The organism is Massilia endophytica, assembly GCF_021165955.1.
GTDB lineage: Bacteria > Pseudomonadota > Gammaproteobacteria > Burkholderiales > Burkholderiaceae_D > Rugamonas > Rugamonas endophytica.
Genome location: NZ_CP088952.1, coordinates 2,033,831 through 2,492,889 on the forward strand (window position 1 = coordinate 2,033,831; position 459,059 = coordinate 2,492,889).

Annotated in this window: 393 protein-coding genes, 1 tRNA gene, 2 pseudogenes, 2 riboswitches and 1 other annotated feature (2 of these 399 running past the window's edge); of the genes and pseudogenes, 167 read left to right on the top strand and 229 right to left on the bottom strand. The window is 64.9% G+C overall.

The window, feature by feature from the left end; all coding sequences use genetic code 11:
* From LSQ66_RS09175 to mltG, 8 genes are all read right to left on the bottom strand, one after another.
* Window positions 1-395, bottom strand: partial view of an ankyrin repeat domain-containing protein gene (locus LSQ66_RS09175; protein WP_231769472.1) — the 5' portion only. It extends 280 nt beyond the left edge of the window; only the first 395 of its 675 coding nucleotides appear in the window; it begins with the start codon at window positions 393-395; its stop codon lies off the left edge, out of view.
* The gene (locus LSQ66_RS09180; protein ID WP_231769473.1) at window positions 392-814 is read right to left on the bottom strand and encodes a nuclear transport factor 2 family protein; all 423 of its coding nucleotides are present in this window, start codon (window positions 812-814) and stop codon (window positions 392-394) included. The genes LSQ66_RS09175 and LSQ66_RS09180 overlap by 4 nt, the downstream gene beginning before the upstream one ends.
* A gap of 30 nt (window positions 815-844) precedes the next feature.
* Window positions 845-1,624 (bottom strand): TatD family hydrolase, encoded by a 780-nt coding sequence (locus LSQ66_RS09185; RefSeq protein WP_231769474.1) that lies wholly within the window; start codon window positions 1,622-1,624, stop codon window positions 845-847.
* Between the two features lie 84 nt (window positions 1,625-1,708).
* Complete coding sequence (locus tag LSQ66_RS09190; RefSeq protein ID WP_231769475.1) at window positions 1,709-2,227, bottom strand: GNAT family N-acetyltransferase; 519 nt, start codon at window positions 2,225-2,227, stop codon at window positions 1,709-1,711.
* A 7-nt stretch (window positions 2,228-2,234) separates the two neighbouring features.
* Window positions 2,235-2,615: a PilZ domain-containing protein gene (locus tag LSQ66_RS09195; RefSeq protein WP_231769476.1), complete on the bottom strand. Its 381-nt coding sequence runs from the start codon at window positions 2,613-2,615 to the stop codon at window positions 2,235-2,237.
* 10 nt (window positions 2,616-2,625) lie between these two features.
* Window positions 2,626-3,648 carry a DNA polymerase III subunit delta' gene (locus LSQ66_RS09200; protein WP_231769477.1) on the bottom strand — a complete coding sequence of 341 codons (1,023 nt, stop codon included), beginning with the start codon at window positions 3,646-3,648 and terminating at the stop codon, window positions 2,626-2,628.
* Window positions 3,645-4,259 carry a dTMP kinase gene (gene tmk / locus LSQ66_RS09205; protein ID WP_231769478.1) on the bottom strand — a complete coding sequence of 205 codons (615 nt, stop codon included), beginning with the start codon at window positions 4,257-4,259 and terminating at the stop codon, window positions 3,645-3,647. The genes LSQ66_RS09200 and tmk overlap by 4 nt, the downstream gene beginning before the upstream one ends.
* Entirely contained in the window at window positions 4,256-5,245 is a 990-nt protein-coding gene (gene mltG, locus LSQ66_RS09210) for an endolytic transglycosylase MltG (protein WP_231769479.1), read from the bottom strand. The genes tmk and mltG overlap by 4 nt, the downstream gene beginning before the upstream one ends.
* A gap of 126 nt (window positions 5,246-5,371) precedes the next feature.
* On the opposite strand from mltG, the gene ygfZ reads away from it, so the two are divergent.
* From ygfZ to LSQ66_RS09225, 3 genes are read left to right on the top strand one after another with little or no spacing between them, the layout of a single operon-like run.
* A complete protein-coding gene (gene ygfZ / locus LSQ66_RS09215; protein WP_231769480.1) occupies window positions 5,372-6,376 on the top strand; it encodes a CAF17-like 4Fe-4S cluster assembly/insertion protein YgfZ in 1,005 nt (334 codons plus the stop codon).
* Window position 6,377: 1 nt separating this feature from the next.
* Window positions 6,378-6,668, top strand: coding sequence for a DUF4936 family protein (locus LSQ66_RS09220; RefSeq protein WP_231769481.1), 291 nt, complete (start codon window positions 6,378-6,380; stop codon window positions 6,666-6,668).
* Window positions 6,659-7,483: an NRDE family protein gene (locus tag LSQ66_RS09225; RefSeq protein ID WP_231769482.1), complete on the top strand. Its 825-nt coding sequence runs from the start codon at window positions 6,659-6,661 to the stop codon at window positions 7,481-7,483. The genes LSQ66_RS09220 and LSQ66_RS09225 overlap by 10 nt, the downstream gene beginning before the upstream one ends.
* Here LSQ66_RS09225 and LSQ66_RS09230 read toward each other — a convergent pair.
* On the bottom strand, window positions 7,480-7,644 hold the full coding sequence (locus tag LSQ66_RS09230) for a hypothetical protein (protein WP_231769483.1): 165 nt from the start codon (window positions 7,642-7,644) through the stop codon (window positions 7,480-7,482). The genes LSQ66_RS09225 and LSQ66_RS09230 overlap by 4 nt on opposite strands.
* Before the next feature lie 112 nt (window positions 7,645-7,756).
* Between LSQ66_RS09230 and LSQ66_RS09235 the strand changes: the two genes are divergently transcribed.
* A complete protein-coding gene (locus LSQ66_RS09235) occupies window positions 7,757-8,170 on the top strand; it encodes a hypothetical protein (protein WP_231769484.1) in 414 nt (137 codons plus the stop codon).
* On the opposite strand, the gene LSQ66_RS09240 is transcribed toward LSQ66_RS09235, so the two are convergent.
* Genes LSQ66_RS09240 through LSQ66_RS09255 form a run of 4 tightly spaced genes read right to left on the bottom strand, consistent with a single transcriptional unit; the run spans window position 8,167 to window position 11,107 of the window.
* Window positions 8,167-8,589: a GNAT family N-acetyltransferase gene (locus LSQ66_RS09240; RefSeq protein ID WP_231769485.1), complete on the bottom strand. Its 423-nt coding sequence runs from the start codon at window positions 8,587-8,589 to the stop codon at window positions 8,167-8,169. The two genes, LSQ66_RS09235 and LSQ66_RS09240, sit on opposite strands and share 4 nt — an antisense overlap.
* A 45-nt stretch (window positions 8,590-8,634) precedes the next feature.
* Window positions 8,635-9,630, bottom strand: coding sequence for an NADP-dependent oxidoreductase (locus LSQ66_RS09245; RefSeq protein WP_231769486.1), 996 nt, complete (start codon window positions 9,628-9,630; stop codon window positions 8,635-8,637).
* Window positions 9,627-9,929: a Dabb family protein gene (locus tag LSQ66_RS09250; RefSeq protein WP_231769487.1), complete on the bottom strand. Its 303-nt coding sequence runs from the start codon at window positions 9,927-9,929 to the stop codon at window positions 9,627-9,629. The genes LSQ66_RS09245 and LSQ66_RS09250 overlap by 4 nt, the downstream gene beginning before the upstream one ends.
* Window positions 9,929-11,107, bottom strand: coding sequence for an acetyl-CoA C-acyltransferase (locus LSQ66_RS09255; protein WP_231769488.1), 1,179 nt, complete (start codon window positions 11,105-11,107; stop codon window positions 9,929-9,931). The genes LSQ66_RS09250 and LSQ66_RS09255 overlap by 1 nt, the downstream gene beginning before the upstream one ends.
* A 168-nt stretch (window positions 11,108-11,275) precedes the next feature.
* Here LSQ66_RS09255 and LSQ66_RS09260 point away from each other — a divergent pair, with 168 nt between their 5' ends.
* From LSQ66_RS09260 to LSQ66_RS09270, 3 genes are all read left to right on the top strand, one after another.
* Window positions 11,276-12,979 carry an MFS transporter gene (locus LSQ66_RS09260; protein ID WP_231769489.1) on the top strand — a complete coding sequence of 568 codons (1,704 nt, stop codon included), beginning with the start codon at window positions 11,276-11,278 and terminating at the stop codon, window positions 12,977-12,979.
* Between the two features lie 180 nt (window positions 12,980-13,159).
* A complete protein-coding gene (locus tag LSQ66_RS09265; protein ID WP_231769490.1) occupies window positions 13,160-15,379 on the top strand; it encodes a hypothetical protein in 2,220 nt (739 codons plus the stop codon).
* Window positions 15,380-15,422: 43 nt separating this feature from the next.
* Window positions 15,423-16,112 carry a 4'-phosphopantetheinyl transferase family protein gene (locus LSQ66_RS09270; protein ID WP_231769491.1) on the top strand — a complete coding sequence of 230 codons (690 nt, stop codon included), beginning with the start codon at window positions 15,423-15,425 and terminating at the stop codon, window positions 16,110-16,112.
* A gap of 3 nt (window positions 16,113-16,115) precedes the next feature.
* Here the strand turns inward: LSQ66_RS09270 and nadC are convergent, their stop codons facing one another.
* The 7 genes from nadC to queE all read right to left on the bottom strand — a co-directional run bounded on the left by nadC (window position 16,116) and on the right by queE (window position 22,483).
* Window positions 16,116-16,988 carry a carboxylating nicotinate-nucleotide diphosphorylase gene (nadC, locus tag LSQ66_RS09275; RefSeq protein ID WP_231769492.1) on the bottom strand — a complete coding sequence of 291 codons (873 nt, stop codon included), beginning with the start codon at window positions 16,986-16,988 and terminating at the stop codon, window positions 16,116-16,118.
* A complete protein-coding gene (gene nadA, locus LSQ66_RS09280; RefSeq protein WP_231769493.1) occupies window positions 16,985-18,139 on the bottom strand; it encodes a quinolinate synthase NadA in 1,155 nt (384 codons plus the stop codon). Before nadA ends, nadC begins: the two co-directional genes overlap by 4 nt.
* Window positions 18,139-19,737 (bottom strand): ABC-F family ATPase, encoded by a 1,599-nt coding sequence (locus tag LSQ66_RS09285; protein ID WP_231769494.1) that lies wholly within the window; start codon window positions 19,735-19,737, stop codon window positions 18,139-18,141. Before LSQ66_RS09285 ends, nadA begins: the two co-directional genes overlap by 1 nt.
* Window positions 19,738-19,995: 258 nt before the next feature.
* Window positions 19,996-20,901 (bottom strand): muramoyltetrapeptide carboxypeptidase, encoded by a 906-nt coding sequence (gene ldcA / locus LSQ66_RS09290; RefSeq protein WP_231769495.1) that lies wholly within the window; start codon window positions 20,899-20,901, stop codon window positions 19,996-19,998.
* Window positions 20,898-21,407 carry a tRNA adenosine(34) deaminase TadA gene (tadA, locus tag LSQ66_RS09295; protein WP_231769496.1) on the bottom strand — a complete coding sequence of 170 codons (510 nt, stop codon included), beginning with the start codon at window positions 21,405-21,407 and terminating at the stop codon, window positions 20,898-20,900. The genes ldcA and tadA overlap by 4 nt, the downstream gene beginning before the upstream one ends.
* A complete protein-coding gene (gene queD / locus LSQ66_RS09300) occupies window positions 21,400-21,846 on the bottom strand; it encodes a 6-carboxytetrahydropterin synthase QueD (protein WP_231769497.1) in 447 nt (148 codons plus the stop codon). Before queD ends, tadA begins: the two co-directional genes overlap by 8 nt.
* 1 nt (window position 21,847) lies before the next feature.
* Window positions 21,848-22,483 (bottom strand): 7-carboxy-7-deazaguanine synthase, encoded by a 636-nt coding sequence (gene queE, locus LSQ66_RS09305; protein ID WP_231769498.1) that lies wholly within the window; start codon window positions 22,481-22,483, stop codon window positions 21,848-21,850.
* 153 nt (window positions 22,484-22,636) lie between these two features.
* On the opposite strand from queE, the gene LSQ66_RS09310 reads away from it, so the two are divergent.
* Window positions 22,637-23,635, top strand: coding sequence for a sensor domain-containing diguanylate cyclase (locus LSQ66_RS09310; protein WP_231769499.1), 999 nt, complete (start codon window positions 22,637-22,639; stop codon window positions 23,633-23,635).
* Here LSQ66_RS09310 and LSQ66_RS09315 read toward each other — a convergent pair.
* Window positions 23,626-25,326 carry a DUF4214 domain-containing protein gene (locus LSQ66_RS09315; protein WP_231769500.1) on the bottom strand — a complete coding sequence of 567 codons (1,701 nt, stop codon included), beginning with the start codon at window positions 25,324-25,326 and terminating at the stop codon, window positions 23,626-23,628. The two genes, LSQ66_RS09310 and LSQ66_RS09315, sit on opposite strands and share 10 nt — an antisense overlap.
* Window positions 25,327-25,452: 126 nt before the next feature.
* Here LSQ66_RS09315 and LSQ66_RS09320 point away from each other — a divergent pair, with 126 nt between their 5' ends.
* Window positions 25,453-28,272 (top strand): M16 family metallopeptidase, encoded by a 2,820-nt coding sequence (locus tag LSQ66_RS09320; protein WP_231769501.1) that lies wholly within the window; start codon window positions 25,453-25,455, stop codon window positions 28,270-28,272.
* Here LSQ66_RS09320 and LSQ66_RS09325 read toward each other — a convergent pair whose 3' ends face one another.
* From LSQ66_RS09325 to LSQ66_RS09340, 4 genes are read right to left on the bottom strand one after another with little or no spacing between them, the layout of a single operon-like run.
* Complete coding sequence (locus LSQ66_RS09325) at window positions 28,273-28,749, bottom strand: Lrp/AsnC family transcriptional regulator (RefSeq protein WP_231769502.1); 477 nt, start codon at window positions 28,747-28,749, stop codon at window positions 28,273-28,275.
* Window positions 28,750-28,764: 15 nt separating this feature from the next.
* Window positions 28,765-29,019, bottom strand: a complete 255-nt coding sequence (locus LSQ66_RS09330) for a hypothetical protein (RefSeq protein ID WP_231769503.1) — start codon at window positions 29,017-29,019, stop codon at window positions 28,765-28,767.
* A gap of 1 nt (window position 29,020) precedes the next feature.
* On the bottom strand, window positions 29,021-29,782 hold the full coding sequence (locus LSQ66_RS09335) for a DNA/RNA non-specific endonuclease (RefSeq protein WP_231769504.1): 762 nt from the start codon (window positions 29,780-29,782) through the stop codon (window positions 29,021-29,023).
* Between the two features lie 33 nt (window positions 29,783-29,815).
* Window positions 29,816-30,772, bottom strand: a complete 957-nt coding sequence (locus LSQ66_RS09340; protein ID WP_231769505.1) for a helix-turn-helix transcriptional regulator — start codon at window positions 30,770-30,772, stop codon at window positions 29,816-29,818.
* Between the two features lie 86 nt (window positions 30,773-30,858).
* Between LSQ66_RS09340 and LSQ66_RS09345 the strand changes: the two genes are divergently transcribed.
* Window positions 30,859-31,488: a LysE family translocator gene (locus LSQ66_RS09345; protein ID WP_231769506.1), complete on the top strand. Its 630-nt coding sequence runs from the start codon at window positions 30,859-30,861 to the stop codon at window positions 31,486-31,488.
* Between the two features lies 1 nt (window position 31,489).
* Here the strand turns inward: LSQ66_RS09345 and LSQ66_RS09350 are convergent, their stop codons facing one another.
* From LSQ66_RS09350 to LSQ66_RS09370, 5 genes are all read right to left on the bottom strand, one after another.
* Window positions 31,490-31,981, bottom strand: a complete 492-nt coding sequence (locus LSQ66_RS09350) for a hypothetical protein (RefSeq protein WP_231769507.1) — start codon at window positions 31,979-31,981, stop codon at window positions 31,490-31,492.
* A 64-nt stretch (window positions 31,982-32,045) separates the two neighbouring features.
* Entirely contained in the window at window positions 32,046-33,029 is a 984-nt protein-coding gene (locus tag LSQ66_RS09355) for a response regulator (protein ID WP_231769508.1), read from the bottom strand.
* Window positions 33,026-34,147 (bottom strand): hybrid sensor histidine kinase/response regulator, encoded by a 1,122-nt coding sequence (locus LSQ66_RS09360; RefSeq protein ID WP_231769509.1) that lies wholly within the window; start codon window positions 34,145-34,147, stop codon window positions 33,026-33,028. The genes LSQ66_RS09355 and LSQ66_RS09360 overlap by 4 nt, the downstream gene beginning before the upstream one ends.
* Complete coding sequence (locus LSQ66_RS09365; protein ID WP_231769510.1) at window positions 34,148-35,491, bottom strand: sensor histidine kinase; 1,344 nt, start codon at window positions 35,489-35,491, stop codon at window positions 34,148-34,150.
* A complete protein-coding gene (locus tag LSQ66_RS09370) occupies window positions 35,460-36,884 on the bottom strand; it encodes a class I SAM-dependent methyltransferase (RefSeq protein ID WP_231769511.1) in 1,425 nt (474 codons plus the stop codon). The genes LSQ66_RS09365 and LSQ66_RS09370 overlap by 32 nt, the downstream gene beginning before the upstream one ends.
* Window positions 36,885-37,125: 241 nt before the next feature.
* Between LSQ66_RS09370 and LSQ66_RS24710 the strand changes: the two genes are divergently transcribed.
* On the top strand, window positions 37,126-38,820 hold the full coding sequence (locus LSQ66_RS24710) for a methyl-accepting chemotaxis protein (protein ID WP_269449164.1): 1,695 nt from the start codon (window positions 37,126-37,128) through the stop codon (window positions 38,818-38,820).
* Window positions 38,780-39,850, top strand: coding sequence for a flavodoxin family protein (locus LSQ66_RS09385; protein ID WP_231769512.1), 1,071 nt, complete (start codon window positions 38,780-38,782; stop codon window positions 39,848-39,850). The genes LSQ66_RS24710 and LSQ66_RS09385 overlap by 41 nt, the downstream gene beginning before the upstream one ends.
* On the opposite strand, the gene LSQ66_RS09390 is transcribed toward LSQ66_RS09385, so the two are convergent.
* Window positions 39,828-41,054 carry a glycosyltransferase gene (locus LSQ66_RS09390; protein ID WP_231769513.1) on the bottom strand — a complete coding sequence of 409 codons (1,227 nt, stop codon included), beginning with the start codon at window positions 41,052-41,054 and terminating at the stop codon, window positions 39,828-39,830. The genes LSQ66_RS09385 and LSQ66_RS09390 overlap by 23 nt on opposite strands.
* A 116-nt stretch (window positions 41,055-41,170) precedes the next feature.
* On the opposite strand from LSQ66_RS09390, the gene LSQ66_RS09395 reads away from it, so the two are divergent.
* The 12 genes from LSQ66_RS09395 to LSQ66_RS09450 all read left to right on the top strand — a co-directional run bounded on the left by LSQ66_RS09395 (window position 41,171) and on the right by LSQ66_RS09450 (window position 60,678).
* Complete coding sequence (locus LSQ66_RS09395) at window positions 41,171-43,558, top strand: diguanylate cyclase domain-containing protein (protein ID WP_231769514.1); 2,388 nt, start codon at window positions 41,171-41,173, stop codon at window positions 43,556-43,558.
* A 114-nt stretch (window positions 43,559-43,672) separates the two neighbouring features.
* Complete coding sequence (locus LSQ66_RS09400; RefSeq protein ID WP_231769515.1) at window positions 43,673-45,115, top strand: iron-containing redox enzyme family protein; 1,443 nt, start codon at window positions 43,673-43,675, stop codon at window positions 45,113-45,115.
* Window positions 45,116-45,130: 15 nt separating this feature from the next.
* The gene (locus LSQ66_RS09405; protein ID WP_231769516.1) at window positions 45,131-46,129 is read left to right on the top strand and encodes a methyltransferase; all 999 of its coding nucleotides are present in this window, start codon (window positions 45,131-45,133) and stop codon (window positions 46,127-46,129) included.
* Between the two features lie 14 nt (window positions 46,130-46,143).
* Entirely contained in the window at window positions 46,144-47,046 is a 903-nt protein-coding gene (locus LSQ66_RS09410; protein WP_231769517.1) for an isoaspartyl peptidase/L-asparaginase, read from the top strand.
* Entirely contained in the window at window positions 47,043-47,948 is a 906-nt protein-coding gene (locus tag LSQ66_RS09415; protein ID WP_231769518.1) for a cyanophycinase, read from the top strand. The genes LSQ66_RS09410 and LSQ66_RS09415 overlap by 4 nt, the downstream gene beginning before the upstream one ends.
* Window positions 47,945-50,647: a cyanophycin synthetase gene (gene cphA, locus LSQ66_RS09420; RefSeq protein ID WP_231769519.1), complete on the top strand. Its 2,703-nt coding sequence runs from the start codon at window positions 47,945-47,947 to the stop codon at window positions 50,645-50,647. The genes LSQ66_RS09415 and cphA overlap by 4 nt, the downstream gene beginning before the upstream one ends.
* A 184-nt stretch (window positions 50,648-50,831) precedes the next feature.
* The gene (locus tag LSQ66_RS09425; RefSeq protein WP_231769520.1) at window positions 50,832-52,457 is read left to right on the top strand and encodes an ABC-F family ATP-binding cassette domain-containing protein; all 1,626 of its coding nucleotides are present in this window, start codon (window positions 50,832-50,834) and stop codon (window positions 52,455-52,457) included.
* A 42-nt stretch (window positions 52,458-52,499) separates the two neighbouring features.
* Window positions 52,500-53,792 carry an NCS2 family permease gene (locus LSQ66_RS09430; RefSeq protein WP_407659634.1) on the top strand — a complete coding sequence of 431 codons (1,293 nt, stop codon included), beginning with the start codon at window positions 52,500-52,502 and terminating at the stop codon, window positions 53,790-53,792.
* A 246-nt stretch (window positions 53,793-54,038) separates the two neighbouring features.
* Window positions 54,039-55,130, top strand: coding sequence for a galactose-1-phosphate uridylyltransferase (galT, locus tag LSQ66_RS09435; RefSeq protein ID WP_231769522.1), 1,092 nt, complete (start codon window positions 54,039-54,041; stop codon window positions 55,128-55,130).
* Entirely contained in the window at window positions 55,127-56,209 is a 1,083-nt protein-coding gene (gene galK / locus LSQ66_RS09440) for a galactokinase (protein ID WP_231769523.1), read from the top strand. Before galT ends, galK begins: the two co-directional genes overlap by 4 nt.
* Before the next feature lie 7 nt (window positions 56,210-56,216).
* Window positions 56,217-58,004 (top strand): glycoside hydrolase family 2 protein, encoded by a 1,788-nt coding sequence (locus LSQ66_RS09445; protein ID WP_231769524.1) that lies wholly within the window; start codon window positions 56,217-56,219, stop codon window positions 58,002-58,004.
* Window positions 58,005-58,074: 70 nt separating this feature from the next.
* Window positions 58,075-60,678 carry an FAD-dependent oxidoreductase gene (locus LSQ66_RS09450; protein WP_231769525.1) on the top strand — a complete coding sequence of 868 codons (2,604 nt, stop codon included), beginning with the start codon at window positions 58,075-58,077 and terminating at the stop codon, window positions 60,676-60,678.
* Here LSQ66_RS09450 and LSQ66_RS09455 read toward each other — a convergent pair.
* The 3 genes from LSQ66_RS09455 to LSQ66_RS09465 form a co-directional block, all read right to left on the bottom strand.
* Window positions 60,653-61,582: an NAD(P)/FAD-dependent oxidoreductase gene (locus LSQ66_RS09455; protein ID WP_231769526.1), complete on the bottom strand. Its 930-nt coding sequence runs from the start codon at window positions 61,580-61,582 to the stop codon at window positions 60,653-60,655. The genes LSQ66_RS09450 and LSQ66_RS09455 overlap by 26 nt on opposite strands.
* Window positions 61,579-61,995 carry a RodZ family helix-turn-helix domain-containing protein gene (locus LSQ66_RS09460; protein ID WP_231769527.1) on the bottom strand — a complete coding sequence of 139 codons (417 nt, stop codon included), beginning with the start codon at window positions 61,993-61,995 and terminating at the stop codon, window positions 61,579-61,581. Before LSQ66_RS09460 ends, LSQ66_RS09455 begins: the two co-directional genes overlap by 4 nt.
* Window positions 61,996-62,073: 78 nt before the next feature.
* Window positions 62,074-62,334, bottom strand: a complete 261-nt coding sequence (locus tag LSQ66_RS09465; protein ID WP_231769528.1) for an ACT domain-containing protein — start codon at window positions 62,332-62,334, stop codon at window positions 62,074-62,076.
* A 96-nt stretch (window positions 62,335-62,430) separates the two neighbouring features.
* Here LSQ66_RS09465 and LSQ66_RS09470 point away from each other — a divergent pair, with 96 nt between their 5' ends.
* Complete coding sequence (locus tag LSQ66_RS09470; protein WP_231769529.1) at window positions 62,431-62,892, top strand: Lrp/AsnC family transcriptional regulator; 462 nt, start codon at window positions 62,431-62,433, stop codon at window positions 62,890-62,892.
* A gap of 9 nt (window positions 62,893-62,901) precedes the next feature.
* Here the strand turns inward: LSQ66_RS09470 and LSQ66_RS09475 are convergent, their stop codons facing one another.
* Complete coding sequence (locus LSQ66_RS09475; RefSeq protein WP_231769530.1) at window positions 62,902-63,963, bottom strand: DNA topoisomerase IB; 1,062 nt, start codon at window positions 63,961-63,963, stop codon at window positions 62,902-62,904.
* 154 nt (window positions 63,964-64,117) lie between these two features.
* On the opposite strand from LSQ66_RS09475, the gene LSQ66_RS09480 reads away from it, so the two are divergent.
* Window positions 64,118-64,855: a DUF481 domain-containing protein gene (locus LSQ66_RS09480; protein ID WP_307730253.1), complete on the top strand. Its 738-nt coding sequence runs from the start codon at window positions 64,118-64,120 to the stop codon at window positions 64,853-64,855.
* On the opposite strand, the gene LSQ66_RS09485 is transcribed toward LSQ66_RS09480, so the two are convergent.
* Genes LSQ66_RS09485 through LSQ66_RS09500 form a run of 4 tightly spaced genes read right to left on the bottom strand, consistent with a single transcriptional unit; the run spans window position 64,852 to window position 69,006 of the window.
* Window positions 64,852-65,169 (bottom strand): hypothetical protein, encoded by a 318-nt coding sequence (locus tag LSQ66_RS09485; protein WP_231769532.1) that lies wholly within the window; start codon window positions 65,167-65,169, stop codon window positions 64,852-64,854. The two genes, LSQ66_RS09480 and LSQ66_RS09485, sit on opposite strands and share 4 nt — an antisense overlap.
* Window positions 65,166-67,688 carry a cytochrome c oxidase subunit I gene (gene ctaD / locus LSQ66_RS09490; RefSeq protein WP_231769533.1) on the bottom strand — a complete coding sequence of 841 codons (2,523 nt, stop codon included), beginning with the start codon at window positions 67,686-67,688 and terminating at the stop codon, window positions 65,166-65,168. Before ctaD ends, LSQ66_RS09485 begins: the two co-directional genes overlap by 4 nt.
* The gene (coxB, locus tag LSQ66_RS09495; protein ID WP_231769534.1) at window positions 67,685-68,614 is read right to left on the bottom strand and encodes a cytochrome c oxidase subunit II; all 930 of its coding nucleotides are present in this window, start codon (window positions 68,612-68,614) and stop codon (window positions 67,685-67,687) included. Before coxB ends, ctaD begins: the two co-directional genes overlap by 4 nt.
* Entirely contained in the window at window positions 68,611-69,006 is a 396-nt protein-coding gene (locus LSQ66_RS09500) for a c-type cytochrome (protein WP_231769535.1), read from the bottom strand. The genes coxB and LSQ66_RS09500 overlap by 4 nt, the downstream gene beginning before the upstream one ends.
* A gap of 88 nt (window positions 69,007-69,094) precedes the next feature.
* Between LSQ66_RS09500 and LSQ66_RS09505 the strand changes: the two genes are divergently transcribed.
* Together LSQ66_RS09505 and LSQ66_RS09510 are read left to right on the top strand one after the other, a co-directional pair.
* Window positions 69,095-69,934 carry a c-type cytochrome gene (locus tag LSQ66_RS09505; RefSeq protein WP_231769536.1) on the top strand — a complete coding sequence of 280 codons (840 nt, stop codon included), beginning with the start codon at window positions 69,095-69,097 and terminating at the stop codon, window positions 69,932-69,934.
* Window positions 69,935-69,978: 44 nt separating this feature from the next.
* On the top strand, window positions 69,979-71,052 hold the full coding sequence (locus LSQ66_RS09510; RefSeq protein WP_231769537.1) for an AI-2E family transporter: 1,074 nt from the start codon (window positions 69,979-69,981) through the stop codon (window positions 71,050-71,052).
* On the opposite strand, the gene msbA is transcribed toward LSQ66_RS09510, so the two are convergent.
* Window positions 71,049-72,869, bottom strand: a complete 1,821-nt coding sequence (gene msbA, locus LSQ66_RS09515) for a lipid A export permease/ATP-binding protein MsbA (RefSeq protein ID WP_231769538.1) — start codon at window positions 72,867-72,869, stop codon at window positions 71,049-71,051. The genes LSQ66_RS09510 and msbA overlap by 4 nt on opposite strands.
* A 407-nt stretch (window positions 72,870-73,276) precedes the next feature.
* On the opposite strand from msbA, the gene LSQ66_RS09520 reads away from it, so the two are divergent.
* Together LSQ66_RS09520 and LSQ66_RS09525 are read left to right on the top strand one after the other, a co-directional pair.
* Window positions 73,277-74,317 (top strand): choice-of-anchor J family PEP-CTERM protein, encoded by a 1,041-nt coding sequence (locus LSQ66_RS09520; protein WP_231769539.1) that lies wholly within the window; start codon window positions 73,277-73,279, stop codon window positions 74,315-74,317.
* Window positions 74,304-75,734, top strand: coding sequence for a PA domain-containing protein (locus LSQ66_RS09525; RefSeq protein ID WP_231769540.1), 1,431 nt, complete (start codon window positions 74,304-74,306; stop codon window positions 75,732-75,734). The genes LSQ66_RS09520 and LSQ66_RS09525 overlap by 14 nt, the downstream gene beginning before the upstream one ends.
* 3 nt (window positions 75,735-75,737) lie before the next feature.
* Here LSQ66_RS09525 and LSQ66_RS09530 read toward each other — a convergent pair whose 3' ends face one another.
* The 4 genes from LSQ66_RS09530 to LSQ66_RS09545 all read right to left on the bottom strand — a co-directional run bounded on the left by LSQ66_RS09530 (window position 75,738) and on the right by LSQ66_RS09545 (window position 78,924).
* A complete protein-coding gene (locus tag LSQ66_RS09530; RefSeq protein ID WP_231769541.1) occupies window positions 75,738-76,139 on the bottom strand; it encodes a hypothetical protein in 402 nt (133 codons plus the stop codon).
* A gap of 1 nt (window position 76,140) precedes the next feature.
* Window positions 76,141-77,382 (bottom strand): MFS transporter, encoded by a 1,242-nt coding sequence (locus tag LSQ66_RS09535; RefSeq protein WP_231769542.1) that lies wholly within the window; start codon window positions 77,380-77,382, stop codon window positions 76,141-76,143.
* A gap of 65 nt (window positions 77,383-77,447) precedes the next feature.
* Entirely contained in the window at window positions 77,448-78,182 is a 735-nt protein-coding gene (locus tag LSQ66_RS09540) for a hypothetical protein (protein ID WP_231769543.1), read from the bottom strand.
* A gap of 85 nt (window positions 78,183-78,267) precedes the next feature.
* Window positions 78,268-78,924 (bottom strand): LamG domain-containing protein, encoded by a 657-nt coding sequence (locus LSQ66_RS09545; protein WP_231769544.1) that lies wholly within the window; start codon window positions 78,922-78,924, stop codon window positions 78,268-78,270.
* Window positions 78,925-79,055: 131 nt separating this feature from the next.
* Between LSQ66_RS09545 and LSQ66_RS09550 the strand changes: the two genes are divergently transcribed.
* The 10 genes from LSQ66_RS09550 (at window position 79,056) to LSQ66_RS09595 (ending at window position 129,054) form a co-directional block, all read left to right on the top strand.
* Window positions 79,056-79,994 (top strand): ABC transporter substrate binding protein, encoded by a 939-nt coding sequence (locus LSQ66_RS09550; protein ID WP_231769545.1) that lies wholly within the window; start codon window positions 79,056-79,058, stop codon window positions 79,992-79,994.
* Window positions 79,995-80,098: 104 nt separating this feature from the next.
* Window positions 80,099-81,211: an ABC transporter substrate binding protein gene (locus tag LSQ66_RS09555; protein WP_231769546.1), complete on the top strand. Its 1,113-nt coding sequence runs from the start codon at window positions 80,099-80,101 to the stop codon at window positions 81,209-81,211.
* 5 nt (window positions 81,212-81,216) lie between these two features.
* On the top strand, window positions 81,217-85,272 hold the full coding sequence (locus tag LSQ66_RS09560; RefSeq protein WP_231769547.1) for an EAL domain-containing protein: 4,056 nt from the start codon (window positions 81,217-81,219) through the stop codon (window positions 85,270-85,272).
* A 213-nt stretch (window positions 85,273-85,485) separates the two neighbouring features.
* A complete protein-coding gene (locus LSQ66_RS09565; RefSeq protein WP_231769548.1) occupies window positions 85,486-87,321 on the top strand; it encodes a thiamine pyrophosphate-binding protein in 1,836 nt (611 codons plus the stop codon).
* 1 nt (window position 87,322) lies between these two features.
* Window positions 87,323-88,126, top strand: a complete 804-nt coding sequence (locus LSQ66_RS09570; RefSeq protein ID WP_231769549.1) for a citrate synthase family protein — start codon at window positions 87,323-87,325, stop codon at window positions 88,124-88,126.
* Window positions 88,123-88,932, top strand: coding sequence for a citrate synthase family protein (locus LSQ66_RS09575; RefSeq protein WP_231769550.1), 810 nt, complete (start codon window positions 88,123-88,125; stop codon window positions 88,930-88,932). Before LSQ66_RS09570 ends, LSQ66_RS09575 begins: the two co-directional genes overlap by 4 nt.
* A 75-nt stretch (window positions 88,933-89,007) precedes the next feature.
* Window positions 89,008-91,113: a TonB-dependent receptor plug domain-containing protein gene (locus LSQ66_RS09580; protein WP_231769551.1), complete on the top strand. Its 2,106-nt coding sequence runs from the start codon at window positions 89,008-89,010 to the stop codon at window positions 91,111-91,113.
* A 589-nt stretch (window positions 91,114-91,702) separates the two neighbouring features.
* On the top strand, window positions 91,703-110,068 hold the full coding sequence (locus LSQ66_RS09585; protein WP_231769552.1) for a non-ribosomal peptide synthetase: 18,366 nt from the start codon (window positions 91,703-91,705) through the stop codon (window positions 110,066-110,068).
* Between the two features lie 15 nt (window positions 110,069-110,083).
* Window positions 110,084-127,720 carry a non-ribosomal peptide synthase/polyketide synthase gene (locus LSQ66_RS09590; RefSeq protein WP_231769553.1) on the top strand — a complete coding sequence of 5,879 codons (17,637 nt, stop codon included), beginning with the start codon at window positions 110,084-110,086 and terminating at the stop codon, window positions 127,718-127,720.
* On the top strand, window positions 127,717-129,054 hold the full coding sequence (locus LSQ66_RS09595; RefSeq protein WP_231769554.1) for an MFS transporter: 1,338 nt from the start codon (window positions 127,717-127,719) through the stop codon (window positions 129,052-129,054). Before LSQ66_RS09590 ends, LSQ66_RS09595 begins: the two co-directional genes overlap by 4 nt.
* Here LSQ66_RS09595 and LSQ66_RS09600 read toward each other — a convergent pair.
* The 10 genes from LSQ66_RS09600 to cyoA all read right to left on the bottom strand — a co-directional run bounded on the left by LSQ66_RS09600 (window position 129,041) and on the right by cyoA (window position 137,447).
* The gene (locus tag LSQ66_RS09600; protein WP_231769555.1) at window positions 129,041-129,457 is read right to left on the bottom strand and encodes a carboxypeptidase regulatory-like domain-containing protein; all 417 of its coding nucleotides are present in this window, start codon (window positions 129,455-129,457) and stop codon (window positions 129,041-129,043) included. The genes LSQ66_RS09595 and LSQ66_RS09600 overlap by 14 nt on opposite strands.
* A 35-nt stretch (window positions 129,458-129,492) precedes the next feature.
* Window positions 129,493-130,260: an AraC family transcriptional regulator gene (locus LSQ66_RS09605; protein WP_231769556.1), complete on the bottom strand. Its 768-nt coding sequence runs from the start codon at window positions 130,258-130,260 to the stop codon at window positions 129,493-129,495.
* Complete coding sequence (locus tag LSQ66_RS09610) at window positions 130,260-130,682, bottom strand: ester cyclase (protein WP_231769557.1); 423 nt, start codon at window positions 130,680-130,682, stop codon at window positions 130,260-130,262. The genes LSQ66_RS09605 and LSQ66_RS09610 overlap by 1 nt, the downstream gene beginning before the upstream one ends.
* A 96-nt stretch (window positions 130,683-130,778) precedes the next feature.
* Entirely contained in the window at window positions 130,779-131,315 is a 537-nt protein-coding gene (locus LSQ66_RS09615; RefSeq protein WP_231769558.1) for a response regulator transcription factor, read from the bottom strand.
* Complete coding sequence (locus tag LSQ66_RS09620; RefSeq protein ID WP_231770084.1) at window positions 131,312-132,610, bottom strand: ATP-binding protein; 1,299 nt, start codon at window positions 132,608-132,610, stop codon at window positions 131,312-131,314. The genes LSQ66_RS09615 and LSQ66_RS09620 overlap by 4 nt, the downstream gene beginning before the upstream one ends.
* A 4-nt stretch (window positions 132,611-132,614) precedes the next feature.
* Window positions 132,615-133,406, bottom strand: coding sequence for an SURF1 family protein (locus LSQ66_RS09625; protein WP_231769559.1), 792 nt, complete (start codon window positions 133,404-133,406; stop codon window positions 132,615-132,617).
* Window positions 133,406-133,789, bottom strand: a complete 384-nt coding sequence (gene cyoD, locus LSQ66_RS09630; RefSeq protein WP_231769560.1) for a cytochrome o ubiquinol oxidase subunit IV — start codon at window positions 133,787-133,789, stop codon at window positions 133,406-133,408. Before cyoD ends, LSQ66_RS09625 begins: the two co-directional genes overlap by 1 nt.
* On the bottom strand, window positions 133,786-134,403 hold the full coding sequence (cyoC, locus tag LSQ66_RS09635; RefSeq protein ID WP_231769561.1) for a cytochrome o ubiquinol oxidase subunit III: 618 nt from the start codon (window positions 134,401-134,403) through the stop codon (window positions 133,786-133,788). The genes cyoD and cyoC overlap by 4 nt, the downstream gene beginning before the upstream one ends.
* Entirely contained in the window at window positions 134,396-136,402 is a 2,007-nt protein-coding gene (gene cyoB / locus LSQ66_RS09640; RefSeq protein ID WP_231769562.1) for a cytochrome o ubiquinol oxidase subunit I, read from the bottom strand. The genes cyoC and cyoB overlap by 8 nt, the downstream gene beginning before the upstream one ends.
* A gap of 1 nt (window position 136,403) precedes the next feature.
* Window positions 136,404-137,447 (bottom strand): ubiquinol oxidase subunit II, encoded by a 1,044-nt coding sequence (gene cyoA / locus LSQ66_RS09645; protein ID WP_231769563.1) that lies wholly within the window; start codon window positions 137,445-137,447, stop codon window positions 136,404-136,406.
* A 125-nt stretch (window positions 137,448-137,572) separates the two neighbouring features.
* On the opposite strand from cyoA, the gene LSQ66_RS09650 reads away from it, so the two are divergent.
* The 3 genes from LSQ66_RS09650 (at window position 137,573) to LSQ66_RS09660 (ending at window position 141,429) form a co-directional block, all read left to right on the top strand.
* Entirely contained in the window at window positions 137,573-138,922 is a 1,350-nt protein-coding gene (locus LSQ66_RS09650; RefSeq protein ID WP_231769564.1) for an MFS transporter, read from the top strand.
* Between the two features lie 97 nt (window positions 138,923-139,019).
* Window positions 139,020-139,610, top strand: a complete 591-nt coding sequence (locus LSQ66_RS09655) for a hemerythrin domain-containing protein (protein WP_231769565.1) — start codon at window positions 139,020-139,022, stop codon at window positions 139,608-139,610.
* A 70-nt stretch (window positions 139,611-139,680) separates the two neighbouring features.
* A complete protein-coding gene (locus tag LSQ66_RS09660; protein WP_231769566.1) occupies window positions 139,681-141,429 on the top strand; it encodes a cation:proton antiporter domain-containing protein in 1,749 nt (582 codons plus the stop codon).
* Here LSQ66_RS09660 and LSQ66_RS09665 read toward each other — a convergent pair.
* Complete coding sequence (locus LSQ66_RS09665) at window positions 141,426-142,124, bottom strand: hypothetical protein (RefSeq protein WP_231769567.1); 699 nt, start codon at window positions 142,122-142,124, stop codon at window positions 141,426-141,428. The genes LSQ66_RS09660 and LSQ66_RS09665 overlap by 4 nt on opposite strands.
* 40 nt (window positions 142,125-142,164) lie before the next feature.
* Window positions 142,165-142,950: a Crp/Fnr family transcriptional regulator gene (locus LSQ66_RS09670; RefSeq protein ID WP_231769568.1), complete on the bottom strand. Its 786-nt coding sequence runs from the start codon at window positions 142,948-142,950 to the stop codon at window positions 142,165-142,167.
* Between the two features lie 220 nt (window positions 142,951-143,170).
* Here LSQ66_RS09670 and LSQ66_RS09675 point away from each other — a divergent pair, with 220 nt between their 5' ends.
* The 9 genes from LSQ66_RS09675 to LSQ66_RS09710 all read left to right on the top strand — a co-directional run bounded on the left by LSQ66_RS09675 (window position 143,171) and on the right by LSQ66_RS09710 (window position 150,214).
* On the top strand, window positions 143,171-143,392 hold the full coding sequence (locus tag LSQ66_RS09675; protein ID WP_231769569.1) for a hypothetical protein: 222 nt from the start codon (window positions 143,171-143,173) through the stop codon (window positions 143,390-143,392).
* Between the two features lie 160 nt (window positions 143,393-143,552).
* Window positions 143,553-144,950 (top strand): amino acid permease, encoded by a 1,398-nt coding sequence (locus LSQ66_RS09680; RefSeq protein ID WP_269449166.1) that lies wholly within the window; start codon window positions 143,553-143,555, stop codon window positions 144,948-144,950.
* A 68-nt stretch (window positions 144,951-145,018) separates the two neighbouring features.
* Window positions 145,019-147,010, top strand: a complete 1,992-nt coding sequence (locus LSQ66_RS09685; RefSeq protein ID WP_231769570.1) for an MHYT domain-containing protein — start codon at window positions 145,019-145,021, stop codon at window positions 147,008-147,010.
* The gene (locus tag LSQ66_RS09690) at window positions 147,011-147,682 is read left to right on the top strand and encodes a YoaK family protein (RefSeq protein WP_231769571.1); all 672 of its coding nucleotides are present in this window, start codon (window positions 147,011-147,013) and stop codon (window positions 147,680-147,682) included.
* 5 nt (window positions 147,683-147,687) lie between these two features.
* Window positions 147,688-148,068 (top strand): DUF7079 family protein, encoded by a 381-nt coding sequence (locus LSQ66_RS09695; protein ID WP_231769572.1) that lies wholly within the window; start codon window positions 147,688-147,690, stop codon window positions 148,066-148,068.
* Between the two features lie 15 nt (window positions 148,069-148,083).
* Window positions 148,084-148,695 (top strand): TMEM175 family protein, encoded by a 612-nt coding sequence (locus LSQ66_RS09700; RefSeq protein ID WP_231769573.1) that lies wholly within the window; start codon window positions 148,084-148,086, stop codon window positions 148,693-148,695.
* A 99-nt stretch (window positions 148,696-148,794) separates the two neighbouring features.
* The gene (locus tag LSQ66_RS09705; protein WP_231769574.1) at window positions 148,795-149,286 is read left to right on the top strand and encodes an Hcp family type VI secretion system effector; all 492 of its coding nucleotides are present in this window, start codon (window positions 148,795-148,797) and stop codon (window positions 149,284-149,286) included.
* A gap of 11 nt (window positions 149,287-149,297) precedes the next feature.
* Window positions 149,298-149,753, top strand: coding sequence for a BPSL0067 family protein (locus LSQ66_RS24800; protein ID WP_407659597.1), 456 nt, complete (start codon window positions 149,298-149,300; stop codon window positions 149,751-149,753).
* Window positions 149,750-150,214: an STY0301 family protein gene (locus LSQ66_RS09710; protein ID WP_231769575.1), complete on the top strand. Its 465-nt coding sequence runs from the start codon at window positions 149,750-149,752 to the stop codon at window positions 150,212-150,214. The genes LSQ66_RS24800 and LSQ66_RS09710 overlap by 4 nt, the downstream gene beginning before the upstream one ends.
* 1 nt (window position 150,215) lies before the next feature.
* On the opposite strand, the gene LSQ66_RS09715 is transcribed toward LSQ66_RS09710, so the two are convergent.
* On the bottom strand, window positions 150,216-151,130 hold the full coding sequence (locus LSQ66_RS09715) for an N-acetylmuramoyl-L-alanine amidase-like domain-containing protein (RefSeq protein ID WP_231769576.1): 915 nt from the start codon (window positions 151,128-151,130) through the stop codon (window positions 150,216-150,218).
* Between the two features lie 212 nt (window positions 151,131-151,342).
* Between LSQ66_RS09715 and LSQ66_RS09720 the strand changes: the two genes are divergently transcribed.
* The gene (locus tag LSQ66_RS09720; RefSeq protein WP_231769577.1) at window positions 151,343-154,321 is read left to right on the top strand and encodes a TonB-dependent receptor; all 2,979 of its coding nucleotides are present in this window, start codon (window positions 151,343-151,345) and stop codon (window positions 154,319-154,321) included.
* An 84-nt stretch (window positions 154,322-154,405) separates the two neighbouring features.
* Here the strand turns inward: LSQ66_RS09720 and LSQ66_RS09725 are convergent, their stop codons facing one another.
* Window positions 154,406-155,302, bottom strand: a complete 897-nt coding sequence (locus LSQ66_RS09725) for an NAD(P)/FAD-dependent oxidoreductase (RefSeq protein ID WP_231769578.1) — start codon at window positions 155,300-155,302, stop codon at window positions 154,406-154,408.
* A gap of 94 nt (window positions 155,303-155,396) precedes the next feature.
* On the opposite strand from LSQ66_RS09725, the gene LSQ66_RS09730 reads away from it, so the two are divergent.
* Window positions 155,397-155,843 (top strand): Rrf2 family transcriptional regulator, encoded by a 447-nt coding sequence (locus tag LSQ66_RS09730; protein ID WP_231769579.1) that lies wholly within the window; start codon window positions 155,397-155,399, stop codon window positions 155,841-155,843.
* Window positions 155,844-155,924: 81 nt separating this feature from the next.
* Entirely contained in the window at window positions 155,925-156,392 is a 468-nt protein-coding gene (locus tag LSQ66_RS09735; RefSeq protein ID WP_231769580.1) for a host attachment protein, read from the top strand.
* Here LSQ66_RS09735 and LSQ66_RS09740 read toward each other — a convergent pair.
* On the bottom strand, window positions 156,389-156,778 hold the full coding sequence (locus tag LSQ66_RS09740; protein ID WP_231769581.1) for a DUF488 domain-containing protein: 390 nt from the start codon (window positions 156,776-156,778) through the stop codon (window positions 156,389-156,391). The two genes, LSQ66_RS09735 and LSQ66_RS09740, sit on opposite strands and share 4 nt — an antisense overlap.
* A gap of 35 nt (window positions 156,779-156,813) precedes the next feature.
* Here LSQ66_RS09740 and LSQ66_RS09745 point away from each other — a divergent pair, with 35 nt between their 5' ends.
* The 4 genes from LSQ66_RS09745 to LSQ66_RS09760 all read left to right on the top strand — a co-directional run bounded on the left by LSQ66_RS09745 (window position 156,814) and on the right by LSQ66_RS09760 (window position 163,217).
* On the top strand, window positions 156,814-159,195 hold the full coding sequence (locus tag LSQ66_RS09745; RefSeq protein ID WP_231769582.1) for a DNA polymerase II: 2,382 nt from the start codon (window positions 156,814-156,816) through the stop codon (window positions 159,193-159,195).
* Window positions 159,196-159,315: 120 nt separating this feature from the next.
* The gene (locus tag LSQ66_RS09750; RefSeq protein ID WP_231769583.1) at window positions 159,316-161,601 is read left to right on the top strand and encodes a TonB-dependent receptor; all 2,286 of its coding nucleotides are present in this window, start codon (window positions 159,316-159,318) and stop codon (window positions 161,599-161,601) included.
* Between the two features lie 180 nt (window positions 161,602-161,781).
* Window positions 161,782-162,330 (top strand): PEP-CTERM sorting domain-containing protein, encoded by a 549-nt coding sequence (locus tag LSQ66_RS09755; protein WP_231769584.1) that lies wholly within the window; start codon window positions 161,782-161,784, stop codon window positions 162,328-162,330.
* Window positions 162,331-162,380: 50 nt separating this feature from the next.
* A complete protein-coding gene (locus LSQ66_RS09760; protein WP_231769585.1) occupies window positions 162,381-163,217 on the top strand; it encodes a CAP domain-containing protein in 837 nt (278 codons plus the stop codon).
* Here LSQ66_RS09760 and LSQ66_RS09765 read toward each other — a convergent pair.
* Window positions 163,214-163,669, bottom strand: a complete 456-nt coding sequence (locus LSQ66_RS09765; protein WP_231769586.1) for a nuclear transport factor 2 family protein — start codon at window positions 163,667-163,669, stop codon at window positions 163,214-163,216. The genes LSQ66_RS09760 and LSQ66_RS09765 overlap by 4 nt on opposite strands.
* Window positions 163,670-163,848: 179 nt before the next feature.
* Here LSQ66_RS09765 and LSQ66_RS09770 point away from each other — a divergent pair, with 179 nt between their 5' ends.
* Window positions 163,849-164,010, top strand: a complete 162-nt coding sequence (locus LSQ66_RS09770) for a hypothetical protein (protein WP_231769587.1) — start codon at window positions 163,849-163,851, stop codon at window positions 164,008-164,010.
* A gap of 9 nt (window positions 164,011-164,019) precedes the next feature.
* On the opposite strand, the gene LSQ66_RS09775 is transcribed toward LSQ66_RS09770, so the two are convergent.
* From LSQ66_RS09775 to LSQ66_RS09790, 4 genes are all read right to left on the bottom strand, one after another.
* A complete protein-coding gene (locus tag LSQ66_RS09775; RefSeq protein ID WP_231769588.1) occupies window positions 164,020-164,808 on the bottom strand; it encodes a ferritin-like domain-containing protein in 789 nt (262 codons plus the stop codon).
* Between the two features lie 61 nt (window positions 164,809-164,869).
* Window positions 164,870-165,100 (bottom strand): hypothetical protein, encoded by a 231-nt coding sequence (locus LSQ66_RS09780; protein ID WP_231769589.1) that lies wholly within the window; start codon window positions 165,098-165,100, stop codon window positions 164,870-164,872.
* Between the two features lie 86 nt (window positions 165,101-165,186).
* Entirely contained in the window at window positions 165,187-165,819 is a 633-nt protein-coding gene (locus LSQ66_RS09785) for a Vgb family protein (protein WP_231769590.1), read from the bottom strand.
* Window positions 165,820-165,829: 10 nt separating this feature from the next.
* Window positions 165,830-167,050: a helix-turn-helix domain-containing protein gene (locus LSQ66_RS09790; RefSeq protein WP_231769591.1), complete on the bottom strand. Its 1,221-nt coding sequence runs from the start codon at window positions 167,048-167,050 to the stop codon at window positions 165,830-165,832.
* Window positions 167,051-167,157: 107 nt separating this feature from the next.
* Between LSQ66_RS09790 and LSQ66_RS09795 the strand changes: the two genes are divergently transcribed.
* Window positions 167,158-167,931, top strand: a complete 774-nt coding sequence (locus LSQ66_RS09795) for a DUF899 domain-containing protein (protein WP_231770086.1) — start codon at window positions 167,158-167,160, stop codon at window positions 167,929-167,931.
* A gap of 6 nt (window positions 167,932-167,937) precedes the next feature.
* On the opposite strand, the gene LSQ66_RS09800 is transcribed toward LSQ66_RS09795, so the two are convergent.
* From LSQ66_RS09800 to LSQ66_RS09815, 4 genes are all read right to left on the bottom strand, one after another.
* Window positions 167,938-168,546, bottom strand: coding sequence for a hypothetical protein (locus LSQ66_RS09800; protein WP_231769592.1), 609 nt, complete (start codon window positions 168,544-168,546; stop codon window positions 167,938-167,940).
* 83 nt (window positions 168,547-168,629) lie between these two features.
* Window positions 168,630-169,115 (bottom strand): hypothetical protein, encoded by a 486-nt coding sequence (locus LSQ66_RS09805; protein ID WP_231769593.1) that lies wholly within the window; start codon window positions 169,113-169,115, stop codon window positions 168,630-168,632.
* 225 nt (window positions 169,116-169,340) lie between these two features.
* Window positions 169,341-169,964, bottom strand: coding sequence for a hypothetical protein (locus LSQ66_RS09810; protein ID WP_231769594.1), 624 nt, complete (start codon window positions 169,962-169,964; stop codon window positions 169,341-169,343).
* A gap of 8 nt (window positions 169,965-169,972) precedes the next feature.
* Window positions 169,973-175,888 (bottom strand): FG-GAP-like repeat-containing protein, encoded by a 5,916-nt coding sequence (locus LSQ66_RS09815; protein WP_231769595.1) that lies wholly within the window; start codon window positions 175,886-175,888, stop codon window positions 169,973-169,975.
* A 97-nt stretch (window positions 175,889-175,985) separates the two neighbouring features.
* On the opposite strand from LSQ66_RS09815, the gene LSQ66_RS09820 reads away from it, so the two are divergent.
* Window positions 175,986-177,136, top strand: a protein-coding gene (locus LSQ66_RS09820; protein WP_231766978.1) for an IS3 family transposase whose coding sequence is annotated in 2 segments (ribosomal slippage) — window positions 175,986-176,226 and window positions 176,226-177,136 — 1,152 coding nt in all. Because the reading frame shifts where the segments join, the coding sequence is not laid out codon by codon here.
* A 48-nt stretch (window positions 177,137-177,184) separates the two neighbouring features.
* Here LSQ66_RS09820 and LSQ66_RS09825 read toward each other — a convergent pair.
* The 20 genes and pseudogenes from LSQ66_RS09825 to LSQ66_RS09915 all read right to left on the bottom strand — a co-directional run bounded on the left by LSQ66_RS09825 (window position 177,185) and on the right by LSQ66_RS09915 (window position 202,913).
* The gene (locus LSQ66_RS09825; RefSeq protein WP_231769596.1) at window positions 177,185-177,604 is read right to left on the bottom strand and encodes a hypothetical protein; all 420 of its coding nucleotides are present in this window, start codon (window positions 177,602-177,604) and stop codon (window positions 177,185-177,187) included.
* Window positions 177,601-179,652 (bottom strand): RHS repeat domain-containing protein, encoded by a 2,052-nt coding sequence (locus LSQ66_RS09830; protein ID WP_231769597.1) that lies wholly within the window; start codon window positions 179,650-179,652, stop codon window positions 177,601-177,603. Before LSQ66_RS09830 ends, LSQ66_RS09825 begins: the two co-directional genes overlap by 4 nt.
* Window positions 179,628-180,846: pseudogene (locus LSQ66_RS09835) on the bottom strand (IS3 family transposase). The gene LSQ66_RS09830 and the pseudogene LSQ66_RS09835 overlap by 25 nt, the downstream one beginning before the upstream one ends.
* Window positions 180,453-180,569: a sequence feature (AL1L pseudoknot), on the bottom strand. (Overlaps the previous pseudogene by 117 nt.)
* Before the next feature lie 168 nt (window positions 180,847-181,014).
* Window positions 181,015-181,284, bottom strand: a complete 270-nt coding sequence (locus LSQ66_RS09840; RefSeq protein WP_231769598.1) for a MafI family immunity protein — start codon at window positions 181,282-181,284, stop codon at window positions 181,015-181,017.
* A gap of 5 nt (window positions 181,285-181,289) precedes the next feature.
* Window positions 181,290-181,715: an EndoU domain-containing protein gene (locus LSQ66_RS24805; RefSeq protein WP_407659598.1), complete on the bottom strand. Its 426-nt coding sequence runs from the start codon at window positions 181,713-181,715 to the stop codon at window positions 181,290-181,292.
* Window positions 181,716-181,938: 223 nt separating this feature from the next.
* Entirely contained in the window at window positions 181,939-182,514 is a 576-nt protein-coding gene (locus LSQ66_RS09845; RefSeq protein WP_231769599.1) for a hypothetical protein, read from the bottom strand.
* Window positions 182,515-182,524: 10 nt separating this feature from the next.
* Window positions 182,525-192,535 carry an NBR1-Ig-like domain-containing protein gene (locus LSQ66_RS09850; RefSeq protein WP_231769600.1) on the bottom strand — a complete coding sequence of 3,337 codons (10,011 nt, stop codon included), beginning with the start codon at window positions 192,533-192,535 and terminating at the stop codon, window positions 182,525-182,527.
* Between the two features lie 324 nt (window positions 192,536-192,859).
* Window positions 192,860-193,372 (bottom strand): hypothetical protein, encoded by a 513-nt coding sequence (locus LSQ66_RS09855; protein ID WP_231769601.1) that lies wholly within the window; start codon window positions 193,370-193,372, stop codon window positions 192,860-192,862.
* On the bottom strand, window positions 193,365-194,114 hold the full coding sequence (locus LSQ66_RS09860; RefSeq protein WP_231769602.1) for a hypothetical protein: 750 nt from the start codon (window positions 194,112-194,114) through the stop codon (window positions 193,365-193,367). The genes LSQ66_RS09855 and LSQ66_RS09860 overlap by 8 nt, the downstream gene beginning before the upstream one ends.
* Window positions 194,095-195,750 (bottom strand): GspE/PulE family protein, encoded by a 1,656-nt coding sequence (locus tag LSQ66_RS09865; RefSeq protein WP_231769603.1) that lies wholly within the window; start codon window positions 195,748-195,750, stop codon window positions 194,095-194,097. The genes LSQ66_RS09860 and LSQ66_RS09865 overlap by 20 nt, the downstream gene beginning before the upstream one ends.
* On the bottom strand, window positions 195,747-196,931 hold the full coding sequence (locus LSQ66_RS09870) for a type II secretion system F family protein (protein ID WP_231769604.1): 1,185 nt from the start codon (window positions 196,929-196,931) through the stop codon (window positions 195,747-195,749). The genes LSQ66_RS09865 and LSQ66_RS09870 overlap by 4 nt, the downstream gene beginning before the upstream one ends.
* A 5-nt stretch (window positions 196,932-196,936) precedes the next feature.
* Window positions 196,937-197,362, bottom strand: coding sequence for a type II secretion system major pseudopilin GspG (gspG, locus tag LSQ66_RS09875; RefSeq protein WP_231769605.1), 426 nt, complete (start codon window positions 197,360-197,362; stop codon window positions 196,937-196,939).
* 10 nt (window positions 197,363-197,372) lie between these two features.
* A complete protein-coding gene (locus tag LSQ66_RS09880; protein ID WP_231769606.1) occupies window positions 197,373-197,831 on the bottom strand; it encodes a type II secretion system protein in 459 nt (152 codons plus the stop codon).
* Window positions 197,832-198,209, bottom strand: a complete 378-nt coding sequence (locus LSQ66_RS09885) for a type II secretion system protein (protein ID WP_231769607.1) — start codon at window positions 198,207-198,209, stop codon at window positions 197,832-197,834. It lies immediately after the preceding gene.
* A complete protein-coding gene (locus LSQ66_RS09890) occupies window positions 198,196-198,678 on the bottom strand; it encodes a type II secretion system protein (RefSeq protein ID WP_231769608.1) in 483 nt (160 codons plus the stop codon). Before LSQ66_RS09890 ends, LSQ66_RS09885 begins: the two co-directional genes overlap by 14 nt.
* A complete protein-coding gene (locus tag LSQ66_RS09895; RefSeq protein WP_231769609.1) occupies window positions 198,675-200,969 on the bottom strand; it encodes a secretin and TonB N-terminal domain-containing protein in 2,295 nt (764 codons plus the stop codon). The genes LSQ66_RS09890 and LSQ66_RS09895 overlap by 4 nt, the downstream gene beginning before the upstream one ends.
* Before the next feature lie 7 nt (window positions 200,970-200,976).
* Window positions 200,977-201,489 carry a hypothetical protein gene (locus LSQ66_RS09900; protein WP_231769610.1) on the bottom strand — a complete coding sequence of 171 codons (513 nt, stop codon included), beginning with the start codon at window positions 201,487-201,489 and terminating at the stop codon, window positions 200,977-200,979.
* Window positions 201,482-201,967: a hypothetical protein gene (locus LSQ66_RS09905; protein WP_231769611.1), complete on the bottom strand. Its 486-nt coding sequence runs from the start codon at window positions 201,965-201,967 to the stop codon at window positions 201,482-201,484. Before LSQ66_RS09905 ends, LSQ66_RS09900 begins: the two co-directional genes overlap by 8 nt.
* A gap of 205 nt (window positions 201,968-202,172) precedes the next feature.
* Complete coding sequence (locus LSQ66_RS09910) at window positions 202,173-202,577, bottom strand: DoxX family protein (RefSeq protein ID WP_231769612.1); 405 nt, start codon at window positions 202,575-202,577, stop codon at window positions 202,173-202,175.
* Window positions 202,578-202,628: 51 nt separating this feature from the next.
* Window positions 202,629-202,913 (bottom strand): hypothetical protein, encoded by a 285-nt coding sequence (locus LSQ66_RS09915; protein WP_231769613.1) that lies wholly within the window; start codon window positions 202,911-202,913, stop codon window positions 202,629-202,631.
* Between the two features lie 218 nt (window positions 202,914-203,131).
* Here LSQ66_RS09915 and LSQ66_RS09920 point away from each other — a divergent pair, with 218 nt between their 5' ends.
* The 5 genes from LSQ66_RS09920 to LSQ66_RS09940 all read left to right on the top strand — a co-directional run bounded on the left by LSQ66_RS09920 (window position 203,132) and on the right by LSQ66_RS09940 (window position 208,310).
* A complete protein-coding gene (locus LSQ66_RS09920; protein WP_231769614.1) occupies window positions 203,132-204,334 on the top strand; it encodes a sialidase family protein in 1,203 nt (400 codons plus the stop codon).
* Window positions 204,331-205,008, top strand: a complete 678-nt coding sequence (locus LSQ66_RS09925) for a hypothetical protein (RefSeq protein WP_231769615.1) — start codon at window positions 204,331-204,333, stop codon at window positions 205,006-205,008. Before LSQ66_RS09920 ends, LSQ66_RS09925 begins: the two co-directional genes overlap by 4 nt.
* Window positions 205,009-205,032: 24 nt before the next feature.
* Window positions 205,033-205,851, top strand: a complete 819-nt coding sequence (locus tag LSQ66_RS09930) for a hypothetical protein (protein WP_231769616.1) — start codon at window positions 205,033-205,035, stop codon at window positions 205,849-205,851.
* 13 nt (window positions 205,852-205,864) lie between these two features.
* Complete coding sequence (locus LSQ66_RS09935; RefSeq protein ID WP_231769617.1) at window positions 205,865-207,829, top strand: LTA synthase family protein; 1,965 nt, start codon at window positions 205,865-205,867, stop codon at window positions 207,827-207,829.
* Between the two features lie 151 nt (window positions 207,830-207,980).
* Window positions 207,981-208,310: a hypothetical protein gene (locus LSQ66_RS09940; RefSeq protein ID WP_231769618.1), complete on the top strand. Its 330-nt coding sequence runs from the start codon at window positions 207,981-207,983 to the stop codon at window positions 208,308-208,310.
* Between the two features lie 3 nt (window positions 208,311-208,313).
* On the opposite strand, the gene LSQ66_RS09945 is transcribed toward LSQ66_RS09940, so the two are convergent.
* The 15 genes from LSQ66_RS09945 to LSQ66_RS24715 form a co-directional block, all read right to left on the bottom strand.
* Window positions 208,314-211,412 carry an EAL domain-containing protein gene (locus tag LSQ66_RS09945; protein WP_231769619.1) on the bottom strand — a complete coding sequence of 1,033 codons (3,099 nt, stop codon included), beginning with the start codon at window positions 211,410-211,412 and terminating at the stop codon, window positions 208,314-208,316.
* Between the two features lie 160 nt (window positions 211,413-211,572).
* Window positions 211,573-217,620, bottom strand: a complete 6,048-nt coding sequence (locus LSQ66_RS09950) for an EAL domain-containing protein (RefSeq protein WP_231769620.1) — start codon at window positions 217,618-217,620, stop codon at window positions 211,573-211,575.
* Window positions 217,621-217,759: 139 nt separating this feature from the next.
* A complete protein-coding gene (locus LSQ66_RS09955; protein ID WP_231769621.1) occupies window positions 217,760-218,263 on the bottom strand; it encodes a thioredoxin fold domain-containing protein in 504 nt (167 codons plus the stop codon).
* Window positions 218,260-219,972 (bottom strand): thiosulfohydrolase SoxB, encoded by a 1,713-nt coding sequence (soxB, locus tag LSQ66_RS09960; RefSeq protein WP_231770087.1) that lies wholly within the window; start codon window positions 219,970-219,972, stop codon window positions 218,260-218,262. The genes LSQ66_RS09955 and soxB overlap by 4 nt, the downstream gene beginning before the upstream one ends.
* Window positions 219,973-219,990: 18 nt before the next feature.
* Complete coding sequence (soxX, locus tag LSQ66_RS09965) at window positions 219,991-220,599, bottom strand: sulfur oxidation c-type cytochrome SoxX (protein ID WP_231769622.1); 609 nt, start codon at window positions 220,597-220,599, stop codon at window positions 219,991-219,993.
* Between the two features lie 13 nt (window positions 220,600-220,612).
* Entirely contained in the window at window positions 220,613-221,416 is an 804-nt protein-coding gene (soxA, locus tag LSQ66_RS09970) for a sulfur oxidation c-type cytochrome SoxA (RefSeq protein WP_231769623.1), read from the bottom strand.
* Between the two features lie 71 nt (window positions 221,417-221,487).
* A complete protein-coding gene (gene soxZ, locus LSQ66_RS09975) occupies window positions 221,488-221,799 on the bottom strand; it encodes a thiosulfate oxidation carrier complex protein SoxZ (protein ID WP_231769624.1) in 312 nt (103 codons plus the stop codon).
* Window positions 221,800-221,845: 46 nt separating this feature from the next.
* Complete coding sequence (soxY, locus tag LSQ66_RS09980; protein WP_231769625.1) at window positions 221,846-222,307, bottom strand: thiosulfate oxidation carrier protein SoxY; 462 nt, start codon at window positions 222,305-222,307, stop codon at window positions 221,846-221,848.
* A gap of 20 nt (window positions 222,308-222,327) precedes the next feature.
* Window positions 222,328-223,398, bottom strand: a complete 1,071-nt coding sequence (locus LSQ66_RS09985) for a c-type cytochrome (RefSeq protein ID WP_231769626.1) — start codon at window positions 223,396-223,398, stop codon at window positions 222,328-222,330.
* Window positions 223,382-224,740 (bottom strand): sulfite dehydrogenase, encoded by a 1,359-nt coding sequence (gene soxC, locus LSQ66_RS09990; protein ID WP_231769627.1) that lies wholly within the window; start codon window positions 224,738-224,740, stop codon window positions 223,382-223,384. The genes LSQ66_RS09985 and soxC overlap by 17 nt, the downstream gene beginning before the upstream one ends.
* 102 nt (window positions 224,741-224,842) lie before the next feature.
* Window positions 224,843-225,184: an ArsR/SmtB family transcription factor gene (locus LSQ66_RS09995; protein WP_231769628.1), complete on the bottom strand. Its 342-nt coding sequence runs from the start codon at window positions 225,182-225,184 to the stop codon at window positions 224,843-224,845.
* A gap of 39 nt (window positions 225,185-225,223) precedes the next feature.
* Window positions 225,224-225,649: a DsrE family protein gene (locus tag LSQ66_RS10000; RefSeq protein ID WP_231769629.1), complete on the bottom strand. Its 426-nt coding sequence runs from the start codon at window positions 225,647-225,649 to the stop codon at window positions 225,224-225,226.
* 18 nt (window positions 225,650-225,667) lie between these two features.
* Window positions 225,668-226,597, bottom strand: a complete 930-nt coding sequence (locus LSQ66_RS10005) for an MBL fold metallo-hydrolase (RefSeq protein WP_231769630.1) — start codon at window positions 226,595-226,597, stop codon at window positions 225,668-225,670.
* A 111-nt stretch (window positions 226,598-226,708) separates the two neighbouring features.
* The gene (locus LSQ66_RS10010) at window positions 226,709-227,281 is read right to left on the bottom strand and encodes a DUF302 domain-containing protein (protein ID WP_231769631.1); all 573 of its coding nucleotides are present in this window, start codon (window positions 227,279-227,281) and stop codon (window positions 226,709-226,711) included.
* A 79-nt stretch (window positions 227,282-227,360) separates the two neighbouring features.
* Window positions 227,361-228,983, bottom strand: coding sequence for a methyl-accepting chemotaxis protein (locus tag LSQ66_RS24715; protein ID WP_269449167.1), 1,623 nt, complete (start codon window positions 228,981-228,983; stop codon window positions 227,361-227,363).
* A gap of 181 nt (window positions 228,984-229,164) precedes the next feature.
* Between LSQ66_RS24715 and LSQ66_RS10020 the strand changes: the two genes are divergently transcribed.
* Genes LSQ66_RS10020 through LSQ66_RS10030 form a run of 3 tightly spaced genes read left to right on the top strand, consistent with a single transcriptional unit; the run spans window position 229,165 to window position 230,323 of the window.
* Window positions 229,165-229,461 (top strand): ArsR/SmtB family transcription factor, encoded by a 297-nt coding sequence (locus LSQ66_RS10020; protein WP_231769632.1) that lies wholly within the window; start codon window positions 229,165-229,167, stop codon window positions 229,459-229,461.
* The gene (locus tag LSQ66_RS10025; protein WP_231769633.1) at window positions 229,458-229,886 is read left to right on the top strand and encodes a YeeE/YedE family protein; all 429 of its coding nucleotides are present in this window, start codon (window positions 229,458-229,460) and stop codon (window positions 229,884-229,886) included. Before LSQ66_RS10020 ends, LSQ66_RS10025 begins: the two co-directional genes overlap by 4 nt.
* Window positions 229,887-229,897: 11 nt before the next feature.
* Window positions 229,898-230,323, top strand: coding sequence for a YeeE/YedE family protein (locus tag LSQ66_RS10030; protein ID WP_231769634.1), 426 nt, complete (start codon window positions 229,898-229,900; stop codon window positions 230,321-230,323).
* Here LSQ66_RS10030 and LSQ66_RS10035 read toward each other — a convergent pair.
* The 5 genes from LSQ66_RS10035 to LSQ66_RS10055 form a co-directional block, all read right to left on the bottom strand.
* Window positions 230,292-230,693 (bottom strand): hemerythrin domain-containing protein, encoded by a 402-nt coding sequence (locus LSQ66_RS10035; RefSeq protein WP_231769635.1) that lies wholly within the window; start codon window positions 230,691-230,693, stop codon window positions 230,292-230,294. The two genes, LSQ66_RS10030 and LSQ66_RS10035, sit on opposite strands and share 32 nt — an antisense overlap.
* 9 nt (window positions 230,694-230,702) lie before the next feature.
* The gene (locus LSQ66_RS10040; RefSeq protein ID WP_231769636.1) at window positions 230,703-231,098 is read right to left on the bottom strand and encodes a putative zinc-binding protein; all 396 of its coding nucleotides are present in this window, start codon (window positions 231,096-231,098) and stop codon (window positions 230,703-230,705) included.
* Between the two features lie 122 nt (window positions 231,099-231,220).
* Complete coding sequence (locus LSQ66_RS10045) at window positions 231,221-231,940, bottom strand: restriction endonuclease (RefSeq protein ID WP_231769637.1); 720 nt, start codon at window positions 231,938-231,940, stop codon at window positions 231,221-231,223.
* Window positions 231,941-232,146: 206 nt separating this feature from the next.
* On the bottom strand, window positions 232,147-232,506 hold the full coding sequence (locus tag LSQ66_RS10050; RefSeq protein ID WP_231769638.1) for a HepT-like ribonuclease domain-containing protein: 360 nt from the start codon (window positions 232,504-232,506) through the stop codon (window positions 232,147-232,149).
* Window positions 232,503-232,793, bottom strand: coding sequence for a nucleotidyltransferase family protein (locus LSQ66_RS10055; protein WP_231769639.1), 291 nt, complete (start codon window positions 232,791-232,793; stop codon window positions 232,503-232,505). Before LSQ66_RS10055 ends, LSQ66_RS10050 begins: the two co-directional genes overlap by 4 nt.
* A gap of 97 nt (window positions 232,794-232,890) precedes the next feature.
* Between LSQ66_RS10055 and LSQ66_RS10060 the strand changes: the two genes are divergently transcribed.
* Entirely contained in the window at window positions 232,891-233,457 is a 567-nt protein-coding gene (locus tag LSQ66_RS10060) for a protein tyrosine phosphatase family protein (protein ID WP_231769640.1), read from the top strand.
* 6 nt (window positions 233,458-233,463) lie between these two features.
* Here the strand turns inward: LSQ66_RS10060 and LSQ66_RS10065 are convergent, their stop codons facing one another.
* Window positions 233,464-234,366 (bottom strand): LysR family transcriptional regulator, encoded by a 903-nt coding sequence (locus LSQ66_RS10065; RefSeq protein ID WP_231769641.1) that lies wholly within the window; start codon window positions 234,364-234,366, stop codon window positions 233,464-233,466.
* Window positions 234,367-234,457: 91 nt separating this feature from the next.
* On the opposite strand from LSQ66_RS10065, the gene LSQ66_RS10070 reads away from it, so the two are divergent.
* The gene (locus LSQ66_RS10070) at window positions 234,458-234,847 is read left to right on the top strand and encodes a carboxymuconolactone decarboxylase family protein (RefSeq protein ID WP_231769642.1); all 390 of its coding nucleotides are present in this window, start codon (window positions 234,458-234,460) and stop codon (window positions 234,845-234,847) included.
* Here LSQ66_RS10070 and LSQ66_RS10075 read toward each other — a convergent pair.
* Window positions 234,844-235,329: a GNAT family N-acetyltransferase gene (locus tag LSQ66_RS10075; protein WP_231769643.1), complete on the bottom strand. Its 486-nt coding sequence runs from the start codon at window positions 235,327-235,329 to the stop codon at window positions 234,844-234,846. The two genes, LSQ66_RS10070 and LSQ66_RS10075, sit on opposite strands and share 4 nt — an antisense overlap.
* 5 nt (window positions 235,330-235,334) lie before the next feature.
* On the bottom strand, window positions 235,335-235,931 hold the full coding sequence (locus LSQ66_RS10080) for a 2'-5' RNA ligase family protein (RefSeq protein WP_231769644.1): 597 nt from the start codon (window positions 235,929-235,931) through the stop codon (window positions 235,335-235,337).
* Window positions 235,932-236,084: 153 nt separating this feature from the next.
* On the opposite strand from LSQ66_RS10080, the gene LSQ66_RS10085 reads away from it, so the two are divergent.
* The 4 genes from LSQ66_RS10085 (at window position 236,085) to LSQ66_RS10100 (ending at window position 238,750) form a co-directional block, all read left to right on the top strand.
* Entirely contained in the window at window positions 236,085-237,164 is a 1,080-nt protein-coding gene (locus LSQ66_RS10085; RefSeq protein ID WP_231769645.1) for a M23 family metallopeptidase, read from the top strand.
* Between the two features lie 65 nt (window positions 237,165-237,229).
* Window positions 237,230-237,817: a TetR/AcrR family transcriptional regulator gene (locus tag LSQ66_RS10090; protein WP_231769646.1), complete on the top strand. Its 588-nt coding sequence runs from the start codon at window positions 237,230-237,232 to the stop codon at window positions 237,815-237,817.
* A gap of 13 nt (window positions 237,818-237,830) precedes the next feature.
* Window positions 237,831-238,133: a YciI family protein gene (locus LSQ66_RS10095; protein ID WP_231769647.1), complete on the top strand. Its 303-nt coding sequence runs from the start codon at window positions 237,831-237,833 to the stop codon at window positions 238,131-238,133.
* The gene (locus LSQ66_RS10100; protein WP_231769648.1) at window positions 238,130-238,750 is read left to right on the top strand and encodes a DNA-3-methyladenine glycosylase I; all 621 of its coding nucleotides are present in this window, start codon (window positions 238,130-238,132) and stop codon (window positions 238,748-238,750) included. Before LSQ66_RS10095 ends, LSQ66_RS10100 begins: the two co-directional genes overlap by 4 nt.
* Window positions 238,751-238,811: 61 nt before the next feature.
* On the opposite strand, the gene LSQ66_RS10105 is transcribed toward LSQ66_RS10100, so the two are convergent.
* Window positions 238,812-241,745, bottom strand: coding sequence for a TIM-barrel domain-containing protein (locus LSQ66_RS10105; RefSeq protein ID WP_231769649.1), 2,934 nt, complete (start codon window positions 241,743-241,745; stop codon window positions 238,812-238,814).
* Window positions 241,746-241,750: 5 nt separating this feature from the next.
* Complete coding sequence (locus tag LSQ66_RS10110; protein ID WP_231769650.1) at window positions 241,751-242,491, bottom strand: polysaccharide deacetylase family protein; 741 nt, start codon at window positions 242,489-242,491, stop codon at window positions 241,751-241,753.
* 180 nt (window positions 242,492-242,671) lie between these two features.
* Between LSQ66_RS10110 and LSQ66_RS10115 the strand changes: the two genes are divergently transcribed.
* The 3 genes from LSQ66_RS10115 (at window position 242,672) to LSQ66_RS10125 (ending at window position 248,104) form a co-directional block, all read left to right on the top strand.
* On the top strand, window positions 242,672-244,207 hold the full coding sequence (locus LSQ66_RS10115; protein ID WP_231769651.1) for an alpha-L-fucosidase: 1,536 nt from the start codon (window positions 242,672-242,674) through the stop codon (window positions 244,205-244,207).
* A 110-nt stretch (window positions 244,208-244,317) separates the two neighbouring features.
* Window positions 244,318-246,936 carry a glycoside hydrolase family 3 C-terminal domain-containing protein gene (locus LSQ66_RS10120; RefSeq protein ID WP_231769652.1) on the top strand — a complete coding sequence of 873 codons (2,619 nt, stop codon included), beginning with the start codon at window positions 244,318-244,320 and terminating at the stop codon, window positions 246,934-246,936.
* 4 nt (window positions 246,937-246,940) lie between these two features.
* A complete protein-coding gene (locus LSQ66_RS10125) occupies window positions 246,941-248,104 on the top strand; it encodes an acyltransferase family protein (RefSeq protein WP_231769653.1) in 1,164 nt (387 codons plus the stop codon).
* On the opposite strand, the gene LSQ66_RS10130 is transcribed toward LSQ66_RS10125, so the two are convergent.
* The 6 genes from LSQ66_RS10130 to LSQ66_RS10155 form a co-directional block, all read right to left on the bottom strand.
* Complete coding sequence (locus tag LSQ66_RS10130; RefSeq protein ID WP_231769654.1) at window positions 248,101-250,479, bottom strand: sialidase family protein; 2,379 nt, start codon at window positions 250,477-250,479, stop codon at window positions 248,101-248,103. The two genes, LSQ66_RS10125 and LSQ66_RS10130, sit on opposite strands and share 4 nt — an antisense overlap.
* Before the next feature lie 170 nt (window positions 250,480-250,649).
* Window positions 250,650-253,268, bottom strand: a complete 2,619-nt coding sequence (locus tag LSQ66_RS10135) for a M1 family metallopeptidase (protein WP_231769655.1) — start codon at window positions 253,266-253,268, stop codon at window positions 250,650-250,652.
* Window positions 253,269-253,305: 37 nt separating this feature from the next.
* Window positions 253,306-254,703 (bottom strand): dihydrolipoyl dehydrogenase, encoded by a 1,398-nt coding sequence (gene lpdA, locus LSQ66_RS10140; protein ID WP_231769656.1) that lies wholly within the window; start codon window positions 254,701-254,703, stop codon window positions 253,306-253,308.
* Between the two features lie 3 nt (window positions 254,704-254,706).
* A complete protein-coding gene (locus LSQ66_RS10145) occupies window positions 254,707-256,008 on the bottom strand; it encodes a dihydrolipoamide acetyltransferase family protein (RefSeq protein ID WP_231769657.1) in 1,302 nt (433 codons plus the stop codon).
* A gap of 1 nt (window position 256,009) precedes the next feature.
* Window positions 256,010-257,014 carry an alpha-ketoacid dehydrogenase subunit beta gene (locus LSQ66_RS10150; RefSeq protein ID WP_231770088.1) on the bottom strand — a complete coding sequence of 335 codons (1,005 nt, stop codon included), beginning with the start codon at window positions 257,012-257,014 and terminating at the stop codon, window positions 256,010-256,012.
* A gap of 28 nt (window positions 257,015-257,042) precedes the next feature.
* Window positions 257,043-258,275 (bottom strand): 3-methyl-2-oxobutanoate dehydrogenase (2-methylpropanoyl-transferring) subunit alpha, encoded by a 1,233-nt coding sequence (locus tag LSQ66_RS10155; protein WP_231769658.1) that lies wholly within the window; start codon window positions 258,273-258,275, stop codon window positions 257,043-257,045.
* Between the two features lie 233 nt (window positions 258,276-258,508).
* Between LSQ66_RS10155 and LSQ66_RS10160 the strand changes: the two genes are divergently transcribed.
* The 3 genes from LSQ66_RS10160 (at window position 258,509) to LSQ66_RS10170 (ending at window position 260,078) form a co-directional block, all read left to right on the top strand.
* A complete protein-coding gene (locus tag LSQ66_RS10160; RefSeq protein WP_231769659.1) occupies window positions 258,509-258,781 on the top strand; it encodes a type II toxin-antitoxin system Phd/YefM family antitoxin in 273 nt (90 codons plus the stop codon).
* A complete protein-coding gene (locus LSQ66_RS10165; RefSeq protein ID WP_231769660.1) occupies window positions 258,782-259,039 on the top strand; it encodes a Txe/YoeB family addiction module toxin in 258 nt (85 codons plus the stop codon).
* A gap of 100 nt (window positions 259,040-259,139) precedes the next feature.
* Complete coding sequence (locus LSQ66_RS10170) at window positions 259,140-260,078, top strand: 4-hydroxyproline epimerase (RefSeq protein WP_269449168.1); 939 nt, start codon at window positions 259,140-259,142, stop codon at window positions 260,076-260,078.
* Here LSQ66_RS10170 and LSQ66_RS10175 read toward each other — a convergent pair.
* Entirely contained in the window at window positions 260,075-261,055 is a 981-nt protein-coding gene (locus tag LSQ66_RS10175; protein WP_231769661.1) for an AraC family transcriptional regulator, read from the bottom strand. The two genes, LSQ66_RS10170 and LSQ66_RS10175, sit on opposite strands and share 4 nt — an antisense overlap.
* Here LSQ66_RS10175 and LSQ66_RS10180 point away from each other — a divergent pair.
* The 4 genes from LSQ66_RS10180 to LSQ66_RS10195 are packed head-to-tail and all read left to right on the top strand — an operon-like array spanning window position 260,993 to window position 264,492.
* A complete protein-coding gene (locus tag LSQ66_RS10180) occupies window positions 260,993-261,889 on the top strand; it encodes a dihydrodipicolinate synthase family protein (protein ID WP_231769662.1) in 897 nt (298 codons plus the stop codon). The two genes, LSQ66_RS10175 and LSQ66_RS10180, sit on opposite strands and share 63 nt — an antisense overlap.
* Window positions 261,890-261,900: 11 nt before the next feature.
* Entirely contained in the window at window positions 261,901-263,004 is a 1,104-nt protein-coding gene (locus LSQ66_RS10185) for an NAD(P)/FAD-dependent oxidoreductase (RefSeq protein WP_231769663.1), read from the top strand.
* On the top strand, window positions 262,991-263,254 hold the full coding sequence (locus LSQ66_RS10190; RefSeq protein ID WP_231769664.1) for a 2Fe-2S iron-sulfur cluster-binding protein: 264 nt from the start codon (window positions 262,991-262,993) through the stop codon (window positions 263,252-263,254). The genes LSQ66_RS10185 and LSQ66_RS10190 overlap by 14 nt, the downstream gene beginning before the upstream one ends.
* Window positions 263,251-264,492 (top strand): NAD(P)/FAD-dependent oxidoreductase, encoded by a 1,242-nt coding sequence (locus tag LSQ66_RS10195; protein WP_231769665.1) that lies wholly within the window; start codon window positions 263,251-263,253, stop codon window positions 264,490-264,492. Before LSQ66_RS10190 ends, LSQ66_RS10195 begins: the two co-directional genes overlap by 4 nt.
* Here LSQ66_RS10195 and LSQ66_RS10200 read toward each other — a convergent pair.
* The 4 genes from LSQ66_RS10200 to LSQ66_RS10215 all read right to left on the bottom strand — a co-directional run bounded on the left by LSQ66_RS10200 (window position 264,478) and on the right by LSQ66_RS10215 (window position 269,145).
* Entirely contained in the window at window positions 264,478-265,689 is a 1,212-nt protein-coding gene (locus LSQ66_RS10200) for a M24 family metallopeptidase (protein WP_231769666.1), read from the bottom strand. The genes LSQ66_RS10195 and LSQ66_RS10200 overlap by 15 nt on opposite strands.
* A 122-nt stretch (window positions 265,690-265,811) precedes the next feature.
* On the bottom strand, window positions 265,812-266,849 hold the full coding sequence (locus LSQ66_RS10205) for an arginine N-succinyltransferase (protein ID WP_231769667.1): 1,038 nt from the start codon (window positions 266,847-266,849) through the stop codon (window positions 265,812-265,814).
* A complete protein-coding gene (locus tag LSQ66_RS10210; RefSeq protein WP_231769668.1) occupies window positions 266,846-267,856 on the bottom strand; it encodes a GlxA family transcriptional regulator in 1,011 nt (336 codons plus the stop codon). Before LSQ66_RS10210 ends, LSQ66_RS10205 begins: the two co-directional genes overlap by 4 nt.
* A 17-nt stretch (window positions 267,857-267,873) precedes the next feature.
* The gene (locus tag LSQ66_RS10215) at window positions 267,874-269,145 is read right to left on the bottom strand and encodes a cyanophycinase (RefSeq protein ID WP_231769669.1); all 1,272 of its coding nucleotides are present in this window, start codon (window positions 269,143-269,145) and stop codon (window positions 267,874-267,876) included.
* 261 nt (window positions 269,146-269,406) lie between these two features.
* Between LSQ66_RS10215 and LSQ66_RS10220 the strand changes: the two genes are divergently transcribed.
* Window positions 269,407-272,160: a TonB-dependent receptor gene (locus LSQ66_RS10220; RefSeq protein WP_231769670.1), complete on the top strand. Its 2,754-nt coding sequence runs from the start codon at window positions 269,407-269,409 to the stop codon at window positions 272,158-272,160.
* A 42-nt stretch (window positions 272,161-272,202) separates the two neighbouring features.
* Here LSQ66_RS10220 and LSQ66_RS10225 read toward each other — a convergent pair whose 3' ends face one another.
* The 6 genes from LSQ66_RS10225 to LSQ66_RS10250 all read right to left on the bottom strand — a co-directional run bounded on the left by LSQ66_RS10225 (window position 272,203) and on the right by LSQ66_RS10250 (window position 278,771).
* Window positions 272,203-273,288, bottom strand: a complete 1,086-nt coding sequence (locus LSQ66_RS10225) for an SGNH/GDSL hydrolase family protein (RefSeq protein WP_231769671.1) — start codon at window positions 273,286-273,288, stop codon at window positions 272,203-272,205.
* Between the two features lie 19 nt (window positions 273,289-273,307).
* Window positions 273,308-273,625, bottom strand: a complete 318-nt coding sequence (locus tag LSQ66_RS10230; protein WP_231769672.1) for a HigA family addiction module antitoxin — start codon at window positions 273,623-273,625, stop codon at window positions 273,308-273,310.
* Between the two features lie 20 nt (window positions 273,626-273,645).
* The gene (locus tag LSQ66_RS10235) at window positions 273,646-273,915 is read right to left on the bottom strand and encodes a type II toxin-antitoxin system RelE/ParE family toxin (RefSeq protein WP_231769673.1); all 270 of its coding nucleotides are present in this window, start codon (window positions 273,913-273,915) and stop codon (window positions 273,646-273,648) included.
* 48 nt (window positions 273,916-273,963) lie between these two features.
* Window positions 273,964-275,229, bottom strand: coding sequence for an alpha/beta fold hydrolase (locus LSQ66_RS10240; RefSeq protein ID WP_231769674.1), 1,266 nt, complete (start codon window positions 275,227-275,229; stop codon window positions 273,964-273,966).
* A gap of 2 nt (window positions 275,230-275,231) precedes the next feature.
* On the bottom strand, window positions 275,232-277,577 hold the full coding sequence (locus tag LSQ66_RS10245) for a TonB-dependent receptor domain-containing protein (protein WP_231769675.1): 2,346 nt from the start codon (window positions 277,575-277,577) through the stop codon (window positions 275,232-275,234).
* A 126-nt stretch (window positions 277,578-277,703) separates the two neighbouring features.
* Window positions 277,704-278,771, bottom strand: a complete 1,068-nt coding sequence (locus LSQ66_RS10250) for a non-reducing end alpha-L-arabinofuranosidase family hydrolase (protein ID WP_231769676.1) — start codon at window positions 278,769-278,771, stop codon at window positions 277,704-277,706.
* A 252-nt stretch (window positions 278,772-279,023) separates the two neighbouring features.
* Between LSQ66_RS10250 and LSQ66_RS10255 the strand changes: the two genes are divergently transcribed.
* Window positions 279,024-280,384, top strand: a protein-coding gene (locus LSQ66_RS10255; protein WP_231765893.1) for an IS3 family transposase whose coding sequence is annotated in 2 segments (ribosomal slippage) — window positions 279,024-279,503 and window positions 279,506-280,384 — 1,359 coding nt in all. Because the reading frame shifts where the segments join, the coding sequence is not laid out codon by codon here.
* A gap of 193 nt (window positions 280,385-280,577) precedes the next feature.
* Here LSQ66_RS10255 and LSQ66_RS10260 read toward each other — a convergent pair.
* Entirely contained in the window at window positions 280,578-281,651 is a 1,074-nt protein-coding gene (locus LSQ66_RS10260) for a GGDEF domain-containing protein (protein ID WP_231769677.1), read from the bottom strand.
* Window positions 281,652-281,856: 205 nt separating this feature from the next.
* Here LSQ66_RS10260 and LSQ66_RS10265 point away from each other — a divergent pair.
* Window positions 281,857-282,666, top strand: a pseudogene (locus LSQ66_RS10265) (integrase core domain-containing protein).
* Window positions 282,667-282,896: 230 nt separating this feature from the next.
* Here the strand turns inward: LSQ66_RS10265 and LSQ66_RS10270 are convergent.
* The 3 genes from LSQ66_RS10270 to LSQ66_RS10280 form a co-directional block, all read right to left on the bottom strand.
* On the bottom strand, window positions 282,897-284,081 hold the full coding sequence (locus LSQ66_RS10270) for a DesA family fatty acid desaturase (RefSeq protein ID WP_231769678.1): 1,185 nt from the start codon (window positions 284,079-284,081) through the stop codon (window positions 282,897-282,899).
* A 25-nt stretch (window positions 284,082-284,106) separates the two neighbouring features.
* Entirely contained in the window at window positions 284,107-284,742 is a 636-nt protein-coding gene (locus LSQ66_RS10275; RefSeq protein WP_231769679.1) for a hypothetical protein, read from the bottom strand.
* A 317-nt stretch (window positions 284,743-285,059) separates the two neighbouring features.
* On the bottom strand, window positions 285,060-285,275 hold the full coding sequence (locus LSQ66_RS10280) for a hypothetical protein (protein WP_231769680.1): 216 nt from the start codon (window positions 285,273-285,275) through the stop codon (window positions 285,060-285,062).
* Window positions 285,276-285,531: 256 nt separating this feature from the next.
* Here LSQ66_RS10280 and LSQ66_RS10285 point away from each other — a divergent pair, with 256 nt between their 5' ends.
* Complete coding sequence (locus LSQ66_RS10285; RefSeq protein ID WP_231769681.1) at window positions 285,532-285,756, top strand: hypothetical protein; 225 nt, start codon at window positions 285,532-285,534, stop codon at window positions 285,754-285,756.
* A gap of 311 nt (window positions 285,757-286,067) precedes the next feature.
* On the opposite strand, the gene LSQ66_RS10290 is transcribed toward LSQ66_RS10285, so the two are convergent.
* Together LSQ66_RS10290 and LSQ66_RS10295 are read right to left on the bottom strand one after the other, a co-directional pair.
* Window positions 286,068-286,217: a hypothetical protein gene (locus tag LSQ66_RS10290; protein WP_231769682.1), complete on the bottom strand. Its 150-nt coding sequence runs from the start codon at window positions 286,215-286,217 to the stop codon at window positions 286,068-286,070.
* Between the two features lie 109 nt (window positions 286,218-286,326).
* Window positions 286,327-287,628, bottom strand: a complete 1,302-nt coding sequence (locus tag LSQ66_RS10295) for a cation:proton antiporter (RefSeq protein WP_231769683.1) — start codon at window positions 287,626-287,628, stop codon at window positions 286,327-286,329.
* Window positions 287,629-287,951: 323 nt separating this feature from the next.
* Here LSQ66_RS10295 and LSQ66_RS10300 point away from each other — a divergent pair, with 323 nt between their 5' ends.
* On the top strand, window positions 287,952-288,260 hold the full coding sequence (locus LSQ66_RS10300; protein ID WP_231769684.1) for a transcriptional regulator: 309 nt from the start codon (window positions 287,952-287,954) through the stop codon (window positions 288,258-288,260).
* Window positions 288,261-288,339: 79 nt separating this feature from the next.
* Here LSQ66_RS10300 and guaA read toward each other — a convergent pair whose 3' ends face one another.
* On the bottom strand, window positions 288,340-289,950 hold the full coding sequence (guaA, locus tag LSQ66_RS10305) for a glutamine-hydrolyzing GMP synthase (protein ID WP_231769685.1): 1,611 nt from the start codon (window positions 289,948-289,950) through the stop codon (window positions 288,340-288,342).
* Window positions 289,951-290,035: 85 nt separating this feature from the next.
* Window positions 290,036-291,496: an IMP dehydrogenase gene (gene guaB / locus LSQ66_RS10310; protein WP_231769686.1), complete on the bottom strand. Its 1,461-nt coding sequence runs from the start codon at window positions 291,494-291,496 to the stop codon at window positions 290,036-290,038.
* A gap of 133 nt (window positions 291,497-291,629) precedes the next feature.
* Between guaB and LSQ66_RS10315 the strand changes: the two genes are divergently transcribed.
* The 5 genes from LSQ66_RS10315 to LSQ66_RS10335 all read left to right on the top strand — a co-directional run bounded on the left by LSQ66_RS10315 (window position 291,630) and on the right by LSQ66_RS10335 (window position 297,465).
* Window positions 291,630-292,133 carry a DUF4124 domain-containing protein gene (locus tag LSQ66_RS10315; RefSeq protein ID WP_231769687.1) on the top strand — a complete coding sequence of 168 codons (504 nt, stop codon included), beginning with the start codon at window positions 291,630-291,632 and terminating at the stop codon, window positions 292,131-292,133.
* A gap of 94 nt (window positions 292,134-292,227) precedes the next feature.
* On the top strand, window positions 292,228-292,641 hold the full coding sequence (locus LSQ66_RS10320) for a GntR family transcriptional regulator (RefSeq protein WP_231769688.1): 414 nt from the start codon (window positions 292,228-292,230) through the stop codon (window positions 292,639-292,641).
* Between the two features lie 2 nt (window positions 292,642-292,643).
* Window positions 292,644-293,558, top strand: coding sequence for an ABC transporter ATP-binding protein (locus tag LSQ66_RS10325; protein ID WP_231769689.1), 915 nt, complete (start codon window positions 292,644-292,646; stop codon window positions 293,556-293,558).
* A gap of 9 nt (window positions 293,559-293,567) precedes the next feature.
* Entirely contained in the window at window positions 293,568-295,409 is a 1,842-nt protein-coding gene (locus LSQ66_RS10330) for a hypothetical protein (protein WP_231769690.1), read from the top strand.
* Between the two features lie 19 nt (window positions 295,410-295,428).
* A complete protein-coding gene (locus tag LSQ66_RS10335) occupies window positions 295,429-297,465 on the top strand; it encodes a S9 family peptidase (RefSeq protein WP_231769691.1) in 2,037 nt (678 codons plus the stop codon).
* On the opposite strand, the gene LSQ66_RS10340 is transcribed toward LSQ66_RS10335, so the two are convergent.
* Together LSQ66_RS10340 and LSQ66_RS10345 are read right to left on the bottom strand one after the other, a co-directional pair.
* Entirely contained in the window at window positions 297,462-297,743 is a 282-nt protein-coding gene (locus LSQ66_RS10340; protein ID WP_231769692.1) for an RnfH family protein, read from the bottom strand. The genes LSQ66_RS10335 and LSQ66_RS10340 overlap by 4 nt on opposite strands.
* Window positions 297,736-298,167: a type II toxin-antitoxin system RatA family toxin gene (locus tag LSQ66_RS10345; protein WP_231769693.1), complete on the bottom strand. Its 432-nt coding sequence runs from the start codon at window positions 298,165-298,167 to the stop codon at window positions 297,736-297,738. Before LSQ66_RS10345 ends, LSQ66_RS10340 begins: the two co-directional genes overlap by 8 nt.
* A 66-nt stretch (window positions 298,168-298,233) precedes the next feature.
* Between LSQ66_RS10345 and smpB the strand changes: the two genes are divergently transcribed.
* The 3 genes from smpB to LSQ66_RS10360 all read left to right on the top strand — a co-directional run bounded on the left by smpB (window position 298,234) and on the right by LSQ66_RS10360 (window position 300,002).
* The gene (gene smpB / locus LSQ66_RS10350; protein ID WP_231769694.1) at window positions 298,234-298,683 is read left to right on the top strand and encodes an SsrA-binding protein SmpB; all 450 of its coding nucleotides are present in this window, start codon (window positions 298,234-298,236) and stop codon (window positions 298,681-298,683) included.
* Window positions 298,684-298,776: 93 nt separating this feature from the next.
* Window positions 298,777-299,463: a hypothetical protein gene (locus LSQ66_RS10355; RefSeq protein WP_231769695.1), complete on the top strand. Its 687-nt coding sequence runs from the start codon at window positions 298,777-298,779 to the stop codon at window positions 299,461-299,463.
* Entirely contained in the window at window positions 299,463-300,002 is a 540-nt protein-coding gene (locus tag LSQ66_RS10360) for a FlgO family outer membrane protein (RefSeq protein ID WP_231769696.1), read from the top strand. The genes LSQ66_RS10355 and LSQ66_RS10360 overlap by 1 nt, the downstream gene beginning before the upstream one ends.
* Here LSQ66_RS10360 and LSQ66_RS10365 read toward each other — a convergent pair.
* Entirely contained in the window at window positions 299,999-301,477 is a 1,479-nt protein-coding gene (locus LSQ66_RS10365) for an alpha/beta hydrolase (protein ID WP_231769697.1), read from the bottom strand. The two genes, LSQ66_RS10360 and LSQ66_RS10365, sit on opposite strands and share 4 nt — an antisense overlap.
* Before the next feature lie 40 nt (window positions 301,478-301,517).
* The gene (locus LSQ66_RS10370; RefSeq protein WP_231769698.1) at window positions 301,518-302,366 is read right to left on the bottom strand and encodes an NAD-dependent protein deacetylase; all 849 of its coding nucleotides are present in this window, start codon (window positions 302,364-302,366) and stop codon (window positions 301,518-301,520) included.
* Between the two features lie 79 nt (window positions 302,367-302,445).
* On the opposite strand from LSQ66_RS10370, the gene LSQ66_RS10375 reads away from it, so the two are divergent.
* A complete protein-coding gene (locus LSQ66_RS10375; protein WP_231769699.1) occupies window positions 302,446-303,132 on the top strand; it encodes a TorF family putative porin in 687 nt (228 codons plus the stop codon).
* A 73-nt stretch (window positions 303,133-303,205) separates the two neighbouring features.
* Window positions 303,206-304,339 (top strand): TIGR03118 family protein, encoded by a 1,134-nt coding sequence (locus LSQ66_RS10380; protein ID WP_231769700.1) that lies wholly within the window; start codon window positions 303,206-303,208, stop codon window positions 304,337-304,339.
* On the opposite strand, the gene LSQ66_RS10385 is transcribed toward LSQ66_RS10380, so the two are convergent.
* From LSQ66_RS10385 to ppsA, 5 genes are all read right to left on the bottom strand, one after another.
* Window positions 304,336-305,463 carry a hypothetical protein gene (locus tag LSQ66_RS10385; protein WP_231769701.1) on the bottom strand — a complete coding sequence of 376 codons (1,128 nt, stop codon included), beginning with the start codon at window positions 305,461-305,463 and terminating at the stop codon, window positions 304,336-304,338. The genes LSQ66_RS10380 and LSQ66_RS10385 overlap by 4 nt on opposite strands.
* 13 nt (window positions 305,464-305,476) lie before the next feature.
* On the bottom strand, window positions 305,477-305,896 hold the full coding sequence (locus LSQ66_RS10390) for a DUF4259 domain-containing protein (protein WP_231769702.1): 420 nt from the start codon (window positions 305,894-305,896) through the stop codon (window positions 305,477-305,479).
* A 3-nt stretch (window positions 305,897-305,899) separates the two neighbouring features.
* Window positions 305,900-306,850, bottom strand: a complete 951-nt coding sequence (locus LSQ66_RS10395) for an SPFH domain-containing protein (protein WP_231769703.1) — start codon at window positions 306,848-306,850, stop codon at window positions 305,900-305,902.
* Window positions 306,851-306,878: 28 nt separating this feature from the next.
* On the bottom strand, window positions 306,879-307,298 hold the full coding sequence (locus LSQ66_RS10400; protein WP_231769704.1) for an NfeD family protein: 420 nt from the start codon (window positions 307,296-307,298) through the stop codon (window positions 306,879-306,881).
* Between the two features lie 100 nt (window positions 307,299-307,398).
* Window positions 307,399-309,837, bottom strand: coding sequence for a phosphoenolpyruvate synthase (ppsA, locus tag LSQ66_RS10405; protein ID WP_231769705.1), 2,439 nt, complete (start codon window positions 309,835-309,837; stop codon window positions 307,399-307,401).
* Window positions 309,838-309,982: 145 nt separating this feature from the next.
* On the opposite strand from ppsA, the gene ppsR reads away from it, so the two are divergent.
* Both ppsR and LSQ66_RS10415 read left to right on the top strand, forming a co-directional pair.
* Window positions 309,983-310,831: a posphoenolpyruvate synthetase regulatory kinase/phosphorylase PpsR gene (gene ppsR / locus LSQ66_RS10410; RefSeq protein ID WP_231769706.1), complete on the top strand. Its 849-nt coding sequence runs from the start codon at window positions 309,983-309,985 to the stop codon at window positions 310,829-310,831.
* Between the two features lie 117 nt (window positions 310,832-310,948).
* Entirely contained in the window at window positions 310,949-311,545 is a 597-nt protein-coding gene (locus LSQ66_RS10415) for a phosphatase PAP2 family protein (protein WP_231769707.1), read from the top strand.
* 7 nt (window positions 311,546-311,552) lie between these two features.
* Here the strand turns inward: LSQ66_RS10415 and LSQ66_RS10420 are convergent, their stop codons facing one another.
* Entirely contained in the window at window positions 311,553-313,418 is a 1,866-nt protein-coding gene (locus tag LSQ66_RS10420) for a patatin-like phospholipase domain-containing protein (protein ID WP_231769708.1), read from the bottom strand.
* Between the two features lie 467 nt (window positions 313,419-313,885).
* On the opposite strand from LSQ66_RS10420, the gene LSQ66_RS10425 reads away from it, so the two are divergent.
* Together LSQ66_RS10425 and LSQ66_RS10430 are read left to right on the top strand one after the other, a co-directional pair.
* Window positions 313,886-314,674, top strand: coding sequence for a hypothetical protein (locus tag LSQ66_RS10425; RefSeq protein ID WP_231769709.1), 789 nt, complete (start codon window positions 313,886-313,888; stop codon window positions 314,672-314,674).
* Between the two features lie 93 nt (window positions 314,675-314,767).
* Window positions 314,768-315,175, top strand: coding sequence for a hypothetical protein (locus LSQ66_RS10430; protein ID WP_231769710.1), 408 nt, complete (start codon window positions 314,768-314,770; stop codon window positions 315,173-315,175).
* Here the strand turns inward: LSQ66_RS10430 and LSQ66_RS10435 are convergent.
* From LSQ66_RS10435 to rpsB, 18 genes are all read right to left on the bottom strand, one after another.
* Window positions 315,145-316,200: a DUF5700 domain-containing putative Zn-dependent protease gene (locus tag LSQ66_RS10435; protein ID WP_231769711.1), complete on the bottom strand. Its 1,056-nt coding sequence runs from the start codon at window positions 316,198-316,200 to the stop codon at window positions 315,145-315,147. The genes LSQ66_RS10430 and LSQ66_RS10435 overlap by 31 nt on opposite strands.
* An 18-nt stretch (window positions 316,201-316,218) precedes the next feature.
* Window positions 316,219-317,415: an EAL domain-containing response regulator gene (locus tag LSQ66_RS10440; protein WP_231769712.1), complete on the bottom strand. Its 1,197-nt coding sequence runs from the start codon at window positions 317,413-317,415 to the stop codon at window positions 316,219-316,221.
* 18 nt (window positions 317,416-317,433) lie between these two features.
* Window positions 317,434-318,219: a TrmH family RNA methyltransferase gene (locus LSQ66_RS10445; protein ID WP_231769713.1), complete on the bottom strand. Its 786-nt coding sequence runs from the start codon at window positions 318,217-318,219 to the stop codon at window positions 317,434-317,436.
* Window positions 318,216-318,836, bottom strand: coding sequence for a ribonuclease HII (gene rnhB, locus LSQ66_RS10450; protein ID WP_231769714.1), 621 nt, complete (start codon window positions 318,834-318,836; stop codon window positions 318,216-318,218). Before rnhB ends, LSQ66_RS10445 begins: the two co-directional genes overlap by 4 nt.
* Window positions 318,833-319,987 carry a lipid-A-disaccharide synthase gene (gene lpxB / locus LSQ66_RS10455; protein WP_231769715.1) on the bottom strand — a complete coding sequence of 385 codons (1,155 nt, stop codon included), beginning with the start codon at window positions 319,985-319,987 and terminating at the stop codon, window positions 318,833-318,835. Before lpxB ends, rnhB begins: the two co-directional genes overlap by 4 nt.
* The gene (lpxA, locus tag LSQ66_RS10460) at window positions 319,971-320,762 is read right to left on the bottom strand and encodes an acyl-ACP--UDP-N-acetylglucosamine O-acyltransferase (RefSeq protein ID WP_231769716.1); all 792 of its coding nucleotides are present in this window, start codon (window positions 320,760-320,762) and stop codon (window positions 319,971-319,973) included. The genes lpxB and lpxA overlap by 17 nt, the downstream gene beginning before the upstream one ends.
* On the bottom strand, window positions 320,762-321,244 hold the full coding sequence (gene fabZ, locus LSQ66_RS10465) for a 3-hydroxyacyl-ACP dehydratase FabZ (RefSeq protein WP_231769717.1): 483 nt from the start codon (window positions 321,242-321,244) through the stop codon (window positions 320,762-320,764). The genes lpxA and fabZ overlap by 1 nt, the downstream gene beginning before the upstream one ends.
* Complete coding sequence (lpxD, locus tag LSQ66_RS10470; RefSeq protein ID WP_231769718.1) at window positions 321,241-322,299, bottom strand: UDP-3-O-(3-hydroxymyristoyl)glucosamine N-acyltransferase; 1,059 nt, start codon at window positions 322,297-322,299, stop codon at window positions 321,241-321,243. Before lpxD ends, fabZ begins: the two co-directional genes overlap by 4 nt.
* 19 nt (window positions 322,300-322,318) lie before the next feature.
* Complete coding sequence (locus LSQ66_RS10475; RefSeq protein WP_231769719.1) at window positions 322,319-322,843, bottom strand: OmpH family outer membrane protein; 525 nt, start codon at window positions 322,841-322,843, stop codon at window positions 322,319-322,321.
* Window positions 322,844-322,872: 29 nt separating this feature from the next.
* A complete protein-coding gene (bamA, locus tag LSQ66_RS10480; RefSeq protein ID WP_231769720.1) occupies window positions 322,873-325,209 on the bottom strand; it encodes an outer membrane protein assembly factor BamA in 2,337 nt (778 codons plus the stop codon).
* A gap of 52 nt (window positions 325,210-325,261) precedes the next feature.
* Complete coding sequence (gene rseP, locus LSQ66_RS10485) at window positions 325,262-326,620, bottom strand: RIP metalloprotease RseP (protein WP_231769721.1); 1,359 nt, start codon at window positions 326,618-326,620, stop codon at window positions 325,262-325,264.
* Window positions 326,621-326,631: 11 nt separating this feature from the next.
* A complete protein-coding gene (ispC, locus tag LSQ66_RS10490) occupies window positions 326,632-327,846 on the bottom strand; it encodes a 1-deoxy-D-xylulose-5-phosphate reductoisomerase (protein WP_231769722.1) in 1,215 nt (404 codons plus the stop codon).
* Between the two features lie 10 nt (window positions 327,847-327,856).
* Window positions 327,857-328,690, bottom strand: coding sequence for a phosphatidate cytidylyltransferase (locus LSQ66_RS10495; protein ID WP_231769723.1), 834 nt, complete (start codon window positions 328,688-328,690; stop codon window positions 327,857-327,859).
* Window positions 328,690-329,445 carry a polyprenyl diphosphate synthase gene (gene uppS / locus LSQ66_RS10500; protein WP_231769724.1) on the bottom strand — a complete coding sequence of 252 codons (756 nt, stop codon included), beginning with the start codon at window positions 329,443-329,445 and terminating at the stop codon, window positions 328,690-328,692. The genes LSQ66_RS10495 and uppS overlap by 1 nt, the downstream gene beginning before the upstream one ends.
* 78 nt (window positions 329,446-329,523) lie before the next feature.
* On the bottom strand, window positions 329,524-330,084 hold the full coding sequence (gene frr, locus LSQ66_RS10505) for a ribosome recycling factor (RefSeq protein WP_231769725.1): 561 nt from the start codon (window positions 330,082-330,084) through the stop codon (window positions 329,524-329,526).
* A gap of 31 nt (window positions 330,085-330,115) precedes the next feature.
* A complete protein-coding gene (gene pyrH, locus LSQ66_RS10510) occupies window positions 330,116-330,832 on the bottom strand; it encodes a UMP kinase (protein ID WP_231769726.1) in 717 nt (238 codons plus the stop codon).
* Window positions 330,833-330,990: 158 nt separating this feature from the next.
* Window positions 330,991-331,905 carry a translation elongation factor Ts gene (tsf, locus tag LSQ66_RS10515; RefSeq protein ID WP_231769727.1) on the bottom strand — a complete coding sequence of 305 codons (915 nt, stop codon included), beginning with the start codon at window positions 331,903-331,905 and terminating at the stop codon, window positions 330,991-330,993.
* A 141-nt stretch (window positions 331,906-332,046) separates the two neighbouring features.
* Window positions 332,047-332,799, bottom strand: coding sequence for a 30S ribosomal protein S2 (gene rpsB / locus LSQ66_RS10520; RefSeq protein ID WP_231769728.1), 753 nt, complete (start codon window positions 332,797-332,799; stop codon window positions 332,047-332,049).
* 281 nt (window positions 332,800-333,080) lie between these two features.
* On the opposite strand from rpsB, the gene LSQ66_RS10525 reads away from it, so the two are divergent.
* Complete coding sequence (locus tag LSQ66_RS10525) at window positions 333,081-333,878, top strand: MHFG family PEP-CTERM protein (protein WP_231769729.1); 798 nt, start codon at window positions 333,081-333,083, stop codon at window positions 333,876-333,878.
* A gap of 9 nt (window positions 333,879-333,887) precedes the next feature.
* Here LSQ66_RS10525 and LSQ66_RS10530 read toward each other — a convergent pair whose 3' ends face one another.
* The 8 genes from LSQ66_RS10530 to LSQ66_RS10565 all read right to left on the bottom strand — a co-directional run bounded on the left by LSQ66_RS10530 (window position 333,888) and on the right by LSQ66_RS10565 (window position 338,967).
* Entirely contained in the window at window positions 333,888-334,214 is a 327-nt protein-coding gene (locus LSQ66_RS10530) for an energy transducer TonB (RefSeq protein WP_231769730.1), read from the bottom strand.
* 181 nt (window positions 334,215-334,395) lie between these two features.
* Complete coding sequence (locus tag LSQ66_RS10535; RefSeq protein ID WP_231769731.1) at window positions 334,396-334,866, bottom strand: RES family NAD+ phosphorylase; 471 nt, start codon at window positions 334,864-334,866, stop codon at window positions 334,396-334,398.
* Window positions 334,866-335,429: an antitoxin Xre-like helix-turn-helix domain-containing protein gene (locus LSQ66_RS10540; RefSeq protein ID WP_231769732.1), complete on the bottom strand. Its 564-nt coding sequence runs from the start codon at window positions 335,427-335,429 to the stop codon at window positions 334,866-334,868. The genes LSQ66_RS10535 and LSQ66_RS10540 overlap by 1 nt, the downstream gene beginning before the upstream one ends.
* Before the next feature lie 127 nt (window positions 335,430-335,556).
* Complete coding sequence (locus LSQ66_RS10545; protein WP_231769733.1) at window positions 335,557-335,937, bottom strand: hypothetical protein; 381 nt, start codon at window positions 335,935-335,937, stop codon at window positions 335,557-335,559.
* A 2-nt stretch (window positions 335,938-335,939) separates the two neighbouring features.
* Window positions 335,940-336,428 (bottom strand): penicillin-insensitive murein endopeptidase, encoded by a 489-nt coding sequence (locus LSQ66_RS10550; RefSeq protein WP_231769734.1) that lies wholly within the window; start codon window positions 336,426-336,428, stop codon window positions 335,940-335,942.
* Between the two features lie 15 nt (window positions 336,429-336,443).
* Window positions 336,444-336,935 carry an Hcp family type VI secretion system effector gene (locus LSQ66_RS10555; RefSeq protein ID WP_231769735.1) on the bottom strand — a complete coding sequence of 164 codons (492 nt, stop codon included), beginning with the start codon at window positions 336,933-336,935 and terminating at the stop codon, window positions 336,444-336,446.
* 124 nt (window positions 336,936-337,059) lie between these two features.
* Window positions 337,060-337,719, bottom strand: a complete 660-nt coding sequence (locus LSQ66_RS10560) for a DUF3226 domain-containing protein (protein WP_231769736.1) — start codon at window positions 337,717-337,719, stop codon at window positions 337,060-337,062.
* Window positions 337,720-337,722: 3 nt separating this feature from the next.
* The gene (locus tag LSQ66_RS10565) at window positions 337,723-338,967 is read right to left on the bottom strand and encodes an AAA family ATPase (RefSeq protein ID WP_231769737.1); all 1,245 of its coding nucleotides are present in this window, start codon (window positions 338,965-338,967) and stop codon (window positions 337,723-337,725) included.
* Window positions 338,968-339,076: 109 nt separating this feature from the next.
* On the opposite strand from LSQ66_RS10565, the gene map reads away from it, so the two are divergent.
* From map to LSQ66_RS10585, 4 genes are all read left to right on the top strand, one after another.
* Window positions 339,077-339,892: a type I methionyl aminopeptidase gene (gene map / locus LSQ66_RS10570; protein ID WP_231770090.1), complete on the top strand. Its 816-nt coding sequence runs from the start codon at window positions 339,077-339,079 to the stop codon at window positions 339,890-339,892.
* Window positions 339,893-339,900: 8 nt separating this feature from the next.
* Window positions 339,901-342,486, top strand: a complete 2,586-nt coding sequence (locus LSQ66_RS10575) for a [protein-PII] uridylyltransferase (protein ID WP_231769738.1) — start codon at window positions 339,901-339,903, stop codon at window positions 342,484-342,486.
* A complete protein-coding gene (locus LSQ66_RS10580) occupies window positions 342,486-343,235 on the top strand; it encodes a pseudouridine synthase (protein WP_231769739.1) in 750 nt (249 codons plus the stop codon). The genes LSQ66_RS10575 and LSQ66_RS10580 overlap by 1 nt, the downstream gene beginning before the upstream one ends.
* A gap of 139 nt (window positions 343,236-343,374) precedes the next feature.
* Entirely contained in the window at window positions 343,375-344,148 is a 774-nt protein-coding gene (locus LSQ66_RS10585; RefSeq protein WP_231769740.1) for a PilZ domain-containing protein, read from the top strand.
* Between the two features lie 16 nt (window positions 344,149-344,164).
* Here LSQ66_RS10585 and LSQ66_RS10590 read toward each other — a convergent pair whose 3' ends face one another.
* The 10 genes from LSQ66_RS10590 to LSQ66_RS10635 form a co-directional block, all read right to left on the bottom strand.
* Complete coding sequence (locus LSQ66_RS10590; RefSeq protein WP_231769741.1) at window positions 344,165-345,787, bottom strand: serine hydrolase domain-containing protein; 1,623 nt, start codon at window positions 345,785-345,787, stop codon at window positions 344,165-344,167.
* A 58-nt stretch (window positions 345,788-345,845) separates the two neighbouring features.
* Window positions 345,846-346,658 carry an aldo/keto reductase gene (locus tag LSQ66_RS10595; RefSeq protein WP_231769742.1) on the bottom strand — a complete coding sequence of 271 codons (813 nt, stop codon included), beginning with the start codon at window positions 346,656-346,658 and terminating at the stop codon, window positions 345,846-345,848.
* Entirely contained in the window at window positions 346,655-347,359 is a 705-nt protein-coding gene (locus LSQ66_RS10600) for a hypothetical protein (RefSeq protein WP_231769743.1), read from the bottom strand. Before LSQ66_RS10600 ends, LSQ66_RS10595 begins: the two co-directional genes overlap by 4 nt.
* A gap of 5 nt (window positions 347,360-347,364) precedes the next feature.
* On the bottom strand, window positions 347,365-349,356 hold the full coding sequence (locus LSQ66_RS10605) for an OPT family oligopeptide transporter (RefSeq protein ID WP_231769744.1): 1,992 nt from the start codon (window positions 349,354-349,356) through the stop codon (window positions 347,365-347,367).
* A gap of 101 nt (window positions 349,357-349,457) precedes the next feature.
* Window positions 349,458-349,994 (bottom strand): peptide deformylase, encoded by a 537-nt coding sequence (gene def / locus LSQ66_RS10610; protein WP_231769745.1) that lies wholly within the window; start codon window positions 349,992-349,994, stop codon window positions 349,458-349,460.
* On the bottom strand, window positions 349,981-350,877 hold the full coding sequence (gene galU, locus LSQ66_RS10615; RefSeq protein WP_231769746.1) for a UTP--glucose-1-phosphate uridylyltransferase GalU: 897 nt from the start codon (window positions 350,875-350,877) through the stop codon (window positions 349,981-349,983). The genes def and galU overlap by 14 nt, the downstream gene beginning before the upstream one ends.
* A 5-nt stretch (window positions 350,878-350,882) precedes the next feature.
* The gene (ligA, locus tag LSQ66_RS10620) at window positions 350,883-353,222 is read right to left on the bottom strand and encodes an NAD-dependent DNA ligase LigA (RefSeq protein WP_231769747.1); all 2,340 of its coding nucleotides are present in this window, start codon (window positions 353,220-353,222) and stop codon (window positions 350,883-350,885) included.
* 10 nt (window positions 353,223-353,232) lie between these two features.
* Window positions 353,233-354,372, bottom strand: coding sequence for a cell division protein ZipA C-terminal FtsZ-binding domain-containing protein (locus LSQ66_RS10625; protein WP_231769748.1), 1,140 nt, complete (start codon window positions 354,370-354,372; stop codon window positions 353,233-353,235).
* Window positions 354,369-357,896, bottom strand: coding sequence for a chromosome segregation protein SMC (smc, locus tag LSQ66_RS10630; RefSeq protein WP_231769749.1), 3,528 nt, complete (start codon window positions 357,894-357,896; stop codon window positions 354,369-354,371). Before smc ends, LSQ66_RS10625 begins: the two co-directional genes overlap by 4 nt.
* 87 nt (window positions 357,897-357,983) lie before the next feature.
* Window positions 357,984-358,607, bottom strand: a complete 624-nt coding sequence (locus LSQ66_RS10635) for a phosphatase PAP2 family protein (RefSeq protein WP_231769750.1) — start codon at window positions 358,605-358,607, stop codon at window positions 357,984-357,986.
* Between the two features lie 102 nt (window positions 358,608-358,709).
* On the opposite strand from LSQ66_RS10635, the gene LSQ66_RS10640 reads away from it, so the two are divergent.
* Complete coding sequence (locus tag LSQ66_RS10640; RefSeq protein ID WP_231769751.1) at window positions 358,710-359,186, top strand: low molecular weight protein-tyrosine-phosphatase; 477 nt, start codon at window positions 358,710-358,712, stop codon at window positions 359,184-359,186.
* On the opposite strand, the gene LSQ66_RS10645 is transcribed toward LSQ66_RS10640, so the two are convergent.
* Window positions 359,132-361,486 (bottom strand): DUF1631 family protein, encoded by a 2,355-nt coding sequence (locus LSQ66_RS10645; protein ID WP_231769752.1) that lies wholly within the window; start codon window positions 361,484-361,486, stop codon window positions 359,132-359,134. The genes LSQ66_RS10640 and LSQ66_RS10645 overlap by 55 nt on opposite strands.
* 332 nt (window positions 361,487-361,818) lie before the next feature.
* On the opposite strand from LSQ66_RS10645, the gene LSQ66_RS10650 reads away from it, so the two are divergent.
* Window positions 361,819-362,007, top strand: coding sequence for a hypothetical protein (locus LSQ66_RS10650; protein ID WP_231769753.1), 189 nt, complete (start codon window positions 361,819-361,821; stop codon window positions 362,005-362,007).
* Window positions 362,008-362,152: 145 nt separating this feature from the next.
* On the opposite strand, the gene LSQ66_RS10655 is transcribed toward LSQ66_RS10650, so the two are convergent.
* Window positions 362,153-362,713 (bottom strand): ATP-dependent Clp protease proteolytic subunit, encoded by a 561-nt coding sequence (locus tag LSQ66_RS10655; RefSeq protein ID WP_231769754.1) that lies wholly within the window; start codon window positions 362,711-362,713, stop codon window positions 362,153-362,155.
* 120 nt (window positions 362,714-362,833) lie between these two features.
* Window positions 362,834-362,920: riboswitch (glycine riboswitch) on the top strand.
* Between the two features lie 18 nt (window positions 362,921-362,938).
* Window positions 362,939-363,034, top strand: a riboswitch (glycine riboswitch).
* Window positions 363,035-363,110: 76 nt separating this feature from the next.
* Between LSQ66_RS10655 and gcvT the strand changes: the two genes are divergently transcribed.
* The 3 genes from gcvT to gcvP all read left to right on the top strand — a co-directional run bounded on the left by gcvT (window position 363,111) and on the right by gcvP (window position 367,598).
* Window positions 363,111-364,220 carry a glycine cleavage system aminomethyltransferase GcvT gene (gcvT, locus tag LSQ66_RS10660; RefSeq protein WP_231769755.1) on the top strand — a complete coding sequence of 370 codons (1,110 nt, stop codon included), beginning with the start codon at window positions 363,111-363,113 and terminating at the stop codon, window positions 364,218-364,220.
* Window positions 364,221-364,256: 36 nt separating this feature from the next.
* The gene (gcvH, locus tag LSQ66_RS10665; RefSeq protein ID WP_231769756.1) at window positions 364,257-364,637 is read left to right on the top strand and encodes a glycine cleavage system protein GcvH; all 381 of its coding nucleotides are present in this window, start codon (window positions 364,257-364,259) and stop codon (window positions 364,635-364,637) included.
* A 66-nt stretch (window positions 364,638-364,703) separates the two neighbouring features.
* The gene (gene gcvP, locus LSQ66_RS10670) at window positions 364,704-367,598 is read left to right on the top strand and encodes an aminomethyl-transferring glycine dehydrogenase (protein WP_231769757.1); all 2,895 of its coding nucleotides are present in this window, start codon (window positions 364,704-364,706) and stop codon (window positions 367,596-367,598) included.
* A gap of 37 nt (window positions 367,599-367,635) precedes the next feature.
* On the opposite strand, the gene LSQ66_RS10675 is transcribed toward gcvP, so the two are convergent.
* Window positions 367,636-368,658 carry a hypothetical protein gene (locus LSQ66_RS10675; protein WP_231769758.1) on the bottom strand — a complete coding sequence of 341 codons (1,023 nt, stop codon included), beginning with the start codon at window positions 368,656-368,658 and terminating at the stop codon, window positions 367,636-367,638.
* Window positions 368,648-369,388: a hypothetical protein gene (locus LSQ66_RS10680; RefSeq protein ID WP_231769759.1), complete on the bottom strand. Its 741-nt coding sequence runs from the start codon at window positions 369,386-369,388 to the stop codon at window positions 368,648-368,650. The genes LSQ66_RS10675 and LSQ66_RS10680 overlap by 11 nt, the downstream gene beginning before the upstream one ends.
* Before the next feature lie 145 nt (window positions 369,389-369,533).
* Between LSQ66_RS10680 and LSQ66_RS10685 the strand changes: the two genes are divergently transcribed.
* Genes LSQ66_RS10685 through LSQ66_RS10700 form a run of 4 tightly spaced genes read left to right on the top strand, consistent with a single transcriptional unit; the run spans window position 369,534 to window position 373,694 of the window.
* Window positions 369,534-372,428: an nSTAND1 domain-containing NTPase gene (locus LSQ66_RS10685; protein WP_231769760.1), complete on the top strand. Its 2,895-nt coding sequence runs from the start codon at window positions 369,534-369,536 to the stop codon at window positions 372,426-372,428.
* A gap of 31 nt (window positions 372,429-372,459) precedes the next feature.
* Window positions 372,460-372,879: a hypothetical protein gene (locus LSQ66_RS10690; protein WP_231769761.1), complete on the top strand. Its 420-nt coding sequence runs from the start codon at window positions 372,460-372,462 to the stop codon at window positions 372,877-372,879.
* Window positions 372,880-372,922: 43 nt separating this feature from the next.
* Entirely contained in the window at window positions 372,923-373,261 is a 339-nt protein-coding gene (locus tag LSQ66_RS10695; RefSeq protein ID WP_231769762.1) for a hypothetical protein, read from the top strand.
* A 43-nt stretch (window positions 373,262-373,304) separates the two neighbouring features.
* Window positions 373,305-373,694, top strand: coding sequence for a cupin domain-containing protein (locus LSQ66_RS10700; protein ID WP_231769763.1), 390 nt, complete (start codon window positions 373,305-373,307; stop codon window positions 373,692-373,694).
* Between the two features lie 4 nt (window positions 373,695-373,698).
* Here the strand turns inward: LSQ66_RS10700 and LSQ66_RS10705 are convergent, their stop codons facing one another.
* The 12 genes from LSQ66_RS10705 to LSQ66_RS10760 all read right to left on the bottom strand — a co-directional run bounded on the left by LSQ66_RS10705 (window position 373,699) and on the right by LSQ66_RS10760 (window position 388,119).
* Window positions 373,699-375,069 carry a hypothetical protein gene (locus LSQ66_RS10705; protein WP_231769764.1) on the bottom strand — a complete coding sequence of 457 codons (1,371 nt, stop codon included), beginning with the start codon at window positions 375,067-375,069 and terminating at the stop codon, window positions 373,699-373,701.
* Complete coding sequence (locus LSQ66_RS10710) at window positions 375,066-375,941, bottom strand: ABC transporter ATP-binding protein (RefSeq protein ID WP_231769765.1); 876 nt, start codon at window positions 375,939-375,941, stop codon at window positions 375,066-375,068. The genes LSQ66_RS10705 and LSQ66_RS10710 overlap by 4 nt, the downstream gene beginning before the upstream one ends.
* On the bottom strand, window positions 375,938-376,330 hold the full coding sequence (locus LSQ66_RS10715) for a GntR family transcriptional regulator (RefSeq protein ID WP_231769766.1): 393 nt from the start codon (window positions 376,328-376,330) through the stop codon (window positions 375,938-375,940). The genes LSQ66_RS10710 and LSQ66_RS10715 overlap by 4 nt, the downstream gene beginning before the upstream one ends.
* A 91-nt stretch (window positions 376,331-376,421) precedes the next feature.
* Complete coding sequence (locus LSQ66_RS10720; RefSeq protein WP_231769767.1) at window positions 376,422-378,068, bottom strand: peptide chain release factor 3; 1,647 nt, start codon at window positions 378,066-378,068, stop codon at window positions 376,422-376,424.
* 71 nt (window positions 378,069-378,139) lie between these two features.
* On the bottom strand, window positions 378,140-382,771 hold the full coding sequence (locus tag LSQ66_RS10725; protein WP_231769768.1) for a pilus assembly protein: 4,632 nt from the start codon (window positions 382,769-382,771) through the stop codon (window positions 378,140-378,142).
* A gap of 19 nt (window positions 382,772-382,790) precedes the next feature.
* Entirely contained in the window at window positions 382,791-383,387 is a 597-nt protein-coding gene (locus LSQ66_RS10730; RefSeq protein WP_231769769.1) for a pilus assembly PilX family protein, read from the bottom strand.
* The gene (locus LSQ66_RS10735) at window positions 383,384-384,550 is read right to left on the bottom strand and encodes a PilW family protein (RefSeq protein ID WP_231769770.1); all 1,167 of its coding nucleotides are present in this window, start codon (window positions 384,548-384,550) and stop codon (window positions 383,384-383,386) included. The genes LSQ66_RS10730 and LSQ66_RS10735 overlap by 4 nt, the downstream gene beginning before the upstream one ends.
* Entirely contained in the window at window positions 384,547-384,972 is a 426-nt protein-coding gene (locus tag LSQ66_RS10740) for a prepilin-type N-terminal cleavage/methylation domain-containing protein (protein WP_231769771.1), read from the bottom strand. The genes LSQ66_RS10735 and LSQ66_RS10740 overlap by 4 nt, the downstream gene beginning before the upstream one ends.
* Window positions 384,969-385,601 carry a pilus assembly FimT family protein gene (locus LSQ66_RS10745; RefSeq protein WP_231769772.1) on the bottom strand — a complete coding sequence of 211 codons (633 nt, stop codon included), beginning with the start codon at window positions 385,599-385,601 and terminating at the stop codon, window positions 384,969-384,971. Before LSQ66_RS10745 ends, LSQ66_RS10740 begins: the two co-directional genes overlap by 4 nt.
* The gene (locus tag LSQ66_RS10750) at window positions 385,589-386,026 is read right to left on the bottom strand and encodes a type IV pilin protein (RefSeq protein WP_231769773.1); all 438 of its coding nucleotides are present in this window, start codon (window positions 386,024-386,026) and stop codon (window positions 385,589-385,591) included. The genes LSQ66_RS10745 and LSQ66_RS10750 overlap by 13 nt, the downstream gene beginning before the upstream one ends.
* Before the next feature lie 94 nt (window positions 386,027-386,120).
* Entirely contained in the window at window positions 386,121-387,455 is a 1,335-nt protein-coding gene (locus LSQ66_RS10755) for a sensor histidine kinase (RefSeq protein WP_231769774.1), read from the bottom strand.
* Window positions 387,448-388,119, bottom strand: a complete 672-nt coding sequence (locus LSQ66_RS10760) for a response regulator transcription factor (RefSeq protein WP_231769775.1) — start codon at window positions 388,117-388,119, stop codon at window positions 387,448-387,450. The genes LSQ66_RS10755 and LSQ66_RS10760 overlap by 8 nt, the downstream gene beginning before the upstream one ends.
* Before the next feature lie 132 nt (window positions 388,120-388,251).
* On the opposite strand from LSQ66_RS10760, the gene LSQ66_RS10765 reads away from it, so the two are divergent.
* Window positions 388,252-390,246 (top strand): methyl-accepting chemotaxis protein, encoded by a 1,995-nt coding sequence (locus LSQ66_RS10765; protein ID WP_231769776.1) that lies wholly within the window; start codon window positions 388,252-388,254, stop codon window positions 390,244-390,246.
* 224 nt (window positions 390,247-390,470) lie between these two features.
* Complete coding sequence (locus LSQ66_RS10770; protein ID WP_231769777.1) at window positions 390,471-391,277, top strand: Crp/Fnr family transcriptional regulator; 807 nt, start codon at window positions 390,471-390,473, stop codon at window positions 391,275-391,277.
* On the opposite strand, the gene LSQ66_RS10775 is transcribed toward LSQ66_RS10770, so the two are convergent.
* The 8 genes from LSQ66_RS10775 to rpmI form a co-directional block, all read right to left on the bottom strand.
* Complete coding sequence (locus LSQ66_RS10775) at window positions 391,174-392,706, bottom strand: CHASE3 domain-containing protein (RefSeq protein WP_231769778.1); 1,533 nt, start codon at window positions 392,704-392,706, stop codon at window positions 391,174-391,176. The two genes, LSQ66_RS10770 and LSQ66_RS10775, sit on opposite strands and share 104 nt — an antisense overlap.
* Before the next feature lie 135 nt (window positions 392,707-392,841).
* Window positions 392,842-393,474, bottom strand: coding sequence for a response regulator (locus tag LSQ66_RS10780; protein WP_231769779.1), 633 nt, complete (start codon window positions 393,472-393,474; stop codon window positions 392,842-392,844).
* A 187-nt stretch (window positions 393,475-393,661) separates the two neighbouring features.
* Window positions 393,662-394,054, bottom strand: a complete 393-nt coding sequence (locus LSQ66_RS10785) for a MerR family transcriptional regulator (RefSeq protein ID WP_231769780.1) — start codon at window positions 394,052-394,054, stop codon at window positions 393,662-393,664.
* Window positions 394,055-394,066: 12 nt separating this feature from the next.
* The gene (locus tag LSQ66_RS10790) at window positions 394,067-394,414 is read right to left on the bottom strand and encodes an integration host factor subunit alpha (protein WP_231770091.1); all 348 of its coding nucleotides are present in this window, start codon (window positions 394,412-394,414) and stop codon (window positions 394,067-394,069) included.
* Window positions 394,415-394,525: 111 nt separating this feature from the next.
* Complete coding sequence (gene pheT / locus LSQ66_RS10795) at window positions 394,526-396,952, bottom strand: phenylalanine--tRNA ligase subunit beta (protein WP_231769781.1); 2,427 nt, start codon at window positions 396,950-396,952, stop codon at window positions 394,526-394,528.
* A 33-nt stretch (window positions 396,953-396,985) separates the two neighbouring features.
* Entirely contained in the window at window positions 396,986-398,002 is a 1,017-nt protein-coding gene (pheS, locus tag LSQ66_RS10800; protein ID WP_231769782.1) for a phenylalanine--tRNA ligase subunit alpha, read from the bottom strand.
* Window positions 398,003-398,110: 108 nt separating this feature from the next.
* The gene (gene rplT, locus LSQ66_RS10805) at window positions 398,111-398,470 is read right to left on the bottom strand and encodes a 50S ribosomal protein L20 (RefSeq protein ID WP_231769783.1); all 360 of its coding nucleotides are present in this window, start codon (window positions 398,468-398,470) and stop codon (window positions 398,111-398,113) included.
* A 24-nt stretch (window positions 398,471-398,494) separates the two neighbouring features.
* Window positions 398,495-398,692: a 50S ribosomal protein L35 gene (rpmI, locus tag LSQ66_RS10810; RefSeq protein ID WP_110849662.1), complete on the bottom strand. Its 198-nt coding sequence runs from the start codon at window positions 398,690-398,692 to the stop codon at window positions 398,495-398,497.
* Window positions 398,693-399,016: 324 nt separating this feature from the next.
* On the opposite strand from rpmI, the gene LSQ66_RS10815 reads away from it, so the two are divergent.
* From LSQ66_RS10815 to LSQ66_RS10825, 3 genes are read left to right on the top strand one after another with little or no spacing between them, the layout of a single operon-like run.
* Complete coding sequence (locus LSQ66_RS10815) at window positions 399,017-399,622, top strand: helix-turn-helix domain-containing protein (protein ID WP_231769784.1); 606 nt, start codon at window positions 399,017-399,019, stop codon at window positions 399,620-399,622.
* Window positions 399,623-399,661: 39 nt separating this feature from the next.
* Window positions 399,662-400,729 carry an extracellular catalytic domain type 2 short-chain-length polyhydroxyalkanoate depolymerase gene (locus tag LSQ66_RS10820; protein ID WP_231769785.1) on the top strand — a complete coding sequence of 356 codons (1,068 nt, stop codon included), beginning with the start codon at window positions 399,662-399,664 and terminating at the stop codon, window positions 400,727-400,729.
* A 26-nt stretch (window positions 400,730-400,755) separates the two neighbouring features.
* Window positions 400,756-401,328 (top strand): hypothetical protein, encoded by a 573-nt coding sequence (locus LSQ66_RS10825; RefSeq protein ID WP_231769786.1) that lies wholly within the window; start codon window positions 400,756-400,758, stop codon window positions 401,326-401,328.
* A 37-nt stretch (window positions 401,329-401,365) separates the two neighbouring features.
* Here LSQ66_RS10825 and LSQ66_RS10830 read toward each other — a convergent pair whose 3' ends face one another.
* Complete coding sequence (locus tag LSQ66_RS10830) at window positions 401,366-402,724, bottom strand: hypothetical protein (RefSeq protein WP_231769787.1); 1,359 nt, start codon at window positions 402,722-402,724, stop codon at window positions 401,366-401,368.
* Between the two features lie 222 nt (window positions 402,725-402,946).
* On the opposite strand from LSQ66_RS10830, the gene LSQ66_RS10835 reads away from it, so the two are divergent.
* From LSQ66_RS10835 to LSQ66_RS10865, 7 genes are all read left to right on the top strand, one after another.
* Window positions 402,947-403,474, top strand: coding sequence for a DUF2589 domain-containing protein (locus LSQ66_RS10835; RefSeq protein ID WP_231769788.1), 528 nt, complete (start codon window positions 402,947-402,949; stop codon window positions 403,472-403,474).
* Window positions 403,475-403,492: 18 nt separating this feature from the next.
* Window positions 403,493-403,768: a hypothetical protein gene (locus LSQ66_RS10840; RefSeq protein ID WP_231769789.1), complete on the top strand. Its 276-nt coding sequence runs from the start codon at window positions 403,493-403,495 to the stop codon at window positions 403,766-403,768.
* Entirely contained in the window at window positions 403,758-404,309 is a 552-nt protein-coding gene (locus tag LSQ66_RS10845; RefSeq protein ID WP_231769790.1) for a hypothetical protein, read from the top strand. Before LSQ66_RS10840 ends, LSQ66_RS10845 begins: the two co-directional genes overlap by 11 nt.
* Window positions 404,310-404,487: 178 nt before the next feature.
* On the top strand, window positions 404,488-405,111 hold the full coding sequence (locus tag LSQ66_RS10850) for a DUF2589 domain-containing protein (RefSeq protein ID WP_231769791.1): 624 nt from the start codon (window positions 404,488-404,490) through the stop codon (window positions 405,109-405,111).
* Between the two features lie 92 nt (window positions 405,112-405,203).
* On the top strand, window positions 405,204-405,860 hold the full coding sequence (locus LSQ66_RS10855; protein ID WP_231769792.1) for a glycoside hydrolase family 19 protein: 657 nt from the start codon (window positions 405,204-405,206) through the stop codon (window positions 405,858-405,860).
* Between the two features lie 21 nt (window positions 405,861-405,881).
* Complete coding sequence (locus LSQ66_RS10860; protein WP_231769793.1) at window positions 405,882-407,051, top strand: hypothetical protein; 1,170 nt, start codon at window positions 405,882-405,884, stop codon at window positions 407,049-407,051.
* 32 nt (window positions 407,052-407,083) lie between these two features.
* Complete coding sequence (locus tag LSQ66_RS10865; RefSeq protein ID WP_231769794.1) at window positions 407,084-408,259, top strand: hypothetical protein; 1,176 nt, start codon at window positions 407,084-407,086, stop codon at window positions 408,257-408,259.
* A gap of 63 nt (window positions 408,260-408,322) precedes the next feature.
* On the opposite strand, the gene infC is transcribed toward LSQ66_RS10865, so the two are convergent.
* From infC to LSQ66_RS10880, 3 genes are all read right to left on the bottom strand, one after another.
* Window positions 408,323-408,844, bottom strand: coding sequence for a translation initiation factor IF-3 (infC, locus tag LSQ66_RS10870; protein ID WP_269449178.1), 522 nt, complete (start codon window positions 408,842-408,844; stop codon window positions 408,323-408,325).
* A gap of 47 nt (window positions 408,845-408,891) precedes the next feature.
* Window positions 408,892-410,799: a threonine--tRNA ligase gene (gene thrS / locus LSQ66_RS10875; RefSeq protein WP_231770092.1), complete on the bottom strand. Its 1,908-nt coding sequence runs from the start codon at window positions 410,797-410,799 to the stop codon at window positions 408,892-408,894.
* Window positions 410,800-410,979: 180 nt separating this feature from the next.
* Window positions 410,980-411,056, bottom strand: a tRNA-Val gene (locus LSQ66_RS10880).
* A gap of 90 nt (window positions 411,057-411,146) precedes the next feature.
* On the opposite strand from LSQ66_RS10880, the gene LSQ66_RS10885 reads away from it, so the two are divergent.
* Window positions 411,147-412,067 (top strand): cation diffusion facilitator family transporter, encoded by a 921-nt coding sequence (locus LSQ66_RS10885; RefSeq protein WP_231769796.1) that lies wholly within the window; start codon window positions 411,147-411,149, stop codon window positions 412,065-412,067.
* Here the strand turns inward: LSQ66_RS10885 and LSQ66_RS10890 are convergent.
* The 3 genes from LSQ66_RS10890 to LSQ66_RS10900 form a co-directional block, all read right to left on the bottom strand.
* Window positions 412,064-414,310 (bottom strand): RelA/SpoT family protein, encoded by a 2,247-nt coding sequence (locus tag LSQ66_RS10890; RefSeq protein WP_231769797.1) that lies wholly within the window; start codon window positions 414,308-414,310, stop codon window positions 412,064-412,066. The genes LSQ66_RS10885 and LSQ66_RS10890 overlap by 4 nt on opposite strands.
* A gap of 87 nt (window positions 414,311-414,397) precedes the next feature.
* The gene (locus LSQ66_RS10895) at window positions 414,398-414,748 is read right to left on the bottom strand and encodes a RidA family protein (RefSeq protein ID WP_231769798.1); all 351 of its coding nucleotides are present in this window, start codon (window positions 414,746-414,748) and stop codon (window positions 414,398-414,400) included.
* Between the two features lie 15 nt (window positions 414,749-414,763).
* A complete protein-coding gene (locus LSQ66_RS10900; protein WP_231769799.1) occupies window positions 414,764-415,642 on the bottom strand; it encodes an alpha/beta fold hydrolase in 879 nt (292 codons plus the stop codon).
* 96 nt (window positions 415,643-415,738) lie between these two features.
* On the opposite strand from LSQ66_RS10900, the gene LSQ66_RS10905 reads away from it, so the two are divergent.
* Both LSQ66_RS10905 and LSQ66_RS10910 read left to right on the top strand, forming a co-directional pair.
* Entirely contained in the window at window positions 415,739-416,533 is a 795-nt protein-coding gene (locus LSQ66_RS10905; RefSeq protein ID WP_231769800.1) for a 3-hydroxybutyrate dehydrogenase, read from the top strand.
* A gap of 124 nt (window positions 416,534-416,657) precedes the next feature.
* Entirely contained in the window at window positions 416,658-417,977 is a 1,320-nt protein-coding gene (locus tag LSQ66_RS10910) for a dicarboxylate/amino acid:cation symporter (protein WP_231769801.1), read from the top strand.
* Window positions 417,978-418,039: 62 nt separating this feature from the next.
* On the opposite strand, the gene LSQ66_RS10915 is transcribed toward LSQ66_RS10910, so the two are convergent.
* The 3 genes from LSQ66_RS10915 to LSQ66_RS10925 all read right to left on the bottom strand — a co-directional run bounded on the left by LSQ66_RS10915 (window position 418,040) and on the right by LSQ66_RS10925 (window position 420,838).
* A protein-coding gene (locus LSQ66_RS10915) for an IS3 family transposase (protein WP_231769394.1) occupies window positions 418,040-419,400 on the bottom strand; the annotation gives its coding sequence in 2 pieces (ribosomal slippage) (window positions 418,040-418,918 and window positions 418,921-419,400; 1,359 coding nt in all).
* A gap of 78 nt (window positions 419,401-419,478) precedes the next feature.
* On the bottom strand, window positions 419,479-420,129 hold the full coding sequence (locus LSQ66_RS10920; protein ID WP_231769802.1) for a 3-oxoacid CoA-transferase subunit B: 651 nt from the start codon (window positions 420,127-420,129) through the stop codon (window positions 419,479-419,481).
* 10 nt (window positions 420,130-420,139) lie between these two features.
* Window positions 420,140-420,838, bottom strand: coding sequence for a CoA transferase subunit A (locus tag LSQ66_RS10925; RefSeq protein ID WP_231769803.1), 699 nt, complete (start codon window positions 420,836-420,838; stop codon window positions 420,140-420,142).
* 118 nt (window positions 420,839-420,956) lie between these two features.
* On the opposite strand from LSQ66_RS10925, the gene LSQ66_RS10930 reads away from it, so the two are divergent.
* Window positions 420,957-421,526 carry a PAS and helix-turn-helix domain-containing protein gene (locus LSQ66_RS10930; RefSeq protein ID WP_231769804.1) on the top strand — a complete coding sequence of 190 codons (570 nt, stop codon included), beginning with the start codon at window positions 420,957-420,959 and terminating at the stop codon, window positions 421,524-421,526.
* A gap of 2 nt (window positions 421,527-421,528) precedes the next feature.
* Here the strand turns inward: LSQ66_RS10930 and LSQ66_RS10935 are convergent, their stop codons facing one another.
* Window positions 421,529-422,305: an SDR family oxidoreductase gene (locus LSQ66_RS10935; RefSeq protein ID WP_231769805.1), complete on the bottom strand. Its 777-nt coding sequence runs from the start codon at window positions 422,303-422,305 to the stop codon at window positions 421,529-421,531.
* Between the two features lie 196 nt (window positions 422,306-422,501).
* Here LSQ66_RS10935 and LSQ66_RS10940 point away from each other — a divergent pair, with 196 nt between their 5' ends.
* The 3 genes from LSQ66_RS10940 to LSQ66_RS10950 all read left to right on the top strand — a co-directional run bounded on the left by LSQ66_RS10940 (window position 422,502) and on the right by LSQ66_RS10950 (window position 426,230).
* Window positions 422,502-424,130, top strand: a complete 1,629-nt coding sequence (locus LSQ66_RS10940; protein WP_407659638.1) for an electron transfer flavoprotein-ubiquinone oxidoreductase — start codon at window positions 422,502-422,504, stop codon at window positions 424,128-424,130.
* A 169-nt stretch (window positions 424,131-424,299) separates the two neighbouring features.
* Window positions 424,300-425,163 (top strand): flagellin N-terminal helical domain-containing protein, encoded by an 864-nt coding sequence (locus LSQ66_RS10945; RefSeq protein ID WP_231769807.1) that lies wholly within the window; start codon window positions 424,300-424,302, stop codon window positions 425,161-425,163.
* A gap of 98 nt (window positions 425,164-425,261) precedes the next feature.
* Window positions 425,262-426,230: a flagellar hook-length control protein FliK gene (locus tag LSQ66_RS10950; protein WP_231769808.1), complete on the top strand. Its 969-nt coding sequence runs from the start codon at window positions 425,262-425,264 to the stop codon at window positions 426,228-426,230.
* Here the strand turns inward: LSQ66_RS10950 and LSQ66_RS10955 are convergent.
* Genes LSQ66_RS10955 through LSQ66_RS10990 form a run of 8 tightly spaced genes read right to left on the bottom strand, consistent with a single transcriptional unit; the run spans window position 426,227 to window position 433,669 of the window.
* Window positions 426,227-427,351 (bottom strand): threonine aldolase family protein, encoded by a 1,125-nt coding sequence (locus tag LSQ66_RS10955; protein ID WP_231769809.1) that lies wholly within the window; start codon window positions 427,349-427,351, stop codon window positions 426,227-426,229. The genes LSQ66_RS10950 and LSQ66_RS10955 overlap by 4 nt on opposite strands.
* A 9-nt stretch (window positions 427,352-427,360) precedes the next feature.
* The gene (locus LSQ66_RS10960; RefSeq protein ID WP_231769810.1) at window positions 427,361-429,451 is read right to left on the bottom strand and encodes a flagellar biosynthesis protein FlhA; all 2,091 of its coding nucleotides are present in this window, start codon (window positions 429,449-429,451) and stop codon (window positions 427,361-427,363) included.
* Window positions 429,448-430,587, bottom strand: coding sequence for an EscU/YscU/HrcU family type III secretion system export apparatus switch protein (locus LSQ66_RS10965; protein ID WP_231769811.1), 1,140 nt, complete (start codon window positions 430,585-430,587; stop codon window positions 429,448-429,450). Before LSQ66_RS10965 ends, LSQ66_RS10960 begins: the two co-directional genes overlap by 4 nt.
* Window positions 430,580-431,365: a flagellar biosynthetic protein FliR gene (locus LSQ66_RS10970; RefSeq protein ID WP_231769812.1), complete on the bottom strand. Its 786-nt coding sequence runs from the start codon at window positions 431,363-431,365 to the stop codon at window positions 430,580-430,582. Before LSQ66_RS10970 ends, LSQ66_RS10965 begins: the two co-directional genes overlap by 8 nt.
* Window positions 431,366-431,374: 9 nt before the next feature.
* A complete protein-coding gene (gene fliQ, locus LSQ66_RS10975; protein ID WP_231769813.1) occupies window positions 431,375-431,647 on the bottom strand; it encodes a flagellar biosynthesis protein FliQ in 273 nt (90 codons plus the stop codon).
* 1 nt (window position 431,648) lies between these two features.
* Window positions 431,649-432,428, bottom strand: coding sequence for a flagellar type III secretion system pore protein FliP (gene fliP / locus LSQ66_RS10980; protein ID WP_407659608.1), 780 nt, complete (start codon window positions 432,426-432,428; stop codon window positions 431,649-431,651).
* The gene (locus LSQ66_RS10985; RefSeq protein ID WP_231769814.1) at window positions 432,425-432,805 is read right to left on the bottom strand and encodes a FliM/FliN family flagellar motor switch protein; all 381 of its coding nucleotides are present in this window, start codon (window positions 432,803-432,805) and stop codon (window positions 432,425-432,427) included. The genes fliP and LSQ66_RS10985 overlap by 4 nt, the downstream gene beginning before the upstream one ends.
* 3 nt (window positions 432,806-432,808) lie before the next feature.
* A complete protein-coding gene (locus LSQ66_RS10990; RefSeq protein ID WP_231769815.1) occupies window positions 432,809-433,669 on the bottom strand; it encodes a FliM/FliN family flagellar motor switch protein in 861 nt (286 codons plus the stop codon).
* 390 nt (window positions 433,670-434,059) lie between these two features.
* Here LSQ66_RS10990 and LSQ66_RS10995 point away from each other — a divergent pair, with 390 nt between their 5' ends.
* From LSQ66_RS10995 to LSQ66_RS11075, 17 genes are all read left to right on the top strand, one after another.
* Complete coding sequence (locus LSQ66_RS10995; protein ID WP_231769816.1) at window positions 434,060-434,410, top strand: flagellar hook-basal body complex protein FliE; 351 nt, start codon at window positions 434,060-434,062, stop codon at window positions 434,408-434,410.
* Window positions 434,411-434,440: 30 nt separating this feature from the next.
* Entirely contained in the window at window positions 434,441-436,234 is a 1,794-nt protein-coding gene (gene fliF, locus LSQ66_RS11000) for a flagellar basal-body MS-ring/collar protein FliF (protein WP_231769817.1), read from the top strand.
* Complete coding sequence (locus LSQ66_RS11005) at window positions 436,221-437,255, top strand: flagellar motor switch protein FliG (protein ID WP_231769818.1); 1,035 nt, start codon at window positions 436,221-436,223, stop codon at window positions 437,253-437,255. The genes fliF and LSQ66_RS11005 overlap by 14 nt, the downstream gene beginning before the upstream one ends.
* The gene (gene fliH / locus LSQ66_RS11010; protein ID WP_231769819.1) at window positions 437,252-437,950 is read left to right on the top strand and encodes a flagellar assembly protein FliH; all 699 of its coding nucleotides are present in this window, start codon (window positions 437,252-437,254) and stop codon (window positions 437,948-437,950) included. The genes LSQ66_RS11005 and fliH overlap by 4 nt, the downstream gene beginning before the upstream one ends.
* The gene (fliI, locus tag LSQ66_RS11015) at window positions 437,947-439,257 is read left to right on the top strand and encodes a flagellar protein export ATPase FliI (RefSeq protein WP_231769820.1); all 1,311 of its coding nucleotides are present in this window, start codon (window positions 437,947-437,949) and stop codon (window positions 439,255-439,257) included. Before fliH ends, fliI begins: the two co-directional genes overlap by 4 nt.
* Window positions 439,254-439,694, top strand: coding sequence for a flagellar FliJ family protein (locus LSQ66_RS11020; RefSeq protein ID WP_231769821.1), 441 nt, complete (start codon window positions 439,254-439,256; stop codon window positions 439,692-439,694). The genes fliI and LSQ66_RS11020 overlap by 4 nt, the downstream gene beginning before the upstream one ends.
* An 82-nt stretch (window positions 439,695-439,776) precedes the next feature.
* The gene (gene fliD, locus LSQ66_RS11025; RefSeq protein WP_231769822.1) at window positions 439,777-441,150 is read left to right on the top strand and encodes a flagellar filament capping protein FliD; all 1,374 of its coding nucleotides are present in this window, start codon (window positions 439,777-439,779) and stop codon (window positions 441,148-441,150) included.
* Window positions 441,151-441,171: 21 nt separating this feature from the next.
* On the top strand, window positions 441,172-441,561 hold the full coding sequence (gene fliS, locus LSQ66_RS11030) for a flagellar export chaperone FliS (RefSeq protein WP_231769823.1): 390 nt from the start codon (window positions 441,172-441,174) through the stop codon (window positions 441,559-441,561).
* A complete protein-coding gene (locus tag LSQ66_RS11035; RefSeq protein ID WP_231769824.1) occupies window positions 441,554-441,865 on the top strand; it encodes a hypothetical protein in 312 nt (103 codons plus the stop codon). The genes fliS and LSQ66_RS11035 overlap by 8 nt, the downstream gene beginning before the upstream one ends.
* Window positions 441,862-443,166: a flagellar hook-length control protein FliK gene (locus tag LSQ66_RS11040; protein WP_231769825.1), complete on the top strand. Its 1,305-nt coding sequence runs from the start codon at window positions 441,862-441,864 to the stop codon at window positions 443,164-443,166. The genes LSQ66_RS11035 and LSQ66_RS11040 overlap by 4 nt, the downstream gene beginning before the upstream one ends.
* 7 nt (window positions 443,167-443,173) lie before the next feature.
* Window positions 443,174-443,626, top strand: coding sequence for a flagellar basal body-associated FliL family protein (locus tag LSQ66_RS11045; protein WP_231769826.1), 453 nt, complete (start codon window positions 443,174-443,176; stop codon window positions 443,624-443,626).
* A gap of 29 nt (window positions 443,627-443,655) precedes the next feature.
* Window positions 443,656-444,387, top strand: coding sequence for a FliA/WhiG family RNA polymerase sigma factor (locus tag LSQ66_RS11050; protein ID WP_231769827.1), 732 nt, complete (start codon window positions 443,656-443,658; stop codon window positions 444,385-444,387).
* A 39-nt stretch (window positions 444,388-444,426) separates the two neighbouring features.
* Window positions 444,427-445,341 (top strand): flagellar motor stator protein MotA, encoded by a 915-nt coding sequence (gene motA / locus LSQ66_RS11055; protein WP_231769828.1) that lies wholly within the window; start codon window positions 444,427-444,429, stop codon window positions 445,339-445,341.
* The gene (locus tag LSQ66_RS11060; RefSeq protein ID WP_231769829.1) at window positions 445,325-446,293 is read left to right on the top strand and encodes a flagellar motor protein MotB; all 969 of its coding nucleotides are present in this window, start codon (window positions 445,325-445,327) and stop codon (window positions 446,291-446,293) included. Before motA ends, LSQ66_RS11060 begins: the two co-directional genes overlap by 17 nt.
* 36 nt (window positions 446,294-446,329) lie before the next feature.
* On the top strand, window positions 446,330-446,602 hold the full coding sequence (flgM, locus tag LSQ66_RS11065; protein ID WP_231769830.1) for a flagellar biosynthesis anti-sigma factor FlgM: 273 nt from the start codon (window positions 446,330-446,332) through the stop codon (window positions 446,600-446,602).
* Window positions 446,599-447,030: a flagellar export chaperone FlgN gene (gene flgN, locus LSQ66_RS11070; protein WP_231769831.1), complete on the top strand. Its 432-nt coding sequence runs from the start codon at window positions 446,599-446,601 to the stop codon at window positions 447,028-447,030. Before flgM ends, flgN begins: the two co-directional genes overlap by 4 nt.
* Window positions 447,017-447,784 (top strand): glycoside hydrolase family 73 protein, encoded by a 768-nt coding sequence (locus LSQ66_RS11075; protein WP_231769832.1) that lies wholly within the window; start codon window positions 447,017-447,019, stop codon window positions 447,782-447,784. Before flgN ends, LSQ66_RS11075 begins: the two co-directional genes overlap by 14 nt.
* On the opposite strand, the gene flgA is transcribed toward LSQ66_RS11075, so the two are convergent.
* A complete protein-coding gene (gene flgA, locus LSQ66_RS11080) occupies window positions 447,781-448,401 on the bottom strand; it encodes a flagellar basal body P-ring formation chaperone FlgA (RefSeq protein WP_231769833.1) in 621 nt (206 codons plus the stop codon). The genes LSQ66_RS11075 and flgA overlap by 4 nt on opposite strands.
* A 218-nt stretch (window positions 448,402-448,619) precedes the next feature.
* Here flgA and flgB point away from each other — a divergent pair, with 218 nt between their 5' ends.
* From flgB to LSQ66_RS11140, 12 genes are all read left to right on the top strand, one after another.
* Window positions 448,620-448,982 carry a flagellar basal body rod protein FlgB gene (flgB, locus tag LSQ66_RS11085; protein WP_231769834.1) on the top strand — a complete coding sequence of 121 codons (363 nt, stop codon included), beginning with the start codon at window positions 448,620-448,622 and terminating at the stop codon, window positions 448,980-448,982.
* A gap of 12 nt (window positions 448,983-448,994) precedes the next feature.
* Complete coding sequence (gene flgC / locus LSQ66_RS11090; protein ID WP_231769835.1) at window positions 448,995-449,411, top strand: flagellar basal body rod protein FlgC; 417 nt, start codon at window positions 448,995-448,997, stop codon at window positions 449,409-449,411.
* A 3-nt stretch (window positions 449,412-449,414) separates the two neighbouring features.
* The gene (locus LSQ66_RS11095) at window positions 449,415-450,113 is read left to right on the top strand and encodes a flagellar hook capping FlgD N-terminal domain-containing protein (RefSeq protein ID WP_231769836.1); all 699 of its coding nucleotides are present in this window, start codon (window positions 449,415-449,417) and stop codon (window positions 450,111-450,113) included.
* 15 nt (window positions 450,114-450,128) lie between these two features.
* Entirely contained in the window at window positions 450,129-451,391 is a 1,263-nt protein-coding gene (locus LSQ66_RS11100) for a flagellar hook protein FlgE (protein WP_231769837.1), read from the top strand.
* Between the two features lie 12 nt (window positions 451,392-451,403).
* A complete protein-coding gene (gene flgF / locus LSQ66_RS11105; protein ID WP_231769838.1) occupies window positions 451,404-452,132 on the top strand; it encodes a flagellar basal-body rod protein FlgF in 729 nt (242 codons plus the stop codon).
* Window positions 452,133-452,158: 26 nt separating this feature from the next.
* Entirely contained in the window at window positions 452,159-452,950 is a 792-nt protein-coding gene (gene flgG, locus LSQ66_RS11110; protein ID WP_231769839.1) for a flagellar basal-body rod protein FlgG, read from the top strand.
* A complete protein-coding gene (gene flgH / locus LSQ66_RS11115; protein ID WP_231769840.1) occupies window positions 452,950-453,609 on the top strand; it encodes a flagellar basal body L-ring protein FlgH in 660 nt (219 codons plus the stop codon). Before flgG ends, flgH begins: the two co-directional genes overlap by 1 nt.
* A gap of 2 nt (window positions 453,610-453,611) precedes the next feature.
* Window positions 453,612-454,721, top strand: a complete 1,110-nt coding sequence (locus LSQ66_RS11120) for a flagellar basal body P-ring protein FlgI (RefSeq protein ID WP_231769841.1) — start codon at window positions 453,612-453,614, stop codon at window positions 454,719-454,721.
* Complete coding sequence (locus tag LSQ66_RS11125) at window positions 454,721-455,119, top strand: rod-binding protein (RefSeq protein ID WP_231769842.1); 399 nt, start codon at window positions 454,721-454,723, stop codon at window positions 455,117-455,119. Before LSQ66_RS11120 ends, LSQ66_RS11125 begins: the two co-directional genes overlap by 1 nt.
* A 78-nt stretch (window positions 455,120-455,197) precedes the next feature.
* On the top strand, window positions 455,198-456,565 hold the full coding sequence (gene flgK, locus LSQ66_RS11130) for a flagellar hook-associated protein FlgK (protein WP_231769843.1): 1,368 nt from the start codon (window positions 455,198-455,200) through the stop codon (window positions 456,563-456,565).
* 9 nt (window positions 456,566-456,574) lie between these two features.
* Window positions 456,575-457,486, top strand: a complete 912-nt coding sequence (gene flgL, locus LSQ66_RS11135) for a flagellar hook-associated protein FlgL (RefSeq protein WP_231769844.1) — start codon at window positions 456,575-456,577, stop codon at window positions 457,484-457,486.
* A gap of 5 nt (window positions 457,487-457,491) precedes the next feature.
* Entirely contained in the window at window positions 457,492-458,535 is a 1,044-nt protein-coding gene (locus LSQ66_RS11140) for a hypothetical protein (protein WP_231769845.1), read from the top strand.
* On the opposite strand, the gene LSQ66_RS11145 is transcribed toward LSQ66_RS11140, so the two are convergent.
* Window positions 458,522-459,059: the final stretch of a putative bifunctional diguanylate cyclase/phosphodiesterase gene (locus tag LSQ66_RS11145; protein ID WP_269449170.1), read on the bottom strand. It continues 1,673 nt past the right edge of the window; the window shows 538 of its 2,211 coding nt (coding positions 1,674-2,211); its start codon lies beyond the right edge, outside the window; its stop codon occupies window positions 458,522-458,524. The two genes, LSQ66_RS11140 and LSQ66_RS11145, sit on opposite strands and share 14 nt — an antisense overlap.

Consider the following 459,059-nt stretch of genomic DNA (forward strand, 5'->3'; position numbering starts at 1 on the left):
TAATGCAGGGCTGTCCAGCCGGGGCGGTTCACGATTGCGCCGCGCTGGATCAGCATCAGGATCGCCTCCTTGTTGGTGCGGAAGGCGGCCATCATCAGGGCCGTATTGCCGTTCGGCGCCGTGGCTTCCAGCTTGATGCCGGGCTGGGCGAGCAGGAGCTTGAACACGTCCATGGCATCGTAGCGCAGGGCCACGATCATGCCGGTTTCGCCCCGTTCGGGCTCGCGGATATTGGGGTCGAGGCCGCGCGCGAGGAGCGGCTTGATGCGCGCGGCGTCGTTCAGCTGGGCCGCGCGGAAAAATGTCACGGCGTCTTCCTCGGGCGTGGGCGTATCGGCCCAGGCCGGGATGGCGGCCACGGCCAGGATAGCGGCCAGAAGCCGGCGGCGCATCATTTCGGAGGCTTCTGTTCCCACAGCACGTTGACGATGACCCAGCGGCCGTCCACCTTCGCCATTTGCATGTAGTCGATCCAGTCCTTCATGGTGGCGCGCACGCTGGCGGCGTTGCCGAACACATCGAGAATGACCACTTCCTTCTGGCGCTGGTCTTCGGGCACGTTCTTGCCGTAGCCCTTGCCGGTCATCTCCACCAGGGCCTGGGCATTGGTTTCCTGCAGATAGCTCTTGCCGTTCTTGTGTACGGCGATGCGCTTGACGAGCTGGGGATGCAGGGCCTTCGCCATGCGGCCGGCATCGCCGTCATACCAGCCCTCGACATAGTTCAGGGCCGTTTCGCGGATGGCCACCGCATCGGCGTCGGACACGGAGGGCTGGGCGGCGCAAAGCTGGGCCGACAGCAGCAGGAGCAACATCGAAGCAATTCTAGAAATCATATGAGCTTTCTATTGCACTACATTGAAAAGATTGAAGAAATTCTTCGTTGTCTGCTCCGCGACCTGCTCCAGCGGCACGCCCTTCAGCTTGGCGATGAATTCCGCCACATGGGCGACATAACCCGGTTCGTTCATCTTGCCGCGATACGGCACCGGCGCCAGGTAGGGCGAATCCGTTTCGATCAGCATGCGTTCAAGCGGCACTTCCAGGGCCACGGCCTGCAGCTCCTTGGCGCTCTTGAAGGTCACGATGCCGGAGAAGGAGATATAGAAACCCAGCTCCATCGAAGCCCGCGCCACTTCCAGCGACTCGGTAAAGCAGTGCATCACGCCCGCCACGCCGCCATCGGCCGTGCCTGCGCCCTCTTCGCGCATGATCCGCAGCGTATCCTCGCTCGCCGATCTTGTGTGAATAATCAAAGGCTTACGCGTGACTCTTGAAGCTTTGATGTGAGTTCTGAAACGTTCGCGCTGCCACTCCAGGTCGCCCGTCAGGCGGTAATAATCCAGGCCGGTTTCGCCGATGGCCACGATCTTCGGGTGCTGCGACAGTTCGACCAGCTGCTCGACGGATGGTTCCGGGGTGTCCTCGTAATCGGGGTGGACGCCGACGGAGGCATAGATGTGGGGATACTGCTCGGCCAGGGCGAGCACGCGCGGAAAGTCAGGCAGGTCCACGGACACGCAGAGAGCGTGGCTGACCTTGTTCTCTTCCATCTTCGCCAGGAGCTCGGGCATGCGCGCGGCGAGCTCGGGGAAGTCGATATGGCAATGTGAATCGATAAACATGGACTGGATTGTACCGTTTCCTAATTGGGGACAGACCCCTTTAAGAAATTTCTTAAAGGGGTCTGTCCCCAATTAGGAAATGTTTCAGGCTACGCGCTTGCCGAGGATGATGAGGTCGCGCTCGATGCCGTCGAGGTTGGCCACGCGGGGGAAGTTGGCCCAGGTTTCGAAGCCGAAGCGCTCGAAGAGTCCCAGGCTTGGCTTGTTGTGGCCGAAGATGAATCCGAGCAGCGTGTGCACCTTGATCTGCGGCGCGAAGGCGATCGCCTCTTCCAGCGCGTAGCGGCCAATGCCCTTGCCGCGCCAGGCTTCGGCGATGTAGATCGAGACTTCCGCCGTGCCGGAGTACGCCGGGCGCCCGTAGAAGTTGGAGTAGCTGATCCAGCCCAGGATCTCGGGCTGCGCCGCGCTGTCGTCCGACTTCTCGATCACCCACAGGGGCCGCCGCGCGGGCTCGTGTTCCTTGAACCACGGGAGGCGCGATTCGACCGAAACCGGCTCTGTGTCGGCCGTCACCTCGCGCGAGGCGATGGTGCTGTTGTAGATTTCGACGATGGCGGGCAGGTCTTGCAGCGTGGCGGTGCGGTGGCGGTAGGACGGCATTCTGGTGTCAAAGTGTGTGGGTGGCGCGCGAGGAGCGCAAGGCGGCGCCGAGGATTTCTTCAATGCGCAGCTTGGTGCGCTGGCCCGATTCGTCGGCCGGGAAATGCAGCCCGACTCCCTGCGCCTTGTTGTTGTGGGCGTTCGGCGGCGTAACCCACACCACCTTGCCCGCGATCGGGTATTTGTTCGGGTCGTCCATCAGTGTCAAAATCAGGTAGATCTCGTCGCCGATCTTGTAGGCCTTCTGGGTCGGCACGAACAGGCCGCCGTTCTTGAGGAAGGGCATGTAGGCCGCGTACAGGGCCGCTTTCTCCTTGATCGCCAGCGACAGCACCGTGGGCCGGTTCAGCGGCACGGTATTGGGCTCGTTCGGCGGAGTTGCGCTCATTCCCTTCCTTTCAGCTACAGCAGGCAGTGTAATCCAGCAGCATGTCTTCGATGAACAGCTTGGGCGACAGCGGGTGGTCGGACGTGGCCCGCCGCTCGTTGGCGCCCTTGATCGCTGCCATCAGGCGGCTGAGATGGATCTTCCCGGCCAGCCCCTTCAACTCGCGCTGGTAACGGGGATAATAACGGATGTTCCCCGTGAGCTTGCAGGAAAAAAGGTCGTAAAGCCAGCGCTGTTGCCACGATACCAAGGACGACAGCGGCACTTTCTGCATCTTGTCCGCCGTCTTCAGCGCCGCTTCCACGCTGGGATTGGCGAGGTATTGCAGCAGCATGTCCAGCTCTTCGCGGCTGCCGGTTTCGGACTGGGCCAGCGCCGCCAGCGGCGCCCCGCCCTGCTCGCGCAGCCAGCTGTCGGCATCCGCCACGCCTTGCGCCTGCAGCCAGGCCAGGGCCTGGGCATGGTCCGGCATGGGCAGGGCGAACTTGCGGCAGCGGGAGAGAATGGTTGGCAGCAGGCGGTCCAGGCTGTTCGAGGACAGCAGGAAGACCGTGCCGGGCGGCGGTTCTTCCAGGGTTTTCAGCAGCGCGTTCGAGGCGGGCATGTTGAGCGCCTCGGCCGGGTACAGCACCACCACGCGCAAACCGGCGCGGTGGGTCGAAATATTCATGAAGTCCGCGAGGCTGCGGATCTGCTCGATCTTGATTTCCTTCGACGGGGCCTTGGACTTGGCAGCCTTCTTGTCCTCGCCCTCTTCCCCTTCGCCCGGCTCGTCTTCCAGCGCTTCGGGGCGGATACGGCGGTAGTCCGGGTGGCTGCCCTGCTCGAACCAGCCGCAGGAGGCGCAGGCGCCGCAGGCATGGCCTTCGGCCTGCACGTTCTCGCACAGGAGCGCCTTGGCAAAGACTTCGATGAAGTCGGCCTTGCCGGTTCCGGCCGCGCCGTGAAAGAGGATGGCGTGCGGCATGCGGGCGCGCAGCTGCTGGAGCTGCTGCCAGGGACCTTCCTGCCAGGGATAGAGATTGCCGCTCATGCCAGTTCGCCGATGATGGCGGCCAGTTCGCGCTGGATGTCGTCGATGCTGCGCGTGGAGTCGATCACGCGGAAGCGGTGGGCGTGCTGCTCGGCGCGCCGCAGGTATTCCTTGCGGGTGGCGAAGAAGAACTCGGCTTTCTCGCGCTCGAAGCGGTCCAGTTCGCGGGTGGCATCCAGGCGGGCGCGCGCCACTTCCAGGGGCACATCGAAGAGGATGGTGAGGTCCGGCTCGAGCTCGGGGTGCACCCAGTAGGCGATGGTTTCCAGCTTGTCCAGGCTCAGGCCGCGGCCGCCGCCCTGGTAGGCGAAGCTGGCGTCCGTGAAGCGGTCGGAGATGACCCAGGCTCCGCGCTCGAGGGCGGGCTGGATGACCTGGGCGATATGCTCGCGCCGGCTGGCGAAGACCAGCAGGGTTTCCGTTTCCACGTGCATGGATTCGTGCAGCCACAGCTCGCGCAGCTTCTCGCCCAGCGGCGTGCCGCCCGGTTCGCGCGAACTCACGAGCTCCACTCCGCGCGCGGCGATCAGCTCGCCGACGTACTGGATGTGGGTGGACTTGCCTGCGCCGTCGATGCCTTCGAAGGTGATGAACTTACCGCGTTGCGTCATTGTTTTTGATACCGGTTGACCGCCTTGTTGTGGTCGGCCAGGTTAGCGGAGAAATGGCTGGTGCCGTTGCCGCGCGATACGAAGTACAGCGCGTCCGACTTGGCCGGGGCCAGGGCCGCGGCCAGCGACTGGCGGCCCGGCAGCGCAATCGGCGTGGGCGGCAGGCCGGCCCGCGTATACGTATTGTACGGGGTGTCGGTCTCCAGGTCTTTCTTGCGGATGTTGCCGTCGAATTTGGGGCCAAGGCCGTAGATAACGGTCGGGTCCGTTTGCAGCATCATGCCCAGCTTCAGGCGGTTGACGAAGACGGAGGCAATCATGGCCCGCTCGGATTTCTGCCCCGTTTCCTTTTCCACGATGGAGGCCATGGTCAGGGCCTGGTAGGGATTCGCGTACGGCAGCTTGGGGTCACGGTTGTCCCACGCTTCCTTCAGGTGCTGCAGCATGGCGGCGTGCGCCTTGCGGTAAATGTCCAGCTCGCTGCTGCCCTTGGCGAAGAGATAGGTATCCGGGAAGAACAGGCCTTCAGGCTCAGTGAAACCGGGCGACACGCGCTCCATCAGCTCCTTGTCGCTGAGCTGGACGGTGTCGTGGCGCAGGCCGGTGTGGGCGGCAATGGCCTGGCGCATCTGGCGGAAGGTCCAGCCTTCGATGATGGTGAGCGACTCCTGGGCGAATTCGCCGCGCACCAGTTGGTCGATCAGGCGCAGCGGCGTGGTGCCCGGTTTCAGCTCATAGGAACCGGCTTTCAGTTTTGCGCTCTTGCCGGTGGCGCGCGCCAGCATGTTGAAGAGCAGCGGCCGGATGGGCACGCCCGCATCGGCGATCTGCTGGCCTGCGGCGTGGGCGCCGCTGCCTTTGTTGATGGTAAACGGTATCGCGGGAGCGTCCAGGGTGATCGGCTTTTGCGACCACCAGTAGAAGTAGGCGGCGGCTGCGGCAGCGAGCAGGACGACGAGGGCAATCGTTTTTCTGAGGAAGGTCATGCTTTCTATATTGAACCAGTTTTATCCCCGTGGACAGCGCTTTTGGCACGACCGGGCGCATTTTTCGCGAGATCTTTATAATGAGCCCGTAATGATAATGCCTCAACCGTGGATTTATAAAATTTTATGACCAGCTGGAATCAAGTTCTTCGCTCCCAGGGACCGCTGACGGCCGCCGCCCTCGCGACCGGCTTCGCCGCTCCCCTGGACAACCTCGGGCTGATCGCCTTCACCGGCGAGGAATCGGCCACCTTCCTGCACTCCCAGCTGACCAACGACGTGGAGCACCTGGGACAGGATGAGGTGCGCCTGGCGGGCTACTGCTCGCCCAAGGGCCGCCTGCTGGCGTCCTTCCTCATGTGGCGGGACGAGGAATCCGTTTTCCTTCAGCTGCCGCGCGAGATCCAGGCGCCCGTGCAGAAGCGGCTGCAGATGTTCGTTTTGCGCGCCAGGACCAAGGCCAGCGACGCCAGCGATGGCGCGGTGCCCCTGGGCTTGGGCGGCGTGGACGCCGAAGCCGTGCTGCGCACCTGGTTCGACGCCATGCCTGAAGCGCCCTACCGCAAGGTGGACCATCCCCTGGGCACCCTGCTGCGCGTGGCCGACGCCTTCGGCTCGCCGCGCTACCTGTGGCTGGCCAAGCCGGAAGCCCTGGACACGGTGGCTGCCGAACTGGCCGAGCGCCTGGAAGTGGGCGGTCCGGAGGCCTGGCAGCTGTCCGAGATCCACGCGGGCGTGCCGCAGATCGTGGCGGGCACGCAGGAACAGTTCGTGCCGCAGATGGTGAACCTGGAGCTGCTGGGCGGCGTCAATTTCAAGAAAGGCTGTTATCCGGGCCAGGAGATTGTCGCCCGCAGCCAGTACCTGGGCAAATTGAAGCGCCGCACGGCGCTGGCCACGATTGCAGATGCCTCGGTCAAGGCCGGCGCCGAGGTGTTCTCGCCCGCCGATCCGGCCCAGCCCTGCGGCATGGTGGTGAACGCCGCGCCGAACGGCGAGGGCGGCGTGGACGCGCTGGTGGAAATGAAGCTGGAGGCGCTGGAACAGGGCGACGTGCGCTTCGGCTCGGCCACCGGCCCTGCCCTGCAGTTCAAGCCCCTGCCTTACGCGCTGGACAAGCTCGACGTCTAGCATGGCCGACCTGTATATCTATTACCGGGTGCGGGAGACCGACACCCAAGCCCTGCTGCCGCGCGTCGCTGCCATGCAGCGGGCGCTGGCCGCCAGCCATGGGCTGGCGCCGCAGCTCAAGCGCCGTCCCGACAGCAAGGACGGCCAGCAGACCTGGATGGAAGTGTATCCCGCCGCGCCGGAAGGCTTCGAAGCCGTTCTCGCGCAGGCCGTGGACGCTGCCGGCATCGCCGCGCTGATCGCCGGTCCGCGCCACACCGAAGTATTTATGGATGTAGAACCATGTGCCTGATCGTTTTCGCTTGGCAGGTAGTGCCCGGAGTTCCCCTCATTGCTGCGGCCAACCGCGACGAGTACTACGACCGCGCCACGGCGCCCGCCGGTCCCTGGGAGGAGAATCCCCAGATCATCGCGGGCCGCGACCTGAAGGCAGGCGGCAGCTGGATGGGTATCACCACGCCCGAAGGGCCGGAAGCGGCAGCCACCGCGAACTTCACGCCGCTCAAGGCACGCTGCTGCGACGGCGCTCCCGCTCCGGCGGCGGACGGCAGCGTGACGCCTTCGCGTTTCGCGGCCATCACGAACATCCGCGCGCCGCTGGATCACAATCCGGCAGCGCCTTCGCGCGGCATGCTGGTATCGAACTTCCTGTCCGCCACCATGAGCGCGCGCGAGTACGTGGAGCAGATCCGCCCCGGCGCGGCGGCCTACAACGGATTCAATCTCGTGCTGTGCGACGGGAAGGAGCTGGTGTGGTTCTCGAACAAGGGCGGTGACGATCCGCGCAACGGCCAGCCCCTGGCCCCCGGCATCTATGGGCTCTCGAATGCGGTGCTGGATTCGCCCTGGCCCAAGGTGCTGAAGACGAAGGCGCAATTCGCCAGCCTGCTTTGCCTGGGCGCGCCGGAAGAGGCCTACTTCGAAATGCTGGCCGACACGGCCTGCGCGCCGGACCAGCGCCTGCCCGAAACGGGCGTGCCGCGCGATGTGGAGCGCATGCTGTCGGCGGTCTGCATCGAGTCGCCCAACTACGGCACGCGCAGCTCCACGGTCGTCAAACTCTACGCCAACGCCGCGGGACAGCTCAACGAGCAGTCCGTCCGCTAGCGCTTCCCTTTCCGCTTGACCGGCACCGATTCCTCCTGCCGCGCCTTCGTGGCGGGAGGCGGCGCAACCGGCATGGGGAAGCCGAGAAATACCATGACGAGGAAGATGGGCAGCAGGGCATAGAACAGCGGCCTTCGCCAGTTCAGTTTCTGTTTTAACATTCCCGGCAGATTGTGCCGCGGCACCGTCTTTCAAGGCCGCAGTCTCAGCCGTGCGACAGGAATATTGCAAAAATGTACACTTGGACAGACTTGCAATTACAAGGAGACTGTCTTGCGCAATCATTTATTGAAGCTGAGCGGCATTGCCGCACTGGTCCTCGCCGCAGGCTGCCAGACCACGGGCACCCAGCCGGGCGCGAACGAACCCGCGCCAGCGGCCAACCCGGCCTATCAAGGAGAAATGGCAAAGTTCAACGCCCAGTTCCCCAATCCGAAAGCGACGAAATACGAGGACGAATCCCTCGCCTTCAACAACGCCAACAAGCTCGATGAGAAAGGCAACTGCCACGACAAGTCCAAGTGGCCGGTCGTGATCATCCTCGTGCTCGATGCCGAGGGCAAGGTGACCAGCTCCACCACCGACGTGGAAGGAGCGAAGGCAGCCTGCTTCCGCAAAGCCTACGAGAACGTGCAGTTCCCCAAGCCCCCCTTCGCGCCCTACCGCAAGCCTATCCGCCTGCGCTAGAAGTAGTAGGTCATTTCGATGTGGGGGATGCCCGCCTCCTGGAACACCTCGCCTTCGGACTTGAAGCCGTGGGCCAGGTAGAACTCGGCGGCGTGCAGCTGGGCGTGCAACACCACTTCGTCGTGGCCGCGCTGCTCGGCCTGGGCCAGCAGGCCTTTCAGGAGTGCGCCGCCGATGCCGGTGCCGCGCGCGCTGCGCAGCACGGCCATGCGGCCGATATGCCCGTTGGGTAGCAGGCGGCCGGTGCCGACGGGCTGGCCTTCGGCGCTGTAGGCCACGGCATGGACGCATTTCGCATCCATGGCGTCCATCTCCAGTTCGGGCGGAACGCCCTGCTCCTGGACGAAGACTTCAAGGCGGATGGGTTTGGCATCGGCAGCCATGGCTTCCCAGCTGCCGTAACGGATTTCAATGCTCATAGTGCTGAAAACGGTTTCGGTAAAACCGAATTGTCGCACACAAAGCTAGGCCAGTTTGACGAGCTGCTTGCCGAAATTGCGTCCCTTGAGCAGGCCGATGAAAGCCTCGGGCGCCGCTGCCAGCCCTTCGGCCACCGATTCGCGGAACTTCAGCTTGCCGCCTGCCAGCAGCTGGCCCAGTTCCGTCAGGCCCTGCGGCCACAGCTCCATATGCTCCGTCACGATGAAGCCTTGCAGGAGAATTCGGTTGGTAAGCAGCGTGCGCACGTTCTTCAGGGCGATATCCTCGCCGTTGTAGCCCGCGATCATGCCGCACAGGGCGATGCGGGCGAAGGCGTTGGTGCGCGCAAGGGCCGCGTCGAACACTTCTCCGCCCACGTTCTCGAAGATGGCGTCGATGCCGTCCGGCGCCGCAGCCTTCAGATCGGCGCGCAGATTGCCCGCCTTGTAGTCCACGCAGGCGTCGAAGCCCAGTTCATCGACCACGTAGGCGCATTTCTCGCTCCCGCCCGCGATGCCGACCACGCGGCAGCCTTTCAGCTTGGCCAGCTGGCCCACGATGCTGCCCACGGCGCCGCTGGCGGCCGAAACGGCCACCGTTTCTCCGGCCTTGGGCTTCATGATGTGATTGAGGCCATACCATGCCGTCATGCCCGGCATGCCCACGGCGCCCAGGTAGGCCGAGGCGGGAATATGCGTGGTATCCACCTTGCGCAGCATGGCGCCGTCGGAAAGGCTCATCTCCGCCCAGCCGCCCATGCCTACCACTGTATCGCCCACGGCAAAGCGGGGATTCTTCGACTCCACCACCTGCCCTACCGTGCCGCCGATCATGGTTTCGTCCAGCGGCTGCGGCGCGGCATAGCTCTTCGCATCGCTCATGCGGCCGCGCATATAGGGATCCAGGGAGAGATACTGGTGGCGCACCAGCACCTGGCCTTCGCCCACAGGGGGCACCGGCACGCTCTCCAGCCGGAAGTGCTCGGGCAGAACCTCGCCTTGCGGGCGGGCTGCCAGTACGATTCGCTGATAGGTGTTCATGCTTCGTAGTCCATGCACTGGCGCGCCTCGCGCACAGCGCCAAAGAAGGGTTTCAGGGCCTGGTGCTGGGGATGGTTCTGGTAGGCGTCCAGCGCCTCGCGGTTCTCGAACTCGGAATACAGCACCACATCGTATGTGGCTTCCAGCCCTGGCTGGGCCACGGCCACCTCCAGCTTCAGGATGCCGGGCACGATGCCCGCGCAGGCTTCCAGCAGCTCCTTCATGCGGTGGGCATTGGCCACGCGATCCGCGCCTTCTGCCTGCTGCTTGAGCTTCCACATCACGATATGCTTGATCATTACAGCACCTCGAACAGGCCTGCCGCGCCCTGGCCGCCGCCGATGCACATGGTGACGACCACGTATTTGACGCCGCGCCGCTTGCCTTCCAGCAGGGCGTGGCCCGTCAGCCGAGCGCCGGAGACACCGTAGGGATGGCCCACGGCGATGGCGCCGCCGTTCACGTTCAGGCGGTCCATGGGAATGCCCAGCTTGTCCGCGCAGTACAGCACCTGCACGGCAAAGGCTTCGTTCAATTCCCACAGGCCGATATCCTCCACCTTCAGGCCCGCCTGCTTCAGCAGCTTGGGCACGGCGAAGACGGGGCCGATGCCCATTTCGTCCGGTTCGCAGCCTGCCACGGCGAAGCCGCGGAACACGCCCAATGGCTTGAGGCCCTTGGCCGCAGCCGTCTTCGCATTCATGACCACGGACATGGACGCGCCGTCCGAGAACTGGCTGGCATTGCCCGCCGTGATCACGCCGCCGGGCAGCGCGCTGCGGATGCCGCGCACGCCTTCAAGGGTAGTATCGGGGCGGACGCCTTCGTCGGCAGCGATGGTCACTTCGCGCGTGCCGATGGTGCCGGTGGCCTTGTCGGCCACGCCCATTACGGTGGTCATCGGCACGATTTCGTCCTTGTACAGGCCCGCTTCCTGGGCCGCTGCCGCGCGCTGCTGGCTGCGCACGCCGTATTCGTCCTGGCGCTCCTTGGAGATGCCGTAGCGCTTCGCCACGTTCTCGGCCGTTTCCAGCATGGGCATATAGATGGCGGGCTTGTTCTGCTGGAGCCAGACTTCTCGGTACATGTGGAGATTCATTTCCTGCGCCACGCAGGAGATGGATTCGACGCCGCCCGCCGCATAGATATCGCCCTCGCCCGCGAGGATGCGCTGGGCGGCAAGTGCGATGGTCTGCAGGCCGGAGGAACAGAAGCGGTTGATGGTCATGCCCGCCGTGGTCACGGGGAAGCCTGCGCGCAGCACGACCTGGCGCGCCATATTGCCGCCGTTGGCGCCCTCTGGGAAGGCGCAGCCTACCAGCACATCCTCCACCTCGGCCGCTTCGATTCCGGCACGGCTGACCGCCGCCTGCAGCACATGGGCGCCCATGGTGGCGCCGTGCGTCATGTTGAACGCCCCTTTCCACGATTTGGCCAGGCCGGTGCGGGCGGTCGATACGATGACGGCGTCAGTCATGAGAGTCTCCTGTAGGGGTCAATGCGGGCGAGCATAGCACAATTAGCACGGTCGTTCGTGTAAGTTCGGCGTAAGTTTGAAGCAAGCATGACGTAAGGTTAAGCGCCCACACTCCGTCATGCCAATAAGGTAACACCGATGGCAATCTACAATATACGGAGACAAAATATGGCAATCACCTCTGGCACCGCGGATAGCCGCAATCTGGGGAAAGGCAAGGCGTCGCCGATGACGGCGGAAGAGAAGAAAGTGATCTTCGCTTCCTCGCTCGGCACGGTTTTCGAGTGGTACGACTTCTACCTGTACGGCGCCCTGGCGTCGATCATCGCCAAGCAGTTCTTCATCGGCGACCCCACCATCACCTTCATTTTCGCACTGCTGGCATTTGCCGCGGGCTTCATCGTGCGCCCCTTCGGCGCGCTGGTGTTCGGCCGCCTGGGCGACATGATCGGCCGTAAGTACACCTTCCTGGTCACGATTCTCATCATGGGCCTGTCGACCTTCATCGTCGGCCTGCTCCCGGGCCATGCCTCCATCGGCATCGCAGCCCCGATCATCCTCATCACTCTGCGCATCCTGCAAGGCCTCGCGCTGGGCGGCGAGTACGGCGGCGCGGCCACCTACGTGGCGGAGCATGCGCCGCACGGCAAGCGCGGCCAGTTCACCTCCTGGATCCAGACCACGGCGACCATGGGCCTGTTCATGTCCCTGCTCGTGATCCTGGCTACCCGCCTGGCAATCGGCGAAGAGGAATTCGCGGCCTGGGGCTGGCGTGTACCCTTCCTGGTGTCGGTTCTGCTGCTGGGTATCTCGGTGTGGATCCGCCTCTCCATGAACGAATCGCCTGCCTTCGCCAAGATGAAGGCCGAGGGCAAGACCTCCAAGGCTCCGCTGTCCGAATCCTTCGGCCAATGGCGCAACCTGAAGATCGTGGTCCTGGCGCTGGTCGGCCTGACCATGGGCCAGGCAGTGGTGTGGTATACCGGCCAGTTCTACGCCCTGTTCTTCATGCAGCAGGTGCTGAAGATCGAGCTGGCAACCGCCAACATCCTGATCGCCATCGCGCTGCTGCTGGCAACGCCGTTCTTCATCTTCTTCGGCGCCCTGTCCGACAAGATCGGCCGCAAGTGGATCATCCTGGGCGGCTGCCTGATCGCCGCGCTGACCTACTTCCCGCTGTTCCAGGGCCTGACCCACTACGGCAACCCTCAGCTGGAAGCAGCACTGAAGAACTCCCCCGTGGTGGTGATCGCCGATCCGGCTTCCTGCCACTTCCAGTTCAACCTGACCGGCCAGAAGAAGTTCCCATCCTCCTGCGACATCGCTACCGCAGCGCTGTCCAGCAGCTCGGTGAACTACACCAAGCAGGATGCGCCAGCGGGCAGCGTTGCCAAGATCAAGGTCGGCGACACGGAAGTGCAGGCATTCAACGCCGTGATGACACCGGATAACCTGAATTTCGACGCGGACTCGAAAGCCAAGGAAGGCGCCTTCAAGAAGGAAGTGGGCGCCGCGATCAAGGCCGCAGGCTACCCTGCCAAGGCCGATCCCGAGCAGATCAACAAGCCGATGATGGTGCTGCTGCTGTTCATCCTGGTGCTGTATGTGACCATGGTGTACGGCCCGATCGCCGCCATGCTGGTGGAGCTGTTCCCGACCCGCATCCGCTACACCTCCATGTCCCTGCCCTACCACATCGGTAACGGCTGGTTCGGCGGCCTGCTGCCGACCACAGTGTTCGCGCTGGTGGCCTTCAAGGGCGACATCTACTACGGCCTGTGGTATCCGATCGTGATTGCGCTGATCACCCTCGTGGTGGGCGGCCTGTTCATCAAGGAGACCAAGGACCGCGACATCTACGCTCAGGACTAAGCGTTTCCTGAGCTGATCCCGCAACGCGGCCTGGATGCGAATCCAGGCCGCGTTTTTTTATTGAGCCAGATCAGACGAAGCGGACTCTGGCATTTTCCCTGCCGCGGCGACACTAGACTCTCATTTCGCCGTGAATTTTTTGCGCCGGCGCCCATCCCTCAACCAGAAACGGAGAAGGTCATGGCAGTGCAAAAGAACAGTGAAAACGTGCAGGACAAGGATCACCACCGCAAGGAACGCGCCCAGTTCAAGACCCTGCTGGCCGGGAATCTCAATTACTTCGGCAATCTTCCGCAGAGCACCGAAACGCCGGTCACGAAGATCGTGTCCAACACGGTGTTCGAGCAGCTGACGTGCGTGGCCTACAACCCGGCCACCAGCTTCCTGGAAGCGACCATCGCCATCAAGCAGGCAAGCGGCTACGGCGGGGACCTGTGCAGCAAGGGCAGCACGGAATTCGTGCGCTTCTTCGTGGATTATGGCAGCGGCTGGGAGGACGCGGGCCTGGCCGCCGTGAACGTGCACGACATCCCCACGAACCGCGACTGCGCGCAGGATCTCGACAAGCCCCTGGTCTACGCGGTGAACCTGCGCCTCGATCCGAAGACGCGCTGCTGCGACAAGCCCGTGCTGCCGAAGGTGCACGCTATCCTGTCCTGGCAGTGGGAACCGCCTGCGGGCGCCGCCAACGTGGGCTGGACGCCGGTGTGGGGCAACACGCTCGACTGCAATATCCAGATCAAGCCGCATCCGTGGAACCTGTTCTGCCTCTTCGAATCGATCAACGAATCCCTGAACCAGAAGATCAAGATTCCGCAGCTGTTCGAGCAAGTGCAGCACCTGCCGATTCCGCAGCCCGACCCGCCTCCATTCAGCATCGGCCAGCTGGCACAGATCTACGGAAAAGGCGCCAAGGGCGCCGCGCCGCAGGCTTCCACCCTGAGCGTTCCGGGACACCGCTTCGGCTTCCAGGCGCTCCAGTCGATTGTGGCGAACGGGATTTTCAGCAGCGATGTGCTGAACGAGGCGAAGACGGAATGGAAGGCGGCAGGGCTGGACCTGAGCGCATCCATCGCCGCGCTGGCTCAGACCAATGCCAACGTGGACTACGAGCAGCTCGAATGCCTCGGCCTGGACGAAGGCATTCCGGAGCGCCTGGTGGCCACCTTCCGCATCAAGCGGCCTTCGGGCTACTCGGGTGACCTGTGCCACCCCGGCAGCCAGGAATACGTGGCCTTCTGGGCTGATTGGGACAATACCTGCCAGTGGACCTATGTGGGCACGGCGCAGGTGAACGTGCACGACATCGCCTCCATTCCGCAGCACGGGCTGTGTTATGCGGCCATCCTGCCGGTGGACATTTCGAAGTTCAAGCGCGGCTGCAAGACACCGCGCGTGGCGCGCCTGCGCGCCGTGCTGTCCTGGAACACGCCGCCTTCGGTCACCGATCCCGATGCGCTGCCCACCTGGGGCAACCGGCTGGACACGCACGTGCAGCTGAACCCCGCAGAACACGGCACCCCGCAGGCGCCGGAGATCCGCAATATCGGCGGCATTCCGGTCGAGATGATCGATACTGCCGGCAGCGGCCTGACCACGTCCACCGCAGTCTTCGCGCACTATCCGGGCAGCGCGGCCGATGCCCTCGGCCGTGCCTGCCCCTTCGGCGGAGCGCTGTACATGGATGCGCAGTTCTACCCCGGCATGTACTACCGGGTCAGTGTGCGCAAGTCGAGCGATCACAGCGTCGTCAATGTGCTGTCGGACAGCTTCCTTGTCGAGCGCTGGGTGCATCCGCCCACCTTCGATACGCAGGTGGCGACGAACGGCTTCTTCGCCTACCTCAATCCGGCGGACTATGTGACGCGCACGGTGGCGATCTGGTCTTCCGCGTCCCTGACGGGAGCGGACAGGGACGCGCTGTGGGAGATGCAGCTGGAGGTCTCCACCACGCAGGACGAAACGGGCATCATCGGCAGCACGCCCTGGTATCGGGTGCAGCTCGATAATACCGGCCCGGCGGAACCGCCCGCCAGCCCGCCCACCATCGACCTGCACATTTCGGCAGGCGGCGACTGCAAGACCTTCCCGCAGAATTCGACCATCACGGGAAACTTCATCGCCGAGGATACCTACTTCGGATCGTGGGGACTATCAACCCTGCCCAATTCGGCGATGACGCCGTCGAACCAGCCGGAGGCTGTGCCCTTCCTGGCGCATACCACCCCCACCGGGCCGGGCGGACATGGCTGGTCGCTGAACACCCTGTCACCGATCGAGATGCACACCTGCGGCTATGTGGTGCGGCTCGTGGTGCATGACCGGTCTATCGTCAACAGCCTGCCGGGCCATCACAACTCGAACCATATCGAAGTTGGGCTGTGCCTCGGTCCGAAGTAGACGGCAAGGGGGGATTCGTCCCCCTTACCGGCTACAATAGGGCATGCTTCGTCCACACTCCTTCATCGGCTGGGACTTCCATACCTTTCCCGGCCGAATCCCCTTCCCCTTCGTGCTGGCGCGCTACGAGCTGGCGCATTTCGAGCCTGGCCTGTTCCGCGAGTTCGGGATCGACGCGCCCGCGACCATTGGCTCCGCTGTTCGCAAGCGGCAGGCCGAATTCCTCGCGGGCCGCATTTGCGCGCGCGAGGCGTTGCGCCTGCACGGCGCGGCGGATGCGCAGGTCGCAGTGGGCAGCCATCGGGCGCCACGCTGGCCTCAGGGTGTCGCCGGGAGCATCACCCACAACGGCAGCTTCGCCGCCGCGGCCGTGTTCGCGCAGGACGCAGCGCAGGGTGTGGGAATCGATATCGAAAGCCGGATCGGCGAGGCGCTGCACGGCGAGATCGCCAGGGAGGTGGCGCACGAGGGCGAGCTGGCGCTGCTGGATGGAGAGGATCTGGCCCTGCTGTTCTCCGCGAAGGAGAGCTTCTTCAAGGCGGCTTTCGGCCAGGTGGGAGAGTTCTTCGGCTTCGAAGCGGTGGAACTTGTGGAGTTCGACGCCGCCAGCGCGCGCCTGCAGTTCCGATGCGTCCAGGCGCTCAGCCCGGCCTTGCAGCCGGGCTTCCGCTTCGATGCCTTCTACCAGCGCCTGGACGAGGCTACCGTGATGACGGCGGTCGTGCTGCCCTGAGTATCAGGCAGCACCGATGACGCGCAGCGAGTAGTCGACGGCGCGGATATCTTTCGTCAGGCTGCCGATGGAGATGCGGTGCACGCCGGTTTCGGCGATGGCGCGCACGGTGTCGAAATTGACGCCGCCAGAGGCTTCCAGTACGGCGCGGCCGCGATTCTGCTCCACAGCAGCGCGCATGGCTGCCAGATCGAAGTTATCCAGCAGGATCGAGGTGGCGCCAGCCGTCAGGGCCTCTTCCAGCTGTTCCAGCGTTTCCACTTCCACCTGGATCGACACGCCGCCGCCGACGCGCTTGGCCGCCACGAGGGCCGCCGTCACACCGCCTGCGGCAGCGATATGGTTCTCCTTGATCAGGATGCCGTCGTAGAGCGCAAGACGCTGGTTCTTGCCGCCGCCCACGCGCACCGCGTACTTCTGCGCCAGGCGCAGGCCGGGCAGCGTCTTGCGGGTGTCGAGGATGGATGCGGTGGTGCCCGCGATGGCGTCCACATAGCGGCGGGTGGCCGTGGCCACGCCGGACAGCAGCTGCAGGAAGTTGAGCGCTGCGCGCTCGCCCGTCAGCAGGGCGCGCGAAGGACCTACGAGGGTGCAGACCGGCGTATCGGCCTTCATCACGTCGCCTTCGGCGTAGTGCCACTCGATGCCGATGGCCTGGTCCACGGCATGCATGATGCCTTCGAACCAGGGAGCGCCGCACAGCACGGCCTCTTCGCGCACGATCACGCGGGCGACGGAGCGCGCGCCGTCCGGCACAAGCTGGCCGGTAAGGTCGCCCGTGCCTACGTCCTCCAGCAAGGCGGAGAGAAGGTTCTGTTCATAGGCGCGCACCAGCGCTTCGTCGAAGGGTGCGAATGGATTAATGAGGGTGCTCATGCGGGGCCGATCCCTTCAAACAGCTTGGCTTCCTTGGCCAGGTCGGCGCCGGGCGCCACCTTGGCCTTTTTGGCGGCGGCGAAATCGAGCATGCGGTTGATCGAGCGCTGGGCCTGGGCGCCAACGGCAGGATCGACATGGATTTCGTTGCTCATGTTTTCCAGCACGTCCGCCAGGTTGCGCAGGCCGTTCATGGCCATCCACGGACAGTGGGCGCAGCTCTTGCAGGTAGCGCTGTTGCCTGCTGTCGGCGCTTCGATGAAGGTCTTGCCCGGTGCGGCCATGCGCATCTTGTGCAGAATGCCGTTGTCGGTCGCCACAATGAATTTGGTGGCAGGCAGGCTCACGGCAGCTGCGATCAACTGGGAGGTGGAACCCACCACGTCGGCCTGGGCCACCACGTTGGCGGGCGACTCTGGGTGCACCAGCACCTTGGCGTCCGGATGCTCGGCCTTCAGCAGGTCCAGCTCAATGCCCTTGAATTCGTCGTGCACCAGGCAGGAGCCTTGCCACAGGAGCATGTCGGCGCCGGTCTGCTTCTGGATGTAGGAGCCGAGGTGCTTGTCCGGCGCCCACAGGATCTTCTTGCCCTGCTCATGCAGGTGCTTGACGATATCCAGGCCGATGGAGGACGTCACCATCCAGTCCGCGCGCGCCTTCACGGCGGCGCTGGTGTTCGCGTACACCACCACGGTGCGGTCCGGATGCTGGTCGCAGAAGGCCGCGAACTCCTCGGGCGGGCAGCCCAGGTCCAGCGAGCAGGTTGCGTCCAGGTCCGGCATGAGGATGGTCTTTTCCGGGCTCAGGATCTTCGCGGTCTCGCCCATAAACTTCACGCCTGCCACAACGAGGGTTTTCGCCGGATGGTCGCGGCCGAAGCGCGCCATCTCCAGCGAGTCGGACACGCAGCCGCCCGTTTCCTCGGCCAGGTCCTGCAGGTCGGCGTCCACATAGTAGTGGGCCACGAGCACGGCCTGGCGCTCGCGCAGCAGCACGCGGATGCGCTCTTTCAGGGCGATTTTCTCGGCGGCGTTGACAGGCGCCGGGGTGCGCGCCCAGGCGTGGGCCACGCAGCTTCCGCCCTGCTCGTTGTGGTCCAGCAGCGGTTTTTCGTATTCGACAGTCTTGATCGGTACAGCGACGGTGTTCATTAATCGATACCCTGGCTCTTCAGATAGTCTTCGTAGTTGCCGCGGAAGTCGACGACTTCGTTCTCCTTGATCTCGATGATGCGGTTGGCCAGCGAGGAAACGAACTCGCGGTCATGCGACACGAAGATCAGGGTGCCGGCATACTTGTCCAGCGCGATGTTGAGCGATTCGATGGACTCCATGTCCATGTGGTTGGTCGGCTCGTCCAGCATCAGGACGTTGTGACGGCCCAGCATCAGCTTCCCGTACATCATACGGCCTTTCTCGCCGCCTGACAGGACACGCACCGATTTCTTCACCTCGTCGCCGCCGAACAGCAGGCGGCCGAGGATGGAGCGCACGGCCTGGTCGTCGTCGCCTTCCTTGGTCCACTGGCCCATCCAGTCCGTGAGCGAGGCGTCGGTGGCGAAGTCCTCGGTCGGATCCTGCGGCATGTAGCCCACGTTCGCGTTCTCGGCCCACTTCACGAAGCCGGTGTCCGGCTGGAGCTTGGCGATATCGCCCGCGATGCAGCGCAGCATGGTGGTCTTGCCCGCGCCGTTGGCGCCGATAATCGCAATGCGTTCGCCCGCTTCCACCATGATGCTGAAGTTCTTGAACAGATTGCGGTCGTAGGTCTTGGAGATGGAATCGACTTCCACGGCCAGGCGGTGCAGCTTTTTCTCGCCTTCGAAACGCACGAAGGGATAGGCGCGCGAGGACGGCTTGATGTCCTCGACCTTGATCTTCTCGATCATCTTGGCGCGGGAAGTGGCCTGGCGGGCCTTGGACTTGTTGGCCGAGAAGCGGCGCACGAAGTCCTGCAGCTCGGCGACCTTCTCTTTCGCCTTGGCGTTGTTGGCCAGCTGCTGGTTGCGGGCCTGGGTGGAGGCCAGCATGTAGTCGTCGTAATTGCCCGGATAGATCTTCAGGGTGCCGTAGTCCATGTCCGCCACGTGGGTGCAGACCTGGTTCAGGAAGTGGCGGTCGTGCGAGATGATGATCATCGTCGAATCGCGCTCGTTCAGCACTTCTTCCAGCCAGCGGATGGTGTTGATGTCCAGGTTATTGGTCGGTTCGTCCAGCAGCAGGATGTCCGGATTCGAGAACAGGGCCTGGGCCAGCAGCACGCGCAGCTTCCAGCCGGGGGCCACGGCGCTCATGGGGCCCTGGTGAAGGTCGATGGCCACGCCAGCGCCCAGCAGCAGTTCGCCCGCGCGGGCTTCGGCGGTGTAGCCGTCATATTCGGCGACCTTGCCTTCCAGTTCGGCGGCCTTCATGTAATCGTCGTCGGTCGCTTCGGGATTGGCGTAGATCGCATCGCGCTCCTGCATGGCGGCCCACATTTCGGTGTGGCCCATCATCACCACGTCCAGCACGCGCATTTCCTCGTACGCGAACTGGTCCTGGCGCAGCTTGCCCAGGCGCTCGTTCACATCCAGCATCACGTTCCCGGAGGACGGCTCCAGGTCGCCGCCGAGGATTTTCATGAAGGTCGACTTGCCGCAGCCGTTGGCCCCGATCAGGCCGTAACGGTTGCCATCGCCAAACTTGACGGAGATGTTTTCGAACAGCGGCTTGGCGCCGAACTGCATGGTGATATTAGCGGTGGATAGCACTGATGAGCCCTTAAAGCAGAAGTTTCGTAACCGGGCATTTTACCATTTTGCCGGGCTTGCCGCCGCCTCCTTCTCCGCCTGGCGCTGGCGGGCGCGGCGAACCGAGGCGGTAAGCCAGTGCCGCTCGCCCGCCATGCAGATCAGGACCTCCTCCCAGGCATTGCGGACGGTCCCGCTGGTTTGTCCGCCACTTTTCAGCAGGTTTCAGAAGTTTTCAGCAAATCTCCCATACGCGCCGGGAAGGAGAACTGGCACTCTCTAAAGCGTGGGATAGCCGCTAAGAGTGAGGTCGAAACCGGCGGGATCGCTGCGCAGATGGGCGGCGGCGCCGAACGGAATGGTGCAGCGTGACTTGATGTGGCCAAATGGAAGGCCGGTCAGCACCGGCATTGGCAGGCGCTCGCGCAGGAAGGCGACCATGGTATCGAAATTGTAGCCGTTGTCGGCAGGCGCCAGCTTGTACCCGGAGAAGTCGCCGAGAACGATGGCCTGCTGGCCCTCGAGCACGCCCGCGTACAGGAGCTGCAGGATCATGCGCTCGACGCGGTAAGGATGCTCGGCAATATCCTCGAGGAAGAGAATGCCCCGTTCCAGCGGCTGCAGATAAGGCGTGCCCGCCACATGCGCCAGCATGGCCAGGTTGCCGCCCCAGATCGGCCCCTCGATATCGACCAGGGGATTGCCCTCCCCCATTCCCCGCACATGATGCACGGGCCCGCGCAGGCAGCTCCAGAACTGGTCCAGCGTGTAATCGACGGGATCATCGCGGATAAAATCGTCGCACATCATGGGCCCGGAGAAGCTGATGCGCCCCGTTTCCCTGTAGAGCGCGGTCTGGAAGGCGGTGAAATCGCTGTAGCCGACGAAGAGCTTCCCGCTGTCGGCCATCTTGCGGTAATCGATGAAAGGCAGGAGGCGGCTCACACCATAGGACCCGCGTAGCGCAATCACCACCTGCACGTCCGGATCGGCGGCGGCCGCGTTCAGCTGGGCGAGGCGGTTGGCGTCCGTACCAGCGAAGCGCTGGTGCTTCTGCGCCGGATCGTAATAGTTATGGACGATGTGGCCCTGCGCTTCGAGCCTGGCCATGCCGCGCTCCAGCGCGTCTTCGTACAGTGCGTAGCCGCCAAGGCCGGCGATGGCGATGCCTACAGGTTTGCTCAAGTTCCGGTCCCGGTGTCGTCGAGCGGCGCGGCGCGCCCGGCACGGGCGGCGGCACGGCGTTCGGTAAAGAAGGATTTCAGGAGATTACCGCATTCTTCGGCCAGCACGCCAGCAACGGTCTCCGTGTGATGGTTCAGGCGCTCCTGTTCGAACAGATTGACGACCGAGCCGCAGGCGCCCGTCTTCGGATCGGCCGCACCGTAGACCACCCGCGCCAGGCGCGCATGCATCATGGCGCCCGAGCACATCACGCAGGGTTCGAGCGTCACATAAAGCTCGCAGCCCGGCAGGCGGTAGTTGCCAAGAACCGCAGCCGCCGCGCGCAGGGCCACGATTTCGGCGTGCGCCGTGGGGTCATGGCCCGCGATGGGCTGGTTGAAGCCGCGCGCGATGATCTCGCCGTCCTTCACCACCACGGCACCCACCGGCACCTCGCCCAGCGCCCAGGCCTTGCGCGCCTCGGCCAGGGCCTCGCGCATGAAGCCTTCTTCCGCGCTGTCAGGCATCGGTGATCTCGGCCCAGCAGTTCGGGGTTTCGTGGAGCACCAGCTTGTGCAGGCGCAGGCCGGTGCCGTAGCGGTCCTTGTAGGCAGCCTTGAGGATGTCGAAAGCCACGGCCGCCAGGTTCTCCACGGTTGGAATGCGGTCGATCACCACCGTCTTGTGGCCAGGCAGGGAGGCCAGGAATTCCTTGACCGCCGCATCCTTCTCGTAGACGAGGAAGGCGTGGTCCCATACGTCCACCAGGTGCTCCTTGGCGAGCGCCTTCACGTCCGAGAAATCCATGATCATGCCGTTGTCCGAATTGCCTTCGGCGGTGATGACCTGGCCCGTGAGCGTAATCTCCAGCGTGTAGCGGTGGCCGTGCAGGTTGCGGCACTGGCTCTTGTGGTCGGGAATCCGGTGGCCGGCATCGAATTCGAGCTTGCGGGTAATGGTCAGCATGTCAGGGGATGTTCAGTAATTTGTGGGTTTGCAGGCTCAGTTTCCATTTCGGATTGCGCTTGCAGGTTTCGATCGCCAGCGTGGTGTTGTAGGCGGCCAGGGGGCCGTCCATCGGCTGCACGAAGAAGTTCTCGAAGTCCAGGCCCTCATAGGCGGCCAGGTCCTGGTCCTTCTGCGGGATGACGACCTTGATCTCGTTGCCCTTCTCCACCACCAGCTTCGAGCCCATTTTCGGGCTGACGCAGATCCAGTCCACGCCCGCGGGCACGGGCAGCGTGCCGTTGGTTTCGATGGCGATGGTGAAGCCGCGCGCGTGCATGGCATCGATCAGCGGGGCATCGAGCTGCAGGAGCGGCTCGCCGCCCGTGAAGACGACGTACTTGCTGGCCGCGTGGGTGGCGGGCCAGAGGCCGTCGATCACCTCGGCCAGGCTGTCCGGCGTGGCAAACTTGCCGCCGCGCTCGCCGTCCGTGCCGACGAAGTCCGTGTCGCAGAACTGGCAGACGGCGCTGGCGCGATCACTCTCGCGCCCCGTCCACAGGTTGCAGCCCGCGAAGCGGCAGAACACGGCCGGACGCCCGGCATGGGCGCCTTCGCCTTGCAATGTATAAAAGATTTCCTTGATGCTGTAAGTCACGATGAATCCCGATATCGGCCCGCCTGGGCCGGGAGGCAACCCTCTATTATAAGCCAAGCGCCTTTGTCATCAAAGATTGCGGATGGTCAACATTTGCCGCCCGCCCCGCCTGCACAATGGCTGGACTTCCACAGCGCCCATTTCCGCCAGCCAATGAACAGCCCCCTTCGCCTGCCCATGCCTCCCGCCATCCCCGAACACCAGCACGGTTTCGCCTTCAAGCTGCTGGAACTGCTCGCCATTCCCACCTTCGTGGTGGATTCGCGCGGCAAGGTGATCCTGTGGAACCGCGCCTGCGAGCGCCTGACGGGCGTGCCGGCCTATGAAGTGCTGGGGACGGCCGAACACTGGCGCTGCTTTTACGAACGGGCCCGTCCCACGGCCGCCGATCTGCTGCTGCAGGGCCGCAGCGCCGAGGCCCCCGGCCTCTACGAGCGCTGGAGCCTGGGCGGCGAGCGGGGCCAGAGCCTGTGCGCCGAGTCCTGGTACCAGCTGCCGCGCACGGGCCACCGGCGCTATCTCGCCATCGACGCCAGCCCCGTGCAGGACAGCGAGGGCCGCCTGATCGCCTGCATCGAAACCGTGAGGGATGTGACCGAAGAAAAGCAGGCCCGCATCGCCCTGGAGCAATTGGCCACCAGGGACGGTCTCACGGGCCTGGCCAACCGCCGCTGCTTCGACCAGACGCTCCAGGGCGAATGGTCGCGCGCCCAGCGCCACCAACAGCCCCTTTCCCTATTGATGGTCGATGTCGACAACTTCAAGCAGTACAACGACGCCTACGGCCACGTCGGCGGGGACACCTGCCTGCAGCGCATCGCGGCCGCTGTCGCCAGCGAAATGCGCACCAACGACCTGGTGGCGCGCTACGGCGGCGAGGAATTCGCCGTCATCCTGCCCAACCAGGCGCTGAAAGGCGCGGCCATTGTGGCCGAGCGCATCCGCTGCCGGGTGGAAGCCCTGCAACTGCCCAACCTGGGCACGGGCCAGCGCGTGGTCACGGTGAGCATCGGCGCCGCCACCGCCCTGCCGGGTGTGGAGAGCCTGCCCGCCCAGCTGGTGGCGACGGCGGACGCCGCCCTCTACCGCGCCAAGCACATGGGCCGCAACCGCATCAGCCTGCCCCTCGCGGACGAAGCGGCTCAGGTGTAATACACGCCCAGCGGCATGTGACTGCCGACCAGGGCCACGTTCTCCGCCGACTCCGAAAAGCCGATCAGCACCTGCTCGCGCGACATGCCCGCCTGCAGGTTCGCCACGTGGAAGTTCAGGCCCGCGGTATCGGGCTCGCGGTGCAGCGCATTGCGGTAGAGCAGCGTGACGAAATCCGCATCGCTCTGGTTGGCGCCGTAGATCGATTTGAATTCCTCGCTGTGGATGAAATCGTAGGTGATCGACTGCAGGCTCACCCCGCGCTCCTGCGCGCGCAGCCAGTGGCCCATCCCTGGCGTGTCAGGCGCACGGACGAAAGCCGTTTCATAGAGGCGATAAATCTGTCCGGCCGCGCCGTCCAGGTCGAGGGCCACGCCACCATCGCTGAACTGAAGCCGTTCCACATTCGTCAGGGCATCGGTCACGCCGCCGCCGGTGATGGTGAAGCCGGTGGCCGTCCTGTGCAGCTCGTAGGCGCTGTGCACGCCGCTGAACACCACCGTATCCAGGCCCGCGCCCGCATCGATATTCTCGGCCGCCGCGCCCGCGCTCAAGGTGTCGTTGCCCATGCTGCCGCCCAGGCGCTGCAGCAGGGGGAAGTCGCTGGCCTGCACCGTGCGGTCGGCAAATTGCAGCACCTCCACGCCCGTCAGCAGGTCGCTGCCGTCGCCGATCACGCTCAGTCCCGATCCCGTATTCTGCACCGCGTATTTCGCGAACGTGCCTCCGAAGACCACGGTGTCGCGGCCGCCTCCGCCTTCGATCCGGTCGCTGCCGCCCCCCTGGTAGATCAGGTCCGCGCCCGCGCCACCCGTGATGCCGTTGCCTGCGCCATTGCCGTAAATGGTGGAGCCGCCATTGCCCGCGACGGCGTTCTGGATCGTCACCCCGTAGGCGATGGACACATTGTTCAAGCCGCGTGCGGTCTCGCTGAAGGCCCCAGCATTCAGGTTGATGATGGTGGCGCCCGTGCAGGCCGAGAAATCGAAGGTGTTCAGGCCGCCCGCGTCCCACACGCAGGAAGAAGCAATGCTGTTGGTGAAGCTGTAGACATCGTTGCCCGTGTGGTAGCTCGTGTTCGCCCCGTACAGGTACTGGATGGCCTGGATATCGTACAGCATGGGCGTGGTGGCGTACTTGCCGTTGATCGCCTGGCTGCTGGGGTCCTCGTAGGACATCTGGGTGTAGTCGCCGTTGTCCGTGGCCGCGGGCAGATAGGGCCCGGGCGTGCCGTTGCCGGTCGAGTTGTAGTTCCCCGGATGCTTGAGGCCCAGCATATGGCCGATCTCGTGAATCATCACGGTCGGACCGTAGCTGCCCGGCGTGAACACCTTGTTGTAGGAAGGGTCCTTGGCCAGGAACATGTACAGGCTGCTGTAGCCCTGCTCGGGCAGGTAGGCGTAGCCGCTGCTCTTCGTCTGGGTATTGGTCCCGAACTGCAGGTTGCCCATGTTCGCCGTGGTTTCCACGAAGGTCAGGTTGGCCACGTTGGCCCACAGCTGCAGGGCGCTGCGCACGGCTGCCTGCTGGGTGGAGCTCATGGGCGTGAAGCCGAGCTTGTCCTCCGCGTCCGCGTTGGCGGGCAGGCGGGTCAGGAAGCTGTAGGTCAGGGTGGCCGGCGTATGGGCAGCAATATTCCAGCTGCTGTACACCAGGGAATCGATGGCATTGATGCCGGTACTCAGACTCATGATGCAAAAGGAGGAAATAGGAGCGTTGTCCCATGGTAGCACGGCATCAGCGCTGGTCTGTCGCACCGCAATGATTTATTCTGGCAAGTGTTGTCGCCTTTACTCTTCACTAAGAAAGGGATCACCTTGCAAAAGCTTAAATATCTGGCAGCATTCCCGGCCGCCGCCATACTGTGCGCCCAGGCGTACGCCGCCGACGTCCTGCCCTTCAAGGCTACCGAGAAGACGCTGCCGAATGGACTGAAAGTCATCGTCGTGCCGACCGGCTTCCCCAACATCGTGTCGCTCCAGATTCCCGTGCAGACGGGGTCGCGCAACGAAGTGGAGCCCGGCAAATCCGGCTTCGCCCACTTCTTCGAACACATGATGTTCCGCGGCACGAAGGACTATCCGCCAGAAAAATATCAGGACATCATCACCCGCGCCGGCGCCCGCCAGAACGCCTACACCAGCGACGACCTGACCAACTATCACACCACCTTCGCGCGCGAGGACCTGGAGACGGTGCTCAAGGTGGAGGCGGACCGCTTCCAGAACCTCTCCTACAGCGAGGACGTGTTCAAGACGGAATCCCGCGCCGTGCTGGGCGAATACAACAAGAACAGCGCCAATCCCGTGCAGAAGCTCTTCGAGGCCATGCGCGACTCGGCCTACAGGGAACACACCTACAAGCACACCACCATGGGCTTCCTCAAGGACATCGAGGACATGCCCAACCAGTACGCCTATTCCAAGGTCTTCTTCGACCGCTGGTACCGCCCCGAACGCACCACCATCATCGTGGCGGGCGACGTGGAACCGGCCAAGGCGGTCGCCCTGGTCGAGAAATACTGGAGCAAGTGGCAGCGCGGCAGCTACAAGGTGAACGTGCCGGCCGAACCGGCGCCGCAAGGCCCCGTCTACCGCCACGTGCCCTGGGCCACGCCCACCCTGCCCTGGGTGGCGGTCGCCTTCCACGCGCCCGCCTTCTCCGACCAGCAGAAGGACCAGGCGGCGCTGAGCGTCCTGCTCTCGCTCTCCTTCGGGCGCACCTCGCCGCTCTACAAGCGCCTGGTGCAGGACGAGCAGAAGGTGGACCAGCTCTTCGACAGCACGCCCAACCGCGTCGACCCGACCCTGGCCATGCTGGGCGCCCGCGTCAAGAAGCCTGAGGACACGCTCTACGTGCGCGACGCCATCCTGCAGACGGTGGCCCGCCTGCGCAGCCAGCCCGTGGGCGCCAAGGAACTGGCGGACGCCAAGTCGGCCCTGAAATATGGCCTGATCCGCTCCCTCGACAATACCGAGCAGATCGCGGGCACCCTCGCCTCCTACGTCCACTTCCAGCGCTCCTACGGCACCCTGAACCGCTATATCGCGCTGATGGACACCCTGACCCCGGCCGACCTGCAGGCCGCCGCCCGCAAGTACCTGACGGACGAGCGCATGGTGGTCACCACCCTGTCGCACGCCGCCCTGCCCGCCGCCATCGGCGAGCTGCCCAAGCTGGCCTCCTTCGAACCCCAGGCAGGCAAGGCGAGCTTCGACATGCTGGTGCAGAAGACGGCCCTGCCGCAGATCCGCTACAAGCTGCTCTTCGCCGCCGGTTCCGCCCACGATCCGCAAGGCAAGGAAGGCCTGGCTGCGCTGACGGCCGCCATGGTCGCTTCCGCCGGCTCCACCGAGCGCAAGATCGACGAAGTGACCAAGGCCCTCTTCCCCATGGCCGGTTCCTTCAGCGAACAGACCGACAAGGAGATGACCACTTTTACCGGCACCATCCACAAGGACAACTGGAACCAGTTCCAGCAGATCGTGATGCCCCTGCTGCTCTCGCCGGGCTTCCGGGAAGAGGACTTCCGCCGCCTGAAGGACGCGCAGAAGAACGCGCTGGAAGTGGACCTGAAGGGCAATAACGAAGAGGAGTTCGGCAAGGAGCGCTTGCAGACCAATGTGTTCGCGGGCAGCGGCTACGCCCATCCCGTGCTGGGCACCGCCAAGGGCATCGACGCCATCACCCTGGACGACGTGAAGGCCTTCTACAAGCAGGCCTACACGCAGGGCGCCCTGCGCGTGGGCATCACGGGCGACGTGTCCGACGCCATGAGCGAATCGCTGAAGGCTTCCCTGGCCGCGCTGCCTGGCGGCCCGGGCCTGGCGGCGACGCCGGTCCCCGCCGCGCGCCAGCCCCAGGGCCTGGAAGTGGAGATCATCGAGAAGAACACGCGCGCCACCGCCATTTCCTTCGGCCTGCCGCTGAGCGTGACCCGCTCGCACCCGGACTTCCCCGCCCTGTGGCTGGTGAAGACCTGGCTCGGCGAGCACCGTTCCTCCAGCGCCGCGCTCTACCAGCGCATCCGCGAAGTGCGGGGCATGAATTACGGCGACTACGCCTATATCGAAGCTTTCCCGCGCGGCATGTTCCAGTTCTTCCCCAGCCCGAACCTGGGCCGCAAGGCGCAGCTCTTCGAAGTCTGGATTCGTCCCGTGGCGCCGGAAAACGCCCACTTCGCCCTGCGCCTGGGCATCGCGGAACTGGACAAGCTGCTGGCGAACGGCCTGACGAAGGAGCAGTTCGAAACGACGCGCGGCTACCTGATGAAGAATGTCTTCGTCATGACGGCGACGCAGGACCAGCAGATCGGCTATGCCCTGGATTCGCAGTGGTACAAAACGCCCGAGTTCACGAAGCTCATGCGCGACGGCCTGTCGAAACTGACGGTGGACGAGGTGAATGCCGCCATGCGCAAGCACCTGTCGGCGCGCAATCTCTCGGTGGTCATGATTGCCAAGGATGCGGCGGGGCTGAAGGAGAAGCTGGTGTCGGACGCCTTCTCGCCCATCAAGTACGACGGCAACAAGCCGCAGTCCGTGCTGGATGAGGACAAGGCCATCGGGGCCATGAAGCTGAACATCCGCCCCGACGCCGTGCGCATCACGCCCGCCGCCGAGGTCTTTACGCAGTAACTACAGCAGGGGCCTTTCCCCTGCCGCGCTGTCCAGCGCCAGTTCCGAGGTTTCCTTGGCGCTGGTCAGCGCGATCAGGGTCTCGGTGCGCAGCACGCCGGGAATGGGCTTCAGGCGCTCCACCATCAGCGCCTGCAGCGCCGCCGTGTCGCGCACCCTCACCTTCACCAGCCAGTTGTGCGGCCCCGTGATATGGTGGGCTTCCTGCACCTCCGGCAGCGCCGTCACCTGGCGCGCGAATTCCGCCTCGTCCGCCCGCGGCTCCAGGTCCACGAAGACGAAGGCGCACAGCCCCAGTCCCACCTTCAGCGGATCGGCCACGGCACGGTTGGCCGCCACCACGCCCGAGGCGTTCATGCGCCGCACGCGGTCGCTCACGGCGGACACGGAAAGGCCGATCTCCTGCCCAATCTCGGCGGCGGAGCGGCGGTTATCGCTTTGCACGATACGCAGAATTTGCAGGTCGATAGCATCCATGCGGGCAGTTTGCCTTTATTCGAAGGGATTTGCCACCTTTTTCACCTTGGGCGCGGGCAGCGCGGCGGGCAGCTCCTCGCCCTCCAGCCGCGCCACCACCTCGCCCAGCAGCTTGTGCAGGGCGCGTGCCTGCTCCAGCCCGGCGCGGTCGCGCGTCAGGTCCACGCCGCCGTGCAGGCTCACGCGGTCCACGCGGTTCTCCACGGCGAGCCCGCCGACATTCAGCACATCGGACTCGTTGGCAAAGGGTTTGAAACCGGTCTTGCTCATGTCAGCCTTTCCGCTTGCCCGCCTTCGGTTTCGGCAGGCGCAGCATGATCTCTTTCCGGGATGGGGTGAGCGAAGGTAGCAGATTGATGCCGATCCTGCTTTCCAGTTGGGCGATGCTCAGGATCTCGGGCCGCGCATCGGCCGCGTTCTCCACGAACCAGGCCCCTCCCGCCCCCTGGCGCGGACTGTACACCACCTTGTACAGGTGGCTGGGCACCAGCACATTGCCCACCTTCTGCAGCTGGCCGCCGAGGAAGGCCGGCCCCGTCAGCACATACAGGTCGCCCTCCTTCTTCGCCATCTTACGCACGGCCTGCTCGATGCCCGACCACACATGGCGGTTGTTCTCCGAATCCTGGGGCACCATATTGGCCAGCGAGAAGCTCTGCTGCTGGCTCTCCCGGTCCGGCATGTCGCCGTTGGGGGCCATGTGGCCGCGGTCGAAACCGCTGCGCGCATAGTCGGCCAGCTCGGCGCGCTGGCCACGCGGCAGGCGCGGCTCGGGATGGAAGGAGTTCTCCCGCGAGAGTTCGGAGGCCGCCGCCACGTTCGGCGCCGTGAGATGCTCGGCCGACCAGAGCGGCGTGCGCGTCAGGCCGGAGTGCATGACGCCGAAGACCTTGTAGCACAGCTCCTGCGTGCCCTTGGCGAGTTTCTCGTTGCGGATTTCGGGCGCGCGGCCCTGCATGTAATGCTGCGGACAGGCCGCAAAGGCCCATCCGCACGCCGCCAGCATGGCGGCGCCAATCAGTTTGCGAAGCATGGTTCCTGCACTGAACAATCGGATGGCGGCATTCTAACCGACGGGCAGCGACTGCAACAGGCTGTGGGCATGCCTGCGCAGCACCGCGTTCAGTTCCGGGGGCGACTGCACCGTGAAGCCGAAAGGCAGGCTGGCCAGCTGGCGCGCGAACCATTCCAGTTCGTCGGACTGGTTATGCAGCAGCACGCCCTGCGGCGTCTGCTCGAACAGGCCCATATAGCCCGGCAGGCGCTCCTGCGCCTCCGCCAGGCTGCAGTGCAGGAGCACCGTAGCCGCGAATTTGCGCGGCAAAGTGGCAATGGCCAGGCGCAGATGGTCCATCGCATCGAAATCCTCTGGCCGCTCGAAGGCCTGGAGCACGGGCTGCACCTCCACGATGCGGTCCAGGCGGAAGGTGCGCATCGCGCCACGCAGGTGGCAGTGCCCCACCGCGTACCAGAAGCCGAGATAGTAGGCCAGGCCGTAAGGGTCGAACAGCCTCTCCGTTTCGCCCTCCGCGCCGGGGCTGCGGTAGCGCAGCCGCACGCGCTGGCGCACCTGGGCCGCCGCGCTCAGCGCCGCCAGTGCGCCATTGTCCGGCGGCGCCGTGCCGCTTGCCAGGTCCAGGCTCACGGTCGCGTCGATGGCGCCCACGCGCCGCTTCAGCCCATCGGGCATGATGCGTTCCAGCTTGGCCTGGGCGCTGGCCACGGCGGGCGCCGCCTCCGCCAGGCCAAGGCTGCGCGCGGCCAGCAGGCCAAGCGAGAGGGCCAGCGCCTCGTCGTCCGTAAACATCATGGGCGGCAGCTTGAAGCCCGGCATAAGGGCATAGCCGCCATAGCGCCCGCGCTCGGCGGTGATGGGAATGCCGATCTCCTCCAGCATCACGATATAGCGGCGCAGCGTGCGCCCGTCCACCTCGATGCGGCGAGACAGCTCGGCGCCGCTCATGCGGCCATGGGTCTGCAGCAGTTCCAGCACGGCCAGAACGCGGGTGGTGGGTCGGTACATGCCTCAACAATATCAGGAAATCAGGGCCATTTCTGCCCTGATTGAACCCTAAGCTCCCATCCAACAACATTCCGAAGGAGCGCAGCATGCACAGCACCGCCAATCTCTGGCTGTATTTCGTGGTCGTATTCGGCATCATCGCCCTGCCTGGGCTGGACATGGCCTTCGTCATGGCCAACTCCCTGCTGGGAGGCAGGCGCGCGGGCCTGGCGGCCGTGGCGGGCATTGTGGCGGGCGGTTTTTGCCACCTGCTGATGGGCGCCCTGGGCGTGGCCCTGGTGATGCAGCTCTGGCCGGCCCTGTTCAAGGTCATGCTGCTGGCGGGCGCCGTCTATATCGCGTGGATGGGCTGGACCTTCCTGCGCAGCAGCGATGTGTTCACGCCCGGCACGGGCAAGGAGGTGCTGGCGCCGCCCGTCATCTTCCGCCGCGCCATGCTGACCAGCCTCCTGAACCCGAAGGCCTATATCTTCATGCTGGCCATCTTCCCCCAGTTCCTGCACGCGGACCAGGGGCCCGTGTGGATGCAGTCGGGCGTGCTGGGGGCCATCACGGCGGGCACGCAGGCGGCGGTCTACGGCGCCCTGGCGCTGGCGGCGGCGCAGGCCACGCAGTGGTTCGCCCGCAATCCCGGCGCCGCCGTGCTGACTTCCCGCGCCATCGGCGTGCTGCTGCTCGGCACCGCCGCGCTCAGCATCGCCCAGGCGCTGCGCTGATTCAGTGCACCCGGTCCAGGGCCTGCAGCACGCCCTTGCGGTTCTTGTGTGTGGTTTCGTACTGGCGCACCTTGCGGCGCTGGGCGGCGGTGAGGTCGGCCAGCGCATTGCGCACCTGGGGCACCGTCATTTTCTGGTAGTTCTTGATTGGCACGCTGCTGTCGGCGCCGGAAGCGGTGCTGGCCTTGCGGCTGGCCGTGGGCTTGGCACGTTTCGCCGGCGCCGCGCGTTTGGCGGCGGGTTTGGCGGACGCGGTCTTGCGGGACGGCGATTTCGCGGCGCGGGAACGGGAGGATGCAGATTTCGACGCGGAGGATTTCTTCGCCGCCGGCTTGGCCTTGGCGTCCTTGGTCTCACCTGCTTCGCGCCGCTGCTTGTTCACGATGCGGGCGGCAACTTCTTCTTCGCGCCCCTTGTAGCGGCCTTCCTTCTCGAACTTCGCTTCGATTTCCTTGTATTCGCGCTCGCGCTTTGGGCTGGCTCCTCGTGGCATGATGGCCTCCTTGGAAAGAAAGCCCCATGCTACTCAATAGGCCGCGCCTGCGGCGCACACGAGGCTAGAACTGCTCCACCCAGCCCGCCAGTTGCGAAGGCGTGAGCGCCGCTTCGGCCTTGGCGAGGCGCGCCAGCACGCCGTTTTCGGCCTTCGCCATCTGCAGCGTCGCTCCCCGTTTGCCCAGCCACAGCAGGGTTGCCAGCCAGGCCGCATGCTGCGGAGAGACCTGGGTTTCGGCCGCCGTTTCAAGGTATTCGGCCAGCGCGGAGCCGGACGCGAACAGCGCGCCATCGCCCGACAGCTGGAGCGTGGGGCCGAAGGATTCGGCGAGCACCGTCAGCGCCTGCTCCGGCGCAGCACCTTCCAGGCGCTGCTCGAGTTCGACCAGCTGCTCGCGCACCTGGCGCCCGAAGGCGGCGCTGCGGAAGGCTTCCGCGCTGATCAGGTCGGCGTGGTCCATCATCAGCCAGTCCGGTTCCGGCGGCGTGAGCCCGGCGCACAGGGCGCCGGAGAGATAGGCTTCCACCGGCACCACCGGCATGTCGCCGCCGATGCTGGCCGACAGCGCATACACCGTGCCGATACGGTGCGCCACCGCCTGTTTCTGGCGCACCAGCAGCTTCTCGCGCAGCAGCTGCGCGTGTTCCTTGCGCAGGCGGGCCAGCTCCAGCGCCTGTTTCATCTCCATGCGCAGGGCCGAAATGTCCCAGGGCTTCTGGATGTAGCGGTGGATCTGGCCCTGGTTGACCGCTTCCACCGTGTGCTCCAGCTCCGAATACGCCGTCGTCAGGATGCGCACGATGTGCGGATACCTGTCCCAGGCATGGAAGAGCAGCTCGTTGCCGTAGGCGCCGGGCATGCGCTGGTCCGACACCAGCACGGCGATGGAATCGTGCTGCTCATCGAGGATGCGCTTGCCCTCCTCGACGGATTCCGCCGTGATCACGGGCGCCATGGAACCGAGGGCGCGCTGGAAGTATTTGAGTGCGGTGGCCTCGTCGTCCACATAGAGGATGGCCGGGACTGGCCTGCTGGCTTCGGTCATGCTGGTTCCTTTTCTGATGCCGGAAAGTTCAAGGTGACGGTGGTCCACTGGCCCTGCTCGGACTGCACGCGCAGGTGGCCGCCGAAGGACTGCATCACGCGGTTGCAGAAGATCAGCCCCCAGCCGCTGCCGCCGCTCCTGCCGTGCATGGTGACGGGATCGATCAGCAGACGGTTCAGGATGGCGGGCGGAATGCCCGGCCCATTATCCTCCAGCGAGATATAGGGCCGCCCCTCGTGCGCCACCACGAAGCGCAGCGAGGGGGCGGGATGGCCTTCCAGCGCGCGCAGGGCATTGCTGAGCACCGAGGATAGCACCAGGGCCACGCAGTTGGGAGAGGCGCGCACCGTGAAGTCCTGCCTCACGTCGACGGCGACGGCCGCGCGCTGGGGCGGCGTCAGGGGGTAGCTGTTCAGGATGGCCGAGATCATCTGCGCCGCGCTGCCTTCGGCCAGGCGGGCCGGCGGCACCACGCAGGCGCGCTTCACGGACTCCACAAAGCTCGACAGCACGGACAGGCAGTAGCGCGCGTTGTCCGTCATATGGGCGGCCGCGTTGCCGATTTCCGCCTTCAGCGGCAGGCCGCGCTCCGGTTCGTCCGAATTCACCCGGCGCTGCAGGGTGCGCGCGAAATTGGCGATGGTGGACAGGGGCGTGTTCAGCTCATGCGCCAGGAAGGCCACGGTCTCCTCGATGGCGAGCATGCTGTGGCGGCGCGCGGCCCGCTCGCGCGCACTGGCGCTGGCCAGGCGCAGGGCCGAGCGCAGCGCGCCCATGTCCAGCGGCTTTTCCAGGATGCGGAAGATGTCGCCCCCGTTCACCGTTTCCAGCAGCACCTCCTTGTCCGCATAGGCGGTGACGAGGATGCGCACCAGGTGGGGATAGTGCTGCTCCACCACGCGCAGCAGTTCCCCGCCCGCCTGGCCCGGCATGCGGTAATCCGTGACCAGCACCTCCACCTTGCAGTCGGGCTGGCGCAGGATGGCCAGGGCCTCGCTGACGCCGGGCGCGGTGAGCACCTTGTAATCGGGCTCGATGGCGCGCGCGAAGTATTTGCAGGCCAGCTCCTCGTCGTCCACATACAGGACGGTCGCAACGTTCGGCGGATTCTCGCTCATTCAACGCTCCCCGCCCGCCGCGCGCGGCAGGTCGAAACTGAACCGTGTGAACACATTGGGCACGCTTTCCACCGACAGCAGGCCGCCGTGGCGCTGCACCACGCTGTAGCAGATGCTCAGGCCCAGGCCGAGGCCCTGCCCCACTTCGCTGGTGGTGAAGAAGGGCTCGAACACGCGGCCGATGTTCTCCGGCGCGATGCCCGGGCCGTTGTCCTCCACCGCCACCCGCAGGCGCTCGCCGTCCGCGGTGGCGCTCACGGTGATGACCGGCTCCGGCGTGCCGCTCCGGCGCAGCGCCAGGGCCGCGTTGCTGAGCAGGTTGATGAGCACCCCGATAATGGCCGCCTCGTCGCCGCGCGCCATGGTGTCGCCGGGCAGGCTGCGGCGCACTTCCACGCCCTTGAGCTCATGGCCCACCAGGCGCACGGCCGCGTCCAGCGCCCGCTCGAAGAGGAACTGCACATTGTCGTAGTCCGCCCCGCTCTTGCGGTAGGCGAAGGTCTTGAGGTCGGACACGATGTACTGCACCCGCTGCATGCCCTGCTTGGCGTCGGCCAGGCATTCGGCCAGGGTGGCGCTGGCCTTCGCGGCCGGGTCCTCGCTGGCCAGCTCGATGGCCATCAGGCAGAAATTGACGGGATTGTTCACCTCGTGCAGCAAGCCGGCGGACAGGGTGCCGAGCGCCGCCATCTTCTCCTGCTGCAGCATCTGGCCCTTGATGTCGGCCAGGCTGCGGTTGGTCTGTTCCAGCTCCCCGTTCTTCTGCGCCAGTTCGTCCTTCAGCGCAAAGAGCTGGCGCCGGTCCCGCTCGTTGAAATAGGTGTAGACCGTGCTGCCCAGCACCGCGAAGAGGATGATGGTGCCGTGGAAGAGGAACTGGCTGTGGTCCACGATGCCCTGCGGCCGCAGCGCGCAGGCCAGGTAGAACATGAGGAGGGTCAGCAGGCCGAAGCCCAGGGTGTACTTGTACCCGACCGGGAACAGGGTGCCCACGGCGAAGATGGTGAGGATGATGCCCGCGTAGAAGAGCGAGCTCTCGCCCTCCGTCACGTGAATCATCCAGGCGATCATCAGCTGCGGGAAGGTGAGCCAGATGAAGGTCACGGCATGCACGTGGCGCTGGCCGTAGCTGGTATACAGGAGGGCCAGGGCCGCCAGCACCGCCAGGCTGGTGCCCGCGCGCACCAGGCCGAAGCGCATCATCTCGTTCGGATAGACGGCATAGTCGAGCACCATGCCGAGCAGGACCAGCACGATCACGGTGACCGCGCAGGCCTTGCTCGCCAGAAGGTGGTAGCCCTTCAGCTCCTGCTCATAGCTGCTGCGCGTCAGGCTGGCTTCCATGCGGATTGACTGTGGTTTCGGCGAAGACGTTCACGCCGGTGGGATCGGTGAAGATGCGCGTGCCGCTGCTGCGCTCTGGCAGGATGGCTGCCATCTTCGCTTCGTCGCGGTAGATGAGATACCACTCGAGTATGTGCTCCATGCTGAAGCGCTCGGGATTGCTGCTGTGGACATTGGTCACCAGCAGGCTGCCGCCCGGACGGCTGCGCGAGGCGAAATAGTTGTTCAGTTTCGAGCACACCTTGTCCGAGAGGTAGTCGAACAGGCCCGCGCAGTAGACGGCGTCGAACTCGCCCTGGCCCGCGCTGCTCGGCTCCACCCGCCGCTTGAGCAGCTGGTGCACGGAATCGTGCGTAAAAGTGATGGCCATGGCGCTGCCCACCGTGCGCTGGATGCCGTCCAGGGTGGCGCGGGTCCAGTCCAGGGTTTCGCTGCTGAAGTCCACCAGTTCGAACTCCAGCATTTCGGGATTCGGATAACGCTGCAGGAAGCGCTGGATCTCCTGGGCCGGGCCGCAGCCCACGTTCAGCACCCGGAAGGGACGGCCCGCCGCGCGCGCCCGGTCCGCCAGGCGGCACAGGTAGTCGACCAGGATGTCGATGCGGTGGCGGTGGGCGGTGGCCACGGCCGTCTGCAGGAAGGCCGTGTTCACGATCTGGAAATAGGTGTTCGGGCCTTCGCGCGGGTCGCCCAGGATCTGGTTCACCATCTGGTAGTCGCCCGCGTAGCCCAGCGGCTTGGTATAGGTGCGGAAGACAAAAGGCGCGCGCAGGATCAGGGGATGCAGGGCCGCCTGGGCGAAGGCGCGGTGCGAAGCGGCCAGGTCGTCGTCCACCAGCGAGGCCTGGCGATTGAGCTCGTCGAAGATATCCTTGGTCTTGCGCATCAGGGGCGCCGCCAGTTCGTGGAAGTAGTCCAGGCGCAGGCGGTTGCCCTCGCGCGGCAGGGACCCGGACAGGTCCACCTGTTCCAGCCAGCGCGAGGCATCGGCCAGGAAGGCGCGCGCCTCGTTCACGACAATCTGGTAATCGCGCCGCAGGCTGAAACGCTCGCTCCAGCCGGTGACGAAGGCGCGCGCCTTGTCGCCGATGGCGCCCGGCGCCAGCACTTCGTCGCTCAGCTCCCGCCATTCGTCCGTGAGGCTGACGGACACGATCGCCGTCAGGCCCGTGTTCACCATATTGATGACCACCGCCTTGCCCACATAGACGCTCTTGGAACCGATGCGCACCGTCAGCTCGTTCAATACCTCGCTGACCTGGACAATCGAATAGGGATTGTAAACTTCCATGACCAGCGATTGCCGCTGGATATTCACAATGGTGCCGCGTACCGCTTCACCTTGCGTATTGACGAAACTGACGACGGGATCGATTTGCGATTGTAATGGCACGTGAATTCGCTTGTTATTAACGGCATTCAGAGCCGCGTCTGGATCACTGCTGCATCGACTTTTTCCGAGTGTACTAGAGAGCGGCAAGGGCTGCAATGAAGCCTCTGGTCATATTCGGGGAGACGACTGTCTGTTCCATGCAATTCGCACAAGAATATTTCTCGATTTGTCATAAAGCCGCTGCTACACTCTTCCCGCCCAGGAGGAGACCCTGGAATTATTAAATAGACAAAACGTTAAAATGAACATTTCCAATATCCGGATCGGCCGGCGCTTGACCATCGCCTTTACCCTGACCACGCTGATGCTGGGGGGCGTCGTCCTGCTCGGCGCCACGGCCCTGCGCGCCGTGCGCCAGGAAATCCAGCTCACGGTGGACGACCGCTACCCGAAAATCGATACCCTGACCCATGTGAAGGACGCCCTGAACCTGCAGGCCCGCTCCCTGCAGGACGCGCTGATGATGCGCGAGGCCGCCGCCGTGCGCAACGACCTGGCCCAGGTCGAGGAAAGCAGCAAGCGCATCGACGCGGGCCTGGCGCAACTGGAAAAGTCCGTCAACGACCCGGCTGCGCGCAAGCTGCTGGACAGCCTGAAGGATGTGCGCCAGCGCTACGCCGCCGCCCGCAACGAACTCGCCGCGCAGCTGAAAGCAAACGATTTCGATGGCGCCACGGCGCAGATGTACACGGAAGTGAATCCGCTGCAGAACGCCTACTTCGAGGCGCTGGAGAAGCTGATTGCCGTGCAGGTCAAGCTCATGGACGAGGCGGGGGATGGCGCCGTATCGATGGCGGACAAGGCCGTGTGGATCATGGCGGCCATGGGCGTGATCGGCGGCCTGCTCAGCCTCGGAACGGCCGTGCTGATCACCCGCAGCATCGTCGGCCCCATCGAACACGCGGTGAAGGTCGCGCGCACGGTGGCGGGCGGCGACCTCGATTCCGAGATCGAGGTGCGCTCCACCGACGAAGTGGGCGAACTCTCGCAGGCCCTGCACGACATGAACGAGAGCCTGCGCAAGATCGTGCGCGATGTGCGCAGCGGCACCGAGAGCATGACGACGGCCTCCAGCGAGATCGCGGCGGGCAACCTGGATCTCTCCTCGCGCACCGAGCAGCAGGCGGGCGCCCTGGAGGAAACCGCCTCCTCCATGGAGGAGCTGACTTCCACCGTGAAGCAGAACGCCGACAACGCGCGCCAGGCCAACCAGCTGGCCACCGCCGCCTCGGACGTGGCGGGCAAGGGCGGCGCCGTTGTGGCCCAAGTGGTGGAGACCATGGCCTCCATCAACGAGTCCTCGCGCAAGATCGTGGACATCATCACCGTCATCGACGGCATCGCCTTCCAGACCAACATCCTGGCCCTGAACGCCGCCGTGGAAGCGGCCCGCGCGGGCGAACAGGGCCGCGGCTTCGCCGTGGTGGCCTCCGAAGTGCGCAACCTGGCGCAGCGCTCGGCCGCCGCCGCCAAGGAGATCAAGACCCTGATCGGCGACTCCGTGGACAAGGTGGGCGCGGGCGCCCGCCTGGTCGACCAGGCCGGAGCCACGATGGAGGAAATCGTGGCCAGCGTGAAGCGCGTGAACGACATCATGGCCGACATCGCGGCCGCCAGCCAGGAACAGCTGAGCGGCATCGAGCAGGTCAACCGGGCCATCGTGGAGATGGACGAGAACACCCAGCAGAACGCCGCCCTGGTGGAGCAGGCCTCGGCCGCAGCAGCCACCATGCAGGACCAGGCGCACCGCCTGCACGAAACGGTGGGCGTGTTTTCGCTGACGGAGCGTGACGCCCCGCAGGCGCCGCCGCCCCGTCCGCGCCGCCGTGGGTTCGCTGCCGTACAGACTACCCAGCCGCCGCATGCCACCCTTGCGCTGGACATGGGAGGCAGCGATGACGCAGGTACGCAAAGGGCAGGCGCCCGCCAGGCTTGAACGGGGAGAGTTCCACCTCAGGTTCCAGCACAACTTCGCGGACCCGCGCTTCGACGCGGTCCGCGATGAACTGGGCAAGGTGGAGGATATCGCCTGGCAGAATTACCAGGACGGCAGGAAGGCCCCCACGACGCGCAAGGCCGGCCCCGGCTTTGCCGATCCCGATTACGAGCTCGCCGCCGAATGGCTGGTCGCCAGCGAGAAGCTGAAGGCGGCGGAGCGGCGCCAGAAGGACCCCGCCTCCCCCTCCCGCGTGCTGATCGTCTGCGGCGCGGCCCGCAACGACGGCACCTGCCCGGGCGAGATGTCCAAGACCTTCCGCATGGCGCAGTGGCTGGAAACGGCCGTGGCGGCGGAAGGCATGCAGGCGGACCTGCTGGACCTGAGCCATATCGTGTCCGGCTACGACCACCATATCCATCCCTGCAAGGGCTGCGTGTCCACCGCCATGCCCCTCTGCCATTGGCCGTGCAGCTGCTACCCGAACCACAGCCTGAACCAGGTGAACGACTGGATGAACGAGATCTACGAGAAATGGGTCTCGGCGCATGCCGTCATCATCGCCACGCCCGTCTACTGGTACCAGGCGCCCTCCCCGCTCAAGCTGATGATCGACCGCCTCGTGTGCGCGGACGGCGGCAATCCCGACCCCACCAGCACCCATGGCAAGCATGCCGACGAGGCCAAGGCGCTGGAAGAAAAAGGCTGGGACTATCCCAAGCACCTCGCCGGGCGCGCCTTCGGCCTGGTGGTGCACGGCGATGTGGCGGGCGCCGAAAGCCTGCGCCGCAACCTCGCGGACTGGCTGACGTGGATGGGCCTTGTCGACGCGGGCGTGCAGTCCGCGCTGGACCGCTACGTGGGCTACTACGAGCCCTACTTCAACAGCCACGAGACCCTGGACCGCGAAACGGCGTTCCAGGAAGAGGTGCGCAACGTGGGGCGGGCCGTGGCCAATGCCGTAAGGGAGCTGCGCGCGGGACGGCTATCGCAGCCGGATGCGAAGCTCAGGAATCCGCGGCCGAAATAGGCGGGCCTTCCTTCAGCAGGCGTTCGAAGCGGTCCACGATGCGCGCGGTCATCTGCTGGTGCGTCTGGCCGCCGTGGCGTCCCGCGAAGGCGCGGGCGCTGTTGCGGTATGCCGGATCGTCCAGCAGGCGCCGCACGATGGCGCGCCAGTTGGGCGCCGCGCCGAAGCGGGCCGCGTTGATGCCGCCGCCGAAGGATTCCACCCGGCGCGAAATGAGGAACTGTTCGAGCTGCATGGGCATGAGCAGCACGGGCACGCCGGCCAGCAGGCCTTGCACCAGGGTTGCCTCGCCGCCGTGGCATACGCAGAGGTCCGCGCCCGCCATGGCCGGCTCCAGCGACACCGGGCGCAGGGAGTAATGGATGTTCGGCGAGACCACGGGCGGCGCCTTGCCGGAAGCGATCTCCGGCTGGTAACAGAGCACGCGGCAGCCTTCGTCCGCCAGGGCCTGCAGCACCGCGGCATGGGCCTCGTGTTCGTGCTTCAGGTAGGCGAAGACCTTGGGGCCGCTGCCCTGCGGCCATTCGGGCGGCGCGCCCGTCGCGGGCAGGAAGTTGGGGCCGAACCACTCGCAGGAGCCTGCGGGCCGGCCGTAGTGGTCCAGCTCGGGCCAGGTGCACAGCAGCGGCAGGTCGCCCAGCAAAATATCGGCCGCCCGCGCGAGCGGCGGCGCCGAGAGCTTGCCCAGCACCGCATTGGCCGTCTTCAGCACATGGGCCTCTGCCGTGGCCAGGCGCTGCGGCGCCACCTGTTCCCAGTCACGCAGGCAGGGCAAAGGCTGTCCGGCGGGCGGACTGTAAAAGCCGATGCCCACGCTGGCGCCGGGCAGTCCCAGGCTGCGCGCGGCCAGCATCGCGGTCGGCGCATAATCTCCCACCACCAGGTCGGCGCGGGTGGCCTTGAGCAGGCCGCGCCAGCCCTGCACCAGTCCCGCCAGGGGCTGGGCTTCCAGGTAGCCGTTGGGTATGAGGATCTCGGCCAGGCTGGCCTGGGTGGGCGGCATGCCGGCCGTGCGGTGCAGCCAGACGGGGGCCTGGAGCTTGGGCACATCCAGGTCGGCCAGCAGGCGATGGGTGTGGGCCAGGTCGCGCAGCCCCATGCTCACTTCGTGGCCGCGCGCCTGCAGGGCCTGGGCCAGGACCTTGAGCCTGCCCGCATGCCCCAGACCACCGCCGAGCTCCCATGCCAGATGAATGTGTGCCATGAGAAACAGTGTATCCTGCCGGGCCAACGAATCCAAGAAATTTACTTGTGGCAGCCGTACGCCCGCCCTGGCCATGCTGTGCAATACTTAAGTAGTTCTTGATGCCAGGGAAGCCAATGTTCTACACCGGAATCCTGCCGCGCAGCCTGAAAGCCCGCATGACCAGCGTCGTCGTCCTGCTGGTGCTGGGGGCAGCCGCCGTCGTGACCACCATTGCGCTGCTGGCGGCCGAACGCCACATGAAGGAAGTCATCGGGCGCCAGCAGTATGCCCTGCTGACGGGGGCGGCGGCGTTCCTGGACGAGCAGCTGCAGGCCAAGTCCACCTTCCTTGCCGCCGTGGCGGAAACCCTGCCGCTGGAAAACCTCACGCCTGCACGGCTGCGCGCGGAACTGGCCCGCCACCCCACGGTGGGCGCGGAATTCTCCAATATCGTGGCCTTCGACGTCAAAGGAGGCCTGGTGGCGAATCTGCGCGACAGTGGCCTGAGCCGCTCCGTCAATGTCTCCTCCCGGCCCTATTTCGAGCAGACCGTGCGCCTGCGGCGGGGCGTGATCTCGCCGCCCTTCCGCAGCGCCCTGTCCGGCCTTCCCGTGGTGCTCCTGACCCAGCCCGTGTTCGGCATGGACGGCGCCATCGCCTATGTCATCGGCGGCAGCATCGACCTGCTCAACTCCGACTTCTTCTCGCGCTTTACCGCCCTCACTCCGAGCCGCAGCGGCTTCGTCTTCGTGATGACCGACGAAGGCATCGTGATCAGCCATCCGGACAAGGGCCAGGTGCTGCGCCATATCACCGAGGGGCCGGGCCGCAATCCGGCCACGGCGAAGGCCCTGGGCGGCTTCGAAGGCTGGACCGAGGCGGCCAACCGGGATGGGGTGCCGGGCATCTATTCCTACCGCCGCCTGGCCAGCACCAACTGGATCGTGGGCGCGCGCTACCCGAACGCGGAAGCGTTCGCGCCCATGGTGGCCACGCGCTGGCAGGCAACCCTGGCCGCAGGACTGTTCGCCCTTCTCGCCGGTACGCTGGGCTGGTTCGCCATCCACCGCATGCTGCGGCCGCTGGAGCGCCTGCGGGGAAGCCTGAATACCATCCGCCGCGGCGGCGGCGGATTTGAACTGCTGCGCGGCGGCAGCGCGGACGAAATCGGGGAGCTGGGCAAGGCGCTCTATGAGCTCACGGCAGAACGCCAGCGGGCGGAAGACCTGAGCCGGGAAAGCGAGCGGCGCGCCCGACTGGTCGCCGATAACCTGCCCCTGATGATCGCCTACCTGGACCGGGGCCTGCACTACCGCTTCTGCAACGAGCATTACCGCACGGTGCTGGGACGCGATCCGCAGGAGATGCTGGGGCGGACCGTGGAGGACCTGCTCGGGCCCGAGGTGGTCGCGCGCTGGCGCCCCGAGATCGACCGCGTACTGGCGGGTGAACGCGTGCACGCCGAGCGCGAAGGCGAGGAACTCGGCCGCCACCTGCACCTGATGGTGGACATGGTGCCCGATATCGCGCCGGATGGCAGCATTCCCGGCTTTTACATCATGTCCATGGATATCACGGAACGCAAGGAGGCCGAGCTGGCGCAGGCCGGAAGCGAGCGCCGCCTGCGCCTGGTGGCCGACCATCTGCCGGTGCTGATCGCCGCCATCGACCGCGAGCACCATTTCCTGTTCGTGAATGCGGCCTTCCAGAGCTGGCTGGGCATCGATCCCCGCACCCTGCCCGGCCGCCCGGTGCGCGAAGGCGTGGGCGAGCGCAGCTACCAGACCCTGAAGCCGTGGCTGGAGCGGGCCCTGAACGGCGAGGTGGTGAGCTACGAGGCGCCGGGCCGCCGCAAGGGCGAGCCGGTCATCTACGAAACCACTTTGGTGCCCGAAGTGGCGGACGATGGCAGCGTGCCCGCCGTCTATGCCCTGAGCAGCGACGTGACGCGCAGCCGCGCCAACGAGCAGGAACTGGCGCGCCAGGCGCAGCGCGACGCCCTTACCGGGATTGCCAACCGCCGCCTGTTCGAAGCCGTGCTGGCCCAGGCCATCGAGCGCGCACGGCGCCAGCGCTGCGGCCTGGCGCTGGCCTACCTCGATATCGACCACTTCAAGGGCATCAACGACAGCCTCGGTCACGGCGCTGGCGATGTGGTGCTCAAGGAGTTCGCGTCCCGCCTGGCAGGCGCCGTGCGCGCATCGGATACGGTGGCGCGGCTGGCGGGAGACGAGTTCGTGATCGTCTTCGAACAGCTGGCGCATGTGGAGGAAGCCCACACGCTGGCGCGCAAAATCCTGGATACGGTGCGCCGTCCCGTAGCCCTGGACCGGGGCCCACTCCCCATCACCACCAGCATCGGCATTGCCATTCACAGCGGGGACTGGGAGACGGCGGACAGCCTCACCGCGCGCGCGGATGCCGCTCTCTACGAAGCCAAGGGGCGCGGCCGGGACGGCTACGTGCTGGACCCGGCCGTCTCCCGTCCCGCCTCCGCACCGCAGCAGGCCGGTTCGGTGTAAGAGAGGGATTACAAGGGGACGAGACCCGGGCCTCTACTCAGCGCGGGGGCGAACTCGCATACTCGTTATACGGATGACAACGCTTTTTGCGTTGGCCAATAACACGAGACCACCATGCAAACTGCCGCCTACGCCAGAATTCCCCAAGCCAGGAACACCATGGAGCACAGCCGCTCCGTCTACCACACCCTGTCCGCCGCCGACGACCGCGAGCTGGCCGCCCGCTTCCTCGACAGCCAGCTGTCCGAAGCCGAAACCCTGCCCTGCGAACTGCCGTCCACGCTGGATGAAATGGCAGGCTGGATCAGCCGCCACACCGATGCCGTTGGACAGGCATACAAAGAGTATCTGGCCGAACGCAAGGCGGGCGCGCCCCGCCGCTACTTCCGCACCAAATCGCAGGCGCTCTATTTCTTGAAGGCCGTGGCGCCCACCAAGCTGGTGGACGGCTCCTGGCTCTACGGTGTGCTGGCGCGCTGGAACGACGCCGATTTCCAGCCCCTGATCCGCATCTACCTCGAAGAGCTGGGCAACGGCGTGCCGGACAAGAACCACGTCCTCATTTACAAGAAGCTGCTGGCAACCCACGGCTGCGAGCACTGGCAGGACCTGGGCGAGCGCCACTTCGTGCAGGGAGCGATCCAGCTGGCCCTGGCGCAGAGCGCCGAGAACTACCTGCCGGAGCTAATCGGCTACAACCTGGGCTACGAGCAGCTGCCCCTGCACCTGCTGATCACCTCCTACGAACTCAATGAACTGGGCATCGATCCGTACTACTTCACCCTGCACGTCACGGTGGACAATGCCGCCACCGGCCATGCCCACACTTCCCTCCAGGGCCTGGAGCGCATCATGCCGCGCGTGGGTGACGAGGCGGCCTTCCTGCGCCGCGTGGCCAATGGCTTCCGCCTCAACGACCTGGGCATGGGCACGGTGGAGGCCATCGGCGGCTTCGACCTGGAACGCGAAACGGTGGCCATGCTGGCCGCGAAAAGCGCCGTGGGCAAGAACATGCATTCGGACTACTGCCGCGTGGCCGGGCGCACCATCAACGACTGGCTGTCCGATCCCGCGCAGATTCCCGATTTCCTGTCCAAGCTGGAACAGCAAGGCTGGATCAAGCGCGGCGAGGCGCCGGAGAACAGCCGCTTCTGGAAGCTGATCCAGGGCGAGCGCGCCGAGATGTTCGGCGTCTTCAGCCCATATGAGCAGCAGCTGCTGGCCGACTGGATCGCCACGCCGCGTGAAGGCCAGGAGATCGCCGCCGGACCGCGCGTACTGCCGCACCGCGCGGTCCAGCGCAGCATCGAGGCGCTGGGGCAGGAGCGCAGCCAGCGCAGCAGCGCACCGCGCGGCCTCATACGCCACCGTTTCCCCGCCGACGAACATGCCTGGGAAACCATCGGCTGCGAACTGCGCCTGCTGGAAGCCCAGCTGGCCGCCTGCGCCAGCAAGGACGAGGCCATGGAGATCCTGCGCGCGCTCATGACGCCAGCGAAGCACCATACGTCCGCGGGCCTCATGGCCACGCGCATCTTCAGCCGCCTGGTCCACTGAGCCCCGGGGCGCGCCATGATCCGTCCTGCCAGCGCGCAGTGGACTGCAAGCGCGAACACCGTTCACAGGTCCGCGCCGCAGGCGGCCCTGCTTGAACTGGGGCGCGACCTGATTGCTGCGGGCTACCGCTTCACCACCGTCACGCCAGCTACCCACGCCCGCATCCAGGCCAGGTGCCGGCGCGCCTGGGCGCGCGACCTGTGCGACATTTTCGGCTGGAGCATGCCTTTCCGCGCCGACGCGCTGCCGCCGCGCATGCTCAAGCTGATGCTGGAGGCAGGCATCGCCTGGCCGCACGGCGAAGGCTGGCGCCCAGCGCTGCGCGCATCGGAACTGGGCGGAAGGCTGTATTTCCACTCCGCCTACCCGACCAGCGAAGCGGACGCCGTCTTCTTCGGTCCCGACACCTACCGCTTCACCCGCGCCCTGCGCGCCGAGCTGGCAGCGATGGCGGCGCGCGGCGTGGCGGTGGAACGGGCGGCCGACATCGGCGCTGGCGCGGGCCCCGGTGCGGCGGAAGCGGCCCTGTGCTGGCCGGACGCCGAAGTGCTGGCCCTGGACATCAACGACCAGGCCCTGAGCCTGTGCGAAGTGAATATGGCCCTCGCCCGCCTGCCGAATGTGGCGGTGCGCCACAGCGACCTGCTGTCCGATGTGGCGGGTGAATTCGACCTGCTGGTATCGAATCCGCCCTACCTGCTGGACGGCGCGGAGCGGCGCTACCGCCACGGCGGCGGAGAACTCGGAACGGGGCTCTCCTGCGCCATCCTGGAACAGGCGCTGAAGCGCCTGGCGCCCGGCGGTTCGCTGCTGCTGTATACGGGAGTGGCGATGGTGCGCGGCGAAGACCCCTTCCTGCGGCGCGCCGCGCCCATGCTGGAGCAGGCGGGCTTTCGCTGGAGCTATGAAGAAATCGATCCGGACGTTTTCGGCGAAGAGCTGGACGAACCGGCCTACCGCGAGGCCGAGCGCATCGCGGCAGTGTGGCTGAAGGCCACGAGACCACAACACTGAAGTACGGGAGAACCATGGATCATCAGGCAGTCAGGCCTGCAATTGTGGTGCACGGAGGCGCTGGCGGCAGCCGGAGCGAGGAGGACGGCTGCGTCAGCGCGGCCCGCCTTGGCATGGACGCCATGCCGCAAGGAGCCCTGGCCGCGGCCACTGCCGCCGTCGCCGCGCTGGAGGACGACGGGCGCTATAACGCGGGCAGCGGCTCGGTGCTGTGCCTGGACGGGCGCACCATCGAAATGGATGCGGCGGTAATGGACTCGAAAGGCATGCTGGGCGCTGTCGCCTGTATCCAGCGCGTGAAGAATCCCGTGCTGGTGGCGCGGGCGGTCGCCGCCACGCCGCACTGGCTGCTGGCGGGAGAAGGCGCCGAGCGCTTCGCGCGGATCGCAGGCTTCGTACCCCACTACCACGCCAGCGAGCGGGCGAAGAAGAAGCACGCGGAGCTGGTCAAGCGCCTGGGCGGCACCAGCCCCGCGACGCCGGGTGTCGCCAACGCGGCCTTCAGCCAGTACTGGAACTACGCGCTGCCGCAGGCCTTTGCGACGGATGATGGCTGCGACACGGTGGGCGCGGTGGCCCGCGATGCCGAGGGAAACTTCGCCGCCGCCTGCTCCACCGGCGGCTCTGCGCCTTCCCTTCTGGGCCGCGTCGGCGACACACCCATCATCGGCAGCGGCTTCTATGCGGGTCCAGAGGGCGCCGTGGCGGTGACCGGAATCGGCGAGCATATCGTTCGGCGGCTGCTGGCCCATACCGTCTACCAGTGGCTGGCATCGGGCATGCCGATGGACGAGGCGCTTGCCCATGGCCTCGCCCTGTTCCCGCAGGAGATCGACATCGGCATCATTGCCGTGAGCCGCAGCGAAAGCGGAGCGCGCAGCAACCGGGACATGCCGCGCGCGGAGGTATCGCCATGAGCGGCGAAACGCTCGACCGCAGCCAGCACGGACATCTCGTCATCATCGGCGGCCATGAGGACAGGGAGAACAGCCGCGAGATCCTGAGCCGCTTCGTCGAGCTGTGCGGAGGGCCGTCCGCCCGTATTGCCGTGATCACGGCCGCATCGCGCATGCCGACCGAAATGTGGAACCGCTACCGCATCGTCTTCGGCGAACTGGGCGCTACCGACCTGCTGCGCGTGGACGTGCCGGAACGGGCGGACGCCAACAACGCAGCCATGGCGGAGCAGGTTCGAGGCTGCGACGGCATCTTCATGACGGGCGGCGACCAGCGGCGCCTGCTCGCCATGATCGGCGGCACCCTGCTCGATGAAGCGATGCACGCCGCCCTGAAAAACCGCGGCGCCTGCATCGGCGGCACGAGCGCGGGCGCCTCCGCAATGTGCGGCCACATGCTGGCCGACGGCAAGGCCGAACTGCTGCCGGAAAAAGGCTCCGTCAGCCTCGGCGCGGGGCTCGGCTTCGTTCACCGCGTGGTGATCGACCAGCACTTCTCCGAGCGCCACCGGCTTGCCAGGCTGCTCACCGTCGTCGCCCAGAACCCCTATCTGCTGGGCATCGGCATCGACGAGAACACGGCCCTGGTAGTGGAGCGCGGCGTAGGCATCGAAGTGATCGGGGACGGCAGCGTCACCATGGTGGATGGGCGCACCATGGTCTCGAACGTGGCCGACATTCCCAGCGGCGCCACGCCGGAGCTGATTGACGTGCGCCTGCATATCCTGCCAGCGGGAGCCAGCTACGCCCTCCCCGAAGAGATCAACCACCCGCACCTGCTGCCGCCCCAGACCACCCGCAACGCACCGGAAGCGTTGACCGAATTCCTGCGCAATATCACCAAGAGGAGCCCCGTATCATGAAAGTCATCGAACAGCGTGTGCTGCGCGGCCCCAATCTCTACGCCTCGCGCCCCTGCCTGCTCACGGTGCTCGACCTGGAAGACCTGAATGGCGTGTCGTCGCGCGAGCTGGAAGGCTTCACCGTACGCCTGCTGGAGCTGATGCCCAGCCTCATGTCCCACCGCTGCTCCCCCGGCCATCCCGGCGGCTTCGCAGAACGCCTGCGCGACGGCACCTTCATGGGGCACATTGTCGAGCATGTGGCCCTGGAGCTGCAATGCCTGGCGGGCAGCAAGGCTGGTTTCGGCCGCACGCGCCATGTGCGCGGCAAGCCTGGCCTGTACCGGGTGGTCTGCGCATTCCGGCTCGAAGCGGTGGGCGTGGAGGCGTTCGGCATCGCCCTTGAACTGGTGGATGCGCTGGCCCACGGCAGGGACTTCGATCTCGCCGGGCCGCTGGAAGCACTGCGCCGGACGGCGGAACGCCACGCCATCGGCACCAGCACGGCAGCGGTGCTCGATGCCGCGCGGCGCCGGGGCATTCCCAGTGTGCGCCTGGGCGAAACGGGCAACCTGTTCCAGCTTGGCTGGGGAAAGCAGCAAAAGCGCCTGCAGGCCACACTGACGGGCGACGCCTCCACCATCGCCTGCCGCATCGCCAGCGACAAGCAGCTGACCAAAACCCTCCTCAAGGAAGCGGGCCTGCCTGTCCCGGGCGGCGTGGTGGTGGCGACAGCGGACGAAGCCCGGCGGGCGGCGCGCCGCCTGCGCGTCACGGTGACGGTCAAGCCGCTCGACGCCAACCAGGGCAAAGGCGTCACGACACGCTGCACGACGCCGGAAGAAGTGGAACAGGCCTGGGAGCAGGCGCGCAAGCATAGCCGCAGCGTGATCGTGGAGCGCTTCATCGAAGGCCAGGATTACCGGGTGCTGGTTACAGGAGACCGCGTGGCTGCAGCCTCGCTGCGCCGCCCTGCCGCCGTGATCGGCGATGGCCGGCGTTCCGTGCGCGCGCTTGTCGCGGAAGAGAACCTCAATCCGGCACGCGGCAAAGGCCACGCCAACATCCTGACCCAGATAGCGCTGGACGGCAATGCCGACACCGAGTTGCGCAAGCAAGGGCTGGACGCGGACAGCGTTCCCGCCGAAGGCCAGCGCGTGACCTTGCGCAGCAACGCCAACCTCTCCACTGGCGGCACGGCCGAAGATGTGACGGACCTGCTGCCGCCGGAGACGCGCGACATCTGCGTCCGTGCCGCGCGCAAGGTCGGGCTGGGCGTCGCGGGCATCGACCTTGTCTGCCGCGATATCGCGCTTCCGCTGGCGGAACAGGGCGGCGCCATCATCGAAGTCAATGCGGCGCCTGGCATCCGCATGCACCAGTATCCCAGCGGCGGACAGGCCCGCGACGCGGGCGACGCCATCGTGCAGGCCATGTACGGCGACAGCAATGGCCGCATTCCGCTCATCGCCGTTACCGGCACCAATGGCAAGACCACGACCACGCTCATGACGGCGCACTGTGCGCGGGCCGCCGGATTCTGCACGGGCGTCACCACGACCGAAGGCATCTACATCGACGGCAAGCGCATATTCTCGGGCGACTGCAGCGGCTACTGGTCCGCGCGCACCGTGCTCACCGCGCCGGAGGTTGACTTCGCGGTGCTGGAAACGGCACGCGGCGGCATTCTCAAGCGCGGCCTCGCCTTCGACCGCTGCGATGTGGGGGTGGTGCTGAACGTCAGTCCCGACCATCTGGGCCTGGACGGCATCGACACCCTGCGCGCACTGGCGAAAGTCAAATCCGTAGTGGCCCATTCCGCCTCGCGCTGCGCGGTGCTGAACGCGGACGACAGCAGCTGCGTGGCCATGGCCCCGAAATTGAAGGAGAGCGTCGAAGTGCTCTACTTCTCGATGGACCCGGACAATCCCGTGCTGCTGCGGCATCTGGACAGGGCTGGGCGCGCCGCCTACCTCCAGGACGGCATGCTCATACTGGCAGACGGCACGCGCCACCATGCGCTGCTGCGGGCCGGCGACATGCCCGCCACGCTGAACGGCCACGCGCGCTACAACATCGCCAACGCCCTGGCGTCCGCTGCGGCGCTGATGGCATCCGGCTTCGCGAACGAGCAGATTGCGCAAGGCCTCCTGAGCTTCGTATCGGACGGCCGCAGCAACCCGCTGCGCAGCAACGTCTTCGACGTCAAGGGCGTGACCGTGGTGGTCGACTACGCGCACAACTCGGCCGCCTACGCGGCGCTGGCGGAAATGGCGCAGGGGCTGTCGCAGCAACGCGTGGTGGCAGTGGTGACCACGCCGGGCGACCGCCGCGAGCAGGACATCCGCGACATCGCGCGCACCTGCGCGGTGGGTTTCGACGAAATCGTCGTCTACGAATCGCAGAACCGTGGCCGTCCGGCGGGCGAACTGGCGCAGCTGATGCTGGACGGCGCCATGTCCAGCGGTGCGCTGCGCGAAGCCATCCACGCCCGCCTGGACGGCCGCGACGCCTTCCGCTTCGGCCTCAGCCTGTGCCGCCCCGGCGACGTTATGGTGTTCGCCTGCGGCTCCTCGCTGGACTACGTCGTCGAAGCCCTGCGCGAAACGGACCCCGCCAGCGCCGCCCAGATCGCCACCCAGGCCGCCCTCCCCATCAAGGCCCAGCCCGTGTCCAACTCTGGTGCCAGGGAAGAAATTTGGACACGAGCTGAGCACTAGACCATCTACGGCCGGGTTCGTGTCCACTTTTCTTCCCTGGCACCAGGTGTGGACACGAACCCGACTGTCACGTTACACTGTTGGCACTTCCAAGGAGTTCCCCCCGAAATGACCATCTGAGCCCCCATCCGCAAGAGACCGCTGCCTTGTGCCGCGGACGATTTCTTCTGCTTCGGGTGCTTTTATGGCCGTTATCCGCCTGCCCTTTTCCATTGAGTTGCGCCGCGCTACGCTGCGCCTGCCTTCCGGCCGCCTTTTTTTCGAGGAGCTGGATCACACTTTCCTGCCCGGCCTTACCGGCTTGATCGGCGCAAATGGCGCCGGCAAGAGCATGCTTGCACGCTTGCTGTCTGGCGCCCTGGAGGCCAGCTCGGGGCGTGTTGTGCGCCACGGAACACTGGCCTGCGTGGCGCAGGAGGTCACGCCGGGGCCGGAGGATGCGGTCGCGACGCTGGCAGGCCTCGGGCCGCTGTTCGCCGCGCTGGAACGCATGCAGAACGGCGCCATGCTGGACACCGACGCCGACCTGCTGGCGGGCCACTGGACCCTCCCCGCAGACTTCCGCCTGGCCTTGCAGGACTGCGGCCTTCCACACCTCGCGCCGGGCGACCCCGCCCTCTCCCTCAGCGGCGGCGAACGGATGCGCGTCGCCCTCGCGGGCGCTTTCCTGTCCGGCGCGGATGGCCTGATTCTCGATGAGCCCAGCAACCACCTGGACCGTGCGGGCCGCGAGTGGCTGCTCGCCAGCCTCCGGCGCTGGAACGGCGCCGCTATCGTCGTCAGCCACGACCGCGAGCTGCTGGAGGTGATGGACCGCATCGTGGAGCTGGATACCCATGGCCTGCACAGCTACGGCGGCAACTATTCCCATTTCCGCAGCCAGCGCGACGCCCTGCAGGCTGGCGCCGAGGCCGCGCTCGATCACGCCCGCAAGGAGCGCGCGGCAGGCCAGCGCGCGCTGCAACGCCAGCAGGATGCGCAATTGTCCCGCTCCAGCCGCAACGCCCGCGCCGCGAAGGACGCGAACATGCCGAAAATATCTCTCGGCCTGCTGCGCAACCGCGCCGAGGGGTTCGCGGGCCGCGAGGCCGCCCGCCGCGATACGGCGCGCGCGGAACTGGACCAGGCGGTGCGCGATGCGGCAGCCCGCATCACACGCCAGCAGGCCGTCGCCATCATGCTGCCGGACACACAAGTAGCTGCCGGAAAGCGCATCCTGGAACTGGCGGATGCGCTGCCGCCCTGGCCGGATAACGCAGCACCGCTGGACCTGGCGCTCTCGGGCCCCGTACGCCTTGCGGTCACTGGGCCGAACGGATGCGGCAAGTCCACGCTGCTGCGCATGTTCGCCGGGCAGATCCCGCCACGGGCCGGGACCTGCATGACCGCAGTCCCCACGGCCTGGCTGGACCAGCACGCCCACGCCCTGCTCCCGCCGCAAATGACGGTGCTGGAACGTCTGCGCCAGCTGGACAGCCCCCTGCCCGAAGGCATACTGCGCAGCCATCTGGCGCTGCTGGGACTCGGCGCAGCGCAGGTGCAGACACCCTCCGCGTCCCTGAGCGGAGGCGAAAGGCTGAAGGCCGCCCTGGCCTGCGCACTCTGGCGCCGCGTCCCCGCCCAGCTCCTCCTGCTCGACGAGCCCACCAATCACCTCGACCTGGCCTCGGTCGAAGCGCTGGAGCAGGCGCTGGACGGCTACCCCGGCGCCCTGGCGATCGCATCGCACGACGCCCGTTTCCTCGACGCCCTGTCGATCACGCACACCCTGCAATGGGAGGCGGGCCGCTGGCGGCTGCATGAACGCTAGTGGTATGCTCGCGTTTCCTTCACTCGGGGAGTTCACGTGTCGATTGCTGAAAAACTGTTCAAGCTCAAAGACAGCGGCAGCGATGTGCGCACCGAAATCATCGCGGGAGCGACAACGTTCCTGACCATGGCCTACATCATCTTCGTCAACCCGTCCATCCTTGGCGACGCGGGCATGCCGAAGGAAGCGGTCTTCGTGGCCACCTGCATCGCGGCGGCCCTGGGCAGCGCCATCATGGGACTTTACGCCAACTACCCCATCGCCATGGCGCCGGGCATGGGATTGAACGCCTACTTCGCCTACGCCGTGGTGCTGGGCATGGGCGTGCCCTGGCAGACGGCGCTCGGCGCGGTCTTCATCTCGGGCTGCCTCTTCGTGCTGGTGAGCGTATTCCGCCTGCGCGAGATGATCGTGAACGGCATTCCCCCATCCCTCCGCACGGCAATTACGGTAGGCCTGGGCCTTTTCCTCGCCCTGATCGCGCTCAAAAGCGCCGGCATCGTCACGGCAAACCCCGCCACCATGGTCGCCGCGGGCGACCTGCACAAGCCCGGCGCGCTGATGGCGATTGCCGGATTCCTGCTGATCGTTACCTTGGACCGGCTGAGAGTGCGCGGCGCCATCCTGATCGGCATCGTCGCCATCACCGTTCTCAGCTTCTTCTTTGGCGGGAACCGCTTCAATGGCGTCTTCTCCGCGCCGCCGTCGCTGGCGCCCACGCTGCTGCAGCTGGACGTTCCGGGCGCCTTCGCAACGGGCATCCTCAACGTGGTATTGGTGTTCTTCCTCGTTGAACTCTTCGACGCCACCGGCACCCTCATGGGCGTGGCGAGCCGCGCGGGCCTGCTCGCCAGCGGCAAGATGGCGCGCCTGAACAAGGCCCTGCTGGCGGACAGCGGCGCGATCGTCGCGGGCGCCGCGCTCGGAACATCGAGCACCACGGCCTATGTGGAAAGCGCGGCGGGCGTGCAGGCGGGCGGACGCACCGGGCTCACCGCACTGGTCGTGGCCATCCTCTTCCTCGCATGCCTCTTCATTTCGCCGCTGGCAGCCGTGGTGCCGCCGTATGCCACCGCGCCTGCCCTGCTCTTCGTCGCCTGCCTGATGCTGCGCGACCTCGGCGGCATTGACTGGGGCGACACCACCGAAAGCATCCCTGCCGCCGTCACCGCATTGCTCATTCCCTACACCTATTCGATCGCCCACGGCATCGCTTTCGGCTTTATCACTTATGCCGCGCTGAAACTGCTGACCGGCCAGGCGCGCCGGGTCAAGCCCATTGTCTGGGCGATCGCGGCAGCATTCGTGTTCAAGTACGTTTATCTGGGTGTATAGGTTTTCGGACAGCGCCCATCCATAGTGTAAGACGGACTCTCGCCCCATTGAAGGACGTCTCCTACAAACGTTGACCGGGTTTACGCTGCGCTCATTCTGAGCCGCACCCTCGCCCCGCATAGTAACGCGCAGTTACATACAGATGAGCCCGACAAGGCACTCTTTTCTGCGCGGAATTGAATCAATGGCAGGGCTGTAATTGATAGGATTTCCACTCGCGCCCCTCTCGGCGCACGGAATCCAATCATGCACACACTCGACCTGATCAAACCTGACGGACGCAATCTCACGCTGTACAGCCGGAATCCGATTTCGGCCATTGCACAAGCGCCGAGTCCCTTTGCGGACCCGCTGGGCGCGAACCCGCATTTGCGCTGGCACCCACTGCGCGGCGAGTGGGTCACGTATGCCGCGTTCCGCCAGAACCGCACTTTCCTGCCGCCGCCAGAGTACAACCCGCTGGCCGTCACGCGCGACGAGGCTGCCCCCACCGAGCTGCCGCCGGGCGATTACGAAGTGGCCGTGTTCGACAACCGTTTTCCTTCGCTTTCGCTGGCCTCGCACGATCCGCCCCAGCTTTCCGTACCCACCGCACCGGCCGCCGGCCATTGCGAGGTGGTGGTGTTTACCCAGGACCCGAACGCCGCGCTGGCGAAGCTGGACATGGCGCGCATCGAATTGCTGCTGCAGGTGTGGGCCGACCGTACGCGGCGCGTGCAGGGACGCGGCGGCATCCAGTACGTGCTGCCTTTCGAGAACCGCGGCGCCGAAGTGGGTGTGACCCTGCATCACCCGCACGGGCAGATCTACTCCTATCCCTTCGTTCCGCCCGTGCCCGCCCGCATGCTGGCCCAGGAGGCCGCCTACTACGAACAGCACGGCAGCTCCCTGCTGTGCGACATGGCGCGCGACGAGCTGGAAAGCGGCGCGCGCCTGCTGTACCGCGGCGAGCATGCCGTGGCCTTCGTGCCGGTCTGCGCCCGCTATCCCTATGAAGTGTGGGTGATGCCGAGCGCGCCCTGCGAAAGCTTCACGGCCCTCTCCGACGCCCAGCGCAGCGACCTCGCGCGCGCCCTGAAGACGGTGCTGCTGAAGTACGAAGGCCTGTGGCAGCGGCCCTTCCCCTACCTGATGGCCTGGTATCAGGCGCCCACGGATGGAAAGCCGCATCCGGAAACCCAGCTGCATGCGCAGTTTTATCCGCCTTACCGTACCAAGGAGCGCCTGAAGTACCTGGCCGGCACCGAGCTGGGCGCAGGCATGTTCGCGATGGACGTTCTGCCCGAGGAGAAGGCGGCGGAGCTGCAGCAGGTTCAGGTCTCGCTGGAGGGGCAATGAAATCGCCCAATGAATTTTTCGGCGCCGCGCCCGAGGTCCACACCTGGGCGCCGGGCCGCGTCAACCTGCTGGGCGAGCACACGGACTACAACGACGGCTACATGCTGCCCATTGCCACGCCGCAGCGCACCGACGTGCTGGCGGACCGCAGCAGCGACGGGCGCTTCCACTTCTATTCGGCCACGCTGGACGAGACGGCGGAATTCGGCGCGGACGAGTCCTCGCCGGACGGCTTCGCACGCTATATCGAAGGCTGCATCCGCCTGATGCAGGCGCGTGGCGTGCAAGTGCCGCCCCTGAAGGTGTATGTGCGCTCCAACCTGGCGCTGGGCACGGGCCTCTCGAGCAGCGCGGCGCTCGAAGTCGCGACCCTGCGCGCCCTGCGCACCATGCTGAAGGTGGACCTGGACGGCGTGACCCTGGCGCAGATCGCGCAGCAGGCCGAGATCCAGTATGCGGGCGTTAACTGCGGAATCATGGACCAGATGGCATCCAGCCTGGCGGACACGGAACACATGCTGTTCCTCGACGCGCGCACCCTGGATGCGCGCCTGCTGCCGTTGCCGGTGGGCGCAGAGATCATCGTGATCGATTCCGGCGTGCCGCGCAAGCTGGCCGCCAGCAAGTACAACGAACGGCGCAGCGAATGCGAAGCCGCAGCGGGCATGCTGGGCGTTCCCTCGCTGCGCGACGTTGGCCGCCTGGCCGACGTGGAGAAGCTGCCTTCGCCCCTGCGCGAGCGCGCGCGCCACGTGGTCAGCGAGAACCTGCGTGTGCTGGAGGCGGCCGACAGCGGCGGCGCCATCAGCGCCGGGCGCTTCGGAGAACTGATGAACGATTCCCACGCCAGCCTGCGGGACGACTATGAGGTGTCGATCCGCGAGCTGGACGAACTGACTGAGGTGCTGCGCAAGCACCCCGATGTCTATGGCGCGCGCCTGACGGGCGCCGGCTTCGGCGGCGCCTGCGTGGCCCTGTGCAAAACCGGTGCGGCGCAGACTGTGGGACAGATGGCCGTCAACCGCGTGAATGCGGGAGGCGCCAATGCCCGCCTGCTGATTCCCGCACCACAACGATGAGGAAGAGATGAGCGACTTCGAGTATCCCCGTCCGCAACTGGTGCGCGACAACTGGCAGTGCCTGAACGGCAGCTGGCAGTTCGCTTTCGATGACGAGCGGCGCTACAGCCGCGGCAGCGACCAGATTGAATGGACGCACACGATCAACGTGCCTTTCGCTCCCGAGTGCCCCATGAGCGGCATTGGCGACACGGGCTTCCACACCGTGGTGTGGTACCGGCTCGAATTCGACATGGCTGGGCGCGGCCAGCGCACCGTGCTGCATTTCGGCGCCGTAGACTATATGGCCCAGGTGTGGGTGAACGACCAGCTGGTGACCGAGCACCAGGGCGGCCACACCTCCTTCTGCGTCGACATCACGGACGAACTGGCCGAAGGCGCGCGCCAGGTGATAGTGCTGCGCGTGGAGGACGACCCGGCAGACCTGCACAAGCCGCGCGGCAAGCAGGACTGGCAGCTGGAGCCGCACTCCATCTGGTACCCCCGCACCACGGGTATCTGGCAGACGGTGTGGCTGGAACAGGTGCCGGACACCTATCTGAAGTCGGTGAAATGGACGCCGTACTTCGACGGCTTCGAGATCGGCTGCGAGATCCAGGCGGCAGGCAAGCGGCGCGAGTCGCTGAGCGTGGAGGTGAAGCTGTGGCACGGCGACACCCTGCTGGCGGACGACGACTACAAGCTGATTGGGCAGGAGGCGAACCGCAAGATCGCCGTATCCGACCCCGGCATCGACGATTCGCGCAACGATCTCCTGTGGAGCCCCGAGCACCCCACCCTGCTGGATGCGGAGCTGACCCTGCGCTGCGACGGCATTGTGCTGGAAACCGTGCGCTCGTACACGGCGCTGCGCTCGGTGGCCATCAACCGCGACCGCTTCATGCTCAATGGCCGGCCCTATCCCCTCAAGCTGGTGCTGGACCAGGGCTACTGGCCGGAGAGCCTGATGACGGCGCCCAACGACCAGGCCCTGAAGCGGGACGTGGGGCTGGCCAAGGCCATGGGCTTCAACGGCGTACGCAAGCACCAGAAGATCGAGGACCCGCGCTACCTGTACTGGGCCGACAAGCTGGGCCTCATGGTGTGGGAAGAGATGCCCTCGGCCTACGCCTTCAGCCCGCGCTCCATGACGCGCCTGATCAAGGAATGGCAGGAGGCGATCGAGCGCGATTACAGCCATCCCTGCGTGATCGTCTGGGTGCCGTTCAACGAATCGTGGGGCGTGCCAAACCTGACCTCGATGCAGGCGCACCGCAACGCCGTGGAAGCCCTGTACCACATGACGCGCATGATGGATTCCACGCGCCCGGTGATTGGAAACGACGGCTGGGAGGCCTCGGCCACGGACATCCTGGGCATCCACGACTACGACAGCGACCCGCAGCGCATCAAGGCGCGCTACGAAGTCACAGACCCTGCACGCACCCTGTTCGACCAGCGGCGTCCCGGCGGACGCATTCTCACGCTGGACGGATTCCCGCACCGCGGCCAGCCCATCGTACTGACCGAATTCGGTGGCATTGCCTACGATACCAAAGCGCCCGATCACAGCACCTGGGGCTACTCGCGCGCGAACACGGCGGAAAGCTTCTACAAACACTACCGCGAGCTGCTCGAGGTGGTGAATGCCACGCAGATGTTCAGCGGTTTCTGCTACACGCAGTTTGCCGACACCTACCAGGAAGCGAATGGCCTGCTCAACGCGGACCGCACGCCGAAGATACCGATCGAACAGATCAGCGCAGCGACGCGCGCCGTGCAGCTGCACGCGCAAACGCCGCCGCAACCCAGTTAGCGCCGGAAACGGCGCGTATGCAAGTAAGCAGCACACACTATTAACGACCCACACGGGCAAGGGAGAAAGCATGTCAACTATTATCGTATTCAGCCACCTGCGCTGGGATTTCGTTTTCCAACGTCCGCAACATCTGCTGACGCGGCTCGCACAGCATTACAGGATCGTCTTCGTGGAAGAGCCGGTCCAGCACAATGGCGAGAGCTACATGAAGACGACGCAGCCGGCAGCCAATATCACGGTGTGCCAGCCGCACACGCCGTCAACCGCCGTCGGCTTCCACGACGACCAGATCCCGCTGCTGCAGCCCCTGGTCGCCAAGCTGGTGCCCGAGAAGGAGGAGCCTATCGTCTGGTTCTACACGCCGATGGCGCTGCCCCTGTTGTCGCAGCTGCATCCGAGCCTGGTGATCTATGACTGCATGGACGAACTGTCCGCCTTCAAGAATCCGCCGCGCCAACTGCTGCAGCGCGAAACGGCCCTGCTCAATATCGCCGACCTGGTCTTCACCGGCGGGCCGAGCCTGTACGAAGCCAAGCGCACGCGCCACAGCAATGCGCACTGCTTCCCCAGCAGCGTGGACGCGCGCCACTTCGCCCAGGCCCTGCAACGCTCGGACAGCCATGAGGCGCAGGCCCACATTCCCCATCCGCGCCTCGGCTTCTATGGCGTGATCGACGAGCGATTCGACACCGGCCTGCTGGGCAAGCTGGCGGATGCGCATCCCGACTGGCAGCTGGTCATGGTAGGCCCCGTGCTCAAGATCGACCCGGCCGAACTGCCGGAACGCTCGAACATCCACTACCTGGGCCAGCGCGGCTATGACGACCTGCCCCGCTTCCTGGCGGGCTGGGACGTGTGCCTGATGCCCTTCGCGCTGAACGAAGCCACGCGCTTCATCAGCCCAACCAAGGTGCTGGAATACATGGCAGCCGAACTGCCCATCGTCAGCACGGCCATCCGCGACGTGGAGCAGCCCTACGGCGACATCGTTGCCATCGGCCACACGGAAGCGGAGTTCATCGCCGCCTGCGAAGCGGCCCTGGCACAGACGCCGGAGCAGACAGCCCGCATGGCCGAGCGCATGCGCGGCATCATCGCCAACACTTCCTGGGACAAGACGGCCGAACGCATGCGCGGCCTGATCGACTCCACCGCGCCGTCGCGCAAGGTGAGCCGCCTCACAACGCCGGAAGGCAGCGTGCAGAACGCATCGTCCAACGTGAATGCGCTGCCGAGTGCGCAGAAGGTGGGCTGCGTGATCGTGGGCGCGGGCCCCACCGGCCTGTCGGCGGCGTATCACCTCGGCCCGGACACCCTGCTGCTGGAGAAGAACTCCACCGTCGGCGGCTGGTGCCGCTCCATCGAGGACAAGGGCTTCACCTTCGACTATGCGGGCCACATCATGTTCTCGAACGACCCGTACGTGCTGAAACTGTACGACACCCTGCTGGGCGATAACCAGCACTGGCAGCTGCGCGAAGCCTGGGTGTACAGCAAGAACGTGTATACGCGCTATCCCTTCCAGGGTGCGCTGTACGGCCTGCCGCCCGCCGTGATCAAGGAGTGCGTGCTGGGCGCCATCGAAGCGCGCTACGGCAGCGAGGAAACGGCCCAGTGCGAAGCCGGAACCGTGGACGACTGCTGCGCGGATGGCACGGTGGATGCGGCCAATGCCAGCGCCGTCGCCAAGAAGGCGGAACCGAAGAACTTCGAGGAGTTCATCTACAAGGTGTGGGGCAAGGGCATCGCCAAGCACTTCGCCATCCCCTACAACAAGAAGATCTGGACCGTACCGCTGACGGACATGGAAACCTCCTGGCTGGGCGGCCGCGTGCCGCTGCCGGACTTGGGCGAGATCATCGAAGGCGCCCTGGAGCCGGTGGCCAAGCCTATGGGCCCCAACGCGCGCTTCGGCTATCCGCTGCGCGGCGGCTTCCAGGCGCTAGTGAACGGCTTCGTCCCCCACATCAAAGGCAAGATCGAGCTGGATGCCTCCGTGGCCCAGGTGCTGCCGCGCGAACACGTGATCGCGCTGGCCGACGGCCGCCGCTTCCGCTACGACCAGCTGGTATCCACCATGCCGCTGCCGGAACTGGTGAAGATCATCGGCAAGGAGGCGCCGGAGGAAGTGCAGGAAGCCGCGCGCGGCTTGCAGCACATCTCCATCCGCTGCGTGAATATCGGCATCAACCGCACGAACGTCACGGAAAAGCACTGGATCTACTACCCGGAAGACACCATCTTCCACCGCATTTTCGTGCAGGGCAATGCGAGTCCGGAGTGCAATCCGCCAGGCGGCTTCGGCTTTACTTGCGAGATCTCCTATTCGCCATGGAAGCCGCTGCCGATGGATGGCGACGACCTGATTGCGCGCTGCGTGCAGGACTGCGTGAAAGTGGGCTTCATGAACCCGGATGACGAGGTGGTGACCGCGAACCTGGTCGATATGCCGTATGCCTACGTGCTGTATGACCACAACCGTGCGAAGAACGTGGAGACCGTGCGTGCCTGGCTGCTGAAGCACGACATCATCCTCGCGGGGCGTTACAGCGAGTGGGAGTACTACAACTCCGACCATGCCTTCCTGGCCGGGAAAAAGGCTGCAGAGAAGGTCATGGCCCGCCTGCCCGCCGCGAAGCCCGCCATCAACGCGCCGATGCCCAAGCAGTAAAGAAGCGTCTCGGCAAGGCGTTGTGGATCGCCGTCGCAGCAATGGCCGCATGGCCGGTTGCGACGGCGATCTGGTTCAGCCCCAGCACCACGTCGCCCACGGCATACAGCCCGGGTACGCTGGTGCGCTGGTGGCCGTCCACCACGAGCTTCGCACACTCCCCCGTTTCGGCCCCCAGTGCCGCGGCCAGCTCCGAGCGCGCGGTTTCGCCTAGCATGGGATACAGCACATCGAAGCAGTGTTCCTCCCCATCCTCCGTATGCAGCACGGGCTGCATGGCACCGTTCAGCGTCACCCCCTTCAGGCGGGAAGCTACGTAGCGCACGCCCGCCGCACCGAGTTGCGCGCATTCCTCTTCCGCCAGGGGCACGTCGAGATCGCGCTCGAACAGCGTGACGTCGGCGCTGAATGTACGCATGAAGAGCGCATGGCCCGTGCGGTTGTGCGCTTGCGACACCACGGCCACGCGCTTTCCCAGAACGTCATAGCCGTCGCACACCGGGCAAAGGCGCAGGGCGCCGCTGGCGACGGCATCGCGCCATCCCTCCACGGGCAGGCCTGCGTCGGCCACGCCGGTCGCCAGGAGCACCATGCTTGCGTGGATCTCGCCTTCCTCGCAGCTCGCGACAAAGGCATCGCCTTCCTTGCGCAGCGCCGTGATCTCCGTATCCTCCACAGCGCCGCCGCAGGAGCCCAGCTGGCACCGAAGGCTGGACAGCAGTTCTCCGCCGGGCACGCCCTGGGGAAAGCCGGGATAGTTATGGCTGACGGGAACCAGCGCAAGGCGGCTGCGCCCCTTGTCTGCAACGATGATCTCGCGCCGGAAACGGCGCAGGTAGATGGCGGCGGCCAGGCCTCCCGGACCTCCTCCGATAATCAGCACTTCGCAGCGGCGGACCTTCACCGGCGGACGCTGTCCTGCTGGCCGCTGCTTCCGGCGGTGGCGCCGGCAGTCCCGCTGGAACCGGCAGTCGTGGCATTGCCCACGCTGGAGGTGCCGAGCGGCGTGGTCACGCCGGGCGTGCCGACAGCACCGCTGTCGAGCGGCGGCGTAGCGGCCGGTACGGGCGGAATCACCGTCCCCGGCACACTGCTCAGGGGCGGCACGGCGGTCGCCGGTGTCGTGCTGCCCGGCGGAACGATGGTAACGGGCTTGCGCTGCCGGTCGAGCGGAATGGCCTGCTCGGGCTGGCTGCCCATCACGCTCACGCTCGCGCCAGTATTCACCTGGCCGTTGCGGGAGGTGTCGAGGCGGGTCTGTGCCGACGCCGCGCCCGCGGCCAGCGCGCACATCAGTATCGAGGCATGCAGTTTCATGACGGTTCCTCCATGATTCTGGCGATGCCTCATTCTTGCATGCCCTGCCATTGCGGCAAGTAGGATCAAGCCGCGTCTTCAGGTCGGAGCGTATCTGCCGGTCTCGCGGATTTTCAGAATACCGATCACATTGCACAGCCGCATACGGCAGAGCTGAAGCGCATCCTCCTCCGCGGCGGCCAGCGACAGGTCCACCACCACGCCATGCCGTCCCGGCTCCATGCGCAGGCTGCGCAGCGCCAGTCCCCCGCGCCGCACGATGGCCAGCACCATCTCCAGCGCATCGGTGGCGGCCTGCGGTTCCACCCGCAGGCGGAAATTTCGTTGAAAGTCATCCATGGGTCAAACTATATGCTTGCCACCTCGGAATGTGCGTCTCATTTTCCTGTACGATTGAGGTATTTGAAGAATATTCTTCTCTCGATAAAGGAAACCATGGAAGAAATCGACGAAACGGACCGCCGCATCCTGCGCGAGCTGCGCAAGGATGGCCGCCTGAGCAATACCAAGCTGTCCGAAAAGGTGGGGCTCTCGACCACGCCCTGCTGGAACCGGGTGCGGGCGCTGGAGGACCGCGGGGTGATCGAAGGCTATACGGCACTGCTCAACCAGCAGGCCCTGGGCCTGCCGGACACGGTAATCATCGAAGTCACGCTGGAGCGCCATGACGACGACATGCTGGCGAAATTCGGCGAGGCGCTGGCGGAGCTGCCGGAGGTGATGGAAGCTTACCTGCTGACGGGCGAATACGATTACCTGATCAAGGTGGCGGTGGCAGGGACGGCGGGCTACGAGGAATTCCTGCGCCGCAAGCTCTACAAGCTGCCCGGCCTGCGCCACAGCCGCTCCACCTTCGTCCTCCGCTGCCTCAAGCGCGCCCATTCCGTCGAGCCCTGAGGCCCGGCTTCAGGCGGCCAGGCGCTGCTGCAGGAGGGCGAGGACGGCGGCTTCTTCGGGGTGGAGTTCGTGCAGCTCTTCGATCAGCTCCTCTTCCGCGCGCTGGCGCAATCCTGCCAGCTCGGCGCCGTCTAGGTAGGCGTCCAGCACCGCCGGGTGCACATAGCATTTGCGGCAGACGGACGGGGTGTTGCCGAGCTTTTTCGCCACCGCTTCGATGGCGCGCACGACATTCTTCTTGGCCTGTGCCTCGGAGTCGAACTTCTCGAACTCCTGCAGGGCCATCGCCGCAAGTACCGTCCCGGCCCAGGTGCGGAAATCCTTGGCCGTGTAGTCTTCGCCGCTGATGGTGCGCAGGTAGTCGTTGACGTCGGAGGAATCCACGCTGTGCTGCCCGCCCTCGTCGTCGATGTACTGGAACAGCTCCTGCCCGGGAATTTCGCGCGAACGCTGGATGATGCGGGCGAGCCGCCGGTCATGCACCTTCACGGAGTGATAGACGCCGCTCTTGCCGCGGAAGCGGAATTCCACGTCGCTGCCGTCCACCTTCACGTGCCGGTTGCGCAGCGTGGTGAGGCCGAAGGATTTGTTCTCGCGCGCGTATTCCTCGTTCCCGACCCGCATCATCGTCACCTGCAGAAGATAGACGATGGTGGCGAGCACCTTCTCGCGCGGCAGGCCGGGAAGGCGCAGGTCTTCGTCCACCTTGCGCCTTATCTGCGGCAGCGCCTTGCCGAAGGCGATCATGCGCTCGTATTTGACCTCGTCGCGCACTTCCCGCCAGCGCGGGTGGTAGCGGTACTGCTTGCGCCCGCGCGCATCGCGCCCCGTGGCCTGAAGGTGGCCGTTGGGCTGGGCGCAGATCCACACGTCGGTCCACGCAGGCGGTATCGCCAGCGATTTGATGCGGGCCAGCGTTTCCTCGTCCCGCACCGGCGCCCCGTCCGCATCGGTATAGCGGAAGCCATCGCCGTTGCGGGCCCGCGCGATCCCGGGTTTGGCGTCGCTGACGTAGCGCAGCCCGGCCGCCCTGGCCACAGCCGGGGCGGAGGCAGATATGTCGGTCTCCATGACGCCACTGTGCAGCAGGATTGCCCCGGCTTCCGTTCGCTAGCCAACATGACAATGTAACGCGCCGGAAATCCCACTGGGGTACAATGCTGTCTCCACTGTAAGATGAGCGGCTGCTGGCCATGTTCCCGTACGTGGCGGCCGCAAGATGCCAATGAAATATTCCCCCCTGCTCGCGCTGGTCATTGCAGCGCATGCCGGCGCGTTTGCTGCCGAGCCGCCGACGGAACTCGGCACCTGGAACACCTCCGCCGAACTGGGCGCGATCACCACCTCCGGCAATACGGCGGGTACCTCCGTCACCGGCAAGATCGATGCGCGCCAGGAGCTGGAGGAGTGGAGCAACGAGTACATTCTCTCCGGCTTCTTCAAGGAAGACGAGAACAAGAGCAACGGCCAGACCGTGCGCTCGGCCGAGCGTTTCGAGGCATCCGCCAAGGCGGCCTATAAGCTGATCGGCACGGACAAGCAGCTGTACGTGATCGGCTCCCACGTGGACGACCGCTTCGGCGTCTTCTCGCGCTACTCGTCCCTCTCCGTCGGCCACGGCAAGCGCTTCTCCTATTCCCCGGAGAAGACGCTCGACGTGGAACTCGGTCCAGGCTATTTCTCCGGCAAGCGCCCAACCGGCGAAACGGAAAACGGGATGACGGTGCGCGGCGCAGCCGCCTTGCGCTGGCGCCTGTCGCCTTCCGCCCTGTTCTCGCAGCGCGTGGTGATGGAGCGCGGCACGTCCAACCTGCACTCCGTGGCGGAAACGGCGCTCAGCACCAAGATCAACGGCACCATGCAGATGAAGGCCGCCTTCAGCGCGCGTAACGACACCAACGTGCCCGCGAACAAGGAAAATACGGATACCCAGACGTCGCTGACGCTGGTCTACTCCTTCTAAGCCAGGGCGCAAGGCCCGGACAGCAGCAGGACCATGGTGGTCCACGCCACCCCTGCGAGGGCCAGTGCGGCCGATGCGGCATCGGCGAAGGCGCGCAGCGCGCGCTTTCCCTTCGCTGCCCGGCAGCCGCGCCACAGCATCCATGCCACCAGAGCCAGCGCCAGCGCGCTGGCGGCGGCCTGCACCGCCCATGCCCCGGCCCCGCAGCTCACTGCGGCATAGAGATAGCAGAAAGTGAAATGCGCAGCCCACACCAGCAGGGGCGCGCAGGCCCGCAGTGTGAGGGAGAACAAGCGCTCGTGGCGGTCCATCACGCCCCCATCCATCGCGGCAGCATCTGCACAACAGCCATCGCCACAGCGCCTTGCAGCGCCGTGTAGTGCCAGATCAGCGCCCCGCAGTCGAGCGCCGCGCGGCTCGCAGGCGTGAGCCGCTTGGCCAGCGACCGTGCGGCGATCCACGGCGCCACAAAGCCGAGCAGGAGCAGATGCAGTCCCTGGTAAGCATTCATGGCGGCGATGGAAGCACCCCAGGCGTGCGATACCGGATCGAGCCTGGCGGCGCTCCACAGGCTCCAGCTGTCGCACGCCCACGCCGCCAGCATGAACAGGAAAGCGCCCCCCATCAGCCAGCGCAGCGAAGCCTGCGAGCGCCCGGGCGCCAGCGTGTGGCGGCGAGCCAGCCACACCATGCCCGAACTGGCGGCGGCCAGCGCCAGCGCCAGCAAGGGCCAGTGCGCCTCCGGCAGCCTGGCGCCGGGCGGCGGGCAGACTTCCAGGCGCATCGACACCTGCACATGGCTGAAGGCGATGGCGGCAAAGACGGACGCATCCACCACCAGCATGACTACCGTGGCCCACCAGGCGTGGCTGGCCGGGCCGGATGAACCCACGGGCAGGGTCACACGGTCGGCAACCTTTGCTTCCGGCACCGGCGGCGCGTGGTCCTGCTGCCACAGCCAGGCCAGCAAGGCGGCCAGCGCCACCAGGGCGCACACCCAGGCGGCCGCCGTCAGTTTGATCGTCAGGAGCAGGAAGAATCCCGCTGTACCCGCGGCGGAAATGAAGGGCCACCAGCTGTCCGTGGGCAGCACCAGCAGGTAGCGCGGCGTGGCGCTCACCGGGCTGGTGACGATGGTCTCGCGCTGCCCGGTCACGCTGCCCGGCAGCCAGTGCGCGCCCGCTTCCACCTCCTCGGGCAGCGAAGGCCTGTCCCACAGCGGCTCCTGGCTGTCGACCTGCGGAATGCTGCGCACGGCGTAGTCGCCTGTCGGCAGCCATTCCAGTGTGCTGGCCTTCCAGGGATTGCCATGCTTCCGCTTCGGCCTGCGCAGGGTGCGCCACGCGTCGGCGGCGAACAGCAGCACACCGGCCGCGAACAGGAAGGCGCCGATGGTGGATGCCATGTTCAGGCCATTCCAGCCCAGGTCCGGCGCGTAGGTGTAGACGCGGCGCGGCATGCCGAGCAGGCCGGTGATGTGCATGGGGAAGAAGGCCAGGTTGAAGCCCCCGAACATGAGGCCGAATATCCAGCGCGCCATGCGCTCCGACAGAACATGACCGTTCAGCAGCGGCAGCCAGTAATACATGGCCGCGAACACGGGGAACACCATTCCGCCGATGAGCACATAGTGGAAGTGGGCGACGATGAAGTAGGTGTCGTGCACCTGCCAGTCGAAAGGCACCACCGCCACCATCACACCCGTCAGGCCGCCCAGCACGAAGATGAACATGAAGCCCATCAGGAACAGTGCGGGCGCATTGACGGCCACCCTGCCCCGCCACAGCGTGGCTATCCAGGCGAAGACCTGGATAGCCGTGGGCACGGCGACCGCCATGCTGGCCGCGGACACGAAGCCCATCTCCAGCACGCCCAGGCCCGCGGTGAACATGTGGTGGGCCCAGAGCGCAAAGCTGAAGAAGCCCACGCCGACAAGGGCGACAATGACTGCGCGCCGTCCCGCCAGCGGCGTTCCCGCAATGGTGGGGATCATGGTGGAGACCATGCCCGCCGCGGGCAGGAAGATGATGTAGACCTCGGGGTGACCGAAGAACCAGAACAGGTGCTGCCACAGCACCGGGTCGCCGCCCCGCTCGGCGATGAAGAACGGCCAGTCGTAAGCCCTTTCCAGCTCCAGCAGCGCCGTGCCTGCGATCACGGCCGGGAAGGCGAACACGATCATCACAGCCACCACCAGCATGGACCAGGCGTAGACCGGCATCTTCGACAGCGTCATGCCCGGCGCGCGCGTGAAGAGAATGCCCACAATGAGCTCGATGGCGCCGGCAATCGCCGATATCTCGATAAAGCCGATGCCCAGCAGCCAGAAGTCCGCATTCAGGCCCGGCGACCACGTCTTGCCTGTGAGCGGCGGATACATGAACCAGCCGCCGTCCGGCGCCAGGCCAAAGAAAAGGGAGCAGAAAAAGCCGATGCCGCCAATGGCGTAGGCCCAGTAGGCGTAGGCGGAGAGTCTCGGAAACGGCAGGTCGCGCGCCCCCAGCATGCCGGGCAGCAGATAGACGGCAATGGCCTCCACCACGGGAATCGCGAACAGGAACATCATCACCGTGCCGTGCATGGTGAAGACCTGGTTGTAGGCCGCCGCGCTCAGGAGGCCGTTCTCAGGCACCGCAAGCTGAAGGCGCATCAGCAGGCCAAGCACACCCGCCAGCACAAAGAACAGCATGGCCGTGGCGATATAGAGGACGCCGATCCGCGTGTTGTTGACCGCCTTGAGGCTGCGCCAGCCCGCAGGCGTTCGCCACACCTCTTCCAGCAGCTCGATTTCGCCCGACGGACGGGGCGTGTAGCTGGGCAGGGAATCCTTCATTTCAGGGACTCCAGCCAGGAGGCCAGCGCGCGCACGGTCTCGCCATCCATGCTCCCCGCGCCGGGCATGCGCGCACCGTGCTTGATGGCCTGCGGGTCCGCGATCCACCCCGCCAGCGCTGCCTGGTCCGTGCGCAGCGTGCCTGCCGCGATGTATTGGCGGCTGCCGACATGGGTCAGGTCCGGCCCGAGCGCGGCGCCGCTGCTGACGCCGCGCACCGAATGGCAGGCGTTGCAGCGCTGCGCGAGGAAGGCATCCCGCCCGCGCCGCAGCGTCCCGCTCGCAGGCGGCGCCGCATCGCGCGCCTGCCCCGCAAGCCACGCGTCGAACTCCGCCTGCGGCAGTGCAATCACATGCAGCGCCATGCGCGCATGCTGCTCGCCGCAGTATTCCGCACACTGGCCCCGGTAGACCCCGGGCTTGTCCGCCTGCAGGCGCAGGCCGTGGATACGGCCGGGCACCATGTCCACCTTGCCGCCCAGCTGCGGCACCCAGAAGGCGTGAATGACGTCGCTCGTGCTCAGGCCAAGGTAGACGGGCTTCCCGACGGGGATGCGCAGTTCGTTGGCCGTCACAATATCCGCTCCGCCCGCGGGATCGGGATAGCGCAGCTCCCACCACCACATCTTGCCGACCACGGAAATGGGCAGCGCATTCTTCGATCCCTGCGCCCCGAAGCGCGCCGTATGCCAGCTGCTGTAGGCAAGCAGCAGCGTCAGCACGGCGACGGGAAACAGCAGTCCCCCGCCGGCAATCCATCTGCGCACCTTCACCGCGCGGGGCTGCGTGCGCAGGCTGCGCACGAGCAGCCACATGACGCCTGCGAAGATGGCCGCGCCGCCCAGGAAAAGCACCCAGCCAAGATGGGCGATGATGGCCGCATCCTGCGTGGCGGGTGCGAGCACGGATTGCAGGCCAGCCCTCATTGCAGTGTGTAGAGATAGGCCGCCATATGGCGCGCGTCGGCAGGAGACACGCCCATGTTCGGCATCAGCGTACCGGGATGGATGGCGGGGGGATCGACGATCCAGCGTACCAGCGGCTCGGGATAGTTGGGCAGGTGGCCCGCGATATAGCTCTGGCGGGCAAAGGTCTCCAGCGAGGGGCCCGCCGTGCTGCGCGCCCCCATGACGCCCGGGATGGCATGGCAGCTGCCGCACTGGTACTGCGCCAGCAGCTTGCGCCCGCGCTCGGCGTCGCCGCCCTGTACCTTGACGTGCTCCCGCCCACCCCGCTCGCAGGCCGTCAGCACGACGAGTCCCAGCACCGCCATGGCGGCGCCGCGCCAGAACCAGCGATGTCCAGACGAGTCGCGCACACACCGTTCCTGCACAAAATGAAGGAACCCATATAATACAAGAAAGACATCATAGATATTTTTTCAACTGTGCGCACAGCGCGAAGCCATGGCCTCGAACCGTATCCGTCTTGCGATCAAGACCGTTGTCGCCACCCTGGCAGTGCTGGGCGTGGCCGCGCTGTCGCTCGGCCTCGCGGTTCTGTACGGCGGCTGGTACAACGTGGGCGCCACGCGCCAGCACTTCCAGTTCGTGCATACCCTGCTGGAGAAAGGAATGCATGAGTCGGTGCGCCACCATGCCCGCGGCATTACCCCTCCTCCCTTCGATGCACGCATGGCCCGGCATGGCGCCGCCATCTACGCCGCCCACTGCGTGAAGTGCCACGGCGCGCCCGGCGTGGCGCAGGAGGATTTCGGACAGAGCATGCAGCCCGTGCCCGGACCGCTGGTGGATGCGGCGCGGCACTGGAAGGAACGGGAGATGTACTGGATCACGCGGCATGGCATCAAGATGAGCGGCATGCCCGCCTGGGAATTCCACCTGAGCGAGGAGGAGCTGTGGTCCGTGGTTGCCTTCCTGCGCGAGCTGCCGGCACTGACGCCGCAGGCCTACCGCGCCGCCACGGAAGGCGCTGCCCTCCCGGTTCTGGCGCCGCGAAGCTACCCGGTGGATGTGGAACGGGGCCGGACCGCCCTCGCCCAGCATGCCTGCCAGGCCTGCCACCTGATTCCCGGCGTGACAGGTCCGGACGCCTACGTGGGCCCGCCCCTGAAGGACATGGCCGAACGCAAGTTCATCGCGGGCAGCCTTCCCAACAGCGCGGACAATCTCGCCCGCTGGATACGGGCGCCGCATGAAGTCGATCCCGCCACCGCCATGCCGCAACTGGGCGTAAGCGAGCGCGATGCGCGCGACATGGCCGCCTACCTGCTGCAGGCGCGCTGACCGTTCGTGCGTCACGGCTTCGCCGGATCGGCCATGATTGTGGCATGAACGACAATACCCAGAAACCCGAAGAACGCCGTTTCATGCGCCGCGTCGCGCTGGTGGACGGCATCGGCATCCTCGCCATCCTGGCGCTGGCCGCCGTCTGGTATGCCTACGACGCGCTGCTGCTGGTATTCGCCTGCATACTCTTCGCCGTGCTGCTCTTTGAACTGAGCAAGATGCTCCAGCGGCGCCTCCGCCTGCGCCGCCAGTGGTCCCTGGCCCTGGTGGTATCCGCGCTGCTGCTGGCCCTGGGCCTTTTCGGATGGCTCGCGGCGCCTCACGTCGGCGAGCAGGCGGACAAGCTGGCGGACGCCGTGCCCGAAGCGCTCAAGCGCCTGCACGATGCGGTCGAACAGCAGCCCCTCCTGAAGCGCCTCATGACGGGCATGCCCTCTCCCGAGCAGATGCAGAAGCAGATCGCCCAGATGGTGCCGAACGCGGGCCTCTTCTTCACTGGCCTGCTGGGCGCCCTGGGCAATGTGGTCATCATCCTTTTCGTGGGCGTCTACTTTGCCGCCCAGCCCTACCTCTATATCGATGGTCTCGTGACGCTGGTGCCGAAGCGGCACCGTGCCCGCGCTCGCGAAGTGCTGGACGAAATCGGCCGCACGCTGGCGCGCTGGCTGGTGGGCAAAGCCGTATCCATGCTGGTGGTGGGCGTGGCTTCGGGAGTGGGACTGAGCCTGCTCGGCGTTCCGCTGGCGATGATCCTGGGCCTGATCGCCGGCCTGCTCGACTTCATTCCCTATCTGGGACCTTTGATGGCAGGCGTTCCGGCCGTGCTGATCGCCTTCTCCGACAGCCCCGCGCTCGCACTCTATGTGGTGGCGCTGTTCGGAGCGATACAGCTGGTGGAAGGCTACCTGCTTTCGCCGCTGATCGAAAAGCGTACGGTGTCGCTGCCGCCCGCACTGACCATTGTGATGCAGCTGCTGTTCGGCGCCCTGTTCGGCATGGCTGGCGTGGCGCTGGCCACGCCGCTGACGGCGGTGCTGGCCGTGCTGGTATCCATGCTGTACGTACAGGATGTGCTGGGCGATCCGGTGCGTACGCCCTCGCAGCGCGAAGACTAGCTGTCCAGCTGCTTCTGGGTCTGGTACAGGCGGGCGTAGATGCCGCCATGCGCCAGCAGCGCCTCATGCGTGCCCAGCTCCGCGATGGCGCCGCTGTTCATCACGACGATACGGTCCGCGTTTTCGATGGTGGACAGGCGGTGCGCGATGACCACGGTGGTACGGCCCTTCATCAGCCGCTCGAGCGCAGCCTGCACCTGGCGTTCCGATTCCGTATCGAGGGCGCTGGTGGCCTCGTCCAGGATCAGGATGGGCGCGTCCTTGTACAGCGCGCGCGCAATCGCGAGGCGCTGCCGCTGGCCGCCTGAAAGGCGCAGGCCGTTCTCGCCCACCCCGGTCTGATAGCCCTGCGGCTGGCGTTCGATGAATTCGTGCGCATAGGCCGCGCGGGCCGCCGCCTCGACACGCTGCTGGTCCGGGGCAGGATCGCCGTAAGCGATATTTGCGGCCAGGGTATCGTTGAACAGCACCACATCCTGGCTCACCAGCGCGATCTGCTTGCGCAGTTCATCCAGCCGGTACTCGCGCAGGTCCACGCCATCGAGCAGGATGCGGCCGCCGGTCACGTCATAGAAGCGCGGCAGCAGGCTGGCCAGCGTGGTCTTGCCGCTGCCGGAGCCGCCCACCAGGGCCACCGTTTCGCCTGCCGCGATGTCGAGCGACACATTGCGCAGCGCGGGCGCGGCATCCGGGTCCTGCACGCCATAGCGGAAGGCCACGCCTTCGAGCTGGATGCGGCCCTGGGCGCGCTCCAGCGTGAGCGTGCCGGTGTCGGCCTCGATGGGAGCATCGATCAGCCCGAACACCGACTTGGCGGCCGCGAGCCCCCGCTGCAGCGGCTCATTGATCTTCGTGAGGTTCTTGATCGGCCCCTGCATGGACATCAGGCAGGTGATGAAGGCCACGAAAGCGCCCGGCGACAGCGCGCCCGCGCGCGAGCGGATCAGCGCGAAATAAATCACTGCCGACAGCGTGGCGCCCACCAGCATCATGATCATGCCGGAGTTCATGGCCGCCGTGGATGCGTGCTTGACGGCGAGCTGGCGGTTCAGCTTCACCACCTCGTCGAAACGCTTCTGCTCATAGCGCTGGCCGCCGAAGATCTTCACCACGCGCTGGCCGCCGATGCTCTCGTCCAGCACGCGCGTCAGCTCGCCCATTGCGTGCTGCGCACCTTCGCTGAGGCGCCGCATGCGGCGTCCCGCGAAGATCACCACGGACGACACAAGCGGCAGCAGCGCCAGGCAGAACACAGCCAGCTGCCAGTCGATGGCGAACAGCGATATCAGGTAGCCCGCCGTCGCCACCGAATCGCGCACGGCCACATTCAGCACATTCAGGCCCGCCTGCGCCACCTGGTTTGCGTCGAAGGTCACGCGCGACAGCGTGGTGCCGGTAGAGGACTGGTCGAAGTAATTGTTCGGCAGGCGCAGGATGCGGGCGAACATCTGCTCGCGCAGATTGGCCTGCACCCGGTTGCTCAGCCACGAGGAGCCGTAGTCGCCCGAAAAGCTGCTCGCCATGCGCAGCAGCGCGAGCGCCATGATGATGGCCGGGATGGCCCACAGCACGGCATCGCCGCCGTGCACGGGCAGCAGGCGGTCCACCCACCCTGCCAGCACAGCCAGCACGCCGCCCGGCGGCGCATGGTGGGTGCCGACCTGTGTGCCGATGGTGTCCACCACGTTCTGCAGCTGGCGGATCAGCATCACATCCGTGAGCGCGGCAACCGCCACGGCGGCCAGGGTCGCCAGCAGGACGCCTTTATATGGAAGGAATTCCTTCAGCAGTCGGAAGTACAGTTGGCGGCTTTGCACGGGCTTGGCGAGTGATCGGGAAAGGCAGCATTGTACCTGCCTTCCGCAGCGGAACAAGAACTGGGCATATCCCACGGTGGCCTGGCTGATTTCGCCCGAGATCAGCGGGCCTCATGCTCCCGGGCGCCACACGCCGCAGGCTTCCTCGATTTAACAATTCATTCGCTTCAGAAACAAACTGGACATCAGTCCCGCTTGCTCTCCATTCGCATTCTTTTCCCATTAGAAATTTCCGTAAATCATTGATTTAAAAGCTTTCCTATTGGCACGTTGCATAATCGTCACGGTTGCAAAAAATATGAGGAAACTCAACAGTGCGTTAGCTCATCAACAACATTTCAGGCATATACTCGTCTTGCAATTTGTTACATGTTGCCTCCCTCCACTGTCCAAACGAAAGCGAACCAATGAAAACGTTCCTCTCACTTTTTGCTAGCGCTGCGCTGACGATCTCGGCCAGCGCCTACGCCGACGCACCGCCGAGCTCCCTGAGCGAAGGCTTCGACAATGTCGCCGGCCTCAGCGGCTGGGCCCTGTACAATGGCGATCCCGCCGGCGAGTCCTGGTTCCAGGGAAATAGCGGCATCTTCAACGCTGCCGCGGGCGCGGCGAACTCGTATATCGCCGCCAACTTCCTGTCTGCCAGCATGAGCAGCACGGTCGTCGACAACTGGCTCATCACACCCGAGTTCACCGTGAACGGCACGGCCCAGCTGCGCTTCCTCACCCGCAATTCGGCCGAGCAGGGCTTCAACGACACCCTGCACGTGATGTTCGGCGCGGGCGGCGGCACGGACGTCAGCGGCTTCACCACCACCCTGCTGACGGTGGGCGGCGGCAGCACCTACCCGGGCGGCTGGACGGAGTACGTGGCCAATGTCAGCGGCAGCGGCACCGGGCGCTTCGCCTTCCACTATGCGGGCCTGGCCGAGAACGCCTCCTACATCGGCATCGACAGCGTCAGCATCGCCGCCGTGCCCGAACCCACTTCCTGGCTGATGCTGGGCGTCGGCCTGGCCGGTCTCGGCCTGCTGCGCCGCAAGGGCCGCCGCGTCGCCGGCGCCGGCATTGCGCTGGCCGCCCTTGGCATGTCGCAGGGCGCCATGGCCGCCGGTCCGCAGCAGCATGGCATGGTGGTGGTGAAGGATGCGGAGACCGGCAAACTGCGCGCACCAACCGACGCCGAGTTCCGCCAGCTGGTGCCGCAGCAAGTGCCGGAATCCGCCTTCTCGGCGGGCGGCACGGGCAAAGCGCCGGAGGTGAAGGTCAACGCGCGCGGCATGCGTTTCGCCAATGTGGAAAACCAGGCCGTATTCTCCGTGGTCCAGGCCAACGCCGACGGCAGCCTGAGCGAAGCCTGCGTCGTGGGCGAGAAAGCCGCCACCGAGTTCGTGAACAAGCGCGCTTCCAAAGCGCAAGCCAAGGAGGCCCGCTATGAAGCACAATAAGTTTGCCCTGAGCTGCGGCGCAGCCGCCCTGCTGCTCGCCTTTGGCGCCGCACAGGCCGCCACGATCCAGATCATCAACATGAACGCGCCTGGCGAGGGCTTCAACGACCCCACGCCGGTCGCCCCGATCGGCGGCAACCCCGGCACCACCCTGGGCGCGCAGCGCCTGTACGCTTTCACCTATGCCGCCAATATCTGGGGTTCCAAGCTGACTAGCCCTGTGCCGATCCGCATCAAGGCCAGCTTCGAGCCGCGCACCTGCACCGCTACCAGCGCCGTGCTCGGTTCCGCGGGCGCGATGGAGATCTTCTACGATTTCCCCGGGGCCCCGCTGCCGGGCACCTGGTATCCCGGCGCGTTGACCGCCAAGCTCTATGGGGATGAGGTCTCCAGCGAGGCCCATATCCGGGCGCGCTTCAACTCCCGCCTGGGCGAGCCGGACTGCCTGGCGGGCAGGTACTTCTACCTGGGCCTGGACGGTAACGAAGGCAACAACGTGGACTTCGTTGCCGTGCTGCTGCACGAAATGGGCCACGGCCTGGGCTTCCAGACCTTCACCGACGGATCCACGGGCGAATACTTCGACGCCGCGCCCGGCGATCCCGGCCATCCCTCGGTGTGGGACCACTACCTGACCGATGTGGCCCTGAACAAGACCTGGACCCAGAGCACCCCCGCCGAACGCGCGGTTTCGGCGCTGAGCGTGGACAAGCTGGCCTGGGGCGGCGCGCTCGTGACCCAGTCCGCGCCGCAGGTGCTGGACAAGCTGGGCGTGGTCAACATCAGCGGACCTGCCGCGGGCGCCACGGCTGGTGACAAGCAGTACGGCGATGCGGCCTTCGGCAACCCGGTCGGCCATCCGCCCGTCTCGGGCCAGCTGATGCCGGTGGTGGACCAGGCCAACGGCACCGGCCTCGCGTGCTCGCCGCTCAACTCCATCAACATCCGTTCCGTACAGGGCAATGTGGCCCTGGTGGACCGCGGCGGCTGCCCCTTCGTGCAGAAGGCCGCCAACGTGCAGGCCGCGGGTGCGATCGCCATGATCGTGGCGGACAATGCGCCCGGCACCCCGGCAGGCATGAGCGGCGCCGACCCGACCGTGACGATTCCGTCCGTGCGCATCAGCCAGGCCGACGGCCAGGCCCTGCGCGCCGCCCTGGCCAAGCGTTCGCGCACGGCCTCGGGCGTCATCGCCACCCTGACCCTGGATCCGACCCGCATGGCAGGCACCGATCCGGCAGGGCGGGTGCTGATGTATGCGCCGAATCCCTACCAGGGAGGCTCCTCGGTGTCGCACTACACCACGGCCACCCGCCGTAACCAGCTGATGGAACCTGCGATCAACGAGGACCTGACGCATGAGGTCGAGCCGCCAATCGACCTCACCTTGCCGCTGCTGAAGGATATCGGCTGGTAAGACTCAGGGCTGCGCCGGCAACTGCGCCAGCGCAGCCCTCAAGGCGCCATGCGCCATGGCGATCTCCGGCGCATCCTGCAGCAGCGCGTTGTAGCGCTTGCGGAAATCCTCATCGATGGCGGGACGCGGCCCCACCAGCAGCTCGAAAGCCGTACGGAAGCGCGCCGCCGTTTCCGCATCCACCGCATCCTCCTCGTCCAGCCTCTCGTCCACTTCCACCATCAGGCCCGAAAGCTTCTGCAGCCACGCGAAATGCGGGTGCTTCGTCACCAGCTGCAGGTGTTCCAGCACGCCGCCCACGGCGCCGAAGTACTGGGTCTCGACATCGAGCATGGCCTTGTGCAGGCGGCGCGCCGTTTTGCTCAGGTGCTGCAGGCTGGCGCGAAGGGTTACGGGATCGTGCATATCAATCTCCTGAAGAAGGGTCCATCATAGCCCGCCGCCTGCCGGCCTGCAGGACGCTGCGCCGCGCCGCCGACAGGTAGAGCAGCAGCGACAGCACGGCCAGGCCGAGGCAGGCCGCCAGCAGTCCGCCCGCGGGCGTGTGGGCGCCCAGCAGCGCCGCCAGCAGGAGCGGCCCCGCCGCCCGCGCCCCCAGGGTCGGGCTGGCCATGGCCCCGGCGATGGCGCCGTAGTGCGTGCGCCCGTACAGGGCCTGGGGCACGGTGCCGCGCACGATGGTGAGAATGCCGTTGCTGGCGCCGAGCAGCAGGCAGAACAAGGCGGCCGCCGACATGCTGGCGCTCAGGCACAGCAGGGCCAGCAGGCCGAAAGGCAGGGCCGCGAAGGCGAAGCGGCCGATATGCTCGGGCGGCGCGGCATGGAAGAACACGCGCTCGGCGATGCGCCCCGCCACCTGCGCCGGGCCGATCAGGGCCGCGAGGGCCACCGCCATGGTATCGGCGTGGCCGAAACCCTTGAGCAGCGGAATAAGGTGCACCGCCAGGCCCGAGAAGATCAGGGAATTGATGGCGAAGGCGATCGCCAGCTGCCAGAAGGAAGGATGGGCCAGCGCCTCCTGCAGGCTGAAGTCGCCCTGGCTCCCCTGCCCCGGCGCGGCGGACGCAGCGTGATGCACGTGGCCCGGCCCGGCAGGCAGCAGCAGGTGCAGGGGCAGGCAGAGCAGCAGGTGCATGGCGGCATAGGCCAGGCAGGTATTGCGCCAGCCGAGCAGGCCGTCCAGCTGCAGGGTCAGGGGCCAGAACACCGTGCTGGCGAAGCCGCCGAACAGGGTAAGGTTGGAAATGAGCTTGCGCGCTTCCAGGCCGAACTCGCGGTTGATGGCGGCAAAGGCCGCCTCGTAGAGCGTCGCCGCCATGGCGAAGCCGAGCACGGACCAGGCCAGGAAGTACAGCCACAGCGAATGGCTGAGGCCGAGGAGCAGCATGCCGATGGCGGCCAGCACCGAACCGGCGCCCATGACTTTGCGCCCGCCGATGCGGTCCAGCAAGGCGCCGGCGGGCGAGGCGGCCAGGCCGGACAGCACCAGGCTCCAGGAATAGGCGCCGTACACCAGTTCGTTGCGCCAGCCCATTTCGGCGGCGATGGCGGGGCCGAGGATGGCGATGCCGTAGTACAGCGATCCCCAGGATGCGATCTGCGTGACCGCAAGAATGGCCAGCATGCGCCGCCGTACTGCCTTGCCCATAGCACTCCTTGTCTCAAACCCACATTGTTGCCGGGCGGAGGCCGCTTCGTCCAGCGGGGAGCGCGTCAGGGTTTGGGAAGGGGCCGGTACTCGGCGATGGGACGGAACTCGGCGACAGGCCACACCACGAAGCCGGCCTCCAGCAGGCCGTTCAGGATGCCGCGGCAGCGGCCGGCAGGCGCTTCCACGTCCCGCACATGCTGCACGTCGGCCACGACGAAGTGGGTACGGCCGTCGCGCAGGCCGCTCAGGGTGCGCAGCCAGCGGGCGTTGCGGGGGCAGATGGCGGCGGGGTCCAGGCCTGGGGGCGCTTCGCCCTCCGCCAGCGCCGCGAGCTCCGCCTGGCTGCTCCTGGGCTCGCTTCCCGCCAGCGGCGCCAGCGCGATGCGGCCGCGGCCCATGCTGCAGTAGCTCATGCCCGGGAGGGGCACAGGGTCGAGGTCGGCCACCCGCATCTGGGGGCGGCGCTCGCGCAGGGCGAAGGCCACGGCGCCCTGGCCGGGGCCGCGCACGGCCTCGTCCTGGGCGCGCAGGCCGGGAGCGCAGGGAGGATAGGCGTCGGGAGGCAGGCCGCCCGCCCCTTCATAGTGCAGCACTTCGGCCTGCGAAAAGGCGGGCAGCACCACGTTGTCGAAATAGCTGTCGTATTCCAGCGGCAGCCCGTGGGCGGTGGCGGCCAGCACATAGATATGCAGGCCGGGATCGCTGGGGCGCACCGCCTCCCACAGGCGCGGGGCGGGCCCGGCGGCGTAAGCGGCGGCGCTGGCGGCGGCCAGCAGGATGAGCGCGGGAATTCGCATTGGCGGATTCTAACGCTTCTGTCCGCTTAGAAATGCGTGGAATCTCTCAGGCAGCGGCTGAACTTCGTAACAAGATGTTGCAAGGCTAGCGGGGCGTGATCTTCAGGCCCGCGAAATGCGCCAGGGTGCCCGGCCCCACCCACAGGCCCACCGTGCCGCCGCCCTGCCCCAGCTTCAGGTCGCCGACCACCAGGCTGGGCTGTTCCGCATGGTTGATATGGAAGCGTGCGCTGCCGCCCTGCACCACGGCGCGCACGTGTACCCAGCGCCCGGGCTGCATGTCGGCATAGGACTCGTAGCGCTCCGGCCACTGCTTGCGCAGCACTTCCCAGGGATAGCCGGGATGGGCGGCGTACTGCAGGGTGTGGTTGCGCCGCACCTGGTCGTCCGCCCGCGCATTCGAGGGGCGCAGGTAGAAGTATTCGTAGCGCTCGCCGCCCGCCGCGCGGAAGGCCAGGCCCACGAAGCCGCGCGCATCGGCGGAGGCCGTGGGCAGCACCTCGCCCGCCATGTCCAGTTCGATCTCCCCGTCGGTAAAAGGCAGTTCGAGCAGCACCATGCGCGTGTTTTCAGGACTGCGCGGCGGCAGCGTGTCGCTCACGCGCAGGGCGCTGCGCCCTTCCAGCATGGCCGGCTCGGCACGGACATTGATCAGGGTGCGAGGCAGCTGCAGCAGCGGGTCGGGCGTATTTGCCACAGCCTGCCCGGCGAGCAGCGCGGCCAGCAGAAGCATTTTTTTCATGGGGGCCTGTCCTTTGATGATCGATGGACTATAACAAGTATACCAATGCCCATCAGCAACTTTTTCTGCAAAAAGATCAGCGGAACGCTACACTGGCAGCTGCCCGAACCCAGCCGCTTATGTTATTTGACTTGGACAAACCCGTTCAGCCAGCCTCACGCCTGAGGCCAGCCATCCTGCTCAGCCTGCTGGGACTGGGACCGCTGTGCCGCGCCCTGGCGGCGCCGCCGGGCGAGCTGCTGACCGTGCTGTTCCCGGATATCGGCGACCCCTACCGCAAGATCTTCAACGAGATCGTGCAGGGCATCGAGGAGTATCCCGGCAGCCGCGTGGTGGCCATTCCCGTGAGCAGCGGCACGGACACGGCCGAGCTGCAGTCGGCCATGAAGCGCAACGGCGGGCGCATCGTCATCGCCCTGGGCCGCCAGGGACTGAAGGCGGCCAGCGCCCTCGATCCCGCCGTGCTCGTGGTAGGCGGCATCGCCAGTGTCCCGGAAGAGGGAAAATGGCGGGGCATCAGTCTCATGCCGGACCCTGCCCTGCTCTTCTCCTCCCTGCGCAATCTCGTTCCCGGCGTGAAGCGCGTGATCGTTGTCTTCCATCCCCAGCAAAGCGGCGCCAGCGTGCGCCTGGCGAAGGAGGCGGCGCGCAGCCAGGGCCTGGAGCTGGCGGGCTACGAGGCGCCCGACCTGGCCAGCGCCGTGCGCCGCTACGAAGCCGCGTTCGCCGCCGCCGACGGCCGGCGCGACGCGGTCTGGCTGCCCCAGGACAGCATCGGCGCCGACGAGGCCACCGTGCTGCCCCTGGTGCTGCGCGAATCGTGGGAGCGTGCCGTGCCGCTCTTCTCGAGCAGCATGCTGCACGTGAAAAAGGGCGTGCTCTTCGCCCTCTATCCCAACAACGTGGCCCTGGGCCGCGACCTCGCCGCGCTGGCCCTGAACGGGGACCGCCAGCATGGCCTGGCGCCGCTGCGGGCCGTCCGCCTGGCCTTCAATGCAAGGACGGCCAGCCATATCGGCCTGCGGGTTGATGCTGAGCAGCAACGTTCTTTCGACGCTGTCTTCCCATAGTGTGGCTATCCCGCACAAATATTTCTTTGTGGCTACTGAAGCGAATATACTAGCTGTAGTTAGCAAGGCGGCATCGAAAATTTATGATCAAGAAAACAAGTTTTATGGGCGCTCTGCGCCGTGCCGCGGTGGTACTGGCGGCAGCGGTGGCGGCGTCCGCGCATGCGGCCACTGCAGTACCCACAACGACGGAACTGCCCGCCTTTCCCGGCGACGCGCGCATGACGGCGGCGCTGTTCGCCTTTGAATCCGGCTTCGACCAGCTGCCGCTGCGCGGCGACGTGCGACCCATTACCCTGGCCCAGCTGGAAGACCAGCTGCGCCGGCCCGACGTGCAGGCTTCCATCGGCAAGGGAACCATCGCCGTGCTCTATCCGAACGTGGACATGCCTTTCCGCGCCGCCTTCATCAGCATGATCCAGGGCATCGAGGAGCGCACGCGCCTGCCGGTGCGCAGCTATCCCGTGGACACCCGGGTGGACTCGGCGGAGCTGAACTCCACCCTCAAGCAGAACGGCACCAAGGTCGTGATCGCGCTGGGCCGCCAGGGCCTGAGCGCCACCGCGGGCCTGGACCGCGAAATCTCCGTGCTGGTGGGCGGCGTGCTGCTGCTTTCCGACGCGGAGAACGTGGCGGGCATCAGCCTCACGCCCGATCCCGCCCTGCTTTTCGCCCGCCTGCATTCCCTGCTGCCGGACCTGAAGCGCGTGATCGTGGTCTACAACCCGAAGAACAGCGAATGGCTGATCAAGCTGGCGCGCGAAGCGGCGCGCAGCCAAGGCCTGGAGCTGGCAGCCTACGTGGCGGGGGACATGGCGCGCGCCGCCCAGCTCTATCCCACCCTGATCGCCGCGGCCGACGCGCGGCGCGACGCCGTCTGGCTCCCGCACGACAGCACCACGGTGGAGGAAAGCACCATTCTTCCCCTCGTGCTGCGCGAAACCTGGAACAGCGGCGTGCCGCTCTTTTCCAGCAATGTCCTGCATGTGAAGAAAGGCGCCCTGTTCGCCATGGTGCCCAATAATGTGGAGATGGGCCGCACCCTCGCCAGTTCGGCCATCAGTCTCATGAGCGAGCCGCGCAAGCGGGGCGGCAACGGCCTCTCGCCCTCCCGCACGCTGCAAACGGCAATCAATCTGCGCACGGCCAGCCACGTCGGCCTGCAGATCGGCTACCAGCAGCAGCGCAGCTTCGACTTCGTGTTCCCCCAGCCTTGAACGCCATGCTGAAACACTATCTGCGAAGGACGGGCTTCGGCCGCCAGCTCACCGTCATCGTTTCGGCGGCGATCATCGTGCTGGCGGTTTTCTCGTCGGTGATGAACTCCTGGCAGGCGAGCGACCGCATGCGCGACTATTTCCTGAACCAGGGACAGCGCATCGCCGACAATTTCGCCAAGCAGAGCACCCTCGCGCTGCTTTACCACTCCTCTGAAAACGCGCGCGACGTGGTGGGCAGCACGCTGTCCTTCCCGGACGTGACGGGCGTGCAGATCGTCGATGCCAAGCACCGCGTGCTGCTGTCCCAGGCGCGCGCAGGCGCCTGGATCGTGAAGCCGCAGGCCGACAGCGCGCCTTCCCGTCCGGCCCTGGTCGGCGAGAACGGCGAGGCATGGCTGTTCGGCGCGCCCGTCTACAGCGGCCAGGCCGAAAGCTCGCCCTTCGAAATGCAGGAGCGCCAGGCGCAGCTGCTCGGCTACGTCCATGTACAGGTGGGCAAGGGCACGCTGAACACCCTCACCCGCTCCCTCATGCTGGGCAACCTCGCCATCACCCTGTCCTTCGCCGTGATCCTGCTGGTGCTGGTGCGCTTCCTCACGCGCCGCATGACCCATCCCCTGCAGGCGCTGTCGAACCTGATGCGCCGCGCGCGCGGCGGCGAATCGCGCCTGCGCGCCGAGGCGGCCGGTCCGCTGGAACTGATCGACATGGCCCACGCCTTCAACCAGATGATGAACGTGCTGGAACAGCGCGAGGCGGAACTGAAGGAATCGCGCGACGCTGCCGTGAACATGGCCCAGATGAAGGCGCAGTTCGCGGCCACCGTAAGCCACGAGGTGCGCACCCCGCTGAACGGCGTGGTGGGCATGCTGGACATGCTGAAGGAAACCCAGCTCAATACGCGCCAGCAGGAATTCGTGGACGTGGCCTGGAACGCGTCGCGCACCCTCATTGAACTGATCAACAACATCCTCGACTTCTCCAAGATGGAAGCGGGCAAGCTGGCCTTGCAGGAGGCGGACTTCGACCTGCGCAAGCTGCTGGGCGACGTGATCGAACTCGTGGCCCGGCCCGCGCAGCAGAAAGGCGTGGCCATCGGCTTCGAGCTGGCTCCGGAAGTGCCGCCGGGCGTGCACAGCGACGCGCTGCGCCTGCGCCAGATCCTCATCAACTTGCTGGGCAACGCCGTGAAGTTCACGGAACGCGGCGAAGTGGCCGTGCGCGTCAACGCCTCGCCCGAAGCCGACGACTCCATGACCCTGCGCTTCGAAGTGCGCGACACGGGCATCGGCATGAGCCCCCAGGTGCAGCAGCACCTTTTCGAATCCTATGTGCAGCCCGACCCCTCCACCACGCGCCGCTTCGGCGGCACGGGCCTGGGCCTGGCGATCTGCAAGCAGCTGGTCTCCCTGCTCGGCGGGCAGATTTCGGTGAGCAGCGCCGCGGGCATGGGCACCACCTTCGTCTTCACCATCGCCTGCCGCGCCGCCGAGATCCAGCCGGAAGCCGCGCCTGCGCTGCCCGCGTCGGCGGCGCCCCGCGCCCCCGCCCAGCAGTTCCGCGTGCTCGTGGCCGAGGACAACCGCACCAACCAGATGGTGGCCGCGGGCATGCTGTCCATGAACGGCTGCGTATGCGAATTCGCCTCCAACGGGCGCGAGGCCGTGGAAGCGGCCCAGCGCGGCCGCTTCGACCTGATCCTCATGGACTGCAGCATGCCGGAGATGGATGGCTATGAAGCCACGGCCCATATCCGCGCGCTGGAGGAATCGCTCGGCCGGCGCACGCCTCTGGTGGCCATGACGGCCAATACCCAGCGCGGCGACGCTGAGAAATGCCTGGCCGCCGGCATGGACGATTACCTGGCCAAGCCCATCACCCTGGTGGAACTGCGGCGCAAGCTCGAACGCTGGCTGCCCCATGGCGGCGCGCTGGCGCGCGTGCCGGCGCCCCCCGTCCCTGCGCCAGCCGCCGAGGAGCCGGCAGCCGGCGATCCGCATACCATCGTGGACCGGGCGGTGTTCGACAAGCTGCGCGAGATCCTCGGCCCTGCCCTGCCGCATGCCGTCACCCCCTTCCTCGAAGACTCGCCGATCTACTTCGCGGAACTGGCCCAGGCCGTGCAGGCGGGAGACACCGAGACCGCCCGCGCCCGCGCCCACGCCTTGAAAGGCGCGGCGGGCAATCTTGGCGCGCGCGTGCTGGCGGCCCTCGCCCAGCAGGCGGAGCAGCTTGCCATCGAACGCCAGCTGGCGCTGATCGAGCCGCTGCTCCCGAGCCTGCGCACGGCCTGCCTGGATGTCGAAGACTTCCTCCGCACGGAAGTGGAAGCAGTGAGCCAGGATGCCGACGTGCCCATGGCCGAACAGGCCCACGTGCTGATCGTGGACGACGACCGCAGCACCCGCAGCACCCTGCGCCATACGCTGCAGCGCGACGGCTTCCGCGTCGAGGAGGCGTCCGACGGCGCCGAGGCCCTGGCCATGCTCAAGCGCTGCCAGCCCGACGTGATCCTGATGGACGCGGTGATGCCGGTGATGGACGGCTTTGCCGCCTGCGCGCGCCTGCAGGAACTGCCCGGCGGCAGCGCCATTCCCGTGCTGATGATCACCGCCCTGCAGGACAACAGCTCCGTGGAGCGCGCCTTCGCGGCAGGCGCCAGCGACTACATTCCCAAGCCTATCCACTACGCCGTGCTGTCGCAGCGCGTGCGCCGCATCATCGAGGCCAACCGCGCCGAGAAGCGCATCCGCCACCTGGCCTACAACGACCTGCTCACCGGCCTGCCGAACCGCACCCTCTTCTTCGAGCTGCTGGGCCAGGGCATCGAACACGCACAGGCCACCGGCACACAGCTCGCCGTGCTGTTCATGGACCTGGACCGCTTCAAGTACGTGAACGACAACCTGGGCCACGACGTGGGCGACCGCCTGCTGGTGGCCGTCGCCCAGCGCGTGCGCCACAGCGTGCGCAATGTGGACGCCGTGGCCCGCCTGGGCGGCGACGAATTCACCGTGGTGCTGGGCGACCTGGATGGCCCGGCCGCAGCGGCCACCGCTGCCCACAACATATGCCACGCCCTGGCCGCGCCCTTCCAGATCGACGGCCACGACATCTTCGTGACCAGCAGCGTGGGCATCGCCATGTATCCGCACGACGGCGCCGATGTGGCCACCCTCGTCAAGCACGCGGACAGCGCCATGTACCGCGCCAAGCGCACCAACACCGGCTTCAAGTTCTACGAGGCCTCGATGGAGCAGTCCATCACGGAGCACGTGCGCATGGAAAGCGATTTGCGGCGCGCATTGGAAGTGGGCCAGCTGGAAGTGTTCTACCAGCCGCAGGCCACGCTGGACCAGGGCCGCATCGTGGCCATGGAAGCGCTGGTACGCTGGCGCCACCCGACGCGCGGCATGGTTCCCCCCGCCGAATTCATTCCGCTCGCCGAAGAGACGGGCCTCATCAACCCTCTGGGCGACTGGGTGCTGCGCACGGCCTGCGCCCAGCTCCAGCGCTGGATTGCGCAGGGCCTGCCGCCGCTGCGCGTGGCCGTCAACCTGTCGGTGCGCCAGCTGCTGCAGAAGGACTTTGCCGCCACCGTGAGCGCGATTCTTTCCGAGACCGGCCTGCCGCCCCAGCTGCTGGAGCTGGAAATCACCGAGAGCACGCTGATGGAGAACGCGCAGGACACCCTTCAGGCCCTGCACGGCCTGCGCGACCTCGGCGTGCGCCTGTCGATCGACGATTTCGGCACCGGCTATTCCTCGCTCTCCTACCTGAAGCGCTTCCCGGTCGACATCATCAAGATCGACCGCTCCTTCGTGCGCGACGTGCCGCAGGATGCGGACGACGTGGCGATCGTCACCGCCATCATCGCGCTCGCCCACAGCCTGCGCCTGGAAGTGGTGGCCGAAGGTGTGGAAACGCCTGCCCAGCTGCACTTCCTCCAGGCCCGCCGCTGCGACCTGTTGCAGGGTTACCACCTCAGTCCCGCCATCCCCGCCGACCAGTTCGAACAGCTGGTGCGCGGCCACGAACCCCTCCCTCTCCGCGCCTGATTTCCCTCTGGCGGCAGCCCCCTGCGCGTCCTGCGCGGGGGGCTTTTTACCACTAGTTACTTGCAAGTGTGTAGGAGCATTCTTACAAATAATTACCAAAAGTGCGTGAGAATCGGATAGAATTCTGCACTGCAACAATTTGCTCTTAAACAACTGAGTTTTCCACAATGCCACGCCCAGCCCATCGCGCGGCAGCTATCGTAAGGATTTCGCATGTTTGACCAGACTGCGCTGGAGCGCTCGCTGCTCCCGCAAAAAAGCATCTTGAACACCGCAGCGCCGATGGATATGGCAGACCTGGTGGTCGCCTATCTCGAACAATTGGGCATCGATTATGTGTTCGGCATTCCCGGCGGCGCCATTGAACCCCTGTACAACGCCATTGCGCGCAACCAGCGCCGCGGCGGAAACCTGAGCCACATCGTGGCGCGCCACGAAGCCGGCGCCGCCTTCATGGCCGACGGCTATGCCCGCGAAACGGGCAAGATCGGCGTCTGCGTGGCCACCTCCGGCCCCGGCGCGACGAACCTGATCACGGCTGTCGCGACCTCTTACGGGAACGACGTGCCCCTGCTGGTCATCACCGGCCAGCCAGCGCTGCCCTCCTTCGGCAAGCACGGCCTGCAGGAATCGGCCTGCACGGGCATCGACGTGATGGGCATGTTCCGCCACTGCACGCGCTACAACTCCCTCGTGTCGCACGCCATGCAGCTGGAATGGAAGCTGATCAGCGCCCTGCAGCACGCCATGCGCGCGCCGCGCGGCCCGGTGCACCTGAGCGTGCCGGTGGACGTCTTCCGCAGCCCGAGCGCGAGCCAGGAACCGTCCTACGACCTCTCCGGCCTGCTGCTTCCGGCCGAACTGGTAGATGAGCGCGCAATCGATAAACTGCGCTCCATCCTGGCCGACAGCCGCAAGTGCGTCTTCCTGATCGGCGGCGCCTGCGGCGACTCCATCCACTCCATCCTGCAGTTCGCGGCCCTGAAGGGTGCGCACTTCGTCACCACGCCGGACGGCAAGGGCCTCGTCAGCCCGCAGCATCCGCTGTACCGCGGCGTGTTCGGCTTCGGCGGCCACGCCAGCGCCGAAATGGCCCTGCGCGATCCGGATGTGGACACCATCGTGGCCGTCGGCTGCAGCATGGGCGAATGGAACACGGGCGGCTGGAACACCAGCCTGCTGAACGAGCGCCTGGTGCATGTCGACGAATCCGAGGAACACCTGGCGCGCACGCCGATGGCGCGCCACCACCTGCGCGGCAGCCTGAATGCCATCTTCAGCCGCCTGGTCGAATATTCGCACGACCACCATGGCAGCGCGCCCGTCCGCCCGGTTCCCTCCCCGGACTGGAACCCGGAAAGCATGCTGGACGCGCCCGAAGCCTTCAAGAGCGAAGAAGCGCCCGTGAAGCCGCAGCGCCTGATGCGCGACCTGAGCCGCCTCTTCCCGCACAGCACCCGCTTCTTCGCGGACGCGGGCAACAGCGTGGCCTGGGCCGCCCACTACCTGCAGCCGCAGGACCGCCGCCTCGGCGAACGCCGCCTGGGCGGCGCCCGCAAGCGCGACCTTGGCCAGCGCCAGAGCGCGGGCGGCTGGCTGCGCCTGACCAGCCACTTCGCTCCCATGGGCTGGGCCATCGGCGCCGCCGTTGGCACGGCGGCCGCCAATCCCGACGTTCCCGTGGTCTGCATCACCGGCGACGGCAGCATGCTCATGAGCGGCCAGGAGCTGTCCGTGGCCGTGGCCGAGCAGCTGTGCGTGGTCTTCGTGGTGCTGAACGACCGCGCCCTGGGCATGGTGAAGCACGGCCAGCGCCTGGGTGGCGGAGAGCAGATCGGCTACGCCCTGCCCAAGACGGACTTCGCCATGCTGGCGCGCGCCCTCGGCGGCCGCGCCCACACCATCCATTCGCCTGCCGACCTGGACGCGCTGGACATCAAGGCCATCTGCAACTACCCCGGCCCGACCCTGCTGGACGTGCATATCGATCCGGAGGAAGTGCCGCCGATGGCCAGCCGCCTGCGCGTGCTGCTGGACGACGGAGCCTGAGATGGCCAAGGATGCACCCGCGCCCTCGCCGCGCGACCTGATTCACACCGCCATCTGGCGCGAGGAAGCGGAGGACGACAACGCCTTCGCGGCCCGCGCGGCCTTCTGCCGAGGCTATGACGTGTTCGGCGCCATGGTGGGCAACGCCCGCTGGGTGGAGATGCTCTGGCTCCTTCTGCGCCAGGAGCTGCCGCCCCCGGCCGCCCTCGACACGCTGGAAGCATTGGCGGTGGCGCTGGCCAATCCCGGCCCGCGCGACCCCTCGGTGCACGCCGCCATGTGCGGCGCGGTGGGCGGTTCCACCGCTGCCGCGTCTCTGATCGCGGCGCTGTCCGTCGGCGCGGGCCGCGTGGGCGGGGCACGTGAAGTGCACGACGCCATGACCATGTGGCAGCAGTGCGGCGCCGACCTGGCCGCATGGCGCATCTGGTCCGTTCCGGCGCCGGATGCCACCATCGAAGTCTGGCCCGCGCGCGGCCATGTCCCCGGCTTCGACCCGCACGGCGTTTCCACGCCGCTGGCCGTGCGCCAGCTGCTGGCGGCGGCCCTGCACAAGGGCGCGGGCGAGCGCACCGTGTGGCTGCTGGCGAACCTGGACGCGGCGCAGGAAACCATTGGCCTGCCGCTCGCCATCGGCGGCGCGGCAGCCGCCATCCTCTCCGACCTGGGCTTCACGCCGCAGGAGGGCGAAATGCTCTACCTGCTGCTGCGCCTTCCCGGCGCGGCGGCCCACGCCCTCGAACAGAGCGCGGGCGGCTTCAAGCAATTCCCCTTCTATTCCGTCGAACTGCAGGAGGCCGCATGAAGGGCCCCGAACTGCTGCGCGAGCACGCGGGCAGGCTGGTGACGAAGGTTGGCGCCTGCTATCCCGGCAGCCACGCCGTCTTCCGTGGCGCCGACCTGCACCGCGACCTGCAGTCGCTGGACTGGGTGGACCTCTATGTCTTCGGCATCACAGGCCGCCGCCTGAGCGCCGCCCAGGTGGAACTGCTGCACGCCATCTGGGTCAACACCAGCTATCCGGATGCGCGCCTGTGGAACAACCGGGTCGCCGCGCTGGCGGGCAGCACGCGCAGCAGCGCGAACCTGGGCATCGTGGCCGGGCTGGCCCTGTCCGAGGCCCAGGTCTACGGCGGGCTGGCGGGCCTGCGCGCCATCAGCTTCCTGCAGATGGCCGTGCAGCGCGTGGCCGAGGGTGCGGATCTCGAACAGCTGGTGCTGGCCGAAGCGCGCGCCAAGCGCATATACGGCTACGGCCGCCCGATCAATTCGACGGACGAACGCATTCCCGTTGTCCTGGGCATTGCGAAAAAACTGGGCCTGGACGGCGGCGAACACCTGCGCATCGCCTTCGAAACGGAAAAAGTGTTGTTGCCACACTACTCCCAGCTGCGCATGAATTACGCAGCCCTGCACGCGGCCCTGATCGCGGACATGGGCCTGTCCGCACGCGAGTACCAGCTGCTGCGCATCCCCACTTTCCTAGCAGGCATGCCGCCTTGCCAAGTGGAAGCCGCTGAAAAACCGCCCGGCGCGATCTTTCCCACACCGGTTTCAGGCGTGGCCTATTCGGGACTCCCGCCCCGCCCCTGGAGGGGCCAGACGGGCTGAGGATGGATTTTCTGTGCAAATTGCGGAAAGTGCACGTTACAATGAGGCAAGAATTTCCCGCAAGGAGACAGGAACTTGAAGTCGTCGCTTATTCTCAGGTTGTGCATTGCTGCCGCTTTTGCCGGCAACTCCCTGGCCGCGATGGGCCAATCGGTAACCGAGGAAGAAGAACTCAGCCTGGTTTATGGCGACAACGATAGCGTGAGCATCGCCACCGGCAGCAGCATGACGCTGCGCCGGGCGCCGGGCATTGCGACCGTGATCACCGCGGCCGACATCGCCGCCATGGGCGCGACGGACCTGGACCAGGTGCTGGAAACGGTGGCCGGGCTGCACGTGAACCGCAGCGCGAACAACTACACGCCGCTGTATGTGGTGCGCGGCGTGGTGACCCAGTTCACGCCCCAGCTGCTGGTGCTGCAGAACGGCGTGCCCGTCACCACGGCCTTCGTGGGCAGCAAGGGCAATCTGTGGGGAGGCTATCCCGTCGAGCATATCGCCCGCATCGAAGTGATGCGCGGCCCGGGCTCGGCCCTCTACGGCTCAGACGCCTTCTCCGGCGTCATCAACATCATCACCAAATCGGCAGCCGATACGCCGGGCACCGAGATCGGCGCGCGCGCCGGCTCCTTCCGCACGCGCGACGCGTGGGTGCAGCACGGCGGCACCATCGGCCCGGTGGAAGTGGCGGCCTATATCCGCACCGGCGACAGCAACGGCTTCCGCAGCATCATCGATGCTGACGCCCAGACCCGCAACGACCAGATCTTCGGCACCAGGGCCAGCCTGGCGCCTGGCCCCGTGAACGTGGGCTACGACGCCATCGACGCCAACCTGGAACTGGGCTACGGCAAATGGCGGGCCCGCGCGGGCTACAAGCTGCGCGACAACCTGGGCACCGGCGCGGGCATTGCTTCCGCGCTCGACCCCGTGGGCAAGCAGCGCAGCGAACGCATTACGGCAGGCCTCTCGTGGACGGACCCGCAGTTCACGCGCGATCTCGGCGTTGGCGCCGCCATCAATGCCCAGGAATACCGCCAGGAGATTCCCGTCGATTTCGTGCTGCTGCCGCCGGGGACCAAGCTCCCCACCGGCACTTTCCCCAACGGGATGATCGGGGGGCCGGATGCCTACGAGCGCATCTTCCGCCTCTCGGCCTACGCCGACTACAGCGGCATCGAGAACCACCATATCCGCCTCGGCATCGGCCACGACGACCTGGACCTGTACCGCACGCACGAAAGCCGCAACTTCAACTACGCTCCGAACGGTACGCCGATTCCTCTGCCCTCCGTGGTGGACTTCGTGGACCAGGACCCGTTCATCAAACCCCAGCGGCGCCAGATCGACTACGTCTATCTGCAGGACGAATGGCGCATCGCGAAAGACTGGAACCTGACTGCAGGCGTGCGCCACGACCAGTATTCCGACTTCGGCGGCACCACCAATCCGCGCCTGGCGCTGGTCTGGGATGCGAGCTTCGACCTCACGGCCAAGCTGCTGTACGGCCGCGCCTTCCGCGCGCCCTCGTTCAACGAAGGCCACAGCATCACAAATCCCGTGGCGCTCGGGAATCCGGACCTCAAGCCCGAGAAGAACAGCACGCTGGAAGCGGCCCTGGCCTGGCAGGCCACGGCCGACGCGCAGCTCAACTTCACCCTGTTCCACTACTCGATGACGGACATCATCCGCACCGTGCCCAATGCCGTGCCCAATACCGGCGCAACCTATGCCAACACGGGCGACCAGAGCGGACATGGTATCGAAGTGGAAGGCAACTGGAGCATCGCGCGCAATATGCGCCTGGTGGGCAACTATGCGTGGCAGCAGTCGAAAGACAAGACCACCGGCCGCGACGCGGGCTATGCACCCCACCACCACATGAACGGCCGGGCCGACTGGCAGTTCAGCAGCGCCCTGGTGGCGAGCGCGCAGCTGAACTGGGTGGGCGAACGCCAGCGCGCGCCGAACGACGCACGCAAGCCGCTGGGCGGCTACAAGACTGTGGACCTCACGCTGTCCACGCGGCGCGGCAAACAGCAGTGGAACTTCTCCGCATCTGTACGAAATCTTTTCGATGCCGATGTGCGCGAACCCAGCCTGGCGCCAGGCCTCTCGATCCCGCACGACCTTCCGCAGGCTCCCCGCGCCTTCTGGGTGCAGGCCATCTACACGCTGTAATCCGGCCAGCGGCGGCGGATTTTCCGCCGCCGCAAAATCCTTCCGGCATCCCTCTTTGTCCGCCGCGCGGGCACGCAATCCATTGCGCACGATCCTTGCAAAAAGCAAGCAACTGCCTTCGCGCGTACTTGACCATTATCCATACAATATTGCGGAAATTTAGCGTCACTCTCTGACAGTTTTGTGACAACTCCGCCCATACAATACGCGCACCAAAGCCACACCACGAACTGGCTTTGCCTAGCACTGGACGTCTTCGCGCCGCCACCACCATCGCGGTGCGAGGGGCGATGTCATTACCGCGGGTCTTACAGGGCCTGCTGTGTCAGAAAGAAAGGTTGATCATGCTGTACACCTTCTCGCATCAATACGGTTCGTGGCGTATCTCGAACCGCTCCGCACTCACTCCAGCTGCGCCCACGCGCTCCGCAAGATCCCCCGATCACCCCTCGCCCTGACGCCTCACTCCAGCGCCGCACCGGCGCCTCAGCACTGAACGCATTTCCGGACATTGGCGCCTGCCGCGGCTCGCGCCTGGCCGCTGCATTTCCTTTGCCTTGCGGGGCAGACCTGAACAGGAAGAACATCCATGACTTCGCGCACCTTTGCCCATCAGCTGAACTACTGGACCCGCCAGCTGGACGGCGTTCCGCCCCTGTCGCTGGCGACCGACCGCCCGCGTCCCGCCGCGCTGCGGGGCGCCCAGGCCAGCCATACGTTCAGCGTGCCTGCGCAGGACTACGCTGCCTTCCTGGCCGCAACCGGCGGCGCGGAAGAGGCGGCGGCAAGCCTCGCCGCGGCATATGCGCTGCTGCTGTCGCGCTTCGCAGGAAGCGATGATGTCGCCTTCGGCGTGCCGCATGAAGGCGATGTGCTCGTGCTGCGTGCGGAACCGGGCGCGGCGCACAGGTTCTCCGCGCTGGCGACTCAGCTGCGCGGCGCCTGGGCCGTGGCGCGCGAACACGCCATGCCCGCCGCGGCTCTGGCCGATGCGCTCTGTCCCGAAAAGAGCACCGCCTTCCATCCCCTGTACCAGTCGCTGTTCTGCCTGAATGTGGAAGGCGCTTTCGAAGGCCTGGATGTGAGCATGGCCCTGCGCGAATCGCATGGCGGCCTCGAAGGGAAGCTGTACTACGCGGAAGAGCTGTTCGACGCCGCGACGCTGGCGAGGCTTGCGGACAGCTTCTGCGAACTGCTGCGCAGCATCGCGAGCGCGCCCGCCGGTTCGCCGCTCGACACGCTCTCCATGCTGACCGCCGCCGACGCGGCCTTGCAGGCGCAATGGAACGACAATGCCAGCCCTTATCCCGACTGCTGCATTCATGATCTCTTCGAGGCGCAGGCGGCCGCCACACCCCTGGCCATCGCCGTGCGCTGCGGCGATACCGCGTGGACCTACGATGAGCTGAACCGCCGTGCCAACCGCATCGCACACAGCCTGCTGGCGCGCGGCCTGCGCCCCGACGGTTTGGTCGGGGTCTGCATGGAGCGCAGCGCCCTCATGGTGGCCGGCCTGCTCGGCATCCTGAAGGCGGGCGGCGCCTACGTTGCCCTCGATCCGAGCTATCCGCCCGCGCGCCTGCAGGGCATTCTGGAAGACAGCGCCGTGGCCACCGTGCTCACCGGCGCCGCGCTGCCGTCCGCCCTGCAACTGCCACCGCAGCTCGCGCTTTACCTGGACCGCGGCGAAGACTTCGCGGTCTTCAGCGACGCCAATCCTTCGCGCGACAGTACCGGTGTGACGCCGGAGCACCTGGCCTACCTGATCTACACCTCCGGCTCGACCGGCCTGCCCAAGGGCGTGGCCATCCGCCACCGCAACACCGTCGCCATGCTGCAATGGGCCCGCGACAGCTTCAGCGGCGCAGAGCTGCGCAGCGTGCTGGCCAGCACCTCGCTCAACTTCGACCTCTCCGTCTTCGAACTCTTCGTGCCCCTGAGCTTCGGACACTGCTGCGTGGTCGTGCCCGACGCGCTGGCCCTGCTCGACCAGCAGCCTGACGTAAGCCTGATCAACACCGTGCCATCGGCCATCAAGGTGCTGCTCGAACGCGATGCCATTCCCGCATCGGCCGTTGCCATCAACCTCGCTGGCGAGCCTTTGGCCGCAAGGCTGGTCAACGGCCTGCTGGCCCAGAATCCGCTGCGTCCCGTCTACAACCTGTACGGGCCGTCCGAGGACACCACCTACTCGACCTGGGCACGCTTCGACAGCCCGCTCGATACCGTGCCTGATATCGGGCGCGGCATCTCCAACACCCGCCTCTACGTGCTCTCCGGCAGCGGCTGCATGCTGCCCGTGGGTGCAGTGGGCGAGCTGTATATCGGCGGCGCGGGCGTTGCGCGCGGCTACCTGAACCGCCCCGAGCTCACCGCTGAACGCTTCCTCGACGATCCCTTCTGCGGCGCTCCGGGCAAGCGCATGTACCGCACCGGCGACATCGTGCGCTGGCTCCCGGGCGGCCGCATGGCCTTCCTCGGCCGCGCCGACCACCAGGTCAAGATCCGCGGCTTCCGCATCGAACTGGGCGAGATCGAGAACCTCCTGGCCAGCCATCCCTCCGTGCGCGAAGCGCTGGTGATGGCCCGCGAAGACCAGCCGGGCGACAAGCGCCTGGCAGCCTACGTGACGGGCCATGGCGGCGAGGCGCCCGATGCCGCGGCGCTCACGGCGCACCTGAAGGCCGCGCTGCCGGACTACATGGTGCCGTCGGCCTTCGTGATCCTTGAGGCCTTCCCGCTCACCCCGAACGGCAAGATGGACCGCAAGGCCCTGCCTGCGCCGGACTATCTCGCGGCCGCCGCCGAATACATCGCTCCGCGCACGCCCACCGAAACCGTGCTGGCCGACGCTGTGGCCGAGGTGCTGGGCCTGGAGCGCGCAGGCATGGCGCACAGCTTCTTCGAACTGGGCGGCCACTCGCTGCTGGCGACCCAGCTGATCTCCCGCCTGCGCAACAAGCTGTCCGTGGAGCTGAGCCTGGCGCAGTTGTTCGCCACGCCTATCCTGGGCGATCTGGCGGCCGCCATCGGCAAGCTCTCCGGCGGCGCCGTCCATGAACCTATTCCCGCCGCTCCGCGCGGCCAGCAACTCCCCGCATCCTTCGCGCAGGAGCGCCTGTGGTTCCTGGACCAGCTGGAAGGCAGCGCGCACGCGGCGAACTACCTGATTCCGATGGCGCTGCGCCTGAATGGCACGCTGGACGCGAACTGCCTGCGGCGCGCGCTGCAGGCCATTGTGGACCGCCATGAAAGCCTGCGTACCGCCATCGTCAGCCATGAGGGCCGGCCCGTTCAGCACATCGTGGCGAAGGCGATGCTGCCGTGGCAGGAGGCCGATTTGCGCGGGAGGCCGGAGCAGAACCTGCGCGAACATCTGATCGCCCATGCTGGCGAGGCATTCCACCTGAACCACGCCCCACTGGTGCGCGCTGCCCTCTTCCGCACTGCGGACGATGAGCACATGCTGTCGGTGGCCATGCATCACATCGCAAGCGATGGCTGGTCCCTCTCCGTGCTTGCAAAGGAGCTCGGCGCGCTCTATGAAGCCTTCGCTGCCGGGCGGCCGGATCCGCTTAGCGCTCTCGCTGTCCAGTACGTGGATTACGCGCTGTGGCAGCGCGAACCGCAGCAGGGCGAAATGCTCCAACGCCAGCTGGATTACTGGGCAGGCCAGCTTGAAGGCTTGCCTCCTCTCCTCACGCTGCCCACGGACCATCCCCGTCCCCCCGTGCGCAGCTACCGTGGCGGCTACCATTGCTTCACACTGCCCGCCTGCCTGACGGCGGACCTCAAGGAACTGGGGCAGCGCCACGGCGCCACGCTCTTCATGACGCTCTCCGCCGCTTTTTCCCTCCTGCTGTCGCGCCACAGCGGCCAGGATGACATCGCCTTCGGTACGCCGATCGCGAACCGCAACCGCCACGAGCTCGAAGACCTGATCGGCTTCTTCGCCAACACCCTCGTGATCCGCAGCGACCTGTCGCGCGCAACGACCTTCAGCGAACTGCTCGAACAGTCCAAACAGACCTGCCTTGCCGCCTACGATAACCAGGACCTGCCCTTCGAGCAGCTGGTGAGCGCCCTCAATCCCGAGCGCAGCACGGCCTACAGCCCGCTGTTCCAGGTCATGCTGGTGCTGCAGAATGCCGAAGCCGCGCTGCCCCGCATGCCCGGCCTGGAAGCGGACATGCAGAATGTGGGGGCTTGGCTTGGCAGCGCCAAATTCGACCTCACCCTTACGCTGGAAGAGCGCGAAGGCGCGCTGGACGCCTTCTTCAACTTCAGCACCGATCTCTTCGAAGCGTCCACCATCGGCCTGATGGCGGAGCGCTTCACCACGCTGCTGGCGGATATCGTGCGCCAGCCTTCCGCGCCACTCTCCCGCCTGCGCATGCTGCCGGATGCCGAGCGTGCGCTGATCGACAGCTTCAACCGCCATACATCGGTTTCCGCAGACGCGGAATGCATGCACCATATGTTCGAACGCCAGGCCGACCTGGCGCCGGACAGCATCGCCGTGAGCGACGACACGCAAAGCCTCAGCTACGCTGCGCTGGACAGCGCCGCCAACCGCATCGCCCATGCGCTGATCGCCTCGGGCATCGAACCTGGCATGCTCGTCGGCATCCGCGCCCGCCGCAGCGTGCAGGTGGCGGCGGCCATGCTTGGAGTGCTGAAGGCGGGCGCCGCCTATCTGCCGCTGGACCCTTCGATTCCGGAAGAACGCCTGCGCTTCATCCTGGGCGATGCCGATGCCAGGATGCTGGTCACCGAAAGCGCCCTGCTCGATGGCCCGTCGCCTTCCGCCGTCCTGCTGCTGGACGGCGCGGAGCTCGCGAACTATCCGTCCACCCGCCCGTCCGTCGGTACCGATCCAACCGCGCTGGCCTACGTAATCTACACCTCCGGCTCCACCGGCCTGCCGAAGGGGGTGATGATCGAGCACCGCCATGTGGCGCGCCTCTTTGGCGCCACCCGCCACTGGTTCGGCTTCGACGCCAGCGACGTGTGGTCGGTCTTCCACGCTTTCGCTTTCGACTTCTCCGTGTGGGAACTGTGGGGCGCGCTGCTGCACGGAGGCCGCGCCGTCATCGTTCCTTACGAGACCAGCCGCTCGCCATCGGCGTTCCTTGAACTGCTGGAGCGCGAGCAGGTGACGATGCTGAGCCAGACGCCATCCGCCTTCGGCCAGCTGCTCAATGCAATGCAGGAGGCGCCCCAGCATGGGCTTGGCACCCTGCGCCATGTCGTCTTCGGCGGCGAGGCGCTGGACATGCGCAGCCTGGCGCCATGGTTCGCGCGTTTCGGACAGCAGGACGAGCGCCTCGTCAACATGTACGGCATCACCGAGACCACCGTGCACGTGAGCTACCGCCGCCTGCGCCACAGCGACCTGGCGGCAGGGGCCAGCGTGATCGGCGTGGCGATCCCCGACCTTCAGCTGCACCTGCTCGACGAAACCGGCCAGCCCGTGCCGGTCGGCGTGACGGGCGAGATCCATGTAGGCGGTGCTGGTGTCGGCCGCGGCTACCTGAACCGCCCCGAGCTGACGGCCGAGCGCTTCATTCCCGATCCTTATGCAGCCACGCCTGGCGCGCGCCTGTACTGCAGCGGCGACCTGGCACGCTGGACACGGCACGGTGAGCTGGAATACCTGGGCCGCAAGGACTTCCAGGTCAAGATCCGTGGCTTCCGTATCGAACTGGGCGAAATCGAAAACCGCCTGGCGGCCCTGCCGTCCGTGCGCGGCGCCCTCGTGATGGCGCGCGAGGACCAGCCGGGCGACAAGCGCCTGGTTGCCTACGTCGCAGGCGATGCCGAGGCATCAGAGCTGCGCGCCCGCCTCAAGGAAACCCTGCCCGAGTACATGGTACCCTCCGCCATCGTGGTGATGGAGAGCTTCCCCCTGACGGGCAACGGAAAGATCGACCGCAAGGCGCTCCCGGCGCCAGAAATGCAGGCGGCGGAAGGCGACTACCTCGCTCCCCGTACTGCGACGGAAGCCGCGCTCGCGGAAGCCGTCATGGACGTGCTCCGCATTCCGCGCGCGGGAATGAACCACAGCTTCTTCGAACTGGGCGGCCACTCGCTGCTGGCAACCCAGCTGGTGTCGCGCCTGCGCAGCGCCCTCGGCGTGGAGCTCGGGCTTGCCCAGCTGTTCGCGACACCGGTGCTGGGCGAACTGGCTGCCGCCATCGACGCGAAAGACAGCGGCAACGGGCAGTCCGCAATTGCCTGCGTTCCCCGCAGCGGCCCGCTGCCGGCCTCCTTTGCCCAGGAACGGCTCTGGTTCATCGACCAGCTGGAAGGTGGGGCCAGCGCCGCCAGCTACCTGATTCCCATGGCGCTACGCCTGCGCGGCCGCCTGGACGTGCAGGCCCTGCACCGCGCCCTGCAGGCCATCGTGGACCGCCATGAGAGCCTGCGCACTGCCATCACGGGCATCGACGGGCACGCGATGCAGGAGATCGCACCCGAGCAGGCCATCCCGCTGCCGCTGGCGGACCTGGGCATGCTCCCGTCCGGCGAGCGCGAAGCGGCGCTCCAGCGCAAGCTGCTGGCCGAAGCGCTGGAAGGCTTCGACCTGGGGCAGGCGCCGCTCCTGCGCACCGTCCTGTTCCGGCTCGCGCCGGAAGAGCACGTGCTGGCCATCACCATGCACCACATCGTCAGCGACGGCTGGTCGATTGCTGTGCTTACCGAGGAGCTGAACGCGCTGTACGCCGCCTTTGTGGGAGGCCGCGCCAATCCCCTGCCGCCCCTGCCCATTCAGTATGCCGACTACGCCGCCTGGCAACGCAGCGCCGAACAGGGCACCGTGCTGGAACGCCAGCTCGATTACTGGACCGGCCAGCTGGCCGGCCTGCCGCCGCTGCTGGCACTGCCCACGGACCGTCCGCGTCCGCCGGTACGCAGCCATCAGGGCGCCTACTACAGCTTCACGCTGCCCGCCACGCTCACCGCAAAGCTCAACGCCCTCGGGCAGCGCCACGGCGCGACCCTGTTCATGACACTGTCTGCCGCGTTCTCGCTGCTGCTGGCCCGCCACAGCGGCCAGGACGACGTAGCCTTCGGCACGCCCATCGCGAACCGCAACCGCCACGAGGTGGAGAAGCTGATCGGCTTCTTTGCCAACACCCTCGTCATCCGCAGCACGCTGCCACAGGGCGTAAGCTTCGCCGAGCTGCTGGAACGCATGCGCCGCACCTGTCTTGCGGCCTACGAGAACCAGGACCTGCCTTTCGAGCAGCTGGTGAGCGCGCTCAACCCCGAACGCAGCACCGCCTACAGCCCATTGTTCCAGGTGATGTTCAGCCTTCACAACAATTCGGCGGCGGAAGTCAGCCTGCCAGCCCTTACGGAAGAAGCGCTTGGCACCGTTGCGCCCTATACCGCCGTGAAGTTCGACCTCGAACTGGGCATGACCGAGAAGGACGGCGGCCTGTTCGCCGAAGTAATGTACAACGTGGCGCTGTTCGACGGCAACACCATCGAGCGCATGATGGAGCGCCTGTCGGTGCTGCTGCACGATATCGTGGAACGCCCGGATATCCCCGCCCAGACCCTGGCCATGACCTCCGCCGCGGAGTGGAGCCTGATGCTGGAGCACTTCAACTCCACGACCGTGGCCTTCCCGGAACACGGCTGTGTGCACGAAATGGTGGAAGCCCAGGCGCGCCGCACACCGCATGCCATTGCCGCGCAGATCGGTAGCGCCACCCTGAGCTACGGGGAATTGGACCGCCAGGCCAACCGCCTCGCACACTGCCTGCAGGCGCAGGGCGTGGGGCCCGACGTTCTCGTTGGCCTGTGCGCGGAGCGCAGCCTGGAGATGATCGTCGGCATGCTGGCAGTGCTGAAAGCAGGCGGCGCCTACGTGCCCGTGGACCCTGCCTATCCTGCGGAGCGCATCGCCTACATGATCGATCATGCGCGCGCTCCCGTGCTGCTGGCACAGCGCCATCTTCTGCCAGTGCTGCCTGCGACCGGCGCCACCGTATTGCCGCTCGGCCTGGGCGAATCGCTGCAGGAGTGGCCGGACACCCCTCCCGCCTGCGCGGCCGACCGCAGCAATCTCGCCTATGTCATCTACACCTCCGGTTCGACAGGCCTGCCCAAGGGAGTGATGATCGAGCATGCGGCCCTGATGAACCTTCTGCTGTGGAAGCAGGACACTTACCGCTTCACGTCCGAAGACCGCGTTCTTCAGAAGACCTCCTTCGCCTTCGATGGCTCGGTGTGGGAGTTCTGGACGCCGCTGCTGTGCGGCGCACGCATCGTCTTCGCGCAGCCCGGCGAGCATCTCGACCCGGCAGGGCTGGTGCGCACCATGCGCGAACAGGGTATTACCGCAGCCAAATTCGTTCCCTCGCTGCTCGCACTCGTGTGCGAAGAAGCGGGTTTCGCCGAATGCCAGTCCCTGCGCCACTTGTTCTGCGGGGGCGAAGCCCTGCCGTCGCAGCTGGTACAGCGCTGCCACGCCCTGCTGCCGCAGCTCCGCGTGCACAATCTCTACGGCCCTACCGAATGCACGGTCGACGCCACGGCATGGACCTGCCAGCCCGGCCATGAGAGCGAGACCGTGGTGCTCGGGCCGCCCATCGCCAACACGCGCATCTACATCCTCGACCCGGAAGGCGCTCCTGCGCCGCTCGGCGTGGCTGGTGAACTGCACATCGGCGGCGTTCAGGTGGCACGCGGCTACCTGCACCGTCCGGAACTCACAGCCGAGAAGTTCGTGGCCGATCCCTTCATCGGGGTTCCCGGCGCCCGCATGTACCGCACCGGCGACCTGGCGCGCTGGCTCCCTGACGGAAATGTGGAGTTCCTCGGCCGCATGGACCATCAGGTCAAACTGCGCGGCTTCCGTATCGAACTTGGCGAGATCGAAAACTGCCTGGCCAGCCATCCCTCCGTGCGCGAAGTGCTGGTGATGGCGCGGGAGGACCGCCTGGTGGCCTATGTGACCGGCGACGTGGACGGCGCCATTCTGAAGGCCCATTTGCAGGCCACCCTGCCCGACTATATGATTCCTTCCGCCTTCGTGGTGCTTGACGCCTTCCCGCTCTCGCCAAACGGCAAGGCGGACCGCAAGGCCCTACCAGCGCCGGACATGCAGCCCGGCGCCGCCCAGTACATCGCCCCGCGCACGCTGACAGAGCAGGTGGTGGCCGATACCGTTGCCGCAGTGCTGAAATGCGGACAGCCGGGCATGGGCGACAGCTTCTTCGACCTGGGCGGCCATTCGCTGCTGGCGACGCAGCTGGTTTCACGCCTGCGTCGCAGCCTGGGCGCCGAGTTGAACCTGGCGCAACTGTTCGCAACCCCTGTGCTGGGCGACCTGGCCCGCGCCATCGATGCGTCCCAAGGTGGCGAAGCACTGGCGCCGATTCCGCCAGCCCCAAGAGACCAGCTCCTGCCCGCGTCCTTCGCCCAGGAGCGCCTGTGGTTCCTCGACCAGCTGGAAGGCGGAACGAGCGCGAACTACCTCATTCCGATGGCGGTACGCCTGTGCGGCGAACTGAATGTGCCTGCCCTGCAGCGCGCCATGCAGGCCATCGTCAACCGCCACGAGGCGCTGCGCACGGCGGTGACGGGGAGCGATGGCTGCGCCGTGCAGGAGATTGCCGGCGAAGTGCAGTTCGAACTTCCCCTTCACGATCTTGGCGCGCTTCCGGATGGCGAACGCGCTTCGATCCTGAGCGGCATCCTGCGCGAGCAGGCATCCTTACCTATCGACCTGCGCAAGGCCCCGCTGATGCGTGGCTGCCTGCTGCGCATCGCGGCGGACGAGCACGTGCTGTCGCTCACCCTCCACCATATCGTTGGCGATGGCTGGTCCATGGACCTCCTGCGTGCCGAGCTGTCCGCGCTGTATTCCGCATTTGCGGTCGGCAGCGCTGATCCCCTCCCGCCTCTGCCGATCCAGTATGCAGACTATGCTGCCTGGCAGCGCGGGCCCGGCCACGCGGGAATGCTCGCCAGCCAGCTGGAATACTGGTCGGGCAAGCTGGCCGGCCTTCCGGCCCTGCTTGCACTGCCAACCGACCGCCCACGGCCCGCCGTGCAGCGCTACGAGTGCGCGGGCCTCAGTTTCCATGTCCCGGCGGATGTGGCGGCCGGACTGAAAGCGCTCAGCCAGCGTAACGGAACGACCCTGTTCATGACCCTGTCCGCCGCCTTCTCCCTGCTGCTCGGGCGCTACAGTGGCCAGACCGACATCGCCTTTGGCACGCCAATCGCCAACCGCAGCCGCCAGGAACTGGAGCAGCTGATCGGCTTCTTCGTCAACACGCTGGTCATCCGCACCGATCTCGATGCGACATCCACCGTGGGCGAATTGCTGGCGCAAACACGCCGCACCTGCCTTGAAGCTTACGGCAACCAGGACCTGCCCTTCGAGCAGCTGGTGAGCGCCATCAATCCCGAGCGCAGCACTTCCTACACGCCGCTGTTCCAGGTTCTCTTCGTGTTGCAGAACATGAGGGAAGGAAGCCTTGCGCTGCCGGGGCTGGAAATTCAGCCCTGCGATACGGAAGGCCTGGCTGAAGTCGCGAAGTTTGACCTGAGCCTGGCGATGGAGGAAGGCCCCGCTGCCTTGAGCGGACGCTTCGTCTACAGCACAAGCCTGTTCGACACGGCCACGATCGAACGCCTTACGGACAGTTTCGGGGAGTTGCTGCGCAGCCTCGCCGGCGCTCAGGCGGGTACGCGCCTGGACGACCTGTCCATGCTCACCTCCGCCGATGCCGCCTTGCAGGCCCGCTGGAACGACACAGCCGCTTCCTACCCCGACTGCTGCATTCCCGAGCTCATTGAAGCGCAGGTCCGCCGCACGCCGGACGCCATCGCCGCCCAGATCGGCGAGGCCACGCTGAGCTACGCGGAACTCAACCTCCAGGCCAACCGCCTTGCCCACCACCTGCAGGCGCGCGGCGTCGGCCCGGACGTACTGGTTGCCGTCTGCGCGGAACGCAGCCTGGAGATGATCGTCGCCCTGCTGGCCGTCCTCAAGGCCGGTGGCGCCTACGTGCCGATCGACCCGGCCTATCCCGCCGAGCGCATCGCCTTCCTGCTCGCCGATACGCGCGCCGTGCTTCTCCTGACACAGCAGGCGTTGCTCCCCGCCCTGCCAGCCCCGCCCTGCCCGGCCCTGTGCCTGGATACCGATGCGGCCGCGTGGGCCGATGCGTCTGGCCACGATCCTGCCCCTGCCGCAGGTCCGTCCAACCTCGCCTACGTGATCTATACGTCCGGCTCCACCGGAACGCCCAAGGGCGTCATGGTCGAACACCGCTCCCTGCGCAACTTCCTGCTCTGGAAGCAGGACTACCTGCAGCTCGAGGCGGACGACCGGATCCTGCAGAAGACTGCCTTCGCCTTCGACGGCGGTCTCTGGGAATTCTGGAGCCCACTGCTGTGCGGCGCGCGCCTCGTGTTCGCCCGCCCGGGCGGCCATGCAGATCCGGCCTATCTGGTGGAGGCCATCGCCGAGCACCAGATCACCACCGTCAAGTTCATTCCGACCATGCTGGCCCTGATCTGCGAGGAACCCGGCCTGGCGCGCTGCACGTCCCTGCGCCATGTCATTTGCGGCGGCGAAGCGCTCTCCGAGGAAGTGGCGCGCAGCTTCTTCCGGCGTATGCCCCATCTGCCGCTGCACAATCTGTTCGGCCCCACTGAAACGACCATCGACGTCACCGCCTGGACGGCGCGTGCGGACGATGCGCCCGGCCGCATCCCCATCGGCCGCCCGATAGCCAATACGCGCGCCTATGTGCTGGACCGGCAAGGCGGCCTGGCTCCCGTGGGCGTGCCGGGCGAGCTGTATATCGGCGGCATCCAGGTCGCGCGCGGCTACCTGAACCAGCCGGCGCTGACGGACGAGAAGTTCCTGCCCGATCCCTTCGATTCCACGCCGGGCGCGCGCATGTACCGCACGGGCGACCTGGCGCGCTGGCTGCCTGACGGCGCCATCGACTACATGGGCCGCAGCGACTTCCAGGTCAAGATCCGCGGTTTCCGCATCGAACTGGGTGAGATCGAAAGCCGCCTGGCGAGCCATCCATCCGTGCGCGAAGCGCTGGTGATGGCGCGTGAAGACCAGCCGGGCGTGCAGCGCCTGGTAGCCTACGTCACCGTCCGCGCTGGCGAGGCGCCGGACGCCGCCCTCCTGCGCGCCCACCTGCAGGAAACCCTGCCGGAATACATGGTCCCCTCGGCCTTCATGGTGCTCGACGTCTTCCCGCTCACCCCGAACGGCAAGATCGACCGCAAGGCCCTGCCAATGCCGGACTATCTCGCCACCGCAGCCGAATACATCGCGCCGCGTACCTCCACCGAAGCCGTGCTCGCAGACACCGTTGCCGATGTGCTGGGCCTGGAGCATCCAAGCATGGCGCAGAGTTTCTTCGAGCTTGGGGGCCATTCGCTGCTTGCAACCCGCCTCGTTTCGCGCCTGCGCCGCAGCCTGGACGTGGAGCTGAGCCTTGCGCAGATTTTCGCGACGCCGATCCTGAGCGAGCTGGCAGCAGCCATCGACGGGCTATCCGGTGGCACGGGCCATGACCCGATTCCGGCCGCGCCGCGCGGCCAGCCGCTGCCCGCTTCCTTCGCCCAGGAGCGCCTCTGGTTCCTCGACCAGTTCGAACGCGCTTCGGGCGGCGACGCCGCAGGCAGCTACCTGATCCCCATGGCGCTGCGCCTGCAGGGACAGCTCAATGCGGCCTGCCTGCACGCCGCCCTGCAGGCGGTCGTAGACCGCCACGAAAGCCTGCGCACTGCCATCGTCAGCATCGAAGGCCAGGCCATGCAGGACATCGCGCCCGCCTGCACCCTGCAGCTTCCCCTCACGGACCTGAGCGGCCTGCCGCCCGCCGAACGCCGCGCCGCCCTGCAGCGCCACCTGCTGGCCGAAGCGGGCGACGGCTTCGACCTGCGCACCAGCCCCCTGCTGCGAGCAAGCCTGCTGCGCCTGGCCGATGACGACCACGTGCTGGCCATCACCACGCACCACATCGTCAGCGACGGCTGGTCGATGGGCGTGCTCACCGCCGAACTGAATGCGCTCTACGCCGCCTTCCTCGAAGGCCGCGCCGATCCCCTGCCGCCGCTTCCGGTGCAGTATGCCGACTACGCTGTGTGGCAGCGCGGCGCAGCGCAGAGCGCAGCCCTCGAACGCCAGCTCGCCTACTGGAGCAAACAGCTCGACGGCCTGCCGCCGCTGCTCATGCTGCCGACGGACCGTCCGCGTCCACCTGTGCGCACGCATGCTGGCGCCTATCACAGCATCACGCTGCCTTCCGCCCTGGCCGAACGCCTGCATGCACTGGGCCAACGCCACGGCGCCACGCTGTTCATGACGCTGTCCGCTGCGTTCTCGCTCCTGCTGTCGCGCCACAGCGGGCAGGACGACATCGCCTTCGGCACACCGATTGCGAACCGCAGCCGCCAGGAGCTCGAAGGCCTGATCGGCTTCTTCGCCAATACCCTGGTGATCCGCAGCGACCTGTCGCGCGCATCGACCTTCAGCGAACTGCTCGAACAGTCCAAACAGACCTGCCTTGCCGCCTACGACAACCAGGACCTGCCTTTCGAGCAGCTGGTGAGCGCCCTTAATCCCGAACGCAGCACGGCTTACAGCCCGCTGTTCCAGGTGATGTTCGTCCTGCAGAACAATGCCGCCAGCGAGTTCGCGCTGCCCGGCCTGAAGGTCAGCCGCGCCGAGTCCGAGGCTGCCGAAGCCGTGGCCAAGTTCGACCTGACGCTCTCGATGGCCGAGGGAGAAGACGGCCTGCACGCCCGCTTCAACTACAACATCGGCCTGTTCGACGCTGCCACCATCGAGCGCATGGCCCAGCGCTTCGCGCTGCTGCTCGATACGCTGGCCAGCGAGCCGGAACGCCCGCTTGCTTCCATCGGCATGTTGAACGAGGCTGAACGCGTCCAGCTTCTGGAACAGTTCGGCCGGGGCCCTGCGGCGGCGGTTGCGGATTGCCTGCACCGCCAGTTCGAGCAGCAGGCGCTGCGTCGCCCGGACGCGCTGGCCCTGCAGGCAGGCGCCGAATCCCTCAGCTACGACGGCCTCAATCGCCGCGCCAACCAGCTCGCGCACTATCTGCGGGAGCTGGGCGCGGCGCCGGGTGTCCTGGTCGGCATCCACGCCGAACGCAGCATCGACATGGTCATTGCCGTGCTGGCCGTGCTCAAGGCGGGCGCCGCCTACGTGCCGCTCGATCCCGCCCACCCGGCGGACCGCATTGCCGCCATCCTCGACGATGCGAACGCGCCATTGGTACTGGCCCAGCAGCCGCTGGCCGCAGCCACGGGCGCGCGCATCGTCGCGCTGGACCGCCACGATGCCTGGTCTTCGCAGCCGGACAGCAATCCTGACTGCGGCGTCACCGGCGCCGACCTGGCTTATGCCATCTACACCTCCGGTTCCACCGGCAAGCCGAAGGGAGTGCTGAACCACCACCTCGGCCTGGCCAATGTCACGGCTTCGCTGAACGCGGCCTACGGCATCGGTCAGCACAGCCGCCTGCTGCAGTTCATGGCCTTCGGCTTCGACGTCTGCGTGTCCGAGATCGCCATGGCCCTGAGCAGCGGCGCCAGCCTGCATATCGAGCCGCGCGAAACACTGATGGGCGAGGCGCTGCCCGCCACGCTGGCGCAGCACCGCATCACCCACCTGTGCATTCCGTCCTCCGTGCTGCCGTCGATCCCGCTGGATGCGGACCTGGGCCAGCTTGCCATCATCACCGGCGGCGACGTGCTGCCTGCAACGCTGGCGCGCCACTGGGCTGCGCGCTGCCGCCTGTTCAACTCCTACGGCCCGACCGAAACGACCATCTGCGCCACCGTCTTCGACTGCGCCCAGCCCTTCGAAGGCTCGGTGCCCATCGGCCGTCCGCTGGCCAACGTGCAGCTCTACATTCTCGATGCGGGCGGCAATCCCGTTCCGCAAGGCGTGGTGGGCGAACTGCATATCGGCGGTATCCAGGTATCGCGCGGCTACCTGAACCGCCCGGAGATGACGGCCGAGAAGTTCGTGGCCGATCCCTTCAGCGAGCCCGAAGCGCTCATGTACCGCACCGGCGACCTGGCGCGCTGGCTGCCGGATGGAAACGTGGAGTTCATCGGCCGCGCCGACTTCCAGGTCAAGGTGCGCGGCTTCCGCATCGAACTGGGCGAGATCGAAAGCCGCCTGGCGGCTCACCCGGCCGTGCGCGAGGTGCTCGTCATGGTGCGCGAGGACCTGCCGGGCGACAAGCGCATCGTCGCCTACGTGGCGGGTGAAGTGCTGGCTGGCGAACTGCGGGCCACGCTCAAGGCTTCCCTACCTGACTACATGGTGCCTTCCGCCTTTGTGATGCTCGACGCCTTCCCGCTCACGCCGAACGGCAAGGTGGACCGCAAGGCGCTGCCAGCGCCGGAGTACCAGGGCGACGGCTCGCGCTACGTGGCGCCGCAAACGGCCGCCGAACACGCGCTGGCCGATGCCGTGATCGCCGTACTGAAGGTCGAACGCGCGGGCATGGCGCACAGTTTCTTCGACCTGGGCGGCCACTCTCTGCTCGCGACCCAGCTGGTTTCCCGCCTGCGGAGCAGGCTTGGTGTCGAGATCAGCCTGGCCCAGGTCTTCGCCACGCCTGTTCTGGGCGAACTGGCTGCCGCCATCGGCAAACTGTCCGGCGGTACTTCCCATGACCCGATTCCGGCCGCGCCGCGCGGCCAGCCGCTGCCCGCTTCCTTCGCCCAGGAGCGCCTCTGGTTCCTCGACCAGTTCGAACGCGCTTCGGGCGGCGACGCCGCAGGCAGCTACCTGATCCCCATGGCGCTGCGCCTGCAGGGACAGCTCAATGCGGCCTGCCTGCACGCCGCCCTGCAGGCGGTCGTAGACCGCCACGAAAGCCTGCGCACTGCCATCGTCAGCATCGAAGGCCAGGCCATGCAGGACATCGCGCCCGCCTGCACCCTGCAGCTTCCCCTCACGGACCTGAGCGGCCTGCCGCCCGCCGAACGCCGCGCCGCCCTGCAGCGCCACCTGCTGGCCGAAGCGGGCGACGGCTTCGACCTGCGCACCAGCCCCCTGCTGCGAGCAAGCCTGCTGCGCCTGGCCGATGACGACCACGTGCTGGCCATCACCACGCACCACATCGTCAGCGACGGCTGGTCGATGGGCGTGCTCACCGCCGAACTGAATGCGCTCTACGCCGCCTTCCTCGAAGGCCGCGCCGATCCCCTGCCGCCGCTTCCGGTGCAGTATGCCGACTACGCTGTGTGGCAGCGCGGCGCAGCGCAGAGCGCAGCCCTCGAACGCCAGCTCGCCTACTGGAGCAAACAGCTCGACGGCCTGCCGCCGCTGCTCATGCTGCCGACGGACCGTCCGCGTCCACCTGTGCGCACGCATGCTGGCGCCTATCACAGCATCACGCTGCCTTCCGCCCTGGCCGAACGCCTGCATGCACTGGGCCAACGCCACGGCGCCACGCTGTTCATGACGCTGTCCGCTGCGTTCTCGCTCCTGCTGTCGCGCCACAGCGGGCAGGACGACATCGCCTTCGGCACACCGATTGCGAACCGCAGCCGCCAGGAGCTCGAAGGCCTGATCGGCTTCTTCGCCAATACCCTGGTGATCCGCAGCGACCTGTCGCGCGCATCGACCTTCAGCGAACTGCTCGAACAGTCCAAACAGACCTGCCTTGCCGCCTACGACAACCAGGACCTGCCTTTCGAGCAGCTGGTGAGCGCCCTTAATCCCGAACGCAGCACGGCTTACAGCCCGCTGTTCCAGGTGATGTTCGTCCTGCAGAACAATGCCGCCAGCGAGTTCGCGCTGCCCGGCCTGAAGGTCAGCCGCGCCGAGTCCGAGGCTGCCGAAGCCGTGGCCAAGTTCGACCTGACGCTCTCGATGGCCGAGGGAGAAGACGGCCTGCACGCCCGCTTCAACTACAACATCGGCCTGTTCGACGCTGCCACCATCGAGCGCATGGCCCAGCGCTTCGCGCTGCTGCTCGATACGCTGGCCAGCGAGCCGGAACGCCCGCTTGCTTCCATCGGCATGTTGAACGAGGCTGAACGCGTCCAGCTTCTGGAACAGTTCGGCCGGGGCCCTGCGGCGGCGGTTGCGGATTGCCTGCACCGCCAGTTCGAGCAGCAGGCGCTGCGTCGCCCGGACGCGCTGGCCCTGCAGGCAGGCGCCGAATCCCTCAGCTACGACGGCCTCAATCGCCGCGCCAACCAGCTCGCGCACTATCTGCGGGAGCTGGGCGCGGCGCCGGGTGTCCTGGTCGGCATCCACGCCGAACGCAGCATCGACATGGTCATTGCCGTGCTGGCCGTGCTCAAGGCGGGCGCCGCCTACGTGCCGCTCGATCCCGCCCACCCGGCGGACCGCATTGCCGCCATCCTCGACGATGCGAACGCGCCATTGGTACTGGCCCAGCAGCCGCTGGCCGCAGCCACGCGCGCGCGCATCGTCGCGCTGGACCGCCACGATGCCTGGTCTTCGCAGCCGGACAGCAATCCCGACTGCGGCGTCACCGGCGCCGACCTGGCTTATGCCATCTACACCTCCGGTTCCACCGGCAAGCCGAAGGGAGTGCTGAACCACCACCTCGGCCTGGCCAATGTCACGGCTTCGCTGAACGCGGCCTACGGCATCGGTCAGCACAGCCGCCTGCTGCAGTTCATGGCCTTCGGCTTCGACGTCTGCGTGTCCGAGATCGCCATGGCCCTGAGCAGCGGCGCCAGCCTGCATATCGAGCCGCGCGAAACGCTGATGGGCGAGGCGCTGCCCGCCACGCTGGCGCAGCACCGCATCACCCACCTGTGCATTCCGTCCTCCGTGCTGCCGTCGATCCCGCTGGATGCGGACCTGGGCCAGCTTGCCATCATCACCGGCGGCGACGTGCTGCCTGCAACGCTGGCGCGCCACTGGGCCGCACGCTGCCGCCTGTTCAACTCCTACGGCCCGACCGAAACGACCATCTGCGCCACCGTCTTCGACTGCGCCCAGCCCTTCGAAGGCTCCGTGCCCATCGGCCGTCCGCTGGCCAACGTGCAGCTCTACATTCTCGACGCGGGCGGCAATCCCGTTCCGCAAGGCGTGGTGGGCGAACTGCATATCGGCGGTATCCAGGTATCGCGCGGCTACCTGAACCGCCCGGAGATGACGGCCGAGAAGTTCGTGGCCGATCCCTTCAGCGAGCCCGAAGCGCTCATGTACCGCACCGGCGACCTGGCACGCTGGCTGCCGGATGGGAATGTGGAGTTCATCGGCCGAGCCGACTTCCAGGTCAAGGTGCGCGGCTTCCGCATTGAGCTGGGCGAGATCGAAAGCCGCCTGGCGGCTCACCCGGCCGTGCGCGAGGTGCTCGTCATGGTGCGCGAGGACCTGCCGGGAGACAAGCGCATCGTCGCCTACGTGGCGGGTGAAGTGCTGGCTGGCGAACTGCGGGCCACGCTCAAGGCTTCCCTGCCGGACTACATGGTGCCTTCCGCCTTCGTCATGCTCGACGCCTTCCCGCTCACGCCGAACGGCAAGGTGGACCGCAAGGCCCTGCCAGCGCCGGAGTACCAGGGCAGCGGCTCGCGCTATGTCGCGCCGTCCACGCCTACGGAAACCAGGCTGGCAAGTACCGTTGCCACGCTCCTCGGCGTGCAGCAGGTCGGCATGGAGGACAGCTTCTTCGACCTGGGCGGACACTCGCTGCTGGCGACGCAGCTGCTGTCGCGCATCCGCCAGACCTTCGCCGTGGAACTGGGGCTGGGACAGATCTTCGCCGCACCGGCCATCGGCGAGCTTGCAGCGCAGATCGACCGCCGCATCGCCGCCACCCAGCAAACTGCCGCGCGCAGCATGGCCGACATCCAGCAGCAGGTCGCGGGGATGACGAAGGAGCAGATTCTCGAAATGCTGAAGAAAAAGCGCGGCAGCGCATCTCACTAAGAATACGGAGCAGTAATGGAACTGAACGATACGAATGAACTGAACGAACTGCAGCAGGAGCTGATCGCGCTGCTGATGGCCGAAGCCGCGGAGAACGGAAAGCAGGGGCCTTGCGCCCTGCCCGCGGGCTCGCGCGAAGGCCTGCTGCCTGCATCGTTCGCACAGGAGCGGCTGTGGTTCATCGACCAGCTCGAACGCGATGCGGGCACGCATGGCGCCGAAAAGTACCTCGCTCCCATTTTCCTGCGCCTGCGCGGCCAGCTCGATACCGCTGCGCTGCATGGTGCATTGAACGCTCTCGTTGCACGCCACGAAGTGCTGCGAACGACCCTGCATGCGGGGGAAGCCCACGCGATGCAAAAGGTTCATCCTGCGTCGCCGATCGACTTTCCGCTTGTCGATCTCGGTACACTGGACGCTGAAGTACAGGCTTCGCGACTGCGGGAAGAAATTGCGGCGCTGTCGGCGGCGCCTTTCGCCCTGGACCAGGGCCCGCTCCTGCGTGCGCGCCTCGTGCGCCTGGACGAAGAACACCATGCGCTCCTGGTCATACAGCACCACATCGTCAGCGACGGCTGGTCGCGGGGCATCCTGCTGCGCGAGCTGAGCGCACTCTATGCCGCGCTGCGTGCTTCGGCGGAGCCTTCCTTGCCGCAGCTGCCATTCCAGTACGCCGACTTCGCAGCGTGGCAGCGCAACCCGGAGCAATCTGCCCGCATCACGCAGCAGCTGGACTACTGGACCGGCCAGCTCGCCGGCCTGCCTCCGCTGCTCACCCTCCCTACCGACCGCCCCCGCCCGCCAGTACAGGGCAACAAGGGCGGCCGCCACCGCTTCGGCCTGTCGCCGGAGCTGAGCAAGGCGCTCAAGTCGCTGGCGCAGAAGCACGGCGCGACCCTTTTCATGGTGCTCTCCGCCGCGTATGCGCTGCTGCTCTCGCGGCACAGCGGACAGACCGATCTGGCTTTCGGCACGCCCATCGCCAATCGCAACCTGCAAGATCTTGAAGGCCTCATCGGCCTGTTCGCCAATACCCTTGTGCTGCGTGCGGACGTCGCCGCAGCCGTCACCGCCGACGACCTGGTCGCGCAGATGAAGAACACCTGCCTGGCCGCCTTCGACAACCAGGACCTGCCTTTCGAACAGCTCGTAGGAGCCCTGAACCCTGAACGCAGCCGCGCATACAGCCCCATTTTCCAGACCATGTTCGTCCTGCAGAACAACGCAGAGGCGGCATACAGCATGGACGGCCTTTCGGTCACGCCGCTGGATACCGACCAGCTGGCGGACGCGGCCAAGTATGACCTCACCCTCACCATGGGTGAACAGCAGGGCGTGATCGATGGGGTCATCAGCTACGCCGCCGACCTGTTCGACGCCGAGACCATCGAGAGCATGGCCGCGCGCTTCGTGATGCTGCTGGAGGTGATGGCCGCAACGCCTTCCCGCCCATTGGCCGGGATCGATATCCTGACCCCGGCAGAGCGCCAGCGACTGCTGCAGGACTTTGCGCACGGCGCCCCGCAGGAAGCCGGGCAGCTCTTCATGCACCAGCTGTTCGAAGAGCAGGCTCGCCTCCACCCGGAGGCGGCAGCCGTGGAGCACTGCGGACAGACGATCTCCTATGCGGAACTGAACCGGCGCGCCAACCGCCTTGCGCACCATCTGCATGCACGGGGCGCCAGCGGAACGCTGGTGGGTATCTGCTTCGAACGCACTCCGGACCTCGTCACCGCCATCCTCGCCATCATGAAGGCGGGTGCGGCCTATGTGCCCCTGGACCCGGCCTATCCCGCCGAGCGCCTTGCCTTTATGGCCGAAGACGCAGCCCTGTCGCTCATCCTCACGCAGGACGCGCTGGCGAACCGCCTGCCCTCGTCCACCGCGCAGATACTGCGCACCGACACCGAATCCTGGAGCTGTGAAGCGGAAGGGAACCTGGAGCTTTCCGTGAATGCGGACCAGCCAGCCTATCTCATTTACACTTCCGGATCGACCGGAAAGCCGAAGGGCGTTCAGCTGCACCACGGTGGCCTGCGCAACCTCGTCATGGCCCAGAGCCGGGGCTTCCATCTGGAGACGGGCAGCCGCGTGCTGCAATTCGCGTCGCCAAGCTTCGACGCCGCGGTTTCGGAGATCGGCTGTACCCTCGCTTCTGGCGCCACCCTGGTGCTGGCGTCGCGCGAAGAGCTGATGCCTGGCGAAGCGCTGCATGGCCTGCTGGCCAGCCAGCGCATCACCCACGTCACATTGCCGCCCGCTGCACTGGCCCTGACGCCATCCACCGGCTTGCCTGACCTGAAGGTGCTGGTCACCGCAGGCGACGCCTGCGCCCCGGCCCTGGTAGCCCAGTGGAGCCAGGGCCGCCGCATGATCAACGCCTACGGGCCGACCGAGAACACCGTTTGCGCCACGATGGGTGAACTGCGTCCGGGCCAGGCGCTTTCCATCGGCCGTCCCGTTCCCGGCGTAAGCGTGTACATCCTGGATGCCCATGGCAACCCCGTGCCGCAAGGTGTTGCTGGCGAGCTGCATATCGGCGGCGTTCAGGTGGCCCACGGCTACCTGCGCCGCGAGTCCCTGACGCGTGAGAAGTTTGTGCCAGATCCCTTTGGCGGGGTTTCCGGTGCGACTATGTACCGCAGCGGCGACCTGGCACGCTGGCTGCCGGACGGGAATATCGACTTCCTGGGCCGCATCGACTTCCAGGTGAAGCTGCGCGGCTTCCGTATCGAACCCGGCGAGATCGAGAACCTACTGTGCGCCCAGGACGGTGTGCGTGAAGCGCTCGTCATGGTGCGTGAGGACCGTAGCGGAGAACACCGCCTCGTCGCCTACGTGCGCGGCGAAGCCTGCGACACCCAGGCGCTACGCAACCAGCTGAAATCCCAGCTGCCCGAGTACATGGTTCCGGCAGCGGTCATTGCTCTCGACACCTTCCCGCTCACGCCGAATGGCAAGGTGGACCGCAAGGCCCTGCCTGCACCGGAGTTCGGCTCCGCATCCTTCATCGCACCCGTCACCCCAGCCGAAGTGGCTGTTGCCGAAGCGGCGCGCCAGGTGCTCCAGCTCCCGCGCATCAGCATGGGGGACAGTTTCTTCGACCTGGGAGGCCATTCGCTGCTGGCGACCCAGCTCGTGTCCCGCCTGCGCGCCAGCCTGGGTGTGCCGCTCGGCCTTGGCCAGCTCTTCGCCACTCCGGTACTGGGCGAGCTCGCGAAAGTTGTCGAAACGCTGGGAAGCACCGCGCGCCTCGCGCCGATTCCCCTTGTGCCGCGCGGCCAGCCGCTCCCCGCGTCGTTCGCCCAGGAGCGCCTCTGGTTCCTGGACCAGTTCGACCGCGCATCGGGCGGCGGCGCTTCCGCCGCCTACCTCGTTCCCGTGGCCCTGCGCCTGCGCGGTGCACTCGATGTGGCCGCCCTGCGGCGCGCTTTGCAGACCATTGTGGACCGTCACGAAACGCTGCGTACGTCGGTGGTGTCGCTCGACGGCGCACCGGCGCAAGTGGTCGCCGCACAGCACACGCTGGAACTTCCGCTTGCGGACCTGAGTGTGCGCAGCGCGTCCGAGCGGGAGGAAGCGCTGAAGCGTCACCTGAGCCTTGAAATCGGCAGGGGTTTCGACCTCGCCACGGCGCCGCTGCTGCGCGCCGCGCTGCTGCGCCTTGCCCACGACGAGCATGTGCTGACCATCACCATGCACCACATCGTCAGCGACGGATGGTCTGTCCAGGTGCTTACGCGCGAGTTGGCAGCCCTGTACGCGGCCTACATCGCAGGCGCCTCGGATCCGCTGCCGCCGCTGCCGCTGCAGTACGCCGACTTCGCCGCCTGGCAGCGCAGCCCGGCACAGGCGGAGGCCCTGGACCGCCAGCGCAGCTATTGGGTGAACCGCCTTGCAGGATCGCCACCGCTGCTCACCTTGCCGACCGATCGTCCCCGGCCCGCAGTCCAGACCCACGCGGGCGCCTGCCACAGTTTCGTGCTGCCCGGCGCCGTCGCACAGGGCATCCAGGCGCTGAGCCAGCGCCTTGGCGCCACGCCCTTCATGACCCTCTCCGCAGCCTTTGCGGTGCTGCTGGGCCGCCACAGCGGCCAGGACGATTTGGTCTTCGGCACGCCTGTCGCCAACCGCAACCGCCAGGATATCGAAGGCCTGATCGGCTTCTTCGCCAATACCCTTGTGCTGCGAGCCGACCTCTCAGGCGTGCCGCGCTTCAGCGACCTCGTGGCGCAGATGAAGCAGACCTGCCTGGAAGCCTACGACAACCAGGACCTGCCGTTCGAGCAACTGGTGAGCGCCATCAACCCTGAACGCAGCACGGCATACAGCCCCCTGTACCAGGTCACATTCTCGTTGCACAGCGGCGGCTCCGCAGCCAGCGGCCTGGCTGGCCTGGAAGCGGGCAGCGTGGACTTCGGCACCGAAGGCATCAGCGCCAAGTTCGATCTCGGCCTCACCATGAGCGAGCAGAATGGAACGCTGAGCGGCATCTTCGACTACAACACCGACCTGTTCGACGCGGCCACCATCGAAGCCTTCGGCGCCCGCTTTGGCGTGCTGCTGGAAGCCATCTGCGCAGACGCGGACCAGGCCCCGCACGCGCTCCCCATGCTGGCGCCGGGCGAGCGCGAACTGCTGCTCGAACGCTTCAACCACAGCCACCTCCAGACCGAGGCCGGCGCCACCGTGCACGGCCTGTTCATGCGCCAGGCGGAACTCAACCCCGAAGCCTGCGCCATCGCAAGCGAAGCCGCGAACCTCAGCTACGGCGAGCTTGCACGGCTGTCCCGAGGCCTGGCGGCGCAGCTTCAGGCGCTTGGCGTTGAAAAGAACCCGCTCGTCGCCGTGTGCTGCGAGCGCAGTCCCGAGATGGTGATTGCCATGCTCGCCGTTCTACGGGCTGGCGGCGCCTATGTGCCCATCGATCCCGCGTACCCTGCCGACCGCATCGCTTACATGCTGGAGAACACGGGAGCCACGGTGCTGTTGACGCAGTCCCGCCTGGGCATCGCCGTGCCGCCGTCCGTGCGGCACATCGTCGATGTCGCGAGCGCGGCTTCCGGCGAAGCGCTGAGAAGCGAAGGAGACACCGATGTCTCGTCACTGGCGAACGTGATCTTCACATCCGGCTCAACCGGCCTGCCGAAAGGCGTGATGGTGCCGCACCGTGCGCTGGCCAACCATTGCCAGGCAACGATAGCGCTGTTCGGGCTCGGCGCGAAGGACCGCGTTCTCCAGTTCGCCGCGCCAGGTTTCGACATGGTGGGCGAGGAGGTCTGGCCAACTCTCGCCAGCGGCGCGACGCTGGTGCTGCGGCCTTCCGCCCAGATAGAGAGCATGAGCGAGTTCACCGCCTGGGCCGCGAAGGAAGGCCTGACCGTGATGAACCTCCCAGCTTCCTTCTGGACCCGCTGGACGGAATCGCTGGCAGAGCCGGATGCCCTGCCGGCCCTGCGCCTCATGGTTGCGGGCAGCGAGGAGGTGTCGCCCCAGGCCGTGCGGGCCTGGCAGGCCCTGTTCGGGACGAAGAAGGTGCTGCTCAATGCCTACGGCCCCACAGAGGCCACCATTACCTCGGCCAGCCACCGGATTCCGCTGCTGAAGCCCGATGAGGCCATCGTCCCCATTGGCCGTCCTGCGGCCAACACCCGAATCTACCTGCTCGACGCACATGGCGGCCTGGTGCCGCCCGGCTGCCCCGGCGGGCTCCATATCGCCGGCGTGCAGGTCGCGGCCGGATACCTGAAACGTCCCGAACTGGATGCACAGGTCTTCCTGCGCGACCCGTTCGGGCAGGAGGATGCCCGCATGTACCGCAGCGGCGATCTGGCCCGCTGGCGGCGCGACGGCACCCTCGAATATCTCGGCCGGGCGGACAGCCAGGTCAAGATCCGCGGCTTCCGCATCGAACCGGGTGAAATCGAGCAGCGCCTCGCAGCCTTCCCCGGCGTTTCCGAAGCACTGGTCCTGGCCCGCCCGTCGCCGCGCGGCGATATGCAGCTCGTGGCCTACGTTGCCGGAACCGGCATCGAGCGCGAGGCCCTGCGCACGGCGCTGAAATCGGCGCTGCCGGACTACATGATCCCGGCAGCCTTCGTGCTGCTCGACGCCTTCCCGCAGACGGCGAACGGAAAAATCGACCGAAAGGCGCTGCCCGACCCGGAGATGGACAGTGGTGCGACCTTCGAAGCCCCGGAGGGCGAAACCGAAGAACTGCTGGCTGGCTTGTGGGCCGAGGTGCTCAAGCTGGAACGCGTCGGCCGCCACGACAACTTCTTCGAACTGGGCGGGCATTCCCTGCTGGCGGTCTCCCTGATCGAACGCATGCGGCGCCAGGGCGTGCAGGCCGACGTGCGTACGCTGTTCGCCACGCCCACCATCGCCGCTCTAGCCGCGGCTTCGGGCGGCCAGCGCAGCGTGCAGGTTCCTCCCAACCTCATTCCGCCCGGCTGCGAGCGCATTACCCCGGACATGCTGCCGCTGGTGGCGCTCAGCCAGGCCGACATCGACATGGTTGCCGCTTCCGTTCCGGGCGGCGCAGGCAATATCCAGGACATCTACCCGCTGGCTCCCCTCCAGGAAGGCATGCTGTTCCACCACATGCTGGAAAGCGAAGGCGATGTGTACCTCGGTGTGCAGCTCGCGGCCTTTGCCAATCGCGAGGAACTGGACGCCCACGTTGCGGCCCTGCGTGCCGTGATCGCCCGTCACGACATCATGCGCAGCGCCGTCGTGTGGGAAGGCCTGCCCGAGCCGGTGCAGGTGGTGTGGCGGGAGGCGCCGCTGGCCTTGCACGAACTGGAGTTCGATTCGAAAAACGGTCCTGTCGCGGACCAGCTGCGCGCACACTGCGATCCCCAGCGCAAGCGCCTGGAGGTGCGCCAGGCCCCGATGATGCAGCTGTTCGCCGCGCACGACACTGCCAATGCGCGCTGGCTGCTGCTCACATGGCAGCACCACCTGCTGGGCGACCATACCACGATGGACGTGCTGCATGAGGAGATCCAGGCGTGGCACGATGGCCGCCTGGACGAACTGCCGCGCCCCATCCCCTTCCGCAACTTCGTGGCGCAGACCCGCCTCGGCATCACGCGCGAAGAACATGAAGCCTTCTTCCGCTCCATGCTGGGCGATGTCGATACGCCGACAGCGCCATTCGGCATGCTCGACGTGATGCGCAATGGCTCGCAGAGCATGGCAGCGCGCCGCATGATGGGCAACGACTTGGCGCAGAGGGTGCGCGCCGCCAGCCGCAAACTGGGCGTGGGCGCCGCGAGCCTGTGCCACCTGGCCTGGGCGCTCGTGCTCAGCAAACTGACTGGCAATGCCAACGTGGTCTTCGGCACTGTGCTGTTCGGCCGCATGGACGGCGGCGACGGCGCTGACCGCAACATGGGCCTCTTCATCAACACCTTGCCGTTCCGCGTCACGGTCGACGGAGCCGGTGTCGCCGACAGCCTGCAGCGCACGCATCGCGCGCTTGCCGGCCTGCTGCGCCATGAGCATGCGCCGCTGGCCCTGGCGCAGCGCTGCAGCGCCGTGCAGGCGCCGCTGCCGCTGTTCTCCACCATGTTCAACTACCGGCACAGCAAGCTCCCGGCCCAGGGCGCGGCGCCGGAGAACGGCGCGAAGCTCCTCTCCGTCGATGAACGGAGCAACTTCCCTCTCTCCTTCGCCGTGGACGACCTTGGCGAACGCTTCGGCATCAGCGCCAAGGCCGAAGGAGGTATCGATCCCGAACGCATCTGCGACCTGATGGAATCGGCCCTCGGCCAGATCGCGAGCTCCCTTGAGAACGGCGGAGCCGAGGCCGTCGAAGGCCTCGACATTCTCCCGGCGCAAGAGCGCAGCCGCGTGCTGGACCAGTTCAACGCGACCTCCGTATCTTTCCCTGCCCACGGCTGCGTGCACGAGATGGTGGAAGCGCAGGCTCGCCGCACGCCGGACGCCATCGCCGCCCAGATCGGCGACGCCACCCTGAGCTACGCGGAACTCAACCTCCAGGCCAACCGCCTCGCCCACCACCTGCAGGCGCGCGGCGTCGGCCCGGACGTGCTGGTCGCCGTCTGCGCGGAACGCAGCCTGGAGATGATCGTCGCCCTGCTGGCTGTCCTCAAGGCCGGTGGCGCCTATGTGCCGATCGACCCGGCCTATCCGGCCGAACGCATCGCCTTCCTGCTTGCCGATACGCGCGCCGCGCTTCTCCTGACCCAGCAGGCGTTGCTCCCCACCCTCCCAGCCCCGCCCTGCCCGGCCCTGTGCCTGGATACCGATGCAGCCGCGTGGGCCGATGCGTCTGGCCACGATCCGGCCCCTGTCGCAGGTCCGTCCAACCTCGCCTACGTGATCTATACGTCCGGCTCCACCGGAACGCCCAAGGGCGTCATGGTCGAACACCGTTCCCTGCGCAACTTCCTGCTCTGGAAGCAGGACTACCTGCAGCTCAAGGCGGACGACCGGATCCTGCAAAAGACCGCCTTCGCCTTCGACGGCGGCCTCTGGGAATTCTGGAGCCCCCTGCTGTGCGGCGCGCGCCTCGTGTTCGCCCGCCCGGGCGGCCATGCGGATCCGGCCTATCTGGTGGAGGCTATCGCCGAGCACCAGATCACCACCGTCAAGTTCATTCCGACCATGCTGGCCCTGATCTGCGAGGAGCCCGACCTGGCGCGCTGCACGTCCCTGCGCCACGTCATTTGCGGCGGCGAAGCGCTGTCCGAGGAAGTGGCGCGTACCTTCTTCCGGCGCATGCCCCATCTGCCGCTGCACAATCTGTTCGGCCCCACTGAAACGACCATCGACGTCACCGCCTGGACGGCGCGTGCGGACGATGCGCCCGGCCGCATCCCCATCGGCCGCCCGATCGCCAATACGCGCGCCTATGTGCTGGACCGGCAAGGCGGCCTCGCTCCCGTGGGCGTGCCGGGCGAGCTGTATATCGGCGGCATCCAGGTCGCGCGCGGCTACCTGAACCAGCCCGCGCTGACGGACGAGAAGTTCCTGCCCGATCCCTTCGATTCCACGCCGGGCGCGCGCATGTACCGCACGGGCGACCGGGCGCGCTGGCTGCCTGACGGCGCCATCGACTATATGGGCCGCAGCGACTTCCAGGTCAAGATCCGCGGCTTCCGCATCGAACTGGGCGAGATCGAAAGCCGCCTGGCGAGCCACCCATCCGTGCGCGAAGCGCTGGTGATGGCGCGTGAAGACCAGCCGGGCGTGCAGCGCCTGGTAGCCTACGTCACCGTCCGCGCCGGAGAGGTGCCGGACGCCGCCCTCCTGCGCGCCCACCTGCAGGAAACCCTGCCGGAATACATGGTCCCTTCGGCCTTCATGGTGCTCGACGTCTTCCCGCTCACCCCGAACGGCAAGATCGACCGCAAGGCCCTGCCGGTGCCGGAGGTGCAGGCGGGCGCCCGCTATATTGCCCCGCGCACGCTGACCGAACAGGCCGTGGCGGATGCCGTGACCGAGGTGCTGAAATGCGGCCAGCCGAGCATGGAGGACAGCTTCTTCGAATTGGGCGGCCACTCGCTGCTGGCAACGCAGCTTGTTTCCCGCATACGGCGCCGCCTCGGTGCGGAGCTCAGCCTCGCCCAGCTGTTCGCGACACCGGTGCTGGGAGACCTCGCCCGCGCCATCGACGCAGCCAAAGGCGCTGCTAGCCAGGCGCCCATTCTGCCGCAGCCACGCAGCCAGGCCCTGCCTGCCTCCTTTGCCCAGGAGCGCCTCTGGTTCCTCGACCAGTTCGAGGGCGCAGGCAATGGCGCCGCCAAGGCAAGCTATGTCATTCCAATGGCGCTGCGGCTTCAAGGCAGGCTCGATGTCGGCTGCCTGCACCGCGCCTTGCAGGCCATCGTGGACCGCCATGAGCCCCTGCGGACCGCCATCGTCAGCCGCGACGGCCAGGCCGTGCAGGCGATCGCCACGCAATTGGCGCTGCCCCTGCCGCTGACGGACCTCGGCAACCTCCCTCCGAACGAACGAAAGGCCGCGCTTCAACGCCACTTGCTGGCCCAGGTCGCGGATGGTTTCGCGCTGGACCGCAGCCCACTCATACGCGCGGAGCTGCTGCGCCTTGGCGAGGACGAACATGTACTATCGGTCACCATGCACCATATCGTCAGCGACGGCTGGTCCATGGGCATTCTCGTTCGCGAACTTGGCGCCTTGTACACCGCCTTCCTGGAAGGGGGCGCCGCTTCCCTGCCGCCACTCGCCATCCAGTACGCGGACTACGCAGCCTGGCAGCGCAGCGCCGCCCAGGCCGAAGTGCTCGAGCGCCAGCTGGAACATTGGGCCAGGGAGCTGGATGGCTTGCCGCCGCTCCTCACGCTGCCGACGGACCGTCCCCGCCCCGCCGTGCGCGGCCACGCTGGGGCGGTGCACAGTTTCGAACTCACGCCAGCCCTGAGCGCCCGCCTCCGCCAGCTCAGCCAGAAGCACGGCGCCACGCTCTTCATGACGCTGTCCGCCGCCTTCTCGCTCCTGCTGTCCCGGCACAGCGGCCAGGACGACGTGGCCTTCGGCACGCCGATCGCCAACCGCAACCGGCATGAGCTGGAGAACCTGATCGGCTTCTTCGCCAACACCCTCGTCATCCGCAACCGCATCGACGCCGCTGCCAGCTTCGAAACGCTGCTGGCGCAGACGCGCAACACCTGCCTGGCCGCCTACGACAACCAGGACCTGCCGTTCGAGCAGCTGGTCACTGCTCTCAACCCGGAACGCAGCACTGCGTACAGCCCGCTCTTCCAGGTCATGTTCGTCCTCCGGAACAATGCGGACGCCGAATTCACCCTGCCCGGCCTGAAAGCCGGCCAGGCGCTCGAAGGCAGTGAAGACAGCAGCATCAACTTCGACTTGACCCTGTCCATGAGCGACGGCGACACGCTCGGCGGCCGCCTCGCCTACAACATCGAACTGTTCGACGCAGCCACCGTGGAGCGCATGGCGCAACGCTTCGTGCGCCTGCTCGATGCTGCCGCCGCCGCCCCGGCCCTGCCCCTGGCGGAGCTGGACATGCTGGCGCCGGAAGAGTGGCAGCAGCTGCTGGGCCAGTTCAGCCATCAGGCGCCTGCATTCGCCGCGGGACCTGCGATGCACGAACTGTTCGAGCGGCAGGCTGCACGCCGCCCGCAGGCCACGGCCTTGCAGATGGCTGGGCAGGCAATGAGCTACGTGGAACTGAACCGCAAAGCCAACCAGCTTGCGCGCCACCTGCGCAGTCTTGGCATTGGCGAGGGCCAGCTGGCAGGCGTGTGCTTCGAACGCGGCATGGACATGGTGGTGGCGATTCTCGCCATCATGAAGGCTGGCGGAGCCTACGTGCCGCTCGATCCGTCCTATCCGGCGGAACGCATTGCCTTCATGGCCTCGGATGCAGACCTGCCCCTTGTTCTGACCAGCGAAGCCTTGCTGCAGGTACTGCCGCAGGATATTCCGGCCCTGTGCTGCGACCGTGACGCGGCGCAATGGCGGGACCAGCCGGACGAAAACCTGGACGGCGCACCGGCTGCCGACAGCCGCGCCTATGTGATCTACACTTCCGGCTCCACGGGCCTGCCAAAGGGCGTGCAGCTGCATCATGGCGGCCTGCGCAACCTCGTGCTGGCGCAAATCGAGGGCTTCGGCATCGATGAGAACAGCCGCGTGCTGCAATTCGCGTCCTCCAGTTTCGACGCTGCCGTATCGGAGATCGGCTGCACGCTGGCGGCTGGCGCCACCCTGGTGCTGGCTTCCCGCGACGAGATCATGCCCGGCGAGCCGCTTGCCCGCCTGCTGGCCGCGCAGCGCGTCAGCCATGCCACGCTGCCGCCGGCCGCGCTCTCCCTTACCTCGCCGGACGGCCTGCAAGCGCTGCGCGTGCTCGTCACTGCGGGCGAAGCATGCCCCGCCGCAGTCGCCGAGCGCTGGGGCGCAGGCCGCCGCATGATCAACGCCTACGGGCCAACCGAAGCCACCGTGTGCGCCACCATGGGCGACCTGATACCCGGAAGCGCCGTCACCATTGGCCGCCCCCTGCCCGGCGCGCGCATCTACCTGCTCGATCCCCATGGCCAGCCAGTACCGCAGGGTGTGGCGGGCGAGCTCCATATCGGCGGCGTGCAGGTCGCGATGGGCTACCTGAACCGCCCGGAACTGAACGCCGAGCGCTTCCTGCCGGACCCGTTCAGCAGCGGAACGGGAGCCCGCATGTACCGCAGCGGCGACCTGGCGCGCTGGCTGCCGGATGGCCGCCTGGAGTTCCTGGGCCGCGCCGACTTCCAGGTCAAGCTGCGCGGCTTCCGCATCGAGCTGGGCGAAATCGAGAACAGCGTGGCCGGGCATCCGTCTGTGCAGGAGGTGCTGGTGATGGTGCGGGAGGACCAGCCGGGCGACAAGCGCCTGACCGCCTATGTGCGCGGGGACGCGCCCGACAGCGCTGTGCTGCGCGCATGGCTCAAGGACAGGCTGCCCGACTACATGCTGCCATCGGCCATTGTGGTGCTGGAAGCATTCCCGCTGACAGCCAACGGCAAGATCGACCGCAAGGCCCTGCCCAAGCCCGAAGCCCAATCCGGCGCCGCCTTCGTGGCGCCGCAGGGCGAAACGGAGACCATGCTCGCCGCGCTATGGGCCGATGTGCTGAAGGCGGAGCGCGTGGGCCGCCACGACAACTTCTTCGAACTGGGCGGTCACTCCCTGCTTGCTGTAAGCCTGATCGAACGCATGCGCCGCCAGGGCGTGCAGGCCGACGTGCGCACGCTGTTCGCGACGCCGACCATTGCGGCGCTGGCCGCAGCGGCAGGCAGCGCCGACAGCCAGGTCGAGGTTCCGCCGAACCTGATTCCTGCGGACTGCCGTCGCATCACGCCCGATATGCTGCCGCTGGTGACGCTGCAGCAGGCCGATATCGACGCCATCGCCGCAGCGGTAGAAGGCGGCATGGCCAATATCCAGGATATCTATCCGCTCGCGCCGCTGCAGGAAGGTATCCTGTTCCACTACATGCTGGCCGAGGAAGGCGACGTGTATCTGGGCGCCCAGCTGGCGGCGTTCGACAGCCGCGAGCAGCTCGACGCCCATATCGGCGCTCTGCGCAAGGTCATTGCGCGCCACGACATCCTGCGCACGGCAGTGCTCTGGGAAGGCCTGCCCCAGCCGGTGCAGGTGGTCTGGCGCGATGTGGCGCTGGAAGTCGAAGAACTCAGCTTCGATCCGTCCGCGGGGCCGGTGGCAGACCAGTTGCGCGCACGCTGCAACCCGCAGCGCAACCGCCTCGATGTCCGCAAGGCGCCGATGATGCACATCTTCGCTGCGCACGACCCCGGGAACGGCCGCTGGCTCATGCTGGTCTGGCAGCACCATATGCTGGGCGACCACACCACCATGCACCTGCTGGACGAGGAGATCGCCGCCTTCCACGCAGGCCGCGGCCATGAGCTGCCGCCCGCCGCGCCGTTCCGCAACTTCGTCGCCACCGCGAAGCTGGGCATCAGCGAGAGCGAACATGAGGACTACTTCCGAGCCATGCTCGGAGACGTTGACGAAACCACCGCTCCCTTCGGCCTGTCGGACGTACAGGGCGACGGCAGCGCGATCCAGGTTGCCTGGCAGCGCACCGGCGCCGACCTGGGCATCCGCCTGCGCAACGTTGCCCGCAAGGCGGGCGTCAGCACGGCCAGCCTGTTCCACCTGGCCTGGGCGCAGGTGCTCGCGGTGCTGTCCGGCCGCGAAGACGTGGTATTCGGCACGGTGCTGTTCGGCCGCATGCAAGCGGGCGAAAGCGCCGACCGCACCATGGGTCTCTTTATCAACACCCTGCCCCTCAAGGTCAGCCTGCGTGGCAGGGACGCCGCGACCGCGCTGCGACAAGCCCACGATGCGCTCAGCGGCCTGCTGCGCCATGAGCATGCGTCGCTTGCCCTGGCGCAGCGCTGCAGCGGCGTCCCGCGCGGTACGCCGCTGTTCTCCTCGGTGCTCAACTACCGCCACGCCGCCGTGAGCGACGGCGGAGATGCTCCGAACCATTCCGCCAATCAGGGCCTCACCTGGATCTCCGGCCAGGAGCGCTCGAACTACCCGGTCTCGCTCATCGTCGACGATATCGGCAGCGACTTCGTTGTCTCCGCCCACGTGGATGCTTCCGAAAGCGCCCAGCGCGTCTGCTCCTTCGTCTGCACGGCGCTGGAGGCACTGGCGGCGGCGCTGGAACAGGGATCGCCACAGGAGATCGGCGCACTGGGCGTTCTGCCTGCACTGGAACGCGAACAGCTGCTGGTGCAGTTCAATGCGGTTCCCGGCGTTCAGCCATCTCCGCCCCTGCATGCGGCCGTCGAAATCCGCGCTGCCGCTGCGCCAGACGCCATTGCCCTGGAGTGGCAGGGACAGCGCTGCTCCTATGCCGAGATCAATGCGCGCGTCAACCGCCTTGCACGCCACCTGCGCAAGGCGGGCGTGCAGGACGGCGCGCTTACCGGTATCGCCATGGAACGCGGCATGGACGCGGTGATTGCCATCCTGGCGGTCATGAAGGCAGGCGGCGCCTATGTTCCGCTCGACCCTTCCTATCCGCAGGACCGGCTGGACTTCATGCTGCAGGACTCTGGCCTGAAGGTGCTGCTGACGCATTCGGACCTCGCGCAGCGCTTCGCCGTTCCAGCGAAGATCTGCCTGGACAGCGACGCAGCCCTGTGGGACGGAAACGATGCAGGCAACCCTGGCTGGCCGTGCGCGCCGCAGGGCCGCGCCTACGTCATCTACACGTCTGGCTCCACGGGCCAGCCGAAAGGCGTGCTGCTGCACCACGAAGGCCTGTGCAATATGGCGGCGGCGCAGGCGCGCCTGCTCGGCCTGGAACCCGGCAGCCGCGTGCTGCAGTTTGCATCGCTCAGTTTCGATGCCGCCGTGTGGGAAATTGCGGGCGCCCTGTCCTCAGGCGCCACGCTGGTGCTGGCGCCGCGCGAGGAGCTGATGGCGGGCGAGATGCTGGCCGCCACCCTGCGCAAGGCCCGTATCAGCCACGCCACGCTGCCCCCGGCGGTGCTCACGCTGACGCCAGCGGAGAACCTCCCGGACCTGCAAGTGCTGGTCAGCGCGGGCGAAGCCTGCCCGCCCGCCATGCTTGCGGCCTGGGCGCCCGGCAGGCGCTTCATCAATGCCTACGGTCCCACGGAAGCGACGGTCTGCGTCAGCGGCGCAACGCTTGAGGCGGATGCGGCGCGTATCCACATCGGCGGCCCCACCGCCAACACGCGCCTGTACATCCTGGACCGCCACGGCAACCCGGCGCCGGTCGGCATTGCGGGCGAACTGCACGCAGGCGGTCCGCAGATCGCGCACGGCTACCTGAACCGCCCGCAGCTCACGGCGGAGAAGTTCATTCCCGATCCCTTCTCCGAAGGGCGCCTGTACCGCACGGGCGACCTGGCGCGCTGGCTGCCGGACGGCACCATCGATTACCTGGGGCGCACGGACTTCCAGGTCAAGCTGCGCGGCTTCCGCATCGAGCCGGGCGAGATTGAACACCGCCTGGTCTCCTGCGAAGGGGTGCAGGAGGCTTATGTCATGCTGCGCGAAGACCGCGAAGGCGACCGTAAGCTGGTGGCCTACGTCACGGGCCAGGCGCAGGCTGCCGAATTGCGCAGCACACTGGCGGCGCAGCTGCCGGACTACATGGTGCCTGCTGCGATCGTCACCCTGGACCGGCTGCCGCTCACGCCGAACGGCAAGATCGACCGCAAGGCCCTGCCCGCGCCCGATCATGGCGGCGAAACCGGCGGCTACAAACCGCCGCGCAACCCGCTGGAATGGCAGCTCGCGGAGATCTGGGAATCACTGCTCGGCACCGGTCCGGTCGGCATTCACGACGACTTCTTCGCCCTGGGCGGGCATTCCCTGACGGCCGTGCGCCTGGTGGGCCGCCTGAAGGCGGACCTGGGCGCCGAGCTGCCGCTGAATTCCCTGTTCGAGCATCCCACCATCGCCCGCCTTGGCGGCCTGCTCGCGGACAGCGCGCCCTCGGGCCACACCACCAACAGCTGCCTGGTGCCGCTCAAGCCTGAGGGCAGCCAGCGGCCTCTCTATGTGGTGCACGCCCTGGGTGGAACGGTGTTCTACTACGCCGACCTGGCGCGCTTTCTGGGCCCGGACCAGCCGGTCTATGCGCTGCAATCCATCGGCCAGTTCGGCGAAGCGGAGCCGCTGGCCTCCGTCGAGGCCATGGCCGCCCATTATGTGGCGGCCCTGCGCGATCACCAGCCGCAGGGCCCCTACCGCCTGCTCGGCTACTCCTCCGGCGGCAGCATTGCCTTCGAGATGGCGCACTGCCTGCGCGAGCTCGGCGAGGAAGTGGAGTTCGTGGGCCTGGTGGACGCCTTCCTGGCCTCGGACCAGATGGCCGTTCCCCACAGCCCGCGCTGGATCAAGACGCTGGGCACCATGGTCTACCTCAAGATCGACGAGGAGGAAGTGGCGGCAATTCCGGAAGCGGACCGCCTGCCATGGTTCATCGCGCGCTGCCGCCGCGACGGCGCCATCACGCCGGGCAAACTGGAGGACTATCTGCAGGTCATCATCGCCAACCTGCAGGCCACCACCAGCTACCGTCCCCGTCCGCTGGACGCCGCGCTGCACATCTTTACCCAGCATGAACGGGTTGAGGCCACCTGGAGCAGCCTGTCGTCCTATCCGCTCCATGTGCTGCCCGTACCGGGCGAACACTCGACGTTGATGCAGAGACCGCATGTGCAGCACGTAGCGGCGGCGGTCAGCCACAGCCTGCGCAGCGCGGGCGAGGTCCAGCGCGAAGCCTCAGCAGGCGAAACGCCGGACTGCCTGGTCATGCTGCAGCCCGGCGCCACTGGCGTTGCGCCGGTCTTCCTGGTGCCAGGCGCAGGGGCGAGCGTCGCGGGCTTCGCGCATCTGGCGCACGCCCTCGGCCCAACGGTTCCGGTCTATGCCCTGCAGGCCAGCGGCCTGGATGGAGGCGCGCCTTCGGCCAGCGTCCAGCTCACGGCCGCGCGCTATGTGGCGGCCATCCTGCCGGTGCTGAAGGACCACCCATTGCAGCTCGCGGGCCACTCCTTCGGCGCGAAGATCGCCTTCGAGATGGCGCTTCAGCTCAAGGCGGCCGGCCGCTCGCGCGCTCCCCTCGCTCTGATCGACGCCAGCGGCCCTTATCAGGTGGCCGCGCCGCTGTCGCAAGGCAGCTTCGCCGATTCGGTGCTGCGCCTTGCCCTCGTACTGGAAGAAGGCGCGGGGCGTCCAATGGGCATCGATGCAGCGGCGCTGGCCGGGCTGTCCGAAGCGCCCGCGGTCGCACTGCTGCACGAGAAGATGGCGTCCGTGGGCCTGATCTCGGCCCGCGTACCGCTCGCGCCGATCCAGGCCATGGCCCGCGTTTTCCACGCCAACCTCAATACGCTGTATGCCCCCGCGCGGCCTTATCCCGATGCGGCAGTGCTGCTGATGGCTGCCAATCCTTCCGCTGCCCGCAAGGCGGCGCTGGCGGCGGACATGGAACGCCTGGCGGGCGAATGGCGCAGCTATGCACCGGCATTGAAGGTACTGCAGACTCCGGGCAACCACATGACCCTGATGGACAAGGACCATGCGGCGAGCCTGGCGGCGATGCTGCAAGGCGTGTGGCAGGAAGGAGGCCAGGCATGAGCGATGCGGCCATCGCAAACACCGCGGCCGCGGCGCCCGCGCTGCCACTGCGGCAAGGTGTGCTGATCTGGCTCGGCCAGCTGCTGACGATGCTGGTCGTCACGGCCACGGAGTTCGGGCTCGGCATCTGGACCTACGAGCGCAACGGCTCGGCGCTGGAATTCTCCGCCATCCTGGTCTGCGCCGTCGTGCCGGGACTCCTGGCCGCGCCCTGGGGCGGCGCCACGGCCGACCGCGCGGACCGGCGCCTCGTGATCCTGGCCGCCGACTGCGTGGAGCTGCTGCTGCTCGTGCTGACGGCAGCCCTGCTATGGCAGGAGGCCTTGCAGCTGTGGCATATCTACGCCGTCAATGCCGTGTTCTCGGTGAGCCTGGCCTATCGCGTTCCCGCCTACCAGGCGGCGCTGGGAGCCATGCTGCCACGGCGCCATTTCGCGCGCCTGCTCGGCATGCTGCGAACAGGCAGTTCAGTGGTCCTGATGCTGTCGCCCATGGTGGCAGCCGCCGTCATGGCAGCAGCGGGACTCGCCAGCCTGCTCGCCGGTGGCGCAGCCATCCTGCTCCTGGCGCTGCTGCCGCTTCTGCTGATCCGCTTCCCCACGCGGCGCGAACCTGCGCAGGCGCACGGCGGCACGGACCTCAAGGCTTTCGGCGAGGCCCTGCGCTACCTGTGGCGCCAGCCCGCGCTGGCCTTCCTTACCGCTTACGGCACGGCAGTCTGCTTCCTGCGCAGCCTTGCCATGACGCTCTTCGTGCCCCTGGCGCTTGCGACGCAGACGCCCGCCACCCTGGCCTGGATACAGTCGGCGGGCTCGGCGGGCCTGCTGGCCAGCTCCCTGGCGGTGGCCGCCTTCGGCCTGCCGAAGCGCCTGGTGCCTGCCATGCTGGTGCTCGACATCCTGTTCGGCATCGCCATCGTGCTGCTGGGCGCAGCGGGCAGCAAGGCGGCCCTGGCGGCGGCCATGTTTGCGGCCATGGCCAGCGTGGCGCTGCGGCTTTCGGCCTACCAGACCTTCTGGCAGCTTACGGTGCCGGACGCAATGCAGGGCCGCATCTTCTCCCTCAACGGCGCGCTCATGTCGGCCGCCGCTCCGCTGGCGGCCATTGTGGGAGGCCTGCTGGCCGATGAAGTCTTCGCGCCGCTGTTGGCATCCGGCGCCGCCTGGACCGAAGTGCTGCGTTTCGGCGCGGGCGGCCCGAAGGCGCAGGGCATCGCGCTCATGTTCGCCATTGGGGGCGTGCTGAGTGTTCTGGTAGCGGCGGGCGCCCTGCTCCATCCGGCGCTGCGCCGCCTCGATGCGGCGCCAGTGCAGGAGGCGCTCAGTCCCAGGTGAAGGCCAGCTCGCGCTGGCCGCCGGCCGGAACCGATACCTGGCGGGTCTGCTGAACGCCTTCCGAACGGGCGTCCACGCGGTAGCTGCCGGGCGCCAGCCGCATATAGAGCAGCGGCCCGGCCTTGTTCTCGGCAAAGCGCACATTGCCTGCCTGGTCCAGCACTGCGACTTCCACGTTGGCGCGGTATTCGCCGCTCTTGTTGGCGAAAGTGAGGAGCAGGTTGTAGTCGGCGCGCAGCGCCTTGATGGCCGCCTGCTGCTCCTGGCCGACGCCTCCTGAAACGAATGGCGTGCCGTTGCTGCTCCCTGTCAACAGATCGGTAGCGGGGGCCGATTGGGCCGCTGCGTGGCCGGTCATGGCCAGCGAGAGCAGCGGGATGGCGATAAGACGTCCTGGCAACATCGTTCTCTCCTTCACGGCAAGGGCATGCGGAAATTCTAGCCCAGTCCGCCGCGCGCGGCCGCACGGCTCGGACGGCGGAATTCGCCGGGGCTGGCGCCGGTCACGCTCCGGAAGGCCTGGGCAAACCGGCTCGCGCTGCCAAAGCCGTGAGCGTACGCAATCTCGGCGGCCGTCTGCCGCGTTGTCAGCAGCGCTTCGGTGGCGCGCACCACCCTCACACGCAGCAGGAAGCTGGTCCAGGACATCCCCGCCTCGTCCGCGAAACGCCGGTTCAGGGTGCGCGCAGACACGGAAGCGGCTTCCGCCACCTGCGCAAGACTCAAGGGCTCGGAAAAGTGCGCCACCGTATATGCCATTGCCCGGCGCAGTTCCTCCGATGCGGCACATGGAAACCAGAGCGTATCCGGGATGCTCGCAGCCTCCCGCGCAAGGCTGGCCAGCACCTGGAAGAAAGGCTCCGCGCGCGGATCGGCCGCTGCCGAATCCTGATCCCAGCGGCCGGAATAGGCAACCATTTCGCGCAACAGCGGCGTAACGGTGAACACCACGCAGGACGTGGCGCCTATCTCCGTTCCCCTCTCGAACAGCACGGAGGCCGATGCGGCGGGGCCAGCGCTGGAAACGCGGATCGGCGTATCGGCAGGGATCAGGGCGGCCCGGTGCGGAGGCAGCAGCCAGCTCCGGTGTTCCGCCTCAAGGTGAAAGGCGCCCGCGGCGGCATACAGCAGGTAGGGCTGCCCGAAGCTGCGCGGCCCCGTGTCGAAAGGTTCTTCGAACTGCCTGCTGAATGCGTGGGAAGGCATCAGCCAAGGCCTCCGTGCCGGGGTGGCGCGGCTTCATCGATCTGGCGCAGCAGCGCGGCGGTGTCCAGCAAAGCCCAGTGGTCAGTCACAAGACCGGCGCGGATGCGGAAGCTGCGGTACTGCTGCACCCGTATGGCGGCTCCCCTGGGCGCGCGGCCGCGAAATTCCCCCGTATGCTGCGCCGACACACAGAGCCTCAGGATAACCAGCCCATCCTGCTCCACCGCCTGTTCCACCTTATGCTCCGACGAGCTGAAGGCTGCGTTGAAGGTTTCCGCCATGCGGACATGGGCGTTCGCGCCTCCGTCGCCATAGGCGTGATCGGTGAACATGGGGGATACAAACCGGTGCACGGCGCCGGGCTGGCGCCGCGCCCACACTTCGTCCATGAAACGCAGCGCGATATCGACATTGGACTGCATAAGACCTCCTCAAATGCACCATTGTAGAAATGGTGCTCCGGCGCGGGATACATCGTCTGCGCCAGTTCCTGTCCACTCCGCGCCAGAACTGCAGCCCTACTTCACCCGCTGCTTCTCCAGCTTGCGCGCCAGGGTGCGCCGGTGCATGCCGAGGCGGCGGGCCGCTTCGGAGATATTGAATTCCGTTTCCGCCAGCACGGCGTGAATGTGTTCCCATTCCAGGGTCTTGACGGAGGTGGTGCGGTTCGTCACCTCCACATCCGCGGCGCCCGCGACGTGGCCGAAGGCGGCCTCGATATCGTCCGTGTTGGAAGGCTTGGCGAGATACTGGCAGGCGCCCAGCTTCACCGCCTCCACGGCGGTGTTGATGCTGGCGTAACCGGTCAGCACCACGATCAGCATGGCCGGGTCGTGCTGGTGCAGCATCTGCACGCAGGCCAGCCCCGAGGCGTTGCCCTTCAGCTTCAGGTCCACCACCGCGTAGCCGGGACGATTGTGTTCCACCAGCGCGCTGGCCTCGTCCAGCGTGGCCGCCAGCAGGACCTTGTAGCCGCGCCGTTCGAAGGAGCGGCTCAGGGTGCGCGCGAAGGCTTCGTCGTCCTCCACGATCAGCAGTACCCGCTCTTCGCTCATGCCTTCTCCTCATCCAGCGCGATCGCCGAAAGGGGTAAGCTTATCAGCACTTCCGCCCCACCCTCGCTGCGGTTGCGCGCGCTGACCGTTCCGCCCAGGGTGCGCGCCACGTTCACGGACAGGAAGAGACCCAGTCCACCGCCCGGCTTGCCCTTGCTGGACTGGTAGGGACGCCCGAAGTCCTCCAGCATGGCGGGCTCGAAGCCCGCCCCCGTGTCGGTCACGCGCAGGGTCACATGGCCGTCTGCGCGCGTCGCCTCCATGCCCACCCATCCGGGGGAGGCTTCCAGCGCGTTATCGAGCACGTTGCAGATCATCTGCTTCAGGGCGGAATCGAACACCACGGGCATGTCCTGGCGGATGCGGTTCTCGTAGCTGAAGGACTTTACGGGACGGCTGTCGCGCCACTCCTCCACCAGGCCGTCCAGGAAAGTGTTGATCGTGGTCCTGGTCGACGATTCGCCGCGCGCCTCGCCCGCCGACAGCAGGATGCCACTGACGATGGCCTTGCAGCGCTTGAGCTGCGTTTCCATCTCGCCGATCTCCTCCAGCAGTTCCGGGTTGCCCCGGAATTCCGGCATGCGCCGCCAGTCGCCCAGGATGACGGATAGCGTCGCCAGCGGCGTGCCCAGTTCATGCGCCGCGCCGGAGGCGAGAAGGCCCATGCGCACCACGTGCTCCTCTTCCACCGCCCGCTGGCGCAGGTGGGCCAGCTGCGCATCGCCCGCGCGCACATTGCGCGAAATGCGGGTGATAAAAACGACGAGGAGCGCCGCGATCAGCATGAAGCAGATCAGCATGCCCTGCACGTAGAGGCTTTCGATGCCGCGCTCGTAATCGATGGGCAGGGGCAGCGGCTTGGAGAAGAGCGCCAGGCCAGCGAGGCAGAGCGAGGTCACCAGCACGATCACCCAGGTGGACCAGGCTTCGAGCAGCACCGCGCCCAGAATGACCTGCAGCAGGTAGAGGAAGGCGAAGGGATTGCTCGCGCCGCCGCTCAGGTAAAGCTGGGCCGTGAGCGTTCCCACATCGACCAGCAGGGCCAGGAGGATCTCGCTGTTGCTGACGGCGCGGCTCTCGTGCCAGCGCAGGTGGCTGGCGATGTTGAAGGCGATCAGGCAGGCCAGCACCTCCAGCATATGCACCAGCGGCAGCTGCAGACCGAAGCCCAGCATGGCGGTGGCAATGGTGGTGATCTGGCCGACCACCGCTATCCAGCGCAGCTCGATCAGCTGCATCATGTTCTTGTGCCCGGCCGCTTCCCGCGCCCCGGCGCCGCTGGCTTCCTGCTTCATTTTTTCAGTCAGGTCTATTATCCCGATCATTCCTTGTCCCCATCGTTCGGCGCTGCCAGAACCAGGCGCCCGCCGTCATCGCGGCAAGAGCGTACCAGGTAAAAGCATAGCCCAGATGGTTATTATGGAATGAAATGACGGTGAGTCCCCCGACGGGCTGGCCCGGCGCGCCGGCCGGCTCCTGTCCCGCCTTCGCATCCACGAAGAACGGCGCCACATCGCGCAGGCCGCGCGCGGCCGCAATGGCCTGCACATCGCGCGAATACCAGCGGTCGTTCGCCGGATCGTTCTGGCGCAGGAAGCCGCCGCCCGGCTCCGCAATGCGCAGCAGGCCCGTGACGGCAACGGCTTCGCCAGCCCTGGCGCAGGCGTCCGCCGGAGCTGGCGGCGCCGGCCTGGGCGCAGGCCCTGCGGGTACGAAGCCGCGGTTGACGAACACGATGCCGTCCTCCGTGCACATGGGCGTGAGCAGCCAGAAGCCCGCGCCCAGCTCCGTCACGGCCTGCACGCGCGCAGTCTGCTCATAGAGGAAGGCGCCGCGCACGCTCACGTGGCGGTATTCGTCCGACGCCGCAGTGATGCCAGGCCAGCGCGCGCGCGGCGGCGCCGGAACGGCAGGCGCGTTCACCCTTTCCTCGACACGGGCGATCAGCGCCCGCTTCCACTGCAGGCGCTTGACCTGCCAGGTGCCGAGGGCCGAGAAGACGCAGAACAGCAGCAGCGCGAGCGCCGCAAGGAAAAACCGCGCCGCCGCGGAAGGCGGACGGCGCGGCGCATCGGGCGATGCCTGCGGCATCAGTTCATGCCGTTCATCTGGTGGGCGGGCGCGCCCGGCATCGGTCCCGGCATCATGTTCTTGTTCATGTGGTACATGACCCACAGGGAACCGGACAGCGTAATCACGAGGATGACGACGGTGAAGATCAGGGCCAGCATGTTCCAGCCTCCTTCCGCTTTCGCGTTCATGTGCAGGAAGTAGATCATGTGCACCACGATCTGCACGGCGGCGAAGGCCAGGATCACGATGGCGGTGGTGGCGCTGTCCATCGTGCGGTTCATCACCAGCCAGAAGGGAATGGCGGTCAGGATCACCGACAGCAGGAAGCCGATCACATAGCTCTTGACGCTGCCGTGATCGTGGCCGTCGTCGTGATCGTGGTGGTCGTGGTGCTCGCTCATGGCAGGGTTCCCATCAGGTAGACAAAGGTGAAGACGCCGATCCAGACCACGTCCAGGAAGTGCCAGAACATGGAGAGGCACATCAGGCGGCGCAGGTTTTCGCGCGTGAGGCCGTGCTTCCCGACCTGGAACAGCAGGGTCACCAGCCACACGATGCCGAAGGTCACGTGCAGGCCATGGGTGCCCACCAGGGCGAAGAAGGAAGTCAGGAAGCCGCTGCGCTGCGGGCCGTAGCCCTCATGGATCAGGTGCGAAAACTCGTACAGTTCCAGGCCCAGGAAGGCCGCGCCCAGCAGGCCGGTGATCACCAGCCAGGCGACGGCGGCGCGCTGCTTCTTCGCATAGGCGGAGAGCATGCCGAAGCCGTAGGTGATGGACGAGAGCAGCAGGAAGGCCGTATTCAGGGCCACCAGCGGCAGGTCGAACAGCTCGGCGCCCGAAGGCGCGCCCGCGAAGTTGCGGCCCAGGACAGCGTAGGTCGCGAAGAGGCAGGCGAAGATAAGGCAGTCGCTCATCAGGTAAATCCAGAACCCCAGCAGGGTGCCGTTCTCCGGATGGTGCTCGCGCACGTAGTAGCGCGAGCTCAGGTCAGTCGTCGCAGTCATTTCAGGCATGGGCTTCCAGCAGTTTTGTGCGCTTTTCTTCCACGGCGGTCACCTGCTCCGCCGGAATGTAGTAGTCGCGCTTGTAGTTGAAGGTATGGATGATGATGGCGGCCATCATCGCCACGAAGCTCAGGCCCGTGAGCAGCCACATATGCCAGATGATGGCGAAGCCCAGCACCGCGCTCAGGGCGGCGATGACGAAGCCGGCGCCGGTGTTCTTCGGCATGTGGATGGCCACGAAGTCCTTGAGCGGGCGCTGATAGCCGTTCTTTTTCATGTCGGCCCAGGTGTCGTTGTCGTGCACCACGGGGGTGAAGGCAAAGTTGTAGTCCGGCGGCGGCGAGGACGTGGACCATTCCAGCGTGCGGCCGCCCCATGGGTCGCCCGTCACGTCCAGGTTCTTCTTGCGGTCGCGCACGGACACGTAGAACTGCATCAGCATGGCGCCGATACCTGCCGCGATGGTGAGCGCGCCGACGGCGGCGATCTGCTGCCAGATCCACAGGTTCGGATCGTCGAAGTGGCTCATGCGGCGGGTAACGCCCATGAAGCCCATTACGTACAGCGGCATGAAGGCGAGGTAGAAGCCCACCACCCAGCACCAGAAGGAGATCTTGCCCCAGAATTGATTGAGCTTGTAGCCGAAAGCCTTGGGCCACCAGTAGTTGATGCCCGCGAAGAGGCCGAACAGCACGCCGCCGATGATCACGTTGTGGAAGTGGGCGATCAGGAACAGGCTGTTGTGCAGCACGAAGTCCGCCGGGGGCACGGCCAGCATCACGCCGGTCATGCCGCCGATGACGAAGGTCACCATGAAAGCCACGGTCCACATCATTGGCAGCTCGTAGCGGATGCGGCCATGGTACATGGTGAAGAGCCAGTTGAAGATCTTCGCGCCCGTCGGGATCGAGATGATCATCGTGGTGATGCCGAAGAAGGAGTTCACGCTCGCTCCCGAACCCATCGTGAAGAAGTGGTGCAGCCACACGAGGTAGGACAGGATGGTGATCACCATCGTCGCGTACACCATGGAGGTGTAGCCGAACAGGCGCTTGCTGGAAAAGGTGGAAACCACTTCCGAGAAGATGCCGAACACCGGCAGCACCAGGATGTAGACCTCCGGGTGGCCCCAGATCCAGATCAGGTTCACGTACATCATGGCATTGCCGCCAAGGTCGTTCGTGAAGAAGTTGGTGTGGAACAGGCGGTCGAGGCCCAGCATGGCCAGCACGGCGGTCAGCACGGGGAAGGCGGCCACGATCAGGATGTTGGTGCACAGGGCGGTCCAGGTGAAGACGGGCATCTTCATCAGGTCCATGCCCGGAGCGCGCATCTTCACGATGGTGACAATCAGGTTGATCCCCGAGAGCAGCGTACCGACACCCGCAATCTGCAATGACCAGATGTAGTAGTCCACCCCCACGTCCGGACTGGCGAGAATGCCCGACAGCGGCGGATAGGCCAGCCAGCCCGTGCGCGCGAACTCGCCCACGAACAGGGAAGCCATCACCAGCACGGCGCCGAAGGTCGTCATCCAGAAGGAGAAATTGTTCAGGAAGGGGAAAGCCACGTCGCGCGCGCCGATCTGCAGCGGCACCACGTAGTTCATGAAGCCCGTCACCAGCGGCATCGCCACGAAGAAGATCATGATCACGCCGTGGGCGGTGAAGATCTGGTCGTAGTGGTGCGGCGGCAGGAAGCCCGTGGCGTCGCCGAAGGACATGGCCTGCTGGGCGCGCATCATCAGCGCGTCGGCGAAGCCGCGCAGCAGCATCACCAGGCCCAGGATGATGTACATGATGCCGATCTTCTTGTGGTCGATGGAGCAGATCCAGTCGCGCCACAGGTGGCCCCACAGCTTGAATTTGGTGATGGCGCCCAGCACGGCCAGGCCGCCGATCATCACGGCGATAAAGGTATAGAGCAGGATCGGTTCATGGAAAGGAATCGCTTCCCAGCCAAGGCGGCCGAACAGCAGGCTCGTGGAAGTTTCGGTTGGCTCGTGCATATTACTTCTTCGTTGAAATGGTGGGCTGCGCGGCGGCCTGGCCTTCGGCAGGCGTCACGCACACTTCGGCATCCAGCTTCGCCAGATTGGTTTCGCCAGCCTTGGCCTGCTGCGCCTTGGCGGCGGCGTCGATGGACACGCGGCGCATGTCATGGTGCATCTGCTCGCTCATGCAGACGGAGCCCGGCGTGACGCAGCGGTTCACGATGGCGTCGTACAGGTCATGGTCCACGTCCGCGTAGCGGCGCACGGGTTCGCGCTCGCTCGGCTTCTCCAGCTGCATATAGGCCGCGCGGGTCAGCGCGCTGCCGGCAGCCTTGGTTTTTGCCACGTACTCGTCGAAGTCCTGCTGGGTCACGCCGTGGTACTTGAAGCGCATGTGCGAGAAGCCCGCGCCGCTGTAGTTGGACGAGAAGCCGTCGTACACGCCAACCTTGTTCATCACCGCGTTCAGCTGGGTTTCCATGCCCGGCATCGCGTAGATCATCCCGGCCAGCGAAGGAATATAGAAAGCGTTCATCACGGTCGACGCCGAGATCTTGAACTTGATCGGGCGGTCGATGGGGGTCACCAGCTCGTTGACGGTGGCGATGCCCTGCTCCGGATAGATGAAGAGCCATTTCCAGTCCAGCGCCACCACTTCCACGATCATGGGCGCGGTGCCCGCGGCGACGGGACGGTTCTCGTCCAGGCGCTGGAGGGGACGGTAGGGATCGAGCAGGTGGGTGCTGATCCAGGTGATCGCACCGAGCACGATAATCAGCAGCAGGGGCACGCCCCAGATCACCAGTTCCAGCTTGGTGGAATGGTCCCAGTCCGGATCGTACTTGGCGGCGGTGTTATTTTTACGATAACGCCAGGCGAAGAGCAGCGTCAGGATAATGACCGGGACAACGATAAGCAGCATCAGGAGGGTGGCCACGATGACCAGGTGCGCCTGCTGCTGGGCGATATCGCCCGCCGGATTGAGCACCACGGTGTTGCAGCCTGCCAGCAGCACCAGTGGAAGAAGCAACAGTCCGCGCCAATGTTTCATATATTTCATGCAGTAAGTGCGCTACAGAGGGTGGAGATCGTGCTACTGTACCGGGACGGGCTTCTTTGCGGAATTGGACACATTGTCCCAGGCCGCGGGACCCGTGGAATAACGACTTAAAGAGAGACAGAAACATGGCCACACCGACTTCCATTGGCGGCGACATGAGCGCCGATTATCAGCCAAGTCCAACCAGCCAGGGCGCACGCAACGTCAACGCCCGCGATGGCCAGATCGCCCCCGGCGAGATCGCAGTAGGCGTCGTGATCGGGCGCGCTTCCGAGTACTTCGACTTCTTTGTATACGCCATCGCCTCCGTGCTGGTGTTCCCCTCCATCTTCTTCCCCTTCCAGGACAGGCTGGATGGAACGCTGTATTCCTTTGCCATTTTTGCACTGGCATTTATTGCAAGGCCTTTCGGCACCGTGACCCTGATGGCGATCCAGAAGCGCTTCGGGCGCGAGGCCAAGCTCACCATCGCCCTCTTCCTGCTGGGCGGCTCCACCGTTGGCATGGCCTTCCTGCCGACGTACGCGGAACTGGGCGCGGCCTCCATCGTCTTCCTCTCGCTGCTGCGCATCGGCCAGGGCATTGCGCTGGGCGGATCGTGGGACGGCCTGCCTTCCCTGCTCGCGCTGAACGCCCCGCAGCAGAAGCGCGGCTGGTACGCGATGCTCGGCCAATTGGGCGCGCCGGTGGGCTTCATCGTGGCCGCGGGCCTCTTCGCCTATATGCTCTCCGCCCTCTCGACGCTGGACTTCCTGGACTGGGGCTGGCGCTATCCCTTCTTCGTCGCCTTCGCCATCAACGTAGTGGCGCTGTTCGCGCGCCTGCGCCTCGTGTCCACGCCCGAGTATTCGCGCCTGCTGGACGAGCGCGAACTGGAGCCCACCAATCCGGTGGAGCTCACGCGCAGCCAGGGCCGCAATGTGCTGATCGGCGCACTCGCCGCACTGGCCAGCTACGCCCTCTTCCACGTGGTCACGGTGTTCCCGCTGTCCTGGGTCACGCTCTACTCCACGCGCTCGATCGAAGAATTCCTGTGGCTCGAAGTGGGAGGCGCCGTGCTGGCGATTGGCGCCATCGTGCTCTCCGGCCTCGTGGCGGACCGGTACGGCCGCCGCCGCACGCTTGGTTCGCTGGCCATCATGATCGCAGTGTTCAGCGGCTTCGTGCCCACGCTGATGGAAGGCGGTGAACTGGGCCAGAACATCTTCATCCTCATCGGCTTCTGCCTGCTGGGCCTTTCCTACGGCCAGGCGGCAGGCGCGGTGACGGCCAACTTCCAGGCCAAGTACCGCTACACCGGTGCGGCCCTGACTTCGGACCTGGCCTGGCTCGTGGGCGCCGCCTTCGCGCCGCTGGTGGCGCTGGGCCTGTCCGCCCACTTCGGCCTGGGCTATGTGAGCCTCTACCTGCTCTCGGGCGCCGTGGGTTCCCTGGCCGCGCTCAGCCTCAACCGCGCGCTGGAGATCCGCGACTAGGATTTCAGTCATGCGCTGACAGAAAATTGCGCCGCGTTCCTACGCGGCGCAGTTGTTTCAGCGGCTAACATGAACGCTCAAGAAAAGGAGAGCGACCATGTTTTCTCTGAACAAGTTGAGCCCGTCCATTACGGACATGATCCGCTTCGACCATTCCCACGTGCTGGTCACCTTCCACCAGTACACCGCCACTTCCCGCCCCAAGGTGAAGAAAGCCCTGGCCGAAACCATCTGCACGGCGCTGGAAATCCACGCCACGCTGGAGGAAGAAGTCTTCTACCCCGTGATCCGCAACCTCAACGGGCAGGAGCCGACGATCCAGAAATCCGTTCCCGAGCACAACGAAATGCGCCGCGTCATCGCCGAGCTGCGCGCGGCCGATCCCACGACCCGGCGCCACGACGAGCTCATCAACGAGCTCATGCGCGACGTGATGCACCACGTGGCCGATGAAGAGACGGTGCTGCTGCCCGAAGCCGAGCGCATGCTGGGCAAGGACCGGCTCGACGAGCTGGGCGCCGAGATGACGCGCCGCCGCATGCAGCTGGTGGCGCCGAAGGCCGGGTCGATTGCGAAGAACACGGCAGTGGGCTTCTCCGGCAGCACGGCAGCAGTGGTGGCAGGCTTGGCCGGGGTCGTCGTGGCCGCCAAGCTCTTCTCCCGCCGCCCCGCCGCCGCCTCCGCCTGATACGGCCAGGCCCGCCGGGGGGCACCGCTGTGATATCGTCCTGCCATCGACATCGACTGGACAATAACGAGTGGAAGCCCATAGCGCCGTGCCCCATCTGCGGGAAATCCTGATCTTTCTGCTGATGGCGGGCGTGCTCGTGCCGCTGCTGCAGCGCTTCCGCATCAACCAGGTGCTGGGCTTTCTCGCGGCCGGTCTTGCGGTGGGCCCCAACGGGCTGGTGCTGCTGGCGGACCAGTTTCCCTGGCTCGCCTATGTAACCATCGGCAGCCGCGACAGCGTGGCGGCCATCGGCGAACTGGGCATCCTGTTCATGATGTTCATGATCGGCCTGGAGCTCTCGCCCGCCCGCCTCTGGTCCTGGCGCCGCTGGGTGTTCGGGGCGGGCCTGGCCCAGCTCGGCGTGACCGCAGCCTTCCTCGGCGCCCTCGCCTATCTTTTCGGCAACCCTACAGGCGCCGCGCTGGTCGTGGGCCTCACCCTGGCCCTGTCGTCCACCGCCATCGTCATGCAGTTGCTGAGCAACCGGCACGAGCTGGGCTCCACCCTGGGCAAGGCGAGCTTCTCCATCCTCATGATGCAGGACCTGGCCGTTGTGCCCCTGCTGATCATGCTGCCGCTGCTCGGCCACGGCGCGGGCCTGGGCATCTTTGCCGCCATCGGTCTTGCCTTGCTCAAGGGCGCCATCACCATCCTCGCGCTGTATTTCCTCGGCGGGCGGCTTGTGCCGCCGCTGTATGCGCGGCTGGCCACCCGCCAGCATCCCGAAAGCTTCCTCGCCCTGACCTTGCTGCTGACACTGGGCGTGGCCGGTGTGACCGCCCTCGCAGGCCTGTCCATGGCCCTGGGCGCACTGCTGGCCGGACTGCTGCTGGCCGATACCGAATACCGCTTCGAGGTGGAAGTGCTGATCGAGCCCTTCAAGGGCCTGCTGATGGGGCTGTTCTTCGTATCCGTCGGCATGCAGGTGGACCTGCGCGAGATTCTGCTCAATCCGCTATGGCTGCCGCTGTCGGTGCTCGGCCTGCTGCTGATCAAGGCTGCCGTGGCGATGGGCATTCTGCGCGCAGGGGGCATGTCCTGGGGGCGCTCCATCGAAGGCGGCGTCCTGCTCGGCCAGGGCGGCGAGTTCGCGTTCATCGTCCTCGGCTATGCAGTCGCCACGGGCGTGCTGGAAGCGCCCGTCAGCCAGTTCATGGTGACGGTGGTCAGCCTGAGCATGTTCCTCTCGCCCGCCGTGGCCCGCCTCGGCACCCTCGGCGGCAAATGGGTGGACCAGCGCATGCCGCGCCCGAGCGAGCCGCCTGCCGCGCTGCCGCCTTCCGGCATGACGGAACACGTGGTGATCGCAGGCTATGGCAGGATCGGGCAGCTGATCGGCAAGGTACTCTCGCAGCAGGGCATTCCCTTCGTCGCCCTGGAGCAGGACTACCAGCTGGTGGGCACCCTGGCCAAGGCCGGGCATCCCGTGTATTCGGGCGACGCGTCCATGCCTGAATTGCTCGCGGTGGTGAACGCGCGGCATGCCGCCGCCGTGGTGCTGACGATGGACAATCCGCCGTCCGCCGTGCATGCCGCCCAGCGCATCCGCCAGATCTGCCCCGGCGTGCCCGTCTTTGCGCGCGCCCGCGACCCGCGCCATGCGGTGATGCTGAAAACGGCAGGCGCCCGCCAGGTCATTCCCGAAACCTTCGAGACAGGCCTGCAGCTGGCCGCCTTCGTGCTGGAAGCGTCGGGCGTGCCGGACAGCGCCGCGCAGGACCTGGTCGAGGCCCAGCGCGACGAGCTGATTGCCGCCTTCGAGCAGAAGGCTTCCTAGTCCATCTGCCCGTCCTGGTAGTACTTGCAGGACGGCGCCCTGCGCGCCGCTCCGGCGCACACGGCGCGCCTGCACTCCACGGCGCCCGGCACGCCCGGCCGCGGGCAGCGGCTGAACAGGTTGCTGTTATAGGATTCGGTGGCGGCCGCAGGCGCTTCCCTGCGCTGCACCGCCGGCGTGGCACGCCGCCGCTCGGGACGGCTCTCCATGTCGGCGCCCGATTCCGCGTCCACGCTGCCGCCGCTGCTTTCCGCAATATCCGCATCGTCGCCGCTCCAGCCGCTGCTGTCGTAAGCGGCCGCTGGCTTGCTGGCGGCGGTCGCCTCGGCCGGAACCGCATCCTTGGCCGGCGGTTGCGCTCCCGCCAGCGCAACGGCCAGCGGAGGAACAGTGGCAGCAGGAGGGGCGGCGGCTGGAGGGGTCTTCGCGGGCGCATGGGCCGAAGGCGCCGGTGCTGCTGCCGCGGCAGGAGCGGCGGACTGCGCCGCCGGGGGTTTGACTGCGGGCGGCCCCTGCCGCGCCACCACCCGCTCCACCCGCTCGATCTGGCGGCTGGTGGCAATGGACCTCGCCACATGCATGCCCGCCCACACCAGGAAACCGGCAATCGCAATGCCGATCACCCACAGCACGCGCGGCGACAGGCCGCTGTAGGGACCGGCAGCCTGATGTGTCGATTCATCATAGGATTCCATTCCCGAAACATACTGCGTTGCGGGAATTCGTGGCGCGGGCTTAGTGGGTCTGCAGCGAGTCCGGGAAGATGGCGCGGGCGGCGAAATAGCCGTGGCCGGCGCTGCGCTCCAGGCCTGCGCGGTCCAGGATATGCACGACGCCACGGCGGCACTGGATCAGCCCTTCCGCCTGCAGCTTGCCCGCTGCCGCGGTAATGCTCTCGCGGCGCACGCCCAGCAGGTTGGCGATGAGCTCCTGCGTCACCTTCAGCTGGTCGGACGGCGAGCGGTCCAGGCGCTCCAGCAGCCAGCGCGACAGGCGCTGCTCGATGCTGGCGTGGCGGCTGCTCACGACGTTCTGCGCCAGCTGGGCGAAGAGTGAGCTGGTATAGCGCATGAGCTGGTGCGCCAGCACGCCGCCTTCGTTGAACATGTCGCGCAGCGTTTCGGTCCTCAGGCGGTAGCCGTAGCCCGCCGACTGCACCACGGCGGTATTGCTGGCGCGCTCGCCCTTGTACATGGTCACGCCCACCACGCCTTCGTGGCCCACCATGGCGATCTCCGTGGTCGCCCCTTCTTCCGTCACATACTGGAGCGACACGATGGCATTGGTGGGGAAATAGGTGTACTCGATCTTCTCGCCGAAGTCGTACAGGTGCTTGCCGACCGGGAGGGACACCAGTTCCAGGTCGAGGAACAGGCGCTCCAGGTCCTGGCGCGGCAGGGCCCGCAGCAGCTCGTTCTGCTGGGCGCCGATAATGCTCACGGCGGGCGCCGCCTTGCGCGGCTGGGGCAGCACCGCCCTGGCTGGGCTCGGACGGCTTTCGACGAATTCTGCGTTTTGCATAATGCTCACCTTTGCAATGAATTGTTCTTTTGTTAGCCTTACTGTATTGCGTCGGCTTGCACAGCAGTATCGGAGCAGGCCAGCCCCTTGTGTAGTACAGGAACATAGCGGCATGTAATCTCTGTCCTACGTGAACTGGCGCACATATAAAGATGGGCAGATCGGAGACAATGGAACTTCCCAAGGGCAAGGTCCTTAAAAACTTTCTCCGAGTCAACCCATGAACGAATTCGCGCAAGTCTCCTACGCTCTGCAACGCCAGAAAGCCGCTGTCGAGCGGACGCTCGCCGCCAGTTCGCCGGAGGAGACCGTTGTCGCCCTGCGCTGGGCCGACGCCTGGCACCGCCTGGTGCAGGCCCGCCTGGACCGCGCGGAGCTGGCCCACCGCCTGCGCCAGCCGGTACGCTATTTCGACTACAAGCGCAACCGCCTCCTGCACTGATCCCCTGCTGCGTTGGCAGCAAAACTACGATACAAAGCCAGCTGGGCAATAACTGGTCAAAAGCACATGGGCCTGTGCTAGTATTCGGCAGCCCATGGCGATGCTCACCACAAATGAAGCCATTTCCAGGGCTCGTTATCCCTGGATCAATGGAGACATAGTGAGTATTTTCAGAACAAAAAACCTGGATGACATGGTGGCGGCAGGACGCGCGCCGGGCGGCCTCAAAAAGGTGCTCGGCCCCATGGACCTTATCTTTATGGGTATCGGCGCCATCGTCGGCACCGGCATTTTCGTGCTGACCGGCACCGGCGCCCTGACGGCCGGCCCCGCCCTCAGCATTTCCTTCGTCATCGCCGCCCTGGCCTGCGCCTTCGCCGCGCTGTGCTACGCCGAATTCGCCTCCACCGTGCCGGTAGCGGGCTCCATCTACACTTATAGTTACGCCACCCTCGGCGAACTCGTCGCGTGGATGATCGGCTGGGACCTGATGCTGGAATACGGCCTGGCCACCTCCGCCGTGTCCGTGGGCTGGTCCGGCTACTTCCAGTCCCTGCTCTCCGGCTTTGGCCTCGCCCTGCCGACCGTGCTCACGGCCGCCCCGGGCGCCGTGCCGGGCGTGGAAACCTGGTTCAACCTGCCTGCCCTGCTCATCATGCTGGTGCTGACGGCCATGCTCTCCTGGGGCATGCGCGAATCCGCCCGCGTGAACAACATCATGGTGGCGATCAAGATTGCCGTCGTGCTGCTCTTCATCCTGGTGGGCTTCCGCCACGTGCAGCCCGCCAACTGGCAGCCCTTCATGCCCTTCGGCATCAGCGGCGTGATGAGCGCGGCGGCCCTGGTCTTCTTCGCCTTCATCGGCTTCGACGCCGTGACCTCGGCAGCCGAGGAAGTGAAGCGTCCCGAGCGCGACCTGCCTATCGGCATCATCGGCTCCCTGGCCGTATGCGCCATCCTCTACGTGCTCGTGTCCGCCATCATGACCGGCATCGTGCCCTTCCAGAAATTCCTCGGCGTCGACCACCCCGTGTCGCTGGCCCTGCAATATGCGGGCGAGAACTGGGTGGCGGGCTTTGTGGACCTGGGCGCCATCCTGGGCATGACCACCGTGATCCTGGTGATGACCTACGGCCAGACCCGCGTCATCTTCGCCATGTCGCGCGACGGCCTGCTGCCGCGCAAGCTCTCCACCATCCATCCGAAGCACAGCACGCCTTTCTTCGCCACCTGGGTGGTGGGTATCGTGTTCGGCCTGATCGCCGCCATGGTGCCGCTGAACGTGCTGGCTGAGCTCATCAATATCGGCACCCTGGCCGCCTTCAGCCTGGTGTCCGTGGCCGTGGTCATCCTGCGCAAGAAGCGTCCGGACCTGCACCGCGCCTTCCGCTGCCCCGGCGTGCCGGTGGTGCCTGCCCTGGCGGTGGTGTTCTGCGTGGCCCTGATGACCTACCTGAGCAAAACCACCTGGATTGCCTTCGGTATCTGGCTGTTGATCGGCCTGGTGGTATATTTTGGCTATGCGCGCCACAATTCGGCGCTGAACCAGAAAGCCTGATGTACACCGCAGGTCCCCTGCGGGGGACCTGCTGCCTGGCCCGACAATGTTAACGAGCTTGTCGTTCTATGCTAATTGGGCGTTATGATCCTTCGCTGGTCCTCATCTCGATCGCCGTCGCGATCTTTGCCTCCTACACGGCGCTGAGTCTGGCCGGCCGGGTCCGGCAATCGAGCGGCTCCTCCGTCCATGCCTGGACCATCGGCGGCGCCTTCGCCATGGGCAGCGGCATCTGGGCCATGCACTTCGTCGGCATGCTCGCCTTCGAGCTGCCCATCCCCGTCGGCTACGACATGGCGCTGACGCTGCTCTCCCTGCTACTCCCCATCGTCGTCTCCGCGCTGGCCCTGCAGCAGATGAACGGCATGACTCTCGGTCCCCGGCGCCTCTTCTTCAGTGCCGGCCTCATGGGCTTGGGCATCGCCGCCATGCACTACACAGGCATGGCGGCCATGCACATGCAGCCGGTCATCGACTACGATCCCCTGCTCTTCGCCACGTCCATCGCCATCGCCATCGTGGCCTCGGCTGGCGCCATCTGGACCGGCAACCGCCTGCGCGAGAGCGCGCCGGGCGCGCGCCTGGCCCAGGCCGCGGCTGCCGTCATCATGGGCTTTGCCATCGTCGGCATGCACTACACCGGCATGGCGGCGGCCAACTTCCCGGCAGGCAGCGTCTGCCTGGCAGCGGGTTCGGGCATGAACCAGGACCATCTCGCCATTCTGGTCACGGTAGCAACCGTTTGCGTGCTGAGCGTGGCCCTCCTCGTGTCGATCTTCGATGCGCGGCTCGAAACACGCAACCGGCAGCTTTCCGCCACCGCCGCCACCGCCGAAGAGCGGCGCGCCCTCTACCTGCACGAACTGGAGGCGCGGGTGGAGGCAGAGCGCCTGAGCCACCTGAAGGACGAATTCCTCGCCATCGTGTCGCACGAACTGCGCACGCCGCTGAACGCCATCCTGGGCTGGTCGCAACTGCTGCTGCAGCAGGACGGGCAGGACAAGGACAGCCTGCGCAAGGGCGTGCTGACCATCGAGCGCAACGCCCGCGCCCAGGCCCAGCTGATCGACGACCTGCTCGAAATGAGCAAGATCATCTCCGGCAAGGTGCGCCTGCAGCTCAAGCCCTGCTGGCCGGGCGACTTCATCGGCGCGGCGGTGGACACCGTCCGCCCCACCGCCATGGCCAAGCGCATCCGCCTCGATGTGGACCTGGACAAGCGCGCCGGTCCGGTACTGTGCGACCCGAGCCGCATGCAGCAGGTCATGTGGAACCTGCTCTCCAACGCCGTGAAGTTCACCGAACCGGGCGGCATGGTCTGCGTGCGCCTGTACCGCGAAGGGCGCGGCATCGGCATCGAGGTGCGCGACACGGGCATCGGCATCCGCGCCGACTTCCTGCCCTTCGTCTTCGAGCGCTTCCGCCAGGCGGATGCCTCCACCACGCGCCGCCACGGCGGCCTTGGCCTGGGCCTCGCCATTGCGCGCCAGCTCGTTGAAATGCAGGGCGGCACCATCGGCGTAACGAGCCAGGGCGAAGGCCGGGGCGCCACGTTCAGCCTCACGCTGCCCGAGCAGGCGCCCCTGCCGGACTGGCACGTAAGCCGCTTCCCCGCCGAAGGCGCCGGCCACAAGGCCGAATCCGCGCCCATGCCCGACCTGGCAGGCCTCAAGATCCTTGTGCTCGACGACGAAGCCGATTCGCTGGAGCTGGTGCGCGAGATCCTGGCGCAGACGGGGGCCACCATCCTCTGCGCCCACCAGCCGCTGGAAGCGCTGGACATGCTGGCCGAATTCCGGCCGCATCTTCTGATCAGCGACATCGGCATGCCGGGCATGGACGGCTTCGAACTGATACGCCGCGTGCGCGCGCTGGAAGACGGCGCCGCGGCCAGCCTGCCCGCCATTGCCCTCTCGGCGTTCGCGCGGCGCGAAGACCGCAGCCGCGCGCTCGCCAACGGCTTCACCGACTACCTCGTCAAGCCCGTGACGCCTGCCCTGCTGCGCCAAGCCGTGGCACGCGCGCTGCGCCGGGAAAGCGCCGCGGGAGCGGGCAAGTAGATGGCGGATCAAAAACAGTCGCAGCTTCTCGGCGCCAACCTCGCCTTCACGGCAGGCTTTATCGACACCGTCGGCTTCATCGCCCTGTTCGGGCTTTTCACCGCCCACGTCACCGGCAACTTCGTGCTCATCGGCGCCACGCTGGCGGACTTCTCGCAGGCGGCCATCCTGCTCAAGTTCCTCGCCTTCCCTGCTTTCATCGCGGGCATTGTCGCGCTCCGCCTGCTGGTGCGCCAGCCAAGCCTCGCGCCCGCTGCGGCGCTGTGCCGAGCCTATGCGCTGGAAGCGCTGCTGCTTCTGGCCTTCATGCTGTGCGGCGTGGCGGCCACGCCCGTGGGTGATGCGCCGGGCGCGCTGGCCATGACAGCGGGCCTTCTGGGCACAGCCGCCATGGGTGCGCACAGCGCAGGCAGCCGCCTGCTGCTGCCGCAACTGGCGCCGACTTCCATGATGACGGGGAACGTGACCCAGTTCGCCATCGACTCCGTCGATATCGCGCTGGGCCACGCGGACGCCGAAACCCGCGCGCGCTGCACCAAATTCCTGTGGCCCCTGCTGGGCTTCTTCGCGGGCTGCATCGCAGGCGCCTTTGGCTACACCCGGTTCGGTTTCTGGTGCATCCTGCTGCCGCTCTGCCACATCGCCGCGCTGGCGCTCACCAGCCGGGGATAGCCGGAATGAGAAGCGCGGAAGATGACGTCGAAAACCGCCGCCCCGTCTGGGAGGCGCTTTCAGACATGTTTCTCGATACGGATGTTTCGCTATTCAGGGAAGCGCGTGTAGAAAAGCTGGCGGCATCGCCCTATTCGATCGGCGAACTCGAATCGATACTGGTGAACGAGGTATATCCTGTCTGCGCGGGGAACCTGTTGTCCATCGCAGGCGAATGGGCGGGTTTCGACGAAGGGTGGCTGCAGGAGAGAATACTTCGCCGCAGCCGTTCCCGTGGCATCTTCCACTTCCTCAATCCCGGGCGGCTCACGGTGCCGCTGTCGTTCGAATGGCGCGCGACGAAGGCGGGCATCGCCGCTGCGCGGCGGCTCCCTGACAATCATTAATCAAACGGAGAATTCATGGGCAAGAACCGGCTGGAAGCCTTCAGCGACGGCGTTATCGCCATCATCATCACCATCATGGTGCTGGAACTTAAGGTTCCGCACAGCCCGGATTTCGGGGCCCTGCTCACGCTGTGGCCTGTGTTCATGAGCTATGTGCTCAGCTTCATCTACGTCGGCATCTACTGGAACAACCACCATCATCTCATTCATGCGGTGAAGGAGGTCAGCGGGGGCGTCCTCTGGGCCAACCTGCACCTTCTGTTCTGGCTGTCGCTGATTCCCTTCGTGACCGCGTGGATGGGCGAGAACCACTTCCATACCGGCCCCACCATCGCCTACGGCTTCGTGCTGTTCATGTGCTCCGTGGCGTACGCGCTGCTGGCGCGGGGGCTCATCGCCAACCATCCCAGGAACGCCACGCTGGCGGACGCTATCGGCGGCGACCGCAAGGGGAAGCTGTCGATCGTCTTCTACCTGCTTGGCGTGCTGCTGTCCTGCTTCGTCGCGTGGCTGGGATTCCTGGTCTATTTCTGCGTGGCCGTGATGTGGCTCGTGCCCGACCGCCGAATCGAGGAGAAGGTGGTCGAGGAAATCGAACAGGAAGAGTCTCAATCTGGCCCGAACTGAGCCCCGCAGGGGAGTCGCGGGTATTTGACCTACACCAACAGCTGGCTTCCAGTGCCGAGGGACAATTGCTCCTCCGCTTAACCTGCACGGGAGGAACAAATGGCGCTGGACGCGTATCTGCACATCGAAGGAATCAAGGGCGAGTCCACCGACGAACGCCACAGGGACTGGATCGAGGTATCGAATGTCACCTGGAGCGTGTATCAGCCGAGAGCGTCGGTCGTTTCAACCGCAGGCGGGCAGACCGTAGGCCGAGCCGAGCTGTCCAACATCTCGTTCAGCAAACTTGCAGACCTGTCCTCACCTCTCTTGCAGCAGACCTGCGCGATGGGCAAGACCATTCCGAAAGCCAGGTTCGAGTTCATGCGGGCAGACGGAAACGGCCAGCCCATCAAGTACTATGAAGTCGAAGTTGAGAACGTCATGATTTCAGGTGTGACCCCGGCAAGCGGCAACGGCGGCATTCTCATCGAGCAGGTGCAGTTGGCATATTCGAAGATGAAATGGAAGTACACCAAGCAGAGCATCCAGGGAGGAATGGCAGGGAACACGTCCGGTGGTTGGGACTGCGCTGGTCTCAAGTGCGTTTGAAGGAAGCTGCCATGCCCCGCCCGGCCGTCTATCAAGGCAATCTGGAGGCCTTGCTGCTCAATTGGAAGGAGCAGGAAACGCCAAGTCTCGCGAGTGGAGAGTGTGCGAGACTCCCTCAGGTACTTACGGACGTGGGCCACACGAGCAGGTGGCACCGCGGCCCGAGAGTAGTGGATTCCCCCAACCTCCTTGCAGGTACGGTTATTGCCAACTTCAAGCTCAGGGATGGGAGATGGGTGTTCCCGAATGAGCAAGGCTGGCACGCCGGACTGTTCTACAGGTTTGAAGGAAGAAGAGTCATGTCTAATGGCCTGCCATGCGTGTTCTCGATGATCGATCAATGGCTGCACAAAGCGCCAGGCCTTAGGGGCCTTGCCATACTTCCTGATTGGTTCAGAGCAGAACACCCCAACAAGTATGTCCCCTCGAATCGGGCGGACGAGTTCTACGTGGTGCTGGTGCCATGAAGCGGGGCCTGCTCGGGGTACTGGTTCTATTTCCGATAGCTGCTGCGGCGCAGGAATATGAGTGCCCGCAGGTTTACCCGGAGCAGGCAACTAAGCTCGCCGGGCTACCGCCAAATCACGCTGGAAGCGGCCTTGCCAGAAGCGGGAGGCTATCGAACGCCTATATCCATATCGGCGCCCTTCATTCCGATCCAAATGGGTTCGACGCAATGCAGATCGTCCCCAGACGAATACGCGGCGGCTGGGAAACCGAAGACCGGTTCAAGCCACATGAGAGCAAATGGCTGGTATGCGAATATGGGGGAGAGCGAAGCAGCGCACATGAACTGCGCCACCGAGGTCTGGTGGAATGGTGGGAACAGATCGCCCCCACCGCCACCTACTGCGTACTGCGGTTCACCGAGCTCAAGCACGAATCGGCGGTCCCAAGTAGTTGGACCGCCAAGGCTAGCTGCATGTGAATCACGGGCGAGGCTGCGGCAGCGCCGGAGGAACGACGATGGTGTCGTTCAGGCGCAGGAACTTGAAGCCTGCCAGCTTCTGCACGGGCTTGCCTTCCGCCGCCTGGCGCGCTTCGCGTGCCGCCACGCGCTCCATGAAGGCGTCGAAGCTCTCTTCGCGCACCTTCGGCTCGGCGGAGTTCAGGAAGTTGCGGCTGCCGTCCGGCGCCGTCACCACCAGGCCGACGTGCGAGGCCCAGTACTCGCCGTTGCGGGTCGAGATCACGTTCACGAAGTCGCCGTCGTTCAGCTGAGAGAGCACGTTCTTCACGTAGTCCTTCGGCACATAGGCTTCATTGCTCTGGGTGACCGGGAAGCTTGCCTCCGTGTGGTGGCGGGTGCGCAGGAAGCGCGTGCGGTCCACCGTCAGCGGATAGCTGGCGGTGCGCTCGCCCGCCAGCTTGGCGCTGATGTCCGTCACCAGCCAGCCGTTGTTGATGTTCCAGTCCTGCTCCGTGTAGTGGTTGCGCGTCGCCACGCCGACCACGCCGTCCTTGTAGCGGATTCGCTGCAGCATCCAGAAAAATTCTTCCCAGTTGCGCGATAGCGCCATGGCATAAGTATGTTCCGAAAATACAACACAATCGCTGTGCGTCAGGCTGAACATCGGCAGCTCGTCGTGGATCTGGAAGGGGAATTCGCCCAGCAGATTGAGCACGTAAGGCTGGCCGATGTTCTGGCGGCCGATAGCGGCGATGCGCTTGCGCAGGTCCGGCTCACTGGTCTGCATGTGGTTTATATACCGGCCTGCTTCCTGCGGCGTCATCTGGTACAGGGGCTTCTTCAGCAGCTGCTCCATGCTCAGGGGCTGGGATGGCGGAGATACGGTCGCACAGCCGGTCATCAACAGGGCAAACAGCAGGGGAAGCAGGCGCATTGCAGGACTCTCAGAGGGAAAAGCTTACGCTAGCGCGTTTTGCGCGTGACCGCGAATGATTCTTTGTCATGACTCCATAACTTCCGGTTTCCTATTCCCGGGAGTTATGAGCACGCAAATATTAGTCATTATGCATAAATGGAATTCTGGCGAATACTTTTTCTAACCGGTATTAAATCGGTCTTGGAAAAAATTACAACCGTGGAGAGCAAATGAGCATGTACGAGAAGAAGCCGCTGGCCGTAGCGGTCTCGCTGGCGCTGATGACGCTGGCAGCGCAGAACGCGCTGGCGCAGCAGGCCCCGGCGGCCGATTCGGCCACGCAGGTGGTGGAAGTGACGGGTATCCGCGCTTCCATGGCGAAGTCGCTGAGCGTGAAGAAGAATTCCTCGGCCAACGTGGAGGTCATCACGGCCGAAGACGTGGGCAAGATGCCGGACAAGAACCTGGCCGACTCCCTGCAGCGCCTGACCGGCGTGGCGGTGCGTACCGACTACGACGAGGCCGAGAAGGTCGCCATGCGCGGCACCAATCCGGACCACACCCTGATCATCTTCAACGGCCACGCCGTGGCCGGCGGCGACTGGTACATTTCCGACCAGCTCTCCAGCAGCCGTTCCACCAGCCTTTCGCTGATGCCGTCGAACGTGCTGAACCAGGCGATCGTCTACAAGACCTCGCAGGCGAATATCCAGGATGGCGGCCTGGCCGGCACCATCAACGTGACCACCCGCAAGCCGCTGGCGCAGAAGGAGCGCCTGTCGGGCGTGGTCAACCTGGGCGGCGTGTATGCCGACCTGCCAGGCAAGGCGACCCACGACGTCAATGCCTCGGTCAACTGGAAGAACGAAGCCAACACCTTCGGTATCATCGTGCAGGGCTTCGCCGAGAAGCGCATGGTGCGCCGCGATTCCGTGTCGCGCTTCGCCTACCCGCCCAACAGCGGCTGGGACGTGATCAACACCGCGACCATGAAGGGCATCACCGACGAATCGCTGGCCGGTACGGGCCTGAAGGCTGCGGACCTGAACGGCGTGCGTATCCCAGGTTCGATGAGCATGGAATACGTGCAGGGCGAGCGTGACCGCAAGGGCGGCATGTTCTCGGCCCAGTTCAAGCCGAACAAAGACCTCGACATGACGATGACGGGCTTCCACTCGTCCATGAAGGCGCCGAACTACGGCCGCCTGAATGCGGGCGCCATCATCAGCATGCTGCAGGGCAAGCAGAGCGGCCAGGGCCCCTACGCGGGCGCCCCGACCTCGGTCAACGGCAAGCAGGTGTTCGCACAGATCAAGAACCCGGTCATCGTGACCGAGAAGACCATGTTCGGCCACGAGCTGCGCGTGCTCAAGAGCGCTGACATCGTGTACCCGGACGGCACCCCGCCGCAGTACATCGGCGAAACCGAAGGCGCCTATCGCGACGGCGCACTGGCCAAGAGCTCCTTCCTCGACCTCGACGCGAAATACCGCGTCAACCAGGACCTGACCATCAAGGGCCTGTTCTCCACCACGCGCGGCGAAGGCAAGACCGATCTGGACCAGGGCCTGACCTACACCCGCTTCGGCACCGGCGTCTCCTACGCGCTGGGCGGCCTGAAAGACGCGCCGATGGTCAAGTACTACGGCACCGGCCCGAACATGTACAAGCCGCAAGGCGCTGACGGCACCGGCTTCGTGCTGACCGGCCGCAATGCCGCCAACGCGCGCACCGTGGACCGCGAAAACAGCCTGAACCTGGATGCGGAATACAGCCTCGACCGCGGCATGCTCAAGTCGCTGGAATCCGGCGTGCGTTTCTCGGAGCACAAGCGCTCCCTGGTGCGCCGCTTCCCGCAGCTGCGCTACGCCGACCTGGCGCCGAATGCCCCGACCAGCGGCTTCATTCCATGGCCGTCGGACTTCGGCAACGGCCTGGACGGCCCGGCGGGCTGGGACAACACCAGCTGGACCATCACTCCGGAAGCGCTGAAGGCCTACTACGAAGCCAACCGCACCGTCACCAGCTCCGACTGGGAACGCCGCGCGGGCCTGGAAATCGACATGCGCGAGCGCCAGAGCGCCGGCTACATCATGGCCAACCTGGAAGCGGACCGCCTGTCCGGCAACATCGGCCTGCGCCTGGTGCGCACCGAAGTGGACGCGATGATTCCTTACCCGATCCCGGCCGGCATCTGCACCCGCTCGCGTCCCGGCGAACCGATCATCCCATGCCCTGGCTATCCGGACGCGATCACCTGGGTTCATGAGGGCACCGGCTCCTTCCAGGACCGCACCTTCAATCCGAAGGCCGGCAGCTTCTTCTACAAGAAGGAGAACAAGCACCATTACACCAACGTGCTGCCAAGCCTGAACCTGCGCTATGAACTGCAGGACGACATGATCACCCGCTTCGGCCTGAGCCGCACCATCGGCCGCCAGAACTACAACCTGTTCGCCGTCGGCTACAGCAGCGCGACTTGCGGCGAAGCCGGTTGCACCATCATCGGCCCGAACCCGAACATCTCGCCGCAGACCTCGAACAACGCGGACCTGTCGTGGGCATGGTACTTCGCTCCACGTTCGCTGGTGAGCGTGAACCTGTACTACTCGAAGATCAAGGGCTATCCGAAGACGGGTATCGCAGGCGCCGCAACGATCGAATACATCGACCCGCGCGACAGCCAGCTGAAGACCTTCAACGTGCTGACCTCTTCGCAGCAGGGCGCGCACGTAGGCGGCATCGAGCTGGCGTATGAGCAGCCGATCGGCAAAACCGGCTTCGGCTTCACCTCCAACGTGAGCCGCGCCAAGACCAAGGTCGACGACGGCCTGCCGATGGTCGGCGCATCCGAATGGGCGGCCAACCTGGGCGGCTACTTCGAGAACGACAAGTTCTCGGCGCGCCTGGTGGCGAACTACCGCAGCGAGTACGTGAACAGCAGCACCGCTCCGACTCCTAACGCGGCAAGCCAGGGCAAGGCAGTGATCAACGGCGTGACCATGCCGGTCGCCCCGACCATGGCCGCTCCCGTGACCACGTTGGCGTTCAACGCAAGCTACAACATCACGCCGACCCTGATCCTGTCGTTCGACGCGACCAACCTGACCAACGCCAAGCGCGCCTACTATCGCTACAGCGAAGAAGAGCAGCAGAAGCTGGACGTCAGCGGCCGCCAGTACTACCTGAACCTGAAGTACAAGTTCTAAGCTCCCTGTAGTAGCGTTCAGGCGCAAGCCTGAACTGCCGGACCGGCTTCCCCCTCCCTTGGCCGGTCCGGCTTTTTTTCGTCCTTACAAACCGAAGATCAGCGAGCGGTGGGCCGCCACGCCTGCCATCACTCCCGATGCGGCGGCCATGCTGGCATTCCCGAACGGCGTGGACAGATCCCCGGCGGCAAACACGCCCGCCACCGTGGTCTGCTTCATTTCGTTCACGCGCACCAGCCTTCCCTTCGGGCTTTCATCCATGGCGCAGCCCAGCTGGGACACGATGGGCGTGCTCACATCCACGCGCGTCGCAACGAAGAGCGCATCGAGCGGAATCACACGGCCGTCGGCCAGCTTCGCGGCCTCCAGCGCGGGTGCTTCGCCAAGCAGCTCCACCACGGGCGCCGCTTCGATGCGCACGCGGCGCGCTGCCATCTGCTCCCGCACTTCGGCGCCAGGTTCGTGCAGCCCCTGGGTGAAATAAACCACGGGCGCCCAGTCCGAAACCAGCAGCGCCTGCTCCGCCGAAGATTCGCCGCTAGCCAGCACGCCGAAGGGCCCGGGCCCTGCCTCGTAGCCATGGCAGTAGGGGCAATGCAGCACCGTCCTGCCCCAGCGTTCGCGCAGCCCGGGCAGCGCCGGCAGCTCGTCGCGCACGCCGGCCGCCAGGATCAGGCGCGACGCGCGCTCCGTTCTGCCGTTGCCTACCGTGACCTCGAAGCCCTGCTCCAGCGGGCGGGCGGCAATGGCCACCTCCTCCAGCAGCTGCACTCCGGGATAGGCGCGCAGCTGCGCATGCGCCGTTTCGCGCAGCTCGCGCGGCGTCTTTCCGTCGTGGCCGAAGAAGCCGTGCGCCGTGACGGCATTGCGGTTGCGCGGCGAGCCGCCGTCCAGCACCAGAATCCTGCGCCGCGCCCGTGCCATTTGCAGCGCCGCCGCAATCCCGGCGAAGCCGCCGCCAACGATGATCACATCCAGCATGGTTCCTCCTTATGATACATTTGATGTTACATGATAGGCGACAAGAACGGCTCATGCAACTTATAATGTGACAAACCATTGAAAATGCTTTCCCATGCGAGCCGACAACCGCCTGTCCCGCATGCTGCATGTGCTGATCCACATGCAGCAGACCAGTGAACCGATGACTTCCGCGACCATCGCCGAAGTGCTGCAGACGAATCCCGTGGTGGTCCGCCGCACCATGGCGGGACTGCGCGACCACGGCTATGTGAAGGCCCTGAAGGGCCACGGCGGCGGCTGGACGCTGGCCCAGCCGCTCAGCAAGATCACCCTGCTCGACATTTACAACGCGCTGGAACAGCCGGCCATCTTCGCCTTCGGCTGGCAGGACGGGAACCCGGACTGCCTGGTGGAGCGCGCCGTGAATGCACGCCTGGAACAGTCCTTGAGCGAGGCGCAAGCCCGCCTGCTGAAGGATTTCAGCAAGGTCACCCTGCAGGATATTCTCGACAGCGTGGGCGATAACGCGGTGCTGTCGCATCTGGACGCTCATCGGTAAACGCCCCCGGCAGCCGTACGGCGGCAAATTCCCTGCATCGCTATACTGGGCCTTCAAGGACCAGCAATGAAGGGAACCACGATGGATACCACCTGGATCATTACCGCCAACGCGAGCCGCGTGCGGATTTTTTCCGAGGAGCCCAATGCCGAGCGCCTCGAAGAGGTGAAGGACCTGGTCGACGACCGTGTTCGCATGCGCGCGATGGAAACGCAGACCGACCAGCCGGTCGATCCCAAGGCGGCCTCGAACAGCATCAACAATACCGGCGGCGCCCTGCCCGGCAGCACCTACCAGCCCGCGAAAACGCCCGTGCAGCACGAGACCGAGATCTTCGCCCGCGAAGTGTGCATGGAACTGCAGCAGGCCTACAACCAGCAGCGCTTCCGCAACCTGGTGCTCATGGCCTCACCGGAATTCCTGGGCGTGCTGCGCAAGCAGCTCAGCCCCCAGCTGCAATCGGCCATCGTGCTGGAGCTGAACAAGGACTACACCCAGCTGCCGCCGCAGGAACTGCGCGCCCAGGTCCACGCGCAGCGCCAGCACTAGGCAAGCACAGAGGCGCCCCGCTCCTCCAGCAGCTGCCGCAGGATGCTCCTGTGGCAGCGCGCCTCGTTCTCGCAATAGCAGCCCACCGAGAATGCCGTGCTGTGCGACATGGTGGCGAGCAGGTCGAGCACATGGCTCGCATCCGGCTGCTGCATCTCCTTGCGGTAGGCGCGCATGAAATCGCGCCATTCGCCGTCCCCTTCCGCCGCCCTGCCCTGCGTCATCAGCCCAGCGCTCGGCGCGAGATTGGGCAGCCAGGTATCGTAGTAGTCGCGCGAGGCAAATTCCTCCTTCGGCACGCCGCGCGGCGGACGCCGCACTGTGCCGATGCGCGCGCCCTCGTCCTTTTCGCGCGGCGATCCCAGCTTCACTATCCGTATTGCCATGCAAACTCTCCTCCATGGGTTCCTGCCGAGGTATTATGCGCGTAATTTTTATGGAAGCGGAAGGCGGCAGTTTGAGTCAGCAGCAACAGGGATTTCTCCTCACCCGGCAATGGCGCGACACCCCGGCAGGCACGGAGGCGGACTTCTGGCTGGCCACCGATGAAGGGCCGCGCCTGGTGCGCCAGCTCGCCCAGCCTTCGGTCGCTTTCGTTCCGGCCGAACAGCGCGAGCTGCTGGAGCGGCTGCTGCAGGGCGAACGGGGCACGGAGTTGCGCGAACTGGCGCTGCAGGACTTCCAGCACCGCCCTGTATTGGGCCTCTACTGCAGGCAATACCGCCACCTGCTGAAGCTGGAAAAGAAGCTGCGCGAGCACGGCATCGACGTCTACGAGGCCGATGTGCGGCCGCCGGAACGCTACCTGATGGAGCGCTTCATCACTGCGCCGGTAAGCTTCGATCCCGCGCTGCCGGACAGCCCCTTGAAACCCGCCAGCGGCTACCGGCCCCGCCTTCGCCTGTGCTCCCTCGACATCGAAACCACCTCGCAGGGCGAGCTGTATTCCATCGCGCTCGAAGGCTGCGGCCAGCGCCAGGTCTACATGCTGGGCGAGCCGAATGGCGGCGGCAGCGGCATCGATTTCGCACTGGAGTACTGCACCAGCCGCCCGGAGATGCTGGAACGCCTCAACGACTGGCTGGCGCAGCACGACCCGGACGCCATCATCGGCTGGAATCTCATTCAGTTCGACCTGCACATGCTGCAGCGGCACTCCGAGCGCTACCAGGTGGCGCTGCGTTTCGGCCGCGACGGCAGCGTCATGGAATGGCGCAAGCACGGCGGCGGCCAGCAGCACTTCTTCGCCGCCGTGGCGGGACGGCTGCTGATCGACGGCATCGAAGCGCTGCGCTCGGCCACCTGGAGCTTCCCCTCATTCAGCCTTGAATCCGTGGCCCAGACCCTGCTCGGCGAAGGCAAGTCCATCGACAATCCCTACGACCGCATGGCGGAGATCGACCGCCTCTTCGCCGAGGACAAGCCCGCGCTGGCGCGCTACAACCTGAAGGACTGCGAGCTGGTCACGCGCATCTTCGACAAGACCCAGCTGCTGGACTTCCTGCTGGAGCGCGCCAGCGTCACCGGCCTGGCGGCGGACCGCAGCGGCGGCTCCGTGGCCGCTTTCGAGCACCTCTACATGCCGCTAATGCACCGGCGCGGCTTTGTGGCGCCCAATGTGGGCGATGTCGTGGGCGAGAACAGCCCCGGCGGCTTCGTGATGGATTCGCGCTCCGGTCTCTACGACTCGGTGCTGGTGCTCGACTACAAAAGCCTGTACCCCTCCATCATCCGCACCTTCCTCATCGACCCGGTGGGCCTGGTGGAGGGCCTGCGGCTGCCGGAAGAACAGACGGTGCCGGGTTTCCGGGGCGCCCGCTTCGCGCGCGAGACCCACTGCCTGCCCGGCATTGTGTCGCAAGTATGGCAGGGACGCGAGGCCGCCAAGCGCGAGAAGAACAAGCCTCTGTCGCAGGCCCTGAAGATCATCATGAATGCCTTCTACGGCGTGCTGGGATCGAGCGGCTGCCGCTTCTTCGATCCGCGCCTGGCTTCCTCCATCACCATGCGCGGCCACGAGATCATGCACCGCACCCGCGAGCTGATTCAGGAACAGGGCTATGAAGTAATCTACGGCGACACCGACTCCACCTTTGTGTGGCTGCGCCGCACGCACAGCCAGGAAGACGCAGACCGCATCGGCCGCGCGCTGGTGGCCCGCGTGAACGAGTGGTGGCGCGCCGACCTTAAAGAGCGCTTCGGCCTGGAAAGCGCCCTCGAACTGCAATACGAAACCCACTACCGCCGCTTCCTGATGCCCACGATCCGCGGCTCCGACGAAGGCAGCAAGAAGCGCTACGCAGGCATGACGCTCAAGCCGGACGGCAGCGAGGAGCTGGTGTTCAAGGGGCTGGAAACTGTGCGCACGGACTGGACGCCGCTTGCCCAGCAGTTCCAGCAGGAGCTTTACCGCCGCATCTTCCTGGGCGAGCCATACAAGGAGTACGTGCGCGACTACGCCACCCGCACGCTGCGCGGGGAGCTGGACGAGCAGCTGGTCTACCGCAAGCGCCTGCGCCGCACGCTGGACGACTACGAGCGCTACGTGCCGCCCCACGTGCGCGCCGCCCGCCTGGCGGACGAATTCAACGAGCGCCAGGGCCGCCCGCTCCAGTACCAGAGCGGCGGCTGGATACGCTATGTGATGACGACCGCGGGCCCCGAGCCCCTGGAAACGCGGCGCGCGCCCATCGACTACGAACACTACCTGAGCCGCCAGCTGCAGCCGATCGCCGACGCCATCCTGCCCTTCGTTGGCGACAGCTTCACCATGCTCACGAGCCGCCAGGGCACCCTTTTCTGAGAAGCAATCGCAAAAAAGCAACAATCACGGCATCTTGTGTCATAATACGAATGATTCGCATTATCGCTATCAATTAGATTATCGATAAGCGCCAGCCGACTTTGCCAGCTATCCGAAAAAATGAAGAATCCGCACATCAAGAGCATCAAGCATCCACGCCCGGCCGTTGCCGCCGCCATCGCCACCCTGGCCCTGCCACTGGCGGTCCACGCCCAGAGCACCGAGCAGAAACTGCCGGAAGTGACCATCAACGGCCAGGCAGGCAGCGACTTCCAGGTGAAGAAATCGGCGAACGACAAGTTCACCGCCCCGCTGCTCGATACTCCCAAATCCATCACCGTCGTTCCGGCCGAAGTGATTTCGCAGACGGGCGCCGTTTCCCTCACTGAGGCCCTGCGCACCGTGCCGGGCATTACCATCGGCGCGGCCGAAGGCGGCAATCCGGTGGGCGACAACCTCTTCATCCGCGGCTACAACGCGCAGACCGACACCTACATCGACGGCATCCGCGACAGCGGCTCGCAGTCGCGCGAGATCTTCGCGCTGGAACAGATCGAAGTGGTGAAAGGCCCCAACTCGGCCTACGGCGGCCGCTCCTCCGCTGGCGGCGGCGTGAACCTGGTGAGCAAGACCGCGAAGGCGGAAAACTTCAGCAACGCCTCCGTGGGCCTGGGCAGCGCGAAATACCGCCGTGTGACCGCCGACGTGAACCGCATGGTCGGCGACAACGCCGCCGTGCGCCTGAACGTGATGGGCCACGATGCCCACGTGCCCGGCCGCGACATCCTGCACGGCGACCGCTGGGGTGTGGCCCCTACCGTCACCTTCGGCCTCGCTTCGCCCACCTCCGTGAACCTGAGCTACTACCACATGGAGTCGAGCGAGCTGCCCGATACCGGCCTGCCCTTCAACAATCCCTTCACCACTGGGCCGAATGTGGCGAAGAACGGCAACGGCACGCCGGTGAACGTGCCGCGCTCCACCTTCTACGGCCTGCTGAACCGCGACTACCGCGACACCGAAACTGACATCGGCACCATCGACGTCAAGCACGCCTTCGGCAACGGCCTGACCTTCCGCAACGTGACCCGCTACGGCCGCACCAGCAACGACTATGTGTGGACCCAGCCTGACGACTCGAAAGGCAACGTGGCCCTGTACGGCACCCTCTGGCGCCGGGCCAACACCCGCATCGTCAGCACGGACTCGCTGGCCAATGCCGCAAGCCTGAGCGGCGCCTTCACGGCCGCAGGCGTCAAGCACAGCTTCACCGCCGGCATCGAGATCAGCCGCGAAGACACGGACCGCGGCAGCTACATCTTCAACCCCGGCACGAACAATCCGCTGCAGACCGTGGGCACGAACTGCCCCACCACTGGCGCGGGCACGCTGTACAACTGCACCACCCTGCTGAACCCGAACCCGAACGATCCCTGGCAGTACACCCGCAGCGTGTCGCCCAACCGCACCGCCGTGCGCACGAATACCCGCTCGGCCTATGCTTTCGACACCATCGAGTTCAATCCGCAATGGCTGCTGAACCTGGGCCTGCGCTGGGACGGTTTCCGCACGAAGCTGGACGTACCGGCCTTCACCCTGAACGGCGTGAGCACGCCCGCCCAGCATGCGCAGGTCGATACCGACTTCCCCAACTACCAGGCAGGCCTGGTGTACAAGCCTTCGGCCAACAGCAGCATCTATGCCTCCTACGGCACGTCCTCCACCCCGCCGGGCAACGACGGCGGCGACGGCCTGGATGCGCTCACCGTCATCGTGCAGAACCTCAAGCCGCAGGACAGCAAGAACTTCGAGCTGGGCACCAAATGGGAAGTGCTGGCGCGCCGCCTCTCGCTGAGCGCGGCCCTCTTCCGCAGCGAAATGAATAACGCCCGCGTCACGGCGCCGGACGGCAGCACCCAGAACGTGGGCCGCAAAACCATCCGCGGCCTGGAGCTGGGCGTAAACGGCAGCCTGAGCGCGAACTGGCAGGTCTTCGGCGGCTACACCTGGCTCGATGGCCGCATCGCCGACAACGGCTACGTCAACACCGGCACCACTGCCAAGCCGGTGTGGACGCCGTCGCCCTTCAACGGCAACGTGTTCCCCACCACGCCGAAGAACAGCGCCTCGCTGTGGACTTCGTACACCGTGATGCCGGGCCTGAGCATCGGCGGCGGCCTCAGTGCCATGTCCCGCGTGTACTCCAACATCAACAACACCAAGTTCGCGCCGGGCTACACCCGCTTCGATGCGATGGCGAGCTATGACCTCAACAAGAACGTCAGCCTGCAGCTTAACGTGCAGAACCTGGCGGACAAGCTGTACTTTGACAAGGTCTCCTCGCCGCATTACGCGGGCGTGGGCGCGGGCCGCAGCGCAACGCTGACCGCCAGCTTCAAGTACTAATCGCGTCGCCCCCGCGCAGGCGGGGGCCCAGGAGTGCCGCCGCGCCGCATACGCTCGTGGATTCCCGCCTACGCGGGAATGACGTACATTGGCGCAATGCCCCCGTTTTCTCGCGGTATCGTGCGCCGTCCTCGCGTTCGAGGACTAAGCTGTAAGGATAACCTGGCGAGGAGAACTCAAATGTGGAAACGAGCGCTGTCGAGCATCGTTCTCGCGTCCGCCGCCGCTCTTCCGGCGCAGGCGCAGGACTGGGATTTCAGCTACACCGGCTTCCATTGGCTTGAAGCCGACCTGTTCAACCCCACCCTCACCGAAACGGGGCATTTCAGCGGCAGCGACGCCAATGGCAATGGCGTGCTGGAGCTGGGTGAGCTCAGCCAGTTCTCATGGTCGAGCGTTAGCTACCTTGGCGGCGGCGGATGCGGCAGCGGCATCACCTGCACGCTCGAACAGTTCAGCTACACGAACACCGGCCAGCTGAACTTCAGGACTAGCTGGTACTCGGTGGGCGGCGACAACTCGTCGCAGGCGGGCACCATTGCGTGGGACCGGTCCTGGTTCATCTCCAGCGGCAGCTGGGGCAGCGCTACGACCACCTACCTGTGGACGCCGGAAACCCGATTCGCCATTTCGCCCCAGCCAGTGCCCGAACCTTCCGGCGGCCTGATGCTGCTGCTGGGCGTAGCCGGGCTGGCAGGCTGGCGGAGACTTCGCTCTTCCTTGAAATAGGCAGGCGTGCCTATAATTGAGGCAGGTCCTTTGCCTGCCCGGGTGCCCGCTTGTCTCTTCGTCCAGCTTTATTTTTCATCATCGCCAGCGCTGCAACTGCGCCGCAAGCTGCGACCGCGCCGCAGCTCATCGGCATGATCAACCACTACCGCAGCGCGCCCGCGGGCTGCGGCGGCCTGGCCCGAGCCGCCCTGCCTCCGTACGCGGCGCCGCCCGCGCTCTCCACCGTGCACATTGGCGCGGGAGCCTTCCTCGACCTGGCGCTGGAGCATGTGGGCATTCCAGTGACGAAGGCGGACCTGATCTCCATTTCGAATGCGGGAGATGAGGCGGCAGCGATGGGCGTATTGAAGGAACGCTATTGCAGCCGCCTGCTCAGCGAGGATTTCTCGGCCATCGGCGTGCAGCGCAGCGGCGACGAATGGACCATCATCCTGGCCCGCCCGCAGCCGCCGCGCATGCTGCCCGAGCTGGACGAAGCGGGACAGGCCGTGCTGCGCGCCGTGAACGCCGCCCGCGCTGCGCCGCGCACCTGCGGCGAAGAACACTACCCGCCCGTTGGCCCGGTAAGCTGGAATCCGGCGCTCGGCGATGCGGCGCTTGCGCACAGCCGCAACATGGCGGAGCTGCGCTATTTCAGCCATGTGGAGAAGAACGGCAGCACGGCTGGCGAGCGCGCGCTGCGCGCGGGCTACCGCTGGCAGCGCATCGGCGAGAACATCGCCTCGGGCCAGGATTCGGCGGATGAAGCGGTGGAAGGCTGGCTGGCCAGCCCGGGCCATTGCGCCAACATCATGCGCCCGGGCTTCACGGAAATGGGCGCCGCCTTCGCCATCAGCAGCAAGGGCACGCTATACTGGACGCAGGTGTTCGCGGCGCCGCTCTAAGGCTGCTTTCCTTCGCTGGACCACACTTTCATGGTCTGCACGGCCAGCAGCTTGCATTTGCCGTCCACGTTCACATAGGTGCGCATGAACTGGTAACGGTTGCTGCGCCAGGTCTTGCCGTCCGCATTCCATTGGTCCACCGTGCTCAGGCCGCGCAGCACGACGGTATCGCCCAGCGCATGCGCCTTTACTTCGCTCGTTGTGCGCGCCTTCGCCGCCACCTTCAGCTCCTTCGCCCGCGCCAGCACCACCGCCTTGGTGTCGACGGCCGATGCGAGCGTGTGCACCCACACGTAATCGTCCGCGAGCCAGGCGTCCAGGAAGGCCGCGTCGCCGCTGCGCATCGCTTCCTCGTACTGGGCGTCATGTTCGATCAGCGCAGCGGGCGGCAGGCATGGAGCTGCCAGCGACACAAGTGGCAGCACGGCGCCTGCCAGAATCAAATGCTTCATACAAACCCCGAAAAATGAAATCGGCATAGTGTAGCCCTTCATAAGGCTCGCGAATATCTGCTATGGCACACATTATTTGCGCCGCGAATGTCGATAATGGAGATTGCGAATTGGATTTATATCTTGGGCCGCCGTATTCTGGCTCCATTGCAGATCATTTGAAAGCAGGAGAAGCCGCCATGAACTACTCTTCGCACAGCCCGTACGGTGTAAGCCAGGCCACCCTGGGCCCTTCGCCTACCGATATCCGCCGCTGGACGCGTGTGCTGCGCGCCAAACTGCGCCGCATCTTCGAGTTCTGGGGTGCGCCTTTCGTGGACGGCCGCTTCCCGCCCTGCTGAGCGAAGCTGTCAGGCGAAGCGGTCCAGCTCCGGTTCCGTGAAGCCTGCCTTGCGCCGCGCCTCGATATTGAAGGGCCCCCGCAGCGGCGGCGCCTCGTGCTTCTCCGCCAGCAGATCGTAGGTGCTTGAGGGATCGAGCCCGCGCTGGGCGCACAGGTAGCCGTACCAGCGGTTGCCGATTTCGACGTGGCCGATCTCGTCGCGCAGAATGATGTCGAGAATCTGCGCCGCCTCCATGTCTCCCGCCTGCGCCAGCTTGGCGCGCAGGGGCGGAATCGCATCGAGCCCGCGCGCTTCCAGGGTGCGCGGCACCAGCGCCATGCGCGCCACCACATCTTCCCGCGTTTTCTCCACCATCTCCCACAGGCTGTTATGGGCCGGGAAGTCGCCGTAGGCGTGGCCCAGCGTTTGCAGGTGAGCGGCGAGCAGGCCGAAATGGTAGGCCTCTTCCTTCGCCACGCGCAGCCAGTCCGTGTAGTAGCTGGCGGGCATGCCGGGAAAGCGCCACAGCGCATCCAGCGCCAGGTTCACCGCATTGAATTCGATATGGGCCAGCGCGTGGACCAGCATTGCGCGCCCTTCCAGCGTGGCCATGGAGCGCCTGCCGACAAGCTTGGGCGCCACCAGTTCGGGTTTGGAGGGCCGCCCGGGAATGCCGTCCGGCGCCTGGAGCAGCGCATCCACATCGAGTGTCGATGCGCCATCACGGCATGCATCCGCCATGGCGGCCACGCCGCGCGTCTTGGCAAGGGGATCGGGTTCAAGCAGGCATTGCAGCGCGGCCGCGCGGAGTTCCATTGAAGATCGCTGTGCTGATGGAAAACGCGCAGTGTAGCAAACCGCCGCACCGGCGGCCAGACTAGCCGTAGCGCTGCAGCGAAGGCAGGGAGGGTTCGAGCTGGCGCAGGCGGTTCGCGAACTGTTCGGCGTTGACCTCCAGCTGCGCTTCTTCGGCCGCATACAGGGCCTGCAGCAAGGCCGGAATCTTGTCCGCCACCGCCAGGGCCTCGGCATGCTCCTCGATCAGGCCGATGGCCTCCATATAACGCGCCTCATAACGCAGTTGTGCCGCTTTTTTGATCAGTTCCATGGCGTCCCCGATAGAAAGTCAGTGCTTGTATCATACTCAAAAGTTGCCGCATGGCAAGCACTATTTCAATCGTGCGCTGCAATTTCTCAGCCTGGACGCCGTACCGCCCGGATTTTCCCGCTGCCGCCGCCGCCGCAGAAGAACTGGCTCCCGCCGTCCGATTCCAGGCCCGACACATTCGCCCCCGCCGGCATTTCCAGGCGGTGGAGCACTTCGCCAGTCTGGGGATCGATGCGGCGCAATTCGCTGTCGTCGCCTTCCCAGGTGGCATGCCACAGCTCCCCGTCCACCCAGGTAACGCCGGTGACGAAGCGGTTTGACTCGATCTCGCGCAGCACGGCGCCCGTTTCGGGATCGATCTGGTGGATCTTCCTGCCCCGGTAGTTGCCCACCCAGAGCGCGCCTTCTGCCCAGGCCAGGCCCGAATCGCCACCGTTGCCGGGGGCGGGAATCGTCGCCAGCACCTGGCCCGTGAGCGGGTCGATCTTCTGGATGCGGTCTTCCGCGATCTGGAAAAGGTGCTTGCCGTCGAAGGCGGTGCCCGCATGGGCGGAGATGTCGATGGAGCGCACGATCTCGCCTGCGGCCGTATCTACGGCATTGAGTTTATCGCCCGACGCAAACCACATATGCTCGCCGTCATAAGTGACGCCGGCTACGCTGTCTTTGCCCGGGAAGGGTCCGTATTCACGGAGGATTTCGGCTTTGGATGTTTTCATGGCTTCCATCTTAACTCTCCGGCAAAGCGCCCGGGAGTAACAATGTTGACGGGAATCCGGGCAGGGAAGGAATGGTCCAGCGCCGAGCCGGGCCACGGCCGAAGGCATGCACCTTGCCCGCCTGCGCCAGCGCTTCCAGCGAGCGCTGGACAGTGCGCGCGCTCGCGCCCAGCGCTATCGCAAGCGCGGAGCTGGACCAGGCCTCGCCATCGGCCAGCAGGGCAAGCACGGCGCCCTCCTCTTCTTCCACCGGCGGAGCGAGCACCACAACCTCGCGATCGCCTTTCGGCGCAAGAACGAATCCTTCCTTCGTGGCCGAGATGTCCGCGAAGGCGCGCAATTCGTTGCGCAGCCTGCCCATTTCCACGCGCAGGCGCGCGCGGTGCGACTCGTCGGCCTCCTTGCCGCGGAAGGCGCGGCTGACCAGCTCCTCGCGCGAAGCGTCGCCAGGCCAGCGCTCCGCCAGCACGCGCGCCAGCGCAAACAGAACGGGCCGCGTCGCCAGCGGCACCACTGTCTGCGCCTCGCGCACGGCGTAGCGGCAGGCATCCACCACCAGGGAGCCGGATGCGAACAGCGCTTCCACCTCCCCCAGCAGCAGCGGCCGTGCCCCGCCTCGGGAAATCAGGCGCCCCGCAGGTATTCGCAGCACGTGGTTCATGCCCTCCACCTCCGCCGCCAAAGCCGGTATGCCGGCATCGTGCGCGGCCTGCGCCGCCCGCTCGAGCGCGTCGCATGCGGTTCTTGTGTGGAGGCGGCGGATAGCGATACCCGCGAGTGCCATCTCATACGAGGCGCGCAAGGCTGGCGGCAGGGGCTCTGCATCCAGTTCCCGCAGCGAGCGCGCCGCGTCGTCCAGATCGCCGATCAGCAGCATGCGCCGCACTTCGAGCAGGCGTGCATGCGCCGCGTTCAGGCGGTCGCCGTGCGCTTCCAGCGTGGCGCGCGCGGCAGCAAGCTCCCTGGGCGGCCAAGCGAGATCCCGCGAAACCAGCGCTATCTCCGCCTCGGCCACAATGCAGCGTGCCTTCGCCACGGTCTCCCTGGGTGCAAACGCGCGCGCCGCATCCTTCAGCAGCGCCTTCGCGCGCGCCAGATCGCCCAGCTGCGCCATGGCGATGCCCCGCAGGGCCAGCGCAGGCGCATCGTCGCGCAAGGCCACGCGCTTCAGCGCTCCTAACAGGTCGCCTGCTGCCAGCGCCCGCGCCGCGGCCGCGATCATCGAATCCATCGGAATCCCGTCAAGATTGTCACTCCCACTCCCCGGCCCTGCGGCCATAGCATATTCATCACCATACCGAACATGGTACGACAACACTCAGTCTAAGGAGAAACATGATGACGATGCACAAAACAGGGACCCGCGAAGAATGGCTCGACGCACGTATCGAGCTGCTGGCCGCCGAGAAGGAACACACGCGGCGCGGCGACGTCCTGGCGCAGCAGCGCCAGGCGCTGCCCTGGGTGAAGGTGGACAAGCAATACCGCTTCCAGACGCCGCAAGGAACCAAAACGCTGGCAGACCTGTTCAAGGGCCGCTCCCAGCTCCTGGTCTACCACTTCATGTACGGCCCGGACTACACGGCGGGCTGCCCCTCCTGCTCCTCGATTGCGGACGGCTTCAACGGCATTGTGGTTCACCTGGAAAACCATGATGTCGCCTTCACGGCGGTCTCCCGCGCCCCGCTGGAAAAGCTGGAAGCCTTCAAGGAGAGGATGGGTTGGAGCTTCGACTGGGCGTCTTCGGGCGGCAGCGACTTCAATGCGGACTTCGCCGTCTACTTCACCGAAGAACAGCAGCGCGACGGCAGCATCGGCTACAACTTCCGCCGTGAACCGGCCGTGAAAAGCTGGGCGCCCAGCGACAGCGAGGGTCCAGCCGGGAAAATGGCGGCCATGAGCGGCACCAACCTCGCCACCTATGTGCTGGACCGCCCGGGCCTCAGCGCCTTTGTGATGGAAGACGGCGAGATCTACCACACCTACTCATGCTACTCGCGCGGCGTGGACGGCATCTGGGGCATGTATCAATGGCTGGACCGCGCCCCGAAAGGCCGCAATGAGAACGGCGTGTGGTGGCGCCACCATGACAAGTACGAGCATGCTGCATAAGGCGATTCAGCCAACCGCGGGCGGCGGCGCTGCCCGCGCGGCGGACTGGCTCTGTCTGGCCGCCACGCCGGTCTTCGCCGTGATGGCGCTCGTCAGCGCTTTCACCGAAAGCCCGGAGCTGATCTGCTCCGCCAGCCGCGCATCCCTCCCGGTGAACGGCATGACGGCGATGTACGTGATCATGGCCGCATTCCACCTGCCGCCGTGGCTACGGTTGCTTGCCGGATCGAGGGGCTGAACAGAGCGGAGGATTACCCTCACACTACAAGGACATTGCCGGACGGAAGAATCGAGTTCGGTAACGTCTGCAAGAAACAGCCCAACTATCAGGTTGCCCGCTTCGTCCACAATCCCGGTCACGCTGCCCAAGCGGTCCTTGAAGAACCAGTTCAGGCTCGTTGCACCGTTGCGCTCGATCTTCACGCGCAGGCCCATCGCCCAGTAGGTTTTGACCGTGGTCACACCGCCCTTCACTTCGGCCTCGAGTGCTCCGGCATAGTGGATCTCGGTGCCGTCGCTGCGCGTCTGGCGCACACACTGGCGGCCGGCGCCATAAGCGAAGTCGCTGTAGGCGCTGCCCTTGGTGGCGCGCAGCGGCACGTCGACGCTACTCAAAATCCACGGCTCCATTCTCTCAACATTGGAGCCTCCCAGACTTCCGGCGCAGTTCAACCAGATTAAGACCAGTCAAGGCGTCACTACTCAAGAACAGAAAGACCGAAATTCGCAACCTTTGTCCGCAACGCCTCCAGCTGCTGCGGTCCATCTGCTATTACAAGGTCTGTTCGATCATACCTACCAAAAATCCGAACCCCAGCCCCGCAAAAATATACATCCATCAGTCGCTTCTCGCGCAAGCTATTCACGAAAATTTCCCTGAGCTCGGAAGTGGCCGTTTCGAACACTCGTAAGGGCCCAGAACGATTGCAGATTACGCCATCAACTGCAAGAGTTGAATAAAAATCCAGGAACCTCTGCTCTCCAACAAAATACTGCTCTAAGGCCCCAGCATCCAATGTTATCGAATAGTTCAGATACTGACAGTCATCAGCCTCAGGCTCACTCAGCCAGTGATCGAAGGTTGAAACATGGAAGTAAGAAATTCCAAGCGCATCAAGATCATCCTCGCCTAGATCAATATCAGGAAAATGCTTAGCAAACTCCTTCGCTAACGCGGTTTTCATTTCCGTTCCCCTCACTAAACGGTCCCAGGCGAGAACGCATCGAAGTACTTTCCGGGCCTATCCTCGAATATACCCACGACCCACGCTCGCTCGCCCGGTCCCTGATCCGACGGCACGTCAGCGAGCACTCTTACAACGTCGTCATGCTTGAACTTTGTCATACCAGCGATAGATTCGCAGGTGAGGATTTCCATCCGACGCGGTCACGCCGGGCCAATATGCGGGCTAACCTACCGGGATGGATCGGAAACGTTTCAGGGACGACGCTCGATTCAGGAATTTAGACGCGAATTCCCTATCGGGGATTGTCCCAAAGGCGATAATGCCGAAGCCTGTGTCTTCGTGTGGGTAAAAGATCAGCCCCCTACTTTTTGAAACAAGGAAACAATGCCCTCGAAGGCCGTAGACCAGCATACGCGCAAGGAGCAGTTGTCGAAGGACATCTTGTCCTATTTCGGAAACATAAATTGAAGCCAAGCTCTCAGTAACCTCTTCAATCGCCCGCGCGTAGGATGAGGACTCGTAGGCCGTACCAAAACGAGTACGGTAGCTAAAACGATGAAGCGCGTTGTGCAAGCACAAATAGTCCACCAATCTATGGTCTCGCTCGTCAAGCTTTGCGTCACCAAAGCGTCCCAACTCGTCCGTATTAGCATGGAGGGAACTGACCAATACCAAGCCGTCAATCTCTTCTCCAAACACATCGAAGAAAAGCGACACAGCAGCTTCTGCCATACCATCCACGTACTTGCCGGCACGTTCAAAATATCCCAGGAATCCAGGCGAGGTCGAGTAACTCTGCAAATTCACAGCGTTAGTTATGAGAAGTCTTATGTTCTGCATTTTCACGGGACACCTTAAAACTTCAAGATCCGACCATCTGAACCAAGTGTGATCTTGTCAGTGGGTCGGGGCGACTGACCCGGCCTGGAACCGACCTTCCATTCCCCGGCCTTGTCAGTGTGATTGGTGTTGCTGCGTTCAAAGATTTCGCCAGTTTTAGTGTTGCGGAATTTCGTGCCCTCAAACTTGCTAAAGTCCTCGGGATGGGAATCGGGAGTCCGAACTTTCTCGCCTATCTGAGACGAACTGGCCTTCTTATTTCGCTTCGGCTCATCATCGTTGTCGTTTCCATTGTTGGGGTCACCTGAAGCGCCCCCCGTGGCGCTACTTGCGCCAGCACTCGTCCCACTCAAGGCCTGGTCGAGCCTATTGGCAGCATACATGCCAAATGCCGTACCTGCCAGGGCACCACCGGCAACCAACGCACCGTTGGCAGGGACGCACCAGCCAACAGTAATGTAATCGCAAGCAGCGGCGACGGCCCCTCCGGCGGCACCGCCTACTACACGCCCCCCATTGACCAGGATGTTACGAGCAACGATCCGCGCGACAGGCTTGGCCACGCGAATGCCACTGTCAAGCTGACGCATCAGGTATTGATACTTTAGGCTTGCAATCCAACGCAGGTCTTCGTCCGAGATGGTGGTAGCAGGCCTTGTAATAGTAACCGTCTGCAGTGTCTCAAATCCAGATGGATCGGTAAGGTTCGTCGGATTATTCCAGACATAGCTGTACCGGTTATAACTTTGGCTGTGCGTCGGGTCCTGCAAGTACGGGTCGGCACTCATGAAGCGCGCCAGCAGCGGATCGTAGATGCGGCCATTCATGTGCACCAGGTCCACTTGGTCCAGCATCTCGTGGCCCGTGAAGCCCTTGTTGTCCACCACCCCATCCAGGCCCGCTGGCGTTTCGCTGGTGGTCAGGTTGCGGCGGCTGCCCCAGACATCGTAGGCCATCGACTCCTTCAGGTTGCCCGCTTCGTCAACAATCCCCGTCACACTGCCCAGGCGGTCCTTGAAGAACCAGTTCAGGCTCGTCACGCCATTGCGCTCGATCTCCACACCCAGGCCCATTGGCCAGTAGGTCTTGACTGTGGTCACACCGCCCTTCACTTCCGCTTCGAGTGCTCCGGCATAGTGGATCTCGGTGCCGTCGCTGCGCGTCTGGCGTACGCGCTGGCGGTCGGCGCCGTAGACGAAGTCGCTGTAAGCGCTGCCCTTGGTGGCCCGCTGCGGCATGTCGAAGCTGGTCCAGGTCCACGGCGTAGTGCGCCCCGGCGCCGTCAGCAGGTTGCCGTTGACGTCGTAGGTGAAGCCGCCCGCGTCAATGCTCGATACCGCGTGCGGGCGCACGCTGGCGGTGCCGGATTCCGGATAGCTGTAGGTGCCGACGCCACTCTTGCTGCGCACGTTGCCGATGTCGTCGTAGGTGTACACGCGTGGCTGGCTTTCCGACAGCATTTGGGCATTCTTCACGCGGTTCAGGCTGTCGTACTCGAAGGCCTCGAAGAACATGCTGCCCTGCCATTCCTGGCCGCGCGTGAGCACGTTGCCCAGCGGGTCATAGCCATAGGCGTCCTGCAGCAGGCGGGTTCCTTGCTTGCTCACTGTGTTGGAGAACAGGCGCCCGCTTTGCACGTTGTAGTTGCGCGCGAAGGTGGTGCCGTTGCCGAAGGCGCCATCCGTAACGCGGCCCTCTGCGTCGATGGCGGTGGCCTGCCAAAGCACCAATGCGCCGCGCTCGATGCGTTCCAGCTGCCCCGCGCCGTTGTAGCGGTAGTCGAACACCTTCGGCGTGCCGCTGCCGCGCTGATTCAGCCGCCGTGCGGTGCGGCCCCAGTTGTCGTACTGCACCTGGCTGATGTAAGCCGTGTCCAGGTAGCTCACCACGGTGTCGGGGCGTCCCAACAGATCGTAGCTGTGCTGCTGACGGAAGTCCTTGGTGCTGCCCGCCAGCGTATACGACTCCACAAGCTTGCCGCAGCTGTGATTGCTCTGGCAGCTCGCTTGGCTGTCGAGCTTGTCGTAGATCCAGCCCGCCGAATGGTCCTCGGCGATGCGGGTGGTCATGCGCCCAAGCTCATCGTAGGTCATACGGGTCGAGTTCTTTTCCGGCTCGCCCTTCGCGCGCTGTTTCGGGCTGATCCGGCGCCACACCTGGCCCAGGGCGTCCACGTCGAAGTGGATCCAGCCCAGGTCTGGGTCGCGCAGATCAGTCTTGTGGCCCAGCTTGTTGTACTCCATGGTGACGACATTGCGCAGCGGATCGGTGGTGCTGAGCAGGTTGCCGAAGGCATCGTAGCTGAAACTGGTTTGCTTACCGTAGGCGTCGCTTGCAATGACCAGGCGGCCCCATTCATCCTTCGCTTCGACCTTTTGCTGCTGCTTCGCATTGGTCTGCGTGACCGTCAGACCATGGTAGCTGGTGAGGGAAATGACATCGCCGCCCTCGTCCCGCGTTTTCACGCTGATTACGCGATCCAGATCATCGTAGGCGAATTCGCTGGCCAGCACTGCGCCTGCAGGCAGGCCTTCGGCCAGCAGCTCGCTGTCGGTAACGAACTTCGGCTTCCAGTGGCTCAGTACACGGCCCTGGTCATCGTACAGCGTGTCGGCTGCGATCTTCTGGCCGTTCATGCCCCACGTAGCGGTGCGAACCGGCTGGCCTGCAGCGTTCATATATGTGAGCTTGGGTACGGCCACACGCTCGAGGCCGCGCTTGAATTCCAGGATCTGCACGCTCGTGGCCTGTGGCGGACAGTTGGCATTGCAGCGCTTGTTGTAGGTCCACGTTTCGGTGCCGTCCACCGCGGTCGCACGGACCGGGCGGCCGAAACCATCAAAGGCGGCACTGCTTACCAGGCCGTTCACGTCGATGAGTTCGGTCAATGCGCCGTTGCGCGCGTCGAACTGCAGCGATTCCGTGTGGTTCAGGGCATTCTTGCGGATCGCCACGAAGCGGCCGTTCGGCGTGTAGGTTACCTCCGAGACCGTGCGGGTGCGCTCGGTACCTGCAGGATCTTTCCAAGTCAGGATGGTGCGATTGACCAGGCCGAAGGGGTTGCCGCTTCGGTCATACCTTGTTTGCACCCTCAGCAACGCGTCGTTCGGTTCGACGGTCTCCGTGTCCAGACGGCCGGCGCCATCATAGGTGTAGGCGGACTGGCGGCTCTGCGAGCTGCCTGCCATCGAGCGGCTCTCGGTGTTGCTGCGCAGCTCACCGATGCGCCAGCTGGCCGCATCGTTATCGTACACACGGGTGTTCGTCACCGAGCCCACCAGCGAATTGGCGGAGTTATAGCTGTTGCGCGTGACGAGGGTTGGGTTGCCCCAATCGTCGTAGGTGCTGGTGACGGTTGTGCGCTCCAGGAATGCGTTGTCCAGATCGGTGCGGGTCAACTGCTCCTGGTCCACGTACGGGAAACGGGTCGACGTGCCGTTCGCCTGCACGATGCCGCGTGCAGCCGGACTGGAGTTCTGGTCGAGCAGCCAGGTTCCGTTCCGGTCAATCGTGCGCGTGTGCAGCGCCATGCCTACGTACGGGAAACTCTGCTGGAAAGTCGAGGTGGTTGTGGCGCCAGCCTGTACATCACGCTCTTCGATCTGCGCGAAGCCGAGGCCGGCCCGCCGCCCCGGGTCCATGGCGTTGCCGCGATAGGCATACTCGGTGTCCAGCCAGCCGCCACGGCCGTTGCTGCGGTGGATTGCACGCACCAGCGACTCTCCAGGCTGCGTCCGTTTCCCCTGCACGGCGATCGGGCCGTTGTAGGCAACTGGCTCGGGCGAATAGACCAGGGCCGAATTCACCCTGCCGTACTCGGCCTTCTCGACATAAGCCAAGCCATTGGTCACACTCACCAGCTTGTCCAGCGCCTCGCCCTGTTTGGCAACATCGGCCGAGCCGAAGATTTCCCAGTTGCCGCCCTGGGTATAGGTGGCGATATCCACCCTGCCATCGCCATCGAAGTCGCCCAGGAACATCGAGCGGTTCCGAGTATAGTTCTGGTCGGCGCCGCTGCCGTAGACGCCTTGCAGGCCGCTCACACCGTAGAACACCGGCCCTGCCCAGGGTTCGCAGCTGTGCATCTGGCCCGCGGCGCCAATGTGGCACAGCTGGTAGCTCGTAATATTGTCCGTCGTCCAGGTGTCATGCCCCGGGCGCAGCACATCAGGCGTGCCGTCGCCATCGAAGTCCGCCACCATCAGCACCAGGTGGTCCAGACCAGGGGTAGCGGAAGCGGGCAGCGGATTGCACTCCGCGTCGCCATTGCCCTTGGACAGGCAGAGCCGCCCCTGGAACGTGGGCGAGCCGCTGGAGTTGAAGGTTGCCCTGCCGTACACCAGGTCCGTATAGCCATCGGCGTTGAAGTCTGCGGTGATGGTGCCGGTCGATGGAGGCGCCAGCGCTGCGGTCCGGTTGTCGGCGCTGGGGTCCCACTCGGAACGGTACTGTACTGCCCCCTTCTCGGTGGAGGTGCCGACCACCAGATAGCTCCGGTTTGGATCGTCGGCGTGCACATCGCACTGCCATCCGGTGCCGCCCGTTTCCAGGGCTACCCGTTTGCATTGTCCAAGGTCGACGCGGTCGATCCGGCCATCGCCATCCATGTCGGCAAAGGCGCTGCCCGCCGTGTGCGCGCCATTGGCCTCGTCGCCAAAGCCCATATTGAACAGGGTGCCGGTCACGTCCTGGCAGTTAAAACCGGAGCCCGTGGACAGGCACTTGTAGTTGCGCCCCGGCCCCGTGAGCGGACGGCCCGTGCGCAAGAACAGATCATCGCGCCCGTCGGCATTGAAGTCGCGCACCATCCGCATTGGGGCGGGCGCCTCCAGATACGTACCCCAGGAATCGGGTGGCAGTTCGATTGCAGTTCCGCAGTTGAAGGCGCCGTTGGCAAAGTCCTTGCCCCAGCACATACGCCAGTTCGATGCCGCGGAGCCCGCCGTCCAGTCGGCCACCAGCACATCCACCCGGCCGTCGCCATCGAAGTCCCCGGTCTCCATCACCGCCAGTTTGCCGACAAACCCGCTGAACGGTGTCTTCACGGTCCAGCCCTGGCCGTCAGCATTCGACTCGTACAGGTGTTGCTGGTTCAGGTTGCCGTCTACGCGATAACGTTCCAGGATGTCGTCCTTGCCGTCGCCATTGAAGTCGCCTACGACGATCTCGTCCAACGGAGCCTTCGCATAGCCGGAGCCGGTGCCGTTATTGCCCAGCGCCACCAGGTTCGGCCCGGCGCGCAGGCCGCCCAGGCTAACGAAGCCTGCTGTCGCCGCCGACCGTGTTCCATACGTGAACGAGGTCGCAGGCAGGCAGAGCGTGCTGTCGCAGGCCTGAATCGAGTTCAGGAGACTGCGCTGGCTGACGAGGCTGCTGCCATACTCCAGCGTATAGCGCTGGGCGAGCGTGCCGCCACTGCCATCCGAAGCGATCCCGACGTAGGTAGCGATCTGTTTCAGGCGCTCAGCTTCAAAGTTGGGCGCGCCTGCCACGAAGGACTTCCGCAGGTCCGGCTTCACCTCGAAGGTGAAGCGCGCTACGGCATAGTGTGGCTGCCCGTTGACGCTGTTGCCGCCCCAACGGATCTCCATGGGATTGCTTTCGCCGATCTCGGCGTGCTCGCTGTAGTAATAGCTGACGTAGTTACCGCTGCGGTCCGTCACCCGGCTGACACGCCAGCGATGCGCCTGGCCATCGCTGCGTCCCACCGCCTGCAAATAGCTGTCGACCGTATCGCCATAATAGGCTGTGCGGCCGTCGCGAGTCTCCACCTTGAAGGTGCGCTGCCCGCCGACCATGACGGTACGTACGCGGGCAAAGGTTTCAATCTCCGTTCGGTATTCGGCGTCCGCTGCCCAGTATGCGGCGTGGCTGTTGCTGTCTCCATTGACCAGCACAAGGCGCTGACCGTCCAAGCACAGGCGGTCCACCGGCTGTATCGAGTAGGCATCATCTGTGTAATTGATACCTGAATCGCCACCATACCACTAGACACTCCTGAGCCATAATTTAGGCAAAGGAGTCATCATGAGCGGAAAGCGGTACACGGAAGAATTCAAGGTTGCGGCGGTCAAGCAGGTGCTGGATCGCGGGCATCCAGCAGCGCAGGTGGCTGAGCGCCTCGGCGTGAGCATTCACAGCATCTACGCTTGGATCAAGCGCTACGGCGTTCCCGAGGCCGAGCGCAAGGCCAACGACGCCCAGACAGAGGAAATGCGGCGCCTGAAGGCCGAACTGAAACGCGTCACCGAGGAGCGCGATATTTTGCGAAAGGCCGCGGCGTACTTTGCCAAGACGTCCGGGTAAGGTACGCCTTCATTCGCGAGCACCAGGCCGTGCATTCAGTCCGGCGGCTGTGCAAGATGGTCAAGGTTCACCCCAGCGGCTATTACGCTTGGTGCATCACTGCCGAAAGTCCGCGTGAGAAAGAGAACCGACGGCTGCTTGGCCATATCAAGCAGTCTTGGCTGGAGAGCGGCGCGGTCTACGGTTACCGCAAGGTCTACGATGACTTGCAGGAGCTTGGTGAGCAATGCGGGATCAACCGAGTTCATCGCCTGATGCGATCTGAGGGCATACGTTCTCAAACGGGCTACGCCAAGCGGAAGTCGAAGCGCGGCGGCCCACCATCGGTCGTCGCACCCAACCACCTGCAACGGGAGTTCGATGTTACTGAACCAAACAAGGTGTGGGTCACCGATATCACCTACCTGCGAACCTGTGAGGGATGGCTCTACCTGGCAGTTGTCTTGGACCTGTTCTCTCGTCAGGTAATCGGATGGTCGATGAGTTCACGGATCGACCGCGAGCTGGCGATGAGCGCTTTGCTGATGGCTGTATGGCGCCGACAACCGACTGAAGAGGTTATGGTCCACTCAGATCAGGGGAGCCAATTTAGCAGCTACGATTGGCGCGACTTCCTGGCGGCACATGGCCTCGTGCAAAGCATGAGCCGACGAGGCAATTGTCACGACAATGCCGTGGCTGAGAGCTTTTTCCAGTTGCTAAAGCGCGAGCGAATACGGCGCAAGACCTATTCGACCCGCGACGAGGCCAGGCAGGATGTCTTCGACTACATTGAGATGTTCTACAATCCAAAGCGTCGCCATGGATTCAGCGAAAGGCTTTCGCCGATCGAATTCGAAAAGCGGCATTCTCTACGGCTGCAGAGTGTCTAGAGAAATGATGGCGATTCACTCTTCTTTGTTTGTATCAACAGAGCTCTTCTAGATTGAGATGGGGCGGGTCACTTCCTCGTATTCGACGGACTCACAAATGATCGTTATCTCACCTCCATAAGAAGGCGAGATTTCTAGCAGCCTCAAACTGCCATCGGAAAGTCTCCTTCTTATAGCGGTAACGTGCCTCAGCTGTGCTTCCGTCTTGGCTGGAAGGATGGAGCTTAGGGCATCGTCCGAAACGTCCAAGCCTTCCGTAACAACAACGTCAAGGACGATATTTTCCTCCGCCAGATGCGCTCCAAGCATTAGGACAATATTCCTCACCACAAGCCGAAAAAAAATCTCTCCCACGCATTGAAAGTACATGCTGAGTTGCTGCCTTCCAAAATCGATGCGAATCAATTTTGAATCATGCAGACTTGGTTCGATCACCGTACCATCAGAATCTCTGATCACTTCAGTCATGGCCGAACCTCTCCAGGTTGTGGCGGACGGGCTCCACCGCGATTGTCAGCGTTCGGACGACCGCCGCCGGGTGGGCGATCCCAATCATGTACGTGCGGCTTTCCGCCCTTCTTTCCACTGTCGTCTTTATGATCATGATCGTAATCAACGTCTTTCTGTGGCCATCCATCCGGGCCATAGTAGCGATCCTGCTTTCGCTCTCCCTTTCTGTTATTACAAGTACTACAGGAGCCAGGCTCACCTTCCATAGGATTTGATGTGCCCGGAGCGACGGTCACCTTCCCATCGTTGTTTGTATCACTCAATGAATCTGAGATCTCATTGGCAAGATACGCGGCACCCGCTGCACCTAGTGCGGCTCCTCCAGCAACGAACACCGGGTTGGCGAGTAGACAGCCACCACCCGTGATGAGATCGCAGCCGGCCGCGACAGCGCCGCCAGCGAGACCTCCGATTGCGCGACCGCCATTGACCAGCATTGGGCGGGCCGCAGTCACTGCCATCCTGGCAACTGGCTTGGCCACCTGCTTGAAGCGCTCGATTCCAGACTGGAGGCGTTGCGACTTCTCGCGTAAGTATATCTCCCATTCCATCCGTTCACAGAGCGTGCATATGCGCCTCCCCGGCACGAACACGGTCTCCGTTTCGAATCCAGACGGATCGGTAAAGGTAGCTGGGTTGTTCCACACATAACTATAGCGGTTGAAGCTTTCGCCGCTGCGCGGGTCCTGGATATAGGGATCCGCGCTCATGAAACGCGCCACGAGCGGGTCGTAGATGCGACCGTTCATGTGCACCAGGTCGACCTGGTCCAGCATCTCGTGACCCGTGAAGCCCTTGTTGTCCACCACGCCATCCAGGCCCGCTGGCATTTCGCTGGTGGTCAGGTTGCGGCGGGCGCCCCAGACGTCGTAGGCCATCGACTCCTTCAAGTTGCCTGCTTCGTCCGTGATCGCCGTCACGCTGCCCAGGCGGTCCTTGTAGAACCAGTTCAGGCTCGTGGCGCCATTTCGCTCGATCTCCACGCCCAGGCCTTCCGGCCAGTAGGTCTTGACCGTGACCGTGCCGCCCTTCACTTCGGCTTCGAGTGCTCCGGCATAGTGGATCTCGGTGCCGTCGCTGCGCGTCTGGCGCACACGCTGGCGGTCGGCGCCGTACACGAAGTCGCTATAGGCGCTGCCCTTGGTGGCGCGCTTCGGCATGTCGAAGCTGGTCCAGGTCCACGGCGTGCTGCGCCCCGGCGCCGTCAGCAGGTTGCCGTTCGCGTCGTAGGTCAGGCTGCCTGCGTCGATGCTCGATACCGCGTGCGGACGCACGCTGTTCGCACCTGGCTCAGGATAGCCGTACGTGCCCACGCCGCTCTTGCTGCGCAGGTTGCCGATGTCGTCGTAGGTGTACACGCGCGGCTGGCTTTCGGACAGCATCTGGGCATTCTTCACGCGGTTCAGGCTGTCGTACTCGAAGGCCTCGAAGAACATATTTCCCTGCCATTCCTGGCCGCGCGTGAGCACATTACCCAGGCTGTCGTAACCATAGGCGTCCTGCACCAGGCGCGTGCCCTGCTTGTTCAGCGTATTGGAGAACAGGCGACCCGTTTGCGGGTTGTAGCTGCGCACAAAGGTGGTGCCATTGCCCAGGGCGCCGTCGATGACGCGGTCGGCTGCGTCGATGCCGGTGGCCTGCCACAGCACCAGCGCACCGCGCTCGATCCGCTCCAGCTGCCCGGCCCCGTTGTAGCGGTAGTCGAACACCTTCGGCGTGCCGCTGCCGCGCTGATGCAGCTGGCGCAGCGTGCGGCCCCAGTTGTCGTACTGCACCTGGCTGATGTAGGCCGTGTCCAGGTAGCTCACCACCGTATCGGGGCGGCCGTACAGGTCGTAGCTGTGCTGCTTGCGGAAGTCCTTCGTGCTGCCTGCCAAGGTGAACGACTCCACCAGCTTGCCGCAGCTGTGGTTGCTCTTGCAGTCGGCCTGGCTATCGAGCTTGAACTGTTCCGGGATTTTGAGAGGCCCCGTGGTGTGAGTCAGACCGAAATGGCTTGACCGCAAAGTTGAGGATAGTAGTTCATTTCGGCCTCGGCCGGTGGCATATGGCCGATGGGCTCCAGTATTCGGTGGTGGTTAAACCAGCACACCCATTCCAGCGTGGCCAGTTCGACGGCCTCGCGCGTTTTCCAGGGAGCGCGGCGGTGATCAGCTCAGCCTTGTACAAACTGTTGATGGTCTCGGCCAGGGCGTTGTCGTAACTGTCGCCCTTGCTGGCCACCGACGGTTCAATTCCCGCCTCGGCCAAGCGCTCGCTGTACTTTATCGAAACGTATTGCGATCCGCGGTCGCTATGGCAATGCATCGTCGCGTTCGGGCTGGCGGGCGTACAACGCCTGCTCTGGCGCGTCGAGAACGAAGTCCGTGCGCATCGAACTGCTCACACGCCAGCCGACGATGCGCCGGGCGAAGACGTCGATCACGAAAGCCACGTAGACGAATCCCTGCCAGGTCGAGACATAAGTGAAATCGCTAACCCAAAGCCGGTTCGGCGGGTCGGCGCGGAACTGCCGGTTGACCCGGTCCAATGGGCATGGCGCTTTCTTGTCGGGGACCGTGATAAGCACCACTTTGCCGCGGACCACGCCGCGCAGCCCGTCCCGCCGCATCAAGCGCTCGACCGTGCAGTGCGCCACGTCGACCTGTTCCCGGCGCAGCTGGCGCCAGACTTTTTCTGCTCCGTAGACTTGGAAGTTGGCCTGCCACACGCGATGAACGTGAGCATTCAACACATCGTCACGCTGTGTGCGTGCGCAGCGCAAGGCAGGATCGCGGCACGGGGCAGCATGACGCCAGTATTTCGACGGGGCGACCTGCAGGGCTTTGCAAATCGGCTCGGCCCCGTAAGTGGCACGATGCGCGTCGATGAAAGCCTTCATGGCGTGAAGCGGCGGTCGAGCTCCGCCTGGGCGAAAAAAGCGCTCGCCAAGCGTAGGATTTCGTTCGTTCTGCGCAATTCTTTGACTTCGCGCTCCAGCGCCTTCACGCGCTCCTGTTCGGCCGTCGTGCGCCTTCGCGCTTGCCGGTATCGCGCTCGTTCTGGCGAACCCAGCGCCGCAAGGTTTCGGAAGTGCAGCCGATCTTGGCCGAGATCGATTCGATGGCCGCCCACTACGATTCATGCTGGCTGGCCGATTCCTCGACCATCCGCACTGCGCGCTCCACCACCTCGGGGGAAAACTTGGATTTTCGTTTCATGGCTCCATTCTCTCAAATGTTGGAGCCTCCCAGATTTCCGGAACGGTTCATCGTTCTGCTCACCTGGCCAAGCGGGCACGGAGGCGCTATAGAGTTTCAAAATGATCGGCGACGGCCTTCGCACGCAACGGCTAAAGTCGCACGCCAATCATTCTGCCTACCGTCAGACTATTCTCTGCCAGCAGTGCGCAAGCGTTCAGAATATTCGGCAGCAGGAAGCTCCATAGCATTAGCAAGCGACTGAACTAGGACAATCACATCGTCCTCTGCCACTTTTCCCTCTTCAACGAAAATATCAACCGCCGTTTCCAAGGCCAGCCCGTACTCCCCTACATCAACGAATTCTGAGACTTCAGCTATTTCGGACACGGAAAACACGCCATTCAGCGCCGACAAGAGTCGGCAAAAGAGAGATTCAACAACCGCAAAATCAGACATTTTTATCACTTTGGATTTCTTGGTACGTTTGTTGGGAACCCGGTGACAATCCGACCGCCCTTGCTATCAGGCTCGACCACCACCGTAATGTCAATGCCATCGCGCGTACCTTGAACGATGGTCCGCCCCCCACGGCCTGGCGTTCTCGTCGAATTGGGGTCAGTAGCCACATCGGAAATCTCCCCCTTGATCTTGTCATCAGACCAATTGGATGGAAACTCGCTCTTCCCTGGCTTTCCTGTTCCCGGGCGGTGGCCGCCGCCAGTAGCGTCACCGTCCAGGACGTGTGTCTCGCCTTTGTCGTCAAGCAGATTGGGCTTATCTCCACCGTTTGTACCACTCAATGAATCTGAGATCTCATTGGCAAGATACGCGGCACCCGCTGCACCTAGTGCGGCTCCTCCAGCAACGAACACCGGGTTGGCGAGCACACAGCCACCACCCGTGATCAGATCGCAACCTGCTGCGACAGCGCCGCCAGCGAGACCTCCGATTGCGCGACCGCCATTGACCAGCCCCCACGTTCGAGGGGTTCATGTCGTCGAAGTCCTTATTGGCTCCGTCAAAACCAGCGGGCGTGGTTCAAATCCTCGTTCCCCGCCGTCGGTAGCCCCTGGCACCGGTGACTCAACTTTGGTTCCGTCCTTTCCACATCTAATCTCGGCGCCAGATGAGATAACTCTCACCATCATAGGCACCAACTACAATGCAAACGGAATGTAGCAAAACTGACTTCAGAGTAGACAACTCAGAGTTCCGGTAACGTCCGATAAATTGCAGGAAGTGCCAACTAAGCGTATTACGGCGTATTCTGTCCACGAGGTCTGCCTCAGACTGCATACACTGTCTATTCAAATAGAATAGCGAGCCATCAATTAGAATGGCTTGACCATCGGTATCCGACGCCTCGCCAGGTTGTTTGAGTGGGTCGTGTACCAGGCAATCCATTCCTCCAAAGCCCACCAATTCTTTTGCCAAAAATCCGGCAGTATTAGCAACCGGCTGGACATTCCCTGCAGTCGCTTCCGCCAGACTGGCGGGCGCCAAGAGTCCTCCGTGTCTGAAATCGTAGAGACGGCTTTGAGCTGTACAGTCCGGCGCTAGTACACTAACAGTCCCCGTGGCAAGAGTACGAGCAAGATCTGCTGACCCGCCCTGGATTTGGCTAAGCGTTTCAATGAAGTGCGGGAGCACCTCCTCAAGGGAAAGCGCTTTGCTAACGATTTCCATTTGCCTTCTCCTATTTCTTATCAATTTTCCCGTCTGGATACACACGCCATCCGGGATTGTCCTTCTTCCGGTCGGTGTAGTCCCAATGTGGGCCGACTGGCGCCGGGTGAGTCAAGTCTGGATGAACGCTCTGGTCGGGATTCGACGGATTCACATACCCACCTTTATCCCCTCCTTGTGGGGGCTTCCCGCGCCAAACCCATTCTTCCCCGTTGGGACCGATGGGCGGTTTGGTAGGGTCATTCCAATCCAATGTTGGAATTTCGCCAGGCTGCGGTGGCGCTGCCGGATCACTTTGGTTTGTACCGTTTTTACTATCCGCCTCGGAAGCGAGTACCTGACGATTCCGCTCATAATCCGCGGCTAACTTTTTCTCTCCGGCGGCCTTGGTCCATTCCCCGAGCAGAGGATCGAAAGCGCAGATTAGCTCCGATGGATGGCAGTTCCCGGCCGGAGTCTGGAGGGCGTTACTTGGCGTGAGCATAAGGGTTGCTGCAACTCCGCCCCATCGCGCCACGCGGGCTCCAGCCTTTACCGCTTTCTGGGCGACGCTTTTTACGGCTTCTGCAGGCTTTCGGAAGAGTTCGTTGTTTGCAACGCCGTTTGCCCAGCTCCAAAATCTCTCCAGCTCATCGAGAGTCGGGCCCCGGCTTCCCGGAACGAACACAGTCGTCATGAACCCAGTTGGATCGACAAAGCTAGCAGGATTATTCCACACATAACTATAGCGGTTGAAGCTTTCGCCGCTGCGCGGGTCCTGGATATAGGGATCCGCGCTCATGAAACGCGCCACGAGCGGGTCGTAGATGCGCCCGTTCATGTGCACCAGGTCCACCTGATCCAGCATCTCGTGGCCCGTGAAGCCCTTGTTGTCCACCACCCCATCCAGGCCCGCTGGCGTTTCGCTGGTGGTCAGGTTGCGGCGGGCGCCCCAGACGTCGTAGGCCATTGACTCCTTCAGGTTGCCTGCTTCGTCCGTGATCGCCGCCACGCTGCCCAGGCGGTCCTTGTAGAGCCAGTTCAGGCTCGTGGCGCCGTTACGCTCGATCTCCACGCCCAGGCCTTCAGGCCAGTAGGTTTTGACCGTGACCGCGCCGCCCTTCACTTCGGCTTCCAGGGCGCCAGCATAGTAGATGTCGGTGCCGTCGCTGCGCGTCTGACGCAGGCGCTGGCGGTCGGCGCCATAGACGAAGTCGCTATAGGCGCTGCCCTTGGTGGTGCGCTTCGGCATGTCGAAGCTGGTCCAGGTCCACGGCGTGCTGCGCCCCGGCGCCGTCAGCAGGTTGCCGTTCGCGTCGTAGGTCAGGCTGCCTGCGTCGATGCTCGATACCGCGTGCGGACGCACGCTGTTCGCACCTGGCTCAGGATAGCCGTACGTGCCCACGCCGCTCTTGCTGCGCAGGTTGCCGATGTCGTCGTAGGTGTACACGCGCGGCTGGCTTTCGGACAGCATCTGGGCATTCTTCACGCGGTTCAGGCTGTCGTACTCGAAGGCCTCGAAGAACATATTTCCCTGCCATTCCTGGCCGCGCGTGAGCACATTACCCAGGCTGTCGTAACCATAGGCGTCCTGCACCAGGCGCGTGCCCTGCTTGTTCAGCGTATTGGAGAACAGGCGACCCGTTTGCGGGTTGTAGCTGCGCACAAAGGTGGTGCCATTGCCCAGGGCGCCGTCGATGACGCGGTCGGCTGCGTCGATGCCGGTGGCCTGCCACAGCACCAGCGCACCGCGCTCGATCCGCTCCAGCTGCCCGGCCCCGTTGTAGCGGTAGTCGAACACCTTCGGCGTGCCGCTGCCGCGCTGATGCAGCTGGCGCAGCGTGCGGCCCCAGTTGTCGTACTGCACCTGGCTGATGTAGGCCGTGTCCAGGTAGCTCACCACCGTATCGGGGCGGCCGTACAGGTCGTAGCTGTGCTGCTTGCGGAAGTCCTTCGTGCTGCCTGCCAAGGTGAACGACTCCACCAGCTTGCCGCAGCTGTGGTTGCTCTTGCAGTCGGCCTGGCTATCGAGCTTGTCATAGACCCAGCCCGCCGAATGGTCTTCGGCGATGCGCGAAGTCATGCGCCCCAGCTCGTCGTACGTGGTGCGCGTCGAGAACGTGGCCGCCGGGCCTTTGGCGCGCTGGTTTGGTGCAATCCGGCGCCAAACCTGGCCCAAGGCATCCACGTCGTAGTGGATCCAGCCCAGGTCAGGATCGCGCAGGTCGGTTTTGCGGCCCAGCTTGTCGTACTCCATGGTCACGACGTTTCCCAGGGGGTCGGTGGTGTTCAGGAGGTTGTCGAAGGCATCGTAGTTGAACGTGGTCGCCTTGTTGTAGGCGTCGAGGCTCGTTTTCAGGCGGCCCCACACGTCCCGGGTCTCCTTCTTCTGCTGGCTCTTGGCATTCGTCCAGGTTACCGTCAGGCCGCTGTAGCTCGTCTGGCTGGTGACCGGCTGGCCGCCCTCGTCACGCGTCTGAACGCTGGTCACGCGGTCGAGGTCGTCGTAGCCGAACTCGCTGGCGAGCATCGCGCCCGCTGGCACTTCAGCGGCCAGCGCCTCGCTGTCGGTGACAAAGGCAGGTTGCCAGCTGCGGTAGCGGCGGCCCTGGGCATCGTACTCGGTGTCGGCAGCGACTTTCCGGCCATCGAAGCCCCAGGTCAGGCTGCGCACGGGGTGTTCGGCCGCGTCCATGAAGGTTATCTTCGGCACGGCTATGCGCTCGAGCCCGAGTTTGAAGTCCTTGATCTGCATGAACCTTGCTTGCGGCGGGCAGTCCGCATTGCAGCGCTTCAGGTAGGTCCAGGTTTCCGTTTGGTCCACGGCGGTGGAGCTGAGCACACGTCCGAAGGCGTTCACCGTCGCCGTGCTGACCAGGCCGTTAGCATCCTCCATCCGCGTCATTGCACCCGTACGGGCGTCGAACTGCAGCGCCTCCTCCTGGTTCAATGCGTTCCTGCGCGTGGCCGGGAAGCGGCCGTCCGGAGTGTAGGTAACGTCCGAAATGGTGCGGGTGCGGCTCACGCCTGAAGGGTCTGTCCAGCCAAGGATAGTGCGATTGACCAGCCCGAAGCTGTTGCCGCTGCGGTCATAGGTCTTCTGCACGCGCAGCGCGGGCTCGTTCGGTTCCACCGTTTCGGTCGCCAACAGTCCAGCGCCGTCATAGGTGTAGGCCGTCAGGCGGCTTTGCTGGGACATGCCAATCGAACGCGTTTCGGTGTTCGTGCGCACCTCGCCAAGACGCCAGGTGAGCGGATCATTGTCATAGGTGCGGGTGACCGTGATGGTGCCTGCCGAAAGGTTATCCGTGCCGTAGCGCTGGCGCGTCACGGTCAACTGATTGCCCCAGTCGTCATATGTGCTGACGACAGAACTGCGTTCCAGGAAGCTGTTGTCCAGGTCCGTGGCGGCGACGTACTCCGGACTCGCGTAGGGGAAGGCTGTGGTGATGCCGTTGGCCTGCGCGATATTCCGGGTGACGGCTGTGGAATCACGGTCGCTCAGCCAGGTGCCATCGCGGTCGGTGGTGCGGGCGTGCTTCACCATGCCGACATAGGGGTGGTTCTGGTAGAACCAACTGGTGCTGGTGATGTCGTTCTGTACGTCGCGCTCGTCGATCTGCGCGAAGCCGATGCTGCTCCGGCGCCGCGGATCCATGGCAAAGCCGTGATAGGCATACTCGGTATCGAGCCAGCCGCCCTGGCCGCTGCTGCGGTGGATGGCACGCACCAGTTGGCCCGGCCGCATCCGCTTGCCCTGCTGGACCACCGGGCCGTCGTAGGCAGTCACCTCGTGCGTGTACGCCACAGACGAGTTGGCCGGGCTGTATTCCGCTTTCTCGACGAGGCCGAAGCCGTTCGTGACCCGCACCAGCCGGTCCAGCGCTTCGCCCGGTTTGGCGAGATCGGCCGAGCCGAATATCTCCCAGGTGCTGCCCTGGGTGTAAGTCGCGATGTCGATTTTGCCATCGCCGTCGAAATCGCCCAGGAACATGGACCGATTACGCTGATAGGTGTCGTCATACGTCACGCCTGCCATGACCGAATCGCCCCGCACACCATAGAAGGTCGGACCTGCCCAGGGTTCGCAGCTGTGGAACAGGCCGGACGGACCCACGTGGCACAGCTGATATGCAGTGACATTGTCCTGGTTCCAGCTGTCGTTCGCGGGACGGAGCACGTCGAGCAGCCCATCGCCGTCGTAGTCGGCCACCATCATCACCAAGTGATCGAATGCCGGGTTGTTCGACGCCGGCAGTACCCGGCAGTCGGCCTCGTGATTACCCTTGGACAGGCAGATCTTGCCGCGAACGCTTACTGGGTTCTCGCCCACGTCGAGGGTAGCCGTCGCGTAAAGCAGGTCGCTGTAGCCATCTCCGTTGAAGTCGCCGGTCAGGGTGCCGGTGGAAGGCGGCGGCAGGGCTGCCGTGCGGTTGTCCGGGCTCGGGTCCCAGGTGGCATAGAACTGCGCAGCCCCCTTCTCGGTCGAAGTGCTGACCGCTACGTAACTTTGCCCATCACCACCCGGCAGGCCGTCGCAGGACCAGGCATAGCGCCCGGTGCCGTCGTCGCGCACGCGCATGCAGCGGCCCAGGTCCACTTGGTCGACGCGGCCGTCGCCATCCATGTCGTCGAACGCGGTTCCCGAGCTCGGGCGGCCATTGGCGGCGTCGCCGAACGACACTGCCAGATAGGTTCCCGTCACGTCCTGGCAATCGAAGCCGCTGCCATTGGAGAGGCACTTGTAGTTGCGAGCGACGGCATAGACGCCGTCGCCGGAACGCAGGAAGAGATCATCCCTGCCGTCGGCATTGAAGTCGCGCACCATGCGCATGGGCGCCGGGGGCTGCAGCGTGGTCGACCACGAATCGGCAGGCAGGCTGATACTGCCATTGCAGGCGAAACTGCCGTTGCTGAAGTCGCGTCCCCAGCACATGCGCCAGTTGTACGCGGGCGAGCCGAGGTTCCAGTCCGCAACCAGCAGGTCGACCTTGCCGTCGCCATCAAAATCTCCCGATTCCATTACCGCAAGGCTGCCCGGAATAGTGCTGAAGGGCTGCTTGACGGTCCATCCCATGCCATCGGGATTGGACTCGTACAGGCGTTGCTGATGCAGGTTCGCGTCTACCCGATAGCGCTCCAGAATGTCTGCCTTGCCGTCGCCGTTGAAGTCCTCCACCAGGATTTCATTGAGCGGGCCTTTTGCATAGCCGGATCCAGTTCCATTGTTTCCAAGCGCGACCAGGTTCGGACCGACGCGCGGTCCGCCCAGGCTCACAAAGCCCGGCGTAGTGCCCGAGCGCGTTCCATATTCGAAGGTGGTGGCTGGCAGGCAGGTGGCGCCGTCGCAGGCGACCAAGGACTTGAGCAGGCTCCGCTGGCTGCTCAGGCTGACCTCGTAGTTCAAGGTGTAGCGCACAGCCTCGGTACCGCCCGTGCCGTCCGCGCCGATTCCGACAAAGGTGGTGACCTGGGTCAGGCGGTCCGCTTCGAAGTTGGGAGAGCCGGCCACGTAGGCATATCGCGCATCCGGCCGCGCTTCGTAGGAGAAGCGCGCGGCGGCATAATGCGGCTGCCCGCTGTTGCTGTTTGCGCCCCAGCGAATCTCCAGCGGATTGCTCTCGCCATTGACGGCGTGCTCACTGTAGTAGTAGCTGACGTAGTTGCCGCTGCGGTCTGCCACGCGGCTTACGCGCCAGCGGTGCGCTTGCCCGTCGCTGCGGCCGATTGCCTCGATATAGCTGTCGATGGTATCGCCATAGTAGGCTGTGCGCCCATCGCGGGTCTCCACCTTGAAGGTACGCTGGGCGCCCACCATGACAGTGCGCACGCGGGTGAAGGTCTCGATCTCGGTGCGGTACTCTGCATCCGCAGCCCAGTAGGCTGCGTGGCTGTTGCTGTCGCCATTGACCAGAACCAGGCGCTGCCCGTCCAGGCATAGCCTGTCTACCGGCTGATTGGAATACTGTGCGTCGGTGCCATTGACTCCGACAAAGGCGCTGAAGCGCACGCCATCAGATGCGTTATCCGTTGCTACCGTACGGCCGCAGCGACCAATCTCGGACAAGCCCGCCAAGCTCCAGCCCAAACCAGCCGGACCGGAAGAGATGGCGCTGTCATAGCTCAGGCCGAGGTTCGGCACCATGCCCGCCGTACCAGGGGGTAGCTGGAAGGGAATGCTGTATGCCGCGCTGCCATTCGGCGTCGCCGCCAGCTTACCCGGCAGGCTGCCTGCTTCGTCGTTCGCCAATTGCGGGACGTCGACCACGATGGGCGTTAGAGTACCACTGCCCTGCCCCGCGCCTACAGTGAAGGCAACCGATCCCGACGCCGCCAGTTCCGCGCCAGCGCCATCGTACAGCCGCGCCTGCATGCTGAAATTGCCCTGCTGGGTCGGCACCCACACGGCGGTCCATTTGTCGCCATTGTTCTGGGCTTCGATTACGGTGCTGCCGCCGCTGGTGGTGGCGGTGGCCGTCATCGTTGTCGTGGTTTTGGCAGCAGTTTTGGTGCTGCTGCTCTTCGCCATGGTGCGCAGCTGTTGCGCAACTTGAGCGTCGATCACAAATCGAATGGACTGGCCAGCAGGCACAGGGCCGCTGAGCGTGGTGCTCAGAATCGTTGGAACACCCAGGGTCAGCACGCTCCCCTGCGCAGGCACCATGGAGCCCGCGACCATTCCCGCGTCCATGTAGAACTGGCGCTCCTCGGAAATGAGGATGGTGTCGCCAAAGCGTACGCGGGCAAACACGGTATAGGGCGCCATACCTGCCGCCAGGCCGTCCTTGCTGGCCGAGTAGGCGCCGCCGCCTTCGTCCACGCCGGGAACCCAGCTGCCGTTGACGTTGAACGTCACTTCATCCGGCGTGCCGCTGATGCCGCTCACCACGGCACGCATGAAGGCTGGCGCCGGATAGCGGTAGCGGTCCTGGTTATTGGCGTTCGGCGAAGTGAGGCCGATGCGCAGGCCTTGCGGCAGGTGGCAGCTGTTGTCCTCACAGGGCAGCACGATCTGCTCGCCATCGGCGGCGCGGGCCACCACGTACAAGGGGGCGCCGGGGAACTGGCTGGCCGCCGCCGTCAGGTCGATGACGAAATGGTGCGATGCGTCCGGCGTCTGGCACTGGGCGCGCACGGAAGCATCGCCAAGTTCGGTGCTGGCATTAGCACTGCCGCTGCCCGCCAGGGTGCCGCCCAGCGCGGGCGGCGCATTGGCATACAGCTCGTAGCCGAGCGCTTCGGCCGCGCCCAGGCGGCATGCCCAGCCCACCAGTTGCAGCTGCTGCGATGCGTTCGAGCGCACGCCGGAGACCAGGCCCTGCAACGGGCTGTCAGTCACGTTGACCGTGACCGGCGCAGATTCGACGGTGCGGGCCCATTCGTCGGTTGCTCGCAGCTTGAAGCGATAGCTGCCGTTCGACAGCGAGAGCGGACCGTTCAGCGAGAGGCTGGCCGCCGGACCGTTGGCCGTGCGGATAGGCGTGGCGCCGTAGCCGCTGCCGGTGTCCTGGAACAGCTCGAGCTTGGTCAGCTGCCCGCCAGTCAGGGTGGCGGGAGCAGTAATGGTTACAGTGGCCGACTGGCCCGGCGCCACGCGCACGTTCTGCGGGGTGGCGCTCAGCGACAGTACAGGCATGGGCCGTTCATTGACCGTCAGCGTCAGCAGATCGCTCGGCATGCCGAAGACATTGTTGGCCATGTCCAGCATGCGCCATTGCATGGTGTGCTGGCCTGCGGTGGCCGGAGCCGTCACTTCGAAGGTAAAGGTGGTTTCCGCGCCGGGCGCCACGGCACTGGCCAGCGGGACGCGGGCAATGCCCCAGCTCTGGTTATCCTGCGGCGAATCCGAAACCAGCGCCATGCCGCTGCCAGCCTGCACGTCGCCAGGCTGCCAGGTGGTGGTGCCGTTATTGCGCATGGTGACGCTGATGGTGCGGCGTTCGCCGCTGAAATATGGCGCGGCTGGGGTCTGGCTGACAAACTGCGCGTCCTTGCCGGTGACGTAGACAGTAATCGGGTCGCTTGTCGTCCGCCCGTCCGCGCTATCCACGGCATACATGACGACGGTATTGGCACCCACAGGCATTGGCACCATACCATCGAACACCGGTCCATGTACGAAGGCAGGTGCGTCGGAGTTCACGAACACAAACAAGGCGAGTATAGAGTTCCCGCCCAATGCCGTGGCATGGCCCTGCATGGGGACCATCGCCATGTCCGTTGCGGGGTCGGCGGCGTAGGTGCTCCCATTCGGCGGGCCGTCAATGACAACGATAGGTGGTCCAACCAGGACATTCACGATCTCGGAAGACTGGTTTCCGAAAATGCCCATGCCGTCCTGCTTCATCCGGAAAGCAAGAACTTGCTGTCCCCCTACGGCAGGGGCAATAACGTTGAAAGTGAAGGTTGCTGTGGCATTGGGTGCAATCGGCCCGCTCACCGGCACCCGGATGTCGCCCCAGGCGGTGATGGTGTCGGGAGTCGTCAGGTAGTACCCGGCCTCCGGGGTCCACGTGGCAGTACCGGTGTTTTTCATGACGATCGTCACCGGATACGTCTGCCCTGCATTCATGGTAGTGGGCGCGTCGCGGGAAATGACGGTCGACAGGTTGGAGGGGTTGGCCACATTGACGCTGACACTGACCGTGCTGCCGAAATAGGTGCGCGTGTTCTCGCGCAAACGCCACTGGGTGCCTTGAACTCCTGTTGTTTCGGGAGCTGTCATCGTTCCCCGGAAGGTGGTAATACCCTGGGGTGACACGACCTCGGTCAGCGGCATCGAGCTGATGCCGAACTTTGTATTCTCAAGCGGGTTTTGGGCGACAAGCTCGACGTTCGCAGGGTCCCACGTGGTGCCGCCGGTGTTCTTCATCGTGATGGACACATCGTATTGCGCGCCCGGCACCATGGTGGTCGGTATGGTATGTGAAGACAAGACGGCGTTGTCGACGATGGCCTTAATTGCAAATGGCGTCATCGGAGACCACTTGTTGAAGGAGTCCACGGCCCGCGCATAGAGCGTCTGATTGCCCGCCCCTCTACGCAGCACCTTGTCAAAGGTCGGCCCCTCCTGCTGGTCGACCAGGACGTAACTCGTACCATCGTAATAGTAGATCAGCACCTTCGTGATCGTGGCAATGCCCGTTGGTGTGGCATTGACCGTGACCGGGACATCGATGTAACCGCCGTTGCCAACGAAGATGTCCGTTGGCGCAGGGCTGACGACCTGCACAGAGGGCGCCGGTCCCGCCACAGCGACCGTCTGGACTGGTGTGGCCTCGCCGAAGTACATGCCCGTGGCCGATTGCACCAGCTGCCACTGCATGTCGTAATAGCCGCCTTCAACAGGAGGATAGATGGTACCGCTGAAGGTTCCCTCGGCGCCAACCGCGGTGGCCACCGACAGGTTGAGCCGCTTGGTCTTCCAGAGGTCGTTGTCCGGCGGATTCTGCGTGCCAAGCTGGATGCTGGTTCCTGCTGCCCAGGCATAGTTGCCCGTGTTTCTCATCTTCACGGTATAAGTTCGCGCACCCGTCATCGTTGGGATCGCGGTTTGCGACACGAACTGGGCGTCAGGAACGCGCGGAACGACGTCGATGGAGACGGATGGCGTATAGTCGCCGAACCAGCCAATATTGGTTTGGTACATCTGGAACTGCATGCCGTAGGTACCTGGCGTGGTGGGCGCGACCATGCTCAGCGTGAATGTCTTTGAAGTATTCACATAAGCCGACGCTCCCAGGCCAATGCCGGTGAAGGCCCAGCCTGTCGTGTTCAGGAGCTTGAGGGAATAGGATGTACCAGACCACGTGGTGGTCCCTGTGTTCATCATCGTCACGCTGATGGTGTAGCGCTCGCCCGCGACCATTGTCGTCGGGATGTTGTGCGTAACATAGGTGGCGCCGTTGGCTGCCAGGGCATTCGCCTGCCCCAGAATCAACAACAACGCCGCAATGGCCCTTGCCAGCCCTCCGCCTCCGCTAAATGCACGGCGCGCCGTCCGCATGAATTGAGTCAGGAAGGTGGTGATCAGCTTGCACATATTATTCGGAACCGGGACGTGTGAAATGAAACCTCCGCAGCAGACGCACGAAGGCTTTCGAGGCTCGCATGGCCTCAAGTATCAATAGCAATAGAGAGGAGAGCCGCTAGCTCGGCGCGAACCGAGGAAGATGGCGGAACAGTGCCGAAGGGGACCAGCGGGATAACAGTTTGGACATGAGCTTCTCGTTTTTATCTACCTTGGATTCATTCTGACGGCGTACCAAGGCCAATTTAGTAACTTGCAATTTTGCCCGATAACAATGGCAAACAATCTCTCCAATGTTCACATTGGCGAAAAATACTTCGGCAGCTGCGATCACATCTATTCGTTCAACGACGTACGGATTTCGAAGGTAACGGTCTGAAGGCTCCCGCTCGCCTTGCCTTTGTGATGCGATAGATAGACCTGGCCGAATGCGGGCTGCTCCGCAAGGCTCTCCGCATAGCTCAGCAAGGCCGCTACGTCGCGGGCTTCGCCGCGCAGCACGAGGCGCTTGCCGCCCTTGTCGGGCGCGAACTCCAGGAGCTCGATATCGTCGCTGCTGGCCTGTTCCAGCGCATTGAAGATGGGATACCAGTCGAAGGCGCGCTCGCTTTGCAGGGCTGCCCAGCGCCGCTGGATATCGAGCTCGCTGCGGCTTGGCTTGGGCACCGGCTTTGGCCGCAGCCCGGCGCGAAGCCGTTCCGCCTGTTGCTGGGCCTCCTCTTGGCGTTCGCCCTGCAGCAAGGCCTCGCGCCCCAGCCATGCCGCGCCCAGCGTCAACACGGCGGCAAGGCCCCATACGGGCAGGCGATGGCGGTTGCGCGGTTTGAGGTAGTGTGCGGGGTCAGACATGGTCGTCCCAGTAATGGCGCGGCAGCTCGCGGACGGCGGCCTGCGGCAGGCATTCGCCCACCACCGCTGCAGACGGCTCGCCATCGAGATGCCAGACGTTCAGCGTAGCGGGCTCGCCGTGGCGCAATGCCGCGCGCCGCAGCAATTGGGTGAGCGCGCGATGCGGGTCTGCGCTGCATGGCTGCGTATCCATGGCCTTCAGCCTGCCTCGCTCAAAACATAGCAGGCTTGCCTGCGCTCGTTCCTCAATCAGCAGCCAGCCGCGCGCTCCCTTCACCCGGCTGCGCGGCGACCAGTACGCGGCTGCCGTAACAGGCAGCACCGTGCGCAAGCGGCAGCCGTGGGCGGCGGCAAGCGATTCCAGCTTTTCCATGAAGCTGCGCGGCATGGCGGATGCGATTCCGCTTTCGCCGAAGTGCCGGAAGGCGGCATGGGAGACCCAGCCAGCATCGAGCTCGAGACCGTGGCCCGCGTAGCTTGCCGCCGCATAGGCTTCCCATTGGGCTTGCGTATCCAGCTTGTCCTGCCAGGGCAGCGCGATTACGCGGGCCAGACTGTCGCTGACTACGATGTCGAGCTGCGCCCGGCCGGGCTTTGCCTCCTGCAGCAGCCCGTCCAGCGCTTCGAGCAGGCCCGCCGTGTCCGAAGCCGTTTCGGCAGCGGCACTCTTGCCGCCGCGCCGCAGCCAGCATGCGCCGGGGAACAGCCCGGCAGTAATTCGCTCAGGCCACAAACGTAACACGGTTCACCTCCTGTAGTGTGGTGTGCCCTTCGCGGGCCAGGTCCAGCGCCACGTCGCGCAGGAAGCGGGTGCCTTGCAGGCGGGCCTGCTCCTTCAGCGCGCGGATCGAGGCGCGCGCCACGATCATTTCCCGGATCTCGTCGGTCAGGCGCAGCACTTCGGCGATGGCACGCCGGCCCTTGTAGCCCGTGCCCCGGCAGTGCGTGCAGCCCTTCCCCGCCATGAAGCGGAAGGACGAGGGATCGTGGATGCCGGATTCGGCCAGCAGCGTGGCATCGGGAACAACCGGCTCCGCACAGTGCACGCAGTTCTGGCGCAGCAGGCGCTGCGCAACCACGCCGGTCAGCGAGGATACGAAGTTGTAGGGATCGACACCCATGTGCATGAAGCGGCCGATCACGTCGAAGGTGTTGTTGGCGTGGACGGAGGTGAACACCATGTGGCCCGTCAGCGCCGATTGCACCGCAATCTGCGCCGTTTCGGGGTCGCGGATCTCGCCGACCAGGATCTTGTCCGGGTCGTGGCGCAGAATCGAGCGCAGGCCGACAGCGAAAGTCAGCCCCTTTTTCTCATTGACGGGAATCTGCAGAACGCCTGGGAGCTGGTATTCCACCGGGTCTTCAATGGTAATGAACTTGTCCTCGCCGTGATTGATCTCCGTAAGCGCGGCGTAGAGCGTGGTGGTCTTGCCGCTGCCGGTCGGTCCGGTGACGAGCATCATGCCGTAAGGCTCCGCGGCCAGGCGGCGCAGCAGCTGGATGGTGCGCTGGTCGAAACCGAGGGAGTCGAGCGTAAGCCGCTGCACACTGTCCATCAGGGCCTTCTTGTCCAGCACCCGCAGCACCGCGTCTTCGCCGAAGATGCTGGGCATGATCGAAACGCGGATATCGATGTCGCGCCCCTTGGAGGCCACGCGGAAGCGTCCATCCTGAGGCACGCGCTTCTCGCCGATATCCAGTTCGGCCAGCACCTTGATGCGGGCAATCGCCTGTTCCGCGAGCTGGGGATTGCTGACCATTGCAATGCGGTTCAGCACACCGTCTATGCGGAACTTGATCAGCAGGCCCTGGGGCAAGGTCTCCATGTGGATGTCGCTGGCTTCGAGGCGCAGCGCATCGAAGACGGTGGAATTGATCAGGCGCACGGCGGGACTGGCCTCGCCCTGGATCGCCGTGAGCGTGAGGTCGCCGCTCGCATCGCGTTCGGCTTCCACGATCACTTCTTCGCCCACCGCATCGGCGACGGCGCTGAAGCTGGCTTCATGCTTCTCCAGCTGCGCCAGGATGGATTGCGGATCGCCCATGTACAGGACGCGCACACCGCGCGCGTTCAGCCAGGCGCCCAGTCCGGGCATGAGCGGCATGCCGAGAACGGCCAGGGGCCCCTCTTCGCTCTCCGCCACTATCGCCGCGCGCTGATGCATCTCCGCATAGTCGGCCAGGCCGAAGGCGGGCGTGATGGCAGCGAGCGCATCGTCGGCGATCACCGTGTAGGCAAGGTGCGCAGCGGCGCCCTCCAGCGCTGCGCGGCGCGGAACTTCCGCGCTGGCGGCCAGCCGCTCGAGCCAGTCGCGGGCATCGCCAGCGCCGAAGGCGGCGCCAAGTTGCGCTGCGTTGATATTGACTGCTTCACTCATACGATATTCGCCAGGTCGAAGATGGGGCTGTACAGCATCAGCACGATGGCGCCGACCACGAGGCCGATGCCCAGCATCAGCACGGGTTCGATCAGCCTGCCAACGGTATCGATCCAGATGGTGGTTTCCTGGTCGTAGAAGTCGGCGATGCGGCCCATCATTTCATCCAGGTTGCCGGAAGATTCGCCCGCCACCAGCAGGCGCACCGCAACTTCGGTGCTCAGGCCGCAGTCCTGCAATGCCGCGGACATGGCGATGCCCTCCCCTACCCGCTGCACCGCCTTGTCCAGGCTGGGGTGCAGCGCCAGGGGCAGCGAGGCCTTCGTCATCCGCATTGCGGCGAGCACGCTCACCCCGCTGTGCAGCAGCATGCCGAGCGTTCGGTACAGGCGGGCCAGCTGCAGCACCTGCAGCCGCTCGCCGAGCCACGATGTCTGCATGAGCCACCGGTAGGCGCCGCTGCGCACGGCGGGATGGAAGATCAGAAGCAGGAGCAGCGCCACGACCACGCCCAGGCTTCCCCAGGCGGCAAGCTCGTTGTTGCGGACGAAGGTTCCCCACCACTGCACGAACCCCGGATCGCCATTCCGCATTGTTCCCGCGTCCTCGTACACGGCGCTGAATCGCGGCAGCACGTAGAACATGAGGAAGGCGATCACCAGGAAGCCGACGCCCAGCAGGACGGCAGGATAGGTGGCCGCGGCGCGAAGCTTTCCGCGAATCTCGTCCACCTGCCCCTGGTACTGCATGTAGCGGCTGATGGCTGCGCGCAGCGTGCCGGTGGTTTCGCTGGAACGCACCATGGCCACATAGAGCGCCGGGAACACGGACGGCAGGCTGGCCATGGCGTTCGACAGCGGATTGCCTTGCCTTAGCTCGCGCAGCAGCACCTCGTACACGGAGCGCCCGCGTCCGCGCCTGTCGTTCTGGCTCAGCACATCGATGGCGTCGACGACGGTCTGCCCCGCATCGATCAGGGAGTGCAACTGCTGGTTGAAAACCGCCAGGTTGAACTCTTCGCGTGCCGCCGGCTGCAGCCAGTTGCGCTTGGCGGGACGCAGTTCCAGCACGCGGCCGCCGGCGTTGGCCGCCAGTTGGCGCGCCTCGGCCTCGCTCGACGCATCGAGCACGGTTTCCTCCACCGTAAACGCGGCCGTCAGCAGTTTGACGCGGTATTGCATGCGGCTCAGTTCCAGCTGACGACGTCGGCGTCCTCGCCCCCGCCGCCCTGCTGCCCATCCGCCCCGTAGGACACCACGTCGTATTCACGGCCGTCGCTGCCTGGCGCGCGGTAGATATAGGCATGGTTCCAGGGGTCGGATGGCACACCCTTCTTCAGATAGGGGCCATGCCAGTTCGCCTCGCTGTTGGGTGCGGCGAACAGCGCGACCAGCCCCTGGTCGGTCGTCGGGTAATGGCCGACGTCGATGCGGTACTGGTCCAGGCCCTTCTCGAAGGCCTCGATCTGGGCCTTCGCCACCTGCGTCTTGGACCGGCCGATCTGGCCGAAGTACTTGGGCGCCACAAAGGCCGAGAGCAGGCCGATGATCACGATCACCACCAGCAGTTCCAGCAACGTGAAGCCGCGTGCGTTGTTGTTTCGAACTTGCATTGCATTTCCCCTATGGAGCAGGTTTCGTGTAAATGAACTTCCAGTCGCTATAGCGCTGCGCCCCGGTGAACGTGGCCAGTTCGGGCGGGAAGCCCGCCTGCTTGATCGGCTTCACGTTCGATTTCGAGTAGACCCCGATCACGGCATTCGAGGCATCCAGCACCAGCCCCCAGTCGTCGTCCGTCATTGGGTCGGTGTACAGCTTGCGCAGCGGGCGCGTCGGCTTGACCAGCCGCGAGTCGTACAGCAGGTTCTCGAGCTTTGCGGGGTATGCCTTGCCCGACCCCGGCGAATTCTCGTAGTACTGCTTGATGGCGTTGCGGTAGGCGATGCCACGCCACAGGAGCTCGGCCTCCTTGTCGCGCCGTTCGCTCAGCGCGGTGTTTTCGAGCGCCCGAACGGCCACCACGGCCGATATGGCAAGCAAGAACATCACCACCACGTAGCTGAATCCATTCTGGCGCGGCATCTACCAGTCCTTCAGCCAGGTGCCGTCGCGCCCCTTGTTGGGGGCGCCGCTGCGCACATCCTGCACCACGCCCATGCTCGGGTCTTCCGAGGGAACCACGACCCAGCTGTTCGGGCTCTGAGTGAACGGGTCCGCAGGGAGCTTGCGCAGATAGTGCTCCGCCACCAGCTCCTGCAGGGTGTCCGGATAGCGGTTTCGGTCCGCATAGAATTTTCCGATGGCGTCGCGCAGGATGTAGAGATCCTCCTTCAGCACGTCCTCTTTCGCCTTGTCCAGGTTGCCGAAGTAGCGCGGCGCGGCGATGGACACAAGCAGGCCCATAATGGACAGCGCCACCAGCAGCTCAATCAGGGAGAAGCCCAGCTTACCACTGCGCATACGGCACTCCGTTCAGGCCCGTGAGCGGCGATTTCGAGTAGACGTCGAAGACGTCCACGCCTTCCACCGGAGCTTCAGGCGGCGAGTCGAAGCGGCGCTTGCCCCAGCTGTCCACCGCCGACAGCGCCGGGTTGGCAAAGGGGTCGCGGGGGATGCGGCGCAGGAAGTAGAGCTTGGGGCCGGTCTTGTTCTGCTCGTCCACCACCCCGGCGCTCAGGTCGATGAGGGACTTCGGGTAGCCAGAATCCGTGCCGACGTCGATGAGTATCCTGCCCGCGTCCGCCGCGTGCTTGTAGGCGTCGATCGCCTGGCGGATATCGCGCAAGGCAGTACGCAGCGCCTGTTCCTTCTGGCGGCGCAGCGTGGTTTCGATGACCGGCACCGCCACGCTGGCCATGACGCCAAGAATGGCGGCGGCGGCAAGCAGCTCGATCAGGCTGAAACCGCGGCTGAGGCGGAAAAACGTCATGGCGGCGTAATCACGATATTGTGCAGCGCAGGCAGCGAGGGAATGCCTACCGCCTTCTTGCTGCCGATCGGCGTGGCCGCGATGACGCCCACCGTCGTGGCATGTGGCGCTGCGGGCGGCGTTTTCGCCCGCAAGGTCAGCGTGAGCACGGTCCCTTGCCCACCCGCTTCCGCTCCGTCGCCGGACTTCATGCCCACCGATGCGCGGCCGCTTGCGCCATCGAAGGATTTGCTGAAGGCGCCTTTGCCATCCTTGTTGAAGTAGCCGCCGTCGTCGAGCGACACAAGCTCGAATTCGGCCGGGTTGCAGGCCACCTGCAGCGAGGCGGCGCGCAGCGGCTCGGCGCTGTCCATGCGCAGTTCCAGACTGAAGGTCTGCCCTGCCTTGACGCTCGCGGGCCCGGTCCAGGCCAGCTTCGGCGCGTCCGGCGTGGAGGCCGGCGTCACCTGCGCGCTGCGCGTGGCCGCAGCCGCTGGCTGGGCTGGATCGGCGGTTCCTCCCTGCGCTGCTGTGCGCAGCTGGAGCGGCCGGTCGCGCAACACGGCTTCGGTGCCGGACCAGAAGGCTTCGTCGGCGGGGCTGCTGCGCTGGATATTGCGGATCAGGTGCGGCGTGATCGAGAGCACGATCTCGGTCTTGGTGCGGCTGTCCGTCTGGCTGCCGAACAGGCGGCCAAGGATGGGGAACTCGCCCAGCAGCGGCACCTTGTTGCCGGAACTGCGGTCCTCGTCGCTGATCAGGCCTGCCAGCACCTGGGTTTCGCCGTCCTTCAGGCGCAAGGCGGTGTTGAAGTTGCGCGTGCCGATCTGGTAGGCCGAGGAACCGTTGTTGGTCTTGACGGAGGAAACGAGCGAGCTGACCTCCATGCCCAGCTTCAGGCCGATCTCGTCGCGCAGGTGAATGTCGGGCTCCACCTCCAGCTTCAGGCCCACGTCCAGGTATTGGATATTCTCGGTGACGAAGGTGTTCGTCGTCGTGGTGGTCACCACCGGCACCTTGTCGCCGATCATGATCTTCGCCTTCTCGCGGTCCCGCACGCGGATGCGCGGGTTGGCCAGCAGGTTGGCGTCGCCGTCGGTCTTCTGCAGGTTGATGGTGGCGCTCGGAACGGAAACGCCGATCGACTTCGAATCGAGGTTGCGCAGGTCGCTCAGCTTCATGGCCGAAGTCGTGCTGCCGTTGGTTGGAATCGAGGTGGTTGCTCCCAGCGGCGTCACGGTGAACTGGCTGTTCCATTGCACACCGGCGTTCAACAGGCGCGAACGGTTAATCTCCAGAACCTCCACCTCCAGCATGATCTCCGGCTCCTCCAGGTCCTGCAGCTTGACCAGCTTTTCCGCCAGGGCGATAGTCTCGGGGCTTTCGCGCAGCACCATCAGGTTGTATTTGTCGTCGACGTAGATGTCCTTGAGCTTGAGCACCGTCTTGAGCATGTTGGCGGCCTGCTTGGCCTCCACATTGGCCAGGTAGAAGGCGCGCACCACCAGGTCCTGGTATTCGCGCAGCTTGGCCGAGGTGCTCGGGTATATCAGCACACTGCTCGCATTGAGCACCTTCTTCTCCAGCTGGCTGGTGGACAGGATCACGTCGATGGCGTCGTCCAGCGAGGTCTGTTTGAGGAATACGGTGGTGCGCTGGTCGGGACGCACGTCCTTGTCGAAGATGAAGTTGATGCCGGTAGTGCGCGACAGCGCGTCGAAGATGGCCTTGATGCTGGCGTCGCGGAATTCCAGGTTGATGGGCTTGCGATAGCTGCTGCTCAGGCTCGGCGAGGTGACGGGGACAGGCGTCTGCTTCAGCTCCAGCTCGCGCAGGAGGGCAATCGCTTCGGGATGGGCAGGCACGCGCTTCTGGGCGGTTGCCAGCAGCTGGGCCGCCTTGCCGAGCGCCCCTTCCTTGAGCGCCACGCCCGCGGCCTCCACTTCCCCGTCCGCCCTTTCCCATTCGGCCAGCTTGTGCTGGCCCGCCAGGGCGCGCGAGTTCTCGGGGTCGTAGGCCAGCACGGCCTCATAGGCTTTTGCAGCCTTGGCGCGCTCGCCGTTCGCCTGCGCCGAGGCAGCGTCGGAAAGCAGGCGGTTGGTGGCATTTTCGCGCACACGCAGCCAGTCGCGCCGGTATGCGACATCGCCCGGCGCCAGCTGCGCGGCCTGGGCCAGTTCCTTGACGGCGACAGGATAGTTCCCCTTCTCCGCCGCCGCCATGCCCGCGCGGTGGTGGGTCTGGGCCGCGCAGCCCGCCAGCACCAGCGCAACCAATACCGCTATCGCCCGTTTCGACAACATCACTAGCATTTTCGCCTTATTCCTGGACAGGAATCGGCAGCGTCTGGCGGATGCCAAGTGCGACCGACTCGAATTCGATTTGATTGGGACTGAGCGCGGCCACCTTGTAGCCGCCTTCCAGCACTTCGCCTTGCCGCGCCAGCACCACCTGGTCGCCCAGCATGAGATAGACCACCGTGGCCTCGCCGTCCCGCATCTGGCCTACGAACTTGTATGGCAGCGGCGGTGGAGGCGGGGGCACGTTCGCCGCCGGCGCGGCACTGGCAGCGGCCTGCTGGGGCGGAGGGGGCGGCGGAGGGGGCTGCCAGCCGCGCGGCGCAAACGGGTCGCTGTCCGCGGCCACCCAGGCGGGCGACGCGCGCGCCGTCACGGTAGCGGCGGCGGCAGGCATGGCCACGGCCGCCGGCCTTGCAGGCCTGCCACGCGCCTCGGCAAACGGCGGCTCGTCCACGGGATAGAAGATGGCGGCAACCGTTGCCGCCAATGCCGCCGACAGGATGGCCCAGCGCTTTCCCGCGCCCTTATCCATGTTCGCCCCGGCGGAAGAAGGCGGAGAACGTGAGCTCGCAGGCCAGCGCGCTCGCGCCGATGTTCTCGCGGGTGCAGCGGATCGCATCGAGAGCGACGAAGGGCATTTCGGATGCCAGCGCCGCAACGAAGCGGCGCACCTGGGGGTAGCCGGTCTTCACCGACAAGCTGATGCGATAGCGCCAGTAAGGCTGGCCCGGCGGCGTTTCAAGGGTATAGCCCACTTCGTCCGTGACGAGCCCCACGTCCCTGGCGGTGCCCAGGAAACGATGGGCAAAATCGGCGCTGTCGAACTGCGGCAGAGGAACGGCGGCGGATGCCGCGGCGGGGCTGGCGGACGCGGGCGGGCGCGGCGACTGCCGGAGGGCGCGCAGCGCCTCCTGCTCGGTGTCCGCGGCATGGGTGGCCACGGCCAGGCTCAGGCTGGCCAGTACCAGCAATCCCGCCGCGCCGAGGAGGCCGATAACGGCTCCTGGCATGACGCGCAATTGCTGCCGGAAGTAAAAGCGAATCGCGCGGACGAGAATCAAGCAGCCACCAACAAACATCGTTAAAGAAATAACCGATGATTATAAGTAACTAAGCTTGCGTGAAAACTCACTAATTGTCACATTAACGTAAATTGGCGGGGGTGGCCGGTCAGGCCGTCGCACCTCCGCCACACATTGGGCCGGGGCCGCTGCGTCAGTTCCAGCGCCCGCCGCTGCCGCCTGCGCTGAAACGTCCCGCGCCCAGCAGCACGACAGCGACGGCAGAGAACAGGTACAGGGCCTGCAGTTCGATGGCCCAGCCGCCGGTGTTATTGACCTGGAAGATCTGCGCCGTGTGCACCAGCATGATCGCCACCACCATGTTGACGGCGATGACCAGGGCCGCGGCGCGCGTCCAGATGCCGATCAGCACCAGCAGCGGCGCCACCACTTCGCCCACGTAAACAAGATAGGCGAAGGCCGAAGGCAGGCCCGCCTTTTCCACCATGCCGACGATGGGGCCCACCCCGTTCGTCAGTTTCGATACGCCGTGAAAGAGGATCAAGAGCGCAAGCGCCGCACGCAAGACGAGCTTGCCGGTATCCTGAGCTGCTGCCATGGGGGACTCCTTATGATTTTGTTAGCGGAATCCCCATCATACGCCAACAGCTCAGCGCAGCGCCGCGGCGACCCGGTCGCCATAGCCCTGGCCGTGCAACTGGGATGCCAGCTGGATGGCGCGCAGGCTGCAGGCAACGGGGTCGGGTTCGGATTGTGAGCGCAGGCATTGTTCGCGCTGCTGCCGGGCGAAGGTTTCCGCCTCCACTCCCTCATCGCTGCCGCGCAGGTAGGCCTCGGCAGCGAAACTGGCGAGCACGGGCAGCGCCAGGAGCGCCAGCCCGAGCAGGGATCGGGCGGATGGGCGCACTGCCTGGCGGTGGCGGACACTGGACATGGTGGCTCCGGAACGGGTGGGCATGTGGACGCATGCTACGCGTCGAATATGTCGCTTCGGTGACGACTGCGCCGGAGTTTGATCTGGCGCAACAGTCGTGTTGCCAATATGTAATTGAATCTTGCGAGAATGTTTCCTCTCTGCTCGTCTTTATTGTAGGATAGTCCCTTTGCTTGTGGCGCACTGCACAGGCACGGACACCCGCAATAGGACACACGATGGAATTCTGGTTGCGCGCAAGCGACCCTGCCAGCCCAGAGCGCACGCGCAGCCGAGCCGCCAGCCTGTCCCGGTCCGGAAAACTGCTGTGCATCGCCGCTGTCCTGGCCATTGCCGGCGCCGAATACATCCGCTGGACGCACACCGTCCAGCAAGCCCCTTCCGCCTTGCTCGTCGAGCCCGCACAGCCGGGAAAAGTCAGCCTTACACCCCGCTCGAATTCGCTGCTGCCCATGCCCGCGAACGTCCCGTCCGCGCACGCCAGCGCCATGACGCCCCTGCCCGGCGGCCGCATGCTGGCCTTCTGGTGGGCAGGCACCCGCGAGGGCGCGCCCGACGTCAAGGTCTACGCCTCCTACTGGAATGAAGGCAAGTGGACAGAGCCCTGGGTGATCGCCAGCCGCGACACCCTGGCCGCGGCCCTCGGCTACGGCGTGCGCCGCATCGGCAATCCCGTGGCCTGGACCTCGGCCGACGGCACCATCGACCTCTTCGTGGTCGTAACCGGCATGGGAGGCTGGGCGACCTCGCGCCTGGTCCAGATGGTGTCTCACGACCTCGGCAAAACGCTCAAGGTTAAACGATTGCTCCCGATGTCGCCGATCTTCAACACGAGCGTGCTGGTGCGTAATTCGCCCCTCAGCCTGGCGGACGGCGGCTGGCTGCTGCCCGCCTATTTCGAGATCGGCCTCAAATACCCGCTGATGCTGGCCTTCGACCGGCACGGCGACCCGCGCTGGGTCTCGCGCATCGGCCAGCGCATCACGACCTTGCAGCCGACCGTGGTGCCCATGACCTCTTCCGTCGTCCACGCCTGGATGCGCGATGCGAGCAGCGAGCAGCGCATCCAGCAGGCGCGCAGCACCGACGGCGGCGCCAGCTGGACCGACCTGCCCGCACTGGACCTGCCGAACCAGGGCACCTCGCTGAGCGCCCTGCGCCTGAGCAACGGCAGCGTCCTGCTGCTCCACAACCACGCCCTGCCCGGCGGCTCGGACCGCAGCACTCTGCGCCTCTCTATTTCCGAGGATGGCCGCCACTGGTCGCACGTGACGGATATCGAGCATGGCAAGTCCGGCGAGGAGTATTCCTATCCGGACCTGCACCAGATCGGCAATGAACTGCACATCACCTATACTGCGCGGCGCCAGGCGATTGCCCACCACGTCTACGACCTGGCTTTCGGGGGACCACAGCAATGACCCTTCCTGATCTGGTATTGCAAACCGCCTACGGCAGGCTGGCCTGGGCCGTCGTGATGGCGGCCGTGATCCTCGGCTGGCTGCCGCCCGCCCTGCAGCGCTCATGGCGCGCCGCGGCGGGCCTGTTGTGCGGCCTTGCCTTGCTGGTGCTGCTGCCGGGGCAGCTCTCCCCTGCCTTCTGGCTGGCCATGGCCTTCCACTGGCCGAGCGGGCTGCTGCTGGGCTGCTGCGTCCTGCGCCTGTGGCAGCGCCTGCGGCCGGACAGAGGCCTGCAGGCCATGCCGCGCGAGTTCGCCGCGGCCGTCGCGGGCTTCGGCCTGGTGCTGTATGTGGACGCGATGGGCCTCACCTCGCTGGGCCTCTACTACTGGGGCTTTGCGCCGCGCGGCGCGCCCATGATGGCGCTGGCCGCCGCCATGCTGTGCGGCTTTGCGGTCATGCGCGGCATCATGCGCCCGCAGGCGGCCGCCGTGCTGGCGGCGCTGCTGCTGTTCTCCGCGCTGCGCCTGCCGAGCGGGAACCTGTGGGACGCACTGCTCGATCCCCTGCTGTGGGGCTGGGCGGTGGTTTCGCTGGGAGTGCAGGCATGGCGGCGGCGCGCGCAGCGCCCCGCGCCCGCTACGGCGCCGGAAATGGAAGTCGATGCTGCCCTGGTGGCCCGCCAGGGACAGTAAATATTGTTAACGAAGGAGTAGGCAGTGGTCATCCGCAAATGGTTTTCTCATCCGGTCATCGTCACCGGCATCGCCATCAATCTGTTTGTGCTGCTTCTGGCGCTTGCCTGGTCCGGCCCTCAGCACGCGGCCCAGCTTTCGCGGCTGCTGGTGGAAGACGGCATCGTGGAATGGATGCAGTTCCTCAGCTTCGCCATGACCTCCGGCCTTCTGCTGTTCGCGGCCTGCGAGCGCTGGCAGCGTTCGAAGTTTGACTTCGTGGTGTTCGCACTGCTCGGCATGGGCGCCGTGGTGGCCCTCGCCGCGATGGAAGAGATCAGCTGGTTCCAGCGCATCCTGCACGTGCAGTCGCCGGAGTTCTTCGCGCAGAATAACCGCCAGGCGGAGACCAACCTGCACAACCTGGCCATCGGCAGCAAGGGCAGCATCCACAAGACCATCCTGCTCAAGCTGATCGTTCTCGCAGGCCTCACGCACAACCTGGTGCTGCCGCTGCTGGCCCGCTGGCGCCCCGCCGTGCGCAGCTGGGTGGAGAAGCTGGGCGTCTACCTGCCGCCGCTGTGGGCCGCCGTCGTTTACCTGGTGCTGGTGATCCTCTCGCACGTGCTGACGGACCACGAGCGCAAGGGCGAACTGGGCGAGATGTTCGGCGCAGTACACTATATGGCAACCATTTTCTCGGCCTACTTCCTCGGCCAGAACTACGGCCAGCCTGCCGTGTTCGAGAACCCGGCCGACACGCGCCGTGTGGCAAAGCTGTTCAGCATACTCATGCTCTTCCTGCTGATGACCGCATGGCTGCTGAGTGCAGGCGCAGGCGCGATGGACGCGGTTCAAGGCTAAGCGGGGCGGAACGATGAAACAAGTTGCAGCGCGCGTGGCGCGGCTCACCCAGTGGGCCGGCCCTTACGCCACCCTGGTCCAGATGCTGTTCGCGGGCCTGGCCGTGCTTTCCCTCTCGCGCATCTGCCTCATCGCCTGGCAGTGGCAGCGCGTCAGCGCCACGGGGCTGCTGGGCGAGATGCTGGTACAGGGTGTTCGCGCAGACCTGATCCTGATCGGCTACCTGCTGGTGCCGCCATTGATGCTGGCGCCCCTGCTCGCCCACCGTTACGCAGCGCGCCTGTGGAAGCCGATTACCGTGGCCTGGGCAGGCCTGGCGCTGCTTTTCATCATTTTCATGGAACTGTCTTCGCCGCAGTTCATCATGCAGTTCGACCTGCGGCCGAACCGCCTGTTCATCGAATATCTCTCCTATCCGAAAGAAGTCGCGGCTACGCTCTGGAACGGCTTCCGTGTGGCACTGGTGCTGGGCGTGCTGGGCACCATCGTGCTCGGCGCGACCGTGTTCCGCCTGCTGAACGCGGCGTCGGCCAATGCGGCCATGTGGCGCTCCCGGGCCGTGCTTCTGAGCTGGCCGCTGCTCGTGATCCTGGTGGCGGTGCAGATCCGCTCCACCACGGACCACCGCCCCGCCAACCCGGCCACCTTCGCCCTGAGCGGCGACGCCATGGTCAATTCCCTCATCATCAATTCGCCGTGGTCGGTGCTGGACGCCATCAACTCCATGCGCAAGGAAGCCAATTCCTCCGAGATCTATGGCGAATTCCCGCGCGAGAAAGTGTTCAGCACCGTGAAAGCAGCGCCGTGGCTGCGCGACTACCAGTTCAACGATTCCGAGCTGCCCACGCTGCATGCGCAGCAGGCCGCCGTCTCGCGCGAGCGGCCGCTCAACCTGGTCATTGTGCTCGAAGAGAGCCTGGGCGCCACCTTCGTGAAGTCCCTGGGCGGCCTGCCCGTGACGCCGGAACTGGAGAAGCTGAAAGAGGAAGGCTGGTGGTTCGAGCAGCTGTACGCCACGGGCACGCGCTCGGTGCGCGGTATCGAAGCCGTGGTGGCGGGCTATGCGCCCACGCCCGCGCGCAGCGTGGTGAAGCTCTCGCTGGCCCAGCACAACTTCTATACGCTCGCACTCGGCCTGGGCAAGCAGGGCTACCACACGGAGTTCGTGTACGGCGGCGAGGCGCACTTCGACAATATGCGCGGCTTCTTTACAGGGAACGGCTTCCAGAACGTGGTGGACCGGCGCGACATGTCGCCGCGCTTCGAAGGCAGCTGGGGCGCGTCTGACGAGGACCTGTTCGACAAGTCGCTGGAACGCCTGAAGTTCCTGCACGCGCAGAAGAAGCCCTTCTTCAGCCTGATCTTCAGCTCTTCCAACCACGAGCCCTTCGAATTCCCGGACGGGAAAATCGCCCTGCACGACCCGAACAAGCAGACCGTGAACAATGCCGTGAAGTACGCGGACTTCGCCCTGGGCCGCTTCATCGCCGAGGCGAAGAAGCAGGACTACTGGAAGGACACGGTCTTCCTGATCGTGGCCGACCACGATAACCGCGTGTACGGCAACAGCCTGGTGCCGGTCAAAAAGTTCCACATTCCCGGCCTGATCCTGGGCGCGGACATCACGCCCAAGCGCATTACGACGCTGGCCAGCCAGATCGACCTGGCGCCGACCCTGCTGTCGCTGATCGGCGTGTCAAGCACCCATCCCATGATTGGCCGCGACCTGGTGAAGGACGGCAGTTCGCCGGGCCGCGCCCTCCTCCAGTTCGACAACTACTTCACCTGGCTGGAAGACGGCACGGCGACCATCCTGCGCCCGAGCCAGCCGCCCATCCTCGGCAACTACAATGCCGCCAGCGGCGAGCTGCAGCTGACCGACCGCACGCCGAGCCAGGCCCAGGTCGATCAGGCCATGGCCCATGTCATCCTGCCTTCCCTGCTCTACCGCGAGCAGCGCTATCGCCTGAGCAAGTAAGCCCGTACCATCAGGAAAGTGTTGTTTTAAAACCAGCCTTGAGATCCCTCAAAGGTGCGCCATGCACCCTTGAGGGATTTGATCTGCGTCCAAGCCGGCAATTGGCATAACGTCCAGACTGAGCGCTCTCATCCACAGAAAGGAGGGCATCATGGAAATCCAGGACGATACCGAGGCGCTGCGCCAGCTGTTCATGCAGATGGAACCGGAGATTGGCGACGTCGAATCCGTGCACAAGGCGGAGCTGGACCCGGAAGCAGCGCTGACGCTGATGGCCAACCCCAAGGCCGCGCTGAAGGCGATGAACATTCCGGTGAGCGCCGAATCGCATGTGCAGATTACGATGAAGAACCGGGCCGACCGCGAGGTGGACGATGCGCTCACCGCAGCCCGCACCGCCCGCCTGCGCAGGATCATTGTGATCGTGATCCACTACCGCAACTGCGATTCGGACATCATCATCATCGCAACGCGGTCGTAGAATTTACGCCGCAACGGATTCGGCGCGGCGCACCAGCCAGTGGTAGCGGAAGGCTTCGGCGATGCTGGCCCGCAGGCGTTCGTCGTCCCAGGGCTTGGCATGGAAGCGGAACACCGCGCCGCTGTTGGTGGCGTCGATGATCGAATCCACCCCCGTGTACCCCGACAGCATGATACGGATCGTGTCGGGGTACAGGGACTTCACCTTCGACAGGAACTCGCTGCCGCTCATGCCGGGCATGCGCTGGTCCGACAGCACCACCTGCACATCGTGCAGTGCCAGCTGGGCCAGGCCCTCTTCGCCCGAACTGGCGCGCAGGATATGATAGCCGTCGCGCCGCAGCAGGCGCACCAGGGCCGCCGTCACGTTCTCCTCGTCGTCCACGATCAGCAGGGTCTGGCGCGGCTTCTCGCTCAGCTCCTGATGCGCAATCCGCCGGTCCTCCGCCATCAGCAGCTCGAGCTCCGGCGCGGGCAGCGCCCTGCTGTAGTAATAGCCCTGGATGCTGTCGCAGCGGTGGCGGCGCAGGTAGGCCAGCTGGTGCTCCGTTTCCACGCCTTCCGCCACCACCCGCAGCTGCAGGCTGTGCGCGAGCGCGATGATGGAGCGGGCGATGGCCGCCTCCTGCGGGTCCGTCGTGATATTGCGCACGAAGGACTTGTCGATCTTCAGCGCGTCGATGGGCAGGCGCTTGAGGTAGGAAAGGCTGGAATGCCCGGTGCCGAAATCGTCCAGCGACAGGGTCACGCCCAGCCGTTTCAGGCCGTGCAGGGTGTTGAGCGCCGCGTCCACATCCACCATGATCACGCTCTCGGTGAGCTCGATATCGAGGGCACCGCCCGGCAGGCCGCTGCGTTCGAGCACGGCAGCGACGCTGTCGATCAGGTCCGGCTGGTGGAACTGGTTCACCGACAGGTTGACGCTCACGCGCAAATGCTCATGGCCCGCCTCGTGCCAGCGGCGCGCCTGCATGCAGGCTTCTTCCATTACCCAGGCGCCGATCTCCAGGATCACGCCCGTTTCCTCGGCGATGCGGATGAAGCGGTCCGGCGGCACCATGCCCAGCTGCGGATGCTGCCAGCGCAGCAGCGCCTCCACGCCAGCCAGGCGCCCGGTGCGCATTTCCACCTGCGGCTGGTAGTGCAGCCGCAGCTCGCCGTGCGCCAGCGCGCAACGCAAGTCGTTTTCGATGCGCAGGCGGTCGATGGCGCGTTCGTTCATTGCGGCGGTATAGAACTGGAAGCTGTTGCGCCCGAAGGTCTTGGCGCGCCGCATGGCGATTTCGGCGTTCAGCATGAGGCAGTCGGCCGTTTCGCCGTCGGAGGGGTAGACCGCAATACCGGCGGTGCAGCCGAAGGTGTATTCCTGGCCCTCGATGGTCAGCGGCGCGGCCAGCGCCTCGCGCATGCGCTGCACGGCGGTGGTGACGGTGTGCTCGTCGCTCACTTCGGAGAGCATCACCACGTACTCGTCGCCCGCCACGCGCGCGGCGATGTCACCGGTGCGCAGCGCAGACTGGAGACGGCGCGCCATCATCTGCAGCACCGCGTCGCCCGCCTGGTGGCCCAGCGCATCGTTCACCACCTTGAAGCGGTCCAGGTTGATGCAGATGACCCAGACGTGGCCGCCGATGCCGCTGGCCTTGTCGATCGCCTTCACGCCCTGCTCGCGCAGGAGCTGGCGGTTGGCCAGGCCCGTGAGCGCGTCGTAGTTCGAGCGGTATTCGCGTTCGGCTTCCTCGGCGCGCTTGCGTTCGGAGATGTCGGCCAGCGCGCCGGTGATGCGCAGCGCCTTGCCTCCCGCATCCCGGCTGACCACCGTGCCGCGCGAGAAGACCCATCTCCAGCTGCCGTCCTTGCAGCGCATGCGAAGCTCGCTGGCAAAGTTCTCGGCTTCTCCCGAGAAGTGTGCCTCCAGGGCCGCCGTCACCGCCGCGTGCTCGTCGGGGTGCACGAGCCCGATCCAGGTTTCGATCCTGTTGCCCAGCTCCCGGATGCCATAGCCCAGTATCTGCTCCAGGCGGGAGGAGAAATACAGCTCGCCGGTGACGATATCCCAATCCCACAGCACTTCGCTAGCGCCCTCCAGCGCATAGCGCCAGCGCTGTTCGCTCTGTTCCAGGGCAATGCGCGCCTGTTTGCGCTGCTGCATGCCGGCGAAGACCACGTAGCCTATCAGGATGATGGCAAGCGACATGGCTGCGCCGCCGAAGTGCAGCATATTGCGCTGCCGGTAGTAGGCCGCCACCAGCGACTCCTTGGAGCGGCCGACGGACACCACCAGCGGATAGGCGGGCAGCTGGCGCCAGCTATACAGGCGCTCGATGCCGTCGACCTGCGACACGCGGAACACCGAGGTCACGCTGTTCGCCTCGCTCGGAGGGGGAACCTGAGGCAGGTTGCGCAGCACCTGGTTAAGGCCCCCGTGCGGGGTGGGCGAACGCGCGAGCAACTGCCCGCTGGGGCGCATCAGCGTCACAGTGCCCGCCGGGCCCAGGTCGATCATCCTGGAGAAGCGCACGAAATACTCCGGGTCCACGGAAAGGACCATCACTCCGCCGAACCTGCCCTGGCCGTCGAACACGGGCCGCGTGAACTGCACCGACCAGCGCTTCGACACCCGCCCCAGCACGGGCGCGCTCACAAAGAGGTTGTCGCCCCCGTCCAGGTGGGCGCGGAAGTGCTCGCGGTCGCTCAGGTCGATGGGCGCCGCCTTCGGATCGTTGCTGGAATAGACGAGCCTCCCGCCGGCATCCAGCACGGATACCTGGAAGGCGACGCGGCGAGCGAGATTGGACTGGCGCTTGCGCACCTTGTCCGGAAAACTGGCGGGATTGGCCTCCCAGTGGTCGCGCAGGTCGAGCAGGGTCAGGTCCAGCGCCCTCACCGTGGAATTGGCTTCTTCGGAGAACACCCGCACGAGGTTCTCGGCATCCTTCTGGGCTTCCGCCAGCGTGCGCTCGTAGGCATAGCGCGCGGCCATCCCGAGCACCAACCACAGGAAGGTCAGGGTACATCCGACCAGGATCGCCAGCTTCCACTGTGTAGACAGCGTCAGCGGCGCCTCTCCGTCGGGCGGGCGTTTTTGTTCTGAGTTCTGCAAGATATTCCCCGTCGTTCAATAGCAGCTGCAGCGTATTCGGGGCTTCGGGGGCGGGGAAGCGTAGGTGGGAGGATCTTTCGGTGCGCTCTTTCGCACACGGTTTCATATTGCCACATGGAAATTAAAAATGCAATCAAAATCCTGCTTTGGTGTTGCGGGATCAACGCTCCGCGAAGGAGCTGTCCAGCAGATCCGAGAAGCGCTGGGCGGGCACGGCCTTGCTGTAATAGAAACCCTGGGCGCAGTGGCAGCCGTGGGCCAGAAGGAAGCTCACCTGCTCGCCCGTTTCCACGCCCTCGGCCATCACGCCCAGCTCCAGGCTGTCGGCCATGGCGATGATGGCGGTGATAAGGGCCCGGTGGTTGCGGTCCGTACCGATGTCGCGCACGAAGGACTGGTCGATCTTCAGGGCATGCACGGGGAAGCGCTGCAGGTAGGCCAGGCTCGAATAGCCGGTGCCGAAGTCATCCACCGAAAGCTTCACGCCCATGTCGCGCAGCCTGCTCAGGGTAGCCAGCGTGGCCTCGCTGTTGCGCAGGAAGAGGCCTTCCGTGATCTCCAGCTCCAGGGCGTCCGCGGGCAGCCCGGCCTCGTCGAGGATCTGGCCCACCATGGTGCAGAAGCCCGCCGCTTCCAGCTGGCGCGGCGAAAGGTTGACGGCAACCTTCAGGTTCGCGTGGCCCGCATCGCGCCAGCTCTGCAGCTGGCGGCAGGCCTGGCGCAGCGCCCACTCCCCTATCGGCACGATCAGGCCCGATTCTTCCGCATTGGCGATGAAGCTGCCGCAGGAGATGGGCGCATGGCCTGCGCGCCGCCAGCGCAGCAGGGCTTCCGCGGCAAATATCCGGCCGCTTTCCATCTGCACCTGCGGCTGGTAGTGCAGGATGAATTCGTCGTGCAGCAAGGCCTGGCGCAGGCGCCTGCCCACCTCCAGCCGCTGCTGCGCAACGAGATTGAGCCCCTCGGTGAAGAACTGGAAGTTGCCGCGCCCCTTCTCCTTGGCGTGGTACATGGCGGTATCGGCGGTGCGCATCAGCGTTTCCACGTCGGTGGCGTCGTCCGGGTACAGGCTGATGCCGATGCTGCATCCCGCATGCAGTTCATGGCCATCGATGTGATAAGGCTGGATAAGGGCGTCCAGGACGCTCTTCGCCACCCCGGCCACGTCGTCTTCCTCCGTCAGCGCGGGCAGGCAGATAACGAACTCGTCGCCGCCCAGCCGCGCCACGCTGTCGCCCTCGCGCACGCAGTTCTGCAGCCGCTCGGCCGCCATGCGCAGGATCGCATCGCCGAACTGGTGGCCCAGGGAGTCGTTGATGTACTTGAAGTGGTCCAGGTCCACGAAGAGGATCGCCACGCGGTACTGGTTGCGGTGGGCGTAGGAGATGGCCTGCTCCAGGCGGTCCTGCAGCAGGGTGCGGTTGGGAAGGCCCGTCAAGGCGTCGTGGTTGGCCATGTGGCGCATCTGGTCCTCCGCCCTCTTCCGCTCGCTCAGGTCCACGGCGAAACTCACGCCCTGCTCGCTCGCGCCGTCGAACATGGCGGCCGCCGTGAGCACGGGCACGCGGCTGCCGTCCTTGCGCAGGTATTCCTTCTCGTAGGGGCGGCAGGTGCCGCTGCGCCGCAGCTCGGCCACGGCCCGCTCGTCGGCGGGCTTCCATTCGGGCGGCGTCATGCCGGTGCAGCTCACCTTGCCCGCATCCAGGTCGGCGCGGCTGTAGCCGATGATGTCGAGCGCCGCGTCGTTCGCGCCCGTGATGCGGCCGTTCAGGTCGTAGAACATGATGCCCACGATGTTCGATTCGAACAGCCTGCGGATGCGCGACTCCCGCTCCTGCAACTCCGAATACAGCCTGGCGTTTTCCAGCGAAATGGCGGCGCGGGACGAGAGCAGCTGCAGCACCGACACGCGTTCAGGCGCGAAGGCATGCGTCACCAGGCCGCTTTCCAGGTAGAGCATGCCGATCAATACATCTTCCCGCAGCACGGGCAGGCAGAGCACGGACTTGGGCTGGCGGTTGGCGAAATAGGGGTCGCGCGAGAAGGCGTTGGGCTGTGCCGCATCGGGCAGCAGCACCTGCACGCGGCGGCGCCTGACGTAATTGAGAACGGAGGCAGGCAGAAGGCCCGGCGGCAAGGCCCGTTCCATGTGCACGTTCACCTGCACCGTGCTGCGGTCCAGCGTGGCATCCGCGGCCAGCCTGAGTTTGTCGCCGCGCACCAGCACCAGGTAGCCGGTCTGCGCACCCGCGTTCTCGAGCACGATATGCATCAGCGTGTCGACCAGCTCCGTCAGAACCAGCTGGCCTGAGATGGCCTGCGCGGCCTTGCCTATCGATAGCAGGTCCAGGCGTGTGGCATCGCGTTCCACGCCCGCTGGCGCCACCGCGGCCTGTGCCAGCAGATGGGGATGGGCGGCATCGATCTGCGCTGTCTTGCCGTCCGCTCCCCAGCGGGCGTAGGCGGCGCGCGCCTCGCGCAGATAGGTGTCCGCAATGAGCTCGAAACCGCGCCCGCGGTAGAAGCCGGACGCCAGTTCGAGCGCGATGGCGGCGTTCTGGATAAAGCCGTTCTCCGAGGCCGAGCGGATCGCCAGTTCGTACAGTCCCGCCGCCTCGTCGTGGCGGCCTTCGATGCGCGCGGTCTCGGCCTCCAGCAGGGCGAGGCGGTCGCCGAAGTTCGCTGGGCAGGCATCCGCCCACAGCTGGTGGCGGCTGCGCTCCTGCGCGAGCACCTCGGCATATTCCCTTCGCTCGGCCTCCGCCGCCTGCGGATAGAGGGCGGCGGCCGCCAGGCCCAGGAAAAAGTGATGCGGCGCGTCGAACAGAATCAGGCTGCCCGAACTGTGCTCGTAGTGCGCCGCCTGGCGGCCAGCTGCCATCGCCCCTGCGTAGTCGCCGTAGATGAAGGACGCCATCTGCTTGATGATGAAGGAGCTTTGCAGGCCGAAGCCGAAGCTGGCCTTTTCGAGGGCCGCAATGCAGGCCGCCTCCTTGAAGTCCGCGTCGTCCATGCTGCCCGGCGAACTGGTGAGCCCTTTCAGGCTGGCCACGAGCTGCTGTTCGAAACGGATGGTCTGGAACACCGTGTCGTTGTGGCTGTCCCTGGCGAACTCGCACTCGCGCGCCGCCCTGGCGCCGACTTCGTCCAGCGGCACGCCTTCCTGCACCATGGCCCAGAAATAGGTCATGGTCACATAGCTCGCATACACCAGGTCTCCCACGTCCAGGCTGGCGGCAAAGCCTTCCTCCAGCATGGGGCGGATCTCGGAAACGGCATGGCTGTAGAAGCCATAGGCGATGGCATGGGTTGCGATGATGTGGCCCTTGCGCCGCCGTCCGCCCAGCTGTTCGTGCAATTTCATTGCCATGCGCGAGAATTCGAGCGACGAGCGGATATCCGAGCGCCGCGACAGCAGGATGCCATAGGCGCTGTAGGCGAAACTGGAATCCTCCGTATTCCCGTGCTGCAGGGAGAGCCTGACTCCGCGCGCCACCATCAGCGAGAAATAGTCCGGCTTGACCATGTACGCGGCCGGTATGCCTTCGGCCAGCAGGGCCAGGAGGGCCGCCACATCGGGGTCGGCCAGCGGAGGGGCCTCGGCGATGTCCGCGATGCGGCGGCCTTCCAGCAAGTGGGCGATTTCCTGGATCTCCGCCTCGATGGCCGCTTCCACCGCTTCATCCTCCGCGGGGAAGGTCTCGCCGAACAGGCGGGCCCCCACGGCCATGGATTCAACGGAATCGTCCAGGCGGCCCGCCATCTGGTTGAGGGCGATGCGCAGCATGTAGAGCCGCGCACTGTCGCGGCGCGACCTGGCATGCCCCAGCACCTGGTTTGCCAGCTCGTCCGCCCGCTTGAAGTGACCGGCCAGGCTTTCACACTCCGACAGCGCAAGGAACAGTTCGAGCGTATCGCCGTATTCCTTTTCCCAGGCATCGGCGGGCAGCAGCTCCATGCTGCGGTTCAGGAAGCTGCGCGCCGAGTCCAGGGCCACCGAGGCCTTGGCCCTCATGCCCGCCCTGAAATTCAATTGGCGCAGCAAGGTTCTGCCGCTGTCGTCGGCAATGGCGGCGGCGCCGCGGTTGAACTGGTCGGCGATGGCGAAGAGCGTTTCCCTTGCATCCGCGCCGCCTGCCATGAGGCTCCGGCCGATCTGCAGGTGGAGGGCCGCGCGTTCGGCTTCGGGCAGGGAAAGGTAGGCCGCTTCCTGAACGCGGTCATGCAGGAACTTCAGCTTGCCGCCGGTGCGGAAGACCAGCCCGGCGCGCACGGCCGAGCCCAGTGCCGCCTGCGCCTCCCCTTCCGGCAGGCCGGAGAGGCTTATCAGGGTGGCGGCCTGCGTTTCGGAACCGAGGCAGGCAAGCAGCTGCAGCAGCGTGCGGGCCGTGCCGGACAGCCGGGACAGTTTCTCGACCATCAGTTCGGCCACATTGTCGGTATAGCCCTTGGCGGCTATGCGTTCCAGGTCCCAGTGCCAGATTCTCGTCCTGGGGTCGACGGCGATCAGGCCCTCCTCGGCCAGCGCGAAAACAAACTGGCCGACGAAAAAGGGATTGCCGCCCGTTTTCTCATAGACCACACGCACCAGGGGCGCGGCGGCGTCCGGCCCGCAGTGCAGCATCTCACCGATGAGCAGGCCCGCCTCCGGCTCAGCCAGCGGCGCCAGGGAAATCTCCGTCAGGGGCACGCCTTCCTTGCGCATCCAGCTCAGCGTCATGGCCAGCGGATGCACTGGCCCCACCTCGTCGTCGCGGTAGGCGCCCACCACCTGCAGCCAGGACTGGCCCGGTGCGTTCATCAGGTCTTTCAGCAGATGCAGGGTGCCGGCATCGGCCGCGTCCAGGTTGTCCAGGAAGAGCGTCAGGGGGTGCGCCTCCTGGGCGAACACGCCGATAAAGCGCAGGAAGACCAGGCGGAACCGGTTCTGCGCCTCGAAGGGCGGCACCTGCAGCAGCGGCTTCTGCGGACCGATCACCAGCTCCATCTGGGGCAGCACGTCCACAATGAGCTGCCCGTTGTCGCCCACGGCCGCGAGGATCTGCGTGCGCCACGAGGCAAGCTCTTCCTCGCTCCCCGCCAGCAGCTGCTCAACCAGCGCCTCGAAGGCCTGGGTCACGGTGCAGTACGGCACTTCGCGCTGGTAACGGTCGAACTTGCCGGAAATGAAGAAGCCGTGCCGTTCGAGAATGGGCTGGTGCAGCGCTTCCACCAGGGTGCTCTTGCCCACGCCCGCACCGCCCGACACGAGGGCAAGGCCGGGGCGGCCCGATGCCAGCACGGCGCCATGGCTGGCCAGCAGCTGCTGCAGTTCCTCTTCGCGGCCGATCAGCCTGTGCGGCATCTCCAGGCGGTCGCTCGTGTCCTTCAGGCCCAGCGGGAAAGGCGCGACGCTGCCATCCGCCTCCCACTGCCGCAGGCATTGCTCCAGGTCGGCGTGCAGGCCCTGCAGGCTCTGGTAGCGGTCCTCCGGCATCTTCTGCAGCAGCTTGAGCACGATGGCCGAGAGCACGGCCGGAATGGCGGGATCGATATCCGACGGCGGTTCGGGCACGCTGGCCAGATGGCAGTGCATCCATTCCAGCGGATCGTTGCCCTGGCACGGCAGGCGGCCCGTCAGCATGCGGTAGAGCGTGATGCCGAGGGAATAGTAGTCGGCCCGGTAGTCGATGGCGCGGCTCATCCTGCCCGTGTGTTCGGGCGAGATATAGGCCCAGTCGCCGATGCGCGGCTGCTCGGGCGTTGCTGCGGGTACAGATTCACTGCTGGCCAGGCTCAGGTCCATCAGCAGCAGCCGCTCGCCCGGCAGCAGCATGAGGTTGGCGGGCCGGAAGTCGTGGTCGACGATATGGGCGGCATGCAGTGCGCCCAGCACCTGGGCCAGCTGCATGGCAAGGCGCAGGCAAGCCGGGAGGTCGAATTTGTGGCGCTCCAGCACGCTCTCGAAGAGCTCGCCCTGCACCGGGTCCAGCACCATGAGCAGTCTGCCGGGCTCATCGATAAGCAGCCTGGGCTTGGCGACACCGGGCGCATCCAGCCCCTGGAAGATGGCATACTCGCGCCGGAACCGCTCGGCCTCGACCGCAATCTCCTCCGAAGCAAGCAGCTTCAGCAGAACCGGCGATCCATCAAGGACGCGCCTGCCGCGATGCAGGTACGAGCCTGTCGTGGCGCCAACCCGCTCGAGGATGTGATATTGCGTCGGCATGATGGCTCGCCTTCAGCGACTTTTGATCACTTTCATAGTAAGTGCATCGATAAAGACGTGCAAGCGGAGCGCACCCTAACGGAATGGACTCATCCAGCTAAGTGGATGCGGGTGTTCAACACCCGTTGCAATACGAGCGTTAAGCTGCGCTGCGGCAGCTGCAGCTGCGCTCGCCTGCGGGGCGGGCGGCCAGCTTGTGCTGGGCTTCTTCGAAGGCATTGTCGAGGTAGCCGCCGTAGAGGCCGGCGACGTCGCCGCCGACGATGGGATCGGCCAGGGGGCGGCCGCAGGGGTCCGCCAGGATGACGACGGGCGCGACCTTCACGCCCGCCTTGCGCGCCACGGCGCGGTGCGTGGCGGCCCCGGCGAAGCCGGTTACGGGCTGCACGCTGTCGATCACCACTTCGCGCACAATCTCGCCCCGCTGCAGCAGCCCGGGCATATAGCTCTGCCGCAGCTGCTCGCAGAAGCGGCATCCCGGCAGTGTGAAGAACAGCACCACCGGTTTGCCCTGCTCGCCCGCCTGCCTGCAGTCGGCCTGCCAGCCGGACAGCATGGGCACAGCCGATGCAGCGTGCGCGGCGCAGGCGGCCAGCAGCGCGGCCAGGCCGAGTGCGCGCTTCAGCTGGCGGCGGATCGTCATGCCAGCATGCCCGGATTGCCCTGCACGCCGATCAGGCGCGGCGTGTTGAGCTTGCGCGCGCTCACGGTCTTGTGGCTGCGCAGCCAGCCTGCCACCACGTCCCATACGGGCTCGCCGCTGGCGCCTTCGGCCACCGGCGCCCAGCCTGCCACCTTGTACTTGCGGTCCGCGTCGATCGGCTTGCCGTTCAGGCGCATGTCCTGGATGCGCGAGCCCATCTTCGCGCCGGGCTCGATGGCGTAGCTCATGCCGCCCACGCGCACCATGTCCCCGCCCTGCTGGTAGTAGGGGTCGGGATTGAACAGGTTGTCCGCCACGTCCTCCAGCACCGTCTTGATGGTGGCGCCGCTCATTTCCGTGAGCGTGGTGTAGGAATAGGTGGTCGCCGTCTGGTCCATCAGCTGCTCCATGAGGATCGGGCTGTCCGGCAGCAGCGAGGTGCCCCAGCGGAAGCCTGGCGAGAAGGCGATGTCCGCGCCCTTCGCTTCCATGAGCGCATCCACGATCAGCTGGTCGAAGGTGCCATTGAAATTGCCGCGGCGGTAGAGGGTGCCTTCGGTGACGGCCAGCTGCTCGCCCAGTTTCGCTTCATAGGGCGCGCGGATGCGGGTGATGAGCGCCTCCATCTCCTTGTCCGCGGGGAGGAAGCGCGAGAATACGGGCAGCAGCTTGTAGCGGAAGTCCGATACCTTCCCGCCGCGCACATCGAAGTCCAGCACCCCGAGGAACTTGCCGTTCGATCCGGCGTTCGTCACCAGCGTCTTGCCGCCCGCGTTGGACACGATCACGGGCTGCGGCACGCCGTCGTGCGTGTGGCCGCCGAGGATGGCGTCGATGCCGCGCACGCGCGAGGCCATCTTCAGGTCCACGTCCATGCCGTTATGCGAGAGCACGACGACGACCTTGGCGCCCTTGCCGCGCGCCTCGTCCACCATCTTCTGCATATTCTCGTCCTGGATGCCGAAGGTCCATTCGGGGACGAAGTGGCGCGGGTTCGCAATGGGCGTGTAGGGGAAAGCCTGGCCGATCACTGCCACCGGCACGCCATTCATTTCCTTGATCACATAGGGCGGGAATACCTGGTCGCCAAAGTCCGCGCTCCTGATGTTCTGCGCGACGAAATCGACCTTGCCCTTGAAGTCCTTCTCCACGATCTCCTTCACGCGCGCATCGCCCAGGGTCATTTCCCAGTGCGCCGTCATCACGTCCACGCCAAGGGCGAGGCAGGCGTCCACCATGTCCTGGCCCTTGGTCCAGAGCGCGGTGGCGGAGCCCTGCCAAGTGTCGCCGCCGTCCAGCAGCACTGCGCCGGGGCGGCTGGCCTTCATGCGCTTGACCAGCGTGGAGAGATGCGCGAAACCACCCACCTTGCCGTAGGTGGCCGCCGCCTTTTCGAAGTTCAGGCAGGTGAAGGCGTGCGCCTCGCGCGTACCCGGCCGCATGCCAGCGGCCTTCAGCAGGTGCTCGCCGACGAGGTGGGGCATGCGCCCCACCGCATCGCCCACGCCGAGGTTCACGCTCGGCTCGCGAAAGTACACGGGCTTGAGCTGCGCGTGGCAGTCGGTGAAGTGCAGGAAGTGCACGTTGCCAAAGCGCGGCAGGTCGTAAAGCTTGTCGGCCGAAGGCGCTGCCAGCACCTCGGGCGCGTCGAGCATCATGCCGCCGGCGGCGGCAATGCCCATGACCTGCATGAATTCACGGCGGTTCAAACCCATGGCGTTCCTACCTTACTTGTTGACTGGGGACTGGGGATCGAGCAGGAGCGCCATCACGTCCTTCATCTGCTGCTCGGTCAGCACGCCGTTGTGGCCGAAGCGCGGCATGCGCGAGCAGGCATTGAAGGCCTGCGCGTTATACAGCTTGGCCCAGGTGTACTTCAGGATCGCTTCGCTGTCGCCGCGCAGCTTGCCGTACTGGTACAGCGAGGGGCCGATGTTCCCGAAGGAGATCTCTTCCTTGCTCACCTGGTGGCATGCGTAGCAGTTGCCGCCGTTCGGGTCGCCCACCTTGTCCGAGGACTGCATGCCACGGCCGCTCTGGGCGATCTTCTCGCCTGCCTTCCAGTCGCCCAGATAGCTGCCGTCGGCCGGATACTTCACCGTCTTGAGCTGGGCTTCTTCCAGCGCCTTGGCCTTTTTCGCTGGCAGGGGCGTGGCGGAACTGCAGGCTTTCTGGGCCTCGTCCTGCTCCGTCACCCTTTCCAGCGTGGCGGGTCCCTTGGATTTGAAATCGGCTTTGAGCAGCGCGGCCGCTTCCTGCGCATACTTGTCCGCTGCCGCTGCCGAGCCTCCGCACAGGAGGACGGCGATTGCCATGATGGTCTTCAGCTGTTTCATCGTCTGTGTCTCCTTAGCGTTTGAGCGCGGGGCCCTGATAGACGCCGCCATTGGCGTTACGCGCCAGGAACATGGTCACGGCCGTAATGGCCTCGGAGGCATACACGGGCTCGGGGAAGCGCTGCTGGCGGAAGCAGTCGTTCAGGCGGTGCTGCATGGTGCGCACCTCGCCCTGCGACACGCGGTAGGCGGGCCAGGTGGCATAGGCGGCCTGCGCGTCAGCCTTCACGGTCAGGTTGGGCAGATCCTGCATGCGGATGCGCTGCTTGTCCGCGCTGTGGCAGCTGGCGCAGGCGAAATCGTGGGAGCCGCCGCGGTAGTAGAACAGCTTCTTGCCGATTTCGTAGGCGCGCTTCTCTTCCGGGTGCGACATGGCCACATTCATCTTGATGCCGCGCGACTGGGAGGTGATGTAGGCAACCATCGGTTCGATGTCGGAAGCCTTGCCGGTGGCGCTGAAGGGCTGGGCCGAGGCCTGTTCCGCCGTCAGGCCCTGCAGCGTCATGCGGCAATGCATGAGGCGCTGTTCCAGGTCCATGACCTTCTTCGTATCCTTGAAGTAGCGAGGCAGCTCCGCGTAGGCGCCCTTCAGCACGCCGGGACCCTTGCCCAGGTCGCACTGTTCGAGCGAGACATTGTTCGGACCGGCCTTCTGCTTCCAGAGTTCCTCGCCGCGCATCTCCCACAGTTCCGCGGGATTGCCGTCTGCCAGCAGCTGGCGGTATTTCGCGATCTCGTCGCTCTGGCCACCGGCCAGGGCCAGGGCCGCCGCGGCGAAACCCGCCGCGCCAACCAGCACTTTGCTTATGTGTCTCATCTTGTCTCCTCGATATGGACCTGCGGTCTGCGCCGCCATGGCGGCCATGCTTGTGGCACGGCCGGTGCGAATCAGGACACCACCGCCTCGTCGCTGCGGCTGTCGCCCTGGTTGTCGTTCCAGCTTACGGTGATCTTGTCTCCCTTCTTGCCGCCCTTGAACTTGAAGGACAGGAAGGGGTCTTTCGATACCGAAGTGCCCATCAGGCTGTCGAGCACCACCTTGTCGTTGCACTTGGCGACCAGCTTCTGGATGAAGTGCGCCGGAATGGCCTTGCCGGAAGCGTCCTTGCGCTGGCCGGTTTCCATGTCGTGGCGCATCAGGACTTTCACTTCAACGACGTCGCCGTTGGCGCTGGCGCGAATGCGCATCGGGTTACCCATGTTTATTCCTCGATTGATATGGTTGAACGAAGGGACAGCACCGGCATCAGCCGCCGCAGCCGCCCAGGGTGACCTTGATCTCCTTGCTGGCGATCAGCCACTTGCCGTCGGCCTTGACCAGCGCGTGCACGTTCGAGGTGCCGCCCATTTTCACGCGTGTGCCGATCACCGCTTCCGTCCCTTCCGGGATGGTGAAGGCGGCCGACAGCGGGTTGGGGTTCTTCTCGACCAGGATGGCCATGTATTCGGTCTTCGGCACATTGCTGGTGACGGTCACGGGCACCACGGCGCCGTTCTCCGCGATGTCCGGGCCGGTCACGGCGATATCCGCGCTCACGGCTGCGCCGCTGGCGCCGATGGCCTTGAGCGCATCGTCCAGTGACTTGGCGTCGAAGCCGCTGGCGTTCCAGTCGGCCGCCAGCGCCATGCCCGGCTTGAGAATGCCCGCGCTGATCGCCAGGCCCATCACCGTTGCAATGCGCAACAGCTCGCGTCGATTCTGATTCATTTGCATCTCCTCACTAGAATTCATTTGGCGCCATTCAGTATCCAGCCTGCCAGCGCCTGCAGGTCCGCATCCTTCAATTGTGCCTGCGGCGGCATGGGCACAGGGCCCCAGACGCCGGAACCGCCAGCCTTGATCTTGGCCGCCAGGGCGGCGCCTGCCTTCGCGTCGCCCTTGTACTTGGCGGCGATCTGCGCGAAGCCGGGGCCCACGACCTTGTCCTTCAGGCCGTGGCAGCCAAGGCAAGCATTCTGCTGGGCCAGGGCCAGCGCGTTGTTCTTGGCCGGTGCTGCTGCAGGAGCTGCCGCGGGGCGGGCCACCGGGGCCGCAGCGGCGACGCCACGGCCCGCCAGCGGGGCAGTGGCGGCGGGCTTCGTGGTATCCACGCCGCGCACCGCGCCGAAGCCGCGGTTCTGCTCCGCCACATTGCCGTGCGCGTTGCGCGACACATCCGGCAGCGTGGAACGCAGGTCGGTCGGCGGGCAGTCCTTCATGCAGGCCACGCTCTTCACATCCGGCTTGCCCTTCACGTCCCACATGCCGTGCGCATTCGTCATGCCGTTACGGTTCGGCATGCGCTTCTGCACCTCGGCGATGTTCTTGTCCGACAGGGTGAAGTCGTCCGGCACCACTTCGGCCATGTTCAGGATATAGGCCACCACGGAATACACTTCGTCGGTACTGAGCGACTTGGGCGCGGTCCATGGCATGGCGCGGTTCACATAGTCCCACAGCGTGGATACGGTGGCCACCTTCATCATGGTAGTACGCTGCGGCTGGCGGTTGTTCGCCAGCGCCGCCACACGGCCGGTCTTGATGTCTTCAGCCGTGGTGCCGCCGATGATGGGGGTGAACACCTCGTTCGATTCGCCGAAGGTGCCGTGGCAGGAAGCGCACTTGCCCTCCCACACGGCCATGCCCGCAGACACGGTGCCCGAGCCTTTCGGCAGGCCCTTGAAATCCGGACGCACGTCGATATCCCACGCAGCGATTTCCCTGGCGGTGGCGGGACGGCCCACATTGACCAGGGTCTGCGCCTGGGCGGCGCCTGCCACGAACGCCAGCGCGAACAGGAGCTTAGTAAACCTGGACATTCGACACCTCGCCCGATTCCGCCACTTTCCAGGACTGGATGGCGTTGTTGTGATAGATGGAGCGCGTGCCGCGCACGGCACGCAGTTCATTGATCTTCGGCTGCACGTAGCCCGTTTCGTCGATGGCGCGCGACTGCAGCACGCAGGGGGCGCCGTCCCACACCCAGTCGATATTGAAGCGGGTGAGGCATTTGCCCAGCACAGGGCCTTCCAGGCGCGCGGTGCGCCAGTTGCGGCCACCGTCCACCGACACGTCCACGCGCTTTACCTTGCCGCGGCCCGACCATGCGAGGCCGGTGATGTTGTAGAAGCCCTTGTCCAGCAGCTGCTGGCCGCCGGACGGCGTGGTGATCACGGACTTGCATTCCTGGATGGAGGTGTACTGGCGGTAGGTTCCATCCGGCATGCCGTCGATGTAGTGGATTGCCTCGTCCTTGGTGGCCCAGGGCTGGTCGCCCACTTCGATGCGGCGCAGCCACTTCACCCAGGACACGCCCTGCACGCCCGGCACCACAAGGCGCAGCGGATAGCCGTTCTCGGGACGCAGCATTTCGCCGTTCATGCCCCAGGCGACGATCACGTCGTCCAGCGCGCGCGAGATATCGATGGTGCGCGTCATCGAGGAGCCGTCCGCGCCTTCCGCCAGAATGAACTTGCCATTCTTCTTGTCGTAGCCGCAGTCCTCCAGCAGCACGGACAGGGGCACGCCGGTGAATTCGCTGCAGCTCAGCATGCCGTGCGAATACTGCACGGTGGGCACGGCCACATTGCCCCATTCCATGGCGGTATTCGCGCCGCACTCGATGAAGTGCATGCGCGACACCGACGGAAGGCGCATCAGGTCATCCATCGTGTAGACCTTGGGATTCTTCACCAGGCCATTGATCATGAGGCGGTGCTGCGCGGGATCGATGTCGTGCCAGCCCTGGTGATGGCGCTCGAAATGCAGGCCGCTGGGGGTGATGATGCCGAACAGGCCTTGCAGCGGCGTGAAGGCCACCGAAGCCTGCGACACGCGGGTCAGGCCCGGCGACTCGCGGCGCAGCAGATTGGTTTCGTATTTGGACGGCACGCCGTAGGGATTGGCCGCCACGGGCTGGCCCAGGGTGCGCGAATGCTGCGGCAAGGTCAGGATGGCGGGATCGCCCTCCCCCGCCGCCTGCGCCGCTGCGCGCCCTGCCGCTCCCGCTGCCAGCGCAGCGCCGGCCGCCATGAAGCTCCTGCGCAGGAAGCCGCGCCGCTCGGCGCTCAGGCCTTCCTTGGTGATTTCGTGCGCCAGCTCCGGCGCCACGAAGTTCTCGGGCGCCTTGACGATGCGTCCCGATTTGCTGTTGTCTCTCATCCGCCTTCTCCGCCAATAATGCTTATTATTTGACTATATAACTATAGACGCATATCTGTCCAGAGAGAATCATATTTTTCTTGTCTCCCGTGCGCGACAAGGTCAGGCGGCGACGGTCACGCCAGGCACCTCATGCCCCATCTCGGTGGCGAAACGGCCGCAGACGGAGCGGCACAATTCGATGGTGCCATGGTCCGCGATGCGGTAGTACACCTGCGCGCCTTCCTTGCGTCGGGCGAGAATCTTGGCGCGGTACAGCATGTTGATCTGGCGCGAGACGTTGGCCTGGGTGGATTCCACCTGCGCCACGATGTCGTTGACCGAACGCTCGCCGTTGCACACGGCGTAAAGGATCTTCAGGCGCGTGGGCTGCGACAGCAGTGCGAAATAATGCGAGACCTCCTCGAAGAGCGGGTCCATGTCCATGCTGTTGGTCGAATCCATGCTGTCGTTTGCCTGTGTTTGATGTTATTGGTGTGCTGCTCAGGGCTTCAGGTAGGCATAGCCTTCCTGCAGCTGGAGCCTTGCAGCTTCGGCCACGCCGGAGGGCACGATCTTCGCCTCCGGAATAACCTTGTTCTTGTCGATGTGGCGCGCCTCCAGCGTGTTGGCGCATACACGGAATTCAACCTTGTGATGCATCGAGAGTTCCTCGATGGCCGCGTCGTAGGGATTGCCGTTGCTGTTCTTCGCGCCATCGAGCATGAAGTCGATGCCAGCGCCGTTCGCCACCACCACGATCTTCACCTTCGGGCTGGCCTTCAGGTGGTTGCGGATATTGTTCAAGGCCGTCGTCGCGAGGCTGGAATCGGTGACGTGGTAGACCACCTTCTCCTCGCGCTGCTGGGCGGCCGCGCCGAAGGATGCAAAGGCCAGCAATGCCAGCAGCATGGTGCGGATGAATGTCATGTCGTTCTCCCTCGCGGTCTAGTGCGCGGACAGGCTTTCCTGTTCCATGCGCAGATAGGTTTCATAGGCGTTGATGCGGTTGGCCTGCTCGAAGGCCGGGTAGTCCTTGAAGCGTCCCCAATCGGTGGCGCGGTAGGCCTCGTCGAAGGTCGTCATATTGGCTACCGCATCGCCCATCGTCTTGCGCAGGAAACGCAGGTACTCGCGCGTGAGCATCATATCGTCTTTCGGCGCCAGCGAGCGGGCGCCGTGGCCGGGAATCACGACGCCCGGGTTCGTGGCCAGCATCCGGTCCAGGGTGTTCAGCCAACTGGCGCTGTCCGCATTGCCCACGAACGGAATGCGCCCGGTGAAGAAAAGGTCTCCCGCGAAGAGCACGCGGCCTTCTTCCACATAGAGCATGAGGTCTTCCGGCGAATGGGCGCCGCTGGCGTCGATCACCCGGAAATGCACGCCGCCCATTTCGAAACGCTCCTCGCCGCCGGGCGGCAGGGCAAGCCAGCGGTCCGCAGCGATCAGCTTCGTATCTTTATTGACCCAGGGAGCGAGGGCTTCCATGCGCTGCTCCAGGCGGCGCTTCGTGTCGTCCGACTCCAGTGTCGCGCGCCCTTTCTCGTGCGCCCAGATCTCTGCGCCCTGCGCCTTGAGCGCCTGCAGCCCGTAAAAATGGTCGGCGTGATAGTGGCTCACGATGACGCGCCGGATAGGCTTGGGAGTGATTCTGCGAATGGCGGCGGCCATGGCCTCGCCCAGTGCAGGCGTGGCCAGCGCGTCGAACACCACCACGCCGTCCCCCGTCACCACGAAGCCCGCGTTGGACATGAAGCCTTTGTTGCCCTGGCTCGCCATGCCGGCGCTGCCCTGGAAGAACCACACGTGCTTCGACACCTGGACCGGCTGGAGCACCAGCGGCGGCGCCGCCTGGGCCAGGCCCGAGAGTGCGAACATGAGAACCAGTGCCCTTCGCCAGAATCCCATCTGCGCCTTCCGTGAGTATGAGTGTTTAGTTATATGCGGATATTGCAGACCAAGTACGGGCGCTGTCAAGCAAAAAAGGAATCAGAATTCGCCGCGTGCGCCCCGGTCGAGCATCTTGGCAATGGTGGACCGCATCTGCAGGGCGGCGGTGCGCAGCTCGGGCGGCAGCTTGCGGCCCATGTGGATCAGCATGTCCATGTTGACGGTATAGAGCCACAGTCCGTCCTCCTTTTCGAGCAGGACGATGCGGCAAGGCAGGAAGGCTGCCATGTGCGGACTGAAATCGACCATGAGCCTCGCGGTCTCGGGGTCGCAATAGGAATAGACTTTCAGGAAGCGCTGCGGCTTGCCGGTGCGCGCTTCGAGTTCGCTCGAAAGCGGCAGCACGCCAACATCCTTGACGTTATCCTCCGCCGCCACGCTGGCCAGGGCCTCTTCCACTTCCTTGACCGTGACGCCAGGTTCGACCTTGCGCTCCCAGCTCGTAACGGCGGCGATATCGCCATCCTTCTCGATCCAGCGGTCCCACAGGCGCGCCGCTTCGGCGCCCGCGCCCTCTTCCAGCTTGCCCATGGTGCGCAGCGTACCGCAACCGGACAAGGCCGCGAGGGCGGCGCACAGCAGCAGCGCAGAGAACTGGGGAGGAAGAAGCATGGATCGCGATTCGCCGGTTTGCAAATCGCGAGATTGTAGCACTGCGCCGAAGGCGCCACAGGCGCCCCGGCGGAAGCGCTCAGCGCACCAGGGAAAGAACCTTGCCCGGAGCGGGCTGCAGGCGCGACGCAGGTTCGGAGGCGGCCAGCCTTGGGCCGCGGTGGGCGCCGCCCGCCAGCTTGAAGGTGCCAACGACAGCAAGCAGCTGCTGCGCCTGATGCTGCATGGAGTCGGCGGCGGCTGCCGCTTCCTCGACCAGGGCCGCGTTCTGCTGCGTCACATGGTCCATCTGCGCGATTGCCTGGTTCACCTGGGCGATGCCTGCGCTCTGCTCCTGGCCTGCGTTGGTGATTTCGGCCATGATGTCCGTGACGCGCTTCACGCTGGCCACCACTTCGCTCATCGTGGCGCCCGCGGTGTCGACAAGCTTGCTGCCCGCGTCGACCTTGTCCACCGAATCGCCGATCAGGGACTTGATCTCCTTCGCTGCCGCCGCGCTGCGCTGCGCGAGGTTGCGCACCTCGGAGGCCACCACGGCAAAACCGCGTCCCTGTTCGCCCGCGCGGGCCGCTTCCACGGCCGCATTCAGCGCCAGGATATTGGTCTGGAAGGCGATGCCGTCGATGACGGAGATGATGTCCACGATACGCTTCGCCGAATCGTTGATGGAACCCATGGTACCCACCACTTCGCGCACCACCTCGCCGCCGCGCATCGCCACCTCCGATGCCTTCTCGGCCAGTTCGTTGGCGTGGCGGACGCTTTCGGTGTTCTGTTCCACGGTGGAGGTGAGCTCCTCCATCGACGCAGCGGTTTCCTGCAGCGAGCTGGCCTGCTCCTCGGTGCGGGAAGAGAGATCGAGATTGCCGGTCGCGATTTCGACCGACGCGGTGGTGATGGCATCGGTGCCGTCGCGCACCTGCTGCACCAGCTTCGCCAGGCTGTCCTGCATGCGGCGCATGGCGAACATCAGGCTGTCCGTATTCGATTCGTCGTCCACCTCGATCTGCGCCGTGAGGTCGCCCGCTGCGATGGAGCCAGCGATGGAAGCCGCGTAATCCGGTTCGCCGCCAAGCTGGCGCGTTACATTGCGGGTGAGCCAGAAGGCCACGCCCGCGCCGATGATCAGGGCGCCGGCGCCGAAGGCCAGGCTGAGCACGAGCATGCGCTGGGAGGTCGCCGCCAGCTCCACCTTGCTCTTGTCCACCTCGGCGTTCTTTTCCTTGATCAGGCCAAGCAGCGCGCCGCGGATCTGGCGCCACAGCGGCGTTTCCTTCGCGTTCAGCAGTTCGATGGCGGCGGCCTGGTCCTGCTTGGCCAGCGCCACGATCTTCTCCTGCAACTCAGCCTGCTCGGCGTGCTGCGACTGGATCTTTGCCAGGGCCTCAGCCTCCTTGGTATTCGCCTGGGCGAGCGCCTGCGCTTTCGGCAGGGCCTCGCGGAAGGCTTTGCGCGCATCCGCCAGATTCTTGTAGCCCTGGGCATTGGCTGGCGCGAGGATCACATTGCGGAGCGCCTGCCCCATCTGCAGCCCTTGCGCATACAGCGTGCTGGTCTCGCCCAGGAAAGCCTGGTCCTGCTGGATGAAAGTGTCGAACTTTGCCGTGGCGTTCCGCATGCCGGTGATGGCCATGCCCAGGGCAACGGTGAACAGGAAAAATACCGAGCCCATGCACAGGGCCATCTTATGTTTCAGCTTCACTCTATCCTCGTCAGTTTTTTGTCCGGGCCACTCAACGGTGACCTCCATCAACAAAAGATACCATGCGGAAACATGTTTAGGTGAGGCGGATTGGCAACACTCATTCTTCTTTTTCATATATTATCTGTGAATAGATTATTACCCCGACAATGTCATGGCCGAACAACTTGATTTGGAGGCAATGCAAGCCTCTGCGCTGAAGGCCTGTGGGCTGCTGAAAGTACTGGGCAACCCTGACCGGCTGATGCTGCTATGCCAGCTCACCCAGGGCGAGTACTGCGTCAGCGAGCTGGAAACCCTGCTTCGGATCCAGCAGCCCACCCTCTCCCAGCAGCTCGGCGTGCTGCGCGAAGAGCAGCTGGTCAACACCCGCCGCGAAGGCAAGCAGATCTACTACTCGATGGCGAGCAAGGAAGCGCTGGCGGTCATGAACGTGCTCTATGGTCTCTACTGCCAACCGGAAGGAGGCGCCCAATGATCATCGACTGGGCGGCGTTCACTCCCTGGAAGTCGCTGATCGGCGGGCTTCTGATCGGGCTTGGCGCTGCGGTGTTCGTGCTGTTCAACGGACGGGTGGCAGGAATCAGCGGCATCGTGGGCGGCCTGCTGCGTCCTGCCCGCGGCGGCATGGCCTGGCGCATCGCCTTCCTCGCTGGCCTGGTTGCCGCGCCGCTTGCTTACGGTCTCGCAGGCGCACTTCCGCCTGTTCGCATCGATGCGGATGGAGGAACGCTGATTGCTGCCGGGCTGCTGGTGGGCTTCGGCAGCCGCTACGGGTCGGGATGCACGAGCGGCCATGGCGTATGCGGCATCGCGCGGCTTTCTCCGCGGTCCATGGCAGCTACCGCGGCATTCATGCTGTCCGGCTTCGGCACCGTGTACGTCTTGCGGCACATGATGTGAGGAGACGCCGAATGCAAATACTCATGGCACTTCTATCCGGCCTGCTGTTCGGCGTGGGCTTGATCGTTTCGGGCATGACCGACCCGGCAAAGGTGATCGGCTTCCTCGATATTGGCGGGCGATGGGATCCATCCCTCGCCTTTGTCATGCTGGGGGCGATTGCGGCGGGCTTCATCGGCTTCCGCCTTGCCCGCCAGCGCGAACAATCCCTGCTCGGCGAAGAGATGCATCTTCCCACGGCACGGCGCATCGACCGCAGGCTGATACTCGGGGCGATCGTGTTCGGCGCCGGCTGGGGCCTGGCCGGCTTCTGCCCCGGTCCTGCCCTCGCCTCCCTGCTCTCCGCAGGCATCAAGCCTGCCATCTTTACAGCGGCAATGCTGGGTGGGATGGCGGTGTTCGAGCTTATCGAACGGCTTCCTCAAGCGCGCCGCTGACTGGGCGCGCGGCATCCTCGGGGTGCCGTCTGCCGCCCTTGGCCTGCAGCGCATGGGCAAGCTCCGTATCCTCATTCGCCAGGTGCTGCTGGAACCAGATCGGCAACCAGGTGAGCGCCGCGCGGGCCTCGGACGGGGCCAGCGAGCGCAGGCTCCCCAGCAGTTCCGTGTGCTCGGCAACGTGCCTGTCGCGGCCACGGTAGTCCAGCGCCGTCATCAGCTCTTCCTCCAGGCGGAAGTCCTCCGCCAGGTCCTCGACCAGTTGTGCCATGCCTGCATTGAAACGTTCTCCCTGCATGCCCAGAAGGTCCCTCACCTGCACCAGCAAAATGTCGTGCACTTCGGCGAACAGCGCTATCTCGTGGTCCATGACCGCCTCCTATTTTTCGGACGCCTGTGGCAAGCCGGCTTCAGTTGCCAGCAACGCCTCAACCGCGCGCACCACTTCCGCCGCCTGCTGCGGATCATGCCGCGTGTGATAGCGCTTCTTCACGCCCAGCTGGGGGAGCAGCACATGATGCGTTGGTTCCACGCCGTGCTGCGCCAGACAGTGGCGCACGCAGGCCAGGGCACAGCCGTCGATGGCGATAATGCTGCGGCCCGACTGCGCCAGCCGCACCAGTGGCGCGACGCCACCGCCTACACCGGCAATACAGGACATCTCCGCACTGCCCCGGCTATCCAGCTCCAATGCGGCAGCATTGGCCGTCTGCGCCGCGCTCGAACAGCCGGAACAGGAATACACCAGCGGCAGCGCCGCATCGCGATGACTCATAGGACTTCCTTGATGTTTCCCAAACGGGATCGGTCAGTCCTAGGGTAACTCTCCACGCAGGCCGCCATCCTTAACCTGCTTTAAGAAAGTTCAATTTGCGCCACTGGACGAGCCCGGGTCAACTACAAGGTATTCAGGTGGTAGTGGCTGTGCGGCTGAAATATCAACGGCACACTTTGGGAAATCCCACAATTGTCCGGCGTTGGTGCGTGCTGCAACTGTGCATAACCGAGCACGTCGAAGAATCGATTTGCATCGATGAGCTGGATGGGCATTATGCGGCTTGTACTTTGCTCCGCAGCGCGCACGGCGCCTCTACTGAAGCGGGAAGAGGAAACAAACACACCCCGGGCGAATCCACCAAGGGTGAGCGCTCCCAGAAACGCTCTGATCTGCTCGACTTCTATCGTCCTCTTTTGCCGTTTCACCTGGACGCCTATTCGCTGGCCGTGGCCCGCTTCCAGAATAACGTCGATACCTCCGTCGTTTGAGTAGGCGGTTGCGGCCGACCTATAGTCCAGATCTCGGAAGACGTCGGCAACTATCAGCTCGAAGAGCCGAGGATGCATCGCAGCTCTGCGTTCGAACTTGCGCATCAGGTATCGCCTCACTTCCTGCAGCGGAAGATCGATATCACTCAGTGAGAACTCCTCCAGTGCCGACATCGATGCAAGCGTCACAGCCCAATACTGCCACCGCGTGGCGGGCAATACCGCTCTGTCCTCGGCAATCCACCACCCGCATCGCCGGGCATATGTGAAGACAAACCTTTCGCTCAATGATCCTGCCGTCAAGGATTGCATGAGGATCACCGCGAGGGGGCCCCGGGAAGTCTGGATCATTCACCACACTTTCATGAAATGCAGCGAATGCATCGAACTGGACGTTCCAGCAGTCGGGATCGTAGTCGTCGGTATCGCACCCGCAGTGGATGCATTGAAAGGTCTCTTCGTCCTCCGGCCTCCACCGCCACATCGGCAGGCGGCAGTCAACGACAGCGATGCTCGACGGACAATGCTGCCTGGCAGTAACCATGGGCTTTTCCTCTTCAGATACCCTTCACTAGACTACTCCGGAGCTGCTCGAAAAGTTGAGGGAGATCGGCATGAACGGTTTTCCACACGATCTCCAAGTCGACTTTGAAGTAGCCGTGTGCGAGAGCGTTACGCATTTGGCTGGCGGACGTCAGCGGCAGTTCCGGATGCCGCGCGGCGAATTCTGGAAAGTGCCTTTGAATGTTGTTGCTGGCCTCCCCCAGGATTTCGAAGTTACGCAGAACTGCATCTTGCACCAGCTCGTTCTGTAGAAATGAGACCTCGTCCAACAGCTCGGTGTACCGGTTGATGCGTTCGATTGCTTGCAACATATGCATCAAGTAGTCGACCAGACGCTGTTTGCCCTTGCTCATACCTGGATAGCTTCGGCCAGCACTTCCGCACGGAACCTGTCGGGTAGCGCCCTCGGAGTCAGCACATCAACCGGTACCCCCAGCAATTCGCATAGCTCGTGCCGAATGGCGCCGATATCGAACAGGGTGGTATCTGGGGTAGGATCAATGAGGAGATCCAGGTCGCTGTCTTCCGTGTCCAGCCCTTGAACTACTGAGCCAAAGACTCTTGCATTGTCGGCGCGGTGATTCGCGACAATCCGACGGATAGCCACACGGTGGCGTTGAAATGCGACAGATGGCTTCATGGTATGCCCTCAATCAGTTCTCAAATAGTACCACCTGTACGGCGCGGACCAAGCGTCGAGCAGGTATCATACGGTATCGTTCAGTTACCAAAATCACATGTCATTCGATACCTTGAGCAAACTCTATTTCCGCAGCGCGGTCCTGGTTGCAATAGTACTAGCGGTAGGTATCCTTGCAGCGAACGCGCGTGCTGACGCGCCATCTATTCAAGCCCCCAATGTCGTCGCGATCTCGCTCAGCATCGTGACCTCCGGGCAGCCGACGGCGGAAGCGCTGGCGCAGTTGTCGGAACAGGGATTCAAGGCCGTCATCTATCTCGCTCCGCCAACCGTCGGCGACGCCATCCCGAACGAAAGGGAGATCGTTGAGCGGCAGGGAATGGAGTTCCTCAATATTCCCATCCCCTTCGGCCAGCCCACCGACGCGGACTTCGAGCAGTTTGCGGCGGCGATGAAGAGGTTCGGCGGCGGCAAGGTCCTCGTGCACTGCCAGGTCAACATGCGTGCGTCGACCATGACCTTCCTGTACCGCACGGTGGTGCTGCGCGAAGCGCCCGAGAAGGCATATGAGGCGGTTGCGCGCGTCTGGTCGCCAAAGGGGCCATGGAAGCAGCTCGTTGTGTCCCAGCTGCGCAAGGCGAAAATTCCCTTCGAGCCCTACTGACTGCGCTCACCGGGCCGTCAGTGCGGCCTTTGCGAGCTCGATAAACGGCTGCATGATCGGCGATGGATTGCGGCTGCTGTAGGCCAGCACTATGCCCATGGTCAGCTTTGTTCCTTCCACCATCTTTCGGAACACGACACCCTGGCGCCGAACGGACGCCAGCGACGCGGGAATGAGCGCAATGCCCCTGCCATCCGCCACCTCCGCCAAAAGGATATGGTGATCAGGCGGTTCGGGAATCAGTTTGGCTTCGAATCCGATCTCTTCGAAGTAGCGCTTGCAGTGGTCGTAGAAGCCGGGATTCAGGCGGCGCTCGAACCAAAACACTGACTCGCCATCAAGATCCCGGAACGACAGCCTGCGCTTCCTCGCCAGAACGTGGCCCTCCGGCAGCGCCACGACGAAAGGCTCCTCGCGTATAGGCTCAACGACCAGGCCTTCCGCCCTTGTGTGCAAACCGATCAATGCTGCGTCGATGACCCCGTTCTTCAGGTCCCGGACCAGGCTGACCGAGTGCTTGCCCGATTCCTGCAGGCGCCAGCCGGGGAAGCGCTCCGAAAACTTGCGTGGCAGCTCACGGAACAGGCCGCGGTCGAATACCGTGGTGTATCCCAGCTTGAACTGCTCATGCCCTTTGCCGGCCGCCGCCTTTGCCACCGCGATTGCCTTGCTGGCCTGGGCCAGGGTCTTCCTGGCCTCCGGCAGGAACGCGGCGCCTGCCTCTGTCAGCGCAACACCGCTCTTGCTCCTCACGAAAAGCTGCACGCCCAGCTGGTCCTCCAGCTGCATGATCTGGCGGCTCAGCGGCGGCTGTGAAATGTGCAGGCGCTCCGCGGCGCGGCCGAAGTTCAGGTCTTCGGCCACCGCCAGGAAATAGCGCAGATGTCGCAGATCGATGTGGCTGTCCATACCGAAAAGGTATCACAAAAACGGTATTGGCGGCTTTGGCCGGCACGGCGCAAAGTACGGCCTGTCCACCCACGTCTTGAAAGGAAACGACATGAACGAGCGATATGAGCGCGGCATCGGAATGCTGAACCAGATCACCGGGCGCTCCGGCGAATCGGTAGTCAAGGCCCTTGCCGACTATGCGCCCGCGCTGGCCTGCATGGTTGTAGAGTTCCCATACGGCGATGTGTTCTCACGGCCGCAGCTCTCGCTGAAGCAGAGAGAGCTCTCCACCGTCGCCGTTCTCGCCGCCGCGGGCAACGCGCGGGACCAGCTGAAGGTGCATATTCACGGCGCATTCAACGTCGGCCTGACGCGCGAAGAGATCATGGAGACCATCATTCATACCGCCGTGTTTGCGGGCTTCCCGGCCGCCATCAATGGCATCTTCGCGATGAAGGAAGTGGAGGAAGAACGTACGGAACCCACACTCCGCGCTTAGCGGAGCGCCAGGGTGTAGAGCGCGTAGGGTACGCCGTGGATATCCGGTACGTCGGAGCGCCATTGGAAGCCCATGCGCAGGTACATCGGCAGCGCCACGTTCATGATCTGGCTGGTGTGCAAGGCGATCTCGTTTGCGCCGTCGCGCCGCGCCCGTGCAATGCATTCCTGGGCAAGCAGTCTGCCAATACCATGGCCTCGCGCCGCCGGGTCGACCACAAGCATGCGCATGATGGGCCATTCGGGCCGGAAGATGGCGGCCTTCGGCTTGTGGGGTCCGATATATCCCACGGCGCCGGCCAGCACGCCATGCAGCTCGGCGACAATGAGTTCGGCCTGCCCGGCAAGGGCCGACATGCCCTCCAGCCGCGAGCGGAACACGGGCCAGTCGGTGTACCTGTCCTGATACTGAGCGAATGCGCGGACGGCCAGCCCGTTCACCGCCTCGGCATCGCCAGCATGAAACTCCCGCAATTCGACCATTGCGATCAGCCCTCGAGCGTCCAGCTGCGTACCACGTCGTGGCGCGTGAGCCCTACGTGGCTTTTGACGAGCGTGAGTTCCGCGACCTTGAACACCACAGGCTCGATCGCGACGGGGCCGATGCTGTTGCGTGTGTCGTAGCCCAGCGTCATGTGCGGCTCGTAGCTCGATTTCAATTTGAAGCCCCGATCCGCCATCGCGCAGCCCAAGGTGGTGCGCAGATGGCGCACGCCGTTCATACCTTGCGCTCCTTTGGCGCCCGCGAGAACAATGGCGCCGCCGGAAAATGTCATCGCGGCGTCAAGATGCACTTCGATTGCTGGCAGGCGAACGCTGTCGGCGGCCAGGCACGCCTCCTCCACCATGGATGCGTCGACCGCATCGAGGGAGATATGCAGCCGCTCCGGTGCGATCCGCTTGCCTGTGACTCCGTGGGCCGAGAGCAGCCGCGCGGAGAACACATCGATACGCATTGCGTCAGCCGCGCCGGGACGCAGGGCAAAGAACCAGCTGTACGGCTCCAAGGCCGCAGGCTTGCGGGAAGGCTGGGGCGTGCGGGGCTTGGGCTGGGGCGCGCCTCCGAAAAGGTCCTGCTGTGGCATGGCCATTTCCTGTCGAAAGCTCGACACTATACGCCATAAGGGGCGCCTTTTTGTCAGCCTGGTCCGCGATTTGTGCGGCTCGTCGGATCGCCCGGACAAATTGCACACGCCGGGGATACAGTCGCGGCACCACAATCACAATCAGGGAGAATCATGAAGCACACCATCGCATGGGCGCTCGCTCTGCTATCGGCTGCCGCCATCGCCGGTCCGGTCGAAGTGAAGGTCCTGCCTTCCCAGCCTCTTATCGAACAGGGCAAACATCAGCAGCTCCTGAACATCGACTTCCTCATCAACAACGGCAGCGCCGGAAAGGTCACCCTGAGCGAGGTGGAGGTTTCGGTGCTCGGAGAACAGGACAAGCTGCTGGCCCAGTACCGGGTAGGCACGAACGGCATGAGCGTGGCCGTCATCCCGAATCGGGAGATCGAGGCTGGCAAGAGCGAACTTGTTTTCAACCCACTGTATGCCTATCCACAGGAGCTCGACCTCTCCACGCTGCGCTTCACCTTTCACTTCGCTGCTGGCAGTGAAACCAGGTACGAAGCGGAGACCATCGTCAAGCCACAGCGATTCACGCCCAAGGCGAAACTGAAGCTGCCGGTTGCAGGACCTGTTCTGGTACACGACGGACACGACTTCTACGGCCACCACCGCCGCCTGCCGCTGCTGGACCCGATGGCCATTGCCCTCAACTTCAAGCGCAACTTCATGCGCTACAGCTATGACTTCGTCGTCACGGACGACCAGGGCCGCATGTACAAGGGAGACGGCAGCCGCAACGAAGACTGGTACGGCTGGGGAGCGCCGGTCTCCGCGCCCGCGGCGGGCAAGGTTCTGCGCGCCGTATCCCACATTCCGGACAACGGCAACGGAAAGCCGCCTTCCTTCACGCGCGAACAGTTCATTGCCGATCCCTCCCTCATGTGGGGCAATCACGTCGAGATCGACCATGGAAACGGCGAAATCAGCCTGCTGGCCCACCTTAAGCAGGGCAGCGTCAGTGTGAAGGCCGGCGACACGGTGAAGGCTGGCGCGCAGGTCGGACAAATGGGCTTTTCCGGCGATGCCTTCCTCGTGCACCTGCACTACGATCTTAAAAACGGACCAGGATTCGATGCGGACGCCCTGCCCGCGCCCTTCTCCGGCTTCGAGCGACTCACCGGCAAGCAGTGGTTGAAGATCGGCCAAGGGCATGTGGACAGCGGCGACATCGTGCGCCGACGCGATTGAACGCGGATTGACAAGGTAGGACGACCGTCCTAGACTATCCAGGACGATTGACCTATCGAGTTGAAATGTCCGATCACACCACCACGCGGGACCGCATTGTCGCCGCCGCCGACGAACTGTTTTACCAGCGCGGCTTCGAGAACACTTCCTTCGCCGACATCGCGAAGGAAGTCGAGCTCTCGCGGGGGAATTTCTACTATCACTTCAAAACCAAGGACGAGATCCTGGCTGCCGTCATCGCGCGCCGCAAGGCGGGAACGCAGGCCATGCTCGATGCCTGGACAGCCAGCGCACCCACGGCCATCGAGCGGCTGCGCCGCTTCGCGGAGATGCTGATCCAGAACCGGAAGAGCATCCAGCGCTACGGCTGCCCGGTGGGAACCCTGTGCAGCGAACTGGCAAAGACCGGCCATCCCGCACAGGAAGACGCAGGAATGATCTTCGGCCAGTTCCGAAGCTGGCTGCGCGCGCAATTCGAGGGACTCGGCCACCGCGGCGAGGCGGATGCCCTCGCCATGCACCTGCTCTCGCGCAGCCAAGGTATCGCCACGCTGGCCCATACCTTCCACGACGAGGCCTTCATCCATCACGAAGTCAATGAAATCGGGCGCTGGCTGCTATCGCTGCAGCAGCCCGCTGGCAAATCCCGTTGAACAAGGAGAGCACATGCATATCATCTTTCTGAGATTCGGTCCCAACCGCGCCCAGGCCAGCCAATGGATGGCCGGGCATATGCAGTGGATACAGCAAGGCCTGGACGACGGCAGCTTCCTGATGGCAGGTTCGCTGGACTCGTCGCAAGGCGGCCTTGTGCTGGCGCGGGGCCTGGATACGGAGGAGATTCGGCGCCGGGTCGCCCTCGACCCGTTCGTGATCCATGGCGTGGTGCAGGCGGAAGTGCACCGCGTCACACCTTCGCGCCTGTCCACCGGGATGGCCGCGCTGCTGGAACCGCAGGCCGTTCAATGAGCGCCGGCGCGACGATTCCCGGCAGCGACGGCAAGCCGCGCTGCCGCTGGTGCGCGGCGGCGCCGGAGTTCGAGGCCTACCACGACAGCGAATGGGGTTTTCCGGTCAAGGACGATACCCGGCTCTTCGAAAAGCTTTGCCTTGAAAGCTTCCAGTCGGGACTGAGCTGGCGCACGATACTGGCCAAGCGCGAAAACTTCCGCCGCGCATTCCACGGCTTCGACTTTCACCGCATGGCCAGGTACGGAGACAAGGACCTGGCCCGCCTGCTTCAGGATGAAGGCATCGTGCGCCATCGGGGCAAGATCGAGGCGGTCATCCACAATGCAGCATGCGCTGTGCGCCTTCAGGAGGAACATGGATCGCTGGCCGCCTATTTCTGGCAGTTCGAGGTCGCCCCTGCCAGCGCAGCGGAGCCGCAGACCGCGTCGGTTTCGCCCGAATCGGTCGCCCTTTCCAAGGATTTGAAGAAGCGCGGCTGGAAGTTCCTGGGCCCCACCACGGTCTACGCCTTCATGCAAGCCATGGGGCTGGTGAACGACCATGCACCGGGCTGCGTCACGGCTTCCAAGGTCTCACAAGCGCGAAAGGCTTTCCGGATCTCGCCCTCGCTGTAGGGCAGGCCCAGGACGGCCGCAGCGATGGAGGCGGGCAGTATGCCGCGGCGAGGCATATTCGTCATGGGTTCCCTCCGAACGTCACGGCCATGGCTTTGCCATCGTAGCGCACGATCTTCGCCGCCGGGGATGGGCCGATGCCTTTGCCGTTTGCCTGATCGGCCAGCACCAGGTTCAGCGTGCGGCTTTTGACCATGCCGGGGAAGCTGCCCTGGCGGGCGCCTATCGCGAGCGTCCTTGCCTTGTCGTTCCACTTGAGCGTAACGCGGGCCGATTGGCCCCTTTCGTAGGCGTAGGTCTCGTTGTCGTCTTCATACAGAGTGAAGCTGCCGTCGGCGCCGGGATAAATACGGATTTCGTAGGGCGCGTCCGGCTGTTCGGTGGCGTACTGCACCACCGGCCCCAGAGGCAGGATAGCCCCGGCGCGCACATACAGCGGCAGGATGTCCAGCGGTACATTGCGCACCGCCGTTTGGCCGCCCTCGTGGCGCTCATTTGTCCAGAAGTCGTACCACGCGCTTCCCTTGGGCAGATAGGTGCGCATGCTCATGTCCATTACCGGCGTCTTTTCCGCCATCGCCCGCAGGGAACTCGGCGTGCGCCAGGCAAGGCGCACGCTGCGGTCCGACGTGGCCTGGTAGTACTCCAGCATCAGTTTGAGGCGCTGCCCTTTGCGCAAGGTCTGGCGCGTGGTGGCCAGGCGCTTGCCGCCGTTTTCCCAGTTCTGGATGACGGCGGCGCCGTCGAGGTAGAGGCGATAGCCGTCGTCGCCCTCGACGCCGATCTCGTACTCGCCGTCCTCCGGCGCCTCCAGCGTACCGTTCCAGCGAACGGAGAAGTCGTCCAGCTGGCGCAGCCCGCCGGGAATCGTGGCCAGCGGCGGCGCAGGCCACACATGGTCGATGACCTGGTCGATCACCTGGCCCTTCGGCACTTCGAAATTGCGTCCTTCGAAATACTGCCCTGCCAGCCCAGGCTTGCCGTCCGGCGTGCGCAGATAATCGGCCGGGATCGTTGCCGGAGGCGGCGGCTGCATGCGGAACATGGGCCTGGTGACCGGATGCACCAGCAGGGAGGGGCCGAACATGAAGGCATCGTCGATGCCATATGTCGCCTTGTCGTCCGCGAAATCCATCGGCAGGGCGCGCATCAGCGTGTAGTGGCTGCTGGTGACTTTGGCGCTCAGGCCATAGGTATAGGGCAGGAGCCGGTATCGCAGATGGGCCGCACCGAGCAGCGATCTGTACACCTCGGGGTCGAGCGTCCTGAAGATGTAAGGCTCGCGCTCGATATCGGTGCCGTGCACACGCATGATGGGGTTGAAGGCGCCATACTGGAACCAGCGCGCGAAAAGCTCGCGGTAGGCCGGATCGCTCTGCCCGCCGGGGTAGTCGCGGCTGACGAAGAAGCCCCCGGTATCCTGGGTCCAGTATGGGTTGCCGGTGATGGTGACGCTGACGCCGCCGCTCACCTGCTTGCGCAAGGTATCCCAGCTGGCGAAGATGTCGCCGGACCAGGATGCGGCCGCGGTGCGCTGCGCCCCCGCCCAGGCGGAGCGGGTCAGCGTGAACACACGCTTGTCGCTGGTGGCCCGCTGGCCATCGTAAGTGCCCTGGGTGGTCAGCAGTGTGTAGGGGTTCAGGTAGCGGGCGAAATCGCCCAGGGCGTTCCGGCCCAGGGATTTGATATCGGCTTCGTTGCGCGCCGCATCCCACGCGGCGGAACCGACTTCCACTTCGGTGCCATCCATCCACAGCGCGTCAACGCCCTTGTCGAACAGGCCGGACTTCACATGCTTGAAGTAGATCTGCCGCCCCTTGGGGCTATAGGCGTCGTAGATGCGCGCCTTCTGCGAGATCCAGTGCAGGGGCTCGAACCGCAGGCCATGCTGGTCCAGTTCCCTGGCCAGCGCCGTGTCGTTGCCCACTGACGGCCATATCGAGACCATCAGCTTCAGATTGAGCTTGTGCAGGCGGTGCGCCATGCCCTTGGGGTCGGGGAAACGCACCGCGTCCCAGATCATGCCGCTCCAGCTGCCGTCCTTGTCGCTGCCCCAGTACTGCCAGTCCTGCACGATGTAATCGAGCGGGAAGCGCTCCTTGCGGAAAGTTTCGGCCACTTCGACGATGCGGGCCTGGGTGGGATAGCGCTCCTTGCTCATGAACAGGCCGAAAGCCTGTTTCGGGAACATCGGCGCCGCGCCGGTGAGCCGCCGGTATTCGCCTACCACATCGTCCATGGAGCTGCCGCCCATGAAGTAGTAGTCAACGCCGCCGGGCGCGCTCTCGGCCCACAACCTGGCGCCTTCCGGGCCGTCCTGGAAACGCATCTTCGAATAGGTATCCCAGAGGACGCCGTAGCGCTCGGAAGACATCATCACGGGGATGACGATGCCCAGGTTGGTCTGCACCAGCAGCAGGTCCTGGTTGCGGCGGTTGACGGCGTCGCTGTCGGTGTAGCCGAAGCCGAAGATCGCTTCCTCCGGCTTGAGGATGAAGCGGTTCTCCACCTCATAGGAGGGGCTGCCCGCCATCTCCACCGCCTTCACCGACTGCGGCTGCGCGGACTCGCGCGTGTACAGGCGGCCCGCGCCGTCCATGAAAGTCAGCGCCCCCGTCCTGCGGTCGATGGCGATGCGCAGGCTGCGGCTCCTGACCGTCAGCGTATCGGCACTTTCTTCCAGCTCGAAGACGGCCGCGCCGGGCTTGCGGACCACCACCAGGCTTGGACTGGTCCAGTAGTTCTTGCCAAGGTTGGCGTTCACCCGCACCGTGGCCGGGCCATAGAAGAGCACATTCTTGGTGACGCCGCCGGTGCGGAACTGCACACCATCTTTCAGGCGCGTGTAGGCAAAGCCGTCCTTGCTGGCGATGGGCTGCGCAAGCAGATGGCCGTTGCCGTCCAGCCCAGTGGAATCGGCGGCATGGACCTCAGGCGCGCAAACTGCCGCCAGGACCAGCGGAACGGCCAGGACAGCTTCAAACAGTTTTCTCATGCGTCTCACTTGGCGTCTTCCCAGCTAAGATGCACGACCTTGTAGCCGTTTTCCTGGATCGCCTTCAGGAGCGCCGGAAGCGCGTCGGCTGTTGGCTGGTTTGCGTCGTGCATCAGGATGATGCCGCTTCCGCTGCGGTTCAGCCTTTCCACCAGGCGCTCCACGAGGGTAGCGGTACGCATGTCGTTGGGCGCATAGTCATCGATCCCCACGTCTATCGACGCTACGGTAACGTTGCGCTCCTTGAGCGCCGCCAGGATCGCGGGTGTCTCGTCCAGGAAGGGGAAACGGTATGCCGCGGGAGCCTGGCCGAATACGGCGGAAAACGCTTGAATGCCATTCTCGAGGTCAGCCAATTGTTCGGACACCGGCATCGACTTGAGTGGCGGATGCGCAAAGCTGTGCAGGGCCGGAGTATGGCCCGCCTGGACAACCCGCCGCCCAAGTTCGGGATACCGCGAGAGATTCGCGCCCGTCATGAAGAAAGTCGCCTTGACACACTGCGCCGCAAGCGTTTCCAGCACGCGGTCCAGCGTTTCCGGTATCGGGCCGTCGTCGAACGTCAGTGCGACTTCGCCCTTCTGCAACGGGAGCGGCAGATGCTGTACCGTTCCATACGCTGCGTACTCGCGCTTGAGCGTCAAGGTGCGGGACGTACCCAGGGCGCCCGGCGCGCAGGCCGCGTAGGCGCTGCCGATCTGCGTTCCGAGCAGAAGGAGGCAGAAAACTTGACGTACTAATGTCATGATGCGTCTTCCAGTGGATTGTCTCCAGCCATTGTGCAAGCAGCGGGAATCCGGCGGCAATTGCGAAACTTATCAAAGGCAGGAACGATATTTCACATCCCAGGCCTTCTTCCTTGCCCGCGCTGTGGATTGCATTTAGCCTAGGCAGCCGTCAATGTTCACAATCCCGGAGCCAAACCAATGCCCACCCGCCGCGCCGCGCTGCTGGCGATTGCCGCCCCGCTCTTCCTTCACATGCCGATCCAGGCAGCTCCCGCCGATGAAACGCCCGTCCAGCTGAATACCGTCCCGGGGCCTTTCCGTCCCGATGCCAGCTCTCTCCGAACCTACAAGACCCCAGAGTGGTTCCGCGACGCGAAGTTCGGCATCTGGTCGCACTGGGGCCCGCAGTCCGTTCCGCGCGCGGGCGACTGGTACGCACGCAACATGTACATCTATGGCACAGGGCAGTACAAGCACCACCTTGAGCACTACGGCCACCCCTCCAAGCACGGCTACAAGGACATCATCCCCTTGTGGAAGGCGGAGAAGTTCGATCCGGACGCCTTGATGGCGCTGTACAAGAAGGCGGGTGCGCGCTACTTCGTCAGCATGGGCGTCCACCACGACAATTTCGACCTGTGGGATTCGAAGCATCATGCCTGGAACGCCGTGAAAATGGGCCCGCAGCGCGACATCGTGGGCGACTGGAAGAAGGCCGCGCAAAAGGCGGGCCTGCGTTTCGGCGTATCGGAACACCTGGGCGCCAGCTACGCCTGGTGGACGCCCAGCCATGAATACGACCAGACGTGGCCGATGCTGGGCGTGGACTACGACGGCGCCGATCCGAAGTACGCCTCGCTGTACCACCGCGCCCACAACCAGCCCTACCGCGGCTCGAGCACCTGGTACACCACGGACACGCGCTTCCACCAGGAGTGGTTCAACCGCATCACCGACCTGGTGACGCGCTACGAGCCGGACTTGCTCTATACGGACGGCGGCATTCCGTTCGGCGAGGTGGGCCGCACACTGGTGGCCAACTTCTACAACGCCAGCGTGGCCCGCCACGGCGGCAGGCTGGAGGCCGTGTACCACCACAAGGATATTGGCTCCGGTGAGTTCATCCGCGAAGCGGGCGTGCAGGACGTGGAACGCGGCGTCATGGAGGGCATCAATCCCCTGCCCTGGCAGACCGACACTTCGATCGGCGACTGGTTCTACAGCGAAGGCTACAAGTACAAGTCCACCACAGACGTCGTGCACATGCTGGCCGATATCGTGAGCAAGAACGGCAACCTGCTCCTGAACGTGGTGCAGTACCCGGACGGCAGCCTGCCGCCGGAGCCCATGAAGTTCCTGCAGGAGATGGCGGAATGGATGGCCGTGAACGGCGAAGCGATCTACGGCACCCGTCCCTGGAAAATCTTTGGCGAAGGCCCCACCAAGGCCGCTTCCGGCCACTTCAGGGAGGATACCGCCTACACGCCGCAGGACATCCGCTTTACCGCCAAGGGCGGAGCGCTGTATGCCATCACCCTGGGCTCTCCCACGGGCGCAGTTCGCATCCAGTCTCTCGGCCGCAAGGCGGGGCTGGAGCAGCGCCCTGTGAAGGCAGTCACGCTGCTGGGCAGCACCGCGCCGCTGCACTGGGAACAGACCGCCGACGCCCTGGTCATCCAGCTGCCCGCCAGCCTGCCGAGCAAGATGGCCACCAGCTTCCGCGTCAGCTTCTAGCCGGCATACCGGTTTGGATATCGATCGCGCGCGAAAAGTTATTGGTTCGGCGCCAACTTAGCGATTACATTGGCATTCCGTAAATATGAAATCGTTTTCACGGAGTGCCCATGCAGAAGAAGAACGTCCTGGCCGCGCTATATGCCTCCCTTTTCCTGGCTGCGGCCGCGCCCAACCCGGCCAGCGCCGCCGACGCGCGGCGGGAAGCGGAAGCGCGGGCCAACGCGCTGGTCACGCAGATGACGCTGGACGAAAAGATCGATCAGCTGCTGAACGTGGCGCCCGCCATTCCGCGCCTCGGCATCCCTGCCTATAACTGGTGGACCGAGTCGCTGCACGGCGCCATGGGCCCCATCCCCACCACCAATTTCCCCGAACCCATCGGCCTTGCGGCCACTTTCGATGCAGACCTGGTCAAGCGGGTGGCGGCGGCGATCAGCGTCGAGGTGCGGGCGCTGCATACCTTGGGCCGCCAGACCGGCCGTCTGGGCCGCATCGGCACCGGCCTCGATACCTGGTCGCCGAACATCAACATCTTCCGCGACCCGCGCTGGGGACGAGGCCAGGAGACCTATGGCGAGGACCCGCATCTTGCTGCCACGCTGGGCGTCGCCTTTATCCAGGGGATTCAGGGCGGCAATCCGGATCTGCCCGACGTCATTGCCACGCCAAAGCATTTCGCCGTGCACAGCGGGCCGGAACCGACGCGCCACACGGCCAACGTCTTCGTGTCGGCGCACGACCTGGAGGACACCTACCTGCCCGCCTTCCGGGCCGCCATCGTCGATGCCAGGGCGGGGTCGATCATGTGCGCCTACAATCGCATCAACGGCCAGCCCGCCTGCGGCAGCGAACTGCTGATGAACGAGCATCTGCGCGGCGCCTGGGGCTTCAAGGGATACGTGGTGTCCGATTGCGACGCGGTGACCGACATTTCGGAACAGCACAAGTACGCGCCCGATCCCGCCGCCGCGGTGGCGGTGGCCCTCAAGGCGGGCACCGATAACGAGTGCAACACAAAAACCTTGGGCGACACGCCCAACCTCGGTGCGCGCTACCGCGAGGCCTGGCAGCGCGGTCTGATCGGCATGGGCGACATTGACAAGGCGCTGGTCCGCCTGTTCTCCGCTCGCTACCGCAATGGCGACCTCGCAGGGCTGCCGCAGCGCGACGGCAAGGCAGTGCCTGTCAGCGCCATCGGCACACCCGCGCACCAGGAGCTTGCGCTGCGGGCGGCGGCGAAAAGCCTCGTGCTGCTGAAGAACGACGGCGTACTGCCCCTCAAGGCAGGCGCGAAGCTGGCGGTCATTGGTCCGCTGGCTGACGCCACCCGCGTCCTGCGCGGCAACTATTCGTCGACCCAATCCGCGCCGCCCGTGTCGGTAATGGACGGCTTGCGCCAGGTGCTTCCGGAAGCGCAGCTCACGCTGGTGCCCTCCGGCGCTTCCATCACGGACGGCAATCCTGTTCCCGCCGCTTACCTGCGCACGCCTGACGGGAAACCGGGCCTGCGCGCCGAGTACTACAACCGCCACGACGGCAAATACGAAAGCAAGCCTGTTCTCACGCGCGTTGAATCCGGCCTCGAATCGCACGCGCTTGAATACAAGGCCGTCGCGGATCATCACAGGATAGTCTGGCGCGGTTTCCTGACAGCCCCGGAGTCCGGCCTGTACCGCTTCGGCGTCAGCGGAGTGAAAGGCACGCTGAAGGCTGGCGGGCGCACGGTCAAGGTGGCGAAGCACTCCCAGTGGGGCGAGCCGCTGCAGCTCCACACCCTGCAGCTGGACAAAGGCCAGCGCTATCCCCTGCAGTTTGAAACCGAGACAGGCGTCAGCGGCGTACCCGGCCTGTTCTGGCAGCGAATTTCGCGCGATCCGTACGCCGAACTGAAAAAGCGCGCAGCCGGGGCCGACGTGCTCGTCGCCGTGCTCGGCCTGACCTCCGATCTGGAAGGGGAAGAAATGGCGCTGAAGGCCGAGGGGTTCTCGGGCGGTGACAGAACATCGCTGGAACTGCCCGCCGACCAGCGCCGCCTGCTGGAGCAGGCGAAGGCCTTGGGCAAGCCCTTGGTTGTGGTGCTCATGAACGGCAGCGCCCTCGGCCTGTCGTGGGCCAAGGATAACGCCGACGCCATTCTGGAAGCCTGGTATCCAGGCCAGAGCGGCGGCCTCGCGGTTGCCAACGTGCTGACGGGCCGCGCCGATGCGGGCGGCCGCCTGCCCGTCACCTTCTATCGGGGCCTGGACGACCTGCCGCCCTTCGACGACTACTCCATGCAGGGACGAACCTACCGCTATTACAAGGGCACGCCCCTGTATCCCTTTGGCGCAGGCCTGAGCTACACGAGCTTCGAATACGGACCTCTCCAGGTCGTGTCCGTGAACGGCTCTCCGGAGAATGGCCTGCTCGTCACAACGGAGATCGTCAACACGGGCAAGCGCGATGGCGACGAAGTCGCCCAGCTCTATCTGAAGCCGCCTTCCTTCGAGGGCGCGCCTATCCACGCGCTGCGCGGTTTCGAGCGCATCTCGCTGAAAGCGGGGGAACGCCGCCAGGTCAGTTTCCGCCTTTCGCCACGCGACCTCAGTTTCGTCACGCGCGACGGCTCGCGCCAGCTGATTCCGGGGCAGTATCAACTGAGCGTGGGTTCGGGCCAGCCAGGAACCGGCGTACCGGGCCGGCAGGCGCACGTTGCGCTGAGCCACCCCGTCGTACTGGAAAAGTAGACATATGCAGCGCGCGGTGACAGCACGCTGGCAGGCGCTCGATTGGCTGCGGGGCCTCAGCATCATTGGCATGCTGCTGAACCTCACGCCGGGGGCATGGGAGAAGCAGTACAACTGGATGGTCCATGCGAAATGGGAAGGCGGAACCCTGATCGACATGGTGGCGCCGGCCTTCCTGTTCTGCATTGGGGCAGCGCTGCCGATATCGCTGTCGCAAAGGGTAAAGACCGGACAATCGAATGCCGCGCTCTGGCGCCACGGGCTGTGGCGCGCGGCAATGCTAGTCGCTGTGGGCCTGTTCCTGAACGCATGGCCCGCTTCCGACTTGGCGCATTTGCGCATTCCCGGCGTACTGCAGAAAATCGGCCTTGCCTTCGCCCTGGCGCTCGCAGTGATCCTCTTGTCGCTGCGGCGGTCGGCGAGCGGCGAGGCGGTGTTCAGGCCTCGCCTGCTGTTCGCGGCCACCGTGTTCATCCTCGTTTCGCACTGGGCCCTGCTCTACTTCGTTCCCGTACCGGGCTTCGGTGCGCCACGTTTCGATCCTGTCGGCAGCTGGCCTGCGTATGTCGACCGGAACCTGTTCACCGTCCCGCATATGTTCATCTGGTGGCCGGTCGACGGCAAAGTGGTTTTCGATCCCGACGGGCTGCTCAATGCCTATACGAGCAGCGCCGGCATCCTGATCGGCGTACTGGCCGGGCTGGCACACCTGAGCGGCAAGGTCGAACACCCCGCCGTCGCGGCCTTTGCCGCCGGTGCCGCCCTGATGGCGGCTGCGCTGGCGCTCGACGGGATCTGCCCGGTCATCAAAAACATCTACACCTCCACTTTCGTCCTTTTCAGCAGCGGCTTCTCTCTGGTTCTGCTGGGCGCATTCAGCCTGCTCATCGGCCTGCCGAAAAGCGGCACGGTGCTGTTCCCGCTTCAGGTGTACGGGGCCAACCCTCTGCTGGCCTACATCACCAGCTTCGTGCTGGCGCCACTGCTCGATTACAACTGGGGTCATGCAGGCGGAAGCTTTGCATCCATCCGCAGCATGGGCCAGCAGGCCTTGAGCCAGGTGAGCGATCCCTATGCGGCCTCGCTCACCTTCGGCCTGATTTACCTCGTGCTGCAGTTTCTGGTGCTGCTTGTCTGCTACAGGCGGCGTTGGTTCCTCAAGCTCTAGTTGGTGTAGAGCAGGCCGCGGCCGGTGCCTGAGAAGTAGATCCGGCCGTAGATGTTCTGGTCCGCCGCCATTACGCCTATGCCGCCGTACTGGTGCGCATCGTCGTTGAAGCGCGTCCAGCTGGCGCCGCCGTCATCCGAACGGTACACGCCCCACTGGCCGTCGGCCGCACCCGCCACGTAAACCGCGGACGAGTACGGGGCGCCTGCCGCCGCCTTGCCCAACGCGACCAAGGTGGCGCCCTGCACCACCGGTATGAACTGGTTGCTGCCGCCCCACACTGAGGCGAACCTTGTGATCTTCGTCCAGTTCGCACCTGAATCCGTGGAGTGGTAGATGGCGTTGCCGTCGGCCAGCCAGATGTCGCCTTCCGCGTTCGGGTTCACTGCGAGTGAGGCATTGCCGAAAGCCGTCACCATCGCTCCCATGTCCTTGAAAGAGGCGCTTTCGGTAAAGGTCCGCCCGCCGTCCGCCGAATACCAGAAGTGCGCCGTATCGGACCACTGGTTCCACCACGCGCCACCCGAGTTGTAGGCATAGACCTTGTTCGGGTTCCTGCGGTCGGCTGCGAGGCGGTAGCCGCGGTTGATGCCGACGCCGGAGAGCGCAGGCAGGTTGGTCGGAGTCCATGTTGCGCCGTTGTCCGTGGTGTAGGAGGGCACCGAATTGGCGGGCGCCCATACCGCACGGTTGCGGGCGGTGACAACGATGTTCGACTCGCCGCTCGTGTTCTGCGCCCCTTGCGGCAGGCTCGCGAACGCCTCCCAGGTCTTGCCGCCATCGCCCGACCAGTGAGCCGCAACGGCGCCGCTCCAGTTGACGACGCCAATTGCGGCGATGTAGAGCGGATCGGACCATGCCATGTCGGCGGAGTTACCGTTGCTCCAGCCCAGGCCCGGCCCCTGTGTCGGCGTGGCGGCAAGGTCGGTATCCACCCAGGTGCCGACGTCGCCCGCGCTGTTGATGAGGATATAGGGTGCGCCAGCGGGCGGCGTGGCCACGGCAATGGTCGCGGTTTCTTCGATCCCTGCAATCGTTCCTTTCCAGGCCGGCGTGGCCGACGACGCATCCCAGGTCTCGAGAATGCCGCCGCCATGGACGTGCAGGATGTGATCGGGATTGAAGGGGTCAATCTCCACGTCGTCAACCCAGCCGGAGGCAGTTTCGCCAGGCGTCATCGCTTCGATTTCGCGCCATGTCTGGCCGCCGTCGTCGGACAGCTGGACGATCTGCTGGCCGTTCCAGTTGCCCCAGGAGTTGGTCACGCCCAGCGCGATGCGGGTGGAAGCGCCCCTGCCGGACACCGACAGGCCGCCCATACCGAAGTTCGTTCCGCCATCCGGGTCTTCACTTTTGAGCAAGGTCCAATTGCTGCCGTCGAACTTGTAGAGCCGGGCCGGTCCGCCTGCGCCCGGACCTGCGCCCTGCGTGAACACGACGTAGAACACGCCGTCGTCGGCGCGCACCATATGCGGGATGTGATAGCCCTGCACCGGCGTGGCAACCGGCGCCCAGCTCTCGCCGCCGTCCGTGGACTTGTACATGCTCGACGCCAGGCCTGCAACACTGGCGTAGTCCGGTGCGATGGCGGCGTAGATGGTCCGGGTTGTGGCGCCGTCCCCGGGATGCTTCTTCGCCTTGTGCGGCCCCTTGATGTCCGTGTCGTACACCACCAGTTCCACGCCCATGGCGCTCCCGCCGAAGGCATTGACCTGGTCCTGGGTCATCGTGGCGGCCGACAGCGAGGCCACCTGCGCCCACGTCCGGCCCGAGTCGGCGCTCTTCCACAGCCCGGCCGTGCGCGATGCATAGAACAGCGTCGATGGCAGGTTCGGATCGACCATGAGGCGCTCGCCCATGGCGCGCCCGCCATTGTTGCCCCCAACGGGGAACGGCAGGTCGACGTGAGCCCAGTGGTCGCCGCGGTCGCTGGAGATGTAAAGGCGCCCATTGCCTTCGAACGTGTACATGCCGGTAACCATGTACACGAGCTGGTCGTCCGTCGGATCGACGGCGATGCTATCCACGCCGTGGAACCTGCTCTCGGCCGCGCCGAAGCCCAGACCGTCGGTGATCGGCGTCCACGACGAGGTCTTGTGGTTCCAGCGGTAGGCGCCGCCGATGTCGGTGCGGGCGTACAGCACCTTGGGCGAAGCAGGATGGAAGATGAGGCCAGTGACGTAGCCGCCACCGCCAAACTTCACGCTGTTCCAGGTGGTGGCTGCGGCATCCGGCACCACGCGGCCACCGGCAAGCAGGCGCGGAGCGGCGCCACTGTCCGGCGTGCCACTATCGGGGCCGCTGCCTCCACAGGCAGCCAGAAGGCCGGACAGCAGGGCCGGAACGAGAAGGTGGACGGTGTGCTTCCTGTTCAAGATAGACTCCTCCAAGTTGGGCGATAAGTGGAAGAAATGCTACCCCGCTCGCGCCATGCGCGACGTTACGAATTTACACAGCCAAGGTTTCAAAATCTCTCAGTTGGTCCCTCGAAAAGCAATGGCCCCGAACCGGGGCCATTGCTTTCATTTCGCTTGCTACTGCACGACTACTTCATGCTGTCGAGGGCCGGGCCGATCTGCGGCACGAGCAGCGCGCGCTGCTTGGCGCGCACGCGGATTCCGTTGCCGACACGCTTGGCATCGACCAGGGCATCGGCCGAGAAATGCTCCTTGACGTAGGCTTCCATCCTGTCCGCATCGGCCGCGTTGACCGAGCTGGCGACGACGGCCGGATACATGCGGTTGCCCGCTACCGAGTCCTGGTTCTTCAGCAGCGCATCGCGGTGCTCGACCGCGAAGGACCAGGCCTGGTCCACGTGCTCCGCCGCAGCCACGCCGGGCACCATCATGCTGGTCAGCTGGATCGGCAGCTCCGTGGACAGCGCGATCTGCAGCGTGCGTTCGGACAGTTTGGGATCGACCGCCATTGCCAGCGAACGTGCGAAGCGGTTGCGTTCTTCTACTGACTGCGCCTTCAGCGCCAGGCCCTTGAGGGCTTCATAAGTCGGCTCGTCCGCATAGCGTCCCACCACCGACATTACGAAGCCGAGCGAGGATGGCGGCAGGCTGGCCGGGTCGGCCAGGTAGCGCTGGAAGCGCGCACGCGCTTCGGCAATCACTTTCGCATCGCCCGTGCGGCCCAGCACACCGGCCAGCGCTGTGCGCAGCTGCCTGTCCTCGACGGATTCACCCGGCTTTTCCTCCCAGCCGAGCGCCTGGAACTTTGGCAGCACCAGGTCGGCGATATAGCGGCCAAGACGCTCGCGCTCCGGCGTGCCTTGCGCCAGGTTGTACAGGTTGCCCACATTGCTGAGCAGAGCGCCCCACACGGCAAGGCGCGGTTCGTCCTTGAACTGGCTGGCCAGCGCCAGGTAGCGCGCCAGCGGTATACGTTCGCTCGCCACCATGGCCCAGGCATCGCCCAGCAGCTTGACGCGGCTTGCGTCCGGCAGCCTGGTCGCCATGGCCGCCAGCGCATTGAAGCTGGCGTCGTCGTACTGCACGCGGTAATAGCCCACGCTGTCCGGATCGACGATCAGTTGGCCCTCGCAGCCGGGACGGGTCACGGTGGTGCTGGCGCCGGAGAGCATGGCGTATTCCGCCTTGCCGCCGACCGTTCCCAGCGCGACCGGAATATGCCACAGGCGCTGCGGCACCGGGCTTCCATCCAGCACGAAAGGCTGCTGGGTCAAGGTCACCTTGCGCTGGCCCTTCTCGCAGCGCTGTTCGACCTTCACCACCGGCACGCCCGCCTGGGTCGTCCAGTCCGAGGCCAGCTTGGCGACCGGCTTGCCGGAGGCCTTCTCCAGCGCCGTCCACAGGTCGGCCGTGGTGGTATTGGAGTACTTGTGCTTGGCCATATAGGCCCGGATGCCCGTGCGGAAGGCATCTTCGCCGAGATAGGCTTCGAGCATGTGCAGGAAGGCCTGTCCCTTGCCGTAGGTGATGGCGTCGAACACGCTGTTGGCCTGCTCTTCGTTTTCCACCTTGGTCTGGATCGGGTGGGTGGTGGCGCGCGCGTCGAGGTTCATCACGCTCTCGCGATCGACCATCGCGTCGAGCTGCACACGCCACTCGGGATGGAAGTGGGCCGTGGCCTTGGCTGCCATCCAGGATGCGAAGCCTTCATTCAGCCAGAGGTTGTCCCACCAGGCCATGGTGACCAGGTTGCCGAACCACTGGTGGGCCACCTCGTGCGCGGTCACGGCGAAGACGGTCTGCCTGGTGCTGTCCGGGTTCTTCTTCGGGTCGTACAGCAGTGTGGCTTCGTTGTAGACGATGCCGCCCCAGTTTTCCATCGCCCCGTTCATGCCGGGAATGGCAATCTGGTCCAGCTTGGCCAGCGGGTACGGCACGCCGAAGTAGTTGTTGTAGTAGTGCAGAAGGTCCTTGGAAGCATCCAGCGCGAACTGCGTCGAGCCTTCCTTGCCGATGGTGGAGACGACGCCGATTTCCACGCCGTCCTGCGTGCCTACGTTGCGCGCCATCTCGCCTGCGACCAGCACAAACAGATAGCTCGGCATCTTCGGCGTGACGCCGAAGGATACGCGCTGAAGGCCATTCGGGAGAGTCTCCTGTTTTTCGGCCGGGGTGTTGGAGAAGGCCTTGAAGCTGGCCGGCACGTCCACGGTGAGCTTGAACTTCGCGCGGAACGCCGGCTCGTCCCAGGTGGGCAGCAGGCGGCGCGCGTCGGTCGGCTCCATGGTCGTAGCCAGCAGGGACTTGTTGTCCGCGCCGTTCTTGTATTTCAGGTAGAACAGGCCGCGCGGCTCGCGGTTCACCACGCCGCGGAACTTGAGCGAGAGCGTGTATTTCCCTGGCGCCAGCGGCTTCGGCAGTTTGAAGCTGAGGGTCTGCGCTTCCTTGTCGAGCATCGGCGCCAGCGTGGTTTCGGCCAGGCCCTTGCCGCTCAGGGTAGCCCCGTCGATCTCCATGTTCAAGGCATTGAGCATGATGGCCGACGTGGTCTTCCTTACCTCGATTTCGACCGTTTCCGAACCGCTGAAGGTGTTGTTCGCCACATCCGGCACCAGGTGCGCCGTGTACTGGATCGGTACTACGTCCTTGGGCAGCTTGCCCGGGGTGGCGGCAAAGGAAAACGGCGCTTCGGCCTGGGCGCCTACGGCGGCCAGCGACAAGGCAATTGCGGTCAACGGAAGTCTCATGGATTCTCTCTAGTTTGAAATTGTATGGATTGCTCTGTCAAATATGAAGGGCGTGCCCCAGCGCGCGCAGGGCCGCCTCCTGGATCGCCTCGCCCAGGGTGGGATGCGCGTGAATCGTGCCTGCCACATCTTCCAGCGTCGCCCCCATCTCGATGGACTGGGCAAACGCCGCGGAAAGCTCGGACACCGCCTTCCCCACCGCCTGCCAGCCCAGGATCAGGTGGTTGTCCCTGCGCGCCACCACCCGCACGAATCCGTCTTTCGATTCGAGCGACATGGCGCGGCCGTTGGCGGAGGACGGGAACAGGGCGTCGATGCAATCGATGCCCTGCGCGCGCGCCTGCTGGGGAGTTGCGCCGACCACCACCACTTCGGGATCGGTGAAGCACACCGCGGCGATGGAGGCCGGGCTGAAATGACGGCGCTTGCCGCTGATGATCTCGGCCACCATCTCGCCTTGCGCCATGGCGCGGTGAGCCAGCATCGGCTCGCCGGTTACGTCGCCGATGGCCCACACATCGCGCATGGAGGTGCGGCACTGGTCGTCGACCTTGATGAAATGGCCGTCCATGTCGATGCGCAGCTTTTCGAGTCCGAAGCCGCGCGTGCTCGGCCTCCGTCCCACGGCGACGAGCACCTGGTCCGCAGCCAATTCCGACTCCTCGCCTGCGGCATTGCGGATGCGCACCGCATCGCCCGCCTCGTTCAGGCCAAGCACCGAAGTCCCAAGGTGGGCTTCGACACCCAGGCCCTTGAGCGCAATGGCCACGGGGCGGGTCAGGTCGGCGTCGTAGGCAGGCAGGATGCGCTCCTGCGCCTCCACCACCTGCACCTGAGCTCCAAGCTTCGCGTAGGCGATGCCCAGTTCGAGACCGATATAGCCTGCGCCCACCACCACCAGCCTGCCGGGCACGGTCTTTGGCGAAAGCGCTTCCGTAGCGCTGATCACCCTTCCCCCAAAGGGCATGAAGGGCAGCTCGGTGGCGTGCGAGCCGGTGGCGATCAACAGGTGCTGGCAGCCGATGCGCTGGGGAGTCTCCCCGTCGCGAATCACTTCGACGGTCTTGCCGTCGACGATATTGGCCCAGCCCTTGACGACACGCACGCCGCTTTTCTTCAGCAGCGCCGCAACGCCGCCCGTCAGGCGGCCGACGATGCCGTCTTTCCAGAGCACCGTCTGGCCGATGTCGATACGCGCCGACTGCACGGAAATGCCCAGCGAGGAGCCGCTTGCGAAATGGCTGGCTTTTTCGAACTCCTCGGCCGCATGGATCAGGGCCTTGGAAGGGATGCAGCCGACATTGAGGCAGGTGCCGCCCAGTTCACCGGCTTCGACCAGGGTGGTGGCAATGCCAAGCTGGCCGGCGCGGATGGCTGCGATATAGCCGCCAGGACCGCCGCCGATCACCAGCAGCGTAGTGGTGTGTTGATTCATCGATTACTCCACAAAGAGCATGGCTGGACATTCCAGCAAGGCGCGGATGGCTTGCACGAACTGGGCCGCATGCATGCCGTCGACCACGCGGTGATCGAAGGAGGACGAGAGGTTCATCATCTTGCGGATGACCACTGCCCCTTGGCGCACCATGGGCCGCTCCACGATCTTGTTGACGCCGATGATGGCGACTTCGGGATGGTTGATCACAGGCGTGGTGACGATGCCGCCCAAGGCGCCCAGGCTGGAGATGGTGATCGTGGACCCGGACAGCTCCTCGCGAGTGGCCTTGCCGGTGCGCGCGGCATCGGCAAGGCGCACGATTTCGGCGCCGCAGGCCCACAGGTCGCGCGCCTCGGCGTGGCGCATCACGGACACCATCAGCCCGGCATCGGTCTGCGTTGCGACGCCGAGATGGACAGCGCCGTACTGCGTGACGACACCGGCATCGTCGTCGAAGCGCGCGTTCATCTGCGGGAACTGGCGCAGCGCGATGACGAGCGCCCGCGCCAGCAATGGCAGCAAGGTGAGCTTGCCGCGCTCCCTGCCCCACTGTTCGTTCAGGCGCGCACGCAGGTTCTCAAGCTCCGTGACGTCGATCTCTTCGACATAGGAGAAGTGAGGAATGCGGCGCTTCGACTCCTGCATCTTCTGCGCGATCTTGCGGCGCAGGCCGATCAGCGGAATGGCCTGCTCGGCGTGGTTCTCCCGGTAGCCGCCCGCCACAGCGGACGGTGCGCCCTGGACGCCGCGCGCGGCGTAGGCGTCGAGATCCGCTTGCAGAATGCGGCCTGCCGGGCCGGTGCCGTGGACGAACTGCAGTTCAATGCCCATGTCCCACGCGCGCTTGCGGATTGCAGGGGAAGCCAGCGGGCGTTCGCCGGGTTCGCGCGCCACCCTTGCAGCCGATTGCGCCACAGGGGCAGCGGCAGCAGGCGCCGCCGGTTTTACCGCGGCGGGAGCCGCTGCGGGCGCCGGAGCCACGGGGGCTGGCGCCGGAGCTGGAGCCGCCGCCGCCGGCTTGGCCGGAGCAGCAGGAGCATGCGCTTTCAGATTGCCCTCGCCCTCCACTTCAATATGGATCAGGTCCGCCCCAACGGCCATCACCTGCCCCGCCGCGCCGCCCAGCATGGCCACGGTGCCGTGAACCGGCGAAGGAATCTCGATGGTGGCCTTGTCGGTCATGACATCGCACAGGATCAAATCTTCGGTGACGGTGTCGCCCACCTTCACATGCCACATGACCAGTTCAACTTCCGCGATGCCCTCGCCGATGTCCGGCATCTTGATGACGTGAATACCCATCTTATGCCTCCACCGTGCGTTTGAACGCGGCGCCAACGCGCGCCGGTCCCGGGAAATACGCCCATTCCTGCGCATGCGGGTATGGGGTATCCCAGCCCGTCACACGCTCGATCGGCGCTTCCAGATGGTAGAAGCAATGTTCCTGCACCAGCGACACCAGTTCGGCGCCGAAACCGCAGGTGCGCGTGGCCTCGTGCACCACCACGCAGCGGCCGGTTTTCTTCACCGACTCCACAATGGTCTCCAGGTCCAGCGGCCAGAGGCTGCGCAGGTCGATGATCTCGGCATCGATGCCGGTCTCCCGCGCCGCCGCCTCGCATACCCATACCATGGTGCCGTAGGCGAGCACCGTGAGCTGCTTGCCGGGCCTGAAAATGGCCGCCTTGTCGAGCGGCACGGTGTAATAGCCCTCAGGCACCTCGCCCATCGGATTCTGGGACCAGGGCACGACCGGCCTGTCGTGGTGGCCGTCGAACGGCCCGTTGTACAGGCGCTTCGGCTCAAGGAAGATCACCGGATCGTCGTTCTCGATCGACGAAATCAGGAGGCCCTTTGCATCGTAAGGATTGGACGGCATCACCGTGCGCAGGCCGCACACGTGCGCGAAGACCGCCTCCGGGCTCTGGCTGTGCGTCTGGCCGCCATAGATGCCGCCGCCGCAGGGCGTACGGATGGTGATCGGCGCTGTGAAGTCGCCCGCCGAACGGAAGCGCAGGCGCGCCGCTTCGGACACGATCTGGTCGTAGGCCGGATAGATATAGTCCGCAAACTGGATCTCGATGCACGGCCGCAGGCCGTAGGCGCCCATGCCGATCGCCACGCCAACGATGCCCCCTTCGGAAATCGGCGTATCGAACACGCGCGACTTGCCGTATTTCTTCTGCAGGCCTTCGGTGCAGCGGAATACGCCGCCGAAATAGCCTACGTCCTGGCCGAAGACCACGACGTTTTCATCCTTCTCCATCATCACATCCATGGCCGAACGCAGCGCCTGGATCATGGTCATGGAAGTTTTCACTGTGTTTTCCGCCATCTCAGATCCCCAGTTGCTGACGTTGTACGCGCAGGTGTTCAGGCATGTCCTTGTATATGCCGTCGAACATTTCCGCGGGACTGAAGGTGTGGCCGCTGGCCATGGTGCCGTACTGCTCGGCCTCCTTCTGCGCGGCCAGCACTTCGGCCTCCAGGCGCTTCTGCGTTTCCTCGTGCTCCTGTTCGGACCACGCGCCAGCTTTGATCAGGTACTGCTTGAGGCGTGCTATGGGGTCGCCCAGCGGGAAATGCGACCAGTCGTCGCCGGGGCGGTACTTCGAGGGATCGTCCGAAGTCGAATGCGGGCCGGCGCGGTAGGTCACCCACTCGATGAGGCATGGTCCGAGGTTGCGGCGCGCGCGTTCGGCGGCCCAGCAGGACGCGGCATACACCGCCAGGAAGTCATTGCCGTCCACGCGCAGCGACGCGATGCCGCAGCCTACGCCGCGTGCCGCAAAGGTGGTGTCCTCGCCGCCCGCGATGGCCTGGAAGGTCGAAATGGCCCACTGGTTGTTGACCACGTTGAGTATGACGGGGGCACGGTACACGTGGGCGAAGGTCAATGCGGTGTCGAAGTCCGCCTCCGCCGTGGCGCCGTCCCCGATCCATGCCGAGGCGATCTTGGTATCGCCCTTGATCGCCGAGGCCATGCCCCAACCCACGGCCTGGATGTACTGCGTCGCCAGGTTGCCGGAGATGGAGAAGAAGCCTGCCTTCTTCACCGAATACATCACGGGCAGCTGCCTGCCCTTGAGCGGGTCGCGCTCGTTCGACATGAGCTGGCAGATCATGTCCACCAGCGGGTAGTCGCGCACGATGAGGATGCTCTGCTGGCGATAGGTGGGGAAACACATGTCGTCCACGTTCAGCGCCAGCGCCTGCGCGGTGCCGATGGCCTCTTCGCCCAGGCTCTGCATGTAGAAAGACATCTTCTTCTGGCGCTGCGCCATCAGCATGCGGCTGTCGAAGATGCGGGTCTTCATCATGGCGCGCAGGCCCTTGCGCACGACCTCGATATCGATCTGCGGGGCCCAGGGCCCAACGGCATTGCCCTCGGCATCGAGCACGCTGACCAGGGAGTACGCAAGATCGCGCGTATCCATGGGCGCCACGTCCACCTCGGGACGGCGCACTGCGCCGGCCGGCGACAGGCGCAAATAGGAAAAATCGGTTGCACAGCCTGGACGTCCCGTCGGTTCGGGCACGTGCAGGCGAAGCGGTTCGCCCTTGCTCATTTCTGATTCCTTGATGTGCGATTGTGTCGCACTTTGCGGTGATCAATCCCGGCAGGCCTCACGCGGATAGCGCCGGCCTGCGGGCACGAAAACATTTCCTCAAAAGCAATGATAGCGTAGCACGCTTTCCCGCCCTCAAGAAGGGGCGCGCGTTCGAGTTGTGCGCTCCTTAAAACGCGAATACACTGAAACTTGTACGATTAGACGTACAGGTTTCCCACTCGGAGTCACCAATGAGAATTGTCAATTTTTCTGATGCCCGCAACAGCCTGCGGGCTGTCATCGACCAAGTGGTTGAGGACGCTGACGTCACCGTTATCGCGCGACGGGACGCACCTGACGCCGTGGTGATGTCCCTCGATCATTACAACAGCCTGATGGAGACCGTGCACTTGCTGAGTTCCCCTGCAAACGCTGCCCATCTTGCCAAATCCATTTCGCAGGCACGCGCAGGCCAAGCGAAGCAAAGGAGATTAGTCGGCGCTTCCGACGCCATGGACCCGTAAATGCGCAGCGTGAAGTTCACGGATGAGGCTTGGAAGACGTACCTCTTCTGGCAGACCCAGGACAGAAAAACGCTCAAACGTATCAATGACCTGATCGAGGCCGCGCAAAGAGATCCTTTTGCAGGCTTGGGTAAGCCTGAAGCGCTCAAGCACAGCCTTAGCGGATACTGGTCCCGGCGAATCGATGAAACCAACAGGCTTGTCTACGAAGTGCAGGATGATGAGCTGATCATCATTTCCTGCCGCTATCACTACTGAAAGTGTGCCATTTTCAGCGCGATCATGCCGCAAAACGCACAAGACCGCACGCATCCCGGAATGTAGCCTTGCGCCTATAGACTCCACTCTTAATGACACGATGAAAACGATCACAATCATTGACTCCCATACCGGGGGCGAACCTACCCGGCTGATCGTGGATGGAGGTCCTGATCTCGGCCGAGGTCCTTTGTCCGGGCGCCTTGCCCTGCTGCGTGACCAGTACGACCACTTCCGTACTGGCACCGTGTGCGAGCCGCGCGGCTCGGATGTCCTGGTCGGCGCCTTGCTGTGCGAACCGCATGCCGAGGATTGCGTGGCCGGGGTGATCTTCTTCAACAACGTGGGCTATCTCGGCATGTGCGGCCATGGCACGATCGGCCTGGTCGCGTCGCTTGCCCACCTCGGACGCATCAAGCCAGGGCGGCACCGTATCGACACGCCTGTGGGCGTTGTGGTGGCCGAACTTCATGCGGACGGTTCGGTGAGCGTCGACAATGTCGAATCCTACCGGCTGGCAAAGGACGTGCAGGTCCGCGTCCCCGCTTACGGCACCGTCACGGGCGATATCGCGTGGGGCGGCAACTGGTTTTTCCTGATCGGCGAGCACAGTCTCGAACTCGGCTCCGGCAATATCGGCGCCCTGAGCACATTCGCGGAAGCGGTCATGCAGACCTTGCACGATCTGGGCATCCGCGGCGCCGATGGCGCACTGATCGACCATGTCGAACTGTTTGGTCCATCGCAACAGGCGGACAGCAGGAACTTCGTGCTGTGCCCGGGCAAAGCCTACGACCGCTCGCCATGCGGCACCGGCACCAGCGCAAAGCTGGCCTGCCTGGCTGCGGACGGCAAACTGGCGCCGGGCAGCGTGTGGCGCCAGGAAAGCATTATCGGGAGCGTCTTCGAGGCCAGCTATCGCCCGGCAGGCCACGGCATTGCGCCGACGATTCGCGGGAGCGCATGGATCAGCGGCGAAACGCGGCTGCTGTTCGAGGACAGCGATCCGTTCGCATGGGGCATCCCCGCCAGCAGCTAGGCGATTCCTTTCGCAACCTGAATGCCATATTCGGTCGGCGTCATTCCGACGACCGACTTGAACTGGCGGCTGAACGCGCTGTGGTCCGTATAGCCGCATTCGTAGGCCACATCGGCGATCCTGCTTTCCGGCTTCTTCTCGATGATGGCCCTTGCGGCTGACAGCCGGCACTGCACCAGCAGCTGGCGCGGCGAGTGATGGAACACCTTCTGGAACAGGCGCTCCACCCGCGACAGCGACAATCCCGCCTGGTCCGCCAGCTCCTGAAGGCAGATATTCTGCTGATAGTTTTCATGGATGTATTCGGCGATATGGGCAATCTGCCGATACGCGGGATTCGGGTCGTCCGGCATGCCGAGATCGCGCGAAGTGCCGATCAGGCCGAGCACCCGGCCGTCCTTGTCACGCAAGGGCATTTTCCGGGTGATGCACCATCCGCGGCTGCGTCCGGGATAGATGTGCAGTTCGAGGTGCTTGTCGATGGAGGCCCCGCTTTCGATCACCTTGCGGTCCTGCGCGACGTAGGTCTCTGCCAGGGCCCGCGGGAACAGGTCCAGCGCAGTCTTCCCGATCACGTCCTCCTTATGCCTTACTCCGCAACGGCGCACCATTGTGCGGTTGATGCCAAGATAGCGCCCTTCCCTGTCCTTGACGAAGAACGCCACGTCGTCCAGGGCGTCGAACATGGCCTCGATGGCGCCGATACTGATCGATTCCAGATCGCCAAAGCCTGGCTCATTGATCATTTCCACTTCCTCCTGAGCATGAATATATGCGCTTCGCGGCGGCTTGGCAACGCCGTTTCGGCCTGTGCCGATTTCGGCCTGCTTGCCGCACGCATCGAGCAAGACCGGCGCCTCCCCAAAACGTAGGATGATGCTTTCGACACATACGAAGACAAAGGAGAGTTGGTCATGTGGAAAGGCGTTCTTCCAGCGGTCACGACGAAATTCCAGGAGAGCGGCGAGCTCGATCACGATGAGATGATGCGCTGCTTCCAGCTCCAGATGGATGCCGGTGTGGACGGGCTCATTGCGTGCGGCTCGCTGGGCGAAGGCCCCATGCTGACGCACGACGAGCGTATCGAGGTCCTCAAGCTGTGCAAGGAGGCGAGCGGCAGCAAGCCCTCCCTCCTGACCGTGGCCGAGGCGGCGACCCAGGATGCCTGCGCCCTGGCCCGCAAGGCGGCGCGCGCCGGCGCCGATGGTTTGATGGTGGTTCCGAGCACGATCTACCATACCGACCCGCGCGAAACGGTGGCCACGCTGACGGCCATCGCCCGCGCCAGCGACCTTCCCATCATGATCTATTCCAACCGCCTGGCGTACCGCGTCGACGTGACGGTCGAGATCATGGAGGAGCTCGCCAAGATCGACCAGATCGTGGCCGTCAAGGAGTCCTCCGACGACATCCGGCGCAGTACCGATATCATCAACCGCTTCGGCGACCGTTTCGACCTGCTGACCGGCGTGGACAACCTGGCGTTCGAAGCGCTGGCGGTTGGCGCCACGGGCTGGGTGGCCGGCCTGTGCCTGGCCTTCCCCGACGAAACGGTGGCGATCTATCGCCTGATGCAGGCCGGCCGCCACAGCGAAGCGCTCGACATCTACCGCTGGTTCCGTCCCCTGCTGGACCTCGACGTTTCCACTTACCTGGTCCAGAACATCAAGCTGGCGGAAACGCTGGCAATCGGCTCCAACGACCGGGTGCGCGCGCCGCGCCTGCCGCTGGCTGGGGAACGGCGCGCCAGCGTGGCCCAAACCATCCAGGCGGCCATCGCCCGCCGCCCGGCACTGCCTGCCCTGGTGTGACGAAGCCTGACGTGATCGTGGTCGGCGCCGGCATTGTCGGCGCCGCGTGCGCCGTCGAACTCCAGTCCCGGGGGCGCCAGGTCCTGCTCGTCGACCGGCTGTACCCGGGCGCAGGCGTGACCGCCGCGGGCATGGGCCACCTGGTCGCACTGGACGAGACTGAAGACGAGCTCGATCTATGCCTCCTCTCCCTGAAGCACTGGGATGCCTATCTCCGCGACAAGGGCGGCTTGGCCGAACACAGCCGCTGCGGGACGCTGTGGGTGGCGGAAGACGAAGACCAGATGGCGCACGCGGCTGCCCGTGCGGAAAAGCTGGCGCGAAAGGGCTGGCAGGCCAGCCAGCTGACGGGCGCCCAGGTGGCGGCGGCCGAGCCTTCGCTGCGCGGGGGCCTGGCAGGCGGGGTCCTGGTCAGTGCCGACGGCGTCGTCTATCCGCCGGCGGTCGCGAGGGACCTGGCCATGCAGCTGCTCGCCATGGGCGGCAGAACCATGTTCGGCGCAGCGGTCAGGGCCATCGGCGACCGCTGCATCGAGCTGGATAGCGGACAGCGTATCGATACCGGGGACGTGGTGCTCGCAGCAGGGAACGGCGTCCCCCAGCTGCTTCCCGATATGCCCGTCTTCCCCCGCAAGGGGCACCTTGCCATCACGGACCGCTACCCCGGGCGGCTCTCCCATCAGGTCGTCAGCATGGGCTATGGGCAGACAGCAGCCGGAAGCGACGCGCTGGCCGTGGCGGCCAATGTCCAGCCCCGCCCCACCGGGCAATGGCTGATCGGCTCGTGCCGCCAGGATGGCATCGAGAATACCGACCCCGATCCCAGGGTCCTGGCCGCCGTGCTGCGCAGCGCCATCGCGCTGCTGCCCTGTCTGGCGGAGATGCGCATCCTAAGGAGCTGGACAGGCATGCGTCCCGCCACCCCTGACGGCAGGCCCATCATCGGGCGGCATCCGGCCCGTGCGGGCACATGGCTCGCGGCGGGGCATGAAGGCCTGGGTGTGACCACGGCGTTCGGCACGGCGCAGCTGCTGGCGGATCTCATGTCGGGCCGGCCGCCTGCCCTCGCCACCGATCTCTATTCACCATCGAGGTTCATTCATGATCCAGCCTGACAGCAGCTGCGCCGTGACCGTCAATGGCATATCCGTCCGCGTTCCGCCCGGCGCATCCGTCGCCGCTGCACTTGTGGCGGCCGGAACCCTGTGCACCAGACGGTCGGTGACGGGGCAAATGCGCTTTGCCTTCTGCGGCATCGGGCAATGCCAGGAATGCCGGGTCAGCATCGACGGCCAGCCTCACCGGCTTGCTTGCCGCACCAGCTGCAAGGAGGGAATGCACATCGTCACCGGAGGAGAGGGATGAAGCTCCACATCATCGGAAGCGGACCGGCCGGCCTCGCCGCGGCGGAGGCGGGCCTGGCAGCGGGGGCGCAGGTATGCCTCATCGACGACAACCCGGCGCCAGGAGGCCAGATCTGGCGCGGCGGCCCCGGCGCCTGGACCGACCCGCGCGCCAGGGCCCTGTGGGAGCAGGTGAAGGACCACCCGCGCCTGACGCAGCTGCAGACAGCCCAGGTGGTCGGGGCGGTCGCCCCCGGGAGCCTGCTTCTGGAGAACGAAACTGGCGGAACCCTCGTGCAGTTCGAGCGCCTGATCGTCTGTTCCGGCGCACGGGAAGTCGTTTTGCCCTTCCCCGGCTGGACCTTGCCTGGGGTTACCGGCGCTGGCGGGCTGCAGGCGCTGATCAAGGGCGGCATGGCGGTGCGTGGCCGCCAGGTGGTGGTAGCCGGTTCCGGCCCGCTGCTGCTCGCCACGGCGGCCACGGCGCTGGCGGCGGGAGCCCGGATCGAGGCCATCGTCGAGCATCAAGGGCTTTCCCGGCTAAGCCGGTTTGGCTTCGGCCTGGCGCTCAGGCATCCCGGCAAGCTCCGGCAGGCGGTCTCCCTGTTCGCCGCACTGCGAGGCATTCCTTACCTGGCCGCTGGGCAGATTGTGGAAGCCCGGGGCCCGGACGCGCTGCAGCGTGTTGTCGTCCGGACGCCGCGCGCCGTCAGGGAATTCGCCTGCGATTTCCTCGCTGCCGGATTCGGCCTGAGTCCGAATACCGACCTAGGCCAGTTGCTCGGCTGCGCCATCGCCGGGGGCGCGATCGAGGCGGACCAGCGCCAGAGAACTTCGGTGCAGCATGTCTGGGCTGCCGGTGAATGTACCGGCATCGGAGGCGTGGACAAAGCGCTGATAGAAGGCCGGATCGCGGCGCTCGATGCGCTGGGCCTGGCGCCGACTGCCCGCGAATTGTCCGTCCGCCGCCAGTGCCACGATTTTTCCGCCCTGCTTGCGCGCAGTTTCGCGCTCCGGCCCTCGCTGAAAGACATGTGCAGGCCAGAGACCATCGTGTGCAGATGCGAGGACGTCACCGCTTCCGCACTGGGCCCGCATGGCGGCTGGCGCGAGGCGAAGCTCGCTACGCGCGTGGGCATGGGTGCTTGCCAGGGCAAGACATGCTCCGCAGCGTGCAGCTTCCTGTTCGACTGGACCGGGCCAGGCGCGCGCATGCCGATCATGCCCGCCAGCGCGGGCGCCCTGTCACAGATTGAATGAGGCCCAGTCTTCGAGGGACGTGGCGGGTTGCGTAAACCACTTCGGTCCCTCCGCCGTCATATAGAAGTGATCTTCCAGCCGGACGCCGAATTTCCCCGGCACACAGATCATAGGTTCATTCGAGAAGCACATCCCCGGTTCAAGGACACGCCGCTCGCCGCCTACCAGATAGGGCCCCTCATGGATATCGAGGCCGATGCCGTGCCCCGTACGATGCGGCAGGCCCGGCAAGGCGTAGCCGGGGCCGAAGCCATTGGCCTCCAGCGAGCGGCGTGCCGCCTTGTCCACTTCCTCGCAAGCCACGCCCAGTTGCGCCGCCTCGAAGGCCGCGGCCTGCGCCTGCTTCTCGGCATTCCAGACAAAACGCTGCTGCTCGCTGGGTTCGCCGAACACATAGGTGCGGGTGATATCCGAGATGTAGTTGTGAACCTTGCAGCCGGTGTCGATCAGCACCGTGTCGCCGCGCTTCAGCGTCTGCACGTAGTTGACGCCGTGCGGGTAGGAAGTCGCCTCGCCAAACAGCACAATACAGAAGTAGGAGCCGCTCGCGCCGACCCGCCTGTGCGCGAGATGGATGAACTCCTGGACTTCCGCACTGGTGATGCCTTCGTGCAGAATCGACGCTGCGGCACGTTGTACCGCCATCGTCATGTTCATTGCGCATTGAATCAGGGCCAGTTCCGCCTCCGACTTGCGCATGCGGCAGAACGAGGTCACCGGATGGGCGCTATGCAGGCTGTAGCCGGAAGCCGCAGCACGTATCGCCTCGAACAGGAACAGCGGCGTGCTTTCGTCGATGTAGAGCCGGGGCGCGGCAAGGCCGCCATGTTCGTCCAGTATCTGGCGCAAGACCTGCGCCGGATCTTCATGTTCTTCCCAGCAGCGGATATCGCCTTCGACGACCATGAACTGCCGGATCGTACCTTCTTCGAACCTGGGCGCGATATACACCAGGTCCCCCGTGGCCGGCAGCACGGCTCCTACCATCCGCTCGCTGGGGCTCCAGCGGACACCGGAAAAGTAGGTCAGGTTGCTCCCCGCATTAAGGTACAGGGCGCCGATCTCGTGACGCCGCATGAACTCCTGGGCGCGCCTGATCCGGGAGCGATGCTCACTGGCCGTGATCGGCGTAGCGCCTTCCGTCATCGTCGTCAGGCGATCCAGTGCCGCCTGGCTGGAAATTCCACCAATACTCATTGCATCTCCATCGAAATGTGCATAGACAGGCAGCGATTCTATGCCAGCACACTGCAACGAACACACGGCTGTGCCGATTTCCCCGATTTCCGGCGTCGAATTTTCCAGGCGCGGCGCGAGCGCTAAGGGAATACGTCGTCCACGCGCACGGCACAAGCCAGGGCGCCTTCGGCCAGTGCCAGCCGCTCGAACGCCGGGGGCCGTATCTGCAGGATATCGTCGAGGAACTCCCCGTGCGCGATCGTGGCGCGGAAGCCTTCGCGCTCCATATTGGCGACCAGGCAGGCCTCGGCCGACACATCTGCTTCGGCACGCAGCCGCACATTGTGGGCCGACACCACGGAGCGCAGCATGGCGACGCGCGCTTCCGCAATCGGACCGCCATCGAAGATGTCGACGTAGGAGTCCACATCGAAGCCTTCCGCCACCAGAATACCGAACGGCAGTTCGGCGTCCGGATGCAGCTGGCCCATGGCCCACTGGGCGTCCTTTGTCAGCAGCGACACATAGACAGGCATGCGCGGCATCAGCTCCGCAATGAAGCTCTTGGACCGGCCACCCGTACGGTGCTCGGCCTCGGGAAACGGCATCTTGAAGAAGCGGTGTCCCAGCGCATCCCACACCGGGCTGTTGCCTTCCTCGTCGCACAGGCCGGGGTTCTCCGCTCCTATCCGTTCTGCGAACAGGTGCGGGTAGTTGCGGATGAAGAGCAGCCGTCCGCGCGACAGCAGTTGGGGCGCGAGCGTATCGCCATATTCGGGCTCGATGTAGAAGGAACTGAGCAAGGTGTGGCCGGAGAGGTCTTCGCACAGGCGCAAGGTGTGCTCCCGATTGGTGATGCCCAGTTCCTCGCTCGCGTGCGCGAGAAACTCGTTACGGTAGCAGTAGAAGCGGCCGTTCGAGGCCGCCCTGGCGACGATGCCGCTGGTGCCCACCACCCGCCCCGCCTGCAGGTCCTCCAGCACGAAGTGGTAGATTTCGTCGCCGTTCGGCGCCTCGCTGCCAGCGAAGGCCTTGATCGAACGTTCGACCCGCGCCGCCAGCCGGGCACGATCGGGTTTCAGGGTACGGATGCCGAATGTCGCGGCCCTGGAGAATTTTTCCATGGCATCGAGATCGTCCAGGGTCGCCGGACGCAACAGGTAGTCCAGGTGCTTCATTCCATCTCCTCTCCGGCGTTATAGGTCTCGACCAGCGGCATGGCATGCCGGGCACGCTCCTCGCGCGGAGTGCAGCCAAAGTAATTGCGGTAAGTGGTGGAGAAATGCGAGCCCGAAGTAAACCCGCAGGCCAGCCCCACTTGCTGTATCGAGAGCGTGGTCTGTCTTAACTGGCGGCGGGCGTGCTTGAGCCTCAGCTCCAGGTAGTAGCGCGAAGGGAAGGTATCCAGGTGCTGGCGGAAGAGCCGTTCGAGCTGGCGGCGCGACACTCCCACCAGCTGCGCGATGTCTTCGGCAGGCAGGGGCTCGGCCAGATTGGCCGCCATGAGTTCCAGCGCATCCTTGAGCCGCGTGGACGCCACCGCAGGCTGCGCCGACGCGCGCACGGGCTGGCGCTCGTCGCCCCCGCGCAGCCGCTCCAGCCCCAGCACCACCGCCACTTCGGCCGCAAACATGCTGCCGTGCCGCTTGCCCAGCCAGTGCAGGAGCAGGTCGATCACCGCTGCGCCGGCGCCGGCGCTGATACGGTTGCGGTCAAGCTCATAGAGCCCCGGTGTGAACACCGTATCGGGATAGCGCCGCACCGCCTCCGCGTGACATTGCCAGTCGATGGCGGCACGGTAGCCATCGAGCAGCCCGTGCTGCGCCAGCACCTGCGCGCCCATGCCGCAGGCCCCCAGTACCCACGCTCCGTTCTCCCCAAGGCGGCGCAACTGCTGCCCCAGCTGGTGGCTGGACGCTTCGCTCAAACGCCCGTCGATGCGCTCATCCGCGATCAACAGGAGCAGGCCGGGAGACTCGCCACCCAATCCGGCCAGCGGCTCCGCAGCGAGCGTGAGGCCACATTGCGACGGAGCAGCCTCGCCTTCAGGGCTGAATTGGCGCAGCCGGTAAAGGAACTCCCCTTCGACCTCATTGGCAGCCGTAAACGCGGCACGCACGGCCCCCAGCGTGAACAGTGAGAAGCCGGGCAGCAAAACCAATGAAACGGAATAGGGATTCCCCATGCTTTATTCCCAGATCATTACCACGCCTGATAGAAGGGGACCTTCAGGCGCACCGGCCGCACATCGAGCCGCGCATCGAAGATCGTATAGTCCTTGTCGTCCAGCCCCGCATTATCCCAGCCATGGGTATGCTCGTCACGCCGCAGCGTGAATTCGAAACCCAGCTCCGGCGCGGGATCGGCCACCTGTGCATCGGGCAGCTGTTCGAGGTCGAAGGCGATGCCGCGAACATGGTCGCGCGGACCATCCACCAGTTGCGCCAGGGCCCGCAGAATGGCGTTTTCGCCGAGAATGTCGGTAAAGGCAGGACGGATATATTCCAGCTCGGGGGCAAAGCCGGGCTGCCGGAACCTGATCTCGCCCCGCGCCTGTTTGGCTGGCAGCACCTGCCCCTTCAATTTGGCCAGGTCATAGCGGTCGCCGTTATCGAGGTAGGATATCCTTACATTGCTTACGTTCAGGGGCCCCGCTTCCTGTGTCGCCTGGCGCAGGTCCAGCAGGAGCGCCCCGCTGGCGCCCACAATCTCGATTTCGCTTCCGTGAATGATGGCTGCGGTATTTTCGTCCACCCCGAGTCCCACCTTGTAGCCCTTGGCCAGCATGAGCGCCAGCATGCGCCCCACCCTGCCCCGCTTGAGGAAATGCTGGTCGATGAACAGCTGGTCGCCCACAAAGCCCAGCCCCCGGTCGATCTCCTTCCCGTCGCGCATGACGCCCTTCATCACCTGCACGGGATTCATCGCATCGCGGAACATGGTGCTGCTCATGATGGCGGCTCCGGCGCTGCTGCCCGCAATGACGCCGCCGCGCGCCTGCAGCTCGCGCACGGCTTGCAGCACGGGCGATGCCACCCCGTCCGGATTCAGTACATCGGCCGTGCGTTCCTGCGCGCCTCCGGTAAAGAACACGCCCGTGGCGGCGCGGATCCGGGCCACATTCTCAGGGTCGGCCGCTGCCCGGCGTGCGGATTCCAGCGTTTCGCCAGCCCAGCGCGGCGCGATCTTCAGCAGCTCCGCCTGGGCGCCGCGGCGCCGCAGCTGCTCCACCGCGTCCGCGCCCGAGGTTTCGGGACGCGACGAGGCGGTTGGAATCACCACAAACCGCGCCGCGGAGCCCCCGGCCAGCTGCACCAGGCGCTGGCGTATGGCCTCGTTGTCGGAGCGCACGGCGCCGCCCATGGGTATGACCGTGCCAGCGACAGGCTGGAACGCCAGCGCCCGCGGCGCTTCCGCCGCATGCGCAAGGGAACCCAGCAATTGAACGGACAGCAGCATCAACAAGGACTTCACGGCAAGCTCCTTCACACTCGAATTGCAGACTATGTTGCCACCGATCTGGCAATGGCAGCCGGACAGGCTCCCCGGTTTGCGCACATTGGCAATTGGATGTCGCACTGTGGAAAGTCCGCAACAGATGATAGCTTCCTTCATTGCAACAATGCGACACGGCTTTTCCACAGAGCGACCCCGGCAAGCCCAGGCAGGCGCAAGCATCACAACGTTGCATATACTGAAACTGTTCCATCCCCCCCACTTACGAGGACAGATCGCATGAAAACACCTGGCAAGCAAAATACGCCTGCATTCCGCCGCTCCCGCTGCGCCCATGCTGTACTGCTCGCGCTTGGCGGCATGAGCCTGGCCGCATACGCGCAAACCATGCCGCGCGTGGAAATCACCGGCTCCAGTATCAAGCGCATCGAAGGCGAAGCCGCGCTGCCAGTGGAAGTGATCAAGCGGGAGGACATCGAGAAGTCCGGCGTGACCACGGCGGCCGAACTGCTGCAGAAAATATCCTCCAACGTGGGCGGGCTGACCGATGGCGCCAGCGTCAGCGACGTTATGGGCGGCCAGCGCGGCTTCAACGGGGCCAACCTGCGCGGCCTGGGCGTTTCAAGCACCCTGGTGCTCCTGAACGGCCGCCGCATGGCCAACTTCGCCAGCCCCGGCGACAACTCCGGCGTGGACCTGAACAATATCCCCTCCGGCGCCATCCAGCGCGTGGAAGTGCTCAAGGATGGCGCTTCGGCGATCTACGGCACCGACGCCATGGGCGGCGTCATCAACTTCATCACCCGCAAGGACTATCGCGGTGGCGAGGCCAGCGTGTATGCGCTGGGTACGGATGAGGGCGGCGGCGGCAAGAAGTCCGCCTCGCTCTCCGGCGGCTTTGGCGATTTGAGCACCGACCGCTACAACGTGTTCGGCGCGCTGGACGTGCAGGAAACGGACCGCCTGGCCAGCTCCCAGCGCAAGTTCATGCAGGAATACAGCCTGCCCGACCGCCTGTCGCCACAGCTGTCCAGCTACTCCTTCCCGGGCAATGTGGACCTGACGGCAGCGCAGCTGGCGACGCTGAACAAATCGGGCTACCTGAAGGGTTCGGGCCCCGGCGGCGTCTGGGCGCCATCGCCCGGCCGGCGCGTGAACTTTGGCAAGGACTCCTGCGTGAACGGCAGCCCGAACGTGGTGCGCCCGCTCGGTCCCGGCGGCACGGAAGGCTGTTCCTACAACTACATGGGCGACTCTGAAGTCTATCCCGACTCCAAAAAGCAGAGCTTCATCGGCCGCGCCACCTTCCAGGCGGCGGACGCCCACCAGATCTTCGCCGAAGTCCTGCTTAGCAGAGCCGAGACCAGCTACGCCGCCTCCCCCGCCACTTCGGGCAGCATCAACGGAACGAGCACCGGCATCTACCTGCCAGCCGACCTGCAGGCGAAGACCGGCATCACCACTCCGGTCAACTTCCGCTTCCGCCTGACCGACGCGGGCCGCCGCACCTCGGAAGTGACCAGCAAGGCCTCCCGCTTCCTGCTGGGGGCGACCGGCAAGGTGGGCGACTGGGAATACGACACGGCCTACAACCACAGCGTGAACAAGGCCACCGACCTGGATATCGACGGCTGGGTTTCGCGCAGCAAGATGCTGGCGGGTATTGCCAGCGGCAAGTACAACCCCTTCGTGCCTGCCACGGATGATGCAGGCCGCAAGTTTATGGATTCGATCAAGATCCATGGCGCGGCGCGCATCTCGAAAGGCACGAGCGACAGCGTGGACGGCAAGCTGACCCGCCCACTGATGGCGCTGGGCGGCGGCGATGCCATGCTGGCGGTGGGCGCGGAACTGCGGCGCGAGAAGACGGCGTTCACCTCCACCGAGGCGCTGCGCACGAACGACGTGCAGGGCGACCGCGCCAGCTCCGACGAACTGCTGGCCGACTCGTCGAACTCGCGCCGCATCACCGGCATCTACACGGAGATCAATGCGCCCTTCAGCAAGGAATGGGAAGGCCAGTTCGCCATTCGCCACGACCGCTACAAGGGCGTGCATGATCCGCTGACCAAGGTCACCACGCCGGAACTGAAGACCACCAATCCGAAAATCGCCCTCAGCTACCGCCCGAGCAAGGAAGTACTGGGCCGCGCCTCCTACGGCACCGGTTTCCGCGCACCGTCGATCGCCGAACTGTTCCTGCCGGTGCGCTCCGGCACCACGGCCAGCTTCGTGAAGGACCCGGTCTCGGGCGAAGTGGCGCAGTTCGACCTGGACCGCTACGGCAATCCGCAGCTGAAACCGGAAAAGTCCAAGCAGTTCTCGGCAGGCGTGGTGCTGGAACCCAACCGGAACTGGAACGTCAGCCTCGACTACTGGAAGATTCGCAAGACCGACATCATCTCGGAGATCGGCGAGCAGACCGTGTTCGACAACCCGGTCTACTACAACGATCCGGAGATTGTGGTGCGCGACGAGGACGGCCTCGTATCCTACCTGCAGTTCAAGAAGGAGAACCGCGGCAAGCTCAATACGTCCGGCCTCGATCTCTCGCTGAACTGGCGTGGCGACGCCACGTCCGTGGGCCGCTTCAGCGCAAGCCTGAACGGCACGCTGATCACCGAGTACAAGTTCCAGTCCGATCCCCACTCGCCGATGACGAGCGGCTTGGGCGTGTTCCGCGACGACAAGGCCGTGCAGCGCTGGCGGCACAAAGCCAATATCGACTGGACGCAGGGTGCGGTCAACCTGAGCCTGGGCCACACCTTCTTCTCCAGCTATCGCGACCAGAACATCGAAGGGCTGGCCGATCCGGGCTGGAACGACCGCGATGTGAAGGCCTATTCGCTGTGGGACCTGACGGGCAGCTACTCGTTCAACAAGAACCTGAAGCTGCGCGCCGGCGTCATCAATCTGTTCGACACGCCGCCGCCGTTCACCAACCAGTCGCGCTACTTCGAAGTGACCTGGGATCCGACCTACGGCGATCCGCGCGGCCGGTCGTTCTTTGCGAACCTGCAGTACAAGTTCTAAGGTCCGCTTCAATGCCCTGCCAGCCCCTCCCGTGGGGCTGGCTCACCACCCCATCGCGCGCTGGATGTGCGCTGCGAGCTTCGCGGCCATGTCCTTCTGCTGCACCACGCGAGGATGGGCCCCGTATCCGGTGTACTCGAAGAAGATGGAGTCGATGCGCTCATCGCCACCCCGCCGCAGGCGCTCCACGGCGGCCTTCACATAGCCCGGCCATTTCGAGCCGGGACGCGTGGCATCCATGCTTCCGAGTGCACAAACGATATAGGCCTTGGGATAAGCTTTCCGGATCCGCTGTACAAAGGTTTCGTAGGCGGCGATCCGCTGCTCCTCGTTCGGCTCCGGCTGCAGCCGGTGCCGGTCGTCGATAAGCCATCTGTCGTTCTGCATCAGGTTGATCACCACGACATCCGGCGTCCAGCGTGGAAACTCCCAGCGCGTATCGTTCTTGCCGACCGCGCTCATCTGGCCATAAAACTCCGGCATCGTGAAGGGGAACCAGCTGATCATCACGCCTATGCCGCTCTGCGACGTCATGTGAAGCTCCGCACCCAGCTTGCGCGCCGCGATCGACGCATAGGACATGTAGCTGTTCTTGTCCCGCAAGGCATCGTCGCGGCCATTCACGGGGGCCTCGTTGCCGAGTCCACTGGTGATGGAGTCTCCGAATACCTCCATGCGGCGCGCCGGCCGTGGCGGCGGTGGCAGCAGCTGGCCGCCATCGGACAGCTCAAAGCCGCGCAGCACGGTTGCGCCCTCTGCGCCCTCGGTGCGTTTGGTGATCAGGAAGCTGTGCGGTCCCGGCTTCAGGCCCGTTGCCAATACATAGGTCTTGTTCCCGCGATCCGCCTGCAAGATCAATGGCGCGGCATCGTCGCCATCCAGGATCACATTGAAGTAGTTCTGGCCTTTCTCGTCGTCCAGGGTCACGGCCAGCGATGTGCCAACGAAGTTTGCCGCGACGGCCGTCGACGGCCAGCTGATCACGGGCGCACGCGGATCGGTAAAATCCACGCGCCCCGTGTAGAGAAGGCCTTTGTCGTCGGCTGGAACAGCCACGCCGGCGATTGCCAGCGAGGCATGCAGCAAGCAGCTGAGGGCCGTGAGAAATATGATTGCGATACGCTTCATCCGGGGCTCACCTCAAGTCTCAGGCAGGAATCGCCTTATCCCGTGCAAGCGGCTTAATGACCTTGGCGATGGCTTTCCCCGCCGTCATTTCGGCAGTACGCAAATCGTAGGCGCTCTGAAGATTCAACCACCCTTGCGCCTCGCTCCCGAAATAGCGCTCCAGCCGCAGGGCAGTATCCGCCGTTACACCACGTTCGCCTTTGATAATCTCGCTCAGGCGCGAGTAAGGAACATGCAGCGCCAAAGCCACCGAACGCACACTGACGCCCATAGGCTTAATATAGTCCTCCAACAAAATCTCCCCGGGATGCACCGGACGCATGCCATTCTTGAACATGATGTACTCCGTTCCGTTCTTCAGTGTGGATCCTCAATCAGTACGTCATAGGGACCGTTCGGCCCCCATTTGAAGGTCAGACGCCATTGGTCGTTGATACGCACATGCCAGGCCCCGTCGTACTCTTTCAGGTCGTTGCCAGGCGGAGCCTTCATAAAGTTCAGTGAAGGGGCCGCATCAAGCTGCGCCAGCTTTCGCTCAGCTGCACTCTTGATGTTGGCAAACCTGCGGCTCTTACCCGTTGTGAACAAGGTTTCGGTGTCAATGCACGCAAAGGACTGGATTGCCATACTCAAATATTATCTGTTATCCGGTTAACAGTCAACCAGCTCCAGCGTTTACTGTGCAAGCGAGTCCGCCAGCTCGGCCTTTTTCATGTTTTCCTCGTAACCCGCCAGCGCGCGGGCGTCCTTCCCTTGCGACCGTCCAAGCGACAGCGCGCGCTGGAACTGGGTTTTTGCCAGCTTCGGCTGCTTCATCGCCAGCAGGGCTTCGCCATAGCTGTCGTACGCATTCGCCGAGTCGGGATGGGTTTCGACGTTGAACTTCATCAGCACCGGCGCAAACTGCGCCCTCTTCGGCTGCCGAAGCAGCTCGTACGCCATGGCGTTGATATCGGCCTCGCCAAGCTGGCTCGCTTTCAGCCTGGCCGACACCATGGACTCTGCGTCCCCCGGCACAAGCAGAGCAGCCTGGTCGACCGCGTCGAGGACACCTTCACGGGCCAGTTTGCGGGCTTTCCTTTGGGCCTGTGCGGAAGCGCTGGCAATCACCTGTTCGACCGCGCGGATCACCAGCTCCGGCTCATCGAGCTGAATATAGTGGCCGCTGTTCGAGGTGACGACATGGCTGCCGTTGGAGAATTGGCGGAAGAACTGTTCGTGCAACAGGCGCCAGGCCGCCATGCCGGATGGCGTATGCAGGAGGAACTCGGGCTTTTCGTACACCTTGGCGGACGTCAGCACCACGGTCGGCACATCCGGCAGCGGCACGCCCTGGGGCAAGGCGCCTGCATCGAAGATCTGCTGAACCAGTTTGTACTCGGCCTTGAAGGCCGCGGGCGTGAAGCCCTCGAAGGCTTTCTGGTCTGCGGCAAACCTGGTCGCGTCGATCTTCTTGAGCGCAGCGTCCATGCCTTCTGCGCTTGCATCCACAAACACCATTCCGGCCACTTCAGCCGGATGGTGCGCAGCAAACTGGCGCACCAGGAAGCCGCCATAGGAATGGCCGACCAGGATGAACGGCGGTTTCAGTTCAGCCGCCTTGACCATCTGTTCAAGCTCCGCCCCGCTCTGCTCCAGCGTGCGCGGCTCCGGGCGCGCATCGGACTTGCCGACACCGGCACGCGAGTACACAACCACCTTGGCCGACTTCGACAATGCTGGCGCCACCTTCCTCCACACACTCAGGTCGCCTGCGAATCCCGATTCGAAAATGACTGTGTAAGGCCCGCTGCCTGCGGTCTGCATATCCAGGGCATAGCCGCCGATGCGCAGGCCGGGCTTCGGTGCATCGGCGGGAAGCGCCTGCGCATTGCACAGCAGACTACCCATCCCAAGGGCGAGCAACAAGAGGGAGGTCCTGACAAATTTCTTGGTATGCATTCCTAGTCTTTCTTCTCTGGCGCCGGCTTTTCTGGCTGGCTTGGTTTATTTTGCTGCCCCTGCATCATGCGCATCGCATCCTTCGCGGCTTGGCTGTCCGGATTCACACCGGCCGCCTGCAGGGCATTGCGCACCGCATCGTTGCCTGTCACGCCGCCGAAGGTGTAGCGCAGGCCCACGTACAGGCGCCGCTGATGCACCTTCGTGTCGATGCGGTCGCGCAGGGTATCGGTCTCGACGCGGAATCGCTGGTCGGTGGTCTGGAACACATCGTTGGCGCGCAGATTGAGCGACAGGCGGGGCGTGAACTTGTGCTCCAGCGCCAGGTTCACGATGCTGAACGGCTCGCGGTAGCCTTCGCCCGACAGCTGTTTGCCCTGGCGGAAGGTCATGAAGGTCAGCGTATCTTTCGGCGAAATCGTCCACTGCGCCCCACCCTGCAGGTGCAGCGACGGCGCGCGGCGCGTTTCGCCGGTCGGGCCCATGGCGCCCAGGCGGTCCTGCTCCACGAAGCCCCAGTTACCGTTGAACATGAACCGGATCGCAGGCAGCGACATGCCCTTCCACTTCATATTGGGCGGCACCATGGCCATGATCGAGAACTCGACGCCGCCCGCCTTGCGGTCGCCCTCGTTTTCCTTGGTGGTCAGCAGCGCCGTTGGACTGATGAAGGTGCGGCGCTCGGTGATGACGTCGGATTCATGGCGCAGATAGCCGCGCAGGCTGGCGGGCATCAGGCCCATCATCTTGGTCTCGTAGCCCAGTTCCAGCGAATGCAGCTTGACCGGATGCAGGCGCGGGTTGCCGGAGCTGACGTAATACTCGCTGGCGTAGTTGATGAAGGGGTTCAGGTCGCCGGCATTCGGGCGCGAGATACGGTCCGAGTACGAGAAGCGCAGGTTGGAGAACTGGTCCAGCTTATAGGTCAGGAACAGGCTCGGAAGATAGTTGGTGTAGCTGTTGCTGGCCTGGACGTCCGTGGTCACCTGGTCCAGATCCAGTTCGGTGTGCTCCATGCGCAGGCCGCCCTTGAAGGACCACTGCTTGTTCAGCGGCAGGTCATAGGTCGCGTAGGCGGCGGTGACATCCTGCTCCAGCTCGAACAGATTACTGCGCCGGGTGTCGAGGGCGCCGGTGTCCAGGAACAGGTAGCGGTAATCGCTGGCCTGGCGCGTACGCTGCCAGCGCCCGCCCGCGGTCAGGAAGCCGGGACCAGCCTTGCCCGAGTAATCGGTGCTCAGGTCAGTCAGGCGCACGCGGGTTTCAACGTTCTGGGTGTAGTTGCGCAGTATCGGCGCGCCGCTGGACGGCAGCGCGATGGCCTGGTACAGGGCGGCCGTGTCCACGTTGTTGGTGTTGGACGAATGGCGCAGGTCGACCTTCAGGCTCTCGCCGTCGGTGCTGAAGCGGCGTTCCCACCCTGCCACCACTTCATGATTGAGCGCATCGCCGCTGCCCGTGCGGCGGGTCAGGTAGTCCACTACCGGCGTGCTGCCGGTGCGGAAATCCGTCAGATGCTCATTGCTGCGGGAATCGTTGCCGCGCTTGTTGACGGACAGGGAGCCGGTCAGCGTGTCGCGCTCGTTGTAGTTGTAACGTCCGCCCACGCCGCCCTGGATGAAGTCGGTGAGGCCGCTGCGCTGCATGGTCTGGCGCAGGCGGCTGACGCTGCCGTTCGCCGGGTCGATGCGCTCGCGCGTCTGTTCCGTGTCGGTCTCGTTGCCGTCGCGGCGGTAGTTGAAGGTGCCGTTCACCGACGCATACCCGGAACTGTAGCTGCCGTTGGCGAAGGCGTTCTTGCGCCCTGCGGGGCCAACGTTGCCGGCCACGCTGCCATTGCCGCCCGGCTTGGTGTAGCGGCGCGAGATCAGGTTGAGAATGGGGCCGCCGCCAGCTTCGTTGCCAAATTCCGCGCCGGGGTTGTTGATCACCTGGACCGATTCGTAGTTCTCGGCGGGCAGTGCGTTGATGGCGGCGGCGCGGTTCTCGCCCTGCATCTGTGCGGTGGGCTTGCCGTCCACCAGAACGGTCACACGCTCGCTGCCGCGCAGCCGCACGGTGCCGTTGGGGTCCACGTTCACGGAGGGAACGTTGTTGAGCACATCGCCCACGGAGGCGCCTGCCGTGCTGGCGTCGTTCTTGATGTCGTACACCTGGCGGTCGATGCGGTTGCTCTGGCGCTCGCTGACCACGTTCACCACGGCCGCTGGCTGGACAGCCGGTTTCGCTTCCTCCTTGGCCTGCTGCGGCGCAGCCTCGGTGGTTTGGGCCTTTGCTTGCCAGCTCAGGAGCACTGCGGCGATGGCGGCGGACAGGACGGACAGGGAGGGACGGGAGGGCATGGGCATAAATGGATGGCGGTAAAACCGTGGACAAGAAGCCCGAAACCATACCACTTTCCAAAAAAACAAGCTAGCCTAACGGCAACACCCGTGGATTCGCCTGGATGGAAGCGTGGGTGCCGGGCCGGCGAATCAGCGGCAGAGCGTGCTGACTGGATTGCTCCCCTGCGCCGTGAGGACGCCCAGGCGATAGGGGATTTTGATGTAGTCGTCCACGCGCACTGCCGGGTCATTGCCCTGGAAGAGATATTCGAGCGGCCGGCACGGATCGATTGTCATCGTTTGATCGGCATTCGTACGAATCATCTCGCCGTGGGAGACGCCTTCCGACCAGAGGCCGTCGACGTTGTTGCTGCTGGCAAAGGCGTTCATTGGCGCGGAAGAGAACGGCTCCCATTTTCCGTCCAGGCTATTGCTCTTCCAGATGCGGAAATAGCGTCCTTTCGGCGAAATCGCTTCCACCAGGGTGATGTAGGTGCCTGTGTTGGCGATCCTGTAGGTATTGCTCGCCTCGAACAGATCCTCCGTTTTTTCAGTCATGACGGCGACGGTGTTACGGAAGCCGTTCGGGAAGCGGTCAATATCGGTTTCGGAACGCAGCAGACGGCCATGGTCATCGGTGTTAAACAGATAGCATTTTTTGTCGTCGCAGATCACCCAGAAATCCAGCCAGCCATTACCCTGCGGTGGCTTGATCAGGTCGGGGACGGCGGCAAAGAACGGCTTCGGCGCGCTCCAGGACATCGGATCACCGATATCGTCGGACGTTGAATAGAGCGGATCACCACCTTGGTACACGAGATACCATTTCTTCTGCGGCGCAAAATAGAATACTTGCGGAGCAGCGCGATAGCCTGGACCTATCGGGGATTTGGCAAGCGGGACGATTTTCGCCGAGGCTGCATTCGACCACGCGTCAAAGCTTGTGTACGCGATCCCCCACCCGCTGGACCCGGCGGTTGTCATGAACACGTGATATTTGCCGTCCACGTAGACAAGCGAGGGATCTTTTACACCATAGATTGCCTGGACTGGATCTGGTTGCGGGGATATTAGCGGCGCGCTCGACGTCCAGTGAAACGCCGTCTTTGCGGGCGCCGCCCCAGGCTCGGCACTATCATGAGCAATCGCATTGCTTCCCCAGAGCCCAGCCAAGGCAGCCGCCAATGCTGCCTTGCAGCTGCATTTTCCAAACACCATAGTTTTCCTCAAAGTGATTTAAACCGATCAAGGAAGGCCTTGGACCTGCGCCGGAAATTGGGATTACCATCTTCTCCTTGTTCGCACTGGCCCCCTGCTCCCTCGCTTTTTTGCGTTTGATTCTAACGGCCGCGATCGCGACCGTCTTTTGTGTTTTTCGCCAATGGCTGACATGTTTTTGAACTGCTAAAAAATAATGGCCCCAAATGAACTGAACCCCAAGAGTTGGACACCAACTTTTGGGGTTTTTTCATGACGAAGTACGATGAGAAGTTCAAGCTAGCGGTAGTTCAGCAGTACCTGCGCGGCGGGGCCGGTTACAGGACGATCGCGCAAGAGCATAGGGTCGCATATGGGATGGTGCGACGCTGGGTGGAGTCGTTCCGGGCCCATGGTGTCGGAGGACTCAAGAAGAAGTTCAGCCACTACAGTGCCGAGTTCAAGCTCTCAGTCTTGCGGCACATGTGGGAAAATGAACTTTCATACGGTCAGACGGCCGCTCAGTTCAATATCCGCAATCCTGGCATTCTGGCTGCTTGGGGGCGTAGTTACGAAAATGGCGGGCTGGATGCCCTGCAGCCCGGCCAACGAGGAAAACCGAGCAAGATGGCAACCGCAACGGAAAAAACAGAAGATTCCCCCAACGATGACACGCGCACCCGCGAGGAGCTGCTGGCGGAGGTAAACCATCTCCGCATGGAGGTGGCATATCTAAAAAAGTTGCGAGCCTTGGTTCAAGCACAGCAGAAGGCGACTCCCGCCAAAAAGCGCAAGTAGTGCAGGAACTAAGGCAGCAGTATCCAATTGCCGGATTGTTGAAGCTGGCAAAGCTGCCGCGCAGCACCTTCTACTACCAGCAGAAAGTGCTTCAAGGCGGCGACAAGCACGCGCAGGTTAAAGAGCAGATCAAGACGATATTTAATCGTCACCAGGGACGTTATGGCTATCGCCGCGTCACTGCCGCGGTGCGTCAGCTGGGTCTGCTGGTCAACCATAAAAAAGTACAGCGCTTGATGGGAACGCTGGGACTGAAATCGCTGGTTCGACCCAAGAAATACCGATCATTCAGGGGCGAGGTGGGGCGTGCTGCATCGAACGAGCTGAACCGCCAGTTCCAGGCCGATGCCGCCAACCAGAAGTGGGTTACCGATGTGACCGAGTTCAATGTGGCCGGCAGGAAGCTGTATCTTTCGCCTGTGCTCGATCTCTACAACGGCGAAATCGTCGCCTTCGAAACCGCCGAGCGTCCCAAGTTCGAATTGGTCAGCTCAATGCTGAAGCAGGCACTGGCGAAACTCGGCCCCAACGACAAACCGATGCTTCATTCCGACCAGGGGTGGCAATATCGTATGCCCGCCTACCAGCGTCAGCTCCACCAACGCGAGCTGGTGCAAAGCATGTCGCGGAAGGGAAACTGCCTCGATAACGCGGCGATGGAGAGCTTTTTCGCGGTGTTGAAGACCGAGTTCTTCTACCTCAATAAGTTCAACAGCGTCGAGGAACTCAGGGCTGGGCTGAAGCGCTACATCCATTACTACAACCATGACCGCATCAAGCTCAAACTAAAAGGGCTGAGCCCGGTACAATTCCGGACTCAGCCCTTGGCTGCCTAACTAAACTGTCCAACTCTTTGGGGTCAGTTCAAAATGGGGCCATTAACATTCACCAACGACAATGTCGGCTAATCGTCTGTCACTCCCACTCTATTATTTACGGCAGACCGAAGTCCTGGATCTATCTGACTTTTCAGTCGTAGTCGTGCAGCAATACCATTCAAAGTACCATCCTTTAACCACAGCGCTCGGTTCAATGCAAGCGGCTCCGCTTTTGTGCGTACATTTGCTCGTCCGCCAAGAGGACGTAATGCGACAGCGTCTGTTCCGCGCTGGAATCGACCAGCACCACGCCGGCACTGATCGAAACGCAATACGGCCGCTCCTGCATCAAGTTGAATGCGCGCAGATTGGCCTCAATCCGCGACAGGATGACCTCTGGCTGCTCGTCGTCAAGGGTATATGCGACAAATTCGTCGCCGCCGAGGCGTGCCACGACATCGGCATGGCGGAACGACTGGCGGAACACAAGGGCGGCGTCACGGATCATGGCGTCTCCGGCCTCGTGCCCCAGTTCATCGTTGACACGCTTCAGGCCATCGATGTCGGCGAAGATAACGGCGCTCTTTGTACGTCTACGCCGTGCCAGCTTATAGATCTGTTCGGCCTGCAGGAAAAAGCCGCGCCGGTTGTACAGACCCGTCAGCATGTCGGTGAGCGACAGCATCCGCATTTCGCTCACCGCCTCGTCCCTTTGTCTTAATTCTTTGGCATGGGTCACTGACGTGTCAACGATTTCCTGTCGCTGTTCACGCAGGAGCCGCTCGAGTGAAGTGTGCGACTCGATTTTTCCCAGCGCTGCCCCAGCCAACTGCAGAACGTATGAGAGCGTGCGTTTGTATGCCTCCTGCGTCGCTGTATCGACGTCATGATTCCAGCTGACCGCGAGGACCACTGCTGCGGCCTGCGCCGGCACAGCCAGCACCAGCCTGCGCGCCCCCTCGTATTCAAGCTGCTCTTCGCTATTGGACTGAACGTCCGCAGCAGCTACCGCGTCGGCGCTCATGCGCACGGCGGCGCGGTATAGCGGATGAGCCGTACCGACCGAATGCGCAATACCGTGGCTGTCGAACTCGACGAGATCCATCCGATCGCTTCGCAGGAGCAGCAAGGCTGAGTCGAACCGGACCATTTCCGCCAACGCGCGGCCGATCAATGCCAACGAACCCTGCGCCTCGTCGGTCTGGAGCAGGTCACGCGCCAGTGTCAACAGTATACGCAACTGGGCCGGTCCGAGCTGCCGCGTTTCCACCCGATGCTTTCTCATATTGCATCACCCTTCATGCCAGTCTTCCAATCCGGCATTTCCACGATTCTTCTCTTCATTCGCGTGCTGCACTGAGTGTATGACTTTTCCCGCGCATGCGTCGGCCTTCTTCCTGTGGCAGGCTCCGATATGAAATTGATCTGCTGTGAAAAAACTGGGCACTTTTGAGCGCGAGTTCGGTCCTATCCCGTAACCGGGAAAGGAGCTGAGCAGGAAGAGAAAAAATTTTCCAGCGGAACAGATTGTAGCCGTCCTCAAGCAGGCCGAATCGGGATGGCTCTGGGCGATATCGTCCGGCAACTCGGCACTGCCGAACAGACCTTTTACCGCTGGTAAAAGCAGTGTGGCGGCCTGCAATCGGAGGGCGTGCGCGAACCCAAGATCTTGCAGGATGAGAAACCGCGCCTGAAAAAGCTGGTGGCGGAATTGAGCCTGGACAAGGCTATCTTGCAGGACGTCGCGTCAAAATAGTGGAGCGCAGTCACCCGCCAGGCTCGCATCCAGCCACGCCGGCAAAACGAGGCCTGGAGCATGGATTTCGTGGCTGACCAGTTGGCGGGCGGAACCCAGGTACGGCTGCTGACGATCACCGATATCTTCAGCAGGGAGTCGCTTGCCATCGTGGCCGGCCACCGCCTGCGTGGCGATGATGTCGCCGCTGCGCTGAACCGGCTTGTCGAGAAGCGAGCGCGCCACGAAATTCCTGTTCGTGGACAACGGCAGCGAATTTTCAGGACAACTGCTCGATCTAGGGGCTTACCACCACAAGGCCAAGATTGATTTCAGCCGTCCAGGCAAGCCGACCGCCAACTGCTTCATCGAAACGTTCAACGAATCGCTGCGGGATGAATGCATCAACGTCAACTGGTTCACTTTCCTGGCCGAGGTCCAGGCGGTCGTCGAAACGTGGCGCGTGGACTACAATGAGGTTCGGCCTCACATGACTCTCAATGACAAAACGCCTTCCGACTTCGCTGGAACCGCAGGGCTTGGGGAGCCCGAAAAGGACGACTAACCGACCGAATTCTCGACCGTAAAGTGTCCATGAAATCCAAGCGGATCACGTCCACGCACGGTCACACTCTCCTCCCCTTAGACCGCAGGTAGTCGGGAGAGTCCTTGGAGCATGGCGGGACGGGCGGTTCAATGCCTTGGGAGATGCAATAGCGTACTGCATCCTCCAGGGCGCTGTCGTTGAGCAAAGCTTGGCATGCAGTCGAATGAATCAGTGCAAGGTTCATGTCGCTATCCATAACTTGCCAAATACCTGGCAAAGCGCTGAAGCGGACGCGGGCCGGAGCGCTCTGCATTCACGCACCAGGCCTGCAGGCCCGCCAGAAGCTCCCCTTGCGTGGCCGGCGAACGCTCCCACAACTTCTCCAGCGCCTGCCGCGCCATATGCATGGCAGAGAGTCGGGCACTTTTTCCTGTAAGCTGTTCCAGCTCTGCCCGTTGCGCCTCCGTAAGCCGCCAGGGTGCATGGCGTAACAGACGTTTCGCCCGGACCAAAGTCTCATGCGGGACCAACTTGGCCAAGCCTGCGCGTTCTGCCCGAAACACATCCAGCGTCGCGAGTGTCAGCTCGCGCGTCAATACCGCACGATTGCCCAATACCAACTTCAAAGTCGCCAAGGTCGGCACGAACTGCCCAGCACATCGCATCAAGCGCTGCGGCGGGCGCCGGAGCGATGCCAGGCGCAACCAGCGCAACATGCTGATGTAGATCCAGCCAATATCCAGTTCGAACCAGCGAACCGAAAACCTTGCCGAAGTCGGAAAAGTGTGATGGTTGTTATGTAGCTCCTCCCCGCCGATCAGCAGGCCCAACGGAACGATATTGGTTGCGGCTTCTTTGCAGTCGTAATTGCGATAGCCGGCATAGTGCCCCAAGCCGTTGACAACACCGGCGGCCAGGACGGGAATCCACATCATCTGGCAGGCCCACAGCGTCAGGCCCGGCGCCCCAAACAATCCCAGTTCGATCAACAGCAGCAAGCCCACGCCTTGCCATGTGTAGCGGCCATAGATCCGTCGCTCCAACCAGTCTGCCGGACCACCACGACCGTAGCGATCCAGCATCGCAAGGTCGGCTGCGGCATCGCGGTAAAGTTCAGCTCCGCGCCACAAAACCTGATTGATACCGCGCACAATTGGGCTGTGCGGATCCTTCTCCGTTTCGCAATGGGCGTGATGGCAACGATGCACCGCCACCCATTCCCGCGTCACCATCCCCGTTGTCAGCCACAGCCAGAAGCGGAAGCAATGTTCGACGATCGGGTGCAGTTTCAGGGAGCGATGGGTCTGACACCGATGCAGGTAGACCGTCACAGTGACGATCGTCATGTGCGTGGTTACGAGTCCGATCAAAAACAGCTGCCACCAGCTTAACGCGAGAAGACCTTCAGCCACCCAGTGCAAATACATTTCCATGCTGGCGCTCCTTCACGAGGCTGGCCTATAAGTTCGGGTGGCCGGCGGCAAACGCGATCGCGTCACACAGTTGACCATACCGATAGCCGCCATAGAGGAAGTGACCCTCGATATAGGCGATACCATGCATCTTCATCGTGCTTTCGTCTTCGTCGGTTGGGTGATATGCAGCGCGCCAGCTCGGTTGGAACGCATCATTGCGCACGAAGCCAGCTTTGGCGTGTTCTGCGACTGCATAATCCAAGGCATCCCGAAATGCATCGTATTGGTACTGTCGGAATGCGTATCGCCTTCCATCGAACGATATTTCATACTGTGCCGCCAGGCTTTCATCCGATTCCTGGCCCGTACTTGTGTCGCCCGTGTTCTCCACAATCTTTCTCCCTAAGCTATCGTTCCCGTTCATTACGAGGATCTGGCGCCGGGCTTTTGACGTCGCATCGATATTGGCGTCCTCTTGGGACCCGAAGGCATCTTCCGGGAAAACAATCGACCGCCTTATCGTGTCGGGCCATTGCAGGTTCGTGCAATCCGATGTTGGCGGCATATGTTTGAGTATGGCTGTCGAAGCGTACTTCAGTGCGCCGTCCTGGCACCGGAACTCAGCACACCTGAGCAGGATATTCCATCCCTGGAACCACGTTGTTGAACGTTGGCGCATGGCACACTCCTTCGCTCGCATTCAGTGACAGACTCGGAGAGGTGGCGGCAACGAGCGAACCTTCCTCCCCGGCGCAGCACGACAACCACGTACCAGACGCAAGTGCAATACAATTTCACGACGATTATGGGCTTGGACGCGATTGCATTGTCACGTTGCAATGCTGAGGAAGACCGGCGCAAATTTGATATTGGCGCGGCGTCTGCTACCCACTATACGCCCACAAGCGAGATTCACCTAATGGATTCGCCGTTGCCTGCGCGCGCTATCGCACGTTGATCACAACGCCATCCTGTGTCGAGCGTGCAAATCGCTCTTCACACATCGGCATCTGGTGAACGAGTTCCCGACGACGCCCAGTGCTTCATTGCTTCCGCTTCACATGCGGCAATGCGCTCTTCGCGCGCAGCGGTTGGATCGCCGCCGTTTTCAACCTGCCCGGCAGCGCGTTCCGCATCGCAGTGCGCGCCTTCAGCTTCGGCCCTCCCGCCAGGTTTTTCGGTAGCGGGCGGCTCTAGCATGTCCTGCACCATGGCGCGCAGTTCTTCAGCTCGGACGGCAAACGGCGCCGCCTAATCCTGCGCACGCATCGGCCTGCTGGAGATCGTCCGCCGGGCCTGGAAGGGAACGCGCCAGTACTCGCTGTAGTTCTGGGCCAGTTGCGCACGGACTGGATGCGGATTGCCTGCACCTTATCCTGCGCTGGCCACGATATGAAATCCCGATGGCCCGAGCATGCGGGACATGCTAACTTCATATTCTGGAAACTTTATGCGATGTGAGGAAATCATGGAAACCATCTATTCCGACCGACGGCTCGACCAGAACCAATTTCGCCACCTGCAACATGCGCTCGAGCTGCTGCGCACTCATGGCTGGCGCTATGCAGTCGTATATTTGCGCAACCAGCGGATTGCCGAATCCACGCTGCAGCGCGTGCTATTTGGCGAATGGCAGCGCCGCCGCGCATCGTCGAGAAAACTCATTAAGCGGCACAACGTCGCTGCTGCCTGACGAATAGCCCTATCGTCGCGGCGACGCTCGCGGCAACGGTTAATCGCTTCGTAGAAATCGTTAGGTGTTCGCCGGGAAGGCATCTATATTGGGTTCACCGCGTATCAAGTACCGCAAAAGATTTGCCGGTCTCTCTCCTGTCTCGCCCACGCCGCGACTCCCGCCTGATTCCCTTACTGACTGTGCTCGCAGAGGGGGCTCCCCCCTTCAGCCCACGATCTTCGATTGGTGCAGCGATTCGGTATTGAGTTCGCTGCAGGAACTACTTCTACGGCATCTATCGTTACGATTGCCTGAGCGATGCCTGCACCTCAGCCCGCCTTGCGCCGCGACATGAAGTCTGTCAGCACAGCGTGCAGATCGCGCACGCTGCACAACACTTGAATCTGTGTCAAGAGCGCCGCATGGTCGATGGGAAAGGCAAAGCCTTGAAAACGCGACCCGGTGGGCGAATCGGGCACTACGACATCTTTCCTGAAAATGCCCCAACCTCTCTCGCATTCAAGCGCATTCCGCTGAGCAAATCTACAATGCCTCGTGCTTGATGACGAGTTGCCCAACGTAGCAGGCTCATTTCGCGGCGTGCCGCTCATACCAGGACATTAACGACTGCACCGTGATCCCATGGAACAGAATCGAGGCGGCCACAGTGGCCAACGTCAGGCTCACCAAATCAGGCGCGAATTCCGCGGCGACGCCGTGGTTCAGTGCAAACATCAGGTAGTAAATTGAGCCGATCCCCCGAATGCCAAGCCAACCGACGAGGATTTGTTGGTATGGAGGACTGTCGGCACCAATCATTCCGAGCACCACCGATGCCGGGCGCACGACAACGAACACCACTGGCAAAAACCACCATAGATTCGCGGAGCTTCCGATCGAGGGCAGCATGACGCCAACCATCATGACCATGCCGAGTTCGGCAAACCGTTCAAGCTGCTCATTGAATGCGCGGACTGCCTGGGTCATGACACCGCTGGCGTGATGCGAATGGGTAGCGGGATCCACGGCGACGCGCTCATGCGCACCAGGAACATGGGACAACGGAATCGTTCCCGCCAACGGAAAGTTGCGTGCTCGCCGCAACGCAAGGCCAGCGAAAAAGACGGACATGAAGCCTGATGCCATGCAGGTCTGTGCTGCACCAAATGAGACAGCTATCACGCCTAGCGAGAGAAATTCATCCATGCCAATCGCACTATGGTGTCTGGTGCGCAAATGGATGACCAGCTTCCCAAGCAACGCGCCGACCAGCGTACCAATCAGAACGCCTCCGACCGTCGACCACGCTACATCGGCCACCCACCACCACGCCCCCCAGTCGCCCAGGTCGTACAATTGCATCATCCCTAGCCCCAACAATACCAGCGGAAAGGCGGTGCCATCATTCAGCGCGCCTTCCCCTGCAAGGCTAAAGCGCAGGGGATCATGCCCATCCCCCGGCCTTGACTGGATCGCCGAAGCCAACACCGGGTCCGTTGGTGCCAGAATCGCCCCGAACAAAATCGCCACCCCAAGCGGCATGCCCAGCCCATAGACCGCAATCGCGGCAATCCCCCCTACCGTGACCGCCATCGACAGGAAGGCCAGCCGATACGGTGCAATCCATCGCCGGTCAAGGAGAGGAACCTCCAGCTTCAATCCAACAGAGAATAAGGAGATCAGCAGCGCAGCCTCTGCAACCAGCTCCAGCGAGCTTGCTTGTGCGACGGGGTCAAGTTCAATGACGTCAAAGCCATACGGGCCGAGCAAGACGCCAAGCCCCAGGTAGATCATCGCACCACTGAGCGGCAAGCGCGCAACCAGCGTACTGATCAGCATCATTGCTATCAGAATCAGGCCGCCCAACAACGCCCACGTTCCAATTTCCATCGTATCCCCAGTCGAGCATGAAGGCGTCCCGCGCCCCCCACAGCACGGCCGTTCGTCGGGGGCCCGACGACTTTAGAGGCCGGCGTCGAACTGCGTCATGGACGCCAATCGTCACGCCCCCAGGACGAGCCGTGCAAATGACCATTCCTGGATATACTGAAACGGTGGATTCGGGCGGGGCATTTCAGCCATTGGCACCATCGAAAAATGAATCCCGCGATGCACCATACCATGACCGTCCAGATTGAGCTGTACGGGCTAACCTAACGCTGAAACCGCGGTTAGGAATATACTGAAAGTGCAGGATCACTTTGGGAGGAAGTATGGAACTGCTCGAAACGGACGACATTGCCGAGTTTCAGAAGATTTTGCGCAGGAATCGCTGGACGCTTGCAGACTTTTCTCTCAGCGCCACGGACACAACGGATCCCAAGACCGATGAAGTGCCCGCATTGCAGGGCGAATTGACGGTGCGGCGCAAATCGACGGGACAGACCAAGCAATACCTGATCAGTGACAGCACCTCATGGCTCGACCTGTTCCGAAATGACATCAAGGGTGGCGCCTTTGTTGGCCAGGATGCTTTGCAAGTGCGCCATCGGTCAAGCGGGACGCCCAAACCCAGCCATTGACGTGCGATCGTAGGAATTTGCGGCGCCCAGCAATACTGTCTTTGTAGAACCTGGACGCAGCAAGTAGCATCATTGCAACTCACTCCCACTCGATAGTGGCAGGCGGCTTGCCGCTGATGTCGTAGACCACGCGGTTCAGGCCGCGCACTTCGTTGATGATGCGGTTGGAGACCTTGCCCAGCAGCGCGTGCGGCAGGTGCGCCCACTGCGCCGTCATGAAGTCCAGCGTCTGCACGGCGCGCAGCGCGACGACCCATTCGTAAGTGCGGCCGTCGCCCATCACGCCCACCGATTTCACGGGCAGGAAGACGGCGAAGGCTTGCGAGGTGGCGTCATACCAGTTCTTCGGAATGTTGTCCGCATCCACGCCCTCCACTGCCACGCCTTCATACGGCGTGTTGCGCAGCTCTTCGATGAAGATGGCGTCAGCACGGCGCAGCAGGTCCGCGTATTCGCGCTTCACTTCGCCGAGGATGCGCACGCCCAAGCCCGGTCCCGGGAATGGGTGGCGGTACACCATCTCATGCGGCAGGCCGAGGGCCACGCCCAGCTTGCGCACTTCGTCCTTGAACAGTTCGCGCAGCGGTTCCAGCAGCTTCAGGTTCAGGGTCTCAGGCAGGCCGCCCACGTTGTGGTGGCTCTTGATGGTCTGGCCCTTCTTGCCCTTGCCCGCCGATTCGATCACGTCCGGATAGATGGTGCCCTGCGCCAGCCACTTGGCGTTGGTCAGCTTGCCCGCTTCCACCTGGAAGACTTCCACGAACTCGCGGCCGATGATCTTGCGCTTCTGCTCCGGATCGGTCACGCCAGCCAGATGGCCCATGAACTGTTCGGAGGCGTCGACCTGGATCACTTTCACGCCGAGGTTCTTGGCGAACATGTCCATCACCATCTTGCCTTCGTCCAGGCGCAGCAGGCCGTGGTCGACGAACACGCAGGTGAGCTGGTCGCCGATGGCGCGGTGGATCAGGGCTGCGGCTACCGAGGAATCCACGCCGCCGGAGAGGCCGAGAATCACTTCATCGGAACCCACCTGGGCGCGGATCTTTTCCACCGCTTCGCTGATGTAGTCGGGCATGTTCCAGTCCGACTTGCAGCCGCAGATCTCGTGCACGAAGCGGCCCAGCATGGCCTTGCCCTGCAGGGTGTGCGTCACTTCGGGGTGCCATTGCACGGCGTAGAATTTGCGCTCTTCGTCGGCCATGCCCGCAATCGGGCAGCTCGGCGTGCTGGCCATGAGCTTGAAGCCGGGCGGCATGTCCAGGACTTTGTCGCCGTGGCTCATCCACACCTTCAGCATGCCGTGGCCTTCGTCGGTCACGAAGTCGTTGATGCCGTTCAGGAGCGCGGTGTGGTTGCGGGCACGGACTTCGGCGTAGCCGAATTCGCGCACCAGGCCATTTTCCACTTTGCCGCCCAGCTGCGCGGCCATGGTCTGCATGCCGTAGCAGATGCCCAGCACCGGCACGCCCAGTTCGAACACGGCCTGCGGGGCGCGCGGGGAGTCGCCTTCCAGGGTGGAGTTGTGGCTGCCGGAGAGGATCACGCCGGAAGCGCCGTAGTTGCGCACGAATTCGTCGCTGACGTCGTAGGGATAGACTTCGGAGAAGACGCCTGCGTCGCGCACGCGGCGGGCGATCAGCTGGGTGACCTGGGAACCGAAATCGAGGATGAGGATTTTGGAGTGCATGGATTTTGCGGACTGTGTGCGGTGGCTGACTATGGGACCGGGGACAGACCCCATCCGGGGTCTGTCCCCTGCGGGACTGACTGGCTTACTCCGAACGGTAGTTCGGCGCTTCTTTCGTGATCTGCACGTCGTGGACGTGCGATTCACGCATGCCTGCGGAGGTGATCTCGACGAATTCCGCCTTCTCGCGCAGTTCGTCGATGGTGGCGCAGCCGCAGTAGCCCATGGACTGGCGCACGCCGCCCACCAGCTGGAAGATAATCGCCAGCACGCTGCCCTTGTAGGCGACGCGGCCTTCGATCCCTTCGGGCACGAACTTGTCGGCCTTCATGGTGGCGTCCTGGAAGTAGCGGTCGGCCGAGCCGTCCGTCATGGCGCCCAGGGAGCCCATGCCGCGGTAGGACTTGTAGGAGCGGCCCTGGTACAGGATCACTTCGCCCGGCGCCTCTTCGGTGCCTGCGAACATGGAGCCCATCATCACGGTCGATGCGCCCGCTGCCAGCGCCTTGGAGATGTCGCCCGAGAAGCGGATGCCGCCGTCGGCGATACATGGCACGCCGGTGCCTTCCAGCGCCTGCGCCACATTGGCGATGGCGGTAATCTGCGGCACACCCACGCCGGCGACGATACGGGTGGTGCAGATGGAGCCGGGGCCGATGCCGACTTTCACTGCATCCGCGCCGTATTCCACCAGCGCTTTCGCGGCGGCGGCGGTGGCAATATTGCCGCCGATGACGTCAACGTGCGGATATTTGGTCTTGATGTACTTCACGCGGTCCAGGATGCCTTGGGAGTGGCCGTGGGCGGTATCCACCACCAGCACGTCCACGCCCGCCTGCACCAGCAGGTCGATGCGCTCTTCGTCCTTGGCGCCCACGCCAACCGCTGCGCCCACCAGCAGCTTGCCATGCTGGTCCTTCGAGGCGTTCGGGTGCTCGTGAGATTTCTGGATGTCCTTCACGGTAATGAGTCCACGCAGTTCGAACTGGTCGTTCACCACCAGCACGCGCTCCAGGCGGTGCTTGTTCATCAGGCGCTTGGCTTCGGCCGTGTCGGCGTCTTCGTTCACGTACACCAGCTTCTCGCGCGGGGTCATCTTGGCGCGCACTTCGGCGTCCAGCTCCTGCTCGAAACGCAGGTCGCGGTTGGTGATGATACCCACCACCTTGTTCTGCTCCACCACCGGGAAACCGCTGATGCCGTACTGCTCCGTGAGCTTGATCACTTCGCGGATCTTCATGTCCGGCGGAATCGTGATCGGATCGCGCAGCACGCCCGCTTCGAAACGCTTGACCTTGGCCACTTCGCGCGCCTGGTCTTTCGGCTTCAGGTTCTTGTGAATGATGCCGATGCCGCCTTCCTGGGCCATGGCGATTGCCAGACGGGCTTCAGTGACCGTATCCATCGCGGCGGAGAGCAGCGGGATATTCAGCGTGATATTGCGGGTCAGTTTGGTGCGGAGGGACGTATCGGCAGGCAGAACGTTCGAATACGCGGGGACGAGCAGCACGTCATCGAAGGTGAGTGCTTTTTGGAGTAGACGCATAGTACATTTCCTATCGGCGCAAAAGTGAATTATACAGAAGTTCTTCCCCTTCGTCCTTGCAGGCCAGAAAACATTGACAGCGGCGGCGAATGCGGGTGAAATGGATTTCGAAGATTTCCTCGGAAAAAGGCTTATGAAACAAGGCATTATCGGATGGGCAACAGGCATGGTGCTGGTGGCAAGCTGCGGAATGGCGCAGGCGCAATGGCTGTGGGTGAACGACAAAGGCGTGAAGCAGTTCAGCGACCAGCCCCCGCCTGCATCGGTGCCACCCTCGCGCATTTTGAAGGCGCCGAAGGGCCAGATGCCTGAGCCGGCCAAAACGGACGAGGCGGCTGGAGAGGCCGCGCCCGAGCCGAAAGCAACGCCACGGCCCACGCTGGCCGAGCGCAATGCCGACTTCAACAAGCGCCGCGCGGCTGCAGCCGAGCAGGCGCAGAAGGCCGAGACGGATGCGCGGGCCAAGGCCTCGAACGAGGCCAACTGCGAGAACATCCGCAACAACCAGCGCGCCCTGGAAGCGGGCATGCGCATCAGCAGCTTCGACCGCAACGGCGAACGCGTCATCCTCGACGACGCCCAGCGCGCCGAACAATCCAAGCGCAACACGGCCATGCTCGCCGCCAACTGCAAGTAAAATTTCTTAAAGGGGTCCGTCCCCTTTAGGAAATTTTCTTGACAGAGAGTGCTGGCGGGGATACTGTACTATCCGTATTAGTACAGTGGAGTTGATGATGAACCGTCGTGTACCCTTGATGCTGCAGATCGTCACCGGCGATCCGCGTCCTATCGCGCGCCAGATTGTCGATGGCGTGCGGCGCCTGATCGCAAGCGGCGAGCTGCCCGTGGGCGCGGCCCTGCCCAGCGTGCGCGGCCTGGCGCAGCAGTTGACCGTGAATCCGAATACCGTCGCCAAGGCCTACGGCGAGCTGACCGCCGAGGGCTGGCTGGATGCGCGCGCGGGCCTCGGTCTCTTCGTGGCGCAGCCGCGCCAGCTGCTGTCGAACGAGGAGCGCGAGCGGCGGCTGGACGATGCCGTGCAGCGCTTCGTCGGTGACGTGATCGCGCTCGACCTGCCCGCCGAAACGGTTCTGGACCGCGTGGCAGGCGAACTGTCGCAACTCACTCCCCGCAAAAGCGCCTGACCATGGATTACGCGATCCAGACCCGGGGCCTCTGCCTCCAGTACAAGAATAAGCTGGCCCTCGACCATTTGTCGCTGGCCGTTCCGCGCGGCGGCATCCATGCCATCGTGGGCGCCAACGGCGCGGGCAAGTCTTCGCTCTTCCGGGTGCTGCTGGGATTCCAGTCGCCCACCGAAGGCAGCGCCCATATCCTCGGTTGCGACAGCGAGCAGCTGACGCAGGAAATGCGCGGCCGCATCGGCTTCGTGAACGAGGAACACACCCTGCCCGCCTGGCTGAAGGTGGACGAGGTGATGCAGATGCAGCGCCGCCAGTACGCGCGCTGGAACCAGGCGCGCTACGACGATGTGGTGGGCAATTTCAACGTGCTGCCCGAGCAGCCCATTGCGCAGCTCTCGCGCGGCGAACGGGCCGGGGTGAACTTGGCGCTCGCGCTGGCGCAAAGCCCGGACCTGCTGATTCTCGATGAACCCACGCTGGGCCTCGACGTGGTGGCCAAGCGTGCATTCCTCGAAGCGCTCATGTTCACGGCCCTGGACGACGGCTCGACCATCATCTACTGCTCGCACCAGATGGAGGAGATCGAACGCGTGGCGGACAACCTGATCATCCTCGAACGCGGCCAGCTGCGCCACATGTCCGAACCGGCGGCCTTCTGCGAGCGTGTTGCGCTGTGGGTTGCGGAGTTCCCGTTCAAGCTGCCGGATACGGGCCATCTTCCCGGTGTGCTGGAAATCCAGCGTATCGATGAACTGGTGCACTTCGTTGTGTTCGACCAGGGCGAAGACTTCGGCGCGCGTCTCAAACTGCTGGGAGCGCGCAGCGTCCACCATATGCCGGTGAGCCTGGACCGCGCCGTGAACGGCTTCCTGGCCCAGGGCCACATTTCCACCCGGCGCCTCGCCAGCGTCGCCTGAGGACAGACCATGCGTGAACTCTTTCTCTCCGAATGCCGCCGCTTCCGCATGGCGGCGCTGATCGCCGCCGGCGTGCATCTTACGCTGCTGTTCGTGATTTCCCGCCTCACGCTCGTGATGCAGATGGACTGGCGGCGCCACTTCGTCATGCTCATGGCTTACGGCCTGGCGGGCGCCATTTTCGGCGCCTACCAGTTCGGCACCTACCGCCAGCCCGCGCGCTGGGTGTGGCTCATGCATCGTCCCCTGCCCCGCTGGCGCATCTGCGCGGCGATTGCGTGCGCCTCGGCGCTGATGCTGCTGATCGCCATCGGCCTGCCGGGCATGCTGATGCTGGCCATTACGCAGGCAGCAACCGCGCGCGTGGTCGACGTCCATCACTACTTCATCGTGCTGTATGTGACGCTGTTTTCCATGGCCGCCTGGCTGTGCGGAAGCTACGCAATGCTCAGCCGCAGCAAGCTGGCCATCGTGCTGCTGCTCCTGCCTTGCGTGCTGATGCTGCACCTGGCATCGGCATTCAGCATGCTCGCCGTGGGCGCCGCCACGGTGCTGCTGCTTGCGGCTATCGCCTACTTCGCCATGAAGCCGAACCGCTTCGCGCCGCCGCAAGGCACTGCCGCCACGCTGGCAACCGCGCTGCCCTTGCAGATCGGCTTCTATTTCGCCCTGCTGTGGGCTGGCGGCTTCGGAGCGCAGTACCTGATGATCATGGCGGGCACGCATCCGCTCAATTCCTCCGTTGCGCCAGCAGGCGGCTTTGTGGAGGCCGTGCGCGCCAAGCACCGGGACCTGATCGCCAAGGGGCTCGACGCCGCGTCCGACCCGCGCGCGGCGCAATGGAAGGCGCAGCTTCCCGCTGCCGTCGTCACACCGGTACGCATCGAGTATCCGCGCTTCCCAGTTCTTCATGAGCTGTCGCTGGACAGCCCCATGGCATGGTACGAGGAGCCCACCAATACCATCTGGTCTTTCAGCCATGACCACATGGCCTTCCAGGGCCAGGACATGTTCACCGGCGCGCCTCGCGGGAAGCTGGGCATGGATGGCGCCAGCCAGCCTTTTGCCGCGCCGCCGGTGGTGGACCAGAACGGCATGCAGCTGGTGCTGCCGCACGAGGTGCTGGCCTTCGATTCGAAAGCGCGGCGCTGGCAGCCGATCATGCGGCTGCCAGGCGGCGAAACCGTGCTGGGCCTGCGCACCCGCGTCGAACCCGCGAAGTACCGCCACGAATATGCGCTGACGACGAAGCGTTTCATCGCGTGGCGGGATGTGGCGGGCCCAATGCAGCAAGCAGAGGAACGCTACAGCATCCCATTGCCGGGCGCCCCCGCCGAAGTACAGCGGGTGGATATCGCCACGCTTGCGGATGGCGAGATCGTGTCCTTCCTCTTCGGCCGCAACACCATCGACGGCGCTCCGGACGGTGTGCAGGTAGTGATGCGCGTCGATGCAAACGGCAAGGCGGAGCAGCTGGCCCGCCGCCCGCTGAATCACGACTACCCCATGCTGTTCGAGCACCGCGAGTGGTGGCTTTCGCCTCCCCTGCATGCGCTGCTTGCCCTGCCCGACCTGCTGCTGGACCAGGGCGAGACCATGCCACTGGATACGGTGGCGATGGCGCGCCCGCCTGGGGCATGGGCGGCGTCGCTCACGGCATCGCTGCTGTCCGCACTGGGAGCGTGGTGGTGGCTGCGCGCGTCACGCGTTCCGGTCCGCAGCAAGGCTGTCTGGATCACGTGCTGCCTTGTCATCGGTGTTCCCTGCCTGCTTTGCCTGCTCGTGATGCAGGAACGCCTGTCCCCCGCGGTACGCGCCCGGCTCCATGCCGGGCTGCCGCAGGCTGCCTGACCTTCTAAACGGAGACCCCATGAAAACAATGACCCTGCTGCTGCAGGCGGGGCGCGCTCGCGCCTTCGTTCTGCCATTATTGCTCCTTGCGCTGCCCGCGAGCCACGCTGCCGCGCCAGCGCCGACGGACCTGAAGGCCATTGCCGCGCGCAATGCCGCACTCCCCGCCACCCCGCCTCTTACCACCGGCGACCTTATGCGCCGCTCGGCCCTGCGCGAGGTAAAGATCTCACCCGATGGCTCGCTCGTGGCCTATCTGACGATGGAGGGGCGCGACATCTCGCTCGATCTCTACGACACCAGCACCCGCCAGAGCAGGCGCCTGGTGCCGAACACGGGCCGCGCGGAACTGGGCTGGTCCACCGACGGGACAGCCCTGTTCCTCGACACGCCCGCAGGTCTGTCGGTGGTCGATATTGCCGACGGCAGCAGCAGGAAGGTGATGGCGTTCGACAGCGCGCTCACACAGCGCATGGTCGCCGTCGATGCAACGCACCCGCGCCACGTCATTGCCGAGGAATGGGACCGCAAGGCCTCGCGCTACCAGCTCTTCCGCCTGGCCGCCGACGGCACGCGCGAAACCCTGCATGAAGACAAGCGCCCGCTGCGCGAGTTCCTGCTTGGCCCTGACGGAAAGCCCGCGTTCATCAAGACCTGGGACGAGCAATACACCCAGATCGTGTCCCACCGGCGCGGCGGTGAATGGAAGGAAGTCACCCGCTGCAAGCGCCTGCGCTCCTGCAGGCTGATCTCGGCCACACCGGATGGCAGCAAGCTGGCGATGATGGTGAATGAAAATGAGGACCGCAAGGCCCTGGCCGAAGTGGATACGGCCAGCCGCAGGCAGCGCATCCTGCACACCGATCCGCTGGCCATCTCCGACCTGCGCAACGTGATTCTGGACCGCAGCACCGGCCAGCCGCTGCTGGCGACCTACGAGCTGCCCCTGCGCCGCCACGCAGGCCTGACGCCGGAGGCGCAGCGCGCCGCGGCAGCGATCGCCCAGCGCTTCGGGGACGCCGCCATTGCCATCGATCCTTCGAAAGGCGCATGGCTGCTCGCGGAAGGCGGCTCGCGGCTGCCGCAGGAGCGCTTCTGGCTCTACCAGCCCGCAAGCGGAAGCTTCGAGGAGATTCTTGGCGCCGAGCGCGAAGGCAACAAGCCGCTGCCCGAAGCGCAGCTGGCGGCCAAACATCCCGTGAGCTACCGCGCCTCGGACGGCCAGACGATTCACGGCTACCTCACCCTGCCGCCGGGCCGCGCTGCGGCTGGCCTGCCGCTCATGACGCTTGTGCATGGCGGCCCGTGGGGCCGCTTCGAAGGCGACTATATGAGCCTTGTGCAGCTGATCGCCAATCGCGGCGTGGCCGTCTTCCAGCCCAACTTCCGCGCCTCCACCGGCTATGGCGACAAGTTCATGCTGGCGCCGAAGGCCGATTTCGGCAATGGCCGAGTGCAGCGCGACATCATCGAAGGCGTGGAATGGCTGCTGGCGAACGGCATCGGCGACCGCAGCAAGCTTGGCATCATGGGCGACTCCTTCGGCGGCTATTCGGTGCTGCTGGCGTTGACGCATACGCCAACGATGTTCCAGTTCGGGATGGCGACGGTGGCCCCGCCCGAGTTTTCCGCCACGCTGGCCCTGGCCGCGGCGGGCGGCGAGGATGCGGACAGCGAAGTGCCCTATGCCATCCGCTTCAAGGAAATGGGCATCGCCTACGACGATCCTGCCGCCATGCGCCGCATCGCGGAGGAAGCGCCTGCCGCCCACCCCGAACGCGTGCAGCGCCCCCTTGTGATGCTGGCAGGCGGCAAGGACAAGAAGGTGGAGCTGAAGACAATCACGGCCTACGCGGAGAAGCTGCACAGCCTGGGCAAGCCGGTGACGCTGCTGGTCGATCCGGACGAAGGCCACAATCCGCGCAAGCCCATGACGCGCGACGCCTATGTGTACCTGCTGGAGCAGCAGCTGCACAAGTACTTCGGCACGGCGGCGCCCTCGGAGCCCTCCGAAGCCCTGCGCGGCTACCTGAAGCAGAACACGCGGCTTCCCTAGGTCTTCTTCGCGCGCCGCCTGCGTGCGTCCTTGGGATCGGCGATGAGGGGGCGGTAGATTTCGATGCGGTCGCGCGCGCGCACGACCGTGTCCAGTGTTTTCTTCTTGCCGTAGATCCCGACCGGCATGGTGACGAGATTGATCTCTGGCGCGTCCTGCAGCACGCCGCTGATTTCGATGGCCTGGCCGATGGTCGTGCCCTCGTCCACTTCCAGGGCGCGCAGCAGCGGCACGGGGCCGGGCGCGTAGCAGACGGAGATCTTGATGCGCTCAGCCATAGACGGTTTCGGCGCGCTTGGTGAAGGAATCGACCATGCTGTTGGCGATGATGCCGAACACGGGGCCGATGACTTGCTCCAGCAGGCGGCTGGAGAATTCGTATTGCAGGTCCAGCTCCACCTTGCAGGCGTCCGCCCGCAGGGGTTTGAAGGTCCAGGTGCCGTGCAGGCTCTTGAAAGGACCGTCCACCAGATTCATCTTGATCATGGTCGGCGGCGTATTCACGTTGGACGTGGTGAAATGCTGCTTCACGCCGTGATAATTGATGCCCACGCTGGCCACCACGCTGTTTTCGCCGCGCTCCCGCACTTCCACGCCGCCACACCAGGGCAAAAATGCGGGATAATCTTCGACCTTTGCCACCAGCTCGAACATCTGCTCTGCGCTGTAGCCCAGAAGTACGGATTTATGTACTACTGCCATTGCTTAACCGTTTGTTATGATGTTGGATGAAAGACCATAGTTTAACCGACCCGCGCCATTTACCCCATGACCATTGCCGATAACCGCAAAGCCTTCCACGACTACTTCATCGAAGACCGCTATGAGGCGGGCATTGTGCTGGAAGGCTGGGAAGTCAAGGCGATCCGCGACGCGCGCGTGCAGATCAAGGAAGCCTACGTTACGATCCGCGATAACGAACTTTACCTGTTTGGCGCGCATATCAGCGCACTGCCCACGGCGTCCACCCATATCAGCCCGCAGGCCGTGCGCACGCGCAAGCTGCTCCTGCACCGCCAGGAGATCGACAAGCTCATCGGTAAGGTGGAGCGCGCGGGCTATACCCTGGTGCCGCTGAACCTGCACTACAAGGGCGGACGCGTGAAATGCGAGATCGGCCTGGCCAAGGGCAAGAAGCAGCACGACAAGCGTGCCGCGGAGAAAGACCGCGACAGCGCCCGCGAAGTGGCTTCCGCGATGAAACAGCACAAGCGCTGAAAGCCGTCGCTTCGCCGCCACGCCAAATTTCCAAATAGAAACACCCCATGTTACACTCTGTCAGCTAATTTTCTGCTGCTGGAGAGTGTTTTCATGGTCAAACATGCCGCAATCGCAACCCTGGCCGCCGCCGCGCTGGCCGGTTGCGCCGTGCCGTATTCCCCGGTGCCCGTCGCCACCAATTTCCCGAACTCGGGCCAGGAGAAACTGCAGGCCGCTGCGCATTGGGACATCATTGCGAACGACCTGGAACACAAGCTGGCCGAAAAGCTGCGCAAGCAGCCGCCGCGCCCGGTCTACCTGGCCGATCCCGCGGCGACGGCCACGCCCTTCCAGCGCGCCCTGCATACCAGCCTGGTGTCGGCCCTGGTGAACGACGGCTTCAGCGTGTCGCGCAGCCCGGCCGGTTCGCTGAAGGTGGAGATGGATGTGCAGGCCGTGACCTTCGCCGAGAACCGTACCCAGTTCCGCTATACCGGCGGCCCGCTGGCCCTGGCCACCGGCATCTGGGTGCTGAGCGATATCGACCCTGTGACTGGCGTGCTGGGCGCCGTTGGCGCGCATGACCTGTACCGCTACCACACCAGCATCTTCTCGCCCGGCGCCACGCCGAAAACGGAGATCATCGTGACCGTGTCCGTGGGCGACCAGTTCCGCTACTTCGCCCGCACCACCTCCGCCTACTATGTGGCCGACGAGGACCGCGCCCTGTACGGCATCAAGGATGAACCGAAAGACGCCCAGATGACCAAGGTATTCAAAGTGCGGGGAGACCGCTGATGCGCAAGCTTGCCCTGCTGCTGCCGCTGCTGCTGCTGGCCGCCTGCTCCACCACGCCGCCGAAGGAAGAACCGAATTACGCTACCGTGGCGTCCAACCAGTTCGTGGCCGCCAACTACAAGGCCGCCGATACCTTGCTGGCGCAGCTGAGCGGCCGCCTGCTGGCCGAGAAGCCGCTGATCATGGCCACCGTCGTCAATATCGACGCCCTGGACCAGACCTCGACCCTGGGCCGCCTGGTTTCGGAGCAGATCTCCACCCGCCTCTCGCAGGGCGGCCTGAAGATGATCGAGATGAAGCTGCGCAATAACGTCTACCTGAAGCGCAACCAGGGCGAACTGATGCTGACGCGCGAGATCGGCGAAGTGGCGCAGAACCACAACGCCCAGGCGGTGGTGGTGGGTTCCTACGCCGAAACGAGCGATATGGTGTTCATCAACATCAAGGTCGTTCAGCCGCAGAACAACTTCGTCCTCGCCGGGCACGACTACGTGCTGGCCAAGGAAGGCATCGTCCGCTCGATGCTGCTGCAGCGTTAAGCTCCAGGCGCGAAAGCCGGTTTCACGAACGCTGGAACCGGCAGCGTCACCTCTCCCGGCAAGTCCTTCATCTCTCCCGTTTTCAGGAAGCGGTACACGGCTTCCTTCACCTGGGGCGCTTCCCGCAGCAGGTAGAACGCGCCGTCATGCCCGCCCCGGTGCACAATAATCGCCTTCCCGTTCGGGAAGTAAGGCAGTTGCGCCAGCGTGTTGTCGACCGGCGTGGAGCTGTCCCAGTCGCCATGAATCAGCAGTACCGGAATGTCTGAGTGCGCCATGCGCCGGAAGCTGTCGCCCATGTCCGGCGTGGGCCAGGTTTCGGCGGCCGCCATGTAGGGTTCGAAGCCTGCGCTCCCGATCAAATGCAGCGCCGGATCGGAGCGCAGCTGCGCGGCGCGCTGCGGCGTCACGCCAAGGCTGGTGTCGATCAGCGGGCCAATCAGTTTCTGGGGCTGGGCCTGGCGTTCGGCGATCTCCTTGCGCGCCCAGCCTTCATAGTGCCCGTGGTACAGGGACAGAACGAAAGCGGGCCAGCTCCCGGCGTCGGAGGCCTCGTCCTGCAGCGCGCTCTGAAAGTCTTCGAGACCCAGCACGATGCGCTGGCTGTCCACCGTCACTTCGGCGGGCGCCTTCGCCAGGCGTTCGCGTACGGCATGGGCGGCCGCCATCACGCCGCCGGGCGGCAGGTAAGGCGCGAGGGCCGGATCGCGGTCGGCATCCGCCGCAATCCGCTTCATTGCATCCAGCAGCTGCGAAGGCATGTCGTAGCCGAAGTCCAGGGGCTCGACCGCTGCAAGCACGGCGCGCGCTACGATGCCGGGATGGCTGCGCATGACGGCAAAGCTCCATTGCGAGCCGAAGCTGCCGCCGAACAGCGTGATCTTGCCGTAGCCGAGGGCGCGGCGCACCGCATCCACATCGTCGGCACAGTCCTTGATGGTGTAGCCCGCCAGGTCCTTGCCGGAATTGGCAGCCACCGCATCGCGCGCGAACTGAATCGCTGCCTGGCGCCTTTGCCCGGCGGAGACAGGACGGTCGAGCGGCATGGCCTGCCCCGGATGCTGCAGCATCTCGCCGCGGAATGTATTGCCGCGCTGTTCGACCACCACCAGATCGCCCACTGCGCCGTAGGTGAGCCAGGAGCGCAGGCGGCTGCGCGCCGCCTCGCTCGTGCCATCGAAGGCATCCAGCACGGCGAGGCCGGGACCGCCCGGCAGCCAGAATACGGGCGGTGCGTTACCGGGCTGGCGCGCCTTGATGCGCGCGAAGCCAACGCCGATCAGGCGGCTTTTCGGGTTCGCCCGGTTCTCGGGCAGGTAGATGGTGCCGATTTCATAGGGCACGGCGCTGCCGTCAGCCGCCTTCACCGTTCCCTTCTGCATTTCGATATCGCCCGCCTTGCGGGCCGCGTGCGCCGGGCATAGCGCCAGCGCCAGGACCATTACAGCACCCACGTTCAGGAACCACAGTCTCATACTGTCTCCTTCGGCTAACGGTGCGGAAACTGTACGGCAATCAGAGCCGGGCGGCAAGCACCCCGGCGAGCCGGGGCAGGATCTCCTGCGCAGGCTGGGCCACCTTGAGGGAAATCAGGTCGTCGGCGCGGGTTTTGCCCGCGTTGATGGCGGCTATCGGTTTGCCAGCTTCGGCGGCCAGCCTGCAGAAGCGGTAGCCGGAGAACACCATCAGCGAAGAACCCACCACCAGCAAGGCGTCCGCCTCCCGCATGGCTTCCAGCGCGGCGGCGGTGCGCTGGGGTGGCACGTTGTCCCCGAAGAAGACCACGTCCGGCTGCAGCATGCCTGCGCAGCGTTCGCACGCCGGCACGGAGAAGTCGCCCAGGGTCTCCGGCTCGATGGAGGCATCGCCGTCGGGCAGGGGCTGGGCTGCGGCTTCCAGCATGAAGGGGTTGGCCTGCGCCAACTGCTGCTGGATCTCCGCACGGCGATAGACCGCAGCGCAGTCGAGGCAGCGCACGAGATGGATGTTGCCGTGCAGCTCGATCAGGCGCTCGCTTCCGGCCCGCTGGTGCAGGCCGTCCACGTTCTGGGTAATGGTGGTGTGCAGGTGCCCGCCCTGCTCCAGTTCCGCCATGGCATGGTGGCCGGGATTGGGCTGCGCCCCGGCAAGTACGGGCCAGCCCACCATGCTGCGCGCCCAGTAGCGGCGGCGCACGGCCTCGGAGCGGCGGAATTCCGGGCCCTGGATGGGCGGCTTGCCGCGCCGCACGCCTTCCTCGTCGCGGTAGCCGGGAATGCCGGATGCGGTGCTGATGCCCGCCCCGGTCAGGGCCAGCACGCGGCGGTGGCGCTGAAGGAAGCCCGCCAGCGCGTCAATGGATTCCGAGTGATTCATGGCCTGCATCGTATCACTGCCCGGTGCGTGCCGCCGGCCACCGCGTTCCGCTCAACAGTGCGGCGCCGAACGCTGCTACCATCGCTTCATGTCTCCCCAGCCTCCTCAGCCGAAACGCCTGTGCGCCCTGCCCGGCCTGCTGCTGCTCGTGCTTGCGGCGCCCGCCTCGGCCCAGCTCTCCGGCAGCGTTTCGGTTGTGACGGATTACCGCTTCCGGGGCGCGGTGCTGAGCGAGACCGATCCATCCCTTCAGGCGAGCCTTGCCTACGACAGCGGAACCGGCTGGTACACGGGCGCCTTCGCCGCGCAAACCCGGGTGTCGGACCGCGGCGGCGCCCAGCTGGTGGGCTATGCGGGCTATGCGAGGCGCATGGATTCCGGACTGAGCTGGGATGCCGGCGTCAGCGCCACCCGTCTTACCCAATCCGCCAGCAGCTACGCCGAGGCCTACATCGGCCTCAGCGGTGAACAGCTCAGCGCGCGCCTGAGCTACGCTCCCCACTACCTGGGCCGTTCCCTGCAGACGGTCTACGCTGAAGTGAATGCGGTGCAGCCGCTGGAAGGCGGGCTTTCACTGTTTGCCCATGCCGGTTTGCTGCATGGCATTTCGGGCCAGGCCTTCCGCCAGCGCGCCGACCTGCGCCTGGGCGCCGCCGCCCGCCTCGGCGACGCCACGCTTCAGCTCTGGTACGAACGCAGTTCGCGCCGCAGCCGCTACGGCGAGGAAAGCTATTCCCCTCACGCTCTCGTGCTCGGCGCCCGCTACGATTTCTGAGTCCGCATGAACCATTTGCCGCGGGTGGGGAATTCACAGTTTCCCTCAACCCGACCGGCAAGGAGAATCAATCATGGACTCGCAACGCAGGGCATCGCTCGGCCTGATGGGCCGGATGTGCCTGGCAGGTATGGCCGCCGCTGCAACGATGCTGCTGGCGAGCTGCGGTGGAGGCGGTTCGGACACGCCCATGGCCAGCCCCATGCCGCCGGCCCCGCCGCCTCCCGTCGTCACCCGTTTCGCCGTCACCAGCCTGGTGTCGGACTACAACGGCATTTCCGCCGCGCACACGGACCCGAACCTCGTCAACGCCTGGGGCATCGCCTTCAATCCGCAAGGTTTCGTCTGGGTCCCGGCCGCCGGCACGGACAAATCCACATTGTACGACGGCAACGGCGTGCCGCAGACGCTGGTGGTGGGAACGCCGCCGGAACCGACCGGCATCGTCTTCAACAGCACGCAGGACTTCAAGGTGGTGCAGAACGGCGTCACGGCCGCCAGCCCCTTCATCTTCTCGACCGAGAGCGGGCGCATTGCGGGCTGGGCGCCGTCGGTCAACCGCACCCTGGCGCTGGAGGCCTACAACGGCAGCGCGGAGAACAAGGTGTACAAGGGACTCGCCATCGGCAGCAGCGGCGGCGCGAACTACCTGTACGCCACGGACTTCCACAACAATCGTATCGACGTCTTCGACGCCAGCTTCCAGCCCGTTACGCTGGCAGGCGGCTTCCGCGACAGCGGCATTCCGGCGGGCTATGGCCCCTTCGGCATCCAGGCCATCGGGGACAAGCTGTACGTGACTTACGCACGGCACCAGGCCAGCGGCGACGACGATGAGAAAGGCGCCGGTTTCGGCTATGTGTCGGTGTACGACATGGCGGGGAATCTCCAGCGCCACCTGGTAAGCGCAGGCGCCCTGAATGCGCCGTGGGGGCTGGCCATGGCGCCCGCCAACTTCGGCAGCTTCAGCGGCAAGCTGCTGGTGGCGAACTTCGGCGACGGCAAGATCAACGCCTATGACCCCAACACTGGCGACTGGCTCGGCGTGCTCACGAAGGCGGATGGATCGGCCATCGTGATCGACGGCCTGTGGGGCATCGCTTTCGGCAACGGACTCAATGCCCAGCCCACCAATACCCTGTTCTTCACGGCCGGGCCATCCGATGAAGCGCACGGCCAGTACGGCCGCCTGGACATGGCGCCTTAACGGTCGCGGTAGCGCAGGGTGTTGATCAGCGTGTTGGTGAGGTCGATGTCGGCCAGGGCCTCGCCCGACACACGCAGGTAGCTGCGCTCGCGGATGCGCAGGAGCTCCTCCATCAGCTGCTCTTTGGGCAGCATGGATTGCACCAGGTCCGCGGGCTGAACGTCCTGGTAGCGGCCGTAGTTGGCGTAAATGTCCGCCAGGGCGGCGCGTGCGCTGGCTTCGTCCAAGCGGGGCTGCCTGCGCTGCGCTGCGCCCGCCTGCGGCGATTCGCGAAGCTGGTCTGCCAGGGCTTCGAAGGTGGCGGCGCGCGCCTGCGCCCGCAGTTCCAGGGCGAGGTCGCGCTGCTTGCCCTGCAGCTTGCGCGGGTCCAGCTTTTCCAGCTCGGCGCGGCCTTCCACGCCGCCTGCGCGCAGCATGAAGGTGGCGGCACGGGCAAAGATGTCTGCATCGTCGGAGGCCAGCAGGGCCGACACGGAGGGCACGCTTTCCGGCGAGCCTACCCACATCAGTATTTCGAGCACGCGCTTGGCTACCGCCTCGTCGCGCAGCAGGCCGCGCAGATGGCGCTCCGCCACCGCGCCGAACGGCCCGTAGAGATAGATGCAGACAGAGGTTTCATCGACGGTGTAGCCGTGCTGCGGCACGAACACCGTGACGCTCTTGCGCAGGAAGGCGCGGTCGATGAGCGGGAGCAGGCGCGCGTCCTTGTCCTGCGCGGCGGCGTGCGCGAAGCGGAAAAGCTGCTGGCTCTGGGCCGCTATCGCGGAAGATTCGGGGTCGATGGCAAGCAAGGCCTGCGTGGACAGGGCCTTGTCCGAAGGCTCGCCCTGGGCGCGGAGGAAGTAGCCCACGTCCAGCAGCATCAGCTGATTGGGCTTTGCCTTGCGCAGCTCGGCGGCGAGCTGGCTGCGCAACACGGGGAGAGCCGACGCCTTGTTGTCGCCGAAGTAGCGCCAGATATTGTCCAGCTGGCGGCGCTGCTCGGCGGCGGCCTTCTCGTCCGGCGCAGCCTGCATGGCGCGCATCTCGTTCAGGCGCGCGGCGGTATCCTGCTCGGCGGCCAGCGCGGCGGACATCGCCAGCGCAAGCACGGAAGCGCGGAGCGCCGTTTGTACTGCTTTCATTTCTTTTCCTTGCTCAAGCCTGCATGCGCGCGCGCAGCGCTTCCACGTCCGCGCGCCATGCCTCGTAATGCTCGCTATCCTGCCACAGCTCGCGCAGTTCGGAGCGCCCGGATAGCACCAGCTCCAGCACGCGCAGCGCCTTCTCGTGCAGGTCCGTGCGCAGCTTGAACTTGGGCTGCACGGCGGCCACCCATTCGTCCACCGCTTCAGAGTCCTCGTCCTGCAAGCCCGCCCTGCCCTCCAGCCGCGCCAGCGTTTCGACGGCGGCGAGGGCTTCCGCGCCGAAGGGCGCCTCCAGCTGGCCTGCCTCGCCCGCGCTCAGCGCGTTGTCCAGCGTGTCGGCGATGAAGTAGAGATCGTGCGACTCCTGCAGGTCCTCCGCCCAGTCCTGGGCGAAGTCGTTGCCGAAGACGGCGGTGGACCATGTACCCATGCCTCAGACTCCCGGACGCACGACGCTGCCGCTGGTCTTCTGCGTCTTCACCACCTGCATTGCCGTGGCAATGAGGCCGCTCATGTCGCCCAGGTTGGCAGGCACGATGAGCGAGTTGCTGGTCTTGGCCAGCTGGCCGAAGGCGTCCACGTACTGCTGGGCGACCTTCAGGTTCACGGCTTCCTCGCCTCCCGGCTCGCGGATGGAGGCGCCCACCTGGCGCAGCGCGGTGGCGGTTGCATCGGCGATGGCGACGATGGCGGCCGCCTCGCCCTGGGCGCGGTTGATGGCGGCCTGCTTCTCGCCCTCGGAGCGGGCAATGGCGGCCTCGCGTTCGCCGGTGGCGATGTTGATCTGTTCCTGCTTGCGGCCTTCGGAAGCAGCGATCAGGGCGCGCTTGCCCCGCTCGGCGGTGATCTGGGCCTGCATGGCGTGCAGGATCTCGTTCGGCGGCGTAAGGTCCTTGATCTCGTAGCGCAGCACCTTCACGCCCCAGTTGGCGGCCGATTCATCGATGGCGTTCACCACGGCGGCGTTGATGTGGTCGCGCTCCTCGAAGGTCTTGTCCAGCTCCATGCGGCCGATGACGGAGCGCAGCGTGGTCTGGGCCAGCTGGGTGATGGCGGCGATGTAGTTGGACGAGCCGTAGGAGGCGCGCATCGCATCCGTGACCTGGAAGTAGAGAATGCCGTCCACCTGCAGCTGGGTGTTGTCCTTGGTGATGCAGACCTGGGACGGCACGTCCAGCGGAATCTCCTTCAGCACGTGCTTGTAGGCGATGCGGTCGATGAAGGGCACCACGATATTCAGGCCGGGGCCCAGCGTGGCGTGGTATTTACCGAGGCGCTCCACAACCCATGCGTGCTGCTGGGGCACCACGTTGATGGTCTTGAAGACGAAGACCAGCGCGACGATGAAGATGATGAGGGTGACGCTGCCGAAACCGAATTCCATATTGTTGTTCTCCCTAGTGCGGTTGCTGTCAGGCGCCGACGATCAGGCGGCTGCCCCTTACTTCGACGATGCGGAACACGCCGGGCACAGGCGCTGCGTTGGGAGCCAGCTCCACGTCCCACATCGCGCCGCGGTACATGACGCGCGCCGTGCCATCCTGCCAGGCCGGCACGTTGATGCTCTGCCCCACATCCATATTGATATTGGGATCGCTCGCCGCATCCTGCTTTTCGGTCCTGCCGTAGCGGCTGCGGCGCAGCAGCACGGTGGCCACGATGCCCACCACGGCCGCCGCCAGCATCTGTCCCGGCAGGTCGACCCGCATGAAGGCCAGCAACGCGCCGGCCAGCAGCCCGATCGCGATCATGAGCAGATAGAAGGTGCCCGTGAACAGTTCGAGCCCCACCACCACGCCCGCCGCGATCAGCCACATGATCCAGTCAGCCATTCTTCAGTCTCCTCTCAAGTAAAAAAACCCTCGCAGCCCTGTGCGGGAAGCGAGGGTTTTCGTAACGATAGAAGAAAATTCCACCGTTGTGTTGCTTTTTTTACTTCTTCATCTCCGCCAGCTTCTGCCAGGTGTCGATGACCGAATCCGGATTCAGGGACATGGACTCGATGCCCTGCTCCATCAGCCACTCGGCCAGGTCAGGATGGTCGGACGGGCCCTGGCCGCAGATGCCGATGTACTTGCCATGCTTGCGGCAGGCCTGGATGGCCATGGACAGCAAGGCCTGCACGGCCGGGTCGCGCTCGTCGAAGTCCGCGGCCAGCAGTTCCATGCCCGAGTCGCGGTCCAGGCCCAGGGTGAGCTGGGTGAGGTCGTTGGAGCCGATGGAGAAGCCGTCGAAGTGCTCCAGGAAGCGCTCGGCCAGCACGGCATTGGACGGCACTTCGCACATCATGATGACGCGCAGGCCGTTCTCGCCGCGTTTCAGGCCGTTCTTCGCCAGCAGGTCGATCACCTTCTCGGCCTGGCCGATGGTGCGCACGAAGGGCACCATGATCTCCACGTTGGTGAGCCCCATGTCCTCGCGCACACGCTTGAGGGCCAGGCATTCCATGTTGAAGGACTCGGCGAAGTCCGGCGCGATGTAGCGCGCGGCGCCGCGGAAGCCCAGCATCGGGTTTTCCTCGTCCGGCTCGTAGCGCGAGCCGCCGATCAGCTTCTTGTACTCGTTGGACTTGAAGTCGGACAGGCGCACGATCACGGGCTTCGGCCAGAAGGCCGCCGCGATGGTGGCGATGCCTTCGGCCAGCTTGTCGATGTAGAAGGCCTTGGGCGAGGCGTGGCCGCGCGCCACCGATTCCACAGCCTTCTTCAGGTCCGCGTCGATGTTCGGGTACTCCAGAATGGCCTTGGGGTGCACGCCGATGTTGTTGTTGATGATGAACTCCAGGCGGGCCAGGCCCACACCGGCATTCGGCACCTGCTGGAAGTCGAAGGCCAGCTGGGGGTTGCCCACGTTGAGCATGATCTTGGTCGGCAGCGGCGGCAGTTCGCCGCGCGAGACTTCGGAAATCTCGGTTTCCAGCAGGCCGTCGTAGATGCGGCCCTCGTCGCCTTCGGCGCAGGACACGGTCACGAAGGTGCCGTCCTTCAGCACTTCGGTGGCGTCGCCGCAGCCCACCACGGCGGGCACGCCCAGTTCGCGGGCGATGATGGCCGCGTGGCAGGTACGTCCGCCACGGTTGGTGACGATGGCCGAGGCGCGTTTCATCACGGGTTCCCAGTTCGGGTCCGTCATGTCCGCCACCAGCACATCGCCCGGCTGCACGCGCTCCATTTCGGAAGGATCGTGGATCACGCGCACGGGACCGGCGCCGATCTTCTGCCCGATAGCGCGGCCCGAAGCCAGCACCGTGCCGGTGGACTTCAGCTTGAAGCGCTGCTGCGCGTCCGTGTGCTTCTGCTGCGACTTCACGGTTTCAGGACGGGCCTGCAGGATATACAGCTTGCCGTCGCGGCCATCCTTGCCCCACTCGATGTCCATCGGGCGGCCGTAGTGGCGCTCGATGATGACGGCGTACTTGGCCAGTTCCACCACGTCCGCATCGCTCAGGGAATAGCGGTTGCGCAGTTCGATGGGCACGTCCACGGTCTTGACCGAGCGGCCCGCCTTGGCCTCGTTCGTGAACTCCATCTTGATCAGTTTCGAGCCGATATTGCGGCGGATGACGGGCGATTTGCCCTGTTCCAGCATGGGCTTGTGGACGTAGAACTCGTCCGGATTCACGGCGCCCTGCACCACGGTCTCGCCCAGGCCATAGCTGGAGGTGACGAAGACCACGTCCTGGAAGCCCGATTCGGTATCGATGGTGAACATCACGCCCGAGGCGCCCAGGTCCGAGCGGACCATGCGCTGCACACCGGCGGAGAGGGCCACTTCGGCGTGGGTGAAGCCCTTGTGGACGCGGTAGGAGATGGCGCGGTCGTTATACAGGGAGGCAAAGACGTGCTTCATGGCGTCCAGCACGTTCTCGATGCCGACCACGTTCAGGAAGGTCTCCTGCTGGCCCGCGAAGGAGGCATCCGGCAGGTCTTCGGCGGTGGCGGAGGAACGCACGGCAAAGGACACCTCGGTCGCCGAATCGGCCACCAGGCGCTCGTAGAAGGCGCGGATCTCGGCCTCCAGGCGGGGCTGGAAAGGCGTGTCGATGATCCATTGGCGAATTTCGGCTCCGGCCTGGGCCAGGGCGCGCACGTCGTCGATATTGAGGTCCGCCAGGCGGTCCGCAATACGGTCTGCCAGCGGCTTGCCGCCGCTGACGGAATGGGACAGGAAGTCGCGGAAAGCCTGGGCCGTGGTGGCAAAGCCGCCCGGCACGCGCACGCCGGCGCCGGCGAGCTGGCTGATCATCTCGCCCAGGGAGGCGTTCTTGCCGCCTACCGACTCCACATCCGTCATTCTCAGTTCTTCGAATGAAGCTACATACGTTGCTTCGGTGCTCTGCTCCTTCAATGCTGCGTTAGACAAGTTGGTCATAATGACACCCTTACTGATGATAGAAATCTTTGCGTAGGGCATGCTCGACTTGTTTCTTGTTATTCTGAGCGTCGTACAGCACAATCTTACCGTTGCGGCCATTTTACAGCCTGCGGCGCAAATTGACGATTCACAATCCCTACGCATGAATACTGAGCAACGTCCCCCCCTGCCCGCCTCGGCCCGTACCGTCTTCTTCGTTTCCGATGGAACGGGCATTACCGCCGAGACTTTCGGCCACTCCGTGCTGACCCAGTTCGAGATGCGCTTCCGCCAGATCCGGCTACCCTTCATCGACACGGTGGACAAGGCCCACGAGGCGGCGCGCAAGATCAACGAGGCGGCGGCGGCCGACGGCCAGCGGCCCATCATCTTCTCCACCCTGGTGAAAACCGAGCTTTCCAGCGTGATCCGCAAGTGCACGGGCCTGCACATGGACCTGTTCCAGAGCTTCGTGGCGCCGCTGGAGCAGGAATTGGGCGTGAAATCGACCCACACCATCGGCCGCTCGCACAATATCGTGGATTCGGAGGAGTACAAGAACCGCATCGAGGCCATCAACTTCTCGCTGGCGCACGACGACGGGCAGTCGCACAAGAACCTGTCGGAGGCCGACGTGATCCTGGTGGGCGTGTCCCGCTCGGGCAAGACGCCTACGTCGCTTTATCTGGCCATGCAGTACGGGATCAAGGCCGCGAACTACCCGCTGATTCCGGACGATTTCGAGCGCCGCAGGCTGCCATCGGCCCTGTATGAGTTCAAGCACAAGATCTTCGGGCTCACGATCACGCCCGAGCGCCTGTCCGAAATCCGCAACGAGCGGCGCGCGGGCAGCAAATACGCGTCCATCGAAAACTGCCGCTACGAGGTGAACGAGGCGGAGATGATGATGAAGCGCGAAGGCATCCGCTGGCTCTCCTCCACCACCAAATCCATCGAAGAGATCTCCACCACGATCCTGCAGGAGATCAAGCCCAACCGCCGGGAATACTGATTCGGCTGAGTTTGAGCGGCATCATCTCAGCCGCGCGCCGCGGTGTTATCTAATGTGCAATACTGCCCCTGAGCTTGCCGGAACCGTTTCCGGCATGGCAAACGGAACGGAGCTGCCATGGAACACCTCAACTACACCCTTTTTACCCTGATCAACGCTCCGGCCGATCCTTCGCAATCGATGCTGTGGCTGGCGAAACTGTTCGGGATCTATGCCATCTACGCGGTGCCGGCGCTGATTGCCGTCGGCTGGCTGCGCGGCAGCGACGAGCGGCGCAAGGCCATGCTGATGGCGACGGCGGCTGCCGTGGTGGGGCTGTGCATCTCGAACGCCATCGGCCAGCTCTGGCCCCATCCGCGTCCCTTCGTGATCTCCCTGGGCCACACGCTCATGCACCATGATGCGGATGCGTCCTTCCCCAGCGACCACCTCACCCTGCTCTGGTCCGTGGCCTTTGCCCTCACGATCCGCAATCCGGGCTCGATGGCGAATATCGCGCTCGTGCTGCTCGGGTTCCCGGTCGCCTGGGCGCGCATCTACCTTGGCGTGCACTACCCGCTGGACATGGTGGGCGCGGCGCTCGTGGCCTCCGCGAGCGCCGCGCTGACGGCAAGCTGCGCGCCATGGTTCCTGCCAACGGTCTTCCAGCTGGCGACGCGGGTGCACCGCCATCTGTTCGCACGGTTGATCCGCTCCGGCTGGGTACAGCCCTGACGTTTGCTCAGGTCTGTTTCGGCGCAATCTCCAGCGTCGGCCGCGGGTGCGGCGCCCCTTGCGACAGGTCCGTTTCGCTTTCGCCCGCCGCAATGAGGTGCTGCCACAGCTTGTCTCCTGCCGCGCGCTGGGCGGGGCTGAGGCGGTAGGAGGAAGTCACGGCCTCGGGGTCGTTCCACAGACTGGCATAAGAAGCCTGCTGGCGGCTGTCGTTCCAGGCACGCGCAATGGCTGCAGACTTCTGTTGCATGAGGGCGGCCGTACTGCGCATCCGCACCCAGCGATGATTCAGCCATCCATTCGCCGACGACTCGGCGTCCAGGAAGCGCGCAATGATCTGCCGGGCCGCTTCTGTGCCGCTCTCGCTCATGGCATCGATGGATTCGGCCGGCATATTGAGATTCAACCCGCCCTCCTTCCGCGTGTGCATGATCTGCACGATGCGGTCGCGGTATCCCGGCGTGTGCTTGAGGCCCTCCTCACGCGCGATGCGGATGGTGCGGATCAGGGCGCCGAGGAAGCTCGCCGGAGACACCGAACCATCGCTGTTGTCGATATCGGCGTAGCCCCCGGTCAGGCCCTGCGCATTGTTCTTCGGCAGGCGCACGCGCGCGGAAGGCGGCGCGCCTTCCGCCAGCGAATTGTCCAGGGAGATGCCGAAGGTGGGCCGTGTTGGCAGCAGCGAGTCGAAGAAGTGAATGGGGAAGTTGCTGGTCAAGCCACCGTCCGAGAACCACACGCGGCAAAGCGTAAAGGCGCCCTCGCTCACGCCATCGCCTTCCACATAGCGCAGACGGTACAGGGGTATGGCCTGGAGCAGCACCGGGAAGCTCAGGCTGAGGCGCGCGCAGAACACGATGGGAAGATTGGCAGCATCTGGAAGAAAGTACAGGTCCCTGTCCTCTGCCTCGATGTGTTCATCCATCCTGCGCAGCAGCTCAATCGTTTTCGGGCTCGAATCGGCGACTGGGCGCGATGCCGCGCACATCGCCTGCACAATCCCTTCCGGAAAGAGCCGCCTGAGCTCCGATAGCCGGAACAGCAGGTCGCCGCTGTCGTGCGGCAGGCGGTGCGCCCTGAATTCGGACAGGCCGGTGCTCATGAAGGCCAGCTCGATCGAAGGCCTGGACTCCTGAAGGTCTCCAAAGGTGAGCGGCCGCGCTTCAGGCAGGCCGGCGATTTTCTGAACCAGCTGATGAAGCCATTCGGTCAGCGCGGGATGCTGCGCGCCCTCTTCTCCCATGCCGGAACAGATGCCGCCGTTGTTCCGGCTCAGGCCCGAAATCGCGGTACGCACAAAGCTGAATGCCGCTGCGGCGAGCGCGCCAAGCGGAAGCCACAGCACAAGGGATATCTGCGCAATGGGGTTGGTCACGAGGGCCCGCACCAGATCGGCCGCGCCGGACAGGCGCGCCAGCGCCAGATGAAGTGTGATGACTGCCGCCAGACCTGCGAGGGCGGATAGAGGAAAGTGGCGCAGCAGGCCCCATACAGCTGCCGCGACGCGTCCCACCGGACCTTTCCGGTTCAAGGTGGCTTCGACGACGGCAAAGTGGCGCCGCAGGTCGGCACAGGGCTGGAACAGCGAGAACAGATGCGACTTGCCGGAGTCGCCGGGGTCTTTCAGCCAGCCGGGCAGCCTGGCCAGTTCGTCGAAGCCGTCATCCGGCCCGCCGTGGGCGGCGGCATTGCGCTTGAACTGCGCAGCCGCCGCAGCGACGGCAGCAACCGCCCCGACACTGGTGCCGCCAATGCTGCGCAATGTGAAGCGCCTGGAGAGCTCCGCCACGAACGATGGGTACACCACGCCCGAGGTCACGCCGCCCTCCATCACGATATCGCATTCGTCAGGCAGATAGTCCGAGTGTTTCATGAGACCTCTTTCATGCGATGGAGGGATATCGCCTCATTATAGGCGAGCACCTGATCTCCCATACCCACCTGAAATGATTTCGACGGCCAAAATATCTCGATGCTCAAGCGAATAGCAGAGCGATTTTAGGCCGCCTCAACTTACGCTCAAACTCAACAGGAGCAGCGTATCCGCACTGCTAACCTGCCTTGGTTGCATGCCCAAATCACCTGAAGGAAAACGCGATGAGGCCATTCATTTCATACTCTGCTTCAATCCTCCTTAGCCTGCTAAGCATTGTCTGCTCCTCAGCCAGCTCTCAAGAATTGAGCAGAGAAGCGAAGGTTGCTCTCAATAAAGAACGATCTGTCGAAGTCTGTCACACCGAGCTCCGGCGCAAAAGCCGCATCTGTGAAACTCAGGAGCTTCCTCGGGGGCTCGAAGTTCCGCGCTAGGTAATTCAGGTTCCGCTGGTAGCGAACTCGGAGTTGAGCTTCCTGAGCATAGCTTCGGAAAGCAGCGCGCTATGCGTTACAGATTCACGAAACGGCGCGGTCCGCTGCAAGAAGCTTCCCTTTACTTTAGGTAAGGAAATCACCGTATCGGTCACGCGCATCGATGAAACGAGCAGCACGTTTCTCTTTGTGCCCAGGGGCGAGCTGTCCCGGTATGCCGAACATAGAAGAGTCGCTCTCTTCATGATCGGACTGATCGATGCCCAACGCGCTTTCGCAAAGGAAGGTCCTAACGGACCGCCGTTCGAAGAACTGAAGATCGATGTAACACCCAACGCCGCCGTCGATCCTGACTGTGACAGTACCGAAGGTGATGGAAGCAACGATTGCGTGGGTAACGGCGGTGATGAAGGTGGCGGCGGCGGTGGTGGTGGTGGTGGTGGTGGTGGTGGTGGTGGCGGTGGCGGTGGTGGCAGTGGCGGAAGCGGCGGCACGAATTGCATCTACGGCCCGATCACTGTGTGCTCCGTTCCACGTCCTGCATCTCCACCACCAGATGTGCCGCCCCCACCAGCGAGGCCCTTGCCTCTACCCGATCCATGCCGGCTGTTTGGAATTAACTGCCCACCGCCGCCAGCAATCCCATCGACTCATCCCACCGACTATGAAGAGCGCGTAGCGCAATGTATGGAACAAAATGAAACCGACATGGCTATGTGTGAGGCCATTTATCGAAGCCATGGTCCGCGCGAATGGGCGGCCTGCAAAGATCGCGCCACTCGAAAGCTGAGAGATTGCCTTAGCCGCGCACGCGGACGATAGCGCGGATGGCGGAAGGAATGACTCGTTCTGGACCTGCTTTCCAAGCCAGCCCATATAATCGATGGACACAACGAGTTCTGCGGAGCGAAGGCTATGAAAACGCCAGTGTTTCCCAACATACAGCTATATATCGACAATGCTGGACGGCTCTGTATCGCAAGCACACGACGCAGCGATCACGAGCCGTTCGTATCCTTCGAGATGCCGCTCAGCGAGGTCATGCAAGACGGGCTGGACGCCGCCGCGCAACGGCTCGGCACCAGCCTTCTTTACCAGCTGTCAGTGCTCTATCCCGGGATGCTCGACCTCCCTCCGATCGAGGTGCCGCCGCCTGACCTGGGCAATGTCCATGACCTGTTGCGATTGTCGGTTCAGCAGAGGACGAGCCGTTTTGTGCCGATGATTGACAAGCTGCTCGCAGAAGGACGCGACGAACAGTTCGCCAGGGAGTCTTGGCCGACCCTTCGCGATTACCTCGTTACCCTGCCATCGGAAGCCTGAGCAACGACGGTGCGGATGAATTCTTCGCTGAAGGCGGGGAGCTTGGGGTCGGCTTTGGCGATTTCCTGGTAGCGCAGGACGAACTGGCTGGGGTGATCCTTCAGGAGCTTGAAAATGGCTTCCTTGCCGTACTTCTTTTCAAGGGCGTTGGCGATGACCCAGCCTAGCTCGTAGCCCGCGTCGTCGAAGGTGCCGTAGAACAGCAGGCCGTAGACTTTCTCGTATTCGTCTTCGTTGGGCGGCGGGGCGAGCAGCAGGCGCAGGCCCGCCGTTTCGTACAGCGTGACGATGCTTTCAATGCGCTTGGCGTTGCGCAGCTTGGCGTCGCGCAGGCGCGATGAATAGGGACTCGCTTCACGGTCGGCGATGGGGTGGGTGAACAGGTCGGCCGTGCCTTCCTGTACCAGGTCGTACAGCAGGCGGTTCAGCCATACGGTCCCCATGCTGCTCACGGCGGCGCCAGGCGCTGGACGGGGCGGCGCGGTCATAACATGCGACTGCACGGCGTGGAACAGTTCGTGGGCGATGGTTTCGGCCAGTTCCTGCGCCGTGGCGTTCGAGAAGCGCGCGAGATTGACGTAGACGCTTTCGTGATCGTCGTCGAAGGCGAAGCCGCTGGAGTTGCCGCCGAAGACGAAGACCACGCGCAGCTGCGCGCTGAACTGCGAGGGGACATACTCGTTCAGCATGCGCCTCACGTCTTCCGCCACGGCCTTGTATTTCGCGCCGCCGTTGCGGAATTCGGCGGATACGGCCTGCGCCGCGTCGGCGCTGCGCTTGTCCTTTGGCAGCGTGCGCAGGTAGGCGAGCAGCGCGTCCGTGTCCTTGAGCTTCATCTTGCGCACCATGGCGGGCGTGGCGGGCAAGGCGCGGATTTTCGCAGCGGTGGCGTCGTCCAGCGTGCCCGCCTGCACCGACTGGCTTACCAGGCGGGCGAAGTCTTCATCGAAGCTGAATTGGAGGGCCGGCGCGGCGCGGGATGGAAGGGACAGGAACAACAGTACTGCAACAAGCCATGCGCGCATGCACACTCCGGTGAAAGGTCAGAAGAATTGGCGCCAGTCGTCCAGCCACGCGGGGAAGTCTTCGACGGGCATGGGGCTGGCGATGTAGTAGCCCTGGGCGTAGGTACAGCCTATGCCTTGCAGGAAGTCCCAGTCCTGCTTGGTCTCCACGCCCACGGCGCAGGAGCGGCGGTCCAGGCTGCGCGCCAGGCCGAGGCAGGATTTGAGCACCGTGCCGATGGCGCGTTTTTTCGATGCGCCGTCCACGAAGCTGCGGTCGATCTTCAGCTCGGAGAACGGAATGCTGGCCAGCAGCTGGAGGTTGGAGCGCCCCGTTCCGTAGTCGTCGATGGCGAGGCCGAAGCCCATCATGCGCAGGCGCAGCAGGCGTTCCAGGAAATGCGGGTCGATGGCCAGCACGGACGATTCGGTGATCTCGAAGGTGATGTAGCCGGGCAGGATGCGGTGCCGTTCCAGGCAGGCCGTGATCTGGGCGATGAACTGGGGATGCGAGAGCGTGCTCGGGTCCACATTGATCGAGAAGGAGATCGGAATGCCCTGGTCGTGCAGGATGCGGCAGGCGGCCACCGATTTGTCGATCATGCTCCAGTCGAGGAAGTCGACGCGGCCTGCTTCCTCCAGCACTTTCACGAAGGCCGATGGCCCCAGCACGCCGTGCTGCGGGTGGCGCCAGCGCGCGAACATTTCAAGTCCGGTCACCTGCCCCGTTTCCAGCTCGATCTTGGGCTGGAAGAAGGGATCGAATTCGCGCGCCTGCAGGCCGCGTCCCACTTCCGCGAAGGTGAAGGCAGGATGCGAGGGCGCAGGCGCGGGCCTGTCCGGCGCGGTGTAGTTCTCGATCAGGGTTTCGAGCTTGGCGGCGCTCATGGGCTTGGCCACGGTGCCCAGCAGGTCCACGCCATAGGCCAGGGACATGGTTTCGACGGAGAACATCACGTCCCCGCTCTGCGCGCCGACCACGATCAGGCCCGCGCGGCACTTCAATTCGGCCAGGCGGCGGATCAGCTCCAGGCCGTCCATGCCCGGCAGGGCGATGTCGACGATAGCGATGTCGATGGCGGGGCTCACGCCCAGGTCGAAGGCCCGCAGTGCGCTATGGCCGTCCGGCGCGGTGTGCACGTGCTGCGCGCCCATGTGGCGCAGCATCCCGGCCAGCAGCTCGCGCTGCACCGGCTCACCTTCCGCCACCAGAAACTGCATACTCGCGATGTCCATGCCCGCTCCGAAGATTGCTTAAACCTGATTCTGCCTGACTTGCTCGAAAAAGCATACTGCCGCGCATGCCGCCACGTTCAGGGACTCCACCTTGCCCAGGTGGGGAATGACCACCGTCTGCCTTGCGGCGGAGAGCAGTTCGTCCGACACGCCCTGCCCTTCGTGCCCGAAAACCCAGGCCACAGGCTGGCGCAGGTCGGCGTCATAGAGGCGCTGGGTGGCGTAGCCGCTGGTGGCCAGCGTGGCGATCTGCGCGCCTTGCAGCAGTGGCAGCAGCGCCACATTTTCAAAGATGTCCAGCACGAAGTGGGCGCCCATGGCGGCCCGCAGAACCTTGGGCGACCAGCAGAAGGCCGTGCCGGGGCTGCAATACACTTCCTTGATGCCAGCCGCGGCGGCGCTGCGCAGGATGGAGCCCACATTGCCGGGGTCCTGCACATTATCCAGCAGGACGGCGTTGACGGTGAGCGCGGCCGGCACATCGCGCTGCGGCGTCGCGACCAGAAACATGACGCCCACGCCGTTCTCCACCTGGCTCAGTGCCGCATAGAGCGCGTCCGGCAGGCAGAGGCAATGCGCGTGCTCCGCTTCCAGCCCGGCGACGATGCTCGCCACTTCGGGGTTGTGCAGCCCCGTTTCGCTGACGATGCATTGTTCGGGATGGCCGCGCAGCTGGAGCCAGGCTTCGCACAGGTGCACGCCGTCCAGCAGCGTGCGGCCGGCCTTGCGACGCGCCTGCGAGCTGGTGGCAAGGTGCTTGAGCTCCTTGTACTGGGCGTTCTCGCGCGAGGTGATGGACTTCACAGCATCTGCTCCAGCAGCTCGCGCACGGGCGCGAAGGAACGGCGGTGCACCGGCGATACGCCGTGCAGGCGCAGCGCCTCCAGGTGCTGCTCCGTGCCGTAGCCCTTGTGCTGATCGAAGCCGTACTGCGGGTACTTCTTGTGCAGCTTGCGCAGCGCCTCGTCGCGCGTGGTCTTGGCGAGGATGGAGGCGGCGGAGATGGATTCGATCTTGTCGTCGCCATCCACGATGGCGATGGTCTGGATCTTCATTACCGGGCAGCGGTTGCCGTCGATGAGCGCGAGCGTGGGAATGGTTTCCAGCGCATGCACGGCGCGTTTCATGGCCAGCATGCTGGCCTGCAGGATGTTCAGGCGGTCGATCTCGGCTTCGGAGGCCTTGGCCACGGCCCAGGCCACGCAGTGCTGCTTGATGAGGGGCGCCAGTTCCTCGCGCCGCGCTTCGGTGAGCTTCTTGGAGTCGCGCAGGCCTTCGATGGGCCGCTCGCGGTGCAGGATGACGGCGGCTGCATAAACAGGACCGGCCAGCGGGCCACGCCCTGCCTCGTCCACGCCGCAGATGATTTCTTCGAGCGAGTACGGCAGGTCGTCGAACAGGCCTGGCTGCGGTGCGTTCATCGGCCAATCACTTTCAATACGGCGGCAGCGCTTTCCTGCGAGCTGTTGCGCAGCAGGCTGTGGTGCATGTCCGTGAAGCGCTGCGCCAGCTGCAGGCGGTGCGGGACATCGCTCAGCTGCTTCCACATGTTCTCGGCCAGCGCCTCCGGGCTCGCCTTGTGCTGCAGGAGCTCGGGCACGAGGAACTCGCGCGCCAGGATGTTGGGCAGGCCAATCCAGGGCTGGTAGCCGAAGTGGCGCAGGATCTGCCATTCCAGCTCCATCATGCGGTAGGCGATCACCATGGGTTTCTTGAACAGCGCCACTTCGAGCGAGGCCGTGCCGGAGGCCACCAGCACCGCGTCGGCCGCGCAGATGGCGGTGTGCGACTGGCCGTCCAGCAGCTGGATCTCCACGTCCTGCAGGCCGTTCTGTTCCACGATCTGGCGGAACAGGGCTTTCTGGCGCTCGCCCGCCATGGGCGCGACGAAACGCAGCGTGCGGTCGCGCTGGAGCAGGAGCCTGGCCGCGCCCACGAAGGCGGCGGTGTTGTACTTGATCTCCGACATGCGGCTGCCGGGCATGATGGTGACGACGTTCGCGTCCTCCGGCAGGCCGAGGGCGCGGCGCGCCGCCGCTTCGTCCGGCGCCAGGGGAATCAGTTCGGCCAGCGGGTGGCCCACGAAGGTCGCGGGCACGCCTGCCTTGCGGTAGATCTCTTCTTCGAAGGGGAAGACCAGCAGCATGTGCGATACCGCGCGCTGGATCTTCTTGATGCGCCCTCCCCGCCAGGCCCAGATCTGCGGGCCGATGTAGTGCATGGTGGGAATGCCCGCGGCCTTGAGCTGCTCTTCCAGGCCCAGGTTGAAGCCGGGGTAGTCCGCGCCGATGAAAACGCTGGGCCGCTCGGCCAGCAGCATGTCGCGCAGCTGGTTCTGGATGCCTTTCAGTTCGCGATAGCGGGGAATGATCTCGACGATGCCGCGCACCGTGAGCGTATCCATGGGCCAGTGCGACTGGAAGCCGTGGGCGGCCATGTGCGGGCCGCCGATGCCGTGGAAGCGCGCTTCCGGCAGGTGCTGGCGCAGGCCGCCCAGCAGGCGGCCCGCCAGCATGTCGCCGGAGGGTTCGCCCGCGACGGCGGCAATGGCAATGTCAGCGGACGATGCCACGGGTTGCGGTGTCGAGGAAGGTGCGGAAGGCGTTCAGGTGCACGGCGGCATCCGGCGTCGCCTGTTCCTGTTCCAGCAGCGCGGCCTTGGCCTCTTCCAGCGTGAGGCCGGAGCGGTACAGCGTCTTGTAGGCGGTGCGCAGGGCGCCGATCTGCTCGCGCGTGAAGCCGCGCCGCTTCAGGCCTTCGATGTTGATGCCGTGGGCCTGGGCCGGATTGCCGTTCAGGAGCACGAAGGGCGGCACGTCCTGCGTCAGGCTCGTGCTCATGCCGACGAAGGCATGCGCGCCGATCTTGCAGAACTGGTGCACGTTGGCATAGCCGCTCATGATGACGTAGTCGCCGATCTCCACGTGGCCCGCCATCTGCGCGTTGTTCGAGAAGATGGTGTTGTTGCCCACCACGCAGTCATGCGCCAGGTGGACGTAGGCCGAGATCCAGTTGTCGTGGCCCAGCTTCGTCACGCCCTTGTCCTGCACGGTGCCCAGGTTGAAGGTGCAGAACTCGCGGATGGTGTTGCGGTCGCCCACTTCCAGGCGGGTGGGCTCGCCCTTCCACTTCTTGTCCTGCGGCGGCGCGCCGATGGAGGAGAACTGGAAGAACTTGTTGTCCTCGCCGATGGTGGTGTGGCCTTCGATGACCACGTGCGGCCCGACCCAGGTGCGGGCGCCGATCACGACGTCCGGGCCCACGATCGAGTATGCGCCGATCTCGACGCCGTCGCCCAGCTGGGCTTTCGGGTCGACGATGGCGGTCGGATGGATCTTCGTTGCCATTATTGCCCCGCAGGCTGGCTTGCGTCCGCGCTGTTACGGATGGTGCACATCAGTTCCGCTTCCACCGCCACCTGGCCGTCCACGCTGCCAACGGCCTTGTACTTCCAGATGCCGCGCGAAACGCGCAGGATCTCGACGTCCATCTTCAGCTGGTCGCCGGGGCCCACGGGGCGCTTGAAGCGCGCGTTGTCGATACCCACGAAGTAGACCACCGAATTCTCGTCCGGCTTGATGTTCATGGTGAGGAAGGACAGGATGGCCGCGGTCTGGGCCATCGCTTCGATCATCAGCACGCCCGGCATCACCGGCTTGTGCGGGAAGTGGCCGTTGAAGAACTCTTCATTCACGGTCACGTTCTTGATGGCGGTGATGCTCTTGTTGGCTTCCCAGGTCAGCACGCGGTCCACCAGCAGCAGCGGGTAGCGGTGCGGCAGGAAGGCCTTGATCTGGCAAATGTCGAGGGTTTTGTCTGGAGTGGTCATGATTCTTCTGCTTGATTCGTTATCGTTTTAATGGTTTTTTCCAGCGTGCGGATCTTCTCGCGCATCGCCGACAGGTTGCGGACGATGGCGGCGGATTTCTCCCACTCGCTGTTTTTGGCCAGCGGATAGAAGCCGGTGTACTGCCCCGGCTCCAGGATCGAGCGCGATACCATGCTGCCCGATGAAACGTGCACATGGTCCGCAATGGTCAGGTGCCCCAGCACCATCGCCGCGCCGCCGAAGGTACAGTACTTTCCGATCTTCGCACTGCCCGCCACGCCCACGCAGCCGGCCATGGCCGTGTGCGCGCCGATATGGCAGTTGTGCCCGATCTGGATCTGGTTATCCAGCTTGACGCCATCTTCGATGATGGTGTTCGCCAGAGCGCCCCGGTCCACGGTGGTGTTGGCGCCGATGTCCACATCGTCGCCGATCACCACGCGCCCGACCTGCGGGATCTTGATATACACGCCGCCTTCGTTGGCGAAGCCGAAGCCGTCGGTGCCGATCACGGCGCCCGAGTGCAGCACGCCGCGCTTGCCGATGACGCAGCCATGCTGGAAGGTCACGTTGGCGAAGAAATGCGTGCCCTCGCCCACCTGCGCATTGCGGCCAATGAAGCAGCCCGCCTCGATCACGGCGCCGGGCCCGATTACGGCGCCCGCCTCCACCACCACGCGCGGGCCGATATGGGCCGTGGCATCCACCTGCGCCGAGGGATCGACCACGGCGCTGGCATGGATGCCCGGCGCGGGAACGACGGCCGTCAGCGACTCGAAATACTGGGCCGTGCGAGCGAAATGAACGTAGGGGTTCTTGACCACGATGCGGGCGCCCTGGTAGGTCTGCGCCACCACCGGATCGTCGTTGGCGGAGACGATCAGCGCCGCCGCCTGGCTTTGTCCCGCCTGGGTGCGGAACTTGCTGTTGCTGAGAAAGCTGATGTGCGAAGCGCCGGCGTCCGTCAATGGCGCAATCCCGATCACCTCGATGTTCGGGTCGCCGATCAACTGTCCGCCCAAGCGTTCGACCAATTCTCCTAGTCGAAGGCCCATCGGGTGTTCCAATCTTCTGTTATTTGTCCTTGTCCAGCGCGGCCAGGACTTTGTCGGTGATGTCGATGCGCGGACTGGCCCAGACGGCGTCCTGCAGCACGATGTCGAAGCCCTCGGTCACCGCCAGCTGCTTGATGATGCGGGTCGCCTTCTCGGCGATCACGGCGCGCTCCTCGTTGGTGCGCTGCGCCAGGTCTTCGCGGAATTCGCGCTGGCGGCGCTGGAATTCCTTGTCCAGCTCAGCGACTTCGCGCTGGCGGCGGAAACGTTCGGGCTCCTGCAGGCCGGGAGCATCCTTCTCCAGCTTTTCGGAGGCGGTTTTCAGGCGCGCGGCCAGGTCCTCCACGGCCTTCTGGCGCTTGGAAAACTCCTCGGCCAGCTTGTCGCCGGCCAGCTTGGCCATCTTCGATTCGTTATAGATGCGTTCGGGGCTCAGCCAGGCGATGCGCGAGTTCTGGGTCTGAGCGTGCACCGGCGCCAGCGTCAGCCAGCCAAGCGCCAGGACGGCCATCAGTTTGCCCAGCGATGCGGATGCGGTCTTCAATGCATTCTCCTATGTCTTTAGCGTACGGCTTAGAAGCCCGTACCCATCTGGAACTGGAAGCGTTCCAGGCGGTCGCCCAGGATCGGGTTCAAAGGCTTAGCATAACTCAACTTGAGCGGACCCACCGGGGAAATCCAGCTGATGCCCAGGCCGGCCGAGTAGCGCAGCTCGGAGATGCGCATCTTGGCGCCTTCGCGGTAGACCTGGCCGCCGTCGAGGAAGCCGAACCAGCGCAGGCTGCGGTCCTTGCCCTGGCCGGGGAACGGCATCTGCAGCTCGGCATTGCCGATCAGGCGCGAAGCGCCGCCCAGCGCGTCGCCGCGGGCCGGGTCGACCATGCCCAGCGAGGAGCCGTAGTAGCCGCGCACGGAGCCGATGCCGCCCGCATAGAAGTTCTTGAACACGGGGTAAGGCTTGGAGCCGATGCCGTGGCCGAAGTCGAATTCACCCTTCAGTGCCAGCGTGATATTGCTGGTCAGGGGGCGATACCACTGGTGCTCGTAGACGGCGCGGTAGTACTTCGAGTCGCCCACGATGTCCAGTTCCAGGTTGGCGCGCTGGTAGCGGCCCACGGTCGGCGTCAGCGCGCTGTCGCGGCTGTCGCGGCCCCAGGCCACCGTGAGCGGCACGGAATTGCTGGTCACGGAGCCGATACCGTCGGCCGGGCCGCCCTGGTCGATCACGTACTGGCGGTAGAAGGTGGGGCTGGTGGCGTCCGTTTCCACTTCCGAGCGTTCCAGGCCGATGCCGAAGAACACGGTGTCGATCTCGGAGAACGGCACACCCCAGCTCACGCGGCCGCCGGTCTGCTTGATCTTGTAGGCGCCCACGTTGATGGCGGGCGGATTGAAGGTGCGCAGATAGACTTCGAAGCCGCGCGATACGCCGTCGTCCGTGTAGTACGGGTTGGTGTGCGAGAAGGCGATGGTGCGGCTGTACTTGCTGGTGTTCAGGTCGATGCCGACGGTATTGCCGGAACCGGCGAAGTTGGCCTGCTGGATCGATGCCGACAGCGAGAACTTCTCGGCCTGCGAGAAGGCGCCGCCGATCTGGAAGTTACCGGTGGGCTTTTCGACCACGGCCAGGTTCACGTCCACCTGGTCGGAGGTGCCTTGCGCCTCCGGCGTGTCGATGGTCACTTCCTTGAAGTAGCCCAGGCGGTCCACGCGGTCGCGCGAGAGCTTGATCTTGTTCGCGTCATACCAGCTCGACTCGAACTGGCGGAACTCGCGGCGGATCACCTCGTCGCGCGTGGTGGTGTTGCCGCTGATGTTCATGTGGCGCACATAGGCGCGCTTGCCCGGGTCGATCATGAAGGTGAAGGACACTTCGCGCTTCTCGCGGTCGATCTCCGGGTTCGCGTTCACGTTGGCGAAGGCGTAGCCGAAGGTGCCCAGGCGCTCGGTAATGAGTTTGTTGGTGGCGGTCAGCGCAGCGCCGGAATAGGTGGAGCCGGAACGCAGCAGCACCAGCTGGCGCAGCTCGTCCTCGCGGCCGAACATCTCGCCTTCGAACTTGAAGTCCTTGACGCTGTACTTCTCGCCTTCGGTGATGTTGATGGTGAGGTAGATGTCCTTCTTGTCCGGGGTGATCGACACCTGGGTCGATTCCACGTTCATCTCGATGTAGCCGCGGTCCAGGTAGAAGGAGCGCAGGGCTTCGAGGTCGCCGGTCAGCTTGGTCTTGGAATACTGGTCGGCCTTGGTGTACCAGCTGAACCAGCCGCTCGTGTTCAGGGTGAGCTGGTCGCGCAGCTCCTTGTCCTTGAAGGCCTTGTTGCCGACGATGTTGATCTGCTTGATGCGGGCCACTTCGCCCTCGTCCACCGTAAAGTCGATGCTGACGCGGTTGCGCTCCAGCGGGGTCACGGTGGTGGTGACCTTCACGCCGTACAGGCCGTGCGACAGGTACTGGCGCTTCAGTTCCTGCTCCGCGCGGTCCACGGTCGCCTTGTCGAAGGTCTTCGCTTCGCCCACGCCGATGTCCTTCAGCGCCTTGACCAGCAGGTCCTTCTCGAATTCCTTGGTGCCGGTGAATTCCACCTTGGCGATGGCGGGACGCTCCTCCACGATCACCACCAGCACATTGCCGTCCTTCTCCAGGCGCACGTCCTTGAAGATGCCGGTCGCGTACAGCGCCTTGATGGTCGCCACGCTCTTCTCGTCGCTGAAGGTCTCGCCCACGCGGACCGGGAGATAGGTGAAGACGGTGCCAGCCTCGGTCCGCTGAATGCCTTCCACGCGGATATCCTTGACCACGAAGGGGTCGGCGGCCAGGACCTGGCCCGAGCACATCGCCAGGACGGCGGCGCCAATCAGACTGCGGCGAAAGGAAGGCAAGGCAAAGCGGTCAGAATATAATTTCATTGGCAAAATCAATGGCTTAAATCACGAGACTACACATGCAGGCGGCGCGGGCTTACAAGAGCCGCACGACGTCGTTGAACACAGCCAGCGCCATCAAGGTCACCAACAAGCCAACGCCCAGGCGCTGCGCAATCTCCCCAAAACGCTCCGGCACCGGGCGCCCAGTCAAAACTTCCAGCGAATAATACAGCAAATGCCCCCCATCCAGAACAGGAATTGGCAGTAAATTAAGGACGCCGATACTGATGCTGATGAAGGCGAGGAAGCTCAAATAGCTCGCCAGGCCCACCCTGGCGGTCTGTCCGGCGTAGTCCGCAATGGTGATGGGGCCTGTCACGTTCTTCCACGAGACCTCGCCCGTGACCATGCGGCCGAACATCTTCACCGTCAGCACGCTCGTGTCCCAGACCTTCTGTACCGCCTTCCCCGCCGCCTCGAGGGGGCCGGAGGCCACAACGATCATATCGGGCTGGCCTGCCAGCTCGACCTGGATCTTACCGATTGTTACAGAGTCTTTACCTGCTTTTTGCTGTTCGGCGCGCGGCGTGATGGCGAGCGCAATGGCGCTGCCCTGGCGCAGCACGTCCAGCTGGAGCGCCCGGCCGGGATTGGAGCGGATGGCATGCAGGAAGGCGGCGCTGTCGCGCATGGGCTTCCCGTCCACGTGGGTGATCTGGTCGCCGGGCTGCAGGCCCGCCTCGGCGCCGGGGCCGTTCGGGGCAACCTTGTTCAGCACCGGCGGCGGCAGGGCGATGCTGAAGCCCAGGGCCGAGGGCACGTCCTGTTCGATATCGAGCTTGCTGAAGGCGGCGGCGGGCAGCGTGAAGGTGAAATCGCCCCGGTGCAGGCGGCGCACGACGATGCGCGCGTCTTCCTTCTCCAGCGTGGCCTGGATCAGCTGCCAGCGCAGGTCGGACCAGCCGGACACGGATTCGCCGTTGATGGCGACGACCACGTCGCCGCCATCCAGGCCCGCGCGGTCGGCCGCCGAACCGGGGGCCGGTTCGCCGATCTTGCTGGAGACTTCCTGGATGCCGGTCATGAAGAGCACCGCGTAGAGCAGGATGGCGAGCAGGAAGTTCGCCAGCGGGCCTGCGGCGACGATGGCGATGCGCTTCCACACGTTCTGGCGGGTGAATTCGCGCTTCAGTTCTTCGGGCGGCAGGCCGCTGACATCCGCCTCGCGGCCATCGAGCATCTTCACATAGCCGCCCAGGGGCAGCGCGGAGATGGCCCATTCCGTCCTGTCCGGGCCCACGCGGCGCGACCAGAGCACCTTGCCCATGCCGACCGAGAAGCGCAGCACCTTCACGCCGCACCAGCGCGCCACCAGATAGTGGCCCAGCTCGTGGATCACGACCAGCGTGCCGATCGCCAGGAGGAAGGCCAGCAGGGTGTGGAGCAGGCTCATTGCGCCAGAGATCAGGCTACGGCCGACCTCGTGTCCACACTGGGGTCAGCCCCCAATGTGGACATGAGTTCTTCGGCGGCGGTGCGAGCGAGGGCGTCCTGCGCCATCACGGCTTCGATGCTGGTGGCGGCGCCGTGGGGGAGCTTGTCCATCACGGCGGCGATGAGGCGGTCGATCTGGCGGAAGCCGATGCGCTGGTCGAGGAAGGCCTGCACGGCCACTTCGTTGGCGGCGTTCAGCAGGGCCGGCGCCGTGCCGCCCGCGCGCAGGGCCTCATAGGCCAGCGCCAGGCAGGGGAAGCGCGCGAAATCGGGCTTTTCGAATTGCAGGGTGCCGATCTGGGTCAGGTCCAGCTGGGCCACGCCGGAGGCCACGCGCTCGGGATAAGCCAGCGCATGCGCGATGGGGGTGCGCATGTCCGGGTTGCCCAGTTCCGCCAGCACGGAGCCGTCGTTGTAGGAGACCATGGAGTGGATCACGGACTGCGGATGGATCACCACCTCGATCTGCTCCGCCGGAGCGCCGAACAGCCAGTGCGCCTCGATCACTTCCAGGCCCTTGTTCATCATGGTCGCGGAATCGACCGAGATCTTGCGGCCCATTACCCATTTGGGGTGTTTGCAGGCTTCGTCCGGCGTGACCTTGTCCAGGGTTTCGACCGCCCGCTTGAGGAAGGGGCCGCCCGATGCCGTGAGCAGGATCTTGGTGACGCCCGCCGCCGCAGGCACGCGGTTGTAGCCCGCGGGCAGGCACTGGAAAATGGCATTGTGTTCGCTGTCGATGGGCAGCAGCACGGCGCCGCTGTCGCGCACCGCGTCCATGAAAAGCTGGCCGGACATGACCAGCGCTTCCTTGTTGGCCAGCATGACCTTCTTGCCCGCGCGCGCCGCCGCCAGGGTGGGCGCCAGGCCCGCCGCGCCGACGATGGCGGCCATCACGGCATCCGTTTCGGAGGCGGAGGCAATGGCGCACAGGGCGGCCTCGCCCCACTCCACCTGGGTATCCAGCTTCATGGCGCGCAGCAGCGCGGCAAGCTGGCTGGCCGCCGCTTCGGAGCCCACCACCGCGCGGGCGGGACGGAAGCGCTGGCACTGGGCCGCCAGCTCCTCGACCTTGCTGTGGGCGCTGAGGGCGTGGACGGAATAGCGCTCGGGATGGCGCGCGATCACATCGAGCGTGGAAACGCCGATGGACCCGGTGGCGCCGAGAATGGTAATGCGTTGCATGGAATTCCTTTTACAGCCAGCCGCCAATCAGCGCGGCCACCGGCAGCACGGGGACCAGGGCATCGATGCGGTCCAGCACTCCGCCGTGGCCGGGCAGCAGGTTGCTGCTGTCCTTCATGCCAGCGCGGCGCTTGAGCTGCGATTCGAACAGATCGCCCACCACGGAGGCGGCCACGATCACGGTCAGCACGGCCAGGGTGACGCCCCAGCCCAGTTTCGCCTGCATCTGCACGGCGAAGGTATCCTGCAGCAGCGGCACGGCGCCTGCGGCCAGGATGGAAGCGGTAGCCAGCACCAGCACGGCGATCCAGCCGCCGATGGCGCCCTCCCAGGACTTGCCCGGCGAGATGGACGGCGCCAGCTTGCGCTTGCCGAAGGCCTTGCCCGCAAAGTAGGCGCCGATGTCGGCCACCCACACCACGGCCATGGCCGAGAGCAGGTACACGGGCGAATGGCGGAACAGCACGAGGATGGCGACGAAGCAGGCCACCAGGGCTACCGCATACACCATGCTCAGCATCGTGTTGCCGAAGCCTTCGGCGGGCGGCAGGCCCAGCTTGAGCGAAGGCGCGAAGCGGACCAGCCAGATGGCCATGCCGAGCAGCAGCCAGAGGCGCGCCTGTTCCAGGCCCTGGTTGAAGAAGAAGGTGTACACGAAGGCCGCCGTCCAGAACACGGCCACGATGAGCGCGGCCTTGTTCTTGAAGAGCCGGAAGGCTTCCCACACGGCCGCGCCGAAGAACAGGGTCACCACCACGGCCACGGCCGGGTAATAGCCGGAAAACAGGACGGCCAGCAGGACGACCAGCAGGATGACGGCGGTAATGATCCGGGTTTTCAGCATCAGGTGGTCGTTTTCTCAGCCAGTTGGTCGCCGGTGCGGCCGAAGCGCCGCTCCCGGTTCTGGTAGGACGCAATGGCCTCGTCCAGCCGCTCGGCGGTGAAGTCGGGCCAGTAGGTGTCCGTAAAATACAGCTCGGTATAGGCCAGCTGCCACAGCAGGAAGTTGGAGATGCGCTCCTCGCCGCCGGTGCGGATGAACAGGTCCGGCTCCGGCGCGTAGGCCATGGACAGGTGGGGCGCGAGCTGCTCCTCGGTAAAGTCGGTCACGCCCGGGTGGGTCGCCACCATCTTGCCGATCGCCTGCATGATATCCCAGCGCCCGCCATAGTTGGCGCACACGGTCACGGTCATGCGGGTGTTGTTGGCCGTCTTGCGCTCGGCGGCGGCGATCATTTCCTGCAGCTTGGGCTCGAAGCGCGTGAGGTCGCCCACCACCTTCAGGCGGATATTGTTGGCGTGCATCTTCGAAACTTCGCGCTCCAGCGCGGTGACGAAGAGGCGCATCAGCAGCGACACTTCCTCTTCCGGGCGGCGCCAGTTCTCGGAGCTGAAGGCGAACACCGTCAGGTATTCGATGCCGCGGCGGGCGCAGGCCTCCACCACGTCGCGCACCGCTTCGACGCCCTTCACATGGCCGGCCACGCGCGGCAGGAAGCGCTTGGTGGCCCAGCGGCCGTTCCCGTCCATGATGATCGCCACATGGCGCGGCACCTTGGGCGCATCCGGCACTGTCGTCGTCGAACTCGTATATTTCATCGGCTCTTCCAAAGCGTCATTCCCGCGCAGCCGGGGGTGCAAGATGCACCGCCGCCTGCGCGGGAATGGCGGATATGCTTAGACGGTCAGGACTTCTTTTTCTTTTTCGGCGACGATCTTGTCGATGTCGGCGATGGCCTTGTCGGTCAGCTTCTGCACGTCGTCCTGGGCGCGGCGCTCTTCGTCTTCCGAAATGGCCTTGTCCTTGACCAGCTTCTTGAGCTGCTCGTTGGCGTCGCGGCGGATGTTACGCACGGCGATCTTCGCGTCTTCCGCTTCGCTCTTGCACAGCTTCACCATTTCCTTGCGGCGCTCTTCGGTCAGCGGCGGGGTCGGCACGCGGATCTGGTCGCCCTGGGAGGAAGGATTCAGGCCCAGGTCCGCCTCGCGGATGGCCTTCTCGATGGCGGCGGCCATCTTCTTCTCGAAAGGCTGCACGCCGATGGTGCGGGCATCGACCAGGGTCAGGTTGGCCACCTGGTTGATGGGGGTGGGGTTGCCGTAGTAGTCGACCGTTACGTGGTCCAGGATGCCGGTGTGGGCACGGCCCGTGCGCACCTTGGCCAGATCGCCTTTCAGCGTTTCCAGCGACTTGCTCATTTTGTCTTGTGCGTTCTTCTTGATGTCAGCGGTGGACATTGCTGCTCTCCTGTTACTTGGAATATATATTTTAAACGTGAACCAGTGTACCCTCTTCCTCGCCCATAATCACGCGCATCAGCGCGCCGGGCTTGGTGATGGAAAACACCTTGATGGGCAGCTTCTGGTCGCGGCACAGCGCAAAGGCGGTGGCGTCCATGACCTGCAGGTGCTTGGCGATGGCTTCGTCGAAACTGATGGTGTGGAACAGGGTGGCGTTCGGGTCCTTCTTCGGGTCCGCGGTGTAGACGCCGTCGACCTTGGTGGCCTTCAGCACGACCTCGGCCGACACTTCCGAGCCGCGCAGGGCGGCCGCGGTGTCGGTGGTGAAGAAGGGATTGCCCGTACCGGCGGCGAAGATCACAACCTTGCCCTCTTCCAGGTACTGCAGCGCTTTCGGGCGCACATAAGGCTCCACGACCTGCTCGATGCCGATGGCCGACATCACGCGCGCGGTCACGCCCACATGCTTCATGGCGTCGGCCAGGGCCAGGGCGTTCATCACGGTGGCCAGCATGCCCATGTAGTCGGCCGTGGCACGGTCCATGCCCTGGGCGCCGGGCGCCACGCCGCGGAAGATGTTGCCGCCGCCGATCACGACCGCCAGTTCCACGCCCAGCTTCGCCACCTCGGCCACGTCGGCCACCGTCCGCTCGATCGTGGCACGGTTGATGCCGTAAGGATCGTCGCCCATCAGGGCTTCACCGGACAATTTGAGGAGGACGCGCTTGTAGGCTGGTTTTGTCATGAGCTGGGGCTCCTTAATAGATTGGTTCGGTGAGACACCGGCGGCAATGATAAATGATTCACACTCGCCGCCGGGAAAAACTGTACTGCTTTAATTCAGCCTTAAGGCCGGGGAGAGCCCGGCCTTAAAAAAACGGGCCTCGCGGCCCGTTTTCTTTATTACGCTCCTTTGGAAGCAGCCATTTGCGCTGCCACTTCCGCTGCGAAGTCGTCTACCTTCTTCTCGATGCCTTCGCCCACCACGTACATGGTGAATGCCTTCACGGAAGCATTGTTGGCCTTCAGCATCTGCTCGATGGTCTGCTTGTCGTTCTTCACGAAAGCCTGGTTCAGCAGCGACACTTCCTTCAGGTACTTCTGCACGGAACCTTCCAGACGCTTGGCAACGATCTCCGGCGACTGGGCGGGCTTGCCTTCGGCAGCAGCCTTGGCGGCATCTTCGTCGGCCTTGGCCTGGGCGACCGAACGCTCTTTCTCGATCAGTTCAGCAGGCACTTGCTCGGAGGACAGGGCCACCGGCTTCATTGCGGCGATGTGCATGGCCACGTCCTTGCCCACCTGGTCGTCGGCGCCTTCGAACTCGACGATCACGCCGATCTTGGTGCCGTGCAGGTAGGAAGCCAGCTTGGCGCTGGTTTCGAAGCGCTGGAAGCGGCGGATGGACATGTTCTCGCCGATCTTGCCGACCAGGGCGGAACGCACTTCTTCCAGGGTCTGGCCGTTGCCGGTATCCAGGGCCAGCAGGGCAGCCACATCGGCCGGGTTCTTCTCGGCAGCCAGGCGGGCAGCGGTGTTTGCCAGGGCCAGGAAGTCGTCGTTCTTGGCCACGAAGTCGGTTTCCGAGTTCACTTCCACCAGCGCGCCAACCTTGCCGGAGATGTAGGTGGCGACCACGCCTTCAGCGGTGATACGGGCGGAAGCCTTGGCAGCCTTGCCGCCCAGCTTCACGCGCAGAATCTCTTCCGCCTTGCCCATATCGCCATCGGCTTCGGTCAGGGCCTTTTTGCATTCCATCATCGGTGCGTCGGTCTTTGCGCGCAGTTCGCCGACCATTGCTGCAGTAATCGCTGCCATGTAATTCTCCTGTATTCGGTGGGTCGACCGGGGCGGCGCCTTGCGGCAGCCAGCTCATCCGGACATTTTCGTTAAAAAAAAGGGGGAGCCGATGCCACCCCTTTTCAATGCTGAGGCCTGCCTTGCGGCAGGCACGGCCAATTAAGCCTGTTCGTTCACTTCCACGAACTCGTCGCCGCTGGCAGCCTTGATGGACTCCAGGACTTCGGTGGAGGCGTTCGCACGGCCTTCCAGGATCGCGTCTGCCACGCCGCGGGCGTACAGGGTGATCGCTTTGGAGGAGTCGTCGTTACCAGGGATAACGTAGGTCACGCCTTCTGGCGAGTGGTTGGTATCGACCACGCCGATCACTGGAATGCCCAGTTTCGCAGCTTCGGTCACGGCGCCCTTGTGGTAGCCAACGTCCACCACGAAGATTGCGTCCGGCACACCGCCCATATCCTTGATGCCGCCGATGGACTTCTGCAGCTTGTCCAGCTCGCGGCGGAACAGCAGGGCTTCCTTCTTCGACAGCTTCTCGACGGAACCGTCTTCGATGGCGGCTTCCATGTCTTTCAGGCGCTTGATCGAGGTCTTGATGGTCTTGAAGTTGGTCAGCATGCCGCCCAGCCAACGCTGGTCGACGTAAGGCACGCCTGCGCGCTGCGCTTCAGCGGCGATGATGTCACGGGCTTGACGCTTGGTGCCAACCAGCAGGATGGTGCCGCGGTTAGCAGCGATCTGACGCACGGTCTTCATCGCTTCCTGGTACATGCCCAGGGTTTTTTCCAGGTTGATGATGTGAATTTTATTGCGGTGGCCGAAGATGAACGGAGCCATCTTTGGGTTCCAGAAACGGGTTTGGTGGCCGAAATGGACGCCGGCTTCCAGCATTTCACGCATCGTTACAGACATTATTAACTCCAGGGTTGGGTCTGGAATCCACTCAGTCACCCTTGCGGGCACCCTTGTAGAGAGGATTCGAGTTTATTAACAATAAGAAATTTACTGCATTGCCCGGACACCTATCCGAGCAACCCGAGATTCTACTCTGAAAACGCCCCTTCGGGCAAGCCTCCTTAGCTCTGCGGTAACGCAAGCGGACTTGACGAAATCCACACTAAGTATTTCCTCTCGGACTATGATGACTTAAAGACATATCTTTTTTGCAACTCAATTGTCGAGAGGAATCTACCATGAGCCTGATCCTCGCCGCCGCCGTCGTTGCCCAGAGCTGCGCCTGGGACCAGCCCGGTCACAACCCCTACACGGGTTCACCAGAAGCCGCCCTCGCCCACTACAAGGACATTCCGCCTGCGCAGCGGCGTGCACTGGCCGAGAAAATAGCTCAGGGCAGAACGGATGACGAGGTGGAGATCAGCCGAAACGGCATTTCCGGCAAGAAGCGGCAGTACTATCCGGAGATCAAGGACATGCATTTCGGCGCAGGCAAGGTCTGCCGCGACATCACACGGAAGAAATGGAAGCTGGAGCACCGCGAGCCCGGGGCGGTGTACTGCACGGTGGACCACTGCGTGATGGTGCCCAGGGTCTGCGGCAACATCAGCCGGGTGACGCCCCGGCCGCTGGGCGGCGGCCCTCTGCTCGGCTCACTCCATCCCGCGCGCGGCCGATTGCTGCCCGCCGCCCCACCGCAGACGCCCATCTACGACGTATCCGGCCCCTCGGGCGAGGAACCGGAGCTGGCCGTGCCAAGGTACTATCCCATCGACGAGCGGTACGGCAGGCCCGCTCCCGCCCGGGACGAGCATTACGCCCTCGGCCGCTTCCCGGGCGGCATCGCCTCCCTGCCCGTGCCGGGCTACCCGGGTCCGGGCCGCGACACCATCTCTCCCATTCCCGAACCTGCCAGCTGGTCGCTGCTGCTCTACGGCTTCCTCTGCCTTGGCCTGCACCCGCTCAAAAGGTTTATCGCGCGAAAGCAAAGGCAGAGGCGAATGCGGATGGGCCGCCAGCTGGCGCAGCGTCCGTAGGCTTGCGCGTTAATTGATGACCCAGCTGTATTGAACCTTGATCCAGCCCGGGGTAATCTGGCCATCCTTGGCGGCCGGTTTGAACTTGCATTTGCTGCCTGCGCGCAGGGAGGCCTTGTCCAACGCCCGGTAACCGCTCGATTCGATGAGTTCAGCATCCGTCACGCTGCCGTCGGCCCCTACCAGCAGCTTCATCGTGACATCGCCCTGCTGATCATCGTCCAGCCAGCTCATCAGGTACTCCGGGACTTCACAGGCGTTCCTATCCAGCCGGGCCTGCAGGCCGGCGGCCGAGGCCTGCCCGGACAGCATGCACACGAACAACAGCGATGCCACAGCACTGCTACGAAGGTGGGTCAACATAATTCCTCCCGCTTGGTCAGATGAAACGATTGATTGGATCGAACGAAATCTGGCGTTACGGATTGAATATAGTGCAGCGCACCATATCTTTGAAATTTATTGTTTGATTACCTATCATTCATGGCGCGCATAATACAAGCGACTTACGGCGCACTCAGGGGAAGAAGCGCGGGTCGTAGATCCATTTGCGGACCGTTGTGGCGACGATTGAGGCCGAATTGGCGTGCGCCGGATTGATGAGTATGTTGTATTCGTCAGGCACGATAACGGAGGGCACCTGCAGTAGGGCTGCGGCGTTGGATGCGATCCATGCATCGCCCGCCATGCTGGCCGTTACTCCAGCCGGGATGGCGTCCCATCCGCCGGGCAAGGGATCGAGCACCGTACGCTTTTCCCAGACGGCGTCAGGTATGTCTACCCGCACCAGGTAGCGGTCGTACGGGAGCGTGCCCCCGCGAAGGTAATGAACAGTCTCCAAAGTCGCCAGCGCGATGTTCGCGGCACAGTACACGACATGCGTGCCCTTGCTGTTCCAGCGCCCGCCCGTCAACTTGGCGCCAGTACCGGTCAGATCGTTGGCGGGGTATGTCGGCGCCTCGACCGAAATCCGCCATACCGGAACCATTACGCGTACGCCCCGCTTTGGGTCATGGCGAGCAGGTCCGCCACCATTCTCTGCCCCTCGAAGGTATCCATGTAGCTCGCCGGCGTTTCACCCCCAAGTGCTGGCAAGGGCCCCGCCAGCCACTCCGATAGCCAGCGCGCCGCATCGAAATGAACCGGATCGCCCGACTCCTCGACCATCCGCTGAACCATGCCAATCATCGACTCGACGCCCAGCACCCGTTCAGATTCATCCTTGGACAGCAGCGCGGCCGCCCTCTCCTTTCGGCTGATCGTCGCGCGCGACAAACCCAGGCTGGACAGCAAGGCCTCCTTGGGCATGCCCATGCGGGCAGAAAGACTGCCTACCGAGGAAGCAGGTATGCCCTGCCGGATAATTGAAATGCGAGATTGGGGATCGAAGAGATGGAGCTTCTGAGCCTCGACGACCGTCACCACCTTGCGCGCGGCAGGAGTTGCCGCTTTCGCGCGCGTCGAAGCGCCGCCATCTGCAGCCTTGGCCTTCTTCACGTGGACGTCCCGCAACGGCGCAGCAGCTTTCGACGCGGGTTTTGCGCTTGCCATAGTCGCCTCCTTTGAGACTTAAATATAGCTCAAATGAGACATGGCGCAAAATAGCAGCTGCCCGATATGCGCTGCAAAGGCCGAAAATCTTGCGCTCGTTGCGATCAGCTTGGTTTAATCTAGCACTTCAGCAGATGGAACCGGGGATGCTTTTCCCCGTCCGTAGATCAAATCCAAAGTGGCAGGTGTAGCCGTTCTCTCTCGTGTGCACACAGTCGATATCACCCTTTCGGCGCTCCCGGTAATGCGGGGCGGAGCTGCATGCCTCGGCCTCCTTGACGTCTGGCCCGATGCTCTGAAACAGTTCTTTTGCCGCCTGCCCCTTGAGCATAAACGCAGATTTTCGCTCCGGCGGCTTCGGAGGAGCCATTTCCGACAAAGACCCTGAATAGACTTGATAGCTGCCGGTGAAAGCCTTGTACTCCTCACTCCACCGCTTGTCTTCGCTGGCCCAGGCCAAGGAGGATAAGCACGTCACACCAATTGAGAACGAGAGAATATGCCGCATAGTCAGATCCTGATCTTCACGTGGAAATGGTCGTCATGGTCGACCAGAGAGCGCACGCGCCCCGGAATGGCATGCTGCACTCTCTCGTCGTTGAAGTAGATTGCGGACACGCTGGGATGATTGGCAAAGAGCCGAATCAGCTTGGTCGTGGCCTCAAGATCGTATGCCGCGTCGAATCGCGACACACGTGCACTCTGTCCCACCAGCTTATCGCGCCGCACTGGTCGAAGGTCTACGTCAATGCCTTGCTGGTGGCCACGATGCTTAGGATATTCCTTTCCGTCAGCAAGACTGATGTTCCCTATTCCGAACTTCCTGTCATCCATTGCCTGCCATTCCCTCTCGATCAGGAAAAGCACGGACAACAGCGCTGGATGGGCAAACTGGCCCCGGCCGCGGTCGGGGACTCCGTACACGTAATAACCTGCCTGCTCAGGCGCCTGGGGAAGTACAAAGTATCCACGCGAGTCTTTGGGTTGGACTTCAAGCATGCTGGGCTCGCGTCGTCAGATGATCTTGTTGGCAGAGGCATCCCAGCCGCCAGCAGTATTGCCACCTGCACCGCCGCTGATGTTCTGCTGGGTGTATTTCCACCTGACCTTCGAGAACTTGAGCGCCACGTTCTCATACATGATCTTGCCCGCCCCAACGCTTGGAGCGACATGGCCGATCAGTACGTTTTCCAACTCGATCTCGTAATACTTGATTCGTTCGCCCTGTCCATCGGCTCTCATGAACTCGATCCGCGCTTTCGGGATCGTCCTGCCTGCAGCGCAGGTCTGGGCCAAAATGGGTGAGGAAAGGTCCGCCAGTTTGACGAAGCTGATCTCAGACAGCTCTGCACGTTCCGCGGTATGACCACCTCCTGTGGAGGCAGTGGCGGAGCGCGGCTGCGATATCGACCAGCCCACCGATTCGCATTCGATCCAGTCCTTGTGGCGGTCGTCGCGAGATTCACCTCGAATACCTTCGATGTGAAGATATACGTCAATTGCCATATAACCCTCCTGAACGAAAAATCAGTATGGTTACTTATCAACGCAGGACTCACGTTGATACTCCGCAATAATCCCGTTAGGAAAACTTCAAGAGCTCAAATAGCCTGCAACCGCCGACTAGGAACTAGCTATACATTTGTTGGAGCCAGCTGCATAACTGAGGAAATTTATCTGCTGTCACGTCAACAACATCACGCTCGACCGCCTTTTCTAGTGGCATTCCCGCCCACTTCTGCCACGCTAGCCAAGTCGACAGTACGGCCTTATCCGTATGCGTTTTATTAAATAGGGGCTCTTTGATACCTTGAACAGCTTTCTTCGCGTGAGCTAATAGCGGTTTCTGGCCTTGCTCAGCGGCAGCGATGATCAAAGACTCAGCCATTCCATCGTTATGATGGTCTGGCATGACCCAAAATCCGCATTTAGCTGAGAAGTTACTGTGTTCGTGCATCTCACCGCGCCCAACCACCTGTGCCAACGATAGCGAATGAGAGAAACCATGCTCACCAAACTTCTGAACAAGCATATTTCGCCTTACATGAAATCCATGTTGATCAGGATAGTCGGCGTCAAGCACAACGCCAATTCGTTCGTACGTCCCCACAGGAACGCGCTTCAGCGTCACTCCCAATGCAGCTTTTAAATTATCCACGCCATTTCCACCACCACCTTCCATGTCACGCGGCGGATAGATCTCCACACCCGAAAGTCGTATTTTCTTAAGCAGAGTAGCAAAGAACAATTTATCCGTTTCACCCTCAACAATCAAAATTTTCTTGCTCATAACTCATCTCAGCTCAATATCACTTTTTGAGGCAAAATAAAGCTCACGCTCATCGTAAAGAGTCGCAATGGTTCGTTCGTCATCTTTGAATCCAACGGATTTCGCCAGATGGATTCCCATTCCGTATCCGTCGTGCTCTTTCGCCATATCTGCGAAAGCTCGCACAGTGTCAGAACTATGTGTTGTAGCAAACACCTGCACGTTCAATTTTCCGGCATGGTAGAAAATCGAGTCCCAGATCTTCCTTTGAATTGAATAATGCAATCCGTTCTCAAATTCATCAATCAGCAATATCCCATCGCGCGCCGCGTAGAGGCTCAGAATTATTTGCAATAACCGAAGAATACCATCACCTGAACTAGCAAGAGGCATTCGATTCTGTGAATCGCTCATCTTCAAAAGAGCCGTTCGCCTCGGCTGCCCCATAGAACGCCGACCAAATTGACGATAGTCGCCCTGATCAACAAATACAAGTCCTTCAATTCTGCTATCAATAACGCGCAACGCATCTACCACAACATCTTCAAAATCAGTAAGCGCAACTCGGTCCCACATCCATCCGATTTCAGCCACTGCCAGCATTCTCGTAGGGACATAACTATAAGGAATTGTCGGCATTCCAGAAAACCATCTTTCCGACAGTCGACGGGCCGACAAAGAACTCCCATCACTTGGCAACTCATCCAGATTTAGGTAAGAACGAAGCAAGCGCGACTCAGGAGTCCTCGCTCGTACGAGCAAAACAGGCGTTAGAGCATCAAACTCTGCAAGCTTCCTTAATTCAATGTCATCCGTAATAAAGCGGCGACGAATATGAGGCTCCACTCCATCCTCGGCCTCCTTAACATCTGCGACCTCTGAGAGCCAAGCCCGTGTGATCTCAACAAAATTTATGGGCTTGCTTTCGCCAATATAAATTCCCGGATCTCCCAATTCGTTATATCGTCGGCCGAAAAACATACTTTCAAAAATCTCACTCTCCAGCAGTGAGGTAGACATTTCTCGCGAATCAAAAGACGTTTCACCTCGTGCGATGGCGATTTCATTCAACAAATTCGGGTCAGCACGACCACAGTACACTCTAAGGGCCTCAAGCAATGTACTCTTGCCCGCGTTATTTCCACCCATTATTAAATTTACATTACCAAGCCTTTCGATATCCATACTCTCTATCGAGCGGTAATTTCGAATCATTAGGCTATCCAGCATTTTTAACCCCGCGATTATTGATTTGTTCACTAAGCGCATTGTCACACACTCCTGATAGCCCGTCGAGTCATCCTCTAATGGTCGCAAAGACTCCTTTCCTTGCGTGCCTCGTTTATAATGAATGCCTTACGTGACCCACTTCCACCACATGTCCATCAATATCAAAACCGCCGAAGACATCGCCGGCATGCGCGTCGCAGGCCGCCTTGGCGCCGAAGTTCTCGACTACATCACGCCCTTCGTCAAGGCGGGCGTCACCACGGGCGAGCTGGATCGCCTGTGCCACGAGTACATGACCAATGTGCAGGGCACCATTCCCGCCCCGCTGAACTACTGCCCGCCGGGCTATACGCCCTATCCCAAAGCCATCTGCACGTCGGTGAACGATGTGATCTGCCACGGCATCCCCGGCGACAAGGTGCTGAAGAACGGCGATGTGGTGAACCTGGATATCACCGTCATCAAGGACGGCTACCACGGCGACAACAGCCGCATGTTCTTTATCGGCGAGCCATCGATCCTGGCCAAGCGCCTGTCGGACATCACCTATGAATGCATGTGGCTCGGCATCCAGAAGGTGAAGCCGGGCGCGCATTTCGGCGATATCGGCTACGCCATCCAGCAGCACGCGGAGAAGGCTGGCTACAGCGTGGTGCGCGAGTTCTGCGGCCATGGTATCGGCAAGGTGTTCCACGAAGAGCCGCAGGTGCTCCATTACGGCAAGCCTGGCACGGGCGACATCATGCAGCCGGGGATGATCTTCACCATTGAGCCGATGATCAATGCGGGCCGCCGCGAGATCCGCGAGATGAACGATGGCTGGACGATCAAGACCAAGGACCGCAGCCTCTCCGCCCAGTGGGAGCACACGATCCTGGTGACCGAAACCGGCTACGAGGTGCTGACGATGTCCGAAGGCACGCCTCCTCCGCCTGCCTTCGTCACCGCGCAAAAAGCCGCCTGAGCCCGCGCATGGGCGCTTCCGATATCAAGAACGGCGGCCTGCGCGAGCAATTGAAGGCGCGCCTGAAGTCCGACCGGCAGGTGGTCGTCGACACCTTCCGCGCGGACGGCAAGCCGGAGAAGCTGCTGATCGGCCTGCGCCAGTCCGTCGATGCGGTGCTGAGCACTGCGTGGGACGCTGCCGCCCTGCCCGAAAACACGGCGCTGGTGGCCGTGGGCGGCTACGGCCGCGGCGAGCTTTTCCCCTACTCGGACGTGGATGTGCTGATCCTGCTGCGCGAAGCGCCGGATGAAGCCGCGCGCCACAAGCTGGAAGAACTGGTGCAGTTGCTGTGGGACCTGGGCCTGGAAGTGGGCCACAGCATCCGCACGGTTGACGAGTGCCTGAGCGAGTCGAAGGCGGATATCACGGTGCAAACCAGCCTGCTGGAAGCGCGCCTCGTCACCGGCAGCCGCGCGCTGTTCGAGGAGCTCCAGCAGCGCTATAACGAGGCGATGGATCCGCAGGTATTCTTCCACGCGAAGATCAGCGAGATGCGCCAGCGCCACGCGAAGTATGAGGACACGCCCTTCGCCCTGGAACCGAACTGCAAGGAGAGTCCCGGCGGCCTGCGCGACCTGCAGGTGATCCTGTGGGTGGCGAAGGCGGCGGGCCTTGCGAATTCCTGGCGCACGCTGGCCACGCGCAACCTCATCACGCGCGAGGAAGCGCGGCACCTGATGGAGAAGGAGCGCGCCTTCAAGGATATCCGCGTGCGCCTGCACCTGCACGCCGGCCGCCGCGAGGACCGGCTGGTGTTCGACGTGCAGACGGCCATCGCCGAATCGCTCGGCCTTGCTGCAACGGGCGAAGGCGTCGACATGCGCCGCGCCAGCGAATACCTGATGCAGCGCTATTACTGGGCGGCGAAGACGGTCACCCAGCTCAATACCATCCTGGTGCAGGACATCGAAGCGCACCTGTTCCCGCAAGGGTATTCGTCGGTACCGATCAACGAGCGTTTCAACGACGTGAATGCCTTCATCGACATCAGCTCGGACGATGTGTTCCAGAAGTCGCCTTCCGCGCTGCTGGAGATGTTCGTGCTGATGACGGAGCATCCTGAGCTGAAGGGCATGACGGCCCGCACCATCCGCGCCATGTGGAACGCCCGCAACCTGATCGACGACGAATTCCGCGCCGACCCGGTGAACCGCGCCTACTTCCTGCGCATCCTGCAGGCGCCGCAGGGCATCATCCATGCGCTGCGCCGCATGAACGAGTTCTCCATCCTGGGCCGCTACCTGCCGAACTTCCGCAAGATCGTGGGCCAGATGCAGCATGACCTGTTCCACGTGTACACGGTGGACCAGCATATCCTCATGGTGGTGCGGAACATGCGCCGCTTCACGATGACGGAGCATGCGCACGAGTACCCCTTCTGCAGCCAGCTGATGGCGAACTTCCCCCAGCACTGGCTGCTGTACGTGGCCGCCCTCTTCCACGATATCGCCAAAGGCCGCGGCGGCGACCATTCGAAACTGGGCGTGGCGGACGTGGAGCAGTTCTGCCGCGACCACGGCATCGGCAAGGAGGACACGGAGCTGGTGGCCTTCCTCGTGGAGCAGCACCTCACCATGTCGCAGGTGGCGCAGAAACAGGACCTGTCCGATCCCGACGTGATCGAGAACTTCGCGAAGACGGTACGCGACGAGCGTCACCTGACGGCGCTCTACCTGCTCACGGTGTCGGATATCCGCGGCACGAGCCCGAAGGTGTGGAACGCCTGGAAGGCGAAGCTGCTGGAAGACCTGTACAAGATGACGCTGCGCGTGCTGGGCGGCGAGCCGCACAACGCGGACCGGGAACTGAAGAACCGCCAGCAGGAGGCCCTGGCCACGCTGCGCCTCTACGGCCTGCCGCCGGACGCGCACGAGGCCCTGTGGAGCCAGCTGGATGTGGCCTACTTCCTGCGCCACGACGCTTCCGACATCGCCTGGCAGACGCGCGCCCTGTACGACCGCCTGAACAGCGAGAAGCCGGTGGTGAAGTGCCGCCTGGCGCCCATCGGCGAAGGCCTGCAGATTGCCGTCTATATCAAGGACCAGCCGGACCTGTTTGCGCGCATCTGCGGCTATTTCGACCGCAAGAACTTCAGCATCCTGGATGCGAAGATCCACACCACGAAGCACGGCTACGCCCTCGATACCTTCCTGGTGACGGAGCAGAGCTTCGCCAAGAGCTACCGCGATATCATCAGCCTGATCGAGCACGAGCTGTGCGAGCTGCTGCAGTCCAGGCAGCCGCTGGCCCCGCCGAGCAAGGGCCGCCTGTCGCGCCTCTCGCGCACCTTCCCCGTGCAGCCCACGGTGGACCTGCGGCCGGACGAGCGTGGCCAGTACTATCTGCTGTCGGTGACGGCGAATGACCGTACCGGCCTGCTGTACTCCATCGCCAACGTGCTCACGAAATACAAGGTCAACCTGCATACCGCCAAGATCATGACGCTGGGCGAACGCGTGGAAGACGTCTTCCTGGTCGATGGGGCCTCGCTCGCCAACGCGCGTACCCAACTCCAGCTTGAAACCGATTTACTGGAAGCTTTGAAAGTCTGATGTCCGAAGAATTGCTACGCCTGTCCAAGCGCATGTCCGAACTGGGCCTGTGTTCCCGCCGCGAGGCCGACGAATGGATCGCCAAGGGCTGGGTGAGGGTCGATGGGAAGGTGGTGTCCGAACTGGGCACCAAGGTCTACCCGAGCCAGAAGGTGACCGTGGAGCGCCAGGCCGCGGCCGAACAGTCCAAGCGCGTCACCATCCTGATCAACAAACCCATGGGCTATGTAAGCGGCCAGGCGGAAGACGGCTACACGCCCGCGGTGGCCCTCGTGAAGCCGGAGAACCGCTGGAGCGAGGACAAGGCCCCCGAACAGTTCCATCCCACGCAGCTGCGCAGCCTTGTCCCGGCCGGGCGCCTGGACATCGATTCGGTCGGCCTGCTCGTGCTCACCCAGGACGGGCGCATCGCCAAGCACCTGATCGGCCATCATACGGAGATCGACAAGGAATACCTGGTGCGGGTGCAGTACACGAAGCCGGGCAAGCTGCCGGACGCGGATCTGAAGAAGCTGAACCATGGCCTGTGGATGGACGGGAAGCCCCTGCTGCCGGCCAAGGTGCGCTGGCAGAACGAGGACCAGCTGAGCTTTACTTTGCGCGAAGGCAAGAAACGCCAGATCCGGCGCATGTGCGAAATGGTTGGGCTGAGGGTGATCGGGCTCAAACGCGTGCGTATAGGAAAGGTTAAATTGGGGGAGTTACCTCCCGGTCAATGGCGCTACCTCCTTCCCGAGGAAAAGTTCTAATAGACGGATTTACAACACTCCCGTGACATTGTCACGAATACACTGTTATTCTTTCTTTTTTGCAAGCCAAAACCGGGATTTGGCTGTAAAGTAGAGGAAAGCAGTGAGTTTGTTGTCTATAGCAAAGAAGCCGAGCGACGTGAACGATCAATCCAATTTTGTCCGCAAAGGACCGCCCACCGTCAAGGATGCGGCGCCCCTTATTCCGGCCGGTAACACGCCGGACGAGATGACCTCGGAAGACGAGATCGGCGAATCGCTGGCCGAGATTTGCGACAACGGCGATGCCGTCGCCATCTACCATCCCTCGAAGGACGAGCCGATCATGGCCCGCATCGACTTCGTCCATCCCAAGGATCCGGAGTTCGAGCTGGACCTGGTGGAGCCGGAGCCCCTGCCCGCCGGCCGCCTGAAGTTCGTGGCCTGGCTGAAGGACGCCCGCTTCCAGTTCGAACTGAACCAGGAGTCCTACCCGCCCACGAAGGGCGACTGGCACAAGGTGGTGGTGCCCTTCCCCGAGAAGGCGCTGGTGATGAACCGCCGCAGCACGCCACGCTTCGAAACGCCGCTGGGGTCGGCCTTCATGGCTTCCTTCGTGCTGAATGGCCGCTCCTACGAACTGCAACTGTACGATTTTTCCTCGGGCGGCATTGCCATGCGCGCGCAGCCGCGCGAAACCCGCGGCCTGCTGCGGGGGCGCAAGCTTGACCGCGTGCGCCTGGAGCTCGGTCCCGAAACCGTGATCATCGTGGACATCGAGATCCGCATGGTCCGCACCTTCAAGTCCTTCCTGCTGGGCGAGCAGGTGCAGATCGGCTGCATGTTCATCAACGTCGATGCCGAAACCCAGGAAGAGATCGACCGCCTCCTCCTGCGCATGAAAACCATGGAAGAGAACAAGGCCAAGAGCTGATTGGCCTTGCTGCTCCTTATGGCGCCGCAGCTTCCCGCGTCACCCTGATCGCTTTCCCGTTCTGATGCAGGACCATGGCATTGACTGCCTTGTCCTCGCCCCGCTCGAACTGGAACTCTGCCGCCACCACATCCGCCGCGAAGCGGTCCGCCTTGCCGGGTAGAGGGTACACTCCGAGCATCGGCTGGCGGTTCAGGCGGATGCGCATCTGGCCATCATCGGCCTGCACCTCGAAATCCAGCGGGTCCGTTCCTTCCATTCCCTTGTAATGCCCTGCGAAGGCTTCTTTCGTCACCCACGCCACTTTTGCGGCCGTAGGCGGCGCCTCGGCGCTTAACGTACCAGTCAGGACGTTGCCTCTCTGGCGCAGCGTCAGGCTGGCGATCTTGCCGTCCTGGCGGGCGAACGCGAATTCCGCGCCTGCCTTCTCGAGCACAAAGGTGTCGGCGCCGCTCGGGGTCACCGCGTTGAAACTCTGGCCCGTCATGCGGATGTACACCATGCCGTCCTGTGCCACCACCGTCATGGCCAGCTTGGGCGAAATGCGGAACACGCCGGCGTATTCGCCGGGGTTCGCCGGCGGCGCCGCTGCCGCTGTCGCCGCGAGCTTGTAGCGTTCGGCCAGCACGGCTTCCGACACCTTCTCGACCGGCGCGCCACCGTTCGAGGCGAGCACGATCACCGCCTCCTGTGTATCGGGCAGGATCATCCAGTGCGCCTTGTAGCCGCCGGTGGCGCCGCCATGGTAGTAGCTGCGCTTGTCCGCCGGGCCGCGCATCATCACGGCGTAGCCTATCTCACCGCCAGCAAACTTCGCCAGCGGCTGCAGAGCGCGTTCTGCCGCGGCGCCGAGCGGGCCATTGCGCCCGGCCAGCATGGCGCGGCTGAACCTGAGCATGTCCGGCGCCGTGGAACGCAGCGAGCCCGCGCCGGCGAAAGCCTGGAAGGTCCAGGGCGAGACTTCCCTCTTCCCGCTGTAGGGCTTCGCCAGCCGCGCCTCTTTGGCGCCAAGGTGCTGCATGGTGTCGCTCATGCCCAGTGGCGCCGCGATGCGTTCCACGACCAGCGTTTCCCAAGGTTTGGCGTAACGCTCCGAGAGCAGTTCTCCCAGCACGGCAACGCCGTAGTTGCTGTACTCGCCTTCGCAGGGCGGCGGCTGTTTCAACTCCGTTTCGGCGAGGGCTTTCCACAGCATGGCGCGGTCGACGTCCGCGTAAGGGTCCTTCATGTCGTCGCTCCACGCGCCCTTCGGCAGGCGCGGGAGGCAGGAAGTATGCGTGACCAGCTGGCGCAGCGTAATACCCGCCACCTCCGGGCGCAGCGGCGCCTTGCCCGCGAGGAGCTTGCCCAGCGTGTCGTCCAGGGACAGCTCGCCCTTCTCCACCGCCTGCGCCAGCAGCAGGCCGGTGAATACCTTGCTGATCGAGCCGATCTCGAACAGCTGCGGCTGCGCGTCCGTTTCGCTGAACGATTCAACGCCGCCACGCAGCACGCCCACTGCGACCTTGCCGGGCAAGGCGCCGCGCACCTCGGCGGCCAGCTGGTTCGGGTCCGTTTTCAGATCGAGCGCTGCTGCATGCAGCGCCGGAAGGACGGCGGCTAGCGCGATGAAAGCTGCGCGGAGATAGGTCACTTGCATTGGTCTGCCTTTCGTCAATGATAAAGACAGCGCAAGCATAGCGCGAATGGCTCGGCTTTTACAGCATATCGAGGGGCGTGGCGCGGCGCGGAGGCGGGAAGGATTTGTCGAGGGCCGCGAGGTCGGCGGCGGTGAGGCGGATGTCGAGGGCGGCACGGTTGGCGCGGATGTGCTCGGGCCTCATGGCCTTCGGGATAGCGACAACGCCCTCCTGGTGCGCCAGCCAGGCCAGGGCGATCTGCGCGGGCGTGGCGCTGTGCTGCTGCGCGAGCTGCTGCAATACCGGCTCGGCGAGGAAACGCTGCTGCTCCTTGCGGTCCGATTCGAGCGGCGAATACGCCATGACCGGAATGCCGCGCTCGCGGCACCAGGGCAGCAGGTCCCATTCGATGCCGCGCCGTTTCAGGTTGTACAGCACCTGGTTCGCCATCACGGCGCCTTTCAGTGCAAGCGCTTCTTCCATGTCCGCGGTGTCGAAGTTGCTCACTCCATAGTCGCGGATCTTGCCGTCGCGCTTGAGCCGCTCAAAGCCTTCCAGCGTTTCCGCCAGCGGCACATTGCCGCGCCAGTGCAGCAGGTAGAGATTGAGATAGTCCGTCTTCAGGCGCTTCAGGCTGCGCTCGCAGGCCTGCACCACACCGCGCCTCGTCGCATTGTGGGGATAGACCTTGCTCACCAAATAGACCTGGGAACGGCGGTCCGCGATCGCCTCGCCCACCACTTCCTCCGCGCCGCCATCGGCGTACATCTCCGCCGTGTCGATCATGGTCATGCCGAGGTCCATGCCCAGCTGGAGCGCGTGCACCTCCTCGCTCCGCCTTGCCGGATCTTCGCCCATATTCCATGTGCCCTGGCCGAATTGAGGTGTCATAGTCCGAATGCCCGTACAGAGAGAGTGTAGGTAAAGGCGAAGAGGAAAAGCACATAGAGCAGCAGCAGCGGCATGGAGAGCGCCGCGAACGCTTTTGGGGGCAGCTTCTTCTGGAGCAGGTTCATGGCCAGGTCGAAGCCGAAGGACAGCAGGAAGAGCAGCAGCGGGGCCTGCCAGTAGAGCAAGGCCGCGACAAGGCCCTCCTCCATCGCGTTCCAGCCCCGGTAGCCTTTCAAGACCATGGCCGCGGCCACGAAGGTGAACGGCGCCGCCACGAGGTGCATGGCCAGCTTGAAGGCCGCGAAGTCGCCCGGTGCGGGCGGCTTTGTTTTCAGGATGTTCCCGAAGAAGTAGCGCAGGGCTTCCGGCCGGCGCAGCCAAAGCACGCCAAGGCCCGCCGCGAAGGGCAGCAGCGCCGCCAGGAACAGCACCAGCATCGAAGAATAAGGGAGGTAGGCCGCATCCAGCAGGGTTTGCAGCTGCGGAGGCTCGCCGAGGGCGGCCACCTTGAACATCACGAGCATCTGCGCGGCGAGCAGGCTGCCGACGCACAGCTTGAGGATAAAGCCGATACGGGGAAGGAACATCAGGCCCTCGGTGACCAGCAGGAATACTGCGCAGGCCAGCAGCAGCCTCCAGGGAGACGCTGCCAGCAGGCCGAGGGCATCTGCGGCGGCGCGCAGCAGATCGAGCGCCGCCATGGGGATCAGGCCTCGATTCGGCGCGCCGAGTTGGAGGACCAGCGGTACAGCCCGACCACGATGGCTGCCGCAACGGCGATGGCGATCATCATGCCGACCGATTCCTCAATGCCCTTGCCTAAGGCCAGGGGCTCGCCGGTGCCGGTGGCGATGATCAGGCCCGCCAGCGCCACGTTGAACAGGCTCTCGCCCACGATGAAGCCGGACATCACCAGCACGGCCACGCGCTTCGCGGATTCGCCATAGCTCTTGCTGTTCATGGCCTTCTCGAAGAAGTAGCCGCCCAGCGCGCCCACCACCACCGGCGCGGTCACGGCCGAAGGCAGGTAGATCGCCAGGCCCACGCCCAGCGGCGGCAGGCTGTACTTGTGGTTCGACGTGGACTTCAGGATGAAGTCCACCGCCACGAGGGCCAGGCCAATCAGGGCGCCATAGCCCACCAGGTGCCACGGCAGGTCGCCGCCGATAACGCCGCGCGCCAGGGTGGAGATCAGGGTTGCCTGCGGTGCGGCCAGGGGCGTGTCCGAAATCGCGTTCTGGTTCGGCGCGCCGGCGAAGCCGTAGGCGTGGTTCAGCATTTCCAGCACTTTCGGCACCACGGCGGAACCGGCGAACACGCCGATGATCAGCGCGGTCTGCTGCTTCCATGGGGTTGCGCCCACCAGCTGGCCGGTCTTCAGGTCCTGCAGGTTGTCGTTACCGATCACGGCAACGGCCAGCACCACGGTGGTGACGAACAGCGCGAAAGCGATCATGGCCTGCGCGGTTTCCGGGCCCATGATGGCGCGGCCCACCATGCCCACGCTCAGCGCGGCGCCCAGCACGGTGAGGATGGCGAGGCCGGACACTGGAGAATTCGAGGAGCCGATCAGGCCAGCCATGTAGCCGCAGACGGCTGCAGCCAGCATGCCCGCCACCAGGATGTAGCCGATGCCTACGGCCACCAGCGGCGTGGACAGCGATTCCAGCGGACCGCCGGTCAGGAAGGAAGCCAGCAGCCAGCCCGCAGGCACCATGGAGATCAGGGTCACCAGGCCGACGATGAAGATCGGCATGTCGCGGTCTTCGCGCGGCACGCCCGCGCCGCCGGATTTGGCGTTGCGGCTGGCGGCCAGTGCCGACTTCAGGCCGCCCACCACCGGCTTGGCCAGGGTGGCGAGCGTGATGATGGCGGCGGCGCCGATGGTGCCTGCGCCCATCATGCGCACCTGGGTGCTCCACACGCGCAGCGCGTGGTCGGCAGCCGATGCGCCTTCGGCCATCGGGGTAATGGAGGTCAGGAGCGGAACCAGCACGGCCCAGGCGATGACCAGGCCGGCCAGCATGGCCACGCCCACGGTAATGCCCATCAGGTGGCCCGCGCCGATCAGCGCCAGGGAACCCGATGCGCCAAGGCCGGTTGCGCCGGTGCCTGCGCCGAAGCGGAAGTAGTGCGAGACCTCGCCGGCGATCAGCTTCATGGCGGCCAGCAGGGCGAAGAAGGCGGAAGCCACGGTGCCCAGTACCACGGCCTTCAGGCCCGCCTTGCCTTCCTGTGCGCCGGAGCGCGATGCGGTGCCCACTTTCAGCACTTCCGCGGCAGCCACGCCTTCAGGATATGGCAGGTTCGATTGGGAGACCAGTGCGCGGCGCAGCGGCATGGTGTACATCACACCGAGCACGCCGCCGATGGCGCAGGCGCCGAAGGTCGGCCAGAACGGCACTTCCGCCCACCAGCCGATCATCAGCAGGCCTGGAACGACGAAGATCACGGATGCCAGGGTGCCCGCCGCCGAAGCGATGGTCTGGACGATATTGTTTTCCTGGATGGTCGCGTCCTTGAAGGCGCTCAGAAGAGCCATCGAGATCACGGCGGCGGGGATGGAGGTCGCGAAGGTCAGGCCCACTTTCAGGCCCAGATAGACCTGGGCGGCCGTGAAGACCAGTGTGATCAGGATGCCGAGGGCAATGCCCCGGGCGCTAAATTCCAGCGGATTTGACGACGACGGTTGGTTCATCCTGGGGTCTCCGTACGTTATATAGGGTTAAGCTGGCCCGGATATTACGCCAGAATTGCGCCGCCGCCAATGTTCTTTATTTGTATTGTTGCAAGGCCCCGTCAGTCGTCGTCGCCGGGGTCCATGTCCGGAAACATGACCGAGGTGAAGCCGAACTTCGAGAAATCGGTAATGCGCATCGGGTAAAGAATGCCATGCAGGTGGTCCACCTCGTGCTGCACCACGCGGGCGTGGAAATCCTCGGCATCGCGCACAATGGGCTTGCCGTACTGATCGAAGCCTTCGTAGTGCAGGCGCTTGTAGCGCGGCACCAGCCCGCGCAGGCCGGGCACGGAGAGGCAGCCTTCGAAGCCGTCCTCCTTTTCGTCCGTAATCGGCGCGAGCACGGGATTGATCAGCACCGTTTCGGGCACCTGGGGCGCGTCGGGATAGCGGGGATTGGACTTGAAGCCGTAAATCACCAGCTGCAGGTTTACGCCGATCTGCGGGGCGGCCAGGCCGGCGCCGTTGGCCGCATGCATGGTGTCGAACATGTCCGCGATGAGCGCGTGCAGTTCCGGCGTATCGAACTCGCGCACCGGCTCGGCCACGCGCAGCAGGCGCGGGTCGCCCATCTTCAGTATTTCACGCACCGCCATCGCCGCCCCCTTGCATCTGGTTCATGAATTCGCGGAAGCCCGCGCCGGTTTCGGCATGCTTCAGGCCCATGGCCACCGTGGCCTTGAGGTAGCCCAGCTTGGAGCCGCAGTCGTAGCGCTGGCCGTCGTAGCGATAGGCAAGCACCCGTTCATGCTGCAGCAGGCGCGCGATACCGTCGGTCAGCTGGATCTCGCCTCCCTCCCCTGCGCCGATCTGCTCCAGGAATTCGAAGATGCGGTTGGAGAGCACGTAGCGGCCTACCACGGCCAGGGTGGACGGCGCCTTGTCCGGCGCGGGCTTCTCCACGATGCCCGAGACCAGTTCCAGCCGCTCGCGGTAGGCGCTGGCGCTCACGATGCCGTACTGGCGGGTCTGTTCACGCGGCACGTCCTGCACGGCCAGCAGGCTGGCGCGCTCGAATTCGTACTGCTGCGTCATCTGCGCCAGCACGGGGCGCACGCCCTCGGCGGTGTCCATGAAGTCGTCCGCCAGCAGCACGGCGAAGGGTTCGCTGCCCACGATGGGCCGCGCGCACAGCACCGCATGGCCCAGGCCCAGCGGCGCGGGCTGGCGGATATAGATGCAGTTCACATGCTTGGGAATCACGTTGCGCACCACTTCCAGGAGCGCCTGCTTGTTGTTCGCTTCCAGTTCCGCTTCCAGCTCGTAGGCCTTGTCGAAATGGTCTTCGATGGCGCGCTTGTTGCGGCCAGTGATAAAGATCATGTCCGTGATGCCGGCGGCGACCGCCTCCTCCACCGCGTACTGGATCAGCGGCTTGTCCACCACCGGCAGCATCTCCTTGGGCTGCGCCTTGGTGGCCGGAAGGAAGCGGCTGCCGAGGCCCGCCACGGGGAATACCGCTTTCCTGATAGGCGCCATGTCCGTCATCCCGTCTGCCCCAGCAAGGCAAGCAGGCCTGCCTCGTCCAGGATGGTGATGCCGAGTTCCTCGGCCTTGGCGAGCTTGCTGCCTGCTTCGGCGCCCGCCACCACGTACGATGTTTTCTTCGACACCGAGCCGGAAACCTTGCCGCCCGCCTGCTCGATCAATGCCTGGGCCGCGTCGCGGCTCATGGTCGGCAGGGTGCCGGTCAGGACGAACGTCTTGCCGCTCATTGCCCCTTCCGATTCCGCCACTTCGGGCAGCTGGGCCAGCAGCTCGGTGCGCAGCGCGTCCAGCGCCACAAGGCGCTCGCGGTTCTCCGGCACGGCCATCCATTGCTCCAGCGATGCCGCCACCGCGGCGGGCAGGCCGAATACATCGAAGACCTTGAGCCAGGCCAGCGCTTCCAGCGTGACGCCCTGCTCGATCAGTTGGCGGGCGCGCGGCTCCGTCAGTTTCGGGATATCCAGCGCGGCCAGCAGCTTCACGGGCTCCAGCTTCTCGCGCAACGCCGCCTTGGGCGCATGTTCGCCTTGCGGCGCCACACCCGCGGCCAGCAGCGCATCGATGGCCTGTTGGTTCTTCTCCTCGGCAAAGAAGTCCGCAATCGATTCGGCCACGGTGCCGCCGATATCGGGCAGCACGCGCAGCAGCGCTTCCGGCGCGCGGCGGATCAGCTCGAACTTGCCGAGCCAGTCGGCCAGCGTCTTCGCGGTCGATTCGCCCACGTGGCGAATGCCCAGCGCGAACAGCAGGCGTTCCAGCGGCGGCTTCTTGCTGGCGGCGATGGCGTCGAGCAGATTGTCCGCCCACTTGGTGGCGATCTTGCCCTGCTGGACCGTCTCGGGCGTGGTGCCCTCGCGTTCGTCCGCCAGGCGCTTCATCTTCAGCAGGTCGGCCTGCGTGAGGCCGTACAGGTCCGCCACGCCGTTGACCAGATTGCATTCGACCAGGTTGTCGATATAGCGGTCGCCCAGGCCTTCGATATCCATCATGCGGCGGCCCGCGAAATGGCGGATCGCCTCCTTGCGCTGGGCGGAGCAGAACAGGCCGCCGGAGCAGCGCGCCACGGCCTCGTCCTCCTCGCGCACCACGTGGGAGCCGCAGACCGGACAGGTCTTCGGCAGCACATATTGCGCTGGCTCGGGGCTGGGACGCTTGTCCAGCACCACCGACAGCACCTCGGGAATCACATCGCCCGCGCGGCGCACGATGACGGTGTCTCCGATGCGCACGTCCTTGCGGCGCACCTCGTCCTCATTGTGCAGGGTGGCGTTGGTGACGGTGACGCCGCCGACGAACACCGGCTCCAGGCGCGCGACGGGCGTGATGGCGCCGGTGCGGCCCACCTGCACATCGATGGCCTGCACGACGGTGGTCGCCTCTTCCGCCGGGAACTTGTGCGCCAGGGCGAAGCGCGGCGCGCGCGAAACGAAGCCCAGCGCCCGCTGGTCTTCCACGCGGTTCGTCTTGTACACCACGCCGTCGATCTCGTACGGCATGGCGGGGCGGCCCGCGCCGATCTTCGCGTAATAGGCCAGCAGGCCGTCCTTGCCGCGCACCACGGCGCGCTCCTTCGCCACGGGCAGGCCGAGCTTCTCGTACCAGTCGAGCAGCGCGGCGTGGGTGGACGGCATGTCCGCCCCAACCAGCTCGCCGATGCCGTAGGCGAAGAAGCGCAGCTTGCGCGAAGCCGTAATGCGCGAGTCGAGCTGGCGCAGCGCGCCTGCCGCGGCATTGCGCGGATTGACGAATTCCTTCTGTCCCAGCTCGCGCTGGCGCGCATTCATGGCCGCGAAATCGGCCTTGAACATCAGCACCTCGCCGCGCACGTCCAGCACGGACGGCAGCTTGTCGCCATGCAGGCGCAGCGGAATGCCCTTGATGGTGCGGATATTGGCGCTCACGTCCTCGCCCGTATAGCCGTCGCCGCGCGTGGCGGCCTGCACGAACAGGCCGTTCTCATAGCGCAGGTTGATGGCCAGGCCGTCGAACTTCACTTCGGCCGCGTACTCCACCTCCACGATATCGAGCCCTTCGCGCACGCGGCGGTCGAAGTTCTCGATGTCCTCGTCGCTGAAGCCGTTGTTCAGGGACAGCATGGGCACGGCGTGCGTGACGGCGTCGAACTGCGCCAGCGGCGGCGCGCCGACACGCAGGGTCGGCGAGTCCGGCGCGGCCAGCTCGGGATGGGCCGCCTCCAGCTGCTGGAGTTCGAGGAATAGCTTGTCGTACTCGGCGTCCGGAATGGTGGGCGCGTCGAGCACGTGATAGGCGTGCAGGTGACGGTTCAGCTCCGCCGTGAGCCAGGCAACGCGCTCCGCCGGTGATTTCTCTTTCATCGCCACGGCCTTAGCTGAACAGGCGCAGCGCGCGGGTGGAACCGGCCGGAATGTCCGAGGCTTCCATGTCGGCGTAGAAGTCCTTCACCTGGCCGGAGATTTCGGCCAGGGCCTCGTCGCTCAGCGGCTGGTTGTAGTCGTCCACGATGGTCGCGTCCAGGCGCGCCACGAGGGACTTGGCGCAGGCCACCATGGCGCCGAAACCGTCGCGGGCGGGCGCCACGCAGGGCACGTCCAGCAGGAGGGTCAGGCGCGGGGTGGTCTCCTCCGCAGGCGACACGTTGGTGGAGAGCGAGAACAGGTGGCCGCCCTCTCCGTCCGGCATCACATAGCGGCCGTCGGGACGCACATCGAAGCCCTGCTTCTCCAGCGCTACGATCAGGGTCGCGATAGCCCAGGGCGCGCCGTTGGTGGCCAGGTTCACGCCCAGCTGGGCGTCGTGGCTGGCCACGAAGCGGTGCAGGGTCTTCGCTTCGGCCATGACTTCGATCATGTCCGGAATCTGTGGCTCGGCGCCGATTTCGTCGGCGATGGCGCGCAGGCGCGTCACCAATTCGGAGTATTCCAGTTCGTTCAGGGCCGTGGTGCGGCTGGCCAGCTGCACGCCGCCCTGCAGCCTGGTGTAGACGGTGCCGTGGCGGATGGGTTCCCACTCGTCGCTCACCGCAAGGCCGATGAAGTGCACAGGCTTGCTGCCTACGAAGCGCAGCTTCTGCAGCACGGGCAGCAGCTTGTCGCCGCGGACGGGCGCCTCCAGTTCCAGCGGCAGCAGGCAGTCGATCAGGGGATCGACCAGGCTCGTGGCCAGTTCAGCGGGCGGCACGGCGGCATCGGCGCTGCGCACCGGCGCGGGAGCCGCATCTTCCGCGAAGGTTGGGGCCACGGCGGCAGCGCCGTGTTCGGGCGTGGCGTAGGCGCCGGAGCCGCCGTCGACCAGGGGCACATCGTCCATCGAGAACTGGGGCTCGCTGCGGTTCCCGCCTGCGTAGGCGGGAGCTTCATCGGCGCGCATCAGCACATCGTCATGCTCGGAAGCGAAGGCGCGTTCCACGCTCTTCTTGGCCTTGTATTCCTGCCACTTGTTGTAAGAGAAAACGCCGACGATGAAGACGGCGCCTGCGGCGATCAAACTCAGTTGGAGATCTGTCATGCTGCTTGTGCCTCGGAAGCGAAGTTGGCGGCGGCTTCCATGTCCACCGCCACGATGCGCGATACGCCCTGCTCCTGCATCGTCACACCGATCAGTTGATTGGCCATCTCCATCGCAATCTTGTTGTGCGAGATGAAGAGGAATTGGGTCTGGTCGGACATGCGCTTCACCATGCGGCAGAAGCGCTCCGTATTGGCGTCGTCCAGCGGCGCATCGACCTCGTCGAGCAGGCAGAACGGCGCCGGATTCAGGCGGAACATGGAGAACACCAGCGCCGTCGCGGTCAGGGCCTTTTCGCCGCCGGACAGCAGGTGGATGGTGGCGTTCTTCTTGCCCGGCGGCTGGGCCATGACCTGCACGCCGGAGTCGAGGATTTCGTCGCCCGTCATGATCAGCTTCGCCTGGCCGCCGCCGAAAAGGATCGGGAACAGCTCCGAGAAGTGGCCGTTCACGCGGTCGAAGGTGTCCTGCAGCAGGTCGCGCGTTTCCTTGTCGATCTTCTGGATCGCATCTTCCAGCGTATTGATCGCCTCCGTCAGGTCGGCGTTCTGCGAGTCGAGGAAGTTCTTGCGCTCCGAGGCCTGCGCCAGCTCGTCCAGCGCGGCCAGGTTCACCGCGCCCAGGGCCGCAATGGCGTTGGTCAGGCGGGTCACCTCGCCTTGCAGGTAGGAGGCCTTCAGGTCCGGATGCAGCTTCTCGGCCAGCGCGGCTTCGTCGGCCTGCACTTCCGCCAGCTGCTGCGCGAACTGCTCCTGGTTCAGGCGCGCGGCCTGTTCCTTCAACTGCATTTCCGTGATCTTGTCGCGCTGCGGCTGCAGGCTGCGTTCGGCCTGCATGCGCGCGTCTTCCGCATGGCGCAGCTGCTGGGTGATCTGGTCCAGTTCATGCCGCGCGTCCGACAGCGCCTTTTCCTGCTGCGTACGGCGGTCCAGCAGCTCCTGCAGGCCTTCGTTGGCGGTGCCTGCCTCCAGGGTTTCCAGCTCCAGCTGGCCTGCGCGCAGGCTTTCGCCCACCTGCTGCACCTGCGCCGTCGCCGTGGCGACGTTGCGGCGCAATTCCTCGATGCGGCTGCGGCCCGACTTCTCGGCGAATTCCGCCTCCTGCGCCTTGCGTTCCAGCTCGCGCAATGCTTCGCGCGCGTCCGCCAGGCGCTGCTCCTTCAGCAGGAAGGCAGTCTGCCCTTCCTCGTGCTCGCCCTGCAGGTTGCCCAGCTCCATATCGAGCTGCTCGAACTTCTCTTCCGATTCGAGCTTTACCTGCATCTGCTCCTGTTCCTGCGCAGCGATCTCCGCGAGGTCCGCCTCGATCTGGCCGCTGCGCTGGTTGAAGCGCGCTTCGATCTCGGAGAGCTTCACCACTTCGAGCTGCAGGGTATGCACGGACTGCGTCAGGCCCTGGATCTTCGTGCGCAGCTCCGCCACGGTGCGGCTGTGGTTCGACACCGCCGCATCGGCCCGTACGGAACGCGCCCGCGCCTCTTCGGCCAGCATGGACTGGGCGCGCAGCTGCTTCGTGATGTTGTCGATTTCCTGCTGGCGGCCCAGCATGCCCTCCTGCTCCGCGTCTGCCGCGTAGAAGCGCACGCTGGACTGGGAGATGACGTGGCCCTGCTTCGTCACGAAGCAGCCGCCCGCAGGCAGCGTGCCGCGCGCCATGAAGGCTTCCGCCGCATCGTCCGCGAGGAAGACGTTGTGCAGCCAGTCCTGCAGCACGCCGCGCAGGCCGGGGTCGTTGAGCTTGAGCAGGTTGATGAAGGGCTTCAGGCTGCCATGCGCCGCCGCTTCGGCGGGCGCCGTGGTGAGCGGCGCGAACAGCGCCAGCTTGGCCGGCGGCGCGTCGCCGAAGAAGTGCTTGGCCCATTCGATGTTCGACACCTGGAGGGCCGAGGTGCGCTCGCGCAGCACCGACTCCATGGCCGTTTCCCAGCCGTTTTCGATCTGGATCTTCTGCCACAGGCGGGGCAGCTCGTTCAGCTCATGCTTCTGCAGCCATGGCGTGACCTTGCCCTGCGTCTGCGCCCGCTCCTGCAGTTCGCGCAGCGCGTTCAGGCGCGCTTCCAGCTGGGCGTTGGCCGCGCTTTCGGACTGCACGGCGGCCTGCGCCTGCTGGCGCTCCTCTTCCAGCTTCGGCTGCTGCTCCATGGCCTCGTCCAGCATCATGGTCTGCTCTTCGAGCGCCTGCTGCTTTTCCTCCAGCTGCATCTTGAGGTTGGAGAGGTGCGAGGAATCCGGCATGGAGAGGCCGTTCTTTTCCTGCATGAGGCGTTCGCGGCGCGTGGCCAGGCCGTTCAGGATATTGTTCGCATTGCGCTGGTGGGCCGATTCCAGTTCCAGCTGCTGCTGCGCCTGCATGATGCGGGCGCGCGATTCCGTGCTCCGGTTCTGCGCCTCGCGCCATTCCGCTTCCAGCGTCGGCAGCAGTTCGGCCTTCTGCTCGGCCATCATGCGCGCCTGCTCCACCTTCGCGGACAGCTCTTCGAGATTGAATTCCGCTTCCTCGATCTGGCCGCTGTACTCCTCCGCCTGCTGCTGCCACTGGTCGCGCTGCGCGGTGAGTGTGGCGAGCTGCTGCTGCAGCCGGGTGCGCGATTCGATCACGAACTTGATCTGCGCTTCCAGGCTGCCGATTTCCGAGTTGGTCTGGTACAGGTGGCCCTGCGCCTGGTGCAGGCGGTCGCCGACGGCGAAGTGGGCCTGGCGCATCTGCTCCAGCGTGAGCTCCACGTGGCGCAGCTTGGCCGTCTGCTCTTCCAGGTCCGTCTGGGCCTGCTCCATCTCGCGGAAGAACCTGGCCTGCTCGTTCTGCGCCTCGGTTTTGCGCAGCAGCCAGAGCAGCTTCTGCTTCTCTTCCTGGTCGGCGGAGAGCTGGTGGAAGCGCGTAGCCACTTCGGCCTGCCCCTGCAGCTTCTCCAGGTTGGAATTCAGCTCGCGCAGGATGTCCTCCACGCGCAGCAGGTTCTCGCGCGTATCGTGCAAGCGGTTTTCCGTTTCCCGGCGCCGTTCCTTGTACTTGGAAACGCCAGCCGCCTCTTCGAGGAAGACGCGCAGTTCCTCCGGGCGCGATTCGATGATGCGCGCGATCATGCCCTGGCCGATGATGGCGTAGGCACGCGGGCCGAGGCCCGTGCCCAGGAAAATATCCTGGATGTCGCGCCGCCGCACCGGCTGGCCGTTGATGTAATAAGTGGAGGTGCCGTCGCGCGTCAGCGTGCGCTTGACGGCGATTTCGGCGTACTGCCCCCACTGGCCGGAAGCCTTGCCGTCATGGTTGTCGAACACCAGTTCGACCGAGGCGCGGCCCGCGGGCTTGCGGTGGGTGGAACCGTTGAAGATCACGTCCTGCATGGACTCGCCGCGCAGCTCCGAGGCCTTGGATTCGCCCAGCACCCAGCGCACGGCGTCGATGATATTGGACTTGCCGCAGCCGTTGGGACCTACCACGCCGACCAGCTGGCCCGGCACCTGGAAATTGGTGGGATCGACAAACGACTTAAATCCCGACAATTTAATGGAAGATAGACGCACGTTGTTATCAGTTCTTCGCCCGCTCAGGCATGGTTGGAAAAGTGAATAATCATACCATTTCGCACCGCCACTCTGGCCGTTTTCGCATCATATCCGGGGGCTGCGCAGGGTCCAGTTACGCTCATGGGGCTTGTCCTTGCCCGAGAGGTAAAGCGCCAGCTCGCGCATCCACTGCTCCGTAGGCACCGGCTCGGCGCGCGGCGCCAGCAGCAGCACGGGCACGCACAGGGCCGCCAGCACCCGCCCGAAGAGCGCCGGATGGTCGGCGCGGGAAAGCGCGATAAAGGCGGCCGCCACGGCAAAGCCCACGGCCCCGCCCAGCACCACCTCCGAGGCCGAATGCGCCAGCACCGGCAGGCGCGAAAAGCTGATCAGCACCGCCAGCAGCACACCGACGGCGAAGGCGCCGCGCCGCCACGCGGGCTGCGCGCGGCGGAAGGCAAGGTAGAAAGCGACCGGGAACACGGCGCAGGCGCGCATGGCGTGGCCGCTCAGGCCCGCGAACTTCACCTCGGGAATGCCCACGCCCCAGCCGATGAAGGCGACCTTGGTGGCCACCACCATCGCCATGCCCGCGCCGAACAGCAGCAGCCAGCTCAAGGTCAGGCGCCAGGACCGCCCGGCCAGCAGCCAGAGTGCGATGGCGACGCCCAGGGGGCCGGTCACGGCCAGGCTGCCCAGCACACTCAAGGCACTCCACCAACTATGCATTACTGCTTATCTCCGTATGAGCTGCCGCGCGCAGCGGACCCTATTGAACCACAGGAAGGGGTTATACTACAGAACATTTCAATTAGGCAACATATCGGAATTATGAGCGAACGCAAGACTTCGGTGCTCTTCGTCTGCATGGGCAATATCTGCCGCTCGCCCACGGCCGAAGGCGTATTCCGCCAGCGCGCGCAGGCGGCGGGGCTGGACCTGCATATCGATTCGGCGGGCACGCATGGCTACCACATCGGCGACCCGCCGGACGGGCGTTCGGCGCGCCATGCCGCCCAGCGCGGCTACGACCTTTCGCCCCTGCGCGCTCGCCAGGTGGCCGAGGCGGACTTCGAACGCTTCGACCACGTGCTGGCCATGGACCACGACAACCTGGCCATGCTGCGGCGGTCCTGCCCGCCCCAGCACCGGCACAAGCTCAAGCTCTTCATGGAATATGCGTCGCGCTCGGGGTCGGACGTGGTGCCCGATCCCTATTACGGCGGCGCCCAGGGCTTCGATCTGGTGCTGGACTACATCGAAGATGCGGCGGACGGGCTGATTTCTTCATTGGCCGCCAGGGCCTGAACCAGGGCGCGGCTCACCACGCCCTCGTTCTCCGCCACGCGCACGCCGCCTTCCGCGAAGCGGCGCGCCAGCTCCTCGCCCGACAGGGTGAACGCCTCTTCCCGCGTGCGGCTCGAGAAGATGAAGAGCGTGCGCTGGGGGCTGGCCCAGGCCAGCTTCACCTTGCGCGCCTCACCCTCTTCCTGGTCGAATTCGAGCCACATGCCGCGCGCCAGGCCGTCCACGGCCTCCTGTCCGCCCTGCGGCTCCGCTTCGGCGGGGCGCGCCTTCAGTTCCTCGCGCCGCTCGGCCGCCTTCTGCGCGGCCTGCATGGACAGCTCCAGCTGGCGCTCGGGCGCCAGTTCCACCGGCGCGCGCACGATGGAGGCGTGGCAGTCCGCCAGCTCGGCGAAGAAGCGCAGCCGGTCCTCGGACTGCCACTTGATCGCATCCAGCCACTGGTTCAAACGCGTGAGCAGGCCTGGCAGCTTGCCGATCAGCTGCTTGCGCTGCTCGGGCGTGATCTTGGGTTTCACGCTCCAGATCAGATCATCCATCGTTTCCGTGGCGTTGCGGATGGCGCCCGGCTTTGCCTCTTCCACCGTATAGGCCAGCGTGAGCACGGAAGTCCACTGGTTCTCCAGGAACGTTTCGATCACGGCGACCACCTCGCCGGTGCCGATGCGCAGCGCCACCGCATCCTTCGCATTGCGTTCGGCCGTCAGGCGCCTCTCCTCCTTCAGCGCGGCGGCAATGGGCTCGGCAATGGCCTTGTCCGCCGCCTGCTCGTCTTGCCGGATGGACTGCTCCAGCTCATCGACGGCCTGGGAAAAGGTCTGGAGCTCCTGCTGCGGATCGCGGCCGATGCGCTCCACGGAACGCTGCATCGCCTGGTAGACGGGATCGGCCTTGTCCCGGCGCTGTTCCCAGCCCATCTTCGACAGCAGCTCGATCAGGCGGCGGGCCGGGTGCGCTTCCTGGAAGAAGAAATCCTTGTCCGCCAGCGCGGCCTTCAGCACGGGGATCTGCAGCAGCAGCACCAGCTCGCGGATTTCGCGGGCAATGTCCTGGTCGCGGAACACGGTCTCGAAAACGGCGGTGAGCAGGTCGATGGTGCTTTCGTCCGCATGCGAGAGCGTGCCGCGCGGCGCGCCCTGCTTGATGGTGGGCAGGTAGATGACGTTGTGCGGCGTGGCCTCGGGCTCGGGCGGCGGCGCCGATTTCTGCAGCCAGGCGAGCCAGGACATCAGGCGTTCGCGTTCGGCGGCGGGATCGGCCGCAGGCGCGGGCGATGCCGCATCGGGCCGGGCTGCGGCCCAGGCCTGGTGCGCGGCGCTGAACCAGGCGGGAACCTGCGGCGCCGCCTGCGGCGTGCCCGGAACGGCGCCCTGCTGCGCGGCGGCGCGCGCGAACGGCGATGTGTAGGCCTTGCTGCGCGCCGCGGCGGACCATGGCGGAGGCGGCGCGTTCGGGTCGGAAGGCCCCAGCGCATGCGCCGGGAGGCTCAGGTCGACATCGGCCAGCGGATCGGCCGCCGCGCTGCCGCCCCGCCCGAACAGCTGGCGCAGCTGCACGGCGAGCGCTTCGTCCTGCTGGCGTTTGCGGCCGCCCGATGCATCGTGCGAGTCGGCGCGGCGCACGCGGGCGCCCGCAGCGTCGCCGGGCAGGAAACCCTTGCGCTGCAAGGCCAGGTTCAGCGCCTCGTACAGCGGCCCCAGTTCCACCATGGCGCCAGGGCGCAGCATGGGCAGCAGCAGGCCGGCCGCTTCAGCCTCGGGATTGAACGCGGCCCACGCTTCCTGCAGGGCGCCGATGAAGACCTCGGGCCGGAAGGGGTTCTGTCCGGCGCGCAGGATCTCGCGCTGCATCATGAAGGCCAGGCGCACGTTCAGCGTGGCCAGCGCATCGGAGTATTTCGCGTCGAAGGGCTTGCATACCGTGGAGAGCGTGAGCTTCTCGTCCATCACTTCGTAGGGCACCAGCTCCAGCGCATCCGGCGGCGCGGCGCGCGCGGGCTTGGGGCCGAGCTGCGCAAACTCCATGCGCAGCGCCTTCTCCAGGGCCGTGGAGGCCAGGTGAAGGAAGGCGAACTGGCGGTTGCGCAGCAGGTTGCCGGCGCGCAGGCGAAGCTGCAGCAGGCCGATGTCGCCATCCATGTTGGCGCTGTCCACCAGTGCGCCCGCGAGCTGGGTGGCGAAGGCGTTGAAATGGTCGTTGAAATGGCCCGTGGCGGTGGCGATCAGGCTCTCCAGCAGGGCGTGGCGCGGCGACACGGCCGCACGGGCCGCTGTGGAGAGAGTGGGGACTGCTTGCGTGGTCATTGCCGGATTCGGGATGCACTGGATGCCTCTCCCCATTCTGGCAGATCATTTCCACATGGCAATAGAAATGTAGAAACTTTTCGGCAAAATGTTGGAATTTGTCGAAAAATTGTCAACTCGCTTCTCATCAATGGAAGAAGCCAGCAAGGTTTTATCCTACATTGGTTGGCGGTCCATTCCGATACTACTGCCTTGGTCAAAACCGCATCATTTCGCTACCGGAAACGCATCTGCGAAACGGTTGAGCGATCAATACACCGGCCGCTGAACCGCTTCACAGCGGCGCTTCTCGGAGAGCAATATTTTAACATTCTTTCTGAAAGGAAATTAAAATGGCCTCGAATCAGCGTGGTGGCAACAAGCAGGGTTCTTCTTCCGGCAGCTCGAAGCAGTCGGGCAACCAGGGTTCGCGCTCCGGCGGCACCCAGGGCGGCACCCACGAGCAGCATGTGGAAGCTGGCCGTCAGAGCCACAAGAACGACAGCAAGAAATCGTCGGGATCGCGTGGCGGCAACCGTTAAAGCTGCCAAAAACAGAGGGGACGGACCCTGCACAGGGTCTGTCCCCGGTAACCCGGTCGGCCACCGCGCATAGTCAGCGGACTGTGTTCGGTGGCGGACTCGGCTTTCGGGGACAGACCCCATTCGGGGTCTGTCCCCTCTGCTATCAGATATTCGTGACGCGCTTGCCTTTCGGGGGCTTGAAGTCCGTCACATCCTGCACCAGCCCCACCTTGTGCGCTTCGCGCGCGGTGAGGTGCAGGTCGGAATAGGCGTGCACGGCCCAGTGCTCATCGGCGAGGGTAAGGTGTTCGCGCAGGATCGATTCGGTGCGCGCATCGTCGGCCTGCAGGCCTTCGACGATGATGCGCAGCGCATCGGGCCGCGCCCCGGAAGGCGCGCTGGCATGCGACTTGTGGACCATGAAGCGAGCCGTTTCGCTGGCATAGCGCTCATCGCCGGAGAGGAAGAGAATGACCGCGATCGACGCCACCGCCCCGCCGTTGTACATCACGATCTTGATCGGCAGGTTGCGCAGGTAGTTGTACAGGCACAGGCCATCGCTCACATAGCCGCCATTCGACTGCAGCAGGATGTGCGCGGTCTCCACGCCGTCTTCCGTCATGTCCGCCACGGCGTCGAACACGCGGTGCACCATATCGCTGTTCACGTCGCCGGACAATGTATACCAGGCCGCCCCGTTCAGTTTATGTTTATCTTCGCTCATGGTTGTTACCCTCAAAATAGAGGGCTTCATTCTAGCGCAGGCAAGGTTTTCGGGCCGCACGGTCGCGAGGGCGGCGGACGGGGCAAGATTGACACGAATGCCCTTCTGGCATATATTCCGCACTCTTGACCGGGAGAGCGCCGCGCCATGCGGCCGCCGAAGGGGCACCACCCAAAAACTCTCAGGCAAAAGGACTGGTCAGGGGTCCGCAGCGCTCGGCGCGCGGTCCGAAACTCTGGAGAGCGGCTGCGTCGCAGCCCACCGAAGGGGCGTGCGGGATCTTCCCGTTATCTCTCAGGTACCAAGGACAGAGGGGTCGGCGATCATTGTGGAAAAGGCTGTGTCAGCTTCTCCGTGCATGTTCTGTTAACCCCAACTCTTTCGGACCGAGGTAGTCATGACGCTCAAAGCCACTCCACTCAACAACGCCCACCGCGCCCTCGGCGCCCGCATGGTCGATTTCGGCGGCTGGGACATGCCCGTCAATTACGGCTCGCAGATCGAAGAGCACCACACCGTGCGCAGCGACGCGGGCATGTTCGACGTGGCCCACATGTGCGTGGTCGACATCAAGGGCGACGACGTGCGCGGCTTCCTGCGCCACCTGCTCGCCAATAACGTGGACAAGCTGCAGGTGAGCGGCAAGGCGCTCTACTCCTGCATGCTGAATCCGGAAGGCGGCGTGATCGACGACCTGATCGTCTACTTCATCAACGAAAACTGGTTCCGCCTCGTGGTCAACGCCGGCACGGCCGAGAAGGACGTGGCCTGGATGCAGAGCCAGAACAAGACGGGCCTGACCATCACCCAGCGCCGCGACGGCGCCGGCGCCATGGCCCTCATCGCCGTGCAGGGCCCGAACGCCCGCGCCAAGGTGTGGGAAGTGCTGCCGCAGGCGAAGGAAGCCACGGCCGAGATGAAGCCCTTCAATGTCGCGCTGGTGCCCGGCACCGCCTTCGGCGAAGCCATGGTGGCCCGCACCGGCTACACCGGCGAAGACGGCTTCGAGATCGGCGTGTCGGCTGACCAGGCCGAAGCCCTGTGGAACGCGCTCGCCGCGGCGGGCGTGAAGCCGGCCGGCCTGGGCGCGCGCGACACCCTGCGCCTGGAAGCGGGCATGAACCTCTACGGCCAGGACATGGACGAATCCGTGAACCCGCTGGACGCAGGCCTGGCCTGGACCATCGACCTGGTGAGCGAACGTGACTTCATCGGCAAGGCGGCCCTGCAGGCCAAGGGCCAGAACGCCCAGTTCGTGGGCCTGATCCTGCGCGAAAAAGGCGGCGTGCTGCGCGCCCACCAGAAAGTCATCGCCGCCAGCGGCGAAACGGGCGAGATCACCAGCGGCACCTTCAGCCCCACCATGCAGCAGGCCATCGCCCTGGCGCGCGTGCCGATGGGCGTGCAGATCGGCGACACCGTGCACGTGGAAATCCGCGACAAGAAGCTGGCCGCCACGGTGGTGAAGCTGCCCTTCGTGCGTAACGGTAAAATCCTCGCTGCCTGACCCCAATACCCACACCAACCAAAACTGGAGCCACACATGAACATTCCTGCAGAGCTGAAGTACACCGAGTCCCACGAGTGGGTGCGCAAAGAGGACGACGGCACCGTGACCGTGGGTATCACCGAATTCGCGCAGGACGCGCTGGGCGACATCGTGTTCGTGGAACTGCCTAAAGTGGGCGCCACCTACACCGCCGGCGACGACGCCGCCGTGGTGGAATCGGTGAAGGCCGCTTCCGACATCTACGCTCCCGTGTCGGGCGAAGTGGTGGCCGTGAACGACGCCGTGACCGCCGCCCCCGAGTCGATCAACTCCGACGCCTACGGCTCCTGGCTCTTCAAGATCAAGCCGAGCGACGCTTCCGCCATCGACGGCCTGCTCGACGCGGCAGCCTACGGCAAGAGCACCCAAGGCTAAACAACGCATGACCAGGGCCGGCTTCTGCCGGCCCTTCCCTTTTCCGGCCCCAAGAGATTTCATCACATGACCCGCACCAGCCTCTCCCAACTCGAAGCCCGCGATGCCTTCATCGCCCGTCACATCGGCCCGGACGCCGCAGAACAGCAGCAGATGCTCGACGTCCTCGGCTACGCATCGCGCGCCGCGCTGATCGATGCCGTGGTTCCGGCCCACATCCGCAACAAGAGCGCCCTGCCGCTGGGCCAGTTCTACGAGCCGATGCCCGAGCACGAGGCGCTGGCGAAGCTGAAAGGCATCGCGGGCAAGAACAAGGTGCTGAAATCGCTGATCGGCCAAGGCTACTACGGCACCATCACCCCTGGCGTGGTGCTGCGCAATATCTTCGAGAACCCGGCCTGGTACACGGCCTACACGCCCTACCAGCCTGAAATCTCCCAGGGCCGCCTGGAAGCCATCCTGAACTTCCAGCAGGCCATCACCGACCTCACCGGCATGGGCATCGCCAATGCCTCCATGCTGGACGAAGGCACCTCCGCCGCCGAAGCCATGACGCTGATCCAGCGCGTCGGCAAGTCGAAGTCGAAGACCTTCTACGTCGCCAACGACGTGCTGCCCCAGACCCTGGAAGTGGTGCAGACCCGCGCCGAGCCGCTGGGCATCATCGTGAAGACCTTCGACCCGGCCGAACTGGCCGGCGTGAGCGACGCCTTCGGCGTGCTGCTGCAATACCCCGGCGTGAACGGCGTGGTGCGCGACTACCGCGCAGCCGTGGAAACCGTGAAGGCCACTGGCGCCATGGTCGTCGTCGCGGCCGACCTGCTGGCGCTGACCCTGCTCACGCCTCCGGGCGAATGGGGCGCGGACGTGGTGGTCGGCAACTCCCAGCGCTTCGGCGTGCCGCTCGGCTTCGGCGGCCCGCACGCAGGCTACATGGCCACCCGCGACGAATACAAGCGCTCCATGCCGGGCCGCCTGGTGGGCGTCACCGTGGACCAGCAGGGCAACACTGCCTACCGCCTGGCCCTGCAGACCCGCGAGCAGCACATCCGCCGCGAGAAGGCCACCTCCAATATCTGTACCGCACAGGTGCTGCTGGCCGTGATCGCGTCCATGTACGCCGTCTACCACGGTCCGGAAGGCCTGCAGAACATCGCCAAGCGCGTGCACCGCTACACCGGCGTGCTGGCCGCCTACCTGCGCACCCTGGGCTACACCCTGGCCAGCGACAGCTACTTCGACACGCTGACCGTGAAGACCGACCGCGCCGACGCCCTGCATGCAGCCGCCGTCGCCAACGGCATCAACCTGCGCCGCATCGACGCCCACCATGTGGGCGTGTCGCTGGACGAGACCACCGACCGCAACACCCTGTCCGCGCTGTGGACCGTGTTCGCCACCGGCGTGGCCAGCGCGCCCGCCGCGCCGGACTTCGACGCCGTGGAAGCTGGCGTGCAGCGCGCCTTCCCCGAGGCGCTGGGCCGCAGCTCGGCCTTCCTGAGCCACCCCGTGTTCAACCGCTACCACAGCGAACACGAAATGCTGCGCTACCTGCGCAGCCTGGCGGACAAGGACCTGGCCCTGGACCGCACCATGATCCCGCTCGGCTCCTGCACCATGAAGCTGAACGCCACCAGCGAGATGGTGCCAGTAACCTGGCCCGAGTTCTCGAACGTGCACCCCTTCGCGCCGAACGACCAGACCGTGGGCTACCGCGAAATGATCGCCCAGCTGGAAGAGATGCTGTGCGCCGTGACGGGCTACGCGGCCGTGTCGCTGCAGCCGAACGCGGGTTCGCAGGGCGAATACGCCGGCCTGCTGGTGATCAAGAAGTACCACGAGTCGCGCGGCGAAGGCCACCGCAACATCTGCCTGATCCCCTCCTCCGCCCACGGCACCAACCCGGCATCGGCCAGCATGGTCGACATGCAAGTGGTGGTGACGGCCTGCGACGAGAACGGCAACGTGGACCTGGCCGACCTGAAGGCCAAGGCCGAGCAGCACAGCAAGAACCTGGCCTGCGTGATGGTGACCTATCCGTCCACCCACGGCGTGTTCGAGGAAGGCATCAAGGAACTGTGCGAGATCGTGCATGCGCACGGCGGCCAGGTCTACATCGACGGCGCGAACATGAACGCGCTGGTCGGCGTGGCGGCGCCGGGCGCCTTCGGCGGCGACGTGTCGCACCTGAACCTGCACAAGACCTTCTGCATCCCGCATGGCGGCGGCGGCCCCGGCGTCGGTCCTATCGGCGTGGGCGCGCACCTGGCGCAGTTCCTGCCGAACCAGCGCTCCACCGGCTACCAGCGCAACGAGAACGGCATCGGCGCCGTATCGGCCGCGCCTTTCGGCTCGGCCTCGATCCTGCCGATCTCCTGGATGTACATCGCCATGATGGGCGGCGAAGGCCTGACGGCAGCCACCGAAACGGCCATCCTGAACGCCAACTACATCGCCCGCCGCCTGGCGCCGCACTACCCCGTGCTGTACTCGGGCCACGACGGCCTGGTGGCGCACGAGTGCATCCTGGACCTGCGTCCGCTGACCGACAAGACCGGCATCAGCAACGAAGACGTGGCCAAGCGCCTGATGGACTTCGGCTTCCACGCGCCGACCATGAGCTTCCCGGTGCCGGGCACGCTGATGATCGAGCCGACCGAGTCCGAAGCCAAGGCGGAGCTGGACCGCTTCATCGACGCCATGATCGCCATCCGCGGCGAGATCGCGAAAGTGGAAAGCGGCGAATTCGACAAGGCGGACAACCCGCTGAAGTTCGCGCCGCACACGGCCGAAGTGCTGACCGCCGACAAGTGGGAGCGCAAGTACTCGCGCGAAGTGGCCGCCTACCCCGTGGCCTCGCTGCGCAAGCAGAAGTACTGGCCGCCGGTGGGCCGCGCCGACAATGTGTACGGCGACCGCAACCTCTTCTGCGGCTGCGCGCCGATCAGCGCTTACGAGTAAGCGCAAAAAGGGGCGGCCCGGGGCCGCCCTTTTTTCTTCAGAAGGGCACGCTCTGCAGCTTCCGGCCGTCCGCGCCGAAACGCATCCACTCGCCCGACACGCTGAAGGCATTCACTCCCCCGTCCGCCGCGGCCGACAGCACGGCGCGCTCCTGCGTCAGCAGGCAGGGCTCGCCCCAGCGTCCCGCTGCGGGACGCGACACCAGCCACAGGGCCTCGTCCCTGTCCGCATAGGCAAGGTGCTCGGCGCAGTGGTCCTTTGCGTGCCACAGCAGCCGCGTGCCGCCCAGGGGCACCACCGTCTGCGGCACCCCGTTGCCGCCCCGGTACACGACAATGCGTTCGCCCGCCGCAAACAGGTCCGGCACATTCGGCACCAGCCCGGCCGCCAGGCGGAAGCTGCTCGCCTCCGGCGGCAGGCCGTCGTAGCGCACGTCGATCCTGCGGCCGAAGAGGTCGGGGAAGGAGATGAAGCGCAGGCCCGCATCCCTGCCCGGATCGAAGGCCCACAGCCCCGGCAGGCGGTAGCTGCCCACCATATAGGAGGCGGCCTGCTGCATCTCGTCCGGCGCGCTCAGGGGCCGCAGCGGCAGGAAGGGAATGGCGGCGTTCAGATACCAGTGGCCGCACTCGGCCGCATCCACCAGCAGCAGCGGCGGCGCGCCTGCCTGCAGGGGACCGAAATCCAGGCGCTTGACGGCCATGCCCAGTGGCAGCTGGACCGTGTGGGCGGCGCGCATGGCCGCCGTCCAGCCCTCCTCGCCCATGCCGGGCGCCAGGCCCGCCGCGACGTGCAGGCTGTGCAGCCCGTTGCGGCCGATCCGGCCCACGGCCAGGGCGATGCGCCCGTCCGCCATCTGGCGCACGTCGGCGCAGCTGATGCTCTGGCTGGCGGCGTCGGGCAGCGCATCGCTCAGGCAAATGCTGCGCCAGCCCTCGCCCGCCGCATAGCGCAGCAGGTGCAGGCGGCAGTCGGGTCCCGTGCGGAAGAGCAGCGGCAGCCCCGCGGCGTCGCTGGCGGCAAAGAACGGGCCGCCCTGCCCGCAAGCGTTAATCTTCATGCCAGCGCAGCACCGGCTCGATGGCGGCCGCCAGGCGCGCCACCAGCACGCCCTGTACCGCGGCCATGCTGGCCGCGCCGTGCTCCCAGCCATGCGTGATGCGCGGCATGTTCATGAGGTGCTGCAGCGGGTCGGAGACCAGGTAGGCGCCCAAGGTGCGGGCATCCATCACGGGAGCCGACTTGCGCGGGCGCGCCACCACATGCACCCGGCCGTCCGCCCCGGCGATGCACTGCACACGGAGCGACCATTGCAGGGTCACCCGGGCCCAGCCCTTGCCCAGGTGGGTGGCCCGGCCGTCCGGCAGGCGCTGGCCCACCGAATCCCATTCGTAGCGCATCAGGGAAGCATTGATGTCCACCGTCAGGCGGTCGGTGCCCGCCATGTCCGGCTGCTCGGAGAGCACGATGCCGAAACGCAGGTCCTGCTCGGACTGGCGCGAGTGCACCAGTTCGCCCCCATCTTTCCAGGATAACAATACATGGTCGTGGTAATGCCAGCCGTTTTTGCCGGGTACGAAGACGGCGCGCTGGCCGCCGAGCAGGGATGCGCTGGCGCCGGATTTCTCGTTGACGCTGTCTTCGCTGTCCAGCCGTGCCCCGACGTCGGGTTGGCTGAACAGAAAGTCGGGAAGGCTGTTCAGGCGGTCCTGCAGCGGGTCAATCAGCAGCGGTTTCAGATACCGTTGCAGAAACTCTTCACGGTCGGCGTATGGGCGTTCGATGACCATAATATTTTCTTGTGGGAACATTAATATTCCTGTTATAAAGACATGAGAGAATGTAACGAGCGCAGCAGTAACTGACCTTCCGAAAACCTTCCGGAACAGTAAGCAGCTGATTTATAAGAAGTTTTAGGAACTGGACGGCGTGTAGATGGATTCCCGGGGTTTTCGTTTCGGCGACTGGCAGGTCGATATCCAAGGCAACTCGCTGAGCGATGGCAGCACCCGCACCCAGCTCGAACCACGGGTCATGGACGTGCTGCGCTACCTGTGCCGGCACGCCGGGGCGGTGATTCCGCCCGAGGAATTGCTCCAGGCCGGATGGGGTACGGCCGAGATGGGCGACAACCCCGTGCACAAGGCCATCGCCCAATTGCGCCGCGCCCTGGGCGACTCGAGCACCGAACCCCGCTATATAGAAACCGTGCGCAAGCGCGGCTACCGGGCCATTGCCCCGGTGGCCGAGGACGAGCTGCCGCCCGGCGTCTGGCAGAACGGCTCCCCCTTCCGCGGCCTCGAAGCGTTCCAGGAAGCGCATGCCGCCATCTTCTTCGGCCGCTACCAGGCCGTGAGCCGCCTGCGCGAGCTGGTGCTGGAACAGGCGGCCGGGGGCTGCGCCATGGCCCTGGTGCTCGGGCCCTCCGGCGCGGGCAAGACTTCCCTGGTGCGCGCGGGCCTGATGCCCCAGCTGATGGAGGGCGGCCAGCCGGGCCAGCGCGTGGCCCTGGGCTGCGTGCTGCACCTGGACTGCGCCGACCTGGGCGAAGGCAGCCTGTACGATGCCCTGGCCGCCGTGCTGGTGGACACGGAACTGAACGGAGAACTGCTGTTCGACGGCAGCAGCGCCGCCCAGATCGCGCAGCGCCTCGCCGCCGAGCCGCAATCGGTTGCCGCCCAGCTGGCGCGGGCCGGGGGCATCCGCATCGGCCTCTTCGTGGACCGCCTGGAAGCGCTGTTCCGCACCACCCAGGCCGACGCCGCCCAGCGGCTGGCCTTCATCGAGGTGCTGGAGCTGCTCGCGCGCGACGGCGCCCTGCTCCTCGTACTGGCCTGCCGCAACGACTTTTATCCCGAACTGATCGAGCTCTCGCCCCTGATGGCGCTGAAGGCGCGCGGCGGCCATTTCGACCTGGTGGCGCCGAACGGGGCCGAGCTGGCGCAGATCGTGCGCGAACCGGCCCGCGCCGCCCAGCTCAGTTTCGAGCGCGATCCCCTCACCGGCGCCAGCCTGGACGATGTGCTCTGCGACGCCGCCCGCGGCAATCCCGACACCCTGCCCCTGCTCCAGTACTGTTTGAACGAGCTGTACCGCCAGCGCAGCGAGGCGGGCGCCTTGCGCTTCAGCGTGTTCCGCGAACTGGGCGGCATCGAGGGCGCCCTGGGCGTGCGCGCCGAGCAGGTGGTGAGCGCCCAGGCGGCGGCCCAGCAGGAGTCCCTGCCCTACGTGCTCTCGCTGCTGGTGAACGTGGGCGAGGAACAGGGTGCGGTGACGGGGCGCCGCGCGCCCTGGTCGGCCCTGCACGACGATGCGGCGCGCGACCTGGTGCGCGCCATGGTGGAAGCGCGCCTCTTCGTCAGCGAACTCTCGGGCGGCGTGCCCAGTTTCGGCGTGGCCCACGAGGCCCTGCTGCGGCGCTGGCCGCGCGTGGCGGCCTGGGTCGAGCAGCACCGCCATTCCCTGCAGGTGCGCACCCGACTGGGCCTGCAGGCCGACCGCTGGGCCAGCGCGGGCCGTCCGCGCGACCTGCTGCTGCCGCGCGGCAGCCAGGTGAACCAGGCCGCCAGCCTGCTGGCCCTGGAAGGCTTCGCCCTGTCGGCCCAGGAGAAGGAATTCATCGGCAGCTCGCTGAGCCGGGTGAAGCTGGGCGAGCGCCTGCGCATGGCGGCCATCGGCGCCATCGCCGCCCTCGCCGTCCTGTCCGGCGTGCTGGGCCTGAGCGCGCGCAGCGCCCAGCTCCGGGCCGAACAGCACCGCAACGACGCGGAAGGCCTGATGGGCTTCATGCTGGGCGACTTCATCGACAAGCTGCGCCCCCTGGGCCGCCTGGACCTGCTGGACAGCGTGAGCCAGCGCGCCCAGGCCTACCTCTCGAACGTGGAGGAAAGCACGGCCGGTCCCTCCGCCTCGCTGCAGCGCGCCAAGTGGCTGCAGCTGATCGCCGAGACCAACATCACGCGCGCAAAGCCGGATGCCGCCGCGGAGGCATTGGCGGCGGCCCGCGCCATCCTCGAGCGGCTGGACCTCGGCAGGAGCCGCGACAAGGAGCTGCTGCGCACGCTGGGCGCCAATGCCTTCTACCGCGCCCAGATCCATGCGGACCGCCAGCAATGGGATGAGGCGGTAAGCCTGATGAAGGAGTACCTGGCCGCCGCCCAGCGCCTGATGGACGCGGCGCCGGACGACGCCGACGCCTGGAAGAATCTCGGGTCCGCCCACAACTCGCTGGGCGCCATGCTGCTCCGCCAGGGAAAAACCGCGGAGGCGGCGGAACATCTCAAGGAGTCGGTCCAGTACCGGCGGCGCGCCCTGCAGGCCACGCCGGACGACCGCAAGCTGGTCGCGGGCCTGGCCAATGGGCTCTCATGGCTGGCCGAAACGCGCAACACCCTGGGCCAGTCCGCCGAGGCGATGCAGCTGTTCGGGGAAGAGCAGGCGCTGCTGGACCGCCTGCACAAGGCCGCGCCGGAGGAAGCCGTGTGGACCAGCCGCCTGAGCTACTCGCTGGTAAACCAGGGCGACATATTGCTGAAACAGAAGGAAGCAGCCGCCGCGCGGCAGAAGTTCCTGTCGGCGGAACGGCTGGTGCAGGAGATCTCGCTGCACGAGCCCGGCAACCGGCGCTGGAAGGTGGATGTGCTGAACTTCCGCCTGCGCGGGCTCGACACGGAACCGGGCTCCAAGGCGAAGCTGGCTGCCCTCGACACACTGAGCCGCGAGGCGTCCGCCCTGGGCGACGACGACCATGGCAAGAGCGACCTCGCCCGGCTCAGGAAAGATATCGCGCTGAGACAGCGCGATACACAAAACCGGCTGACAAGCCGGTGATTGCAGTACGTCCAAAACCGAAAGGGAATTCATGACCAACAAAGAAAAAGTCTCATTCCAGAACGTGCAGGTGGTCGTCACGCCGTCGCGGGATGCAGCTGGGGCGGTAAGCTACAGCTATACGACGGAACCCACGAAGCTCGTCATCACGCAGCGCGACACGATCATCAACTTCCAGCTGGTGCTCCCGACGCCGCCGGACGTGGTGTTCACCGGCATGACGCTGTCGCCATCCAGCAGGCAGTTCAGCACGCCGACCATCAGCACGGACGGCAAGAACGTCACCATCAGCGACGTCAACACCGCGGTGGGCGACTTCACCTGGAACTTCGCCTTCAACGGCGTGACGGCGACCCGCGCCTCCAGCTCCACCATGACCCTGATGGCGACGGACCCCGACATCGAAAACCGTCCGGGCTCGCCACCACCTCCCCCGCCGCCAGGTCCCTGAGCAGGCGTATGATGATGGCTTCTCCCTTGCCTGAGGATCGAATGTGAAGCCATCGACCAGGGCAGCGCTGTTCTCGGCGCTGCTGTTTCCCGGACTGGGCCAGCTGCTGGTGCTGAAACGCACGCTGCGCGCCTGCCTTTTCCTGCTGCCGGCAGCCGCCGCCTTTCTCTGGCTGCTGCGCAGCGCCCTCCAGACGGCGGAAAGCATCGCCGGCCAGATCGCCAGCGGCGCCCTGCCGCTCGACATCCAGATCATTTCCGAACGCATTGCCGCCGCGGGCGGGGACGCCCTGGCGCCCCAGATCGCAGGCGCCGTGCTGCTCGCGGCCTGGATCGGCAGCATTCTCGATGCGCTCTTGAGCCGCCCGCCGGAACAGGCGTAGACTGGGGCGGCGCACTCCCGCGCACCGCTTACAAGGAGAAGAAATGAGACAGCCACACCGCATGCTGGCCAGCGCGGCCGCCATCCTGCTGCTTGCCTCCGGCGCCGCCAGCGCGCAGATCAAGCGCACCGTGCTTCAGAAGGGAGACGTGTCGGGCGAGAACCGCGAAGCGGTGGTGGCCCAGGTGGAAGTGGCGCCCGGCGCGAAGGCGGGCCGCCACACCCATCCCGGCGACGAGATCAGCTACATCCAGGAAGGCGAAGGCGAACTGCTGATCGACGGCGAGCCGCCGCGCAAGGTAAAGTCGGGCGAAGCCTTCATCATCCCGGCCGGGAAAGTCCACGACGCCCACAACAGCGGCACGGCGCCCATGAAGCTGGTGGGCGTGTACGTGGTGCGCAAGGGGGAACCTCTGGCATCCCCCGCCAAGTAAGTCCTCAGCCGCGCGCCGCCGGGAAGGCCGGGCGCGCGGCCATCATGCCCTGCCAGCGCAGGCGCCACAGCCAGGCCGCCAGCGGCACGCAGGCGGCAGCGATCCAGGCCCATGGAAGCGCGGTCTCTCCCGCGAAGGCCGCCAGGGCGCTCGCGACCGCAATGGGCGCCAGCATCGCACTGCTGTTGTTCTTCAGCGATGGCAGGGAGGCGTAGTCCTGCAGGATCATGGCCCCGGCGCCGAGCGCGATCGCCGCCATTGCGGGCAAGGCGGGCGGCATCCAGAAGGACTGCGCATACAGCATGCCCGCAAGCGCCACGCTTGCCGTCGAAATCAGCCAGCAGGCGAGGAAGCGCCCTGCCATGGCGCGGGCCAGCTCCCGGTTGAACTGGCGGGCGGCCGGCGCCGCGGGCGACAGCCGCAGCAAGGCCTGCTCGCCCGTGCTGCGCTGCATGAGCAGGCGCAGCTGGACGGCGAAGATCATTGGCGGCATCAGCGCGGCGGGCAGCAGCACAACGCTTGCCAGCGTCTCCGACACATCCTGCGGCGGCTGCCAGATGCCAGCAGCCAGGGCCAGCACGGCCAGCAAAGCGCCGGATTTCAGCATGGCGCCCCAGTGGGCCTGCGGTCCCATTGCGTGCAGCAGCAGGCTGCCCGCGCCGCTTTCGACCGTGCGCCCGTAGCCGCCGTGGATGGCCGTGTGCCAGCCGTCCAGGCGCGCGGCAAACAGTCCGGTCCTGCGCGTTTCATCCTGCTTCTGCAAGGCCGCAAACCATTTCTGGTGCCGGTCGCCGCCGCGCGGGAAGACCAGGCGCAGGACCACGGCGGCCAGCAATGCATTCAGCAGCACCCCGCCAGCGAGAATGCCCGCGTCGCCGAGCGCGGCAAACATCTGCGATACCGCCGCTACCGCGCGGGACATGGCGGGGTTGAGGAAGATCACCGCTGCAGGCAGCACGGCCAGCCAGATATAGCGCTGCAAGGCCAGCACAAACAGCATCATGAAGCCGATGCCGCACAGGACGGGGCCGAAATGCCCCGTCATCAGCGAAACGGGAATTGCCAGCGCGACGCTGCCTGCGGCCCACACCATCACTGTGAGCAGGATCAGGCGGCGCCGCAATCGCGGCACCAGCACGGCATGCGCGGGCTGGTTCTGCATGACGGCGCTGCGCACGAACACGCCCCACCAGAGGAAGGCCAGGCTGCCCAGTGTGCCGAGCCCGATGCCCATGCCCGGGCGGGGCGCCCCGAGCCAGGCGCCCAGCAGCGGCGCGCCCACCGCGCCAGCGGCGAAGACCCAGCTGATCCACAACAGCCGCTGCTGCCGCTGTTCGTGCCAGGGCTGCTGCAGCATCACCCACAGGGCGCTCATTTGGTCACCTCCACGAACAGGTCTTCCAGGCCGAGGGACTCCACGCGCAGGGCGCGCTGGGCGCCGAGCGCCTCGGCCTCCGCATCGCTCATGCAGGCGAGGATGCGCGTGATGCCGCTGGGGTCCTGCTCGCGCCGGATCTCGCCCGCCAGCTTGATCTCCGCCAGCTGAGTGGCCGAGCCCACGATGCGGCGCGCGCTGCCCAGCAGCTCGTCGAGCGGCGATTCGAGCGCAATGCGCCCTTCGCGCAGAAAGGCGACATCCACCGCCACGCGCTCCAGGTCCGAGAGGATATGGGTGGAGAAAACCACCGTGGTTTCGCGCTCGATCACGCCCTCCACCAGCTCGCGCAGGAAGTCGCGGCGGCCTGCGGGATCGAGGCTGGCCACCGGTTCGTCCAGCACCAGCAGCGCCGGATCGTGCGCCAGGGCGCGGATGATGGACAGGCGCTGCTTCTCGCCCACCGACAGCTGCGCAATCGGCTTGTAGCGGGAGCGGTCCAGGCCCCAGCGCTGCATGAGGCCATCCACCTTGGCCGCGTTCCAGCGCGGGTACTGGGCGCGGAACCAGGCCAGCATCTGCCCCGGCGTGAGCCACTCGAACAGCTCGGCCTTCTGCGGCACATAGCCGATGCGGGCGCGCGCCAGGTCGCTCAGTCCCTGCTCCACGGCTTCGCCGAACAGGCGCACGCCGCCCGTGTCCGTTTCGCGCAGGCCGAGCATGCACTCGATGAGGGTGGATTTCCCCACGCCGTTGCGGCCCAGCAGGCCGATCACCCTGCCCCTGCCGATCTGCCAGTCCAGGCCATCCAGCACCTTCTGTTTGCCGAACGATTTGGCGATACCGCGCACTTCCACGATGGAGTCAGTCATTTGAATTCCTTCAGAATCTTCTTGAAAAGGGTAAGAACGGATTCGGGATCGAGTTCGAGCTGGCGCGCCTCCTGCGCCGCCCGTTCCAGCGTGGGCCGCAGCAGTTCCCCGCGCGCCGCGCCTTGATGCGCCTTGCGCGCGGCAACCTGCATACCCTGCCCCCGGATGCGCTGGAACAGCCCTTCGGTTTCCAGCATGTTGTAGGCCTTGGACACCGTCATGGGGTTGACGGCAAGCGCCTGCGCCACGTCGCGCACGGAAGGCAGCAGGTCGCCGGGCGCCAGCGCGCCCGCAGCAATGAGCCGGCGCGCCTGCTCGATCAGCTGGCGGTAGATCGGATCGGCGGAGCCGGTCGCGATGGAAAACAGCGTTGGAGGATGGGTTTGCATAGCTGTATATCTGTATTAGTTGATTAATACAGTATACGCATGATGCGGCACTGTCAAGCGAAAAAAAACCGCGCCGTGGCGCGGTTTCCTGTCAGTCGAGCTTCGTGGCGTGCTCGCGTGTGGCGTGGAAGGTCAGCTTGGGCCAGCGCTCCTGCGTCAGGCGCAGGTTGACGCCCGAGGTGGCGAGGTAAGCCAGGTTGCCTGCCGCGTCGTAGGCCACGTTGTGGCCGAGCGCCGCCTCGAAGTCGGCCAGGGCCTTCTTGTCGTCGCTGCTCACCCAGCGCGCGCTGCTGATGCTGGTGCCTTCGAAGACGGCGTCCACGCCGTATTCGTTCATCAGGCGGCTCGCCACCACTTCGAACTGCAGCACGCCCACGGCGCCCAGTACCAGCTCGCCGCCCTGCACCGGCTTGAACACCTGCACGGCGCCCTCCTCGCCCAGCTGCTGCAGGCCCTTGTGCAGCTGCTTGATCTTCAGCGGATTGCGGATGCGCACGGAGCGGAAGAAGTCGGGGGCGAAATACGGAATGCCCGTGAACTGCAGCACTTCGCCTTCCGAGAAGCTGTCGCCGATCTGCATATTGCCGTGGTTCGGCAGGCCGATAATGTCGCCCGCGTAGGCCTCTTCCACCTGCTCGCGCGAGGAAGCCATGAAGGTCACCACCGAGGAGACCTTCACTTCGCGGTTCAGGCGCAGGTGCTTGACCTTCATGCCGCGTTCGAAACGGCCTGAGCACACGCGCAGGAAGGCGATGCGGTCGCGGTGGGCAGGGTCCATATTGGCCTGGATCTTGAACACGAAGCCGGAGAACGGCTGCTCGGTGGGCTCGACGGAACGCACCGTGGCGTCGCGCCCGCGCGGCGGCGGCGCCCAGTCCACCAGGGAAGACAGGATCTCGCGCACGCCGAAGTTGTTGATGGCGGAACCGAAGAACACCGGGGTCTGGATACCGGCCAGGAATTCTTCGAGATTGAAGGGATGCGAGGCGCCGTGCACCAGCTCCACTTCCATGCGCAGCTGGTCCATCTCAAGCGGGAACATCTCCTGCAGGCGCGGGTTGTCGATGCCCTTGATGATCTCGAAGGCGCCGTCGGCGCGCTCCTCGCCCGCCTTGAACAGCATCACCTCGTCGTTCAGCAGGTGGTACACGCCGCGGAAGTTCTTGCCCATGCCGATGGGCCAGGTCACGGGCGCGCACTGGATCTTCAGCACGGACTCCAGCTCGTCCAGCAGCTCCAGGGGATCGCGGGTTTCACGGTCCAGCTTGTTCATGAAGGTGACGATGGGCGTGTTGCGCATGCGGCAGACGTCCAGCAGCTTGATGGTCTGGGCTTCCACGCCCTTGGCCGCGTCGATCACCATGAGGGCCGAGTCCACGGCCGTCAGCACGCGGTAGGTGTCTTCCGAGAAGTCCTGGTGGCCCGGCGTGTCGAGCAGGTTGATGATGTGGTCGCGGTACTCGAACTGCATCACGGACGAGGCCACGGAAATGCCGCGCTGCTTCTCGATCTCCATCCAGTCCGAGGTGGCGTGGCGCGCGCTCTTGCGCGCCTTCACGGTGCCTGCCATCTGGATGGCGCCCGAGAACAGGAGCAGCTTTTCGGTCAGCGTGGTCTTGCCCGCGTCGGGGTGGGAGATGATGCCGAAGGTGCGGCGGCGCTGCACCTCGCGCGCGATCAGGGCAGGCGTCTTGGCGCTGCTGGAATCTTGGCTTGTAACTTCAGTATCGTCGGACATGATGGCGGCCAGTCAACGGCTCGGCGGGAAAACCCGCAATTTTACCGTTTTTTGGCCGCCTCCGGGTGAAATCAGTCCCCTTTCACGCGGCGCCAGCCCGTGGGGTGGGCGCCTTCCGAATCGAGCTCCGTGATGGGGCGGGTCAGGGTTTCGCCCTTGGCCGTGGTGGTGATCATCTTCAGCTGGCCGTTGGGCAGGCGGATGATGATGAAGCCCACCGCCGCCGAGGTATTCGACAGCGTGGTGCCGACGATGGTGCCGTTTACGCCGCTGCCGTTGCATACCTCGATGCCATACACATTGCTGGTGCCGCCCACGGAGCAGGAGGAAGTGGACGTGGGCAGGTTCGTGACCACATTGGCAACGCCGCTCACGATCTTGGGATCGATGTTCATGCGCTCGCCGGCGTGCAGCTTCCAGTCGATAAACCAGCCCTGCTTCGTGTTCAGGTCCGCGTCCGCTTCCTTGATCTCGTAGGTGTTGATATTGCCGCTGGAGGTCTTCACCAGGGTCTGCTCCTCCATGTTCGGGCCGCGCAGCGCGATGGTCGTGCCGGTGTCCTTGATGAGGTAGAGGCTCTGCATGTCCGTATTGGTGGTATCCGGCACGTCCAGCAGGCGGCCGGTGCCGAACAGCACCACGCGCTGCGCCGAGATGGCGCCGCTGTCCGCATCCGTCATCTTGCACAGGGTGACATCCGGACGGGTGGTGATTGGCTGCAGCGGACCCGCGTCGCCCATCTTCACCACGCTCACGGCGCCATTGGGATCGGTGAGGTCGAAGCGCCACATCTGGCCCAGCACGTCGCCACCGTAGATATAGGTCACCAGCGGGTCGCTGTTCGGCTCCGCCGTGATGGCGCTGATCTTCGCCAGGCCGGACGGCGTCGCCGTATCGCCGGAATTGGTGCTGACGGTCTTGAGCACGGCGCCGGTGGCCACATCCACGATGAAGAGATAGCCCTTGCCGTCGCCCGTGTTCACCCCGTCCGTGCCCGGAACGTTGTTATAGCCCGAGGTCAGGAAGACCACCCAGCGCGCCGTGCCGCCGCCGTCCTTCCAGGTGCCGAACTGCGGATTGCCGAAGGACAGGCCCATGTTCGGCACGCTCGTGCTGCACACGGTGGAATCGGCGCACAGCTCCCACAGCTGGCGCGGATTCTTGGGATCGGTGACATCCAGGGCGTAGTAGCCGCGCCCGCCGCCGTTCAGGCCTGCCACCAGCACCGTGTGCCAGGCGCCGCCGAAATACACGTCGCCGATCTCGGGCGAGCCGTCGGTGGTGAAGATGTGGTTGGTGGCATAGGTGGTGCTGGCCAGCTGATAGAGCTTGCTCATCGTAATGCGCGGCACATAGGCCCACAGCTCCTCGCCGGTGGCCGAATCGAAGGCGTGCAGCATGCCGTCGTTGGCCGCCGTGAACACGGTCGCCACCTTGCGCTCGGCCGTGCGGTCGGCTTTCCAGCCCGCGTAGTTGTTGTCGCTGTAGTTCTTGCGCGGATCGCGCAGGTAGGCCGGGCGCGAGGAGGCGATATCGCCCAGCACCACGGGAATCGAGGGATTGGTGGGCGACGGCGAATAGGCGCGGAAAATGGTGTCGTTCCCGTACTGCTGCTGGCCGCGCAGCCAGTTCACCAGGTTGTTGCCGTTGTTGACGATGGCGCGGTCCGAGGCAGACAGCAGCGTGCATTGCGACAGCGACAGGCACTTGTTGTCGAACCAGCCCTTTTCCTGGGCCGTCATGTTCGCGTAGCGGAACTGGTCGAGGGTGCTGCCGCCGCCGGCCATGTACTTGTAGATGGTGCGCGTATCGCTGCTGGCGGCAACGCTGTCGCCCAGCGTATCGTGCGTGGTCCATTCAGCCGTGGCGCCCACCACGCCGTCGGTCGGGTTGATCTTGCGCTTGGAAAGCTCGCCGTACCAGCGCACGGTGGTGAAGGTGTCGGAGAAGATGTCGTTGTCTTCCTGCGAAATATTCGGCGTGGAGGTCGCTGCGGCCGACGCGGCGCCCAGGGACACCTGCATGTTTGCCAGGGCGGCGCTCAGGCCGTCCACCACCTCGCGCGGCTCGTTGGCGCTGAAGTACTTCCCGTGGCCGTTGATGGCCGTGTGCCACAGGTCGTCCACCCTCTCCTGCACGGTGTTGCCGGTGTTGGTGACGTCCGGATTGGGCCACACATAGGCGCCGTTGCCGTTCCATGGGCAGCCGTTCTTCACGCCCGTGATCAGGTTGTAGAAGTCGCCGCCCACCTTGGGCGCCGTGTCGTAGTTCGGCTCATAGGTCATCACGCCGTCCATGCCCAGGCCCAGGGTGTAGGTGTTCATGTGCAGGTGGGTGTTCTCGCCGTCGCCAGCAGGGACCTGGCCCGGCACCGTGACATCCGGCTCCAGGTCGGGCCGCAGCGAAACCGTGCCGGTGGAGGAGCCGCCGTTGTACCAGTGCAGGGCCACGTCCGCCAGCGAGGGCTGGGTTTGCGCCCGCGTATCGACGCAGCCGCGGGACGCGAGGCAGAAGCGGTCCGCCTTCTCCACGTTGTCGTTGTTGACCACGTTGGCGGTCGAACCGCCGTTCCAGTAGCCGTCCGTGGTCAGCACCACGAAGTTCTGCTGGCAGGGGAACTGCACCACTTCCTGGCCCGCCGCATAGTTGTAGGGGGCCAGGTTGGAGAACATGCGGCCCACATTGTCCAGCGCCGTGCGGCTGGGCGTGGAGCCGCTGGTGGTGGTGTTGTACAGCGTGTCGTACCAGGTGCTGCGCGCCGTGCCCGTGAACTCGGCCGGTTTCAGGTCGATGGCCAGGCCGGAACCCGCCTGCGACAGGCGCACATAGCCAACGCGGTAGTCGCTGGTCAGGGCCGCGAAGGCGATGCCGACCGAGGTCTTCATCATCTGCAGGCGGCTCTTGTAGTAGGCGTACCAGTTGGCGAAGTTCGTCATCTCCTCTTCGTAGGTGCAGACGCCGGTCTGCGTCACGCAGTCCGTGCGGCCCGTGGCCTTGGGATAAGTCACACCCGGCAGCAGGTCCACGCGCACGAAGGAGCTGATGGCGCCCAGCGAGAGCGCGGTGGGCGTGGCGCTGATGTATTCACGCATGCTCACGGCGTTGGTGGCGGTGAAGAGCAGCGTGCCCTTGTCCTGTACCGAATCCCAGGTGATGGCGGCGCCGTCCGTGGTGGCGGCGCTGTTGATGATGCAGACCTTGTACGCCGGTTCCGCCTCGCACACCGGAGTCACCGAGTCGCCGCCGACATAGGCACGGATATTGGCGATGTTGGCGTTGTTGATGGCGGTGCGGATGGTGCCCGCAACCGTGGTGCTGCTCTTGTTCTTGCCCAGCGAGATCGATGCGGAGATCAGCGTGCCGCCGAACTTCAGGTTGACGATCTTGGGCGAAGCGCCGCTGGCATTGGAGCTGGCCGTGCCGCTGCCCAGGTTGAGCAAGGCGGTGGGCGGCTTGCCCGAAGTCGCAGGTGTGGTCAGCACGTCGGGCGTGGTGAGCTGCAGCTGCCAGCCCACGCGCGAGCCGCTCTGGGCTCCGTCATTGTAGGTAGTGCAGGTGGCGACCGATTTGGAGCCCACGCAGGCCACGGGTATCACGGCCACCACATTGTCCGACGGCAGGGTGATATTGAAGGCGGAGCAGGACGGCACGGCGGCCAAGCTGGAATTGCGCACGCAGGCGAGGTAGGCGCTGCCCAGGGGATTGGCCTTGTCCATGATGGTCTTGGCCAGCTGGTTCGCCAGGGCCGCCTGGGTGGCCGCCGTCTTCGTACCGGTGGGCGCGGTCACGGCGGCATTGCTGATGAGGGTCAGGTTGCCGTTGCCGTCGCGGATTTTCACGTCGCTGATCTGCATCGAGGAAGTGGAAACGCTCGCCCCGATGGCGATGGTGCCGAACACGATAGCCGCGCTGGTCGGCGTCGAGTAGCGCGGATAGATATAGGTCCCCACCCTCTTCGCCTGGCAGCTCGTCAGCGCGCGGCTGTTGCACCAGCGGACCTTGGCGGGAACCGGATAGCCGGCCGGCGCTGCGCCGCCCACCGACACCGAAGTGCAGACGGTCAGCGAATCGTCCTTGCAGTATTCGGCGACGGCGATGCTGAAGTAATAGGGGCTGGTCTTGATCGCGCTGGGCGAGGTGTAGGTGTTGTCCGGATAGGTATAACTGGCCGTGTTCACGCGGCAGTCGCCGCTGTTGTTCGGGTCGCACCACTGCAGGTCGGGGAACTCGGTGAGCAGGTCAATACTGGTATCGCCGGCGCCGGACAGGTTGACGTTCTGCTTGCCGTAGCCGTCGCTGGGTACCACAGTCCAGCCGGAGGTCTGGCCGGAGTTCATCTCGTCGTAATAGCTGCCGTCCCATTTGATGGGCGGCTGGTAGCGGATGCGCGGATTGTAGTACTGGCGGTTGAAGTCCGGGCTCATGAAGGGCGGGTAGCCCACCTTGCAGCTGGTGGGGGTGTTGGCGGCCAGCGTGAGGCGGGTGCGGCACAGGGAATCGTCCACGTAGTCCGGCGTGAAGGTCTGGTCCATCGAGCCGGAGTTATCGAACAGCAGCATGAGGTTGGGCTTGACCGTGCCGGTGCCGCTGATATTCAGCAGCGGCACCTGGGCGATCTGGGTCACGCCCGCATGAGCCAGCACGGGCAGTAGCGCCAGCGCCAGGAAAAGGCGGGCAAGGAAGGAGGACAGTGTGGTCTTCATGGCGGTTCCAGTCGAATCTTCAGGGGCCCATCATCACGACGGCCTGGTTGATCACGTTGCCGCCGCGCGGCCCGCTGATGCGCGAGGTGATCACGTAATGCAGCTGCGGCTTGCTCTGGTAGGCCGGCGCGTCGGAGAGCAGGCTGTCGCCCATCTGCGTCTTGGCCTTGGTCTCCAGCTTCGCGGAGGTCAGCACGCAGGGATTGGCGCCGGAGGCGTTGTAGGGCCCCGCATCGCGGCACATGCGGTGGATGACGTACTCGATGCGGTTCGGGTTCTGGGCGCTGGGCGGAATGATCACGGATCCCATCCAGAACTGGGGATTGTTCACGCCTCCGCCCGGAGCCGGGTTCACGGTGGCGACATAGCCGTTCGCCGGGCTGTCCATCCACAGCACCTGGCGGTTGGCCAGGGAGTTGAGCCACTGGTAGCCGCGGTGGATGCCCAGGTCGGCCGCCTTGCTCAGGGCCGAGTCGTAGGCCAGGTTCGAGGTCGTCATGGTGGTCGAGTTGGCCGAGCGCAGCAGATAGACGGTGCTGATCATCATCACAGCCAGCATGATCAGCATGACCGGCAGCGCAATGCCCTGCTCTTTCCTTGCACGGTGAGGCATCATGGTCTCCAGCCCGAGTTGCGGATCGGGACGATGGTTTCGAAAACGCGGTAGCGGTAGCAGGTCCAGCTGACGGGATCGCCCGGCACATCGAGTTCCACGGTCGCGGGAGCCGCCGGGACGCCCGCTGGCGACGCGGTGCCGAACACCGTCAGGGGCGCGGTGGTGGCGCTGCAGGTGGTTTGGCCCGGCGCCGGACGCTCCGGCATGGCGCTGCGCGCAATCACGGCCAGGCGGACGGCGGCGATGCGCTGGAAGTCGCCCGCGTTGCCGGTGGAAGCGTCGCCGTCGGCATCGACCATGTCCGCGCTCCAGCGCCCCACCTGCATGCCCGCTTCCGGCGTGAAGGTGGCGGCAGGACGCACGTCGAAGCCGTATTGCGCCTTCAGCGCCACCACGTTATCCACCACGGACTGCGGATTCTCCGAGGCGCCGGCCAGGTCGGTGGCGCGCAGGCGCAGCACGCCATTGCTCACGGACCAGGTGTGGAAGGACAGCTTGTCCATGCGCCCCAGCGCGAACACGCGCGCATGGCCGCCCTGGTAATTGGTTGCCAGCGCCCCCGTGTTGAAACGGAAGGCGCCGCCCGCATCGAAGCGCAGCTTGCTCGACGTAGGCGACACGCTGACCTGGGCCAGGCTGCAGTTGCCCCCGGCCGGTTCGGGCGCCACCACGATCACGTCCCCCTGGTTGAAACCGAAAGGCTGGGCGCTGTCCGTATCCACTTCCGGGCCGCCGGTGTAGTCGTACTGGATGCGCACGGAGCCGGCTCCCGCCAGGGAGCTGCCCGAGTACAGGGTCACTTCGTCGGAACGGGTGCCGTTGTTGCGGATGACGACGGGGGCCAGCGGCGTGATCGCCACGCCGTCGCGCTGGGCGGTGGCGAGCATGAAGTTCTCGCTGTCGGTAAGCACGGTGTTGCAGCCGTTGACCAGGTCGTCGTTCAGCCCCCAACCTGCCTGGGCCGCGTCGGTATTGATGGAGAAGAGAGCCAGCATGCCGTTCTGCATGGAGTCCGAGCCGCCCAGGGACGCGGCCTTGGTCTGCTCGGAGGTCACCATCAGCCGCGTGGCGAACATCACGGCCAGCAGGCCGACCACCACGCTCACCATCAGCTCGACGATGGAGAAGCCGCGCGCACGAAGCATGGAATGGGAAGTCTTCATGGCTTGGGCAATGTGACGTAGGAAGTGACGCGGTGGGTGTTTTCCATCTCGTTGGCCTTGCGGGTCCAGCGGATTTCGATATCGACCCGGCTGCTCAGCGGGTCTTCCTGCACCACGGTGACGCCAAGGCGCGCGGCGGGAATGGCGGCGCGCGTTTCGTTCACCCAGGGGGTGAGCGCGGCGGGCGGGGTGCCGTCCAGCGCCACCTCGTAGTTGGCCAGGTTGGTGACATCGTTGTTCATCACCCCCAGCAGGCGGTCGGCGGCGATGGTGGCCTCGGCGCGCATGGCGGCATCCGACAGCGCGGAATAGGAACGCGCCTGCAGGCCGATGGTGCCGAGCAGGCCGATGCCGAGAATGATGATGGCGATAAGCGCTTCCAGCAGCGCGATGCCTTCCTGGCGCGGGCGTGGGATCTTCATGGCGGACAGGCCCTCGAATCGGGCGCGGAAACGGTGGGATTGCATTTGACGGCAATGCCGGCCAGGGTCAGGGACAGCGCGGCGGGCGGAATATCGGCCGCCATGCTGGAGGCGGCATCGAGGCGCACGCGGGTGAGCCGGTTGTCGATGGAGGTATCGACCCAGCCCAGTTCCGTGAAATAGACCGAGGTGGCGCCCGCTGGCGTCAGGCTGGGCGCGATGACGGTGGCCTTGGGCAGCGCATCGGCCCTGCGCAGCAGGGAGGTGTAGCCCGCGGCGCCTTCGGGATCGTTGGCGGCGGGCGCGGTGGGAGTGGACCAGACGCCCGAGTTGTCGTCGCAGGGCGTGCCGGGCGCGGGATAGCAGATGTCCACCTGCCAGTCGTGCTGGAAATTGCCCGCATTCTGGGTGAAAACGATGCGGCTGCGCGCATTGTGCTTGACGGCCTCGCGCCGCGCCGACGCCAGCCCTTCCGCGTAGAACTCGATGGCCGAACGGGCCCTGGCCGCGCTGACCCAGCTGTTCATGGCGGGCATGCCGATGGCCATGAGGAAGCCGACGATGGCCATGCCGACCAGCAGCTCGACCAGGGTCACGCCCGCGCCGCGGGCTTTGCTTATTTGGTGCATTGCCCGCTCTTGCGGTCGACCCAGCAGGCGGCGTTGGCGGTCCAGCCGCTCGGCACGCCCGTGGTGGCGCGGTTGCCGTTCTGGTCGATGGTGAAGACGAAGCCCACGAGACGGTTCTTGCCCGTGGCCGTGACGGTATAGGTGGTGGCGGTGGCGTTGCTCAGCGCGTAGTCGAAATTGGTGCCCGCCTGCGGGAAGGAAGCGCTGGTGTTCAGGTTCACGTAGCTGCGGTTGTTGGACCAGAACTGTTCGGCCACCGGCTGCACGCTGGAGAGCGAGGTAAAGGCTTCCGTCAGGCGGCCGCGCGTCACGTAATCGTTATAGGCGGGCAGCGCCACCGCCGACAGGATGCCGATGATCACGATGGTGATCAGCAGTTCCATCAGCGAAAAGCCCTTCGCGCTCACCTTGTGCATGCGTTTCATTCTGCCGTCCCCGTTCTGAAGTAGTAAGGACAGTCTACAAGCCGAAGCTTGCATTTCCCTGAGGAAATCCTGACAAAAGGCTGACAGATTGAAATTAAGCGGGAAAATGCACGCTGAACAGCGCGCCCTGGCCGTTGGCGGGTGTATCGATGGCGACTGTGGCGCCGTGGGCCTGGGCGATATCGCGCACGATGGCCAGGCCCAGGCCGCTGCCTGTTGTTTTTTCGTCCAGGCGCACGAAGCGGCTGAAGACGGCCTCGCGCCGCGCGGCCGGAATGCCGGGGCCGGAATCTTCCACCGTCAGCAGGGCGCCTTCCGGCGTGCTGCGGCAGGCCACGGTGACGGCGCCGCCTTCGGGGGTGTAGCGGATGGCGTTGTCGATCAGGTTGTCCACCAGGTCGCGCAGGAGGAAGCGTTCACCCTGCACCACCGCAGGCTCCAGCTCGAAGCCCAGGTCGATGTTCTTGCGCGCCGCCTGCTCCACGAAGTGCTGCACGGTTTCCGCGAGCAGGCCGTCCAGCGCCAGCGCCTCGCGCCGCTTCATGCCGCCGTGGCCCGGCTCGGCGCGCGCCAGCGCCAGCAGCTGGTTCACCTGGCGGATCATGCGCTCGGTGGAGGAACGCATCAGGGCCAGGGCATGGGCGGAATCGGGATCGGCATGGCGCTCGCCCAGCAGGTCCAGCTGGGTGTGCAGGCCGGCAAGCGGCGTGCGCAGCTGGTGCGCCACGTTGGCGAGGAAGTCCTGCTGCGCCCGCGCGCCCCGGCTCACGCGCTCCAGCAGGCCGTTGAGGGCCTGGGCCACGGGCTCCAGCTCATAAGGGATGTCGGCGGCGGGCAGCGGCTCCAGTTCATCCGCGTCGCGCGCAGCGAGCATGGCGCGCATGCGGTTCAGGGGCCGCAGGCCGCTGCTTACCGAGAACCAGATCAGGCCCACGGCCGCCAGCGCAAAGAGCACCTCCAGCAGGATCAGGGCGCGCACAATGGCCTGGCGCGTCTGGGCGCGCTGGCGCACCGTCTTGGCCACGGTGACGGTGGCGGGCTGCCCCGCCACCTCCGCAGGCTGGCTGGCCACGCGTACGGCTTCGCCACGCATGATGCCGTCCGAGGCGCCGGTGCGCACGCTGGCCGCAGGCAGGTCCGCATCGCCTGCAATCAGCCGGCCCGCGCCGTCGCGCACCGCGAAGTAGACCAGGTCGCTGGCATCGCCGCGCAGGGCGCGTTCGGCCGCCCGGGGCAGGTCGAGATGGAGCGCGCCCTGGCGCAGCTCGAGGCGCGCGGCCAGGGCCGCGGCGGAATCGGCCAGGCTGCCGTCCAGGGCCAGCTGCACGGGCAGCCAGGCCAGGGCATAGATCAGCGCGCCGCCTGCCAGGTTGAGCGCGAGGATGGGGCCGATCAGGCGCTTGAGCAGGCGCAGGCGGATGCTAGGCATCGGCCGCTTCCAGCATGTAGCCGAAGCCCCTTATCGTGCGGATTTGGATGCCCGCGTCCGCCGTCTTCTGCCGCAGGCGGGAGACGTAGACCTCGACCGCATTGGGTGTCACGTCGCCGCCCCAGGGCAGGATGGCGTCGATGATCTGCTGCTTGGAAACCACGCGCGCCTGGTGCTGCAGCAGGTATTCCAGCAGCGCCCATTCGCGCACGGAGAGGTCGAGGGGACGCTCGCCGATGCGCGCCCGCTTCGCGTCCAGGTCGAGCGCCAGCATGCCCAGGGCCAGTACCGCGGGCTGGGGGGCGTTGCGGCGGGCCAGGGCGCGCACGCGGGCCACCAGCTCGGGCGTGGCGAAGGGTTTCACGAGGTAGTCGTCAGCCCCTGTTTCCAGGCCGCGCACGCGGTCTTCCACGGCGTCGCGCGCCGTGAGCAGGAGCACGGGCAGGCTGCTGCCGCGGCCGCGCAGGCGGCGCACGACTTCGAAGCCGTCCATGCCGGGCAGTCCCACATCGAGCACCAGCACGTCGGCGGGCTGGGAGCGCTGCAGGGCCGCATCGGCCTCGCTGCCGCTGCCCAGGGTATCGACGGACATGCCGTGCCCCGCGAGGACCCTTGCCAGGCCGTCGGCGAGGATGGCGTCGTCTTCTACGAGGAGTACGTGCATGGGGCGGAGGCAAGTTGTGATGTGAGCATTATGCACGGACAGCCCCCGCGGCGACAGAGGGGGCATTTCATCGGCCCGTCATATTTGCAAGTCACAATTTCCTCACAGAAACCCCTTTGTCAGGAATATACGATGCTGCTTCTCCGCCCTGCCGTCGCCCTCATGCAGCGCCTGCGCCTGCTGCCCAAATTTACGCTGGTGTCCCTCGTGTTCCTGCTGCCCCTGCTGGCGGCGACGGGCCTGCTGATGGCGGAGCTGCATAAATCCATCGCCTACACGGCGCAGGAGCGGCGCGGCGTGGCCTACATCGTCCAGCTGCAGGAGCTCAAGCGCCTGAGCCAGCAGCGGCGCGCCCTCGCCACCCTGGGCCAGGATGTGCGCCCGCTGGCGGCGCAGATCGATGCCGCGCTCGGCAAGCTGGACGGCTGGCAGAAGGAGGCGCAGGAGCTGTCCGCCCTGCCCGAATTCCAGGCGCTGCAGGCCGACTGGAAGACCCTGCGCCAGGCGTCGCCCGATCCCAGGCGCGGCCTGGCCCGGCACACCGCCTTCATCGCCCGCATCGGCGGACTGGTGACGCTGGTGGCCGACCGCTCCAAGCTGAGCCTGGACCCCGAGGTGCAGACCTACTACCTGATCGGCGCCTTCGTGAAGACCATTCCCGACATCGCGGAAGGCCTGTCCGTGATCGCCGCGCGCGGCGGCTCCTATATCGACACCGGGCTGCTGGAAGCGAACGAGGACCAGCTGCTGAACGCCACCGCCATGATTGCGCGCCACGAGCTGGAGCGCATGCCCCGCCTGCCGCCCGTGCAGGCAAGGCAGCGGACGGCCATTCCCGCCGCCCTCGCCTTCCTGGTGCGCACGCACAACGAGATCACCATGTCCTACAACCAGACCTCGGGCAAGGCCTTCAACGCGGGCGGCAGCCAGGCCATCGACGGCCTCTACGGCGTGGCGCAGGCCTCGGCCGAGGTGCTGGATGGCCTGCTGGCGGAACGCGCCGGCCGCGCGGCCCTGCGCCGCAACCTGATCCTGGCCGCGGTGCTGGCCGCCATTGCCCTGGCCAGCTGGCTGGGCGCCGGTTTCTACGCCTCCTTCTCGCGCGATATCGCCCGCCTGAACGGGGCCGTGAAAGCGGCGGCGGACGGCGACCTGAGCGTGCGCATCGCCTCCCCGGCGCGCGACGAAATCGGCAGCCTGGCCAATGCCTTCGGCCGCATGACGGCTTCGCTGGAAACCCTGGTGGCCGATATCCGCAACAGCGCCGGCCACATCGGCGGTGCGGCGGACGAGCTGGCCGAGGGCAATGCCAGCCTGTCCGGCCACACGGAAGCCCAGGCCGAGGCGCTCGCGGAAACGGTGGCCTCCATGCGCGAGCTGGCCGATACCGTCCAGCGCAACAGCGCCCACGCCCGCGACGGGGAACGTCTGGGCCAGGCCGCCAGCGGCGTGGCGCGCCGCGGCGGCGACAGCGTGCGCGAAGTGGTGGAGACCATGGCTTCCATCCGCGCCAGCTCGGACCGTATCGCCGACATCATCGGCGTGATCGACAGCATCGCCTTCCAGACCAATATCCTGGCCCTGAACGCGGCCGTGGAAGCGGCGCGCGCGGGCGAACAGGGGCGCGGCTTTGCCGTGGTGGCGGCCGAAGTGCGCAGCCTGGCCCAGCGCTCGGCGGCGGCGGCCCTGGAGATCAAGCAGCTCATCGCGGACTCGGTGGGCAAGGTGGAATCGGGCAGCCGCCTGGTGGACAGCGCGGGCGCCACCATGGCCGAGGTCGTGGACTCCGTGCACCGCATGGCCGCCCTCATCGGCCAGATCGGCGCGGCGGAGGCGGAGCAGCGCGCGGAGATCGGCTCGCTGAACAGCGCCCTCGCCCGCATCGACGGCATGAACCGCCAGAATGCAGGCCTTGTACTTCAAGCCTCTGTAGGAGCAGGCCGCGTGCACGAGGAAAGCGCCTTGCTCAACCAGGCGTTGAGCCGCTTCCGCCTCTCCGGCGAAACGGCCGGGCAGGCTTATGTATCCAGCCGCACGGATGGCCTGGGAACTGTTGCCCTGCCGCATTCCTGGAGCGCCAACAAGCCACGGCTGAGCAGCCGCGAGGCAGCGCGGCGACATGGCTGACACTTTTCATGGTATGCATAAGTGATCTGAAGTAGGACCAGGCCTACAAAGCGCCATGTTTCCAGCCTACATGAGGGCGGAAACCCGTCTTATGTTCGTTACCTACATAGGAAATTAAAGTACTAGCAACGCATCCGGCAAAGCGGCGCGAGAACAGAAGCGCCGCCCGTTACGTCCAAGACGGCGCCGGAGGCGAATGTGTACTTTAAGTCTGTGAGGATAATATGAACAACACACAAACCGGCGCCACTGCCCAGAACACTACGTCCCGCCCGCTGCCTGGCGCACGTGATTACAAAGTGGCGTCCCGGCCGGTTGTCAGCTACAGCGGCACCCAGCAGAACGAACTGCTGGCCGCCCTGCCTCGCGAGGTGCTGGAATCCCTGTTCGAACACCTGGAGCTGGTGCAGCTGCCCTTCGGCAAGGAACTGTTCGAGTACGGCAGCAAACTGGAAAACGTCTACTTCCCCACCACCGCCATCGTGTCCCTGCTGTATGTGATGGAAGACGGCGCCACCACGGAGATTGCCGTGGTCGGCCATGAAGGCGTGGTGGGTGTGTCCATGTTCCCCGGCGAACGCGCCATGTGCAGCGCCGTGGTGCAGAGCGCCGGCTACGGCTACCGCCTGAAAGCCCAGGCCCTGCGCGATGTGTTCAACCAGGGCGGCGCCCTGCCCCAGCTGCTCATGCGCTACAACACCGCCCTGTTCGCCCAGATGGCGCAGAACGCCGTCGGCGGCCGCCACAGCTCCATCGAGCAGAAGCTGTGCCGCTGGCTGCTGGACCGCCTGGACCGCTCGCCCACCAACGAGCTGAAGGTGACCCAGGAAATGATTTCCATCATGCTGGGCGTGCGCCGCGAAAGCATCACGGCCGCCGCGGGCAAACTGCAGGAAGACGGCCTTATCACCTACCGCCGCGGCAATATCACTGTGCTGAACCGCGAGGGTCTGGAGCAGTATGCCGGGGAATGCTATAAGGTGGCGAAGACGGAATATGATCGTCTGCTCGTTGACGTAGCGGGCTGCTGACGCCCTCCGGCACGGTGGCGCCGGACGGCGTCACCGGCTTTCCCTTCAGGGGAATATGCACCTCCACGCAGGTGCCCAAGTCGTTCCGCCCCCGCCGCACCGTCAGGCTTCCTCCCAGCAGCAGCGCCCTCTCCCGCATGCCCAGCAAGCCATGCGACATCGGCTTCACGATATTGTTGGCCGCAATCCCTACCCCATCGTCGATCACGCGCAGCACCAGCTGGCCGTCCGCATCCGTCTTGAGCGTAACGCTGACGTGCGAGGCTTTGGCGTACTTGCGGATATTGGTGAGCGATTCCTGCACGATGCGGAAGAGCGCAATCGACAGGCTGCTGTCGCCCGCGCGCGCGATGCCGTCGATCTCGGGGCCGATCTCCGTCTCGCAGGGAATGCGCGTGAGGCGGCTGAAGTCTTCCGTATAGCTGTCGATGGCGGCGCACAGGCCGAGGTTGTCCAGCAGGCTGGGGCGCAGGTTCTCGATGATGCGGCGCTTGAGCTCCACCGTTTCCACCAGCGTGCCGCGCGCCCGCCGCAGCTGGGCTGCCAGCTCGGGCTGGGTCTTCTGCAGCTGGTGGGTGACCGCCGCGATATCCATGCTGATGGAGGTGAGGTTGGCGCCCATCTCGTCGTGCAGCTCGCGCGAGAGGCGCATCTTCTCTTCCTCGCTGATGCTGATGAGGTGGCGCGAGAGCACGGAGAGCTGCTCGGTGCGCTGCGCCACCATGGCCTCCAGGTTCTCGTTGGACTGCTGCAGCGCGTACTCGACGGCCGCGCGGGTGACGAAGCTGCGCCGCACCAGCTGGTAGAAGAGGATGAGCACGACGATGGCCAGGGCATTGATGCCCGTGCCCAGCAGCACCGCCTTCTGGTACTCGTGGTAGAAGCCGGCGCTGCGCGCCGCCAGGGTTTCGTTCTGCTCCTGGATCATGATGACGGTGAGCAGGCGGATCTCGTCCATGCCGCTGCGCTCGTCCGCATAGCGGGCGATGTTGACAATCTCTTCCAGTCCCCCATGGCGGTAGACCTCCATGGTCTCGGCCAGAATGCCGAGCTTGCGGCGCACCAGGGTGTGCAGCTGGTTCAGGTTCTTGAGCTGGCCCGGGCTGTCCGCCAGCAGCCGTTCCAGCTCCTTGAATTCCGCTTCCGTCTTGGCCACCACGGTGCGCGTGGGGCCCAGGTAGATATCCTGCCCCGACAGGAAATAGCCGCGCATGCTGCTCTCCGCGTCCTGCACCAGCACGTCCAGGTACTGCAGGCGTTCGGCCACACGCGAGCTCTGCAGCAGCTGGGCATTGGCGCCGTTCAGCGACTGCAGGTTATGGAACAGGCTGATTCCGTTGACAATGAGGATCAGTGCGCACGTCACGCACAGCAGCGTCTTGTAGAGAGGCAGCCGGTGTTGCGGGGCCGGTGTGAGAGTGAAGTACATCCTGAAGCGTCCTTGCTGGGTTTGCTCTGCAACGGGCAGTCCATTATAGACCGCCCTTCCGGTAGCTGCCCCGAGGAAACCTATCGTGTGCAGGTTTTGCACACTGGAAAACTGTAACAGGATGTTGCCGGGTGATCAGTCCAGCAAGTTGTTTTTCATTGCGTAATACGTCAGATCGCTGTTCGACTGCAGGCCCATCTTTTCCATGATGCGCGTGCGGTAGGTGCTGACAGTCTTGATGCTCAGCGAGAGCGCCGTGCCGATGTCGGATACGGTGGCGCCGCGCGCCAGGCGCAGGAAGACCTGGAACTCGCGGTCCGACAGCTCGGTGTGCAGCGCCGTGTTGGGATCGCGGTCGAAACTCTGGGCCAGCAGCTCGCCCACCTGCGAGCTCACATAGCGGCGGCCCTGGTAGACGGTGCGCACGGCCGTGATCAGCTCCTCGGCCTCGCACTCCTTGTTCAGGTAGCCGTTCGCGCCCATCTTGAACAGGTTGAGCGCGTACTGCTGGGCCGGATAGCCGGACAGGATCAGCACCGGCAGGTCCGGCTGGCCCTGGCGGATGGTGCGCAGCGTGTCGATGCCGCTCTGGTCGGGCATCGCGATGTCCAGCAGGAGCACGTCGCAGATCTCGCGGCGGGCGATTTCCAGCGCTTCGCGCCCCGTGCTGCCCTCGGCCACCACGGTGAAATCGTCGGACGACGAGAAGATCTGCTTGAATCCCGCTCTTACAATCTGGTGATCGTCACAAATGGCAACGCGTATCATTCTCTGGAACCTCTAAGTTACGGGCTGGGCCAGCCCACGTGATCTGCGTCTACATTTTTCGCTAGCAAAAACATAACATTAATATTGTAGCACCAAATATGTAACGTTTAACGCCATTGTAGCGCCTACAGGCCAAAGGGGTACAGGCGAAAAAAAAGGCGCTGGACAGCGCCTTCTGCAGGGTCCGCTATTTCAGCAGACTGAGAATCGCCAGCAATTCCTCGCGCACCATATTGGGGTCGAGTGGCGGCGGCACAAGGGTATTGTCCAGCACATCGGCGCCATCGGCATGCTGATGGGCGGCGCGGCTGTCGAGCTTGTTGCGCGCGCCGCTGATGGTGAAGCCCTGTTCGTAGAGCAGCTCGCGGATGCGGCGGATCAGCAGCACTTCGTGGTGCTGGTAATAGCGGCGGTTGCCGCGCCGCTTCACCGGCTTCAGCTGGGTGAATTCCTGTTCCCAGTAGCGCAGCACATGGGGCTTGACGCCGCACAGCTCGCTCACCTCGCCGATTGTGAAATAGCGCTTGGCCGGAATCGGCGGCAGCACCGCGAGTTCAGTCTTGCTCAGGCGATCGTTCATGCCGCACCGTTATCAGGCCGCGCGCGCCATGCCGGCGCTGTCTTCCACCATGGCCTTCAGCTTCTGGCTGGCGTGGAAGGTCACCACGCGGCGCGCGGTGATCGGGATTTCCTCGCCGGTCTTCGGGTTGCGGCCGGGACGCTGCGGCTTGTCGCGCAGCTGGAAGTTGCCGAAGCCGGACAGCTTCACCGCCTCGCCCCGTTCCAGGGCGTTGCGGATCTCGTCGAAGAAGGTCTCGACCATGTCCTTCGCCTCGCGCTTGTTCAGGCCAACCTGTTCGAACAGCAGTTCGGCCAGCTCCGCCTTGGTCAGCGTGGGCAAGTCCTTTTCAGCTTCCTTGCGTACCTTGGCCGTCTGCATGGCGCTGTGCAGCTCGGCGTCCAATGCGGATTGGAGTACGGCGGAATCGACGTCGTTGTTGTTAATTTTGCTGCCCTGCCTTCAAAAAGAACGGTGTTGCAAAAAGGTTCATCACGCGCGCAGTTTAGCGCCGTGCGAGGACTGCGCGGCATCGGCCAGCGCGGTCATCAAACCGTCCACCAAATCGTCCTGCAAAGTGTTTTGAGTATCTTGCAAGCTAAAGCGGAAAGCAAGCGATTTTTCGTCCGCTTCGAGCCCTTTGCCACGATATTCATCAAACAAAACAATGGCTTGCACGATGTGCCCTTGAGCATGCGCCTGGGCCGCGGCCGTGAAAGTATCGAGCAGGGCCTGTGCCGCCAGCGATTGTTTGACCACCACGGCGAGGTCGCGCGTGGCGCCCGGGAACTTGGAAATTTCCGCGTACACCGGCACGCCGCGTTGCTGAAGCGCAACGGCGTCCACCTCGAAAATCACGGGGGCTTTCGGCAGGTCGTACTTCTGCAGCCAGCGCGGGTGCAGCTCGCCGATGAAGCCGATGACCTTGCCATCCAGCTCCACCGAGGCGGCGCGGCCGGGGTGCAGGGCCGGATGGGCCAGTTTGCTGAAGCGCAGCACGGCCGGGGCGAACAGGGCCTCCAGGTCGGCCTTCACGTCGAAGAAGTCCACGTCGCGGGTGGCCTGGCCCCACTGCTCGTCGGCCACGGGGCCGTAGGCGATGGCGGCCACGCGCTGCGGCTGGTCGTAGCCCGCCACGCTCAGGGGGCCGTCGGCCACGGCCGGGTCGCGGCGGTAGATGGCGCCCACTTCGAAGACGCGCACGCGCGGCGCCTTGCGGTTCAGGTTGTAGCGCACATTGGCCACCAGGCTGCCGATCAGCGAGGAGCGCATCACGGAGAGCTGGCTGGCGATGGGGTTCTGCAGCTTGATCGGGCTGTCGTTGCCGTTGAAGTCCAGCTCCCACTGGGCTTCCACGAAGCTCATGTTCACCACTTCCTGGTAGCCCAGGTCGGCCAGCTGGTGGCGCACGGCGAAGATGGAGCGGGTGTTCTCCGGCTCGATGCGCATGGTGTTCTCGGCCACCGGCGGCTTGGCGGGAATGTTCTCGAAGCCGTAGACGCGGGCCACTTCCTCGATCAGGTCTTCCTCGATTTCGATGTCGAAGCGGTAGCTGGGCGACGTCACGGCGAACACGCCCGGCTCCTGGGTGAAGGACAGGCCGAGGCGGCGGAAGATGTCCGCCACCACTTCATCGGTCAGCGGCACGCCGATGACCTTCTGGGCGCGGGCGGTGCGCATCGTCACCGGCTTGCGCTGGGGGATGTTGACGGTCTGGTCGTCCACGGGGCCGACCTTCGTTTCGGCGGTGCCGCAGATCTCCACGATCAGGGAGGTGATGCGCTCGATATGCTCCACGGTGGTGGCGTAGTCCACGCCGCGCTCGAAGCGGTGGGCCGCATCGGTCGAGAAGTTGTATTTGCGGGCGCGGCCCTGGATGGCGTTCGGCCACCAGAACGCGGCTTCCAGGTAGATGTTGGCGGTGTCCAGCGACACGGCGGTGGAATCGCCGCCCATGATGCCGGCCAGGGATTCGATCTCCTTGTCGTCCGAGATCACGCCCACCCACTCGTCCACGGCGATGGTATTGCCGTTCAGGAGCTTGAGCGATTCGCCCGCGCGGCCCCAGCGCACATCCAGGCCGCCGTGGATCTTGTCGAGGTCGAAGACGTGGGAGGGACGGCCCACTTCCAGCATCACGTAGTTGGAAATGTCCACCAGGGCGGACACGGAGCGCTGGCCGCTGCGCTCGAGGCGCTGTTTCATCCACTCCGGCGTGGCCGCCTTGGCGTTCAGATTGCGGATCACGCGGCCCGAGAAGCGGCCGCACAGGTCCGGTGCGCTGATCTTCACGGGCAGCACTTCATCCGTGTTCACGGCCGCCGCGCGGTACTGCGGCAGATTCAGGGGAGAGCCGGTCAGGGCCGACACCTCGCGCGCCACGCCCAGCACGGACAGGCAGTCCGCCTTGTTCGGCGTGAGCTTGATGGTGAATTTCAGGTCGTTCAGCGCGAAGTAGTCGCGGAAGTTCTTGCCCACGGGCGCATCGTCCGGCAGCTCCAGCAGGCCGCTGTGCTCTTCGGAGAGCTTCAGTTCGCGCGCGGAGCACAGCATGCCCTGCGACTCGACGCCGCGCAGCTGGCCCACCTTGATCTCGAAGGGCTTGCCGTCCGCGCCCGGAGGCAGCACGGCGCCCGCCATGGCGCAGGCCACCTTCAGGCCGGGGCGCACATTGGGCGCGCCGCAGACGATATTCAGCAAGGTGCCCGTGCCCACGTCCACCTGGCAGACGTTCAGGCGGTCGGCGTTCGGGTGCTTGGCCATTTCGCGCACATGGCCCACCACCACATTGGTGAACGGGGGCGCGACAGGGTCCACCTCTTCCACTTCGAGACCGGACATGGTGAGCAGATGGGAGAGCTCGTCCGAAGTCATCTTCGGATCGACCATGGTGCGGAGCCAGTTTTCGGAGAATTGCATGTGTCAGCCTTCAGTATTCTTTGCGTTGAACGATTAGTTGAACTGCTTCAGGAAGCGCAGATCGCCTTCGTAGAACAGGCGCAGGTCGTTGACGCCGTAGCGCAGCATGGTCAGGCGCTCCAGGCCGGAGCCGAACGCGAAGCCAATGTACTTTTCGGGATCGAGGCCGAAGTTGCGCACCACGTTCGGGTGCACCTGGCCGGAGCCGGACACCTCCAGCCAGCGCCCCTTGAGCGGGCCGCTGCCGAAGGCGATGTCGATTTCGGCCGACGGTTCGGTAAACGGGAAATACGAAGGACGGAAGCGCACCTGCAGGTCGTCGGTCTCGAAGAAGGCCTTCACGAAGTTCAGGTACACGCCTTTCAGGTCGGCGAAGCTGATGTTCTCGGCGATCCACAGGCCCTCGACCTGGTGGAACATGGGCGAGTGGGTGGCGTCGCTGTCCACGCGGTAGGTGCGGCCAGGCGCGATCACCTTGATGGGCGGCTGGTGGCTGCGCGCATAGCGCACCTGCATCGGGCTGGTGTGGGTGCGCAGCAGCAGGGGCTTGCCTGTGCTGTCGTTGCCTTCGATGTAGAAGGTGTCCTGCATCGAACGGGCCGGGTGGTTCTCCGGGCTGTTCAGGGCAGTGAAATTGGTCCAGTCGGTTTCGATCTCGGGACCGCCCGCCACGTCGAAGCCGATGGAGCGGAAGATCGCCTCCACGCGCTCCCAGGTGCGCATGACGGGGTGGATGCCGCCGGTGGCGCGGCCGCGGCCCGGCAGGGTCACGTCGATCTCTTCGGCGTTCAGGCGCAGCTGGAGCTGGGCCTCGGCCAGCGCATCACGGCGCGCGGTGAGCGCGGCTTCGATCTGCTGCTTGGCGGCGTTGATCAGGGCGCCCTGCGCCTTCTTCTCTTCCGGGTCCAGCTTGCCCAGGCCCTTCATCAGTTCCGTAACCTGGCCGGTCTTGCCCAGGTATTTGGCTTTGGCGTTTTCCAGGGCGGCAGCGTCTGCGGCGGCGGCGAAATCAGCCTGCGCGGAGACAACGAGTTGTTCGAGGGAGTTCATCCGACTGTGTTTTCCTGTTTTGGAAATTAAAAACGGGGCTCAGGTTGTTATACCCTGCCCCGCTCTTCATGCCGCCTTGCGGCGGCATGCAACATCGATCACTGTGGTTTAGGCAGCGAGCTTTGCTTTCACGGCGTTGACAATCGCTGCAAACGCAGGCTTGTCCGCCACAGCCATATCGGCCAGGACTTTACGGTCCAGTTCGATAGCGGCTTTCTTCAGGCCATTCATGAAGACGCTGTAGGTCATGCCGTGTTCGCGCGAAGCGGCGTTGATACGGGTGATCCACAGTGCGCGGAAGACGCGCTTCTTGTTACGACGGTCGCGGTAGGCGTACTGGCCAGCGCGCATCACTGCTTGCTTGGCAATACGGTAAACCTTGCTGCGACGACCGCGGTAACCCTTGGCCAGGTTCAGTACTTTCTTGTGACGGGCACGCGCAGTAACCCCACGTTTTACTCGAGGCATAGTAGCTCCTTAAAGTGTGTGAGATTAAGCGGACGGCATCATCGCGTAGACGCGCTGGACGTCGGACGCATTGATGTTACGGGTGCCACGCAGTTGACGCTTGTTTTTGGTGGTTTTCTTGGTCAGGATGTGACGCTTGAACGCCATACCGGACTTCACGGTGCCACCTGGGCGAACGCGGAAACGCTTCTTCGCGCTGCTCTTGGTTTTCATTTTTGGCATGTTAAATGCTCCAAACATGACCGGATTGCAGGTGGCAGCCCTACGCTGCGCTTTCGGTGCCTGCTCTCACGGGAACCTCGGATTGTAACACAACTGCCCCCGAAAGAAAGCCCCTCCTGCACGAGCCGCGGACCGGGCCGCAACCAAGTGGAATCGGGCCGCCGCAATTCTCTCCAATTATATTACTCCGCATATTCTCCCCAATTATCACAATATCCCGGCAATACTTTTAATTTGACAGTGACATTTTCTGCCAGATATTGCCAGAGTTAGATATTCCCGGACCCGTAACATCTGTTCATCGGCAACTGAACAGAAAAGATTATGACGGATCTACTTTTGTTAGGGCAGGACGCCTCGCGAACCCAGGAATTGGCCCGCATTTTTCAAAATGCCGGCTATCAGGTAATCGAGATGAAAGACGCTGTTGCTTGCTGCAGACATTTGCAGTCGGAATTATCGCGGGCGCAGCAATATATTCCGATTCAGGCCCCTGTTCCTGAAGAGAAAACCGGGCAGACCCGGGGCGTGACCATTTTTAACCCGGCTGCCGGGAAGGATGCGCCGCAGCATCGCCCCCAGCTCCTCGCCAGCATTCTCAGTCTGGCGCGCCAGCTGAACCCCGGCTGGCGCCTCAGCATGCGCTACCGGCGGCTCGACTGCCCTAGCGGGGCGGGCGCCCAGCTTACCACCCTGGAATTCAATTTCATCAAAATCTTCGCCACGGTCGAAATCGGCGAAGTGGTCAGCCGAAAACAAATTGTCCAGTCTTTCGGCGAAGACTACCTCAGTTATGACCAGAACCGGATCGACACAATGGTGCGGCGCCTGCGCCAGAAGATCGAGAACAGTATGGGAATGAAGCTTCCCTTAAATACCGAGCGCGTGCGCGGTTATTCCTTCGGCGATCTTTTAATAATCGATCCCTGAGCCTTCTATTTACTTCCACCATCCACAGGAGATATCAAGATGAAAGAAACCATCGTATTGCTGCATTTATGCGCCGCCCTGCTGCTGCAACCGGCGCTGGCGCAGGAGAAAAAACAGCCCCTGCCCGCCCTGGGCGCCAATCTGGAACTGACCTCGGTGTCCGGCATTTCGTCCGGCGGCTTCATGGCGGCCCAGATGGCCACGGCCTACTCGGCCCGCTTCATGGGCGTGGGCGTGATCGCCGCGGGGCCCTACTATTGCGCGGGCACCTATGCCGACATCTCGCTGGTCGAGAACGCCACCACCACCTGCATGTCGCCCGCCGCGCCTTCCGTTGCGGCCAAGGGCGGCATCTCCCTCGGGAAAGCGAAGGAGTTCGCGGCGGCGGGGCTGATCGACCCGGTGGAGAACCTGGCCAGCCAGCGCGTCTACCTGTTCAGCGGGGCCAACGACAATACGGTCAAGACCGTGGTGGTGGACGCCGTCCAGCAGTACTACAGCCTGGCGGGCGTGCCAGAAGACCGGCTGCGCTACCAGAAGAGCGCACTGGCAGGCCATGCCATCGTTACCGCCAATCCGCGCGACCTGCCCTGCGAGGCGAGCAGCTCGCCCTACATCAACAACTGCAAGTTCGTCCAGTCGCACGAGCTGCTGCGCCATATCTACCCGGACAAGCGGGCCGCGGCAAACACCGGCACGCTGGGCGGAGACTTGATCCGGTTCGACCAGGGCGAGTTCCTTCGCGGCAGGCGCACCAGCATGGACGCCGACGCCTATGCCTATGTGCCGAACGCCTGCCGCGCCGGGGGCTGCGCCGTGCACGTGGCCTTCCATGGCTGCCGCCAGGGCGCCAGCGTGATCGGCGCCACGTTCTACCAGGGCACGGGCTATAACGAGTTCGCGGACGCGAATGCGCTCATCGTGCTTTATCCGCAGGCCCACCCTTCGGAATCCATTCCCGCCAACCCGCGCGGCTGCTGGGACTTCTGGGGCTACTCCAGCGACGACCCGTCCAAGCCGAATTTCCACACCCGCGGCGGCGCGCAGATGTCGGCCGTCATGGCCATGATCGAACGCCTCGGCCAGCCCGCCGCGGCGCAACCCTGATACCACACTGACCAAAGGAGCCAACAATGTCGTCCCAATCGGAATCGCAATCGCAATGGCTTGCCCTCGGCAAGCAGTTCATGGGCATGTTCAAGGAGCTGGGTGAAACCGGCAGCAAGGGATTGAAGGAGACCGGCGCGCAGGCGCCGGAGGTGCAGGCCCAGGTGGCCGAACTGCTCAAGTCCATGCTGGAGCTGCACAAGGAGCTGAAGGAGGTGCAGAGCGCGGCCGGCCTGCGCATGCTGCAGGCGCAGCTTGGCATGCTCAATCCCGCGCTGTCGGCGCGTCCCCTGCAGGAGCTGCTCGACCTGCATTTCAACTTCCTTGCCAATCTTTCGTCCCAGGGCAGGAAGGTGCTGGAACAGGTCGCGGCGCGCAGCCATGCCTGCATCGGCGACCTGCGCGAGGCGCAAACGGGAGATGAGGTCTCGCTCACTGCGGCGAGCTATCTGCGCGACCTGGGCGGCGCGCTGCAAAAGGAGGCGGAGGAAACCGCAGCCCTGCTCAACTCCGCCAACGCGGCTACCACCATCCTCACCCAGCGCGCCCTCGACGAACTGATTGCTGCGCGATCCGCAGCAGGCAGCAGCGCCAGTTGATGCCACGGCGGGAGGGCTTGTCCCTCCCGCCTCTCCCCTACGCCGCTTCCGGCACCTCCTCTTCCTCCATCTTCACATCCATCGGCATGGCGAGCAGCTCGCCGCTGATCTCGCGGCCGTAGATCGCCCCGAACAGTTCCGCCGCGCGCGTGGCCGCCTTCTCGTAGCGTTTCAGCAGTTCCTCCTGCAGCTGCGGGTCCGCGCTGTCCTGGTAGCGCTTCTGCAGGCTTTGCATGCCGCGCAGCTGGTGCTGCAGGGTGGCCAGGCTGTCGGTGACGGCCCCGCCGCCCACATAGGCGCCCTGGCTGATGCCCATGAGAGTCAGCAGCGTGGACGAGATATGCAGGGTATCGAGCTCGGAAGCCCCGCTCGCGATCACATAGGCCGCAATGACGAAGGTGAACACCATCATCTGGAACTTGTTGGTGTCGAAGCGCTTGCTGGTCATGAGCAGCTCGGCGGGATTGGCCTCGGCCTGGCGCTGCACGAATGGCGCGTTGAACCAGCCGAGCTGCTGGACGTAGGCATAGTTACGCGCCGCCATGCCTTTCTTGAACTGCGACGCCACCTGGCTGCCCGCCGCGCCCGCGGTGGAGATGCCGATCAGGTACAGGAGGTCGACCGAGAGCTCCTGCAGCATGCCGGTGCGCAGCCATTGGTAGAAGAGCAGCGTAGCGACGATCACGGTGAAGATCATCATCTGCAGCTGCGACAAGGCCGTCTGGCCGCTGTCGCCGATGATATTCCAGGGCATGAGCCGCTTGAACGCGCGGCGCCAGCCGGACTGTTCGCCATCGCCGCGCCCCGTCATTGCGGCCACCGCGGCAGCGGCGATCACATACACCACGGCCGCGAAGAGCAGCGCAAGCCCTACGCTGCCGTGCTTGTGCGACACCGTCATGCGCAGCACGCGGCCGAAATAGATCTTGCCGCTCTCCGCGCCGCTGCCGTAGGCCGCCACATGCAGGTTGACCGACTGGTACATGTGGCCGAAGGGATTGCCGAGGCGTTCGACGTCGGGCACGCGGAAGTACACCCGCGTCCTTTCCTGCTCCTTTTCCCCTGTCCCCGGCGCTACCTGTTCAATGTGATTGACGACCAGCGGAATCAGGCAGCGGCCATGGTCCTTCAGTTCGAAATAGCCCATCACGCGCAGTTGGTCCAGGTCCGCCGGAAGGTCGGACGATATCTTGAGGTAGGTGAGCTTGCCCGTGGCGAGCACCGGCGACGGCAGCTCGATTCTCGCGTTGTCGAGCGCGTACACCGCCGCCTCCACCGGCGCGCGCATGTCGGCCACCGTCTGCTTGGCCATGCCCACGTCGCGAAAGCCCGCGCACAGCAGCGCGCCATTGTCATCCGCGGCGGCCACGCCGGCCGCCGCGGAACAGAAGAACATCAGACATAGAACCTTTCTCATTGCATCCCCCTTGTGAATAGATGGCGCGTGCGGCGCACGGCCTCGTTCCATCGTAGGGAGCGCAATGAGCGCAAAACTGACGCTCCATGGCTGCGCAGGGCGCGCGCCAGAATCGGTCAGAAGGCCGGCAAATGCCGAGGCTATGCTTGTTCTGCGCCGGTTCTGCCGGCATTCGCTCAACAAACAATCTGGGGAAACTCTATGGCTATCTTGACGAGTCTGGAAGACATGGTGCGGGCTATTGCGGGCTCGATCATGAATGCGCAGCACATGGTGGAAAAAGCGCAGCTGGCAAACATTGCGTCGTTCTTCGACGATTCGCACAAACCGACCAGCATCGATATCGAAGTGCCCGCCATCCACAGCGGCGCGGCGCCGGACGCGCATCACCTCTACCGCGTGCCGGTCATCTCGCTCGTTCCGCACAGCTCCCTCGTCATCGGCGAGGCCGAGATCGACCTGGACGTGGAGCTGGGCGCCTTCGAACACCACGAGCGCGAGAGCGTGCACGAAGGGATCATGGACCAGCTGGGCCGCGCCGCGCCCGCCGAGAAGAAGGCGGGCCTGATGGTCAATCCGGGCAACGGCGGCATCGCCGGGAAGAGCGGCAACGCCGCGCATATCAAGCTCAAGCTCGTGGCCACGGAAAAGTCCGAGGGCCTGGCGCGCCTGCTCAACGACGTGGTCAAGACCCAGGGACCGGTGGAAGCTCCGGCCCCGGGCGCTTAAGCATTTCTGGAGACTGACATGAGCACGGGTAATTTCCAGATCACGAATATGCGCTTCATCAAGCGCATTGTTGTCGGCAACGACAATCCGCAAAACATGAAAACCGAAGCCGAGGTCCAGGAGGCGATGGACCAGGTGAATCTCTGCCTATCCTCCACACCGCGCGGATATTTGCTGAATATGGAGAAAAGCTTCGGCCTTTATAATATCGGCGAGCACCAGATCGTATTGCAGTATGCCGTTTATCACATCGGCTTCGACCGCAAACCGATGTTCCTCGAAAATGGCAAATAAGCGCCGCGCGACCCAAAGCAGCGCGGACGAGCTGCGCGAGGCCCTCGCGCAGGCCTACCGGGGCGGCGGCCAGGCGCTGGAGGAGCTGGTGGGGCAAGCCGCTCCCGAGCGGCGCTGCGCCAGCTATGCCGCCTTCCATTACCGCACGGGTCCCACCCTCGAGGCCATCCCCGCCGGCCGCTTCCATTCCGCCTACCGCCCGCGCCTGGAGCTGCTGGAGTTCACCCTCTACGGCTACTGCGTGGAACGCCGCTTCGGCTGGGAGCGGACTCCTGAAGCCGTGTTCAGCCTGAAGAGGCCGGCCCTCTGGCGGCGCCCTGCCCCCTTGCTGGCCCTGACCGTAAGCGCCAGCCAGGAGGGCGTGAGCATGGCCATCCGCCCAGCCCGGCGCCCGGGCTACAAAAACCGGCGGAACCATCTGGTGCGCCTGACTCCCGAATTGCGCGAGCAATTATTCCGCATTCACCAGGAACAGATTGCCGCCAATTCCCTGCGCGCGCGTTTCGGCGCATGGATTAAAAAGACTTTCCACCGCAATTAAATCCGCCTGTTTGATTCTGGCGCCCCGCCAGAAACCGCCACGCAATAAATAATCCCCGGTCTTAATCTGCTTATATCGCGGCGCCGAATTAAAAAGGCGCTTCAGCGATAACCCGTTCACATAATTCCATGTGATTCTCAAAACCACCCGCAAGGGTTAATTGTTCAAGGAGTAGATTATGGCTGGCGAACTCGTAGATATGGCTTCGCAATTCAAGGGCCTGCCGATGGCAGAACTGATTGGCGGCCCCCTGACCGCCGCATGCGACGCCCAGGTCAAACTGGCGAACGCAACCGCCGACTTCATCAAATACGTCGGTTTCATGCCACCGGCCCAGGGCGACGCGGGCGGCGTCGGCGCCACCCGCCTGGCGCACTTCGCCTTCACCCGCCCCGTGCAGGACCCCAGCGATCCCAGCAAGCAGATCCAGGAGAACGTCTCCCTGGACGTGCCCCTGCTGGCGATCGTGAAGGTGCCGAACCTGTCGATCACCAAGGTGGACATCACCTTCGACATGGAAGTGAAGTCCTCCTTCGCTTCCAAGGAGTCGACCGACACCAGCGCCAAGATGTCGGCCGACGCCAGCGTGGGCTGGGGTCCTTTCAGCCTGAAGGTTCACGTCGAAGGCTCGGTGGCCTCCCACAAGGAAAACACCCGCAGCTCCGACAACAGCGCCAAGTACCACGTGCAGGTGCTGGCCGAGGACGGCGGCATGCCTGAAGGCCTGGCGCGCGTGCTCGACATCCTGCACACGGCGATCCAGCCGCGCGTGGCGCCTGCGGCCGCTGCCGACCACCAGTAATCCCCACCGCAACAGGGCAAGGTAAGCGGGCTCCAGCCCGCTTACCCGGGCCGCTTCGGCCCGCCCCTGCCATTCCGACAGGAGGCTGAGACATGAACGACATCACGCAACAACAGCTGCGCACCGTGCTGGCCACGCCGGATGCCGACAAGCGCGCCGCCCAGTGGCTGAGCGCGCTCCAGCACTGCATGCAGGGCTGCGCCATCGATACGCCCTTGCGCCAGGCCGCCTTCCTGGCGCAGATCCTGGTCGAGTCCTCGGCCCTGGGCCGGCTGGAAGAATCGCTCAACTACTCGGCGCCGCGCCTGCGCCAGGTGTGGCCCCAGCGTTTCCCCACCGACGAGATCGCCGCGCGCTACGCGCACAACGCCGCAGCCCTGGCCAACTATGTGTACGCCGGACGCATGGGCAACGGCGACGAGCACAGCGGCGACGGCTGGCGCTACCGCGGCCGGGGCCTGATCCAGCTGACCGGCCGCGCCAACTATGCGCTGTTCTCGAAAGACATGCAGGTGGACGCGCTGGGCGATCCCGACCAGCTGCTGCAGCCCGCCGGCGCCGCCCTTTCCGCAGGCTGGTTCTGGCGCGCGAAAGGCCTGAACGAACTGGCCGACCAGACCGGCGGCGCGGACGCCGCCAACGCCTTCGTGCAGATCACCAAGCGCATCAACGGCGGCACCATCGGGCTGGACGAGCGCAAGGCCTATTGGTCGCGGGCCCGCCAGGCCCTCGGGCTGCCGGCCGTCTGAGCCACGCGCGGAGGCCACAGCATGTGCAACTACAGCAAGGTGCAGTTCATTTCCTGGGAGCTGCATACCGGGCCCTTCATCCTGTCGGCCCCGCCCGGCCAACTGGGCAGCTACAGCGGGCTGCTCAGTCCAACGCCCGGCAAGCGCGCGGACGCCTTCGCCCAGTGCTGGGACATCGAAGCGCGCCTGGCCTTCACGGCCGACGCCATCGAGCGGGCGGAGGCGATGTGCGACCCCAGCGTGAAAACGCTGAAGGTCTTCATGGCGCCCGCCTTCACCTACCGGGGCGCGGGCGGGGCCTACCTGCACGGCCTGCTCGAAGGCTGGAGCGGCGAGGCGCCCTCGGAGCTGCAACTGCCGCCGCCCTACCACCAGCACTGGGACGGGCTGTTCGGCGGCCTGCGCTCCCTCGTGGCCAGCGTGGTCTACGAGGACTGGATCTTCGTGTTCGGCACGGCGGTGAGCGCCTCTTTCCCGGCGCGCCGGGACGGCGGCAAGCATGCGCTCGATCCCACGCTGCCGGGCGAGCTGTGGAGCTCGGCCCTGGTCCAGCGCGGCGGCGCCATGCATGGCAGGCACCACTACCTGTCGCGCAAGCACTACCGCTCGGGCGCCGCCTTCCTGCGCTGGTACGGTGCGGCGGGCCAGCCGGTGCTGTCGGCGCTGCCCGAGGGCGTGATCGGCGTGGATGAAAGCAGCGCGCTGTGCCGCATTCCCACGGTGCGCGACCACGGCGGCGTGCCGATCGATTTCGGCGTCGAAGTGGGGCTGGACCATGCGCGCAGCGGCGACAAGGGCGCCAACCGGCACGGCCGTGTGCGCACGGCGGGCCGCTTCGTGAAGATCCAGCTGGTGCCGTCCTGCGGCATGGTCCTGCTGCCCGAATCGGTGCGGCTGCAGCCTGCCAACGGGCCCACCACCTTTTCCTATGCCTTCAATTGCGACGGGCTCACCGCGTTCAGCGGCGAAGCGGGCAGCCACACCCAGCTGTGGAACGGCGTCTATGGCGGGCTCGCCAACCGCCTGGTGGAAGCGAGCGGCGGCGAGCCCTATCCCGGCACCCGCACCGACACGGTCGCCGCCCAGCTTCTCACGTCGCAAGGACCAGTCTCGTCAAACATGCTCTGGAATAACGGAAACGGGCTCCAGGGCGCGGGAACCGTGCGGGTCGTCAACCCGCTCGAGCTGTAAGCAGTACCCCTTCAACCACAAGGAGAAACCTCATGAGCAATTACTCGAAAGTGCAATTCATTTCCTGGGAAATCCATACCGGCCCCAACGAGTCGAAGGCGAAAGCCTTCTACGACGGCGCCTACAACCCGAAAGTGAGCGACAAGCGCCTCGACATCTACGGCCAGTGCTGCGACATCGAAGCCCGCGTCAAGTTCACGGCGGACGCCATCGACAAGGCGCGCCGCAGCATCGTGCCCGATCCCACCACGCTGAAGGTCTTCATGGCGCCCGAATTCCTGTTCCGCGGCGCGGGCGGCGCCTATCTGCATGACCTGATCAACGGCTGGGAGCGCGGCGCACCGGCCGACTTCCTGGTGCCCGACGCCTACAAGGCCAAATGGGGCGGCCTGTTCGGCGAACTGCGCGCCCTGGTGGCCAAGGCCGACTACGAGGACTGGCTCTTCGTGTTCGGCACCGCCATCAGCGCCAGCTTCCCCACCCGCAGCAAGACCGACCCGAACTTCGACCTGACGAAGAAGGGCGAGATCTACAACTCGGCCCTGATCCAGCGCGGCGGTCCTTCGCACGGCGCCCACACCTATGTCTCGCGCAAGCACTACATGTCGGACATCGACTTCGTGAACGAGTACAGCTCGAGCAAGCTGCACAACATGGGCAATGTGAAGCCTTTCGATCCGGCGGGCCTGGTGCCGCGCGATATCCTGGGCGTGAACGAGGCGGGCGCCGTGTTCCGCATCGACACCATCAACGGCCCGGCGGGCAAGCCCATCGATTTCGGCATCGAGATCTGCAAGGACCACCTGTACAGCGACGGCAACGAGGCGCATGACTATGGCCGCATCCGCACCTCGAACCAGTTCGTGAAGATCCAGCTGGTGCCCTCCGGCGGCGCCGCGCTGGAGGAAGCCTCGATCCGCCTGCAGCCGGGCACGGGTTCCACGCCCACCTCCTATGCCTTCAACTGCGACGGCATGAACGGCGCGAGCTATCCGGGCAGCCACACGCAGATCTGGAACGGGACCGCCGCCCCCAACCACCTGGTGGAAGCCACCAACGGCAGGGCCTTCGCGGACACGCGGGTGGTGGACGTCGCCTCCCGGGTGGATACTTCCTGGGGCCCGGTCAACGGCGAGCAGCTCTGGAACAGCGGCCAGGGCGTGGCGGGCGCCGGCCAGGTGCGCATCATCAAGGCGCTGCCGCTGTAATCGCGGCCACGGCAATAAAAAAGCCAACCCTCGGGTTGGCTTTTTCTTGTGCGGCGGCGAAGCTTACTTTTTCTTCTTCGGCGCCAGCACCATGATCATCTGGCGGCCTTCCATCTTCGGGAACTGCTCGACCTGGCCGTGCGGCTCGAGGTCGGCCTTCAGACGCTCCAGCATGCGCATGCCGATGTCCTGGTGGGCCATTTCACGGCCGCGGAAGCGCAGCGTGATCTTGGTCTTGTCGCCGTCTTCCAGGAACTTGATGAGGTTGCGCAGCTTGATGTTGTAGTCGCCATCGTCGGTGCCCGGACGGAATTTGACTTCCTTGACCGAAATCACCTTCTGCTTCAATTTGGCTTCGTGCGCCTTCTTCTGTTCCGAATACTTGAACTTGCCGTAGTCCATCAGACGGCAGACCGGCGGATTCGCGGTCGGCGCGATTTCCACCAGGTCAACGTTCGCCTCTTCCGCGAGGCGGAAGGCTTCGGCCAGGCTCACGATGCCCAGCGGCTCATTGTTTACACCGGATAAACGCATTTCCGGTGCCGTGATTTCGCCATTGATGCGATGCGACTTGTCAGTAGCTATTGCAGTTTCCTTTAAAAATGATTGAGCGGCCGGTAAGACAGAGTTCGTCAGGCTTTGGAAGCGACGTCAGACTGGAGTCGTTCCACCAGGGCCTCGATCGACATGACGCCCAGATCGACATTGCCCCGGGCACGCACGGCCACGGTGTTGGCATCCCGTTCCTTATCGCCAACCACTAGAATGTATGGCAATTTTTGCACGGAATGTTCGCGTATTTTATACGTTATCTTCTCGTTGCGCAAATCAGCCGTGACGCGGAAGCCAGCCTTCTTCAGCTGCGCTTCCAGGCCTTTGACGTAGTCGGCCTGGGCATCGGAGATGTTCAGGATGGCGACTTGCACTGGAGCAAGCCACATCGGCAGCGCGCCCGCATAGTTCTCGATCAGGATGCCGATGAAGCGCTCCAGCGAGCCCACGATGGCCCGGTGCAGCATGACGGGGGTCTTGCGGGTGTTGTCCACGTCCACGTACTCGGCGCCCAGGCGCTCGGGCATGAAGAAGTCCACCTGCATGGTGCCCACCTGCCATGGACGGCCCAGGGAATCCTTCAGGTGGTACTCGATTTTCGGGCCGTAGAAGGCGCCCTCGCCCGGCAGCTCGGTCCAGGTCACGCCGCAGGCGCGCAGGCCGTGGCGCAGGGCCTCTTCGGCCTCGTTCCAGATCTCGTCCGAACCGATGCGGTTGTCCGGGCGCAGGGCCAGCTTGACTTCGATGTTGGTGAAGTCGAAGTCGGCATACACTTCCATGGCCTGCTGGTGGAAGGCCACCACTTCCGGCTCAATCTGCTCGTGGGTGCAGAAGATGTGGCCGTCGTCCTGGGTGAAGCCGCGCACGCGCATGATGCCGTGCAGCGCACCCGAAGGCTCGTTGCGGTGGCACTGGCCGAATTCGCCGTAGCGCAGCGGCAGGTCGCGGTAGGAGCGCAGGTCGCTGTTGAAGATCTGCACGTGGCCCGGGCAGTTCATGGGCTTGAGCGCGTAGGAACGGTTCTCGGACTCCGTCACGAACATGTTCTCGCGGTAGTTGTCCCAGTGGCCGGTCTTGCCCCACAGGCTCGCGTCCAGGATCTGCGGCGCCTTCACTTCCTGGTAGCCGTTGTCCTGGTACTTCTTGCGCATATACTGCTCCACCTGCTGCCAGATGGTCCAGCCCTTCGGATGCCAGAACACCAGGCCCGGCGCCTCGTCCTGGAAGTGGAAGAAGTCCAGCTGCTTGCCCAGCTTGCGGTGGTCGCGCTTCTCCGCTTCCTCCAGCATGTGCAGGTACTGCTCCTGCTCTTCCTTCCTGGCCCAGGCCGTGCCGTAGACACGCTGCAGCATCTCGTTCTTGGAGTCACCGCGCCAGTAGGCGCCCGCGAGCTTCATCAGCTTGAAGACCTTGAGCTTGCCGGTGGACGGCACGTGCGGGCCGCGGCACAGGTCAGTGAAGCTGCCTTCGCTGTACAGGGACACGTCCTCGTTCGCCGGAATGGAGGCGATGATCTCGGCCTTGTAGTTCTCGCCGATGGACTTGAAATAGGCCACGGCCTCGTCGCGCGGCAGCACCTTGCGCGTGACCGGCTCGTCCTTCTTGGCCAGTTCGGCCATCTTCTTCTCGATGGCCTGCAGGTCTTCCGGGGTGAAGGGGCGCTTGTAGGAGAAGTCGTAGTAGAAGCCGTTCTCGATGACGGGGCCGATGGTGACCTGCGCATCCGGGAAGAGCTCTTTCACCGCGTAGGCCAGCAGGTGGGCGGTGGAGTGGCGGATCACGTCCAGGCCTTCCGGGTCCTTGTCGGTGACGATGGCCAGATCGACATCCTTGTCGATCAGGTAGGAGGTGTCGACCACCTTGCCGTCGACCTTGCCGGCCAGGGCGGCTTTACCGAGGCTGGTGCTGATGTTGGACGCCACCTGGGCCACGGTGAGGGGCGCGTCGAACTGACGGACGGAACCATCGGGAAGTCGGACTGAAACCATCATGATCTCCAATTGGGATGCTGCTGAATACTGCGGACGAAAAAAAACGCGGACTAGCCGCGTTTTTCTTCAAAATTGACAAGCAAAAGAAAGCCGATCGACTAGCGTCACTCACTAACCAAGCTGGTAGTTCGCGGTGTCATAACCGGATTGCCTTTCTCGCTCTTACATTGTGTGTTCTGGTGGGCGGTGCAGAATTCGAATCTGCGACCCCTTGGATGTCGACCAAGTATTCTAACCAGCTGAACTAACCGCCCGATGGCCAGCATTATAGAGAGCCCCCAAAATAAAAACAAGGGCTTTTTCATAGGAAACCTCCTGTTGCCCCGCATGCTATATTAGAAGGCATGAACGACGCGGCTCACCTGCACGCCCACCTGAAGGGCGACGCCAAGCACAAACACTACCGCGCCGACCGCTCCCTCAGGATACTGGCCTGGGCGCTGGGGCTGACACTGGGCTTTGCCGGTGTCGAGGTTTTCGCGGGCTTCCTCTCCAATTCCCTGGCCCTGATCTCGGACGCCGGCCATATGGTCACGGACGCGGCCTCGCTCGGCCTGGCGCTCCTGGCGCAGTTCATCGCCAAGCGTCCGCCCTCCTCCCGCTATTCCTTCGGCTACGGCCGCGCGGAAGCGCTGGCCGCTTTCGTGAACGGGCTGGCCATGCTCTTCGTGGTGGGTTGGATCGTGTTCGAGGCCGCGCACCGCTTCGCCGCGCCGCAGGCCGTGCAGGGCGAGACGGTGTTCATTGTCGCGGCCATCGGCCTCGGGGTGAACCTGCTGGTGGCCTGGGTATTGTCCAAGGACCGCGACAGCATGAATACGCGCGCCGCCTTCATTCACGTGCTGGGCGACATGCTGGGCTCCGTCGCCGCGCTGGTGGCGGGCGCGGTGATCTGGTACACGGGCTGGATGCAGATCGACCCGCTGCTGTCGGTGCTGGTGTCGCTGCTGATACTGAAGTCCACCATCGGCATCCTGCGCGAATCGGGACATCACCTGATGGAAGGCGTGCCCCTGCATATCGATTACGAGCAGCTGGGGGCCGACCTGGAGGCGGTGGACGGCGTGGTGTCCGTGCACGACCTGCACGTGTGGGACATGTCCCCGGGCGAACCGGCGCTGATCGGCCATGTGGAGGTGCCGGAATTGCAGGCCTGGCCGAAGACGCTGAAAGCCATCCGCGCCATGCTGCTGGCGAAGCATGGCATCGACCACGTGACGCTGCAGGCGGAAGTGGCCGGCCGCCAGGGCCGGCCCCACGACTAAGCGCGGCGCGCTTCGAGAACGCCGCTCACTTCCGAAATCGCCGACAAGGCCTTCTGCAGCTGGCTGGTGGAGCCTATCTCCGCCGTGAAGGTCATGCGCGCCTGCCCTTTCGAGCTCTGGGTGTTCACGCCGATCACATTGATCTTCTCGCGCGAGAAGACCTCCGAGATATCGCGCAGCAGGCCCTGGCGGTCGCCCGCCAGCACGAACATATCGACCGGGAAGACGGTGTCCGTGCGCGTATTGCCCCATTCGGTGACGATGACGCGCTCCGGCGCCTTCGCCCGCATCTCGGCGAAGTTCTTGCAGCTCAGGCGGTGAATCGACACGCCCTTGCCGCGCGTGACGAAGCCCACGATGGGGTCCGGGGGCGCGGGCTTGCAGCACTTGGCCAGCTGCGTCATCAGGCCGTCCGTGCCCACCACCAGCACGCCCGACTTGGCGCCCTGCTCCGTGCTGGACGCACGGCTCTTGTTGAGCACCACCGCATCCTGCGGCTCCGCCGATTCCACGGGGTCGTGCAGCGCCTGCTCCACGTGGCGCAGGCTGAATTCGTCCTTGCCCACGGCGAGGAAAAGATCGTCCACCTTGGAGAAGCCCAGCTTCTGCGCCAGCGATTCCAGGTTCACGGCCGTCTTGCCTTCGCGCTGGAGCGACTTCTCCACCAGCGAGCGGCCATGCGCCAGCGTTTCCTGCACGTCGATGGCATGGAACCATGCGCGCACCTTGGCGCGCGTGCGACTGCTCACCGTGTACTCGGGGCTCAGCCAGTCGCGCGAAGGGCCCGCCGTTCCGGGCGCGCCTTTGGCGGTGATGATCTCGCAGGTCTGGCCGCTGCGCAGCGGCGTGTTCAGCGGCACCATCACGCCGTCCACCTTCGCGCCGCGGCAGCGGTGGCCCACGTCGCTGTGCAGGTGGTAGGCGAAGTCGATGGGCGTGGCGCCCACCGGCAGCTCCAGCACGCGCGCCTGAGGCGTGAGCACGAAGATGCGGTCGTCCAGCGAGGCGGACTTGAGCTTCTCCACCCACTCGCGCTGGATCTCCTCCTGGCCCACCACGGCATCGGCCACGTCGGTCTTCCAGGCCAGCAGCTGGCGCAGCCAGGCGATCTTCTCGTCGTACTTCTGGCCCTGGAAGTTCGAACCACCCTCCTCCTTGTAGCGCCAGTGCGCCGCCACGCCGTATTCGGCGAAGTTGTGCATCTCCTGGGTGCGGATCTGCACTTCGAGGGGACGGCCGTCGTCCGCCGTCACCACGGTGTGCAGGGACTGGTAGCCGTTCGGTTTCGGGCGCGAGATATAGTCGTCGAATTCCTTCGGGATGGGCGTCCAGATGTTGTGCACAACGCCCAGCACGGTGTAGCAGGTCTTCACATCCTTCACGATCACGCGGAAGGCGCGCACGTCGTACAGCTCGGAGAAGTCCAGCTCCTTGCCCTTCATCTTGTTCCAGATGCTGTAGATATGCTTGGGCCGCCCGAACACTTCGGCCGTGATGCCCGCGGCCGACAGCTCGCGCTGCAGGCGCTCGATGGACGAGGTGACGAAGCTCTCGCGCATCATGCGCTTCTCTTCCAGCATCTTGGCGATGCGCTTGTAGTTTTCCGGCTCGATGAAGCGGAAGGACAGATCCTCCAGCTCCCACTTGATCTGCCAGATACCCAGGCGGTTGGCGAGCGGCGCGTACAGGTCCAGCGTTTCGCGGCCGTAGGCGCGGGTCATCTCGTTGAAAAGCTTGATGTCCGCGAAATAGCGCAAGGTGGTGACGCAGGAGGCGAGGCGCACCAGAACCACGCGCATGTCCGACGCCATGGCCAGCAGCATCTTGCGCAGGGTTTCCATCTGGGCGACGGCTTGCTGGGCGGCGTTCTTGCCGCGGGCGTCCTTGGCGGCGGAAGCCTGGGTCAGCTCGCGCAGGCGGATCAGCTGGCGCACGCCGCCAACGAGATCGTCCACCTCCTTGCCGAAGCGCTGCTCGATAAAGGGCGCCTGGGCCGGTTCCAGCACGGTCAGTTCGAACATCAGGCCCGCGATGCGGGTTTCCACGTCCGTGCGCAGGTAGGCGAGCGTGCTGGCCACGCCGACGGCGAATTCGAAGGCGGGCTGGCCGCTGGACGCGGTCTTGCCGCTGTAGGCCTCATGCGCCGCGTCGAGCGCCGCCTGCATGCGCAGGCACTCGTCGGAAGAAAGACCTTGCACCAGCTGCTCCGACGTAGCGCTGTTGAGTGCCGCAATTGAAACCATACGAAAACCTCTAAAACTCTTCAGTTACTGCTCAGCCCGTGTCCACACCTTGGGGTCTGACCCCACGGTGTGGACACGGGCTCGTCGTTAGCGCTGGGCGGCGGCGACGACGATTTCGACCAGGCAGGCGGGGTTGGCGAGCTTGGCTTCCACCGTCGCGCGCGGCGGGGTATGGCCGTTGGCGACCCAGGCGTCCCATACTTCATTCATGCCGCTGAAATTGGCCATGTCCGAAATGTAGATCTGCGTGGAGAGGATGCAAGTCTTGTCGCTGCCCGCTTCGGCCAGCAGGCGGTCGACGTGGCCCAGCACCTCGCGGGTCTGCTCCTGGATGCCGCCCGCCGTGTTCTCGGCGATCTGCCCGGCCAGGTAGACCGTGCCATTGTGGATCGCCACTTCGGAGAGGCGCTTGCCGACGTGGAGTCGTTTGATTTCCATATTCTTCTCAGTTCTTTAAGTGTTCAGTAAAAAATCGCGCGCAATGGCGATCTGGTCTTCGTGCATGAAGGTCGGGGCATGGCCCACATCCGAAATCTCGACCAGCCTTGCCTTGGGCCCGCGCTGCGTCATGGCCAGCGCGGTGTCGTGGGAAAGCAGGTCGGATTGGGCGCCGCGCACGAGCAGCGTCGGGCAGCGTATCGCGTCGTATGCTGCCCACAGCATCGCCTGGTCGGCCTGCGCCGATTCCGGCGTGATGCTGCGGAAGGGTTGGGCCAGTCCCATGTCGTAATGGCGTACCCATTGCCCGTCCGTATCCTGGCGCAGCACGTCGCTCGCCAGTTTATGCCATTCTTCGTCGCTGTGCAGGCCGAAGGGACGCGACACTTCGCGCACCCATTGCAGGCCTGCTTCGAAACTCGGGAAGCGCAGTTCCTGGCCGATGTAGTCGCCAATGCGGCGCAGCGCGACGCCATCGAGCACGGGGCCGATATCGTTCAGCACCAGCTTCTTCACCGGGGTTTCGGGCAGGGATGCGAGGCCCATGCCGATCAAGCCCCCCATCGAGGTGCCGAACCAGCTCACCGTCTGCTTTTCGTCCGCCAGCACGCGCGCCAGCAGGGTGACCATGTCGGCCACGTACTGGGGAATGCGGTAGAGGTCCGGGTTGCGCAGCTTGCCGGAGCGGCCGCGCCCCACCACATCGGGACAGATCACGCGGAAGTCCTTGCACAGGGCGCGGGCGAGATTGTCGAAATCGTCCGACACGCGGGTGACGCCGTGCACGCATACCAGCACGTCCGGATTGTCCGGCTCGCCCCATTCCTTGTACACCATGCGGTGCAGCCCCGCCATCGACAGGCACTGAACGGATTTTATTTTCGCTTCGACCATCGCAAGTTCCTCTGCCCTCTGGGTTTTTGCGCTACATTTTAACGTGCGTTGGATTTAAAATCCTAACAAGCTTATTTTTTCATTACAGAGGATGAGATGACGAGTACTAACTTACGCGGCAAGACTGCGCTGGTGACCGGTTCCACATCCGGCATCGGCCTGGGCATCGCCCGCTGCCTGGCCGCCGAAGGCGCCAATATCGTGTTCAACGGCTTCGGCGATGCAAAGGAGATCGAGCAGCTGCAGGCCGATGTGGCGAAGGAGTTCGGCATCCAGACCGCCTACCATAACGCGGACATGAGCAAGCCCGCCGAGATCGAGGCGATGATGAAGTTCATCGACGAGAAGTTCGGCGGCACCGATGTCCTGATCAACAACGCGGGCATCCAGCACGTGGCCAATGTGGACGAGTTCCCGGTCGAGAAGTGGGACGCGATCATCGCCATCAACCTCACCTCCGCCTTCCACACCACGCGCCTTGCGCTGCCGGGCATGAAGAAGAAGAACTGGGGCCGCATCATCAACATCGCTTCCGCCCACGGCCTGGTGGGCTCGGCGGGCAAGTCGGCCTACGTCGCGGCCAAGCACGGCATCGTGGGCCTGACCAAGGTGTCGGCGCTGGAAACGGCCACCACGGGCGTCACCGTGAACGCCATCTGCCCCGGCTTCGTGCTCACGCCGCTGGTGCAGAAGCAGGTGGATGCGCGCGCAGAGAAGGACGGCCTCACCAACGAGCAGGCCAAGCACGCCCTGCTGGCGGACAAGCAGCCTTCCGGTGACTTCGTCACGCCAGAGGAACTGGGCGGCCTGGCCGTCTTCCTGTGCAGCGACGCGGCCAAGCAGGTGCGCGGCGTGGCCTGGAACGTGGACGGCGGCTGGGTGGCCCAGTAAGAGGCCCCTAAGTAGTACTGCCTAGTGGTTAGCCGCAATGCGGTTAACCACAATGCGGATATTCACAATGGCGATAACTGCTATCGCCCTTCATGATGCGGCCATCGAACGTGGAGACCACATCATGAAAAAACCCTTCTACAAGATCCTGTACGTGCAGGTGCTGTTTGCGATTGCAGCCGGCATCCTGCTCGGCATCTACCTGCCTTCCGACGCCGTGGCCATGAAGCCCCTGGGCGACGGCTTCATCAAACTGATCAAGATGATCATCGCGCCGGTCATCTTCTGCACCGTGGTCTCCGGCATCGCCGGCATGCAGGACGTGAAGAAGATCGGCCGCGTGGGCGGCAAGGCCCTGCTCTATTTCGAGGTGGTGTCCACCTTCGCGCTCGTGATCGGCCTCTTCGTGGCCAATATCATCCAGCCCGGCGCAGGCTTCAATGCCGATCCCGCCACGCTGGACACGAAGGCGATCGCCCAGTACACGGAGAAGGCCAAGCACCAGTCCACCACGGACTTCGTGATGAACATCATCCCGAACACGGTGGTCGATGCCTTCGCCAAGGGTGACATCCTGCAGGTGCTGCTGATCTCCGTGCTGTTCGGCTTTGCCCTGTCGCTGCTGGGTGAACGCGGCAAAGGCATCACGCAGCTGATCGACGACGCGGCCCAGGCCATCTTCGGCGTGGTCAATATCGTGATGAAGGCCGCCCCCATCGGCGCTTTCGGCGCCATGGCCTTCACCATCGGCAAATACGGCATCGATTCCCTGCTGCCGCTGGCCAAGCTGATGGGCTCCTTCTACCTCACCTGCTTCCTCTTCGTCTTCATCGTGCTGGGCGCCATCGCCAAGGCGACGGGCTTCTCCATCGGCCGCTTCATCCTCTATATCAAGGAAGAACTGCTGATCGTGCTGGGCACCAGCTCCTCCGAAAGCGCCCTGCCCTCGCTGATGCGCAAGCTGGAAAAGCTGGGCAACTCGAAATCCGTGGTGGGCCTGGTGGTCCCCACCGGCTACTCCTTCAACCTGGATGGCACCAACATCTACATGACGATGGCCGCCCTCTTCGTGGCGCAGGCCACCAACACCGACCTGACGCTGGCGCAGGAACTCACCATCCTGGGCGTGGCGATGCTGACCTCCAAAGGCGCATCGGGCATTACCGGCGCGGGCTTCATCACCCTGGCCGCGACGCTGGCCGTGGTGCCGACCATTCCGGTGGCGGGCATGGCGCTTATCCTGGGCATCGACCGCTTCATGAGCGAATGCCGCGCGCTGACGAATTTCATCGGCAATGGCGTGGCCGCCATTGTGGTGTCGAAGTGGGAAGGCGAACTGAATCACGACAAGCTGACGCGCGAACTGGCAAACCCCGGTTCGACCGAAGTTCCCGTGGCCGTGGTGGCGCCGGAAGCGCCGAAGGTGGCCGCACTGCGCGCCTGAGGAAGGCGCAAACAAAAACGGCACGCCGCGGTGAACTGACCCCAAAGAGTTGGACAGTTTAGTTAGGCAGCCAAGGGCTGAGTCCGGAATTGTACCGGGCTCAGCCCTTTTAGTTTGAGCTTGATGCGGTCATGGTTGTAGTAATGGATGTAGCGCTTCAGCCCAGCCCTGAGTTCCTCGACGCTGTTGAACTTATTGAGGTAGAAGAACTCGGTCTTCAACACCGCGAAAAAGCTCTCCATCGCCGCGTTATCGAGGCAGTTTCCCTTCCGCGACATGCTTTGCACCAGCTCGCGTTGGTGGAGCTGACGCTGGTAGGCGGGCATACGATATTGCCACCCCTGGTCGGAATGAAGCATCGGTTTGTCGTTGGGGCCGAGTTTCGCCAGTGCCTGCTTCAGCATTGAGCTGACCAATTCGAACTTGGGACGCTCGGCGGTTTCGAAGGCGACGATTTCGCCGTTGTAGAGATCGAGCACAAGCGAAAGATACAGCTTCCTGCCGGCCACATTGAACTCGGTCACATCGGTAACCCACTTCTGGTTGGCGGCATCGGCCTGGAACTGGCGGTTCAGCTCGTTCGATGCAGCACGCCCCACCTCGCCCCTGAATGATCGGTATTTCTTGGGTCGAACCAGCGATTTCAGTCCCAGCGTTCCCATCAAGCGCTGTACTTTTTTATGGTTGACCAGCAGACCCAGCTGACGCACCGCGGCAGTGACGCGGCGATAGCCATAACGTCCCTGGTGACGATTAAATATCGTCTTGATCTGCTCTTTAACCTGCGCGTGCTTGTCGCCGCCTTGAAGCACTTTCTGCTGGTAGTAGAAGGTGCTGCGCGGCAGCTTTGCCAGCTTCAACAATCCGGCAATTGGATACTGCTGCCTTAGTTCCTGCACTACTTGCGCTTTTTGGCGGGAGTCGCCTTCTGCTGTGCTTGAACCAAGGCTCGCAACTTTTTTAGATATGCCACCTCCATGCGGAGATGGTTTACCTCCGCCAGCAGCTCCTCGCGGGTGCGCGTGTCATCGTTGGGGGAATCTTCTGTTTTTTCCGTTGCGGTTGCCATCTTGCTCGGTTTTCCTCGTTGGCCGGGCTGCAGGGCATCCAGCCCGCCATTTTCGTAACTACGCCCCCAAGCAGCCAGAATGCCAGGATTGCGGATATTGAACTGAGCGGCCGTCTGACCGTATGAAAGTTCATTTTCCCACATGTGCCGCAAGACTGAGAGCTTGAACTCGGCACTGTAGTGGCTGAACTTCTTCTTGAGTCCTCCGACACCATGGGCCCGGAACGACTCCACCCAGCGTCGCACCATCCCATATGCGACCCTATGCTCTTGCGCGATCGTCCTGTAACCGGCCCCGCCGCGCAGGTACTGCTGAACTACCGCTAGCTTGAACTTCTCATCGTACTTCGTCATGAAAAAACCCCAAAAGTTGGTGTCCAACTCTTGGGGTTCAGTTCACCGCGGCGTGCCGTTTTTTATGGGCGAACCTCTTCAGACTGCCGACAGGTCGAGCTCCACGCCCGATGCCGCCGCGATCTGCTCCTTCGTCACGCCAGGCGCCAGCTCGGTCACTTTCATGCCCTTGTCCGTCACTTCCATCACACCGAGGTCGGTGATGACCAGGTCCACCACGCCCACGCCGGTCAGCGGCAGGTCGCATTTCTTCAGCAGCTTGTGCGAGGTGCTGCCGTCCTTGGCGGTGGCCACGTGCTCCATCAGCACCACGACCTTCTTCACGCCCGCCACCAGGTCCATGGCGCCGCCCATGCCCTTGACCATTTTCCCTGGGATCATCCAGTTCGCCAGGTCGCCCTTTTCGGACACCTGCATCGCGCCCAGGATGGCCAGGTTGATTTTGCCGCCGCGGATCATACCGAAGGAATCGGCGGAGCTGAAGTAGGCCGCGCCGGGCAGCGCCGTCACGGTCTGCTTGCCCGCGTTGATCAGGTCAGCGTCCACTTCCGCGTCCGTCGGGAAGGGGCCGATGCCCAGCAGGCCGTTTTCGGACTGCAGGAACACTTCGATATTGGAGGGCACATAGTTGGCCACCAGGGTCGGCAGGCCGATGCCCAGGTTCACATAGAAGCCGTCCTGCAGCTCTTTTGCCGCGCGCGCGGCCATTTCATCACGAGTCCAAGCCATGTCTGTCTCCTCAGCCCGCACGCACGGTGCGCTGTTCGATGCGTTTTTCCGGGGTGGCGTTCAGCACCAGGCGGTGCACGAAGATGCCGGGCAGGTGCACTGCATCCGGATCGATCTCGCCCACTTCCACGATCTGCTCCACTTCGGCCACGCAGATCTTGCCCGCGGTCGCCACGTTCGGATTGAAGTTGCGGGCCGTCTTGCGGAATACCAGGTTGCCCGCCTTGTCGGCCTTCCAGGCCTTGACCAGGGAAACGTCGGCGACGAGCGAACGCTCCATCACATACATCTCGCCATCGAACTCGCGCACTTCCTTGCCCTCTGCGACGATGGTGCCCACGCCGGTCTTGGTGAAGAAGGCCGGGATGCCCGCGCCGCCGGCGCGCAGCTTCTCGGCCAGCGTTCCCTGGGGCGTGAACTCCAGCTCCAGCTCACCGGCCAGGAACTGGCGGGCGAATTCCTTGTTCTCGCCCACGTAGGACGAGATCATCTTCTTGATCTGGCGCGTTTCCAGCAGCTGGCCGAGGCCGAAGCCGTCCACGCCCGCGTTGTTGGAGATGGCCGTCAGGCCTTTGGCGCCCGTGTCGCGCAGTGCGGCGATCAGGGCTTCGGGAATGCCGCACAGGCCGAAACCGCCAACGGCGATGGTCTGTCCGTCCTCAATGATGCCCGCCAGTGCGGCCTTGGCATCGGGGTAGATCTTATTCATGGGTGCCCCCTCTATTTTTTTGATAAGCTTGCTCTGTCTAGCAGATCGCGACTCAGAATAGAATACGCGAGTCAAAAGCACAATACCGTAGAACTACCGCAAACCTGAACGGAACCTGATGAACGCGCCTTACGAGATCGACTACGAGACCATCTTCAAGTTTGCGCCGGTAGGCATGTGCATCTCGCTCAACCGCATCATCCAGTCCTCGAACGATGCGCTCACCTCGATGTTCGGCTACGGGCACGGCGAGCTGGACGGACAATCCTTCCAGGTGCTCTACCCCACGGTGGACGAATTCCTGCGCACGGGCCACCGCATCATTCCCATCATGAACGCCAAGGGGCGCTACTCGGACGAGCGCATCATGCGGCGCGCGAACGGCGAGCTGTTCTGGTGCCACGTCACGGGCCGCGCCCTGGACCCGCAGCAGCCCCTGGGCGCCGGCGTGTGGACCTTCGAGGACGTGAGCGAGAAGCGGCCCGTTTCGGCCGAACTCACCCCGCGCGAGCGCGAGATCGCCGCCTTCCTCGTCGAAGGCAAGACCAGCAAGCTGATCGCGCGTGAAACGGACCTCAGCCCGCGCACGGTGGAAATGCACCGCGCCAAGCTCATGCGCAAATTCGGCGCCGCCACCTCATCCGAGCTGGTCCACAAACTGATGGGCGTCACCCAGGCCGGCAGCTGAGCCTATTGCGCGGTCATGCCGTCGTCGGCGGAGATGATGGCCCCGTTGATGAAGTGGGCTTCGTCGCCGGCCAGCAACAGCAATAGCCCGTCGAGATCTTCCGGTTTGCCGGGGCGCTTGCGGGGGAGCATTTCGATCAGGCGCTTGCCCTGCTCGCTGGCGAAGTAGTCTTCATTGATTTCCGTCGAGATGTAGCCGGGACAGATGGCGTTGGTGTTGATGTTGTATTTACCCCATTCGACCGCCATGGCCTTCGTCATCTGGATCACGCCCGCCTTGCTCATGCAGTAGACGCCGATCTGCGGCAGGACCCGCAGTCCCGCCACCGAGGCGATATTGATGATGCGGTGCTGCTTCTTGGGGTCGCCCTTGGCCCGCGCAATCATGCGCTTGGCCGCTTCCTGCGCCACGAAGAAGGCGCCGCGCAGGTTGGTGTCCATGATGAAGTTGTAGTCTTCCGGCGTCACGTCCACCAGGCGCTGCGTGGTGGAGACGCCGGAATTGTTGACCAGGATGTCGATCGGCCCCGCTTCCGTCTCGGCGTGGGCAATCGCCGACTTGATGCTGGCGTAGTCCGTCACGTCCAGCGCCACCACGTGCGCCGCCCCGCCCTCCGCTTCGATCTCGGCCCGCAGCTCCTTCAGCCGCTCCGTGCGGCGCGAGGCCAGCACCACCTGCGCGCCCGCGCCCGCCAGCACTTTGGCAAAGCGCGCCCCCAGCCCGCTCGAGGCCCCGGTGATCAGCGCAATCTTGCCTTCGAAATTCACTTCAATGCCCACGGCTTTCCTCCTCTGTGATCTGCAATGACATCATTACATAAAACGCCAGTATTAGATGGGAACATCTAATACAATGACGCCGACATTGCGTTCCCGCGAAAAAAGAAGCACACTCGTGCTAATTATTGCGTTTTCATTATTCCTATAACAAAGACCTATGACAAATCTCGTTGAGCAGTACGGCCCGCGCGAAGCGATGGAGTACGACGTGGTGATCGTTGGCGGCGGCCCCGCGGGCCTCTCCGCCGCGATCCGGATCAAGCAGCTGGCCCAGGAGAAGGGCCAGGACGTTTCGGTGGTGGTGCTGGAAAAAGGCGGCGAACTGGGCGCCCACATCCTGTCCGGCGCCGTGATGGACCCGCGCGCCCTGACCGAACTGATCCCGAACTGGAAGGAGCTGGGCGCCCCGCTCAACACTCCCGTCACCGAGGACCGGGTGCTCTTCCTGACCGAGACCAAGGCCATCAAGACCCCGAACTTCCTGCTGCCGAAATGCTTCGAGAACCACGGCAACTACGTGATCTCCCTGGGCAATGTGGTGCGCTGGCTGGGCCAGCAGGCCGAGGCCCTGGGCGTGGAGATCTTCCCCGGCTTCCCCGCCGCCGAGATCCTGTACAACGAGGACGGCTCGGTCAAGGGCGTGGCCACCGGCAATATGGGCGTCAAGCGCGACGGCGAAGCCGGTCCGGACTTCCAGCTGGGCATGGAGCTGCACGGCAAGTACACTCTTTTCGCCGAAGGTTCGCGCGGCCACCTGGGCAAGCAGCTCATGGCCAAGTACGAGCTCAACAAAGGCAAGGACCCGCAGGCCTACGGCATCGGCATCAAGGAGCTGTGGGAGATCGACCCGGCCAAGCACCAGCCCGGCCTCGTGATCCACACCACGGGATGGCCGCTCGACACGCAGACCTACGGCGGCTCCTTCCTGTACCACCTGGAGAACAACCAGGTGGCGGTGGGTTACGTTGTCGGCCTCAATTACGAGAATCCCTACCTCTCCCCCTATGAGGAGTTCCAGCGCTACAAGACCCACCCGGCCATCCGTGGCTTCTTCGAGGGCGGCAAGCGCATTTCCTATGGCGCGCGCGCCATCACGGCGGGCGGCCTGCAGTCCCTGCCCAAGCTGGTCTTCCCGGGCGGCGCCCTGATCGGCTGCGACGCCGGTTTCCTGAACATGAGCCGCATCAAGGGCAGCCACGCCGCCATCAAATCGGGCATGCTGGCCGCCGAGGCCCTGTTCACCGCCCTGGGCGAAGGCCGCCAGCACGACGAGCTGGCCGCCTACCCGGCCGCCTTCGAGCAGTCCTGGCTGCACGAGGAGCTGCACGTGGCGCGCAATGTGAAGCAGTACCTGAACAAGGGCCTGTATTTCGGCTCCGTCATGACCTGGATCGACCAGTTCGCGCTGCGCGGCAAGGCGCCCTGGACCCTGCACCACAGCCATGCCGACCACGAATGCCTGAAGCCGGCAGCCAATTACCGGCCCATCGCCTATCCGAAGCCGGACGGCAAGCTCACCTTCGACAAGCTGTCCTCGGTCTTCATTTCCAACACGAACCACGCCGAGGACCAGCCCATCCACCTGACCCTGAAAAACGCGGCCATTCCCGTTGATGTCAATCTGGCAAAATACGCGGGGCCCGAGCAGCGCTACTGCCCGGCCGGGGTCTACGAGTTCGTGCGCAGCGACGAAGGCCTGGAGCGCCTGCAGATCAATGCCCAGAACTGCGTGCACTGCAAGACCTGCGATATCAAGGACCCGACCCAGAATATCGTCTGGGTGACGCCGGAAGGCGGCGGCGGCCCGAACTACCCCAATATGTAAATGACAAGAACGCAGGCCTCCGGGCTTGCGTTTTTTTCATCGTATAAAAAAATTTTTGAAAATTTCCACATGGAATTTAATGCCGGGTCTTAAACGGTCGTCTTGTACTTCTGAGAGCGCAGAGCGACTGCTGCTCTGGAATTGAAACCCACCCCAACAGGAGTTACTCATGCTGAGCCTTCACACCAACGCAGCGGCACTGTCCGCACAAAACGCGATCTCCCGTACCCAACAGTCCCTGTCGACCTCGATGACCCGTCTGTCGACCGGCTATCGCATCAACTCCGCGATGGACGACGCTGCAGGCCTGCAGATCGCAACCCGTCTGAAAGCGCAAACCAGCGGCATGAACACCGCAATGCGCAACACCCAGAACTCGATCTCCCTGCTGCAGACCGCTGAAGGTTCCTTCGACGAGATCAACAACATGCTGGTCCGCATGAAAGACCTGGCCACCCAGTCCGCCGACGTGTCCTCCACCGACGACGACCGTACCGCACTGCAGTCCGAGTACGACGCCCTGTCCCTGGAACTGTACAACGTGATGAACAACACCACCTTCGGCGGCCAGAAACTGCTGACCGGCGGTACCGTGGCTTCCTCCATGACCTTCCAGATCGGCGCTTCCGATACGGAAAAAATGGACGTGGACCTGAGCACCCAGATGACCGCCGCTGACACCGCCCTGATCGCTCTGGGCGCCAACTACGCCGGCACCCTGACCGTGGGCGCGACCGAAATCGCCTCCCAGACCGGCGCCAACGGCAAGCTGGTAACCATCAACGACGCCATCGACGCCATCTCCACCGTGCGTTCCGCACTGGGTGCAGCTGCTAACCGTCTGGACCACGTGAACACCAACCTGGCCAACATCTCGACCAACACCAAGAACGCAACCGGCCGTATCATGGACGTTGACTTCGCTTCGGAATCCGCTGCGATGACCTCGAACCAGATGCTGCTGCAAGCTGGCACCGCCATGCTGAAGCAGTCGAACAGCCAGTCCTCGCTGGTTCTGTCCCTGCTGCAGTAATAGCAGACTATCGCCGGGCGCCTGGCGCCTGGCGGGACCAAGAGCCAACCGGACGCCCGGTTGGCTTTTTTCGTATGTTGCCCTGAAAAAGTGGCTATATGGCAATAGACCGTGTAACGCCGTTAAATTCGGCCCTGACGATTCCGGAGCGCGTGGCCCGCGAACAGCCGGGCCAGGCGCAGCCTATTCCGCCCGTCGCCCAGCCGCACGACGACACCCCCGATTTTGCCCTGCAGTCCGGGCTGCCCGCCGCGGTGGGCGCCCTCCTGGACGCGGCGGAAGGCCTGGCCTCGGGCCGGCAGGCGGCCACCGCGGCCGCTGCCGGCCTGGCCGCGCGCATGCTGGCGGGCGAAGAGCCGCCCGCCGCCATGGCCTCCAACCAGCTCTTCCTGTCGCGCCAGCTGGTCTGGCATCCGCCCGACACCTCCATCATGGCCGCATCCTGGATGGTCATGGTGCGCACTTACAGCGAGCAGCGCGCCGCCCTGCAGCGCCAGGCCAGCGGCCGCCACGTGCCGGGCAGCCTCTTCCTGGCCGATCCCATCCACGCCGTCAAGCGCGAGAGCCGTGCGGCCCCGCAGCTGGTGCAGGAGATGGAAGCCTGGCGCTTTGCCGTCTATGCCTGGGGCGCCGAAAAACTGGTGCTGCGCGTGGTGGCGCGCGACCCGGGCCAGCAGGACGGTCCGCCCCAGCAGCGCCGCCGCCCGCGCATTGCCCTGCGCCTGGAACTGAACCTGCCGGACTTCGGCAAGATCGTGATCCAGATGGAGCCGGGCGCCAACGGCGTGACCCTGGAAGTGGGCGCGGCCCAGCAGGCGGCCATGCAGCACATGCGCACCATGCTGCCGAAGATCGCTTCCCTGGCAGCCCGCTGCGGCATCCAGATAGTGCGCGCGCGCCTGATGCGCGAACTCTCGCCCGTCACCGACATGGAGCCCACGCGCCACCAGGTGAACCTGCTCTCCCCTTCCCTGTTCAAGGCCATGGCGGAGACGGCGGTGCTGCTGTCCCAGCCCCTGCCGCCGGACGAACTCTTCTTCGAGCCCGCCGACGGCGAGCGGGCCTAAACGCCGCGGAAGACGGCTGCAATGGCGGCGGGATCGCGCCGCAGCAGCGTTTCATTGAAATACAGCTCGACCTGATTGTTGCGCACCGGGCGGATGCGCAGCTGCGCCTGCGCCAGCCGCTCCTCCAGCCCAGCCGCCCGCTCCGGCGCCATCTCCAGCACGGCGATATTGCTGCCGTGGGGGATGCGCCGCACCTTGTAGCCGGGCGTGGCTTCCAGGGCCGCCAGCAGGCGTTCGCCCGCCGCGCGCACGGCGGCGAAGCGCTGTTCGGCGCCGTCCAGGGCGGCCAGCGCGGGCAGCGCCGCTTCCCAGCCGTTGTAGAGGGCGCCGCCAAAGAGGTGGCGCAGCTCGCGCGCCTTCGCCATCAGCGCCTTCGAACCCGACAGCACCCCGCCGAAGGGCGCGCCCAGGTATTTGTAGAGCGAGACGTAGACCGTGTCGAACGGTTCGCAGTAGGACTTCACACGGAAGCCGTCCATGCCGGACATGAGCAGCAGCCTGGCGCCGTCCAGGTGCAGGGGAATGCGCTTGCTGCGCGCCAGCTGGGCGATCTCGCCTACCAGGGCGGGCGGCAAGGTGGCGCCCTGGGCCCGGCGCACCGGGCTTTCGAGGGAGATGGCGCCTACCTTGAGCGGATACGGCCCCACTTCGGCGCGCTCGATGGCTTCCGCCACTTCGGCAAGGCTGGGCGCCGCCCGGCCGGGCGCCAGGGGCACGAGATTGATCCCGCTCAGGGTGGTGACGGCGTTCGATTCGTCGCGGTAGACATGGCTTTCCTGCTGCACCAGCGCATGCCGCGCTTCGCCGCACAGCAGGCGCAGGGCGATGTGGTTGGCCAGGGTCCCGGTGGGCATGAAGACCGTGTCCTCCTTGCCCAGCAGGGCCGAGAACTTCGCCTCCAGCTCCGCCACGGCGCCGCCGGCGAGGTAGCTGTCCGTGACCTTGGCGCGCCCCTGCAGGAGCTCCTGCAGGCGGGCCGCGTAGTCGGCCGGGCTGCGCGGCAGGGAATCGCCGCCGAGCAGCACGAGCTGCCCTTCCGGGGCCGGCTGCGCGGAAGACTGGGCGCCGAGCGCCAGCAGCGGCAAGGAAGATCCGAGAAACTGGCGGCGGTTCAGCGTCATGCGGCCTCCTTAGCCGACGGTGCCGATGATGCTCACTTCGCGGTTTTCCGGCACCTCGTTATACGACAGCACATGCAGGCCCGGCGCGAACAGGCGCGCATAGCGCGCCAGCAGCGGCCGGATCTGCGGCAGCACCAGCAGCAGCGGCGGCGTGGCCTGCTGCTTCATCTGTTCGCGCGCCACAGGCATGTTCACCTGCAGCTGGGACAGCAGGTGCGGATCGATGGGGTAGTTGTCCAGCACCACCTTGCCGCTCTGGCGCGCCTGGTTCAGGGAACCGAGCAGCATGTTTTCCAGTTCGCCGCCCAGGTTAAAGGCCAGCATCTCGTTCTTCTGGCCGAACAGGCTGGACACGATCTGGCGCCGCAGGGCGCAGCGCACTTCGGCCGCCAGCAGAATGGGGTCCTTGGTGGTTTCCGAGCTGTCCAGCAGGGTGGTCGCGATGGGCACGATGTCCTTGAGCGACACGTTCTCGGCCAGCAGCGCGCGGAACACGCGCAGCAGCTGGGTATGCGTGAGCGCCTTGTCCAGGGCCCCGCCCAGCTTGGGCGAGAGCGCCGTCAGGCGCTCGATGATGGCCGACACGTCTTCATGGCGGAACAGCTCCGGCAGGTATTCGCGGATCAGCTTCGACACGTGGGTGGCGATGGCGCTGGGCGCCTCCACCACCTGGTAGCCCAGGCCCAGGGCCTGCGCCTTGTCGGACGGCTGGATCCAGGTCACGGGCATGCCGTAGGCCGGTTCGATGCCGGGAATGCCGTCGATCTGGCCGTAGGTATTGCCGGAGGCGATGGCCATCAGGCGGTCGGCGAAGACCTCGGCCTGGGCCACCACGGCGCCGCTCAGCACCACGGAATACTGGGTGGGTTTGAGGCCCAGGTCGTCGCGCACGCCGATGGGCGGCAGCACGATGCCCATGGATTCGGACAGGCTCTGGCGCACGCCGCGGATGCGCTTGGTGAGCAGCTCGCCATGCGCCTTGTCGATCATGCCCACCAGCTTGTAGCCCAGCAGCACCTGCATGGGCTGCACGGCGGGCAGGTTCTGCCATTCCAGTTCGGGCGTCTTCTGCTCGCTGAGCGCGGCCTCGATGGCGGCCAGGTTGGCATTGTCCGGCACCTTGGCCACGCGCTGCTGCATGCGCCAGCCGACGAAGGCGATCACGCCGCCGAAGATCAGGAAGACCTGCCAGGGCATGCCAGGCACCAGGCCGAGGATGACCATCACGGCCGCGGCGCTGAACAGCACATTCGGGGAGGCCAGCAGCTGGCTGCCCACCTGCTGTTCGAAGTCGCCCGAATCGCTGACGCGGGTGACGATGATGGCGGCGGCGGCCGAGAGCAGCAGCGCCGGGATCTGGGCCACCAGGCCGTCGCCGATGGTCAGCAGCGCATAGGTGCGGAAGGCGTCGCCGAAGGACAGGCCGTGCATCAGCGAGCCGATGGCCACGCCGCCCACCAGGTTGATGATCAGGATCAGGATGGAGGCGATGGCATCGCCGCGCACGAACTTGGAGGCGCCGTCCATGGCGCCGTAGAAGTCCGCTTCCGTGGCCACTTCGCGGCGGCGCAGCTGGGCCTTTTCCTGGTTGATGAGGCCGGCATTCAGGTCGGCGTCGATCGCCATCTGCTTGCCGGGCAAGGCGTCCAGGGTGAAGCGCGCCGACACTTCGGAAATACGCTCCGCGCCCTTGGTCACCACGGCGAAGTTGATGATCATGAGGATCACGAAGACCACCATGCCCACCACGAAATTGCCGCCGATGACGACGTTGCCGAAGGCCTCGATCACGGAGCCCGCGGCATGGGTGCCGTTATGGCCGTTCAGCAGCACCACGCGGGTGGAGGCCACGTTCAGGGTCAGCCTGGCCAGCGTCGTGGCCAGGATCACCGTGGGGAAGACCGAGAAGTCGAGCGGGCGCTTGGCGCTCACGCTCACCAGGATCACGATCAGGGACAGCACGATATTGAACGTGAACAGCACGTCCAGCAGCATCGGCGGCAGCGGCAGGATGATCATCGCCAGGATCGCCACCACGAAGGCCGGGGTGGCGAACTTGTGGCGGCGCATTTCCGCGATCAGCCGGTTGAAGAAATTCATGACGTCGAAGCCTCACTCATCGATGTTGGAACCACTACCTGGTCCGGGAACGGGGGCAGCGCCTGGCGCCTGCCTGCCCGGAAAGCTTTCAATTGCAGCACATAGTGCAGCACCTGCGACACGGCCTGGTACAGCTGCACCGGAATCTGCTGGTTGACCTGGCTCGTATTGTAAATGGCCCGCGCCAGGGGCGGCAAAGGACAAACGTCTATTCCATGCTCGGCGGCGATCTGGCGGATGTAGAGCGCCATCTCGTCCACGCCCTTGGCCACCACGTAGGGAGCTTCGGCACGTTTCTCGTCGTACTTGAGGGCCACCGCATAGTGTTCGGGGTTGACCACCACCACGTCCGCGCCCGGCACCGTCTTGCGCGCGCTGCGCTGGGCCAGGGCGCGCTGCAGCTGGCGGATGCGCTGGCGCACCTCGGGCCGGCCTTCGCTGCTCTTGTGTTCCTCCTTCAGCTCCTGTTTGCTCATGCGCTGCTGGCGGGCGAAGAAGAAGGCCTGGGCCGGCACGTCCACGATGGCGAAGAGGATGAAGACGGAGATCAGGGCCATGAGCCCGTCCAGCATCAGGTTCGAGCCGATCAGCATGGCCTCGTTCAGCGGCAGGGACTGCAGGCGGGTGTAGTCGTTGATGGTGCCGCGCGCCACATGCACCAGCACCCAGGCCAGCACGCCCGCCTTGCCGATGGACAGGCCCAGCTCCCAGGCGTGCTTGCCGCTGAAGAGGCGGCCCAGGTTGGTGGCCGGGCTCAGGCGCTCGAACTTGGGCTCCCAGTGCTTGGTGCTGACCACCCAGCCGCCCGGCACCAGGGCGCCCAGCACGACAAAGAGGGGCACCACGAAGAGCGGCACCAGCATCTTCAGCAGCAGCACCATGGCCCCGCCCAGCACCATGGTCATGGCGTTGTCGATGGCGCCCTCGCTGTGCAGGGGCAGGAAGGTCTGCTGGAACAGGGTGCGGAACTCCTGCAGGTAGTCCGGCAGCAGCCAGACGAAGAGCTTCAGGCTGACCAGGATGCCGATGGCCGTGGCCAGGTCGCGCGAGCGCACCACCTGCCCTTCCTGGCGCGACTTCCTCAGCTTCTGCTGTGAGGCCTTTTCTGTTTTGTCGCCGGTCCCGGTATCAGCCATGGCCTGCCGCCTGCATCTGCTGGCGGATCATTTCCAGCACCCGGCCGGACATCCGCACATAGTGTTCGGGAATGAAGCGCACCACCTGCCCCAGCATGAGCAGGCCGAAGATGGTGATCACGGAAAAGCCCAGCGAGAACAGGTTCAGCGTGGGCGCCACGCGGTTGAGGAAGCCGAAGCCCAGCTGCACCACGACCGTGGAAAAGACGATGGGAATGGCCAGCAGCATGGCGGCCGAGAAGACCCAGGCCACGTTCCAGGCCACCGTCTGCAGCAGGATGGGCCGGTAGCCGCCCCCCAGGGGCCAGGCGCGGAAGCTCTCGCCGATCACGCCGCTCAGCACGATGTGGGCGTCGACGGCGAAGAAGATGATAATCGTGAGCATGGTCAGCAGGGCCGAGACCACGTCCGAGGAGGTGCCGTTCAGGGGGTCGTTCATCACCGCCAGCGAGAAGCCCACCTGGCTCGACACCAGGTAGCCCAGCACGCCGATCACAGACATGGTGAAGTGGAAGGCCAGGCCGATCACGAAGCCGATGATGGCCTGCTCCGCCGTGGCCACGGCGGCCTGCAGGGAGAACGGATCGATGACCACCTGCTCCTTGCCCGTGATGGGCAGCATGATGATGGCCAGCACCAGGGACACGAGGATGCGCACGGTCACCGGCACCATGGCCTCGCCCAGCACGGGCGCGGCCGAGAGCATGGCCATGATGCGCACGAAGGGCCACCACAGGGCGTTCAGCAGCGGCAGCAGGTTGTACAGAACCGGTTCCATGCGGGACGGCTAGCCGACCAGGGTGGCGGCGCGGTTGAATATGGAAACGCAGTAGTCCATCAGGTAGCCCGCCATCCACTGCCCCGTGAGGATAATGGCCAGCAGGGTGACGAGCAGGCGCGGCAGGAAGCTCAGGGTCTGCTCGTTGATCTGGGTGGCGGCCTGGATCAGGGCCACCAGCAGGCCGGCCACCAGGCCCGGCACCACCAGCACCATCACGAGGATCATGACGATGTGCAGGGCCTCGATCACGAGGTCGACGGCGATTTCGGGCGTCAGCATCTCAGTAGGCCTGTATGCTCGTGACGAGCGTGTTCACGGTTAAGGTCCAGCCGTCCACCAGCACGAAGAGCAGCAGCTTGAAGGGCAGCGAGATCACCAGCGGCGAGAGCATCATCATGCCCATGGCCATCAGCACCGAGGACACCACGAGGTCGATGATGAGGAAGGGAATGAAGAGCATGCAGCCGATCTGGAAGGCCGTCTTCAGTTCCGACAGCACGAAGGCGGCCAGCTTGACGGCGAAGCCGTGCTGCGCCGGCGTGGCCACGTTGTCCTCGCCCGCCAGGTGGGCGATCTGCTTCAGCGAGGCCTTGCTGGTCTGGGCCAGCATGAAGCGCGAGATCGGCTGCTCGGCGATCTTCAGGGCTTCGTTCAGGCCGATCTTGTCCTGGTCGTAGGGCAGGAAGGCTTCGCGCCAGACCTGGTCGCCGATCGGCTTCATCACCAGCAGGGTCAGGATGAGGGCCACGCCCGTGATGATGCGGTTGGGCAGGCCCTGCTGCAGGCCCAGGGCCTGGCGCAGCAGGGAGAGCACGATGACGAAGCGGGTAAAGCTCGTCATCATCATGACCAGGATGGGCAGGAGGCCCAGCAGGGTCATGATGACGAGGATCTGCATCTTCACCGAGAGCTCGGTGCGCGCGCCGGGCACGACATTGGCCAGCAGATCCTGGGCCTGCGCGGGGAGGCAGGCCAACAGCAGCGGCAGCAGGAGCGCCGCCGCCAGCATGCCGGCCGGCCTGCCGAGGCGGCCGAACGGCATCAACCTTCCAAACTTCATGGCGCCATCATGTCGAGATTGAGCCCGTCCAGGTCAATCACCTTCAATCCGTAGTTCTCGCCCGCCACCACCACTTCGGCGCGGCCGATGGCCGTGCCGTTGACCTTGATGACCAGGGGCTCGCCGGCCAGGGTGTCCAGCTCCACCACGCTGTCCGGGCCGATGGACATAAGCTCCTGCAGCGACACGCGGGCCGAGCCCACTTCCAGGGTCAGCTGAACGGGGATCTTGCGCATCATCTGCGGCAGGTCGCGGCGCGGGGCGCGCGGCATGGCCATGTCGCCCAGGTCGTCGGTGACGGGATCGATCAGCATCTCTTCGGACATGTCGTCGTCCATCAGGCCGTCGCTGTTGCCGTTGGCATTTACGTTCATCATTGATTACTCGATATCTTCAAAGGAGGTTAAGCAGAGTTTGCCTTTATGCTCGGTCACCGCGGCGGAAAAGAGGCGGGAATCCTCGAGCATGACTTCTGCTCTGTTCAGGCTGATCGGGATGACATCGCCCACGCGCATGTCGAACAAAGCGCCGAGGGAGATCTCCTTGCTCACCAGGCGGCCGTTCAGGCCCACCTGCAGCCGGGCCGCCAGGGGCCCGGCGGGCTTGGCGGCCTTGCGTCCGGCGTCGCGCTCGGGCAGCAGCCCGTGCAGCACGTCGCCGATCAGTTGTTTGTCCAGGGCCAGGAAGATGCGGCCCTGCATGCCGCCGCCGCTCTCGCCCACCGTGACGGTGACCACCCAGGTGCCCTTGGGCGGATGGGAGCCGGCAGCCGGGCGGATCTCTTCGCCGCCCTCCCCGCCCGCGGGCTTGTTCTCCGCTGGCAGGTTCAGTTCGATGCGGCCGGCCAGGGTGGCGGCCAGCTGTTGTCCCAGCACCACAGCCAGGCGCTCTTCCGTGGCCGTGACCTTGATCTGTGACTCGTCCGCCACAGCCAGGCTGCCCTTGCCGCGGCCGTAACGGTAGTTGAGGACGGCCAGCAGCACCTTGCGCTCCAGGGCGAAGGCGATGCTGCCGCCGGGGGCGGAAAAGTGCAGCCAGCGCAGGCTCTCCTCGCGGCCCTGCAGGCGCGAGAAGGCCACTTCTCCCACGTGGAAGGCGGCCCAGTAGCGGCGGTGCATGGGCAGGCGCATGGCCTGCATCAGGTCTTCGCGCAGCTGGGCTGCGAACTGCGGCAGCCGGTGCACGGGGCGCCCCAGCAGGCACGGGTCCAGCACTTGGTATTGGGTCTGTGTGTTGGTCATTTTTTTCGCTTCGTCTGCACCAATAATCCTATCCCAATCTGCGCGGCGCAGGACGCTTTGGGAGTGTAGAATACCTGAAATTCATCCATATTGCCACGCAACAATACCAACTATTGCCCCCATTCCCAAATACCTCTTTACAGCCTAGTTGCCAGAGGGTAAGCTTGAACTTGGCGTGCTAGAGCTCATGCCACAGAACCTTTGCAGCGCATTGTTTCTTACTCGAATATAAAAGACGTGGATCAAATATCACGCCGCTGCCGATGAATCGGTCCAAAACGCAACACACTGGCAGAAATTTTTCCGACTTGCGGAACTCCGCTGCAGCGCTGGCGGCGGAGGACGCAAACCGAACGATGTGAGACCAAGCTTTGCAAGTGGAGATGGCACATGGCTAATGAACTCGCCGGTATGATCAAGGCGGACCTCGCGGCACTCAACAATGCCGCCTCCGGCCTGGCCCAGCATGCGGCCAGCATCGCGCCCGCCGCGCAATTCGGCGCCGGCGCGCAAACGAATAACCCTTCCTTCGCGCAATCGATGCACAACGCCTTCCAGGGCGTGAATGCAGCCGACCAGGCGGCCGCCGACAAGATGGCCGACGTCGACGCCGGCCGCAGCGATGACCTGGTCGGCGCCATGCTGGCCAGCCAGGAAGCGAGCCTGTCCTTCCAGATGCTGATGCAAGTCCGCAACAAGGTCATGGGCGCTGTCGAAGACCTGATCAAACTCCCGCTGTAAGTCCCTGTCGTTTTCCACGAAAGATCCGACGTGCTGAACACCATCAAGTCCGCCTATGGGCGCTGGCGTAGTGGCCCCAATGCGGTGCCGGCCCTGCCGCCTGCCTTGCTGAAGAACCTGTATCCCATGCTGCTCCTGGCCATCGGCATCACCGCCATGGTCCTGATGTTCCTCTGGAAAGACCAGTCGGGCTACAAGCCCGTGTTCGGCGCCCGCGAGAAAGTGGCCGTGGCCGACATGATGAACGTGCTCGACGCCGAGAAGGTGCCCTACCGCGTGCACCCGGAAACGGGCCAGGTCCTGGTGCCGGAAGAGGAGCTGGGCCGCGTGCGCATGCTGCTCGCCTCCAAGGGTGTGACGGCCCAGCTGCCCGCCGGCCTGGAGCTCATGGACAAGAACGATCCCCTGGGCGTGTCCCAGTTCGTGCAGGACGTGCGCTTCCGCCGCGGCCTGGAAGGCGAGCTGGCGCAAAGCATCATGACCCTGGACGCCATCGCCACGGCGCGCGTGCACCTGTCGATCGCCAAGTCCACCTCCTTCGTGTCCAGCGACGGCGAGAAGTCTTCCGCCTCGGTGGTGATCTCCACCAAGCCGGGCCGCAACCTGGCGCCGGAACACATCGCCGCCATCGTCAACATGGTGTCGGGCAGCGTGGCTTCCCTGGCGCCCTCGCGCGTGAGCCTGGTGGACCAGGCGGGCAACCTGCTCTCCTCCCACGTGGACCTGACGGACGGCTTCGATTCCTCGGCCGCCACCAACGACAACCAGAAGCGCCTGCAGGACGAAATCAAGGGCAATATCCGCGGCCTGCTGGGCCCCATCGTGGGCGAAGAGAACTTCCGCCTGAGCGTGACGGCCTTCGTGGACAACGACAAGGTCGAGGAAACGGTCGAGAAGTACGGCGAAGCCCCGAAGGTGACGAGCGAAGCCATGCGCGAAGAGCAGGACCGCAACCGCGTGGCCATGGGCGTGCCCGGCACCCTGTCGAACCGCCCGCCCGCCGCCCAGCCGGCCCCGGCCACGGGCGCCGACGGCCAGCCCGTGCCCAACCCGACGGACGGCACGGCGCGCAAGAACGCCACCACCCGCCAGTACGCCTATGACCGCAGCATCACCCAGACCAAGCGCGCCCGCGGCCGCCTGGAACACCAGAACGTGGCCGTGGTGCTGGCGCAGGCCGCCGCGCCCTTCCCGAAAACGGGCTGGACCGCTGCCGAACTGGCCAATATCGACAAGGTGCTGCGCAACGGCCTGGGCATCAATGCCGAGCGCGGCGACACCCTGGTGGTGACGGCCATGAACTTCCCGGCCAAGGCCGCGGCCGTGCCCTGGTGGCAGGAGCGCGACAACGTGGTCGACATGAGCACCTGGGCCGGCTACGCCGTGGCCGCCCTGCTGGCCTACCTGCTGCTGGCCCGTCCGCTGCTCAAGCTGGTCACGGCCCGCGTGGCGCCGCCGGCGCCGCCGGCCGGCCCGCTGATCGCCGGCGGCGCCCGCGGCGGCGGCGTGCGCGCCGGCGCCACCGACGTGGCGGGCGTGGCGGGCGGCATGCTGCCGGGCGGCGCCACCGCCACCGCCCTGGGCCTGCCGGAAGGCGCGGGCATCGCCGTGGGCGCGGGCACCGTGGCCGCCGGCCTGCCGGCGGGCTCCGAACTGAACGGCGGCGGCATGCCGGTGGTGCCGCTGCTGGAAAACTACGACCTGCCGCCTGCCGGATCGCCGGTGGACGTGATGGTGGACCATCTGAAGACGCTGGCCGAGAAGGAACCGGAACGCGTCGCCGAAGTCGTCAAACAATGGATGCAGAAACATGGCCGAGCTTAAACAACTGGATGACCTGGACGAACCGCACACTCCCAGCCTGACCCCGGTCGAGCAGGCAGCCATCGTGCTGCTCTCCATCGGCGAAGAACAGGCGGCGGCCGTGCTGCGCTGCCTGTCGCGCGAGGAGCTGCTGGAGGTGACCCAGGTCATGTCGCGCATGAGCGGCATCAAGGTCGAGGCCGTGAAGGAAGCGGTGCAGACCTTCTTCGACGACTACCGCCAGCAGTCGGGCGTGCACGGCGCCTCGCGCGCCTACCTGAAGCGCTCGCTGGACCTGGCCCTGGGCAACGACATCGCCAACACCGTGCTCAACAGCATCTACGGCGACGAGCTGCGCCCGAAGATGGCGCGCCTGCAGTGGGCCTCGCCCAAGTGGCTGGCCGAATACATCGCCAACGAGCACGTGCGCATGCAGGCCGTGTTCCTGGCCTTCCTGCCGCCCACCCTGGCCGGCCAGATCCTGGACGCCCTGCCCCCGGACAGCCGCGACCTCGTGCTGCTGAGCCTGGCGCGCCTGGACGAAATCGATTACGACCTGCTGGGCGAACTGGACGAGCTGGTGGACCGCTGCCTGGCCTCCTTCGACATGCAGAGCACCAGCGTGGAAGGCGTGCGCCAGGTGGCCGAGATCCTGAACCGCCTGCCGGGCAACCGCGCCCAGATCGTCGAGCTCCTGCGCGCCCACGATCCGGAAGTGGTGGAGCAGATCGAGCTGTCGATGTACGACTTCCTGATCCTGGCTAACCAGACCGAACAGGCGCTCACCCGCATCATCGAGGAAGTGCCGCTCGAGACCTGGGCCATCGCCCTCAAGGGCGCCGACCTGGTCATCCGCGAGGCGGTGCTGCGCACCATGCCGAAGCGCCAGGCCCAGGCCTTCGAGGACATGATGCGCCGCGCCGGCCCCGTGCCCATGTCGCGCATCGACCAGGCGCGCCAGGAGATCATGCAGACCGTCAAGGCCCTGTCCGACTCCCAGGAAGTGGAAGTGCAGCTGTTCGCCGAAACGGTGGTCGAATGAAGCAGTTCCGCCCCTACCGCTTCCCGCCCCTGTCGCAGTTCGCCCCGCCGCCCACGGCCGGGCGCAACGGCCACAGCGCGGGCGATGCCGCCCAGTGGCAGGCCTCGATCAGCGAAGGCTTCGAGCAGGGCCAGCGCGACGGCTACGAGATCGGCCTGCAGCGCGGCCAGGAGGACGGCTTCGAGGCCGGCCGCCAGGCGGGCTTCGAGCAGGGCCGCGAGGAAGGCCGCCAGGAGAACCTGGTCAACTTCGACCAGCTGGCCCGGCCCGTGGACGCGATGCTGCGCAGCCTGCGCAAGCTGCGCGCCGACTACCGCGCCGCCCAGCGCAAGGAAGTGGTGGACCTGGTGGCCAAGGTGGCGCGCCAGGTGATCCGGGCCGAGCTGGCCCTGCAGCCGGTGCAGATCATGGCCCTGGTGGACGAGACCCTCGCCTCCATGCCGCCCACCCGCGAGGAAATCGATGTCTTCCTCAATCCGGAAGAACTGAAGAAGATCACCGAGCTCGATCCGCGCCGCGCCAAGCGCTGGAACCTGATCGGCGACGCCCGCATGGAGCCGGGCGAGATCCGCATCCGCGCCGGCGACAGCGAAGTCGACGCCGGCTGCCACCAGCGCCTGACGGCCGTCATGGAGCAGGTTGACCAGCAGCTCGCCGCTGCCGACGTGGAACCCGAGACCGAAAGCGAAGAATGATCGCCGACGCCCTGCGCAAGCTGGAACTCGACGAGGTGCCGCTGGCCACCCCCACGGGGCGGCTGGTGGGCGCCTCGGGCCTGCTGCTGGAAGCGGTGGGCTGCACCCTGCACACGGGCCAGCGGGCCCAGATCGAGACCGTGAACGGCGAATGGCTGGAGGCCCAGATGGTGGGCTTCCGCGACCGCACGGCCTACCTCATGCCCTTCAAGAAGGCCAGCGGCCTGTCCACCGGCGCGCGCGTGCTGCCCATGCCGGACAAGGCCAGCCTGCAGATCGGCCCCGGCTGGCTGGGGCGCATGGTCAACGGCCTGGGCGAGCCCATCGACGGGCTGGGCAAGCTGGGCGGCGACACGCCCCTGGAAACCCAGCCGCCGCGCGTGCATCCCCTGCGCAAGAAGCCCGTGTCCGAGCCGCTGGACGTGGGCGTGCGCGCCATCAATTCCATGCTCACGCTCGGCAAGGGCCAGCGCGTGGGCCTCATGGCCGGCTCCGGCGTCGGCAAGTCCGTGCTGCTGGGCCTCATCACGCGCCAGACCGTGGCCGACGTGGTGGTGGTGGGCCTGATCGGCGAGCGCTCGCGCGAGGTGCGCGAATTCGTCGACATGTCCCTCGGCCCCGAGGGCCTGCGCAAGGCCGTGCTGGTGATCGCCCCGGCCGACGAGTCGCCCCTGATGCGCATCATGGCCACCGAGCTGTGCCACTCGATCGCGGCCCACTACCGCGACCAGGGCAAGAACGTGCTGCTGCTGGTGGACTCCCTGACCCGCTACGCCATGGCCCTGCGCGAAGTGGCGCTGGCCCTGGGCGAGCCGCCCGCCACCAAGGGCTACCCGCCCTCCGTCTTCTCCAACCTACCGCAGCTGGTGGAATCGGCCGGCAACGGCGAGAACCCCCAGGGCAGCATGAGCGCCATCTACACCGTGCTGGCCGAGGGCGACGACCAGCAGGACCCGGTGGTGGACACGGCGCGCGCCATCCTGGACGGGCATATCGTGCTCTCGCGCGAGCTGGCCGAGCGGGGCCACTACCCGGCCATCAATGTAAGCGCCTCCATCAGCCGCTGCATGAACAGCATCATCGCCCGCGAGCACATGCTGGCCGCGCGCGCCCTGAAGGCCGCCATGGCCCGCTACGAGCGGGTGCGCGACCTGATTCCCTTGGGCGCCTATGTGCCGGGGGCCGATCCCGTGACGGACAAGGCCGTCAACCTGCATCCCCACATCGAGGAATTCCTGTGCCAGGGCACGAAGGAGGCCGCCCCCTTCACCCCGTGCGTGGAACAGCTTGAAAGGCTGGTGGCATGAGCAACGACAACCTGATCCGCAACCTGTCCACCCTGGTGGCCCTGCGCACGACGGAGCTGGAGAAGCTGCAGGCGGCCCAGGCGGCCAAGGAGGCGATGGCCGAGCGCTACCGCAAGAACCTGGAGCGCCTGAACCAGCTGGCCGTGAACAGCGGGGCCAGCGGCAAGCTGCCCATGGCCCTGGCCTCCAACTGCGGCGACTACAAGCAGGCCGTGCTGGCCATGGCCGACAGCCACCGCCTCGACCTCACCATGCACGAGGCCGACATGGCCGTGTCCCAGCGCGCCCTGAACGCGGCCTGGGCCAAGCGCGAAGTCCTGGGCCAGGTCCTGGAAAAGAAGCAGGCCGTGGTGGCGGGCGAGAAAAATGCCCAGGAACGCAAGCAACATGACGATCTGGCAACGCAACTGTGGTTGCGCAGTCAAAAACAGGGCTGAAACGACAGAAATTTCATAGAGAGCCTTCTGCGGTCGCCTTATAGCAGGGTACACTCTCATTTAATTTCCACGGAGCACGAAAATGGCCACCTCTTCCGTCCCGACTTACGATCCGAAAACCACCGCTACCCAGCTGGCCACGCTGCTGGTGCAGGACCGCCAGGCCCAGATCACGGCCCAGACCCAGCTCGCCAATGCGACCAACAAGGCCCTGACCGACCTCAATTCGGCCCTCAGCACCTTCCAGAGCGCGATGTCGGCCATGACCAGCCGCAAGTCCGTGGTGGCCAACACCGCCGCCCTGAGCGGCGACGCGGGCACGGCGACGGCGGACGCGACGGCTGTGGCGGGCACCTACAATTTCTATGTCGAGCAGTTGGCCACGGCCGGCCAGGTGGCCTACAACGGCATGGGCGACGCCACGGCCGCCGGCGCGGGCAACATGACGATCTACCTGGCCAACGGCGACAGCTTCGTCGTCGACCTGGACAGCGCGGACAAGGACGGCGACACCCTGCTCAGCCCCAAGGAGATCGCCGCGGCCATCAATACCGCCGCCGACAACAAGTCCATGATCACGGCCTCGACCATGACCATCAACGGCACCACCAGCCTGGTGCTGAGCAGCGTGGAGAGCGGCACGGACAAGGCCTTCGCCTCCATCGACCTGAGCAATCTCAGCGGCGAGCTGCAGGGCGCGCTCGACCCCAGCGCGCAGCAGCAGCTGGTCGCCCCGCAGGACGCCATCATGTGGGTGGGCGCCCAGGGCACGGGCACCCAGATCACCCAGGGTTCGAACACCTTCGCCACGGTGGACGGCGTGAAGATGACCTTCACCAAGGCGGGCGTGGATACCGTCCTGACGGTGGCCAACGACAAGAGCGGCACGGCCGCCAACGTGCAGGGCTTCGTCGATGCCTGGAACAAGATGGTGGGCGTGATCAAGACCATCACCGACCACGGCGACCCGGCCGCCAACAAGGCCGCCGCCGTCTTCTCCGGCGACGCGGGCATCAATGCCCTGCTGGGCCGCATGCAGACCCTGCTGCGCAAGACCATCGGCACCCAGAGCCTGGTGACCTTCGGCATCACGGCCCAGCGCGACGGCACCCTGGCCCTGAATTCGAGCCGCCTGGAAAAGGCGATGGCCACCAGCCCGGGCGGCCTCGACACGCTGTTCGGCAACAACAGCCTGAGCTCGCCGTCCGGCGTGCTGGGCGACCTGGACGGCCTGATCAAGACCTGGACCAATTCCGTGGACGGCCAGATCGGCGTGCGCAAGGACGGCAACGAACGCGTGCAGAAGACCCTGAGCCAGCGCCAGGAGCGCCTGAACTTCCAGTACGACACCGCCTACGCGCGCTATCTCGACCAGTTTACCCGCCTGCAGACCCTGCAGAACCAGATGAACAGCAACACGAGCATCTTCGACGCGCTGTTCAGCAAGGACAAATAAGCTTCACCCAACGGTAACCCAATGATGAATCAAGACGCCTACAGCAGCTACCACGCGACCAATCTGGACGCCCAGACCGCCCGGGCCTCTCCGGTCGAGCTGGTGCTGGTGCTGACCGACGGCCTGCTCGAGGAGCTGGCGCGCGCCCGCGGCCATATCGTGGGCAAGCGCTACGAGCAGAAGGCGCTGAGCCTGGACAAGTGCACCCAGATCCTCAACGGCCTGTCGAGCTCCCTGGACTTCGACAACGGCGGCGAGGTGGTGGCCAACCTGGGCCGCCTGTACGACTACTGCGTGGCGCGCCTCTACCGCGCGGGCGTCGACCTCGACCCGGCCATCATCGACGAGGTGACGGGCCTGCTGGCCACCATCAAGCAGGGCTGGCTCGGGGTACAGGCCAAGCATGGATAGGCAAGCGCAGCTGCTGCAGATGGTGAACCGCATGAGCGCCGCCACGGCCGCCGGCGACTGGAACGAGCTGGCCGCCCTGAACACCCTCATGGCCTCCTCCCTGCCCGCCATGGCGGCGCAGGGACGGTGGACGCCCGGCGAGAAGGCCGCCCTGATCGCGCTGCGCCAGCAGCACCGCGCCGCCGTGCAGCGCGTGGGCGAGGCCAGCGCCGAACTGGGCAAGCAGCTGGAATATATGCAGAACCACAAGACGGGCTGGATCGCCTACGCCCTCGACAACGAATTGGCCGATAACGAAGCATGATGATGACCCTGCCCGCCACCCCCAGCGTTCCCGCCGCCGACGGCACGCTGCTGCCCGGTTTCGCGGCCCCGGCCGAAACCCCGGCCGCCGCCACGGCCGAGCAGCCCGCAGGCCTGCCCCTGTTCGCGCAGCTGCTGGACCTGGCCGCCCTGGCGCCCCAGGGCGCCGAGGCCGCTGCCGAAGCGCCTGCGGACAGCCTGCCTGCCGATGAGGACAGCACCGGCCAGCCCGCCAGCGGCGACGGCGCTGCCGCCCTGGCCGCGATGATGCCGCCCCTGGCCGGCCTGCCTCTGCCCGTGGCCGCCGCCCCTGCCGTTCCGGCAGCCCCGGCCGGCGCCGCCGCCCCGGCGGAGGACGCCGTGCAGGCCGTGGCCGCCGCCGCGCCGCCCGCCGCGCCGCTTGCGGCCCCGGCCGCCAACGCGGCGCTGGCCCAAGCGCCGGTCCCGGCAGCAGCCGCTCCGGCACCCGCTGCCCCGCTGCCTTCCGCGGGCGCCGCACCGGCCGCCCGCGCCGCCGCGCAGGTGACCCAGGAGCAAGCTCCCGCCGACGAATCCGCCCCCGCCCCGGCGGCGGCGGCAGCGCCTGCACCGGCCGCCGCCGCCCCCTTGGCAGCCCAGCGCCCTGCCGCTCCCGTGCCCGGTTCCAGCGCGCCCCGCACCGCCCAGCCCGCCCAGCCGCAGCGCGGCAACGCAGCACCGGCGGGCCAGACGGCGCCTGCCGGCACCGCCACGGCCGCCAGCGCGGACAGCCCGGTGCTGGCCGCTGCGGCCAAACAGGGCGGCCACGAAGGCGGCAGCGCCGACGGCCAGGCCACGCCGGCCTTCCGCACCCTGATGGCAGGCAATACCGCCCTGCCCCAGGCCGCCGACGCCCCCGTGACCCTGGGCGGCAGCCCCGAACAGTGGCAGCAGCCCCTGCGCGCCGCCCTGGGCGAGCGCCTGCAGCTGCAGCTCCAGCGCAACAACGACCAGGCCGTGATCCGCCTGGAGCCGCCGAATATGGGCACGGTCGAGATCTCGATCCGCCACAGCGCGGGCAGCCTGCAGGTCAACATCTCGGCCAGCCACAGCGAAGTGCTGCGCCAGCTGAACCAGATCGGCGACAGCGTGCGCCAGGACCTGTCGCAGCGCCAGTACGGCGACGTGGCCGTGACCGTGTCCTCCGGCGCGGGCCGCGGCCTGGCCGACGGCGGCGGCAGCGGCCGCCAGGAGCGCGAACAGCAGGAGCGCGGCCCGGGCCGCGCCCTGTCCGACGGCGCCGATTCCCATTCCACCTTTGCCATGCTCACCGAGCGGGAGTAATTTGTAGATGAATAAGAAACTGGTGATCGTGCTCGCGTCCGTGGCCCTGCTGGGCGCGGCGGCGGCGGGCGGCGCCCTGTGGTATATCGCCAAGCCCGCCACGGCGGCGGGCAAGAAGGCCGCCCCGGTCGAAGAAGCCAAGCCCATGAAATACCTGACGGTGGATAAGGTCATCGTCATGCTGCGCCGCTCGCCCGGCGAGAACGCGCCCCACTACATGTCGGCCGACCTGGTGGTCGCCACCCCCGTGGAGAAGGAAAAGGAAACCAAGGAGCACCTGCCCATGCTGCGCAGCGTGGCCGTGCGCACCCTCTCGGCCTACCCGATGTCCAAGGCCGAGTCCATGACCATCGACCAGTATGCCGAAGAGCTCAACAAGGCCTTCGACGAGACCTATGCGCGCGAAGCGCGCGAGCGCCCGTTCAAGGAAGTGCTGATCGGGAAACTGATCCTGGAGTGATGCCGAAAGCACCGCACAGCGAGGCCAGCATGGGATACGCAGAACAGGTGGCAGAAGCCTACACGGAGGGCTACGGCGAGAGCGCCGCGTCGCCGCTCAGCCCGGCCGAGGAGCAGCGCCACCTGGTGGCGTATGCGCCCCTGGTCAAGCGCATCGTGCGCCAGCTCAATTCCCAGGTGGCGGGCGCCATCGACCGCGACGACATGGAGCAGATCGGGCTCATGGGCCTGCTCGAGGCCCTGCGCCGCTATGGCGCGCCGGATGCGGCCTTCGGCAGCTATGCGAGCCTGCGCGTGCGCGGCGCCATCCTCGACGAGCTGCGGCGCCAGGACTGGCGCCCGCGCGCCGTGCGCCAGCAGAGCCACAAGCTGCGCGATGCCGTGCGCGAGCTGACGCGCAAGCTGGGGCGCGAACCGAACGAGCAGGAAACCATCGCCGGCCTGGGCATCACGCCCGAGGAATACATGGCCTACCAGCTGGACGAGAACGCCGAGCTGATCGCCAGTTTCGACGAGGTGCTGCACGACCTCACGGCCGACAACGGCAGCGCCCCCGGCCCGGAAGAGGCCCTCATGGTGCGGCGCAGCCTGGAGCAGGCCCTGAACGGGCTGAACGAGCGCGAGCAGCGCGTGGTGCAGATGTATTACGAATTCGAGCTGAGCTACAAGGAAATCGCGGCGGTGCTGGACCTGACCGACGCCCGGGTATGCCAGCTCAACAAGGCAGCGCTGGGCAAGATGAAAGCGGTGCTGACGTCCTGAGCGCGGACGCAGCCAATATAAAAACCAAAGGGTAAAATCATGCAGCAATTAGTCGGCATTGTGATCGTTCTGGGCAGTATCTTTGGCGGCTACGCCATGATGGGCGGGTCCTTCCACGCCATCTGGCAGCCCATGGAGCTGATCGTGATCGCCGGCGCCGGCTTCGGCGCCATCGTGCTGGGCAATCCGTCCCACGTGCTGCACGAGATGACCACCCAGTTCAAGAAGATCCTCTTCCGCAAGAAGTACGATTCCGAATTCCAGCGCCAGCTCCTGCTGCTCATGTACGAGCTGCTGCAGCTGGCCGCCGGCGGCCTGAAGGCCCTGGACGCCCACGTCGAGGCGCCCAAGGACAGCCCCCTGTTCAAGCGCTATCCGGCCGTGCTGGAAGAGCCCAAGCTGCTCGCCTTCATCGTCGACAACTTCCGCCTGATGGCCATGGGCAAGATCAACGCCCACGAGCTGGAAGGCGTGCTGGAGCAGGAACTGGAAGCCATCCATGAAGAGCTGACCCAGCCTGCCAAGTCGCTCAACAAGATCGCCGAAGCCATGCCCGGCTTCGGCATCCTGGCCGCCGTGCTGGGCATCGTGATTACCATGGGCACCGTGAACGAGGGCGCCACCTCGGGCGAGATCGCCGAGCACGTGGGCGCGGCCATGGTGGGCACCTTCATCGGCATCTTCTTCTGCTACGGCGTGCTGGACCCCATCTCGAACATGATGAAGATCCTGGTGGGCGAGGAAGCCTCCACCCTGGAATGCGTGAAGGTGGTGCTGGTGACCCACGTGGCGGGCAAGCCGCCCCTGCTGGCCATCGACGCCGGCCGCCGCCTGGTGCAGCTGAACATCAAGCCAAGCTTCGCCCAGCTCGAGGGCTGGATCAATGCCATGGAAGGCCGCAACAGCGAGCCCGATACGTCGCGTCGTGGAGGCAGCCGTGCTAAAGCCGCATGACAAGGGCCACGGCGAGACCATCGTCAAGCGCGGGGGCGGCAAGCACAAGCACGACGAGCACGGCGGCGCCTGGAAGGTAGCCTTCGCCGACTTCTGCCTGGCGCTGATGTGCCTGTTCCTCGTGCTCTGGCTGATGGCCGCGCGCAATACCGAATCGCTGGAGCAGGTGCTGACCGAATCGGACGGCAACCGCACCGACCAGGGCAAGGGCGTGATGCCGCAGCAGGTGGGCGGCCCGCGCGGCAGCCTGATCGAGCGCTTCCCCATGCCCCGCACCGGCTACGCCGACGTGCAGGGCGAAGGCAAGAGCAACGAGCCGGCCAATCCCCAGCCCGCCAAGGTCAACTACCAGAGCCCGGAAGACCTGAAGAAGCTGGCCGACGCCCTGGCCGAAATGAGCAAGGACGCCGGGCTGGCCAACAACCTGGAATCGGTGATCACGCCCTACGGCCTGCGCGTCATGCTGCATGACACGGACAAGCAGGGCATGTTTGTGCGCGGCAGCGCCGTGCCCACGGGCCGCTTCGCCACCCTGCTCAAGAAGATGGGGCCCCTGTTCGCCCAGATGGAAAACCAGATGCTCATCGTCGGCCACACCGACTCGGCCCAGTACGCCGACACCAGCTATTTCGCGTTTTCCAACTGGAACCTGTCGTCCAATCGTGCGATGGCCGCGCGCGCCCAGCTCCTGCTTGGTACAATGCCTGCGGAGAGCGTGCTGCAGGTGGTGGGCATGGCCGACCGGGCGCCGCTCAACCTGAAGAATGCTGCCGCCTCGGAGAACCGCCGCATCGAGCTGCTGATCCTGACCACAGGCCAGGCCGATGCGATCAAGGCCATGTTCGGCATGCCGGGCGAGAACACCGCCGAGCTGGGCAAGGATATCGACGCCCAGGTGCCGGACGCCGGCGTCCTGCAGCAACTGCGCAACACGCTCGCGCCAAAGAGGTAAGGCATGAGCATTGAAACCAAGGCAAGGGGGCAACGCATGAGAATCATTACCGGAACGCCGGGCGGAGTGGTGGTGCAGACCGTCACGGACGCCGCCCCGGCCGAGGCGCCGCGCGCGCCCGCCGCCGCGCCCCAGGAAGCCCTGCAGTCGGCCGTGATGCAGCCAGCCCTGCAGGCCATGAAGGATATGCCCGATATCGACCACGCCCGCGTGGCCGAGCTGCGCGACGCCCTGGCCAAGGGCGAACTGCCCTTCAATGCGGGCAAGCTGGCCGGCCTGATCCAGCGTTTCCACGGGAGCGAGAAGTGAGCCATTCCCTGGCCCGCCCGGAAGCCATGAAACAGCTGCTGCAGGGCATTGCCGACGACCAGAAGGCCTATGGCGCCCTGCTGGAGCTGCTGGAACAGCAGCTGCGCGCGGCCATCGGCCACAAGCTCGACGAGCTGGGCCGGATCGCCGAGGCCATCGGCGCCCTGGCCGCCGAGCTGGAAGCCCGGCGCGCCCGCCGCGTGGAACTCGTGGGCGCCCTGCAGGGCGCAGGTTCCGGCATGGACGCCGTGTTCGCCCTGCTGCGCCCGGAAGCGAAGGCGCGCGCTGAAGCGGACTGGCAGGCGCTGGAGGGCATGGTGGTGGAGGCCAAGCAGCGCAGCCGCCGCAATGCCGACCTGCTGGCCGACCAGTTCACCATCATGCAGCGCGTGCTGCACGGCGAAGACCAGATCTATGAGCCGGCCTGATTTCACCCTGCCCACGGCGCCGACCGCCGCCACCGTTTCCAATATGACGGCGGCGCGCCCCGCCCTGCCCGCCGCCTTCGGCGGCAGCGGCGGCGCGCGCTTCTCCTCCACCTTCCTGGCCGTGCAGTCCGACGTGGCCGCCTTCATCCAGACCGGCAGCCCCGCTCCCGGTCTGGACGCCCCCGCCAGCGGCCTGACGGCCGACGGCGCCGCCCTGCGCGCCCGCCTGAGCGGCGCGGCGGCGATCGGCGGCACGGCGCCGGCGGAGGAAGCGGCCGAGGGCGCCGATACCAGCCTGCAGCAGCAGTTCCTCGCCTCGATCCGCCCCTATGCGGAGGAAGCGGGCGCGAAACTGGGCGTGGCGCCCGAACTGGTGGCCGCCCATGCGGCCCTGGAGTCGGGCTGGGGCCAGCGCCCCCTGCGCCAGGGCGGCGTGGACAGCAATAATCTCTTCGGCGTGAAAGCGGGCAGCCAGTGGCAGGGGGGTGTGGCCGCCGCCGCCACCACGGAATACGAAGGCGGCGTGGCCCTGCACAAGGTGGAGCGCTTCCGCAGCTATCCGGACCAGGCGAGCGCCTTCCGCGACTATGCCAGCCTGCTGGCCGACAATCCCCGCTACCACAAGGCCTTGAATGCGGGCAGCGACGCCCACGCCTTCGCCCGCGGCCTGGCTCAGGGCGGCTATGCCACCGATCCCGGCTACGCGGCCAAGCTGGCCAGCGTGGCCCGCCGCATCTCGTCCATGTCCAATTAATTCGCGGCCGGCAGTTCCGCCGGCTCCACCGTGCCCTGCTCCGTGACGCGGGCGCGGATCGTGACCCCGCTTGCATTCTTCACCCGTACCACGGCGCCCCGTGCGCCCGTATCCAGCGCCTCGCCCGACATGCTCACCTCGATCTGGTCCCGCTTCGCCACAATGCGCACCGGCTCGCCCCGCTTGACCAGGGGCGGCGCCACCAGCATGTTCTGGCGCAGCACGTCGCCCGCGCGCAGGCTGCGCCGGGCCGACATTTCCTGCACGGCGCCCAGGTCGGAGAAGGTGTCGGGCATGCCGCTGATGTCGTGGCGCTCGAGCAACAGGTCGCCCGGCGCCAGCAGCTTCCCGGCCGGCACGTCGGCCGCCGCCACGGCCACCTTGGCCGAGATCTTGTTGCGCGTGACAAAGTCGTACCGCCAGCCCCCCTGGTCCGGGCAGACGGCCACGAAGCGCATGCGGGCCGGGTTGCGCACGTCGGCCGCCTCCACCCGGATCGCCTGCGCGCAGGGGGCCAGGGGACGGCTGGTGCGCACCACTTCCACCTCGAAGGACGGCTCCAGCCAGCCGGCCGTTTCAGCCTGCCGTGCGAGTTGCTCTTTTGCAGCTTGTTGCACAGCAGCAATAACCCCGGGGCCCGGTGTGGCGGCTTGGACACCGGCTGTTGCGCCGAACGCCAAAAATGCCAGAAAGTAGCACACAGGGGGGTTGTTGAACATGGGCAATACCTTTACTATGGTGAGTGCGGCGGTTTCTCGCTGGGGAGCGCTCGGGCCTCATTTTCACACGGGCAAGCTCGGCGGAGCAATCGCAGCTTACAAAACTGGGGAAAATTATGGGAATCAATTTCAAGGACGCTACCGGCCTGCATGCGGATGCACTGCAACTGCGCGCCGAACGCACCCGCATCCTCGCTTCCAATATCGCCAACGAAAATACGCCGGGCTTCCAGGCGCAGGATATCGACTTCGCGGCCTCCATGGCGCGCCTGCAGGCCGAAGCGAACGGTGAACTGCCACTGGACGGCGACTCGTCGCCGCTATACCGCGTGCCCTACCACCCGACCGCCGACGGCAACACCGTCGAGATCGGCGTCGAGCAGGCCGCCTTTTCGCAGAACGCAACCGATTTCCAGACCAGCCTCACCTTCGTGAACATGAAGCTGCGCGGTCTGGCCAAGGCCATCAACGGCCAATAAGCGAGGTAGCCCATGAGCTTCAAGGACATATCCCAGATCGCCGGCTCGGCGATGGCGGCCCAGACCGTGCGTCTGAACACGGTCGCCTCCAACCTGGCCAATGCCGACTCCGTCGCCGGCAGCGAGAACGAAACCTACCGCGCCCGCAAGCCCGTGTTTGCGGCCGTGATGAACGAGGGCCTGGACCCGGCCGCCGGCGGCCGCGTGCAGGTGCTTGACGTGGTCGAGAGCGCCGAGCCGCTGCGCCGCGTCTACGAACCGGACAATCCCCTGGCCAATGCCGAGGGCATCGTGTTCTACCCCAACGTGAACCAGGTGGCCGAGATGACGGACATGATGTCCGCCTCGCGCGCCTTCGAAACCAACGTGGAAGTGCTGGGCCGCATCCGTGGCATGCAGCAGTCCCTGCTGAAGCTGGGAGAAGGCTAAGCCATGGAAACCAATCTCTTCACCAATAGCGCGGCCGCCGCCGCCAACAACACCAATCCCCTGCAGAACGGCGCCAACGCCACGCAGGACATGTTCACCAAGCTGCTGGTGGCCCAGATCAAGAACCAGGACCCGACCGATCCGGCCAAGCCGGAGAGCTTCGTCCAGCAGCTGACCCAGCTGTCCCAGACGGAGGCCCTGCAGAACCTGGCCAACCTGACCAGCTCGAACGCCAGCGTGCTGCAGAGCATGCAGGTGCTGGCCATGGGCGCCCAGGTCGGCTCGGACGTGATGGCCAATGTGGACCAGGTGCAGCTGGGCGACACCAAGGTCAAGGGCGAAGTCGTGCTGGGCGCCTCCAGCACCAAGACCACCCTGGTGCTGACCGGCGTCAACGGCGTCGAACACAATATCGAGCTTGGGTCGAAGTCGGCGGGGGCCGTGGCCTTCGCCCTCGATCCGACGGCGCTGGGCCTGCCGCCCGGCACCTACAAGATGAAGGTGGTCACCAGCACGGGCGAGGAACCGCCGGTCGACATCTCGGGCCGCCTGAACAGCGTGCGCCTGGGCGCGGGTGGGGCCATCGTGCTGAACGTCGCCAACGTGGGCGAGGTTTCGCCCGCCGCCATTACCGCATTCAACGGCAAAGCTGCCACTACTTCCACTGTCGCCGCTGCCGGCGCAACGTCTTCCGCTCAATAAGGAAAGGAATACACCATGAGTTTCGATATCGCGCTGTCCGGCATCCAGGCCATCAACGAACAGCTGGACACCATCTCCAACAACATCGCCAACGCCAACACCTACGGCTTCAAGTCCAGCCGCGCCAATTTCTCCGCGATGTACGCGGGCACGACGCCGGTCGGCACCCAGGTCACCTCCATGACCCAGAGCATCGGCCTGAACGGCGGCATCCTGAACACTGGCCGCACCATGGACGCCTCCATCAACGGCCGCGGCTTCTTCGCCGTGAAGGACGGCACGGGCCAGGTCAACTACACCCGCGTCGGCATTTTCAACAAGGACGTCAATGACATGGTGGTCGACGCCAACGGTCGCAAGGTGCAGGGCTACAGCATCACGCCGCCGAGCACCGTCCCCGGTCCGCTGGGCGACCTCAAGATTCGGACCGGCCTGATCGATGCTAGCCCGACTACGAATGTCAAATTCACCGCGAATCTGTCGAAGGACTGGATTCCACCCACCGCCACTTTCGACCTGCCAGATGTCGTGACCGACCCAACTATTCCGGTCGTGCCCACTCCAGACTCGTATAACATGACCAAAACCTCGCTGGTCTACGACTCGCGCGGAACCCAGCACTCAGTAACCCAGTATTTCAGGGCTCTCAGTGCCACCCAAGTCCGGGTCTATACTGCCTTCGACGGCACTGATATCTCTGTCTTGGACGCCGCCCTGCCCAGCCCCATCGATATCACCTTTGGTACAGACGGCCAGATCGCCTACCCGGCGCCGCCAGCACCGCAGGAATTGAAGAATCCGATCACCATCGACCTGAGCGCGCAAGGGGCACTGAACTTGGTGTTCGACGTCGACTACACCGGTACCACCTACCAGGCTGGCGACGCGGTGACCTCCACCAATGAAGCCGACGGCTATTCCGCCGGCGCCTATGTGGGCGTGGAACTGCAGGACGACGGCGGCGTGATCGCCAAGTACTCCAACGGCCAGCGCCAGCGCGTGGGCATCGTGGCACTGGCCACCTTCTCGAACGAGGAGGCACTGACCTCGACCGACAACACCAGCTGGATCGCCACCAGCGCCGCGGGCACGCCGAACTTCTCCGAACCGGGCGTAGGCCTGGCCGGCACCCTGTCCGCCACCACCCTGGAAGGCTCGAACGTGGACATCACGGCCGAGCTGGTGGGCCTCATGACCTCGCAGCGCAACTACCAGGCGAACTCGAAGGTCATCACCACCGAGAACCAGATGCTGCAGTCGCTGATGCAGGCGATGTAAGGCTGAGCCGCGATGGATGCGCTGATCTACACAGCAATGAGCGGGGCCGAGCGGGCCCTGCGCGGCCAGCAGGTGCACGCCAACAACCTGGCGAACATGGACACCAACGGTTTCCGTGCCAACCTGGAACTGGCCGCCGCCCAGACCGTGCCCGGCTACGGCTACGACGACCGCCACATGGCCAACCTCCAGGCCAATGCGATCTCGACCAAACAAGGCACCCTCAAGGCCACCGGCCGCGAGCTGGACGTGGCCATCGCCGGACCCGGCTATTTCGCGGTGCAGGGCCCCACCGGCGAGGCCTATACCCGCGCCGGCGGCTTCACCCTGGATGCGGACGGCACCCTGACCGTGAACGGCATGGCCGTGCTCGGTGAAGGCGGCCCCATCACCCTGCCCCAGTACAGCAAGATCGAGATCGGCACCGACGGCACCGTGTCGATCCAGAGCCCGGGCGGCCTGGGCCAAATGCAGACCATCGACAAGCTCAAGCTGGTGCGCGCGGAAGGCCCGGAGCTGACCAAGAACGAGGCGGGCCTGATCGTGACCCGCAGCGGCCAGCCCCTGAACGCGGACGCCACCGTCGCGGTGCGCGCCGGCCACCTGGAAGGCAGCAATGTGTCGGCGGTCGAGGAAATGATCGCCACCATGAGCCTGAACCGCACCTTTGAAGTGCAGATGAAACTGTTCAAGGCCAGCGACGAGATGACCGTCGCCGGCAACCGCCTGATCGGCGGCTAAGCCAGACAACCATTCGGGAGAATGCCATGAATCCAGCAATGTGGATCAGCAAGACGGGCGTGCAGGCGCAGGACGCCAAGCTGCAGGCCATCGCCAACAACCTGGCCAATGCCAACACCGTCGGCTACAAGAAGGACCGCGTGGTCTTCGAAGACCTGTTCTACTCGGTCGAAGGCCAGCCCGGCGCCCAGCGCGCCGACAACAACACCCTGGCGCCCACCGGCGTGCAGCTGGGTAACGGCACCCATGTGGTGGGCACCCAGAAAGTGCACACCACGGGCGGCGTGCAGGTCACCAACAGCCAGTACGACGTGATGGTGAGCGGCAACGGCTTCCTGCAGGTGCGCCGCCCCAACGGCGAAGCGGCCTACACCCGCGCCGGCCAGCTGGGCCTCGATTCGAACGGCGTGCTGATCAACGCTCAGGGCCTGCCCCTGGTGCCCCAGATCACCGTGCCCACCAATGCCACCGCCATCACCATCGGCGAGAACGGCACCGTGTCGGCCACCATTCCCGGCAATGCCGCGCCCACCGAGCTGGGCCAGCTGACCGTGACCACCTTCATCAACCCGGCCGGCCTGCAGGCCCTGGGCGAGAACCTGTTCCAGGAAACGGCCTCCAGCGGCGCGCCCACGGAAGGCCGCCCCGGCGACGCCCAGTTCGGCAAGCTGCGCCAGGGCGCCCTGGAAAGCTCGAACGTGCAGGTGGTGGAAGAGATGGTGGACATGATCGCCGCCCAGCGCACCTACGAGATGAACACCAAGGTGCTGTCGGCAGCGGACAATATGCTGCAATACCTGGCACAGGCGGCACGCTGATGAAAGCGCAACTGAGCGCAATGGCCGCGCTGCTGCTGGCCGGTTGCGCAAGCTTCAAGCCGGAGCCCGTGCGCCCCGGCCCGATCGACGAGCCGCCGGCGGTGGCCCGCATCGCCAGCCCGCGCGCCGCGGGCGGCGGCGTGTTCCGCGAGGGCGGCCTGTCGCTGACCTCGGACAGCCGCGCCTTCCGCGTGGGCGACGTGGTCACCGTCATTCTGCAGGAAACCACCCAGGCTTCCAAGAGCGCCGGCACCAAGGCCAGCAAGGACACCAGCCTGGGCGTGGCCCCGCCTTCCCTGCTGGGCAAGACCTTCAACAAGGGCGGCATCGACCTGTCGGCCTCGCGCTCCTTCGAGGGCGATTCGAGCAGCACCCAGGCCAATGCCCTGTCCGGCTCCATCACCGTCATCGTGCAGGAAGTGCTGCCCAACGGCCTGCTGCGGGTGGCGGGCGAAAAGGCCCTGACCCTGAACCAGGGCGAGGAATTCGTGCGCCTGCGCGGCTTCCTGCGCCCGGCCGACATCGATTCGAGCAACCAGGTATCCTCGCTGCGCATCGCCAACGCGCGCATCGCCTACTCGGCCCAGGGCACCCTGGCCGAGGCCCAGCAGCCCGGCTGGCTGACCCGCTTCTTCCTCGGCCCCCTGATGCCCTTCTGACCATGAAATTCCGCACCCTGCTTCCCGCCGCCCTGTGCGCCGCCGCCCTGCTGGCTTCCCTGCCCGCCACGGCCGCCCAGGCGCTGCGCAACCTCGTGTCCGTCGAAGGCGTGCGCGAGAACCCGCTGGTGGGCTACGGCCTGGTGGTGGGCCTGAACGGCAGCGGCGACTCGACCCAGGTCAAGTTCGCCAGCCAGTCCATCGTCAACATGCTCAAGCAGTTCGGCGTGAAGATGCCGGACGGCGCGGACGCCAAGTCCAAGAACGTGGCGGCCGTGATGGTGTCGGCCGTCTTCCCGCCCGGCTACCGGCGCGGCCAGCCCATCGACGTCACGGTCTCCTCCCTGGGCGACGCGAAAAGCCTGCGCGGCGGCGCCCTGCTGCTGACCGAGCTGCGCGCGGCGGACAATGAAGTCTACGCCCTGGCCCAGGGCAATGTGGTGGTGGGCGGCCTGAACGCCTCCGGCAAGAGCGGCTCCTCCGTCACCGTGAACACCCCGACCGCGGGCCGCATTCCGAACGGCGCCATCATCGAGCGCGAGATCCCCACCGATTTCGCCACCAACCCGACCGTGCGCCTCTCGCTCAAGCACCCCCAGTTCGGCACGGCCACCAATATCGTGGACAGCATCAACCGCAAGTTCGGCAATATCGCCACCACCGCCGACGGCACCAGCGTCGACGTCGTGGCGCCGGACAATCCCACCCAGCGCGTGGCCTTCATGGCCCGCCTGGAGTCCCTGCCCATCGAGGTGGCGGCGGAGAACCCGAAAGTGGTGTTCAACTCCCGCACCGGCACCGTGGTGATCGCCGACGGCCTGCGCGTGAAGGCGGCCGCCGTGACCCACGGCTCGCTGAAGGTGGTGATCTCGGAAAGCTCCAAGGTGAGCCAGCCCGCTCCCTTCAGCCAGGGCCAGACCACGGTGACGCCGCAGTCGCAGGTGAGCGTGGACCAGGGCACGGCCCAGATGTTCAAGTGGCCCGCCGGCGCCCGCCTGCAGTCCATCATCGACGTGGTCAACAGCCTGGGCGCGACGCCGGACGACATCATGGCCATCCTCCAGGCCCTGGACCAGGCCGGCGCCATCGAAGGCGAACTGGTGGTGATCTGATGAGCGGCGACTTCCTCCCCCTGCCGCCGTCCATCCTGCCCTCGAGCAACGCGGGGGCGGACGAGACCATCAAGGCGGCCGCGGCCGATCCGGTCGACCCCGCCTACCGCAAAAAGGCGAACGAGGCGGCCCTGAAATTCGAGAGCTTCTTCATCGCCCAGATGCTGCACAAGATGCGCGACAGCACGCGCACCCTGGCGGCGGACGACAGCCCGAACAAGAGTTCGGTGCACGACGACATGCTGGACATGGCCGACAACCTGGTGGCCGACCAGCTGGCGAACCGGCGCGCCTTCGGCGTGGCCGACGTGCTGCTGCGCCAGCTGCTCCCGGCAGCCCCGGCCGCGCCCGCCCACCCGCTGCCCGCTGCCGTGGACAAAAAACCGCCCACCGCTTAATAAGCGGCCCCGGGCGGTCGCCTATTACCGTTAACGGAATAGTATGGCCTGACTGTTGCACCCAGGAAAGAACCGCTCATGACTCTTATTAACAACGCACTCTCTGGCGCAATCGCGGCGCAGGCCTCGCTGAACACGACCAGCCAGAACCTTGCCAATCTGAACACCAAGGGCTACACCCGCCAGGGCGTGCTCCTGAACGCGATTGCGCCGGGCGTGGGCACGACGGGCGCCGGTTTCGGCGTGAAGGTGAGCGCCCTGCTGCGTTACAGCGATTCCTACAAGACCCAGCAGCTGTGGCGCTCGAACGCGGACCTGTCCAGCTATAGCCAGACCCAGCCCTACCTGAGCCAGCTCGAGCAGGTGATGGGCGACGCCCAGGCCGGTCTCAGCGTGGGCGTGGACAATTTCTTCAAGGCCATGAACGCGGTGGGCGTCGACCCCACCTCCACCCCGCTGCGCGGCCAGGTGGTGCATACGGCCAATGCCCTGGCCGAGAACATCAACGCGATCTACCAGCTGACGCGTACCCAGCAGCTGTCCGTGGTGCAGCAGCGCGAATCGGTGGTGCCCCAGTTCAATACCCTGACCGCCACGATCGCCAAGCTGAACGACCGCATCACCGCCGCCCAGGCCCTGGGCACCAACACCTCGGCCCTGGTCGACGAGCGCGACCGTGCCATCGACGAGCTGTCCAAGCTGGCCTCGCTGGAAGTGATCGAGCAGGACGACGGCACCCGCACCGTGTCGCTGAAGACGGGCCAGGCCCTGGTGGTCGGCGGCGTCGCGGGCGTGATGAGCATCGACAGCACCACCTCCCTGAAGGTCGACTTCGGCAACACCAGCTTCACGCTGGACGACAAGCGCATGGGCGGCCAGCTGGGCGGCATCGGCAAGTTCGAGAAGGACACCCTGCTGCCCCTGCAGCAGTCCCTGCTCGACCTGGCCGAGCAGATCACCACCATGGTCAACACCCAGCACGCGGCGGGCTTCACCATCGGCCCGCCCCCGGCGCCGGGCGGCGACCTGTTCCAGTTCAACGGCGGCGGCTCGGGCGGCATCATGTCGGTCGTGGCCGGCTTTACGACGGCCGACCTGGCCTTCTCCTCGGACGGCACGCCGGGCGACAGCGGCAACCTGCAGCTGCTGGTGGACCTGAAGAACCAGAGCGTCAACCTGGCTTCCGTGGGCAGCGTGATCCTGGGCGACGCGGATACCCAGCTGGTGGGCAAGCTGGCCGTGGAAAGCCAGCAGAACCAGGCCCTGGTCAAGACCGCCACCACCATCCGCCAGCAGGCGGAGGACGACTGGGCCTCGACCAGCTCCGTCAACAAGGACGAGGAAGCGGTCAACCTGGTCGAGTTCCAGAATATGTACCAGGCCAATATGAAAGTGCTGGCCGTGGCCAACAACCTGTTCGACGCCACGCTGGCGATGTTCGGCTAAGGAGCTACCGTGCGTATCGCATCCATCCAATTCGCGGCGACGATGAACCGTTCGCTGACCCTGAACCAGGACCCGCTGGCCCGCCTGACCCAGCAGATGGCGTCCGGCACCCGCATCCTCGTGCCCTCGGACGACCCGATCGCCAACGTGCGCGTGTCCCGCCTGCAGCGCGAAGAGGCCATCGTCAGCCAGTACATCGACAATATCGCCGCCGTCCAGGTGCGCCTGAACAAGAGCGAAGCCTTCCTCGACAGCATGGTGGCCGACATGAACGAGGCGCGCGACCTGCTGGTCTGGGCCCCGGACACCAGCAACACGGCGGACGACCTGCATGCCATGGTCAACAGCCTGGTATCGCTGCGCGACAGCATCTACTACACGGCCAACCAGCGCGACCAGGAGAACAACTATGCCTTCTCCGGCACCCAGACGGATCTGGCCGCCATGGGCTTCGATCCCGCCGCCGCCGCGGGCTCGCGCTACACCTACCAGGGCAACACCAACAAGCAGGAGGTGGTGGTGGGCAATGGCGTGACCCAGGACGCCAATGTGGACGTGTCGGGCCTGGAGGTGTTCCTCAATTCCCTGGACATCGCCATCGAAGGCCTGGCCGCCGCGACCACGACGGGCGCCGAGCCGGTGCTGCACGGCCAGCTGGGCGACGCCCTGCGCGCCACCGACGACGCGATGGCCTTGATCTCGGGCAAGATCGCCACCCTGGGCGGCGCCGGCAATGTGCTCAAGACCCTGGAGCAGAACCACGCCAACGTCAGCCTGTCCAACAAGACCGCGATCCACGATATCGGCGCGCTCGATTACGCTGTCGCCGCGACCGAGCTGAATGGTTATAATCTGGCCCTGCAAGCGACCTACAAGTCCTACGCCCAGATCAGCGGCCTTTCCCTGTTTAACGTTATCTGACCGCCATGCAAATTGTCCAGCGTTCCTCCTCCGGTATCGGCACTGCCAGCTCGGCCACTTCGGCCAGCCAGCTGGAGCCGGCCAACCTGGCGGAACAGCAGGATACCCAGGGCAAGGCTGCCGGTGCGGCGCAGCCGTCCCAGCCTTCCGCGCCCATTCGCCGCGGCCTGAGCAACTGGGACCAGCCCTTGCAGAACGACATCTCCAGCGCCCAGCAGGCGGTCGATTTCCTCGAGCAGAGCGCCGCCCAGCTGCGCGCCCTGAAGTCCGACCTCTCCGCCAAGCTGGCCACGCGCCAGATGCGCGAAGGCCAGGTCGAACAGCGTATCCGCCAGTTCACCGATACCTGGCGCCAGCGCCAGGAGGCGTCGGGCGGCACCCTGGACAACCGCCTGAACTACAGCACGGCGCCGGCCGCCCAGCGCTTCAGCATCCGCGGCATGAGCCTGGCCAACCTGCGCAACGGCGGCCGCGAAACCCTGGCCCTGGCCGTGGGCACCGGCCCGCAGAGCCTGCGCTCCATCCATCTCAGCCCCGGCCTGTCGGACGCCGAGATCGTGGCCCGCTTCGATGCCGCCCTGGCCCCGGCCGGCGTGCGCGCGGCCATGACCCAGCAGGGCGAACTGCAGTTCTCCACGTCGGAGGCGAACTGGCCCGGCGTGCGCGACGCCATCGCCGTGCAGGGCGCGGGCATCCGCTTCCCGACCGGCCAGCTGAACCGCCTGAAGGCGGAAGCCGAGCCTTCGCCCATTGCGCCCGAAGCCTGGGGCACGAACGATATCGAAAGCATGCGGGCCACCCTGCAGCAGGTCATGCAGGCCCTGGCCCATGTGGAGATGGCGCTGTCCAAGGTGCGCGCCGAGCTGAGCGCCGCCTCCGTACGCGTCGACTCGGCCATGCCGCAGATCGAAACGGCGGGCGTGGACGATCTCGCCACCCAGTTCGCCAATATCGCCGACGAGCCGGGCTACCAGTCCCTGCTGGCGCTGACCTCCGCCCTGGTGGGCATCAACCGCGAACGCGTGGTGTCCCTGCTCAGCCTGCGCTGAGCGTCCGGCCGCTGCGCAGCAGCGCTCCCATCTGGGCCGCCGGCATCGGCGGCGCATACACGTAGCCCTGGGCGTAGTCGCAGCCCGCCTCCCGCAGCATGGCCAGCTGGGGCGCCGTTTCCACGCCTTCCGCCACCACTTCCGCCCCCAGCTTGTGGGCCAGGGCCACGATGCCTTCGCACATGGCGCGCTGGCCGTTGCCGTTCTGCAGGCCCGCCACCAGGCTGCGGTCGATCTTCAGATAATCCACTCCCGCCTCGCCCAGATGGGCGAGCGCGGCCTGCCCCGTGCCGAAATCGTCCAGCGCCAGGTCCACGCCCAGCTCGCGCAGGCTGCGCAACCGGGACGGCGCCTCCGGGCCTGCCTCGCCCAGGGCCACCTCGCCGATGTCTAGCACGATGCTGTGGGGCGCCAGGTCCAGGCCGTGCAGGAAGTCGCGCCAGCCGGCGCGGGTGTCGTGGCCGTCCACCAGGAGGGCGGGAGGCGCGTTCACGCTGATCTGCACGGGCCGCTCCAGCTCCTGC

Bases quoted from the DNA above. Each gene is read 5' to 3' on its own strand.
- LSQ66_RS09180 (WP_231769473.1), bottom strand. From the start codon at position 814: ATGTTGCTCCTGCTGCTGTCGGCCCAGCTTTGCGCCGCCCAGCCCTCC.
- LSQ66_RS09185 (WP_231769474.1), bottom strand. From the start codon at position 1,624: ATGTTTATCGATTCACATTGCCATATCGACTTCCCCGAGCTCGCCGCG.
- LSQ66_RS09190 (WP_231769475.1), bottom strand. From the start codon at position 2,227: ATGCCGTCCTACCGCCACCGCACCGCCACGCTGCAAGACCTGCCCGCC.
- LSQ66_RS09195 (WP_231769476.1), bottom strand. From the start codon at position 2,615: ATGAGCGCAACTCCGCCGAACGAGCCCAATACCGTGCCGCTGAACCGG.
- LSQ66_RS09200 (WP_231769477.1), bottom strand. From the start codon at position 3,648: ATGAGCGGCAATCTCTATCCCTGGCAGGAAGGTCCCTGGCAGCAGCTC.
- tmk (WP_231769478.1), bottom strand. From the start codon at position 4,259: ATGACGCAACGCGGTAAGTTCATCACCTTCGAAGGCATCGACGGCGCA.
- mltG (WP_231769479.1), bottom strand. From the start codon at position 5,245: ATGACCTTCCTCAGAAAAACGATTGCCCTCGTCGTCCTGCTCGCTGCC.
- ygfZ (WP_231769480.1), top strand. From the start codon at position 5,372: ATGACCAGCTGGAATCAAGTTCTTCGCTCCCAGGGACCGCTGACGGCC.
- LSQ66_RS09220 (WP_231769481.1), top strand. From the start codon at position 6,378: ATGGCCGACCTGTATATCTATTACCGGGTGCGGGAGACCGACACCCAA.
- LSQ66_RS09225 (WP_231769482.1), top strand. From the start codon at position 6,659: ATGTGCCTGATCGTTTTCGCTTGGCAGGTAGTGCCCGGAGTTCCCCTC.
- LSQ66_RS09230 (WP_231769483.1), bottom strand. From the start codon at position 7,644: ATGTTAAAACAGAAACTGAACTGGCGAAGGCCGCTGTTCTATGCCCTG.
- LSQ66_RS09240 (WP_231769485.1), bottom strand. From the start codon at position 8,589: ATGAGCATTGAAATCCGTTACGGCAGCTGGGAAGCCATGGCTGCCGAT.
- LSQ66_RS09245 (WP_231769486.1), bottom strand. From the start codon at position 9,630: ATGAACACCTATCAGCGAATCGTACTGGCAGCCCGCCCGCAAGGCGAG.
- LSQ66_RS09250 (WP_231769487.1), bottom strand. From the start codon at position 9,929: ATGATCAAGCATATCGTGATGTGGAAGCTCAAGCAGCAGGCAGAAGGC.
- LSQ66_RS09255 (WP_231769488.1), bottom strand. From the start codon at position 11,107: ATGACTGACGCCGTCATCGTATCGACCGCCCGCACCGGCCTGGCCAAA.
- LSQ66_RS09260 (WP_231769489.1), top strand. From the start codon at position 11,276: ATGGCAATCACCTCTGGCACCGCGGATAGCCGCAATCTGGGGAAAGGC.
- LSQ66_RS09265 (WP_231769490.1), top strand. From the start codon at position 13,160: ATGGCAGTGCAAAAGAACAGTGAAAACGTGCAGGACAAGGATCACCAC.
- LSQ66_RS09270 (WP_231769491.1), top strand. From the start codon at position 15,423: ATGCTTCGTCCACACTCCTTCATCGGCTGGGACTTCCATACCTTTCCC.
- nadC (WP_231769492.1), bottom strand. From the start codon at position 16,988: ATGAGCACCCTCATTAATCCATTCGCACCCTTCGACGAAGCGCTGGTG.
- nadA (WP_231769493.1), bottom strand. From the start codon at position 18,139: ATGAACACCGTCGCTGTACCGATCAAGACTGTCGAATACGAAAAACCG.
- tadA (WP_231769496.1), bottom strand. From the start codon at position 21,407: ATGCCTGACAGCGCGGAAGAAGGCTTCATGCGCGAGGCCCTGGCCGAG.
- queD (WP_231769497.1), bottom strand. From the start codon at position 21,846: ATGCTGACCATTACCCGCAAGCTCGAATTCGATGCCGGCCACCGGATT.
- LSQ66_RS09310 (WP_231769499.1), top strand. From the start codon at position 22,637: ATGAACAGCCCCCTTCGCCTGCCCATGCCTCCCGCCATCCCCGAACAC.
- LSQ66_RS09315 (WP_231769500.1), bottom strand. From the start codon at position 25,326: ATGAGTCTGAGTACCGGCATCAATGCCATCGATTCCCTGGTGTACAGC.
- LSQ66_RS09325 (WP_231769502.1), bottom strand. From the start codon at position 28,749: ATGGATGCTATCGACCTGCAAATTCTGCGTATCGTGCAAAGCGATAAC.
- LSQ66_RS09330 (WP_231769503.1), bottom strand. From the start codon at position 29,019: ATGAGCAAGACCGGTTTCAAACCCTTTGCCAACGAGTCCGATGTGCTG.
- LSQ66_RS09335 (WP_231769504.1), bottom strand. From the start codon at position 29,782: ATGCTTCGCAAACTGATTGGCGCCGCCATGCTGGCGGCGTGCGGATGG.
- LSQ66_RS09340 (WP_231769505.1), bottom strand. From the start codon at position 30,772: ATGTACCGACCCACCACCCGCGTTCTGGCCGTGCTGGAACTGCTGCAG.
- LSQ66_RS09345 (WP_231769506.1), top strand. From the start codon at position 30,859: ATGCACAGCACCGCCAATCTCTGGCTGTATTTCGTGGTCGTATTCGGC.
- LSQ66_RS09350 (WP_231769507.1), bottom strand. From the start codon at position 31,981: ATGCCACGAGGAGCCAGCCCAAAGCGCGAGCGCGAATACAAGGAAATC.
- LSQ66_RS09355 (WP_231769508.1), bottom strand. From the start codon at position 33,029: ATGACCGAAGCCAGCAGGCCAGTCCCGGCCATCCTCTATGTGGACGAC.
- LSQ66_RS09360 (WP_231769509.1), bottom strand. From the start codon at position 34,147: ATGAGCGAGAATCCGCCGAACGTTGCGACCGTCCTGTATGTGGACGAC.
- LSQ66_RS09365 (WP_231769510.1), bottom strand. From the start codon at position 35,491: ATGGAAGCCAGCCTGACGCGCAGCAGCTATGAGCAGGAGCTGAAGGGC.
- LSQ66_RS24710 (WP_269449164.1), top strand. From the start codon at position 37,126: ATGAACATTTCCAATATCCGGATCGGCCGGCGCTTGACCATCGCCTTT.
- LSQ66_RS09385 (WP_231769512.1), top strand. From the start codon at position 38,780: ATGACGCAGGTACGCAAAGGGCAGGCGCCCGCCAGGCTTGAACGGGGA.
- LSQ66_RS09390 (WP_231769513.1), bottom strand. From the start codon at position 41,054: ATGGCACACATTCATCTGGCATGGGAGCTCGGCGGTGGTCTGGGGCAT.
- LSQ66_RS09395 (WP_231769514.1), top strand. From the start codon at position 41,171: ATGTTCTACACCGGAATCCTGCCGCGCAGCCTGAAAGCCCGCATGACC.
- LSQ66_RS09400 (WP_231769515.1), top strand. From the start codon at position 43,673: ATGCAAACTGCCGCCTACGCCAGAATTCCCCAAGCCAGGAACACCATG.
- LSQ66_RS09405 (WP_231769516.1), top strand. From the start codon at position 45,131: ATGATCCGTCCTGCCAGCGCGCAGTGGACTGCAAGCGCGAACACCGTT.
- LSQ66_RS09410 (WP_231769517.1), top strand. From the start codon at position 46,144: ATGGATCATCAGGCAGTCAGGCCTGCAATTGTGGTGCACGGAGGCGCT.
- LSQ66_RS09415 (WP_231769518.1), top strand. From the start codon at position 47,043: ATGAGCGGCGAAACGCTCGACCGCAGCCAGCACGGACATCTCGTCATC.
- cphA (WP_231769519.1), top strand. From the start codon at position 47,945: ATGAAAGTCATCGAACAGCGTGTGCTGCGCGGCCCCAATCTCTACGCC.
- LSQ66_RS09425 (WP_231769520.1), top strand. From the start codon at position 50,832: ATGGCCGTTATCCGCCTGCCCTTTTCCATTGAGTTGCGCCGCGCTACG.
- galT (WP_231769522.1), top strand. From the start codon at position 54,039: ATGCACACACTCGACCTGATCAAACCTGACGGACGCAATCTCACGCTG.
- galK (WP_231769523.1), top strand. From the start codon at position 55,127: ATGAAATCGCCCAATGAATTTTTCGGCGCCGCGCCCGAGGTCCACACC.
- LSQ66_RS09445 (WP_231769524.1), top strand. From the start codon at position 56,217: ATGAGCGACTTCGAGTATCCCCGTCCGCAACTGGTGCGCGACAACTGG.
- LSQ66_RS09450 (WP_231769525.1), top strand. From the start codon at position 58,075: ATGTCAACTATTATCGTATTCAGCCACCTGCGCTGGGATTTCGTTTTC.
- LSQ66_RS09460 (WP_231769527.1), bottom strand. From the start codon at position 61,995: ATGAAACTGCATGCCTCGATACTGATGTGCGCGCTGGCCGCGGGCGCG.
- LSQ66_RS09465 (WP_231769528.1), bottom strand. From the start codon at position 62,334: ATGGATGACTTTCAACGAAATTTCCGCCTGCGGGTGGAACCGCAGGCC.
- LSQ66_RS09470 (WP_231769529.1), top strand. From the start codon at position 62,431: ATGGAAGAAATCGACGAAACGGACCGCCGCATCCTGCGCGAGCTGCGC.
- LSQ66_RS09475 (WP_231769530.1), bottom strand. From the start codon at position 63,963: ATGGAGACCGACATATCTGCCTCCGCCCCGGCTGTGGCCAGGGCGGCC.
- LSQ66_RS09480 (WP_307730253.1), top strand. From the start codon at position 64,118: ATGAAATATTCCCCCCTGCTCGCGCTGGTCATTGCAGCGCATGCCGGC.
- ctaD (WP_231769533.1), bottom strand. From the start codon at position 67,688: ATGAAGGATTCCCTGCCCAGCTACACGCCCCGTCCGTCGGGCGAAATC.
- coxB (WP_231769534.1), bottom strand. From the start codon at position 68,614: ATGAGGGCTGGCCTGCAATCCGTGCTCGCACCCGCCACGCAGGATGCG.
- LSQ66_RS09505 (WP_231769536.1), top strand. From the start codon at position 69,095: ATGGCCTCGAACCGTATCCGTCTTGCGATCAAGACCGTTGTCGCCACC.
- LSQ66_RS09510 (WP_231769537.1), top strand. From the start codon at position 69,979: ATGAACGACAATACCCAGAAACCCGAAGAACGCCGTTTCATGCGCCGC.
- LSQ66_RS09520 (WP_231769539.1), top strand. From the start codon at position 73,277: ATGAAAACGTTCCTCTCACTTTTTGCTAGCGCTGCGCTGACGATCTCG.
- LSQ66_RS09525 (WP_231769540.1), top strand. From the start codon at position 74,304: ATGAAGCACAATAAGTTTGCCCTGAGCTGCGGCGCAGCCGCCCTGCTG.
- LSQ66_RS09530 (WP_231769541.1), bottom strand. From the start codon at position 76,139: ATGCACGATCCCGTAACCCTTCGCGCCAGCCTGCAGCACCTGAGCAAA.
- LSQ66_RS09535 (WP_231769542.1), bottom strand. From the start codon at position 77,382: ATGGGCAAGGCAGTACGGCGGCGCATGCTGGCCATTCTTGCGGTCACG.
- LSQ66_RS09540 (WP_231769543.1), bottom strand. From the start codon at position 78,182: ATGCGAATTCCCGCGCTCATCCTGCTGGCCGCCGCCAGCGCCGCCGCT.
- LSQ66_RS09545 (WP_231769544.1), bottom strand. From the start codon at position 78,924: ATGAAAAAAATGCTTCTGCTGGCCGCGCTGCTCGCCGGGCAGGCTGTG.
- LSQ66_RS09555 (WP_231769546.1), top strand. From the start codon at position 80,099: ATGGGCGCTCTGCGCCGTGCCGCGGTGGTACTGGCGGCAGCGGTGGCG.
- LSQ66_RS09560 (WP_231769547.1), top strand. From the start codon at position 81,217: ATGCTGAAACACTATCTGCGAAGGACGGGCTTCGGCCGCCAGCTCACC.
- LSQ66_RS09565 (WP_231769548.1), top strand. From the start codon at position 85,486: ATGTTTGACCAGACTGCGCTGGAGCGCTCGCTGCTCCCGCAAAAAAGC.
- LSQ66_RS09570 (WP_231769549.1), top strand. From the start codon at position 87,323: ATGGCCAAGGATGCACCCGCGCCCTCGCCGCGCGACCTGATTCACACC.
- LSQ66_RS09575 (WP_231769550.1), top strand. From the start codon at position 88,123: ATGAAGGGCCCCGAACTGCTGCGCGAGCACGCGGGCAGGCTGGTGACG.
- LSQ66_RS09585 (WP_231769552.1), top strand. From the start codon at position 91,703: ATGACTTCGCGCACCTTTGCCCATCAGCTGAACTACTGGACCCGCCAG.
- LSQ66_RS09590 (WP_231769553.1), top strand. From the start codon at position 110,084: ATGGAACTGAACGATACGAATGAACTGAACGAACTGCAGCAGGAGCTG.
- LSQ66_RS09595 (WP_231769554.1), top strand. From the start codon at position 127,717: ATGAGCGATGCGGCCATCGCAAACACCGCGGCCGCGGCGCCCGCGCTG.
- LSQ66_RS09600 (WP_231769555.1), bottom strand. From the start codon at position 129,457: ATGTTGCCAGGACGTCTTATCGCCATCCCGCTGCTCTCGCTGGCCATG.
- LSQ66_RS09605 (WP_231769556.1), bottom strand. From the start codon at position 130,260: ATGCCTTCCCACGCATTCAGCAGGCAGTTCGAAGAACCTTTCGACACG.
- LSQ66_RS09610 (WP_231769557.1), bottom strand. From the start codon at position 130,682: ATGCAGTCCAATGTCGATATCGCGCTGCGTTTCATGGACGAAGTGTGG.
- LSQ66_RS09615 (WP_231769558.1), bottom strand. From the start codon at position 131,315: ATGAGCGAAGAGCGGGTACTGCTGATCGTGGAGGACGACGAAGCCTTC.
- LSQ66_RS09620 (WP_231770084.1), bottom strand. From the start codon at position 132,610: ATGAAGCAGGAAGCCAGCGGCGCCGGGGCGCGGGAAGCGGCCGGGCAC.
- LSQ66_RS09625 (WP_231769559.1), bottom strand. From the start codon at position 133,406: ATGCCGCAGGCATCGCCCGATGCGCCGCGCCGTCCGCCTTCCGCGGCG.
- cyoD (WP_231769560.1), bottom strand. From the start codon at position 133,789: ATGAGCGAGCACCACGACCACCACGATCACGACGACGGCCACGATCAC.
- cyoC (WP_231769561.1), bottom strand. From the start codon at position 134,403: ATGCCTGAAATGACTGCGACGACTGACCTGAGCTCGCGCTACTACGTG.
- cyoB (WP_231769562.1), bottom strand. From the start codon at position 136,402: ATGCACGAGCCAACCGAAACTTCCACGAGCCTGCTGTTCGGCCGCCTT.
- cyoA (WP_231769563.1), bottom strand. From the start codon at position 137,447: ATGAAATATATGAAACATTGGCGCGGACTGTTGCTTCTTCCACTGGTG.
- LSQ66_RS09650 (WP_231769564.1), top strand. From the start codon at position 137,573: ATGGCCACACCGACTTCCATTGGCGGCGACATGAGCGCCGATTATCAG.
- LSQ66_RS09655 (WP_231769565.1), top strand. From the start codon at position 139,020: ATGTTTTCTCTGAACAAGTTGAGCCCGTCCATTACGGACATGATCCGC.
- LSQ66_RS09665 (WP_231769567.1), bottom strand. From the start codon at position 142,124: ATGGAATCCTATGATGAATCGACACATCAGGCTGCCGGTCCCTACAGC.
- LSQ66_RS09670 (WP_231769568.1), bottom strand. From the start codon at position 142,950: ATGCAAAACGCAGAATTCGTCGAAAGCCGTCCGAGCCCAGCCAGGGCG.
- LSQ66_RS09675 (WP_231769569.1), top strand. From the start codon at position 143,171: ATGAACGAATTCGCGCAAGTCTCCTACGCTCTGCAACGCCAGAAAGCC.
- LSQ66_RS09685 (WP_231769570.1), top strand. From the start codon at position 145,019: ATGCTAATTGGGCGTTATGATCCTTCGCTGGTCCTCATCTCGATCGCC.
- LSQ66_RS09690 (WP_231769571.1), top strand. From the start codon at position 147,011: ATGGCGGATCAAAAACAGTCGCAGCTTCTCGGCGCCAACCTCGCCTTC.
- LSQ66_RS09695 (WP_231769572.1), top strand. From the start codon at position 147,688: ATGAGAAGCGCGGAAGATGACGTCGAAAACCGCCGCCCCGTCTGGGAG.
- LSQ66_RS09700 (WP_231769573.1), top strand. From the start codon at position 148,084: ATGGGCAAGAACCGGCTGGAAGCCTTCAGCGACGGCGTTATCGCCATC.
- LSQ66_RS09705 (WP_231769574.1), top strand. From the start codon at position 148,795: ATGGCGCTGGACGCGTATCTGCACATCGAAGGAATCAAGGGCGAGTCC.
- LSQ66_RS24800 (WP_407659597.1), top strand. From the start codon at position 149,298: ATGCCCCGCCCGGCCGTCTATCAAGGCAATCTGGAGGCCTTGCTGCTC.
- LSQ66_RS09710 (WP_231769575.1), top strand. From the start codon at position 149,750: ATGAAGCGGGGCCTGCTCGGGGTACTGGTTCTATTTCCGATAGCTGCT.
- LSQ66_RS09715 (WP_231769576.1), bottom strand. From the start codon at position 151,130: ATGCGCCTGCTTCCCCTGCTGTTTGCCCTGTTGATGACCGGCTGTGCG.
- LSQ66_RS09720 (WP_231769577.1), top strand. From the start codon at position 151,343: ATGAGCATGTACGAGAAGAAGCCGCTGGCCGTAGCGGTCTCGCTGGCG.
- LSQ66_RS09725 (WP_231769578.1), bottom strand. From the start codon at position 155,302: ATGCTGGATGTGATCATCGTTGGCGGCGGCTTCGCCGGGATTGCGGCG.
- LSQ66_RS09730 (WP_231769579.1), top strand. From the start codon at position 155,397: ATGCGAGCCGACAACCGCCTGTCCCGCATGCTGCATGTGCTGATCCAC.
- LSQ66_RS09735 (WP_231769580.1), top strand. From the start codon at position 155,925: ATGGATACCACCTGGATCATTACCGCCAACGCGAGCCGCGTGCGGATT.
- LSQ66_RS09740 (WP_231769581.1), bottom strand. From the start codon at position 156,778: ATGGCAATACGGATAGTGAAGCTGGGATCGCCGCGCGAAAAGGACGAG.
- LSQ66_RS09745 (WP_231769582.1), top strand. From the start codon at position 156,814: ATGCGCGTAATTTTTATGGAAGCGGAAGGCGGCAGTTTGAGTCAGCAG.
- LSQ66_RS09750 (WP_231769583.1), top strand. From the start codon at position 159,316: ATGAAGAATCCGCACATCAAGAGCATCAAGCATCCACGCCCGGCCGTT.
- LSQ66_RS09755 (WP_231769584.1), top strand. From the start codon at position 161,782: ATGTGGAAACGAGCGCTGTCGAGCATCGTTCTCGCGTCCGCCGCCGCT.
- LSQ66_RS09765 (WP_231769586.1), bottom strand. From the start codon at position 163,669: ATGAAGCATTTGATTCTGGCAGGCGCCGTGCTGCCACTTGTGTCGCTG.
- LSQ66_RS09770 (WP_231769587.1), top strand. From the start codon at position 163,849: ATGAACTACTCTTCGCACAGCCCGTACGGTGTAAGCCAGGCCACCCTG.
- LSQ66_RS09775 (WP_231769588.1), bottom strand. From the start codon at position 164,808: ATGGAACTCCGCGCGGCCGCGCTGCAATGCCTGCTTGAACCCGATCCC.
- LSQ66_RS09780 (WP_231769589.1), bottom strand. From the start codon at position 165,100: ATGGAACTGATCAAAAAAGCGGCACAACTGCGTTATGAGGCGCGTTAT.
- LSQ66_RS09785 (WP_231769590.1), bottom strand. From the start codon at position 165,819: ATGAAAACATCCAAAGCCGAAATCCTCCGTGAATACGGACCCTTCCCG.
- LSQ66_RS09790 (WP_231769591.1), bottom strand. From the start codon at position 167,050: ATGGATTCGATGATCGCGGCCGCGGCGCGGGCGCTGGCAGCAGGCGAC.
- LSQ66_RS09795 (WP_231770086.1), top strand. From the start codon at position 167,158: ATGACGATGCACAAAACAGGGACCCGCGAAGAATGGCTCGACGCACGT.
- LSQ66_RS09805 (WP_231769593.1), bottom strand. From the start codon at position 169,115: ATGAAAACCGCGTTAGCGAAGGAGTTTGCTAAGCATTTTCCTGATATT.
- LSQ66_RS09825 (WP_231769596.1), bottom strand. From the start codon at position 177,604: ATGACTGAAGTGATCAGAGATTCTGATGGTACGGTGATCGAACCAAGT.
- LSQ66_RS09840 (WP_231769598.1), bottom strand. From the start codon at position 181,284: ATGTCTGATTTTGCGGTTGTTGAATCTCTCTTTTGCCGACTCTTGTCG.
- LSQ66_RS09845 (WP_231769599.1), bottom strand. From the start codon at position 182,514: ATGGAAATCGTTAGCAAAGCGCTTTCCCTTGAGGAGGTGCTCCCGCAC.
- LSQ66_RS09850 (WP_231769600.1), bottom strand. From the start codon at position 192,535: ATGTGCAAGCTGATCACCACCTTCCTGACTCAATTCATGCGGACGGCG.
- LSQ66_RS09855 (WP_231769601.1), bottom strand. From the start codon at position 193,372: ATGTCTGACCCCGCACACTACCTCAAACCGCGCAACCGCCATCGCCTG.
- LSQ66_RS09865 (WP_231769603.1), bottom strand. From the start codon at position 195,750: ATGAGTGAAGCAGTCAATATCAACGCAGCGCAACTTGGCGCCGCCTTC.
- LSQ66_RS09870 (WP_231769604.1), bottom strand. From the start codon at position 196,931: ATGCAATACCGCGTCAAACTGCTGACGGCCGCGTTTACGGTGGAGGAA.
- gspG (WP_231769605.1), bottom strand. From the start codon at position 197,362: ATGCAAGTTCGAAACAACAACGCACGCGGCTTCACGTTGCTGGAACTG.
- LSQ66_RS09880 (WP_231769606.1), bottom strand. From the start codon at position 197,831: ATGCCGCGCCAGAATGGATTCAGCTACGTGGTGGTGATGTTCTTGCTT.
- LSQ66_RS09885 (WP_231769607.1), bottom strand. From the start codon at position 198,209: ATGCGCAGTGGTAAGCTGGGCTTCTCCCTGATTGAGCTGCTGGTGGCG.
- LSQ66_RS09890 (WP_231769608.1), bottom strand. From the start codon at position 198,678: ATGACGTTTTTCCGCCTCAGCCGCGGTTTCAGCCTGATCGAGCTGCTT.
- LSQ66_RS09895 (WP_231769609.1), bottom strand. From the start codon at position 200,969: ATGCTAGTGATGTTGTCGAAACGGGCGATAGCGGTATTGGTTGCGCTG.
- LSQ66_RS09900 (WP_231769610.1), bottom strand. From the start codon at position 201,489: ATGGATAAGGGCGCGGGAAAGCGCTGGGCCATCCTGTCGGCGGCATTG.
- LSQ66_RS09905 (WP_231769611.1), bottom strand. From the start codon at position 201,967: ATGCCAGGAGCCGTTATCGGCCTCCTCGGCGCGGCGGGATTGCTGGTA.
- LSQ66_RS09910 (WP_231769612.1), bottom strand. From the start codon at position 202,577: ATGGCAGCAGCTCAGGATACCGGCAAGCTCGTCTTGCGTGCGGCGCTT.
- LSQ66_RS09915 (WP_231769613.1), bottom strand. From the start codon at position 202,913: ATGTCCAGTGTCCGCCACCGCCAGGCAGTGCGCCCATCCGCCCGATCC.
- LSQ66_RS09920 (WP_231769614.1), top strand. From the start codon at position 203,132: ATGGAATTCTGGTTGCGCGCAAGCGACCCTGCCAGCCCAGAGCGCACG.
- LSQ66_RS09925 (WP_231769615.1), top strand. From the start codon at position 204,331: ATGACCCTTCCTGATCTGGTATTGCAAACCGCCTACGGCAGGCTGGCC.
- LSQ66_RS09935 (WP_231769617.1), top strand. From the start codon at position 205,865: ATGAAACAAGTTGCAGCGCGCGTGGCGCGGCTCACCCAGTGGGCCGGC.
- LSQ66_RS09940 (WP_231769618.1), top strand. From the start codon at position 207,981: ATGGAAATCCAGGACGATACCGAGGCGCTGCGCCAGCTGTTCATGCAG.
- LSQ66_RS09950 (WP_231769620.1), bottom strand. From the start codon at position 217,620: ATGCCGACGCAATATCACATCCTCGAGCGGGTTGGCGCCACGACAGGC.
- LSQ66_RS09955 (WP_231769621.1), bottom strand. From the start codon at position 218,263: ATGACGATCCGCCGCCAGCTGAAGCGCGCACTCGGCCTGGCCGCGCTG.
- soxX (WP_231769622.1), bottom strand. From the start codon at position 220,599: ATGAAACAGCTGAAGACCATCATGGCAATCGCCGTCCTCCTGTGCGGA.
- soxA (WP_231769623.1), bottom strand. From the start codon at position 221,416: ATGAGACACATAAGCAAAGTGCTGGTTGGCGCGGCGGGTTTCGCCGCG.
- soxZ (WP_231769624.1), bottom strand. From the start codon at position 221,799: ATGGGTAACCCGATGCGCATTCGCGCCAGCGCCAACGGCGACGTCGTT.
- soxY (WP_231769625.1), bottom strand. From the start codon at position 222,307: ATGAATCAGAATCGACGCGAGCTGTTGCGCATTGCAACGGTGATGGGC.
- LSQ66_RS09985 (WP_231769626.1), bottom strand. From the start codon at position 223,398: ATGTCCAGGTTTACTAAGCTCCTGTTCGCGCTGGCGTTCGTGGCAGGC.
- soxC (WP_231769627.1), bottom strand. From the start codon at position 224,740: ATGAGAGACAACAGCAAATCGGGACGCATCGTCAAGGCGCCCGAGAAC.
- LSQ66_RS09995 (WP_231769628.1), bottom strand. From the start codon at position 225,184: ATGGATTCGACCAACAGCATGGACATGGACCCGCTCTTCGAGGAGGTC.
- LSQ66_RS10000 (WP_231769629.1), bottom strand. From the start codon at position 225,649: ATGACATTCATCCGCACCATGCTGCTGGCATTGCTGGCCTTTGCATCC.
- LSQ66_RS10005 (WP_231769630.1), bottom strand. From the start codon at position 226,597: ATGTTCGCACTCTCGGGCCTGGCCCAGGCGGCGCCGCCGCTGGTGCTC.
- LSQ66_RS10010 (WP_231769631.1), bottom strand. From the start codon at position 227,281: ATGCTTCTTCCTCCCCAGTTCTCTGCGCTGCTGCTGTGCGCCGCCCTC.
- LSQ66_RS10020 (WP_231769632.1), top strand. From the start codon at position 229,165: ATGCAAGCCTCTGCGCTGAAGGCCTGTGGGCTGCTGAAAGTACTGGGC.
- LSQ66_RS10025 (WP_231769633.1), top strand. From the start codon at position 229,458: ATGATCATCGACTGGGCGGCGTTCACTCCCTGGAAGTCGCTGATCGGC.
- LSQ66_RS10030 (WP_231769634.1), top strand. From the start codon at position 229,898: ATGCAAATACTCATGGCACTTCTATCCGGCCTGCTGTTCGGCGTGGGC.
- LSQ66_RS10035 (WP_231769635.1), bottom strand. From the start codon at position 230,693: ATGGACCACGAGATAGCGCTGTTCGCCGAAGTGCACGACATTTTGCTG.
- LSQ66_RS10040 (WP_231769636.1), bottom strand. From the start codon at position 231,098: ATGAGTCATCGCGATGCGGCGCTGCCGCTGGTGTATTCCTGTTCCGGC.
- LSQ66_RS10045 (WP_231769637.1), bottom strand. From the start codon at position 231,940: ATGATCCAGACTTCCCGGGGCCCCCTCGCGGTGATCCTCATGCAATCC.
- LSQ66_RS10050 (WP_231769638.1), bottom strand. From the start codon at position 232,506: ATGAGCAAGGGCAAACAGCGTCTGGTCGACTACTTGATGCATATGTTG.
- LSQ66_RS10055 (WP_231769639.1), bottom strand. From the start codon at position 232,793: ATGAAGCCATCTGTCGCATTTCAACGCCACCGTGTGGCTATCCGTCGG.
- LSQ66_RS10060 (WP_231769640.1), top strand. From the start codon at position 232,891: ATGTCATTCGATACCTTGAGCAAACTCTATTTCCGCAGCGCGGTCCTG.
- LSQ66_RS10065 (WP_231769641.1), bottom strand. From the start codon at position 234,366: ATGGACAGCCACATCGATCTGCGACATCTGCGCTATTTCCTGGCGGTG.
- LSQ66_RS10070 (WP_231769642.1), top strand. From the start codon at position 234,458: ATGAACGAGCGATATGAGCGCGGCATCGGAATGCTGAACCAGATCACC.
- LSQ66_RS10075 (WP_231769643.1), bottom strand. From the start codon at position 235,329: ATGGTCGAATTGCGGGAGTTTCATGCTGGCGATGCCGAGGCGGTGAAC.
- LSQ66_RS10080 (WP_231769644.1), bottom strand. From the start codon at position 235,931: ATGCCACAGCAGGACCTTTTCGGAGGCGCGCCCCAGCCCAAGCCCCGC.
- LSQ66_RS10085 (WP_231769645.1), top strand. From the start codon at position 236,085: ATGAAGCACACCATCGCATGGGCGCTCGCTCTGCTATCGGCTGCCGCC.
- LSQ66_RS10090 (WP_231769646.1), top strand. From the start codon at position 237,230: ATGTCCGATCACACCACCACGCGGGACCGCATTGTCGCCGCCGCCGAC.
- LSQ66_RS10095 (WP_231769647.1), top strand. From the start codon at position 237,831: ATGCATATCATCTTTCTGAGATTCGGTCCCAACCGCGCCCAGGCCAGC.
- LSQ66_RS10100 (WP_231769648.1), top strand. From the start codon at position 238,130: ATGAGCGCCGGCGCGACGATTCCCGGCAGCGACGGCAAGCCGCGCTGC.
- LSQ66_RS10105 (WP_231769649.1), bottom strand. From the start codon at position 241,745: ATGAGAAAACTGTTTGAAGCTGTCCTGGCCGTTCCGCTGGTCCTGGCG.
- LSQ66_RS10110 (WP_231769650.1), bottom strand. From the start codon at position 242,491: ATGACATTAGTACGTCAAGTTTTCTGCCTCCTTCTGCTCGGAACGCAG.
- LSQ66_RS10115 (WP_231769651.1), top strand. From the start codon at position 242,672: ATGCCCACCCGCCGCGCCGCGCTGCTGGCGATTGCCGCCCCGCTCTTC.
- LSQ66_RS10120 (WP_231769652.1), top strand. From the start codon at position 244,318: ATGCAGAAGAAGAACGTCCTGGCCGCGCTATATGCCTCCCTTTTCCTG.
- LSQ66_RS10125 (WP_231769653.1), top strand. From the start codon at position 246,941: ATGCAGCGCGCGGTGACAGCACGCTGGCAGGCGCTCGATTGGCTGCGG.
- LSQ66_RS10135 (WP_231769655.1), bottom strand. From the start codon at position 253,268: ATGAGACTTCCGTTGACCGCAATTGCCTTGTCGCTGGCCGCCGTAGGC.
- lpdA (WP_231769656.1), bottom strand. From the start codon at position 254,703: ATGAATCAACACACCACTACGCTGCTGGTGATCGGCGGCGGTCCTGGC.
- LSQ66_RS10145 (WP_231769657.1), bottom strand. From the start codon at position 256,008: ATGGGTATTCACGTCATCAAGATGCCGGACATCGGCGAGGGCATCGCG.
- LSQ66_RS10150 (WP_231770088.1), bottom strand. From the start codon at position 257,014: ATGACCATGATCCAGGCGCTGCGTTCGGCCATGGATGTGATGATGGAG.
- LSQ66_RS10155 (WP_231769658.1), bottom strand. From the start codon at position 258,275: ATGAGCAAGGGCGAACCGCTTCGCCTGCACGTGCCCGAACCGACGGGA.
- LSQ66_RS10160 (WP_231769659.1), top strand. From the start codon at position 258,509: ATGAGAATTGTCAATTTTTCTGATGCCCGCAACAGCCTGCGGGCTGTC.
- LSQ66_RS10165 (WP_231769660.1), top strand. From the start codon at position 258,782: ATGCGCAGCGTGAAGTTCACGGATGAGGCTTGGAAGACGTACCTCTTC.
- LSQ66_RS10170 (WP_269449168.1), top strand. From the start codon at position 259,140: ATGAAAACGATCACAATCATTGACTCCCATACCGGGGGCGAACCTACC.
- LSQ66_RS10180 (WP_231769662.1), top strand. From the start codon at position 260,993: ATGTGGAAAGGCGTTCTTCCAGCGGTCACGACGAAATTCCAGGAGAGC.
- LSQ66_RS10190 (WP_231769664.1), top strand. From the start codon at position 262,991: ATGATCCAGCCTGACAGCAGCTGCGCCGTGACCGTCAATGGCATATCC.
- LSQ66_RS10195 (WP_231769665.1), top strand. From the start codon at position 263,251: ATGAAGCTCCACATCATCGGAAGCGGACCGGCCGGCCTCGCCGCGGCG.
- LSQ66_RS10200 (WP_231769666.1), bottom strand. From the start codon at position 265,689: ATGAGTATTGGTGGAATTTCCAGCCAGGCGGCACTGGATCGCCTGACG.
- LSQ66_RS10205 (WP_231769667.1), bottom strand. From the start codon at position 266,849: ATGAAGCACCTGGACTACCTGTTGCGTCCGGCGACCCTGGACGATCTC.
- LSQ66_RS10210 (WP_231769668.1), bottom strand. From the start codon at position 267,856: ATGGGGAATCCCTATTCCGTTTCATTGGTTTTGCTGCCCGGCTTCTCA.
- LSQ66_RS10220 (WP_231769670.1), top strand. From the start codon at position 269,407: ATGAAAACACCTGGCAAGCAAAATACGCCTGCATTCCGCCGCTCCCGC.
- LSQ66_RS10225 (WP_231769671.1), bottom strand. From the start codon at position 273,288: ATGAAGCGTATCGCAATCATATTTCTCACGGCCCTCAGCTGCTTGCTG.
- LSQ66_RS10230 (WP_231769672.1), bottom strand. From the start codon at position 273,625: ATGTTCAAGAATGGCATGCGTCCGGTGCATCCCGGGGAGATTTTGTTG.
- LSQ66_RS10235 (WP_231769673.1), bottom strand. From the start codon at position 273,915: ATGGCAATCCAGTCCTTTGCGTGCATTGACACCGAAACCTTGTTCACA.
- LSQ66_RS10240 (WP_231769674.1), bottom strand. From the start codon at position 275,229: ATGCATACCAAGAAATTTGTCAGGACCTCCCTCTTGTTGCTCGCCCTT.
- LSQ66_RS10245 (WP_231769675.1), bottom strand. From the start codon at position 277,577: ATGCCCATGCCCTCCCGTCCCTCCCTGTCCGTCCTGTCCGCCGCCATC.
- LSQ66_RS10250 (WP_231769676.1), bottom strand. From the start codon at position 278,771: ATGGTGTTTGGAAAATGCAGCTGCAAGGCAGCATTGGCGGCTGCCTTG.
- LSQ66_RS10260 (WP_231769677.1), bottom strand. From the start codon at position 281,651: ATGAGAAAGCATCGGGTGGAAACGCGGCAGCTCGGACCGGCCCAGTTG.
- LSQ66_RS10270 (WP_231769678.1), bottom strand. From the start codon at position 284,081: ATGGAAATGTATTTGCACTGGGTGGCTGAAGGTCTTCTCGCGTTAAGC.
- LSQ66_RS10275 (WP_231769679.1), bottom strand. From the start codon at position 284,742: ATGCGCCAACGTTCAACAACGTGGTTCCAGGGATGGAATATCCTGCTC.
- LSQ66_RS10280 (WP_231769680.1), bottom strand. From the start codon at position 285,275: ATGGTGCAGGACATGCTAGAGCCGCCCGCTACCGAAAAACCTGGCGGG.
- LSQ66_RS10285 (WP_231769681.1), top strand. From the start codon at position 285,532: ATGGAAACCATCTATTCCGACCGACGGCTCGACCAGAACCAATTTCGC.
- LSQ66_RS10295 (WP_231769683.1), bottom strand. From the start codon at position 287,628: ATGGAAATTGGAACGTGGGCGTTGTTGGGCGGCCTGATTCTGATAGCA.
- LSQ66_RS10300 (WP_231769684.1), top strand. From the start codon at position 287,952: ATGGAACTGCTCGAAACGGACGACATTGCCGAGTTTCAGAAGATTTTG.
- guaA (WP_231769685.1), bottom strand. From the start codon at position 289,950: ATGCACTCCAAAATCCTCATCCTCGATTTCGGTTCCCAGGTCACCCAG.
- guaB (WP_231769686.1), bottom strand. From the start codon at position 291,496: ATGCGTCTACTCCAAAAAGCACTCACCTTCGATGACGTGCTGCTCGTC.
- LSQ66_RS10315 (WP_231769687.1), top strand. From the start codon at position 291,630: ATGAAACAAGGCATTATCGGATGGGCAACAGGCATGGTGCTGGTGGCA.
- LSQ66_RS10320 (WP_231769688.1), top strand. From the start codon at position 292,228: ATGATGAACCGTCGTGTACCCTTGATGCTGCAGATCGTCACCGGCGAT.
- LSQ66_RS10325 (WP_231769689.1), top strand. From the start codon at position 292,644: ATGGATTACGCGATCCAGACCCGGGGCCTCTGCCTCCAGTACAAGAAT.
- LSQ66_RS10330 (WP_231769690.1), top strand. From the start codon at position 293,568: ATGCGTGAACTCTTTCTCTCCGAATGCCGCCGCTTCCGCATGGCGGCG.
- LSQ66_RS10335 (WP_231769691.1), top strand. From the start codon at position 295,429: ATGAAAACAATGACCCTGCTGCTGCAGGCGGGGCGCGCTCGCGCCTTC.
- LSQ66_RS10340 (WP_231769692.1), bottom strand. From the start codon at position 297,743: ATGGCTGAGCGCATCAAGATCTCCGTCTGCTACGCGCCCGGCCCCGTG.
- LSQ66_RS10345 (WP_231769693.1), bottom strand. From the start codon at position 298,167: ATGGCAGTAGTACATAAATCCGTACTTCTGGGCTACAGCGCAGAGCAG.
- smpB (WP_231769694.1), top strand. From the start codon at position 298,234: ATGACCATTGCCGATAACCGCAAAGCCTTCCACGACTACTTCATCGAA.
- LSQ66_RS10355 (WP_231769695.1), top strand. From the start codon at position 298,777: ATGGTCAAACATGCCGCAATCGCAACCCTGGCCGCCGCCGCGCTGGCC.
- LSQ66_RS10360 (WP_231769696.1), top strand. From the start codon at position 299,463: ATGCGCAAGCTTGCCCTGCTGCTGCCGCTGCTGCTGCTGGCCGCCTGC.
- LSQ66_RS10365 (WP_231769697.1), bottom strand. From the start codon at position 301,477: ATGAGACTGTGGTTCCTGAACGTGGGTGCTGTAATGGTCCTGGCGCTG.
- LSQ66_RS10370 (WP_231769698.1), bottom strand. From the start codon at position 302,366: ATGCAGGCCATGAATCACTCGGAATCCATTGACGCGCTGGCGGGCTTC.
- LSQ66_RS10375 (WP_231769699.1), top strand. From the start codon at position 302,446: ATGTCTCCCCAGCCTCCTCAGCCGAAACGCCTGTGCGCCCTGCCCGGC.
- LSQ66_RS10380 (WP_231769700.1), top strand. From the start codon at position 303,206: ATGGACTCGCAACGCAGGGCATCGCTCGGCCTGATGGGCCGGATGTGC.
- LSQ66_RS10385 (WP_231769701.1), bottom strand. From the start codon at position 305,463: ATGAAAGCAGTACAAACGGCGCTCCGCGCTTCCGTGCTTGCGCTGGCG.
- LSQ66_RS10390 (WP_231769702.1), bottom strand. From the start codon at position 305,896: ATGGGTACATGGTCCACCGCCGTCTTCGGCAACGACTTCGCCCAGGAC.
- LSQ66_RS10395 (WP_231769703.1), bottom strand. From the start codon at position 306,850: ATGGAATTCGGTTTCGGCAGCGTCACCCTCATCATCTTCATCGTCGCG.
- LSQ66_RS10400 (WP_231769704.1), bottom strand. From the start codon at position 307,298: ATGGCTGACTGGATCATGTGGCTGATCGCGGCGGGCGTGGTGGTGGGG.
- ppsA (WP_231769705.1), bottom strand. From the start codon at position 309,837: ATGACCAACTTGTCTAACGCAGCATTGAAGGAGCAGAGCACCGAAGCA.
- ppsR (WP_231769706.1), top strand. From the start codon at position 309,983: ATGAATACTGAGCAACGTCCCCCCCTGCCCGCCTCGGCCCGTACCGTC.
- LSQ66_RS10415 (WP_231769707.1), top strand. From the start codon at position 310,949: ATGGAACACCTCAACTACACCCTTTTTACCCTGATCAACGCTCCGGCC.
- LSQ66_RS10420 (WP_231769708.1), bottom strand. From the start codon at position 313,418: ATGAAACACTCGGACTATCTGCCTGACGAATGCGATATCGTGATGGAG.
- LSQ66_RS10430 (WP_231769710.1), top strand. From the start codon at position 314,768: ATGAAAACGCCAGTGTTTCCCAACATACAGCTATATATCGACAATGCT.
- LSQ66_RS10435 (WP_231769711.1), bottom strand. From the start codon at position 316,200: ATGCGCGCATGGCTTGTTGCAGTACTGTTGTTCCTGTCCCTTCCATCC.
- LSQ66_RS10440 (WP_231769712.1), bottom strand. From the start codon at position 317,415: ATGGACATCGCGAGTATGCAGTTTCTGGTGGCGGAAGGTGAGCCGGTG.
- rnhB (WP_231769714.1), bottom strand. From the start codon at position 318,836: ATGAACGCACCGCAGCCAGGCCTGTTCGACGACCTGCCGTACTCGCTC.
- lpxA (WP_231769716.1), bottom strand. From the start codon at position 320,762: ATGGCAACGAAGATCCATCCGACCGCCATCGTCGACCCGAAAGCCCAG.
- fabZ (WP_231769717.1), bottom strand. From the start codon at position 321,244: ATGACCACTCCAGACAAAACCCTCGACATTTGCCAGATCAAGGCCTTC.
- lpxD (WP_231769718.1), bottom strand. From the start codon at position 322,299: ATGGGCCTTCGACTAGGAGAATTGGTCGAACGCTTGGGCGGACAGTTG.
- bamA (WP_231769720.1), bottom strand. From the start codon at position 325,209: ATGAAATTATATTCTGACCGCTTTGCCTTGCCTTCCTTTCGCCGCAGT.
- rseP (WP_231769721.1), bottom strand. From the start codon at position 326,620: ATGAGCCTGCTCCACACCCTGCTGGCCTTCCTCCTGGCGATCGGCACG.
- ispC (WP_231769722.1), bottom strand. From the start codon at position 327,846: ATGCAACGCATTACCATTCTCGGCGCCACCGGGTCCATCGGCGTTTCC.
- LSQ66_RS10495 (WP_231769723.1), bottom strand. From the start codon at position 328,690: ATGCTGAAAACCCGGATCATTACCGCCGTCATCCTGCTGGTCGTCCTG.
- uppS (WP_231769724.1), bottom strand. From the start codon at position 329,445: ATGAAATATACGAGTTCGACGACGACAGTGCCGGATGCGCCCAAGGTG.
- frr (WP_231769725.1), bottom strand. From the start codon at position 330,084: ATGTCCACCGCTGACATCAAGAAGAACGCACAAGACAAAATGAGCAAG.
- pyrH (WP_231769726.1), bottom strand. From the start codon at position 330,832: ATGACAAAACCAGCCTACAAGCGCGTCCTCCTCAAATTGTCCGGTGAA.
- tsf (WP_231769727.1), bottom strand. From the start codon at position 331,905: ATGGCAGCGATTACTGCAGCAATGGTCGGCGAACTGCGCGCAAAGACC.
- rpsB (WP_231769728.1), bottom strand. From the start codon at position 332,799: ATGTCTGTAACGATGCGTGAAATGCTGGAAGCCGGCGTCCATTTCGGC.
- LSQ66_RS10525 (WP_231769729.1), top strand. From the start codon at position 333,081: ATGAGCCTGATCCTCGCCGCCGCCGTCGTTGCCCAGAGCTGCGCCTGG.
- LSQ66_RS10535 (WP_231769731.1), bottom strand. From the start codon at position 334,866: ATGGTTCCGGTATGGCGGATTTCGGTCGAGGCGCCGACATACCCCGCC.
- LSQ66_RS10540 (WP_231769732.1), bottom strand. From the start codon at position 335,429: ATGGCAAGCGCAAAACCCGCGTCGAAAGCTGCTGCGCCGTTGCGGGAC.
- LSQ66_RS10545 (WP_231769733.1), bottom strand. From the start codon at position 335,937: ATGCGGCATATTCTCTCGTTCTCAATTGGTGTGACGTGCTTATCCTCC.
- LSQ66_RS10550 (WP_231769734.1), bottom strand. From the start codon at position 336,428: ATGCTTGAAGTCCAACCCAAAGACTCGCGTGGATACTTTGTACTTCCC.
- LSQ66_RS10555 (WP_231769735.1), bottom strand. From the start codon at position 336,935: ATGGCAATTGACGTATATCTTCACATCGAAGGTATTCGAGGTGAATCT.
- LSQ66_RS10560 (WP_231769736.1), bottom strand. From the start codon at position 337,719: ATGAGCAAGAAAATTTTGATTGTTGAGGGTGAAACGGATAAATTGTTC.
- LSQ66_RS10565 (WP_231769737.1), bottom strand. From the start codon at position 338,967: ATGCGCTTAGTGAACAAATCAATAATCGCGGGGTTAAAAATGCTGGAT.
- map (WP_231770090.1), top strand. From the start codon at position 339,077: ATGTCCATCAATATCAAAACCGCCGAAGACATCGCCGGCATGCGCGTC.
- LSQ66_RS10575 (WP_231769738.1), top strand. From the start codon at position 339,901: ATGGGCGCTTCCGATATCAAGAACGGCGGCCTGCGCGAGCAATTGAAG.
- LSQ66_RS10580 (WP_231769739.1), top strand. From the start codon at position 342,486: ATGTCCGAAGAATTGCTACGCCTGTCCAAGCGCATGTCCGAACTGGGC.
- LSQ66_RS10590 (WP_231769741.1), bottom strand. From the start codon at position 345,787: ATGCAAGTGACCTATCTCCGCGCAGCTTTCATCGCGCTAGCCGCCGTC.
- LSQ66_RS10595 (WP_231769742.1), bottom strand. From the start codon at position 346,658: ATGACACCTCAATTCGGCCAGGGCACATGGAATATGGGCGAAGATCCG.
- LSQ66_RS10600 (WP_231769743.1), bottom strand. From the start codon at position 347,359: ATGGCGGCGCTCGATCTGCTGCGCGCCGCCGCAGATGCCCTCGGCCTG.
- LSQ66_RS10605 (WP_231769744.1), bottom strand. From the start codon at position 349,356: ATGAACCAACCGTCGTCGTCAAATCCGCTGGAATTTAGCGCCCGGGGC.
- def (WP_231769745.1), bottom strand. From the start codon at position 349,994: ATGGCGGTGCGTGAAATACTGAAGATGGGCGACCCGCGCCTGCTGCGC.
- galU (WP_231769746.1), bottom strand. From the start codon at position 350,877: ATGGCGCCTATCAGGAAAGCGGTATTCCCCGTGGCGGGCCTCGGCAGC.
- ligA (WP_231769747.1), bottom strand. From the start codon at position 353,222: ATGAAAGAGAAATCACCGGCGGAGCGCGTTGCCTGGCTCACGGCGGAG.
- LSQ66_RS10625 (WP_231769748.1), bottom strand. From the start codon at position 354,372: ATGACAGATCTCCAACTGAGTTTGATCGCCGCAGGCGCCGTCTTCATC.
- LSQ66_RS10635 (WP_231769750.1), bottom strand. From the start codon at position 358,607: ATGCATAGTTGGTGGAGTGCCTTGAGTGTGCTGGGCAGCCTGGCCGTG.
- LSQ66_RS10640 (WP_231769751.1), top strand. From the start codon at position 358,710: ATGAGCGAACGCAAGACTTCGGTGCTCTTCGTCTGCATGGGCAATATC.
- LSQ66_RS10645 (WP_231769752.1), bottom strand. From the start codon at position 361,486: ATGACCACGCAAGCAGTCCCCACTCTCTCCACAGCGGCCCGTGCGGCC.
- LSQ66_RS10650 (WP_231769753.1), top strand. From the start codon at position 361,819: ATGGCCTCGAATCAGCGTGGTGGCAACAAGCAGGGTTCTTCTTCCGGC.
- LSQ66_RS10655 (WP_231769754.1), bottom strand. From the start codon at position 362,713: ATGAGCGAAGATAAACATAAACTGAACGGGGCGGCCTGGTATACATTG.
- gcvT (WP_231769755.1), top strand. From the start codon at position 363,111: ATGACGCTCAAAGCCACTCCACTCAACAACGCCCACCGCGCCCTCGGC.
- gcvH (WP_231769756.1), top strand. From the start codon at position 364,257: ATGAACATTCCTGCAGAGCTGAAGTACACCGAGTCCCACGAGTGGGTG.
- gcvP (WP_231769757.1), top strand. From the start codon at position 364,704: ATGACCCGCACCAGCCTCTCCCAACTCGAAGCCCGCGATGCCTTCATC.
- LSQ66_RS10675 (WP_231769758.1), bottom strand. From the start codon at position 368,658: ATGAAGATTAACGCTTGCGGGCAGGGCGGCCCGTTCTTTGCCGCCAGC.
- LSQ66_RS10680 (WP_231769759.1), bottom strand. From the start codon at position 369,388: ATGGTCATCGAACGCCCATACGCCGACCGTGAAGAGTTTCTGCAACGG.
- LSQ66_RS10685 (WP_231769760.1), top strand. From the start codon at position 369,534: ATGGATTCCCGGGGTTTTCGTTTCGGCGACTGGCAGGTCGATATCCAA.
- LSQ66_RS10690 (WP_231769761.1), top strand. From the start codon at position 372,460: ATGACCAACAAAGAAAAAGTCTCATTCCAGAACGTGCAGGTGGTCGTC.
- LSQ66_RS10700 (WP_231769763.1), top strand. From the start codon at position 373,305: ATGAGACAGCCACACCGCATGCTGGCCAGCGCGGCCGCCATCCTGCTG.
- LSQ66_RS10705 (WP_231769764.1), bottom strand. From the start codon at position 375,069: ATGAGCGCCCTGTGGGTGATGCTGCAGCAGCCCTGGCACGAACAGCGG.
- LSQ66_RS10710 (WP_231769765.1), bottom strand. From the start codon at position 375,941: ATGACTGACTCCATCGTGGAAGTGCGCGGTATCGCCAAATCGTTCGGC.
- LSQ66_RS10715 (WP_231769766.1), bottom strand. From the start codon at position 376,330: ATGCAAACCCATCCTCCAACGCTGTTTTCCATCGCGACCGGCTCCGCC.
- LSQ66_RS10720 (WP_231769767.1), bottom strand. From the start codon at position 378,068: ATGTCCGACGATACTGAAGTTACAAGCCAAGATTCCAGCAGCGCCAAG.
- LSQ66_RS10725 (WP_231769768.1), bottom strand. From the start codon at position 382,771: ATGAAGACCACACTGTCCTCCTTCCTTGCCCGCCTTTTCCTGGCGCTG.
- LSQ66_RS10730 (WP_231769769.1), bottom strand. From the start codon at position 383,387: ATGATGCCTCACCGTGCAAGGAAAGAGCAGGGCATTGCGCTGCCGGTC.
- LSQ66_RS10735 (WP_231769770.1), bottom strand. From the start codon at position 384,550: ATGAAGACTTCCCATTCCATGCTTCGTGCGCGCGGCTTCTCCATCGTC.
- LSQ66_RS10740 (WP_231769771.1), bottom strand. From the start codon at position 384,972: ATGAAGATCCCACGCCCGCGCCAGGAAGGCATCGCGCTGCTGGAAGCG.
- LSQ66_RS10745 (WP_231769772.1), bottom strand. From the start codon at position 385,601: ATGCACCAAATAAGCAAAGCCCGCGGCGCGGGCGTGACCCTGGTCGAG.
- LSQ66_RS10750 (WP_231769773.1), bottom strand. From the start codon at position 386,026: ATGAAACGCATGCACAAGGTGAGCGCGAAGGGCTTTTCGCTGATGGAA.
- LSQ66_RS10755 (WP_231769774.1), bottom strand. From the start codon at position 387,455: ATGCCTAGCATCCGCCTGCGCCTGCTCAAGCGCCTGATCGGCCCCATC.
- LSQ66_RS10760 (WP_231769775.1), bottom strand. From the start codon at position 388,119: ATGCACGTACTCCTCGTAGAAGACGACGCCATCCTCGCCGACGGCCTG.
- LSQ66_RS10765 (WP_231769776.1), top strand. From the start codon at position 388,252: ATGCTGCTTCTCCGCCCTGCCGTCGCCCTCATGCAGCGCCTGCGCCTG.
- LSQ66_RS10770 (WP_231769777.1), top strand. From the start codon at position 390,471: ATGAACAACACACAAACCGGCGCCACTGCCCAGAACACTACGTCCCGC.
- LSQ66_RS10775 (WP_231769778.1), bottom strand. From the start codon at position 392,706: ATGTACTTCACTCTCACACCGGCCCCGCAACACCGGCTGCCTCTCTAC.
- LSQ66_RS10780 (WP_231769779.1), bottom strand. From the start codon at position 393,474: ATGATACGCGTTGCCATTTGTGACGATCACCAGATTGTAAGAGCGGGA.
- LSQ66_RS10785 (WP_231769780.1), bottom strand. From the start codon at position 394,054: ATGAACGATCGCCTGAGCAAGACTGAACTCGCGGTGCTGCCGCCGATT.
- LSQ66_RS10790 (WP_231770091.1), bottom strand. From the start codon at position 394,414: ATGCAGACGGCCAAGGTACGCAAGGAAGCTGAAAAGGACTTGCCCACG.
- pheT (WP_231769781.1), bottom strand. From the start codon at position 396,952: ATGCAATTCTCCGAAAACTGGCTCCGCACCATGGTCGATCCGAAGATG.
- pheS (WP_231769782.1), bottom strand. From the start codon at position 398,002: ATGAACTCCCTCGAACAACTCGTTGTCTCCGCGCAGGCTGATTTCGCC.
- rplT (WP_231769783.1), bottom strand. From the start codon at position 398,470: ATGCCTCGAGTAAAACGTGGGGTTACTGCGCGTGCCCGTCACAAGAAA.
- rpmI (WP_110849662.1), bottom strand. From the start codon at position 398,692: ATGCCAAAAATGAAAACCAAGAGCAGCGCGAAGAAGCGTTTCCGCGTT.
- LSQ66_RS10815 (WP_231769784.1), top strand. From the start codon at position 399,017: ATGACGGATCTACTTTTGTTAGGGCAGGACGCCTCGCGAACCCAGGAA.
- LSQ66_RS10820 (WP_231769785.1), top strand. From the start codon at position 399,662: ATGAAAGAAACCATCGTATTGCTGCATTTATGCGCCGCCCTGCTGCTG.
- LSQ66_RS10825 (WP_231769786.1), top strand. From the start codon at position 400,756: ATGTCGTCCCAATCGGAATCGCAATCGCAATGGCTTGCCCTCGGCAAG.
- LSQ66_RS10830 (WP_231769787.1), bottom strand. From the start codon at position 402,724: ATGTTCTTCTGTTCCGCGGCGGCCGGCGTGGCCGCCGCGGATGACAAT.
- LSQ66_RS10835 (WP_231769788.1), top strand. From the start codon at position 402,947: ATGGCTATCTTGACGAGTCTGGAAGACATGGTGCGGGCTATTGCGGGC.
- LSQ66_RS10840 (WP_231769789.1), top strand. From the start codon at position 403,493: ATGAGCACGGGTAATTTCCAGATCACGAATATGCGCTTCATCAAGCGC.
- LSQ66_RS10845 (WP_231769790.1), top strand. From the start codon at position 403,758: ATGGCAAATAAGCGCCGCGCGACCCAAAGCAGCGCGGACGAGCTGCGC.
- LSQ66_RS10850 (WP_231769791.1), top strand. From the start codon at position 404,488: ATGGCTGGCGAACTCGTAGATATGGCTTCGCAATTCAAGGGCCTGCCG.
- LSQ66_RS10855 (WP_231769792.1), top strand. From the start codon at position 405,204: ATGAACGACATCACGCAACAACAGCTGCGCACCGTGCTGGCCACGCCG.
- LSQ66_RS10860 (WP_231769793.1), top strand. From the start codon at position 405,882: ATGTGCAACTACAGCAAGGTGCAGTTCATTTCCTGGGAGCTGCATACC.
- LSQ66_RS10865 (WP_231769794.1), top strand. From the start codon at position 407,084: ATGAGCAATTACTCGAAAGTGCAATTCATTTCCTGGGAAATCCATACC.
- thrS (WP_231770092.1), bottom strand. From the start codon at position 410,799: ATGGTTTCAGTCCGACTTCCCGATGGTTCCGTCCGTCAGTTCGACGCG.
- LSQ66_RS10885 (WP_231769796.1), top strand. From the start codon at position 411,147: ATGAACGACGCGGCTCACCTGCACGCCCACCTGAAGGGCGACGCCAAG.
- LSQ66_RS10890 (WP_231769797.1), bottom strand. From the start codon at position 414,310: ATGGTTTCAATTGCGGCACTCAACAGCGCTACGTCGGAGCAGCTGGTG.
- LSQ66_RS10895 (WP_231769798.1), bottom strand. From the start codon at position 414,748: ATGGAAATCAAACGACTCCACGTCGGCAAGCGCCTCTCCGAAGTGGCG.
- LSQ66_RS10900 (WP_231769799.1), bottom strand. From the start codon at position 415,642: ATGGTCGAAGCGAAAATAAAATCCGTTCAGTGCCTGTCGATGGCGGGG.
- LSQ66_RS10905 (WP_231769800.1), top strand. From the start codon at position 415,739: ATGACGAGTACTAACTTACGCGGCAAGACTGCGCTGGTGACCGGTTCC.
- LSQ66_RS10910 (WP_231769801.1), top strand. From the start codon at position 416,658: ATGAAAAAACCCTTCTACAAGATCCTGTACGTGCAGGTGCTGTTTGCG.
- LSQ66_RS10920 (WP_231769802.1), bottom strand. From the start codon at position 420,129: ATGGCTTGGACTCGTGATGAAATGGCCGCGCGCGCGGCAAAAGAGCTG.
- LSQ66_RS10925 (WP_231769803.1), bottom strand. From the start codon at position 420,838: ATGAATAAGATCTACCCCGATGCCAAGGCCGCACTGGCGGGCATCATT.
- LSQ66_RS10930 (WP_231769804.1), top strand. From the start codon at position 420,957: ATGAACGCGCCTTACGAGATCGACTACGAGACCATCTTCAAGTTTGCG.
- LSQ66_RS10940 (WP_407659638.1), top strand. From the start codon at position 422,502: ATGGAGTACGACGTGGTGATCGTTGGCGGCGGCCCCGCGGGCCTCTCC.
- LSQ66_RS10945 (WP_231769807.1), top strand. From the start codon at position 424,300: ATGCTGAGCCTTCACACCAACGCAGCGGCACTGTCCGCACAAAACGCG.
- LSQ66_RS10950 (WP_231769808.1), top strand. From the start codon at position 425,262: ATGGCAATAGACCGTGTAACGCCGTTAAATTCGGCCCTGACGATTCCG.
- LSQ66_RS10955 (WP_231769809.1), bottom strand. From the start codon at position 427,351: ATGACGCTGAACCGCCGCCAGTTTCTCGGATCTTCCTTGCCGCTGCTG.
- LSQ66_RS10960 (WP_231769810.1), bottom strand. From the start codon at position 429,451: ATGAATTTCTTCAACCGGCTGATCGCGGAAATGCGCCGCCACAAGTTC.
- LSQ66_RS10965 (WP_231769811.1), bottom strand. From the start codon at position 430,587: ATGGCTGATACCGGGACCGGCGACAAAACAGAAAAGGCCTCACAGCAG.
- LSQ66_RS10970 (WP_231769812.1), bottom strand. From the start codon at position 431,365: ATGGAACCGGTTCTGTACAACCTGCTGCCGCTGCTGAACGCCCTGTGG.
- fliQ (WP_231769813.1), bottom strand. From the start codon at position 431,647: ATGCTGACGCCCGAAATCGCCGTCGACCTCGTGATCGAGGCCCTGCAC.
- fliP (WP_407659608.1), bottom strand. From the start codon at position 432,428: ATGAAGTTTGGAAGGTTGATGCCGTTCGGCCGCCTCGGCAGGCCGGCC.
- LSQ66_RS10985 (WP_231769814.1), bottom strand. From the start codon at position 432,805: ATGATGAACGTAAATGCCAACGGCAACAGCGACGGCCTGATGGACGAC.
- LSQ66_RS10990 (WP_231769815.1), bottom strand. From the start codon at position 433,669: ATGACCAACACACAGACCCAATACCAAGTGCTGGACCCGTGCCTGCTG.
- LSQ66_RS10995 (WP_231769816.1), top strand. From the start codon at position 434,060: ATGGCTAATGAACTCGCCGGTATGATCAAGGCGGACCTCGCGGCACTC.
- LSQ66_RS11005 (WP_231769818.1), top strand. From the start codon at position 436,221: ATGGCCGAGCTTAAACAACTGGATGACCTGGACGAACCGCACACTCCC.
- fliH (WP_231769819.1), top strand. From the start codon at position 437,252: ATGAAGCAGTTCCGCCCCTACCGCTTCCCGCCCCTGTCGCAGTTCGCC.
- fliI (WP_231769820.1), top strand. From the start codon at position 437,947: ATGATCGCCGACGCCCTGCGCAAGCTGGAACTCGACGAGGTGCCGCTG.
- LSQ66_RS11020 (WP_231769821.1), top strand. From the start codon at position 439,254: ATGAGCAACGACAACCTGATCCGCAACCTGTCCACCCTGGTGGCCCTG.
- fliD (WP_231769822.1), top strand. From the start codon at position 439,777: ATGGCCACCTCTTCCGTCCCGACTTACGATCCGAAAACCACCGCTACC.
- fliS (WP_231769823.1), top strand. From the start codon at position 441,172: ATGATGAATCAAGACGCCTACAGCAGCTACCACGCGACCAATCTGGAC.
- LSQ66_RS11035 (WP_231769824.1), top strand. From the start codon at position 441,554: ATGGATAGGCAAGCGCAGCTGCTGCAGATGGTGAACCGCATGAGCGCC.
- LSQ66_RS11040 (WP_231769825.1), top strand. From the start codon at position 441,862: ATGATGATGACCCTGCCCGCCACCCCCAGCGTTCCCGCCGCCGACGGC.
- LSQ66_RS11045 (WP_231769826.1), top strand. From the start codon at position 443,174: ATGAATAAGAAACTGGTGATCGTGCTCGCGTCCGTGGCCCTGCTGGGC.
- LSQ66_RS11050 (WP_231769827.1), top strand. From the start codon at position 443,656: ATGGGATACGCAGAACAGGTGGCAGAAGCCTACACGGAGGGCTACGGC.
- motA (WP_231769828.1), top strand. From the start codon at position 444,427: ATGCAGCAATTAGTCGGCATTGTGATCGTTCTGGGCAGTATCTTTGGC.
- flgM (WP_231769830.1), top strand. From the start codon at position 446,330: ATGAGAATCATTACCGGAACGCCGGGCGGAGTGGTGGTGCAGACCGTC.
- LSQ66_RS11075 (WP_231769832.1), top strand. From the start codon at position 447,017: ATGAGCCGGCCTGATTTCACCCTGCCCACGGCGCCGACCGCCGCCACC.
- flgB (WP_231769834.1), top strand. From the start codon at position 448,620: ATGGGAATCAATTTCAAGGACGCTACCGGCCTGCATGCGGATGCACTG.
- flgC (WP_231769835.1), top strand. From the start codon at position 448,995: ATGAGCTTCAAGGACATATCCCAGATCGCCGGCTCGGCGATGGCGGCC.
- LSQ66_RS11095 (WP_231769836.1), top strand. From the start codon at position 449,415: ATGGAAACCAATCTCTTCACCAATAGCGCGGCCGCCGCCGCCAACAAC.
- LSQ66_RS11100 (WP_231769837.1), top strand. From the start codon at position 450,129: ATGAGTTTCGATATCGCGCTGTCCGGCATCCAGGCCATCAACGAACAG.
- flgF (WP_231769838.1), top strand. From the start codon at position 451,404: ATGGATGCGCTGATCTACACAGCAATGAGCGGGGCCGAGCGGGCCCTG.
- flgG (WP_231769839.1), top strand. From the start codon at position 452,159: ATGAATCCAGCAATGTGGATCAGCAAGACGGGCGTGCAGGCGCAGGAC.
- flgH (WP_231769840.1), top strand. From the start codon at position 452,950: ATGAAAGCGCAACTGAGCGCAATGGCCGCGCTGCTGCTGGCCGGTTGC.
- LSQ66_RS11120 (WP_231769841.1), top strand. From the start codon at position 453,612: ATGAAATTCCGCACCCTGCTTCCCGCCGCCCTGTGCGCCGCCGCCCTG.
- LSQ66_RS11125 (WP_231769842.1), top strand. From the start codon at position 454,721: ATGAGCGGCGACTTCCTCCCCCTGCCGCCGTCCATCCTGCCCTCGAGC.
- flgK (WP_231769843.1), top strand. From the start codon at position 455,198: ATGACTCTTATTAACAACGCACTCTCTGGCGCAATCGCGGCGCAGGCC.
- LSQ66_RS11140 (WP_231769845.1), top strand. From the start codon at position 457,492: ATGCAAATTGTCCAGCGTTCCTCCTCCGGTATCGGCACTGCCAGCTCG.